Origin of the sequence: Nonomuraea sp. NPDC050547 (assembly GCF_044457345.1) — a bacterium.
Taxonomy (GTDB): domain Bacteria; phylum Actinomycetota; class Actinomycetes; order Streptosporangiales; family Streptosporangiaceae; genus Nonomuraea.
In genome coordinates this window covers 55,951-515,044 of the sequence record NZ_JBITGW010000005.1, presented here as the reverse complement: position 1 = coordinate 515,044, position 459,094 = coordinate 55,951, and the positions used below count along the sequence as shown (strand labels likewise).

Sequence of the window (459,094 nt, the reverse complement as noted above, 5' to 3'; positions counted from 1 at the left end):
GCCAGGGCGGCGGGACCATGGTGACGATGGGCGTGCACGGGGTGGAGCTGCTGGTCGCGCTGCTCGGTCCCGAGGTACGGCTGGCCGGCGCGGCCGGTGCCGTACGCCACTACGAGGGCCTGCGCTCGGAGGACACCGGCGTGATGGCGCTGCGCTGGGGGAGCGGGATCACCGGCACCGTGGAGATCATCGGGGTCTCCGAGGACGAGGCGTACACCGTCACCGTCCACACGCGCGACGGCTCCAGGGAGATCGCCATCGAGGCGGGCGACGACCATCTGAAGGGCCTCGGGTACGAGGGAACGGTCGGCGCGTTCCTGGACATGGTCGCCGGAGCGCCCAGCCCGGTGCCGTGGGAGCAGACCCGCGCCATCCTCGAAGTGCTGATTTCGGCGCGCGAAGCGGTCCCTACCCATTGACAGGGCAAGACTCCGATAGTTACGGTCTGGACCGTAAATGAGAGGAGTTCGGGGTGCGGACGGTATCGGAGCTCGAAGAGCGGCTGGCGCGACCGAGCGCGGGGCTCGTCGACGACCTGGCCAGGCTCGACGGCGACATCATGATCCTGGGTGCGGGCGGCAAGCTGGGCCCCAGCCTGGTCAGGCTGGCGCTCAACGCCACGCGGGGCGGCAAGCGGGTCGTGGCGGTGTCCAGGTTCTCCGAGCCCGGCCTGGCCGACGCGCTGACCTCGGAGGGCGCCACCGTGGTCAGCGCCGACGTGGCCGACGAGGCCGCGCTGCGCGACCTGCCCGACGTCGAGAACGTGGTCTTCCTGGTCGGCGCCAAGTTCGGCACCCAGGGCGCCGAGCACGCGACCTGGTTCACCAACTCCTACCTGCCCGGCCGGGTCGCCGACCGGTTCAGGCACAGCAGGATCGCCGCCCTTTCCACCGGCAACGTCTACCCGCTCACGCCCGTCACCAGCGGCGGCGCGACCGAGGAGACCAAGCCGGACCCGGTCGGCGAGTACGCGATGAGCTGCCTCGGCCGCGAGCGCGTCATGGAGCACTTCAGCGAGAAGTACGGCACCCGCCTGGCCCTCATCCGGCTCAACTACGCGGTCGAGATGCGCTACGGCGTGCTGGTCGACCTGGCGCAGAAGATCGTCGCCGGTGAGCCCATCGACCTGGCCACCGGGCAGGTCAACGTCGTCTGGCAGGGCTACGCCAACGAGGTGACGCTCCGGGCGCTGCTGCACGCGGACGCTCCGCCGTACCTGCTGAACCTGACCGGACCCGAGCTGGTCTCGGTGCGGCAGGCGGCGCGGGACCTCGGCCGCGCGATCGGCAAGGAGCCGATCCTCGTCGGCGAGGAGGCGCCCACCGCGCTGCTGTCGAACGCGGGCAGGTGCCACCGCCTGTTCGGCTACCCGGAGCTGACGCCTGCCGAGCTGATCGAGCACACGGCGCGCTGGGTGTCCGAGGGCGGGCCGCTGCTCGGCAAGCCGACCAAGTTCGAGCGGCGCGACGGCCGGTTCTGATCAGCATGCTCTTCGACCAAGGGGGAAATCACGTGCTCAGCACGGCTCCGAATGCTCATACGTCCGTGCGCGACCTGTTCAGGCGCGGTCTGGTCATCCCGGCGCACCCGCTCGCGCTGGACGCGGGCAGGAAGCTCGACGAGCGCCGCCAGCGGGCGCTGACCCGCTACTACGTGGACGCGGGCGCGGGCGGGCTGGCCGTCGGCGTGCACACCACGCAGTTCGCCATCCACGGCACGCCGCTGCTGGCGCCGGTGCTGGAGCTGGCCGCGGAGACCTCGCGCGAGGCGGGGCGCGAGGTCGTGCTGGTCGCCGGGGCCACCGGGCCGACCGCGCAGGCCGTGGCCGAGGCCGAGCTGGCCAGGACGCTCGGCTACCACATGGTCCTGCTCAGCCCCCACACCGAGCTGGACGAGGACGCGCTGATCGAGCGGGCGCGGGCGGTCGGCGAGGTGCTGCCGGTGATCGGCTTCTACCTGCAGCCCGCCGTGGGCGGCCGGACGTTGTCCAGGGACTTCTGGACCCGCCTGGCCGGCGTCGAATCCGTCGTCGGGATCAAGGTCGCGCCCTTCGACCGCTATCGGACCCTCGACGTGCTGCACGGTGTGGTCAGGGCAGGGCGCTCCGACGAAGTGGCGCTCTACACCGGCAACGACGACCACATCCTGGCCGACCTCATCACCCCGCACCGGGTCGTCGTGGACGGGCGCGAGGTCGAGGTGGAGTTCGTCGGCGGGCTGCTCGGGCAGTGGGCGGTGTGGGTGCGCAAGGCCGTCGGCCTGCTGGAGGAGGCGCGGCGGGCGCGCGGCGGTGACGACGAGGCGGTACGCCGCCTGCTGAGCCTCGACGGCCACCTGACCGACGCGAACGCGGCCATCTTCGACTCGGCGAACGGGTTCCACGGCTGCATTCCGGGCATCCACGAGATCCTGCGGCGGCAGGGGCTGCTGGCCGGGCGCTGGTGCCTGGACCCGGAGGAGGACCTGTCGCCGGGGCAGCTGGCCGAGATCGACCGGGTGTGGGCGGCCTACCCGTGGCTGCGGGACGACGAGTTCGTGGCCGAGGGCCTGGACCGGTGGCTCTCCTAGAGAACGACCCCGAGCCCCGGCGCCGCATCCCGGCACCGGGGCTCCACCACGCCCACCCCCCAAAGCCCTCCACCCAAGAGCTGACCTCCTTGGGTCTGACCTGCCGTGGGTTGACGTCCTGGGGTCTGATCACCCGAGGGCTGACCTCCCGGGGTTGGACCTCCCGGGGTTGGACCTCCCGTGGGTTGACGTCCTGGGGCGTGACCGCCCGGGGGCTGACCTCCTCGGACCGGAAACCCTCCGGGCCGGCCTCTCCGGGTCGGACATCCTCCGGGCTGATATCCCCAGGGCTGTCATCCCGTGGGCTGATGGCGCCGGTGCTAGAGGGTGAGGCGGTAGAGGGTGAGGGGGCGGCCGCTGCTGCCGCTGGTGAGATTGCCGGTGCGTTCGGCCAGGCCGGCGAGCTCCAGCCGGTGCAGCATCCTGCGCGCGGTCCGCTGCTGTACGGCCAGCCGCTCCGCGATCTCCCGCGTGGTCAGCGGCTCACCCCCGGAGGCGTCTCGCGCCTCCAGCAGCCGCTCCAAGGTGGGCACCGACAGCCCGACCCGCCGGGCCAGCACGGACAGGTTCTGCTCACCGGCCGGCGTGCTGGTCACCGACTCCAGCACGATGTCGGTGTCGGCCCGCAGCGACAGCACCGCCGCCACGTCCCCGATCCGCCGGGCGCGGGCGAGTGCCCGGCGCGCCAGGCTCTCCGCCTCGGCGGCGCTGCGTCCGAGGCCGAACCCGACGCGCACCACCCGCCCGCCCGCCGCCAGCCGTCCGAGCATGGGCAGCCCGGTGAACCCGCCGGTCGCGTCGTACAGCGGGCCGCGGGTGGTCACGAGCAGATGGGTGCCGCCCCGGAACCCGGCCAGCGTGCCGCCGAGCGCGGTGGCCTCGCGCAGCAGCCCGTCCTCTCCGTCCACCTCGATGAGCCCGAGCGCGATCTGCGCGTCCTCCCGCTCCTGCCCCTCCGCGGTCAGCAGGAGCTGGCGCAGCGCCACCCGCACCGAGTGCACCGACGGCGCCAGCCGCAGCACGTGCATCTCCCCGCGCAGCGCCTCGTGCACCGAGCTGAGGCAGGTGATCACCGGGTGGCCGGGCCCGCGCCGGTGGAAGGCGATGGCCTTCTTGGAGGTCATCTCCGGCCGGTAGCCGAGCGTGCGCAGCTGGTCGGTGGGCAGTCCCGCCTCGGTGAACGTGGCGGTGACGTCGGCCGGCGCGAGCGTGTCGATGGACAGCCGGGTGACGTCGTAGCCTTCGTGCTGCAGCCGTACCAGGCCGCTGAGCAGCGTGGCGCCGGAGTAGTCCACGAACGAGGCGGGCCGCGAGAGCATGTCGGCGTCGCGGGCCAGCATGTACGGGACGATGCCGGTGAACAGCCAGCCCTCGACGGCGCTGGTGTGGGCCTCGACGATGGCGGGGGCCTGCGACTCGTGGTCGTAGTCGAGCCGCAGCGCGCTCACCCCGGGCTGCTCCTCGCAGGTGGCCGCGACGTCGTCGACCAGATCATGCGGGCCGACGACCCCGATGACGATACCCACCCTCGCCTCCTTCTTCACTATTACGGTCAAGACCGAAAGGTTAACTTGTGACTCTCAAGTTTCCAAGCATGGCCGAATCCGCCGGCCGTACCCTCGGCGACGAGGAGATCGCGGCGCTGGAGCGGGTGATCCGTTCCGGCATGCTCAGCTCCGTCTGGGGGACGGAGGTGCGCGCGCTCGAAGCCGAGGTCGCGCGGATGTACGGCTCCCGCCACGCCATCGCGTGCAGCTCCGGCACGGCGGCCCTCCATCTCTCGGTCGTGGCGGCCGCACCGGACCCCGGGGACGAGATCATCACGACACCGATCACGGACTTCGGCACGGTGGCCCCCATCTTGGCGCAGAACGCCGTCCCTGTCTTCGCCGACGTGGTCCCCTCCACCGGCATTCTCGATCCCGGCTCCGTCGCCAAGCTCATCGGCCCCCGCACCCGCGCGATCATGGTGGTCCACCTGTTCGGCGCCCCGGCCCCGATGGCCGAGTTCCGCGCGCTGGCCGACGAGCACGGCCTGGCCCTCATCGAGGACTGCGCTCAGGCGTGGCTGACCGAACTGCCCGGCGGCCGGTACGCGGGCACCGCGGGCGACGTCGGCACCCTGAGCCTTCAGCAGTGGAAGCACATCACCTGCGGTGACGGCGGCCTGACCCTCACCGACGACGACGGACTGGCCCGGCGCATGCGCCTGTTCGCCGACAAGGGCTGGGACCGCGCGCGCGGCCGCTCCCATGAGAGCCTCGGCCTCAACTACCGGATGACCGAACTGCAGGGCGCGGTGGCCCGTGCCCAGCTGGCCAGGCTGCCCGGCGTGCTGGCCGACCGGAGGCGCACCGCCGTACGGCTGGTCGGAGAGCTTCAGGGTCTGGAGCGGGTGCGGCTGCCGCGCCCCGACGGTCACGCGTGGTGGTTGTTCCCGCTCGTCCTCCCCGGCGGCGGGGCCCGCGACGTGGCGGAGAAGCTGCGCGAGGACGGGATTCCGGCACGGGCCGGATATCTGACCCAGACCCTCAACCACGCGCCGGCACTCAACGCCCCGCTGTACGGCGGTTCGCGCTACCCGCTGGAGGGCTACCGGGCGGCCGCCTGCCCCGAAGCCGAGCGGCTGGTCGGCGATACGCTCCTGGTCATCGACTGGAACGAGAACTACACCGGCGAGCACGTGGCCGCGATCTCGGCGAGCGTGCGGGCGCACTGCCGATGACCGATATCCCGGAGGGCCGCCTAGTTACGGTCATGTATCAGGCATTGACCCCCTGTTCTCCCGATCGCTAGGTTTCGGTCTAGACCGGTATTATGAAGAAAGGAAGGCCCATGAGGAAGGTAGCGGTAGCCGGCCTCGCGGCCGCCTTGGGAGTGACGCTCGCCGGATGCGGAGGATCCGATGGCGGATCCGACAACGGCAAGAGCACGGTGACGATGTGGATGTACCCCGTCATCGACGACCAGGCCAAGAGCAAGGCGTTCTGGGACAAGGTCGAGAAGGACTTCGAGGCCAAGAACGCGGGCATCGACGTCAAGATCGAGCAGCAGCCCTGGGACGGCCGCCAGCAGAAGGTGACGGCGGCGCTGGCCTCCAAGAAGGGATTCGACCTGGTTCTGCTGGGCCCCGACCAGATCCCGCAGTACGTCAAGCAGGGCACCGTCGCCCCCGTCGACGACGCGATCGCCGCCGACAAGGCGTCGTTCCGCCCCAACGCGCTGAACGCGCTGAGCGTCGACGGCAAGCTCTACGGCGTCCCGATCTACCAGACGATCACGGCGCCCATCTGGAACAAGAAGCTGCTCACCGACGCGGGTGTCGCCGACGTGCCCAAGACCTGGGACGAGGTGCTGGCCGCCGCGCCGAAGCTGGCCGCCAAGAAGACGCCGATCATGCTCTACCCCGGCGCCCCCGAGACGTCGCTCAACCTCAGCTTCTACCCGATCCTGTGGGCCAACGGCGGCACCGTCTTCTCCGCCGACGGCAAGAAGGCGGCCTTCAACGGCCCCGAGGGCGTCAAGTCGCTGCAGTTCCTGCTCGACCTGCAGAAGGCCGGCGGCCTGCCGGGAAACGCGGCGACGCTGGCCAACGTGATCGAGGGCAGCCCGCTCGCCCAGGGCAAGGTCGCCATGTACCACGCCGCGGCCCCCATCGGCGCCACGCAGCTCGGCGCCGGCATCGGCGAGGAGAACGTGGTCGTCGGCGGCCCGATCGAGGGCGCCAAGAAGGTGGCCTTCGGCATCCCGGGCGGCATCGTGCTGACGAAGGCGTCCAAGGTCGCCGACGCGGCCAAGAAGTTCGCCGCCTACCTGGGCTCGGCCGCGGTCGCGACCGAGCTCGCCACCGCGTCCGGCTTCTTCACCGCCCGCACCGACGCCTCGCCGGCGAGCACGTCGCCGCTGGCCAAGGAGTTCGAGAAGTCGCTGGAGTTCGCCTTCCCCGGTGACACGCACCCGGCCGCCCGCCAGGTGATGACCGCGCTCGCGCCGGAGATCCAGTCGGCGCTGCAGGGCAAGAAGACCGCCCAGCAGGCGCTCGACGACGCCGCCAAGCTGGTCGACGACCAGCTCGCGGCCGCGGGCTGACGTACGCGGGGAGGCCGCCGCGCGGCCTCCCCACCCCTTCGCGAAAGGCGTGAACCTGTGCGACACCGGCTGCGCGACCCCATCACCGGGTTGCTGTTCGTTCTGCCGATGCTCGTGCTCTTCGTGATCTTCCGGTTCGTTCCCTCGCTGGGCGCGGCGGGCTTGAGCGTGACGGACTACCAGCTCGGCGGGAGCTGGAGCTTCGTCGGCGTGACCAACTACGCCCGGCTCTTCGACGATCCGATCTTCATGGGAGCGCTGCGCGTCACGATCGTCTACGTGGCGATCTACGTTCCGCTGACCCTGCTCGTCTCGCTCGGCACGGCGCTGCTGCTGAACTCCGTCATCTTCATGAAGGGGATCTTCCGGAGCGCGCTGTTCCTGCCCTACGTGACCAGCTTCGTCTTCGCCGGCGTGATCTGGCGGTGGATGTATGAGTTCGACGGCTTCATCAACGGACTGCTCGCCAAGATCGACCTCGGTCCGGTCGGCTTCCTCGACGACACCTCGCTGGTCCTGCCCGCGCTGGCCACGGTCTCGGTGTGGAAGGGCTTCGGCTACTCGATGCTCATCCTGCTGGCCGGGCTGAAGTCGATCCCGGCCTCGTACCTGGAGGCCGCGCGGGTCGACGGCGCCAACGCCTGGCAGCGCTTCCGCAGCATCGTGCTGCCGCTGCTGCGCCCCGCCCTGTTCTTCGTGATCGTCATCGAGACGATCGGGGCGTTCCAGGCCTTCGACGTCATCTACGTGATGACCGGCGGCGGGCCGTCTCGGGCCAGCTACAACCTCATCTACGCGCTCTACGACCAGGGCTTCGGGAACTTCAACGTGGCGTACGCGGCCACGATCGGCATCGTGCTGTTCGTCCTGGTCTTCATCGTCTCGATGATCCAGCGCCGTCTGCTCGATCGGAGCAACACATGACGATTACCGAGACCAAGCCGGTGAAGGCGGCGCCCGCGCGGGTCGCCGGGCCCCGGCGCAGGACCGGCCGGCAATGGCCGTTCGCCCTCCTGCTCGGGCTCGTCGCCGTGCTCACCGTCAGCCCGTTCCTGCTGATGCTGGTGCTGGCGCTCAGCCCCAAGAACGAGCCGACGCTGCCGCACCAGTGGCCGGACGAGCTCACGCTGGACAACCTGGTCACGAACCTGACCTCCTCCGGCTTCCTCGGCTGGACGCTCAACTCCTTCATCTACGCCGCCGTCTCCGTCGTCATCATCCTGCTGACCGCCTCCATGGCCGGCTACGCCTTCGCCAAGAAGCGCTTCCCCGGCCGCGACGCGCTGATGTGGGCGTTCCTGGCGACGATGATGGTGCCCTTCCAGGCCACCCTGATCCCGTTGTTCATCCTGATCTCCGACCTGAACGGCGCGGACACCTTCTGGGGCCTGATCGTGCCCACGCTGGCCAACTCCCAGGCCGTGTTCCTCATGCGGCAGTTCATCCGCGACCTGCCCGACGAACTGTTCGAGGCCGCCAAGGTGGACGGCGCCCCGGAATGGCGCATCTACCTGCAGATCGTGGTGCCCCTCACCAAGCCGATCCTGGCCACGCTGGGCGTCTTCGTCTTCCTGTGGCACTGGAACGACTTCCTCTGGCCGCTCGTGGCGACCAGCAGCGAGGAGATGCGCACGCTCACCGTCGGCCTGTCCACGCTGCGCGGCGAGCAGTTCCCGCAGTCGATGGAGATGGCCGCCGCGGCGATCTCGGTGGTGCCCTGCCTGGCCGTCTTCTTCCTGCTGCAGCGCTACCTCGTCAACAGCATCGCGATGACCGGGTTGAAGTAACCCTTAGGCTGGTTCGACATGAGCACGGCAATCGACCCACGCGCGGCCGACCTGCGCGAGCGCCTGCGCGGGACGCTGGTCGCCGCCGCGGCCACCCCCATGACCACCGCGGGCGAGGTCGACCTCGACCTGGTCTCCGCCTATCTCGCCGGCCTGGTCGCCGACGGGGCCGGCGGGCTGGCGGTGCTGGCCCACACGGGGCGCGGGCCGTACCTGAGCGAAGGGGTGCGCGCCGCCGTCGTCGAGCGCGCGGTCGCGCTCGACGTGCCCGTCGTGGTCGGTGTAGGGGGTGCCGGGAGTACGGACGTCGTCGCGCAGGCCAGAGCGGCGGCGCAGGCGGGGGCCGCGGCGCTCATGCCGTTCCCCTCGCCCGGCGACCGCGTGGCGGAACACCGGGCCGTGTGGGAGGCGACCGGGGTGCCCCTGATCGCCTTCGACCTCTACAGCCTGCCCTGCCCGCCGGACGTGCTGCGCGCGCTCGTGGCGCTGCCGGGCGTGGCCGGGCTGAAGGCGGCGCTGCTGTCGGACGCCATGGCCTGCCAGCGCACGATCGCCATCACCCGTGAGGCGGGCCGCCTGGCCGTCACCGGTGAGGACCGCATGTTCGGCCCGTCGCTGCTGTGGGGGGCGGAAGCCGCCCTGGTCGGCCTCGCGGCGGCGCACGTGGGGGTCACCGCCGACGTTCTGCGCGCCTACCAAGGCTCTGACCTGCGGGCCTTCGAGGACGCCTCGGCCCGGCTCGACCGCCTGGCCGAGGCCACGTTCACCGAGCCGATGGAGGGCTACGTCCAGCGCATGTTGTGGCTGGCGGCCGAGGAGGGCCGCATCCCGGCCACCCACGCCCACGACCTGTACGGCCCCGACCTGGGGTCGGAGCCGCTCAGCGTCAAGGACATCCTCACCGGTACGGCGAGATCGCCACGCTGACCAGGTTGCGGCCCTTGATCGCGTACAGGGACCGGTGGTCGGGGGCGATGTTGAGCTTGGAGCCGCCGCCGAACCAGTCGCTCGCCAGGCCGGTGACGATCTTCTTGACGGTCCAGGCGCGCAGGTCGACGCGGTAGACGGCGTTCACGTCGCTGGTGTAGGCGGTGAAACCGGCGATGAGCAGGTCGCCGCCGCGCTCGCTGACCTTGAGCGTGCGGGTGATCTTCCGCTTCAGCAGGTGGTACTCGAACAGCACGCCCGTGTTGGTGATGCCGTAGACCGCCAGCGGGGTGTGGGCGAGGTCGGTGACGGCGGCGATGCCGGGCAGCGGTTCGAGCTGCCACGTGACCTTGCGGGTGCGCAGGTCGAAGGCGGCCAGCTTCGCGGTGGGGGTGACCGGGGGCGAGCCGAGTCCCTCCTGGGTGCTGGTGCCGCAGTAGAGCGTGCCGAGGTAGGCGGTGACCGAGAAGACGGTCTGGCGGTCCACGACCGGGCGGTAGGTGTCGAGCTTTCCGGTCCTGGGGTCGTAGACGTCGAGGGCGCCGTTCTGGTGGCCGGGCTCCGGCTGGGTCGGCATGGCGATCAGGCCGGTCAGGCGGTCGTAGGCCAGGTCCTTGGGGCGGTCCTGGTTGTGGCCGGTGCGGAACAGCAGCTTGGCCTCGGGTTGCCCGGCCTTGTGGGCGTACAGGGCGCCCTGGGTGTAGACGCCCAGGTACGTGGTGCCGCGTACCGTGATCATGGTCTTCGGTTCGCCGGGGATGGGCAGCCGGGTGACCTTGCCGGTGGCCAGGTCGTGCAGGTCGGCGCCGCTCTTGCCGCCGACGTAGACGGTTTTGCCGTCGGAGTGCACCGACATCGGCGCCTCGGCCGCGGCGCGGAAGCCCCGCTGCACGTGGCTGAGGTAGTCCATGGTGCCCGTGGCGGGGTCGTAGACGAAGACGCCGCTGTCCTGCAGGCCGTAGACCTTGCCCTTGTGCTCCAGGATGCGGACCGTCTGCGCCTCGGGGAACGGCACGCCGAGCACCTCGGACTTACCGCTCGCGAGCTCATAGCGGTAGACGGTCCCGGAGGGGCGGCCGGCGAAGTAGACCCAGCCGTCGAAGATGAGGACGGCGACGGTGTACTTCTCGCCGGGCGCCGACGCCTTGACGATCTTGTAGTTGGCCGGGTTCGCCTTCTCGATCACGACCAGCTCGGCCGTGGAGTTGAGGCCGCCCGCCAGGTGCGTGCCGCTGCTCGCCATGCTGGAGACCCAGTCGCGGTCGGCCAGCTCGGCGGGCAGTAGTTCGCGCTTGTCGCCGGTGCGGCGGTCGATGGCGACGAGGTGGGCGTTGGCGCCGACACCGGCGTAGACGTACTGGTCATCGGCCTGGATGCTGCGTACGTACGCCTCGCCGGGCGCGGGCTGGCCCAGGTCGCGGCTGGTCTTGGTGACCGGGTCGTACTCGACCACGCGGCCCGGCTCCGACATGCCCATGTAGATCTTGCCGTCGGGGGCGGCGGCCATGGTCCAGATGAAGTGGTCGGGGTACTCGGCGAGCTTGGTGGTGGTCCCGGTCAGCGTGTCGATCTTGTACAGGTCGGAGCGGGAGTGGGTGCCGACGTAGACGTCGGTGCCGGCCTTGCACATCGCCCAGACGCCGACGCCGGTGGGGATCTCGTAGTGGGCGGTGATCTTGTCCTGGGTGAGGTCCCAGGCGCCGACCACGTTGGGCGACAGGCCGCGCGAGCCCATGTAGAGCACCTCGCCGACGAACTCGCCGTTGCCCAGCGGGCTGGCCACGCTGGCCGGGCCCAGGTCGGTGAGCGTGCCCTCGGCGGGGGCGGCCGCGGCCGACGCCGGTGCGGCGGGTAAGGCGAGGGCGGCCGTCGAGGCGGCTGCGGCCTGGAGGAAACGTCGGCGGGGGATCATGCGCTTGCTCCTTGTTTCATATAACGGCCTGGACCGTAATTAGGGTCAACGGAAATGCGCCGGTGGTGAGGCGAGGTCAGACGGGCAGGTCGAACAGGGCCGCGGCGTTGCGCCAGGCGACCTTCTCGGCGGTCTCCGGGTCGAGCCGCGCGGCGGCGACCGCGCCGAACGCGGAGGCCGGGTCGATGAGCGTGGAGTCGGTGCCGAACAGCAGCCGGTCGGGGTTCACCGCGGCGGCCACCTCGGCGATGCGGCGGGCGGGCGCGTGGGAGTAGCAGGGCTCCAGATAGAGGCGGTCGCAGCCGCGCGCGGCCTCGACGGCGTGGCGGTGGCCGTCGGCGCCCATGTGTCCCGCGATGACCTTGAGTCCGGGGGTGTCGCTGCAGGTCGCGGCCAGGTCGAGGACGGTCGGGCCCCACGTGTGGACCAGCGCGGGCACGCCGTGCGCGGCGACCAGCGCGAGCGCCTCGCGGGTCTGCGGGGAGTCCGCGGGGGAGCGGGTGTAGTCGGTGTGGATCTTGACGCCCTTGAACCGGCCGGTGGGCAGGTACTCGCGCAGGTCCTTCTCCGCCTGGTCCAGGCGGCGGGGGTTGATCGTGACGTAGCCGTAGTGGCGGTCGGTCGTGGCCAGCCAGCCGTCCAGCGCACGGTTGCCGGTCGCGGGGTCGTAGATGACCGCCTCGGTGGCCGACACGATCGAGGCGCCGATGCCGTAGCGGTCCATGACGGTGTGGTTGAGCGCGGCCACGTCCATGGTGAAGAACCACGGGCCCCAGTGCGCGTGCACATCGATGATCATCCGAGCAGCCTCCTCGCGTTGCCGCCGGCCACCGCGGCGATCTCCTCGGGCTTGAGCCCGCTGGTCGCCAGCCGCAGCAGCGGGACGACGGGCTCGTAGTGCGGGGTGCGCGAGCCGTACAGAAGCCGATCGGCCGGTACGGTCTCCAGCGCGTCGGGGGAGTTGAGCAGCCGGGTCGAGGTGTGGAAGCCCGGCTCGTCGGCGGCGGCGACCAGGAAGTCGCCCAGGTGGTAGAAGTGCGTGTCCAGGAAGACCACGTTCGCGCCCAGGCCCGCGAACGGCTGCCAGAACCTGCGCACGTCCCCGCCCGTGAGCACGGTCAGCCCGAGTCCGGCCGCCTTGCGCGCCACGTGCCGCACTGACGGGAACCCGGCCTCCACCCCCTGCTCGTCGGGGAACAGCCGGATCGCCCGCACGCCCTTCGGCACGAGGCGCTCGATCTCGCGCACCGCGCCGAGGGGGTCGCGCAGGTCGACGGTGCCGACGGGGACCACGTCGTCGCGGGTGGTCCCGGTCGCCAGCACCTCGTCGTTGCCGGTGCGCATGTCGAACAGCGCGGCCCGCAGCGACGCCACCGCCCCGGCCTTGATGCCGTGCGCGCCGAGCGTGCCCAGGACCGACGCGGGGTCGCCGGGCGGTCCGTCGCGGTCGGCGTACGCTCCGACCAGCACGTCCACGTCGAGGGTCACCGTGAGTTCGCCGATCAGCTCGCCCGCGTCGAACGCCGTCACAACCGCCTCCATTGACTATTTGCGCTCAGAACATTACGGTCTGGGCCAAAATTGAGCAATAGGTGCATCTGCTCACCCCCCACTCGCAGAAAGCCTCCCATGCGCGCATTCCCCGCGATCGCGGCGGCCGTGCTGGCCCTCGCCCTCGCCGCCCCCCTTCCCGCCCACGCCGCGCCGCCCGGCCCCGAGCCCGGGAGCTGTGACGGGACACGGGTCGAGACGTTCGGGCCCGCTTCGGTGACCGGGGCGATCGTCGGCGCCGCCGTACACGACGATCACGCCTATGTCGTGACGCGCGGCCAGAAACCGCCGGTGCTCGCCGAGATCAACCTGAGCACCCGCAAGGTGGTCAGAAGCGTCACGCTCCCTGACGGCCCCGCGACCGGCGAGCCGGAAGGCGGATGGGCCACCGCGATCTCCGGCGGAAAGGTGTACGTCGGGACGTATCCCGTGCCCGATCTGTATAGCTTCGACCTGGCCACCGGTGAGGTGAAGCACCTGCACTCCTTCGGGAAGAACGGCGGCTACGTGTGGAGCCTGGCCGCCGCGCCCGACGGCAAGCTGTACGCCGGGACCTACCCCGACGGCCGCGTCTGGGAGTACGACCCGGCCACGGCCGCCGTCAGGAACTTCGGGGTCCTGGCCGCCGGGGAGCGTTACGTCAGGGCGCTGGCCGCCGACGCCACCCACGTCTACGCGGGCCTGCTCGACAAGGGCAGGCTCATGGCCATCGACCGCCAGGACGGCACCGTCAGGCAGCTCGCCCAGGGCACGACCGGCATCGGCGTCGTGGCCGAGCACGGCGACCGGGTGCTCGCGGTCAGCGGCTCGACGCTGATCGACGTGCGCAAGGACGGCTCCGACCCGCGTACGGCCGCCTCGGCCCCGCTCGACGCGCTCGTCTCCGCCCCGGACGGCACCGTCTACGGCACCTCCCGGCCCGACGGCGCCGTGCACCGCTACCGCACCGGCGACGCCGCCACCACCCGGGTGGCCGACCCGCCGTCTCAAGATGACGAGACCCGCCGCCTGGTCCTGACCGGAGCGGACACGCTGACCGGCTTCTCGGGCAGCGGCGGGATGTGGTGGCTGGACCTGCGTACCGGGAAGTCGGAGTTCGCCGACCTGATCGACGCGGGGCTGCCCGCGGGGGCCGAGCGCGTCCAGAGCATGCTGCTCGTGCCGAACCGGGCCGTGTACATCGGCGGCCACTTCTCCATGGAGGTGCGCGACCTGCGTACGGGCAAGCAGCGCCGGTTCCGGGTCCCGGGCGAGCCCAAGGACATGGTGCGGCGCGGGAACAAGATCTACGCGGCCATCTACCCCAGCGGCCAGATCCTCGAGATCGACATCCGCACCGACAGGCTGCGCAGCCTCGGCTACCTGGGGCATGACCAGGCGCGGCCGTGGGACATCGAGTACGACCCGGTCCGCGACAAGCTCCTGGTCGCCTCGGCCCCGCTCGGCGCCAGACTGAACGGCGCGCTGTCGATCGTGGATCCGGACACGGGCGCCAAGGACGTCTATGCCGGGATCATGCCTGACCAGAGCCTCATGAGCCTGTCCCTGGACGCTGTACGCGGCATCGTGTACCTGGGCGGCGACGTGCTGGGCGGCGGCGGCACCCCACCGACCCGGACCTCGGCCTCCATCGCCGCCTTCGACCTGAAAAGGCGCCAGATCGTGTGGCAGGTCGAACCTGTCGCCAATTTCCGCACTTTCCAGGACATCAAGGTGCACCGTGGCCTGATCTACGGGGTCTACAAGCGCAACTCCGGCGCCTGGATCGCCCTCGACCTCGCCACCCGCACCGTCAAACACCAGGGCGCCCTTTCCGGGTACGGCGAGCTGACCGTGCACCGGGGGCGTGTGTTCACCTCGGCCTTCTTCGGTGGTGGGAACGCCTACCTGCTGGGATCCGAGGCCAAGCCGGTGGCGGCGGGGCTGGGTGACGACTGGTACACCAACCCGCAACTCCACTTCGAACCCGGCTCCTGGAAGGCCTGGGCCCTCGTCGGCCGCACCCTGGCCCGCCTCGACCTCACCCCCGCCTGCCCGCCCCTGGCCCCGCCCACCCCCTGACGCCTTCCACCCTCTGACCAGCCCCACCCCCCGGGCTCACCCACCGCGCCGCGTGGCCGCACCTACCCTGGCCGCGCTCCCCCCAGGGCTCATGCCGGAGGCCCTGAGGGGGCACGCTCGGCTTGGCCTCTCTTCCGGGGGTTCGTCCGCTCTGCCGTCCCCCCAGCGCCCGAGTGCACGGGACCGGTAGAGGGGCGGGGGTGGGGTGGTCTTGACCGAGGTTGTGGGGCGCAGCTAGTTTCGGTCTGTGCCGAAATCCGTCACAGACGCGCACCGCCTGATCGGCCCCGTGCCGTTCGACGACCTGCCGGAGGACCCGCGCCCCGACATGTCCCGGCTGGGCATCCAGCGCGCCCACGTGACCCACACCCTCAGCCTCTACTCCGACGCCAGAGCGGGCAACGAAGCGCTCATGGAACTGAAGGACCCGGCCCTCCAGCCGGTCCCCGTCCTGGTGCCCGAGTCCTTCGAGCCCATCCCGGACTGGAGCGTGCCGATGGTCCGCCTGTGCCCGTCCAGGCATCGCTTCGAGCTCACCGGCCCCACCACACTCCGATGGCTGCGCAGGATGGAGACCACGGTGGCCGTCGAGTTCGAGGAGACCTCGCCCGGCCAGCTCCTCGCCCTCGCCACGCGACTGCCGGAACAACGCATCCTGCTGCTCACCCCGGGCTACCGCCACCTGCGTACCATCGGCGAGCTCATGGCCGAGATCCCCAACCTGTGGCTGGAGATCGGCACCGTCAACACCCAGCGCGGCGTCGAGTGGCTGGCCGGACTGTACGGCCCCGAGCGCCTGGTCTTCGGCACCGGCGCCCCCGTCCTCGACGACTGCGGCCCGCGCTTCCTGCTCGACCACCTCGACCTGCCGGAAAAGGACGTCGAGCTGATCGCGACGGGAGGCGGCCTGCTGTGATCCTCGACGCGCACGGCCACCTCGGCCCCTGGCCCGACTTCCTCATCCCGGACAAGACCGCCGAAGGCATGGTCGAGCTGATGGACCGCCTCGGCATCGACGCGATCGGCATCAGCCACCTGCTCGGCGTCGGGCCGTCCGCCGAGGAGGGCAACCGGCTGGCGTTCGAGGCGGCCGGGCGCTATCCGGGCCGCATCGGCGTCTGGCAGGTCTACAACCCGCACCAGCGCAACAGCCTCACCACCGAAGGCGTCTGGGGCGTCAAGATCCATCCGGACGTGCACCAGTGCCGCCTCGACGACCGCCGCTACGACCCCATCTGGGAGCTGGGTCTGCCCGTGCTCGCGCACGGGCAGACCGACTCGCCGTGGAGCGATCCGGCCCAGTTCGCGACCGTCGCGCGGCGCCATCCGCACGTGCCGCTGCTGCTCGGTCACGCGGGCCTGTGGCCGTACGGCTTCGCCCGCGCCGCCGAGCTCATCCACGGCCACCCGAACCTCTACCTGGAGATCTGCGGCTCCAAGATGACCGGCCGCTGGATCGCCAAGCTGGCCGCCCTGGCCGGCGCGGACCGCGTCGTCTACGGCTCCGACTCCTGCTTCCTCGACCTGCGGGTCGGCTTCGGCCGCGTCGCCCTGGCCCCGGTCAGCGACGCCGACCGTGCCCTCATCCAGGGCGGCAACCTCGCGCGCGTGCTGAAAGGACGCCTCGCATGACCCTCGCCATCCACGGCGGCACCCCCGTCCGCACCACCCCGTGGCCCGCCTGGCCGCCACCGCTCGACGACGCGCAGCGCAAGCTCGTCACCGACGTGCTCGACAGCGGGCTGTGGGGAGCCACCCAGGGCGGCTCCGCCTGCGCGGACCTGACCGCCGCGTTCGCCCGCCTCTCCGGCGTCCGGTACGGCGTCGCCGTCGGCAACGCCACCCTGGGCCTGTTCGCCGCGCTGCGCGGCCTGGGTGTCGGGCCGGGCGACGAGGTCATCGTGCCCGCGTACACGTTCGTCGCCTCGGCCACGTCGGTGCTGCTGGCGGGGGCCGTCCCGGTGATCGTGGACGTGGACCCGGTGGACCTGCACCTGACGGCCGCCGCGGTCGAGGCCGCCGTCACCGGGCGCACGGCCGCGGTCATGCCGGTGCACCTGGCCGGCAGTCCGGCCGACATGGACGACATCAACGCGGTAGCCGTACGACATGGGCTGAAGGTCGTCGAGGACGCGGCGCAGGCGCACGGCGCGAGCTACAAGGGCCGGCCGGTCGGCGGGCTGGGTGACGCCGGCGTCTACAGCTTCCAGGCCAGCAAGGCGATGACGGCGGGGGAGGGCGGGCTGATCGTCTGCCGCGAGGAGGCGGATCATGAGGCGATCTGGTCGGTCTGCAATCTCGGGCGCAAGCTCGGCGGCCAGTGGTACGGCCACCCGAACGTCGGCTGGAACCTGCGCCTGACCGAGATCCAGGCGGCGCTGCTGCTGCCCTGGCTGGACCGGCTGGAGCCGGAGATCGCCCGGCGCAACGCGTTCGCCGCCGAGGTGGAGCGGGGGCTGGCCGCGACCGGGCTGCCGGTGAGCGTGGTGCCGCAGCCGCCGGGTACCACGCTCGACTCGCGTCACCTGCTGATGCTGCGCGTGCGCGTGCCGTTCGACCGGGCCTTCTTCCTGGAGGCGATGGCGGCGGAAGGGGTGCCGCTCGACGGCGGCTACCCGCCGCTGGGCACGATGGCCGCGCTCACCGAGGCGGGGGCGCGCCCTGAGCCGTGTCCCGCCACCGAGGCCGCCACGCGCGAGGTGGTCTGGATGCGCCAGTCGATGCTCATGGACGATCCCGCCCATGCCTCGCACCTCGTCGAGGCCCTCACGAAGGTGCTGCGCGCATGATCTTATGGAAGGGAGCGCTCGCGGCCGTCCTGGTCGCGGTCACCGCGCTCACCCCGGCCCCCGCCCCCGCTCCGGAGAACCTCGGCGTCCCGCTCCAGGACGTGCTGCTGCTCGGCGGCGCCGTAGCCCCTGGGCCGGAGGGCGGGACGGTGATCTGGAGCGCCTCCTCCGGCGTCCCCGCCCATCTCAACGCCGTGGACCCGGCGACCGGGGCGCAGACGTCCCGGTTCGACCTGCCCGGCTCCGGCGGCGCGTGGGCCGTGGAAGCCACACCCGACGGCAGCGTGTACGCCGGCACGTACGGCGGCAGCAAGCTCTTCCGCTGGACGGCCCAGGGCGGCGTCCAGGATCTCGGCAACCCGCTCCAGGGCGAGACGTTCGTCTGGACCCTGGCCGCGGGCGAGGGCGCGACCGTCTACGGCGGCACCTCGCCGGGCGGCAGGCTCTTCGCCTACGACCCCGCCACCGGCGTACGCGACTACGGCCGCCTGTCCGCGGGCCACGCCTACGTCCGCAGCGTCTCCTACGCCGGCGGCAAGATCTACGCCGGTACCGAGGCGCCCGCCAAGATCTTCGAGGTGGACGCGGCCAGCGGCGCGATCAAGGAACTGCCCGCCCCCGAGGACATCACCGGCAAGTGGGCCTACGACGTCAACACCGCCGCCGGATATCTCTACGTACGGCTGGGCAGCGCCAGTCCGGGCCCCCTGCACGTGTGGGACATCGCCGCGGGCACGTGGACCGACCGGCTGGACGCCGCCCACGGCCTGGACGTCTCGCCACCGGACGCCGAGGGGCGGGTCTACTTTGTAAAGGGCGGCGAGCTCGTCCGCTACGACCCCAAGACCAAGGCCACCACCCCCACCGGCCTGCCGGTCACCGGCCGCGTGGCCAACACCCGCGGCATCGGATGGGCCGAACTCGGCCTGCCCGACTACCCGGGCAAGAGCCTCGTCGGCCTGCTCTGGCGCGGCCTGATGTTCCGCTACAACCCGCAGACCGGCGCCAAGGCGTTCGTCCAGAGCGGCATCAAGGGCGAGCCGATCGACGTCACGGCGCTGTCCGAGGGCCCCGACGGCCGCATGTACGCCGGCGGCTTCCTCAACGGCGGCTTCGCCGGCATCGACCCCAGGTCCGGCAAGGCCGAGGAGTTCCACACGTTCTCGCAGAGCGAGGACATGACCACGCACCGGGGCAAGCTGTACATCGGCGCCTACCCCGAGGCCCGCGTCTACTCCTACGACCCGAGCCTGCCGTGGAACAGCACCGAGTACTCGCCCAGCCCGCAGCCCGGCCCGGCCCCGAACCCCGCCCGCCTGTTCGACGGCGCCGCCGACCGGCAGATCCGCCCCCGCGCCATGGTCTCGGCCGGCCGCTACCTCGCCGTCGGCACCATGCCCGACCTCGGTCACCTGGGCGGCGTCCTGTCCGTCTGGGACCCGGAGGCGGGGCGGCTGAAGTCCTCGCGGCGCGACGTCGTCAAGGACCAGTCGATCGTCGCGCTCGCCTACCGCGACGGCGTCGTCTACGGCGGCACCTCGATCTACAGCGGCCAGTCCGCCACCCCGCCGACACAGCCGGAGGCCAAACTGTTCGCCTGGTCGGTGCGCGAGGACCGGCTCCTGTGGGAGATCGTCCCCGCCCCGGGCAAGCCCGCCATCCCGGCCCTCGCCTTCGACGCCGCCGGGCGGTTGTGGGGGATCGCCGGTGGGGAGGTGTTCGCGGTGAACACCTGGGCCCGCAAGGTCGTCAAGCGCGTGGTGCTGTCGTCGAGCGAGAGCGCGAGCGGTCAGCTGGCCTTCAACCGCCGCGACCTTCAGTTGTACGGCGCGCACGCCGGTCGGTCGGTGTTCCGCCTGAACCCGTTGACCGGCCGCCACACCGTGCTGCGCTCGGGGGCGGTCCACCAGCTGGCGGTCCACCGCTCGGGCGACATCTACTTCGCCGAAGGCCCCACCCTCTACCGCCTCCGCCCCTGACCCACCCGGCTCTCGGGAGACCCCGGCCCCGCGCCTGCCTCGGGCGGGTCGTGCGGGGACCGGGTCCATCTTGAGCCGCGCGTCGGCGGCGTCCCTGACCGCCAGTACGGCTGGGCCGGAGGCACTCGATGTGACGGTGCAGACGCGGCCGCGGTGGTGCCGGTGAGGGGAAGCGTGCGGAGGGGCTGGAACCCGCAGCCGGTGGGTGGCGCTGATGCGGCCTGGACCGGAGTGGCGAAGGTGAGGAGGAGTAGGAGGGCTGCGATGAGTGCTCACAGGGGAGGCCTTCATGGCACATATTAACGGTCTTGACCGTAATGAGAAGAAGGGTCTTCTGACACCATGGCGGCATGAGCGGACCGGTGCGGATCATCGCGGTGCGACACGGCCAGAGCGAGGCCAACCTCGCCTATGAACGGGCGCGCGAGCGTCCCCTCGTCTACGAGCGCGGCGACCAGGAGGTCACCCTGACCGATCTCGGCAGGCGGCAGGCGGCCGCGGTGGGGCACGTGCTGGCGGCGTTGCCCGAGGCGGAGGCGCCGGAGGTGGTGTGGTGCTCGCCGTACCTGCGGGCGCGCGACACCTGGGCGCACGCGCAACGGGCGTGGGGCGTCGAGACGACGCTGCCGCTCACCGTGGACAAGCGCCTGCGCGACCGTGAGATGGGCGCCCTGGCCCCGTTCAACCGCGCGGCCGTCGCCGAGCGCTTCCCCGAGGAGGCCGCCCGCTTTCTGTCCGAGGGCGAGTACGCCTTCCGCCCGCCGGGCGGCGAGTCCTTCGGCGACGTCGTGGTACGGCTGCGCGCCTTCGTCGGCGACCTGCGCGCGACCGCCCGCGGCCGGAGGGTTCTGATCGTGGCCCACGACGCGGTCGTGCTGCTGCTGCGCCACGTCCTGGCCGGCAAGCCCGACGCCGAACTGCCCTCCGTGCACCGCTACGCCCCGATCCGCAACGCGTCGGTCTCCACCTGGCACGTGGTGGACGGGCGGATGGAGGTGCTGTCGTTCAACGACGTGAGGCACCTGGCCTGAGACCGGGCCGCCCCGCCACTGCGGGTGGCGGGGCGGCCGGAGCGGGCGGGCGTGCCACGCGACGGCACGACGGCCCAGCGCACCGCCCTGCCAGCAAGGCGGCGATCCTCCTCCGGGATGGATGTCCCCGACGGTAGGGGAGCCCGCTTTCGATTCGCTTTTCCGGCCCCATCTACCTCACAACCCAGGTAAAAGGGTGACACCTGACCCCCGCCACACCGGCCTGGGCGGCGTGGTGCCGGCCACCGGGCGGCTGGAGCGGCGGCGCCGTACCCAGGAGCGGGTGGAGGAGGCGGCGCTGCGGCGCGGCCTCTGACCGTCCCCGGCATCGCTACCGTTGGGTTCATGCCCAAGACACCCGACAGCTCCCGCCGCAGCGAGCACTCGCGCCAGGCGATCCTCGCGGCCACCCGCGCCCTGATCTCCGAGGTGGGCTACGAGAAGGTCGCCATCGAGGCCATCGCCGCGCGGGCGGGCGTCGGCAAGCAGACGATCTACCGGTGGTGGCCGTCGAAGGGCGCCGTGATCTTCGATTCGATCCTGGCGCTCAGCGAGGACGCCGAAGGACAGGACATGGCTCTGCCCGACACCGGCGATCTGGAGGCGGACCTGAAGCGGGTGATGCGCGCGACCGTCGCCGAGTTCGCCGACCCGGACTTCGAGAAGCCGATCCGGGCGCTGACCGCCGAGGTGATCAACGACGCCGGGCTGGCCGAGCAGTACCGGGACAAGCTCGCCCGGCCCGTGGACGAGGCCAAGAAGGCCCGGCTGCGCAGCGCGCAGCGGGCCGGGCAGCTCGCCGCCGACGCCGACCTCGACCTGGTGCTCGAAGTGCTCTACGCGCCACTGTTCCAGCGGTGGCTGCAGCGCTCGGGCCCGCTCACGCCCGGGTACGCCGACGCGCTGGTCGAGGCCGCGCTCAAGGCGTTTCGGCCCGGGTGAACTCGGCGATCCAGTTGGTCTCCCAGGTACGCTCGCCGTCCACGGAGAAGGCCTGCTCCCACCGGCAGTGGTCGGCGTCGATCCTGATCCAGAGGAAGCGGCAGCGCACCGGCGTGCCCTCGTGCTCGTCGTCGCAGAAGAACGCGCCCCGGTCGCCGTCGAAGCGTCCCACCACGGGCGGCAGCCCGAGCACGGGGTCGGCGCCGCTGACCCAGTAGATCGACCAGAGGTCGGTGGCGGGGTCGTGCAGGCGCAGGGTCAGCCCCGAGGTCCCCTTGGTGGGGAAGGTGACCTCGTCGCAGCTGGCCGCGCCGGACAGGTGCCGCGTGGCGCGCGTGTACCCGGGGAACTCCTCCCAGTCGTCGCTGCCCGCCAGCCGCTTGGTCAGCTTGCGCTGGTGCGAGGTCCAGGTGCCCTCGAAGAAGTCGAAGTTGTTCATGGGCAGAAGCTAGGAGCGCGTCACTGACATCTCCTGTCAGTGCCTGAATCCTTTTATGGTGTTCCTGCCTCTTATGTGTGTCCCGGCGATCCCGCCGGGACCTGACCCGGAGGTTGCCCACCATGACCATCGCCATCATCGCCGTGGCCGCCGTGCTCGTCTGCACGTGTACGGTCGTCGTGCTGCGCCGCAGGAGCCGTGGCCGTGGCTGACACGACCTGGCCCGACGAGCGTCTCATCGCGGCCGCGCAGCGGGGCGACGTCGACTCCATCGCCGCGCTGGTGTCACGCTCGCAGTCGCACGTACGGCGGTTCGCCCACGCGTTGTGCACCACCCCGGAGGACGCCGAGGACGCGGCGCAGGAGGCGCTGATCATCCTGTACCGCAAGATCGGGGTGCTGCGGGCCTCGGCGGCGCTGGCGTCGTGGATGTTCCGCATCGTCCGCAACGAGTGCCTGCGCCGGGCGCGGACGCTGACCGGTCACCACCTCCCGATCCTCGACGGCGCCCAGCGGTCGGCCGAGGAGGAGGTGCTGCTGCGCCTGGAGGCCGGGATCGTGGCGGAGGCGATCGCCGAGCTGCCCGCCGACCAGCGCAGCGTGCTGATCATGCGCGACGTCCAGGGCCACAGCGGGCGGGCGGTGGCCGCCGCGCTCGGCCTCAGCACCCCGGCCATGAAGTCCCGGCTGCACCGCGCCCGCACCACGGTCCGCGCCACGCTGCTGAGCTCGGTGGGGGGCGACCATGGCTGACGGACGGGACTTCGCCAGCGGGTCGCTGCCCCGGCACCTGGTGAGGGGCGTGATCGGCTTCGGCGCGCTGGCCGCCGCGGTCGCGCTGCTCCCGGTGACCGGGCCGGTCAGCCTGCTCCTGGCGCCGCTCGGCCTGCTGGCGCTGCGTGGGTGCCCCACGTGCTGGGCCATCGGGCTGATGCAGACGATCTCCAGAGGACGGCTGCGCCGTAGCTGCGTGGACGGGCGCTGCGAGCTGACTAGCTCCAGAACCCCGTCGTGAGCGCCGCCTGGAGTGCCGCGTGGGCGGCGTCGTCGTACGGCGTCATGCTGAGGCTGAGCTGGCGGGCGCCGTCGGAGCTGTGGAAGGACAGGGTGGTGTAGCCGAGGATGGCGCCGCGGTGACCGTAGGCGGTGCCGCAGGGGGAGCCGGCGATCTCCAGGCCGAGGCCGTGGGCGCCGCCGATGCCCGGGGTCTTCATCAGCGCGAGTTCGACGGGCGGCAGCAGGCCGCCGGTGAGCAGGGCGTGGAAGAAGGTGTTGAGGTCGGCGGCGGAGGACATCATGCCGCCCGCGGCGCCGGCCGCGGTGGGGTCGAGGCGGGTCACGTCGCGGATCCTGCCGCCGGTCATGAGGTAGCCGCGGGCGTGCGGGCCGTTGATCGCGGTCGAGGAGGTGGGGGTGCGGGTGGCCGTCAGTTTCAGCGGCTTGATGATCCGGTCGGTGATCTCTCTGGTGTACGGCCGGCCGGTCACCTCCTCGATCACCATGCCGAGCAGGAGGTAGCCGGTGGCGGAATGGGCGTACCGGGTGCCGGGGGCGGACAGGACGGCCAGGTCGACGAGCTCGCGCGCCCGCCGGGGGCGCCCGGGGCCGGTGTGCTCGGCGACGGTGTTCTCGGGCAGGCCGCCGGTGTGGCCGAGCAGGTGCCGGACGGTGATGTCCGGCACCGCGTTCCCCAGGTGGGCGCCGAGCGGGTCGTCCAGCCCAAGCCGGCCCTCGGCCACGAGTTGCAGCACGACCGTGGCGGTGAAGGCCTCGGTGACGCCGCCGATGCGGAAGCGGCCGTTGACGGGGGCGCGGCGCGGACGGCCGAGCTCGATCACGCCCGAGGCGAGCCTGGTGGTGCGGCCGTCCCAGCGGAGCTCCGCGATCACCGCGCCCGCTCCGGCCGCTACGATCCTGTCCAGTTCCGGCTGCAGCGGGGCGGTGGTCACGCGCACGATGGGCCCTTCCGAAGGGGGGACGACCCTTCGACACTGGCAGCCCGAGGATGGCCGCGCCTCCCGCCTGAAGCCGAGTCCGCGCCTCCGTCGCCGGTCGGAGCGGCATCGACCAAAGTCGTGGTTCAGGGGGTCACGGCGATGCGGTGATCGTAGGACAGGCCGTGGGGTGAGCAGGGCACGCCCGTCTCGCGTGGGCACAGCACGTGGTGGTCCTCGGCGCGCGCCACGTAGAGGCGGTAGGGGTGGGGCGCGCTCAGGTGCTCGGGGGTCATGGGACGCCCGCCGCGCGCCGGGTCGCCCGGGTAGACGGCCAGGGCGGGCTCCAGGTCGGTGACCTGCCTGGCCGTGGCCGACATGTAGACCGCCTGGCCGCTTCCCGGGGTGACCTGGGAGTCGAAGACGACCATGCTCAGCCGAGGGCGGACCGCCAGGTTCCCGGAGTGGACGGTTTCGGGGGAGGAGACCCAGTAGAAGTCGCGGTAGCCGTCGTGGGCGAAGAACACCGGGCTGGCCCACGGGGTGCCGTCCCGGCCGGCGGTCGCGAGCGTCACGTACACGTTGGCGTCGATGATGGAACGGGCCATCGCCGCCAAGTCGTCGTTCATCAGGATCGTCCGCCTCTCCGGTCGGTCGCGCCGGGTCTCGAAGGCGTGCGCTCCCGGTCGAGGCGGCAACCCTAGTCCCCGGACGCCGCACGGGCCAATGCGGCGGCCGGGGAGCGGTGGCGGGCGGCTACTTGATCGGGCCGCAGGCGATCCGGCCGCCCGCGTCGCCCGTGCGCTGGGTGGCCTCGTCCGGGCCGGTGGCGCTGTAGCGCTCGGGGATGTTGGCCAGGTTGTCGGGCAGGGCGTGCACGATGACGGCGCTGCCGTCGGCGTCGGTGAGCTGGCGGACCCGGAAGCGGTCGGTGACCACCGAGGCCGTGCCGGAGCCGTCCGCGGCGACCAGCAGCGGCGGCAGGTCGCCCGAGTGGTGCGAGTGGGTGGAGCCGCCGAGGTCGAAGTGGCCGCCGGCGGTGTAGAACGGGGACACCTTGCCGGTCGCCGGGTCGATGGCGGCGGGGTCGCAGATGCCGGTCGTGTGGACGTGGAAGCCGTGGTAGCCCGGGGGCAGGCCCTTGACGGTGACCGACAGGCGCGACTTGGTGTATCCCTCCGCCCGCAGGGCGAGAGTGCCGACCGGTTTGCCCGCGACGTCGCGGATCGTGACCGCGACCGGGTGCGCCTCCTGCGTGGTGGCGGTGGCCTGGGCCACGGCGCTGACGCCGATGGCCGCGACCGCGGTGAGGAGCGTGGCGCAGATCGTCAGGTGGAGGGTCCGTGGCTGCGGTAACGGCGCCATCGCGAACGGCCTTTCGCTGCGGGGAAGGGACTCCGTCGAGGGTAAAGGCCATCCGCCGGGATTCTGTATAGGATTTGGTATAGCAATGTGGTGGGTGGCCGGGGTTATGGCCATCCTTTACAGTCAGGTGGACATGACGAGGTCGGCTCGGGATCGGGTGGCGTCGTCGGCGAACCAGCGGTCCTCCGCGGCGAACCACGCCTGCCACTCCGCCTCCAGGCCGGCGCCGTCCCTGGCCCGCACACGGTCCCAGCGGGTCGCGCGTGCGGCCTCCAGCCAGACCCGGAAGGCCAGGAGGTGGTCGGCGTCGCGGCGGGCCGTACCCACGCCCTCGATCACCAGGACCGGAGCGGGCGGGACGTCGAGCCACGTCGTGTAGCGTGCGCGGTGCCAGTCGTAGCGGCGGAAGCGTCCGGGGCGGCCCGCCGACAGCGGGTCCAGGACCTGCTCGCGCAACGCCGCGAACCAGGCGCCGGGGCCCTCCGACCACGGCACGGGGAAGTCGTCGCTGTGGATCACCTGGCAGTCGAGCGCCTTGCCCAGCCGTCCCGCGAACGTGGTCTTGCCCGCTCCTGCGGGCCCGTCGACGGCCACGAGGCGGACCGGGCCGCACGACGGCGGGAGGTCGCTGATGCGCTGGGCGAGGGTTTGCACGCTGTCGAGGGTAGGGGGCGACAGAAAGGACCTGGCAAGCTGAGAATATTGACTTTCCCCGGGATGGAGGTTGATCTTGCTCGGACCCCTAGGCGACATCGTCGTGCTCGATCTGTCCAGGGCCCTCGCGGGTCCGCACGCCGCCCAGATGCTCGGTGACCTGGGCGCCAAGGTGATCAAGGTGGAGCACCCTGACGGGGGTGACGAGTCGCGGGGCTGGGGACCGCCGTTCGTCGGGCCGGAGCATGACATCTCCACGTACTTCCTGGCGGCCAACCGCAACAAGCTGTCGGTCGCCGTCGACCTCAAGAGCGACGGCGGCAGGGCGCTGATCGAGCGCCTGGTCCGGCAGAGCGACGTGCTCATCGAGAACTTCCGCACCGGGGTGCTCGACCGGCTCGGCCTCGCCGTGGAACGGCTGCGCGAGCTCAACCCGCGGCTGGTGGTCCTGTCCATCACGGGGTTCGGGCACGACGGCCCGGAGGGCGGGCGGCCGGGCTACGACCAGATCGCGCAGGGCGAGGCGGGGCTGATGTCGCTGACCGGTCCCAGCGCGGAGGAGCCCTACCGCGTGGGGGCCTCGATCGCCGACCTGCTCGCGGGCATCCACGGCGCGTACGGCGTGGCCGCCGCCCTGTACGAGCGCGAGCGCACCGGCGAGGGCCGGATCGTACGGACCTCCCTGCTGGCCGCGGTGACCGGCGTGCACTCCTACCACGGCACCGCCTGGACGGTCGGCGGCCAGGTCCCGCGGGCCAACGGCAACCACCACGTCTCCATCGCCCCGTACGGGGCCTTCCACTGCGCCGGCGGCATGCTCCAGATCGCCGTCGCGAATGAGACTCAATGGCGAAAAGTCGCCACCCTCCTCGGCATAGACCCAGATATCGCGAAATATCGCACCAACCGCGACCGCTTCCGCCACCGCGAGGACCTCATCCAGGACATGGAGAAAGCCCTGGCCGCCCACGACCGCGCCCACTGGCTGGCCGCGCTCGGCGAACTGGGCGTCCCGGCCGGCGCCATCCGCTCCCTCGACGAGGTCTACGCCTGGGACCAGACCCGCTCCCAGGGCCTGCTCGTCACCGTGGAGCACCCGGTCCTGGGCCGCATCGAGCTGCCGGGCCCGCCGCTGCGCTTCGACGGCCTGCCGCCGGCCGAGCACACCGCCCCGCCCGAGCTGGGCCAGGACGGCGACGCGGTCCTGGCCTGGCTGGAAGAGCGGGAGCGATGATCGACAGCCGTCCCGACGCGCACGCCCTGATCCGCGCGGTCCTGGACGAGGGCTCCTGGCGTTCCTGGGACGCGCCGCCGGTCGACCCGGTGCGCCCCGACTCCTCCTACGCCGACGAACTGGCCGCCGCCCGCGTCAAGTCCGGCTACGACGAGTCGGTCGTGACCGGCGAAGGACGGCTCGACGGCCGGCGGGTGGCCGTGGTGGCCAGCGAGTTCTCCTTCCTGGCCGGTTCGATCGGGGTCGCCGCGGCCGAGCGGATCGCCGCGGCGGTGGAGCGGGCGACCGCCGAGGGGCTGCCCCTGCTGGCCGCGCCCGCCTCCGGCGGCACCAGGATGCAGGAGGGCGCGCTGGCTTTCGTGCAGATGGTGAAGGTCACCGCCGCGGTGCAGGCGCACCGGGCGGCGGGCCTGCCGTACCTGGTGTATCTGCGGCATCCCACGACGGGCGGGGTGTTCGCGTCGTGGGGCTCGCTCGGCCACGTGACGGCGGCCGAGCCGGGGGCGCTGATCGGCTTTCTCGGGCCGAGGGTGTTCGAGTCGCTGCACGGCTATCCGTTCCCCGAGGGCGTGCAGGTGGCCGAGAACCTCTACCGCCACGGCCTGGTCGACGCGGTGGTCTCGGCCGAGGCGGCGCGGACGATCGCGGTGCGCGCGCTGAGCGTGCTGTGCGCGCGGGCGGAGGAGCTCGACCCGGGCCGGCCGCCCGAGGAGGACCTGCGGCCGGTGGAGGCGTGGGAGGCCATCACCCGCTCCCGGCGCGACGACCGGCCGGGCGTGCGCACGCTGCTCAAGCTGGCCGCCACCGACGTCACCCCGCTCAACGGCAGCGGCGAGGGCGAGAACGAGCCCGGCCTGCTCCTGGCGCTGGCCAGGTTCGGGGCGGCACCGGCGGTCGTGCTCGGCCAGGACCGGCGCCGCCAGCGGGTCGGCGCGCCGCTGGGCCCGGCGGGGTTGCGGGTGGCCAGGCGCGGCATGCGGCTGGCCGCCGAGCTGGGGCTGCCGCTGGTCACGGTGATCGACACGGCGGGCGCGGCGCTGTCGAAGGCGGCCGAGGAGGGCGGCCTGGCCGCGGAGATCGCGCGCTGCCTGGCCGACATGGTCTCGCTGGAGGCGCCGACGGTCTGCCTGCTGATGGGGGAGGGGGCGGGAGGCGCCGCGCTGGCGCTGCTGCCGGCCGACCGCGTGCTGGCAGCCCAGCACGCCTGGCTGTCGCCGCTGCCGCCGGAGGGCTCTTCGGCGATCCTCTACCGCAGCGTCGACTTCGCCCCGGAGATCGCCCAGGCCCAGGGTGTACGCGCGACGGACCTGCGCAGGAACGGCATCGTCGACCGGGTCGTGCCGGAGCTGCCCGACGCCGCCTACGAGCCGAGGGCGTTCGCCGAGCGGGTGGGCAGGGCGCTGGAGTACGAGATCGCCACGGTGCTCCGGTTGAGCCCGCAGGAGCGTAAGGAGGCCAGGAGATCGCGCTATCGCGCGCTTTGACACGAAAAAATATGACTGGACACTTGTATGGTCGCCAATACATGCGTATAGCATGTTGGACATGCGACCAGTTTCTGATGAGGATCTGACGGCACGCGCCCGTATCCGGGACGTCGCCATGGCGCTGTTCGCCGACAAGGGCGTCAGAGCCACCACGATCCGCGGCATCGCCGAAGCGGCCGGGGTCTCGCCCGGCCTGGTCCAGCACCACTTCGGCTCCAAGGACCAACTGCGCGAAGCGTGCGACGAGTACGTCCTGTCCTACATGCGCGCCCAGGCGAAGGCCGGGGTCACCGACCACAACCTGGAAGATCCCGACTTCATCGAGAGCGTCCACCGCACCGCTCCGCCCCTCATGCACTACCTCGGCCGGGCCCTCGTGGACGGCTCGCCCGGCGCGGCGGCCATGTTCGACCAGCTCGTCAGCGTCACCGAGGAACACCTGTCCAAGCTCGACGACAGCGGCGTCGACCACCGCGCCCGCGCGACCGTGCTGACCGCCATGAAGCTCGGCATCACCGTGCTGCACGAGCACGTCACCCGCGCGCTCGGCGTGCCCATGTTCTCCCCCGACGGGGCCCTGCGCGTGGGCAAGGCCCAGCTCGACCTGATCAAACCGGAATTCCTGGGCCGCGAGCTGTTCGAGCAGGCGCGGACAGGCTTGGAGAAGTTCGAGGAACGCCAATGAGCACCGCTGTACGCGCCAAGGGCCTGGTCAAGACGTTCGGCCAGGCCAGGGCCCTGGACGGCCTGAACCTCAGCGTCAAGACGGGAGAGGTGCACGGCTTCCTCGGCCCCAACGGCGCAGGCAAGACCACCACCATCCGCGTCCTGCTCGGCCAGATGCGCTCAGACGGCGGCGAGGTCGAGCTGCTCGGCGGCGACCCCTGGCGGGACGCGACCGAGCTGCACCGCCGCCTCGCCTACGTGCCCGGCGACGTCACCCTGTGGCCCTCGCTGAGCGGCGGCGAGGTCATCGACCTGCTCGGCCGGGTACGCGGCGGCCTCGACCCGCGCCGCAGGGCCGAACTGCTCGACCGGTTCGAACTCGATCCGCGCAAACGCTGCCGCACCTACTCCAAGGGCAACCGGCAGAAGGTCGCGCTCGTGGCCGCCTTCGCCTCCGACGTCGAGCTGCTGATCCTGGACGAGCCCACCTCCGGCCTGGACCCGCTGATGGAGGCGGTCTTCAACGACTGCGTCCAGGAGGAGAAGGACCGCGGCCGCACCGTGCTGCTGTCCAGCCACATCCTGTCGGAGGTGGAGACGCTGTGCGACCGCGTGTCCATCATCCGCGCCGGCCGTACCGTCGAGTCGGGCAGCCTCGCCGACCTGCGCCACCTCACCCGCACCTCGGTCACGGCCGAGCTCATCGGCCCGGCCGACGGCCTCGCGCGGCTGCCCGGCGTGCACGAGCTCACCGTGGACGGCGACCGGCTGCGCTGCCAGGTCGACGGCGCGGCGCTCACCCCGGTCCTCACCGAGCTGGCCAGGGCGGGCGTGCGTTCGCTGACCAGCCAGCCGCCGACGCTGGAAGAGCTGTTCCTGCGTCACTACGAGGGGTCGGCGCGATGACCGGCCTCGGTGCGCTGATCCGGCTCATCCTGCGGCGCGACCGCGTCCTGCTGCCGGTCTGGATCCTCATCAGCGCGGTGCTCCCGGCCACCATCGCCGCCAGCACCGTCCGCCTCTACACCGACCAGGCCGCGCTCGACGCCTTCACCCACGCCTCGATGAACAGCCCCGCCCAGCTGGCCACCCGCGGCGTCATCTACGACGCGAGCGTCGGCGGCCTGACCGCCTGGACGCTCGGCTCCTCCGGTGCGCTGATCGGCGGCCTGATCAGCATCCTGCTCGTCATCCGCCACACCCGCGTCGAGGAGGAGACGGGCCGCCGCGACCTGCTGTCCTCCGGCGTCGTCGGCCGCCACGCGCCCCTGGCCGCCGCCCTCGTGGTGGTGCTGGCGGCGAACCTGCTGCTGGGCCTGCTCAGCGTGCCCGGCCTGGTCGCCAACGGCCTGCCCGCCGGCTCGTCGCTGCTGTTCGGTCTCTCCAGCGCCGCCGCGGGCTGGTGCCTCGCGGCCGTGGCCGCCGTCGCCGCGCAGCTCACCGCCGGATCCGGTACGGCCCGCGGCATCGCGATCGCCACCAGCGGCGTCTTCTTCGGCATCCGCTCGCTGGCCGACTCCGGCGGCATCGGCTGGCTCGCCTGGCTGTCGCCGTTCGGCTGGGTCCGCCTGACCCGGCCCTACGGCGGCGACCATTGGTGGGTGCTGGCCGTGGTGGTGGTGTTCGTCGCGGTGGCGGGGGCGGCGGCGTTCGCGCTGTCGGCCCGGCGCGACCTGGCCGGCGGCCTGCTGCCCACCCGCGCGGGACCGGCCGAGGGCTCGCTGGGCGGCGCGTTCGCGCTGGCCGGGCGCCTGCACCGGGGCACGCTGATCGGGTTCACGATCGGCTTCGCGGCGATCGGCGGCATGATCGGATTCTCGGCGCGCGGCCTGGACACTCAGCTGGACACGCAGACGCTCCGGCAGCTCGCCGAGACCATCGGCGGACCCGGCGCCGGCGTCTCCGACGTGTTCTTCACGTTCATCCTCTACGTCATGAGCCAGCTCGTCGCCGGGGCCGCGCTGGTCTCGGCGCTGCGCGCCCGCGCGGAGGAGGCGGCGGGCCGGGCCGACCTGCTGCTCTCCACGCCGGTCGGCCGCCTGCACTGGGCGCTCGGCCACCTCTTCTACGCGGTCTTCGGGCCGGCGCTGCTGCTGGCCGTGCTCGGCGGTGTGGCCGGGCTCGCCTACGACGGCGCCCCGCTGCGCGTCGCGGGCGCCACGCTCGCCTACCTGCCCGCGGTCTGGACCGTGGTCGGGGTGGCGGTCCTGCTGTTCGGCGTGCTGCCGCGGCTGGCCGCCGCGGTCAGCTGGAGCGTGCTGGGCCTGATCCTGGCCGTCGACCTGGTGGCGGAGTTCAAGCTGGCCGACGGGTTCGTGCTGGAGCTGTCGCCGTTCGTGCACGTGCCCGCGCTGCTGCTGGGCCGGGGCGCGCCGGCCGCGGCGCTGCTGGGGCTGACCGCGGTGGCGGCGGCGCTGGCCGCGGCGGGGCTGGTGGTGCTGCGCCGCCGCGACCTGGCGCCCTCTAGCTGAGTCCCGCCCTGTCCCACGTCCACAGCACCTTCCCGGCGGCATCGTAGCCGGTGAAGGAGAGGTCCGGCCAGTGCAGGCCCTTCTTGGCCACCCCGTCGGGGACCGGTGCGGCGAACATCGCCACGCCGTGTCCCCACGGGTCGGGGACGGTCTCGGCGGCCACCCTGCCGCCCCTGGACGCGCCCTCGATCCGGGCGGTGCCGGGAAGGGCGAAGCCGTACCAGGTGTCCTTGTGCTGGCTCCACTGCACGGGCTGCTCGCGGCCGACGATCGCGCGCAGGTTCGTCCCGGGCAGGCGCTCGAAGGAGCCGGGCAGCACCTTGCCGTCCTTCCAGAAGTGCAGGCACATCGGGGCCTGCAGGTGTGCCGACACGCCGCCGGGCAGGGCCTGGCCTGCGCCTTCCCGCGTGGGGATCTGCGAGCAGCTGTGGTCCCACACGTCGACGCGTTCGAGCTCGCGGCCCTTCTCCCGGTGGGCGAAGGCGGCGATCTTGACGTTCGCCGGGTGCCGGACCGCCCACACCGCCGCCGGTCCGCCCTTGACCTTCAGGATCTGGGCGGGGATGCGGGTGCCGTCGACGGTGACCGCCGTGACCGCCTCGGTCGCGGGCGACAGGGCGCCGTAGGCCAGCACGGCGCCCGGCTCCGGCAGGTAGGTGGCGAGGAAGTCCCTGGAGGAGAACCGGCGGTCGAGCTCGATCGTGGAGCAGCCGCCGGACTTGCGTCCCTCCGGCCGCACGCCCCCGGAGGCGCACAGCAGCGTCCCGTCGGTGTTCTTCGTGAACCACAGCTCGACCGGCCCGAAGGAGAAGTCCTCCGTGCCCGGCACGACGATCTTGTCGCTGATCCGCTCGCCGGAGAAGGCGAACTCCTCCTGCTTCTCCGGCGGCGGGTCGTCGCGCCAGATCTCCGCGCCCCGCGCGTCGTAGGCGACCAGCGTGTGCCGGCGATCCTCGTCCCGGGCGTCGGCCGTCAGCGCGAACAGGCCCAGGTTCAGCCCCCACGGGTCGGGCCGCGGGGTCAGCGTCAGCTCGCGGCCTTCCCGCGTCCACACGATGCGCGCGACGTCGGGTCGGGCCGCGCCGAACACCACGCCGTCCTCGGCCTGAAGACGGACCGGCCACGGCCGGTCCGCGGCGCCGCCCTTCCACAGGTACGCCTCCTTGAGCGGTATCGAGCCCACCTCCTTGCCGGCGCGCGTCCAGATCACCTCCAGGTCGGTCGCGCCGGGCTGGGTGTCGTTCGGAACCTGGTAGGGCCGCAGCGACAGCCCACCCGCCATCTCGTACGGCAGGCCGGCCGGCTTGGCCTTGCGCGAACGGCTCGTCAGCATCGCCCGGGGCATCTCCCCGAGCACCCGCTGCGCCGCGTCCAGGAACTCCACCTTGGTGACCTGCTCGGCGGCCGCGAAACTCACACTCCAGATCACCATCGGCGCCCCCGGCACCCGGTGCACCGCCCCCGCGATCCGCCGTCCGTCCCCCGTCACCGCCCTGACCCCGGCGCTCTCCGGCTGGGCCAGGCCGTAGTCGAGGACCGTGGCGGCGTCCTTCCCGGCCGCCGAGCCCTCGTAGGTGCCCGGTCCCATGCCGTGGATGGGCGCGCAGGAGCCGACCGGCTCCCGCCCCCGCCCGGACAGCGCGCAGAACTGCGGATTGCCGAGCTTGCCCTTGGCGAACCACAGCTTCAGGCCGTCGAGCTCCACCGGCTCCCCCACCGGTGTCAGCCCTGTCATCAGCCGCCGCTGAAGCGTGCCGGGATCGGCCGCCGAGTTCCTGCCCAGGCCCCCGTTGAGCAGGACAGGAACGAACAGCGCGATCACCGCGACCGGGATCGCCGCCAGCAGCCAGCGACCTCTCCGCGGTGGCAGCGGCGTGCGCGCGCGCACGCTCAGCCAGGCGTTCTGGCCGGCCTCGTAGGTCTGGGCGCGAGCGTCCAGCGCGGCCTTCAGCCGCTCCTCCAGGGGGGTCACGCGTCCTCCTCGAGCGCCCGGCCGAGCGCGGCCAGGCCCCTGCTCGCATGCGTCTTCACCGAACCGGGCGAGACGCCCATGGCCGCGGCGATCTCACGTTCGGAAAGGTCCAGCCAGTAGCGCAGCACCAGCGCCTCCCGCTGGCGGCGGGGGAGCCGGTCGAGCGCCTCCAGCAGTTCCCGGTGCTCCTCGGCGAGGATGACCGACTGCTCGCTGCTGCGCGCCGGCTCCGGCGGCTCGGGGCGGCGCAGCCGTGTCAGGCGCAGGTGGCGCAGACGGTTGCGGGTGAGGTTGCAGACGATCGCGCGCAGGTAGGCCACGGCCGCGCCGTCGTCGCGCAACTGCCCGGTGTGCAGGCGGGCGAACGCCTCCTGGGCGATGTCCTCGGGGTCGTCGGCGCCCAGCAGTCCGGCCAGCCGTACCAGGGGCTGGTAGTGGACGGCGAACAGTTCGGCGAACGACGGCGGCGCCTCCCGCACCGGCGCGACCGAGGTCGTTTGTCGGTTCACGCCCCTATAGACCCACGGATAACGCATCGGTTGACAAGGAATACGGAAATGTCATCGCTTAGTCGGTGATGGCGGCCGCTGTGCTCTCTTGCGGTTACTCGGGAACCATAGGAGAGTCTTGGCTGACGTGCACTTGTGAGAGGCTGGGAGCCTGATGGTGGCCAAGCAGTACAGCGGAACGGCGGACGAGGCGGACCTCAGGCGCGCGGACTCCCTGGCGAGGGAGATCTTCTCGGACGTCGCCAACAAGTGGGCGCTGCTGATCATCGAGGCGCTCGGCGAGCGCACCCTCCGCTTCAGCGAACTGCGGAACGAGGTCGAGGGCATCAGCCACAAGATGCTCACCCAGAACCTGCGCATGCTGGAGCGCAACGGCCTGGCCATGCGGAAGGTGCACCCCACCGTGCCGCCGCGGGTCGAGTACACGCTCACCCAGCCGGGCCAGGCCCTGCGGGCGACGGTCGACCTGATGTGCGGCTGGACCCACCAGTACTTCGGCCACATCGAGACCGCCCGCCGCACCTTCGACGCCTGACCGCTAGGGCACGGGGATGCGTTCGACCCTGATCGAGAACACTTCCTCGCGGGGCACGACGACCTCGTAGGCGCCGTGGTCGACCATCCAGTAGCCCAGGGTCTCGGCCTTCATGCCGCTGTGGCCGGTGTAGGCGATGTGCAGGCCGTCCTCGTCCTCGTCCAGCACGATGCAGGGCTCGCCGCCGAACGCCGCCACCGTGCGCACCAGCACCAGCCACTCGACGTCGGCCCGCTTGACCGTGCGCCGCCAGTAGCCGGAGGCGGCCTCGAAGCCCGCCAGTTCCTCCTCGCTGAACAGCACGACCTCGTCGCTGTCCGGGCCGAGCGCGGTGGGAAAGGTGCGCTCCTCGAAGCGCGCCACGAAACCCGAGGTGATGGGAACACTCATGCCGCGGGCCGCCAGGTCAGCCCGTCGTAGGCGGCGAACGGGCGTTCGGACTCGGGGCTCACGTGGACGATCTCGGCACCGGCCGGGATCGGCATCGGCATCGTGTGGAACTGCGGCACCACGTGCTCGCGCGAGGTGGTGAAGCCGTTGCCGGCGAACGGCGGCGTGTCGCTCCAGTCACCGCCCATGTGCGGTCCGTACGGCACGGCGTAGGTGTCGACGTCGCGCGCGTACCAGCGCATCACATACAGCTCGGGCACCTCGGCCGTCAGCTCCGATCCTTCGAACGACAGGTCGAGCCCGTGGAAGAGCTGCCTGGGCGTGCTCAGTCGCGCGCAGTCCTGCACGCGGTAGACATATCCGGAGATGACCGTGCGCTTGCCCGACAGATAGGGCACGAGCAGACGCGGCGGGACCACCTTCTGCATTTGCGTTCTGCTCACGTCACCACTTTACGATCGCATGACCCCGAGCACCCGATGTTCAAGGCACGGAAGAGTCTTCCTCATCGCGGCCGTCGCCTCCAGGTCGGCCTCGACGAGCTGGACTCCTGACGCACTGCCCAGATCCGCCCGGACCACGCCCAGCGGGTCGACGAGCATGCTGCGGCCGACGCCGAAACCGTCACTCGACTCGGCCGGGTTGGGCGCCTGGCCGACGGCGGCGGTCCACATGGTGTTCTCCAGCGCGCGGGCGCGCACCAGCGTGATCCAGTGATCCTCCTTCAGCGGGCCCGACCCCCAGGCGGCGATCACCGCGAACATCTCCGCGCCCTGGTCCACCAGCGCGCGGGTCAGCTCGGGGAAACGTACGTCGTAGCAGGTGACGAGCCCGATCCTGAGCCCCGCCAGCTCGACCACGGCCGGTTCGGCGCCCGGCTCGACCAGCTCCGACTCCTTGGCGCCGAAGGAGTCGAACAGGTGGATCTTCCGGTACGCGGCCTGGATCTCGCCGCGGGCGTCGAGGGCGACGGCGGTGTTGTACACGCGATCCTCGCCGGGCTCGAACACGCCGGCGATCACCGCGGTGCCGTGGGCGCGGGCCGCCTCGGCCACGCCGGTCACGAACGGCCCGTCGAGCGGCTCGGCCAGGTCGGTGATGCGCTTGCCGTAGCGGGTGAGCGTCGCCTCCGGGAAGATGGCCAGGTCGGCGCCTTCGGCCTCGGCCAGGGCCTGCCGTACCCGCTGGAGGTTGACGGTGGGATCAGGGGACACCGGGATCTGACAGAGGGCGATTCTGGTCACGCCTCGACTCTAGACCGTTGGGCACCCGGCGGAACCAGGTCAGGCACCGCCAAATCCACTCCAGCGGCCCGTAGCGGTGGCGGGTCAGCCACCATCGGCTGAAGACCGCCTGGACGGCCACCGTCGCCCCCGCCACGACCAGCACCCACCAGCCGTCGGTCACCGGACCGGTCAGGAAGATGACCAGCGTGCCGGAGACGTAGTTGGTCAGCGCCAGCCTGCCCATCGGCTCCAGCACCGCCGACAGCCAAGGCCGCAGGACCAGCAGCAGGCCGGTCCCGTAGGCGAGCCCGCCGGTCACCGCGCCCAGCGTGTAGTAGGCCGGGATCTCGCTGGAGTAGTAGAAGACCGTCAGCGCCAGCGAGGCCACCGCGCCGACGGCGAAGAACGGCAGGAGCAGCCGCCGGTCCGGCTTGAGCTGGATCAGCGCCATCCCGACCAGGAACAGGCCCGGGATGATCAATGTGCCGCCGCCCTGCCACACGCCCCAGCCGAGCGCCGCCAGCCCGAGCACCAGCACCGGGTAGCCCGGGGCCAGGAACGAGGCGGGCAGCAGCACGGCCGCGCCGAACGCGGCGTAGTCGGTCAGCACCTCACCCTCGTAGAAGGTGTGCTGGACCAGCCCGAACATCAGCAGGAAGAACAACCTGCGCAGCAGCACCACGCGTGAACCGCTGCGCAGGAACAGCACGAAGCTCATGCCGAACAGCAGCGAGAAGATCGGGTAGAAGCGGCCCTGGAAGGCCGACTCCATGACGGCGTCCAGCGGCTGCTGGGGTGGTTCGTGCGGGGCGTGCTGCCAGGTGTTGACCAGCATGATGCCGCACACCGCGAAGCCGCGGAGCGCGTCGAGCTCTCTGATGCGCGTTACAGGAACCAGGCGAACCACCATACGAGGAACCCGCCGCCCACCACGAGGGCGACCAGGTGCGGCCACAGTCTTCCTGCCGGTTTCGCCTCGATGGCCCACACCGCCGCCGCCACGCTCAGGGCCACGGCGCCCACGGCCAGCCAGCCGTACACCTCGACCGAGGCCGGCACGCCGACGGCCAGGGCGGTCTCGTTGGTGGTGAGCAGGCCGTACACCGACTGCACGGTCAGCCCGGCCGCCGCGAGACCGGTCAGCCCCGCGAACGCGCTCAGCCCCCGCCCCCGCACCCCGCCGCCGACCAGCTGCACGAGCGCGACCAGCGCGAACAGCACCAGCGGCACGGCCAGCCACGGCGCGAGCATGATCTGGTACGGCGCGCCCGTCACCAGCATCGACCCCGGGGCGAACCGCTCAAGCGCCGCCCGGCTCGGGACACACGGCTGGCTCCAGGAGCCCGGGGCCGCGACGAACGCCGCGATCGTCTGGCGGCCGCAGGTGGTGGCCATGGCCAGGAAGACCGCGTGACCCACACCCGCGAACTCGACGAACGTGGCGCCGGGCAACTCGGCGGCGGCCGGCTTGCTGGTCCTGGTCGGCGTCGTGGGATCGAACTGCCCACCCAGCACCAGCACCGGCACCCCCTCGACACCCCGAGGGGCACCCGCGCCGAGTTGCCCGACACCCACTCCGTCACGCCCGACACCCGCACCGCGTTGCCCGACACCCGCCCCATCACGCCCGGCATCCACCCCGTGTTGCCCGGCGTCCGCTCCGTCTCGCCTGACACCCGCATGGTGTTGCCCGGCACCCGTGCTGTGTTGCCCGGCATCCGCGCCGGGTCGCTCGGTCGCCGTGTGCGCCTGCCGGACGCCCGCGTGCGCAGCCGCGGTGCCGGGTTGGGCAATGCCCGTGTTCACCCGCGCGCCTGTGTCCACCCGTGCGCCTGTGGTGCCCTGGCGGGCGCGCGGGTCCGATCCTGTGGCCGCCGGGTCCGCCTGGCCGGGGCCCGCGTTGTCCTGTCCGTCGCCTGGGCCGGTCCGCTCCGGGGTCGCGCCCTCGGCGCCGGTGCCCGCTTGCGGAGTTGGGGGAGAGAGAGGCAGGTTCCAGGCTTGGCAGACGGCCTTGTCATTGGTCACGGTGAAAAGTCGCGAAGAATCGGGAAATGTCGCCTCATCCTGGCATTGGACGGCGTGATACAGACCGAACTCGTGCGACGTCAACCCCCCGCCCACCGCGTCGGCCAGCGGCCGCAGCAGTTCCTCCCGCCCCGAGGCCAGCGCGTCGATCAGCGCAGGGGCCACCGCCACCAGCTCCGACTCGTGCAAGGCCTCGGCCAGGACGGTCGCCACGTCGTCGCCGCTCATCCGCGCCGTGAACGGCTCGCCGAGCAGCGGATCGGTCGTCGGCACCAGGGCGGGAGCGCGGTTGTAGCGCTCCACCATCGCCTCGAACCGGTCCTTCACCCCCAGCGCCGTCACCGTGTCGGCCAGGTTGCGGTCGGCGTCGCGGTACCAGTCGACCTTCTCCGGCAGGTAGGAGTCGAGGATCATCGCCCGCACCCCGTCCGGGTCGGCCTTGGCCGCCTCCACCATGACCCGCGTGGAGTAGCTGACCCCGAACAGGTTCCAGGCGGGGTAGCCGAGCTTCTTGCGCAGGTCGACCACGTCCGCGACGATCTCGCGCGTGGTGTAGCCGCGCAGGTCGACCCCGCGCTCGGCCAGCCGCTTGCGACACGCGACCGCGCCGGCGGCCACGCCCGCCGCCCCGGTCTCCGGGCGGCGCAGCCGGTCGAGCATGGCCTCGACCGTCTCCGGGCAGGTCAGCCGGGGCACGGAGTACTTGCCGCCGCGTTGCTCGATCGTGACGATGTCGCGGTCGGGGAACAACTGGGTCAGGAACCCGGTCAGCTGCAACGACGACGAGGCGGGCCCGCCGCCCATGTAGACGACCGGGTCGGGCTTGCGGGCGGGATCCTGCGAGCGGTGCACGGCGTACCCGACCTTGACGGTACGGCCGGGCGCGTTCCTTCGCTCGGGGACCTCGAGGAACCCGCAGGTGGTGCCGGTGGGAACGGGGACGGGACAGGCGTCGGCGGCCCGGACGGCGGCGGCCGGAGGGGGGACGCTCAGAGCGAGCGCGATCACGACCCTGATGATCACAGGTCGAGCCTAATAGTCTGGGGCCGTGACGGAACCCCTTGTATCCAGGATGCGCGCCTTCGGCACGACGATCTTCGCCGAGATGAGCGCGCTGGCCGTGCGGACCGGCTCGATCAACCTCGGCCAGGGCTTTCCCGACACCGACGGCCCGGCGGCGATGCTCGACCGGGCGGTGGAGGCGATCACGGCGGGCGCGAACCAGTATCCGCCGGGCCCCGGCGTGCCCGATCTGCGGCACGCGGTCAGCGAGCACCGCTCGGCCCACTACGGCCTCGACTACGACCCCGACGGCGAGGTGCTGGTGACGGTCGGCGCCACGGAGGCGATCGCGGCGAGCGTCCTGGCGCTGTGCGAGGCGGGGGACGAGGTGATCGCGTTCGAGCCCTACTACGACTCCTACGCCGCCTCGATCGCGCTGTCCGGAGCCCGGCTGGTGGCGGTCACGCTGCGCCCGGCCGACGGCCGTTTCACCTTCGACCCGGACGAGCTGCGCGCAGCCGTCACCCCCCGTACCCGCGCCATCCTGGTCAACTCCCCCCACAACCCGACCGGGACCGTCTTCACCCGCGCCGAACTGGCCGTCATCGCCGAGCTCTGCCAGGAACGCGACCTGATCGCGATCACCGACGAGGTCTACGAGCACCTGACCTTCGACGGCGTCGAGCACATCCCGCTGGCCACCTTCCCCGGCATGCGCGAACGCACCGTGATGATCTCCTCGGCGGGCAAGACGTTCTCGGTCACCGGCTGGAAGACCGGCTGGGTGTGCGCGCCGCCTTCGCTGGTCGGCGCGGTGCAGACGGTCAAGCAGTTCCTCACGTTCACGGCGAGCGCGCCGTGGCAGCTCGCCGTCACCTACGGCCTGCGGCACGAGCTCGACTGGGTGGCGGCGCTGCGCTCCGGGCTCCAAGACAAGCGCGACCGGCTGATGGAGGGGCTGACCTCGGCGGGCTTCGAGGTGTTCCGGCCGGCGGGCACGTACTTCGTGCAGACCGACATCCGGCCGCTGGGCTTCACCGACGGCCTGGAGCTGACCCGCCAACTGCCGTCGCTGGCGGGCGTGGTGGCCATCCCGACCCAGGTGTTCTACGACCATCCGGAGCGTGGCGCGCACTTCGTCCGGTTCGCCTTCTGCAAGAAGGACGAGGTCATCGACGAGGCGGTGGCCAGGCTCAAGCGCCTGCCGTGAACCCGCGGGTCAGGTGACGATCTTGACGGGTAGCCGGCGCTGCCTCACCGCGCTCCTGACCGCCTTGGCGAGCTGCGCGTACTCCGCCGCCCGTGCCGACGATCCCCGGTAGGCCAGGCCGATCGTGCGGCCCGGCGCCGGGGCGGCGAAGCGGCGCAGCGCCAGCCGTACCCTCTTGCCCGTCTCCACGGGCACGGCCGACTCGGGCAGCAGCGTCACGCCGAGCCCGCCCGCGACGAGCTGCACGAGTGTGGGCAGGCTGGTGGCGTAGGTGGTGGCGGTGGCGCGCGCGCCGACCTCCCTGCAGACGTCTATGGCCTGCTCGCGCAGGCAGTGGCCCTGGTTGAGCAGCACGATGTCGAGGCCCTTCAGCGCCGCGCGGCCGAGCGGCTCCTCGCTCGCGGCGAGCGGATGATCCTCCGGTACGGCCAGCAGGAAGTCCTCGTCGTAAAGCGGCTCCTCGACCAGCCCGTTCACCTCGGTGGGCAACGCGAGCAGCACCATGTCGAGCCGCCCCTCGCGTACCTCTTCCAGGATCGTCTCGGTCCTGGCCTCGTGCACGGTGAGCTTGAGGTGGGGGAAGCGCCTGGCGAACATCGGCAGCAGCGCGGGCAGCACGTACGGCGCGACGGTCGGGATGACGCCGAGGTGGGCGGGCCCGCGGAAGGGTTCGCGGTTCTGGGCCACCTCGCCCATGAGGTCGTCGACGGCGGCCAGGACGCGCCGCGCGTGCCCGGTCAGGCGTTCTCCGGCGGGGGTGAGCAGCACCTTGCGGGTGGTCCGCTCTACCAGCTGCTGGTCCAAAACCTCCTCCAAAGCGGCGATATTTCCGGACAAAGCGGGTTGGCTGATCCGAAGCGTGCTGGCCGCCTCCCTGAAGTGGAGATGCTCGGCCACGGCCAGGAACGCGCGCAGCTGAGCCAGGGTCGGCATGGGCTCACTGATAGGGAACACCTCTCAGATTGGTCTGACTGAGCGATTTCTCAGATCAATGTTACGTGCGGGACGCTAGGGCCCCTGACCTTCACCTTCATCCAAGGAGACACGCACTTGCTCACCGTCGGTGACCACTTCCCCGAGTACGAACTCACCGCCTGCGTCGACCTCGACCCCGAGAAGGCGTTCGCGGAGATCAACCACAAGACCTACGAGGGCAAGTGGCGCGTGGTGTTCTTCTGGCCGAAGGACTTCACCTTCGTCTGCCCGACCGAGATCGCCGAGTTCGGCCGGCTCAACGAGGAGTTCGCCGACCGTGACGCCCAGGTCCTGGGCGTGTCCGTGGACTCCGAGTTCGTGCACCACGCCTGGCGCAAGGACCACGAGGACCTTCGCGACCTGCCGTTCCCGATGCTGAGCGACATCAGGCGCGAGCTCTCCGCCGACCTCGGCATCCTCGGCTCCGACGGCGTCGCCCAGCGCGCCACCTTCATCGTGGACCCGAACAACGAGATCCAGTTCACGATGGTGACCGCGGGCTCGGTCGGCCGCAACGTCAAGGAGGTCCTGCGGGTCCTGGACGCGCTGCAGTCCGACGAGCTGTGCCCGTGCAACTGGAACAAGGGCGAGCGGGGCCTCGACGCCAAGGCGCTGCTGGGCGCATGAGTATCGCCGCGCTGAAGGAAGCCCTGCCGGCCTACGCCAAGGACATCAAGCTCAACCTGGGCTCGGTCACGACCACCTCGTCGCTGACCGACCAGCAGCTGTGGGGGGCGATGCTGGCGTGCGCGCTGGCCGCCCGGTCCGGCCGGGTCATCGCCGAGGTCTCGGAAGAGGCCGCGCGGAACCTGCCGGAGGAGGCGTTCACGGCCGCCAAGGCCGCCGCCTCCATCATGGCGATGAACAACGTGTACTACCGGGCCACGCACCTCATCGGTGACGAGACCTACGGCACGCTGCCTGCCAAGCTCCGGATGACCGTCATCGGCAACCCGGGCGTGGACCAGGCCGACTTCGAGCTGTGGTGCCTGGCCGTGTCCGCGATCAACGGCTGCGGCCGCTGCCTGGAGTCGCACGAGCAGGTGCTGCGCGGCTCCGGCCTGCCCCGCGAGCAGATCCAGGAGGCTCTGCGCGTGGCCGCGGTGGTGGCCGCCGTCGCCGCGACGCTTGAGGCCGAGGCGGCGCTGGTCGCCGTCTGACCTCCCCGCTTCACGAACGGGACGTCCGCGACGGGCGTCCCGTTCTCGCTTGACCGTGGGACGGTCCTGGGCTTCGGCGTTCCCGCAGGAACACCTTCTCGCACCGGGGAGCGTGCCGGATCGTCGCCTCACCCGCGAGATGAACGTCCGGTGGGAGCGCGGTGAATTATCCAGGGCGGTTGGATAATGCCTCTTCTCCGCCAGAGGGGACGCTCCCTACGCTGCCGAACATGTCTAGACAATTAACGTCATTGTGGCAAGCCATCGTGCTGCTCTTGGCGGTCGCGGCAGGGGTGGCGCTGTGCGCAGGCCCGGCCTCCGCGCACCTGACCCGGCAGCACGCGGAACTCGTCGTGGCCACCTCGGAAGGGGTGACCAGCGGACGGCTGATCGTCCACCGCGACGTCGTCAGCCCGGAAGGCGCGGGCGCGTGGGCCTCCGCGCTGCTCCCCACGCCCTGCCCGGTCAGCGCCCACGGCGTCTCGGGTGACGGCGGCGGGGTGCCCGGGGGAGTGGTGGTCGAGCTGGCCTGGTCGTGCGCGGTGGACACGCTTGACCTGGCGCCCCTGCTGGACCGGGGCGGGTTCACCGAGGTGATCGCCGAGTTCGACGGCACGGCGGCCAACGTGAACGCCGCCGCGCCGGTGATCGACGTGACCGGCGCGCACGCTCCGGTCCGCGCGGTGTGGCCGGTCGTCGTGGGCGTGCTGGCCGCTTTGGCGATGCTGGCGCTCCTGGTGGTGGTACCGCTGCGCCGTACCGGAAGGGGCGCCACGGCGGCCACCGGACGGGGAGCCACGGCGGGCACCGGACGGCGGACGTGGCGGAGCAGGGCGGCGATCGCGCTCGCCGTGAGCGTCGCGGTCCTCGCCCCGCAGGCGGCCATCGCCGCGAGCCCCGAGCCCGCCGCCAACCGGCCCGCCGCCGAGACGCGCGCCGCCGAGCCGCCCGCTGCCGAGACGACGGCCGGGGAGACGCCCGACGGGGAGACGACGGCCGGGGAGACGCCCGACGGGGAGACGGCGGCGCCGGAAGGCACCGCGCAGGCCACGCCCACGCCGAGCCCAAGCCCGAGCCCGGACGGCGCGGACGCGGCGGCCGGGACGCTCAAGATGACCACGACCGACCCCAAGGCCGGTCAGCCGGTGACCTTCAGCTACTCCACGGACAGGGTGAACGCCCTGAACTGGATCGGCGTCTACGGACCTGGCGAGAAGCCGGGCGTCGTGGCCTCGCGCGTGTGGGTGCGGGCGCCGCAGGGTTCCGGCACGGTCTCGATCCCCACCACCGCGCTCGGTGAGGGCTCCTGGACCGCCTACCTCATGTTCAACGACGGCTACGAGTCGCTGAGCGACCCGGCGACGTTCACGCTGGCCGGGGCGAGCGCCGACATCGTCACCGTCACCGGCACGGTGTTCAAGGACGGGAACGGCAACGGCGCCAAGGACCGCGGCGAAGCGGGCTTCCCCCGCGTGTCCGTGACCGACGGCGCCACCTGGGCGACGACCGCGGCGGACGGCACCTACAGCATCCAGGTCGACCGCAACCGCCGCGAGACCGACATGGTCTACGTCGTCTCCCCCGACGGCTACCAGCCGGTGCTGCGCGAGGACTACATCCCGCGCTTCTTCCGCCAGCTGGACAGGCAGACCGGCGTCGACTTCGCCCTGGTGCCCACCAAGGCGGCGGCCGACCCGAAGGAGAAGTGGCTCATGGTCTCCGACGTCGAGGTGGGCAACCGCACCGACGAGGAGTACCAGAACGCGGCCCCGCGCTGGACCGGCCAGGTCAAGGCGATGTCCGAGGTGGACGGCGCCACGCTGACCATCACCACCGGCGACCTGACCGTCACCGACTACGCCGACGCCGCCCGCCGCCAGGGCGGCTACGACCTGCTCAGGAACGGCCTGCGCGACGGCAAGCTGGGGCACCCGTTCTACCCGGTGATCGGCAACCACGACGTGGGTGGCACCGCCACCTCCGTCGGGTACGGCGGCAGCCTGGAGTTCTGGCGGCGCAACGTCGGCCCCGAGTGGTACAGCTTCGACCGCGACGGACGGCACGTCGTCGTGCTGGAGGACAACTACGACACCCGCGGCCTGGCCCCGCAGCTGCAGTGGCTGCGCGAGGACCTGCGCAGGCACGCGGTGGGCAAGCAGGTGTTCGTGTTCGCGCACCGGTCGCTGTTCACCCGCTGGGGTCCGGGCGCCGGGATGCAGCCGACGGTGGACGAGCTGGCCAAGTACGACGTGCGGATGTTCGCCGCCGGGCACAACCAGCAGGCCGAGTACCGGCGGGGCGCGTTCGCCCGTTCCGTCGAGGTCAACAACATGGGCACGTACGGCATCGACGCCGCCCGGCCCGACTACAAGATCCTCGACTTCAGTGCGATCACCGGCAGGGACAAGGGCTACGTCACCGGCGTGCACCGCCAGTTCGGCGTCAACGACGACGTCTCGCTGGTGAGCCCGGCGACCGGCAGCGTCCACGGCAAGAAGGCGGGCGTACCGCTGGAGATCTACGCCGAGGACGACGGCCGCACCCCGTCCAGGGCGGAGCTGACCGTCCGCGCCAAGAACGGCAGGACCGTCTGGGAGCGGGAGCGTCTGCGCTTCGGGGAGGAGACCCGGCCGAGCGGCATCGTCAACTGCTACAAGGGCGAGTCCTGTCCGCGGGCGCACGTGTCGTGGACGCGGGTCAGTGACCGGATCACCGGCCTGCATCCGGGCTCGTACACGGCCGAGCTGACCGTCAGGGACAGCGAGGGCAAGCCGTTCCCGAAGGTGCGCACCACGTTCGAGGTGCGGCCGGACTCCCGTGTCTCGCGGCCGGAGCCCAAGGGCGACTGGCTGCGGCAGGGCGGCGACGAGCAGGGCCGCTCGGCCTCCACCGGCAACCCGGGCGCCGCCCTGGATCTGCGGTGGGCGGCGAACACGGGTGAGCAGTTCCACCTCAACGGGGCCGCCGTCTCGGGTGGCAGGGTGATCGTGGCCTCGCAGGCGTTCGCCTCGCCGTACAGCATGATGCTGGCCTACGACGCGCGCACCGGACGCGAGCTGTGGCGCACCTACCTCGACGGCGACGCCGAGTCCTTCCCGACCGTGCACGGCGGCAAGGTCTACCTGACGACCGGCGTCGGGCGCGTCTACGCGCTGGACGAGCGCACCGGCAGGGTGGCGTGGGAGACGATCGACGCCGAAGAGGTCAAGCAGGGCACCGTGCGGCGTTACGGCCGTGCGGGCGGGCCGGTCAGCGTGTTCGACCTGCCCGGCGGCCGCGCGGTCGCCGTCTACCACGAGTGGGACGGGGTGCGCTGCCGCGACGCCCGTACCGGCGAGCGGCTGCCCGGCGGCTTCAACGCGCCGGTCGCGTGGGGCGAGTTCCACAGCACGGCGATCAGGAAGCCCGGCTCGACCACCGCGTGGCTGCACTCGGGCTCCAGCCAGTCGCTGATCTCGATGGATCTGGCCACGTGCAAGCAGCTGTCCAGCGTGGACACCGGGGGCGACATCTTCTCGCAGTCCTCGCCGGTGTTCAGCGAGTCCGGGCTGGTGACGACGACCGCCACCGGCACGCGCGGGCACGGCGCCGACGGCGCGGTGCGCTGGCACGCCAAGGTGGGCACGGCCGCGGTCTGCGAGTACGGCCCGCCGCCCGTGACCAGCCCGGCGACCTGGGGCGACCTCGCCTATGTCGCGAGTCAGGACGGCATGGTCCGCGCCTACGACAGCGCGACCGGCAAGACGCTGTGGGAGACCCCCACCGGCTACCTGCCGGGCGAGAGCCCGATGGAGGACCCGTGGCGTTCCGGCACCTCGTGCAAGGCCAACGGTCCCGGCTCGCCGGCGGCGCACGCCCTGGTCACCGAGACCACGGTCTACGCCGGCACCTGGGACGGCCGGGTCGTGGCCCTGGACCGGGCGACGGGACGGCACCTGGCCGCCTACGACCTGGGCGGCGGGGTCGCCTCGGCGCTGTCGGTGAGCGGGAACACGGTGTTCGCGCTGACCGACGACGGGTCGTTGCACGCGCTGGCGGCTAGATGACCAAGGGATTGGCTCGCCTGCTCGCGGTCGCGGGCGCGGTGGCGCTGATCCTGCTGGGGGCGGCGGGTCCGGGGTGGGCACACCCCTTCGGCCCGCCGCCCGTGGCGAAGATCCGCGCCGACGGCCCGGCGGTCGAGATCACCTGGTCGGCGGCGGCCGACGACATCGCCGCGCTGACCAAGGCCGTCCCCGCCCTCGACGGATATTTCCGGCGTGGGGTCACGGTGCGGCAGGGCGCGGCGGACTGCCCGGTGACCGAGGTCCGCACCGGGGCGCTGGCCACGACCGGCGCCGTGCTGCGTTTCCGCTGCCCGCGGGCGGCCGACGAGCTGCGCGTGAGCGTGACGTTGCTGCACGACCTCAACGTCGCCTACCGCACGGTGTCGGTCACGCCGTCGGGCTCGGGCGCGCTGCACACCGCCGACGAGCCCGCCCATCCGGTACGGCTCAGCGGCACCGCAGCCACCACCACCTCCACGTCGTTCACCACGGACCTGCCGTCGCTGATCGACCGGTTCCTGCCGCTGGCGCTGCTGGTGGCCCTGGTGGCGGGGGCGGCCCACGCCTGCGCCCCCGGGCACGGCAAGACGCTGACCGCCGGTTACCTGCTCGGCGGCCAGGCCCGGCCCATGGACGCGGTGCGGCTGGGCGGCGTCGTGGCGCTCATGCACACGGTGTCGGTGGCGGTCCTGGCGGTGGTGTGGTGGCTGGCCGTGGACAACGCGCCCGACCTGGGCGCGGTGACCCGCTGGCTGCAGCTGGCCGGGGCGGCGGCGGTCCTGGCGGTGGGCGGCGGTCTGGTGCACCGCCACCTGCGCGGCCAGGGCCACGGTCACGGTCATGGACACGGTCATGGTCATGGTCATGGACACGGCCACGGTCATGGGCACGGGCATGAGGGGTCGCTGCTCACCCGGCGCGGGCTGGTCACGCTGGGGGTCTCCGGCGGTCTGCTGCCCTCGCCGTCGGCCTTTCTCCTGCTGCTGACCGGCCTGCTGTCCGGCCGGGCGTTCGTCGCGCTCGTGCTGGTCGCCGCCTTCGGCGTGGGCATGGCGCTCACCTTGTCGGCGGTCGGGCTGGCCGTTCTGCGTGGGAGTGATCTTCTGGGTGCCGTGACCAGGCACCGCTGGACCCGCCACCTTCCCCTCGCCGCGGCGCTGCTGGTGCTGGCCGGCGGGATGGGCAGCACGGCCCTGGCCGCGGTGGAGCTGGTCAGGGCTGGGTGAAGTCCAGCGGGGGCAGCGCGGCCGTGGCCTCCTCGTTGCTGATGCCGGTGGCCTGGAGCAGGTCGACCACGATCGAACGCAACTGGGCGAGTATCACGTCGGCGGAGAAGCCCAGCCGTTCCGGACGCTGGCGGGCGGCCACGGCGAGCAGGGCCTGCCGGGCGAGCTGGGGTTCGCGGCCCGCTCCGAGCTCCAGTTGCAGGAGCAGGGCCGCCTCGGAGACCTCGCGCAGCGAAGTGGCCAGCGTGGTCGGCGGCGGCGACGCCTCGCCGAGCGCGGCCAGCGTGCGGCGGGCCAGCACGCGGGAGTTGCGCAGCGCGAGGTCCACGGGCACCGCGGCGCTCTCGTAGCGGCTCAGGCGGGCGCGGCGGTGCCAGTGCAGCGGCGAGATCGTGGCGATCTCCCGGCTGGTCTCCAGCGCCTGCTCGAACTCCTCGATCACCGCCTGGGTGCCGCGCGCCTCCTCCAGCGCCTCCGCGGCCAGGTCCGCGTCCCGCTTCTCGATCGCCTCCGCGCACTTCTCCAGCACCGTGGACAGCGCGTCGAGCACTCCCGAGGCGTGCTTGGCGGCGATGGCGAAGGGGCTGGCGGGCAGCAGCGCGACGGCCGCGATGCCGACGACGCCGCCGGTGAGCGCGTCGAGCATGCGGTCCAGGCCGCCGGTGTCGCCGGGCGGCAGCAGGGTGGCGACCAGCACGGCCGACGAACCGGCCTGCGCGACGAACAGCGCGCCGCTGTTGAGCAGCACCGCCGCCGACATGGCGAGGCCGACGACCAGCGCGATCTGCCACGGTCCCGAGCCGATCGAGGCGACGAGCAGGTCGCCCACGCCGACGCCGAGGCTGACGCCGACGACCAGTTCGATCACCCGGCGCAGCCGCTGCCCGAGCCCGACGCCGACGCAGATGAGCACGGCGATGGGCGCGAAGAACGGGCGGGCGTGGCCGAGGAGCTGGGTGGCGATCACCCACGCCAGCGCCGCGCCGACCGAGCACTGCGCCACCGAGGGAGCCATCAGCCCGAACGTGCGCAGCCGTTCCCGCATGTGCTCGCCGAGCTTCGTACCCACTCTCCCTACCTTCGCGGATCTTTGTGACATTAGGGTCACGCCTGATCAGCCCATTCTGGACAGCATCTCCGCGGTGACCTCGTGTTCCAGCGGCCGGTCCGCGGCGAAGCGGGCGATCTCGCCGATCACGATGTCGCCGAGCCGCCGGTAGCACTCCTCGGTGCCGGCCGCCCGGTGGGGGGTGAGCAGGACGTTCGGCAGCCGCCGGTACGGATGGCCGGTGGGCAGCGGCTCCTCGTCGAACACGTCGAGCGCCGCGTCGAGCCGCCCGGTACGCAGCTCCGCCAGCAGCGCCTCCTGGTCCACCAGCCACGAGCGCGCCGTGTTGACCAGCATGGCGCCGTCCGGCATCAACGCCAGCTCGCGCGCGCCGATCATGTGCCTGGTCTCGGGCAGCACCGGCGCGTGCAGCGCCACGACCCGGCTCGTGGACAGCAGCTCGTCCAGGCCGACCGAGCCCTCGTGGTACGGATCGTGCACCGCCACCTCGGCGCCCAGGGCGCGTACCAGCTCGATGTAGGCCCGGCCGGTGCGCGACGCGCCGACCACCCCGATCCGGCAGCCCAGGATCTCGTGCCGGGGCGGCGCCTGGGAGGCGGCGGCCCATTCTGCGCCGGAGCGCAGCGCGTGGTCGAAGCGCTGGATCCGGTACAGCAACGCCAGCGTGAACGCCAGCGACGCCTCCGCCACCGACCTGGCCATACCCGCGCCCGCCTGGGTGACCCGGACGCCGCGGGCCCACGACTCGCCGGTCACGAACGGTTTCACGGTCGCGCCCGTGTGGGCCAGCAGCCGCAGCTCGGGGGCCAGGTCGAGCAGCTCACGTCCGAGCGCGGGCGCCCCCCAGCTGGTCACCAGCACCCGCGTGCCGGGCAACGCTGCGGGCAGGCCGGCGTGGTCGTCCACCAGCCGGACGTCGCCGAGTGCGAGCAGCCGGTCGAGGTCGGGGAAGAACTGGGTCCGAAGGGCCGGGGAAGCGCTTACCGTGATCCGCATGCCTCAGCACTCTACGATCAGGCGTCCAGGAACTCCTCGACGGCCTCCAGGAAGGCGGCGCGCGCGTCCCGGTGGATCAGGTGGCCGACGTCGATCGTGACCAGCTCGGCGCCCGGAATGAGCTCGGCCACGGGCTCCGCCCTGATCTGGCTGCTCGGCCCGCCCGACAGCACCAGCGCCGGCACGGCCAGCCGGGTGAGCCCCTCGGCCCACGCCGGGTCCGGGTCCACGAACTGCCGCTCGGTCTGGAACACCATCTCCCAGTCGAACCCGGTGGAGTCGTCGCGGACGAGCGCGGCCCGCCCGGTCATGGGCAGGGGCGCGCCCGGATCCTCCAGCACGAGGCGCTCCACGAGCTCGGGACGGCGCATCGCCAGGTGGAAGGCGACCATCGCGCCCAGAGAGTGCCCCACGATCACGGCCCCGCGGCCGTCGAGCAGAGCGGCGACGTCGTCGGCCATGTCCGGCAGCGCGTAGCCGCCCGGGTACGCGCTGCCGCCATGCCCGCGCAGGTCGGGTGCCAGCACGTGGTAACGCCTGGCGAAGTGCTGGATGATGCCGTTCCAGTCGTTGTGGTTGGCGGTCCTGCCGTGGAGCAGCACCATGAGGGGAGCGTCGGCCGGGCCTTCCTCCCGATAGACGATGGTCAACCCGTTCGCCGTGGTCTCACGCATCATGCGGTGACTCTACCGACGCCTGCTCCCGCACGATCTCCATGGCCAGACGCTGGTCCTCCAGAGCCTCCTCCCACCGGCCGAGCAGGGTGAGCGCCCTGCTCCGCCCGGCCAGCGCCACCTCGTAGCGGGGCACCAGGCCGCTCGCCCGGGAGAAGTCGGCCAGGGCCCGCTCGTACTCCGCGCGCTTCAGCCGGATGCTGCCCCGCCTGCACAGCGCCCAGGCGTAGCGCGGGGCCAGTTCGATGGCGCGGTCGAGGTCGGCCAGGGCCTCCTCGGTCCGGCCGAGCGCCTCGTGGCTGTCGCCGCGCGAGGCGATGGCCCAGGCGTTGCCCGGCTCGAACTCCACGGCCCGCGACAGGTCGGCGACCGCCTCCGCGTGGCGGCCGAGGTCCTGGTGGACGACGCCGCGGTGGGCCAGGGCCCAGGCGTCGTCCGGCTCCAGCGCGACCGCGCGGTCCAGGTCGGCCAGGGCGGCGTCCGGATCGTTCATGAGCCAGCGGGCCCGCCCCCGCACGGTCAGCGCGAGCACGTCGTCGGGCACCAGCGCCAGCGCCCGGCCGAGGTCGGCCAGCGCGTCCGCGCGACGCTCGCGCGTCAGGTGGATGAACGCCCGGTGGGTCAGCGCCGCGCAGGAGGAGGGGTCGAGCTCGATGGCCAGGTCGAGGTCGGCCAGAGCTTCCTCCAGCCGCTCGCGCAGCAGGTAGAACCGGCCACGCGCCTTCAGCGCGCCCGCGTCGCGCGGCTCGGCCGCGATCAGCAGGTCGAGTGCCTGGCGGGCCTCTTCATGGCGCTCCAGGGACTCCAGGGTGTAGGCCCTGCCGAGGGAGACGAGCCGGTTCTCCGGCGCGAGCTCCAGCGCCCGGTCGAAGCAGGCCAGCGCCTCGTCGTGGCGGCGGGCGAGCCGTAAGGTCTCGGCCCGTCCGGCCAGCGCCTTGGCGTGGGCGGGGTCGAGCTCGATCGCGCGGTCGTAGTCGGCCAGGGCCTGCTCGTAGCGTCCCGCGTAGCGGTGTTCGCGCCCGCGTAGCCGGTGGACGTGCTTGCGCTGTTCGGCGGGCAGCTCCCGGCGGCGCAGCAGCAGGTCGGCGAAGGCGCTCAGGTCGCAGCCCTCCGGCACGCTGTCCCGCAGTTCCCGCCCCAGCGCGGCCAGCCGGGCCGCGTCGGCGTCCACCCCGGCGGCCGCGATGGTCTCGGCCCACCGGCGCGCCTGCGGAACGCCGTGCGCGCACGCCGCCACCCCCACGGTCAGCAGGCCGGGCAGCGCGGCGGCCGGGGCGGCGCAGGCGCGGTGGTAGCACTCCTCCAGCAGCCAGCCCTCCGCCCGCTCGTCGCCCCACGCCTCCTCCATCGGCACGGTGCGCCGCTCGCGGTAGACGGCGGCCAGCTTGACGTGCAGCTCCGACCAGCGCTGCGGGGAACGGCTGCGGCTGAGGCCGATCATCGGGCGGCGCACGGTGTCGTGGTAGCGGCAGGTGCCGCCCTGGCGGGTCAGGAAGTCCTGGGCGTGCAGCCACGTGTACAGCTCGGCGGCGTTCTCGCCGGTCAGCGCCGCCACGATGTCCTCATCCAGGCGGCGCGGCAGCGCGGCGTCCAGGACGAGGGCGCGCCTGGCCGGGTCCCGTTCCCACTTCAGGAAGCGTTCGACCAGACCGCTCGACGGGTCGAGGCGCGCCTCGGCCTCCGCGCCGGGACACTCCCCGCCGGGCCGGTGCCGGCGGCTGAGCATGGCGACGGCCAGGGGCAGGCCGCCGCTCTCGTGGCAGATGGCCCCGACGGTCGGCTCGTCCACGACGTCGAGCTGCGCCAGGAACTGCCTGACCTCGACCTCGGTGAACGGCATGAGCGGCATCTCGGCCACGACGCCCAAATAGGGGTCCCAGCGGATCGGGTCGAGCGGGCGGCGTCCGGCGATGGTGATGATCAGGTCGGCGGGGGCCTCGCCGTACCGGCCGGTGAAGACGGCGCGCAGCCAGTCGTCCAGGTAGGCGTCCGTGACCTCGTAGGCGTCCAGGAACAGCGCCAGCGGGCGGCGCAGTTCGCGCAGGCCCTCCAGGAAGGCGGGGGTGAGCTCGCCGGTGGGCGGGCGGCCGCGCAGCTTGTCGGCGGTGGCCAGGCGCAGCTGGTTGACCCGCTCGGGGTCGACCGCCTTGGTGATCAGCTCGGCCCCGGGGACGAGCGTGTTCACCACGCCGGTGGTCAGCTCCGTGGCGGTCCTGGTGAGGGTGCCGGCCACGTCGGCGGCGGGCGGCTCGCCCTCGGTCCCGCGCTTGCGCCGGGCGGCGTGCTGCTGGGTGAAGCGCCTGAGCTTCGCGTCCTGCTCCTCCAGCTGTACGGCCAGCGCCGCCATGACCTCCACGGCGTCGTAACAGCTCTCGTCGGCCCCGGCGGTCAGCCAGCCGTGTTCGGCGGCGACCTCGCGCAACCGGCCGAGCAGGGAGGTCTTGCCCACGCCACCGGCGCCGTGGATGGAGAACAGCAGCCTGCGCTCTCCGGGCGGGCGGGTGATGTTCGCCCGGAAATGGGCGAGTTCGCCGTCTCTGCCGATGAAGTCGGCTTTCTGGCGGCGGCGTACGAGGTCCTGGAACGAACGAGGAGTGTCCGCCATGCCGTACATCTCATCACGACGTCGGCAGACATTGCCCATGAACGGTGAGGAGCCGCTCGGCTAGCGTCGCCTGCGTGGGGGAACGGCTACTCATCGCACTCGGCGGCAACGCCATGACCGCCCCGGACGGCAGCGCGGCGCCCGATCACCAGCGCGCGGCGGTCGAGGAGGCGATGCGGCACGTGCGCACGCTGATGGAGGCCGGCCACCGGGTGATCCTCACCCACGGCAACGGTCCCCAGGTGGGCAACCTGCTGCTGAAGAACCAGCTGGCCGCGGCCGTGGTGCCGCCCGTGCCGCTGGACTGGTGCGGCGCGCAGACCCAGGCCACGATCGGCACCCTGATCATGAACGCGCTCGGCCCCCGCGTCGCCACCGTCGTCACCCGTACGCTGGTCGACCCCGCCGACCCGGGCTTCACCGAGCCCGTCAAGCCCATCGGCCGCTACTTCACCGAGGACGAGGCGCGGCGCTTCGAGAAGCTCGGCCAGACGTGGCGCGGCTTCACCCGGGGGTGGCGCCGGGTCGTGGCCTCGCCGGAACCGCTCGAGATCCTCGACGCGGGCGCGGTGACCACGCTCATGGACGCCGGGTTCACGGTCGTGGCCGCGGGCGGCGGGGGAGTGCCGGTGGCACGGCAGCCGGACGGCGCCCTGACCGGCGTCGAGGCGGTGATCGACAAGGATCTGGCGGCGGCGCTGCTGGCGCGGGCCGTACGGGCGAAGGTGCTGATCATCGCGACGGACGTGCCCCACGCCATGATCGGGTACGGCGGGCCCGACCCGCGCCCGATCGGCCGGATTTCCGTGCCGGAGTTGCGTGTCCTGCACGCCGCCGGGCACTTCGCCGGGGGGAGCATGGGACCGAAGGTGGAGGCGGCGCTGCGCTTCGTCGCGGCGGGCGGGGAACGAGCGGTCATCACCTCGCTCCCCGAGATCGCCGCCGCCCTGGACGGAGATGTCGGTACACAAGTGGAGAAGGGGCAATAGATGCCGGACCCGATCGAGGTACGCAAAGTGCCGATCGAGAGCGTGACGGACGCCTCCGGGCTCGAACGGCTGATCGCGGACGGGGTGATCGAGGCGCCCCGGGTGCTCGCGGTGGTCGGCAAGACCGAGGGCAACGGCGGCGTGAACGACTACACCCGGATCCTGGCCGACCGGGCCTTCCGCGAGGTGCTGGAAAGGCACGGGCACCCGGCGCCGGACTCGGTGCCGCTGGTGTGGTCGGGCGGCACCGACGGGGTGCTGAGCCCGCACGCCACGATCTTCGCCACGACCGCGGCCGCGCCCGCCTCCGACGAGCCGCGCCTGTCGGTGGGCGTGGCCATGAGCGAGGTGATCCTGCCCGAGGACATCGGCCGCCCGGCCATGGTGGAGAAGGTCGCGGCGGGCGTACGCGAGGCCATGAAGATCGCCGGCATCGACGACCCGGCGGACGTCCACTACGTGCAGACCAAGACGCCGCTGCTGACGCTGGCCACGATCACCGACGCCAAGAGCCGCGGCCAGGACACCGCGATCGAGGAGACGGGCCCGTCCATGGACCTGTCGAACGCCACCACGGCCCTCGGCGTCGCGGTGGCGCTGGGCGAGATCGAGATGCCCTCGGAGGAGCAGATCTTCCGCGACCTGTCGCTCTACAGCAGCGTCGCCTCCTGCTCGTCGGGTGTGGAGCTGGACCGGGCGCAGATCGTGCTCGTGGGCAACGTACGCGGCGTCGGCGGGCGCTACCGCATCGGGCACAGCGTCATGAAGGACGCCCTCGACGCCGACGGCATCTGGGCGGCCATCCGCGACAGCGGCCTCGACCTGCCCGAGCGGCCGCATCCGTCGGACCTGGGCGAGCGGCTGGTCAACGTCTTCATGAAGTGCGAGGCCGACCCTTCCGGCCGGGTGCGCGGGCGGCGCAACATCATGCTCGACGACTCCGACGTGCACTGGCACCGGCAGATCAAGGCGACCGTGGGCGGTGTGGCGGCGGCGGTGACGGGCGATCCGGCGGTGTTCGTCTCGGTGGCCGCGGTGCACCAGGGCCCCTCGGGCGGCGGCCCGGTGGCCGCCATCGCCGACCTGGGCTGATCTTCCCGGTACCCACCACGTTTTCATCGCTCAGGGACGCAAGCGTGCACGAATCTTGGGGTCGTCCCTCCATCTGGTCAGCATTCTCACACCTGACCGGAAGGAGCACCCCCCATGAGACGGATCGGCGCCGGCCTCTGCGCGCTCACCCTGGCGTTCGCCGTGCCCGCGGCTCCCGCGGGCGCGGCGGCGCCCCCCGCGCGGTCCACCGTGCTCCGCGCCGCCATGGACGGCTCGGGCGTGGACACGCTCAACCCGTTCCTGGCGTTCTTCAACGGCGCCCTGGAGACGTTCGGCATGGTCTACCCGTCGCTGAACTCCCTGGACCCCAGCGGCGCGCCCGGCCCGTACCTGGCGACGAAGTGGGAGCCGTCGGCGGACCGGCTCACCTGGACGTTCACGATCCGGGAGGGCCTCAAGTGGAGTGACGGCAAGCCCATCACCGCCGAGGACGCCGCCTGGACCCTCAACCTGATCATGACGGACGCGGTCGCGGGCACGGCCAACGGCTCCCTGGTCTCCAACTTCGAGAAGGTCGCCGCCGAGGGCCCGGCGACCCTCGTGATCAGGACGAAGGCGCCGCAGGCGAGCGTGCCGTACGTGAGCCACCCGATGAGCGGCATCCCGATCGTGCCCAAGCACGTCTGGGAGCCGCTGGCCAAGAACCTCAAGGACGTCAAGAACGACGTCTTCCCGCTGGTCGGCTACGGCCCGTGGACGCTGACGGAGTACAAGCAGGAGCAGTACGCCAAGTTCACCGCGAACAAGGAGTTCGTGCTCGGCCCGCCGAAGTTCGACACCCTGGTGCTGCAGAGCTTCAAGTCGGGCGACGCGGCCGTGGCGGCGCTGCGCAGCGGCCAGATCGACTACAAGGCCGGCGTCAACCCGACCCAGTTCAAGGCGCTCCAGGCGGACCCGAAGATCGCGGCGGTGCGGACGGTCGGCAACGGCTGGATGGGCCTGGAGATCAACCACAACGCCCGCACCCGGTCCGGCAAGAAGATCGGCACGGGCCACCCGGCACTCGGCGACCCCGCGCTGCGCAAGGCGATCGCGCTGGCCACCGACAAGCAGACGCTGGTCACGAAGGTGATCGACGGCGTGGGCCGGCTCGGCCACGGCTATCTGCCGCCGGCCTGGCCGCAGTGGTTCTGGACCCCGGCCCAGCCGACCCCGTACGACCCGGCGCAGGCCAACCGGGTGCTGGACGAGGCCGGTTACACCAAGGGCGCCGACGGCGTGCGCACCGACCCGAAGAGCGGCAGGCCGCTCGCCTTCCGCTTCGGCATCCACTCCGACGACGCGGCCGACGCCGCCATCTCCGGCTACGTGGTGGGCTGGATGAAGGAGATCGGGATCAAGCTGACGATCCAGTCGCTCAGCATGAGCGCGCTCAACAGCGACCTGGCCAAGGGCGACTGGGACCTGCTCATGGACGCCTGGACCACCGGGCCCGACCCCACGTACCTGCTGGGCATCCAGAGCTGTGGCACCCTGCCCAAGGACGACGGCACCGGCGGCAACACCGACTCCTTCTTCTGCGACGCCGCCTTCGACGACCTGTTCAAGAAGCAGCTCACCACGTTCGACCAGGCCGAGCGGGCCAAGGTCATCGCCCAGATGCAGGAGATCCTCTACGCCGCCAACGTCAACCAGATCTACTACTACGCCGACGGCCTGGACGTGGCGCGCAAGGACACCGTCACCGGCCTCACGCTCGGCAAGCCGGACGCCGACGGCGTCCACCCGTCGCAGACCGCCTTCTGGAGCTACCTCAACGCCGCCCCGGTCACCGCGACGACGGCGGCCAAGGCCGAGGGCTCCTGGAACGGCATGACCTGGGTCGCCGGCGGGATCGCCCTGGCCGTGGTGCTCGGCGGCGTGCTCGTCTGGCGCCGCCGCGCGGGCGGGGCCGACCGTGAGTAGGTACCTCGGCAAGAAGGTCGCCGCGGCCCTGGTGAGCTTCCTGGTCACGCTGGTCATCGGGTTCGTGATCTTCAGCCTGATGCCGGCCGACCCGGTGCGTACGCTCACCAGGGGGCGGCCGACCAGCGAGGAGCAGCTCGCCCAGATCCGCGTCCAGCTCGGCCTGGACGAGCCGGTCTGGTACCGCTTCCTCACCTTCGCCGGCGACACGCTCCGCGGCGAGCTGGGCTTCTCCTGGCAGTTCCAGCAGTCGGTCTCCTCGCTGGTGGCCGAGCGCCTCGGGCCGACGCTGCTGCTCATGGGCGCGGCGGCGGCGATCTCCATCGTGCTCGGGCTCTGGCTGGGCGTGCACAGCGGCTGGCAGCACGGCAGCCTGTTCGACAAGGTCTCCTCCGGCGCCTCGCTGACGCTGTGGTCGGTGCCCACGTTCTGGCTCGGGATGATCCTGCTCGTGCTGTTCAGCGGCTGGTTCCCCAGCGGCGGCATGACCGACCCGTCGCTGGCCGCCACCGGCCTCGAGCACGTGCTGGACGTCGCCCGCCACCTGGTGCTTCCCGCGCTGACGATGGTGCTGGTGGTCTTCGCCCAGTACGTGACGGTGATGCGCTCGTCCGTCATCGACGAGCTCGGCAGCCCATACCTTCTGACCGCCCGCGCCAAAGGGCTGACCGACGCCGATGTGCGCAGGAAGCACGCGGTGCCCAACGCGCTGCTGCCCTCCGTGACGATGATCTTCATGCACCTCGGCACGCTCGTGACCGGGGCCATCACCGTCGAGGCCGTCTACTCCTGGCCCGGACTCGGCTACCTCACCTACGAGGCACTCAAGATCCCCGACCTGCCGCTCCTGCAGGGCACCTTCATCATCTTCAGCGCGAGCGTGATCCTCATGAACCTGCTGGCCGACCTCGCCTACCGCTTCCTCGACCCTCGGGTGCGGGTCCAATGAAGCGCTCCGGCCTCTGGGGGATCGGCGTGCTGGCAGCCTTCGCCCTGCTGGCCCTGACCGCCCCGCTGCACATCGGCGACGACCAGCTCGACGTGGTCAGGGTCGACGGCCCGCGCCTGGCCCCGCCCAGCGCCGCCTACCCGCTCGGCACCGACCTGGCCGGCCGTTCGATCCTCCACCTGGTCATCTGGGGCAGCCGCGAGTCGCTGAGCATCGGCCTCATCGCCACCGCGCTGACCGTCCTGCTCGGCACCGCCGTCGGCCTGCTCGCCGGCCACTACCAGGGCCGCGTCGGCCAGGCGCTCATGCACGTGACCGACTGGTTCATCGCCCTGCCCAGCCTGCCGCTCGCCATCTCGCTGTCGGCCGTGCTCGGCCAGGGCGCCGCCTCCATCACGATCGCCATCGCCGTCACCTCCTGGACGGCCACCGCCCGCCTCGTCCGCGCCCAGACGCTCGCCGTGGAGGCCAGGCCCTTCATCGAACGCGCCAGGGCGCTCGGCGCCGGCAACCGCCAGGTGATGCTCCGGCACGTGCTGCCCAACGTCATGCCGCTCGTCCTGGTCTCCAGCACCCTGACCGTCGCGTCGGCCATCCTGTCCGAGGCCACCCTGACCTTCCTCGGCCTGGGCGACCCCACCAGCGTGACCTGGGGCTCGATGCTGCAGACCGCCTTCTCCGGCGGCGCCGTCACCGCCGGCGCCTGGTGGTACCTGATGCCGCCCGGCCTGGCGATCCTGCTCGTCGTGCTCGGCTTCACGCTGACGGGCCGCGCTGTGGAACACCTGCTCAACCCCCGGATGGTGCAGCATGCTTGAGGTCCGCGACCTGCGCGTCGCCTATGGAGGTACGCCCGCCGTACGCGGCGTCAGCTTCACCCTCGAACCCGGCCGCACCCTCGGCGTGGCCGGCGAGTCGGGCTGCGGCAAGTCCACGATGGCACTCGGCCTCCTACGCCTGCTGCCCGCGAGCGCCCAGGTCAGCGGCGAGGTCATCTTCAAGGGCGAGAACCTGCTGACCGCCCGCTGGGCCCGGCTGCGCGCCGTACGATGGTCGGCCGCCTCGGTCGTGTTCCAGGGCGCGATGAGCGCGCTCAACCCGGTGCGCACCGTCGGCGAGCAGCTGTGCGAGCCGATTCTGCTGCACGACAAGACCACCCGGAAGCAGGCCGGGCAGCGCGCCGCCGAACTGATGGAGAGCGTCGGACTGCCACCTGAGCGGCTGCGCGGCTACCCGCACGAGTTCTCCGGCGGCCAGCGCCAGCGCATCATGATCGCGATGGCGCTGGCCTGCCGCCCCGACCTGATCATCGCCGACGAGCCCACCACCGCCCTCGACGTCATGGTCCAGGCGCAGATCATGGACCTGCTGTCCGGCCTCGTGCGCGAGTCCGGCATCGCGGTCATCATGATCAGTCACGACCTGTCCGTCCTCGCCCAGCTCTGCGACACCCTCGCCATCATGTACGGCGGGCGGATCGTCGAGCAGGGCCCCGCCCGCGAACTCATCGGCGACCCCCGGCACCCCTACACCAGGGCCCTGGCCGGAGCCTTCCCCGCCATCGGCGACCCCAGCTCCCGCCGCAACCCGGTGGGCCTGGCCGGAGATCCTCCCCGCGGGGCCGACCTGGGCGCGGGGTGCGCGTTCGCGCCCCGGTGCGGGGACGCGGGGGAGGCCTGCCGTACCGGGGAGGTCGTGTTGTGGCCGAGCGGACCCGCGCGGACCGCGGCCTGTGTGCGCGTGCTGGAAGGAGAGCTCCATGCTTGAGGCCCGCGACCTGACCGTCGTCCACCCCGCCCGCGGCGGCCGCCCGCCCGCGCGCGCCGTCGACGGCGTCAACCTCCAGGTACGGCCCGGGGAGATCGTCGCCCTCATCGGCGAGTCCGGCTGTGGCAAGAGCACGCTGGCCAGGGCGCTGGTCGGCCTCGTGCCCCCCACCTCGGGCCAGGTCCTGTACCAGGGCGTGCCCTTGGACCCGCGCCGCATGCGCGCCTTCCGCCGGCGCGTTCAGCTCGTCCTCCAGGACCCCGGCGGCGCGCTCAACCCCCGCCAGAACGTCTTCGACGCCGTCGCCGAGGGCCCCCGCCTGCACGGCGAGGGTGGTGGGCGCCTGCGTGCCGGGGCCGGACGACCGCTCCACACCGAGTGGCCGCGCGGAGGAGGCGGTCGGCCGCGTGGCAGAGGCGACCGGCCGCCGCACGCCGAGGACACCGCGTGGCTGGGCGGCAGAGGCGAGGGCGAAGAGCCGCGGTCCCGCGCCCCGGAGGGGTTTCCACCTCACGACAGCGACGAGCTGCCGCCCCGCACCGGGGAGGCGCGGCCGCCCCGCGAGCCTGACAGGCGCACGCGCGGTGAGAGCGAGGGGCGACAGCGTGGCGGGGGGTTGAATGAGCGGGTGCGGGAGGCGCTCTCCAAGGCCGGGCTGCGGCCGCCGGAGGAGTTCTACCGCCGCTTCCCGCACGAGCTGTCCGGCGGGCAGCAGCAGCGCGTGGTCATCGCGGGCGCGCTCGCCCTCGACCCGGCGGTGATCGTCGCCGACGAGCCCGTGGCCTCGCTGGACGCCTCCGTCCGCGGCGAGATCCTCAAGCTCATCCTGTCCCTGCGCGACGAGCTGGGCCTGTCGGCGCTCGTGGTCAGCCACGACCTCGGCCTGGCCTGGAACATCGCCGACAGGGTCGCGGTCATGTACCTGGGCAGGATCGTCGAGACCGGCACCGTCGAGGACGTCCTGCTCCGGCCCCGCCACCCCTACACCCGGGCGCTGCTGTCGGTCCTGCCCGACTCGCCCCAGCGGATCGTGCTGACCGGCGAACCGCCCGACCCCACCCGCGTGCCCGCAGGATGCCGCTTCCACCCCAGGTGTCCCGTCCGTGTCGCCGGATGCGAAACGATCGATCTGCCCGTCCTGTCCCCGGCCGATTCCGTGGCCTGTTCGGAGGTACCTCAGTGAACCGCCTCATCCCCCCGCCCGCCCTGCGCCCCGGCGACCGGGTCGCCGTCATCGTCGCCTCCAGCCCGTGCAACCAGACCAAGCTGGCGGGCGGCGTCGCGGCGCTCAAGGCGTTCGGGCTGGAGCCCGAGGTCTTCGACTCCGCGCGGGCCGCCGGGACCGGCTTCGACTACCTCGCCGGTGACGACGCCCTGCGCGCCGCCGACCTCACCAGGGCGCTGGCCGACCCCGCGTACGCGGGAGTGCTCATGGCGGGCGGCGGCTACGGCGCCCAGCGCACGCTGGAGCTCGTCGACTGGTCGCGGATCGACCCGGCGGCGCCCAAGGTCGTGGCGGGCTACTCCGACGTGACCGCGCTGCTGGAGGCGGTGGCCGTCAAGCTCGGGTGGGGCAGCTTCTTCGGGCCGATGGTCGCCTGCGACGCCTTCCACGAGGGCGCGGGCTCCTACGCCTTCGACAAGCTCATGGCCATGATCACCACGCCGGTCACCGAGCTGCGCTTCGCAGGCGCGCGCGCCATCGTGCCCGGTGTGGCGGAAGGCGTCACCGTCGGCGGCAACGCCAGCCTGCTGGCCGCCGGCGTCGGCACCGACACCTCGCTGCCCGCCAAGGGCGCCATCCTGTTCCTGGAGGACGTGGACGAATACACCTTCCGCCTCGACCGCATCTTCACCCAGCTGCGCCGCTCCACCTACACCGACGGGGTGGCCGGGATCCTGCTCGGCACGTTCACCGAGTGCGGCGACCCGGGTGACGTGGAACGGCTGCTCGCCGACCGCTTCGGCGACCTCGGCGTGCCGGTGCTGGCCGGGGCGGACATCGGCCACAACGTCCCCATGCAGACCTACCCGGTCGGCGTGCCCGCCCGCCTCGACGCCGACGCCGGGGTGCTGACCCTGCTCAAGCCCGCCCTGGCGTAGCGCGCCGCGCCCTGCCGCGTCGTGCCGGTGCCCTGCGACGGCAGGGCGCGGCAGGGCGTAACCTCGTGCGTTGTGCCGAGCATTCCGCAGCCCCTCGTACCCGATGACGACGGCAGCGCCGACGCCGCCGTCGCCGCCGCGCTGTCCGCCTACGCGGCGGGCGAGGCCGACGCGTCCCAGGTGCTGTCGGCGCTGAGCGGCGCGCGGCTGCTGGTGCCCGTCGTGGCGCTGCTGACCTCCTCCGAGGTCGGCGAGCACGGGCTCAGGCAGGAGAAGGAAAGCGAGATGGCACTGCCCAAGCTCGTCGGCCAGGACGGGCGGGAGGCGGTGCTCGCCTTCACCTCGGCGCGGTCGCTCGCCCTGTGGCGGCCCGACGCGCGGCCGATCCAGGTGAGCGCCCTCGACGTGTGCCGGGCGGCCGCCGCGGAGAAGGCCGCCGCCGTGGTGGTGGACGTGGCCGGCCCCGTGTCCTTCGTCATCGAGGGCGAAGTGCTGGCGGCGCTCGCCGCGATCGCCACCGGCGCCACCGCGGAGGGCGTCACCGTCGCCCGCCTCGAACCGGCCAGGCGCGGCCTGCGCTGGCCCTGGCGCCGGAACTAGCCGCATGGCCCCGCTCGGGGGCCGGTGGATGGACGCCGCGTGCCGAGCCTGTCGCGGGTGCGACGGGCGGCTCTTCGCCGATGAGAAGACCGCCTCTGCGCCTGTGCGCACGGGCCGGCTCTTTCGGCTGTGCGGGGTGGGGGCGCGTGGTTACGCTCGGAGGGTGGGCGGCCTCCTCATAGCGGTGAGCGCGTTCGCCGGGCTGCTCTGGGGCGGGTACGTCCGGGCGATGGCCGACGGGTTCGAGGCCGAACCCGCCGACACGCGGGCCGAGGCCAGGCGGGCGCTGGCGCGGTGGCCGCGGTATCGGTTCCCGCCCTGGTTCGAGCTGGCCGGTGCCGTGATCTGCGCGCTGGTGGTCTGGCGGGCGGGCCTGCCGTACCTCTTCTTCGTGCTGGCCGGGATCGCGCTGGCGGTCGTCGACTGGCGTACCTCGCGGCTGCCCGACGTGCTCACGCTGCCCGCCTATCCTCTGCTGGCGCTCACGCTGGTTCCCACCGGCGAGGTGGCGCGGGCCCTGCTGGGCGGTGCCGCGCTGGCCTTCCTGTACGGCGTGCTGTGGTTCGCCAGACCGACCGCCATGGGCCTCGGCGACGTCAAGCTGGCCGGGCTGATCGGCATGGCGGCGGGCGCGCTCGGCTGGGAGCAGTGGGTGGCCGCGGCGCTCGGCGGGCAGCTCCTCGGCGCCCTCTACGCCGTCTGGCTGCTGGCCACCAAACGGGGCGGGCGCGACACCCAGTTCCCGTTCGGGCCGTTCATGCTGCTCGGGGCGCTCGGCGCGCTCTGTCTCGGCAACTGAACACCGACATCAGCACACTGCCACGCATGGAAGACTTGGGGGCATGTTGCGCTGGTTGACCGCCGGAGAGTCCCACGGCCCCGAACTCGTTGCCATCCTGGAGGGCCTGCCGGCCGGGGTCGAGGTGACCACGGCCGCCATCGACGAGGCGCTGCGCCGCCGCCGCCTCGGCTATGGGCGCGGCGCCCGGATGAAGTTCGAGCAGGACGAGGTGACGATCGCCGGCGGTGTGCGCCACGGCCGCACCATGGGCAGCCCCGTCGCCATCCGCGTCGGCAACACCGAGTGGCCCAAGTGGGAGAAGGTCATGGCGGCCGACCCGGTCGACCCGGCCGAGCTGGCGGGCATGGCGCGCAACGCGCCCCGCTCGCGTCCCCGCCCCGGCCACGCCGACCTGGCCGGCATGCAGAAGTACGGCTTCGACGACGCCCGCAACGTCCTCGACCGGGCCAGCGCCCGCGAGACCGCCGCCCGGGTCGCGCTCGGCGAGGTCGCCAGGCGCTTCCTCAAGCAGGCGCTCGGCGTCGACATCGTCAGCCACGTCACCGAGATCGGCGGCGCGCGCACCCCGGCCGAGATGCTGCCCGGCCCCGGCGACCTCCAGCGCATCGACGACGACCCGGTCCGCTGCTCCGACGCCGAGGGCAGCGCCGCGATGGTCGCCGTCATCGACCAGGCGCACAAGGACGGCGACACGCTCGGCGGCGTCGTCGAGGTCCTCGCGTACGGCCTGCCGCCCGGCCTGGGCAGCTACACCCACTGGGACCGCCGCCTCGACTCCCGCCTGGCCGGGGCGCTCATGGGCATCCAGGCCATCAAGGGCGTGGCGGTCGGCGACGGTTTCGAGACCGCCCGCCGTCCCGGATCCCGCGCCCACGACGAGATCGAGTACACCACCGAAGACGGCGTCAAGCGCGTCACCAACCGCGCGGGCGGCGTCGAGGGCGGCATGACCAACGGCGAGATCCTGCGGGTCAGCGCCGCGATGAAGCCCATCTCCACCGTCCCGAGGGCGCTGGCCACCATCGACGTCCTGACCGGCGAGGCGGCCAAGGCCCATCACGAGCGCTCCGACGTCTGCGCGGTCCCGGCCGCCGGCATCGTGGCCGAGGCCATGGTCGCGCTGGTGCTGGCCGACGCGGCGCTCGAGAAGTTCGGCGGCGACTCCGTCGAGGAGGTCGCCCGCAACCTGTCCGGCTACCTGTCGTCAATGGTGATCAAATGAGCCGCGCTGTACTCATCGGGCCGCCCGGGTCGGGGAAGTCCACTCTCGGCCGGTTGCTGGCCGACAAGCTCGGGGTCGGCTACCGCGACACCGACGCCGACGTCGAGGCGGTCGCCGGCAAGCCGGTCAGCGACATCTTCATCGAGGACGGCGAGGAGCGTTTCCGCGAGCTGGAGTTCGAGGCCGTACGCGAGGCGCTGGCCGGGCATGACGGCGTGCTGGCGCTGGGCGGCGGCGCCATCCTGCGCGAGGACACCCAGGCACTGCTCGCCGGCCACCCGGTCGTCTACCTCCAGGTGGGGCTGACCGACGCGGTGCAGCGGGTCGGGCTCGCCTCGGCCAGGCCGCTGCTGGTGCTCAACCCGCGCAGCCAGCTGAAGAAGCTCATGGAGGCCCGGCGCCCGATCTACGAGCGGCTGGCCGTCCTCACGGTCGCCACCGACGGGCGCGAGCCCGCCGAGCTCGTCGAGGAGATCGTGAAGGGGCTCGGGGCGTGAGCGTCGGAAGGATCACCGTCAAGGGCGACAGCCCGTACGACGTCGTCATCGGCACCGGCGTGCTGGGCGAGCTGCCCGGCCTGCTGGGCGAGGGCGTGCGCACGGTCGCGGTCGTGCACCCCTCGACGCTGCCCGAGATCTCCCGTCCGGTCTGTGAGGCGCTGACCGGGGCCGGCTATGACGTGGTCGAGCTGCCGGTGCCCGACGGCGAGCAGGCCAAGAGCGTCGAGGTGGCCGCCGGGCTGTGGTCGGCGCTCGGACGCTACGGCGTCACCCGCTCCGACGCGGTCGTCGGCGTGGGCGGCGGCGCGACCACCGACCTGGCCGGGTTCGTCGCGGGCACGTGGCTGCGCGGCATCAAGGTCGTGCTCGTCCCGACGACGCTGCTGGCCATGGTCGACGCCGCGGTCGGCGGCAAGAACGGCATCGACACCCCCGAGGGCAAGAACCTCGTCGGCACCTTCCTGCCGCCCGCCGGCGTGCTGTGCGACCTGGCGACGCTGCCGTCGATGCCGCGCGCCGACTACGTGGCCGGCCTGGCCGAGATCATCAAGGGCGGGTTCATCGCCGACCCCACGATCCTCATGCTGATCGAGGACGACCCCGACGCGGCCACCCGGCCCGAGGGCGAGCACACCCGCGAGCTCATCGAGCGCAAGATCCAGGTCAAGGCCGACGTCGTCGGCGCCGACCTGCGCGAGTCGGGCCTGCGCGAGATCCTCAACTACGGCCACACGCTGGCCCACGCCATCGAGCGGCACGAGCACTACCTCATGCGTCACGGCGAGGCCGTGGCCATCGGCATGATGTACGCCGCCGAGCTGTCGCGGCTGTCGGGCCGGGCCGACCTCGTCGAGCGGACCAGGAGCATCCTCACCTCGGTTGGCCTGCCGACCTCCTACCGCGCCGACGCCTGGCCGGAACTGCGCGAGCACATGCGCATGGACAAGAAGAACCGCGGCGCCAAGCAGCGCTTCGTCGTCCTGGACGGCCTGGCCAAGCCGGGCCGCCTGGAGGATCCGGCCGAGGAACTGCTGGCGGCGGCGTACAAGGAGATCGCGCGATGATCTACGTGCTCAACGGCCCCAACCTGCGCCGCCTCGGCACCCGCGAGCCCGACGTCTACGGCGCCGAGACCTTCGCCGACCTGACCGAGCTGTGCCGGGCCACCGGCCGCGAGCTCGGCGTCGAGGTCGAGGTACGCCAGACCGACGACGAGGCCACGATGATCGGCTGGATCCACGAGGCGGCCGACGGCGGGATCCCGGTCGTGCTCAACCCGGCCGCGTTCACCCACTACTCCTACGGCCTGCGCGACGCGATAGCCCAGCGCACCGCGCCGCTGGTCGAGGTGCACATCTCCAATCCCGCGGCGCGGGAGGAGTTCCGCCACAACTCGGTGGTGGCCGGTGTGGCGACCGGCACGATCGCCGGGTTCGGGCTACGCTCCTACGTCCTCGCCCTGCACGCGATCATGGAGATGGCAAGCAAGTAATGCGGCACTACGGCTCTTTCGTCGCGCTCGGCGACAGCTTCACCGAAGGCCTGAACGACCCCGGCGCCAACGGTCATTACCGCGGCTGGGCCGACCGGGTGGCCGAGCGCCTCGCCGTGGACCACCCCGCCTTCCGGTACGCCAACCTCGCCGTCCGCGGCAAGCTGATGGACCAGATCGTCGCCGAGCAGGTCCCGGTGGCCGCCGAGATGGCCCCCGACCTGGTGAGCCTGTGCGCGGGCGGCAACGACCTGCTGCGCCCCGGCAGCGACCCCGACACGATGGCCAAGAAGCTCGCCGCCGCCGCCCGTACCCTGCGCGCGGCCGGCGCCGACGTCCTGCTGTTCACCGGCGTCGACCCGCGCGACACCCCGCTGATGCGCCACATGCGCGGCAAGTTCGCCGTCTTCTACCTGCACGTACGCTCCATCTCCGACCTGTACGGCTGCCGCCTGGTCGACCAGTGGTCCATGCAGGGGCTGCGCGACTGGCGGGCATGGAGCGCCGACCGCCTCCACATGAACGAGGACGGCCACCGCCTGGTCGCCGCCCGGGTCCTGGACGTGCTCGGGGTGCCGTTCGACGAGTCGTGGCAGAAGGAGTGGCCGGAGCGCGCGCTGGACCCCCGTGCCAAGCGGCGCGAGGACGCCCAGTGGATCAGGGAGCACCTGATGCCCTGGGTCACCCGCCGCCTGCGCGGAACCAGCTCAGGCGATGGCGTCCTCCCGAAACGCCCTGACCTGACCCCCTGGTCATAGGGCGAAAAAGCCAATCAAAAGCGGCGTCTCCTAGGCTCTCTTCCCGTCGGGACTGGAGGGGCAGAGCACGGCGACGTGCCTGACTCGACGTGTACTGACCGAGGGAGCGTGGTGGGGGGGGGGGGGGGGGGCCCCCGCCCCCCCCCCCCCCCCCGGCGGGGGGGGGGGGGCGGCCGGGCGGGGGGGGGCCCCCGGGCCGCCCCGGGCCCCCCCCGGGGGGGGGGGGGGGGGGGGGGGGGGGGGGGGGGGGGGGGGGGGGGGGGGGGGGGGGGGGGGGGGGGGGGGGGCCCCCCCCCACCACCACCCTCCCTCTTCTCCTCTTCAGGGCTTCCATCCGTTATGGCGCCCCGCGGACACGCGCCTCGCCGCCCTTCGGGACCCGGCACGATGCGCCTCGTCTTGTGCCCGTAACGCTGCGGCTCGTGTCTTCGGCGCCCTGGCGCGGGCCAAGAGGGCGCCGTGACGGTGGTCGGCCCGTCCGGCGTGAGAAGCGATCCCCCCGATCTGCGCCCGCGCACGTCGGCGGGTGGCGGGTGGGGCGGCTCGCCGTAACGGATGGAAAGCCCTTAAGCGCCGGAGAGGCGCTTCAGAGCGGCGCGGGGGACGGCCGGGTCGGTGGTGCGCCAGAACGGGGGAAGCGAGCCGAGGAGGAAGCCGCTGTAGCGGGCGGTGGCGAGGCGTGGGTCGAGGACCGCCACCACGCCCTTGTCGTCCATGGAGCGCAGCAGCCGCCCCGTGCCCTGCGCGAGCAGCAGGGCCGCGTGCGTGGCCGCCACGGTCATGAAGCCGTTGCCGCCGCGCGCCTGCACGTGGCGCTGGCGGGCCGAGGTCAGCGGGTCGTCAGGCCGCGGGAACGGCACGCGGTCGATGATGACCAGCCGCAGCGAGGGGCCGGGCACGTCGACGCCCTGCCACAGCGACAGGGTCCCGAACAGGCAGGTCGGCTCGGACTCCGCGAACTGCTTCACCAGCAGCATCGTCGAGTCGTCCCCCTGGCACAGCAGCGGCACGTCCAGCCGCTCCCTCAGCGCCTCGGTGGCGGCCTTGGCGGCGCGCATCGAGGAGAACAGGCCCAGCGTGCGCCCGCCGGCCGCCTCGATCAGCTCGGTGATCTCGTCGAGGTACTGCTGCGGCAGGCCGTCGCGGCCGGGCTGCGGCAGGTGCTTGGCGACGTAGAGGATTCCGGCGCGGGGGTGGTCGAAGGGGGAGCCGACGTCCAGGCCGTTCCAGCCCTTGTCGTCGGTCAGGCCCCACTGCCGCGCCATGCCGTCGAACGTGCCGCCGAGCGCGAGCGTGGCGGAGGTGAGCACGACCGTGCGCTCGCCGAAGAGCTTGTCGCGCAGCATGCCGCCGACGTTGAGCGGCGCGACGCGCAGGACGGGCGGGCGGCGGTCGTTGCCGTCCTCCAGCCAGACGACCTCGGCGCGGTCCTCCTCGGCGGCGTGGCCGTAGGCCTCCAGCATGCGTACGGCGGTGTCGTGGACCTCGTCGAGCGCGTTGAACGCGGCCTTGCGCTGCCCGGCGCGCTCCGGGTCGTCCTTGTCGGCGCCGCGCGGACCCATCGCGGTCACGCATCGTGCGGCCGAGTCGCGCACGAGCGCGAGCGTCAGGCCGAGCACCTCGGGCAGTTCGTCGATACGGCCGGCCGGCGCCGCGGCCAGCAGCGCCTTGAGATCCTCGCCCGCCTCCATGAGCTGGTCGGAGACCGGCTGGTCGATCAGGCGGGCCACGCGGCGCACCGCCAGCGAGACCGACGCCTCCGACAGCTCGGAGGTGACCACGGAGGTGACCCGGTCGACCAGTTCGTGGGCCTCGTCGACGACCACGACCTCGTGCTCGGGCAGCACCGGGATCTCGCCCATGGCGTCGATGGCCAGCAGCGCGTGGTTGGTGACCACGACGTCGACCTCGCCGGCGCGGGCCCTGGCCATCTCGGCGAAGCACTCGGCGCCGCTCGGGCAGCGCTGGGCGCCCAGGCACTCCTGGGCGCTCACCGAGAACTGCCGCCAGGCCTGCTCGCTGACGCCGGGCACGAGCTCGTCGCGGTCGCCGGTCTCGGTCTCCTCCGCCCATTCCTGGATGCGCTGGACCATCCGGCCGGTGGCGCTGACCTCGCGCGGGTCGAAGAGCTGGTCCTGCTCGTCCTCTTCCGGCCAGCCGGCGGTGGCCTTGTAGCGGCACAGGTAGTTGCGCCGGCCCTTGAGTATCGCGAAGGACGGCTCGTGGGGCAGCTCCTTGGCCAGCGTCTCGGCCAGGCGGGGCAGGTCGCGGTCGACGAGCTGGCGCTGCAGCGCGATGGTGGCGGTGGAGACGACGACGGGGGAGTCGGTGCCCATGGCGTGGCGGATCGAGGGCACGAGGTAGGCCAGCGACTTGCCGGTGCCGGTGCCCGCCTGGACGGCCACGTGCTCCTCGGTGTCGATGGCCCGCTGGACGGCCCGCACCATCTCGATCTGGCCGGCCCGCTCGCTCCCTCCGAGGGCGGTGACGGCGGCGCTGAGAAGCTCTTCGACTGGGGGCAGATGGGAGTCCGGCACCCCACAAAGCTACCGGCATTTCCGAGGTAGTCGGGGAGTGATCGAATGGACGCATCCCGGCGTTACCGAACCGGTCGGGCATCTCGCATGGCACACTTGCGGTCGGAATCCCAACCGGTCAAGAAAGATCTTCCTAACGTGATCAGAGGGGGTTGCGGTGGGTTTGGGTCGGCCGGTTCAGTAGGGTTTTCCGGGGTTGAGTGGACGAATAAAGGCTGGTTAAAGCAGTATGTCTGCCATGTCGGAAGTTGTCCCGTTGCCGTCGTTCGGCGAGGTGTTCTTCGATGCGCGAGGCCAGGAGCGGTGTCTCCGGGTCACCTGGCACGAGGGAACGCTCGTTCTCAGCCTATGGCGTGGGGAGATGTGCACGGCCTCCTTCCGCATGCCCATGGACGACGTCGGGCGCCTGCTCGACACCCTCGACGAGGGCTTCGCGGAGGCGACGGGCGAGCAGCCCGCCGTGCCCGCGCACGACCCCGAGGCGATCCCCGGCACCGGGCAGTACCACCGCCCGCCGGAGAGCGGGCTCCCGCAGCCACCGCACTACTCCCAGGCCCACGCCGACGAGCGCCCGACCGCGGCGCTGTCGCCCAACGACGTCCTGGTGGCCAGGGGAGCTCCCGCGCCGCCGGACAAGCTGGTGGCCTCCTACGACACCACCCCGCCGCGCGAGATGCCCATCCCGGGGTACGGCGAGCAGCGCCCCGCCTACGGCGACCAGCCCACCTACGGCGACCAGCCGTCGTACGCCGAGCAGCAGTCCTACGGCGAGCAGCAGCCTTATGGCGAGCGGCAACCCGCCTACAACGACACGCCGCTGTACAACGACACGCCCGCCTACGGCGACCAGCAGCACTACGGCGACCGGTCCGGCTACCACCCCGACCAGACCCAGCCGGTCAAGCAGCCCTTCACCGGCCCGCAGTACGCCGAGCCCGCCGCCCAGGCCGACCCGTTCTACCAGCTGCCCGCCACCGAGTCCCGCCACCGGCAGGCCCCGCTGTCCACCGACCCGCTGGGTTTCCCCTCGCAGGCGGCCGAGCCGTACCACCAGCAGCAGCAGGGCGGCCACTACCAGACGAACCAGCAGTACACCCCGCAGCCGGACCCGTACGCGACCGGCCAGCACGCCGCGCCCGCCGCCTACCAGCAGCAGCCGCAGCACCAGCGTGAACGCGGCCAGGGCACGGCCGGGCTCGGCACGCCCATGCACGGCATCCCGGGCGCCGGACGGCGGGCCCAGCAGGACTACCACTCGGGCGACCACCAGCCCTACCAGGCGCCGGCCGCCAACCCGGTGGACCCGCTGCTGGCCCTGAGCAACCCGGTGCCGCCGCACCACCAGGAACCGGACATCACCCGGCCCTACGTCGGCGACCCGATGTTCTCCACGGGCGAGCGGCTGCGCCCCGAGCAGCAGTACGACGACCGGGGCGACCGGCGCGAGTGGTGAGCCGCGGCGCGTCGGCGGGGAGATCCACGACGACCTCCTGATCGGGCATCATGCCATGTGACACAGCGTGTCACCGCCCGTTCCGAGGAGGCTGCCGTGAACCCGGAGATGGCCCTGCGCCTGCTGCTCGTCGCCGCGGGCGCGCTTCTGGTGGCCGCCGTCGCCAGGCGCAGAGGCTGGCCGGCGCCGCTGCTGCTGGTGCTGGCCGGGCTGGTCGCCTCGCCGCTGGTGCCGCCGGTGCCGCTCGACTCCGAGGTCGTGCTGCTGGTCTTCCTGCCGCCGCTGCTCTACTCGGCCGCCCTCGACAGCTCCTACCTGCGCCTGCGCGAGGTGACCAGGCCGGTCGCGCTGCTGTCGGTCGGGCTGGTGCTGTTCACCATGGTCGTGGTCGGGTACGTGGTGCACCTGCTGGTCCCGGCGCTGCCGATGGCCGCAGCCTTCGCCCTCGGGGCCATCATCGCCCCGCCGGACGCGGTCGCCGCCGTCGCCGTGGCGCGCCGGCTGGGGCTGCCGCGCCGTACGCTGACGATCCTCATCGGCGAGAGCCTGTTCAACGACGCCACCGCGCTGACCGCCTACCGGGTGGCGATCGGCGCGGCCACCGGCACGGTCTTCCAGCTGACCGGCGCCGTCGGGCAGTTCCTGTACGCGTCGGTGGTGGGCGTGGTCATCGGCGTGGCGCTGGCGCTGGTGTTCGGATGGCTGCTGCCCCGGCTGAAGGACGCGCTGGTCGAGAACACGATCATGCTGATGATCCCGTTCGGCGCCTATCTGGCCGCCGAGCTGGTGCACGCCTCCGGGGTGATCTCGGTGGTGATCGTCGGCCTCTATCTGGGGGCTCGGATGCACCGGCAGGGGTTCGGCACCCGGCTGGTCGCCTCCGGGGTGTGGAAGATGGTGGACTTCTTCCTGGAGACCATCGTCTTCGCGCTCATCGGGCTGCAGCTCACGTACGTGATCCCGAAGGAGTACACGGGCTGGCAGCTGGCCGGGTACGCGCTGGCCGTGTTCGCGGCGGCCGTGGTGGCCCGCTTCGTGTGGGTCGTTCCCACCTCCTACCTGCAGAAGTCCCGGCCGCCCTGGCCGAACGTGGTGATCGTGGGCTGGGCGGGCATGCGGGGCGTGGTCTCGCTGGCCGCCGCCTTCGCCATCCCGGAGGGGTTCGAGGGCGCGGATCTGATGATCTTCCTGACGTTCACCACGGTCATCGGGACGCTGCTGGTGCAAGGGCTGACCTTCCCCACGCTGATCCGCCGCCTCAGGGTGACCAGCGAGAACGAGGTCTACGAGGACAACCTCGGCGAGGCCGCCGCCAAGCAGGCCGCCATCCAGGCCGGTCTGGACGCCCTGAACAGGCAGCTCCCGCCGGACGACGAGCTGGACGAGATCACCCAGGACGTGGTCGGCCAGCTGCGCCAGAAGACGGAACGGCGGGCGATGTCGGCGTGGGAACGGCTCGGCGGCGGCACCGCCCAGGGCGGCTCGGAGACGCCGAGCGCCCTGTACCGGCGGCTGCGCGGCGACATGCTGGTGGCCGAGCGCGAGGTGTTCGTCAGGCTGCGCAACGAGCGGCGCATCGACGACGAGGTGATGCGCAGGATGATGGCGGAACTGGACTTCGAGGAGGCGATCCTGGAGCGCTAGGTGTACTTGGCCGAGATCAGCTAGGCGCAGGGGTCGCTGAAGGGGAGATCGTCGCCGACGTACGCGCGCCAGTCCGCCCGTGACAGCGGCCGCTCCATCCGCGCGCACACCTGGGGCAGCGCCCGCTCCGCGCTGACCGGCAGGTCGCGCAGCGTCCCGTCGTAGCCGAGTACCCGCAGGTCGCCGCCGGGCAGGAAGGCCAGGCGCGGCGCCGCCTCCAGATCGTCCATCTCCGGCCGGGTGGCGGCCACGGTGCGGGCCGCGCCGAGCTGGTGGCCGGTGCCCAGGTCGAAGACGGTCAGCTGCTCGTCGTGCGCGAGTACCAGCGTCCCGCCGTCGGGGGAGAAGGCGGCCGCGCGCACCGTTCCCGCCACCTGGAAGACCTGTCCCGCCGGCTTCCACGCGGCCGCGTCCCACAGGGCCACCCCGGCCCCGCCGTACGGCGAGGCCCCGCGCCTGCCGGAGCGGTCGAGCACCATCCACAGCCTGGCGACGGTGCCGGGCCCCGACGTCCTGGGCAGGACCGTCATCGCGGCCAGGTCGATCACGTCGACCCGCACCGAGTCCCCGGCCAGCAGGTGGCGCCCGTCGGCGCTGAACGACAGGTCCTGGGAGGAGACCGGCCCGAAGACCTTGGCGATCCGGCGGCCGGGCACGTCCACGAGCGCCACGTGCCCGGTCCCGGGGTAGTCGCTGGACCAGATGAACCCGATCGCCACCCACCGCCCGTCGGGGCTGAACACCATCCGCCCCATGTTGTCGGCCACGCCCTGCTGAGGCCGCTTGATGACCCCGGTGCGGCGGCCGGTCGCGGTGTCCCACACCTGGATCGGCGTGGTCTGGTCGTTGGGGACGACGGTGAGCAGAGTACGGCCGTCGGGGCTGAGGGCGAGGTCGGGTTCGAGGCCGAACTCGAGCTTGCCGAACGCCTTGATCGCCGGGCGGGCCAGCGTGAACGACGGCAGCGCCCACGAACGCGCCTCGGAGCCGACCAGCCCGTAGGCGGTGCTCCCGTCGGCGGTCATGCGCAGCCGCGTGGTCCCGGCGGGCACCGCGCGCTCTCCGCCGGTGTACTGGGCCAGGTCGTAGACGGTGGCCCGGCCGCCGTCGTCGAGCAGGGTCAGCCGCTGGTTGTCGGCGCTGAGCGCGGGCCGCTGGGTGAGGGGCGCGGTCGTGGTGAACCGCATCAGCCTGGCCCGGTCGCGTACCCGCCAGAGCGTGACGACCGAGGGCGCGGTCTCCACGACGCCGTAGTCGCTGAGGTGGCTGAGCGTCACCATGTACGCCCCGTCGGCGGAGAAGTCGGCGGTCTGCGCCTCGCCGGGGAAGTCCCGCACGCGCTTGCCGTCGGCGAGCCTGACCAGGGCCAGGTCGTCCTCCTCCGAGACCGCGGCGGCGGCGCCGTCGGGCGTGATGCCGGCCACCGCGCCGGGCAGCCGGCGCGGCAGCTTCCTGGCCGGGCCCGAGGGCAGCTCGCGCACCGCGCTGCCGCCCTCCTCCTCGCCGGTGTCGTCCATGACGGTGAACCGGTCGCCTGGGCCCACCTCCTGGTCGCCGGTCCCGTGCCGGGTGAATGTGCCGGCCGCCCTGCTCCACAGCCCGATGAACGGCCCGCCCTGGTTGGCGGTCACCTCCAGGTAGCCGCCCGCCGGGCTGAAGCGCAGCGATCCGGGAATGTTGGCACCGGTGCCGAGCACGTCCTTCGACCGGTCCTGCGCCACGAGCTTGCCGGTGCGCAGGCTCCACAGCCGGATCCTGCCGGAGGCGCCGAGCGCGAGAGTGTCCCCGTCGGGCGACAGCGCCGCGCGGAACGGTCCCGGCCCGACGCCGCCGAACTCCCGCCGCACCGCGCCGCTGCGCACGTCGTAGACGCGCACCCGGTCGTCCCCGGCGCTCACCAGCAGTGAGCCGTCGAGGCTGAGCGCCCGTCCGGTGTTGGTGAGCAAAGGATCCTTGAAGGTGTGCGTCTCGGGCTGGGCGAGCGAGCTCAGCACCGCCGCCTTCGCCTCGGGCACGGGCGCGATCCGGTACGCGGCCGCGCTCAACGCCATCGCCTTGGCCGGATCGGTCTGGCGCAGCCCGTCGGCCTGGAGCGCCACCAGCCTGGCCCGCTCCTCGGCCCGCTTGTCGGCGAGCTGCTTTCCGCTGGCCTGGCTGAGCCGCGTCTGCTGCCAGGCCAGGACCCCGGCCACGAGCGCGGTGATCGTCAGGACGGCCACGCCGCCGGTGACCAGGCGCCGCCGCCTGGCCCTGCTCCGGTCGTGGCTCCGGCTCGCCTCGACGAAGGCCCGCTCGGTGGCGTTCAGTGTGAGGTGGCCGGGCACGGGCCGGTCGACGGCCTCGCGCAGGGCCGTACCCCGCAAGAGGTCTTCGTCGCGGCGGCCGTGCGCGGACCAGCGGCGGGCGGCCTCGCCGAGCCTGCGGTGGCGGGCCAGGGCCGCGCGGTCGCCGGCCACCCACTCGTGCAGGCGTGGCCAGGCGCGCAGCAGCGCGGGACGGCCCAGGCAGACGGTGTCGGGGCCGCGCTCGATCAGCCGGGCGCGTTCGAGCTCGGCCAGCACGGGCTCGGCGGCGGGGCGGCCGTCGAGCAGTTCGCCGAGCGTGGCCGAGCGCGGGCTTTCCTCGCCTTCGCGCACGTCGACCAGGCGCAGCAGCACCTGGCGGGCCAGCTCGCGTTCGGCGGGCGGCAGCGCGGCGTAGACCTGCTCGGCGACCAGGCCGAGCGCGGGCTCGCCGGCCAGTTCCTCGGGCGGGCGCACCCTGGCCGCCTCCCGCGCGGCGGAGGCCATGAGCGGCTCCTCGGCCATGGAGGCGCCGAGCAGCGCGCTGAGCAGGTCGTGCGCGCTCGGCCGCAGCTCCGGGTCCTTGGCCAGCGCGGCGGCCACGTGCGGGCGCAGCGGCGCGGGCACGGGCGTCAGGTCGGGCTCGTCGTTGAGCAGCCGGTTGATGACGGCGACCGTCGTCGGCGCGGTGAAGGCGTCGCGGCCGGCGGCGGCGAAGTAGACCAGCGCGCCCCAGGCGAAGACGTCGGCGGCGGGCTCGGCCCGGCCGCCGGAGAAGACCTCGGGCGCCATGTACATGGGCGTGCCGGTCAGCTCGCCGGTCGAGGTCATCGACAGGCCGGCCGCGCGGGCGATGCCGAAGTCGATGACGCGCGGGCCGTCCGGTCCGAGCAGCACGTTCTCCGGTTTGAGGTCGCGGTGGACCACTCCGGCGTGGTGAATGGCGGCCAGCGCGGTGGCCACGCCGAGCGCCAGCCGGTGCAGCGCGTCGCCGGTGAACGGCGCGGCTCTGCGCAGGCTGGGACCGGCCACGAACTCGGTGACCAGGTAAGGCCGCTCCCCGGTCAGGTCGTGGTCGATGATGCGGGCGGTACAGAAGGAGGCGACGCGCTGGGCGGCGCGCACCTCGCGCAGGAACCTCCTGCGCAGCGCGGAGTCGCCCGACAGGTAGGCGTGCAGGACCTTGACCGCCACCCTGTTGGCCGCCTCGTCGTAGGCCTCGTAGACGACGCCCTGGCCACCGGCTCCCAGCCGGCCGGCCAGCCAGTATTCCCCCAGCCGCAGCGGTTCCCCGTTCACGAGCGGTTAGATGCGCGCTCAGCCCATCTGGTTGTCGACGTAGCACCACCGCCAGCTCTCGCCGGGCTCGAAGGACTGGATGACCGGGTGGCCGTCGCCCCCGGCGTGCTTGCTGGCGTGCCGGGACGGTGAGGAGTCACAGCAGCCGATATGTCCGCACGACAGGCAGCGCCTCAGGTGCACCCAGCGGCCACCGGTCGCCAGGCACTCCTCGCAGCCCTCGGGCGTACGCGCGGGCGGGTCGCCGGCGTTGGAAAGATGTTCGCAGATTGCCATAAGCGAAATCGTAGGACTAGAAGCACATTCCAATTTGGCCGCACCTATTGATCGAGCGCTTGGTCCAGTGGACTCTTTGCTAATCGGGGGCGGCGAAGGGAGCCCTCGTGCTTGAGGTCCGCAACCTCGAGGTGATCTACGACGACGTGATGCTCGTCCTGCGCGGCGTCAGCCTGAGCGTCCCGCCCGGCTCGATCGTGGCGCTCCTGGGCGCCAACGGCGCCGGCAAGACGACCCTGCTGCGCGCGCTGTCCGGCCTGCTGGACGTGCACGACGGAGAGATCACCAAAGGGACGGTCACCCTTGAAGGCCAGCCGATCCACCACCTCAAACCCGCCCAGATCGTACGGCGCGGCCTCAGCCAGGTCATGGAGGGCCGCCGCATCCTGGCCGAGCTGACCGTGGAGGAGAACCTCAAGGTCGGCGGCCACACCGCGGCGCGATCCCACCTCGACCGGGTCTACGGCCTGTTCCCCGTGCTGGCCGAACGCCGCAGGAGCGTCTCCGGCTACCTGTCCGGCGGCGAGCAGCAGATGCTGGCCGTCGGCCGCGCGCTCATGGCGGGACCGGCGTACCTGCTCCTGGACGAGCCCAGCCTCGGCCTGGCCCCGTCGCTCGTCGCCCAGATCCGCGACCTCATCGTCGAGATCAACAAGCAGGGCACCACCGTCCTGCTGGTCGAGCAGAACGCCACCATGGCGCTGTCGATCGCCGCCCACGGCTACGTGATGGAGACCGGAAAGATCGTGATGGACAAGCCGGCCGCCGAACTGCTGGCCGACGAGGACATCAGGGAGTTCTACCTCGGGCTCGGCGCCGAGGGCGCGGCCAGGTCCTTCCGCGAGGTCAAGCACTACAAACGGAGGAAGCGATGGCTGTCCTGAGCGTGGAGGACGTCGGCCTGTCCTTCGCCGGCGTCCGCGCCATCGACGGCGTCTCCTTCGAGGTCGGTCCCACCGAGCTGTTCGCGGTGATCGGCCCCAACGGCGCCGGCAAGACCTCGATCTTCAACGTCCTGTCCGGCGTCTACCGGCCCCAGCGCGGCAAGGTCGTCTTCCTGGAGACCGAACTCCTCGGCCGGCGCCCCGACGAGATCGCCGCGATGGGCCTGGCCCGCACCTTCCAGAACGTCGAGCTCTTCCACAACCTCACCGTCCTGGACAACCTCATGCTCGGCCGCCACTGCCACTTCCGGTACGGCACGCTGTCGGCCATCGCCTGGTTCGGCCGGGCCAGAAGGCAGGAGCTGGAGGCCAGAGCCAGGATCGAGGACATCATCGACTTCCTGGAGCTGGCCGCCTGGCGCCGGCATCCGGTGCGGCTGCTGCCGTACGGGATCCAGAAGCGGGTGGAGCTCGGCCGCGCGCTGGCGATGGAGCCCAGGCTGCTGCTGCTCGACGAGCCCGTCGCCGGAATGAACCTGGAGGAGACCGAGGACATGGCCAGGTTCGTCCTGGACATCCGCGACGAGCTCGGCATCCCGATCGTGCTGGTCGACCACGACATGGGCCTGGTCATGGACCTGGCCGACCGGGTGCTCGTGCTCGACTTCGGCCGCCAGGTGGCCCTCGGCACGCCCGCCGAGGTGCAGCGCGACCCCAAGGTCATCGAGGCGTATCTGGGAGGGACCGCGTGAGGCCGACCATCGTCACCCGGGTCCAGGACCGGGCCGCGCGCACGCCCGGCGTCGTCGCCCTGCGGCACAAGGACTTCGGCGTCTGGCAGGAGATCACCTGGTCCGGCTACTGGAGCCGGGTCGAGCTCGTCGCGCACGCCCTGCTGGCCCTCGGAGTCGAGCCGGGCGACCGGGTCGCCGTCCACTCCGAGAACCGCCCGGAATGGCTCTACGCCGACCTGGCCACGGTCGCCGTGCGCGGAATCACCGTCGGCCTCTACCCGACCAACCCGCCGGCCGAGGTCGCGTACCTGCTGGCCGACTCCGGCGCCCGCATCCTGCTGGCCGAGGACCAGGAGCAGCTCGACAAGGCGCTGGACATCGAGGACCTGGAGCGCATCGTCTACCTGGAGCCCCGCGGCATCCGCGGCAGGTACGACGACCCGCGACTGCTCCACTGGCCCGACCTGCTGGCCATCGGCGCCGCCCACCGCGCCGAGCACCCGGACGCGCTGGCCCGCCGGATGGACGAGGCGACGGCCGGCGACGTGGCCACCCTCATCTACACCTCCGGCACCACCGGCCCGCCCAAGGGCGTCATGCTCACCGTCGGCAACATCGAGTTCGCGATCAAGACGCTCGTCGAGGACGGCGGCTTCACCTCGCCGCCACCGTCGGAGCGCGACCTCATCCTGTCCTACCTGCCGCTCTGCCACGTCGCCGAGCGCGCCTTCACCGTCTGGTTCAACGCCGGCGCCGGCGTCCAGGTGAACTTCGCCGAGTCGATCGAGACCGTCCAGGCCAACCTGCGCGAGGTGCAGCCGACGATCCTGTTCGGCGTCCCGCGCATCTGGGAGAAGGTGCTGGCCCAGGTCAACATCAAGCTCGACGCCGCCTCTCCGCTCAAACGCGCCGTGACGAGGCTCTGGCTGCGGATCGCCGACCGGGTCGGCGACACGCTGGTGCGCACCGGCGGCACCCACACCGCCGCCACCCGTCTGCTCTACGCGCTGGGCTGGGTGTTCTGCTACCGCTCGCTGCGCGAGCGGCTCGGCATGCGCCGCGTCCGCTACGCCGCCTCCGGCGCCGCCCCGATCGCCCCCGACGTGCTCAAGTTCTACATGGGCGTCGGCGTGGCCATGCACGAGGTGTACGGCATGAGCGAGAACACCGCCATCGCCACCGCCAACCGTCCCGGCCGGGTCAGGCTCGGCACCGTCGGCGAGCCGCAGGCCGGCATCGAGCTGAAGATCGACGAGGCCACCGGCGAGATCATGACCAGGCACCCGGGCACCTTCGCCGGCTACTGGCGCAACCCGCGCGCCACGGCCGACGTGCTCGACGCCGACGGCTGGCTGCACACCGGCGACGTGGGGGAGTGGGACGGCGGCACCCACGTGCGCATCACCGACCGGATGAAGGACATCATCATCACCGGCGGCGGCAAGAACGTCGCGCCCTCCGAGATCGAGAACGCGCTGAAGGCCTCGCCGTACATCAAGGAGGCGGTCGTCATCGGCGACCAGCGGCCCTACCTCGTGGCGCTCATCGGCATCGAACTCGACACCGTCGGGGAGTGGGCGCGCCGGCGCGGCATCGCCTACACGACCTACCGCGACCTGTCCGAGCGGCCGCAGACGCGGGCGCTGGTCCAGGACGTCGTCCTGCGGGTCAACGAGCGCTTCGCCCGGGTCGAGCAGGTCAAGAAGTTCGCGTTCCTGCCCAAGGAGCTCGACCACGAGGACGGCGAGCTGACCGCCACGCAGAAGGTCAAGCGCAGCGCCATCGCCAAGCTGTTCGAGGAGCTGGTCGAAGGGATGTACCGCGCGTGATAGGAGTGCTCGAATCGGTCATCAGGGGACTGGGCAACGGCTCGGTCTACGCGTTGCTGGCACTCGGATTCGTGATCATCTACAAGGCGACCAGGGTCATCAGCTTTGCCCAGCCCGCGCTCATGCTGGCCGGGGCCGTGGCGGTCAGCTACCTGACCGAGGTGACCGGCTTCTACCTCGCGGTCCTGCTGGCCGCGCTGCTCATCGCCGGGGTCGCGCTCGGCATCGAGCGGGTGGCGATCCGGCCCATGGTCGGCCGCCCGGTGTTCGTCGTCGCGATCATCACGCTGGGCGTGGACGTGGTCGTCCGCGTGGTCGTCAACGGCTTCATCGGCCGCGACGTGCGGCAGATGGGCGACCCGTGGGGCCTGAACCAGGTCGCGCTCGGCCCGCTGGTCGTGCAGCAGCGGTGGCTGGCCATGCTCGCCGTGACGGCCGTGCTGGTCACGCTGCTGTTCCTGTTCTTCCGCCACACCAGGTACGGCCTGGCCATGCGGGCCGCCGCCTTCGACCAGGAGACCGCGCTCGCGCAGGGGGTCTCGGTCGGAGCGGTGTTCGCGCTGTCGTGGGCCCTGGCCGGGTTCCTGGCCGCGATCGCCGGCATGTTCGTCGGCACCGGTCAGGGCGTGGAGCAGCTGACCTGGATCGTCGCGCTCAAGGCGCTGCCGGCCATCATCGTCGGCGGCCTCGACTCGCTCGGCGGCGCGGTCGCGGGCGGGCTGACGATCGGGGTGGTCGAGTCGCTGTTCCAGAGCTACCAGGGCGAGTTCGCGCCGTGGCTGGGACAGAACTTCGCGGTGGTCACGCCGTACGTGGTGATGCTGGTCGTGCTGCTGGTGCGGCCGTACGGGCTGTTCGGCACCCGGGAGGTCGAGCGCGTATGACCGACACCAGGTCCACCGCCAAGGCGGAGGCGCCCGGCACCCCGGCCGGGCGATCGCGCCGCCCGCGCGGGCGCCCGCTGCTCTACACCTCCTACGCCCAGGACATGGCGCTGCTCGACACCCGGGCCAAGAAGGTCTGGACCGGGCTGCTGGTGCTGCTCGCGCTGTCGCTGTCCGTGGTGCTGGCCGACCGGTCGCTGGAGGTGCTGGCGGGGGCGTACGTGCTGGCCATCGGGGCGATCGGGCTCAACATCGTCACCGGGTACGCCGGGCAGGTGTCGCTGGGGCACGCGTTCTTCGTGGCCATCGGGGCGTACACGGCGGCGGCGGTCTCCGGGCCGCGCGGCGGCGAGCACCTGGGGTTCGGCCTGGCCGAGATCTGGATCTGGCTGCCGGCCGCCGGGCTGGTCGCCGCGCTGTTCGGCGTGCTGGTCGCGCCGCTGGCCACCCGGCTGCGCGGGCTCTACCTGGCCGTCGTCACGCTCGGGCTGGTCTTTCTCGGCGAGCACGTCTTCAAGGAGTGGGACCACCTGACCGGCGGCCCCGGCGTGGGGCGGGAGGCGGCGGTGCCCCAGCTCTTCGGCCTCCCCCTCGACCAGGACGGCGCCGCCACCAAGGAGCAGCAGCTCTACGTGCTCATGCTCGTGCTGCTGATCGCCTTCGCGGTGGCCGCCCGCAATCTCGCCCGCTCGCGGATCGGGCGCGCCTTCTCGGCCATCCGCGACCGGGACATCGCCGCCGCGGTCATCGGCGTGCCGCTGACCCGCTACAAGGTGCTGGCCTTCGGGGTCTCCTCCTTCTACGCCGGGTGCGCCGGGGCGCTGTTCTACAGCATCTCCGGGTACGTGGAGCCCGGTTCGTTCAGCCTGCTGCTGTCGGTGCAGTTCATCGCGATGGTGCTCATCGGCGGGGTGGCGACGGTGTCCGGGGCCATCGCGGGGGCGCTGTTCATCTCGCTGCTGCAGCCGATCACCCGGTCGCTGCCGGAACTGCTGCCGATCGTCAGCGCCGACACCACGGTCACGCCCAACGTGTTCCAGGTCGAGACCGTGCTCTACGGCCTGCTGATCATCTTGTTCCTCGTCTTCGAGCCGCGCGGGCTGTTCGGCATCTGGATCCGCGTGCGCGCCTACTGGAAGTCCTGGCCGTTCTCCTACTAGTGAGAGGAAAACTGATGAAGGTGCGCTATGGCGTGACGTTCGTCGCGATAGTGGCCCTTCTGTCCGCGTGCGGCGTCATCCGGGGGGACGACGAGGGCAGCAAGGGCGCCGTGACGACCGGCGTCACCCGGGAACCGTGTCCGCTGGCCGTCGACAAGAACAAGGGCTGCATCTACCTGGGCACGATCTCCGACCTGACCCAGGGGCCGTTCGCGGCGCTGGCCGTACCGATCACCGATGCGCAGAAGGCGTTCTGGAAGCGCGTCAACACCGCCGGCGGCATCGGCGGCACGTACGAGGTGGACGTGCAGGCCTACGTGCGCGACAACAAGTACAACCCCGAGGTGCACCGGCAGGTCTACAACGAGATCAAGGACAAGGTCCTGGGCCTGGCGCAGACGCTCGGCTCACCCACGACCGCGGCGATCATCGGCGACCTGAAGGCCAACAACGTCGTCTCCGCACCGGCCTCCTGGACCTCGGCGTGGGAGTTCGAGGACGTGATCGTCGAGAGCGGCGCCAACTACTGCGTCGAGGCCATGAACTCCGTCGACTACGCGATGGAGACCTACAAGCCCAAGACCGTGATGGCCGTCCACCTGGCCGGGGACTACGGAGCCGACGCCGCCGCGGGCGCGAAGGTCGCGGCGGAGAAGAACGGGCTGACGTTCACCGCCGTCGAGACGCCGCCCGGCGCCACCGAGCAGGGCCGGGCCATCACCGAGATCACCAAGAACAAGCCCGACCTGGTCATCCTCACCACCGGCCCCGCCGACGCCGCCGCCATCGTCGGCCAGTCGGCCGCCGCCGGGTTCAAGGGCCGCTTCATCGGCACCGGCCCGACGTGGAACCCCGCGCTGCTCAAGTCGCCCGCCGCGCCCGCGCTCAAGGCCCTGTACGAGCAGTCGTCGCCCGGCAAGCCCTTCAACGCCGACACGCCCGGCCACAAGGCCATGCGCGAGGCGCTCACCGGCGTCACCCCCAACGACGGCTATACCTCCGGCTGGGTCTGGTCCTACCCGCTGAAGGCGGCGCTGGAGAAGATGGTGGCCTCGGGCGACATCAGCCGCAAGGGCCTGCTGGCCGCGGTCAAGACGCTCGCGACCGTGGACTACGAGGGCATGCTGCCGCCGGAGGCGGGCAACTTCTCCGGCGACCCGAACACCGCCACCTTCCGCCAGACGCTCGTCAACAAGCTCGATGAGACCGCTCCCACCGGTGTCACCACGGTCAAGGACTTCTTCATCGGCCCGACCGCCCAGGCCCACGCCATGGACGGTCCTTGCTACGCCAAGCTGTAGCCGCCGCCGGGGGCGCGAGCCGTTGGGTAGGGTCGCAGGTATGCGACTCCGGTTTGTGCCCCTAGCCCTTTTCGCCTCTGCCGTCTTCCTCGCCGGGTGCGGCGAGGTCAACAGCACCATCGACAAGGCCCAGGCGTGCCTGGAGGCGCCGAAGATCGTCGCCGACCTGGTGGCCGAGGTCGGCAAGTTCACCAACGATCCGAAGGCGATGGACAAGGCCATCGACGACGCCGCGACCAAGCTGAACGGCGTGGCCGACAAGGCCTCCAACACCACGCTCAAGGAAGCCACCGACAGCCTGGCCACGTCGCTGGGCAACATCAACGTCAAGACCGCCAACGACGCCGTCGACTCCGCGCAGAAGGTGACCGCCGACACCGCGGCCTACCTGGAGAAGATCGCCAAGGCCTGTTCCTAGCCGCTGCGCCCGCGCGGGCCCTCCGATGGCGTGAGCCTGACGGCCCACGCCACGGCCCGCGCGGTTGCCGCCGTCACCCGTCGTGTTCCGCGGCCAGGTGCGCGGGCAGCAGCGCGGCCCCGAAGTCGGCGCCGGGACGACGCAGCACCGAGTGGGCGTGGTTGGCGCCGTTCTGGGTGTTGTCGTACTCGATGAGCAGGCCGGGGCCCTGGATGCGGTAGTAGTGGCCCAGGCCGCGCCCGGCCGGTCCGGCCCAGGCGAAGGCCAGCTTGCCCGGCTCCACCGGTACACGTAGCGCGGGCGCCAGGCGGTCGACGTAGACCGAGGCCAGCTTGCCCAGCAGCGCCGCCGCCGAGCCCGCCAGCTCCGCGCCGCGCACGCCCGGCGGGTCCAGGGGGTCGGTGGCGATGGCGGTGCCGGTGAGGATGTCGGGCGGGGCCGTACCGGCGATGAGGGCCGCCGCGCGGTGGGCGGCGGGCAGGTCGGCGAGCAGTGCCCGCGCGAGCTCCTCCTCCAGTGGCAGCGGGCGGGTGACCGCGACGCCCTCGTAGGTGATCACGGCCGGGTTGGCGCCCAGGAACAGCGGCGCCACCTCCACCTCGTCCCCGCTGACCGTGGCGGTCACCGAGACGTGGTGGCCCTCGAAGCGCCAGCTCCAGCGGGGCGCGCCGGGCGAGCCGAAGAGCGCGAGATGGTAGTCGTCGCTGTGGCGCCTGCCCCGGCCCTCCTCGCGCAGGTCGAGCACCTCTTCCAGCGCCATCACCGTCACGGCCTGCGCGAAGGCGTGCGGGGCGAGCGCGGTGGCCAGCAGGCGGTGGGCGGCGTTGCGGGCGCTCCTGCCCAGCCCGAGCAGCGGAACGCCCGGCCGCCACGCGGGCACGTACGTCCACTGCACGCGCAGCGGGTCGGCGAAGTCGTGCGCCGCGAGCCCCCGTTGGTCCTCGTCCAGGGCGTCGAGGAACTCCCCGGCGACGGCCGCCATGGCCTGTGCGGTCATGGTGATTCCCGCCTTCTCTAGGGGTTGTATGTACGAATTATGGTGATTCTATGGAGCCCGACCCCAGGTTCACCCTGGCAAATGAACGTACCTTTTTGACGTGGTTGAGCACCGCTTTGGCATTGAGCGCGGGCGGCGTGGCGATGGCCGCCGTGCCGGAAGACGTCTTCGTCCCCTGGATCCGCACCAGCCTGGCCATCATGCTCGTCGCCCTGGCCGCGCTCGCCGCGGGCATGGCCTACCCGCGCTGGCGTAACATCCAGCGCGCCCTTCGCGATCAGTCTCCCCTGCCGCCGCCCGCCCTCGCCGCCGTCTTCGGGTACGGCGTCGCCGCCGTGGCCGTCATCGCCCTGGTGCTCATCGTTCTCGCGATCTGACCATGTCGAAGGAGATCTGGGACCCCGGGCTGCAGAGCGAACGCACGCGCCTGGCCTGGGTACGGACCGCCGTCGCCCTCTCCACCGGCGGCCTCGCGGCGGCCGGGCTCACCCTGCGGGCGGGACTGCCCCCGGCCGCCGTGGCCGGCTTCGCCCTGGCCGCCCTGAGCGGTGGCGTCCTGCTGGCCAGGACCGGGGCCCGCTTCCGCAGCCACCAGCGCGCCCTGCACGAAGGCGTGCCCCTGGACGCCGGCCTCGACGTGCTGTTCGCCTGGCTGGGCACCCTCTGCGTGGTGGGCGGGGCGATCTTCTTCGTCCTCAGCTGAGGCTCCGCGTACGCCACCCGTCGGGGAATTCCCTGCGCCCCAGATCGTCCAGCAGAGACAGCAGCCGGTAGCGCCCCGGGACCGGCGGATCGTCCAGCAGATCCCAGAAGCAGCGGAAATAGCCATCCGCCCGTTCCCGCCCGCGCAGCGGCTCCAGCTCCCGCACCGCCTCGTCGGTGCGGCCCAGGCAGGCCAGCGCCAGCGCCCGCACGTGGCGGTCCTTCTCGCTGCCGGTGTGCGCCGGGTTCGGCTCGGCGGCCTGGACCAGCAGCCGCTCCGCCCGCTCCGGGTCGGACCTGCGCAACATCACGCCCAGCCGGACGCTGTAGCCCCGGTAGCCGTCCCGCTCCGCCGCGTGCGCCAGCTCCAGGTGGGCGCGGGCCGCGTCCGGGGCGCCGCGCATCAGCTCGACCATGGCGCAGTCCAGGTGGTCGGCGTTCGCCGCGTCCGCCTCGCTGATCTCCGCCGCCTCGCCCGACATGGCGTGTACCACCGCCAGCCCCGCCTTGATCCCGGAATGGTCGGGACCGGCCCGCAGCCCCTGCCGGTAGACCTGAGCCGCCTCCTCCAGCCGGCACAACGCCGTCAGGTGCCCGCCGAGCAGGTAGTAGGCCCTGGCGTAGTCGGGGGAGATCCTGACCGCCGCCCGGTAGGCGCTCTCGGCGGCCCCGTTGTCGCCGAGCGCGAAGTAGGCGTTGCCCAGCTCCAGGTACGCCGCGGCGTGCTCAGGATCCAGGCGCACCGCCTCCTCCAGCGACCTGGCCGAGGCGCCGGCGTCGCGCAGGCACGCGTGCAGGACGCCCGCCAGATAGTGCAGCCCCGAGGAGTCCGGCCGCCTCTCCAGCCGCCGCTCGGTCAGCTCGGCGGCCGTGCTCCAGGCGACGACCGCCTCCGCGTGCCGATCGAGGTCGCGCAGCACGTACCCCAGACCCTCGTAGGCGTAGGGGTTGCCGGCGTCCATCTCGATCGCCATCCGGTACGCCGCCTCCGCCTCCTGCGGCCGGTCCAGGGCGTGCAGGGTGTCGGCCAGCTGCTTGCCGATGAACATCGTGCGCCCGATCTCGATCACCCGCTGGTAGGCGCGCGCCGCCGCCTCATGCTCTTCGAGGTTGGAGTGCAGCGCCCCCAGCCACTCGTACATCGGGCCCGACCCCGGATTGCGCTCCACCTCCGCCTGCAGGATGCGCAGCCCGAGCCGCCACTGCCGCCGCGCCTCCTGCGGCCGGTCGAGCTGCGCGAGCACCGACCCGAGCCGGCCGTAGGCGCTGAAGTCCTCGGGATCGAGCTCCACCACCAGCCGGTACGCCGCCTCCGCCTCCTCCATCCGGCCGAGGGCCAGCAGGGCGTTGCCCCGGTAGGTGTGGGTGTCGGGGTTGTCGGGGCGTACCCGGGTCAGCCGGTCGGCCAGGGCCAGCGCCTGCTCGTGCTCCTCCGACGCCTCGGCCAGCAGGCACGACCAGTCGAGGAAGCTCGGGTCCTCCGGCGCGTGTTCGAGCTGCTCGGCCAGGATGCTCCTGGCCCGCCCCCGGTGCTCCAGCTCCAGGACCCTGGGGCCGGACAGGTGGTAGGAGTTCCAGATGTGCAGCGCCGGCCAGAAGCGTTCCCCGTCATCGTTCCTGGCCGCCTCGAACGCCTGGATGGCCTCGGCGTACCTGCCGTACTGGCGCAGGGCCAGGCCGAGCTGGGTCCAGGCGCCCTCGTCGCCGGGCTTGAGCTCGGCGGCCTCGCGGTAGAAGCCGAGCGCCAGCCCCTGGTAGCCGAGGGCGGTGATGTCGTGGCCGAGTCCCATCGCCAGCGACGCCGGGTCGGCGGCGAGCCTGACCGCGGTGGAGAAGGCCTCCTCCGCCCGTGACTGCTCGCCCAGGGCCAGCGCGGTCAGCCCGAGGTGGCGCCAGGCGTCGGCCGCGTCCGGCGCGTACCTGGTGGCCAGCTCGGCCGCGCGCAGCGCGTCGTTCGACGGCGAACGGCGCAGGTTGGCCGGGTCGACCAGGTCGCGGGCGATCTCCATCGCGGCCTGGGCGACCTGCTCCAGCGCGGCGGGCGACGACCCGGCCAGGAGCGCGGCGGCCCGCTCGGTCAGCACGATCCGCGCGCCGGTGTCGAGCGACAGCCAGCGGGCGTGCCGCAGCCGCAGCAGGTCGACCAGGCCCGCCCGGATCTCGCCCTCGACCGGGCTGTAGTCGGAGCGGGCGCTGTCCATCAGCGCGAACGTGCGCTCCAGCGTCTTCTGGTAGGGGGTGAAGCCGGGCCTGAGCATGTCCTGCATGGTGTCCAGGTGCTCGCGCTGGTCGGGCGTCAGCACGGGCTCGAAGAAGCGCGCGGTGAGCAGCAGGTCGCCGGCGAAGCCGCGGTCCAGGACGCAGATCGGGAAGAGCCTGGCCATCAGCCGCAGGCCGTCCACGTTGTCGGTCCAGAACGCGTGCCACAGCAGCGTCTCGACGTTCTCCCGCCAGGCCCGGTCGTCCAGGCGCTCGGTGCCGTCCAGGCCGTCCTGGCCGGCCAGCCGTTCGCACAGGACTTCGATGGCGCGGCGATTGGCCTCCAGCACGGTGTAGCGATCCTGCGGCCCGAGCAGGAACGAGCGGAACGTCGATCGGACCGCCTGGTGCAGGCGCCGGGTCCTGGTCAGGATGAAGTCGTGCCGGCGCACCAGCTCGTCCATGATGCGGGCGAAGGCCAGCGGCTCGCCGACGTCCCACAGCGCCGACAGCAGCGAGGCGTCCAGGCGCTCCGAGCGGTGCAGGGCCATGCCGAACAGCAGCATGCGCTCCAGCGGGTCGTGGGTGTGCTTGAGATAGCGCTCGGCCAGCGTCCTGATGACGAAGGAGACCTCGCCGTTCTCGCCGATCTCGGCCAGCGCGTCCTCCACGTCGCCGGTGCTCTCGATCTCGTGGCACAACATCGACACCGCCAGCGGGATGCCCCTGCTGGCCCGCCAGATCCGCTCCACCGGCAGGTCGTCGGCCACCGGGCCGAGGCGGCGGTCCAGGTACTCGGCGAGCGTCCCCATGTCGAAGACCTCCATGAGGATGCGGCGGAAGCGGGTGCCGGGCAGCTCGCGCTGGTAGAGGGAGGCCTCGTTGCCCTCGGTCGGGCTCAGCTCCTCCTCCAGCCGCATGGCGATCACCCAGACGACGCCGGGCCCGGACAGGCGTATCGCCTCGCGCAGCCGCCGGTGGTCGGCCGGGCGCAGCAGTTCCGCCGTGTCCAGGAAGATCGCGATGGGCGAGCCCTTACGCCCGCCGGTCAGGCCGCGCAGCCCCGCCGCGAACGCGGACACCACCTGGTCGCGCATCCGCGCCACCCGGGCCTGCTCCCTGGCCTGCCGCTCGGCCTTCTGCTGCTTGCGGCGGTGCAGCGCGTCGGCGCCGCGGTCGACCATCCGGTCCAGCGGGCTGGTCGGCAGCGGCACGCCGAACAGCGCGTCGCCGACCAGTTCCCCGCCGAGCTCCAGCGCGCCCTTGGTCCAGGCGCGGGCGCCGGAGTCGGCCTCATCGCCCTCCGGCGCGTCCTGGTCGCTCTCCCCGAGCGCGTCCACGGCGGCGACGAAGTCCTCGAACTCCTTGCCCGCCGCGCGGCCCTGCCGCCGCTCGCCCGGCGGGCACAGCTCGAACGCGATCCGCTCCAGCGTGCTCACCAGGCTGGCCCGCCACAGGCCCACCGCCTGGTCGAGGTCCTGCACCTGCTCGGCGTCGAGGTCCACCAGCACCCCGCGCAGCCCCGCCGCCGCGGCCATGTCCACGTAGCGGTTGACCAGCGTGCTCTTGCCCATGCCGCCGTGGCCGTGCACGAGAACGGCGAAGCCCTCGTCGGGTCCGTCCCCCGGATCGCGCAACGCGCTCAGCAGCGAGGCGAAGCGCTCCTGCTCTTCCGTACGGCCTACGAAGATCTGACGCGCCACTGCCGCTCCAGGTGGGGGGTTACCGGGTCCGTGCCGATGTTTCTACCCCGCTTGCGGGCATGCGCAAGCCGGGCGGACACTCGAAGAGAGGGGGTGACCTCATGGAAGAACAGCGCAGGAGCGTGCCGTTCGAGTGCCGGGGATGCTGGCATGTCTGGGAAGAGGACTACCTCGTGCGATCGGTCGACGACCGCCATGGTAACGAAAGGGAGGTGTGGGTCCGCTCGGGCGTGCTCGTCCCGCCGCCGTCGAGCGCCGCGGTCTGCCCCCATTGCGGCGGGCAGCAGACCACGACCTTCCCCGAGGGCTATCTCGCCCGCCACCCGGAGGCGCGGCTGGCCGCGCAGCCGGTGGCCACCGACGAGACGGCTCTGCTGAGCCCGGTACGGCCACGGCTGCTCTGAATCCTGACGAAGATCTTGGACCCCGCCGCGAAGGGGAATCCCGGAGGGGCCTCGCGCCCCTCCGGGAAACGGTCAGCTGAGGCTCTCCAGCCAGGCTCTGTGCAGCCCGGCGAAGCGGCCGGAGGCGGCGATGAGCTCGTCGGGATGTCCGTCCTCGACGATCTCGCCGCGCTCCATCACCAGCACCCGGTCGGCGATCTCCACCGTCGACAGCCGGTGCGCGATGATCAGCGCCGTACGGTCGGCCAGGATCGTGCGCAACGCCCGCTGGACCAGCCGCTCGCTCGGCACGTCCAGTGACGAGGTCGCCTCGTCCAGGATGAGCACCGCCGGGTCGGCCAGGAACGCCCGCGCGAACGCGACCAGCTGCCGCTGACCGGCGGACATGCGCCCGCCGCGCTTGCCCACCTCGGTGTCGTAGCCGTCGGGCAGCCCGCTGATGAACTCGTGCGCGCCGATCGCCTTGGCCGCCTCGCGCACCTCGCGGTCGGAGGCGCCCGGCCGGCCGAAGCGGATGTTGTCGGCGACCGTGCCGGAGAACAGGAAGTTCTCCTGGGTCACCATGACCACCGCGCGGCGCAGCGTCGGCTCGTCCAGCATCGTGAGGTCGACGCCGTCGAGCAGGACGCGCCCCTCGGCCGGGTCGTAGAAGCGGGAGATCAGCTTGGCCAGCGTCGTCTTGCCCGCGCCCGTCGCCCCGACCAGCGCCACGCTCTGCCCGGCCGGGATCGTCAGGTCCAGCCTCGGCAGGATCGGCATCTCCTCGGTGTAGGCGAAGCGCACGTCCTCGAAGCGCACCTTGCCCCTGGCGCTCTCCAGCGGGGCCGGCTTGCGCGGCTCGGGCACCGCGGGCTGCTCCTCCAGCACGCCGGACAGCTTCTCCAGCGCCGCGCCCGCCGACTGCAGCGTGTTGTAGAACTGGCTGATCTCCTGCATCGGCTCGTAGAACTGGCGCAGGTAGAGCAGGAACGCCGCCAGCACGCCGACCGTGACCTCCTGGTGCAGGGCCAGCCAGCCGCCGTACATGAGCACGCCGGCGACGGTCACGTTGCCGATGAGCTTGATGCCCGGCATGAAGATCGCGAGTAGCTGCATGCTGCGCGCGTTGGCGTCGCGGTAGTCGGCGTTGAGCTGCTTGAAGATCTCCTGGTTGCGGTGCTCGCGGCGGAAGGCCTGGACCGCGCGGATGCCGGTCATCGACTCGACGAAGTGCACGATGACCAGCGCGACCGTCTCGCGGGTGCGCCGGTAGACGATCGCCGACTGCCTGCGGAACCACCGGGTGAACAGCAGCAGCAGCGGCAGTGGGATCAGCGCGAGCAGGCCGAGGTGCACGTCCAGGACGATCAGCAGCGCCGCCGTGCCGAACATCGTCAGCACCGCCGTGACCAGGCCGTCGAAGCCCGACTGCAGCAGTTCGGCGATCGCCTCGATGTCGGAGGTCAGCCGCGAGATGACCCGGCCCGAGGTGTACTTCTCGTGGAAGGACAGCGACAGCCGCTGGAAGTGGTCGAACACGCGCCGGCGCAGCTCCAGCAGGATGTCCTGGCCGATGCGCCCCGACAGCTTCAGGAACGCCTGCCGGGTGAGCGCCTGGGTCGCGGCGGCGGCCAGGATCACGCCGACCACGGTCAGCAGCGTGCCGGTCCCGGTGCCCTTGAGCATCGGCGGGATGCCCTCGTCGATGCCCACCTTCACCAGGTACGGGATCGCCAAGCCCGCCAGGTTGGAGACGACGATGATCGCGGTCAGCGCCGCGATCTGCTTCTTGTGCGGTTTCAGCAGGTCACCTAGGAGCTTTCGGGAGCGCTCCCGCAGCAACACCGAGACCTTGTCGTCGAGCTCGTCCTGCTCCTCGGAGGCCACGCCTCGCCAGGCCTTGGCCGGCGTGGTCATCGCAGCGCTCCTTCCGAGGGGTCGAGGTCGGCGTCCTGGGCCAGCAGTTCCCGGTACTCGGGCACCGCCTCCAGCAGTTCGTGGTGGGTGCCGACGTGCGTGATCGTGCCGCCGCGCAGCAGCGCCACCTTGTCGGCCAGCAGCACGGTCGAGGCGCGGTGCGCCACGACGATGCCGGTCGCGTCGCGCAGCACCCGCCGCAGCGCCTCCTCCACGAGCGCCTCCGTCTCGACGTCGAGCGCCGAGAGCGTGTCGTCCAGGACGAGGATCCTCGGCTTGCTCAGTACGGCCCGCGCCAGCGCCAGCCGCTGCCGCTGCCCGCCCGACAACGACATGCCCTGCTCGCCGATCCGGGTGTCGAGCCCCCAGGGCAGGTCGTAGACGAACTGCGCCTGCGCGGTGCGGATCGCCGCTTCCAGCTCCTCCTCGGAGGAGTCGAGGTGGCCGAGCGTGAGGTTCTCCCTGACGCTCATCGAGAACAGCGTCGGCTCCTCGAACGCGGTCGCCACGATCTGCCGCAGCGAGCCCAGCTCCAGCTCGCGCACGTCGTGGCCGTCGATCGTGACCCGGCCGCGGGTCGGGTCGAGCAGGCGGGGGACCAGAGAGGTCAGCGTCGTCTTGCCGGAGCCGGTCGCGCCGACGACGGCCACGGTCTCGCCGGGCCGTACCTCCAGCCAGAGGTCGTCGAGCACGGGGCTCTCCGCGCCGGGGAAGCGGTACTCCACGCCTTCGAAACGCAGGTGGCCGCGTGGTTCCCGGGCCGTGTCCGCGCCGTCCTGGATCGCCGGGACGGTGTCCATGACCTCCATGACGCGGTCGGCGGCGGTCATGGCCTCCTGGGACATGGCCAGGATGTAGCCGAGGCTGGCGATCGGCCAGACGAGCTGCAGCATCAGCGTGGTGAAGGCGACCAGCGTGCCCAGCGACAGGTCGCCGCCGCCCACCGCGAGCGCGCCGAGCAGCAGGACGAGCGCGAGCGTGAAGTTGGGGATGACCTCGAGGAAGGTGAAGAAGCGCGCGGAGTGGCGCACCTTCTCCATGGAGGTCCCGTACACCTTGCGCGCGGAGTCGTCGAAGGAGTCGAAGACGTGGTGCCGGCGGCCGAACGCCTTGATCGTCCGGATGCCGATGGCCGACTCCTCGACGAGCGTGGCGAGGTCGCCCTGCTCGTCCTGGACCCGGCGGGAGATGAGGATGTAGCGCTTCTCGAACCGCAGCGACACCACCACGATCGGCACCGCCGACCCGGCGACCAGCAGCCCGAGCGGCCAGTACATGTTGAGCAGCACGATGGTGACGGTCGTCAGCTGCAGGATGTTCATGACGAGGAAGAGCATCCCGAAGCCGAGGAAGCGCCGGATCGCCGACAGGTCCGTCGTGGCACGTGACAACAGCTGGCCGGACTGCCATTCGTTGTGGAAGGCCATCGGCAGCCGCTGGAGGTGCCGGTAGAGGTTGTCCCGGATGCGGGTCTCCAGCCCGAGGACCGGCCCGACCTGGGCCCAGCGGCGGAGGAAGGTGAGGAGTGCTTCGATGACGCCGACGCCGAGCGCCAGGAGCCCGAGCGGAAGGAGCGCCCCCTGGTCACCGTGGGCCACGGGCCCGTCGATGACTTCTTTCCCGATGAGGGGGAGCGTGATGCTGGCCCCGATGCCGAGGAGGGCGACCAGCCAGATGAAGACGAGTTTGCCGATGTAAGGGCGGAGGTAGCCCTTCATCCGCCAGAGGGAGTTGGTAGACAGCACAGGACGGCGGGAAGTTGTGGTATCGGGAGGCACTCAATCAATGCTAACCCGACCGATCAACCCATTTTTGGCCGGGGCTGGTTTCGGTCGGGCCCTAAATCGTCGTGGCGGACGTGCGCGTGGTCCAATGTCGCGCGTGACCGTCATCGTGAACGCTGAAGCGTCCCCCGTCCTTTTCCTCCGTCCCTGGCGAGACGACGACCTGGCCGCGCTGGTGAGCGCGTACCGGGATCCCGAGCTGCGCAAGTGGACGCTTCACCCCATCGTGACCGACGACGACGGGCGGCACTGGCTGGACCTTCAGCACCAAGGCTGGGAGAGCGGGGAGCGGATGAGCTTCGCCGTACGGGAGGAGGGGAAGGACGCGCTTCTGGGCAACGTGGTCATGAAGCGCACCGACCCGCAGGGTGACACCGGCGAGGTCGGCTACTGGACGGCGGCGCCCGCCCGCGGCAGGGGAGTGGCGCCGCGGGCCGTGGAGTCACTGACCGCCTGGGCGTTCGCCACCTATCCAGCCTTGGCGTCGCTGGAGCTGCTCCACCAGGTCGACAACCTCGCCTCCTGCAGGGTGGCGGAGAAGACGGGCTACCTGTTCGAGGAGATTCTCCCGGCCGAGCCGCCGTTCCCGAACGACGGGCACCGGCACTGTCGCCGCCGCCCCGATTAGGCAGGGAATCGGTCAAGGCGGCGCGTCGCGCGGCGGGCGCGCGTGATCACCCGGGGCACAGTGGGACGCGACCGGCCCACGATCCCGCCGGACCGCCGTTGCCCGTGAGGAGCGCATGGAGCCGCTGCTGATCCTGCACGCCGTGGCGGCGATGTGCGCGCCGGTGCTCGTGCGGGTGATGGGCAGGGGCGCCTTCACGGTGCTGGCGGCGGTCCCGGCGATCGCCCTGGTGTTCGTCGCGGGGCGGGTGCCGTACGAGCACACGCGCGCGTGGGCGCCGCAGCTCGGGCTGGAGCTGGCCTTCCGGGTCGACGAGCTGTCGGCGCTCATGGTGACGCTGGTGACCGGGATCGGGGCGCTGGTCCTGTGGTACTGCTCGCGCTACTTCGGGCGGGACGCCCAGGGGCTCGGGCGCTTCGCCGGCTTCCTGGTGGCGTTCGCGGGGGCCATGCTCGGGCTGGTGGTCGCCGACGACCTGCTCCTGCTGTACGTCTTCTGGGAACTGACCACCGTCTTCTCCTACCTGCTGATCGGCTACGACCCCGAGAGCCGGGCCAGCCGGGTCGCCGCCATGCAGGCGCTCACCGTCACCACGCTCGGCGGGCTGGCGATGCTGGCCGGGCTGGTCGTCATCGGCCAGGCGGCCGGCACGTACCGGATCTCGCGGATCGTGGCCGACCCGCCCCAGGGCGGCATGGTGGCGGCGGCGCTGGTCCTGGTGCTGGCCGGCGCGCTGGCCAAGTCGGCGATCTTCCCGTTCAGCCTGTGGCTGCCCGGCGCGATGGCCGCCCCGACCCCGGTCTCGGCGTACCTGCACGCGGCCGCGATGGTGAAGGCGGGCATCTACCTGCTGGCCCGGCTCGGGCCGGCGTTCGGCGACGTGGCGGTGTGGCGGCTGGTCGCGGTGCCGCTGGGCCTGGCGACCATGCTGATGGCCGGCTGGCGGGCGCTGCGCGAGACCGACCTGAAACGCCTGCTCGCCTACGGCACCGTCAGCCAGCTCGGCTTCCTCACCGTGCTGTTCGGCGCGGGCACGGGCGCGGCGGCGCTCGCGGGCGTGGCCATGCTGCTGGCGCACGCCCTGTTCAAGGCGGCGCTGTTCCTGGTCGTCGGGATCGTCGACCACGCCACCGGCTCCCGCGACCTGACCGTGCTGAGCGGGCTGCGCACCACGATGCCGTGGGTGTGCGCCGCCTCCGTCCTGGCCGCCGCGTCGATGGCGGGGCTGCCGCCGCTGCTCGGCTTCGCCGGCAAGGAAGCCGCCTTCGAGGCCCTGCTGCACGACCCGTTCGTCCTGGCCGGTGTCGTGCTCGGCTCGGTGCTGACCGTCGCCTACACCGCCCGTTTCCTCTGGGGCGCCTTCGCCGCCAAGCCCGGCCTGACGCCCACGCCGGTGCGGCCCACGCCGGCGCCGATGTTCATCCCGCCCGCGCTGCTGTCCGTCCTCGGCCTCGCCACCGCCGTCGCCGCCGGCCGGTACGGCGCGGCCATGACCCCCTACACCGCCACCTACCCCGACCACGGCCCGGAGGTCCACCTGGCCCTGTGGTCCGGCGCCGTGACCCCGCTCGCCCTGTCGGCCGTCGCCCTCGTCTTCGGCCTGGCCCTCTTCCTGATCAGGGAACCCGTGGCCAGGCTCGGAGCCTCCCTCCACGTGCTCGACGCCGCCCAGCTCTACTGGGCGTTCATGCGCGGTGTGGACCGCAACGCCACCATCCTCACCGGGCTCCTCCAGCGCGGTTCCCTGCCCGCCTACCTCACGCTCGCCCTGGCCGTCATGGCCGCCACCGGCTGCTTCTCCTTCCTGTACGGCGGCGCCCCCGTCCTCGACCTCGACGTCACCGCCTGGGCCAGGCCGGAGCAGCCGGTCATCGGCGCGGTCCTGACGGCCGGAGCCGTCGCCCTGCTGTTCGTGCGCGGCCACATCCTGCTCGCGCTGATGGCCGGCGTCACCGGCTATGGCGCCGCCCTGCTGTTCCTGGTCCACGGCTCGCCCGACCTGGCGCTCACCCAGTTCCTCGCCGAGACGCTCAGCCTGGTGATGTTCGCGCTGGTGCTCAGGCGGCTGCCGGTCAGCCCGGCGCGCGACTCGGCCCGGGTGCCGTTCGGGCTGCGGCTGGGCCTGGGCCTGGTCACCGGGGTCGTGGCCGCGGGGGCGGGGATGGTGGCGCTGCACGAGCGCACCGCCGTACCGGTCGGGACGCAGCTGGCGGCGGCGGCCGAGCGGGCGGGGGCGACGAACATCGTCAGCGCGCTCCTGGTGGACATCCGCGCCTGGGACACGCTGGGCGAGAGCTCGGTGATCATCGTGCTCACGCTCGGCGTGACGAGCCTGGTCTTCCTGCGCCGCCGTACCTTCAGCCTCGAACGCGAGGACGCGGCGCCGCTCCCGGACGGACGCGCGCACTGGTTGTCGGCCACGCTGCCGGTCGGCCAGCGCTCGGTCATCTTCGAGATCGTGGCCAGGCTGACCTTCCACACGATGCTGCTGCTGTCGGTGTTCCTGCTGCTCACCGGGCACGGCAGGGTGGGCGGCGGGTTCGCGGGCGGCATCGTGGCCGGGCTCGCGGTGGCGGTGCGCTACCTGGCGGGCGGGCGCTACGAGCTGGCCAGGGCGCTGCCGGTCAACGCCGGCGTGCTGATCGGGGTGGGGCTGACGCTCTCGGTGTGCTGCGCGCTGATCGGGTGGGGCGCGGGCGGGGACACGCTGCGGATGCTCGCGGCCGACGTGACGCTCCCGCTGGTCGGGACTCTGCACCTGTCGACGGTGCTGTTGTTCGACTTCGGCATCTATCTGTCCGTGGTCGGCATGGTCGGCGACGTCCTGCGCGGCCTGGGGGCCGAGCTGGACCGGCAGATGGAGGGCTCGTGAGCCTGCCGCTGGTGCCGTTCGCGCTGTCCGCGGTGCTCATCGCCGTGGGCGTCACGCTGCTGCTGGAGCGGAGCCTGGTCAGGATCCTGGTCGGCGTCATCGTCCTGTCGAACGGCGTCAACCTGCTGATCGTCACCGCGGGCGGGCCGGCGGGCCGCCCGCCGTTCGCCGGCACCGAGGGGATGGCCGACCCGCTGCCGCAGGCGATGGTCCTGACCTCGATCGTGATCACGCTCGGCGTGACCGCCTTCCTGCTGGCCATGGCGCACCGTTCGTGGCAGCTGACCGGCGACGACGCGGTGCAGGACGACACCGAGGACCGCCGGGTGCGCATCAGGGCCACCGCGGGCGAGCTGAGCCGGGGGCTGCGCGACAGGGAGAAGTCCTACGAACGGCTCGTCGCCGACCAGCGCGCCGAACTGGCCCGCCTGGACGCCGAGCGGATCGAGCGCGAACGCCGCGCGGCCGCCGAGCTGGAGTCGCGGATCCTGGAGATCAACGTGGACCTCGGCCGCTGGATGGAGGCGCACAAGAACGACGGGCTGACCTCGGAGGAACTGCTGCGCCGCTTCGAGGAGGCCAGGCAGCAGGAGGAGGCCCAGGCCCGCGGCAAGGACGATCGGGTACGCGAGCTGCGCGACGACTTCGCCCGCAGGCGGCGCGAGCAGGACGCCGCCGAGCAGGAACTGCGGCGCAAGCTGCGGACCAGGCAGCGCGAGGCGCGCAGGAAGCTGCGGGCGGCGATCCGCGAGGACCTGCGCAGGCAGGCGCTCGCCCAGGATCCCGAGCTGGAAGGGGAGGACTGACGTGCAGGCGCTGATCCCCGCGCCGGTGCTGCTGCCCCTGCTGGCCGCGGCGCTGAAGCTGGCCATCGGCGGGCGGCTGCGCCGGCTGCACGCGCTGATCAGCCTGGCGACGCTGGGCGCCATGGTCGTGATCTCGCTGATCCTGCTCGTGGCGGCCGACCGCGGCGGCCCGCTGGTCGCGTGCGTAGGGGGCTGGCCGGCGCCGACCGGCATCTGCCTGGTCGCCGACCGCCTGTCCACGCTCATGCTGGTGGTGTCGTCGGCGGTGACGTTCTGCGTCATGCTCTACTCGCTGGCCAACGCCTACGCCGACCAGGAGCACCTGGCGCCGATGGCGATCTTCCACCCGGCGTACCTGATCATGGTCGCGGGGGTGGCGGACGCGTTTCTGTCCGGCGACCTGTTCAACCTGTTCGTCGCCTTCGAGATGCTGCTGGGCGGCTCGTACGTGCTGCTCACCTTCGGCGGGACCCTGCCGCGCATCCGGGCCGGCGCCACGTACACGGTCATGGGGCTGGCTTCGTCCATGCTCTTCCTGATCGCGCTCGCGATCACCTACGCCAGCACGGGCACCTTGTCGATGGCCCAGCTCGCCGAGCGTTTCGCCGGGCTGCCGCAGCACCTCAAACTGCTGGTCGAGCTCACGTTGCTGCTGGTCTTCGCGATCAAGGCGGCGGTCTTCCCCATGTCCGCCTGGCTGCCCGACTCCTACCCCACCGCCCCCGCCCCGGCCACCGCCGTCTTCGCCGGCCTGCTGACCAAGGTCGGCATCTACTCGATCATCCGGCTGGAGGCCCTGCTGTTCCCGGGCGGGCCCGTGTCCACGATCCTCATGTGGGCCGCCCTGCTGACCATGCTGATCGGCGTCGCGGGCGCCGTCGCCCAGACCGACATCAAACGCATGCTCTCCTTCACCCTGGTCAGTCACATCGGCTACATGGTGTACGGCGTCGCGTTGTCGTCGATCGCGGGCATGGCCGGCGCCGTCATGTACGTCGTGCACCACATCACCGTCCAGACCAGCCTCTTCCTGGTGACCGGACTGATCGAGCGGCGCACCGGCACCACGTCCGTGGACCGGCTCGGCGGGCTGATGCGGCTGGCCCCGTTGATCGCCGTGCTCTTCTTCATTCCCGCCATGAACCTGTCCGGGATGCCCCCTATGTCAGGATTTTTGGGGAAACTTTTGCTGGTCCAGGCGGGGCTGGCCGACGGCGGGCCGCTGGCGCTCACCCTGGTCGCCGGCAGCCTCGTGACCAGCCTGCTGACCCTGTACGCGGTGGCCAAGACCTGGGGCAAGGCGTTCTGGCGCAGCCCGCCGGCCGCGGACGGAGCGGAGGAGACCGTGCTGGACAGCGAGGAGTCGTCGGAGGAGGGCGCGATCCGCACCACCGTGCTGCCGCCCTGGCCCATGGTGGCGGCCACGGCGGCGCTGGTCGTGCTGGCCCTGTCGTACACGGTTCTGGCCGGGCCGCTGTCGGCGCTGGCCGGGCGGGCCGCCGGTGAGCTGATGGCGCGGCAGCCGTACCTGGAGGCCGTGTCGGGGAGCGGCCGATGAGGACGCGCCTGTTCGCGCCGCGGGTGTTCGGGCGGCACGTGCCGTTGCCGCTGGTGATCTGGCTGGCGCTCGTCTGGGTGCTGCTGTGGGGCGACCTCAGCGTCGGCAACGTCCTGGGCGGGCTGCTGGCCGGGGCGGTCATCTCCTGGATGCTGCCGCTGCCGCTGCTCGACCCCGGCATCCGGCTCAGGCCCGTCGCGCTGCTGGCCTTCCTGCCCCGCTACGCGCTGGACATGGTCGTCTCCAGCGTGCGCGTGGCCTGGTGGGCGCTGCGGCCGGGGGCCTGCGACCCACCGGTCCACCTGGCCACCGCGACGCTGCGCACCTCGTCGGAGCCGATGACCACGCTGATCATCGTGGCGCTGTCGTCGCTGCCCGGCAGCCTCGTCGTCGAGGCCTACACCGGAAGGAAGGAACTGGTCGTGCACGTGCTCGGCACCACCGACACCGGCTCTGTCCAGGAGGAGGTCACCCGGCTCGAAAGCCGGGTGATCGCCGTCTTCGGCACCAGGGCCGACAGGGAGGAACTCCGATGAGCGTGGTCTACGCCGCGGTGGTGATCCTGCTCGGCAGCGCGGCGGCGATGACCGTCTACCGGCTGGCCCGCGGCCCCTCGATGCTGGACCGGGCGGTCGCCTTCGACGTGCTGACGGCCGTGGCCATGTGCGCCGTCGGCACCGCCGCCGCCTTTTACCGCGAATACTCGGCGATGCCGATCCTGCTCGTCCTGTCGCTGCTGGGCTTCGTCGGGTCGGTCTGCCTGGCCAGGTTCTTCGCCAGGAGCGGCCGATGACCGACATCCTCGCCGGAACCTGCCTGCTGCTCGGCGCCGCGCTGACCTTCGTGGCCGGGATCGGGCTGGTCCGCTTCCCCGGCACTCTGGCCCGCATGCACGCCGGCAGCAAGCCCCAGGTGCCCGGCATCCTGCTCATCCTGGCCGGCATGTGGCTGCGCGAGCCCACGGCGGCCGTGGGCGGACCGCTGCTCATCGTGGGCTGCGCGCAGATCATCACCGTGGCCGTGGCCACCTACGTGGTCGGCCGCGCCGCGTATCTGTCCGACTGACCACCCGCGCGCGCCGTCCGACCTGACCACGCGCCCGCGCTGTCCGACCTGACCACACGCCCGCGCCGTCCGGCTGACCGCGCGTCCGCGTCATGAGGCCTGGCGGGCCTCCCGCGCGGTGAGGTGGTCGTCCAGGACGCGGGCCGCGCGGACCAGGGCGTTGGAGCGGGGCCGGTCGGCGAGGTGCGCGACGACCGGCACCGTGCCCGTGGCCCCGGCCCAGCGGGCGACGTCCAGGGCGAAGGCGAGGGTCCTGGTGTGGGTGGTGGTGCCCCGCTCGCCGGCCGCCGGCAGGTAGGACGTGAGCAGGCCGGTCATCATCTCCCAGACCTCGCGGTGCGCGCCCTGCCTGGCACAGGACTCCAGGGACGAACGGACGTCGGCCGCCTTGATCACGCCCGCCCGCAGCCCCAGGCCGAGCTGGTGGCCGCACCGCTCGCCGGGCAGGCCGCCGGTGGCCGCGGCCTCCAGCAGCAGCCGCTCGGCCCGCTCCGCCGGCATGTACCAGCCGTGCTCGCCCAGCAGCGCCGCCAGCAGCGCCCCGACGGCCTCACCGGCCGGGCCCTCCAGGTGGAACAGGGCGGAGACGTGGTCGGCGAAGTGCGCCGGCCGCTCCCAGCTCGCGCTCGCGTACGGCAGCATGTGCATGGCCAGCGCCTCCCGGTCCGACGGCAGCACCCGGTGCCAGTCCTCCATCGACTCGCCGCGGCGGGCGGAGGAGGCGCCGCCGAGCAGCGCGTCGACCAGATCGAGCCCGGTCGGCTCCAGGTGCGCGACGACCTTCGGGCGCTGCTCGTGCCACAGCACCCGCGGGCGCGGCTCGGGCCGGTCGGCCAGCCAGCGCGCCAGCGTGCGGCCCGCCTCGGACGTGAGCCGCCCGGCACGCTCGGCCACCTCCGCCGGGACCGCGCGCGGCAGCCTCAGCAGCGCCTGCTGCAGGTCGGCGGGCAGCGCCACCGCCCCGGTCCGCTCGTAACCCTCCAGCCGGGTGACCAGCTCGGCGGCCTCGACCTGCCCCGCCGCCGTCGTGGGCAGCGCCAGCAGGTACGGCGGCAGCGTCCCGGCCCGCAGCCCCGCCAGGATCTCGGCGCAACGCTCCAGCGTCATCCGGTACGGCGCGGCGACCGCACGCCGCTTCGGCAGGCGATCCCGCGGCTGCCCCGTGCTCTCACCCGGATGGGCGGCCTCGCGCACCAGCGCCTCCACCCACAGCTCCACGCTGGCCCAGGTGCGCTCGGCGTCGAGACGGCTCCGGGACAGAGGCCGGTTCAGCACCGCCATCAGCGCCCCGCGCACGGCGCCCGGCGGAGGTCGCCGCCCGGCCGCCGCCGGCGCGTCGCGGACGAACCCGTCGAGCCACTGCTCGAACGGATCCGGCTCAAGGACCGGCCGCTTGACCTCCGGCAGCGGAACCGCCAGGAACCCGTCGTCCAGGCCGGCGTCCGGCTCCACGTGGCCGTACGCCTCGGCCAACCGGCCCAGCAGGTCCGCCGGCAGCACCGTCGCCGCCTCGCGCACCGCCTCGGCGCCGACGGGAGTGAAGCGCCCCGCATGCCGTACGGCCAGCCGTACCGTCCGCTCCTGGACCGGGTAGGACTCGCACAGGAACGCCGACGCCAGCGCGGGCGCCAGGTGGTCGAGGTCACCGTCGCTCTCGCGGGCCAGACGGTCCAGCCAGGTCAGCCCGGCCCGCACCAGCTTGCTCTCGGGCCGGAACAGCAGCGCGGACACCGCCTCACCGGCGTCGTCGCCGTCGAGCGTGCCGCGTAACTGCTTGAGCGCCACTTCGGCGATCGGCCCCGGCGCGGCGGGCAGCAGCCGCAGGTAGTCGCGGGCGCGGCCGGGGTTCGGGGCGGGGTCGAGCAGCTCGTGCAGGCGGACGAAGAAGCGCAGGTCGGCGGCGTTGCCGCCGCGCAGGAACCGGCGCACGCAGCCGTCGATGAGCATCTCGCGGTCGAGGACGCCGGAGGCGGCCAGGTCGCGCAGCGTGCGCAGCCACGAGTGCTGCGGCTCCCACTCCCACCGTGGCGGCTCGATCCGGTCCTCGCGCAGGGCCCGGCCCACCCCTTCCGCCTCGAACATCCGCGGCAGCAGGTGCGCCGCCAGCGGATCGTCGGGCAGCCTGGGCGGCAGGGCGACCCAGGCGGCCACGAGCGGTTCGTGGTCAGGTGGCACGGTCCCGGTCCTGCGCAGCAGCTCCAGCGCCAGGGCCGCGCTGTCGTCATCGGCCTGGGCGCGTGAGCCGCGCAGCCGCAGCGCGAGCCGTACGGCCAGGTCCGCCTGCCACGCGGCCGGGCGGGCAGCGATGACCTTCAGCAGCGGCTCCATGTCGGAAGCCGGTGACCATCGGGCGAACTCGCGCCGGAAGAGCCAGCTCGCGACCGCCGCCGCCCCGCCGATCGTGCCCGCTCCCGCCACCCTCATGGGCTCGATCCACTCCTGGGTCAGCTGCCAGTCCCAGGTGCGCCGCCGTTCGGCCAGCCGCCGCTGCGCCGTCCTGGCCGGGGCGATGTGGCCGGGCAGCTCGCGGGCGACCTCGCGCCGCCCGGCCTCGTCGAGCTCCAGGACCCGCTCGGCGACCTCACCGGCGTCGGCCCGGGTGATCCCCTTGCGCACAGCCTCCCACGCCCGGCCGTTCACGCGACCACCCCGACGGCCGCGCGGCTCTCTCGCGTCAGCCCGCTCACGTGCTCAGCCCGACGGCCGCGCGGCTCGCCCGCGTCTGGCCTGCTCATGCGTTCACCTCGACGGCTACGCGGGCGACGATGCGGGCGGCGAGCACGTGTTTGCACGGCCCGCGTGAACCGCGGTGGTCGAACCACCACTCGCACGTGCACGAGCCGGCGGCCAGCCCGACGATCCTGACGCCGCCCGGCGTGGTCACCTCGGCGCGATCGCCTGACACCCGCACCGCGCCGGAGGACGCCAGCGCGCGGGCGGCGGTCAGCCGGGGGTTGAGCTCGGCGACCTGGTCGCGGTCGTAGGGGAGTTCCCGGTGGAAGTGGGCGCTCTCGTGGAGGTCGTAGCCGACCCGGCCCGCCGTGCCGAGCTGGGTCAGCGCGGCCCGCACCCGGACCGGCGTCAGGCCGGAGGCGTCGGCCAGCGCGCCGACCTCGATGGCCGGTTCGAAGGCGAGCAGCGGGGCCAGCACGTCGGCGTCGCCCGCCGCCTCGTCGGTGGACAGGTGGTCGAGTACCGCGCCCTCGCCGGAGAAACCGCGCGAGGGAGCGGGGGAGATGGCCAGTGTGTAGCGCATTCCGGGCAGCTCCAGCTCCCATACGCTCGCGGTGGAGCCGGATCCGGCGGCCGGGCCGTACACGCGAAGGGCCTTGGCGAAGCGCAGCAGGGGCAGGAGCGTCGCGACGCGGCCCGCGCCCGCCAGGCAGACGGCGCCGGTCCTGGCGTCGGTGTGGACGCGCAGGTCGCGTCCGGCGGGAGTGACCCAGACGGTGGCGCCGGCGGCGCGCGGCAGCGAGCGCAGGAAGCGCACCGCGTGCGGGCCGGTCAGCTCCGCGCGCAGGTCGAATCCGGCGGCGATGACCTGGACCTCGGCGAAGCCGCGCAGCCAGCGCGGCGGCAGTGGGACCTTCTTCTCCACGACCGCGCCGTCGAGGGTGGTGACGGCCATCTCGTCGGCGCCCACGCCCAGGTGGAGCGGGTCCTTGCCGCCGACGCGGGCCAGCGCCTCGCGCAGCGGGCCGTTGACGTCGACGTTGGTGGTGCCGCGGTCGAGGATGTTGCCGTCGAGCGCGGCCAGGTCGAGCCGGGCGTAGACGCCGCCGCACGCGGAGAACGACTCCATCCGCAGCCGCTGCCCGTCGCAGGTCACCACCGGGTCGCGGGTCCAGCCCGGACGCGGCTGGTGGTAGCGGGTCATCGCCACGTCCGACAGGGCCAGCAGCCCGGCGGCGGCGGGGGCGGCTTCGGTGACCAGCCCGCTGAAGAAGCGCGGGCGGGGCAGCGGCCCGGACAGCGCCCGTCCGCCGGAGGTGGACAGGCCCAGCCGGGAGCCGTCGAGGAAGGAGGGAGCGGCGTAGGAGTACGCCTGAACGGCAGTCATGGCGGTGAAGTTAGAGATCGACTCCGACAAAATCGCCGACGCCGCTTCCGCTCCTGCCCGCCCGCCGCTTTCGGCCCTGCCCGCTCGCCTCTTTCAGCCCGGTCCGCGCGCCTCTTCCGGTCCTGTCCGCGCTTCTTCCGGCTCTGTCCGCGCGGTGCTTTCGGGTTGTCTCGGGGCGGTGTGTGTGGCTTTTGCGGGTTTTGGGGCTGGTGCGCCCGGCCGGAGTCAGGCGGTGACGCCGCCGTCGATCACCAGGTCGTGGCCGACGGCGAAGCCGGCCTCGTCCGAGGCCAGCCAGAGCACCGCCGCGCTCACCTCGTCGAGCGTGCCGATGCGGCCGAGCGGGATCAGCGAGGCGTAGCGGGCGGCCCGCTCCTCGTGGCTCTCGCCGGGCAGCGACGACATCGGACCCTCGTTGGCCCCGGGGCTGACGGCGTTGACGCGGATGCCGTCGCCGATGTGGTCGCGGGCCGCGGACCTGGTCAGCAGGCTCACCGCGCCCTTGGAGGTGGCGTAGGCGGCGAAGCCGGGGCGGCGGCCGTGCGCGCCGATGTTGGAGGAGGTGTTCACGATCGCGCCGCCGCCGTGCAGGCGCATGTGGGCGATCTCGTGCTTCATCGACAGGAACACGCCGGTCAGGTTGACGTCCAGGACGTGGCGCCAGGTCTCGGTGTCGAGGTCGGCGACGGGGCCGAGAGCGCTGAGGACGCCGGCGTTGTTGTGGGCGACGTGCAGCCCGCCGTACCTGCGCACGGTCTCGGCCACCATCGCGGCGACGTCGTCCTCGCGCGTCACGTCGGCGGCCACGGCCGCGGCCTCGCCGCCGTCGGCGGCGATGAGCTCGACGGTCTCCTTCAGCGCGCCGGCGTTGCGCCCCGCCACCATCACGGCGGCGCCCTCCCGCGCGAACGCCCGCGCGGTGGCCCGCCCGACCCCGCTGCCGCCACCCGTGACCAGAACGACCTTGTCGCTGAAACGCATGACACGACTCCTCGATATATTTAAGAACGATCAGTCTTGAAAAAGGACATCAGTCGAGCAGTGACAGCGCCTGCTCGGCCGCGTCGCGCACGCGCGCGGCGTCGTCGGAGGCCTTGCCGATCACCCGCAGGCCCTGGAGCACGACGAGAAGCATGCGGGCGATCGCCCGCGGATCCTTGTCCTCGGCCAGCTCGCCCCGCTCGCGCGCCCTGGAGAGCGCGGCGGCCAGGCTGTCCTCGACGAAGTCCCAGTTGACGCGGACGCGCCGGGCGATCTCGGTGTCGTGCGGCGCGAGCTCGACCGCGGTGTTGACGACCAGGCAGCCGCGCCGCTGCGCGTCGTGCGCCGCCTCCTCGGCGTACTGCCGCACCAGCTCCCGTACGGCCGGCAGCACCGGCCCGGGACCGCCCAGCCGCCCGGTGAAGTCGACCCCGTTCTCCAGGTAGCGCTCGTAGGCCTGGAGGTAGAGCTCGCGCTTGCCGCCGAACGTCGCGTAGATGCTGGCCCGCGCCACGCCCAGGTGCTCGACCAGATCGGCCATGGAGGTGGCTTCGTAGCCCTTGCGCCAGAAGAGCTCCATGGCCCGGTGCAGCGCGAGGTCCGGGTCGAACTCCTTCGTCCTTGCCATGCCCGGAATCTAGCTCATTCAAGAACGACCGGTCAAATATTCTCGTCGCCCAGAGCGATGGTCTCGGCGACCTCGGCGTGGCGCTCCGCCTCCTCCTCGGCGAAGCGGGCCTCGTCGAGCTTGTCGGCGATCTCCTCGTCCTGCCGCATGAGCGTGTCCAGCGACTGCCCGGCCATGTCCAGGACGCCCATGTCGGCGTAGGCCTGCTGCAGGCGCGGGCTCCACAGGCCGATGTCCTTCACGCAGGGCACGATCCGGCTGAACAGCAGCGACCGGAACAGCCGCAGGTACTCGGACTGGTCGACCGCCCGCATGGCCTCCTCGACGTCCGCCTTCGACAGGCCGATCGTCTCCCAGGTCTCCCTGCCGCGCAGCCGGTCGCGCATGAGGTAGCAGCCCTCGATGACGAAGTCCTCGCGCTCGTTGCGCTCGGCCTCGGTCAGGTTCTGGTAGTAGTCGCGCAGCGCCATCCGGCCGAAGGCGACGTGGCGGGCCTCGTCCTGCATGACGTACGCGAGGATCTGCTTGGGCAGCGGCTTGGTGGTGATGTCGCGCATGACGCCGAACGCGGCCAGGGCCAGGCCCTCGATGAGCACCTGCATGCCGAGGTAGGGCATGTCCCAGCGGGAGTCGCCGAGCGTGCTGTCGAGCAGCGCCTTGAGGTGCTCGTTGATGGGGTACGCCAGGCCGACCTTCTCCTGCAGGAAACGGGCGTAGGTCTCGGCGTGGCGGGCCTCGTCCATGGTCTGGGTGGCGGCGTAGAACTTGGAGTCGAGGTCGGGCACCGACTCGACGATCTTCGCCGAGCAGATCATGGCGCCCTGCTCGCCGTGCAGGAACTGGGAGAACTGCCAGGCGGCGCTGTGCAGCCGCACGTCCTGGCGCGTCTTCTCGTCCATCCGGTCCCAGAGCGGCGTGCCGTAGATGGCGATGGTCTGGTCGGGGATGCCGAGCACGTTGTACGGGTCGACCTCGAGGTCCCAGTCGATGCGCTTGGCGGAGTCCCACTGCTTGTCCTTGCCCTTCTGGTACAGGGCGAGCATGCGGTCGCGGCCGTCGTCGTATTCCCAGGTGAATCTGCTCGAACCGGCCATCTCCACGTTCCAGGTGGAGAGCTCCGCGGGGATCGTGTAGAGATCGTGCGTCGACATGCCGCCTCCAGGGGGACGTACACCGTACGTATGTCTGCAGGCTCGCATGGAGTCTCGGGGTCCGTCAATGAAACTAGAATGAGCCATGCCCTCCGAGCCGCTGTCCAAGAAGCGCATCGTCACCGCGGCGATCGGCCTCATCGAGCGCGAGGGCGCCGACGCGATATCCATGCGCAGGATCGCCGCCGACCTGGGCGTGGGCGTGATGTCGCTCTACAACCACGTGCCCAACAAGGACGCCCTGCTGTCCGAGGTGGCCGAGGCGGTGCTCAGCGAGATCGAGTTCACCGACGACCCCGGCGCCGAGTGGACCGAGCGGGTCCGCATCCAGGCGCGCGCCTTCCGCCAGATCGCCCATCACTACCCGCGCTCGACCATGCTGGTCGTCAGCCGGCAGCTCCACTCCAACGCCGGGCTGCTGCCGGTGGAGCGGGCGCTGGCCACGTTGCGCAGCGCCGGGTTCGACGGGCCGGAGGCGGTGAAGGTGCTGCGCATGTTCATCGCCTACATCGTGGGCTCGCTGCTGCGCGAGGTCGGGGTGACGCCGTCGTTCGCGCCGCTGCCCGCCAGGATGCGGGCCGAGCGGGTCGACGCCGAGTTGTTCCCCACCGTCGCCTCGCTGGCGCCGCTGCTCGACTCGTGCGATCCGGACGAGGAGTTCGACTTCGGTGTGGAACTGCTCATCCAGGCGATCGCCGTACACAGGAAAAGGGCACCCGGCGCGCCGGATGCCCTTTCCGGGGCAGCCGCCCCTTCCCCTGAGCGGCTGTCCTAGTACCAGTTGTGCGACCTGAAGTGGCCCCAAGCGCCGCACGGCCTGCCGTACCTGCCCTTGATGTACTTCAGGCCCCAGCGGATCTGCGTGGCCGGGTTGTAACGCCAGTCGTGCCCGGCTCCCCGCATCTTGCCGCCGGGCAGTGCCTGCGGGATTCCGTAGGCGCCCGACGAGCGGTTGTACGCCCGGTGGTTCCAGTTGCTCTCCCGGGTCCACAGGCTGTCCAGGCACTGGAACTCGCGAAGCGACCAGGCCCGCTGAACCACCAGGCCGAGCGCGATCCTCTTGTTCCGTCCCTCGGGCCGCCTCGGAGTGGTCTTGGGCCTGGCCTTGGTGCTCCAGGTCCCTCGCCTGACGTCCGGTGTCTCCACACTGGTACGCCAGAAACCCCGGTGCTCCACCTCGGTGTCGGCCGAGGCGGCGGCAGTACTCCCGCCGGTCGCTCCCGCGAACGAGAGCAGGGTGACGAGGGTGCTGCGCAGAGCGCGTTTGCTGTCCAAATCGATCCTTGCTGTCAGGCCGTGTGCGGACGATTACTCAGCGTCACCGCCTTGTATCTGCCGATCCCCGATCCGTGGCGTGGATGAGGAGGGTCCGCGCGGCTTCCCGGGATCTGGTTCCGCCCGTTGAGGGTGGCCCGGAAGCTCCACGACATGTCCTAGGCGTTTTCTAATGCGCGGGGTCGGCGCGGGTCAGGGACCTCGGGCCTCCCGAGGACAGGACTTTGTGTTCTGGCGGGGTCGGGTTGCCCTGGCCCGGCCGCTTCCTGGACCGGGGGATTCGAACATCCGGTTCCCGCTTGGGGAAGAGCGCCCGCGGGGGGTGGATGGCCAGATGGGGCCCGGCGCGCCGCCGTACCGCCGGGGGTGGGGTTTTGCCTGGTCTGAGCGGTATTGGGGAGGAGTACTGTGGGGATCATGAGCCTTCGTGACATCCCCGTCCGCACCCTCGCGGACGTCCCCACCACACTCGCCGAACTCGCCGGCGACAAGGCGCTACTCATAGTGAACGTGGCCTCCCGCTGCGGGCTGACCCCGCAGTACTCCGGGCTGGTCGAACTCCAGCAGGAGTACGGCCCGCGCGGCTTCACGGTCGTCGGCGTGCCGTGCAACCAGTTCATGGGCCAGGAGCCCGGTTCGGCGGAGGAGATCCAGGAGTTCTGCTCGACGACCTACGGGGTCGACTTCCCGCTCCTGGAGAAGGCCGACGTCAACGGCGACACCCGCCACCCCCTCTACACCGAGCTGACCAAGACCGCCGACGCCGAGGGCGCGGGCGGCGACATCCAGTGGAACTTCGAGAAGTTCCTCGTCACCCGGGACGGCGCGGTCGCCGGCCGCTTCCGCCCCGGCACCGAGCCCGGCTCGCCCGAGCTCGTGCGCGCGATCGAAGGCGTGCTCTGAGGACGCCTCCTTTGAGGACGCCTACAGGCGGGGGCCGCAGCTGCCGCGGATGACCAGTTCGGTCGGCAGCAGCACGCTGCGCGGGCGGCGGGAGCCGGCGCGCAGCACCAGCTCGGCCGCCCGGTAGCCCATGTCACGGGCCGGCTGGGCGATCACCGTCAGCGGCGGGGAGCACAACTCGGCCCACGGCACGTCGTCGTACATGACCACCGACAGGTCGCGGGGCACGCGCAGGTCGAGTTCGCGCGCGGCCAGCACCGCCGCCTCGCCCAGCATGTTGCCGCCCGCCACCAGCGCGGTCAGGTCGGGGCGCGTCTGGAAGAGGCCGGAGGCCGCCGCGTAGGCCGAGTCGCGGCTGCCGTCGGAGAAGACGATCAGCTCCTCGTCCGGCACGCCGCCCACGGCCTGGCGGAACGCCTCCACCCTGCGCTCGCGGCCGGGGCCGCCCAGGTAGGCGATGCGGCGGTGGCCCAGGCCTCTGAGGTACTGCACCGCCGTACGGATGCCCGATCGGTCGTCGGTGAGGATGGCGGGCACGTCCAGCGGCCGCGCGGCGGGACGCGGCGCGGCCGGGCGGGCGCCGGGCAGCGCGCCGACGCCGTCGAGCATCATCAGCTCCGACAGCGCCGCGGAGCTGAGGCCGCTCAGCGCGCCTTCCAGCTCACCTTCCGGTACGGCTCCGCCCGGATCGGGCTGAGGCGTGCCCGCGTCGGGCTCGGCCGGCAGCCGGTCGGCGAACACCACGGTCATGCCCGCCTTGAGCGCCGGACGCCAGGTGTCGGCGTCGCCGCAGGGCACCGCGATCACCCGGTCGACGCTCTGCTCCAGCAGCATGCCGATCAGCTCGGCCTCCTGCTCGGGATCGTCGCCGGTGGAGCCGACCACGACCGGCTCCCCGGCCGAACGGGCACAGGCGAGCACGCCCTCGGCCAGCTGGCCGTAGAAGCTGTCGGTCAGGTCGGGCAGGAGCAGGCCCATGCCGCCGGTACGCCGCTGGCGCAGGTTGCGGCCGAGGGCGCTGGGCCGGTAGTCGAGCTGCGCGGCCACGGCCAGCACCCGCTCGCGGGTCTGCGGGCTGGCCGAGCCGCCGGACAGCACCCGGGATACGGTCGCGACGCCGACGCCCGCCGCCTCGGCCACATCCTTGATGGTCGCCCTCTTCATGGAAACGATTCCATCATGGTTTCGACGCGCTTTCCAGTGTTGCCCCTGGCTCTTGACATGGATGTCCGTTTCGGGTGAGATGCATGAAAACGTATCCACGCAGGAGTGCGCATGGCTTCCATCGTCCTAAACAACGTCGACAAGATCTACGCCGGTGGCGTCAAGGCTGTGAACGGGCTCAACCTTGAGATCAAGGATGGCGAGTTCATGGTGCTGGTCGGCCCGTCCGGTTGCGGCAAGTCGACCGCGCTCCGGATGATCGCCGGCCTCGAGGACATCAGCGGCGGCGAGATCTCCATCGGCGACAAGGTGGTCAACCACCTCCCGCCGAAGGATCGCGACATCGCGATGGTCTTCCAGAACTACGCGCTCTACCCGCACATGACGGTCGAGGAGAACCTCGCCTTCGGTCTGAAGCTCCGCAAGATGCCCAAGGCGGAGATCCAGAAGCGGGTCGGCGAGGCCGCCAAGATGCTGGGCCTCGACACCTACCTCAAGCGCAAGCCCGCCGCGCTCTCCGGTGGTCAGCGCCAGCGTGTCGCCATGGGCCGCGCCATCGTGCGTGAGCCGCAGGCCTTCCTCATGGACGAGCCGCTGTCCAACCTGGACGCCAAGCTCCGTGTCTCCATGCGCGCCTCGCTGAACACGCTGCACGAGCGCCTCGGCGTCACCACCGTGTACGTCACCCACGACCAGGTCGAGGCCATGACGCTCGGCGACCGGGTCTGCGTCCTGCGCGACGGTCTCCTGCAGCAGGTCGACACCCCGCAGAACCTGTTCGACAAGCCGGTCAACCTGTTCGTCGCGGGCTTCATGGGCTCGCCGTCCATGAACTTCGTGACCGCGGAGCTCGTCCGCGACGGCGGCGGCGCGGCCGTCTCCTTCGCCGACATCAAGCTCTCCATCCCCGAGTCGACCTTCTCCGACAAGCCCGGCCTCGACCAGTACATCGGCAAGAAGATCATCCTCGGCATCCGTCCCTCCGACTTCGAGGACGCCGCCTCCGCCGGCAACCACGCCAACGGCTGGGCCACCCTGCACGTCAAGGCGGAGGTCACCGAGGAGCTCGGCTCCGAGATCAACGTCCTGTTCCTCATCGACGCCCCGCCGGTCGAGCACAAGGACACCGTCGCCGCCCAGGACACCGGCGACGACGACGAGGCCGCGCTGCCGCTCGTGGGTGACAAGTCCCTGTGGACCGCCCGCGTGAACGCCCGCAGCCACGCGCGTCCCGGCCAGAGCATCGACCTGGTCATCGACACGCACAACCTGCACTTCTTCGACTCCGCTTCCGGCCTGTCGATCGGGCACGAGGCGAACATCGGCAAGTAACGCACTCCGAGCTCCGATCCCCACCACAACCCCCTCCTGTGGTGGGGATCGGCTGTTTCCGGGACCCCTTCGGGGGTCCCTTTTTTGTTTGGGCGGAGAGACGGACCGGCTCCGGAGCTGTTACCAGGCGAAACGCTGTCCTGAAGGTGCGAAGATCCTGACCAGGCGCCCCAACCTCTTGAGCCGATCGTTACTGATCCACTACTGTCGGTAATCGTTCGCAGCCTGAAACAGGAGGTTTCATGCCCCGCACGACTCGTCTCCTCGCCCTCTCCGCCCTCGCCGCAGGCGGCCTGCTTCTGGCCACCGCACCGGCCCACGCCGTGGTCGACCCCGCCGCCGTGCTCGGCTGCCTCACCGAAACGGCCGTCGACGTGACCGCCCTGGTCGACCCCACCGCGCCGGGCGTACCCGCTGAAGTGCCGGCGGTCCACTGCCTTCAGCCCTGACCAGGCAGGCGGCGCGGCGAGCCACGCCGCGCCGTCCCTCCGGCATCCCCCCTTCGCGAAGGAGTTCCGTTGGACATCCGAGCCCTCGTAGCAAGAACGGCCGCGGTTCTCGCGGTCGCCGCCGCCCTCATGGGCAGCAGCGATCCGGCCACCCTCAATGTGCAGGCCATCGTCGACAGGCTGAATCTGTACGTCCTGACCTCCTGAGATGCAACCACTGCTATCCATAGCCCGAGTGCCTCAGCCGCGCGGCGCGCTGAGGCGCCTCGGCTACATCATGTTCCTGAGCCGCTGGATCCAGGCCCCGCTCTACCTCGGGCTCATCGCCGCCCAGGTGGTCTACGTCTGGCGCTTCATGGCCGAGCTTCTCCACCTCATCGAACTCGGCTTCGGCGGCAGGCCCGCCGAGACCACGGTGATGCTGATCGTGCTCGGCCTGGTCGACGTCGTGATGATCTCGAACCTGCTGATCATGGTGATCGTGGGTGGCTACGAGACCTTCGTCTCGCGGCTGCGGATCGAAGGACACCCCGACCAGCCCCAATGGCTCTCCCACGTGAACGCCAACGTGCTCAAGGTCAAGCTGGCCATGGCGATCATCGGCATCTCCTCCATCCACCTCCTTCAGATCTTCATCAACGCGGCCAAGCCCGCCATAACCGACAGAGAACTCCTATGGAAAACACTCATTCATTTGACCTTCATCCTCTCGGCGGTGGCGCTCGCCGTGATCGATCGCATCATGGACGGGCCCCGTCCCGCCCACCGGTCCGACCCCCAGACCCCGGCCGCCGACGAGCGGCCCCGCAAACAGATCGCCGCCTGACGGCCGGGCTCGCCCTGGCCGCCGGACTGCTCGGCGGCGCGCTGCTGGCCGTACCGGCCCAGGCCGCACCCACCCAGGCCGCACCCATCCCGGCCGCACCCGCCCCGGCCGCACCCGCCCCGGCGGATTCCACCCAGGCCGAGCCCGCTGAGGCGGAACCCGCTCAGGCGCCCACGGCCCTCGTGGGCGACGTGATCATCTTCAACGACGAGATCGTCGAGCCGGTCTCCCTTCCGGTGAGCACCTGTGGCGGCCCCGGCGTCCTGTTCAGCACCTCGGTCACCGACTGCGGCGGCGCCTCCCGGGTGTCCGACGACGACGCCTGACCCTCCGAGCCGGGTGCCCGCTTGCCGCGGCGGGCACCCACCCGGCTCCGGCGGTCGTGATCTTCCAGACTGACACCGGCGAATGGCCTCGCGGGCGTGTCGAGCTCGTGGGGTTGGGGCAGGTGAGAGGTTTCCAGGCTTGCATCGTTAGTTCTCTTGTATCGTTCGTGTTTATGCGGGTAACTTGGGCGCCATGACCGCATCCGAGACTCCGACCACCGCCGAGGAACTGCGTGGGGCCGGCCTCCGGGTGACGGCCGCCCGTGTCGCGCTGCTCGAAACCGTCCGGCACGGCGACCACCTCGGTGTCGAGGAGATCGCCTCCAGGGTGCGTGAGCGCGTCGGCCACATCTCGCTGCAGGCCGTGTACGAGGCACTCCACGCGCTCACCGCCGCGCGCCTCGTCCGGCGTATCGAGCCGGCCGGCAGCCCCGCCCTGTACGAGGGGCGCGTCGGGGACAACCACCACCATGTCGTGTGCCGCTCGTGCGGTGCCGTGGCCGACGTCGACTGCGCCGTCGGCCACGCGCCCTGCCTGAGAGCCGCTGACGACCACGGCTTCACGATCGACGAGGCCGAGGTCGTCTACTGGGGCCTGTGCCCCGCCTGCACCACCGCACGCAGTGCCTGAACATGATCCGACAGTCCGGAAGGATTCCCATGTCTGAGAACCACGACGCGATCGTCACAGACGCGAAGACAGAGGAAGCGGGCGGGTGCCCGGTCGCGCACGGGCGTGCCGCGCATCCGACCCAGGGCGGCGGCAACCGCCAGTGGTGGCCGGAGCGGCTCAACGTGAGAATCCTCGCCAAGAACCCCGCCGTCGCCAACCCGCTCGGCGAGGAGTTCGACTATGCCGAGGCCTTCCAGAGCCTCGACCTCCCGGCCGTCAAGCAGGACATCCTGGAGGTGCTCACCACCTCGCAGGACTGGTGGCCGGCCGACTTCGGCCACTATGGCCCGTTCATGATCCGGATGGCCTGGCACAGCGCGGGCACGTACCGGATCAGCGACGGCCGCGGCGGCGCGGGGGCCGGCCAGCAGCGCTTCGCCCCCCTCAACAGCTGGCCGGACAACGGCAACCTCGACAAGGCCCGCCGCCTGCTGTGGCCGGTCAAGAAGAAGTACGGCAAGAACCTGTCGTGGGCCGACCTCCTGATCCTCACCGGCAACGTCGCCCTGGAGTCGATGGGCTTCAAGACCTTCGGGTACGCCGGCGGCCGCGAGGACGTGTGGGAGCCCGACGAGGACGTCTACTGGGGCCCCGAGTCCACCTGGCTCGGCGACGAGCGCTACACCGGCGACCGTGAGCTGGAGAACCCGCTCGCCGCGGTCCAGATGGGCCTCATCTACGTCAACCCGGAGGGCCCGAACGGCAACCCGGACCCGCTCGCCGCGGCGCGCGACATCCGCGAGACGTTCCGCCGCATGGCGATGAACGACGAGGAGACCGCGGCACTGATCGTGGGCGGTCACACCTTCGGCAAGACCCACGGCGCCGGCCCGGCCGACCACGTCGGCGACGACCCCGAGGCCGCCTCGATCGAGCAGCAGGGCCTGGGCTGGAAGAGCTCGTTCGGCACCGGCAAGGGCGCCGACACGATCACCAGCGGCCTTGAGGGCATCTGGACGAACACGCCGATCACCTGGGACAACAGCTTCCTGCAGATCCTCTACGGCTACGAGTGGGAGCAGTTCAAGAGCCCGGCGGGCGCGCACCAGTGGCGTCCCAAGGACGGCGCGGGCGCGGACACCGTTCCCGACGCCCACGACCCGTCGAAGCGCCACGCCCCGACGATGCTGACCACCGACCTGTCGCTGCGCGTCGACCCGATCTACGAGCAGATCACCCGGCGCTGGCTGGCCAACCCCGACGAGCTCGCGGACGCCTTCGCCCGCGCCTGGTACAAGCTGACCCACCGCGACATGGGCCCGGTCGTGCGCTACCTCGGCCCGGAGGTCCCGGCCGAGACGCTGCTCTGGCAGGACCCGCTGCCCGAGCGGACGCACGACCTGCTCGACGCCGCGGACGCCGCGGCGCTCAAGGCCCAGGTCCTCGACTCCGGCCTGTCGGTGTCGCAGCTCGTGTCCACCGCGTGGGCTTCGGCCGCGTCCTTCCGGGGCAGCGACAAGCGCGGCGGCGCCAACGGCGCGCGGGTACGCCTGCAGCCGCAGAGCGGGTGGGAGGTCAACGACCCCGACCAGCTCGCGACCGTGCTGCGCACGCTGGAGGGCATCCGGCAGGCGTTCAACGCGGGCGGCAAGCACGTCTCGCTGGCCGACCTGATCGTGCTCGCCGGCAACGCGGGCGTCGAGAAGGCCGCCGGCGACGCCGGCTTCGACGTCGAGGTGCCCTTCGCGCCGGGCCGCGTGGACGCCGCGCAGGAGCAGACGGACGTGGAGTCGTTCGCCGCGCTCGAGCCGACCGCCGACGGCTTCCGCAACTACCTCGGCAAGGGCAACCGCCTGCCCGCCGAGTACCTGCTGCTCGACCGGGCGAACCTGCTCACGCTGAGCGCCCCCGAGCTGACGGTCCTCGTCGGCGGCCTGCGCGTCCTGGGCGCGAACCACCAGCAGTCGTCGCTGGGCGTCCTCACCACGACGCCCGGGAGGCTGACCAACGACTTCTTCGTCAACCTGCTCGACCTGGGCACGACGTGGAAGGCGACCGCCGGGGACGCCAACACCTTCGAGGGCCTCGACGCCTCGGGCCGGGTCAGGTGGACCGGCACCCGGGCCGACCTGGTGTTCGGCTCGAACTCGGAGCTGCGCGCGCTCGCCGAGGTCTACGCGAGCGACGACGCTCAGGAGAAGTTCGTGAACGACTTCGTCGCGGCGTGGAACAAGGTCATGAACCTGGACCGGTTCGACCTGCGCTGATCACCCTCGCCCGACCGGAAGCCCCCGCCCTCCCGCAGGAGGACGGGGGCTCTTCCTTGTCCTCAGCGGCCGACCTTGGTGGAGATCTGGGCGGCCAGGTTGCGGGGGACGAGCCGGCCCACCGCGACGATCGCCTTGTAACGCAGGTCCGGGATGCTGATCACGCGGCCCAGGGCAAGGTCGCGCATGGCCTCGCCGACCACGTTGTCGGCCTTCAGCCAGAGGAAGCCGGGCAGGCCGGAGGTGTCCATGTTGGCGCGTTCGTGGAACTCGGTGCGGACGAGCCCCGGGCACAGGGCCATGATCTTCACACGGGGGTGGCCCACCTCGACGGCGGCGGCCGTGCTGAAGTTGACCACCCAGGCCTTCGAGGCGCTGTAGGTGCCGCGGGTGAAGAAGGCGGCCACCGAGGCGACGTTGATGACGGCGCCGCGGCCCCGGGACTTCATGCCGGGCAACGCGGCCAGCGTCAGGCGCAGGACGGCTTCGCAGTGCACCTTCAGCATGCGCCGCTCGTCCTCGACCGAGGTCCGCAGGAAGGTGTCGGGGTGCGCGAAGCCGGCGTTGTTCACCAGGAGGTCCACGCCGTCGCGGACGCGGGATTCGACCGCGGTGAGACCGTCCTCGGTGGACAGGTCGGCGGGCAGGGTCTCGACGGCGCCGCCGTACCGGAGCTTGAGCTGCTCGGCGCTCTCGGCGAGGCGCTGCTCGTCGCGGGCGACGAGGACCAGCGTGAAACCGTCGGCGGCCAGGCGACGGGCGAAGGCGGCGCCGATGCCGGCGGTCGCGCCCGTGATCAGTGCGGTAGGCATGTTCGCAGATTAGCCCGCCGTGGAGGGCGAGGGTGGCGTGAGAGGATCGGGGGGTGCGATCGGCTCTTCACGCGCCGCTGGCCGTCATGGTCCTCACCGTGACGGCGCTGGCCTGCGCACCCTCCGCTCCCGTGGCCGGTACGCCCTCCGCCCCGGCCGCCGCGCCCTCGTCCACGACGCCTTCCCCCGAGGCGCCGGCCAAGCCGGACAAGCCGGGCAAACTGGTGTTCACCGAGGTGGCCACGATGGACAAGCCCGTGGCCTTCGCCATACGTAAGGTCGACGAGCGCGTCTACGTCGCCGAGCAGGGCGGCAGGCTCCGCACGCTGGACGGCGCGACCGTGCTCGACCTGTCCGGCGAGGTCAGCACCGGCAACGAGCAGGGGCTGCTCGGGGTGGCCTTCCATCCGAGCGGCCGATGGCTGTACCTGGACTGGACCGACCGGGACGGCCACACCCACGTGACCGAGTGGGCCTTCGACGGGCGCGAGGCCACGGGCCGCCGGGACGTTCTGCGGCAGGACCAGCCGTTCGCCAACCACAACGGCGGGCAACTGGCGTTCGGCCCCGACGGGTATCTGTACATCGCGCTGGGCGACGGAGGCAGCGGCGGCGACCCGGAGGGGAACGGGCAGGATCTCGGCACGTGGCTGGGCAAGATCCTGCGCATCGACCCGCGCGGGACGCCGTACAAGGTGCCGGAGGACAACCCCTTCACCGGGAAGGAAGGCGCGAAGCCGGAGATCTGGGCCTATGGGCTGCGGAACCCGTGGCGGTTCACCTTCGACCGGGAGAGCGGCGACCTCTGGATCGGGGACGTCGGCCAGAACGCCTGGGAGGAGGTCGACTTCCAGCCGTCCGGTTCCGAGGGCGGCGAGAACTACGGGTGGAACCTGCGCGAAGGCGACCAGCCGTTCAACGGCGGCAAGGGAAAGGAACTCACCGACCCGGTGATCACCTATCCGCTGGGCGAGGGCGGCAACTGCTCGGTCATCGCCGGGTTCGTCTACCGGGGCGAGAAGATCCCGTGGTTGCGGGGCCGGTTCCTGTACGGGGACTTCTGCGCGGGATGGGTGAAGGCGGCGCAGGCCGACGAGCTGGAAGACGTCGTCGACGTGGGCACGGTCGAGCAGCTGTCGTCGTTCGGGCAGGCGGCCGACGGAGAACTGTACGCGCTCAGCCTCCAGGGACCTGTCTACAAGATCGAGGCGGCGTCGTGAGCCGCCTGCTGATCGTGCACCACACGGTCTCACCGGCCACGCACGAGCTGTACGAGCAGGTGCTCAAGGGGGCGACCACCGACGAGGTCGAGGGGGTCGAGGTCGTGACGGAGCCGGCTCTGGGCGCCACGGCGGCCGACCTGCTCGCCGCCGACGGGCTGCTCATGGGGACGAGCGCCAACATCGGCTACATGTCGGGCGCGCTCAAGCACTTCCTGGACACCGTCTACTACCCGTGCCTGGCCGAGACGCGGCGGCTGCCGTACGGGCTGTGGGTGCACGGCGACAACGACACCACCGGAGCGGTGCGCGCGGTGGAGTCGATCGCGGGCGGGCTGGGCTGGGAGCGCGCGGCCGCGCCGGTCAGCGTCACGGGCCGCCCCGCCAAGGCCGACCTGGAAGCCTGCTGGGAGCTGGGCGCGACCCTGGCCGCCGTCATCGGCCCGGCCGGCTGACCTCCGGCGACCTCACGAACCAGGCGATCATCAGGGCCGCCGTCGCCGCGTGCGTGATGCTGGAGGCCACCCCCGCGCCGGTCGCGCCCCAGGCGGGGATCAGCGCGGTGTCCAGGCCGAGGTTGAGCGCCAGGGCCGACAGCGTGATCATGGTCATCGGGCGTGGCCTGGCCAGCCGGGCCAGATGCTGCTCGACGGGTTTGATGAGCGCCGCCATCACGGCCGCGGGCGCGAGCGCGAGGAGCGGGGCCACGCTCGCGGCGTACGGCGGGCCGTACACGAAAGGCAGCGCGTACGCGGCACCGGCGGCGATCAGCGCGACGCACCCCAGCGCGATCACCAGGTTGAGCGTGAGCATGTGGGCGGTGACGGCGCGCGAGCCGGAGTCGGTGCCGTCCGCCTGGCCCGGCAGGCACACGTGGGCTACCGCCTCGGTCGGGATCTTCACCAGCATCAGGACCCCCGCGGCGACGGTGTAGAAGCCCGCCTCGCGGGGCGAGTGCAGGAACCCGAGCAGCAGCGTGTCGGCCGCGGGCAGCAGGTGGAAGGCGACGAGGCCGAGGTGGTAGCGGCCGGACAGGGCGAGCTGGCGGACGGCCAGTGCCCTGGCGGGGCGCAGCGCGCGTGCCCCGAGCGCGCCGGTGAAGCGCAGCACGGCCGGTACGCTGGCCGCCGCCCAGCACGCGACGACGGCGGTGAGCGTGAGCAGGTCGAAGGCGGCCAGCGCCAGGATCGGGAGGTACTGCGCGAACCCGGAGGCCAGTTGTGCCTGGTTGACCAGCCGGGTGCGGCCGCGCAGGAGCAGGACGCCGCGCAGGTTGAGCCAGCAGACGGTGAACGGGACCGACGCCAGCGCGATCGCCAGCGCGGGCGTGGCGGTGCGCGGATCGCAGGCGGCGGCCGCGGCGAAGGCGAGCAGGGCGGTGATCGTGCCCATGCCGAAGCCGATGACGACGGCGTTGCCCGCCAGCCGCGCCCGCAGCACCCGGTGCGGCCAGAAGGCGATCTGCGAGGTGTTCAGCGACCAGTGCCCGATGAGGACGGCGGTCGTGGCGATGCTGACGATCGCCGCGTACAGGCCCCGGCCCTCCGGGTGGAGGGCGCGGGCCAGGGCGGCGCCGGCGACGATGCCGAGTGCCGTCTTCACGGCCTCGGCGGCCATCATCGGAAAGGCCGCGCGGATGGTCGTTCTCAGCGCCCGGCCCATGGGGCAGATCCTATGGACCACTCCCGTCGCGGATTATGTGGCGTGGTTTTCCGTGAAGTCGGGAGATCGTCTGCATTTGCCAAGGAGGGGAATTCAGCCGGAAATCTGGTCGATGAGATCCTCCACCTGGGCGTTGAGACGGGCGCCGCGTGTCCAGCCGGCGTAGTGGGTGAGGAAGGCGACGACCTCCCGCAACTCCTCCACGCTCAGCTCTCTGGCCCGCACCGCCGCGTCCAGCTGGATCAGCAGTTCCTCGTCAAGACCGCCCTGGCCGACGAGCAGGCCGAGCAGCAGGAGCCGGCGTTCTCGGAAAGAGAGCGCGTCTCGTGACCACAGATCGGCGAAGGTCATCTCTGCCATACAAACCGCGCTCCCTATCCGGGTGATCCTCTTATCTTTCGCTACTTCCGGAGATGAACCAATGGGGGGTTGCGGGAACGTTGCGGCGGAGTGACCGTGAAGGCATGCGTGCCTTAGGTCTACTCGCCGCCGCGCTGCTGCTCGTCACGGCCTGCGGGGCCGATCAGGGGGAGGCGCCGGGCGCGGCGCTGCCGCGCAACGACGGCGGGAACGCCAGCCGGCGGGGTGTGCACGTGCGCAACGCCTACCTGCTGAAAGGCGGCTCGCTGCACGCCGTGCTGATCAACTCCGGCGCGCGGGCCGACCGGCTCGTCCAGCTGACGATCACCTCAGGGAACCTCGCCCTGCCGGCCCCGATCGAGTTGCCGCCCGCCGAGCCGGTCGGCGGGGACCGGGCGATCGCCACCGCCACCGGGCTGGAGGCGCGGGTGGGCTCGTGGGTTCCGGCGACCTTCCAGTTCCAGGAGGCGGGCACGGTCACCGTGCAGGTCCCGGTCAAGGAATACCCTTAGGTTTTCGTAACAAGTAAAACCAAGGTATGGCCAAGATTTGGTCAAGATTTGTCACCGGTCATGACGCTCATTCCGCATGAAAAAGGGCACAACAACACCGTTGGTCCGTTAAGCGGAGGTAAGCCCCGGTGATATCGGTACGGACCTGGGCCGCGGTCATGGTCGCGGCCCTCCTGGCATCGGCCTGCGGCCAGCCGGCCTTCCACTACGTACGCGACAAGGGCGGCACGACCTACTTCAAGGTCCCCTCCACCTTCGCCCAGCTCGACGCCTACCCGATCGAGCTCTACCTGAGCAGGCTCCACCCCGACTCCGAGGCCGCCAGGCTGCGCAAGGAGCGGGTGTGGTCCACCGCCTTCGACCAGGCGGGCGCGCCGACCCTCCAGCACCTGCTCAGCTCCGGCGAGCCGTTCGTGTACTCCACCGTCCACCAGCTCACCGTGCGCGAGCGCGACCGGGTCTCGCTCGACGGGCTGCGCGACTTCGTCTTCCCGGTGACGGAGCCGGCCAGGACCGCGTACGTCACCGACCGGCTCGGCAGCGGGCAGATGCCGCTCTACCTCAAGTTCGAGCCGTTGATCGACCGGGTCCTGACCCTGGACGGCGGCGCCAGGGGCGTGCGGCTGCGCTTCAGCTACCAGATCGGCCCCGACGTCCAGACCTTCGACCAGACCGCGATCCTCGACGAGAAGGGCTCCACGGTCTCGGTGCTGATCGTCAGCTGCCGATCGCTCTGCTTCAGAGAGCGCGGCGGCGAGATCGACCAGATCGCGCGATCGTTCAAGCTGCTCCGGCTGCCCGGATGAGGGAGCTCCAGTGACCACGACCACGCCCCACGAGGGGCTGCGCGTCACCAGGGTGAAGGTGCGGCTCTGGGACCGCGGCATGTTCCTGATCGGGCTGCTGGCCGCCTTCCTCGTCCTGACCTTCACCACGATGGCGGACTTCGAGGGGATCATCTCCTTCGGGGAGGCCGCGCAGCACACCGGGCGGGCCCATCCGTGGATCTTCTGGCTGCTGGCCGCCGAGACGGTACGGCAGGCGCACTTCCTGGCCGCGGAGCGTTCCTCCGGCTATCACCGGTTCTGGAGCCGGAAGGTCTTCGGCGGCTGGGAACGCTGGTCGCACCGCCGCTTCGGCGACTGGACCCGCTTCCGCGTCGCCAGAGCCGTCAAGATCGCCTTCTGGATGTCGCTGGTCGCGCTGGTGCTCGGGGCGGTGCTGGACGTCAGCCCGTTCATCGCCCCGTTCAGGGCTCCGGCGCTGGTCGTGCAGGCGCTGCCGTTCGTGCTGCAGGTCGTCTTCCTGGTCTCGGTGATCGTCATCCAGGTCGCCGGGCTGCTCTGGTTCCTGGCGCGCGGCGGCGTGGAGACGTACCCGCCCGACGACATCCAGACCCGCTTCGCCGACGTGTGGGGGCAGGACCACGTGCTCGAACGGGTCAAGGAGAACATCGTCCTCCTGGACAGGCCCGGCGCCATCGAGGAACGCGGCGGCTACGTGCCCGGCGGGCTGCTGCTCTGGGGGCCGCCGGGCACCGGCAAGAGGCTGATGGCCGAGGCGGTGGCCGGTGAGACCGGCAAGCCGTACGTGTCCGTGGATCCCGGCGCCTTCACCGGCATGCTCATGGGCGGCCTCAAGGTGAAGGCGCTCTTCAGGAAGCTGCGCAAACTCGCCCTGCGCCACGGCGGCGTGATCGTCTTCTTCGACGAGGCCGACGCGCTCGGCAGGCGCGAGCGCCCGGCCCGGCAGGGCGTCAGCGCCTGCCACGGCCTGGACTACCTGTCGCAGGAGACCCGCTCCGTCCTCGCCTTCACGGCGCGCCGCCCCGAGGGTGGCGGCATGAACGACAGTGGCGCCCTGCGGGCGCTGCTCACCGAGCTGTCCGGCCTGAAGAAGCCGCGCGGCCTCTTCAACCGGCAGGTACGCCGCGTGCTGGGCATGCGGCCCAAGCCGCCACCCAAGTACCGCATCCTCGTCATGATGGCCACCAGCCGCCCCGGCGCGCTCGACGAGGCGTTGTTGCGGCCCGGTCGCATCGACCGCGTCCACAAGGTCGGCTACCCGTCCAAGGCCGGGCGGGTGCGCACCTACCAGGGCTACTTCGACAGGGTCCGGCACGAGCTCACCCCCGGGCAGATCGGCAAGCTGGCCGCGATCACGCCCTACGCCACCGGCGCCACGATCAAGGACCTGGTCAACGAGTCGCTGATTACCGCCATCCGCGACGGCCGCGAGGTCATCACCTGGGCCGACGTGCTGCGGGCCCAGCGGTTCAGGCGGCTCGGGCCGCCGGAGGACACCGAGGACGTCGAGCGCGAACGGCACGCCGCCGCCGTCCACGAGGCCTGCCACGCCGTGGTGGCCTACCACACGCGCTCCCACCTGGAGATCGACGTCGCCACGATCGAGAAGGGCGCCGACCACCTCGGCATGGCCGCCTCGATCGGGCCGGAGGACCGGGTCACCCGGTGGAAGTCGGAGTACGAGGCGGACATCATGGTCTCGCTCGCCTCGCTGGCGGGGGAGCGGATGTTCTTCGCCGGAGACAACTCCTCGGGGGTCTCCGGCGACCTGCACGCGGCCACACTCCTGACCGCGCTCATGGAGTCCTGCTGGGGAATGGGCTCCGGAGTCGCCTCGCTGCCCGCGCTGCGGGAGCTGGAGATCATGGGCGGCAGGACCGGGCAGAGCGGCCTGGCGCCGGACATGCTGGGGGAGCGGATCGAGGTCACCCTCGCGCGGCTGCTGGAGAAGGCCGAGCGGCTGCTGCGGGAGCACCGGCGGGAGGTGCTGGGCGTCGCCCACGCGCTTGAGACGCACCGCACGCTCGACGGGGACGACGTGGTGGCGATCATCGAGCGGCGGGCCGGGCCGCTGGTCGACGGGAGCGTGTACGTCTCGGACGAGCTCCACGCCGAGCTGGAGGACTACCACCGGGAGGCGGCCAGGGCGCACCACGAGCACGGCCGGATCGAGCGGGAACTGCCGGGCGTGGCGGCGGACGAGGTCGTGCAGCCCGCGGCCGTGCCCCTCCGGAACCCGCCCATGCCCGCGCCGCCCGTGCCCTCTCCGGCCGGGCCGGGCCGGCCTGGGGCCGTGCCTTCTTGGGGCGGGTCTGGTTCCGGCGGGCCTGCCGTACCGGCTGCCGGGGGTACGGCGCGGCCGGAGTTCGTGGCCTGGGCGCCCCCGCAACAGGCCCGCCCGCAGCAGGTCCAACCGCAACCAGCCCGCCCGCAGCAGCGCCGACCACAGCAGGTCCAGCCACAGCAGCTTCAACCGCAACAGGTCCCACCGCGACACGTGCACCCGCACCAGGCCCGCCCGCAGCCCGTGCACCCGCACCAGGTTCGTCCACCGCGAGCGCACCCGCAGCGGCCCGTCGATGAGCGCGCCCGGCCGGGTCTGGGCCGGGCGGTGCTGATCGCGGCCGGCAGCCTGGCCGGGCTGGTCGTGGTGGCGGTGCTGGGCGCTCTGGCGGTCACCCGGTCGGGACCCACCGTCGAGCCGGCCTCGCCGGGACTTCTGGTGATCCTGTTCGTGGTCGTGGTGGCGCTGATCGTGGGCGCCTGCCTGGCGGTCGTGGCCGTCAGGGGGCTGCGCGCCGCCCGCGCCAGGGCGGAGGGCGAGCGCGACCGGGCCCATGCCCGCGCCCAGCTGCTGGCCGCCGCCATGGATCCCGACACGGCGATGCGCCTGCTCGGCTACGACGGCGGACGGGCTGCCGGAGAAGGATGACCTCAATCACATAAGGTGCTCGCTTCATTGCTTAGGGTGATACGGACCCGAGCAAGGAGTGATCGTCGTATGGGTCCTGGAATCGTCCGCAGCCTGGTGCCCGCGCGCATGGACCGCCTGCCCTGGTCGCCGTTCCACACCCGGCTGGTGATCGCGCTCGGCGTCGCATGGGTGCTGGACGGACTGGAGATCACGATCGTCAGCAACGTCGCCGCGTTCCTGCAGCGCTCCGACACGCTGGGGCTGACGTCGGCGGAGGTGGGCCTGTCGGCGACCGTTTACCTCATCGGCCAGGTGGTCGGCGCGCTGTTCTTCGGGTGGCTGTCCGACCGGATGGGCAGGCGCAGGCTGTTCATTCTCACGCTGGCCGTCTACCTGATCGCCAGCGGCCTGACCGCCTTCTCCTGGGACCTCGGCAGCTTCCTCGTGCTGCGCTTCGTCGCCGGAACCGGCATCGGCGGCGAGTACGCCGCGGTCAACTCGGCGATCGACGAGATGATCCCCTCCAAGTACCGGGGCCACGTGGACCTGGCCATCAACGGCACGTACTGGCTCGGCGCGCTGCTGGCCACCTCGGCGACCTTCTTCCTGCTCAACCCGGCGGGCCCGCTCGACCCCGACTGGGCGTGGCGGCTCGGCTTCCTCATCGGCCCGGTGCTGGGCATCCTCATCTGGGGCCTGCGCAGGCACCTGCCGGAGAGCCCGCGCTGGCTGATGACCCACGGCCGCGAGGACGAGGCGGAGCGGGTGGTCACCGCGATCGAGAAGGAGGTGGAGAAGGAGGACGACCTCGTCCTGGAGCCGGTGCCGGAGAGCGCGGCCATCGAGGTGGTGCCGCAGAAGCAGCTGCCTCTGGTCGAGGTGGCCAGGACGCTCTTCCGTACCTATCCGGGGCGCTCGTTCCTGAGCGCCACGCTGATGATCTGCCAGTCGTTCCTCTACAACGCGATCTTCTTCACGTACGCGCTGGTGCTCACCCACTTCTACGACGTCGAGGCCGGCGAGGTGCCCAAGTACATGTTCGCCTTCGCCCTCGGCAACCTGCTCGGCCCGATCGTGCTCGGCCGGCTGTTCGACACCGTGGGGCGCCGGCAGATGATCTCCGGCACCTACATCGTCTCGGGGTCGCTGCTGGCCTTCACCGGGTGGTTGTTCGAGCGCGGCGTGCTGACCGCGACCACGCAGACGATCATGTGGTCGGTCATCTTCTTCATCGCCTCGGCGGCGGCCAGCTCGGCGTACCTGACGGTCAGCGAGATCTTCCCGATCGAGATGCGGGCGCAGGCGATCTCGCTGTTCTTCGCGATGGGTCAGGTCGTGGGCTCCTTCGGGCCGACCATCTTCGGCGCGCTCATCGGCGACCAGGCCGACCCGGAGCCGACGCGGCTGTTCTACGGCTATCTCTTCGCCGCCGGGATGATGATCTTCGCGGGCCTGGTGGAGCTGCGCTTCGGGGTGAAGGCCGAGCGCGCCGCGCTGGAGACCATCGCCGAGCCGCTGAGCGCGATCGAGGCCAAGGCGCGGCGGCTCAAGAGCGAGGAGCCGTGAACCGGTCGTGGTGGCGGGCCGTCGTCAGGATATGAACCGCCTTCTCCCGCTGAAGGGCATGTGCGTGCTTCTCGCCGCCCTTCCGCTCGCCGCCTGCCAGAGCGACCGGATGTGCACACTCATCGGTACGCCCGTGGGCATCCAGGTGGACGTGGCGCCGCCGATCTCCGACCGGGTGGCGGCGGCCGAGATGGAGGTGTGCCAGGCGGGGACGTGCCGCCCGGCCAAGCTGGAGCTCTTCCGGGCCGACCGGGGCGGCCGGTCCGGCTTCGGCGACGTGGAAGGGCTGCGTAAAGAGCCGGCCGAGGTCTCGCTGAAGCTGACCGACCCCGCGGGGAAGCCGGTGGTGGAGCGGGACATCCAGGTGACGCCGCGCGGCCGCTTCCCCAACGGGCCCGAGTGCGGCGAGGGCGGGCCGAACGCGAAGGTGCAGGTGGACGGCCAGGGTCTGTTGCACGAAGTACCCTGATGTCTTGACCGGACCGCCCGGCGCCCCACTAATTGGACGTAGCTGCTAATAGTGGGGTGTGGGATGCCGGAGGTCGTGCGGATCAGCCTGCGGAACCGGTTGCGGGCGCTATACACCTTCCAGGACGTGCTCGATCGCTTCGACATGATCGCCGACCGGTCGGCGGGAGCCGTACAGGTGCGGACGAGCCGGCGCGGCGGCTACGTCGTGGTGTGGGCGCCCGAGCACGTCGAGCGCGTCTTCGTCACCCACCAGCACCTCTACGCCAAGTCCGCGCAGTACCGGCTGCTCGCCGTCGTCACCGGCGACGGCCTGCTGACCAGCGAGGGCGAGCGCTGGGCCGCCCAGCGCCGGCTCATCCAGCCGATGTTCGCCAAACGCCACCTGGGCCGCTTCGCCGAGCACATGACCGAGGCCGTCGCGGACTTCGCCAAGGAATGGGAGCAACTGCCGGACGGCGCCCGGGTGGACGCCGCCACCGCCATGAACCGGCTCACACTCGACGTGGTCGGCCGGGCGCTGTTCGGCTCGGGCCTGTCGGAGCAGGCCGCGCGGCTCGGGCCCGTCCTCACCTCCGGCCTGCGCGCGGGCGTGCGCGCGACCCGCCTGCAACTGCTCTTCCGCACCCCGCCGTGGCTGGTGGACGCCGCCCACGCCGTCGTACGGCGGGCGCCCAGGTGGATCCCCGGCATCCGGGGCCTGCACGACGTCCTGACCACCACCGACGAGGTCGTGGAGGCGGTCGTCGCGGCGCACCCCGGCGGCACCGACGACCTGCTCGGCCTGCTGCTCGCGGCACCCATGGACCGCGGGCAGGTACGCGACGAGGTGATGACCTTCCTGCTGGCCGGGCACGAGACCACCGCCAACGGCCTGGCCTGGTTCTGGCACCTGCTCGCCCTGCACTCCGGGGTCCGCGCCCGCGTCGAGGCCGAGGTGGCCGAGGTGCTCGACGGCCGCGTGCCGACCGCCGAGGACGCCGACCGGCTCGTCTACACCGCCGCCGCCTTCCAGGAGGCCTTACGCCTCTATCCGCCGGCCTGGTCGATCGTGCGTACGGCGGTGGCCGACGACCACCTCGGCGACCTGTTCGTGCCCGCGGGCACGAACGTGGTCGTCCCGGTCTACCTGGCGCACCGGGACCCGGGCGCCTGGCCGGATCCCGACCGGTTCGACCCGGAGCGGTTCCTGCCCGGGGCGGCGCCGCGCCGCTTCAGCTACCTGCCCTTCGGCGCCGGGCGGCGGATCTGCGTGGGGGCCGGGTTCGCGGTAATGGAGGCGACCCTGATCATCGCCATGCTGGTGCGGCGATTCCGGCTGGAGATGGAGCCGGGCGCGGAGGTGCGGGCGGAGGCGACGGTGACACTCCGGCCGCGCGATGGGATTCCGATGAGACTGTACAAAGTGGTCTAATTCAATCGGATCCCGCGAAGATCGGAAGGACGCCCTTGACCCGGCTCCTCAGCGCGCAGGGGCTCATCCAGGCCGTCCTGCGCCGCACGAACCTGCTCATGGCCGGCAAACGCGTGGCGATCGTCGGCGACGCGCCGCCGGGCCTGGCCACGCGGCTGCGCGCGATGGGCGCCCATCCCGGCAGCCCCGTCGAAGAGGCCGACCTGATCTTCGGCGATGGCGTGCAGGCCGTCGCGCTGAAGCCGGGCGCCGTGGTCGTGGGCAGCGTACGCTGCGGCGTCCTCGGCATGACAGAGGCCAGGCAGGACGTGACCCGCGTCAACCTGGGCGGCGGCGACGCGGATGTCTATGTCGTGAGCGTCCCGTGCTGACCGACATCGCCAACCCCGGGCTCTGGCCCGGTGGAGCCGGCCGGATCGCGTGGGCGCGGCGCTTCATGCCCGTGCTCGGCGCCCTGTCGGGGGAGCTCGACCTGGACGGCTGGCGGGTCGGCCTCGTGCTCGTCCTGGAGCCCAAGACCGCCAACCTGGCCCTCGCGCTGCGGGACGCCGGGGCCGAGGTGATCGTGCACTGCCCCGGCAGGGAGACCTCCGACGACGTGGCCGCCGCGCTGGTGCACGCGGGCGTGTCGGTGCTGGCCAGATCCCGCACGACGCGCGCCCAGGACGACGACCTGGCCCGCCGGATGCTCGACGCCGGGCTCGACGCGCTGGTCGACGACGGCTCCCGGGTGATCAGGCTGGCCCATGCCGAGGACCGGCTCGGCCCGCTCAGGGGCGCCGCCGAGGAGACCACGAGCGGCCTGCGTCCGCTGCGGGTCATGGCCGCTGACGGCACCCTGCGGGTGCCGGTCCTCGCGGTCAACGACGCCCGCTGCAAGGTCCTGTTCGACAACGTGCACGGCACCGGGCAGTCGTGCGTCATGGCCGCGCTGGACCTCAGCGGACTGGAGCTCGACGGGCTGACCTGCGTGGTCGCCGGATACGGGCACGTGGGCCAGGGCGTGGCCCGCTACGCCGCGGCCCTGGGCGCGGAGGTCGTGGTCAGCGAGGTGGACCCGTTCGCCGCGCTGCGCGCCCACCACGACGGCCTGCGCGTGCTGCCCCTGATCGACGCCTGCCCGGAGGCGGACCTGCTGTTCAGCGCCACCGGCGTCGCCGGCACGATCACGGCCGGGCATCTCGCCGCGCTGAAGCCGGGCGCCTTCGTGGCGGTGGCCGGGGGAGTGGAGGACGAGGTGGAACGGCCGCCGGGCGGCCGCCCGGTCCGTCCCGGCGTCACCGACCACGGCGGCTGGTACCTGCTGGCCGAGGGCGAGTGCGTCAACTGCGCCGCGGCCGAGGGCAACCCGATCGAGATCATGGACCTGTCCCTGTCGCTGCAGGCGCTGGCCGTCGGCCACCTGCTCGGGCGGCGCCTGCCGCCGGGCGTGCACCCGCTGCCCGACGAGCTGGACGAGCGGGTGGCCCGGCTGAAGCTGGACGCGCTGGGCGTACGGCTTGACCGGGCGACCGATCGGCAGCGCGCGTTCCTGGACCGTGGACTGTGATCGTCGACGTCCGCGACGCCACCGTCCGGTACCGCTCGACCGGGCAACAGGTGCTGCACGGCGTGGACCTGGCCGTGGAGCGCGGCGACTTCGTGCTGGTCGCCGGGCCGTCAGGGTGCGGCAAGAGCACGCTGCTGCGGCTGCTCAACGGGCTGGTGCCGCACGCCTACCGCGCCGAGGTCACCGGGCGGGTGGAGATCGGCGGCCGGCCCGCCCTGGAGCAGTCGATCCGGCAGCTCTCCACCGTGGTCGGCACGCTGCTGCAGGACCCCGCCAAGCAGATCGTCGGCACCACGGTCGCCACCGAACTGGCCTTCGGCCCGGAGAACCTCGGCCTGCCCCGCGCCGAGATCCGCGCCAGGATCGACGAGGTGGCCGCCCGCGTCGGCATCGTCCACCTGCTGGCCCGCCCCACCCACGAGCTGAGCGGCGGCGAGCTGCAGATGGTGGCGTTCGCGGGCGTGCTGGTGATGCGCCCGGACGTCGTGGTCGTGGACGAGCCGCTGGCCAACCTGGATCCGGACGCGGGACGCCGCCTGCTGGGCGCGTTACGCCGCTTCGTCGACGACGGCGGCGCGGCCGTGGTGGTGGAGCACCGGGTGGAGGAACTGCTGGAGTTCGGCCCGGCCAAGGCGCTGTACATGGAGGAGGGCCGCACCCGCTACTCGGGCGACATTTCGGGATTCCTGCGTCAGGCGCCGGTGGCGCACGTCAAACTCCCCTTCGAGACTCTCGTGGCCCGCGCCGCCGAACTGCCCAGCCTCCCCGAGCCGGCCCGCCCGGCCCGCACCGGCCCCTCCCGCCTCGCCTACAAGAACGTCTCGCTCGGGTACGGCTCCCGCACCGTCCTGCAGGACACCGACCTCGACCTGAAGGCCGACGAACGGGTCGCCGTCCTCGGCCGCAACGGCGCCGGCAAGTCGACCCTGCTGCGCGCCGCCGTACGCCTGCTCGAACCCACCAGCGGCGAGATCCTCGTGGACGGCGAGCCCGTCGGCGAACGCGACACGCTCAGCCTCGCCACGACCTTCGGCTACGTCTTCCAGAACCCCGGCCAGGCGCTCTTCTCCGCCACCGTGGAGGAGGAGCTGGCCTTCGGCCCCCGCAACCTCGGGCAGAACCCCGAGCAGATCGCCGAGGTCTCCCGCGAGGCGCTGGCCACGATGCTGCTCGACCGCGAGCCCGGCATCATGTCCCGCCCGCCGCACACGCTCTCGCACGGCCAGCAGCGCCGGCTGACCGTGGCGCTCGCGCTGGCCATGCGCCCCAGGACGCTCGTGCTCGACGAGCCGACGGCCGGGCAGGACCTGCGCACCACGACCACGTTCATGGACCGCGTGCTCGACGGCATCCAGAGCGTCTACTTCATCACCCACGACGTGGACCTGGCGATCACCCGCGCCGACCGCATCGTCATCGTGGACGGCGGCCGCGTCGTCGCCGACGCCTCACCGGCCGTGCTGGCCCACGACGAGCGGTTGTGGACCGGCAGCGGCCTGCGCGAGACCAGCCTGGTCCGCGCCATCCGCGATCTGCTACCCGGGGAAGGAGCGATACCGCACCCGTTCGAGCTGGCCAGATCTGGAAGGACTCACCTGCCATGACATCCCCCGACGCCTTACCCGTCCGCACCTCGCTGTGGGAGATCAACTCCCGCGTGGTCGTCTTCGCCGCCGTCGGCGCCGCCCTGTACGCGGTGCTGGGCCTGATCAGCTTCACCATTCCGGGCACCCAGAACGTCGACATCCGCCCCGCCTTCGCGCTCGTGCCGTTCATCGGCATGCGGTTCGGCCCAATCGCCGGATTCTTCACCGGCCTGGTCGGCAACATGGTCATCGACCAGATCAAGGGCTACGGCGCGCTGTTCTACTGGAACTGGAGCCTGGCCAACGCGCTGACCGGACTGCTGGCCGGCATCCTGTTCGCCCTGCTCGTGTCGCGTATCGGCGCCTCCAAGGAGATGCTGCGCCTGGTCCTGGTGGGCGCCATCGCGTGGGTCGCGATGCTCATCGGGTTCGCCACGACCTTCACCGACATGTGGCTGCAGGACCTCACGTTCGGCGGCTGGGCCTCCTTCGCCTTCGGCCCGCTGCTGCTCAGCAACACGCTGGTCGCCCTCATTCTGGTGCCCGCGCTCGACGCGATCTGGGAACCGATCTCCAAGCGCATGGGCAGGTAACCGCGTGGACGTCACGCCACGGTATCTGGGAGGCGCGTCCTTCCTGGGCCGGCGGGACCCGCGTGTGCTCCTGCTGGTCCCGGTCTGCTTCCTCGTGGCGGTGGCGCGCGTGAGCGACCTGCGCCTCATGCTGGTCTGCGCCCTCGTGGCCCTGGCCTACTACGGTGCGGCGGGCATCCCGTGGCACGCGGTCAGGGCCAACTGGGCCCTCGTCCTGACGCTGATGACACTGACCGTGCTGGTCAACAGCGTCTTCACCAACGCGCTGCAGATCGAGGCGACCAAGCAGGCGCCGCCGTTGTTCGACATGCCGGTCACCGGGAATCCGGTCAGCCTGGCGACGCTGTCGTACTCGCTGACGCTTCTGATCAGGTTCGTGGCGATGGCGATGGTGGGCTTTCCCGTGGCGTTCTGCATCGCGCCGGGCGACCTCGGGGTGAGCTTCGCCCGGCTGCGGGTCTCGCAGCGGCTGGCGTTCGGGGTGGACCTGACGTTCCGGTTCCTGCCGTCCACGGCGGCGACCATGCAGCAGATCATCGACGCGCAGCGGGTACGCGGCTACACCCACCCGCGCACGAATAATCCGATAAAGCGGCTAATATCCCTCAAACCGGTCGTGATCCCCCTGACCGTGAACTCGCTCATCGACGCGGAGGACACCTCGAACGCCATGGACCTGCGCGGCTTCGGCGCCAAGCACCGCACATGGATGCGCGAGCTGGCCTTCGACCGCGCCGACTACCTGCTCCTCGGCGCGTTCGCCGCCTTCGCGCTGGCGCTGCTGGCGTACAAGATCCTCGGCACGGACGTCGTATGGGTCCCGTAGTCCACGGCGCGCCGCTCGTCCTCACCATGGACGGCCCGCCCATCCAGGACGGCACCGTCACCGTCGAGCACGGCCGCGTCGTCGAGATCGGGCGGGGCAGGGCCGAGGTGCGCTGGCCGGGCGTCCTGGTCGCCGGTCTGGTCAACGCCCACACCCACCTGCAGTACACCTGCATGGCCGAGGTCGGGCGGCGCGTCTACGACTCCTTCGAGCACTGGTCCGAGGTCTTCAACCAGGCCTACTTCAAGGGCGGCGAGGGCAGCTGGGACCCCGCGCTCAGGACCGGCGCCTGGGACTGGGCCGCCGCAGTGACGGAAGGCGCCTGGCAGTGCCTGCGCTCGGGAACCACCGCCGCCGCCGACATCGTGACCGATCCGGAGGCGTTCGTGGACACGCCGCTGGGCGGCCTGGCGTACCTGGAGATCATCGGCGACACCGACGCGAGCTGGCACGAGAACGGGCGCGAGCGCTTCCTCAAGACGCTCGGCGGGCGCCGCGCGGGCATCTCGCCGCACTCGCCCTACACGCTCGACACCGGCGTGCTGGCCGACGCGGCCGTGCTCGCCCGCGAGCGCGGCGCCCGCATCCACATCCACCTGGCCGAGTCCGCGCACGAACGCGAGTACACGATGGCGGGCACCGGGCCGCTGGCCGAGCTGGTGCGCCAGTGGTCCGCGCCGTTCGCGCTCCTGGAAGGCGGCTCCGGCCTGGCGCCCGCCGCCTACCTCGACAGCCTCGGGGTGCTCGGCCCCGACTGCCACCTCGCCCACGGCGTCCACCTCGGCCCCGACGACCGCGCGCTGCTGCGCGATCGCGGCACCGCGATCGCGCTGTGCCCCCGCTCCAACCGCACCCTCGGGCTCGACGGCCCCGACGTGGCCGCGCTGCTGCGCGAGGGCAACCCCATCGCCGTCGGCACCGACTCCCTGTCGTCCTCGCCGTCACTCGACCTGCTCGCCGACGTCGCCGCGCTCAAGCACCTCGCCGTACGGCAGGGCTACCACCACCCCGACCTCGACCGGCGGCTCATCGAGGCCGCGACACTCGGCGGCGCCCACGCCCTCGGCCTGCGGGACGAGATCGGCGTCCTGCGGCCGGGAGCGCGCGCCGACTTCGCCGTCTTCGACGTGGATGCCCGCGACCCCTACGCCGGCCTGGTGGAGCACGGTTCTGGACGGTGCGTGGCCACGGTTGTGGGCGGCGCGAAACTTTGGGCCCTTTAGGGGCGTCCGAGCAGGTGCTAGCGTCCCGGGACGATGGCATCGCAGAGCCTGCGCTTCAAGCTGTACTCCCTCCTCAGCCTGCCGATCGTGGCGCTCGTCGCACTGTGGACCTTCGTCGCCGGTCACGTGGTCGGAGACTTCTTCGAGCTGCGCCGGGCCACCACCGCGTTCGAGAAGATCAGCGCCCCCGCGGCGGCGCTGGTCACCGAGCTGCAGCATGAGCGCAAGTCGGCGGCGATGTTCCTGTCCTCGCCGCCGCCCGACGGCAGCCTGCTCGTCTCCGCGCGCAAGCGCACCAACACGGCGGCGGCCGCGTTCCGCACGCTGTCGGCCTCCGAGGAGGCGCAGACCATCACCACGCCCGAGCTGCGCAACGCCATCGACGCCGTGCTGCGCAAGATCGGCGGCCTGGACGCGGTGCGCAGGGAGGTCGACGACCGCACCACCAGCCGCCTGTCGGTCGTGCAGGCCTACGGCGAGGCCACCGACGAGGTCTACCGCCTCTACGACCAGGCCGTCACCGTGCCGGACATCAAGCTCTACCAGCAGGCCGCCGGGCTCCAGCGCATCGCCCACGCCCGCGACCTCATGTCGCGCGAGGACGCGCTGATCTCCGGGGCGACGCTGGCCGGGCGGATCACCAGGGAGGAGTACGAGGCGGTCGAGGTGCTCTCGCCCAACAGGAAACTGCTGCTCGAAGACGGCGTGGCCGCCCTGGAAGCCGAGCTGCGGGCGCCGTACGACCTGTTGCTGGGCTCCCCCGAGCACCAGAGGATCTCCGAGATCGAGCGCGAGATCATCGAGACCGCGCGGCTGCCGCGCGTGCGCAACTCCTGGCAGGCCGCCGCCGACAGCTTCGGCGCCACCCTCGACCGGCTGCTGGTCAGCCGCTCCGAACTGCTGAACGCGCGGGCCGAGGCCGCCGCCGGCGAGATCGTCGTGCGGATCGTCGTGGTGGGCTTCCTCGGCCTGGTCTCCATCATCGCGGCCGTCGTGTGGTCGGCCCGCCTGGGCCGCCGCCTGGCCACCGAGCTCGACACCCTGCGCGACGCCGCCGCCGAACTGGCCGACGAACGGCTGCCGCGCGTGGTGGAGAAGCTGCGCGGCGGCGAGGACGTGGACGTCGACGTCGAGGCCCCGCCCATCCCCACCGACGGCGCCACCCAGGAGATCCGCGACGTCGCCCACGCCTTCGCCGGAGTGCGCCGCACCGCGGTCGAGGCGGCCGTCGGCCAGGCCGCGCTGCGCAAGGGCCTGGGCCGTGTCTTCCGCAACATGGCCCGGCGCAACCAGGCGCTGGTGCACCGCCAGCTCGTCCAGCTCGACGTGATCAGGCGGCAGATCACCGAGCCGGAGACGCTGCAGGACCTGTTCACGCTCGACCGGCTCACCACCCGCATGCGCCGCCAGTCCGAGGGCCTGCTCATCCTGTCGGGCGGCTCGCCGGGCCCCGCCAACGGCGACCCGGTCCCGCTGGCCGACGTGGTGCGCGAGGCGATCTCCGAGGTCGAGGCCTACACCCGGGTGAACGCCCCGCCCATCCCCGACGCCTTCCTCGACGGCGCCGCGGCCACCGACGTCACCCACCTGCTGACCGAGCTGGTCGCCAACGCCACCGCCTTCTCCCCGCCCACCACCACCGTCCAGGTGTACGGGCAGGTCGTCGGCCGGGGCTTCGCCATCGAGGTGGAGGACCGCGGGCTCGGCCTGCCCGACACCGTCCGTGAGGAGGTCAACTCCCGGCTGGCCGACCCGCCGGAGTTCGACCTGGCCGACAGCGAACGGCTCGGCCTGCTCGTGGTCGGACTCCTCGCCCGCCGCCACGGCATCAAGGTCACCCTCAGCAAGTCGGCTTACGGAGGTATCACCGCAGTCGTCCTGCTTCCGCAGTCCCTCATCGTCTCCGGATTAACACGGCGTTCACATTCGGGCAAAAACCGGGAAACGGCAGCCTGGCAGCCTCGGCGTGGCTGAGTAAAACCCCGAAAGGACCTCCGTGAGCTACAAGGCTGAGTACATCTGGATCGACGGCACCGAGCCCACGGCTCTGCTCCGCGCCAAGACCAAGATCCTTGCCGACGGCGCCGAGCCGCCGGTGTGGGGTTTCGACGGCTCCAGCACCAACCAGGCCGAGGGCCACGCTTCCGACCGGGTGCTCCGCCCCGTGTTCACCTGCCCGGACCCGATCCGCGGCGGTGACAACGTTCTGGTCCTGTGTGAGGTCGAGGAGATCGACGGCGAGGCCCACCGGAGCAACACCCGCGCCCTCCTGCGTCCGATCGCCGAGCAGTTCGCCGACCAGGAGTCGTGGTTCGGCATCGAGCAGGAGTACACCTTCTTCAAGGGCTCGCGCCCGCTCGGCTTCCCCGAGGGCGGCTTCCCCGCGCCCCAGGGCCACTACTACTGCGGCGTGGGCGCCGAGGCCGTCTTCGGCCGCGAGATCGTGGAGCTCCACCTCGACCGCTGCCTCGTCGCCGGCCTGAAGATCTCCGGCATCAACGCCGAGGTCATGCCGGGCCAGTGGGAGTTCCAGGTCGGCCCGGCGAGCCCGCTCGAGGTCGCCGACCACCTGTGGGTCGCCCGCTACCTGCTCTACCGCACCGCCGAGGAGTTCGGCGTGGAGGCCACCCTCGACGCCAAGCCCGCCCGCGGCGACTGGAACGGCGCCGGCGCGCACACCAACTTCTCCACCAAGGCCATGCGCGAGGGCTACGACGCCATCATCACCGCCTGCGAGGCGCTCGGCGAGGGCGACAAGCCGGTCGAGCACGTCCGCCAGTACGGCGCCGACATCGAGTCCCGCCTGACCGGCGCGCACGAGACCGCCCCGTGGAACAAGTACTCCTACGGCGTCTCCAACCGCGGCGCCTCGGTGCGCATCCCGTGGCAGGTCGAGGTGGACCGCAAGGGCTACATCGAGGACCGCCGACCCAACGCCAACGTCGACCCGTACGTGGTGACCCGTCTGCTGGTCAACACCTGCTGCGCCGCCCTGGAGAAGGCCGGCCAGGTCTGACGGCACGCTCTCCGGAGGAACGCGGGCACCCCCGATGGGACCCGCGTTCCCCCGTTTCCCTTGGTAGAACCGTCACGCCAGGCGCGACTGGTAGACCCTGCGGGCCTCCGTCACCAGCCCGCCTCTGTCCTTGACGAGTTCCTCCAGCAGGTCCAGCCAGCGCAGGCAGAACGTCACGTCCTCTTCTCTCGCCACCCTGCGGCGCTCCACGTCCAGGTAGACCGGGCTCGAATGCGCCCGCACCAGGCCGCCGCCCTCCGCCACCGCCACCACGTACGTCGGCCAGTCCACGCGTAACTCGGCCGACACCTCGTTCGGCGGGCCCGAGGCCAGTTCGCCGTCGGCGGTCAGCAGCCGCACCCGCTGCACGCCGGGGCCGATCACCCGCGCCACCGCCCGCACCCGGGTGCCCGCCTGCAGGTCGATCGTGGCGCCCGGTCGCTCGCCCTCCACCGACAGCTCCAGGAAAGGGCCCGTCGTGGCGAAGGTACGGCTGTGCCGTACCGCGTGGGCGTAGGACTCGGCGGTGAGCGGCCCGTCCACGTGCGCGTACGTGCGCTCGCCCCCGATCGGGCCGAGGCGTCCCGCGGTGCCGGCGACCGCGGCCACCCGGTTGCCGGCCCCGATGAGCCGCCGGTAGGCCCGGTCGGAGCCGATCGCCGAGGAGAAGCTGTCGACCAGCCCCAGCGCCGCGTCCACGACGGACATGCGGGCGTCGAAGATCGGGTAGCCGCCGTCGAACAACTGCTCCGGCGTCTCGACCGGGCCGCGGAAGGCGTTGGCGTACCCGATCAGCGCGCCCCGCTCGCGCAGCTTGTCCACCAAGCCCGACGGGACGCTCGGCGCGTCCTGCGCCAGCCCCACCCGGGCCACGTGGGTGGCGTCCGACCAGGGCAGGTTGCGGCCGGCCCAGAGGTCTTCCGTGTCGCCGTCGCCCGCGAGCAGGTTGACCACGTGCAGGTCCTCGCCGTGCTGGGAGTCGGCCACCCACTGGGGCGGGCGGTTGAGCCGCACGTGCAGGTCGCCGCCGTACCAGCCGCGGGCGGCTGCGTCGTAGATGCGCGGCGGGGCCAGTTCCACCAGCGTCTCGCCCTCGCCGGGGGTGAGCGTGGTCTCGGCGTGGCCGTACTCCATTCCCCGCGCCGCCCTGACGGTGATCCGGCTCGACGGCACCTCCAGCACGACGTCGTCGCCGTGGAAGTACGGCAGGCCGTCGATGTCCCTGGCCGGTGAGGTTCCGTGCGGGTACCAGCCCCTGCCGTCGGCCGTCCAGACGCTCCACCGGCATGGGAAGCCGGCGCGCAGGCGGAGGGTCTGCTGGGCGGCGAGTAGTGTCAGATCGTCACGCATCGGCTTCTCCCCGTAATCGAAGGCGCCGTTATCGTGCCACGACCCTGACTCGCCGGAAAGCCCGTCCATCCCCGGCGGAGTGGCTTTCTTACTCCGAGGTAGAAGGATCTAGAGCCGAGGTGGGGGTTCGTATTTGGGCAGATCCGCGCGTTTCCCATGAAGGTGGGCAATCAGCGCACGCTGTGATTCCGGGTCGCCGCGCCGGTCCGACTCCAGGTCCCGGATCGCCACCTCGATCAGCCCGCGGGTACGCGGCGGAGCCTCCTGGAACGCCTGCTCCAGGGCATGGTCGTACGCCGTCCTCGCCGCCTCGTTGTCGCCCTCGGCCCAGGCCAGCAGCCCCAGGTCGAACAGCAGGAAACCCGGCCGATCCGGCTTGACCGCCTGGTACTGCTGGTAGTAGTCGAGCGACTCCTGGTAACGGCCCAGCCGGTAGAGGCACCACCCCCTGGTCGACAGGTGGTCGGGATCGTACGGGCTGAGCGCGTCGAGCACCGCCTCGTAGCACGCGGCGGCCCGCTCCCGCTCGCCCAGCGAGAAGAGCGTGTCGCCCTGACCCGCCAGCGCCCCGGTGGAGCCCGCGTCCAGCGCCAGCGCCCGGTCGTAGGCGGCCAGGGCCGCGTCCAGATCGGGCGTCTCCCGGTAGCGGTAGGCCCAGGCCAGCATCTCCTCGCAGTAGGCGGTCACCTGCCGGCCGGGCGCGGTCGCCTCCAGGCCCGCCTCGATCGCCAGCTCCCACGCGGCCACGTACGACAGCGTGATCGACAGCTCCGCCCAGATCCAGGCGGCGTCCGGCTCCAGTTCCACCGCCCGCGTGAGGTTCCTGATGGCCGACAGCGGATCCCTGGCCGTGCGCTGGATGGAGCCGAGCACGTAGAGCCGCTCGGCGTTGCCGGGCGCCAGCTCCACCGCCCGGCCCGCGGCCTCCAGCGCGGCCTCGTAGCGCCCCGTGGCCGCCTCCAGCCAGGCCTGCGCCGAGTGGATCTCCGGGTCTTCCGACCAGATCCGGACCGCCTGGCTGAGCACCTCCCTGGCCTCGTCCAGGCGGCCGTCGTACTGCAGGGCCTCGGAGTAGTGCACGACGACCTGGGGATCGGCCTCCCTGCTGACCACCGTGCCGGTCATGGCGTGGCCGCGCAGCAGGCGTACCGCCTCTTCGCCCCTGCCCAGGCGCTGCAGGGTGTTGCGGAGCATGACCAGGGCCAGCAGATCGACCGGCTCGGCCGGGTGGCGCAGTTCCGCCGCCTCGCGCAGGTCGGCCTCCGCCTCCGCGTAATGGCCCTGGGCGAACTTGGCGGCGCCGCGTACCGACAGCAGCCACCTGCTGTCGTCGGACTGGGGGATGGCCCGGGTGGCGTGGGCGATGGCGTCGTCCAGTTCGCCGGTCATGCGGTAGACCTCGGCCAGCGTGCCGCGCGCCCAGGACAGCTCCGGGTCGATCTCGATCGCGAGTTCCAGGTCCTTTCTCGCCTCGGACAGCCGCTGGAGGGTGTAGTAGAGCTGGCCGCGCGAGCCGATCGCGAAGGCGGACGGCTGCAGCCGTACGGCCTGCTCGGCCAGCTCCAGGCCCTCCTCGGGGCGGCGCGTCATGCGCAGCACCTCGGCCAGGTCGAGCAGCGGGTCCGAGGCCCCCGGCCACAGCTCGATCGCCCTGCGCAGGTGCGGCTCGGCATCCTCGAAGCGCCCGAGCGCCAGCAGCGCGTTGCCGAGCCTGGCCCGCGCGAACGGATGGTCCTCGTTGAGCTCGACGGCCTTGGCCAGCTCGCGCTCGGCCTCCTCGCGCCGGTCGGCCAGGCCCAGCTCGACACCGAGGTGGGCGTGGAGGTCGGCGTAGCCGGGAGCGAGGTCGATGCCCGCGCGGAAGGCGGCCACCGCCGCCTCGCGCTCCTCCAGCTTGCTGTAGGCCAGGCCCAGCAGGCGGTGGTCCTCGGCGTCGCGCGGCGGCATGCGGGTGATGTGCCTGGCCACGTCACGGGCGTCCTTCGCCTGCTCCTGCACGCTGAGGATCTCGCTGTAGGCCCACCGCAGCGGGATGTCGTCGGGGGCGCGTTCGATGGCCCGCTCGACCGCCGCCCTGAGGTCGGTGACGTCGGCGACGGGCAGCTCCGGCAGCCAGAACTCGGTCAGCTTCGTCAGCGCCCGCGGATCGAGCGGGTCGATCTCCAGCGCCCTGCGGATGGCGGCGTCGGCCTCAGGAACACGTTTCAGCCCGTGCAGGATCTTGCCGCGGGCGGCGTGCGCGGCGGCGTCCTCCGGGTCCAGCTCCAGCGACCGGTCCAGCAGCCGCAGCGCCTCCGCCGGGTCGTCCGCCTCGGCGACCTGGGCCAGCGCGCGCAGCGTCCACGCGTTCTCGAAGCCCACGCTCGCGGCCCGGTCGAGGTCCCGCTTGGCGCCGGGCAGGTCCATCAGCCGCCTGCGCAGGTCGCCGCGTACGGCCAGCATCCAGCCGTCGTCCGGGTTCAGCTCCAGGGCGTGGTCCAGCAGCGGCGCGGCCTCCTCCAGCAGGCCCAGATCGAGGCGGGCGACGGCCAGGTGGCGCAGCACGACCGGCTCGTCGGGCATGAGCGCGGCCGCCGAGCCGAGGGTCCGCTCGGCCTCCCGCACCTGGCCGACGCCGAACAGCGCGATGCCCTCCACGATCAGCGCCCTGGGGTCGTCGGGCAGGTCGGCCCTGATGGCGCGGACCAGTTCCAGCGCCCGGTCCATGTCGCCGGTGCCGAGCAGGATCTGGGCGGCGGCGAAGCGGACGACGTGGTCGTCCTCCGCGCCCAGTGCGGCGTCCACGTGCTCGCGCGCCTGGGGGCGGCGGCGCGCCCTGGCGCAGGCGTCGGCGGCGTCCAGGTGGAGCGCCGCGCCCGGACGGCGGCGGGCGGCCTCGGTGGCGGCGTCGGCCGCGCTCTCGTCGTCGCCGACGTTCTGGAAGGCGATGGACAGCCACTCCAGGATGTCCGGATCGTCGCGGTCGGCCTGCAGCAGCGCCTCGATCGCCTCCTCGTGGCGGTCGGCCGCCAGCAGCGCGCCGCCGAGATCGCGCCAGGCCGCCGAGGTGAGCTTGCCCAGCCGCTCGGCCAGGCCGAGCCGGAGCCTGGACAGCCTGACGTCGCCCTCCCACCGGGCGCAGGCGCGGTCGGCGAGGTCGAGCGCGGCGTACGGGTCGCCGGTCTCGGCCAGCAGCACGCGCGTGTAGGCGGTGTAGGGGCTCTCGGCGTCGCCGCCCTCCGCCACGATCCGCGCCGCCTCCTCGCGGCGGCCGGTGTGCAGCATCGCCAAGGCGTACAGCGGCGGTGAGAACGACGGCGGCGAGACCTTCAGCGCCCTGGCGAACAGCTCGCCGGACGCCGCCCGGTCGCCGGACTCGCGCGCCAGCATGCCGCGGGCGATCAGCACGAGGCCGAGCAGGCCGTTCAGCTCCGCGTGCCAGTGCGCGGAGCGGGCTTTGAGCGCGGCGTGCAGGGTGTCCTCCAGGACGGCGGCGCGCTCGGCCAGGCCGCCGGAGTGCTCCAGCCACAGGCCGGCCAGCAGCCAGCCCACCTGCTGCGACAGGTCGCCGGTGTCGGGGACCAGGTCGGCGCGCCGGCGGTTACGCCAGAGCTCGGCCATCGCCACGTGGTGTGACGTCATCATGTTCCCCTGGGGGTTCGGGTGGTGAGCGGGCGGCCGCCGCTCCTGGCATCCGGGGAGCGGCCCGTGCCGTCGTGCTTGAGATGGTGCATGAGCCGGCCGGCGATCACGTTCGTGTGGAGGGGGTCCCGATGCCTGGCCACCCAGCCCGCGTTGAGGAGGATCACCACCCGGTCGACGGGGGTCAGGGGCGGCAGGGTGTCCCCGAGGAGGAGGTGGTCAGCACATGTTTGCACGTCTGCCCAGTTCTTTGCGGAAAAGCCGCGCAAGCGGTCCCTGTGCAGCGCGGTGTGCAGGTGGCGGCAGAAGTCCGGATCGAGGACGGGCTCCGCGGGGACGCCGAGCTGCCGCAGCAGGTCCGTCCAGAAGTCCTCGAGCTGGTCCACCTCCTCGGCGAAGGCGTCCTGGCCGTCGGCGGGGCCGGCCAGCCGCAGCATGGACAGGATCATCTGCGCTCTGAGGGTGTCCGGCGGCAGGTTCGAGACCGACGGCACGCTCGGGTGCAGGCGGAAGGTGAACATGGCGCGGGCGTAGGCGGGGCCCAGCATGAACGCGGCCAGCGCGTCCTCGGCTAGCCGGGCCGCGTACGGCGTCGGCGGCCGGGCGAGCAGCTCGTTGAGCATCCTGGCCCTGTCGGCGGCGTGCTTGACGACGCTGGCCCCCGCCTCCCTGGCCGCCAGCGGGACGCCCCAGATGTTCCAGTCGGGGAAGCCGAGCTTGATGACCGCGCGCATGCTGAAGGCCGGTGTCCGCGAGGGCAGGGACAGCGCCTGGTGCGGGCCGAGCATCCGGGTGAGCAGGTGGTCGGTCACCGTGCACACGCTGTCCTCGACGGCGCTGTCGCGCATGGCCAGGCCCGCGACGAACTCGACGTAGTTGTCATAGACCGGCTCGGCCTCCGTCTTGACGAACTCGGCGTACCCGCGCCACAGCTCGGGCAGGTCGGCGCCGTCGGAGTCGAGCCGGTCGCGCAGCTTCTCCGCCTCGAAGCGCAGGTTCCCCGTGGCGGCCCGCAGGTCCTCCTCCAGCACGGTCTGCTTCTCCAGCTCCACCATCCGGTCGCTGAGCGGCTCGATCGTCTCGCGGATCCTGGCGACGCCGTCCTCGACCGCCCGGATGTGGCCGTCCAGGTCGGTGATGCTGGTCGTCAGCGGCCGGTTGCCGAGTTCGCCGAGCCGGCCCTTGCCCGGCCTGGCCAGCTCCTGCTTGATCGGGGCCGCGTTGCTGGCGAGCTCGCCGACGGCGTTCTCGGCCTCCTGGAGCGCGTCCAGCACCTCGCGCATGTGCTCACGCTTGCGGATCGCGTCGGTCACCGCGCCGCTGATCCGGTCCAGGTCGGCCAGCAGGCAGTCCAGCCTGATCGTCAGGATGAGCTTGCCGTCCACGTCAGCCGCCCCTGGCGAGCATGGCCAGGGCGCGGACGCCGGTCTCCCCGGCGGCCCCGCCGTTGAGGCGCAGGCGCCAGACGGCGTTGAGCACGTGGGCCGGGGTGATGCCGGGGCGCCGGCGTTCCTCACCGGTCAGCGCGCGCTCGGCCGCGCCGACCATGCCGCCGGGTTCGTAGCGGGCGCGGGGCAGGTGGCGCTCCAGCAGGTCGAAGACGGCCGCGGCGGGAATGTGGGCCCGGTCCTCCCGCACGGCGTTCCCCTCCTCGCCGGTGAGCGCCGTCCAGGCCGGTGCGATCATGGCCTCGACGGCGCGGGCGTACGTCCTGCCGTGCTTGTCCGACATCGCCATGAGCATCTCGGTCATCGTGTGCACGCGTATCCGCCACGACGGGTGGGACGGGCCGGTCAGGTCCACCTCGTCCGGGTCGATGCGCAGGCGCACGCACGACAGCGGGTAGGCGGGGCCGAGGGCGTAGGTGGCGTAGCAGTCGGCGATCAGCTCCTCGCGGTGCCGGTTGTCGGCCCGTTCCAGCAGGGGGCGCTCGTCCTTGTCCCGGACGTGGCCCACCTCGCGGATGACGTAGTGGCCGAGTTCGTGCGCGAGGACCGGGAGATGCCAGGCGTCGGGGGAGGGCGGCAGCCGGAGCATGTCGGAGGTTCTGGTGTACGACTCCGAGCGCGCGCACGCGGCGATCACCACGTGGGCGGGGACGCCCGCGCGCTCGCACAGGAAGATCACCAGCGCCTCGGCGGCGCCCCCGTCGTCGCCGAGCACGTGCCGGCGCAGCAGGACGGCCTGCGCGTAGTCGAGCGCCTCGACTCGCAGCGCCTCGGTCTTCTCCCGCAGGTGGCGCAGGTGGGCCCAGTCGCGCACCTCCCGCAGTTCGAGGATCAGGTCGTCGGCGTGGCGCCTGATGGAGCGGGCGGTGGCGGTGCGGGGCTCCGAGCGGAGCGCCAGGTCGGCGGCCTGGTTGAGGGCGTCGATCTCGGCGCGGACGTGGTCGTCGATCATGCGGTGGCGTCCTCGACCACGGTCCGCACCCCGCGTACGGTCACCGGCAGGGACCACGCGTCGGCGTAGTCGGCGGCCAGCACGAGCACCACGCCGAGCAGGAGCGCGGCCACCGCGCCCGCGGCGAGCGGTGTCGCCAGCCATGCGGCGAGGCCGGTGCTGACCGTGATCGCGATCGCGAGCACGTCCATGTGCTTGCCGAAGCGGTCGCCGAGCTCGGCCAGCTCGGCACGGGCGCCGTCGAGCCTGGCACGATCCAGGGCGTCGCGGCCGAGCCGCTCGTCGAGCGCGGATCTGACGCCGTCGGTGCCGAGCAGCGCGGACACCAGGAGCGGGCCCGCCGCCTTGTCCTTGTCCAGGCCGTCGGCCAGCTGGGAGACGGCCGCGTTGACCCGGTCGAGGGCGGCGGCGGGGATCAGGTGGTGCAGCGCGGTGAGCGCCTTGTGCAGGGCGCGGGCGGCGAGCTTGGTGAGGGTGCCGGTGAGCGCGCCGACGCCGAGCTTGTCGAGGATCTCCTGGGCGGTCGTGGCGACCGTGCTCACGACGGGGATCTTGGCGAGGGCGGCGCCGGCCACGCCGGCCGAGCGTTCGTGGATGCGATCCAGGCAGGCGGCGGCCTCCTGGCGGAGGGTGGCGATCGCGGTGGGCAGGTCGGGGGAGGCGCTCGCGGCGGCCTCGAAGCCGAAGTGATCGGGGGGTTTCAGCGCAGCGGCCAGCCGCCCGAGGGAGTCTCCGGCCGCACGCAGCCGCCCGGACCCGCCATCCACCCCACCCCCGCCGCCGCTGCCGTCGGCCCCGCTGCCGTCGGCCTCGCCTCCGTCGGCCGCGGCGGAGATCAGGGCTTGGGACAGGGCCAGGTCGCGCACGGCCCCGGCGAGCAGGTCGTCCGGGTCCGGCGTGGGCGCGCGCGGGCCGGGGCGGGGTGGCTCGAAGCCGTACGCGCCGCTGTCGCCCAGGGCGGCGCGCGCCTGCTCGGCGAGGCGGTCGCGGGCGTAGCCGGCCCGCCGTTCGTCGCCCGCGGTCAGCGCGGCATGGAGCTCACCGACCGTGTCCTGCAGGGATCGTGCCGACCGCGCGAGGCCGTCGAGGTGCTGTCGTGAGCCCACTGTGCATCCCTCCGGAGCACATTGTGATGCTCCGGAGGGAATGTTGCCTAGGGGAGGCGGAAGTCCAGGTCAGGAGTGATATCTGCCACGTCCATCTGGGCCTTTTGCAGACGTCCGGAATGGTCCCAGTTCATGGCCTGCCAGCGGGTGAACTGGTCAAGTACCCACATACCGGACTGGCGGCTGCCGTTGCCCGACTTGCCGTTGCCGCCGAACGGCAGGTGCGCCTCGGCGCCGCTGGTGGAGTTGTTGACGCTGACCATGCCGGCCGAGACGCCCTCGCGGAAGCGGAAGGCGTTCTTCGCGTCGGTGGTGTAGATGGAGCTCGACAGGCCGTAACCGGGCAGGTTGGCCAGCTCGATGGCCTCGTCCATGGTCTGGAACGTGGTCACGCCGACGATCGGGCCGAACGTCTCCTCCAGGAACAGCCGGTCGCCGGGACGCACGCCGTCGACCACCACCGGGTGGTAGTAGAGCCCGCCCTCGCCGGTGAACTCGTGGTGCGGGCTCTCCTTGCTGATCTTTCCGGTGTCGCCGGTCACGACCTCGTGGTGCGGCTGGATCCAGGTCAGGAACTCCTCGTAGCGGACCGCGAACTTCTCATCCAGCAGCGGCCCGGCCAGCACGTCGCCCATCGGCTCGCCGATCTTGGCGTTGGAGACGGCGCGGGCGAAGCGCTCGACGAACTCGTCGTGGACGCTCTCGTGCACGATGACGGTGCCGAGGCTGGTGCAGCGCTGGCCGGCCGTACCGAAGCCGCCGAACAGCGCGCCCTCCACGGCCAGCGCGAGGTCGGCGTCCGGCATGACCACCATCGGGTTCTTGCCGCCGAGTTCGAGGCAGGCCGACTGCAGGTGGCGCCCGGTCAGCTCGCCGATCTTCCTGCCCACCTCGGAGGAGCCGGTGAAGCCGACCTTCTGCACGGTGCCCTCGGTCAGGGCGAGGTCGAGGCCCTCGAAGGTCTCCTTGCCGTCGGCGAAGACGATGTTGAGCACGCCTTCGGGCAGGCCGGAGGCGGCGAACAACCGGTACATCGCGTGCGCGGAGGCGGCGGCGTACTCGGCGGGCTTCCACACCACCGCGTTGCCGCACAACAGCGCCGGAACCAGATACCACGAGGGCACCGCGACGGGGAAGTTCCCGGCGGTGATCACCGCGGCCACGCCGACCGGGTTGCGGAAGGTGAACAGGTTCTTGTCCGGCATCTCCGACGGCACGGTCTGCCCGTACAGCCTGCGGCCCTCGCCCAGGAAGAAGTCGCAGGTGTCGACGATCTCCCGCACCTCGCCCAGCGACTCCTTGTACGGCTTGCCGATCTCCTCGGTCACCAGCCGCGCCAGCGCCTCCGCGTTGGCCTCCACCAGCCGCCCGATCGAGGCGATCACCCTGCCGCGCACCGGCGCCGGCACCTTGGCCCACTCGCGCTGCGCCTCCTTGGCGGTACGGCACGCGGCCGCGAAGGCGGCGGCGTCCGCGAGGCCCACACCGGCCACGACCTCGCCGGTGCGCGCCGGGTTGGCCGAGATGTAGGTGCTGGTGGCAGGGACGTCCTTACCACCAACAATGGAGACAATCTGACGGGTCACCGATGACCTCCTCGTAGTTCCTCCGCAAAGACAATCATCCTGCCGCACATTTTCCCAAGCCCTGGCGAACGTCCGGCGATGTCCTGGTTCGTATTACTGCGAAGGCGAATCTCTGGACCTGTCCGGATGCGTATAACCGGACGACCGTCTTCCCGGAAAAACGGCTGGGGTGCCGTTCCTCGAAGGGGTGTGTGCGGGGAGACGGCCGTGCGCGCGCGTCCCCGGGTGCTGTGGCGGTCCACCGGGGCGCGCGCCCTCACACCTGGAGTGACGATGCTCTTCCCCGGCCCGGTTCTGGAGGCTCTGGAGCGCGCGCCGGCGCGGACGGCGATCGAGCACGGCGAGCGGGTGGTCACCCGCGGGGAGCTGCTCGGGCTGGTCGCGCGGTGCGGGGACGGCCTGCGCGCGAGGGGGCTGCGGCCCGGCGCCGGCGTCCTCGTCGTCGCCGCCTCGACCCCCGAGGTCTACGCCGCGCAGCTGGCCGCGCACGCGCTGGGCTGCCTCGTGGGCATGGCCCGGCCCGGCTGGGGCCCGGTGCGGACGGCCGAAGCGCGGGCGGCGGGCTTCGACGTCGTGCTCACCGGCGCCGAGGTGGACGAGCTGGCCGCCGGATCCGCCGCGGGCGCGGCCGAGGCGGGGGCTCGGCCGGACGACCTGGCCCGGCTCACGTTCACCAGCGGCAGCACCGGGAGCCCCAAGGCGCCCGTCCAGACCTACCGCGCCTACAGCCTCGCCTACCGGCCCGCCGCCTGGCCGCCGCCGCTGACGGCGCTGATGGCGAACTTCGAGCGCTGCCTCATCCACGCCAGCCTCGCCGGCCCCGTCATGATGACGTACCTGGGCAGGACGCTGGTCGCCGGCGGCGTCGCGATCATCCCCGAACTACCTCTGGCCGAGGCGATCTCCGCCCACCGGGTCACCGCCACGATGATGGCGCCGCCGGTCCTGGGCGGCCTCCTGGACCAGGACGCCGATCTGCGCGGTCTTCGGGCGCTGATGCTCGGGGGCGCGCCGGCGGCGCCGTCGCTGCTGGAGCGGGCCGCCGACCGGCTCGGGCCGGTGGTCTGGCAGGGGTACGGCCAGGCCGAGGCGGGCGTGATCGCCATGCTGACACCGGATGACGTGGCGGCGGGCCGTACCGGGGCGGTGGGGCGGCCTTTGCCCGCCGTACAGGTGAGCCTGCGTGACGGCGAGGGGCGGCCGGTGCCGCACGGCGCGGACGGCGAGGTGTGGGTGCGCAGCCCGCACATGATGGCCGGATACTGGCGCGCGCCCGAGCTGACCGGCGAGGTGCTGCGCGAGGGCTGGCTGCGCACCCGCGACCTCGGCTTCCTGGACCGCGACGGGCTGCTCCACCTGACCGGCAGGACGCGCGACGTGATCATCGTCGGCGCCGAGGTCTGCTACGCGGGGGCGATCGAGCGGGTGCTGGCCGCGCATCCCGACGTGGAGCAGGCGTTCGTGGTCGGCGCGCCGGACCGGGAGACGGGCGAGGCGGTGCACGCCTTCGTGGTGCCCGCCGCGGGGCGGGCGCCCGACCTCGGCGCGCTGGCCGCGCTCGTACCCGAGGCGTTGAGCGCGGCCAGCACACCGAGAAGCATCACCGTCATCCGGGAGGTCCCGCTGAACGCGGCGGGCAAGCCGGACAAACGCGCGCTCAGACCCACGGGGCCGTCGGCCACCAGATGATCTCGAAGCGGCCGAGCAGCCTGCCCACCCAGTACAGGGCGGTGAAGGAGCCCGCGACGATGAACGCCGTGCCGGTGATGACGGCCAGCCGTCCCGGCCCGGCGCCCAGCCAGCGCCGCGCCCGGCCGCCGAGCGCGAGGGCGAGCAGCAGCACGAGCACCGCCATGACGACGATGTTGCCGAGCGACTGCAGCATGAACGCCAGCGCGCCGTAGAGCGGGTTGTGGCTGGCGGCGGCGTCGCGGAAGAGCTGACGGAACAGCCCGAACGGCCGGCCGATGAGGAAGGCGCCGATGAGCGCGCCCATGACCAGCATGCGCGCGTTCGGGAAGCGCCGCTCCAGCCGGGCCAGCGGATCCCTGACCAGGCCGAGCGCGGCCAGCCCCAGGAAGACCAGGATCAGCCCGATCACGCCGAAGGTGACCATCGACTGGATGTTGCGCGCGAGCAGCCCGCCGGCCGGCGGCGCGTTGGCGAACTGCGGCATGGCGGTGCCGGCCAGGCCCACCACGAAGCCGTAGACGCCGGACACCGCCAGTACGCCCACGGCCAGCCAGCCGAGCGGCTTCAGCGTGCGCGCCATCCGCGCGCCCGCCGAGCTGCCGGCGCCCACCAGGGGCGCGACCGCGCCCATCGCGGCGATGTTGCAGGCGGTGAACGTGCCGGCCAGCCCGGTCACGAACGCGAAGACGACGCCGGACAGGATCCCGGCGATCGGTGTCTCCGAGGCGTCGTGGCCGAGGAGGGTGTCGGCGACGTTCGCGCCGATGGTCTGGTCGACGAACTCGGCCGACCACACGACGGTCAGCAGGAAGCCGGCCAGCACGCTGAGCAGGACGACCAGCCACCGGCGGGCCGTGGGCCGCTCAGCCGGCGTGGTCGGGGTGGCGCGCAGGGTCATGGGAGATGTTCCTCTCCTGTTCGAAGTGGCGCTCGCACAGGCGCAGGCGCCTGGCGTGCCAGACCATGTACGTGCCGAGAACGAGCTGGAGCGGGCTGCGCCACACCTCCTCCCATCGATCGCGCAGCCGCAGACAGGCGAGGACGAGCCGCCGGAGCCGTACCCGGTGGCCGCGCGGGGTCATCAGGCAGGGGCCGCGGTTGGGCAGCGGCCGGGTGTGCCGGGCGGTGGACGCGAGATCGTGTTCGCGCAGGACCTCCCTGACGACGGCTCCGATGGTGATCGGCGCCAGGTGCCAGGCGGGGCAGGGCCGGTTGGCCGCCACCCCGAACGGGATGTGGCCGCCCGAGCGGTGGAACTCCGGGTAGCTGAAGCAGAGCACGGAACCGGCCGGGATCGGCTCCGCGCCCTCCAGGCAGATGTCGGCCGAGGTGATCCGGTGCGCGACGCCGAACAGCGGGAAGTCGTGCAGGGTCCGCTCGATGACCGCCTCCAGCGGCCCGTCGGCGCCGTGGGCGGCGATCTCCATCAGCACGTGCGCGGTGGCTTCGGCGCTCTGGACGACCGCCGTGTTGAAGAAGGTGCCCTGGAGGTAGAAGGCGCGCTCCTGCTCGTCGAGGGTCTGAGGCAGGGGGTGCGGCACCTGCCCGAGGGTGTCGCGCAGGTGGCGGGTCAGGCGCAGGCGCCGGTCCATGTGGCGCAGGCCGCAGCACTTCAGCGAGGTGACCACGTCGTCCGAGTGGTCCACGATGAGGTCTCTGACGCCCGGCGGGCAGGGGACGCCGAACACGACCCGGTGGTAGAACTCCGCCCAGACCGGCATCATCAGGTCGCGCAGCCGGACCAGGCCGTTCTGGTGGGGGAGGGCCGCGCGCAGGCTGGCGGTGGCGAGCTCGTCGGCGGTACGGCTCGGCATCGTCAGGATGCGGCGGGTGCAGCGGGCGACGTCGTCGTAGCGGGGGCCGGGTTCGAGGTGTTCCTGGTGGACCTCGGCGCCGGGCGAGAGCCAGTACCAGAACAGGTCGGACAGGGCCGCGCCGCGGCTGCGGCCGTCGGCGGCGGGGTGCGCGTAGAGCTCCATGAAGCGGGAGAGGTCCACGAGGTCGCCGGGCACCGGGATGCCGTCCGCGCCGTTGATGCGGGCGAACAGCCACGTGCGCAGCTTGGTGACGGCGCCGGGCAGCCAGTACGGCAGGCTCAGCAGGACGGCGAGTGCCCCGAGGGTGGCGACCACAACAATCACACCCGGTTCTACGAATGCCGATATGTCCCGAGATTCACCGGAATCTTTTGGGCTGTCGTGATCCGTACAACTCACATGGAGGTCTTCAACCTGCGCGACTTCGAGGACGTGGCCCGGGAGAAGCTCGACCCGGTGTACTACGACTACTTCGCCGGCGGGGCGCAGGACGAGGTGACACTCGCGGCCAACGAGGCGGCCTTCCGGCGGCTGGCCCTGGTACCGAGGATCCTGCGCGGCCACGGCCCGCCCCGGCTCGCGGGCAGGGTGCTGGGGTGTGAGAGCTCGATGCCGGTCCTGCTCGCGCCGACCGCGTTCCACCGGCTGGCCTGTCCCGAGGGCGAGGCGGCCACCGCCCGCGCGGCGCGCGAGGCCGGCGTCATCATGATCGCCGCGATGCTGTCCACGATCACCATCGAGGAGATCGCGGCGGCCGGGGGCACGCTGTGGTTCCAGTTGTACATCCAGCCCGACCTGGGTTTCACCAAGTCGCTGGTACGGCGGGCCGAGGCGGCCGGCTGCCGCGCCCTGGTCGTGACCGTGGACTCACCCGCGCTGGGCAGGAACGAACGCGGCGACCGCAACGACTTCCACGACCTGCCGCCGGGCATCTTCTGCGCCAACATGCGCGGTGACGGGAACATCCGACAGGTCCGCCTTTCTCCCGAAATTTCGTGGAACCATGTGGAATGGCTGTGTGGGGAGACGCAGCTCCCCGTTCTGCTGAAGGGCGTTCTGCACCCCGCCGACGCCGCCCAGGCCGTGGACTGCGGCGTGGACGGCCTGATCGTCTCCAACCACGGCGGACGGCAGCTCGACACCACCCCCGCCACCATCGACCGGCTGCCCGTGATCGCCGACGCGGTCGGCGGCCGGGTGCCCCTCCTGCTGGACGGCGGCGTACGGCGCGGCACCGACGTGGTGAAGGCACTCGCGCTCGGCGCCTCGGCCGTCGCCCTCGGCCGCCCGGTGCTGTGGGGACTGGCCAGTGGCGGCGCCGACGGAGTGGCCCGCGTGCTGTCCCTGCTGCGGAGGGAACTGGAGAACGCGCTGACGCTGTGCGGGGCCGACTCGCCGGGCGCGCTGACCAAGGACCAGGTGGTGGGATGAAGGTCATCGGTGTGGGCGTCGGCAGGACCGGCACGCTGTCGCTGAAGGCGGCGCTCGAACGCCTCGGCCTCGGCCCCTGCTTCCACGGCCGCCACGTCCTGGACCACCCCGACCGGCTGCCCATGTGGCGCGCGGCCGCCGCCGGTCAGCCGGTGTCCTGGCAGGCGGTGTTCGCCGGGTACGCCTCCAGCGTGGACTGGCCGGGCGCCGCCTTCTGGCCCGAGATCCTCACCACCTTCCCCGACGCCAAGGTGATCCTGACCGAACGCGACCCCGAGGCGTGGTACGCCAGCGTGTCCAGGACCATCTACCGCATGTTCGGCGACGCCGAGCCCGACGCCCGGGTGGCCGAGGCCAGGCGGACCGTGCCCGGCCTGGACGTGTTCACCGCGTTCCACCGGGCCATGATCTGGGACGGCTTCTTCTCCGGCCGCTTCACCGACCGCGCCCACGCCATCGCCGTCTACGAGGAGCACAACGCGGCGGTACGCCGGGCGGTGCCGTCCGGGCGGCTCCTGGTGATCGAGCCGGGATCGGGATGGGGGCCGCTGTGCGACTTCCTGGGCGTGCCGGCGCCGGGCGAGCCGTACCCGCACCTCAATGATCCTGAACGGTTCTGGGCGCGGGTCGAGGCCCGGATGGCGGAGTCCCGTCCCGGCTGAGTCTCAGGTACGGCGGGCGCTCACCATCGCGAACGACAGGAACGCGCCCTGGTCCGCCTCCAGCATCGCGACCGTCTGCCCGGCGGCGTCGCCGGGCCGGTGCTCCATGCAGGCGCGGGCCCACAGGAGCCAGTCGTTCCAGCCGCCAGGCTGCAGGCGCGCGGACGTCACCGTGACCAGTTCGGTGATCTCCCATTGGAAGCGCCACCACTCGGCGGTGTGCCAGGCGAGCGCCTCCCAGCCCACCAGGGCCTTGATGTGCGGCGGGATCGCGCCGAGGTCGCGGACCTCGGCGGTCATGCCGGGGGTGGCGATCCCCAGCTGACCGCCCGGCTTGAGGAAGCTCGTGATGTAGGCGAGATAGCCGTCGGCGGTGCCGAAGTACTCGTAGGCGTCGATGCTGACGATCGCGTCGAAGGACTCTTTCTCGAACGGCAGCGCGTGGGCCTCGGCGTTGACCGCCTGTACCCGGTCGGCGACCCCCGCCTCCGTGAACACGGCCGCCGCCGTGCCCGCCGCCACCCAGAGGTCCGCGGCCACCACCTCGACGCCGAACTCCCTGGCCAGGAACACCGACGTCGCCCCCATGCCGGAGCCCAGGTCCAGCACGCGCATGCCCGGCTTCAGGTCGAGGTCGCGGGACAGGTCCTCCAGGAGCCACAGGGGATGCGGGCCCATGTCCAGGCCGACCACCCAGGCGGGGTCGTAGTGGGAGGAGCGGGGATAGACGTCGGGGCGGTGCAGTTCACTCAGTGCGGTCACAGAGCGGCATCCCACCACGTCACCACCTTCACCATCAATCCAATATCCACCCACCCACCCGACCCGGCCCGCCTACTCACCCGAAAACGGCCCGCTCACCCACCCGACCCCGGCCCCGGCCCACCCGCTCCACCCGGTAACGGCTCCACCTGGCCCCGGCCCACCTGGCGTCCGGCGCCGCGACCAGCAGGCCCGGTCCTCAGCCTCTGGTCGCCCAGAGCCGCCCGCTCAGGTGTCCAGGCACATCCAGGGCCTGTGGGCCTGCCGGTCGTCGGGCCGCCGCGCAGGGTGTCGGGCGGGTGGCGCGTTGAGGTTCGGGGCGTTCCGGGCGGGAGGAAGGGGCGGCCGGTGGTGGGCGGTGGTAGGTCGGGGAGTGGCGGCCGGGGGTGGCGGGGCGCCAGGGGTCACGGGGTGGTGGTCAGGGCGGTGCGGATGCGGGCGAGGCCGCGGCGGATGCGGGTCTTGGCGGTGCCCAGCGGGATGCCTTCGCGGTCGGCGATCTCCTGGGCGGTCAGGCCGTACAGGATCGACAGGATCAGCGGGCGGCTCTGAGAGGCGGGGAGGGCGAGGAGTTCTTCTTGGATGCGTTCGACTCGGGCGCCGGGGTCGGGGCGGGGCGCCGGGATGGGTAATCGCCACGGGTCCACGGGCAGGTCGCGGCGCAGGCGGACGGCGTCGACCGCCAGGTTGCGGGTGATGGTGAGGAGCCAGGTCGCGACCCGGCCGCGGCGGGGGTCGTACGCGGCGGCGTGCCGCCACGCCCGGACGAAGGCGTCCTGGGCCACCTCTTCCGCCAGGCACGGGTCGGCGACCACGCTCAGCGCCAAGCCGTACACTCTGGGTTGAAAGCGCCGCACGAACACGGCCGCCGCATCGGTGTCACCCGATGCCATTCCCGCCATGAGCGTCTCATCGGAGAGTGTCCACACATCCCACGACGATTCCCGCTGAGGGATGGTTCAAAGTTGAATGGCTGTTTTTATGCCCGGAAATCTGCGAATTCGAAGCCTGGCGACACCACGCAGCTGACCAGAACCTCCTGACCGGCCGCCGGGCGGGCCGACTGCCACACGCCGCCGGGCACGATCGCCTGCGGGACCTGCCCGTTCTCGACGTCCGGGCCCAGGACCACGTGCTGGTCGCCGATGGTCAGGTCGAGCGGGCCGCCCCGGTGCCACAGCCACATCTCGTCCGAGCGGACCACGTGCGGGACCGACTCCTCGCCGGGCATCAGCAGGAAGTAGATGCCGGTGGCGGTGGCCCGTTCGCCGTCGTAGCCGCCGGGGGTGAAGCGGACGGCGGTCTTCCAGGTCTGGCGGTACCAGCCGCCCTCGGGGTGGGGGAGCAGGTCGAGCGCGGCGGCGACCGGCGGGCGGGGCACGAAGGCGACCGCCTTGCCGTGGACGTCGCGGCGCAGGAACCGGTCGCCGTCCAGGACGAGCTGGCCGTCGAGCGGGCTGGCCAGGGCTTCGGCCTCGTCAGCGACCTGGGTGGTCGGTCCGTCTGGGTAAAGGGTGAGATCCACAGGAGTGATGCTAGTCAGGGTTGACGACGAGGCCGGGGACGGCAGTCAGCGGGGTGAGGTCCAGGCCGTCGGCCGGCAGGACGCTGACCAGCTTGAGCGTGGGCAGCCGGGTGATGATCGACACGTCCGTGACGTCGGTGTGGTGAAGGCGCAGATATTCGAGGGGCGGGCCCGCCGACACCACGGCCTCCAGGCACTCGGGGACGCCGTGGAGGTCGCGCAGGGTGATCGAGAACAGTTCGCGCGCGTGGGCGAGGGCCGAAGGGGACAGACGCTGCCGGACTCCTCTGAAGGAGACGACCCTGAGCTCCGTCTGCCGCGACAGCGCCTCCGCAGAGAACTCTTCCTCGAGCAGGCTCAGGCCCAGCTGCTGGAGCCGTGGGAGCCGGTCGAGGAAGGCGAGATCCGGCTCGTGGACCGCGCCCCACGCCCAGAGGCCGAACAGGCTCTCCATGTCCTGGAGGGGGGTCAGGTCCAGCGGCCGGCCGGTCCGCAGCCACAGGCGTTTCAGGCCGGTCAGGAAGCGGACGGGCCCGAGGTCGCCCGCCAGCTCCGACAGCTCCAGGAACTCGAGTTGCGGCATGTCCTTCAGGAACGCCAGCGAGTCGACTCTCCGGTCGACCCACAGGGCGGTCATCCGCTTCAGGTGCCGCAGGCTCCGCAGCTCACGCGGGTCGCTGACGACGATCCGCGGCGGGTCGGGGATCGCCGCGAGCACGTCGAGCGCGTAGCGGCGGGAGTCGAAGAAGCGCCACATGTCGACGACCGTGAGCTGCACCGGCCGCCGGGGGTCGGTGGCGAAGGCGGTCAGCTTCCTGATCGCGGCCTCGCCGTTGATCAGGCCGGTCATCCGCACCGTCAGCGCCGCCTGCAGCGGGGTGAACGCCGACAGGTCGTCGGGCACGCGGCGCAGGATCTCCTCGCCCGCCGCCGCCAGGATCCTGGCCTCGTCCTCGCTGCGCGGCGGGATCACCTCGGCCAGGCACGCCTCCACCCGCTCTCGTAACTCCAGCGGGATCTCTCTGATCGTCTCCAGGCAGGACGCCACCAGCAGCCGCAGCCGCCGCGTGTGCCGTCCGCCGTCGTCGGCCCGGTCCAGGAGGCCGCGCAGCAGGTCACGGCGCAGACGGCCGGTGGCGTGTCCGGCGGTCATGACGACGACCTCGCGCCACTGGTCCAGGTGGGCGCGTTCGACGGCGGCCTCGACGTCGTCGTCCTCGACGAGCTGGCCCGCCGCCAGGTACTCCTGGACGGTCTTGTGGGCGAAGTCGATCCTGCCGGGCACCGGCTCGCGGAGCACGCCGCTGCGCCGCAACAGGTACTCCAGAACGTCCGCCGCCTGGTACGGCATGCGCGTCATCCCGGTCAGCCGCTGCTCGATGCGGCGCAGGGCGGTCGCCTTGGCCAGTTCGGAACGGCCCATGGAGACCACCCGCCAGGCCAGGTCACGCAGGATCCAGATCTTCTGCTCGGGGTCGAGGACGATGTCGTCCTGGATGCCGCGTTCGGCGTCACGCCGTTCCAGGAGGAGGGTGAGGACGGCGTCGTACAGGGCCATCCTGCTGCGGGGCAGCTGGGTGCGGCGGTCGAGGTTGAGCGCGCACAGCATGGCGGCCAGCAGCGGCGTGGAGGCCAGCAGGCGCAGGTGGGGGTTGCTCTCCAGGCGGGCGAGCAGGGCGCGTTCGTAGGAGGGCAGGTCGTCGGCGTGGCAGGGCAGGCTGGGGCACTCGCGCATGGCCACGTGCCACTGGCGGACGAGTTCGCCGAGGTCGTGCGGGGTCATGGGCTCCAGCAGGGCGGCGGTGAAGCCTTCGTCGGCCAGCCAGCGCACGTCCGCCGCCGCGGGCCGGGAGGTCACCACGACGCGCAGCTCCGGGTTGGCCGCGAGGAGCCTGGACAGCCACTGGCGGACGGCGTTGCGGTGCCGTACCAGAAGCTCGTCCACGCCGTCGACCAGCAGCAGGCCGCGGCCGGACGCGAGCACGCGCTCGGCCCAGCCGCGCGGCATCCGTCCCGCGACCTCCTGGGCGACGTCGTCGAGCAGGTCGGCGGGGGCGGGCAGACGGCCGTCGGCGTGGCTGCGCAGCTTGACCATGAGGGGGACGCGGCCGTTCCAGGCGGCCAGGTCGCCGGTGAAGCCGCGGCGGGCGGCGGTCACGGCGAGCCAGCGCAGCAGCGTGCTCTTGCCGGATCCGGCCTCGCCGCGCAGCAGGGTGAGGCGGCCGAGCGCGGACTCGATGCGGCGGCCGCCGGGCTCGCTCTCGTCGCGGCCGGTCAGCGACGACGGCGCGAGGCGTTCCGGCGGGCGGCGCTCGTGGTCGGCGCTGACGGTGAGTGAGATGTAGGCGACGCTGAGGGAGGTGCGCGGGCGGTAGGTCTCCATGGGCACGCCGAACAGCTCGATCTCGTCGAGGGTGCGGCTGAGGAAGGACAGGTAGTGCTGCTCGAAGGCGAGGTCGTCCTGGGAGCCCTCGGGGGCTTCGAGTGTGCGGACGGGCAGGCGGGCCAGGACGCGTTCCATGCCCTCGGCCAGGCCGCTGAGGCGGGCGAGGTTCTCGGTCGCGGCGCGCGGCAGGTACGGGGGAAGCTGCTGCATCATGCCGACCAGGCAGGCCACGCACTCGGCCAGCAGCACGCCGTAGAGCGCGTCCTCGGTGGTGCCGAGGCGGGGCGGCGCGACGGTGTCGAGCACGCGCCTGGCCAGCCGCGCGGGGTCGGCGTCGGCGTCGAACAGCGCCTGGTCGGACAGGTCCGCCGTGCGCAGCGACTCGACGACCTCCAGGAGTACGGCGGAGCGGGCGTCCTCGCCCAGTCCGCGGTACTCCTGCTCGACCAGGTCGCGCAGCCGGGCCTCGACGGCCATGGCCATGCCTTCGAGCTGGTTGCCGAACTTCCTGGGGGCCAGACGGTCACGGAAGCCGCTCTGGATCATGTCCTTGAGCTGTGCGTCCCGGTCCCGGTTCGCGGCACGGGCGGCGAGCCATTCGCGCATCGCGCGTTCCGCGATGGCCTTGCCCGCCGCCACGACCGCCGTCTCCACACCTGGCATAAATGCGATCATGCCGGAAATCTCACCCCTTTACGGCGCCCCCCAGCAGACCGGCCACGAACTGCCGCTGGAACACCAGGAAGACCAGCATCAGCGGCAGCGTGGCGAGGAACGCGCCGAGCATGAGCCCCGCGTAGTCCACGTGGGACAGCCCGATCAGGTGGTTCAGCGCCACCGGCACGGTGTACCGCTCCTCGGAGTTGAGCATGAGCAGCGGCCAGATGAAGGAGTTCCACTGCGTCATGAACGTGAAGATGACCAGCGCGCCGAGCTGCGGCCGGACTACCGGCAGCACGATCCGGTAGAAGATCCGCATGTCGCCGGCCCCGTCCAGGCGCCCGCTCTCCAGCAGCTCGTCCGGGAAGTCGAGGAACGCCTGGCGCATGAGGAAGATCCCGAAGGAGTTGGCCAGGAACGGGATGATGATCGCCTGGTAGGTGTCGACCCAGCCGATGCTGGCCATCATCTGGAACAACGGCACCAGCAGCACCTGGAACGGCACCATCATCGTGGCCAGGACGATTCCCAGGAGCAGGCCCCGGCCGCGGAAGCGGAACTTGGCCAGGCCGTACCCGCACATCGCCGACACCAGCGAGCTGAGCGCGGTGTAGACGAGCGCGGTCCAGATGCTCGTGGCCATGACCCGTGCGAAGTGCACGGACTCCTCAAGCTTGACGATGTTGGCCAGCAGGTCGCCGCCGGGCAGGAACGGCGGCGGGGAGGCGAACAGCTCGCTGCCGTCGTGGGTGGCCGCCACGATCATCCAGTAGAACGGCACCACGCTCACCAGGGCGCCCAGAACGGCCAGCACCCACACGAGCCGCCTCATGCGCGCTCCTTCCCGGACGTACGCGAGCCGAAGTAGCGGAACTGCACCCAGGACAGCGCCCCGATCAGCGCCACCACCGCCCACGCGATCGCCGCCGCGTAACCGAAGTCGAACTGCTTGAAGCCGACCTGGTAGAGGTAGAGGATCGGCGTCAGCGTGGCGTCGCCGGGCCCGCCGCCGGTCAGCACCAACGGCTCGTCGAACAACTGCAGCGTCCCGATCGTCGAGGTGATCGAGCAGAACACCACGACCGGCCGCAGCTGCGGCAGGATCACCCGCCGGAACGCGGTCAGCGGCCCGGCGCCGTCGATGGCCGCCGCCTCGTACTGCTCGCGCCCGATCCCCTGCAGCCCGGCCAGCAGGATGACCGCGTTGTACCCCACCCAGCGCCAGGTCAGCGACGCGATCAGCGCCACCCGGGCCCAGAACGGGTCGTTCAGCCAGTCCACCTGCAGCCCGAGGAACTGGTTGACCGCCCCGCCCTCGGTGCGCAGCAGCACGCGGAACACCACCGCGTACGCCACCAGCGTCGTCACCGCCGGCAGGAAGTACGCCACCCGGAGCGTCGCACGGAACTTCAGCCACGACTGGTTGAGCACGTAGGCCAGCACGGTCGCAAGACCGATCATGACCGGCACCTGGATCACGAGGATCAGCCCGGCGTTGGCCAGCGACCGCAGGAACGACGGGTCGCGCACCAGCCGCGCGTAGTTCCCGAAGCCGCCTTCCAGGCTCTGCAGCAGCGACGCGGCCAGCGGGTAGGCGAAGAAGAGCGCGAGCAGCGCCGCCGCCGGTCCCGCGAAGACCCATCCGACGGTACGGCGACGCCGGCCGTACCGGCGCCGGGTCCTGGGAACATCGACCGCGACGGAGCTCACGGGGCGATCTCGCGCTGGGTGGCGGCGGCGAGCTGCTCGGCCGCGCCGTCGAGCACCGCCTTGGGGTCCTCGCCGTTGAGCAGGCAGGCCGAGACGGCCTTCTTCAGCAGCTCCTCCGCCTGCTTGTCGTCACCGGTCAGCTGCACCGGCGGGATCTCCTTCACCTGGTCGGCGAACAGGCGGTTGACCTTCTCGCCGCCGAAGTACGGCTGCGGCTCGTCGAACAGCGGGTCGCTCAGCGCGGGCAGGTAGGCGGGGAAGAGCGCCTCGGTCCGCATCATCGAGACCTGCCGCTCCTTGTTCGCGAGCATCCAGTCGAGGAAGGCCCAGGCGGTCTGCTGGTTCTTGGTCTGCGCGGTGATCGACAGCGCCGACCCGCCATTGGCCGAGGTACGGCTGCCGCCGGCGTCGAAGGCGGGCAGTGGGACGACCCCGAACTTGCCCGACAGCTCCGGCATGTCGGCCGTCAGCGTGCCGCTCCACCAGGCGGCGGTCGGCTGGGTGGCGGCCTTGCCCTGCTTGGTGGCGGTGACGCGGCCGTCCCAGCCCTTCTCGTTCTGCAGGAGGTCCTTGTCCTTGAGCGTCTTGAGCAGGGTGAGCGCGCGGACCGCGTTGGGGGAGTTGACCGCGACCTTGCCGTCGACGAAGTAGCCCTGGCCGAGCTGCTGGAGGAGCGTGGTGAACCCGGCGGCGGTGGTCAGGTCGGAGACGAACAGGCGCTTGCCGGTGGCCTGCTTGATCTTTTCGCCGGCCTTGACCGCGTCGTCCCAGGTGGCGAGCGAGCTGGGGTCGACCTTGGCCTTCTCGAAGTAGTCGCGGCGGTAGTACAGGCCGACGGGGGCGGAGTCCCAGGGCAGGGCATACAGGCCCTTGGCGGTGGAGGTGGCCTGCCACTTGGCCGGGTCGAAGTCGGCCTTGTACTTGCCGGCCACCGAGGTGAGGTCGACCAGGCCGTCGGGGAAGTTCTCGGCGTAGCCGGGCACGGCGGTGTCTTCGAGCGTGATGATGTCGGGCAGGCCGGCGCCCGACTTGAGGCCCACGGTGATCTTGTCGTAGGCGTTGTCGTAGCCGATGTCGGTCACCTTGACCTTGACGCCTGGGTTGGCCTTCTCGAACTCCGGGGCCAGCCGCTGGAGCGCCTTGGCGGCGACATCCCACGACCAGATCTCGATATTTCCGGACACCTTGGCATTCGTGGATGAGGCGATCTTCGGCGCTTCCTTGGCCGGGACGCCGCCGGTGGCGCAGGAAGCGGTGAGAACGAGTGATAGCCCGGCGATGGCTCTCTTCACGGGGTTGCTCCCGGTGGTATGTCACGTGATGTATTCTGAGTTTTGAATACAGTAGACGTGTGGTCCCGGTCACGCCAGTCCCTTTGCCAGGAAATGTCGGTCTCGCCCGCTACCCTGCATCGAGTGATCTCCGAAACCCCAGCTCAGACCGCGCGGCACGCGAGAGTGGCCGCCGGGCTGGCTGAGCTGGAGCGGTGGCTCGGTGACCAGGTACGGCTCGGCCTGGGCCAGGCGGAGGATCGCGACTGGGATGATCTGGTCAAGCGGCTGGTCGACGCCCAGGCCCCCGGGGCGGCCGGGCTGGTGGCGCGGCTGGAGAGGGTGCGGGCCGCGGCGGGCTGGCCTGGTGCGCTGCTGTCAGAATACGCCCTGCTCAACCTGCTGGCCGTGGCGTACCGGCGGCGTGCCGAGCTGCCGCCGGCCTTGGCGCGTACCGTGCTGACCCGGGTCGGATTCACGACCTCGCGGGCGGAGGTGCTGGCCGGGCCGCACGTCCATGACCGGTGGCTGGTGCTCGGGGTCCGGGACGAGCCGCTCGACCACGTGACCGCCCGGCGCGTGTGGCTGCGCGGCCTCGCCACGGGCCGTCCGGCCCTCATCCTGACCTTCACCCCTGCCGCCCACCCCATGGACGGGACACCGCCGCCCGGCTCCACCCTGGAGGCGGCCCTGGCCTTCTACCCCGCCGCCGCCCCGTTACGGGCCCTGATCGCCGGCCCGGACGGGGAGGAGCCACCGGAGTTCGCCCGCCCGGACACACCCGCGCCCGGTCCCCACGGCGCCTTCCCCGCGCCGGACGCGGTGGCGGGGCCTGATCTCCACGAGGCCTCTCCCGTGCCCGGCCTGAGGGCCCGGGTGGTTGCCGGGCCGGTTGCCGGGCTGGTTTCGGTGGAGGCCGCGCTGGAGGAGGTGGCCGGGGCGCTGGCGGCCGATCCCTGGACGGACGCGTGGCCGTTGCTGCTGGACGGGGTGCTGCCGGGGCGGGCCGACCTCGGGGGGTTGCCGCTGCACCCCGCCTGTCACGACCCGTGGCGGCTGATCGCGGTCTCCGGCGGCGGGCCGGTGACGGTGGCCGCCGAGTGGACGCCGCGCGGGCTGCGCCCGCTGACGGTGTGGGACGACGACGCCAGGCCGGTGCCCCTGTGAACGGCCCCGCGATGGGTGAACCGGTGGACCGTCCTGCGTGGGAGGTGATGGTTTCCACGGCTCTGGTGGGGACGGCGCGCCGGCCGTACCGGGGAGAGCTGCTGGGGGATGCGGCGGTCGAGGTGGTGCGGTGGCGGGCCGGGCAGGTGGCCCTCGGCCCGCGGGACGGTGAGCGGGCGGAGGCGGAGGAGCGCGCGGCGGTGCCGTGGCGGGCGGCGGAGCGGCTCGGGCGGATTCTGGGCGGCGAGCACGGCAGGGTGCTGGGCGAGTGGCTGGCGGTGGCGGCGGCGAGCGGGCGCAGGGTGCCACCGCACGTCCTGCCCGACCTGCTCGAACGCGGCAGGCGCGACCGCTCGATCAGGGCATGGCTCGGCGTGCTGGCCGGGCGGCGCGGGCGGTGGCTGGCCGCACGGAACCCGGCCTGGGCCTTCCTGCTCGACGAGCCCACCGGCGAGAGCTGGGAGTACGGCTCGCCCGCCGACCGCCGCGCCCACCTGCGGGCCGTCAGGGCGGCCGACCCGGCGGCGGCACGGGCGCTGCTCGAAGGCACGTGGGAGCGGGAGACGCCGGAAGATCGGGCGGAGTTCGCCGAGGCACTGGGCGTGGGCCTGAGCATGGCCGACGAGCCGTTCCTGGAACGCGCGCTGGACGACCGCCGCCGCGAGGTACGCCAGTCGGCGGCCAACCAGCTGGCAGGACTGCCGGACTCCCGGCTGGCCGGGCGGATGGCGCGGCGGGCGGCGGCCTGCCTGGTGGTGTCCGGTGGCCGCGTCGAGGTGCGGCCGCCGCGCGGGTGCGACGCGGCGATGGAGCGTGACGGCGTGCGCGCCAAGCCGCCGCGAGGGATAGGCGAGCGGGCCTGGTGGCTGCAGCAGGTGGTGGCGCGGGCGCCGCTGCGGATGTGGGCCGAGCCGCGGGTGATGCTCGGGCTGCGGATCTCCGACTGGGACGCCGAGGTCAAGGCGGGATGGGTGCGGGCGGCGGTGCTGCAGCGGGAGGCGGGGTGGGCGCGGGCGATGTTCGCGCACGATCCGATCGCGGATCTGCTGGGCGTGCTCCCGCCAGAGGAACAGCAGGAACTAGCCGCCGAGTTCGTGAAAAATCAGGACATGGATAGCCAGCTCATCATGGTCCTCGGCGGCGTCGAACGGCCGTGGGGGGCGGCGCTGGCGGCAGCCGTACTCGACAAGATCGCCATGATCGCCGCCACCCAGCCCTGGAATCTCGGCGAGCTCGCCAGGCTCGCCGGTGAACGCGTCGATCCGGCGCTGCATCCGCTGGCCGAGCGGAGCGGTGCGGCGGAGGTGGCCGAGGTACTGCGGTTCCGGGCCGAGATGGTCGGGGAATTGGGAAGGGAGTGCGCATGACGGTCCTGCGGGCCCACGCGGAGGACGAGTACGCCGAGGAACTGGCGCTGCTGGCCAAGGAGGACGACCGGCCCAGGCCGCCTGGCTGGGCGCTGTCGCCCTGGGCCGTGACCGCGTACGTGCTGGGGGACGGGGGCCGGATCTCCCCCAAGTACGTGGGCGCCCGCCGCATCGTCGAGGTCGCCGTCGCCACGCTGGCCACCGACCGGGCGCTGCTCCTGCTCGGCGTCCCCGGCACGGCCAAGACGTGGTTGTCGGAGCACCTCGCCGCGGCGATCAGCGGCGACTCCACGCTGCTGGTCCAGGGCACCGCGGGCACCCCGGAGGAGGCCGTCCGCTACGGCTGGAACTACGCCCGTCTGCTGGCGGAAGGTCCTTCGCGCGACGCGCTCACGCCGAGCCCGGTCATGCGCGCGATGGCCGAGGGCCGCATCGCCAGGGTGGAGGAGCTCACCCGGATGCCCTCCGACGTCCAGGACGCGCTGATCACCGCGCTGTCGGAGAAGACGCTGCCGATTCCCGAGCTCAACACGGAGGTCCAGGCCCAGCGCGGCTTCAACCTCATCGCCACCGCCAACGACCGCGACCGCGGCGTGAACGAGCTGTCCAGCGCGCTGCGGCGGCGCTTCAACACCGTCGTGCTGCCGGTCCCCGCCACGGCCGGGGAGGAGATGGAGATCGTCACCCGCCGCGTCGCCCAGCTCGGCCGCTCCCTGCAGCTGCCCGAGACCACGACCGGCCTGGAGGAGATCCGGCGGGTGGTCACCGTCTTCCGCGAGCTGCGCGACGGCGTCACCGAGGACGGCCGCACCAAGCTCAAGTCGCCCAGCGGCACCCTGTCCACGGCCGAGGCCATCTCGGTGCTGACCAGCGGCATCGCGCTGGCCGCCCACTTCGGCGACGGCGTGCTGCGCGCCGCCGACGTGGCCGCCGGGCTCGTGGGCGCCGTCGTGCGCGAACCGGCCGCCGACCGGGTGGTGTGGCGGGAGTACCTGGAGACCGTGGTGCGCGAACGCCCGGACTGGCATGACTTCTACCGGGCCTGCCGCGAGGTCTCATGATCGAGGTGTTCGGCGTCCGGCATCACGGCCCCGGGTCGGCGCAGGCCGTGCGGGAGGGCCTGGCGCGGTTGCGGCCCGACGCGATCCTCATCGAGGGCCCGCCCGAGGCCGACGCGCTGGTCCGGTTCGCCGCCGGGTGCGAGCCGCCGGTCGCGCTGCTCGCGCACGTTCCGGGCGACCCGTCGCGGTCGGCTTTCTGGCCGTTCGCGGTGTTCTCGCCGGAATGGCAGGCCATCCTGTACGGCACGCGCCACGGCGTCCCGATCCGCTTCTGCGACCTGCCCGCCGCCCACCTGCTGGCTCCGGAGGGCGGCGGCGAACCAGGCGTACGCGACCCGATCGGCGAGCTGGCCGCGGCCGCCGGGCACGACGACCCGGAACGCTGGTGGGAGGACGTGGTCGAGCACCGGCCCGGCGCCTCGCCGCAGTTCGAGGTGATCGGCGAGGCCATGGCGGCGCTTCGGGAGGGCTACACGCCGGACGCCTTCGAGGCCCGGCGCGAGGCGTACATGCGGCGTGTCCTGCGCGCGACCGTCAAAGCCGGACATGAGCGGATAGCGGTGGTCTGCGGCGCCTGGCACGTGCCCGCCCTGGCCGGACCGCCGCCTCCCGTGAAGGCCGACGACGCGCTGCTGCGCGGCCTGCCCAAGGTGAAGGCGGCGCTGGCATGGGTGCCGTGGACGTACGAGCGGCTCGCGATCCGCTCCGGCTACGGCGCGGGAGTGGGCTCGCCCGGCTGGTACCACCACCTGTTCACGGTGGCCGACCGACCGGTCGAGCGGTGGCTGGGCGCGGCCGGAGCGGTGCTGCGCGAGGAGGGCCTGGCCGTGTCGTCCGCGCACGTCATCGAGGCCGTACGGCTGGCGCGAAGCCTGGCCGCCCTCCGCGGCCGCCCTCTGCCGGGACTGAGCGAGGTCACCGAGGCGGCCAGGGCGGTGCTCTGCGAGGGCGACGAGCTGCGGGTCGCGCTGATCCAGCGCCGCATGGTCGTCGGCGACCGCCTGGGCCACGTGGGCGACGACGCCCCGCTCGTACCCCTGCAGCGCGACCTGCGCGAGCAGCAGCGCCACCTCCGCCTCCACCCCGTCGCCCGGGAGGAGCAGGCGGCCGCGCCCGTGCGCGAGCTGGAGCTGGATCTGCGCAGGACGCTGGACCTGGGCAGGAGCCACCTGCTGCACCGGCTGCGGCTGCTCGGCGTGCCCTGGGGGGTGCCGGGGGAGGCGCGGGGCAAGGGGACGTTCAGGGAGACCTGGCGGCTGGAGTGGCGGCCGGAGTTCGACCTGGCGCTGATCGAGTCCGCGGCGCTCGGCACCACGGTGGAGGCCGCGGCCACCCGCCGCGTGCTGGACCTGGCGCCCACCGGCCAGAATCTGGGCGAGCTCGCGGAGACGGTCGAGAAATGCCTGCTGGCCGAGCTGCCCGGCGCGCTGCCCGGCGTGCTCGCCGCCCTGTCGGAGCGGGCCGCGCTGGACGCCGACATCACGCACCTGATGACCGCGCTACCGGCGATCGTCCGCGCTCACCGCTACGGCGACGTCCGGGGGACACCGGCCGAGGGTCTTGCGGCGGTCGCCCGCTCCATGCTGGACCGCGTCCGGGCCGGCCTTCCCGTCGCGCTGCCCGGACTGTCCTGGCAGGCGGCGGGCGCGATGCTGGCCCAGATGGACGGTGTGCACGCCGCGGTCGACCTGCTCGGCGACCCGGCGGCCCGCGAGCGCTGGCTGGCCACGCTCCTCGGGATCTGCGACGCCTCCGGCGCGCACGGCCTGGTCGAGGGGCGGCTGACACGGATTCTCCTGGACGCCGGCGCGCTGGCCGACGCCGAACGGCGGCTGGCGCGGGCCACCTCGCGCGGCGGCGGGACCGCCCGCGCGGCGGCGTGGATCGAGGGGTTCCTGGCCGGGGGCGGGCTGCTGCTGGTGCACGACGCGCGGCTCCTGGACCTGGTCGACGCCTGGATGAGCGGGCTGTCCGCTGAACAATTCACGGAGGTGCTGCCGTTGCTGCGGCGGACGTTCGGCGGCTTCGCCGTACCGGAGCGCAGGGCGATCGGGGAGCGGGTGCGGTCGGGCGCGGGCGGTGGGCGGCCCGAGCGGGAGGTCGACGAACGGCGGGCGGCGGCGGCCGGGCGGACCGTGCTGACGATACTCGGGAGGGCCCGTGGATGAACGGCTGCGCAGATGGCGGCTGGTGCTCGGCGGCGGCGAGGCGGACGGCACCGGCGTGGGCCTGCACGGCGACGACGCCCGGATGGACGCGGCGCTCGGCTCGCTGTACGAGAGCGGGGAGCGGGGCGGCCTCGGGGCCTCGGCGCCCAGGGTGGCCCGCTGGCTGGGGGACGTGCGCACCTACTTCCCGCCCGGTGTCGTGCGGGTCATGCAGCAGGACGCGATCGACCGGCTCGACCTGACCCGGCTGCTGGTCGAGCCCGAGATGCTGGAGGCGGTCGAGCCGGACGTGCACCTGGCAGCCACGCTGCTGTCGCTGGCCAAGGTGATGCCGGACGAGGCGCGCGAATCGGCGCGGGCGCTGGTCAGGGCGGTGGTCGGCGACCTGGAGAAGCGGCTGACGGCCAGGACGCGGACGGCCGTGGCGGGGGCGCTGGACCGGGTGGCGCGCACGCGGCGGCCGCGCCGTACCTCCGACGTCGACTGGAACCGGACGATTCTCGCCAACCTCGGCCACTACCTGCCCGACCGCAACACCGTGGTGCCCGAGCGGCTGGTCGGGCACGCCCGCAAGCGGCGCTCGCTCAGGCGCGACGTGGTGCTGTGCGTGGACCAGAGCGGCTCGATGGCGGAGTCGGTGGTGTACGCGGGGGTGTTCGGCGCGGTGCTGGCCTCGATCCCGGCGCTGCGCACCCGCATGGTGGTCTTCGACACCGCCGTGGCCGACCTCAGCGATCTGCTGCACGACCCGGTCGAGCTGCTGTTCGGCACCCAGCTGGGCGGCGGTACCGACATCAATCGGGCCCTGGCCTACTGCGAGGGGCTGCTCGAACGCCCGGCTGAGTCGGTCCTGGTGCTGCTCAGCGACCTGTTCGAGGGCGGGGTCAGGGACGAGATGCTGGGCCGGGTCGCCGCGATGACCGGTGCGGGCGTGCGGGTGATCGTGCTGCTGGCGCTGTCGGACGAGGGCGCGCCGCTGTTCGACCGCGACAACGCCGCCGCCCTGGCCGCGCTGGGCGTGCCCGCGTTCGCGTGCACGCCCGACGCCTTCCCCGAGCTGATGGCGGCGGCGATCGAGGGCCGTCAGCCGGCCGCCCCGTAGACGGGCTTGCGTTCGCGGGTACGGCTCCGCAGCACCAGGACCAGCACCCCGGCGACCAGCCCGCCCACCCCCGCCACCAGGTAGGCCGCGTTCAGCCCGCCCGCGAACGCCTCCCTGGCCGGCCCCGCGGGCAGCAGCCACGCCTGCCCGGAGGCGAGCAGATCCGTGGCCCCCGCCGGGTCGGCCAGCCGCCCGGCCATCCGCCCCTCCGCCGCCGCACGGAACACCGACCCGAGCACCGCCACGCCGAACGCCTGCCCGAGCTGCCGGAACGTGTTGAGCGCCCCGGCCGCCATCCCGCCGCGCTCCGGCGCCACCGCGCCCATCGCCGCCGAGGACATGGCCGGGCTGCAGACGCCGACGCCCAGCCCGGTCAGCGACAGTCCCGGCAGCAGCGCCGCCCAGCCGGAACCCGCGTCCAGGACGGCCTGGGCCAGCGCCCCGGCGCCGATGAGCAGCATGCCGCCGCCCACGAACAGCCTCGGGTCGGCCGTGTGCAGGTACGGCCCGGCGACGAGGGCGGCGACGAAGGCGATGCCGGACAGCGGCAGCAGCACGAGCCCGGCGCCGGCCGCGCCGAGGCCCAGCAGCGACTGCAGCCACAGAGAGGTGTAGGCGAGGTAGCCGAAGGCGGACACACCGAGCGCCATGGCCGCGATCATGATGCCGACGAAGCGCGGCGACCGGAACAGTGACAGGTCCAGCATGGCGTTCCCGCCTCTGGCCTGGAGGAAGACGAACACGGCCAGCGCCACCAGGCCCGCCGCGGCCCAGGCCAGGGCTGCGCCGTCGGCCCAGCCGTACTCACCGGCCCTGATGAGGGCGTAGGTGAGCGCGCCCGCGGCGAGCGTGAACGTGGCGGTGCCGGAGACGTCCACGCGGCCGGCGCGCGGATCGCGCGACTCGGCGAGCACCGCGAGCGTGAGCGCGATCGCCGCGATCGCCAGCGGCACGTTGACCAGGAAGACCGCCCGCCAGCTGCCGTGCTCGGTGACGGCGCCGCCGAGCAGCACCCCGGCTCCTGCCGCGGCGCCGTTGACCGCGCCCCAGACGCCGAACGCGACGCCCCGGTCGCGGCCCTTGTAGGTGGAGTTGAGCAGGGCCATCGTGGTGGCGAACATGATCGCCGCCCCGACGCCCTGCGCCACCGAGGCCGCCACCAGCAGGCCGATCGACGGCGCCAGCCCGCAGGCCAGGCAGGCCAGGGCGAACAGCGCCAGCCCCGCCACGTACATCCTTCTCCGGCCCACCAGGTCGGCGAGCGAGCCCGCGCCCAGCAGGAGGGCCGCGAGCGCCAGCGCGTACCCGTCGAGCACCCACTGCAGCGACGAGAACGTCGCGCCGAGATCGCCCGCCATGCCCGGCAGCGCGACCGCGACCGCGCCCGCCTGCATCAACAGCATGAACGCACCCATGCAGACCGCCACCAGCGGCCACCACTTGCTTGTCATGCCACCGACCATCACCCCGGGCTGGTGCTTTATCGTGCTAGATAGCGAGATATCGCGGCTTTTCGACATGAGATGGGCTGAGGGCGTGGAATCCGACATCATCGACCGGCGGCTGATCCACGCGCTCCAGATCGACGGGCGCGCGCCGTTCAGCAAGATCGCCGACGTGCTGGGGGTCTCCGACCAGACCGTCGCGCGGCGCTACCGCAGGCTGACCTCGGGCGGACGGCTGCGGGTGGTCGGCCAGACCGTCCCCAGGCTGGTGGGGGAGGTGCGCTGGTACGTGCGCGTCCGCTGCCGCCCCGACGTCGCCCTGGCCGTCGCCGAGGCGCTGGCCCGCCGGCCCGACACCTCGTTCATCATGGTCACCTCCGGCGGCACCGAGATCAACTTCGTCGTCCAGTCCCGCACCGACCGCGACCGCGACGCCCTGCTGCTGCAGAAGCTGCCGCGCACACCGCGCGTGGACTCGGTCAGCGCGCACTGCCTCCTCCACGTCTACTACGGCGGCGCCCACGAGCACCCGCGCTTCCTGGCGGCCCTGACGGAGGAGCAGGCCGCCGCCCTGCGCGGCCCGGAGCCCACCGGCACCCCCGTCGAACTCTCCCCGCAGGACGACCTCCTGCTCGGCGAGCTCACCAGGGACGGCCGCGCCACCCTGGCGGAGCTCGCGGCGGCGACCGGCTGGTCGGAGACGAGCGCGGGACGCCGCCTCGACGCCCTGCTCGCCGGCGGCGCCCTCTACCTCGACCTGGACGTCGACTCCCACGTGCTGGGCAGGGGTACCCAGGCCCGCCTCTGGATGTCCGTCCCGCCCGCCGAGCAGGACGCCGTCGGCGACGCGCTGGCGGCCCACGAGGAGGTCGCGTTCGTCGCGGCGACCACCGGCCCCAGCAACCTGGTCGCCGCGGTGGCCTGCCGGGACGTGTTCGGCCTGCACGAGTACATCACCGGGCCGCTGGGACGGCTGCGCGCGATCCAGCACCTGGAGACCGCACCGGTCATCAGAAGCGTCAAGGGCGCCGCAATGATCATGCCCTAGGCCGGATTGCCTAGGTCCTGCGCCCGATGTGCCTGACCTGGGATGATCGTAAGTTGCCTGGCATGACAACCGTTGCTGAAGCCCCACCTGCCCCGGCAAGCGTGATCTCGCGGAAGTACCGCTCACTGAGCTTCGGGCTGGTCGCGCTCGTCACCCTCGTCGCGTTCGAGGCGATGGCCGTGGCCACCGCGATGCCCGTGGTCGCCCGCGAACTCGGCGGCATGGACCTGTACAACCTGGCCTTCAGCGCGACCCTCGCCGCCAGCGTCATCGCCACCGTCCTCGGGGGCCGGTGGTCGGACGTGCGCGGCCCCCTCCAGCCCATGGGCACCGGCGTCGTCACGTTCGTCGCCGGTCTGCTGCTGGCCGGATTCGCCCCCACGATGGAGATCTTCATCGCCGGGCGCTTCGTCCAGGGCCTGGGCGCCGGATTGATCCAGGTGTCGCTGTACGTGGTGGTCGCCCGGGTCTACCCGGGTTCCATGCACCCCAAGGTCTTCGCCCTGTTCTCCGCCGCCTGGGTGGTCCCCTCGATGGTGGGCCCGGCCATCGCCGGACTCGTCGTCGAGCAGGTCGACTGGCGCTGGGTCTTCCTCGGCGTCGCCGTGATCGTCGTGCCCGCCGCCCTGCTCCTGTGGCGCGGCACCGCCGGCTCCGACGTCCGCTCCGGCTCCGCGGAACCCGCCCCCGGCCTCGGCCGCAAGCTCGTCTGGGCCGCGCTGACCGCCGTCGCCGCCGCGCTCATCCAGTACGGCAGCGCCCTCGGCCTGGCCGGTCTGCCCCTGCTCGTCGCCGGTGTCGTCGTCCTGGCCGTGGCCCTGCCCAGGCTCCTGCTCAAGGGTTCCCTGCGCGCCGCCCCCGGCCTGCCGACCGCCCCGGTCCTGCGCGGCCTGGCCTTCGGCTCCCTGACCGCCTCCCAGGTGCTCATCCCGCTCATGCTCATGAACGAGCGCGGCCTGTCCCCGATCGGCGCCGGCGTCGTGCTGACCGTCGGCGCGCTCGGCTGGTCCACCGGCTCCTGGTTCAAGGGCCGCGGCACCATCAGCAACATGGCCGCCCTGCGCGGCGGCGCCCTCATGATCGCCCTTGGCATCGCGCTGGTCAGCCTCGTGCTCGTGGACGCCGTCCCGCTCGCCGTCGCCTACCTCGCCATGGCCATCTCCGGGCTCGGCATCGGCGCCCTCCACCCGACCGTCTCCGTGCTGGTGCTGGAGATGTCCAAGCAGGGCGAGGAAGGCCACAACTCCGCGGCCGTCGGCGTCGGCGAGTCCGTCTTCACCGTCGTCGCGGTCGCCGTCACCGGCGCCCTGTTCACCGCCACCCACGAGACCTACATCGCCGGTTTCGCCTTCACCTTCGGCCTCGCCATCCTCGGCGCCATCCTGGCCCCCCGTTTTGCCCAGTCCGCGAAGACGGGCACACTGGAGGGGACCGCGTCATAAAAGGGGGGTACATGCCGCGAGTGCGGGAGCTTGAGGTCTTCAGGCTCGTCCTGCCGTTCGGCGGACGCCAGGAGACCCTGCTCGTCAGGCTCACCGACCACGGTGGCATGACCGGCTGGGGCGAGGCGATCGCCCCCGAGGCCAAGACCTGGACCAACCTGGAGGAAACCCTCGGCGCTCGGCTCATCGGCGTCGACTGGGAACACCCCGACAGCGCGCCCAGCGGCGACCCGGCCGTGGACATGGCCTGCTGGGACCTCTGGACCAGGATGCGCGGCGTACCGCTGGCGCACGCGCTGGGCGGCAGCCGTACCTCATTGATGGCGACCGTACGGCTGACGCCGGACCCGTCCCTGGAAAGCCTGGTCTCCCGCGTGAACCAGCAGGTGTGCGCCGGGTACGGACACGTGACGCTGGACATCAGGCCGGGCTGGGACGTCGAGCCGGTACGGGCGGTGCGAGCGGCGTACCCGGCGCTGACGCTCGCCGTCGACGGGGCCGGGTGCTACACCACCCCCGAGCAGCTCATCGCCCTCGACTCCTACGGCCTGGAAGTGATCGAGCGCCCCTTCGCCGTCTCGGACCCCTACCTTCACGCGACCCTTCAGGACCAGGTGTCGGCGGCGGTGGCGGTGGAGGCGAGCACGGCGGCCGAACTGGACGACTACCTGACACTGCGGGCGGGACGAGTGCTGTTGCTGCGGCCCGCGGCGTTCCCGTCGCTGAGCGAGACCCGCAGAGCCCATGACCGGGCGGCCGCGGCGGGCTGGGACATCCAGTGCACCGGCGGCCAGGGGGCGGGCTTGGCAAGGGCGGCGACGGTCGCGGTCGCGAGCCTGCCGGGGTGCACACTGGCGTGCGACGTGACCCAGCCGCCACGCAACAACCAGATCGTGGACCCGATCGTGGGCGCGAACGCGGGCGTGATCGCCGTCCCGTTCACCCAGCCCGGCCTGGGCCACACGATCGACGAACCCCGCGTACACCGCCTGGCCAAGGACCGGTTCCGCGCCTGAAAGGCAAGGCGTTCCGCTTCGCTCCACACGTGTTCCGGTCGAGTTTCCCGTCGAGCCGAAGCTCGGCCCCTGGAGGCCCTCGCTCCGCTCGGACGTCTTGCCGGTGGCCCCACCCGTTGACCAGAGCGGTGGCCCCCCTTCCGCTCATCCAACAGGCGGGTGGGACGGCCGGTTGGGTCGCCCTGGCCGCCTGGGGTGACCCACGAGCGCGCGTCGTGGCGGGCAACTCTAGAGGCCGGATCTCACTGCCCTGCGCCGTGCTCGGAAGTTCATCCAGGCCAGAATCGCGACTGTGGTGATGAGGAGCACGGCAACACTCCCTGAGAACAGCCGACGAGTCGGGCACCCGGCGTCAGTCGGTTGATAGCCGTCTCCGCATGGCCCGCCACGTCAGATCAGTGGACGAGACGCCGCCAGTCAAGGTCGCCGAGTTCATGCGCCTGCCCGCGCCGGGGGACCGGGGGGATCCTTCTCGGTGGCGACGGCGGAGGCGGAGAGGAGGGTCGTGGCGGCCAGGCTGCCCCAGAGGGCGGCCGGACCGTGGGGTGCGAGAGCGGTGATGACCGCCGGGGAGACGGCGAGGCCGAAGCCCGTGGAGAGCTGGAAGCGGGCGAGGGCGCGTCCCAGGACTTGGGCCGGGGCGAGGGCGGTGACGAGCGCGGTGGCGCTCCCGGCGTAGATGATCTCGCCGACGGTGCAGACCACGGACACCATGACGACGGCCGGGGCGCCCCAGCCGGGCCCCAGGGAGGTGGCCGCGAGGAAGCCGAGGTAGGACGCGGCGATCACCACGCCGGAGAGAGTCAGCACGGCCCGCCGGGCGAAGCGGGACAGCAGAACGGTGACCGGAACCTGCAGGGTGATCACCAGCACCGTGTTGGCCACGAAGATGGCCGCCGGCCACACCGGGGGGACGTGCATCTGTGTCACCAGGACCAGAGGGAGCGCGATTTCGGGGACGTTGAGGCAGAAGACGTAGATCACGTTGGCGGACAGCAGGGCGCGCATCGGGGGCGCGGGCTCGCCGGCCGGGGTGGCGGCCGTATGAGCGCGCACGCGGACCGACCACGCCAAGGCCGCCGCGGCGAGGTAGGCGAGCCCGGTGACGGCCGCCATCGCCTGCAACGCGGTGGTACCGCCCGCCAGGCACGCGGTGGCGAGGAGCGCGCCGGCGCCCAGGCCGGCGTTGCGCAGGGCGCGGCCTCCCGCGAGGGCGGCGTCGCGCTCGCGGCCGTGGGCGATCGTGGCCACGAGGGCGGCGTGGGCGGCCGGCCCGGCCTGGTTGCCGATGCCGAGGAAGAGCGCCGCCGCCGCGAACAGCCAGACGTTCCCCGCCGGGGTGACCGGCAGCAGGGCCACACCCAGCAACCGCACCAGCATCGACGCCGCCACGACCGTGCTGCGTGCGCCCCGGTCCAGCCATCGGCCGACCGCGGGCACGCACACCAGGCCCGCGACGGCGCCGGCCGTCATGGCGATGCCGGTGGCCGGCGCGGACAGCCCCAGGACCGTCACCCCGTACAACAGCAGATAGGGCCGCAGCAGGCCGGTGCCGAGCGCGTCCACGACCAGGGCGACGGCGTAGCGGGGGCCTCCTGAGGCACGGACGAGGGCACCGGGCCGGATCTTGGTGGTTGCCATGGCGTCAACGATGCGTACGGCCGCCGGGCCGGCGGCGCCGGTTGACGGACCCCGTCAACCGGCACCGTCGCCGGCCGTCCGACCGGCGATGATGAGGGGATGACGTTGAGGATCGACATCGGCGGTCTGCCGTCCGGGCGGCTGCGGTTCGCCGCCTCCCCGCTGGCCGAGCTGACCGCGATGCTGCACGTGCTGGCGGAACCCGGGCACCACCCGCAGCTCTCGGGCTGGGCCGGGGACGTCTGGGCCGGGCTGCGGCCGGAGCTCGCCGAACGGTTGCGGGAGGCGGAGTTCCTCTGGCGTTCCTCACGGGCCGACTTCCTGGTGCCCGCTCGTCCGAGGCCGACCCTCGCCGAGGAACTGGACGACGTGGACCGGATCGACGACGAAACCTATGTGACCGCCGCGCTCGTCACCACGTGCGGCAGCAACCGGGTCCACTTCGCCGCGCCGTCGCCGCTCGCCGACGCGACGGCGCGCGAGCGGGCCCTGGACCTGGCCCAGGCGCGCGGCGCGCTTCAGGAGGCCTTCGCGGAACGGCTGCTCGCCGACCCGGCCGCCGTGCGGGCACGGGTGCGACACACCCTCGAACAGTGCGCCGAAGCCTTCTTCGACACCGCCTGGACGGGCGTCGCCGCGCGACTCGCCGCCGACCTGCGCCTGAAGAACGACCTGCTGAAGCGCCAGGGCATCGGGGCGGCACTCGCGTCCGTCTCCGGCGCCGTCACCCTGTCGCCGGACGGCGACAGCATCATCGTGGACAAGCTGCAGGACAAGGCGACCGCCGCCCACGAGGCCGGGGTCACCTTCCTCCCCAGCGTCTACGGCCGCCCGCACCTGGTGATGGTTCACGCGCCCGGGTGGCAGCCGGTGGTCCAGTACCCCGTGGCCGAGGCAAGCCCGTCGAAGCCGGTGTCGCTGGAATCCGTCACGCTCCGCCTGGAGGCACTCGCCCATCCGGTACGGCTGCGCCTGCTCCGCACCCTCGCCCGCGGCCCGCACACCACCGGTGAGCTGGCCCACGCCTGGGACCTTTCCCCGCCGGAGGTGTCCCGCCACCTCGGCGTCCTGCGCCGCGCGGGCCTGCTCACGGCCCGGCGGCACGGACGATACGTCCGCTACACCGTCAACCTCCCCGATCTGACAGCCCTGGGCGCCGACCTGCTGACGGCCGTACTGCGCTGAGCAGCTCCGACATGGGCGCCCTCCCCTGAAAGGCAAGGCGTTCCGCTTCGTTCCACACGTGTTTCCGTCAAGCTGAAGCTCGACCCCTGGAGGCCCTCGCTCCGCTCGGACGTCTTGCCGGTGGCCCCACCCGTTGACCAGAGCGGTGGCCGCCCCCTTCCGCCACCCAGGGGGCGGGTGGCTGGTTGGGTCGTGTTCGCCGTCTGGGAGTGCGGCTGGGGGCGGGCACATCCACAGACTCGGGGCACAATGGTGGAGTGATCACCTTCACGTGGATTCTGCTCGTCCTGGCCTCGCTGAACGCCGCGCTGGGCATCCACAGCGTGATCATCGACCGGGCGCCGTCCTGGGCCTTCTGGCTGAACAGGCGGCGCCATAGCCGTCTCGGTGGCTGGGCCAATCTCCTGGTGGCCGCGTTCGTGGCCCTGTTGGTGATCGTTCAGAACGCCGAAATGCCGCACGAGGTTGAGATCTCGTTGATCGCGATACAGTTCATGGCCGTCCTGGGCGCGACCGCTCTGTGGGTGGTCGAGGCGGGCCGTCAGCGGACGTAGCCGGTCAAGAGCCGGGCGGGTAGGGCGGGCCGAGGCTCCATACCCGCACCCTGCCGTCGTCCCCCGCCGACACCGCCACCCGCCGATCGTTCAGCACCCCGATCGTCACCGCCTCGATCAGCCCCCGGTGGCCGAGGAACGGACCGCCGATCGGCGCCCCGGTGGCCAGGTCCCACACCCGTACGGTCTCGTCCCTGTATCCGCCGGACACCACGACCGCGCGGCCGTCCTCCAGTTCGCCCGCCGCCAGCCCCAGGGCCCAGCTCCGGTGGCCGGTGAACGGCCTGCCGATCGGGGCCCCGGTGGTCAGGTCCCAGACGCGTACCGCGTGGTCGCCGTCGCCGCCGCCCGAGATCGCCACCTGGCGCTCGCCGAGCCGGCCCACCGTCATCGACTCCACGGGCCCGCCGTGGCCTTGCGCGCGTTCGGCCACCTTCGCGCCGGTGGCCAGGTCGGAGATGAGGATTCTGCCGTCGTAGCCGCCGGAGGCCACGACGGGGCGGCCGGCGGACTCTCCTGCCGCGACGGCCAGCACCCAGGTCGGATGGCCTTCGATGGGTCCGCCGATGGGTGCGCCGCTGGTCAGGTCCCATCGGCGTACCGTGTGATCCTGACCGCCTGAGACGGCCACGGGACGGCCGTCCAGCAGGCCGACGCCCACTGACTCGACCGAGCCCCGGTGGCCCGTGAACGGTTCGTGGATCGGCGCGCCGGTTGCCAGGTCCCACAGGCGTACCGTGCCGTCGAGGCCACCGGAGACCACGACGGGGGTGTCGCGCACCAGGCCCGTCGCCACCGACCAGACCGGTCCCTGATGGCCCTGCGGCGCCGCGCCCACGGGAGCGCCGGTGGCCAGGTCCGCCACGGCGATGGTGCCGTCGTAGCCGCCGCTGACCACGACCGGGCGGCCGTTCACCTGGCTCAGCGCGAGCGACAGGATCCACTTCTGGCGGCCCGTGACCGGCTGGCGGACCAGGCCTCCGAAAGGCACGCCGGGGGTGGTGGAGAACAGGCCGTAGACCGCGGGCACCGCGGCGACCAGGACGCCCGCGGCCAGCACCCGCATCATGCGGCGGCGGCCCACGGCCACGCGCGGGGTCGTCAACGGGCGTTCATGGGTCAGGGCGGTCAGGAGGTCGGCGACCGCGGGCCGGGAGGCGGGATCCTTGGACAGGCAGGCGGCCAGCAGCGGGCGCAGATGGCGCGGCACGCCGGTCAGGTCGGGCTCGCGGGTCATGATCGCGTTGAGGATCGCACCGGGGGTCGAGCCGGGGAAGGCCCGGTGCCCGGAGGCGGCGTACACCATGGTCGCGGCCCAGGCGAACACGTCCGAGGCCACACTGGCGACGGCGCCGCCGAGTAACTCGGGGGACATGTAGGCCGGCGTGCCCACCAGGCCGGAGGTGGTGGCGGAGTGTTCGAGGGCGTGGGCGATGCCGAAGTCGATGACCACCGGCCCCTCCTGGCCCATGATCACGTTGCCCGGTTTGAAGTCCCGGTGCACGACGCCGGCCCGGTGGATCGCCTGCAGCGCCATCAGGGTGGTGATCGCCAGCCGGTCCAGGCCGCCGCCGGCGCGCGGCCCCTCCCGGGTCACGAGCCGTTCCAGGGACGGGCCCTGGACGTACTCACTGACCAGGTACGGTCGCCCGCCCGCGATGCCCGCGTCCAGGACGCGCGCGGTGCAGAAGGCGGCCACGCGGCGGGCGATCTCGGTCTCGCGCAGGAAACGCGCCTGGGCCAGGTCGTCGCCGGCCATGCGGGCGTGCAGCGTCTTGACGGCCACCGGGCGCCCCAGCGGGGTCCGGCTCAGGTAGACCACCCCCTGGCCGCCGCTGCCCAGTACGCCGGTCAGCGGGTAGTCCGCGATCCGGAGCGGATCGCCTTCGGCCAGCGGGTGCGGTTCGGACGTGAAGTTTCCCTCTCCCGGCCCCACAGGCGAACGGTACAAGCCGCCGGGAGAGAGGGGAAGGCCGCGGGATCGGCATCCGTCAGGCGGCGTCGAGGGCTTCGGTGATCTTGCGGGCCATCTCGGTCATGGTGGGGCCGGGCTCGCCCTGGTGGCTCCGGGAGGCGGCTTCGACGGCGACGATGACGGTGCGGCGGAAGTTGCCGGCCTCGGCCGGGTCCTGCCGCTTGAGCAGGTTCACGGCCGCGGTCAGGGCCGGGAGCACCTGGTCGGCGAGTTCGGCGACGGTCTTGCCGTACTTCACGCCCTTGGGCGCCTTGGTGATCACGTGCCCGACCTGGCCGGTCGCCGCGGTCAGGGCGATGGAGCCGTGGGTGGCGGCCTTGTGGGCCGAGCCGGCCGCGCCCGCTGCGGACATCAGGGAGACGGCGCCCCAGGCGGCGAGGCGGAGGGTGAGCGCGTCCTGGTCGTTGAGGGTGATGGACATGGTGGGTGCTCCTTCGGGTCTGTCGCCGGGTCTCGCTGACCCGTTCATGTGCCCAACCTTCGCCGACCGTCCTGACCCCGGGCCGTCGCCGTCCTGATACGGCGGCTGACACGGCACCGCCGCCGGTGGTTTCCTGTCAGGGGCTGACGGCATGATGTGCTCATGAGTGAGACGTTGACCTTGCCCCGGGCGGTGGACGCCGCCGCTCTGCTGTCCCTGTCCGGCGAGCACCACGCCCGCGCCGTCCGCGCGCTGGGCGTCCGTGAGTCCGGCGGCCACCTGGTGAAGGTGTACGCGCTGGAGAAGCCGGGCCGGAGCGCCATCGACATCGAGACCGGCCTGGACATCGCTGGCGGGCACCTCGCGCCGGGCGCCCTGCGCGGTTCCCTGGGGTTGTCGGTGCTGATCCTGCACGCCGGAGGCGACGGCGACTACGTCATCGTCCATACCTGGATCGAGGGCCACATGTCAGACCTCGCGATCTTCGTCGGCCCCGCTGACGACCCCGGCGGGCTGCGGCCGGGACGGGCGGGGCTGGCGCCGTGCGTGTGGGAGGCCGCGATCCTGGCGCACGAGCGGGAGGCGTTCGTGCGCCACGTGCTCGACGGTGACGGGCCGATCGGGCGACGGGTGTCCGCGTGGGGCGCCGACGTGATCTCCGGGGAGGTCCGTTGAATCCTCGTGTACGGCCGGCCGTACCCGCCGACCTGCCCCGCGTCGTCGAGCTGGTCACCGAGCACACCGCCTACGAGAAGGCCCCGCCACCCCCGCCCGACCTGCCCGAGCGGCTGTCGGCCCTGCTGTTCGGCGCCGCGGCCCCCCGGCTGCGCTGCCTGGTGGCCGAGACGTCTTCCGGCGAGGTCGTCGGCTACGCCACCTGCGCGGCCGAGGTGTCCACGTGGGGCGGGACGGAGTTCCTGCACATGGACTGCCTGTTCCTGAACGAGGCCAGCCGGGGCCACGGCCTCGGGCGGCTGCTCATGGCGGCGGTGGTCGAGCAGGCGCGGGAGCTGGGCCTGCCGTACGTGCAATGGCAGACGCCGATCTGGAACGAGGGCGCCATCCGCTTCTACGACCGCCTGGGCGCCAGGTCGCTGGAAAAGCGCCGCTACACCCTGGAGGTCTGAGCCGTGTCGAACTGGCGATTACTCCAGATCGTGCTCCGGACGCAACCCTCCGCGCTGATCCCCTACTGGCTGTTCAGCATCCCCTGGCTGTCGTGGACGGTCGTCGCCGTGGGCGCGGGCGGGTGCTGGTTCTTCCTGTGGCTGGGCGGAGCCGAGGTCTGGCCGTGGACGCTGCTCTTCGCGGTGACCATGGGGCTCTGCGCGTGCGTCGCCGGTGTCAGGAGCTACTCCTGGAAGAACCCGCGGCTGTCGCTGCGCAAACAGCCGCGGCTGGCCGCCGTGGTGAAGGACGCGGCCCGGACGGCCGGGTTCCGCCGCATGCCCCAGATCCGGATCAGCGCCTTCGTGTGGACCGGCGTCGCCAGGAACTGGCACGGCAAGCCCCGGTTGCGGATCGGGCTGCCGCTGCTCCTGCAGTTGCCCGAGGACGAGCTACGCGCCCTGCTGATCATCGAGCTGACCCGGCTCAAGAACGGCACGTTCCGCAAGCACCTGCTCCTGGATCTGTACGGGGACGAACTCCTGAAGCCGACCCCATGGCAGGCGGAGATCGTCGCGGCCGTCAGGGAGATTCGCCGGGCCGACTGGCTGGCCGGGGCCGAGCTGGCCGGGCAGGAGCCGGTCGCCGCGGTGCTGCGGCGGTTTCTGGTGAGCATCTGGGCCTTCGACTGGCTGATGGCCCACGCCCCGGGGACGCCCGCCGACGCCTATGAGGCTTTCATGTGGAAGTTGCGGCACGACCGGCTGGCCGAGCGGATCGGGCCCAACGTCTGGGGCTGGATGCGGGCCCACCCGGCGTTCGCCGAGGGCCGCGCCATGGACGACCTTGGCTGGAGCGACGGGCCCGCGCCAGAACCGGCCGACGACCCCGTCGTGACCGAGGTGCCGCGGCGGTTCGTCGACCGCCTCCTCTTCGGGGTCAGTCCCGGGACCGGCGCGACCCCGCAGCTCGCCGGCCTCGACCTGGACCAATGGCTCGCCAACGGAAACGAGCTTCGCCTGATGGTGATCGAGGCGGCCGGCACATTCCTCGGCAGGGACGCCGACGACGACGATGTGATCGCGCTGGTCCGCTCGGGCCAGGCGGCGGCCCTGCAGTGGTGGCACACCAGGTGGCCGTGCCCTCACCCCGATCGCGACGTCTGCACCCTGCTCCCGCTCCTTCAGGTGAAAGCCTGGAAACAGGGATATGTCGCGAAACATCCCTACCGGCGGCGGGAGCTGGTCGGGCCGGACGGCCATCTGATAGACCTCGTGGAGCTCGCACGACACGGAGGACACATGCGCGACCCCGACGAGGACGCCCGGCGGCTGGCCGCCGCATCCCTGGCAGGCGGCGACGCCACCGGCTGGTTCGAGAAGCTCTACGCCGAGGCCGCCTCCGGCGAGGCCATCGTGCCCTGGGACTCCGGCACTCCGCACCCGCTGCTCGTCGAGTGGTCGCGGGGGGCGCCTGGGGAGGGACGGCGGGCCATGGTGGTCGGGTGCGGGCTCGGGGACGACGCCGAGTACGTCGCCGGGCTCGGCTACGCGACGACCGCCTTCGACGTCTCCGAATCGGCCGTCAAGGGCGCCAGGACCCGCTTCCCCGAGTCGGCCGTCGACTACTCCGCCGCCGACCTGCTGGACCTGCCGGGGGAGTGGCGCGGGGCGTTCGACCTGGTCGTGGAGATCATGACGGTGCAGGCGCTGCCCGAGGACCTGCACGCGCGGGCCACCGCCGCCGTGCGGGAACTGGTGGCGCCGGGCGGCACGCTGCTGGTCATCGCTACGGCCAGGGACGAGGGCGGGCCCGTGTACGCGCCGCCGTGGCCGCTGACCCCGTCAGAGGTCGCGGCCTTCGGCGAGGGCGGGTTCACCGCCGCGATCGAGGAGATCGGAGACGGGGAACGCCGCCGCTGGCGCGCCGCCTTCCACCGCGGCTGAGCCGTACCGGAGAAAAGGGGGTCACAGGACGCCGCAGCCGTCGCCGAGGCTCTTCGTGGGGTCGAGTGAGGTGGTCTTGCGGGGTTTCGGGGTGCTGGAGCCGGACGGCGTGGCGCTCGCGGCGGCGGCCGGGCGGCGCTCGGCCGAGTCGCGGATGGCCTTGGTGGAGATCTGGCGGATCTTGTCCCAGTCGGGATAGCCGGTGCTGATCAGCGGCGGGACGAACTGGATGCTGGACACCTTCGCGTTCTTGACCTTCAGGGCCAGCGGCACCAGGTGGGCGAGCATGTTGCGGGGGATGTCGGTCCTGATGAGTTCCTTGGTGGCCAGCGCGATCTTGTTGAACCGGGTCAGGACCGTCGCCGGGTCGGCCTGGTCGAGCAGGGCGGCGATGACGCAGCGCTGGCGGCGCATCCGGGTGTAGTCGTCGGAGTAGGTGCGCGAGCGGGCGTACCACATGGCGTCGCCGCCGTTGAGCTTGCGCGTGCCGGCCTTGACCAGGCCCTCGTTGTACTTGCCGAAGACGATGTCCTTCTCCACGCTGATCGTCACGCCGCCGATGGCGTCGATCAGCTTGGCGAAGCCCCACATGTTGACCAGGGCGTACCAGTCGACCTTGACCCCGAGGGTGTGGCCGATCGTCTCCATGAGGACCTTGGCGCCCTGGTGGGTGCGGCCGCCGAAGATCTCCGGGTGCGCGTCGGCGTACTCCCAGACGCTGTTGAGCAGGTCGCTGCGGCCGCCGCCGGGGTCGGCGGGGAGGCGGAAGCCGTTCGGGAAACGCTCGGCCATCGGCGTGCCGGGACGGAACCGCACGTTCTCCAGGTTGCGCGGCAGGCTCATCAGCACGGTGTTGCCGGAGGCGACGTCGATGCTGGCCAGGTTCATGCTGTCGGTGCGCACGCCGGTCCTGTGGGTGTCGGCGTCGCCGCCGAGCAGCAGGATGTTGACGCGTTCGCGGCCCGCCCACGGGTCGACCGGGCGGCCCTGCTGCTGCGGCCGGTCCGCCAGGGGCTCGTCGGGGGCGAAGATGTTGCCGATCGTGCTGTGGATGGTCCAGACGGTCTGGGCGGCGTAGGCGAAGGGCGTGATGACCGCCACCGCGAGCAGCCCGGCGAGCGTCCCGGTGAGGATCTGCGCGTTCTGCGGCAGCCGCCCGGGGCTGAGCACGATGAACGTGTGCACGACCAGCGCGAACCAGGCCAGCCCGAGCACGAGCGAGCCGATCGCGATCGTCCGCAGCCAGTTGACGGCCGTTCCGAACAGGTCGCCGTCGGCGGTCAGCGCGACGAAGAGCAGAGCGAGGAGCCCGGCCGCGTAACAGCCGAGCAACGCCAGTCCGGTTCTACGCCAGCCGGCCCGCAGATGGCCCGCCCCTGGCACGAGCGCCGACAACAAGGTCCATCCCAGGACCGCGCCGGTGCTCACCGGTACCTTGCTCCGTGACACACCCATCCCCGCTTCCCCGCGCAGTCCACCGTAGGCCGCTTTGGGGCGGCAGCATACGGATGGAATGCGAAATATGACGTTAGTGGAGAGTGAACATCAGTAACCGAATAAGATTCGGTCCATGGCATTCTCCGAGATCGACTACACCGTGACGGACGGTGTCGCCACCGTCACATTGAAGCGTCCCGAGCGCCTGAACGCCTTCACCTTTACGATGCGCGGTGAGTTGATCGACGCTTTCGACAGGAGCGACGCCGACGACGAGGTTCGCGCGGTCGTCGTCACCGGCGCGGGCCGGGCGTTCTGCGCCGGCGCCGACCTGTCCGGCGGGGGCAAGACCTTCGGCCACGGCAAAGGGGAGCTGATCGACGGCTACCCGCGCGACGGCGGCGGCACGGTCGCGCTGCGCATCGCCGCGAGCCTCAAACCGGTCATCGCCGCCGTCAACGGCCCCGCCGTCGGCGTGGGCGCCACGATGACCCTCCCCATGGACGTGCGGCTGGCCGCCGACACCGCCCGCTTCGGCTTCGTCTTCGCCCGCCGGGGCATCGTCACCGAGGCCGCGTCGAGCTGGTTCCTGCCGAGAATCGTCGGCATCGCCCAGGCCATGGAATGGTCGGCCACCGGCCGGATCTTCGACGCCGCCGAGGCGCTCGGCGGACGGCTCGTCTCCCGCCTCTACCCGGCCGGCGACCTCCTGCCCGCCGCCCACGCCCTTGCCCGCGAGATCGCCGACAACACCTCGGCCGTCTCCGTCGCCGCCATCCGCAGGCTCATGTGGTCCGGCCTGTCGGCGGAAAGCCCCTGGCAGGCGCACGCCGCCGACTCCCGCCTCATGGCCGAGCTGGGCGGCGCCCCCGACGCGGTCGAAGGCGTCAACGCGTTCCTGGAGAAGCGCCCCGCCGCCTTCCCGATGAAGGTGAGCACAGACCTGCCCGAGGGGCTGCCGGAATGGCCGTATCGTGATGAACATGTATGAGAGCACTGTCCTCCCGCTCCCGCCCGACGCCGAGGGCGAGGTCATCGCGACCCTTCTGACCAGGAGGGCGCAGGCCCCCACCGGCCGGGCCGTTCTCTACATCCACGGCTTCACCGACTACTTCTTCCAGGACCACCTCGCCGACCACTACCTGGCCCAGGGCGTCGACTTCTACGCCCTCGACCTGCGCAAGTACGGCCGGTCCCTGCTCCCGCACCAGACCCGCGGCCTGATCAGGAGCGTGACCGACTACTTCCCGGAGATCGACGAGTCGGTCCGCATCATCCGGCGCGACCACGACTCGCTCACGCTCAACGCCCACTCGACGGGCGGCCTGGTCGCCGCCCTGTGGGCCGACCGGGTACGCGGCCGCGGCCTCACCCAGGGGCTGGTGCTCAACAGCCCGTTCCTCGACCTCAACGTGCCGGCCCCCGTCCGCCTGGCCGCCGACCTCCTCAAGACCCCGCTGTCCTACTCCGACCGGGCGCTGCCTCTCGGCGCCAGCACCGCGTACGGCCAGAGCCTGCACCGCTCGTCCGGCGGCGAATGGGACTACGACCTGGAGCTCAAGCCGCTCGGCGGCTTCTCCGTGCACGCCTCCTGGCTGGCCGCCATCCGCCGCGCCCAGCGCCGCCTGCACAAGGGACTCGACGTCGACGTCCCGGTGCTGGTCCTGGCCGCGAGCAACGGGCTGCGCGTACGCGACTTCGTCCCCGAGGCCCGCTCCGCCGACATCGTCCTGGACCCGCGGCAGATCGCCCGCTGGGCCACCGCGATCGGCCCCCACGTCACCTGCGTACGCATCACCGACGGCATGCACGACTTGGTGCTGTCGGCCGAACCCGCCCGCAAGCAGGTCTTCGCCGAGATCGACCGCTGGAGCGCCGCCTTCATCAACTGATCGGGACGGCTACCAGGGGAAGGAGAACAGGCCGTAGTAGGCGGCCGCCACGAGCAGCAGCCCGGTCCCGCCGGCGACCCCGGCGATCGCCACGTGCTGCCAGCGGCTCGGCTGCCAGCCCTCGCGCAGCCCCGACACCACCGCGGCGACCGCGGTGACCTCCTGGATGAGCATCAGCACGGCCAGCGCCCGCACCAGCAGCCACCCGGCCAGCACCGCGGGCCAGGCGCCCGCCTGGTTGATCGAGAACATCACCAGCAGCCCGATGAACCCGCCCACCGAGATCAGCAGCGCCAGGCCCGTCCAGGCCATGCGGTGCAGGCGGCGTCTGATCGGGGGCCACAGCCTGGCGTTCGTCTCGGCCGTGGCGCGTTTGTGGCCGCGCAGCCGTACCACCATGGAGGCGACGGGACCGGCCACGTAGCCGACGGCGGCCAGGCAGATCGTCAGCCCCAGCATCGTCCCGCCCGCGTACCACGGCGCGGCGGGCACGTCGGCGGCCTCGAAGCGCTGCACGGGCGTCGCGCCCGCCATGTGCACCTGCGGCCGGGCGGTGTGCGGCAGGCCCTTGAGCCAGTTGGCCAGCGTCTCCAGGTACCCCTTGGTGAACGGCCCGCCCGACATCCGCAGCGCGTGGTCGCCCTTGTCCATGAAGCGGATCGTGTACTGGTCGTTGCCCGACTCGGTCAGCGCCTTCGTCAGCGCCTGCGTGGACTCCACGAACGGGATCGACGGGTCGGTCGTGCCGTACAGAGCCAGGACCGGCTGCTTGATCTGCCGTAGCGCGGGCATGGCGTCGTAACGCAGGAAGTTGAAGCCGACCCCGCCCATCGCCCTGGTCAGCAGGTCGCGCGCGCCCACGGGCGCGCGCAGCCGTAGCAGCTGCTCGTTCAGCGCCCAGGCGACCTGCCGCAGCGGCGAGACGTTCGGCGAGGACACGAGTACGGCGAAGCCCACGTCGAGGCTCTTGGCCGCGGCGATCGGCACCACCCAGCCGCCCTCGCTCACGCCCCAGAGCCCCACCCGCGACTTGTCGACGCCCGGCTGGTCGCGCAGCCATCGCACCCATCGCAGCGCGTCGTCGGCGAGCAGGCCGAAGTCGCGCTCGCGGAAGGTGTAGCCGATCGTCCGCTTGTCGAACGCGATCGTCGCCACACCCGCCCTGGCCAGGAACTCCGCCTGCGGGGTGAACTCCTCCCGCGAGCCGTTGCCCGAGCCCGACACGAACACCATCCCCGGATGGGGACCGGGCGTGAGCGGAAAACGGACCGTTCCTGAGAGTGTCTGACGCTCGGCGGAGATCGTCACCTCGGTCGTGCGTACCGGCCCCGCCGCCACCACGGGCCTGACCTCCTCGGCCGGCTGCGGCGCGAGGGAACGGAACGCCTGATCCACCTGCAAAGGCGGCGGATCGAACGCCGGTGGCAATGCGTATCCGACGGTCGCCAAAGCCACCAGCACCAAACCTGCGGCAACGCTCAACGTGCCACGGCCTGTGCGCATCGGCCTCCCCATGTGCGCTGGTTTGCCCACTGATCTTCCACCCTACTCCCGGCTCATGTGGCGCAGGGGACCGCATTTGTCGGTGAGACCTGTTAGCTTCCTGCGACATGCGGATCCTGCACACCTCCGACTGGCATCTCGGCCGCGCCTTTCACCGCGAGAGCCTGCTGGAGGGCCAGGCGGCCTTCATCGATCACCTGGTCGAGACCATCATGGCGGAGCGGGTCGACGTGGTGGCAGTCGCGGGTGACGTCTACGACCGGGCGTTGCCGCCGGTCGACGCCGTGGCCCTGTTCGACGAGGCGCTGAGCAGGATCGTCGACGCCGGTGCCCGGATTGTGATGATCAGCGGTAACCACGACTCGGCGCGTCGCCTTGGCGTCGGGGCCTCCTTGCTGGATCGTGCCGGTGTGCACCTGCGCACCGACCCCGACCTCGCCTGGGAGCCCGTCGTCCTCGACGACGTGGCCTTCTACGGCATCCCCTACCTGGAGCCCGAGCTGGTGCGCGGCCCCTGGGAACTGGCCGAGCGCAGCCACACCGCCGCGCTGGCACACGCGATGGAGCGTATCCGCGCCTCCGCGGCCCGCCACGCGCGCTCCGTGGCCCTGGCCCACGTGTTCGTGACCGGGGGAGAGGCCAGCGACAGCGAGCGCGACATCAGCGTGGGCGGGGTGGCGCACGTGCCGCTGTCGGCCTTCGCCGGACTCGACTACGTCGCCCTCGGCCACCTGCACGGCCGCCAGCGCATGTCGGAGACCGTGCGCTATTCGGGTTCGCCGCTGGCCTACTCCTTCTCCGAGGTCAACCAGGTCAAGGGCAGCTGGCTGGTGACCCTGGGCGAGGAGCCGGAGTTCGTGCCCGCGCCGGTCCCGCGTCCGATCGGCCGGCTCAGGGGCGAGCTCGAAGACCTGCTGACCTCGCCCCGCCACGCCGCCTACGAGGACCACTGGCTCCAGATCGTGCTGACCGACGCGGTCCGCCCCAAGTCCGCCATGGACCGGCTGCGCGCCCGCTTCCCGCACACGCTCGCCCTCTCCTTCGACCCCGTCGGCGCCGCCGAGGCCACCCCGGTGGCGCCCATCAACGGCCGCGCGGAGGCCGAGGTGGCGCTCGACTTCGTCCGTGAGGTACGCGGCGAGCCCGCATCCGGCGACGAGGAAGACCTGCTCAGGCTGGCCATCGAGGCATCGAGGATCAAGGAGGCGATGGCCTAGATGCGGCCGCACCTGCTGACGCTCACCGCGTTCGGATCGTTCCCGGGCACCGAGACGGTCTCCTTCGACGCGCTGACCGAAGCCGGTCTCTTCCTCGTCCACGGCCCCACCGGCGCGGGCAAGACCACCGTCCTCGACGCGTTGTGCTTCGCGCTGTTCGGCAAGGTCGCCAACGCCCAGCGCGACAGCGCCAGAAGCCTGCGCTGCGACCACGCGCCGCCGGACGTCGGCCCGTCGGTGACGCTGGAGGCGACGCTCAGGGGCCGCCTGCTGCGTGTCGAACGCTCGCCCGCCTGGCAGCGTCCCAAGCGGCGCGGCTCGGGGTTCACCGAGGAGAAGGCCAAGGTCATCGTCCAGGAGCGGTCGGGTTCCACCTGGACGGGGCTGACCACGCGGGCCGACGAGGCGGGCGACCTGATCGGCGGGCTGCTCGGCATGAACGCCGACCAGTTCTGCCAGGTGGCCATGCTGCCCCAGGGCGACTTCGCGCGCTTCCTGCGCTCCGACGGCGATGACCGGCGGCGGCTGCTGGAACGGTTGTTCACCGTCAAGGTCTACACGCAGGCGGAGTCGTGGCTGGCCGAGCGGCGCAAGCAGGCGTGGCGGGAGCAGCAGGACCTACGCCAGCAGGTCGACTTCGCCATCCAGCGGATCGAGGAGGCGGCGGGCGACGACCTGACCCCGCTCCTGCTCCCGGCCGGCGCGCCCGTCGAGGTGCCCGGCGGAGAACAGGACGCGTTGTTCGAACTGACCGAGCAGCCCACGGCCGCCGAACCGTCCACACCTGTCGAAGCGTCCACGGCCGTCGGGTCGCTCACTGCTGCGGACGATCCGCTCGGGTGGGCCGGTGGGCTGCTGGCGGCGGCGCGGGCTGTTGTAGCCGGGTCCGCCGATCGGCAGGCCGGGGCGGAGTCCGCGCTGCGCCGGGCCAGGAACGCCTATGAGACGGCCACAGCGCTGGCCGAGCGGCAGCGGCGGCACGCGGCGGCCCTCGCGCTCCGCCGTACCCTTGACGAGCGCGCGGAAGAGCGCGCCGACCTGCAGGCGCTGCTTGATGACGCGACCCGGGCCGATCGGGTGCTCCCGCTGGTGACGGCGGCCCGCCAGCGTGCGGAGGCCGCCGCCAAGACCCGCACGCTCGCCGCCGACGCCATCGCCCGCGCCCGCCCCCTCCTCCCCTCCGACGACCCCCGCACGACCGAAGCCCGCACGACCGACCCCCGCACGACCGAAACCCGCGCGTTGGAGGTCCGCGCGTCGGAAGTCCGCGCGGTCGAGGGGCGGACCGTCGAGGCGCGGCTGCCCGGCCGGCACGGGCAGCAGGGACGACGGGCAGCCGGGGTCGACGATCCTGAGCTGCCGGGCAGGCTGGCGGCGCTGGAGCGGGAGCGGCACGACGAGTCGGCGCGCCTGTCGGAGCTGCTGACCGAGGAAGCGAGGTTGTCGGTGATCCGCCGCGACCTGGCCCGGGTCGAGGACGAGCTCGCCGCCCTGGTCGCCGACGACGAGAGCACCACCGCCCGCCTCGCCGGGCTGCCCGCCCTGATCGAACAGGCCGAAGGGCTGCTGGCCCAGGCACGGGTGGACGCCGCGCGGGTTCCCGCCGCCGAGGCCGTGCGGGCCGCCGTGTCCGACATTCTCGACACCGACCGCGAGCTGGTACGGCTGGCCGCCCAGCTCGACACCCTGACCCGCCGCCAGAACGACCTGTCGGCGGCCGCCGCCGACCTGCCCGGAAAGCTGGCCGAGGCGAAGGACACGCTGGCCCGGGTACGCACGGAGGCCGCCACCGTCCCCGCCGCCATCGCCGCGAGGGACGCGGCGCGCGCCGTCCTGGAGGCCGCCCGCCGCCGCGACGTCCTGACCGGCGAACTCCGCACCGCGACCGAAGCCCTTCAGCGCCTGGTGGACGAGGCCCAGCACCTACGCGAACGCTGGCTCGACCTCCGGCAGGCCCGCCTCGACGGGATGGCCGCCGAACTGGCCCGCGACCTGTCCTCGGGCGCGCCGTGCGCGGTGTGCGGCTCCCCGCACCACCCCGACCCCGCCTCCCCGGCCCCCACGGCTCCGTCCCCGGACGACGAGCTCGCCGCCGAGTCCGCCCACGAGGCCGCTCTGAGCCGCCGGGAGGCCGCCGAACTCACCATCGCCACCCTCGAAACCCGCCTGGCCACCGCCACGGAAGCCGCCCATCCGGCACATCCCCACCCCTGGGCTCCGCCACATCTCTCGGACGGGCGGCAATCCGACGAGCAAGACCTCGGCCCTCGCTCGCCCGACGGCCGACGCTCCGGCGTTCAGGCTCGCCCGGACGCCACTCCGGATGCCGAGAACGCGGCCGGTGATGTCCAGGTTGGGCGGGGCGTCTCGGCTGGTGGGGACGTTGACGCCGGGCTGAGCGTGGAGGACGCTCGGCGGGCGGTACGGGAGGCCGAGCAGGAGGTGGACCGGCTGCGTTCCGTCGCCGAGCGTGAGCCGGGACTGGCCGCCGAGGTCGAGCGGATCGAGGGGCAGCGGCAGCGCGCGGCGGAGCAGGCCCGCGAGGTCGGCGAGGCCATCGCCGCTCAGCGCACCCACCACACCCAGCTGGCCGCCGAACGCGCCCGCCTCATCAACCGCCTCCCCAATCCCGGCACGGACACCGCACCCGGCAAGACCGCTTCCGGGCATACCGCTGGCACGAGCGCGGCCTCGGCAAGCCCCAGGGCTGTCGCCTGTGCGGATGCCGCGCCCGGCGACGATGTCGCGGGGGCCGAGGGCGCGGGCGGATCGGCCGCGGGTGGCGTCGCCTCTGGGGGCGCTGCCTCGGGTGACACTGCCTCTGGCGACGCTGTCTCGGGTGGTGCTGTCTCGGGTGGTGCTGTCTCGGGGGGCGCTGCCTCGGATGCGGGTGTCTCCGGTGGCGATGGCTCGGTGGCTGTGGGCGGGGAGCCTGTGGTCGGGGTGGAGATGTTGCGGCAGGCCGTGGCCGAGGTGGATCGGTTGCGGCGGTCGGCCGGGCGGGAGGCGGTGCTGGCCGGGCAGGTGGAGCGGTTGCACCGGGAGCGGGCCGAGCTGGAAGAACGGTTGCGGCGGGTGACCGCTCGGGTGGCGGCCTGCCGTACCCGGCAAGAAGAGCTGAGCGGCGACGCGGGACGGCTGGCGGCGCGGCTGGACGGTGCGCGCGGCGACGACCCCACGCTGGCGGCGCGGTTGTCACGGCTGGGGGACGAGGCCGAACTGCTGCGTGAGGCGCTTGAGGCGACGGCGCGCGCGGTGCGGGCGGCGCAGGAACGGGATACGGCCCGGCAGGAGGCCGAGGGGGCGGCGGCCGAGGCGGAGTTCGCGGATGTGGACGAGGCGCTCGCGGCGGCCCGCCCGGACGAGGAGCGCGAGCGGAAGGCGGAGCTGCTGCGGGAGCTGGACGCGCAGTACGCGGCGGTGACGAGCACGCTGGCCGATCCCGCGCTGGTCGCGGCGGCCGGTGAGGCGGCGCCTGACCTGGCGGAGCTGGAGGCGGGGCGGGAGCGGGCCGAGGAGGAGTACGCGGCGCTGGTCTCCTCGCGGGATCAGGCTCAGGCCAGGGCCCGGCGGCTCGACGAGCTGCGCGGGGAGTTGCGCGGGTGCCTGGAGCGGTGGGAGCCGGCCGCGGCGGCCCATCGGCTGGCCGAGCGGATGGCGTCGCTGGCCTCGGGCACCTCCGGTGACAACCAGTGGAACATGAGCCTGTCCTCGTTCGTGCTGGGGGAGCGGCTGCGGCAGGTCGTGGCGGCGGCCAACGACCGGCTGGATCACATGTCGGGCGGGCGCTACCAACTCCAGCACGACCTCCGCAAAACTGCGGGCGCGCGCGGCCGGTCGGGCGGCGGGCTGGGGCTGCGGGTGGCCGACGGCTGGACCGGCGTCGACCGGGATCCGGCCACGCTGTCCGGCGGCGAGAGCTTCATCACCTCGCTGGCGCTGGCGCTCGGGCTGGCCGACGTGGTGACCGCGGAGGCGGGCGGCGCCGAGATCGGAACCCTGTTCGTGGACGAGGGGTTCGGCACGCTTGACGAGGACACCCTGGACGGCGTTCTGGACATCCTGGACGGGCTGCGCGACGGCGGTCGCGCGGTCGGGATCGTCAGTCACGTCGCCGAACTGCGCACCCGGATTCCGGCGCAGCTCAGGGTGGCCAAGACGCGTACCGGCTCGACGCTGTCGGTGACCGGGGTCAGCGGGTGAACCACCAGACGGCGACGACGACGGCGCCGACCACGAGGGCGACGGTGTACTGGATGAGAGCGCGGCCGAGGCGGCGGCGGACGTAGCCGGGGCGGTGGCGGTCTGCGGTCATCGCCCCAGTGTGTCAAGGAATCGGGGAGATGTTGTGACGGATGCCCCCAGCAGGACCAGGGTCGCCGCCGCCAGCCTCGTCGGCACGGCGATCGAGTTCTATGACTTCTACATCTACGGCACCGCCGCCGCCCTGGTGCTGAACGCCGCCTTCTTCCCCGAGCTGGACAAGACGGCGGGCAACCTGGCGGCGTTCTCGACGTTCGCGGTGGCGTTCCTGTCGCGGCCGCTGGGCTCGGCGGTGTTCGGGCACTGGGGCGACCGGATCGGGCGCAAGTCGATGCTGGTCGTCTCGCTCCTGCTCATGGGGTTGTCCACGGTGGCGATCGGGCTGCTGCCGGGGTACGCGGCGATCGGGGTGGCGGCGCCGGTGCTGCTGGTGCTGCTCAGGTTCACGCAGGGCATCGGGCTGGGCGGGGAGTGGGGCGGGGCCGCGCTGCTGGCCACCGAGCACGCGCCGCCCGGCAGGCGCGGGCTTTATGCGATGTTCCCGCAGCTCGGGCCGGCGGTCGGGTTCATCGCGGCCAACGGGCTCTTCCTCATCCTGGGCGCGACGCTCACGGACGAGGAGTTCGGGAGCTGGGGGTGGCGGCTGCCGTTCGTGGCGAGCCTGCTGCTGGTGCTCGTCGGGCTGTACGTGCGGGTCAGGATCGCCGAGACGCCGGTCTTCCGGCAGGCCATGGACCAGCGCAGGATCGCTCGCGTGCCGTTCGCGGGACTCGTCCGGCACCAGTGGCGGCGGGTGCTGCTCGGCGCCGGTGCGATGACCGTGACGTACACGCTCTTCTACACCGCCACGACCTACTGTCTCGCGTACGGCACCGCCACCCTCGGCATCCCCAAGACCACGATGCTCGCGCTGACCATGATCGGCGTCGTCTTCATGGGCGCCGGCACCGTCGTGTCCGCCCTGGTCTCCGACCGCCTGGGCCGCCGCCGTACGCTCATGACCGGTGCGGCGGTCGCGATCGGGTGGGGGCTGGTGATGTTCCCGCTGATGGAGACGAGGTCGGTACTGCTGGCCGGTGTCTCGCTGGCCGGGGCGCTCGGGATCATGGGGCTCATCTTCGGGCCGATGGGGGCGTACCTGCCGGAGTTGTTCCAGACCGAGTACCGCTACAGCGGGGCCTCGGTCGCCTACAGCCTCGGTGGGGTGCTGGGCGGGGCCGTACCTCCGCTCGTCGCGACCGCGCTGCAGGGCGGCGGGTTCGGCACGATGGCGGTCGGCGGCTACGTCAGCGCGATGGCCGTGCTCAGCCTCCTGTGCCTGGCCGCGCTGCCGGAGACCGCCGGCGACACGATGTGAACCCCGCAGTCAGGGATCCGCGCGCACAATCGCGGTGACCCCTGCCCGGTTAGGGGTGTGCCCGTCCCGGTGCCGCGTAGCAGGCTCGCAGTTCAGAAGGCCCGATCCGGAGCACTCACTCAGCAGGTGAATCCCCGGTGAACGACCATGAACGGAGACCCCCATGTTCAGGCGCATCCTCCTCGTACCGGCCCTGTTATCCGTCCTGGCCACCCCTGCTCAGGCGCAGACCGCCGCCACGCCGCCGCCGTCGTTGCGCATCCTGCTCACGAACGACGACGGTTACCAGGCTCCGTTCACCCTTCAGCTCCGCCAGGCCCTCGTCGCCGCCGGTCACGAGGTCACGATCGTCGCCCCGGCCGGTGACTCCAGCGGCGTCGGCACCTCGATCAACATCAGGTTCGGCACCACCGTGGAGGCGGCCGAGATGTCGCCCGGGGTGTGGGCGATCGCCGGCAGCCCCGCCGACGCCGTCTCCTTCGGCATCCGCACGGTCTTCGCCGGCGACCCGCCCGACCTGGTCGTCTCCGGACCCAACCAGGGCGAGAACGTCGCGGCCGCCGTCAACCACTCGGGCACCGTCGGCGCCGCGATCACCGCTCTGGAGGTGGGCATCCCCTCCGTCGCGCTGAGCACGGCCCGCGCGGGTTCGGCCTTCCCCAGCGCGGCCAGTTCGATCGCCTTCGGCGTCAAGCTCGTCAACCGCCTGGCCACCACCGCACGCAACGGCCGCCTGCTGCCCGCGTACACCGCCCTGAACGTCAACTACCCGGCGGTCCCGACGGGCGAGGTCAAGATGGCCCGCCTGGGCAGGATGCTGCCCATCACCGTCGACTACCTCCCCGCGACCGACGCGTGCCCGCGCTGCTACCGCCTCGCGCCGCTGACGGCCACCGCCCCCGACCCGGTCCCGGACGCCGACCGCACGCTCCTGTCGAGCGGCGCCGTCACCGTCACCCCGCTGACCTCCTCCTGGGAGGCCGGTCCCGTGGTCACCTCACGCCTGACCGACCGCCTCGAAGGCCTCACCCCCTAACGGGAAAAATCTTGAAATGAGGTGTCACAACCGCGAGGGCTGTCCCGTCTATGTGGGTGAACAACCACTCAAGAAGGACGTGGACGTCATGAGGAAGCAGATTCTGATCGTCGGCGGCGGATATGTCGGCTTGTACACCGCTCTGGGGTTGCGCAAGCTGGTGCGTACCGGCGAGGCGGAAGTGACGATCGTCGACCCTCGCGGCTACATGACCTACCAGCCGTTCCTGGCCGAGGCGGCAGGCGGCCAGATCGAGCCGAGGCACGTGGTGGCGCCGCTCAACCGGGTGCTGCCCCGCATGAGGGTGCTGACCGGCAAGATCACCAACGTCGACCACGACGAGCGTGTCGCCACCTTCCAGCCCGTCCAGGGCCGCCCCTATGAGATCGCCTACGACATCGTGGTCATGGCCACGGGTTCGATCACCAGAGGGCTGCCGATCAAGGGCCTGGCCGAGCACGCCGTCGGCTTCAAGACCGTCGGCGAGGCCGTGCACCTGCGCAACCACGTGCTCGCCCAGCTGGCCGCCGCCGCCTCGACCGACGACCACGACGTGCGCCGCAGGGCGCTGACGTTCGTGGTGGTCGGCGGCGGGTTCGCGGGCGTGGAGGCGCTGGCCGAGATGCAGGGGCTGGCCGACGACGCGTTGCGCTACCACCCGCAGATCCGGCGCGAGGAGCTCAGCTGGACACTGGTCGAGGCCACCGGCCGCATCCTGCCCGAGATCCACGAGGACCTCGGCGTCTGGACGGCGAAGGCGCTGCGGGAACGCGGCGTCGACGTGCGCCTCGACACGCGGCTCACCTCGGCGGAGGACGGCGTCGCCACCATGAGCGACGGCACCGCCCTGGACGCCGGCACGATCGTCTGGGCCGCCGGCGGCCGCCCGAACCCGCTCGCCGCCACCAGCGGCCTGCCCGTCGACCGGACCGGCCGGATCCTCGCCACGGAGTACCTCGCCGTGGAGGGCCTGGCCGACGCGTTCGCGGCCGGCGACGGCGCGGCGGTGCCCGACCTCACCAGCCCGGGCGCCTTCACCGCGCCGAACGCCCAGCACGCGGTACGGCAGGCCAAGCTCCTCGGCCGCAACATCGTCGCCTATGTCAGGGGCCGCAAGCTGAAGGCCTACAAGCACGCCTACCTCGGCTCGGTCGCCGGACTCGGCCACCACCAGGGCGTCGCCCAGGTCTACCGGCTCAGGCTCACCGGGTTCCTCGGCTGGGTGGCGCACCGGGCGTACCACCTGGCCTGGGTGCCGACCTTCAACCACAAGGCGAAGGTGCTGGCCGACTGGACGCTCGCGATGTTCTTCCGCCGCGAAGCCGTTCAGCTGAGCGGTCTCGAGCACCCGGAGAAGGACTTCCACGAGGCCCTGGCCACCCAGGCCCAGGTGGACCGGGCGGCGTGAGCGTCAGCCGGTGTAGCCGGGGAACAACAGGGACAGTTCACGCGGGTAGGTCGCGATCAGGCGCAGTTCGTCGTCGGTGAGCGGCCTGCCCGTCATCGCGTTGCAGAGCTGCACCACCCGGAACGCCAGGTCCTCCTCGGCCACCTCGACACCGAGCCCCTCGATGACATGCCGGAACCCGGCCTTGCCGCCGTACTCGCCGGTCAGCACGACCCGCCCGTCCCGCGCGTGCCAGTCCGCGGGGAAGGGGCCGAGCGACGCCTCGTCGTAGAGCTCGTAGTTCCCGTGATCCTTGAGCGCGCCGTCCGCGTGGATGCCGCTCTCGTGCGCGAACGCGTTACGCCCCACCCCCACCTGGTTGTACGGCAGCGCCTGCCCGAAGGCGTAGGCCGCCCACAACCCGAACCTCCTGGCCCACGACAGATCGAGTTCGTCGCCGATCTCCGCCTTCTCCAGCCCGAACCCGTGCCGGAACGCCAGGATCGTGGAGAGCAGGTCGGCGTTGCCCGAACGTTCGCCGATGCCGTTCACGCACGTGTTGATCCACGCGTCCTGCCCCGCCTCCAGATCCCCGAGCGCGCCGGAGACGGAGTTGGCCACGGCCATCCCGAGATCGTTGTGGCAGTGGGTCTCGACCGGCATGCCGGTGGCACCGGCCAGGCGGGCGAACCGCTCGCGGATCCGGCCGGGGGTGTCGCCGCCGATCGTGTCGCAGTACCGCACGCGATCGGCCCCGGCCTCCTTCGCCGCCAGCGCGAACTCCAGCAGGAACCCGTCGTCGGTGCGCGAGCCGTCCTCGGCGTTGACCCCGACGGTCTCGGCCCCGGCGCTCTTGGCCGCGCGCACCGCCGCCGTCATCTCCCGGATGATCGCCTCCCGGTCGAGGCGCCCCTGGAACTTGTTCTGGATCATGTAGTCCGAGGTGGAGATGGACAGGTTGTAGTGCGTCAGCCCGAGCGGCGCCGCCTTCTCCACGTCCCGCGCGACTCCCCGGCACCAGCCCGACAGCCGCAGCCCCCCGAACGCGCCGGCCCGCGCGAGCGCCACCTGCGCCCGCACATAAGGCACCTCGTGGAACAGAAAGGGGAACCCGATCTCCGACTGCGCCACCCCGAGCTTGCCCAGGTAGAAGTTGACCATGGTCTTGCCGAACTTCGACAGGCCCGTGCGCGCGGTCTGCACGCCGTCCCGGTTGGTGACGTCGAGGAAATGAACCTTTGGCATGTCCTCAACGTTGACACGCGTTCTCAATATGGATCAATATTGATTTTCATCAACGTTGAGGGAGGTTCGGCCATGGACTGGATCGACGCCGCCACGGCGGCCGACCGCCTCGGGGTCAAGCCCGCGACCCTCTACGCGTATGTCAGCAGGGGCGTCCTGAAGCGCCGTCATGACGGCAGGCGCAGCATGTTCGACGCCGCCGAGATCGAGCAACTGGCCCGCCGCGGCCGCCCGCGAGGCCAGCCGCCGGAGCTGGTGATCGAGTCCTCCGTCACGGCTTTGGGCCTCGACCGCCCGTACTACCGAGGCCACGACGCCCTGACGCTGGCCCGCACCCACCCCTTCGAATCGGTCGCCGAACTCCTGTGGACCGGCTCCCCGGGCATGTGGCCGGCTGACCCGTCCGCCTCACAGGGCGGTCGGGACACGACGCGCCATGAAGCCGCGGACCCGGGCGGTAGGGGGCTCTCACGACGTGAGGAGGCCGATCGGGGCCGCGCCGCGCGAGCGGCGGAGGTTGATCGGGGCGGCGCTTCTCGAGGGGTGGAGCCGGGTGGGTGGGCAGGGGAGGTGGGGGCGTTGCGGGCGGCGGTGGCCGCTCAGCGGGGTCTGCCGGCCGAGCTTCTGCCGCTGGACCGGCTGCAGGTGATCGTCACCGTGCTCGGCGCCTCGGACAGCCTGCGGCATCAGCTCGACCCCGTCTCCGTGGCGGCCACCGGACGCCGCCTCATCTCCGGCCTGGTAGACGCGCTGCCCCTCGTGGGGGCGGAGAGCGCGACGGGGTCGATCGCCGAGCGGTTGTGGCCGCGGCTGACCGGACGCGAACCCACCCCCGCCCTCGTGGACGCTCTGCGCGCCGCCATGGTCCTCCTCGCCGACCACGAACTGGCCGCCTCCACCCTGGCCGCCCGGGTCGCCGCCTCCGCGAAGGCCGACCCGTACGCGGTGGTCCTCACCGGGCTGGGCGTTCTGGGCGGCCCGCTCCACGGCGGCGCCTCCTACGGGGCCGAGCGCATGCTGGCCGAGATCACCGACCCCGGCCTGGCGCCGCGCGTGATCGGCGAGCGGGTACGGCGGGGCGAACGCATTCCCGGCTTCGGCCACAGTGTGTACAACAACGGCGACGCCAGAGGCGCGGCCCTCCTGGACCTGGTGGAATCGGCCGCCCCCGGCCACGACCGGGTGGCCGCGGCCCGAGCCGTCCTGTCCGAGACCCGCCGCCGACGGCTCCCTGAACACAACATCGACATGGCGCTGGCCACGTTGGCGGCGGTGGCGGGCATGGTCTCCGGGGCGGGGGAGGCGGTGTTCGCGATCGCGAGAACGGCGGGCTGGCTGGCCCACGCGATGGAGGAGTACAGCAAGGGCACCCTCCTCCGCCTCCGAGCCTCCTACACCGGCCCACCCCCGATCCACGCCACATGACAACCCCGACCCACTCCACAACCCGACCCACAACGCTCGGGACAACCACGCAAACGCCCCGATCGGGGCCGGTAGCGGAACCTGCCACAACCTCTCGAAACGCGTGCCGATCAGGCCCGGCAGCGAGCCGGGGCAACCGATCGAGCCCATGCTGCGAACCCGGGCAACCGCCCCGGTTCACGTGAGGGCTCCGGGTGACCAGACCGGCGCCGATCTGGCTCACGTCACACCAGGTGCCCGGCCGAGGGGGCGTCGTGGCGGCGGGAGTGCTGTCCGACGTGAGAAGCGCCCGACGATCGGCGCCCGCCGACGTCGGCGGGAGGCGTGGGGGCGGCTTGCCGTAACGGATGGGAGAAAGCGCAACCAGAAGCCTTAATATCCCCGGGTGCGGCGGGAGGCGGGGCGGATGCGGCGGGCCAGGTCGCGGCCGCGGAAGGCGCGGAGGATCTCCGCGCCCATGATGACACCCGCGCCGATCCCCAGCGCGATCGACAGCGCCTCGATCAGGTGCAGCGTCCCCCGCGACAACTCGCCCAGACTCATCTCCAGCATCCCCTTGTACAGCACCGACCCCGGCAGCAACGGCCCGATCGCCGGGATCACGAACACCATCGACGGCACCTTCACCCGCCGCGCGAACGCCGTCCCCAGCAGCCCGATCACCGCCGCCGCCACCGTCGTGGCCACCACCGCGGGCAGCCCCCGCCATGTCAGGAACACGAACGTCACCCAGATCAGCAACCCGCCCAACGCCCCCTGCACCAGGTACCGCGGCGGCACGAGCAGCGCGACCGCGAACGTCAGGCTCACCCCGAACGCCCCCAGCAACTGCGGCGTGTCCAGCGACAGCGGCGCCGTCGGGACGTTGTCCACGCTGATCGGCACCCCGAGCTGCAACGCGAACGCGAGTATCGAGCTGATGCCCGAGATTACCGCCGCCACGATGAACACGACCTCGGTGAGCCGGGCGGTCGCCGTCACGTACTCGCCGGCGATGCCGTCCTGCACGCACGCCACCAGCGGCCGCCCCGGCAGCAGCGCGATCACCGCGCCGACGACGACCGCCGACGACTGCACCGGCACCTCGCCCCAGATCAGCAGCACCGCGATGAGCGCGCCGAAGCTGGCCGCGACCGCGAGCTGGAAGAACTCCGCCACCCCGCGCCGCCCCAGCCACGCGCCCGCCCGGTCGCCGAGGATCGTGGCCGCGAACGCCGCCGCCGCGACGATCGGCCCGCCGCCGATCAGCACCGCCGCCGACGCCGAGATGAGCGCCAGCGAGCAGACCACCGCCCATTCCGGGTACACCTTGACCCGCCGGGTGATCTCCCGCAGCCGTCCCTCCGTCTCGGCCAGCGACAACCCCTCGGACGTGATCTCGCCGACCAGCACGTGGACGGCGATGAGCCGGTCGTAGTCGGGCTGGCGGCGGCGTACCCTGCGCTCGGCGGTGGCGGCGGCGCGGCCGTCCTCGGGCACGTGCGACAGCGTGATCGCCGACAGGTTGACGTCGGCCTCCACGTTGCGCAGGCCGTAGGACTCCAGGATCCTGCGCATGGCGCCGCCGACGTTCTCGGTCGCCTCGCCGCTGCCGAGCAGCAACTCGCCGACGCGGAGCGCCAGGGCCATGGCCCGATGCCCGTCGGCATCGGAGGCGGTGTACGTCATCGGACTCGGACGCTAGCCGCCCGCCACGCCACCGCCCCGCAGGCACACCGTGGGGCCGCCGGATCTTTATGAGGCGGGCCGCTCCACGTAGGAGGCCAGCGCGCGCACGCGTTCCGCGTGCTGGTCGTGCCCGATGATCACCGGCGGTTCGTTGTACGGCATGGCGTCCGAGGACCGCCGCAGCTTGATGTACTGCCCGCACGCGTCGATCGCATAAGGCTCCATGTCATCCTGCAGCGCGCCGATCACCGTGATCCCGTACGTCTCGCCGATCCGCCGGAACAGCGCCACCGCCTCCCGCCGGTGCTCCTTGCCCAGGTTGCGGCCGAGCTCGTCGAGCACCAGGCACAGGTGCCCGCCCCCGGAGGAGGCGATCGCCGCCGCGCACACCAGCTTGACCGCCTTCTCGTCCATGAGCGCGGTGTTGGCCCGCCGGTTGTACGGCACGAACCCCTGCCCGTCGCCCCGCCGCCACTTCGGCGTGACCCGCCACTGCCAGCGCTGCTCCGGGTCGGCGGGCGGCGGCGGCACCGGGAACTCCAGCGTCGCCCCGTAACCGCCGTACCCGGTGTCGAGCTTGTCGAACTCCTCCGCCACCCGCGTCAGCCGCGCCTTGATCGCCGCCGTCAGCGCCGCCCGGTGCACGGCCGTCGACTGCGCCGCCTCCTCCGCGCCCTTGTCGGCCGCGGCCAGGTCACGCTGCCGGGAGTCGACCTGCGCCTCGATCTGGCGGCGCTGGTGCTTCTCGTACTCCTCCTGCCCACGCAGGTAGGAGGCCAGCGCGCCGCAGACCGCAGCGAACGTCGCCTGCTCGCGCGCCGTGCTGCCCGCCCGTTCGGCCAGCAGGAAGGCCAGCTCCTCCGGGACCTCGGCGTCCTCCTCCGGGAACGTGTCCCGCTGCGCCTGGTCGAAGTGGCGCTCGGCCATCCGCCACCACTCGTCGGCGCCGCGCGGGCGCTCCTCCTCCGGCAGCGCCTCGATCCACTCGCGCGCGCCGTCGGCGGTGCCGCCCCAGTCGGCGGCCAGCGCGTCGAGCTTCAGGGCCTCGCGGTCGGCGGCCACCCGCCGGTCCTGCTCGTTCGCCTGGCCGCGCTCGCCCTCGTGCCGCTGCCTGCGCCCCTCCATCCGCTCGATCTCCATGTCGCGGGTACGCGCGCGGAAGTCGAGCGATCCGGCCAGCCGCTCGGTCTCGGCCACCTTCGGGGTGACCTCCTCGACCGCCGACGTGAGCTCGGCCAGCTTGGCGCGCCGTTCGGCCAGCCGCGCCTCGATCTCGGCCAGCCGCACCGCCGCCTTGGCGCCTTCCAGCCGCCGCTGCGCCTGCGCCACCGCACCCTCGGCATCGTGTACGGCCTGCGTCGCCGACTCCTGCGTGTCCTTGGCCCGGTTGAGCCGGTGCTCGGCGGCCTTGATCCGCGCCTCGCGCCCGGTGGCGACCCCGTCGAACGCGCCGACCACGCTCACCCCGGCCGAGGAGACCAGCACCGACCCCGGCAGCTCGGCCAGCGCGGCCGCCGCGGCCTCCAGCCGGTCGGCGTCCACGATCACCGCGTGCTCGTTCGGCCACCCGCGCAACCCGGCCAGGACCAGCCCCTCCACCTCCGGGCCGTGGGCGTGGTCGCGCGCCTGTTCGGCGACGTCGAGGGCGTCGAGCAGGCCGGTGGCGTCGAGACCGGCGGCCGACAGGGCGTTGAGCTGGGCCGCCGCCGGGCCGCCTTCGGCGTCGTCCAGCGCCGCCTGGGCGGAGGCCACCTCGCGGTCGGCGACGCCCAGGCCCTTCAGCGCCTCGTTCAGCCGCAGCCTGGCCTCGCCCACCTCCCGCTCGGCGGCCGGGACGTCCCGGCCGTCGGCGAAGCGCCGCGTCTCCTCCAGCGCCGGGATCCGGCCGCGCAGCTCGTCGGCGGAGTTGGCGGCCACCGCCCGGTCGGCGTCGAGCTTGGCCGCCCTGGCCTGCAGCGCGGCCAGCTCCTTCCGCGCCTCGCCCACCTTCCTGTCGAGCGTGTCGTCCTTGAGCGTGGCGATCTCCGCCTTGACCATGGCGATCGCCCCTGCGGCCTTCTCGGCCGCCTCCTGGTGGCGGGCCGACTCCGCCGCCAGCAGTTCGTCCTTGGCCGCGGCGTCGGCCAGCTTTCTGGCCTGGCGGCCCCGCCAGCAGCGCAGCGCCTCGGCCAGCCGTACGCGGGCCTGGTCCCTGCGGTCGAACGTGGTCAGCAACGCCTTCGACTCGGCCTCGAACTCGGCCAGCCGTTCGCCCGCCTGGGCCGCGCGCACCCGCTTGGCGTGCTCGTCGCGACGGGCCTCGCGCTCCTGCTCCAGCTCAGTGTCCAGGCCGGTGAGGGCGGCGATCGCCTCGAAGACGCGCTCCGGGGAGATCTCGTTGAGCGGCTGCGACAGCAGGTTCGTGGCCACCTTGCTCCGCACCGACGTCGACAGGAACGACACGCAGCGCACCCGGTCGCCGTAAAGGACCTTGGTGAGGTCGCGGGCCACCACGTCGCGGCGTCCGGCCGACTTCGGCAGCGCGTTCCACATGTCGTCGGCCCTGGCCACCCGCTCCGCCTCGGACGCCGCCGCGGCCAGGTGCACCCCCTCCCGCCAGCGGACCTCCAGGTGCGGGGCCTCCTGGTTGACCCGCAGCCACACGGTCACCGCGCCCCCGGTCGGCACCTGGAACAGCTCCCCGGTCTCCATCTCCGCCGAGATCAGCTCGCCGGACCCGCCCTCGTCGTCGGCGGCGGCAGGCGTGCCGGAGTCGAGCGCGGCGAGATCGGCGTCGGCACCGGGCGGGCCGAAGACGCCGACGATGTAGCCGTGGTCGGCGCTGGCCCACTGCTTGCCGCCGGCCCCGCTGGCCAGCTCGGCGTTGAACAACAGCTCCGACACCGCCTTCGCCCCCGAGGCGAACCGCCACTGCTCGTCCCCGAGCAACGCCGTGATCGAGGCGATGAACGATGACTTGCCCGCCCCGTTGGAGTCCTTCGGCCCGGCCCCCGCCACCACGATCAGCGTCCCCGGCACGGTCGGCACGGGGTGCGTCGAAAGCCGGGAGATGTTGACCGCCTGCACGGCGATCAGGACCCGGTCCCCGACGACGTTCTCCACCTGCGACACCCTCAACCCCCGAGATTCATCCAACGACCAGCCCAACCCAACCCACCCACACCCCAACCCCCACCCACGCCCGCGTGGCGATGCCCGTCCGCGAGGCGATGCCCGCCCAGGCGGCGGCACGCGTCCGCGTGGCGATGCCCGTTCGTGTGGTAGCGCCCACTTGTGTGGCGATGTCCGGTCGCTGTCACGATGCGGACCTTCTCGCGCGTACGGCTCCCGCCAGCGGCGTGTGCGGCCCGGCAGCCAGGATCAGCTCCTCCTGCAGCCGCCGCCTGGCCGCAGGGGTGAGCCGGTGGAACTGGGGTCCGGGCACGTACCCGCCCGCCTCCTCACCGGCCTTCACCTGCCCCAGCAGCCCGGCGTGCCGCAGCGCGCGCAGCGCCGACTCCAGCTCGCCGATCGGCAGCTGGGTGTGGCGGCGCAGCTCGTCCACCGGCGTCGGGAACGGCGACAGCCACGTGTCCTCGGGCAGCGCCCCCTCCGCGCGCGGGATCGCCACCGAGTGCACCAGCACCAGCGTCAGCACCGCCCGCTCACTCTCGCCCAGCCCGCCCTCCGCCCGCGCCGCCTCGGCCGCCGTCGCGTCGTCGTAGCCGGAGGTCCAGCGCTCGTGCTGCTGGATGAGGGTACGGCCGCGCCGTCCCAGCATCTCGCCCAGCGTGTGCCGCATGGCGGGGTCGCGCAACGCGGCGAACCTGGCCTCCTGGACAGGCTCCGCCGCATGCTCCAGCACCATGTAGGCGCCGACCAGCTCGGCCCGGCGCCGCTCGTCATAACTGGACAGCAGGTCGTCGAACCCGGCCTCCCCGCCCTCGACCAGCCCGCCAGGCTCGGCGGTTGTTCCGGCCACGAGGTCCTCGTCGGCGACCACGGTCAGTTCGTCGCGCTCCGGCTCGGGCAGCCTGCGGACGAGCTCCTTGAGCTGGGCGAACGACTCGACCGGCCAGAGGGCGCAGCGGGGTCCCAGACGTACCACGCCGTCGGAAAGAACGATCCAGGAGGAGTCGTGCAGGCGGCGCAGCGCGCCGACGGCCCAGTTGCGCATCAGGTCGTCGGAGCGTCCGATCAGCGCCCGGTAGGTGTCGAGCACCTGCTCGGCCGGGGCCGCGACGCCCGGCCACGGGTCGGCGGCCAGGTCGGTCCAGCAGCACTTCAGGCAGGCCGCCAGCACGCGGCGCGCCTCACCGGCCCGCTCGACCGGCATCGGCGCCACCTGCTGCTCCTCCAGCAGGGACGGCGTCGCCCCGTCCGGCCAGACGGGCACCGCCAGCCCGGTGCTGTCGTGGTGTGTCAGCCGCATCATGCCCACCGGCGCCGGAGCCCCGGCCCCGAGCCGCAACGGCCCACCGGAGCGCGCCCGCACATGCGCCACCGCCACAGACCCGCCGCCCGCCCGCCCCGCCACCGCCTGCCGTGCGCCACTCGCGCGCCCAGCCTCCACCCGTGGCGCGGCGTTCACGTGCACTGCCCTGGCCTGCGGCGTGGTGCTCGCGGGCCCCGCCTCGGTCGGCGGCGCCTCGCCGGCCGGCCCCGTGGTGGTCTGCGGCGTGGCGCTCGTGGGGGCTGGTTCGGCCGGGGGTGTGGTGCCGGGGGTGGGGTCTGTTGTCATGGGGTGCGCTCCAGGAAGCCGTGCGAGAGCCAGGCGGGTTCGCGAGCCGGGTCGACCGAGAGCTCGTCGGACCAGGTCAGGCGGTAGGGGAGCTCGGGGCGCAGGTCGATGCTGGTGAGGTCGGCCAGCAGGCGGCGTACCGAGGACCAGTCGGCGCCGACCGCGTCGGCCAGGCGCACGCGGGCGGCACCGGCCAGGAGGGACTCGGCGACCTCCGTCAGCCGCTGGACGACGGCGTCGGCCGGGCCGTCGAGGGAGTCGGCGGGGCCGGGGTCGGGCAGGTCGGAGCGCGGGGGAGTGGGCTGGGCGGGCACCGGGCGCGGTGCCTCGTCGACGGCGCGGGCGATCGCGGCCGGATCGTGCCACGGCGCGGGCGCGTCGAAGACGAACCCGTCCAGGACGGCGGCCAGGCGCTCGCGGGAGGCGGTCTGGGAGAAGGTACGCCACGTCTCGGTGGGCAGCAGCGTCAGGTTGCGGGTGGTGCCGGCGGAGTCGGCCAGGCGCCCGGCGGCGCGGCGGCTGGCGTCGCTGTAGGAGTAGATGGCGGCGCGCAGGTCGGTGCAGGTGCGGTCGAGGTCGGGCCAGCGGGTGAGGATGGTGCCGTGCAGGCTCTGCGCGCGCCGGGCGATCTCCTCGGTGCCCCAGAGCTTGGGCGCCTGCTCGCGCAGTTCCTCGATGGTGCCGGTGGTGAGGGTGATCAGCTCCAGGGCCCACAGGCGGAAGGCGCGCGCGAGGTTGGCGGCGCTCTGCCTGGCCTCCTCCATGGTGGTGCGCGGGTCTGCGACGTTGAGGTCTTCGAGTGCCAGCAGGCGGTGCATCTCGGACTGGCCGCCGTCGTCCATCATGCGGCGGATGAACATCAGCCCGACCACGCTGGTGAACGAGGCCCGGTAGCGCAGCTGGTTGGGTTTGGGGAAGACCTCGCGCACGGCGCCCAGCCCCTTGAGCACCCGCAGCCGGTTGTCGAACTGGTCGGCCGGGTAGGCGCGGCACACATGGCGCATCTGCTCGTGCGTCAGCCACTCCTCGCCCGCCTCGGCGAACGCGCCGAACAGCGTCTCGGCGATGTCGACCAGGGCCGGGTCGTCGACCACGGCTCCGCTGTCGCGGGCCAGCGCGGCGAACATCCGGCGGTAGGTCGACAGCACCGCCTCCTCGGAGAGCGCGGCGTCGAGGGTCAGGGGCTGATCAGGCACGCGAACTAAGGTACGGCTTCGCACCGACACTCTGGCACCGGACGCGGCACGCCGTACCGAAGACACCAGGGCCACCACCCGCGACACACCCAAGCCGAAGCCCGCGACACACCAGAGCCGAAGCCCATCCGAGGCCCGAAGGGGCCGCGCGTCAGATGCCGAACGAGCCCTTCGCGGCGCGCGCCCGCAGGACCAGGTCGATGGCGAAGCGCCGGTCCGGCTCGGTCAGGGCGTCGCCGAGGGCGCTCTCGAGCTGCCGCATCCGGTAGCGGACGGTCTGCGGGTGTACCTTGAGCTGCTCGCCGATGTCGGCCGCTGTGCCGCGGGTGGCCAGCCACACCCCGAGCGTCTCCAGCAGTCGTTCGCGCCGCCCGGTCGTGAACGAGCCGAGCGCCGTGAACTCGCGGCGCGCGATCTGCTCGGTGAGTTCGTGGTCGGCCAGCAGCCAGAGCGTGACCAGGTGGTCCTCGCAGCGCAGCAGCGGCGCGCCCGCGATGATCCCCTCGTCGGCCAGGGCGAAGACGCGCCGCGCCCACCTCATGGCCGAGGGCGCGCCGGCCAGCGGCACGGTGACGGAGATGACGGCGGACATGCCGCTCAGCAGGGATTCCAGGCGCCGCAGCCGCTCGCCGGCGATCTCGCCCGGATACAGCAGGCAGGGTTCGGCGCTGGCCCAGTCGGCCAGGACGCCGGGTTCGAGCGGGCGGCCCGGGTCGGCGGCGCCGGCGCGCAGCGCGACCAGCGTGATCTGCTCGGCGGGTGTCCAGGCGGCGCGGGCGGCACGCTCGGGTACGGCCCCGCCCCCGTCGAGTATGTGGCGCAGCAGCCTGGCCCGGCGCTCACGCAGGTCCTTGCTGGCTCTGGTCAGCTCCTCCTGATGACCGCGTACGGACTGCTCGGCGAGGTCGCCGATGAAGGCGATGATCGAGTCGCCCATCGTGGCCACGAGCGAGGGGTCGATGCCGTGCCGGTTGCCGACCTCGACGCTGCGCCGCCAGACCAGGCGCAGGCCGAGCCGGTAGGCGGCCTGGAGGCTGTCGAGGCTGCGGCCCTCGCGGGCTTCGAAGCGGCCGAGCTGGCGGCAGACGGCGTCGCGGGCCTCGAAGGAGGCGCTGGGGTCGGCGACCCGCTGGATGAACGAGGTCAGGATGCAGTCGACGCCGCGTCTCAGCAGCTGGCCGTGCTTGCCGGTGGTGCGGTGGGCGAACTCGGGTATCGACTCGCCGATCGCCAGGAGGACCTCGTCCACGATGCTGGGCACCTCTGGCCACATGATCTCGGCGAAGTGCGGCGGGATGGGGCCGGGTAAGTCACCCTGTTCAACGGTTTGCGTCAACAGTCACACCTCCCTCGCACGCCTTGTGACATGTGACACAACGAACATAGGGAAGAGCCCGGCCTCCGACAAGAGACCAGGCACTTCCTTGATCATCGAACCTTTCAGGGCACGATGTCGGTGTACTTCTTGAAGGATCCGTACTGCTGGAAGATCGCGGTGTTGCGACCGGCGGCGGCAGGGGTCCCCGCCTGGGAGTTCACGACCGCGTTCAGCAGGCCCAGGCCGAGCCCGCAGCTCTCCGCGCCCGGCACCGCGAAGGCGTTGTCCACGATCGTGGCCTTCTGGATCGGCGGGTTCGTGGACACCAGGACGGGCTTCACGCCGGAGATGGGCGTGTTGGGCGGTGGCGGGTTGGTCGTGCCGAGGATGAGGTTCAGCCGGAGGGGGTTCCGGTCGGAGCCGAGCCGGCAGTTGTGGCCGAGGACCGGGTTGATGATGCGGACCTTCAGCGCCATCTTCCATATCGGGCCGGGCACGACGTCGAACGAGCCCGCGTACTGGGGTTCGGCGTAGACGGCGGTCAGGATGGGGTCCCCGAAGATGCCCTTCCTGACCGTCATGCGCTCGGCGCGCAGCCGGCCGAAGACGGTGACCTGCTTGCGGGTGTCGGGGTCGAGGCCCGTGGCATAGGTGATCTTCATCGTCTTGTTGATGACCTGGTCGAACTTGCCGAGCACGAACTTCCCGCCGTTGACGATGATCACGTTGCACGTCCAGAACCGCGGATCGGCGCGGTCGGGCAGGTCGGGGCAGTCGGCGAAGTCGAACGCGGGGATGTCCTCCGCCTGGGCGGGGGCGGCCATCGCGGCGGGTGTCCCCATCATGAGCAGTGCGGCCAGGGCGGCTTTGGCTCGCTTCACTGGATTCCTCACGGGGCCTTGGTCGCGTAAAGCTTCTGGTCGTAGGTGCCGGAGTTGGGCACGGACTCGCCCTTGACCACCACGTTGGCGAAGGCCGCCGCGGCCTCGGGGCAGTACACGTCGTTGGTCTCGGTCGGCATCAGGTAGAACTGCTGCCCCTGCGCGCTGCCCTGGGCCTGGGCCAGTGCCGGGTCGGGGCGGTTGGGGTTGTCCGGGTTGTAGAGGTCGATCTCCAGGGTGGGCGTGTCGGCGGTGAGGCCGTAGTAGCAGGTCTGCGGCTCGGTGGTGACGGCCGGCATCTCGATCACGGCCTTGATCTTCACTCCGGGCTGGTTGCCGGGCAGCTTGAGGAAGGTGTCGCGGCTGTTGAGGTGGTCGTCGTCGTAGTAGATGGTGCCGCTGCCGTTGGTGTTCACGGTGGTGATGGTGGTGGTGCCGCCCTGGTTGTTCGGGCAGGCGCCGCCGGAGCCGTCGTTGTCGATCTGGACGTAGTTGACGTAGCCGCCGGTGCCGTTGGAGTTGACGCCGCCGCGCAGCTGGGCGTACTGGCACGTGGTGTCCACGAGGCCGATGAAGGGGGCGTTGCCGGAGAAGTACACCTCGCCGAAGCTCAGGGCCTGGATCTTCCCCGAGTACGCGGCCGCGGTGGCCGTGCCGGCGCGGATGACGGGGGTGGACTCGGCCGCGACCGCCGTGCCGGGCAGCAGAATCAGCGCGACGGCCGCGGCGGCTAACGGCGCTGACACCCGTGCGATGGATTTCATCGTGTGCCTCCATGAAAGGTGAGTGGTGACGAACGTCACAGAAACAGAAGAGAGTTCTGGCGTCAACAATTCGAATCCCTGAAATATGTATTGCTCAGCCAGTGACAAACAATGCGCGGTGAATTAGTCACCGGCTGCCAAGCGGAGCGTGCTCATCCGTTGACAAAGCCGCGCGGCGCGTTTATCAGCCGATGACAAAGGCTTGAAAAGCGAACGCGTTGTGCCCTACCGTGCCGCGGAAACCGCTGAAGGGACTGCCATGCGCTCAGCCGCGCCGTGGATCGCCGCAGGAATCCTCGCGACCATGTTCGGGTCCGGGGGAAGCGCCGCCACCGGGGCGCAGGGCCCCGTGTCGGACACCGTGTACGGGTGCAAGGTCGGCGCCTCGGCCACGAACCACCGCATCAGGATCCGCCTGACGGTCACGATGAAGAGCCCCGAGGCCGTCGGGGTGGACGTGCGCCCCGGACGCCTCAGCATGAAGATCGTCATGCCCCGCTCGATCCTCGCCGACCTCTCCGACCAGCCGGTGGACTCGCTGAGCGCCACCATCACCCCCAAGGTGGGCGCCGCCTTCAAGGCCGACGAGGGCGAGAGCCCGGAGCCCCGCGTGCTCGCCTGGCGGCAGGTGCGCAGCCCGGCCAAGAGCCCGGTCGCGGCCTCCGGCGAGGTACGGCTGACCGCCGCCACCTGGACCGCCGGCCAGCGCGGCGACGCGTTCAAGGCGGCCGTCCCGGGCGTCGCGACGTTCACCGCCTCGGCGCTGACCATGGTGCTGACCCCGCCCGCCGGCGGCGCCAAGACCGCGACCTGCGTGCCGGAGGCCGAGACCGTGCAGGCCAAGGTGGTCTTCCGCGGCCCGAAGACCGGCGAGGACTGCCCGCCGAACCCGGCCGCCACCGTGCTCAACCCCGACTTCGAGGTCCCGGAGGTGCCGCCGACCGCGGTGCCGGGACCCATCCCGCCCGCCATGGGCTGCGCCAAGCTCAAGGGCTTCTCCAACATCAAGAAGCTCGACGCCGGCGTCTCGGTCGAGTCGCTGTCGGCGGTGAAGAGCCTCAGCGGCTTCCGCTGGGTCGTGCCGAGGGACCCGCCGCCGGGCACGGTGCCGTGGCAGCGTCAGGACTACGTCGGTGAGAACCAGCCGGTCCGCGCCACCGGCACGTTCCTGACCTTCGGCTTCGTGCCGACCACCACGACGGTCGAGCTCACCCAGGTGGGCGCGGCCAACGTGCACCTCATCGACTCCTCCACCTCCGACGGCTCCGACGACCTGGCGGTGGCGGTCAACGCGCGCGTCACCATGCGCGTGCTCAAGGCCAGCGTGAACGGCCGGCCCATCGACGTCGGCCCGAAGTGCCGGACGGCCAGGCCGATCGATCTCAAACTCCGGGGCGGCGAGATGTACGACCCGCCCTACCAGGACAATCTCCTGGTCGGAGGCGTGCTGCGCGGGCTGGTGGAGATCCCGCCGTTCGCCGGCTGCGGCGTCGGCGAGGACATCAGCCGCCTGCTGACCGCCTCGGTCTCCGGCAAGGCCAACGAGATCCAGGTCAACCAGGGCGCCCTGTGCGGAACGGCCGGCGCCCCTTCCGCCCAATGCCCGCCCGAGGTAACCATCAACGGTAAGAAGGCGGGCTCGCGGAAGGGCTGAACCCATGCACCTTCATCGCCACTGGGTCGAGATCGAACGGATCGGCCTGGTGGTGACGCAGGCGTGCGCGCGGTGCGGCAAAACGCGGGTCAGGCTCGCCAGGAAAACCCGCACCCGATGACAAAAGGCGAATCCAAAATAATCAGGCGTTGACAGACGGCCTGACCGATGCGGAATCGTGTCTTTAGTCACTTGCCTCCCGATCGTCGCGATGAGTAACTTGCCCGCACGCAATGCCGCGACCGGTCAGGCGAGGTAATGGGAATCGAAGTGGTGGTCCAGGGACTGTCGAAGTCCTTCGGCGCGCAGACGATTTGGGAAGACGTCTCGCTGATTCTCCCCGCCGGGGAAATCAGCGTGATGCTCGGCCCTTCTGGCACCGGCAAAACGGTGTTTCTCAAATCCCTGATCGGCCTGATCAAGCCGGAAAGGGGGAAGGTCGTGGTCAACGGCGTCGACATGATCAACTCCCCGGACCGCCAGGTCTACGAGGCCCGCAAGCTCTTCGGCCTGATGTTCCAGGACGGCGCCCTGTTCGGCTCCATGAACCTCTACGACAACATCGCCTTCCCGCTGCGCGAGCACACCAGGAAGAGCGAGGCGCAGATCCGCGGGATCGTCCTGGACAGCATGGAGATGGTGGGCCTGGCGGGCGACGGGAAGAAGCTGCCCGGCGAGATCTCCGGCGGCATGCGCAAGCGCGCGGGCCTGGCCAGGGCGCTGGTGCTGGAGCCCGAGATCATCCTGTGCGACGAGCCCGACTCCGGCCTCGACCCGGTTCGCACCGCGTTCCTGTCGCAGGTGCTCATCGACCTCAACGCCCAGTTCGACACCACGATGCTGATCGTCACCCACAACATCGACATCGCCTCGACCGTCCCGGACAACCTGGGCATGCTCTACCGCCGCGAGCTGGTCACCTTCGGCCCCCGCGAGGTCCTGCTGACCAGCGACGACGAGGTCGTCCGGCAGTTTCTCAAGGGGGACGTCCGCGGGCCCATCGGCATGTCGGAGGAGAAGGACGCCGCCCTGCGGGCCATGGAGAGCGCCGTGCCGTACGGCGGCAGGAAGACGATCCCCGAGCAGCTCGCCCCCACGCCGGGGCTGCCCCCGCGCCAGGCCGTCTGGCGGCGCATGGACCGGGTCATGCGCATGCTGCCCGAACTCGCCCCCGCCGCCAGGGACGCGATCGTCTCCCGGCACCTGCCCGGCGTGAAGGAGTAGACGATGGCCTCGATCACCGGCGGCTTACGCCAGACGGGCAGGATGTTCGCCCTGGGCGGGTCCGTGCTCGGGCTGATGTTCCGGCGGCCGTTCCAGTTCGCGGAGTTCATCCAGCAGTTCTGGTTCATCACCAGCGTCACCATCCTGCCCGCCGCGCTGGTGTCGATCCCGATCGGCGCGGTCATCTCCCTGCAGGTCGGCTCGCTGGCCCAGCAGATCGGCGCCCAGTCGTTCACCGGCGCGGCCAGCGTGCTCGGCATGCTCCAGCAGATCAGCCCCATGATCGTGGCGCTGCTGGTGTCCGGGGCGGCCGGCTCGGCCATCTGCGCCGACCTCGGCGCCCGCACGATCCGCGACGAGATGGCCGCCATGGAGGTCATGAGCGTCAACCCCATCCAGCGGCTGGTGGTCCCCAGGGTGCTGGCCGCCATGGGCGTCGCGGTGCTGCTCAACGGCCTCGTCTCCGTCGTCGGCGTCGCGGGCGGCTACTACTTCAACGTCGTCATGCAGGGCGGCACGCCCGGCGCCTACCTGGCCAGCTTCTCCGCCCTGGCCCAGCTGCCCGACCTGTACATCAGCGAGTTCAAGGCGCTGCTCTTCGGCTTCATCGCCGGCGTCGTGGCCGCCTACCGGGGGCTCAACCCGGCCGGCGGGCCCAAAGGCGTCGGCGACGCGGTCAACCAGTCCGTCGTCATCACCTTCCTGCTGCTGTTCTTCGTGAACGTCGTGCTCACGGCGATCTACCTGCAGGTCGTCCCCTCGAAGGTCGGCTGATGCACACGAGAGTCCTCACCTGGCTGGACGAGCTCGGCGACCAGCTCGGCGTCTACATCCGGGCGCTGCTCTGGATCCCGGCCGCGCTCGCCCGCTACTTCAGGGAGATCCTGCGCCTGCTGGCCGAGGTCGCCTTCGGCAGCGGCGGCCTGGCCGTCATCGGCGGCACCATCGGCGTGATGGTCGCCATGACCCTGTTCACCGGCGTCGTCGTCGGACTGCAGGGGTACGCCGCCCTCGACCAGATCGGCACCGCCTCCTTCACCGGCTTCGTCTCCGCCTACTTCAACACCCGCGAGATCGCGCCCATCGTCTCCGGCCTGGCCCTGTCGGCCACGATCGGCGCCGGCTTCACCGCGCAACTCGGCGCCATGCGCATCAACGAGGAGGTCGACGCCCTGGAGGGCATGGGCATCCCGAGCCTGCCGTACCTGGTCTCCACCAGGATCGTGGCCGGGACCGTCGCGATCATTCCCCTGTACGGCATCGGCCTGATCAGCTCCTACCTGTCCTCCCGCATGGTCACCATCTGGGTCAACCAGCAGTCGGAAGGCACCTACGACCACTACTTCGGCGTCTTCCTGTCGCCCACGGACGTCCTGCTCTCCTTCCTCAAGGTGCTGATCTTCAGCGTCATGGTGATCCTGGCCCACTGCTACTACGGCTACCGCGCCGCCGGCGGGCCCGCCGGGGTGGGCGTGGCGGTCGGCCGGGCCGTACGGGCCTCGATCGTGCTGATCAGCGTCACCGACTTCTTCCTCAGCCTGGCCATCTGGGGCGCCACCACGACCGTGAAGATCACCGGATGAGGAGCGCGGGATGAGACGACGGCTGGCAGGGGTGGCGTTCCTCATGGTCCCCGTGCTGCTGGTGTGGTTGTCGGTGGCCGTCTACACCAAGCAGTTCGCCGAGGTCGCCCTCGTCACGCTGCGCACCGGCACGGTCGGCCACCAGATGCACCCGCTGGCCGACGTCAAGGTGCGCGGGGTCGTGGTCGGCGAGGTCAGGACCATCGCCGCCGACGGCGACGGCGCCCGGCTGACCCTGGCCATCGAACCGGGGCAGCTGCGGCTCATCCCCGCCGACGTGCGCGCCCAGATGCTGCCCACGACCGTCTTCGGCGCCCGGTACGTCGCGCTGATCCCGCCCGCGAAGCCGTCGGCACGCCGCCTCGCCGACGGCGCGGTGATCGCCGAGGACCGCACCGCCAACGCCATCGAGCTGCAGGTGGTGCTGAACAACCTGCTGCGGCTGCTGACCGCGGTCAAGCCGGCCAAGCTGTCGGCGACGCTCAACGCGATGGCCCAGGCCCTGGAGGGCAAGGGCGAGCAGCTCGGCCGGACGCTGGTCCAGCTCGACCGCTATCTCACCAGGCTCAACCCGCACCTGCCCGAGCTGAACGCCAACGTCCGCGAGCTGATCGAGTTCAGCCACCTCTACAGCGAGGCGGCGCCCGACATCCTGCGGGCGCTGGCCGACTTCACCACCACCAGCAAGACCATCGCCGACCAGCGCGAGAACCTCGGCGAGCTGTATGCCGGCGTGACCGCCGCCTCCCAGGACCTCACCACGTTCCTGCGGGCGAACTCGGCCAACCTCATCCGGCTGGCCGCCCACAGCCGCCCGACACTGGAACTGCTGGCGCGCTACTCGCCGGAGTTCCCGTGCACGCTGGAGATGCTCGCCGACTTCGTCCCGCTCATGGACAAGGTGCTCGGCAAAGGCACCAAGGAACCCGGCCTGCACGTGAAGGTGATCGCGGTACAGAGCAAGGGCCGCTACCTGCCGGGCAAGGACCGCCCGGTCTACAGCGCGACCGGCGGCCCGCGCTGCTACACCATCCCCTACACGGGCGACGGCGCCCGCCCCACGGGTGCGCCCTCACCGACCGCGACGACCTCGCCGTCACCCACCGGCACCGCCTCACCCACCGCCACCGCGACACCCACAGGCACGACCTCGCCCTCCGGTACGGCCACGCCCACCAGCCCCGCCGAAGCCTTCGGCGGCTCCTACGGCCCGCCCAACTCCGGCGCCGAGAGCCGCCTTGTCAACGAACTGCTCGCCCTGGAGTACGGCGACGACCCGAGCACCCTGCCCGACTGGAGCAGCGTGCTGGCCGGACCGCTCTACCGGGGCGTCGAGGTGAGGATCCGATGAGGGAAGTCACCGCGCCGCTGATCAAGTCGATCGCCTTCGTGCTCGTCACGGTCCTGGCCACGCTCGCCCTGGCCATCAGCGTGGCCAACAGCGATCTGGGCGAGCGGACCACGTACCGGGCGCGCTTCACCGACGTGGCCGGGCTCAACACCGGCGACAGCATCCGCATCGCGGGCGTACGCGTCGGCCAGGTGGAGTCGATCGCCATCGTGGACCGGCGGGTGGCCGAGGTCGAGTTCTCCGTCGAACGCGACCGCCGCCTGCCCGCCTCCGCCACCGCGACGATCAAGTACCTCAACCTCGTCGGCCAGCGCTACATCGACCTGGCCCAGGGCGAGGGTACGGCGGGCGGCGCCCTGGCCGCCGGCGCCACGATCCCGCTGGATCGCACCACCCCGGCCATCAACCTGACCGAGCTGTTCCGCGGCTTCCAGCCGCTCATGCGGGCACTGTCGCCCGACGACGTCAACAAGCTCGCCGGCGAGCTCATCCAGGTGCTCCAGGGTGAGGGCGCCACGGTCGAGGGCCTGTTGCGCACGATCGGCGAGCTGACCAACTCCCTGGCCGCCAAGGACGACCTCATCGGCGAGGTGATCAAGAACCTTGACACCGTCGTGGCCACCGTCAACGCCCGCGACAAAGAGCTGACCACGCTCGTGGTCACCCTGCGCAGGCTCATGAGCGGCCTGGCCGCCGACCGCAAGCCCATCGGGCAGGCGATCGGCGCGCTCGGCGAGCTGACCACGAGCACCGCGGGCCTGCTGGCCGAGAGCCGTGAGCCGCTGCGCCGCGACATCGACCAGCTCGGCAGGCTCTCGGGCAACCTGAACGCCGACGCTCCGCTCGTGGAGCGGTTTCTCCAGCGGCTGCCGGACAAGGCCGAGGTCATCACCCGCGCCGCCTCCTACGGCTCCTGGTTCAACCTCTACCTGTGCGAGGCCCTGATCAGCGGGGTCACCTACACCGACGGCCGGCCGGCGCCCACGGGCATCCCGAACACCCAAGGCAGGTGCAAGCAGTGAAGCGGCTGCGCGAGCGCAACCCCATCCTGGTCGGCCTGGCCGGTCTGCTGCTCATCGGCGGCATCGGCACCGCCGCCTACCGGGCCGACGCCCTGCCGGTCATCGGCGGCGGCACCGACTACACCGCCTACTTCACCGAGGCCGCCGGCCTCACCCGGGGTGACGAGGTACGCGTGGCCGGGGTCAAGGTCGGCAAGGTCAACGACGTCGCCCTCGACCGGGGCAAGGTGAGGGTGGAGTTCCGGGTCAAGGACGCCTGGGTCGGCAACCGCACCACCGCCGCCATCATGATCAGGACGTTGCTGGGCGCCAAGTACCTCGCCCTCGACCCGCTCGGCCCCGAGGCGCAGAACCCCGCGCAGGCCATCCCGGTCACGCGCACGCTGGCCCCCTACGACGTGACCGCCGCCTTCGACGACCTCGGCCGCACCGTCGCCCGGCTGGACACCGACCGGATCGCCGAGAGCCTGGACACGATCTCGGCCACGTTCTCCAGGACGCCGCCGCACGTCAAACAGGCCGTCACCGGCCTTTCCGCACTGTCGAAGACGATCTCCTCCAGGGACGCGGAACTCGCCCGGCTGCTGGCCGGGACCAAGAAGCTCAGCGGCACGCTGGCCGCCCAGAACGACAACTTCGCCGAGCTCCTCAGAAGCGGCAACCTGCTGCTGGACGAGCTGCGCAAACGCAGGGCCGCCATCCACGCGCTGCTCACCGGCACCAGGGAGCTGTCGGCCCAGCTCGTCGGGCTGGTCAGGGACAACAGGAAACAGCTCGCGCCCACTCTGAGGGCGCTGGAGCGGGTGAGCGACGTGCTGCTGCGCAACCAGCGCGATCTGGACCGGGCGCTGGCGCTGGCGGGGCCGTACACGCGACTGGTCGGCAACACGATCGGCAACGGGCGATGGCTGGACGGCTATCTGTGCGGGGTCGTCCCGAAGCACTACCTGCCGGACGGCGTGCCCGACAAGGGCTGCCTTCCCCCCCAACCAGGAGGACCCCAAAAGCCCACGCCGACCCCGACCGGTAGCCCCACCACTCCTGGAGACGACCGATGACCGCGCACCGGAGGCGCTCTCTCGCCCTGGCCGCGGCGCTGGTCGTCGCGCTCACCGGCGCCGCCGCGCCGCCGCGGGCCCCCGACGACCAGATCACCGCCTACTTCCACTCCGCCGTCGCCGTGTATCCCGGCTCCGACGTGCGGGTGCTCGGCGTCAAGGTCGGCGAGATCGCGTCGGTGACGCCCGAGGGCACGCAGGTCAGGGCCGTGCTGACGCTGGACGACGGCGTCGACGTGCCCGCCGCCGCCACGGCCGTCGTGGTCGCCCCCGCCCTGGTGGCCGAGCGCTACATCCAGCTCAGCCCCGCGTACACGAGCGGGCCGAAGCTCGAGCCGGGCGCCGTCCTGCCCGCCGACCGCACGGCGGTGCCGATGGAGCTGGACAAGCTGTACGAAACGCTCAGCGACTTCTCCCGGGCACTCGGCCCGGCCGGCGCCAACAAGGAGGGCGCGCTCTCCCGCGTGCTCGACGTCGGCGCCGCCAACCTCAAGGGCAACGGCCGTGACATCAACACCATGGTCGCCGAGTTCGGCAAGGCCTCCAAGACGCTCGCCGACTCCAGCGGCGACCTGTTCGCCACCGTGCGGCACCTCGCCGACTTCTCCCGCATGCTGCGCGACAACGACGACCAGGTACGGCTCGCCGAACAACAGCTGGCCGACGTGACCGGATTCCTGGCCGCGGACCGCGACGAGATCGGCGGCGCCCTGCACGAGCTGGCCGGGGCGCTGGGCGAGGTGAAGACGTTCGTCGCCGAGAACCGCACCCTCCTGGCCACGAACGTGGACAAGCTCGCAGACCTCACCCAGACCCTCGTGAACCAGCGGCGCTCGCTGGCCGAGGCCCTGGACAACCTGCCGCTGGCGGCCACGAACGTGGTCAACGCCTACGACCCGGAGACCCGGACCGTCATGGGGCGGGGGGACCTGCTGGAGCTGATGTTCGGACCGGCGGCCAGGGCGCTCGACCCCGAGCAGATCGTGGACGACCCGGCTCCCACGCCGTCGGCCGGCGCCACACCGGAGGCCTCGAAGTCGCCGAGCCCGACGCCGTCGCCGTCGAAGTCGCCCAGCCCGACGGCGCCCGCCCCGACGGCGAGCCCGAGCGGCACCGCCAAGACGAAGGACCCGACGCCGGCGCCCGGCGACGAGCTACCTGGTGAGGAGGAGCGCTGATGGCCATCCACCGGGAAACCGGGTCACGCGCGCCGGGCCGTACCGGAAAGGGGCGGGTGGTCGCGGTCGTGGTCGTGGCCGGGACGCTGGCCGGGTGCGGGATCGGCGGGATCAGGGACGTGCCGCTGCCCGGCGGCGCCGAGCTGGGCGAGCGGCCCTACACGGTGACGGCGGAGTTCGAGACCGTGCTGGACCTGGTGCCGCAGGCGGCGGTGCGGGTCAACGACGTGGCGGTCGGCCGGGTCACCGAGATCAGCCTGCCGAAGGACAGCTGGACGGCCCGCGTCACCATGCTGGTCAACGGCGCGGTGAAGCTGCCCGCCGACGCCGAGGCGAGGCTGGAGCAGACCAGCCTGCTCGGTGAGAAGTACGTGCAGCTGGCCGCGCCCGCCCGGGGCGGCACGGGCGGGACGCTGGCGGCGGGCGCGCACATCCCGCTCACGCGCACCGTCAGGAACGCCGAGGTCGAGGAGGTGTTCGGGGCGCTGTCGCTGCTGCTCAACGGCGGCGGCCTGGCCCAGATCAGGACCATCTCCCGCGAGCTGAACAAGGCGCTCGGCGGCAACGAGGCCGAGATCCGCGACCTGCTCAAGAAGCTCTCCACGCTGACCGGCAACCTCAACCGCCACAAACAGGAGATCATCGACGCCCTCGACGGCCTCAACCGGCTCGCCAAGACGCTCGACTCGCGCAAGAAGGACGTCAACACCGTCCTGGACGACCTGAGCCCCGGCCTGAAGGTCCTGGAGGAGCAGCGGGGCGCGCTGGTCACCATGCTGGCGCAGCTGGAGAAGCTCTCCGACGTGGCCGTGGACGTCGTGGACCGCAGCAAGGACGACGTCGTCGCCGACCTGCGCGCGCTGGAACCGATCCTGCGCAACCTGACCGCCGCCGGACGCGACCTGCCGAAGGCGCTGGAAGTGGCGCTCACCTACCCGTTCACCGACGAGATCACGAACGCGGTCAAGGGCGACTACCTCAACGCCTACCTGTCGATGGCCGCGGGCCCCGACGTCGAGCCGATCGTCCCGACCATCTCGATCAACGCCGACCCGAAGGACGACTGGCCGGAACTGCCGTTCGACATGGTCAAGCAGAAGGCGGGCAAACAGCCCACGGCCACGCCGTCCCCGGCGAAGTCCAAGACCCCTTCGCCCACGCCCTCGCCGACGAAGCCGAAGACGCCCACCCCCACGCCCGAACCCGAGCCCGAACCCACCCCGACGCCGACCCCCGAGCCGACGCCGACCCTCACCCCCGGACAGGAGGAGTAGATGCTGACCCGCGCCACCCGCATCCGGGTCGCGATCTTCCTGGCCATCGCGATCGTCGTGATCGGCTTCATCGGCATCGAGTACGCCAAGCTCGGCAGGCTGTTCGGCCGCCCCGGCCACTACGTGGTCAAGCTGGAGCTGGCCGAGACCGGCGGCCTGTTCCCCGACGCCAACGTCACCTACCGCGGCGTCACCGTCGGCCGCGTCGGCGAGATGACGCTCACCGAGCGCGGCCTGATCGCCGACCTGCGCATCGACGACGCCGCCCCGCCCATCCCGGCCCGCCTGCAGGCCGTCGTCGCCAACCTGTCGGCGGTCGGCGAGCAGTACGTCGACCTGCGCCCCTCCACCGCCGACGGCCCGTTCCTGCGGGCGGGCTCGGTCATCGCGCAGGGCGCCACCCCCGCGCCGGTCACCGAGATCCTCGGCAACGTCAACGCGCTCGCCGCCTCGGTGCCGCTGGACTCGCTGCGCACCTTCGTCGACGAGATGGGCAAGGCGTTCCAGGGCCAGGGCCCCAACCTGCGCGCCCTGCTCGACTACCAGAGCAGCTTCGTCTCCGCCGCCGACGAGAACCTCGTCCCCACCACGCGCCTGCTCACCGACGGCACCTTCGTCCTGCGCACCCAGAACGAGGAGGGCCAGGCCCTGCGCGACTTCGGCCGCAACGCCCGCCTGCTCGCCAAGCAGCTCAAGGACTCCGACGCCGACCTGCGCACGCTCATCACCGAAGCACCCGGCGCCACCCGCGAGGTGGCCGAGCTCGTGCGCGAGCTCGACCCCGGCTTCAGCGTCCTGGTCGCCAACCTCCTGACGACGTCCGACCTCACGCTCACGCGCCGGCGCGGCATGGAGGAGCTTCTGGTACGGCTCCCGCAACTCGTCGCCGCCGGAACCACCGCCGCCAGGTCGGGAACGTTCACCTTCGGCCTGACCAACACCTTCTTCAACCCGCTGCCCTGCGTGAGCGGCTATGGCAAGACGCCCTACCGCAACGGCCTCGACACCAGCCCAGGAACGTCCCTGAACACCGGTGCCCGCTGCCTGTCGCCACCCTCCACCGGGGTCGGCGTGCGCGGCTCGGCCAACGCGCCCAAGGGCGGGGTGCCCGAGGCGGCCAAGCCCGGCTCGTTCAGCCTCGACGAACTGCCCGGCCACCACGACACCCTGCCCGACCCGCCCGCCGACGGGCCCGAGAACGACATGGAGGAGCTCCTGTGGCCCGACCCCGACCGCTGACCCCGCCCGCGTCCGACCGCGACCCGCCGCCGGTGAGGCGGTGGGCGGGGCCGGTCGCCGTCGTGCCGGTGATCCTGGCCGCGGCGTTCTGCGGATGGTCCGGGTGGGCGTCCTGGCAGGCTGCCGGCGACCTGGGCACGGCCTTCGCCGCCGAGCGGGACCGGGCGCTGGAGGCCGGACGACGGCAGCTCGCCGTGCTCAACACCATGGACGCGGCCGCCGTGGACGCCGGTCTCGCCCGCTGGCAGGAGGCCACCACCGGGGCGCTGCGCGACGAACTGGCCGCGGGGCGGGCGAGCACCCGCCAGGCCGTCGAACGTTCCGGCGCCACCTCCCGCGCCACCGTGATCGAGGCCGCCGTCACCGCCCTCGACCCCGAAGCCGGTGACGCGCAGATCATCGCCGCCGTCGAGATCGAGCTCACCGGGCGGGGCGGGCGGGCGTCGGTGGAGCGCAAACGGTTCCAGGCCGGGCTGGCCAGGACGGACGGCGGCTGGAAGCTCAAGTCGTTCACCGCGATTCCCGCCGTGGGCGGGTGACGAGGAGGTCCGCGTGGAAACGGAGTCGGCCCTGGTCGCCGAGCCTGAGGCCGCCGGACGGCGGGGACGGCACGCCGTACCGGAGAGGAGACGGCGCTCGCGGACGGGCAGGATGGGCAGGCCCGCCGCACTCGCGGCGGTCGCGGTCGTGCTGCTCGTGACCGGGGTGGCGGTACGGGCCGCCGCGCCCGCCCGGGACGTCGCCGCGGGGAACCGGGCGCTGCTCGACCGGGCGGGCACCACGCGCGTGGCCGGTGACGTCGGCAACGCACTGGCCAAGATCTTCACGTACTCGCCGGCCGAGATCGAGGCGACCGAGCTGGCCGCGCGGGACTCGCTGGAAGGGCGGGCGGCCGAGGAGTACACGCGGCTGATCGCCCAGATCCGGCGGGACGTGGTGACCCAGCAGGCCACACTCACCACCCGGGTGGTACGCGCCGGGGTCGTCGCCCTGACCGGGGACACCGCGCGGCTGCTGGTCTTCCTGGACCAGACGGCCACCCGCTCCGGCAAGTCCGCGGGACCGGCCGTGGCCGCCCAGCTCACCGTGAGCGCGCGCCTGCGGGACGACCGCTGGCGCATCACCGAGATCACCTCCAGCAAGGCGAAGCGATGACGAGCATCCAGGAAGTCACCGGAGAAACCACGGACCTGGAGTCCGGCCCGCCGGAGGAGACCGGGGCCGGGGAAAGGGCGGGGTGGGTTGCGCGTGTGGCGGTCGTGCTGTGCGCTCTCGCGGCCGCCGGGGCCGTCTGGGCCGGGTGGGCGTGGATCGGCGCGGCCGGCGACGACGGGCTGCGCTACTCCCGGCTGCGCGACGAGGTGGTGCGCGGCGGCTCGCAGGCCGTACAGAATCTGAACACCCTCAGCCACCGCACCGTCGAGCGCGACCTCGCGCTGTGGGAGGACTCCACGGCCGCGCAGCTGCACCAGCAGATCGTGCAGGGGCGGGCGGCGTTCACCGCCGAGATCGCCAAGGCGGGCACGGCCACCAGCGCGAAGGTCCTGGAGGCGGCGCTCACCGAGCTCGACGAGACCGCGGGGACCGCGCGGATCATCGCCGCGGTGCGGATCACCGTGGTCCCGCCCCAGGGTGAGCCGGTGGTCAAGAAGAGTCGCCTCGTGGGCGAGCTGACCCGCACCTCCGGCGGCTGGAAGCTCGCGGCCCTCACCCAGGCTCCGGACGGAACCACCTCATGACCAGCGACGACAAGGAGCCCCCCATGATCCGCGACCCCGAGCCGCAGCCCCAGCCCGGCGACAGCCTGGTGTACACGCCGCCGGTGGAGCCCGTTCCCGTGCTCGTGCCCGCGCAGCCGGGGCCGGTGGAGCCGCCGTTCCCGCCGCTGCCGCCCGTGGAGAAGGTCTCGTTCGCGGCGCGGGCCAGGCCGGTGCTGTCGGTCGCGGCGTCGGTCTGGCGGCGCGTGTCGGCACTGCTCATCTGGATGGTGAAGGTGGCCGCCCGGCTGATCGCGGTGGTGCTGCTCCTGCACGCCGCGTTCTCGATCTTCAAGGCGAACGCGGCCAACACCTGGTACCAGGTCGTCGACGCGCTGGCCGGCACGCTGTCGCTGGGCCTGACGAGCCTGTTCGATCTGGCGGACGCCCGGTGGGAGGCGCTGGTCAACCACGGGCTGGCCGCCGCCGTGTGGCTGGTCGCCGGCTCGGTGGCGGCGGGCCTCCTGCGGCGGCTCACGCCATGAGCACGACCTGGGCCGCCGCCCGCTCACGCCGGTTGCCCGCCGTTCTGGCCCTCACCACCGTGCTCCTCGGCGGGGTGGCCGGGCTGGCCGCGACGAAAGCGCACGACCTCCGCGACACGACCACGACCCGGAACACGGCCATGACTGATCAAACCCGGACCGGCCAGGTCAAGAGCCAGATCATCGATGCGGTGAACACCGTCTTCTCCTACGACCACGCCGACGTCGCCAAGACCGAGCAGGCGGCCCGCGACCTGCTGACCGGCAAGGCCGTGGAGCAGTACCAGGGCATCTTCGGCCTGGTACGCGAGCAGGCGCTACGCGACAAGCTGGTGCTGACGACCACGGTCACCGACAGCGGCGTGACGCTGCTGGAAGGCGACCGGGCGCGGCTGCTCATCTTCGCCGATCAGCACAGCACGACGGCGGAGCCGGGCAAGGCCTCCTACGCTCCGGCGATGTTCGCGGTGGGCGCGGTGCTCGAGGGCGACAGATGGAAGATCGAGAACATCGACACGTTCTGAGCAAGGCATGCGCCCTGGTACGGCTGCACGCTATCGTGATGCCCGGTAAGACGGGGGCAAACGCTTAGTAATCGTACATACGGGGTGAGTGACGCATGCGCGTCCGCATTCTCCGAGGCGACCGTGCCACCGCTGTGATCGCCGCAGTGGTGGCCGGTTGCCTCGTCGTCGTGGCGGCGGTGTTCGGCGTGGGCGTGTCGAGCGCCAATCCGAAGCTGGCCGACGTGGGCGCCTGGCTCTGGACCAAGGTCCGCGGGAAGATCGTCCATGTCAACGGCCTGTCCGGAGAGGTCGACGGATACCTCGACGACAAGGCGGGCCGGCCGCTGCGCATCGTGCAGGACGGCCAGACGGTCCTGCTCGTCGACGACCGCACCGGCGTCGTCAGCCGGATCGAGCCGAGCCAGCTCAGCGTGGCCCAGAGCCGCGACTTCGGCGCCGCCGGGATGCAGCTCGTGGTCACCGGCAAGTCCGCCTACGCGGTCAACCCCAAGGGAACGGTGCAGCGCATCGACCCGGCCACGCTGAACTCCCTCGGCGCCCCGCTCGAACTGCGGGGGCCGCTGGGCGCCGCGCGCATCGACGGCGGCGGCAAGCTGTGGGTCCCGGTGCCCGCCACGGGCGAGGTCGTCCCGGTCGCGGCCGGCGTCGCCGAGCAGGCGGTCAAGGCGGGCGAGCCCGGCGAGGAACTCGCCGTCACGATCGCCGGCGGCCTGCCGGTGATCGTCAACACCCGCGCCTCCACCGCCGTGGTGATCGGCTCGGACGGCGGCGCCGGAGAGATCCTGCTGCCCAAGGGCGTCGCCCAGTCGGCCAAGGGCGGCGCGCTCACCCCGCCGACGACCGAGGGTTCGCTGGTGCCGATCCTGGCGCCCGGCCCCGACGGGCTGCTCGTGGTCATCGACACCGCGTCCAACGCCGTCCAGACCACCAAGCTCGAGTCCGACGAACCCACCGCGCTCGGCGTGCCACAGGTGCTCGGCTCCAAGGTGTACGTCCCCGACAACGCCAGCGGCGGCCTCATCGTGTGGGACAGCGCGGCAGGCGGCCGGCCGACCACGATCCAGGTGGCCGAGCAGCCCGGCCCGATCGAGATGTTCGTCAAGGACGGCCTGCTGTGGGCCAACGACGAGAACGGCGACAAGGCCGTCGTCGTCGACCCCGAGGGCCGCAAGCACCCGGTCGACAAGGACGACAGCGACGTCCCCGGCCCGACCAACACGCCCAAGCCCAAGCAGACGCCGAAGCCCGAGCCCACCGCGTCCGGCCGCCAGCCCGACCCGACCAGGACGGCCGACCCGGAGCCCACGGAGACCGAGGAGCAGGAGCCGACGCACAAGCCCTCGAAGAAGCCCACCGAGGAGCCCGAGCAGACGCCCACCCCGACGCGCACGCCGACACCCACGCCGACGCCGACCCGCACGCCCACCCCGACGCCCACGCCGAGCCCGCCGACCAAACCCGGCTCGGTCAGCGCCAAGTCCGGGCCCGGGAAGATCGACATCACCTTCAGCCCGTCGACCGGCGGCAAGCCCGACCGCTACACCGTCCAGGTCAACGGCGGCGACGGGCGCGTGTCGCCGCAGTCGGTGGACGCGAACGGGCCGTTCCAGTTCGAGTTCAGCGGCGGGGACTGCAGCAAGGAGTACACCTTCACGGTCGTCGCCCACTGGAAGGGCGGGGAGGTGCCGTCCGCGCCGAGCGCCGGGGTGAAGCCGTGCGTGGCGCCCGGCGCGCCGTCGAACTTCGCCGCCAAGGCCAAGAACCGCGGCGCCGACCTGAGCTGGAGCGCGCCGTCGAACGCCGGCGAAGGCACCACGTACGAGCTGTCCGGCGCCAAGTCGGACAGCTCCATCAGCGGCACCTCGTTCAACGTGGACGGGCTGGACAACAACAAGAAGTACGAGTTCAAGCTGAAGGCCAAGAACGCGGCGGGGGAGAGCCAGGAGGTGGCCAGCGCCACCGCCGACCTGGCCTATCCGCGTCAGGCCTACAAGAACGCCAACAACAACCAGACCAACACGCTCGTACGGCCGGGGCCGTCCAAGAGCGGGGAGGCCGGCACGATCCCGAAGGGCCAGTACATCAGCCTGACCGTGATCTGCCAGGTCAAGGGGGCCTCGGTCACGGAGTCCGAGACCAACGAGACCAGCGACGTCTGGAACCGCATCGAGTGGAACGGCGGTGTGGCCTACCTCAGCGTGACGCTGATGGACTCACCGCGTGGCGCCTTCCCGGCGGCGCCGTTGTTCGAATGCACGGACTGAGAAGGGGGACTCAGCTGTGAGCCACCACCACCTGGAAGAGACCGCGCAGCCGTACCAGCAGCAACAGCTCGCGGGACAGTTCGCCCAGCGCTTCCAGCTGCTCGCGGGCAACATCGAGCACGTCATCAGAGGCAAGCGCGAGGCGATCGAGCTGGCGCTGATCTGCCTGTTCGCCGAGGGGCACCTGCTCATCGAGGACGTGCCCGGCACCGGCAAGACCACGCTGGCCCGCTCGATCGCGGCCAGCGTGGACGCCGAGTGGCGGCGCATCCAGTTCACGCCCGACCTGCTGCCCAGCGACATCACCGGCGTGTCGATCTTCAACCAGGCGTACCAGAAGTTCGAGTTCCACAAGGGGCCGGTCTTCGCCAACATCGTGCTCGCCGACGAGATCAACCGGGCCTCGCCCAAGACCCAGTCGGCGCTGCTGGAGGTCATGGAGGAGCGGCGGGTCACCGTCGACTCCGAGCCGCACCAGGTGCCGCGGCCCTTCCTCGTGGTCGCCACGCAGAACCCCGTCGACATGGACGGCACCTACCCGCTACCCGAGGCGCAGCTCGACCGCTTCCTCATGCAGATCTCCGTCGGCTACCCCGACCACGCCTCCGAGGTCGAGGTGCTCAAGGGCGGGCCGTCCGGGCCCCAGGTCGAACGGCTGCCGGTCGTCGCCCGCGCCGCCGACGTGGCCGGAATGATCGACTTCGCGACCCGCATCCACGTGGCCGATCCGGTCTACGACTACATCGTGGCGCTGTGCGGGGCCACGCGGAACCATCCCGCGCTCCGGCTCGGGGCGAGCCCGCGAGGCAGCCTCGCGCTGCTGCGCGCCGCCCGGGTCAAGGCCGCCGCCGCGGGCCGGCACTTCGTGGTGCCCGAGGACGTGAAGGCGCTGGCCGTACCGGTGCTCGCGCATCGTCTGATCCGCACGCCCGACGCGGAGCTGCGCGAACTCACGGCGGGACAGGCGCTCGGCGAGATCCTCACCGGGATGCCGGTGCCGCAGGCGGTCTGAGATGCTGACACCGCTCGGGTGGGGGACGCTGGGCGGGTCCCTGATGCTGTACGCGGCCGGATTCCTGCTCGGCTACACCGAGCCCGTCGTCCTGGCCACCGGCGGGATGCTCGCGCTCGGCGTCGCGCTCGCCTGGACCGCGCCCAAGCCGCGGCTGGAGGTCAGCCGCGAGGTGACGCCGCTGAAGGTGCCGCGCGGCGACGCCGCCGTGGCCGTGCTCAACGTGCGCAACCTCGGCCGCTGGGCGCTGTCCGGCCTGCGCGCGCACGACCGCATCGGCGCCGCCGAGCACACCGTCGACCTGCCGCGCCTGCCCCGCCAGGGCACGCGCATGGTCTCCTACCCGCTGCCGACCTCCGTGCGCGGCGAGATCCCCGTCGGTCCGTTGCGGCTCGTGCGCGCCGACCCGCTCGGGCTCACCCGCAGAGTCCGCGAGTACGGCGCCGCCGCCACCCTCCTGGTCCGCCCGCGCACCGTGGCCCTGCCCGTGCCCCCGTCCGGACGCGCCCACCACCTTGAAGGCCCCACCAGCGACAACGCCCCCAGCGGCACCGCCACCTTCCACACCCTGCGCGAGTACGTGGTCGGCGACGACCTGCGCCACGTCCACTGGAAGTCCAGCGCGCGCACCGGGACGCTGATGGTCCGCCAGCTCATCGACGCCAGCCTGCCCACCACCACCGTCGTCCTGGACACCCGCGACCTGACCGAGCCCGCCGTCGACGCCGCCGCCTCCGCCGCCGTGGCCGCCGCCCGCGCGGGCTTTCCCGTACGGGTGCTGACCGGCGACGGACCGCTGGCCGAGACCAAGTCCGACGCCGAGATGCTGCTGGACCGGCTCGCCCTGGTCGCCTCCGGAACCTCCGGCGTCACCGAGGCGGTCCGGCTGGCGCGGGGCGGGGGCTCGCTGGTGGTCGTCACCGCCGATCCGGCGGAGGTGGGGAGGTGCGCCGGGGTACGGCGCCGCTTCGACCGCGTGATCTGCGTGTACCTGGGCCACGACCGACCGGCCACCCCCGGCGTCACCCTGGTCCCGATGTCCGACCTCAACGCCCTTACCCTGGCCTGGAGCGCCCGATGACCCCCACCTCGCGCTCCCCCCACCCCACCGGTGCGCCTCAGCACCCGGGCGTGCCCGGCCTGCCGGCAGACTCGTCCTATGGCCAGCCGTCGGCTCCCCCCGGCCGGCCCTCGGGCTCGCCCGGCCCCGGCCAGGACGCTGGGCTGTTCGGCGCGTCCCCGGCCGGTGTTTCCTCCGCTGGTTCTTTCCCGGCCGGTTCCCCGGTAGGTGGGTCGCCGGAGGGTGGCGGGCGGCGGCCGGTCGGTGCCGTGGGGGAGCGTGGTGTAGCCGGGGAGCCTGGTGCGGAGGCAGGCGGCCGGGCGCTCGGGTGGCGGCTGGTTGTGGCGCTGCTGCTGGTCGCGGGGCTGGCCGGGGTGGCCGGCTGGGGGTTCCATCGGGTCTTTCCCGCCCAGCCGCTGCTCCTGGCCCTGGCGCCCGCTGCCCTGGTGCCGCCGCTGATGGCGTTGCTCACCAGGAACCGGCCGCTCTGGCTGGCGCTGGCGCTCAACGTGGTCCTGTGGTTCGCGGCCACCGTCCCGCTCTACCAGGGCGTCGCGTCCGGGATGGTCAAGGACCTGGCCAACTCCTGGCAGGCCCTGCTCACCACCCTCCTGCCCGCCCAGCCGGAACCGCGCCTGCTCATCCTGGTCCACGCGGCCGTCTGGCTGGCCGCGATGGTCGGGGCCGAGACGGCGGTGCGGAGCGCGACCCGGGTCGCCGCCGCGCTGCCCGCGATGGCGGCGTTCGGGCTGGCCCTGCTGCTCGGCGTGGACGGCGACGGCTCGAACCTGCCCGTGGCCGCCGCGCTGGTCGTGCTCACGGCCGCGCTGGCCATGGTGCGCGACGACCGTCCCGCGCTCTGGCTGCTGGCGGGGCTGCCCGCGGCGGCGTTGCTGGCGGGCGCGGCGCTGGTCGCGGGGCAGCTGCTGCCCGTCGCGGCGGAGCCGTACAACCCCCGGCAGAACGCCGAACTGCCGCCCCCGGTCCGCGTCGACAGCGTCAGCCCTCTCGACCGTGTGTCCGCGTGGCTGCAGTTTCCCGACCGCCCCCTGTTCACCGTCAAGGCCGACAGGCCGGCCAACTGGCGGCTGGCCGTACTGGATCGCTATGACGGCGTGCGCTGGACGTCGGGCGCGCGCTTCCAGCCGACCGGCGGGCGGGTGCCCGCCGGTGAGTGGACGGGCGCGGCCGACATGGTACGGCAGAGCGTCACGATCGACGGCCTGCCCGGCGGCTGGCTGCCCGCGGCCGAGCGTCCCGCTGACGTCACCGGCGTGCCCGGCCTGGGCGTGGACCCGAGCAGCGGTGCGTTGCTGGTCTCGGCCAAGCCCTCCAAGGGGTTCACGTACCAGGTGAGCTCGCGGGTGCCCAGGCCGTCGAAGGATGACCTGGTCGGGGCGGTGCCGGTGCACGATCCGGAGCTGACCGCCTTCCCGGACGGGCCGCAGGAGGCGGAGTTCCGGAAGCTGGCGCAGCAGGCGACGAAGGGGGCGGACGCGCCGATCAAGCAGGCGTACCGGCTGCAGAAGTACCTGCGGACCACCGCGAGCAACGACCCGACGGCGCCGCCGGGGCACTCGCTGAAGGGGCTGGAGTTCTTCCTGGAGACCACGCATCGGGGGACGTCGGAGCAGTTCGCCTCGACGTTCGCGCTGATGGCCCGGACGCTGGGGCTGCCGACGCGGGTCGTGGTGGGCTTCCGGCCGGGGCAGCAGTCGAACGGCGTCTACAAGGTCATGTCCGGAGATGTCGTGGCATGGGCGGAGGTCAAGTTCGAGGGGCTGGGGTGGCTGCCCTTCTTCCCGACGCCCGGCAAGAGCGGCTCCAAGGACGACCACGACGTGGTGTCGTCGGCGATCGAGGAGAGCGAGCGGCTGGAGGGCGAGTTCACCCAGGGCGGGGTGAACAAGCCGAAGCCGTCGGCCAAGTCGTCCACGGGCGGCTCGCGCAGCACCGGCGAGGGGCCGCCGCTGTGGGTGATCATCCCGGCGGCCGGGGCGGGCTTGCTCACGATCTACGCGGTGGTGGCGATGACGCTGCCGTGGTGGCGGAGGCGTCGCAGACGTACGGCGGCCGGGGCCGAGGGACGGGTGCTCGGCGCGTGGGTCCAGTCGTGCGACGACCTGGGCCTCAAGGACGACAAGGCGCTGACGGCAGAGGAGGTGGTCTCCCGTCATCCCGAGGCCATCTCCCACCATCTACGGCCTCTCGCCGACATTTCCAACTTCGTCCGCTACGCCCCCTCTGGCAACACGGACGGCACGGACAGCGCCGCCATCGCCGACCAGGCCGCCGACGAGGCGTGGCGCCGCAGCGACGCGGTCCGCGCCGAGGTCCGCCGCAGCACCCCCCTCAAACACCGCCTCCGCCGCCGCCTGCTCTTCCGCTGACCCCACCCCTCCACGACCCCTCCCCACCCACCACGACCGCTCCCACCCCCCGCTCCCCAACCCCATGGCCCCTCCCGTCACCTACACCCGATCTCCGAAACGCCTCCCACCATCCGTTCCCGGTCATCCTTCGGGAGAGCCACCCCGAGTGGCTCCTTCGCCGGGCATGCCTCTCAGGAGCGGCTGTTCCCGGGGAGCCCTCCTCCCGGGCGGGGTGCTCCGGGCCGTGGTGCTTCCCGGGGTGTGCCTTGGGGCGCGGGGTTCTCTCGCAGGCGCGTGGGCGGGCGTCCGAGAGGTGGTGGGGTCTGGGAGGATTTCGGGGTGCGAAGTGTTGAGGCGCAGCTGATTCACCGGCCGGACGGGCGGGGTGCCGGGGAAGTGGTGCGGCATCTGCTGGCCGTGCAGGCGCAGGATGTGGGGGCTGCTCAGCTGGCTCTGCGGGCGCGTTCCGCCACCGTCACCCGGGCCGAGATCGACGCGGCCGTGGAGCGGCGGGAGATCGTGCGGGCCTGGGGGCCGCGCGGGACGCTTCACTATGTTCATCGTGACGACCTGGCGTGGCTGCTCGCGCTGACCAGTCGCCGGACGGGGTCGCTGCTGCGGTTGTCCCAGGAGGGCGTGCATGGCGACGATCTGCTGCCGCTGATCGAGGGGGCGCTCCTCGGGCAAGGGCCGTTGACCAAGGCTGAGCTGGAAACGCGGCTGGGCGGGCGGGCGGCTGGGCAGGGCATCGTTCACCTTGTCGGGCTGGCCGCTTCTCAGGGGCTCGCGGTGCTCGGGCCTCTGCGTGGTGGCAAGCCCACGTACGTCCATGCTGCCGACTGGCTGGGCGGGCCGATCGTGTTCGAGTCCGATCGGGACAAGGCGCTGGCCGAGCTGGCCGTTCGGTATCGGCGCTCGCACCTTCCGGCCGAGCCTGAGGATCTGGCCGCTTGGGCGGGGGTGCCGCTGGGGGAGGCCCGGCTGGGGTGGAGGGCGGCTTCGGCTCCCGCTCCGGAGGAGACGGCCGAACGGGTGGTCAGGCTGCTGCCGGCTTTCGATGAGTTTCTGATGGGGTGGAAGTCCCGCGATCCGATCCTGGCGCCGGAGCACGCCCGCAAGGTCTTCCCCGGCGGCGGCATCCTGCGCCCGTCGGTGCTGGTGGACGGCAGGGTCCGCGGGACCTGGACGCGTAAGGGCAGTGCCGTGACGGTGGAGGCGTTCGACGAGGTGCCGCCGCTGGACGACGAGATCGCGGATGTCCGCCGCTTCCTGGCTTAGGTCGAAATATCGGGATAACCATGCGCGGCAGCCGCCCGCCGAAAGCGCTCAACCAGCTCGGGTCGTGAAATTTCCGGTACCCACACCGCTTCTGTGAAGCTCCACAACAAGTAGGGATGCGCTCCCATCCCGTAGAGCTCCCCGTAGTCCCGCCGGGCCAGCGCGGCACGCTCCTCGTCGGTCAGCGGGCCGCCTGCCCACTCCCGCACGTACGCCGCAGGGTCACCGGTGTACGCCGCCAGACGGTCAGGCGACATGTTGACCTCGCGCATGAACGCGTTGACCCCGTAGCGGCTCATGGCGCCCACTCGAAGAACGGCGAGGTGGCGAACCGCGAAACCGCCCCTTCGGCCGACAACGCGGGCTTTCCTCCGGCCACCCCCATCGCGACCAGGAAGTTCAGGAACTGGTGCGACACGTTCCCCGCCTCGGTCAGCCGCTCGTAGGTCAGCTCGCCCAGTGCCCCGTCCACATCGCCCGAGGCCACCCACTCCACCGCCCTCTCGTCGAACGCCCGCGACGGCGAGCCCGCGAAGTGCCGCGGCCCGCCCACCTCCGTGGCCAGATGCCCGCTGGCGATCACCGCCACCCGCCGGTCGACCGGCGAGTCCTCAAGCGCCTCCCGCAGCACCTCGCCCACCCGGAAGAACCGGGCCGCGGACGGCAGCGGCGGCGCCATGCAGTTGGTGAACACCGGCACCACCGGCACCTCCAGCTCCGGCGTCAGGTACAGCAGCGGCAGCAGCACGCTGTGGTCGGCGCGGAAGGCGTCGGAAGCGGCGAAGTCCACCCCGCGCTCGATCCCGCCGCCCAGCAGCTCCCGTCCCAGCTCCGCGTCCCCCGGCAGTTCCCGGTACGGCAGGCCGAACTCCCGCTCCTCGTTCCAGAACGTCGCCGGCACATGAGGCGCCTTGCCCACCAGGAAGGCGGGCATCGTGTCGTAGAACCACTGCGTCAGGTGGTCGGTCGCCACCACGACCACGGCATCCGGCTTCGCGGCGGCCAGCCGTACCCGCAACCGCTCGAAACCCGCGCGCGTCGCGGCCAGGTCGTCGCCCCGCGCCCGCCACAGCAGCGGGTTGTGCGTGGTGCCGTAGACGCCGACGATCTCAGCCAAGGCCGAACAGCTCCCTCGCGTTGTCCAGCATGATCCGTTGCCGCGAGGCGGGCTTGAAGTCGAGCGACTCGAACTCCGCCGCCCAGCGCTCGGGTCCCAGCACCGGCCAGTCGGTGCCGAACAGCACGCGCTTCGTGATCACGCTGTCGGCGTAGTGGACCACCTCGGCGGGCCAGTAGCGCGGCGCCCAGCCCGACAGGTCGAGGTAGTAGTTGGCCTTGTGCCAGCATGCGGCCAGGTTGTCCAGGTGCCACGGCCAGCCGGGGTGCGCGGCGATCACCGTCAGCTCGGGGAAGTCGGCGGCCACGTCGTCCAGGTAGGGGATCGGCCGGGTGTACTCCAGCTTGTAGCCCATGCCGCCGCGGGTGCCGGCGCCCGCGCCGAGGAAGCCCCCGTGGAACATGACCGGCAGCCCCAGCTCCGCGCAGACCTCCCAGATCGGATAGAAGCGCTCGTCGTTGGGGAAGAAGCGCTGGCGGCCGGGGTTGAGCTCGCCGACGCCCCTGATGCCGTACTCGCCGTGGCAGCGCCGGATCTCCCGTGCCGCGTCCGGCGACCACGGGTCGATGCCGCAGAACGCGATGAAGGTGTCGGCATGCTCGCTCTGCGCCCGGCCGAGCGCGTCGTTGAGCTCCGGCAGCCCGGCCGAGTTGACGATCACGGCCATCATGTCGCGCTCGCGGTAGAGATCGGCCTGGGCGGCGAACGAGATCGGGGTGCGCTCCTTGCCGAAGTGGGCGCCCATCTGGCCGCGGCGGTGTCCCATCGCGGCCAGGAACTCCTCGGTCTGCGGGTGGGTGTGCACGTCGATGGCTTTCACTGCAGCTCCGGTGCGGGTCTGGTGGCGGGACGCGGCAGCCGCCGCTCGTGCGTGGAGAAGCGGGTGCCCGGCCGGGTGGTCTCGTCGTCGATCAGGCCCAGGTGCAGCGCCTGCGGGTCCTGGACCAGGTCGGCGACGGTGTTCAGCGGCCCGTGCGGGATGTCGGCGGCGGTCAGGCGCTCGAACCACTCATCGCGCGGCCGCTTGGCGGTCTCGGCCCGCAACGTCTCCTCCAGCTCCGCGTAGTGGCGGAAACGCAGCTCACGGGTGGCGAAGCGGGGATCGTCCGCCAGATCGGGACGCTCCAGAACCTTGAGCAGCCCGAGCCAGAACTTCTCCGGCACCGACAGATGGATCACGAACGGCAGGCCCTCCGCGCTCACGCACCCGTACGCCTGCGCCCGCGCCGCCCTGGTCGAAGGCCCGGCGACCGTGCCCGTCTCCAGGTAGGTGGCGATCGGCTCGGTCAGGAAGTCGGTCAGCGCCCCGAGCATGGACACCTCCACACGGCGGCCCGCGCCGGAGGCCGAGCGCGCGTGCAGCGCCGCCAGGATGCCCTGGACCGCCGACATGCCCGACAGAAGATCCGAGAACGCCGGCCCGGCCGGGCGCGGATCGTCCAACGGCACCAGATGCCCGTACATGCCGCCGATCGCCGAGATGATCGTGTCGTACGCGGGGCGCCTCGCGTACGGCCCGCTCGGCCCGAACCCGGTGATCGAGCAGTACACCAGCCGCGGCTCCCGCACCTTCATGACCGGCCAGCCGAAGCCCAGCCGGTCGGCCACCCCGGGCCGGAAGTTCTCGATCAGCACGTCCGCGCCGGAGACCAGCTCCAGCAGCGCCGCCAGCCCGTCCGGGTCCTTCAGATCGAGCGTCATCGAGCGCTTGCCCCGGTTGTAGGCGGCGAACTGCGGACTGTACGGCCGGCCTCCGCCACCCTGCCAGCGCCGCATCGGATCGCCGCCCGGCGGCTCCACCTTGGTCACCTCCGCGCCGAGGTCGGCCAGCAGCTTCCCCGCGTACGGCGCGGAGATGTACTGGCCCGCCTCGATCACGCGCAACCCGCTCAGGGGCATGTCGGCTCCTCCTTCGTCACGAGCATCACCTTGCCGAGTTCGTCACGAGCGTCATGTCGCCGGGTCCGGCACGAGCATCACCTTGCCGAGATGGTCGCGCCGGCCCGCCATGGCGAAGGCCGCGCCGACCTCCTCCAGCGGCAGTTCCGCCGCCACCGGCGGCCTGACCAGGCCGCGGGCCACCAGGTCCAGGCCGTCGCTGACGTCGGCGTAGTCCGCGGCGGCGCAGCCGTACAGGGTGACCCGGCGGGTGTAGAAGGCGCGGGTGTCGATCGCGACGGCCGAGTCCGGCAGCGCCGCGGCCACGACCACCGCGCCCGCCCACGCCACGCACCGCAGCGCCGCCGAGATCAGCTCGCCGCTGCCCGTCGCGTCCAGCACGAGCGCGGGCGACCGGCCGTCGAGCGCCTTCTCCAGCGCCTCGCCGGCGCCCTCGCGCGGGTAGGTGACCACCTCGCTCGCGCCGAGGCCGGGCAGCTCGCCGATCGGCTCGCCCTCCAGGGCGCCCGCGGTCACCTCGGCGCCCAGCGCCGCCGCCACCTGCACCGCCGCGCAGCCGAGCGCCCCGGTGGCCCCGGTCACCAGCACCTTCCGCGCGACGCCCCGGCCGGAGCGGCGGATCATGTGCAGCGCGATCGGCACGCTGTGCACCGCCGCCGCGGCCCTCGGGAACGGCAGCGGCCCCACGTCGAAGGCCACGCGGGAGGGGACCGCCACGTACGCGGCGGCGCCGCCGTCACGGTGGACGCCGACGACCGTCTGGGCCGGGCAGTCGGCCTCGCGGCCGGCCGTACACGCGCCGCATCCGCCGCACGGGACGTTCGGCTTGACCGCGACGCGCGCCCCCACGCGGTCGGGCACGCCCGGCCCGCAGGCGACGACGACGCCCGCCGGGTCGAGCCCGATCGTGCGGGGGAGCAGCACGCCGGGGCCGAGCGGCGCGCCCGCCATGACCTGGCGTTCGAGCTGGTTCACCCCGACCGCGCGCACCTCGATCAGCACCTCGCCCGGCTCCGGCTCCGGCACCGGTACGTCGGCGACGCGCAGCCGCGAGCCGTCCCAGCGCGCCGCCCTCATGGGCGCTTGGCCACGCCGAGCGCGTCCTGCGCGCGGGTGAGCTGGCCGAGATGGGTGAACGACGCGAACGGCGCCGGCGGCAGCTTCAGCACGGCGAGCAACTCCTCGAAGCCCTTCGGGTTCAGCCCCATGTCGTCGTCGTAGAGCAGCGGGCCGTTGGCGTAGACCTCGGGCTCCTCCTCCAGCGGCGTCACGGTGAAGCCCTTGGCCCGCATCAGCTTCTGCACGTACGCCTGCTGGGCGGGGTCCTTGTAGACCTTGATGCCCTTGATCGTCGCCCGGATGAAGCGGGCGGTGGTGTTCGGGTTGCGGTCCACGAAGTCCTTGAGCGCGGTCAGGCTGTCGTTGGGCCACTCCTTCATCACGTCCAGCACCATGCGGCCCTGCACCAGCTTCTTGTGCCGGGGGAAGATCACGGTCATCGCCAGCTTGCCCTGCTTGAACTGTTCCACCCAGGCGTTCGAGCCGCCCGGCAGGTTCACGGGCTTCACCGCCACGCCCGTCAGGTCGAAACCGGCCTCCTTGAGCAGTTGTGTCCGCACGTCGTACTCGATCGTGCCGGGGTTGGCGCCCAGCAGCACCGGCTTGCCCGCCAGGTCCTGAGGCTTGGCGATCTCCGGCCGCACCACCACGACGAACGGCTCGCGGTTGCGGTACCCGGCCACGATCCGCAGTCCGGTGCCCGCAGTCGCCGCCGCGACCACGTCGGGCGAGGCCTCGGCGCCGAAGTCGAGACTCCCGCCGACCAGGCCCTCCCTGATCGACTGCACCTCCACCCGCTCGACCGTCAGCCCCTCCTCCTTGTAGAAGCCCTTGTCGAGGGCGATCTCGACGGGGGCGTTGGTGTCCAGGTTCGGCAGCCGCATGCCGATCTTCAGGGCGGTCTTCTCCGGCGCGCCGATGGGTCCGGTCGCGGCGGGCGCGGGCGTCCGCGGCGCGTTGCCGCCACATCCGGCGATCAGGAGTACGGCCAGCGGCACGATCAGACGTTTCATGACACTCCTTCGGCGTACCAGGGAGCGGCGATCCGGCGAGCGAGGCTCACCAGCGCCATCAACACGTTGGCGATGACGACCAGCAGAAGCGTGAGCGCCAGCGCGGATGCCAGGTCGAAGTCGGCCGACCTGCGGAAGATCAGGTAACCGAGCCCCTGGCTGCCCCCGATGAACTCGCCGACCACGATGCCGACCATGGCCCTGGCCACGCCCATGCGGATCCCGGTGAGGATCAGCGGGAGCGCCGCCCAGAGCTGCACCTTGAGGAACACCTGGACACGGCCGGCGCCGTACACCCGGGCCGCCCGCACCAGCGAGGGATCCACGCCCCTGATGCCGTCCATGGTGTTGATCGCGATCGGGAAGACCGCCATGAGAAAGATGATGAGGATCTTGGGCGCCGCCCCGAACCCGAGCCACAGCACGAGCAAGGGTTGGAAGGCGATCCTCGGCATCGCGTAGGCCGTCCAGAACGGCGGCCCGGCCACATCGCTGACCAGCCGCGACGATCCGAGCGCCAGCCCGCACGGCACGCCGACGACCACCGCCAGCAGGAACCCGGCCACCGCGTTCTGCGTGCTGAACCAGGCGTGCTCCGGCAGCGAGCCGTCGGCCAGCATCCCGGTGAACGCCGTCCAGATCGCGCTGGGCGGCGGCACGAACGACGGGCTGGCCAGCTTGAGCCCGCTGATCGCCAGCTCCCACAGCGCGAATAGCGCCGCCACCTCCAGGACGACCGCCCACCTCTTGAGGTCACGCATGGTTCCTCCACCCGCCGGCCCGGCGTTCGGCCAGGTCGAGCAGCCGTACCAGCACCACCGACAGCACGACGTAGACGGCGATGGCGGCGAACGCCTCGCCGGTCCTGAACCGCGCGGTGGCGTTGACGATGATCGACCCGACGCCGCTGGGTGAGCCCACCATCTCGCCGACCAGCAGGCCGATCATCGACGTGGGCACCGCCAGCCGCAGCCCCCCGATCACGTACGGCACCGCCCACGGCAGCCGGATCTTCAGGTAGACCGCCATCCGGCCCGCGCCGAACACCCGGGCCGCCCTGATCAGCGACGGGCTGGTCTGCGCCGCGCCGGTCGCGGTGTTGAGCGCCACCGGGATCATCGTGCTGAGGAAGACCAGGACGACGATCGGCCCGTCGCCGTAGTCGAGCCAGGCGGTGAGCGTGGGCTGGAGCGCGATGAGCGGCGTCGCCCACAGGGACCAGAGCAGCGGCATGAGCAGCCGGTTGGCCCACGGCAGGCTCCCGGTCACGAGCCCGGTGACCACTCCGGCGGCGGCGCCGAGACTGTATCCCATCAGCCAGCTTCTGGCGCTGGTGCCGAGGTGGCCGGCCAGTTCGCCGCTGGACACGAGCGTGGCCAGCGCGCCCGCCACGTCGCCGGGAGAGGGGAAGAAGACGCGGTTGACCAGTTCGAGTTCGACGACGGCCACGTGCCAGAGCGCCACGAAGACCACCAGGTCGGCCAGGGCGATGAGCGGGGTGCGGTATTTCCACGGGCGGCGGGCCGTACCGGATGGGCGGACTCGCAGGGGTTTGGCGGGGGCGGTGCGCGCGGTCATTCCGCGGCCCCGCGGGCCGCGGCCACGGCGTCGGACTCCAGCGACTTCCACAGCTGGTCGCGCAGCCCGTCGCGGTTGCCCGGCGTCACGGTGACGATCTCCTTGATGGTCCCCGGGTGCGAGCTGAACACCGCGATCCGGTCGCCGAGCTGGACGGCCTCGTCGATGCTGTGCGTGATGAAGACAACGGTCTTGCCGGTGGCGTCGATGATGCGCTTGAGCTCGGCCCGCATGACCTCGCGGGTCAGCGCGTCGACCGCGCCGAGCGGTTCGTCCATGAGCAGGATGCGCGGATCGGCGACCAGCGACCTGGCCAGCCCGGCGCGCTGCTGCATGCCGCCGGACAGTTCGCGCGGGTAGGAGTTCTCGAATCCGGACAGGCCCACGAGGCGGATGGCCTCGGCGATCCGGTCGACGGCGCCCTCCTTCAGCCGGGGCTGCATCTCCAGCCCGAATCGGACGTTGTCGGCGACGGTGCGCCAGGGCAGCAGCGCGTAGTCCTGGAAGACCACGGCCCGGTCGGGACCCGGCGCGGTGACCGGGCGGCCGCCGGCCAGGATCGTGCCGGTCGTCGGGGTGAGCAGGCCCGCCACGCAGTTGAGGACCGTGGTCTTGCCGCAGCCGCTGGGCCCGAGGACGGTCAGGAACTCGCCTTCCATGACGTCGAGGTCGACGTCCTGCACGGCGATCAGCCGGTTGCCCGTCCTGGCGACGTGGTACCGGACGGACAGGTCGCGGATCTGGATGATCGGATCGGTCGCCATAAACGGCTCCGTACTCCCAGGGGAACGAGATGGCTACATTATTCATGGCCTTAAATCACGGTCAACCCCCCTCTCTCGGACGTTTCTCAGAGAGTGTTGACAAGATTGGATACGAAATCCAGGCTGTGGGCATGCGCACAGAAGAAGTGAGCTGGTACAGCGAAGGCGACCGGATCAGCGCCCTGTGGCGTACCCCCGACGAGGGGGCGGGGCCGTACCGCGCCATCGTCCAGGGCCCCGGCTGGCTGGGGCTCAAGGACGCGAAACTCTACGTCCGCTACCACGAGGCACTGACCGCGGCGGGCTTCGCCGTGCTGGTCTTCGACTACCGGGGCTTCGGCGGCTCCGAGGGTGACCGGTCGATCCTGTCGCCCGCCCGGCAGTTGCAGGACCTGCGCTCCGCCGTCACCTACCTGACCGGCCGCGACGACGTGGTGCCCGACGGCATCGGCGTCTTCGGCAGCGGCGGCACCGGCGGCGGCAACGCCGTGCTGCTGGCCGCCGCCGATCGGCGGGTCCGGGCCGCGGTCAGCCAGTTGCCCGTCGCCGACGGGGCCGACTGGCTGCACCGGATGCGCAGCGAGTACGAGTGGCTGGAGTTCCTGGCCGACGTCGAGTCCGACCGCCTCGACCGCGTACGCACCGGCAAGGGCCGCTTCGTCCATCCCCGCGAGGAGATCATGGTCCCGACCAAGGAACGGCGGGCCACGACCGTCAAGGCCGACGTGGACGAGCGCGTCCCGACCCAGGTGGCGTTCGCGCCCGCGGTGGAGGAGATCCTCGCCTACCGGCCCGCGGCGGCCACGGTGCACACCCCGCTGCTGGTCATCGGCATCGAGAACGACGCCACCACACCCACCGACCATGCCGAGAAGATCTACGCCGCCGCCCGCGGCCCCCGCGAGCTGATCATGCAGCGGCACACCACCCACTACGCCGCCTACGACCGCTACTGGACCGAGGTGACCCCGAGGGTCGTCGCCTGGTTCGACCGCCACCTCGGACCCGCCCACCTGGTGGTCTCCACCCCCGAGGGCGACGCGCGGATCGAGGCGCCCGCATGATGAGGATCGCCGGAGGAACGGTCGTCACCCCCGCCGGCCGCCTCGACGCCGACGTGCTCGTGTCCGGCGGCAAGATCGCCGGGCTGGTCTCCCGGGAGGTGGAGGCCGGAGACCAGGTGGTCGACGCCACCGGCAAGCTCGTCCTGCCCGGGATGGTCGACGTGCACGTCCACACCCGCGAACCCGGCTTCACCCACAAGGAGGACATCCTCACCACCACCCGCCAGGCCGCGGCCGGAGGCGTGACGACGATCTTCGGGATGCCCAACCTCGACCCGCCCACCACCACCGTCGAGACGCTGCGGGACGTCCTGGCCCGGTACGCGGCGACCTCGATCGTGGACTACAACCACAACCCCGCCGCCACCCTGGCCGACCAGGTCCCCAAGATGGCCGAGATGGGCATCAGGGCCTACAAGGTGTACATGGTCGTCGACACCGGCCGCACCTACCCGCACCCCGCCGGAACCGGTATGCACGACCACGGCGACCTGCTGCGCATGATGGACACCATCGCCGCCACCGGCAAACGCTTCATCGTCCACCCGCATGACCAGGCGCTCATGGACTACATCGAGGGCCGCTACCTGGGCCGCGGCGAGAACACCCCGCAGGCCTACGCCCAGGCGTACGCCGAGCGCGAAGGCGTCATCTGGGACACCGCCATCGACGTCGTCCTCCGCCTGGCCGAGGCCAGCGGCTGCCCCGTCCACCTGGCCCACATGCAGACCCGCCGCTCCGTCGAGGCCGTCCGCCGGGCCAAGGCCCGCGGCGTGGACGTGACGTGCGAGGTCAACCATTGGATGCCGTTCCTGTCCCGGTGGGAGCACGTCGAGCGGCTCGGGCCGTACGCGCTGTCGTACTGGGTGCCCGACGACGCCCGCGAGGCGGTGTGGGAAGGCATGCGCGACGGGACCATCGACATCGCCGCCTCCGACCACGCGCCGCACACGCGGGAGGAGAAGGAGATCGGCTGGACCCGCATGTGGAGCTCCCACACCGGAACCCCCGGCATCCAGTACTTCTACCCCCTCCTCCTGGACGCCGCCCTCTCGGGCCGGATCACCCTGGAACGCGTGGTCGACATGGCCGCCGAGACCCCCGCCCGCACGTTCGGCCTCCCCATGAAGGGGGCCCTGCTCCCCGGCCGCGACGCCGACATCGTGATCGCCGACCCTGACGCGCCGTGGACCATCACCGACGCGGACGTCCTGTCCAGGGTCGGCTGGACACCCTATGCGGGGGTGACGTGCGGCGTCCGCATCGACCGCACCTTCGTCCGCGGAGTCGAGGTGTACGGCGAAGGCCACGTCGTCGGCCCTCCCGGCCACGGCCAACAAGCCTGACCCACTCCCACCCACCTCCACCACCACCTCACCCGCACCACCTCACCTCCACCACCCCTCTCGCGCCGCCTCCCCGTGCCCGCCACCGCTTCCACCTCCTCGACTGCTGCCCTTCTCACCGCCCAGCCTGCGCCGCCCAGCCCCGTGCCCGCCGCCTTCCCGACCTGCTCACCGCGTCCACCTCGCCCTTCCGCCCACCGCCGCCCCGCTGTCCGGGCACTCCCTGACCAGGTCGCCGACCCGCCGGCCCTGGCACATCCGACCCGCCGGAAGCCCCGCAGGACCCCGGATGCCAGGGAGCCCGGATGCCAGGGAGCCCGGAGTTCCGGTGCTCGGAGGGTTGAGGGGCCGGGAGAGCGGGGGCGGTAGCCGTACCTCATGGATTTAAGGAGATTTGTCGTGAAATTCGGCCTCTTGCTCCCCCACTTTGGTGAGTTCGCCTCCCGTGACCGGTTGCTCCGTGGCTCGCAGCGGGCGGAGGAACTGGGGTTCGACTCCGTCTGGGTGCGTGATCACCTGGTCTTCGAGCCGCACGGCGAGATGGAGTCGCCCAACCGGGAGTTCTACGACGCGCTCACCACGTTGACCGCCATCGGGGCGGTGACCTCGCGCATCCAGCTCGGCACCGGCTCGCTGATCCCCTTCCGCCACCCGCTGACCACCGCGCTGCAGCTCGGCACCATGACCCAGCTCGTCGGCGACCGGCTCATCCTGGGGTTCGGGGCGGGCACCTTCCAGCACGAGTTCGACGCGATCGGCTGGGGCGACAGGGACCGCGTCTCGCTGGTCCGCTCCAACGCCGAGATCCTGCGCAAGGTCGCCGTCGAGAACGACGTCAGCTACTCCGACGACAACTTCACCTTCACCGGCGTCAGCATCGAGCCCAAGCCCGTCGGCGGCCCCGTCCCCTTCTGGTACTGCGGCGCCACCCCCCGCAGCGCCCGCCTGGCCGCCGAGTGGGCCGACGGCTGGATGCCCGGCCGCATCTCGCTGGCCACCATCCGCCGCCGCGTCGAGAACATGCGCGAGATCTGCGAGGAGAACGGCAGGAAACTGCCGACCGTGGCCGTCATCCCGCCCACCTCCGTCGCCGCGACCAGGGAGGAGGCGCTGCGCGACGTCAACGTCCCGGGCCTGCTGGCCTGGGCGAACAAGGCCAAGTTCGCGGTCAGGCCGTCCTCGGGCCGGTTCGAGACGGTCGAGGACCTCGAAGGCCAGCTCATCGTCGGCGATCCGGGGGAGATCGTGGACGAGGTGAAGAAGTTCGAGGCCTCCGGGGTGGAGCACCTCGTCTTCGACTTCCGCTTCTCCTTCCCGCGCTGGTTCGAGGTGATCGACCTGCTCGGGACCGAGGTACTGCCCAGACTCCGGTAGTGTCCCGCATGGCGGGACACCTGTGCTTGGATTGGATCCGATAACCGGATCCCCGGGAGAGGCGTGAGCGTGGAGACCGCGACCAAGCCCTCGTTCGACGATGTCGTCGGCCGTATGTCCGCTGGATACAAAACGGTCGGACAGATGGCCTACGACGTCATCCGCGAGTGCATCATCACCGGCGTGCTGGCACCCGGCGAGCACCTGCGCCAGGAAGAGCTCGCCGAGCGACTCGGCGTCTCGCGCATCCCGGTGCGCACCGCGCTCATGCAACTGGAGTCCGAGGGGCTGGTCTCCTTCCACCCCCACCGCGGCGCCGTGGTGCGTACCCTCACCGTCGAGCAGGTCCGCGAGATCTACGAGCTGCGCGTCCTGCTGGAGTCGCACGCCCTGCGCAAGTCCATCGCCAGGATGACCTCCGCCAGGGCGGCCCGGCTGCGCGAGCTCGGCACCGCCCTCGACGAGCCCCACGTCAGCAGCTCGCTGGCCGAGGAACGGGCCGCCTTCTACCGGGAGCTGTACGACGCGGGCGAGAACCCCGTCGCCGTCGGCATCATCGAGGACCTGCGCAACTCCGTCGGCCGCTACCTCCTCGGCCTGCGCGTCGGCCACGACCAGGGCGGTCACCGCCACCTCGCCACCCTGGCGGCCCGCGGCGACGTCGACGCCGCCGTGGCCCACCTGCACGAGCACCTGGAGATCGTCTCCCGCCGCATCATCGAGGTGCTGTCGGAGGAGGCGGAGACCGCGGCCCCCGCCAAACCCCGCCGCCGCCAGGCCAAATAGGCCGCGGCGCGGTAGAGGGCCGCGCGGCCGATCCACCAGGGCCGGCGCGTAGGAACTCCAGGTACGTCCAGGTTCCGTGTCGCGGGACCCGGGGTTGATCGGGGCGGGTGGCGGTGGGCAGGGTGGGCCATGTCCCACGTTCAGTCGGTCTCGAAAGCCGCGTGTGTCCTGCGCACGCTGGCCGGCACCCAGCGCCCGTTGTCGGTGCGCGAACTCGCCGGCCGTACCGGAATCCCGCGCAGCACGGTGCACGCGCTGTGCACCACGATGTGCCGCGAAGGCCTGGTGGAGGCCGAGCCGGGAGAGGGCTACCGGCTGGGAACGCTGGGACGGCGGCTCACTCCGAGGTAGACGCGGCGGCGTTGGGTGCGGCGGCGTCGTTGGGCTGGAGGCCGCCCGGCCGGGCGCCGCGGATGCACGTCGGCTTGGACCAGGCGACGCTGGTCTTCTGCGAGAACTGCAGGGGTACGCCGACCAGGAAGCAGTAGCCGACGCCCTTGGTGAGGCCGGTCACGCGGGTGGACGTCGTGCCGGCGGGCAGCGGGATGAGGGGCTCGTCGTCGGAAGGTTCGCGCTGAACCACGATCGGGTACTCGCGCGCGCCGCCGGGCAGGCGCCAGGTCAGCGTGACCGACACGCCCAGGTCTCTCCCCACCTTGAGCACGCGCGGCCGGAGCGCGTCGATGGACTCGCGGTCGACGGTGGGCTTGCTCGGCTGCTTCAGCTGCGTACGGCCGGCCGTGGGCACCGTGCCGGTCGGGCGCTGCGACAGGTAGACGGCCACTCCGGTACCGGCCAGGGCCACCGCCGCCACGGTCACCCCGATCACGATCTTGCCGCGCCCGGAGGAACCGCCGTCCTTCCTCCGCCGGCCACCGGGCGCCCCCGGGCCGCCTCCCTCATGCTGCTGAGGCAGGGGGGCCTGGGCGTTCAGGGGCAGCTCGCCCTGAGGCGCCCATGGGCTCGTGGCCTGACCGGTGGCGGGCCGGGTTTCGGGGCGGGTCCCGGAGGGGGCCGGGCCGGCCTGAGGGGCCCACGGGCTGACCGGGGCAACGGAGCCGGTCGCCGGATAGGTGGAGCCCGGCGCCCAAGGGCTGGGACTGGCGGGCGGGTACGCGGGGGCCTGGCCGGGGCCGTTCAGGTCGGCCGGGGCGGTCGCCGGGTACGTGGCCGGGTGGGTCTGCGGGCCGGACGAAACGTCGGGCCGCGGCGCCGGGGAAGGGCCGGGGTCGGCGCCGAGCAGGTCGGTGACCGGCAGCCCGAGCTCCGCCTGGATCTGCCGCAGCCGCTCGGCGAACTCGCGGGCCGTGCCGTACCGCTGCTGAGGGTCCTTGGCCATCGCGCGCAGGACCGTGGAGAAGACCACGGCGGGCACGTCGGCGCGGTCGATGGGCGGCGGGTCGCTGCTCAGGACGCGGTACATCAGCGGCGCGATCGACGGGTCGGTCGGGCTGTGGAAGGCGGGCTGGCCGGCCAGCAGGTGGTAGAGGGTGGAGCCGAGCGAGTAGATGTCGGTGGCGGCGGTGTGCTGGTGGCCGCTCAGGACCTCGGGCGCGGCGTGCAGCGGGGTGAACGCGTGGGTCGAGGCGGACACCTCGGCGGTGTCGATGACGCGGGCGACCCCGAAGTCGGCGATGGCGGGCTCGCCGTACCGGGAGATGAGGATGTTCTGCGGTTTGATGTCGCCGTGCAGAACCCCGGCCTCGTGGACGGCGGCCAGCGCCCCGGCGAGCTTGACTCCCGAGCGCAGCACCTCCTGCAGGGGGAGCGGCCCGTTGTTGCGGATGCGGTCGCGCAGGGAGCCGTTCTCGAAGAAGTCCATCGCGATGTACGGCTTGCCGGACCGCGTGGTGCCGGTGTCGAAGACGGTCACCACGTTGGGGTGGCCGGTGAGGCGGCCGGTGAGCTGGAGCTCGCGCTGGAACCTGCGCATCGTCTTGCCGTCGACCCGGTCAACGGACAGCACTTTCAGCGCCACGACCCGGTCGAGACGCTCCTGGTAGGCCCGGTAGACGATGGCGAATCCGCCCTGACCGGCCTGATCGAGCACTCGATAGCCGGGGGCGTCCTCGACGTGCTGCACAGTGCTTCCCCCCTGTCAGGGGCGAGTTTAGCGATTTGCCCGGGTGTGGGCGTCAGAAGGGCGACATCAGGTACGCGCCGCCGAACATCGAGGCACCCGCGACCAGCAGGAAGAAGAAGACGTAGAAGCCGCCGGGCAGCACCGTGAGCCTGGCGAGCTGGTCGGCGTCGGAGTTGCCGGCCTGCCTGCGACGTCGTTTGCGCTGCAGCTCCATGATCGGGCGGACGCCGCCGAACAGCAGGAACCACACCGCCACGTAGGCCACGATCTGCTGGACGTCGTCCGGCGCGTACATGGACAGGGCGAAGATCGCGCCCCCGGTCGCGAGCAGGATGAGCGCGCCGTAGAGGTTGCGGATCAGCAGCAGCATGCAGACCAGGAACAGCAGGACGACCCAGATCAGCAGCGTGATGCGCCCCTGGTCGGTCAGCCACGCGCCCGCCAGCCCCAGCAGCGACGGCGCGACGTACCCCGCCAGCGCGGTCAGCACCATGCCGGGCCCGGTGGGCTTGCCCCTGGTCAGGGTCACGCCGGAGGTGTCGGAGTGCAGCCGGATGCCCTCCAGCTTGCGCCGCGTGAGCAGGGCCATCAGCGCGTGCCCGCCCTCGTGGGCGATCGTGACGAGCCCTCGCGTGAGGTGCCAGGAGGTGGTGTAGGAGACGACCGCGAAGGCGAACACCGCCGACACCACGATCACCCATGGCTCGGGGGCGGGCTGGACCTCCACGAGCTGTGCCAGGAACTTGTCCATCGAGTAGAGACCCTATCCGGGTAAAGTCACCGCCGTGGTCACAGAACTTCATTCTGATTCCGAGGTTCCCGCCTGGCGGGCGGCGCGCGGGCTGCCCGGCCTGATCGACCTGCACGTGCACTTCCTGCCCGAACGGATGGAGCGCCGCGTCTGGCACCACTTCAACCACGGCGGCCCGCTGCTCGGCGACGGCTGGAAGGTCACCTACCAGTGGCCCGTGGAGCAGCGCCTGGCCCGCCTGCGCGAGATGGGCGTCACCCGCTTCTCCGCCCTGGCCTACGCCCACAAACCCGGCATGGCCCGGGACCTCAACGCCTGGACGCTCGGCTTCGCCCGCCGTACCCCGGAGTGCGTCCCCTCCGCGACCTTCTACCCCGAGCCGGGCGCTCTTTCCTATGTACGGCAGGCCGTCGACGCCGGCGCCCGCATCTTCAAGATCCACCTCCAGGTGGGCGACTTCGACCCCCGCCTGCCCGAGCTGGACGACGTCTGGGGCCTGCTGGCCGACGCCGGGCTCCCGGTCGTCGTCCACGCCAGTTCCGTCCCCGTGCCCGGCGGCCGCGTGGGCCCAGACCCCATCGCCGGCCTCCTGAAAAGACATCCGCGCCTGCGCCTGGTCATCGCCCACCTCGGCATGCCCGAGTACGAGCCGTTCTTCGACCTGGCGGAGCGCTACGAACGGGTGGCGCTCGACACCACGATGGCCTTCACCGACTTCGCCGAGCTCGGCATGCCCTTCCCCGCCGCGCTCCGCCCCGTGCTGCGTGAACTCGGCCGGGCGGGGAAGGTGGTGCTGGGTAGCGATTTCCCGAACATTCCCTATGCGTACGCGCACCAGTTGCACGCGCTCGACCGGCTCGGCCTCGGGGACGAATGGGTCAGGGCCGTGTGCTGGCACAACGGGTCGGACATGATCTGATGGAGGGGTGAACGATCGGCACGAGGCGCTGGTCCGCGGCAACCTCGCGGTCATGGAGCGTTGCTACCATCCGGACGTCAACTTGGGCGATCCGGATGGGCTCATCGTGCGGCACCACGACGAGTCTCGACGAGGTGTCGTAGAGGAGTGAGCGCATGGCACGCATGAAGGGCTTCCTGCAGAGCAGTCGCATCCGCGAGCAGGCGCCGGAGCACTCCATGGATCCCCGGGCCGTGGAGGAGGAAGCCCCCTACCGCCCGACCGTGATCGACAACGCCATCTACCAGTACGGCGAGCGCATCGACAACCCCGGCTCGCTGGCCGACGCCTTCGAACGGCTCAAGGAGATGCCGGGCACCATGGCCTGGATCGGCCTGTACCGCCCGAAGGAGTGGGAACTGGTCAAGCTGGGCGAGGAGTTCCAGCTCCACGAACTGGCCCTCGAGGACGCCATCGTCGGCTCCCAGCGCCCCAAGGCCGACCGCTACGGCGACACGCTCTTCGTCGTGCTGCGCGCCGCGCGCTACCTCGACGACGTGGAGGAGGTCGCCTTCGGCGAACTGCACGTCTTCGTCGGCCCCAACTTCGTGATCACGGTACGGCACGCCGAGGCCCCCGACCTCCAGGCCGTGCGCAAACGCATGGAATCCGACCCCGACCTCCTGCGCCAGGGCCCCCAGGCGGTGCTGTACGCCATCCTCGACGCCGTCGTGGACGGCTACGCCCCGGTCGTGGCCGGGCTGCAGAAGGACCTGGAGGAGATCGAGGGCCAGGTGTTCAGCGGCGACCCGGCGGTCTCGCGCCGCGTCTACGAGCTGAGCGGCGAGGTCATCGAGTTCCAGCGGGCGACCGCGCCCCTGTTGAAGATGATCGACGGCTTCATCGCCGGCGCCACCAAGTACGGCGTGAACGAGGAGCTCCAGAGCTACCTGCGCGACGTCGCCGACCACGCGATCACGGTGACGGAGCGCGTGGCGGCCTTCCGCCAGATGCTCCAGGACATCCTGGTGATCAACTCGACCCTGGTCACGCAGGCCCAGAACGCCGAGATGGCCAAGATGACCGAGGCCAGCATCCGGCAGGGCGAGGAGGTCAAGAAGATCTCCGCGTGGGCGGCCATTCTCTTCGCCCCGACGCTGGTCGGCACGATCTACGGCATGAACTTCGACTTCATGCCGGAAACCCACTGGACGCTGGGCTATCCGTTCGCCGTCGTGCTGATGGGCGGGGTGTGCCTGATCCTGTACATCGTCTTCAAGAGACGCGACTGGCTGTAGGGGTCTGCCGGACCGCGCGGGGTGCGTGGTCCTAGCGTGGTGCCCATGAGTGAGTTCGGGTGGATGGAGGCGGGCGGCCAGTACTTCGCCCGCAAGGTGGACGCGGCCGTCGAGGCGGGACTGGACGGGGCCTCGCAGCTGCCGGGATGGCGGCGCCGCCATGTGGTGGCGCACGTGGCCTGCAACGCGCGGGCGCTGTCCCGCCTGGTCCACTGGGCCAGGACCGGCGAGGAGCGGGCGATGTACCCGAGCCGGGAGGCCCGCGACGCGGAGATCGAGGAGACGGCCCGCATCCCCGCGCCGGAGCTGGCGGCCCTGTCGGCCGACTGCGACCGGGAGCTGCGCGAGGACCTGGCGGGCCTGTCGGACCTGCAGTGGAACACGAAGGTCCGCACCGCGCAGGGCAAGATCGTGCCCGCCTCCGACGTCCCCTGGATGCGGGCGCGCGAGCTGTGGATCCACGCCGTGGACCTCGGCGCAGGAGGGTCCTTCGACGACTTCCCCGACGGCATGGTCGACGCGCTGCTCAGCGACGTCACCGCGGCCATGGAGAACCGTCCCCAAGGCCCGGCGCTGCTGCCGGTCCCGCTCGACCGGGCGCGCACCTGGCGCGTCCACCCCGGCGGCCGGCCGGACGAGGGCGACCTGGTCGAGCGGGTCGCGCTGGTGCGCGGGAGCGCCGCGCGGCTGGCGGCGTGGCTGACCGGACGCGGCCCGGCGCCGGAGCCCGGCGCGCCGTCGATCGGGCCGTGGCTGTGACCCCTGTCCGGATCTGGACAGGATGTCAGAACGCACTTACCGTCCGAGAATGCGGTTCGGAATCTTCTACGAGCACCAGCTGCCTCGGCCCTGGAAACCGGACAGCGAGCAGCGGCTCTACAACGACGCCCTGGACCAGATCGAGCTCGCGGACCGGGTCGGCTTCGACTACGCCTGGGAGGTCGAGCACCACTTCCTGGAGGAGTACTCCCACTCGGCGGCGCCGGAGGTGTTCCTGGCCGCCGCCTCCCAGCGCACCACGAACATCCGCCTGGGCCACGGCATCATCCAGCTCCCGCAGCAGGTGAACCACCCCGCCAGGGTGGCCGAGCGGGTGGCCACCCTGGACCTGGTCTCCGGCGGGCGCGTGGACTTCGGCACCGGCGAGTCCAGCTCCGCCGCGGAGCTCGGCGGGTTCGGGGTGGCGCGCGAGCTCAAGCGCGAGATGTGGCAGGACGCGCTCGACTGCGTCACCCGCATGTTCGCCGAAGAGCCGTTCGCCGGGTGGAACTCGCCCCACCTCCGCATGCCGCCGCGCAACGTGATCCCCAAACCCGTGCAGAAGCCGCACCCGCCGATCTGGGTGGCCTGCTCGCGGCGCGAGACGATCCGGCTGGCCGCGCGCAACGGGATCGGCGCGCTGTCGTTCGCGTTCGTGCACCCCGAGGACGCGGCCACCTGGTCGCGCGACTACTACCGGCTGCTGGCCTCCGAGGAGTGCGTGCCCGCCGGGTTCGCGGTCAACGCCAACCTCGCGGTCGTGCTGCCGATGATGTGCCACGAGGACCCGGAGGAGGCCAGGCGGCGCGGCGCGCTCGGCGCCGGGTTCTTCGCCTACGCGCTCGCGCACTACTACGGGCCGTCCAGGCACGAACCGGGCCGGGGCTCCATCTGGGACGACTTCACCGCCCGGCGGCCCCCGCTCGGAGCGCGCGGCGACGATCCGCTGGCCGGGGCGCTCGGCAGCCCACGGCAGCTCGTCGAGCTGGTCCGCCGCTACGAGGACGCCGGCGTCGATCAGATGATCTTCGTACTGCAGGCGGGGCCGAACCGGCACGAGCACATCTGCGAGAGCCTGGAGCTGTTCGGCAAGAAGGTCCTGCCGGTCTTCACCGACGGGCGCGAGGAACGGGAACGGGCCAAGGCGGAACGGCTGGCGCCCGCCGTCGGAGCGGCGCTGGCCAGGCGGGCTCCGGTCAGGGTGATGGCGCGGCCGTACCGGATCGAGGAGGACGCCGAGGTCGCGCGGATCGGGCGGCGGGCGCCGGCCGGGCCGGGGGAGCGGCTGCGGGCGGCGCGCAAGGCGGCGCGGCGCGGCGGGCAGGGGCTGCTGGCGCGCTTCGTCGGCGGGCGCGAGGACCGGGAACTGGAGCGGTGGTTCGGGCCGGGGCAACAGCGGCTGCTGTTCCGGCTGATGGCGCGCTCCTTCGACCCGGCCAAGGCCGGCGGGTTCCAGGGGACGCTGGAGTTCCGGCTCGAACCGGCGGCCACCTGGACGATCACCGTGCGCGGCGAGCGGGCCAGGATGGCACAGGGCCGCGCCGCCGATCCGGCGCTCGTGCTGGCGATGCCCGCCGCCGACCTGTTGCGCGTCCTCGCCGGCACGGTCAACCCGGCCGACCTGCTGATGTCCGGGCGACTGCGGGTCGAGGGCGACGTCACGCTGGCCTCGCGGGTGGCCGAGATGTTCGGCGGGCCGTCACCGTATTGACCTAGCTGAGCAGCTTGCGGGCGGCCGCCTCGATCTCCTCCTCCGACAGCAGCACGTGGCCGGCCGCCTCGCCGAGCGGGATGAAGCTGTCGGAGGACGTCACCCGCGCGATCTGCCCGGTGAACCCGGCGTCGACCAGCTCGGCCACGACACCCTCCGAGACGCTGCCCGAGCGGCGCGTCTCGTCGGCGATCAGCACCTTGCCGGTCAGCTCCGCCGCCCGCACCAGGTCCTCGACCGGCAGCGGCGACAACCACCGCAGATCCAGCACCCGGCAGCTGTAGCCCTCCTGGGTCAGGCGGACCGCGGCCCGAAGGCTCATCCGCAGGCCGTTGCCGTAGGTGACGATGGTCAGGTCGCGGCCGTCGCCGTAGGAGCGGGCCCGCCCGATCGGCACGTGCGTGTCGGCCCAGCGGGTCGGCGGCGCGTACGAGGCCAGCCAGCCGCCGTCGCCCTCGTCGAACAGGTCGCGCGTGTGGTAGAGCGCGATCGGCTCCAGGAAGACGCAGACCGCGCCCTGGGTACGGGCCGCCGCCAGGCACGTGCGCAGCATCGCCGAGGCGTCGTCGGGCCGCGAGGGCGAGGCGATGACCAGGCCGGGGATGTCGCGCAGCGCGCCGATGGCGTTGTCGTTGTGGAAGTGGCCGCCGAAGCCCTTCTGGTAGGCGTAGCCGGCCACGCGGACGACCATCGGGTTGGTGAAGGCGCCGCGGGAGAAGAAGGAGAGCGTGGCGGCCTCGCCGCGGATCTGGTCGAGCGCGTTGTGCAGATAGGCCAGGTACTGGATCTCGGGCACCGGAAGCAGCTTGGCGACGCCGGAGCCGAGCGCGAGGCCGAGGATGGCCTGCTCGTCGAGGAGGGTGTCGAAGACGCGGGCGGCGCCGAAGCGCTTCTGCAGGCCGCGGGTGACGCCGTAGACGCCACCCTTCTTGGCGACGTCCTCGCCGAAGACCATCATCTCGGGGTAGACGGCCAGCGCGTCCGACAGCGTCCTGTTGATCGCCTGCGACAGCGTCATCGCCTTGTCGTTCTCGGGCAGCGCGCCGGCGAAGGCCTTCTCGCGCACCGACGGCTCGGCCGCCACCGGGCTGATCTTGGCGATCACGTCCTCGCTGCGCGGGGCGATGGGCGCCATGACCTCCTCGGCCGTGGACAGCCGCGGGCTGCGCGTGGTCTCCAGCGCCATGCGCAGCACGTGCTCGCGCGTGGACTCGTACGACTTGAGTAGTTCGTCGGGGGTGGCGAGGCCCGCCTCGACCAGCATCGCGGCGCTGCGCAGCAGCGGGTCGCGCTCCATGTCGGCGCGGATCTCGCGCTGGGTGCGGTACGCGACCTCGACGTCGGAACCGGCGTGGCCCATCAGCCGCACCGTCGACAGGTGCAGGAAGGCGGGGGAGCGGTTGGCCCGCACGTGCGCCACCGCCTGCGCGGCCGCGTCGTAGGCGGCGGCCAGGTCGCAGCCGTCGGCGGCGAAGTACTCGATGCCCGGCCGGTTCGCCGCCGCCTCGACCCAGCCCTTGGGCGTACGGACGCTGATGCCGATGCCGTTGTCCTCGCAGACGAACACGATCGGCACCGCCTGGCCCTGGTAGGTGGCGTAGGCGGCGGTGTTGAAGCCGGACTGCGCGGTGGCGTGGTTGATGGAGGCGTCGCCGAAGCTGCACACCGCGATCGCGTCTCCGGCCCACGCGGCGGGAACGTCGAGCGCGCGGGCCCGCTCGATGGCGAAGGCCACGCCCACGGCCCTGGGCAGATGGCTGGCGATGGTCGAGGTCTGCGGGATGACCGCGAGCTCGGGGTGCCCGAACACCTTGTGCCTGCCGCCGGCGATCGGCTCCTCCGCGGCGGCGGTCAGGCCCAGGAGCACGTCGCGGATGCCCTGCTCGGGCAGCCGCCCGGCCAGGGCCGAGCGCGTGAGGTAGAACGCGCCGGAGCGGTAGTGCAGCAGCGCGGGGTCGTCGACGCGCAGCGCCGCGGCCACCGCGGCGTTGCCCTCGTGCCCGGCCGAGCCGATCGTGTAGAAGCCCTGGTCCTGCTCGCGCAGCCAGCGGGCCGCGATGTCGAGCAGCCGGCTGTCGAGCTGGCGGCGGTACAGGTCGAGACAGAGCCGGCCGCTGAGCGTGCTGCCCTCGCGGACCGGTCTTGACGGGTCACGAGGGGTGCCCATCTTGAGGTCGGCTACGGCTTCGAGGAAGTGAGTCTCAACTGTGTCGCGCGCCACAAGCCCGATTATGCCCCCCAGACGCCTCGTCGGGAGGTGACATGTTCTGGACCGGTGTAACTGACTCAGTTTCGTTACGGCGTGTCAGCTTTACGAACCTTTTGCCCGTCCTAAACGTCTACTAGAGAGAAACACGTGGCACCCTCAATGCCGCGTTGACCACTTGCGGACTCCAGAAGGGACGGAAACCCGCATGTCGCAACGCATCCGCGCTGTGGCCGTCGCGCTCGCGATGGGAGCCGGAGCGATCGCTCTGGCCTCGCCGGCGACGGCATCGGCCGGGGCGAAGGCCCCCAGCATTTCCGACGTGGACGTCAGCCCGTCGCCGGTCGTCGTGTTCGACGACTCGGTCACGGCGACGTTCAGCTTCACCACGAAGGGCGCGGGCAAGGCTGAACTCCAGCTCCGCGCGCCCGGTGACGTCAGCGTTCCCACCCCGGTCGACCTCAAGTCCGCGCCGCACGGCGAATGGACCAAGTGGACCGGCACCAAGTCCTTCGACGCCAAGAGCGCCGGACGCTGGAACATCCTCGCCATCGCCCACGGCGACGGCGAGAGCTCCTCGCGCGGCTCGTTCGAGGTCAAGAAGGCCCTCGACACCAAGATCGTCGACTTCGACGCCAGCCCCGACCTGGTGGCGAAGGGCTCGACGATCAAGGTCTCCGGCCGTCTCCTCGCCGAGGGCAAGGGGTACGGCGGGCAGCAGGTCACGATCACCTTCCGCGAGAAGGGGACCGACGCCTACCGCCACATCACCAAGACCGGCACCAGCCGCTCCGGCTGGTTCTCCACCGGCGTCAAGGCCGAGGCCACCGGCTGGTGGCGGGCCGAGTTCGACAAGACCGGCTCCGCCAGGGGCTCGGTCAGCGACACCGACCGCGTGGACGTCAAGGCCGCCGACCGGCCCACCCGGATCATCGGCTTCGACGCCTCGCCCGAGCCCGTGGACAAGGGCGACCGGCTCGCGCTCAGCGGCAACCTGCAGGTCGAGGGCTGGGAAGGTCTGCCCGGCCAGCGGGTGGCCATCCAGTTCAAGGCCCACGGATCCTCGCGCTGGGAGCACGTGACCAGCGACGTGACCGGCCGCAACGGCCGCTTCTGGGCCGACGCCAGGGCCTACACCTCCGGTTGGTGGCGGGCCGTGTACGGCGGCTCCTCCGGCATCCAGGGCTCGGCCAGCGACGCCGACTGGGTCCGCGTGGAGCGGCACACGCCGCCTCCGCCGCCGGAGAAGGCCGACAGCAGGCTGATCAAGTTCAACGCCTACCCCGAGCCCGTCAAGCGCGGCAAGTACCTGAAGTTCAAGGGCAAGCTGCAGATCCTCGACGACGGCTGGGACGGCCACCGAGCCAAGATCCGGCTGTACTTCAAGCCCAAGGGCTCCAGCAAGTGGTACTACTACAAGGCCACCTGGTCCAACAGCAGTGGCAACATCTACACCAAGGTGAAGGCCTCGAAGTCGGGCACCTGGAGATTCGTCTTCCAGGGCGACTCGGACGCCTACGGCGACACCAGCGGTAGCGACTACGTGCGCGTCAAGCGGTAACCGCCGGCACGACCCGGGCGCGGGCCTCCGATCCAGGGGCCCGCGCCCTCCGCATTCCTCCAGAGGCTCCGGAGAAGGCCGCGTTGACAGGCCCCGCGTTCGGAGGCTTCAGAGGAGGCCTCGTCCGGGGGTTCTACAGGAGGCCGCGTTCCATCGCGGCGACCACCGCCGCCGCCCGCGTCTCCACGCCGAGCTTGGCGAAGACGTGCTTGAGATGCGTCTTCACCGTCGTCTCGCTGATCAGCAGCGTCCTGGCGACCTCCTTGTTGCCCGCGCCCTTGGCGATCAGGCGCAGCACCTCCAGCTCGCGCGGGCTCGGGTCCTTCGGCTGCCGGCTCTTACCGGCCATCAGATGCCCGGCGATCGCCGGTGACAGCACCCTGCCGCCCGCGGCGGCCGTGCGTACCGCATGGTGCAGTTCCTCGCGCGGCGTGTCCTTCAGCAGGTAGCCCGCCACGCCCTCGGCCAGCGCGCGGCCGACGTGGCCGTCGGTGTCGTAGGTGGTCAGCACGATCACCTTCATCGCGGGATGCGCCGCGTGCAGGCGGCGGATCGCGCCGACGCCGTCCAGGTTCGGCATCCGCAGGTCCATGAGCACGACGTCCGGCTCGGTGCTCCTGGCCAGCGCGAGCGCCTCACGGCCGTCGGCCGCGGCGGCGACCACCGTGATGTCGGGCAGGCCGTCGAACATGCCGCGCAGGCCGTCCCGCACCACCGGATGGTCGTCGACGATCATCAGGCGGACGGGATGCTCACGCACAGCGCCGTCCCCTCTCCCGGCGCCGACTCCACCGTCACCGTGCCGCCGACCGCGGCCGCGCGCTCGCGCATCGCCGCCAGCCCGTAACCGCCGCCCGGCGCCGCGTCCGCGTCGAATCCGGCGCCGTCGTCCAGCACGTCCAGCGTCACTTCGTCCTCCATGTACGACAACGTGATGGCCACCCGCCGCGCCCCCGCGTGCTTGGCGGCGTTGGCCAGTCCTTCCTGCGCGGCGCGCAGCAGCGTCGCCTCCACGTCCGGCTCCAGCGGGCGGCGCGGCCCGTCCACCGCCACCGTGGCAGGAACTCCGCTCGCCGACGACCAGCGCGCCGCCACGTCCCCGAGGGCGAGGTCGATCCTGGCCCGGTTCAGGGGCTCGGGCCGCAGCGCGTCCACCGAGCGCCGCGCCTCGCCGAGGTTCTCGCGAGCCAGCCGCTTGGCGACGGCGATGCGATTCCGTACGGCCGGCAGATCGTCGATCGCCTGCTCCGCGGCCTCCAGCTGGGTGATGATCCCGCTGAGCCCCTGTGCCAGCGTGTCGTGGATCTCCCTGGCCAGGCGGGCCCGCTCCCGCAGCACCCCGACCTCGCCGGCCTTGACCAGGTGGTGGGCGAACAGGCCCATGATCGTGACCAGCCCGGCGTTGGCGAGCAGGCCGCCCAGCACGCCCGGGTTCACCGCCAGCTCGGTCACCCGGCCGCTCGCCACGAACGTGGTCACCACCAGCGTCACCGCTCCTGCATAGCCCCACCGGCCGGGCAGCAGCACGTACGGCAGCGGGCACATGCCGAACTGGACCAGCTCGAAGACCGGCTCGCGGCGGAGCAGAAGGAAGAGCAGGCAGAGCAGGACCAGGAAGTGCCAGGCCATGGGGTTGAGGCGTTCCAGGTCCTCGCTCCTGCGGACCACGAAGAGCCAGTAGTAGACCCCCATGGCCGCGGCCAGCCCCAGCGTGAGCGGCCGGCCGCCACCGGTCCCCATGAGCGCGACCACGGCCGTGGGGAACGTCAGGCAGGCGTAGAAGAGAAGGTGGAAAGCGTGGAGCCAGCGGCTCATTCCCACCTGAACGTGAACGCGGCTATCGCCGTACATACGATGATTATCCCCGTGAGCAGCAGCAACGGCGGCGCGGCCGGAGTGCCGAACCAGCCCTCCCGCATCGCCGTCACCGCCTGGGTGAGCGGCAGATAGTCCCCGACCGTCCGCAGGGTCTCCGGCAGGCCCTCGCGCGGGATCGCCGCCCCGGCCAGGAAGATCATCGGGAACATGACCGTGAGCCCGAGCAGATCCGCCGTCCGCGCCCGGGGCGCCACCGCCGCGATCACGAACCCGATCGCGCAGGTCATCAGCGCGCTCAGCGCGAACGCCAGCACCAGCGGCAGCGGGTGCGCCGGCGGCGCCACCCCGAAGACCGCCATGCCCGCCCCGACCACCACCAGCGACCCGGCCAGCCCCATCACCATCTGGGCCGCGACCTGCGCCCCCAGCAGCATGACCGGCGAGATGGGCGTGACCGCCAGCCGCCGCAGCACCTTGCGCTCCCGGTAGGTGGCCACGATCCCCGGCAGCGCCGCGATGCCGCCGATCGCCAGGATCATCGCCATGTAGCTGGGCAGGAAGATCTCCAGCCGCTTGTTGCCGCTGTTGAGCACCAGCAGCATGAGCGGGAAGGCGACCATGAAGAACAGGCTGCCGGGATCGCGGGCCAGCAGCCTCAGCTCGTTGAGCGACAACTGGACGAAAGCCCTCACAGCACACCCTCCAGCGACGCCGTGCCCGCCTGGGCCATGAGCTCGGCCGGGCTCCCGACCGCCGCGATCCGCCCGTCGCGGAAGACCGCCACCCGGTCGCACAGCTCTTCCGCCTCGTCCATGAAGTGGCTGACCAGCACGATCGTGGTGCCCGCCGCCTTGAGGCCCCTGACCAGCTCCCACGTCTCGCGCCTGGCCACCGGGTCCAGGGCCGTGGTCAGCTCGTCCAGCACCACCAGCTCGGGATCGCCCACCAGGGCCAGCGCGAGCAGCAGCCGTTGCCGCTGCCCTCCGGAAAGGTCGCTGAAGGCGCGATTCCTGAGCTTCTCCAGCCCCCAGGTGCCCATGATCTTCCTGGGGTCGGCCGGCCGCGCGTAGAACGAGGCGAACAGCCTGAGCGCCTCACCCACCTTGATCCGGTCGGGCAGCGCGCTGTCCTGCAGCTGCACCCCGACCTTCCTGGCCAGCTCCCGCCGCCGCGCCGGATCGATCCCGAGGACCCGGACGCTGCCCGCATCCTGCCTGCGCAGCCCGACCAGGCACTCGACCGTGGTCGTCTTCCCGGCCCCGTTGCGCCCGATGACGCCGAACGTCTCACCCCGCGCGACCTCGAACGACACCCCGTCCACGGCCACCACGCCGCCGTAGGCCTTGCGCAGGTCGCGCACTGTTATCGCTGTCATACGGCGATGCTCGCGCCCGCTCGCGCCCCCCGGCATCCCCCACCCCGCCACCCGGTATCCCCCATTCGGAGGACCCCCGGCGCCCCGGGCCCACCATCGAGCCCGGGACATCAGGGAATCGGTCTAGTTGGGGTTCTTGGCACCCAGACTGATCAGCATGGCCTTGATATCGACCAGCTGACCCTCTACCCGAGTCATCCGGTCTTCCATCTGCTCGAACCGCTGGTCAACCTTCTCGAACCGCTCGTTGATGCTTGCTTCCAGTGTGTCGAACCGCTGGTCGATGCCGTCGAACCGCAGGTCCATGGCGTCGAGCCGTCGGTCGATGCCGTCGAATCTGAGGTCCATGGCGTCGAGCCGCTGGTCGATGCCGTCGAACCGCAGGTCTATCGCGTCGAGTCGTTGATCGATGCCGTCGAATCTGAGGTCCATGGCGTCGAGCCGCTGGTCGATGCCGTCGAACCTGAGGTCGACCGCGTCGAACCGCTCTTCCATCTTCTCGATGATGTTGCGGCTGGTCTCGTCGATGCGCGTGTGCAGCGCGTCGAACCGGTCGGCGATGCTCAGCATAGGCACGCCGCTGAATATAGCTTCTTCCAGTACAGTGACACGCCGCTCCAGAAGCGGAAGGTCGATCTCGCTGACATGCACAGGCGTCTCCTTCGAAAGGGAGGGGGGCGAAGATGCCATCGGGAAAGATACCTTCCGTCACCGACAGAACGCGGTGCGTTATATCGAATCGGCATGGACGCTCAGTCGGCCCGCCGGAACTGGATGATCCCCACCCCCAGCAACGCCGCCCCCAGCCCGGCGACGACGCCGATCTCCAGGAGGACCGGCACCTGCCACCCGAACCACTGCACGCCCGGGTTCAGCATCGCGTTCACCTCCGGCGGCACGGAAAGGTGGGAGAAGACGGCCTGCCGCATCGGGTCCACCGCGTACGTCATCGGGTTGACCACGGTCAGGACGTGCAGCCACGACGGCAGGTTGGCCAGCGGGAACATCGCCCCGGACAGGAACATCATCGGCATGATGGCCATCTGCATCAGCCCGAAGAACGTCTGCATGTTCTTCATCCGTGCCGCCAGCATCACCCCGAACGCGGTGATCGTGAACGCCGCGAGGAACATCTCGGCCAGCAAGGTCAGCATCAGCGTCCCGGAGTACGGCACGCCCACCAGTCCCGCCATCGCGAGGATCACGACGCCCTGCGCGGTGGCCACGATGGCGCCGCCGAGGCACTTCCCGAGCACGATGGCGCCCCGGGAGACCGGCGCGACCAGCATCTCGCGCAGGAAGCCGAACTCCCGGTCCCACACGATCGACCCGGCCGAGAACATCCCGGTCATGATGACCGTCATCGAGATCATCCCGGGATACATGAAGGTGCGATAGTCGACGCCGGGGATGCTGCCCTGCACCAGTGACCCCAGCCCGGTGCCCATGATGAACAGCCACAGCACCGGCTGGAAGAGCATGGACAACATCCGCGTCCGGTCGCTGAGGAAGCGCAGCATCTCGCGGTGGAGCACCACTTTGACCGCGCGCAGGTCGTGCCCGGCGCTGCGGGCCGGAACCACGACCGAGATGGTTTCGGTGGTCATCGGCGCACCATCGCTCTCATCCAGGCGTTCTTGTCGTCGGCTTCGGCGTCCCTGATGGTGGAGCCGGTGTAGGACATGAAGACGTCGTCGAGCGAGGGCCGCGACACGCTCACCGACCTGATCGGCTGACCGAGTTCGGCGAAGAGGCGGGGCACGAACTCCTCGCCCGAGGCGACCGCGAACGTCACCGCCCCCTCGTGCACCGTCGCCTCGAGCCCGAACCGCTCGCGCAGCGCGGTGATGGCACGTTCGTCATCGCCGGTGTGGATCTGCACGCGGTCCTTGCCGACGCTGGCCTTGAGCGCCTCGGGGGAGTCCACGACGACGATCTCGCCGTGGTCGATGATGGCGATGCGGTCGCAGTACTCGGCTTCTTCCATGTAGTGCGTCGTCATGAAGATCGTGATGTCCTCACTCAGGCGCAGCTTGTTGATGTAGCCCCAGATGGCGGCCCTGGTCTGCGGGTCGAGGCCGACCGTGGGCTCGTCCAGGAACAGCACCCTGGGCGAGTGGAGCAGGCCGCGGGCGATCTCCAGGCGCCGTTTCATGCCGCCGGAGAACGTCATGACCTTGGCGTCCTTGCGGTCCCAGAGCGCCACCATCTCCATGACCTGGCGGATCCGGTCGCCGACGATGTGGCGCGGCACGCCGTACAGTTCGGCATGGAAGCGGAGGTTCTGCTCCGCGGACAGGTACCCGTCGAGGGTCGGGTCCTGGAACACCAGTCCGATGTTGCGCCGCACCTCGTCGCGGGCGCCGACCACGTCGTGGCCGGCGACGCTGGCGCTGCCGCCGGTGGGGTTGACCAGCGTGCAGAGCATGCTGATGGTCGTGGTCTTGCCGGCGCCGTTCGGGCCGAGGAAGCCGAACACCTCTCCCGGCCGGACCTCGAAGCTGACGCCTTTGACCGCTTCGACCTTTCCGTAGGTCTTTTTCAGATCTTGTACGGCTACCGCCGGAGTTAACGTCATCTAATCCTCCGCCAGAATCTGGAACACAGACTTGCGCGTCTGCCGGAGCAGCTTCTTGGCCTCGGCGACCTGCCGGTCGTTGGCCGTGTGGGTCAGGTGGACGAACGCCTCGCCAAGCGCCCCCCACAGAAGCCGCAGTTCGTGCCGGTCCTCGGGGACCGTGCGTGCGACCTCGTCCCACGGCGCGCTCCCCGTCGCCAGCCGTTCCGCCTGCTCACGCCCCTGCTCGGTGAGCTGGAAGGTACGGCTGCCGCCGGACTCGCCACCGCTGACCAGGCCCTCGTCCTCAAGCTGCTGGAGCGCCGGATAGACCGACCCGGGACTCGGCCGCCAGACGCCGCGGCTGCGCTCGGCGATGTCCTGGATCATCTGGTAGCCGTTGCGCGGCCCCTCGTGGATCAGCACCAGCAACGCCGCCCGCACGTCGCCCCGCCGTACTCGCGGGGCCGTCACGGGGATCGGCGGGCCCGTCGCGTGGAACGGGGTGCCCAAGGGAGCGAACGCCTCGGGCCAGTCATCGGATTCCTGCACGATGATCACCCTTCTACTATCTAGATGCTTCAAAGATATATCTAGATAATTGGCAGTCGCAAGCAATTAACGGACCATCGGTGACCCAGGGCAGCACGGCGACCACGCAAGGACCGCGCGTGGGCAGCGAGAGGCGCCGCATGGCGGCCGGAACCCAGGGCGAGGCGCCTGGGTGGAAGGGAGCACGACAACCACACGCGGACCGCGCGCCGCGATCGAGAGGCGGCCGCGGCCCAGGGCAAGGCTCTGGGGGAAGGCGATCTCCAGCGCGAGGCGGGCAGAGGGCCCGCCGCCGGGCGTGCGAGGGAGACGAGGTGTGCGGTCCGGAGGTGCTCGCCTGGTTAGGGGATGTTAACCAGGGCGGTGTGGGCGAGCTCGTACAGCAGGGTGGCGGTGTCGTCGGCGGGGAGGTCGCCGGCGCTGTGCGGGGTGGAGTTGAGCAGGCCGAAGACGGCGTGCGTGGCGGCGCGCAGCCGGGCGGCTGGGCGGCCGGGCCGCAGTTCGGTCAGGACGGTGACCCATTCCTCCACGTACAGCCGCTGCAGGCGGCGGATCTGCCGCCGCTGCGGCTCGGGCACGTTGCCCAGCTCCCGGTCGTGCACGGTGATCAGGTACGGCTCCCGCAGCGAGAACGCGATGTGCCCACGCAGCAGCGCGGACAGCGCCTCCTCCGGCGTCCCGGCGGCGGTGACCAGGTCGCCGGCCCCGCTGTGCAGCCGGGAGCTGATGCCCAGCAGCATCTCGGCCAGCAACGCCTCCTTGCCGCTGAAGTGCTTGTAGAGGGCGGGGCCCGACACTCCCACCGCGGCCCCGAGCTCCTCGATCGAGACCCCGTGGAAACCGCGTTCGGCGAAGAGCCGGGCGGCGGCGTCGAGGATCTCGGCGCGTCTGGCCCCTCGGCTGCGGGTAGGAGTGCTCATGTCTCACATTCTAGACATAGACGTTAATGATGACTAACCTTTCCAGCATGACTCACTGGCCGGTGCTGAAAACGGTCGCCGACCTCGGGGGCGAGGCTTTCAAAGCCAACGCCGACCTCAACGAGCGGCTCGCCGCCGAGTTGCGCGACAGGCTCGCCCGCGCGGCGCTCGGCGGGCCGGAGCGCTCGCGGCAACGCCATGTGGAGCGCGGCAAACTGCTGCCGCGCGACCGCGTGGACGGGCTGCTCGACCCGGGTTCGCGCTTCCTGGAGCTGTCGCCGCTTGCGGCCAACGGACTCTACGACGATCAGGCGCCCGCCGCGGGCATCATCACCGGCATCGGCCGGGTCTCGGGCCGCGAATGTGTGATCGTCGCCAACGACGCGACGGTCAAGGGCGGCACGTACTACCCGATGACGGTCAAGAAGCACCTGCGCGCCCAGGAGGTGGCGCTCCACAACAACCTCCCCTGTGTCTACCTCGTCGACTCCGGCGGCGCCTTCCTCCCCAGACAGGACGAGGTCTTCCCCGACCGCGAACACTTCGGCCGCATCTTCTACAACCAGGCCACGATGTCCGCGCGCGGCATCCCGCAGATCGCCGCCGTCCTCGGATCCTGTACGGCCGGCGGCGCCTACGTCCCGGCCATGAGCGACGAGGCGGTCATCGTCCGCAACCAGGGCACGATCTTCCTGGGCGGCCCGCCGCTGGTCAAGGCGGCCACCGGCGAGGAGGTCACCGCGGAGGAACTGGGCGGCGGCGACCTGCACGCCCGGATCAGCGGCGTCACCGACCATCTGGCCGAGGACGACGCCCACGCGCTGGCCATCGTCAGGGACATCGTCGCCACGCTGGCCCCCCGGCCGCCCCGCCCCTGGGCGAGCGCCGAGCCGGAGGAGCCGCTGCTCGACCCGCGCGACCTCTACGGCATCGTGCCGGCGGACACGCGGCAGCCGTACGACGTGCGCGAGGTCATCGGGCGGGTCGTGGACGGCTCGCGCTTCCAGGAGTTCAAGGCCGAGTACGGGCACACGCTGGTCACCGGCTTCGCCCACATCCACGGGCACCCGGTCGGGATCATCGCCAACAACGGCATCCTGTTCGCCGAGTCGGCGCTCAAGGGCGCCCACTTCATCGAGTTGTGCGACCGGCGCCAGGTGCCGCTGGTGTTCCTGCAGAACATCAGCGGGTTCATGGTCGGCAAGGCCTACGAGGCGGGCGGCATCGCCAAGCACGGGGCCAAGATGGTCACCGCGGTCTCGTGCGCGCGGGTGCCGAAGCTGACGGTGATCATCGGCGGCTCGTTCGGCGCCGGGAACTACGCGATGGCGGGGCGGGCGTACTCGCCGCGGTTCCTGTGGATGTGGCCGAACGCCCGCATCTCGGTCATGGGCGGCGAGCAGGCGGCCAACGTGCTCACGACCGTGGGCAACGCCGACGCCGACGCCATCCGCGCCCAGTACGAGGACCAGGGCAACCCCTACTACTCCACCGCCAGGCTCTGGGACGACGGCGTGATCGACCCGGCCGACACCCGCACCGTCCTGGGGCTGGCACTGTCGGCGGCGGCCAACGCGCCGCTGGAACCCATCGGCTACGGCGTCTTCAGGATGTGACGATGTTCTCCACCGTTCTGATCGCCAACCGCGGCGAGATCGCCGTCCGGATCATCCGGACCTTGCGCACGATGGGCGTCACGAGCGTCGCCGTCTACACCGAGGCCGACGCCGGCGCCCTGCACGTCCGCGAGGCGGACCACGCCCTCCAGGTCCCGAAATATCTGGACATGGGAGCCATCGTGGCCGCCGCCCGCGACGCCGGCGCGCAAGCCGTACACCCGGGCTATGGGTTTCTCGCGGAGAACCCGCAGTTCGCCCGGCTCTGCGCGAAGGAGGGGCTGGTCTTCATCGGCCCGCCCGCCGAGGCCATCGAGGCCATGGGCGACAAGATCCGCGCCAAGGCCACGGTCGCCGCGGCCGGAGTGCCCGTGGTGCCGGGCGGCGCCGAGCCCGCCGACGACCTGCGCGCCTGGAACGTCTTCCCCGCGCTGATCAAGCCATCGGCCGGCGGCGGCGGCAAGGGCATGGTGCTCGTCCGCGCGGCCGGGGAACTGCCCGAGGCGCTGGAGTCGGCGCGCCGCACCGCGGTGAACGCCTTCGGCGACGGCACCCTGCTCATCGAGCGCTTCATCGAGAACCCGAGGCACATCGAGATCCAGGTGCTGGCCGACACCCACGGCGCCGTCGTGCACCTGGGCGAGCGCGAGTGCAGCCTCCAGCGCAGGCACCAGAAGATCATCGAAGAGGCGCCCTCGCCCTTCGTCACCCCGGAGACGCGCGCCGCCATGGGCGCGGCGGCGGTCGAGGCGGCCCGCTCGGTCGGCTACACCGGCGCCGGCACGGTCGAGTTCATCGTCGACGGCACCACCGGCGACTACCACTTCATGGAGATGAACACCCGCCTCCAGGTCGAACACCCCGTCACCGAGCTGGTCACGGACGTGGACCTCGTGGAGCTCCAGCTGCGGGTGGCCGCGGGCGAGCCCCTGACGTTCACTCAGTCCGAGGTACGGCTGCGCGGCCACGCCGTCGAGGCCCGCGTGTACGCCGAGGACCCGGCCAGGGGCTTCCTGCCCACCGGCGGCCGGGTTCTCGCGCTGGCGGAGCCCTCCGGCGTGCGGGTCGACTCCTCGCTGGCGGCGGGCACCGTGGTCGGCAGCGACTTCGACCCGATGCTCTCCAAGGTCGTCGCCTGGGCGCCCACGCGTGAGGAGGCGCTCAGGGCGCTCGACCGGGCGCTCGGGCGCACGACGGTGCTGGGCGTGACGACCAACATCCCGTTCCTGCGGGCGCTGGTGACGCGGCCGGAGGTGGTGGCCGGCGAGCTGGACACCGGGCTGGTGGAACGCGTCCTGCCCGGCCTTGACCTGTCCGCCGCGACCCCGGCGGACGTGCTGGCCGTGGCGGCGCTGATCTTCCACGACGCTCCGGCCGGGCGCGACCCTTGGGACGTGGCCGACGGCTGGCGGGTGGGCGAGCGGGCCTGGACGACGCTGCGGCTGGAGTCCCGCGAGGGCGTGCGCGAGGTGGCCGTACGCGGCCTGCCCACCGCCGCGGAGATCCGGCTGCCCGGCGCCGCCGCCGGGCGGCCACCGGCCGAACGCGAAGCCGTGCCGAAAGACGCCGTCCGACAGGAAGCCGCGCGAACCGAAGGTGTGCCCGAAGAAGGCGTGCCCGGAGCGGTCGTGTGGTTGCCAGCCGTACCGGCGAAGGTGCGGGTCGCGGGGGAGAGGGCCGTGCTGACGCTCGGCGGGCGGGTCGCCTCCTACACGTTCGCGCGCGACGGTGAGACCGTGTGGATCGGGCGCGACGGCGGCGCGTGGGCGCTGACCAGGCACCGCATCGGCGACCCCGGCGATCGTCCGGGCGCGGCGGGCGGCGGCGACGGCGTCGTGCGCAGCCCGATGCCGGGCACGGTCCTGCTGGTCAAGGCGGCCGTCGGCGACGAGGTCACCAAGGACCAGCCGCTGGTCGTCGTGGAGGCGATGAAGATGGAGCACACCGTCACCGCGCCCGTGGACGGCGTGGTGCGCGAGCTCCCGGTACGGGCGGGCCAGTCCGTGGACATGGACGCGGTCCTCGCCGTGGTGGAGGCGTGATGCACAAGCTCGACGGCCTGCCGGAGCGGGTCACGGTCTACGAGGTCGGCCCCCGCGACGGCCTGCAGAACGAGAAGGCGGTCGTCCCCGTCGAGGTGAAGGCCGAGTTCATCGGCCGCCTCGCCGCCGCCGGGCACACGGTGATCGAGACGACCAGCTTCGTCCACCCCACGTGGGTGCCCCAGCTGGCCGACTCCGGTGAGCTGCTGGCCATGCTCGAACGCGGGCCCGGCATCCGCTATCCGGTGCTGGTGCCGAACCTCAAGGGGCTCGACCGGGCGCTGGAGAGCGGCGTCGAGGAGATCGCCGTCTTCGCCAGCGCCACCGAGACCTTCGCCAACCGTAACCTCAACCGCGGCCTGGAGTCGCAGTTCGAGATGTTCGAGCCGGTGATCGCCGGGGCGCTGGAGCACGGGCTCAGGGTGCGGGCGTACGTCTCCATGGTCTTCGGCGACCCGTGGGAGGGCCCGACCCCGATCGAGCAGGTCGTGGGCGTCGGCACGCGGCTGCTCGACCTCGGCTGCTTCGAGCTGTCGCTGGGCGACACCATCGGCGTCGGCACCCCCGGCCACGCCACCGCGCTGGTCGAGGCGTTCGGCTCGCCCGAACGGCTGGCCGTCCACTTCCACGACACCTACGGCCAGGCCCTGGCCAACACGATGGCCGCGCTGAAGGCGGGCGTCACCGTGGTCGACGCCTCGACCGGCGGCATCGGCGGCTGCCCGTTCGCCGGCTCGGCCACCGGCAACCTCGCCACCGAGGACCTGGTCTGGATGCTCAACGGTCTCGGCATCGAGACCGGGCTCAACCTGGACGAGCTGGTCGCCACAAGCGTCTGGCTCGCCGAGCGGCTGGGCCGGCCGAGCCCATCCCGCGTCGTCCAAGCCCTCTCCCAGACGGCCCTCTCCCAAAAGGACTAGCCATGCTCAACGACGAGTACTCCGAGCTGCGTAAGACCGTCGAGGCGTTCGCCCGCGAGGTCGTGGCGCCGGTGATCGGCGACTACTACGAGCGCGAGGAGTTCCCCTACGACATCGTCCGGCAGATGGGCGCGATGGGCCTGTTCGGGCTGCCGCTGCCGGAGGAGCACGGCGGCATGGGCGGCGACTACTTCGCGCTGTGCCTGGCCCTGGAGGAGCTGGCGCGGGTGGACTCCAGCGTGTCGATCACGCTGGAGGCCGCGGTCTCGCTGGGCGCGATGCCGATCTACCGCTTCGGCACGGCCGAGCAGAAGGCCACCTGGCTGCCCAGGCTGGCCAGCGGGGAGATGCTGGGCGCGTTCGGTCTCACCGAGCCCGGCGGCGGCTCCGACGTGCCGGGCGGCATGCGGACCACCGCCGTCCTGGACGGCGGCGAGTGGGTGATCAACGGGACCAAGGCGTTCATCACGAACTCGGGCACCGACATCACCGGCGTCGTCGGCGTCGCCGCCATCACCGGGGAGCGCGACGGCAAGAAGGAAATCTCCACCATCTTGGTCCCGGCGGGTACCCCCGGCTTCACCGTCTCGAAGAAGTACTCCAAGGTCGGCTGGAACGCCTCCGACACCCGTGAGCTGTCCTTCACCGACTGCCGGGTCCCGGCGGAGAACCTCCTGGGCGAGCGGGGCCGGGGCTACGCGCAGTTCCTGCAGACGCTCGACGAGGGCCGCATCGCCATCGCCGCCCTCAGCGTCGGCCTGGCCCAGGGCTGCGTGGACGAGTGCCTGCGCTACGTACGCGAACGCCAGGCCTTCGGCCACCCGATCGGCCACTACCAGGCGATCCAGTTCAAGATCGCCGACATGGAGGCGCGGACCCACACCTCCCGCCTGGCCTACTACCACGCGGCGGAGAAGATGCTGGCCGGCCAGCCGTTCAAGAAGGAGGCGGCGATCGCCAAGCTCGTCTCCTCCAACGCCGCCATGGACAACTCCCGCGAGGCCACCCAGATCTTCGGCGGCTACGGCTTCATGAACGAGTTCCCGGTCGGCCGCTTCTACCGCGACGCCAAGATCCTGGAGATCGGAGAGGGCACCAGCGAGGTTCAGCGCATGCTGATCGCCCGCCAGCTCGGCCTCTCCGATCTATGACGCTGGGTGGTGGTGTAGAGCACCCTGCGTTCGCTATTCTCCCTGCCTTGACCACAATTCGTGATTGTCCGGTTGCAGAGCTATAAATCGGCATCGGTGAAGTAGGGTGCGCAGGGTGACATCTGACGATCTTGTAATCAGGCGGGCCGAGAAGGGCGACGCGGACGAGATCTTCGCGCTGGCCCGCGAGTTCGGGATGACGTTCCGCCCGGAGCGCGAGGCGTTCGACGTGGCCCTGCCGCAGTTGCTGCGCAACGAGGACGCGCTGCTCCTGGCGGCGGTGGCCGGCGGGCGGGTCACCGGATACCTGCTCGGCTTCGTGCATTTGACGCTCTTCGCGAACGGACCCGTGGCCTGGGTCGAGGAGGCCATGGTGCAGACCGGCTCGCGCCGCCAGGGCATCGGGCGCTCGCTGCTGGAGGATTTCGAGCGCTGGGCGCGCGAGCGCGAGGCGGGGTACGTGGCCATGGCGACCCGCCGGGCGCCCGAGTTCTACTCCGCTCTGGGCTACGAGGAGTCGGCGACGTTCTTCCGCAAGGTTCTTAGGTGACCGTTCTGTCCTAGTCAGGTGGCATCCTATGGGGCGTGAGCATCCATACGGTGAGCCCCCGGTTCGTCGGGCGCGCGAGTGAACTCGGCGCGCTCGGTCGTGCGCTGGCCCGCGCCCGGTCCGGATCGGCCTCGACCGTGCTGGTCGGCGGCGAGGCGGGCGTCGGCAAGACCCGCCTGATCAAGGAGTTCGCCGAGCGGATCGGCGACGCCCGCCAGCTCGTCGGTCACTGCCTGGAGCTGGGCACGGACGGCCTGCCGTTCGCGCCGTTCACCGCGGTGCTGCGGCGGCTGCTGCGCGACATCGGGCACGACGGCATGTCCGCGCTGGTGCCCGGCGGCAACACGCGCGGCCTGGCCCGCCTGCTGCCCGACTTCGGCGAGCCGGACGGCGACGGCGCCGAGGCGCGCGCCCGGCTGTTCGAGCTGGTGCTCGGCCTGCTGGAGCACCTGGCGGAGCAGCGGCCGGTGCTCATGGTGATCGAGGACGCCCACTGGGCCGACCGCTCCACCCGTGACCTTCTCTCGTTCCTCGTGCGCTACCAGCGCACCGACGTGCCGCTGCTCATCGTCGTGACCTACCGCACCGATGAACTGCACCGCACCCATCCGCTACGCCCCCTGCTGGCCGAGCTGGGCCGCGTCGACTGGGTGACCAGGATCGAACTCGGCCGCCTGACCCGCAAGCAGGTCGTCGCCCAGGCGGCCAGCATCCTCGAACACGAGCCGTCGCCCGTCGCCATCGACGAGATCTACGCCCGCAGCGAGGGCAACCCGCTGTTCGTGGAGGCGCTGCTGAGCGAGGGCGGCGGCGGTGACAGCCTGCCGGAGTCGCTGCGCGACCTGCTGCTGGCCAGCGTCGAACGGCTGCCGGAGGAGACGCAGGAGCTCATGCGGGTGGCCAGCGCCGGTGGCCAGCGCATCGAGCACGACCTGCTGCTCGCGGTGACCGGGCTCGACGACGGCGAGCTCTCGCGCTCCCTGCGGCCCGCCGTCGCCGGCAACGTGCTGGTGGTGGACGGCGAGGGCTACGCCTTCCGCCACGCGCTGATCCGCGAGGCGCTCCACGACGACCTGCTGCCCGGCGAGCACTCCCGGCTGCACACCCGCTTCGCCGAGGCGCTCGAACGCGACCTGGCGATCCTGCCCGCCCCGCGCGGCGCCATCGAGCTGGCCCACCACTGGCACGCGGCGCACGACGCGCTGTGGGGGCTGGTCAGCGCCTGGAAGGCGGCGGCCGCCGCGCGCAAGTCGGCCGCCTACGACGAGCAGCTGCGGATGCTGTCGCGCGTGCTCGAACTGTGGTCGAAGGTCCCCGACGCCGCGGAACGCATCGGCGCCGACCGCGTTCAGGTCCTGCGTGCCGCCGCCGCGGTGGCCTTCAACGCCGGGGAGTTCGACCGCGGCATCTCGCTGGCCAGTGCCGCGCTGGAGGAGGTCGACCCGGTCACCGACCCGGTGCGCACCGCGCTGCTGCTCAGGTTGCGCGGGCTGCTCCGCTACGACCTGGGCCGCAAGGGCAACCTGGAGGACCTGCAGGCGGCGGCGAAGCTGGTCCCCGCCGAGCCGCCCACCAAGCTGCGCGCCCAGATCGCCGAGTCGCTGGCGCGCATGTGCAACACCCGCGAGATGTGGCCGGACAAGATCGCCTATGCCGAGGAGGCGGTGCGCATCGCCCGTGCCGTCGGCGACGGCGCGACCGAGGCGCACGGGCTGACGACCCTGGCGTGGGGCCGGTTCAGGTTCGGCGACGTGGAGGCGGGGCTGGTGAAGTTCGCCGAGGCCCGCGAGATCGCCATGGGCGACAAGGCCTACAACGCGCTGATGCGCACCGCGATCTCCGAGTCCGACCGGCTGGAGGGCGCCGGCTGGCACGAGGAGGCGGTCAAGGTGGCCCGCCGCGGCATCGCCGACGCCGAGGAGTACGGCCTCGCGCGCACCTCGGGCACGTTCCTGGCGATCAACCTGGCCGAGCCGCTGGTCTCGCTGGGCCGCTGGGACGAGGCGCTGGAAGTGATCGAGCACGCGCTGGATCTGGCGCCGCCCGCGCCGTACCGGGCGAGCCTGCAGGGGTTCGTCGGCGACATCGCGTTGTGGCGCGGCGACCTCGACAAGGCCGAGGCGATGTTCGCGGCCCAGCAGAGCGTGATCAAGCGCACCATCTACCGCGACCAGCACATGCTGCCCGTCGCCGCCCGCGAGATCGACCTGCACATCGCTCGGGGGCGGACGGAGGAGGCGGTGGAGGCGGCCATGCGCGTGCTGCGCGAGCAGGATCTGGCCGCCAGCCCCCGCTACGCCTGGCCGGTGCTCATCCCGTGCGCGATCCTGGGCGGCGCGGTGCTGGAGGAGGCCAAGGCGCAGGCGCAGTGGATGACGGCCGAGGGCGTGCTGCAGGAGGCGGAGCGGCTGACGTTCAACGCGATCGCGGGGGCGGCCGGCGATCTGGTCGCCTGGGACGCGGCCGCCGAGGCGTGGGCCGGGTTGCGGCAGCCGTACCAGGAGGCCAGGGCTTTGGCGGGAGCGGCCAGGGCCGCGCACGCGGCGGGCGCGCGCAAGGACGCGGCCGAGCGGCTGACCAGGGCGCGTGAGCGGGCCGAGCGGCTGGGCGCGCGGACGCTGCTGGAGGAGCTCGACGCGTTCGCGCGGCGGGCGCGCATCGCGGTGGCCGACGAGCCGGAGCCGCAGGGGCCGCAGTTCGGGCTGACCGCGCGAGAGCTGGAGGTACTGCGGCTGCTCACCGACGGCAAGAGCAACCGGGAGATCGGCGGCGAGCTGTTCATCTCGGTCAAGACCGTCAGCGTGCACGTCTCGAACATTCTGGGCAAACTGGGCGTCTCCTCCCGCGGGGAGGCGGCCGCCACCGCGCACCGCACGGGGTTGTTCGACGGCTCAGCCGGTTAGCTGGGCCTCCAGCCGGTAGCCGTCGACGGTCACGTAGACCTGGTCGCCGGGGCGCGCGTTGAGCCGCATGAGCACCGGCTGCAGCGAGTCGAACACCGGCTGGTGCCCCTGCCAGACCAGCACGATCGCGTTGTCGCCCGGTCCGGTGACCGACAGCAGCGTGCCGGGCCGCATGCCCAGCTGGGCCGCGTACCCCTCCGGCACCGGCACCGGGCCGCCGCGCAGGTGCTCGGGGGTGACCTCGATGCGCTGCCAGCGGCGTGGATCCGAGGTCGGGCTCGGCGGCGGGGGCGGCGGCGTCGAGGGCGTGCCGGCCAGCATCGGCGAGCGTCCGCCCGACAGCGCCGACAGCGTCGCGAGCGCCGCCGACGGGTCGATGTTCCCCGCGGGCGCGGCCGGGATCGGCGTGCCGCCCCGGTGATGGTGCCCGTTCGCTCCGGGGGTACGGCGGGGCAGCGGCTGCTGCGGCGCCGCTTCCGCGGCCGGGGCGGCCGGGGCGCGGGGTGACTCCGGCGGCAGGGCGTCCAGCCACGCCTGCGCGGAGTGGCGGCGGATGCCGAGCTGTTCGAGCAGTTCGTGACGGTCGGCGTCGTTCGGGGCCGTGGCCAGGAGCTGGCGGGTGCGGTTCTGCAGGCCGTGCAGGTCGCCGACCACGAGCCAGCCGTCCTGCAGGCGGCGGTCGGGCATGAGCGTGACCAGCACGCGCCACAGCGGGCTGCGCAGCGAGGGGACGATCACCGGGTGGGCCGGGTCGGCGCCGATCAGCTGCTCCTGCGTGGCGGCGGCGCCGAGCCACTCGGTGAGGCGGAACATGTGGCCCGTCACCGGCGCGGACTCCGACGAGCGCAGCCAGTGCAGGACACGTTCCTCGGCCATGCGCTGGGCCTGGGACAGGACGTCCCGCTCGACGAGCATCTTGTGGGCCAGCGTGCGCAGGCTGACCGGGTCCTCGGCGAACAGGCGGTGGGTGGCCACGGCCAGTTCGAGGCGGTCCATGCCGCGGAACAGCCCGTCCACCACGCGGACCATGGCGTGGTCGGTGTCCGACGGTTCCGGGGTGGGGCTCGGCAGCGGGGCGCCGGGCAGGCGCTGGGGCAGCGCGCCGGAGGAGCCCGGAGCACCGGGACCGGCCGGGGGCGCGCCTGCTGCCTGACCGGCACCGCTCTGGCCCGCGACGTTCTGGCCAGGGGCCGTTTGGCCGGGTGCCGCTTGTCCGGGGGCTGCCTGCCCAGAGGTCGTGGCGCCCTGTCCGGCGCCGGGCCGGCCCGGGAGCCCGGCGTTCTGGCCGGGGCTGACGGCTGGTGCCCGGCCGGGCACGGTACCTCCCGGCGCTCCTGGCACCGATGGAGCTCCGGGGGAGGGTTGCGTGCTACCGACCGGGCGGGTCGGGCCGTCGGCGGGCGCGGGCGGTGACGTGGCCTGCGCGGGCGCACCGGCACGAGAAGGAGCGCCGGGTACGGCACCCGGGTGGGACGACGCGCCACCAGGCTGACCGCCACCGGGCTGACCGCCACCGGGTTGTGCGCCACCCGGCTGGGCGCCACCCGGCTGGGCGGTGCCCGGGTGTGCGGCGGCCGGCTGTGCGGCGCCCGGCTGTGCGGGCATGGCGCCCGAGTGAGTGGGCGCGGCGCCCGGCTGTGCCGGGCGGGTGGGCAGGGCGTTCGGCTGGGAGGGCGCACTGCCCGGCTGGGAGGGCGCGGTGCCCGGCTGGGACGGTGCCGTGCTCGGGTGGGACGCGGCTCCCGGGTGGGATGGTGGCGTGCCCGGCTGGGAAGCGCCCGGCCGGGATGGGGCGCCGGGGGCGGTCTGGACCGGCAGAGGGCCGGTCTGGGTGGGGAGGGGGCCGGTCTGGATCGGGATCTGGGCGAGGATCTCGCGGAAGACCGAGCCGATCACCGCTTCTCCCGGCGTGCCGGGCGTGGCCAGGTCGCCTGGACACAGGCGGCGCAGCCGGTGCCACCCGCCCAGGCCGTTGATCGCCGAGCGGGTCGGTTCCGGCCAGCCGGGCAGCGTCGGGTCCACGTGGTGGACGGTCAGCGCGGGCAGGACGTCGGCGAGGGACAGATGGTCCCATCGAGCCGAGGCGAGGCGGGCGAGCCGCTCGCACACCCAGTCGAGGCCCGTCGCGCCGAGTGCCCGGGACAGCGCCAGCGAGCTCCACCACCCTGCCGGCAGCCGAGGATCGGCCAAGATCTCCGCTACCTGCTGAGGACGGCTCCAGCGCAGGGCAGGGACCAGGTCGCTCAGGCAGATCGATGACTCGACGTCCATCGGCGGACCGTATCCTCCCCAGAGTGATGCATGTGGCTGGTGGTGCAGCCTACGCGGAAAGCTATCAATCGGTGTGAATAGGGTAAAGATGGTTCAACTGCAAACCGTACCGTGGACGGCCCCCCACTAGGGCCACACAATCGGCACCCGCACGGCATCCTGCCCGCAACGCGGCCCCTTCTCCGGCCCCGGAAAGCCGCGCCGTGAGATACCCGGCGGCGAACGCGTCACCGGCTCCCGTCGAGTCCACCGCCTCGCTCGGCAGCGCCTCCGCCGCGGCCACGATCCGCCCGTCCATGGCCGCGATCGCGCCGCCGGGGCCGAGTTTCACGACCGCGGTGCCGTACCTCTGGCTGAGCAGTTCCGCGGCGCGTTCCGGCGCGGTGGCGCCCGTGAGGAGCAGGGCCTCGTCGCGGTTGGGGATGACGAGGCAGGCGGGGGCGCTCTCGCGCAGGAACCGTTCGACGCCGAAGGCGCGCAGCGGTCCGGTGGAGGCGGGGTCGATGCTGATCGAGACGCCGCGGCCGGCCGCCTCCGCCATCACGTTTCGGGCAAGTTGGAGCCCCTGGTCCGCGAAAAAGGTGTATCCGGACAGATGGAGATGGCGGATGCCGTCCAGCATCGACGGCGACCAGTCGGCGGGGGAGATCCGGCCGCCGGCGCCGCGGTTGGTGAGCATGGACCGCTCACCCGTACGGTCGACCATCGCGATGACCACCGCGGTCGGGTGGTCGGAGTCGACGGAGAGCAGCGGGCGCACACCCGCCTTGACCAGCTCGTTCGTGTGCCACTCGCTGCTGTCGTAGCCGACGCGGGACAGCAGGGCCGTCGGCGCGCCCAGGTGGGCGGCCCAGGAGGCGGTGTTCGCCCCCGAGCCGCCGGGGCGCAGCACGATGTCGGCCTCGGTGTCGGTGCCGGTGGCGACCGGCGTGCCGTGCACGGCCACCACGTCGGTGACGACGTCGCCGATGACGAGCAGGCCCTCGGCAGTCCCGCCGTCCATTACTGGGCCCAGGCGAGGGCGATGCGGGAGGCGAGGGCGACGTTGCCGCGGACGGCGGCGAGGTTGGCCTCCAGGGAGGCGCCGCCGGTGCCGCGCACGAGGTAGTCGAGGAGGAACGGGGTGATCGCCTGGCCGGTGACGCCCTGGCGTTCGGCGGCGGCCAGCGCCTCGCCCAGCACGCGGTCGTGCAGGGCCGGGTCGAGCTGCTGGTCCTCGGGCACCGGGTTGGCCACGATCAGCGCGGTCTCGGGGCCGCCGAAGGCGTCCTGGCCGCGCATGATGGCGGCGGCCTGCTCGGGGGCGTCGATGCGCCAGTCGATCGGCTCGCCGGAGGTGTGGAGATAGAAGCCGGGGAAGGTGTCGGTGCGGTAGCCGGCGACGGTGACGCCGCGCGTCTCCAGCCGCTGCAGCGTCGAGGGCACGTCGAGGATGGACTTCACGCCCGCGCACACGATCGTGATCCGGGTGCGGGCCAGCGTGTCGAGGTCGGCCGACTCGTCCTGCTCCACGGTCCAGCCGCGGTGGACGCCGCCCAGGCCGCCCGTGGCGAAGATCCGGATGCCCGCGCGCGCGGCCAGGAACGAGGTGGCCGAGACGGTGGTGGCGCCGCTGGCCTTGAGCGCGGCGGCCACCGGCAGGTCGCGCTGGCCGAGCTTGCGCAGCCCGGATTCGGTGGCGATGCGCTCCAGCTCGACCTCGTTCAGGCCGATCTTGGCAATGCCGTCCAGCACCGCGATCGTGGCCGGCACCGCGCCCGCGTCCCTGACGACCGCCTCCAGCTCCCTGGCCACCTCCAGGTTGCGGGGCTGGGGCAGGCCGTGCGAGATGATCGTGGACTCCAGCGCGACCACGGGCGAACCGCCGGCCAGGGCCGCGGACACCTCGTCGGAGGGCTGGAGAATGAGGTCGGCGGTGGTGCGCATGATCGGGTACGTGCTCCTTGTGGGACCTTTGACGTGGCACTCTTTGGAACGGTCTATTTCCTGATGTTGTTCCAAAGTGAGCACGTTACGGGGCGATCCCTGACGCGTCCACCCGAGATCACACCAGAAGCGCCACCCCTGCCAGCGAGATGCCGGTGATCAGCGCGGTGGAGATCCCGCCCAGCAGGACGGCCCGCCCGCCCTTGGCCAGTTTCCGCAGGTCGATGTTGGTGCCGAGGCCGAAGAGCGCGGCGGCGAGCAGCACGCTCGTCACCGGGGGCACCGCCGAGGTCAGCGCCTCGGGCAGGACGCCGAGGCTGCGCACCACGACCATCGCCAGGAACCCGGCCACGAACAACGGCATGATCGGCGGCCGGCCACCCCGGCGGGCGGGCGCGGCCGGGGTACGGCAGGCGGCGCCGGCCTGGGCGCGCAGGGTGGTGGCGGCGACCATGGGCGCGAGCAGGACCACGCGGGCCAGCTTGGCCGTGATCGCCACGCCCAGCACCGCCGCGCCGGAGGCGGCGCCGATGGCGGCCACCTGGGCCACCTCGTGCACCGCGGCCCCGGCCCACACGCCGAGCTGCCGTCCCGTCAGCCCCAGCCAGCCGGCCAGCAGCGGGACGGCCACGATGGCGGCGGTGCCGTACACGGTGATGACGCCCAGGGCGGAGGCCACGTCGTCGTCGTCGGAGTCGGCGCTCTCGTGCATGGCGGCGATGGCCGAGGCGCCGCAGATACTCACCCCCGCGGCGATGAGCAGCGCCGTGCCGGGCGCGACCCGCAGCCACCGTCCGAGCAGAGGCGTGAGCACGAACGTGAGGCCGGTCGCCGCCGCCACGATCAGCAGCGTCGGCGCGCCCAGCGTGAGCACCTGGGGCAGGGCGATCTGCAGGCCGAGCAGCACGATCGCCACCCGCAGCACCCGCTTCGCGACGAACTGCAGCCCCGGCCGCAGCCGCTCGTGCAGCCAGCCGAGGTTGTGGAAGGCCGCCCCCGCCGTCACGGCGATGATCGCCGGGCTGAGCGCGGGCAGGAACCGGCTCACGACCAGCGCCATCGCGACCGCCGCCGCGGCCAGGGCGATGCCGGGCAGATGCAGGCGGGGCCAGGCGCGCGTGACGGTGAGGGAGACCATGATCCGAGTCTCCGGCCGTCCGGTACCTCCCAGTAGACATGCATTGCCTGGCAGGTCATAGCCTTAGGCTATGAGCGCGCTGCCGGATCTCGACTCGCTGAAGCTCCTCGTCGACGTGGGCGAGCTCGGCAGCCTGGGCCGTGCCGCGCGCGCCGCGGGCATCGCCCAGCCGTCGGCCAGCAAGCGCATCGCCCAGCTCGAACGCCGCCTCGGGCTGCCGCTGCTGGAGCGTACGCCGCGTGGGTCGGCGCTGACCGCCGAGGGGAAGATGGTCGCCGGCTGGGCCTCGCAGGTGCTGTCGGCGGCGCAGGAGCTCATGCGCGCGGCCGCGGCCGTGCGGCTCAGCGAGGCGGCGCACCTGCGAGTGGCCTCGTCGATGACGGTGGCCGAGTATCTGGTGCCGCGGTGGCTGGGCGAGTTCCAGAACCGCGAGCCGGACGTGCAGGTGGGGCTCGACGTGGTGAACTCCGCCGAGGTCGCCGCGCTGGTGCTGGCCGGCGCGGACGGGACGCCGAGATCGGTCGAGCTGGGCTTCGTGGAGGGGCCGAACGTCCCCGACGGGCTGGACTCGCGCGTGGTCGGGACCGACCGGCTGGTGGTCGTGGTGGCGCCGGGGCATCCGTGGGCGCGCCGCCGTACCGTGCTGCGGGGGGCGGAACTGGCCGCGACGCCGCTGGTGGTGCGCGAGCCGGGCTCGGGCACGCGCGAGACGCTCGACCTGGCCTTCCGCGACCTCCACCAGGCCAGCCCCCGGCTGGAGCTCGGCTCGAACTCGGCGGTGAAGGGCGCGGCCTCCGCTGGCGCGGCGCCCGCGGTGCTGAGCGGCTACGCCGTCGAGGCCGACCTCGCGACCGGCCGGCTGGTCGAGGTGCCGCTGGCCGGCCTCAACCTGGTCCGCAGCCTGCGCGCGGTCTGGCGCCGCGGCCGCACGCTCCCCTCTCCCGCCGCCACGCTCCTCTCCATCGCCAGCCGCCCCTGACCCATCCCTTAGGGCGCTCAACCCCTTCCATCCCTTACGGCAAGCCGCCCCCACGCCACCCGCCGACGCGCGCGGGCGCCGATCGTGGGGGTCGCTTCTCACGTCGGACACATGCCCCGCCGTCACGGCCCCCGGCAGCCTGGTCTATAAATCCCGCTAAATGGTGAATTGATAAACGAGTAAGAGGATTATCTCCTGGCTGGCCGGATCATCGGATGGCATATTGAAGAACCCAGGCGTCCGATTGAAAGGCATCCCCATGCCTGCGTTGCACGGCGAGACCTCGCGCCCCGGCGAAGCCGCGGTAAAAGGCACCAGTAAGAGCGGCCCCGGAGTTCACGGCATCAGCCAGGAATTCGACGGGGTGCACGCGACCACCAATTCCCCGCAGAACGCGGCCATAGCCGGATACAACCTCAACGCCGAAGGGACCGGGGCGACCCTGTTCGCGGAGAACCGGGGGCGCGGGCCCGGTGTGTTCGTCAGGACCGGGATCGGCGCCGCGGTGGACGCCAAGAGCGAGGGGTTCGAAGCCGTCCACGCCGAGACCAACGCTCCGGCCACCGCGGCCGTGGCGGCCTACAACCTCAACGCCGAGGGCACCGGGGCCATCCTGTTCGGGGAGAACCGGGGGCGGGGGCCGGGCGTGTTCGTCAGGACCGGGCAGGGGGCGGCCCTCGACGCCAGAAGTGAGACCTACGAAGCGCTGCACGCCGAGACCAACGCCAGTGAGGTGGCCGCCATCGCCGCCTACAACGTCAATCCGACGGGCACCGGCGCTTCGGTGTTCGCCGACAATCGCGGGCGCGGCCCCGGTGTGTTCGTCAGGACCGGGATCGGCGCCGCGGTGGACGCCAGAAGTGAGGCTTATGAAGCCGTTCACGCCGAGACTAATTCCCCTAATACCGCGGCTATCGCCGCCTATAATCTCAATGCGGACAGTACCGGTGCCGCGCTCTACGCCGACCATCGCGGCGTCGGCCCCGCCGGATTCTTCAAGGGAAATGTCATCGTCACCGGCGACGTCCTTCTCACCGGCGCCGATCTGGCCGAGAATTTCTCGCTCGCCGAAACCGAGACCGACGAGGTCGTTCCCGGCACGGTGGTCGTGCTCGACGGGATCGACCGGGTGCGGATGAGCACCAGCGCCTACGACTCCAAGGTCGCCGGAGTGGTCTCGGGGGCGGGCGACTACCGTCCGGGCGTCATCCTCGACCACCGCGACCAGCGCGCGGGACGCTATCCGCTCGCGCTCGTCGGCAAGGTCTACTGCCGGGTCGACGCCTCCTACGCCCCCGTCGGCGTCGGCGACCTGCTCACCACCTCCGACACGCCCGGCCACGCGATGAAGGCGCTCGACCCCGGCCGGTCCTTCGGCGCCGTGATCGGCAAGGCCATGTCCGCGCTCGACGGGGGCATCGGGCTGATCCCGATCCTCGTCCTGCTCCGCTGAGCCCCGCTGGAGGAATGCCATGCTCTCCGTCCGACTGAGCAAGGCGGTCCGGTCGCTTCCGATCAGCGTGCGCGCCCTGGGGCGCGAGGCGGGACTGCCGGGCCAGGTGTCGGTGCGCGAACTGCTGCGCCGTACCGGCACGCACACGCGGCCGCTCAACGTGAAGGTGCTGCGCTACACCTGGGCGACGAACGCCCCCGACGCCAACGTCCACCCCGTCTGGCCCGACGCGGCGCTGCGCGAGGTCCTCGACGCGCCGAACGGCTGGAGCATGCTCGACTTCTGGTCGGCCTCGACCCTGCGGCTGCGCGAACTGCGCTTCAGTGTGGAGCCGTGGCGCGTGCTGACCGGCATCTCGCAGGTCGGCAACCGCGACGACCGCGGCGGCATGGTCAACCAGACCCGCGCGCAGGCCGAGCGCGACGGCGTCAGCTTCGACGGCGTGGACCGCGTGGTCGTGTTCATGCACCCGCCGCCGTGCAACTCCGGGGCGATCGGCGGCGCCGCCGTCCTCGACCAGGGCGGGTTCCTGTCCTTCTACGACCACGAGATCGGCCACGTGATCGACTTCGAGCACGCCTTCGGCCCCTGCGGCGACTACGTCTACCACGACGACTACTCGGTCATGGGCTTCACCGGCGTGCAGGACCGCGCGGTACCGACGCCGCCCGCGTTCGTCGGCGTCACCGTGATCTCGCCCGGCTTCTTCCGCAGCGACCGCAACCTGTCGCCGGCCGCCCTCTACCGGTACGTGCCGGAGTTCGCCGCGTCCAGCAGCGTGCTCCGCCCGGACCTGTCCACCTCGCCGCGCATCCGCCTGGCCGCCTTCGGCCAGGCGAACCTGCACGACCCCGTGCTCGCGGTGGTCCCGACCAGCCAGGGCGAGATCACCGTCGAGTACCGCGCCCGCTTCGGCCAGGACGCCGCCGTCCAGCCCGCGGTGGTCGTGCACTCCATCGGCCGCCGCCCCGTGCTGGCCTGGCACGGCGAGCAGAACCCGGTCTGGTTCGAGGGCACCGCCGCGGTGGGCGCGAGCCTGCCCACCGAGTACGCGGTGGACACCGTGCTGAAGGTTCAGGTGGTCGCGGTCACGCCGGATCGCCGATACGTGGAGGTGGTATTGACCGATCCGTGACGGGTAAGGTCCCGGGCATGGTGTCCAGGGAGGAACTGCTGCGGCCGGAGCCGCACTGGCAGACGGGGCTGTAGCGGGGCGCCGTTCGTGCCGTCCCATCCCTGCCTCCTGCTTAAGGATCTTTCATGCGTTATGACGCCGTCATCGTGGGCGCCGGGCACAACGGGCTCGTCGCCGCCGCCTATCTCGCCCGCGCCGGTCGCCGGGTGCTCGTCCTCGAACGGCTCGCCCACGTCGGCGGGCTGGCCATCTCGGCCCAGGCCTTCCCCGGGGTGGAGGCGCGGCTGTCGCGCTACTCCTACCTGGTCAGCCTGCTGCCGACGAAGATCGTCACGGATCTGGGTCTGCGGGTCGAGCTCCGGCGGCGGCGTTACGCCTCCTACACCCCGGTCGGGCGGACGGGGCTGCTGGTGGACAACGAGGACGCCGGCCGTACCGAGGAGTCCTTCCGCGCCGTCACCGGCGGCGCGCGGGACCACCGGGCCTGGCGGGAGTTCTACGGGATGACCGCCGAGGTGGCGCGGGCGCTGGCGCCCACGCTGCTCGGGCCGCTGCCCGCGGCGCGTGAGGTCGAGCGGCTGGTCGGGGCGCGGGCCTGGGGGGAGATGTTCGCCGAGCCGATCGGGCGGGCGGTGGAGGCGCGCTTTCGCGACGACACCGTGCGCGGCGTGGTGCTGACCGACGCGCTCATCGGCACGTTCGCCGACCCGGCCGCCGACCTGCTGGCCAACCGGTGCTTCCTCTACCACGTGGTCGGGGACGGGACCGGCGAGTGGAACGTCCCCGTCGGCGGCATGGGCGCGGTGTCCGGCGCGCTGGCCACGGCGGCCCGCGAGGCGGGGGCGGAGATCAGGACCGGGGCCGAGGTGACCGGGATCGACCCGGAGGCCGGGGAGGTGACCTTCCGGCTGGGGGAGGCCGAGCACGTGGTGTCGGCGGAGCGGGTGCTGGCCAACGTGCCGCCGGCCGTACTGGATCGGCTGCTGGGACGCGAGCCGGAGACGCCCGAGGGAGCCCAGCTCAAGGTCAACATGGTGCTGCGGCGGCTGCCGCGGCTCAAGGACGGCGGCGTGGAACCGTACGCGGCCTTCAGCGGCACCTTCCACATCAACGAGAGCCAGGAGCAGCTCGCGCGGGCCTTCGCCCAGGCGGCGCGGGGCGAGATCCCGGCGCTGCCGCCCGCGGAGGTCTACTGCCACTCGCTGACCGACCGGTCCATCCTCGGCCAGGACGGGGAGACGATGACGTTGTTCGGACTGCACATGCCCGCCCGCCTCTTCCGGGACGACCCGGAGAAGTCGCGGCGCGAGGCCCTGGACGCCACGCTCCGCTCGATCAACTCCGTGCTGGCCGAGCCCATCGAGGACTGCCTGGCCACCACCCCCGAGGGCGAGCCCTGCCTGGAGGCCAAGACGCCCGTCGACCTGGAGAACGAGGCCGGGCTGCCCGGCGGGCACATCTTCCACCGCGACCTGAGCTGGCCCTACGCCGACGAGGGCGGCTGGGGCGTCGAGACCGGGCACCCGAGGCTGCTGCTGTGCGGAGCCGGGGCGCGGCGCGGCGGCGGGGTCAGCGGCATCCCCGGCCACAACGCCGCGATGTCGCTGCTTTCCTGACCTCACGTCCTTCAGCGAGTTCTCATGATGGCGGCATAGCGTTGGCCCATGAGTGAGCCCATGAGACTCCTGGTGGTGGACGACGAGCCGGCGCTGCGCGAGGCGCTGCAGTCGAGCCTGGAGTTCGAGGGCTACCAGGTGGCCACGGCCGTGGACGGGCTGGCCGCGCTGGAGGAGCTGGCCCGCGAGGTCTACGACGCGGTGCTGCTGGATGTCATGATGCCCAGGCTCGACGGGCTGACCGCGTGCAGGCGGCTGCGCCAGGGCGGCAACCACGTGCCGGTGCTGATGCTGACCGCCCGTGACGCCGTCGGCGACCGTGTCTCCGGGCTGGACGCGGGCGCGGACGACTACCTGGTCAAGCCGTTCGAGCTGGACGAACTGCTGGCCAGGGTACGGGCGCTGCTGCGGCGCAGCGCGCTCGGCGCCGTGCCGCAGGACGGCCTGCTCTCCTACGCCGACCTGCGCATGGACCCGGCCACCCGCGAGGTCACCCGCGGCGCCCGCAGGCTCGACCTGACCAGGACCGAGTACCAGCTGCTCGAGCTGCTGCTCAGCCACCCGCGCCAGGTGCTGACCCGCGACCAGATCCTCGGCGAGGTGTGGGGCTTCGACTTCGAGCCGACCTCCAACTCCCTCGACGTCTACGTCATGTACCTGCGGCGCAAGACCGAGGCGGGCGGCGAGCCCCGGCTGATCCACACCGTGCGCGGCGTCGGTTACGTGCTGCGGAACGCGCCGTGAGATGGAGCAGCCTGCGCGCCCGGATGACGTTGCTGGTCACGGCGGCGGTGGCGCTGGCGGTCGCGCTCTCGGCGGTCCTGTGCTTCTCCATCGTGCGCATGGAGCTGCTCAGCCAGCTCGACCATGAGCTGGAGGGCCCGCCGGGCAAGCGGCCCGACGTGAGCAAGCTCCTGGTGAGGTGCTCGACCGAGCCGCCGCGTGCGGACGCCTACGCGCCGCCGTACTCCGAACAGATCATCTACGCCGACCAGAGCCCGACCTGCTCGTTCGGCACCCCGATCCGCGTGACCGAGGACGACCTGCGGGTGGCCCGTTCCGGCGGCCAGTACCTGCACACGAGCGTCACCAGCGACGGCGCGCAGGTCCGCGTCGCCACGAAGTGGGTCGCGCCCGGCGTGGCGGTCATGAGCGCCCGCCGCCTCGACCGCCTGCAGAACTCCCTCAACACGCTGGCCGCCCTGCTCGCGGGCGTGGCCGGCCTCGGCGTGCTCGGCGCCGCCTCGGCGGGCCTGATCGTCTCCCGTACGGCCCTGCGCCCGGTGGGAGAGCTGACCAGGGCGGTCGAGCACATCGCCACCACCGAGGACCTCGACACCTCCATCCCCGTCAAGGGCGACGACGAGATCGCCCGCCTGAGCGCCTCCTTCAACGCGATGACGGCCGCCCTGGCCGGTTCCCGCGACCGCCAGCGCCAGCTCGTCGCCGACGCCGGCCACGAGCTGCGCACCCCGCTGACCACGCTGCGCACCAACATCGACCTGCTGCTGCGTAGCGAGCAGACCGGCAGGCAGCTCGACCCGGCCGCCAAGGAGCGGCTGCTGGTCAACGTGAAGGCCCAGTTCGCCGAGCTGTCGGCGCTGGTCGGCGACCTGCTCATGCTGGCCAGGGGCGACACCGACCACGAACCGCACGTGGAGCTGGCCCTGCACGAGGTGGTGAAGGCCGCCGCCGAGCGGGCCAGGCTGCGCGGCGCTGAGCTGAGCACCGACCTCGGCACGTGGTACACCGTCGGCAACGCCGCCTCGCTGGAACGGGCGGTGCTCAACCTCATCGACAACGCCCGCAAGTTCAGCGAGAACGGCATCGAGGTGATGCTGCGCGGCGGCGTACTGACCGTGCGCGACCACGGGCCCGGCATCCCGCGCGAGGAACTGCCGCACGTCTTCGAGCGGTTCTGGCGCTCCCCGTCGGCGCGCGCACTGCCCGGCTCGGGGCTCGGGCTGGCGATCGTGGCGCAGGCGGTGGCAGAGGCGGGCGGGAGCGTCCGGCTGGACAACGCGCCGGGCGGCGGAGTGATCGCCACGGTGCGGCTGCCGGGAAGTCTCACCCCGCTCTCATCATCGGCTAAGCCCGGCTAAAGACCGGGCCGGTGACCTGGGGAGCATGCCAACATCCATCAAGACGCGGCTGGTCGAGGTGGTCGTCCCGGTCCACAACGAGCGGCGTGCCCTGCGCGCGAGCGTGACCCGGCTGCACGACTATCTGCTGGCCACCTTCCCTTACGGCTTCCGCATCACGATCGCCGACAACGCCAGCACGGACGGCACCTGGCCGCTGGCCGGGGAACTGGCGGCCGAGCTGCCGCACGTGCGGGCCGTACACCTGGAGGAGAAGGGGCGCGGCAGGGCGCTGCGCCGGGTGTGGTCGCAGAGCGACGCGGACGTCGTCAGCTACATGGACGTGGACCTGTCCACGGACCTGGACGCCTTCCTGCCCCTGGTCGCGCCGCTGCTGTCGGGCCACAGCGACCTGGCCATCGGCACCCGGCTGGCACCGGCGGCACGTGTGGAGCGCGGGCCCAAGCGTGAGGTCATCTCCCGCTGCTACAACCTGCTCCTGCACGCCCTGCTCGGCGCCCGCTTCACCGACGCCCAGTGCGGCTTCAAGGCGGTGCGCACCGAGGTGGCGCGGGCGCTGCTGCCCGCGGTCGAGGACGAGCAGTGGTTCTTCGACACCGAGCTGCTCCTGCTGGCGCAGCGGCACGGGCTGCGCATCCACGAGGTGCCGGTCGACTGGGTCGACGACCCGGACAGCCGGGTCGACGTCGTGCGCACCGCCCTGGACGACCTGCGCGGCATGGCCAGGCTGGCCCGCGCGCACGCGCTGCGCGCGCCGATCCCGTCACGGGAGGTGCCGAGCGGGCTGGCCAGGCAACTGCCCCGCTTCGCGATCGTGGGCGTCATGAGCACGCTGGCCTACCTCGGGCTGTACACGCTGCTGCGCGGGGCGCTCGCGCCCATGCCGGCCAACACGATCGCGCTGCTGGTCACCGCCGTGGCCAACACCGCGGCCAACCGGCGCTTCACGTTCGGGATCAGCGGACCGGCGGGCGTCGTACGGCACCAGTTCGAGGGCCTGGTCGCCTTCCTCGTGGGGCTGGCGCTCACCACCGGCGGGCTCGCGCTGCTGCCCGCCGGGGTCTCGCACGGCATCGAGCTGGCCGCCGTCGTGCTGGCGAACGCGCTGGCCACCCTGGTGCGCTTCCTGCTGCTGCGCGTGTGGGTGTTCAACCCGCGCAGGGTGAGCCGATGACGCGGGCACGCTGGGCGCTGGCCGGGGTGCTCGCCGCCGCCCTGGTCCTGTACACGTGGGCGCTGAGCGGGATGGCCAACACCTATTACTCGGCCGCCGTCCTGTCGGCCACCCAGAGCTGGAAGGCGTTCTTCTTCGGCGCGCTGGACGCCGGATCGTTCATCACCGTGGACAAGCCGCCGCTGGCGTTGTGGGTGATGGCGCTGTCGGCGCGGATCTTCGGGTTCTCGACGTGGAGCATGCTGGTGCCGCAGGCGCTGGCGGGCGTGGCGGCGATCGCGGTGGTCTTCTCGGCGGTACGCCGCAACATGGCCGCGTCCTTCGGTGAACGGCGGGCGGAGGCGGCCGGGCTCGTCGCGGCACTCGCGATGACGCTGACCCCGATCACCGTGGCCATCAACCGCGACAACAACCCGGACACGCTCCTGGTGCTGCTGCTCACCGTGGCCGCCTGGTTCTGCCTGGAGGCGCTGCGTACCGGAAGGCTCCGCGGGCTGCTGCTCTGCGCGCTGTTCGTGGGCCTCGGGTTCAACACCAAGATGCTCCAGGCGTACCTGGTGCTGCCCGCCTTCGCCCTCGCCTACCTGCTCTGCGCCCGCGCCGGCGTGGTCGGGCGGCTCGGTCACCTGCTGGCCGCCGGGGCGGTGCTCGTGGTGTCGAGCGGCTGGTGGATGGTGATCGTCGACCTGTGGCCCACCGGCTCGCGCCCCTACGTCGGCGGATCCACCCACAACTCGGTCCGGGACCTGGTCATCGGCTACAACGGCCTCGGCCGGATCTTCGGCCAAGGCGGCGGGCGCGCCGGCGGGCCCTCGTTCGGCGGGGAGTCCGGGGCCGGGCGGCTGTTCAACGAGGTGATGGCCGGGCAGATCTCGTGGCTGCTGCCGTTCTGCGCGATCGCCCTGCCGCTGGCGGTCGTGACCGGTCTGCGGGCCAGAAGGGCGGGGCGGGCGTGGGCCTGGGGGCCGTGGCTGGTGTGGGGCGGCTGGCTGGCCGTGCACGTCGTGGTCTTCAGCTTCTCCAGCGGCACCTTCCACCCCTACTACAGCACGGCCATGGCTCCGGCGGTGGCGGCGCTGAGCGGGATGGGCGGGGTGCTCATGTGGCGGGCCCACCGGGAGGCGCGGGTGCTGGGCTGGGTGCTGCCGGTCGCGGTCGTGGTGACCGGGGGGTGGGGGTTCGCGGTGCTGCGCCGTACGCCGGAGTGGACGCCGTGGCTGGCCTGGGCCGTGCTCGGGACCACCGCTCTGGCCGGGCTCGCGCTGATCCTGGCCCGGGTACGGCGCGGCCCCGCGATCACCGTCGCCGGGCTGGTCCTGGCCCTGGTCGCGGGCCTGGCCGGACCGGCGGCGTACGCGGTCACCCCGCTCCGGTCCCCGGTGAACGGCACCAACCCGACCGCGGGCCCCGACACCGGCGACCGCGGCTTCGGCGGCGGCCCGATGGGCCTGCCGGGCGGCCGTCAGCCCGCCGGAGACCGCCCGCCCGGTGGTGGCGACCCCGGCCGTTCCGGAACTCCCGGCCTTTCCGGCTACCCGGGCTCTTCTCGCGACCAGGGCTTTTCCGGCGGTCCGGGTGGGCGGGAGGTCGGCGCCGAGCTGGTCACCTTCCTGGAGGCCAACCGGGGGAACGCCGACTGGCTGGTCGCGGTGGGCAGCGCCCAGCAGGCCGCCTCGCTGATCCTGTCCACCGGCGAGCCGGTCATCGCCATGGGCGGCTTCACCGGGGCCGACCCGGCCATGACCACCGCGCGCCTGGAGGAGCTGACCTCCTCCGGCCGCCTGCGCTACGTGATGACCGGCGGCGGCAGGGGCGCCGGCCAGGCCACCTCGTGGGTCCAGGAGAACTGCGCGGCCGTGCAGGGCCAGGACGGCCTTCACGACTGTTCTTGATCGGGGGTTGACAACGATGTCAACCCCGCTCTTGATAGATCTATGGCCGGACCGCTGCTCGAAGCCCGCGGCATCGTCAAGAGCTACGGCCACGTCGAGGCGCTGCGCGGTGCCGACCTCGCGCTGCCGCCCGGCGAGGTCGTCGCGCTGATCGGCGACAACGGCGCGGGCAAGTCGACCCTCGCCAAGATCCTGTCCGGGGTCGAACCGCCCGACGACGGCGAGATCCTGCTCGACGGCAGGCCCATGGCCTTCTCCTCCGCCGAGGACGCCAGGGCCGCCGGGATCGAGACCGTCTACCAGGACCTCGCCCTCTGCGCCGACCTCACCCCCGCGGCCAACTTCTTCCTCGGCCGCGAACTGCTCAGGCCCGGCCTGCTCGGCCGCCTCGGACTGCTCGACGACGCCGCCATGCGCGAGCGCGCCCGGCAGGCCTGCGAGCGCCTCGGGATCGAGCTGAAGTCGCCGGACGTGCCGGTCTCCACGCTCTCCGGCGGCCAGCGGCAGGGCGTCGCCGTGGCCAGGGCGGTCACCTGGGCGCGCCGGGTGGTGTTCATGGACGAGCCGACCGCCGCGCTCGGCGTCGTCCAGACCCGCCGCGTGCTCGACCTCATCCGCGGCGTGCGCGACTCCGGCGTGACCGTGCTGCTGATCAGCCACAACATGCAGGACGTCAAGGCCGTCTCCGACCGGGTCGAGGTGCTCAGGCTCGGCCGCCGGGTGGCCCGCTTCGCCACCGCGCAGGTCTCCATGGAAGAACTGGTCGGCGCGATGACGGGAGCCCGCGGATGAGCGGGCGGCTGCTGTCGGCGCAGGTGTTCTGGATCGGGCTCGTGCTCGCGGGCCTGCTCGCCGCCTTCGCCCTCCTGCGGCCCGGCAGCTTCGCCACCCCCTTCAACCTCCTGAACCTGGTCAGCGACGCCGCCATCCTCCTGCTCCTGGCCACCGGCATGACCTACGTGATCATCACCGCGGGGATCGACCTGTCGGTCGGCGGCGTGCTGGTCTTCTCGGCCGTGGCCGCCGCCTTGACGGCCGAGGCCACCGGCTCGCTGCTGGTGGGTGCGGCGGCGGCCGTACTGTCGGGGCTGGGGTGGGGTCTGCTCAACGGCGTGCTCGTCGCGCACGGGCGGATCCCCGCGCTGATCGTCACCCTCGGCACGCTCGGCATGTCGCTCGGCGCCGCGCTGCTGCTGACCGGCGGCGTCGACCTGCGCGCGCCCGGCGAGCTGAACCTCGGCCTCGGCCTGGCCCGCTGGCTCGGCGTGCCCCACCTCGTGTGGATCTGCGGCGCCCTCACCGCCGTGCTCGGCTTCGCCCTCGCCCGCACCCGCTTCGGCCGCCACACCTACGCGATCGGCTCCAACGCCGAGGCCGCCCGCCGCGCCGGCGTGCGCGTGACCAGGCACCTGGTCACGGTGTACGGCCTCGCCGGACTGCTGGCCGGGCTGGCCGGCTACCTGTCACTGGCGAAGTACGGCATCACCGGCGTGTCCGCTCATTCCACCGACAACCTGCAGGCCATCGCCGCCGTCGTGATCGGCGGCACGTCGCTGTTCGGCGGCGTCGGCACCGTCGCCGGCACCGTCATCGGCGTGTTCATCCCGGCGGTGCTGCAGAACGGCTTCCAGATCCTCGGCGTGCGGCCCTTCTGGCAGCAGGTGGTGGTCGGCGCCGTGCTGATCGCCGCCGTCTACGCCGACCAGCGGCAACGCGCCCGCCGCGACCCATGAGGAGACCCGACATGCGCAAGGCCCTCGCCGCCGCCCTCCTGCTCGCCCTCGCCGCCTGCGGCCAGCCCAGCGCCGGCGGCGCCGTCAGGGTGACCCTCGTGCAGGGGCTGGCGGGGGAGGAGTTCTACGAGACGATGGCCTGCGGCGCGCGGGCCAAGGCCAAGGAGCTCGGGGTCGAGCTTGAGGTGCAGGGGCCGCAGAAGTTCGACCCGACCCTGCAGACGCCGATCGTGAACTCGGTCGTGGCCGCCCAGCCGGACGCCCTGCTCATCGCGCCCACCGACGTCAAGGCGATGATCGCCCCGCTCACCCAGGCCAAGCAGCGCAACATCAAGATCATCCTGGTGGACACGGTGGTCGAGGACGCCTCGATCGGCCTGTCCAAGATCAGCACCGACAACGTCAAGGGCGGCGCGGCGGCGGCCAAGGCGCTGTCGGAGCAGATCGGCGGCAAGGGCAAGGTGCTGGTCATCTCCACCGACCCCGGCGTGAGCACGGTGGACGCCCGGATCAAGGGCTTCGAGGAGGAGATCGAGGCGGCCCATCCCGGCGTGAGCTCGCTGGGCGTGCAGTACTCGCACAACGACGTCGGCGAGGCCTCCAAGATCGTCAACGCCGCGCTGGCGAAGGACCCCGACCTGGCCGGCGTCTTCGCCACCAACCTCAACTCCGCGACCGGCGCGGGCACGGCGCTGCAGCAGGCGGGCAAGCTCGGCCAGGTCAAGATGGTCGGCTTCGACGCGGGCCCGGCCCAGGTCAAGCAGCTCAGGGACGGCGTCGTGCAGGCGCTCATCGCCCAGTTGCCCGGCGAGATCGGCGCGAAGGGCGTGGAGCAGGCGTTCGCCGCGGTCAAGGGACAGCAGGTGACCGCCGCCATCCCGACCGACGCCACCATCGTGACCCGCGAGAACGTCGACACCCCCGACGTGCGGAGGGTCCTGTACAAGGCGGGATGCTGACGGAGACCGGCGTACGGCCCGGCGATAGGATTTCGTGGTGCGAAGTGCTTCCTCCCGAGCCGAACAGGCCGACCAGCGCCGGGCCGAGCTGCTGGCCGCCACCCGGCGCGTCGTCCTCGAAAAAGGGCTGGCCAACACCCGGATCGCCGACATCGCCAAGGCGGTCAACGTCAGCGGCGGCCTCATCCACTACCACTTCGCCACCAAGGACGAACTCATCACCGCGATGCTCAGGGCCACGCTCGACGTGGAGAGCGCCCGGCTGGAGGAGATCGTGCGCGGGCCCGGCACCGCCGTGCGCCGCTTCGACCGGGTCCTCGACTACTACATCCCGCAGTCGCGCGCCGACCAGAGCTGGCTGCTGTGGCTGGACGCCTGGAACACCGCCCTGCGCGAGCCCGCGGTCAACGCGATCGTCCTGGAGCTGGAGGCGACGTGGCTGCGCGCGATCGAGCGGGTGATCACCGACGGGGTCGACGGCGGCGAGTTCACCTGTGACGACCCGGCCGGAGCGGCCGAACGCCTCGACGCCATGCTCGACGGGCTGGCCATCCGCTACACGCTCCACCCCGGCGTGCTCACCCAGGAGCGCCTGCTCGCCCACGCCCGTACCGCCGCCGCCCGCGAGGTCGGGCTGTCTCCCGAGGCGTTCTCCGCATGACGGCCATGCGCGCGCGTGCGTACGGTCTGGCCGGCGGGCCGTACCGGACGGGGGAGCACAACGCGATCACCGACGTGCCCGGCGTGCGCGTCGGCCACACCACGCTGCGGCGTGAGCCCGCGATCCACACCGGCGTGACCGCGGTCGTCCCCGACCGGCTGCCGCTCAGCGCCGGCGTCTACGCGGGCAACGGCTACGGCAAGCTCGTCGGCACCACCCAGGTCGCCGAGCTCGGCGTGATCGAGACGCCGATCCTGCTGACCGCGACCATGTCCACCTTCCGCGTGGCCGACGCGCTGATCAGCTGGATGCTGGCCCGCGACCCCGGCCTGCCGTCGGTCAACCCGGTCGTGGGCGAGTGCAACGACGGCTGGCTGTCCGACATGCCCGCGCGCCCGATCACCGCCGAGCATGTCTTCGCCGCGCTCGACGGCGCCCGCCCGGGACCGGTCGAGGAGGGCTGCGTGGGCGCGGGCACCGGCACCGTCGCCCTGGGTTTCAAGGCAGGCATCGGCACCGCCTCGCGCACCCTCGACCTGGCCGTGGCCGGTCGGGTGACCGTCGGCGCGCTGGTCCAGGCCAACTTCGGCGGCACCCTGCGCACCGGGGCCCGCACGCACGAGGCCGAAGCCGCCTCCGAGCTGGAGCTCCTCGGCCTGGAGACACCTCCCGACGACGGCTCCTGCATGATCGTCGTGGCCACCGACGCCCGCCTGGACGGCCGTCAGCTGACCCGGCTCGCCAAGCGCGGCGTCTACGCCCTCGGCCGGGTCGGCGCCTCCTACTCCCACGGCAGCGGCGACTACGGCCTGGCCTTCTCCACCGCCGTCTCCGGCGAGCACGTCGCCGATCGGCACCTCAGCCCGCTGTTCGAGGCCACCCTCGACGCGGTGGAGGAGTCGGTGCTCAACAGCCTCCTGGCCGCGGTGCCCACCCGGGGCCGCGCCGGCCACACCGCCGCCGCCTGGCGGCCCGTCTAACGCCACCACGGCCGGTCGGCCGGTGCGGTGCGCAGCACGTTCGTCCCGCAGTGGATCGAGCCCAGGCGGACGTGGTAGTACCACGCCTCCACCCACTGCACGCGGTAGCCGAGCTTGTCGGCGACCGCCTCGGTCCAGGCCTCGAACAGGTCCACCTTGTTCTCCGGGATCACCAGCTGCCGCCAGCCGCCGCCCTTCAGCCGCCCGGTGGCGTCGAAGGCGTTCGCGTTGGCCCGCAGGACGAGCCGGCGGACCTGGGCCTCCGGCATGCCGCGGGGGAAGCCGTCGGCGAAGGCGAACGCCAGGTTGGCGAGGTCGGTGGCCGTCGGCTTGCCCACCGACTGGTGGCGGGCCCAGAACGTGGTCCGGTTCAGGCCTCGGGCGCGTAGCCACTGCGGCGTGAGACGCGCCGCGCGCACGGCCTCGGGGAAGCGAGCGGCCACCGCCCGCAGCACCCGGGCCGCCGACTCCGGCGACATGCGCGGCCCGTGCGGGCGGGGGATGAGCAGGCGGTCTCCGGCCACCTGCAGGTTGGCGAGGTTCGGGGTGAAGGCGGTGCTGCGGCCGCTCGCGGGCGAGCGCCGGTCGAAGAAGACCGGGAGGCCGTGGATCGGCATCCTGCCGTCGTACTCCGTGGTGATCCGCTCAACCGCCTCGGTGAGCTGGCCCACCGCGGGGATCTCCGACCCGTCCGGCCCGCTCCTGGCAGGCGCCGGCTCCGCCTCCAGGTCCTCGTTGAGGTTGTCGCTGAAGTAGTACATCTCATAGACCGAGATGCCCGCCGGGTAGACCGGCGCGGGCTGGGTGCTCCAGGGCGAGACGGGCAACGGGATGTCGTGCGCGGTCGGGCCCGAGGCGTTCTGCCGGGCGAGGCGCTGGTAGATCTCCGGGGGTTCGGTGGGCAGGGTCTGGCCCGGTTCGTGATGCTGCAGCCAGCGCAGGCCCCGCAGCAGGTGGGTGATCGGCTTGGTGCCCTGGATCGTGTGGCGGCTCCTGGAGCTGATGTACTGCCAGCTCGTGTACTCGGCGAGGTCACGGGCGTTCAGCCCGCTCAGGAACTCCCGCTTGGCCTCGGTGATGATCAGCAGGGCCATGGCCGGGGCGGCGCGCAGCACCGTGCCCGGGCCGCGCGGGTCGCGCAGGTCCGGCACGAAGGCCAGCATCTCGTCCACGTGGCCCACGTCCAGCCAGCTCGTGTCCACCTCCACCACGCTCTGGTGGCCGTGCGCCTGCCCGCGCAGGAAGGCCAGCAGGTCCGGGTCCATGTCGGTGAGCGTGGAGCCGTCGCCGGCCCGCTGTGTGGTGTTGCCCACGACGACCACTCCGGCGGGGCCGTTCTTGGAGGGCGGGCCGACCTCGATGTTGCCGCCGTAGTTGTGCCCGGAGTGCCAGTTGCCGAGCTGCCGGTCGAGCTTGACCAGTTCGTCGGCGCTCAGGACGAACTCCCGGGCCGGGCGCGGGCCGGCGGCGGGCAGCCGTAGCCGGGCCCGGCGGCCCGCGATCGGCATCTCGGCCGTCACGGCGGCCACCTGCCGGCCCGCGTCGTCGAGCAGCGGGTCGATCAGGTCCTTCTTCCACGGGGTGTCCGGGCGGGTCAGCGCCGCGCGTGCCGTACCGCGCAACAGGCTCAGCAGCAGCTCAAGCTCCGAGCGGGACTTCCACACGTCCGCCCGCGCCGGGCCGATCGCCTTGCGCATGCGGGCGAGGTCCTCCGCGGTGCCGATCCTGGAGACCGTCTCCACCATGTGCCGGCGCAGCACGAGCACCTTCGTCAGCACCGTCAGCAGGCGGTCGCTCTCGGCGAAGCCCATCCGCGCGGGCGCGCCGTCCGGCCCGGGGACGGTCAGCTCGCGGTCCCAGAACGCCTGGCAGACCCCGATGTCCTTGCTCAGGAAGTGCCCGGCCAGCACGCCGCCCAGGTTCGGGGCGCCGGTCCTGGAGGCGTCCGAGCGAGTGCGCGGCGTGTGCAGGAGCACCCGCTGCACCCCGTCGGGGGTCCGCGTGTAGCCGAGCTGGTACTGGTCCTGGATCCAGCTGTCCCCGCCGTGCACCTCCTGCGGGATGAGCACCAGCGGCACCCGCAGCGGGGCGAGCGCGGCGCGCACGTCGGCGACGGCGGGCCCGTTGTCGTCCAGGGACCTGGCCGGGTCGTCCTCCCGCACCGCGCACATGTAGAGCCGCTCCAGCCGCCCCGCGTTGCCGATCAGCACGAACGGCGCCAGCGTCACCACCGCCTCGTCCTCGACCACGGTGCCGCCCGCGCCGTCGCGCTCCAGCCGCACCACGATCCTGGCGCCGGTCGGCGGCCCCGCTCCGGGGACCAGCAGCCTGTTGGTCGCGGGACTGGCCGCCAGGTCCACCGCCTCCAAGGCCAGCCTTTTCGGGAACGGCCCCGCCGGTAGCGGATAGCGGGCCAGGTTCCGCATCGGCACCGGCCGGATCCGCACCCCGGTCGAGTCCACGACCGCGATCCGCTGCGGATCGGCCCCCTGCAGGACCACGAACAGCGGGCCGGGCTCGTGGCTCACCTCCTGCACCTGCATCCTGATCGGCTCGTCGTCCCCGGCCGTCTTGGCCTGCCGTTCCCGGTCGGGGGTGGCGGGGCCCGACCTGGCGACCGACGCGGGCAGCCTCCTGGCGTCGGCGTCCAGGTTGGCGCGCACCAGGGCGCCGGGCTCGCGCTTCCTGCCGGCCCACTCCGCCGCGTCCCCGCTCAGCCGCCCGGTGCGGTCGTAGTCGGCGTGCAGGCGGTAGGCGCACACCTCAGCCTTCGCCGGCGTCGAGGGTGACGTGGGCGCCGGGGCGCAGCGCGTCCCGCAGCGGCGGCACCTCGGACAGATCCTGGACCAGCACCAGGTCCGTCGGCACCACCACCTCCCACGGCCTGGACCCGGCCGGGTAGGGCACGCCGCCGTCGATCCTGCCGAGGTTGGTGGTGATCTCGTCGATGATCGGCACGTACAGCTCGTCCTCGACCGTGGGCACGTCGTTGCCGTCCCACACGTTGCCGGTGTGCACGAAGTAGGCCACCGCGCGCTCGAACCCCGGCCGCACCGGCACCTGCACGCGCGCCGCCCCCGCCCGCAGGAACGCGGCGAAGTCCGGGTCGGGGTCGGTGACGTTCAGCGCCGGCACCCAGCGCGCCCGCCGCCCCCACAGGTGCGGGTAGAAGACGTAGAGCATGTTCTGCCACTCGAAGGCGTTCTCCAGGAACCGGATGTAGCGGCCGTTGGCGTTGGCCTTGTCGAGGTCGAGTATGGGCGCGCCGGTCGGGCTCTTGAACGAGTCGAGATTGAGCTCCGGCTGCTTGGCCAGCATCATGATGACCCACTTCTTCAGCTCGTCGCGCTCCACCCGCCGGTTGGCCAGCGGGTTGCGGCCGAACTGCTGAGTGCTGCTGCGTTCGAGCTCGCGCTGCGCCTTGCGCTCGTTGTACTCGGCGAGCTGCTGCTGGTAGGCGGCGATGATGGCGTCGAAGGCCTCGTGCTGCCAGCTCGCGTACGCCTCGGGGGAGAGCTTGCAGTCGACGTCGATCGCCACCGCCCACGCGTTGGCCGCCACGGAGATCGAGACCGACGCGTCCTTCTCCAGCCGGCTCGTCGGGCCGCCCTGCGATCCCCAGGTGTCGTGGAAGTCGTACATCCTGCCGTCGAAGACGATCTGGAACGGGTGCAGCTGGATGTCCGCGGCCCAGATGTGGGTGGCCTGCACGGTCGCCCGGTAGGCGCGGTAGCCCTCGGGGATCTCGACCTTGCCCGCCGCGCCGGTGGAGGTGTAGTTGCCGCCGTCGTACTTGGCGAAGAAGCTCGCCGTGCGCAGCTCCGGCGGCTGCGGGGGCGCGTTGGTCACCCGGTAGCGGGCCAGCAGCGGGCCGTAGGTCCCGGCGTCGATCTGCGCCGGGGTCAGCGGATTGCCCGCGACGGTCGGCGGGGCCGGCTTGACCAGCTCGCTGTCCTGCGGCGGGTTCTCCACCAGGCCGTACAGATAGAACGCCGCCGGCTCCGGCACCACGAAGTCGAACATCATGCGCTGGCCGTAGTTGAAGACCTGGGCGTCGTAGACCTTGTTCAGCCAGCGGTAGATGCCCCGGACGTGGCGGGCCAGGTTGTTGCTGAAGCCGTGCCGGTTGTTCTCCTCGAACTCCTCCAGCGTGCGCTTGCGCACCAGCGTGCGTACCTTCTCGCGGACCTTCTCCACCGTGCGCTGGGTGACCTCCTGCGAGAACGAGGACGCCTTGCGCTGCGACTCCTCGGTGGTCGTGGAGAAGCCCGCCTTGAGGCTGGAGGTGAAGGAGACCGCGGGGCCGTAACTGCCGCTGACCTGCAGGCCGGCCTCGATGTCGAGCTGGCTCTTGACGTGCTTCTCCGCCTCGTTCTGCAGCTCGTTGCGGGTCGTGGACTGGAGGTCCTTCTCCTTTTCCGTCTCCGTCTCGGTCTCCCGCTCGATGATCTCCTCGACCTGGGTGAGGCGGCGGGTGGAGCGCTCGCGGGACTCGCCGGCCATGACGTTCTCGATGTGGGCGTACTCGCCCAGCTCGTAGGCCTTGATCTTCTGCCGGACCACCAGCAGGTCGGCGACGCCCGCCTGCGAGTGCTGGGGGACGGGCGGCGGGTCGGTGACAGCCGGGGAGTCGCCGAGGGCGCGGTGGTAGCGTCCGAGATCGATCTCGCCGCCGTCGAAGGCGAGCACTCCATCGGGTACGGCCCGCGTCCCCACATGAGCGCCGGTCCGCCGCATCTCCTCCTCGATGACCGGAACCGCCCGCAACGGCAGCACCTCGCCGTCGAGCTGCCCCAGCTGTTCCAGGACGCCGGTGGCCGTGCCGCTCAGCCGCGCCACCCCGGAGGCCGACAGCCGGGGGCGTCCGGCATCGGCCGCCCGCAGCCCGGCCAGTTGCCGCTCGACATCGCCGTCCGGCAGGACGGGGGCCAGAACGTCGGGATACTCGACATGCCGCCCGTCGGTGACCAGCCGCACCAGCTCCCGCCGGGTCTCCTCCAGCCGGGCCAGCCATTCGCGCGCCTCCTGGTCCGCATCCCCGGAGGGCAGGGACGGCGGCACCGGAAGGGGTTCCTGCCGGGCCCGCCCCAGAAACCCGGGCAACACCACGACGCCCCCACCCACCACGTCCCCCAAGGTCCTCCGCCCACCTCCCACGCGGTGCCCCGGTGCGCCCTGGCCCGGACGCCCGTGATCCACCTGGCCCTGATCCCCGCCTCCGTGATCCACACCTCCGTGGGCAGCATCGTCCTGGCCCGCGGTCCCGTGGGCCGACTCGCCCTGGCCGACGTCCCCGTGAGCGGTCTGGCGGGGGATCACCTGCTCCGGGATCGCATGCCCCGAGACGGTCAGGTCTGGGGTGGCCCGATCGGGGATGGCCTGATCCGGTGTGCTGTGGTCCGAGGTGCTGTGGTCCGGTGTGCTGTGGTCTGGGGTGCTTTGGTCCTGGGCGCTTTGGTCCGGGGTGGCGGAGAGGGTGACGGCGAGGGCGAGGAGCTTGGCGTCGAGCAGGTGGCGCTGGCCGTCGCCCACCGGGTCGCCGAGCAGCGCGGTGGTCAGCACCTGGTCGGTGACCCGGGCCCGCGTGGCGGCGAACCGTTCCCCGGCCACCAGCTCCGGCAGCGCGCTCCCGTAGGCGTGACGGACCAGCGCGTCCAGGTCGGCGTCTTCGAGGGGACGGTCCTGGTTGGCGTAGAACCATTCGCGCAGGGCGGCGGTGTCGAGCGGCTCGGGGTGGTCGGCGGCTGCGCTGTAGCCGCGGGCGATCTCCCGCAGCCCGGCCCGGTCCGCGCCGCTCGCCACGGCCGCCGCGAGCTGCTGGAAGAGCCCGGCGGCCGGGATGAGCACGTTCGGCGGGGGCTGGACGCGCGCCTTGGCCGGCCGGACGGTGATGAACCGGAGAATGCCTTCGCTAGCCAATGGGCACCTCACCCTCGCTGAATCCGCTCGACAGCACTCTTGGTGGTGACATGACCACTCAGTGTGCTGAACTTGACGCGCCAACATTACGTCCGTCAGGTCGGGCTGTCACGGGGTTTTCCCGCTCAGCGGGCCGACTTGGCGGCCGTCACGGCGGCCGGCCCCGCGCGCCCGACGACCGTCACCCTGGACGGGGCCCGGCCGCGTGTGGTGGGTGGGGTGGGGGCTGACGCGGGCGGACATTGGGCGCGCGGAGGGGCGATGGCGGGGGAGGCGCTTTGTTGGGGGAAAGACTGTGGGGGAGAAAGTCCGCGCGGGGAAAATTGCGGGGAGGAGACTGCGCATGGGAAGACTACGCATGAGGAGATTGCGCACGAGATGATTGCGCACGAGATGATTGCGCACGAGATGATTGTGCGCGAGGTGATTGCGCCGGGATTACGCGGGCAGCGCGGCGAGGAGGAATGCGAGGCGGGCGGCGGCGGCTTCCACGTCGTCGGTGCTGCCCAGGCGGTAGCCCCAGGAGGTGACGAAGGCGCCCTCGTCGGAGCACGTGACGGTCTCGGTCAGCGTGGTGGAGAAGCGGTTGCGGACCGACACATAGGCGGGATCGCAGGCCAGGGCCACACTTTGGACCGAGAGGTCGGCGTGGCGACCCGCGTACCAGGCGAAGCGCTCCAGGCAGAGCGTGGTGTCCAGCATCAGGCGTCACCTCCGCAACGTCTCGCGCCACAGAATTGCACGATCTTCGCTCGCGGGGCAAGCAATTGCAGGGATTAAAGTGAGGATTGTTTCCCGTATTCGTGAAGAATCCGGATGATGAGAGCCCTGCCGGATTCGTCGAAATGGGCGACCTTGCAGTACTCGTCGAACGCGCTCACGTAGAAGGCGATGTCGTCGGGATCGCGGAGGACCAGGTCTTTCGTCATCGTGGCGACCCCGACCATGGCCTCGTTGTAGATCCAGAAGCCGTTGATCGGCGAGGACGGCAGCTCGGCGGAGTAGGGGATGACGCCGAACTCGACGTTCGGCAGCGTGCTGACGGCCAGCAGGCGGTCGAGCTGGCCGCGCATCACGTCGATCGGGGCGAGCCTGGTGTGGAGCACCGCCTCGGGCACCACGAAGCGGAAGGTGCGCGTCGGGTCGTAGAGGATCTCCTGGCGTTGCATCCGCACGCGTACCGCCGCGTCGATCTGGTCGGGGGCGCTGTAGAGGCGTTTGACCTTGCGGAAGACGTGCCGGGCGTACTCGGTGGTCTGCAGCAGGCCCACCACGATGCCCGGCTCGAACACGCGGAACAGGCGGGTGCGCGCCTCCAGGTCGCGGATGTCCTCCTGGATGGCGGCCAGTCCGCTGCGGTGGCGTTGCTTCCAGTCGTCGTGCCGCTCCAGCAGGGAGATCGCCTGGCCGATCAACTGGTCCGTCACCTCCGGAGCGGCCTGTACGGCGGTCGCCCACACCACCACGTCGTCCTCCGTCGCGGTCTGGCGGGCGTTCTCCAGCCGGGAGACCTTGGACGGTTGCCAGCCAAGCCGCTCGGCCAGATCCTTGCCGGACAGGTGCACGGCCTCGCGCAGATGGCGAAGCTGGGCGCCGAGGTCGATGCGCGCCTGCTGAAAGGACGTCACGCCGCTAGAGGCTAGACCTGTGGGCATGGATCATGCCAGGCCCGGTTTCGCAATTGTGATCATTCGGTCGCGGCGCGTGGCTTTCCGGCGGCCGGAAAGCGGAATGCCCGCGCCGAGGGGTGACGCGGGCAAGAGGGGCGCTCCGGGGCGGGCGAGCGTCCGTGAGGGGTCAGAGGACTCGGCGGGCGATGTCTACGAGCAGCTCACGTGGTACTTCGACCGCCGTCTCGCCGTCGAGGACGTCGCGCAGATCGGCGAGCGCCTCGGGGTCGGTGAGCTGGAGGCCCTGCACCACGATGGTGCCGCGGTCGGTCTCGTAGAGGGTGGGACAGGCCCCGGCTTCCGAAGTGGAGCCGAGAAACCGCATACGCATGACGATCCTTCCCCGATCAATCCTGCAATTGCGTGCAATTGTAGGAGCTCCAGGGATTTATGTGATCGTTTTAGTTCAAATTGGTATGAGTCGGTCACCGGGGGCCGGTCAGGCGCACGTCGCCCTTTGTCGACAACACGAAGACCTGCCAGTTGTAGTACGCGTAGAAGCTGCGCGGGTCGCGCTTGATCTGGGCGGCGTGGGCCAGCACCGCGTCCACGTAACGCACGTCGTGGTTGTAGGCGAAGACGGCGCGGCGGTAGTTCCGGGGGGCGCCGGTGGCCTTCAGATAGTTGGCGGCGGCCATGATCGAGTCCCTGGACTTGTGGACGTCGCCGCCCATGCCGTACATCTTCCAGGTGCCCGGCATGAACTGCATCGGCCCCTGCGCGCCCGTGGAACTGGCCGAGCGCACGCGGCCGAACTTCGTCTCCACCAGCATGATCGCCGCCAGCACCTCCCATTCGACGCCGAAGCGCTTCTCCGCCCTGACCATGTGGCCGCGCAGCGTTCCGGCCGGTTCCGCCTGCGCGAGGCGCATCTTCGCCCGGCGGGCCGCGGTGATCGGGCGGGCCATCGACAGCAGTTTGCCGACCGCCTTGGCGTTGTCGCGGGCCTCGGCGGCCACCGGCCTGGGCAGCTTGGCGATGACGGCGCGGGCCAGCGTGGAGTTTCTGGCCAGCTTGCGGTAGACGCGCTGGTGGTGGAGGGCGTACAGGACGACCTCCTGCGGCGGCTGGACGGCCTTGCTCCTGGTCCAGGCGTCGATGCCGGAGTAGAGGGCGGCGGTGGTGGCCTTCAGGTCGGCGGCCAGCTTGGCGGGGTCCGACGGGATGGGCGCGTCAGGGGCGGGGGCGTCGCCGGGCGCGTTCTGGGAGGTGCCCTGGGGTGTGGTGGCCGGAGACTCGGCCGCGGGCTTGAGCTGTTCCCGGGCTGCGCTGCCGCTTGCCGTACCGCCGCATCCGGACAGGACGACGGCCAGGGACGCTGCGAGGACGAGTCTCATGACGTCCCACCGTAGTGCCTGATCAGCTAGATATCGGAGTATTTCGCCCGAGCGGCAGCAATCTTGTCCGGCAAGTACTCCGTGGGCCACAAACCCGGCGCCGGCGCGTAGTCCTTCAGCACGCGGCGCGCGATCGAGGCCTGGTGCACCTCCGTCGGCCCGTCCATGATTCCCATCAGCGGCGCCGCCTGCCACAGCCGCGCCAGCGGCGTGTCGTTGGAGACGCCGAGCGCGCCGTGCAGGTGCATCGCCCGGTAGACCACGTCGTGGAAGACCCGGGCCGCCGCCACCTTGCAGGCCGCGATCTGCGTGCGCGCCTCCCGCGTCGACGACCGGTCGATCAGCCACGCCGTGTGCAGCACGAGCAGCCGGAACTGCTGGATCTGCAGGTAGGAGTCGGCGATCGCCGCCTGAACGAGCTGCTTGCCGGCCAGCACCCCGTCGTGGGTGGCCCGCGACAGCGCCCGCTCGCACATCATGTCGAAGGCCCGCTTGACCGCCGCGACCGTGCGCATCGCGTGGTGCACCCGGCCGCCGCCCAGCCGGGCCTGCGCCACCGCGAACGCCCCGCCCTCCTCGCCGAGCAGCGCGTCGGCGCCCACCCGTACGCTGGTGTAGCGCAGGTGCGCGTGATGGCCGGAGCGGTCGCCCATCGTGCCGATGTTGCGTACGATCTCCACGCCCTGTGTGTCCGACGGCACCAGGAACATCGACATCCGCCGGTACGGGTGCGCCTCGGGGTCGGTCACCGCCATCACGATGAAGAAGGCGGCGTTGTGGGCGTTGGAGGTGAAGTACTTCTCGCCGTCCAGGACCCACTCCTCGCCGTCCCTGGCCGCGCTCATCGTGAACAGCCTCGGGTCCGATCCGCCCTGCGGCTCGGTCATCGAGTACGCGGAGAACACCTCGCCGTCCAGCAGGGGACGCAGGTAGCGCTCCTTCTGGGCGGCGGTGCCGTACATGGCGATGATCTCGGCGTTGCCGGTGTCGGGCGCCTGGCAGCCGAAGATGACCGGGGCCCAGGTGGACCGGCCGATCAGCTCGTTCATCAGGGCCAGCCTGAGCTGGCCGAACCCTTGGCCGCCGAGTTCGGAGCCGAGGTGGCAGGCCCACAGGCCCTGCGCCCTGACCTGCTCCTTGAGCGGGTCCACGATCTTGCGCAGCCGCTCGTCCGGCGTGCCGTACGCCTGGCCGGGGAAGACCAGGTCGAGCGGCTCCACCTCCTCGCGGATGAACGCGTCCATCCAGTCGAGCTTGGCCTGGAACTCCGGCTCTACCGCGAAATCCATGTCTGTGCCCTCGCAAACAGGTCCAGGGTGGTCTGGTGGAGGAGGTCCCCGATGTCCTTGGGCGCCTTTCCCGCGCAGGCGCGGGCGTGGCTGCCCTCGAGCACGATGCCGAGCTTGAAGCAGGCCATGACCGCGTACCAGTCGATCGCCGACATGTCCCGGTCGGTCAGCGAGGCGTAGCAGGCGACGATCTCGTCCTCGGACGGCAGCCCCGGCACGTGCCCGGCGTTCGACGGCCAGGTGGCCAGCAGCCAGCCGAGGTCCAGCAGCGGGTCGCCGACCGTGCACATCTCCCAGTCCACGATGGCCGCCACGCGCGGGCCGTCGTGGGCGAACATCAGGTTCGCGAAGTGGTAGTCGCCGTGCATCACTCCCGGCGTGAACGACTCCGGCCGGTGGCGCTCCAGCCAGGTGGCGGTCTCGCTCAGCAGCGGGATCTCGGGGCCCGGGTAGCCGTCGAGCTTGCCGTAGGACTCCAGTTCGGCCGTCCAGCGCGGCACCTGCCGTTCCAGGAACCCCTCGGGCCTGCCGAACCCCGGCAGCCGCCCGGGATCCACCCGCCCGAGCTCGGCCAGCGCGACCGCGGCCTCCAGCCCCATCCGGTGCCGGATCGCCGCGTCCGAGGCGTGCGGTTCCGGCAGCCCGGTCGAGGGGTTGAAGCCGTCGACCGGCTCCATCAGGTAGTAGACAGGCTCGTCCGCGGTCTGCGCGGCGATCAGCCGCGGCGCGGGCACCGCGGTGTCGCGTAGCGCCGCGAGCACCCTCGCCTCACGCCGCAGCACCTCGTTGCTCTTGCGCCGCGGCCGCAGCGGCGGCCTTCTCAGGATGTACGGCCGGCCGCCCCGCGAGAAGCGCACCATCACGTTCTGCGTGCCGCCGAGCACCGGCGCGACGTCCCCGATGGGCCCGCCGGGCAGGCCCTGCCCGTCCATCCAGGCCCCGAGCGCGTCGAAGTCGATCGTGCTGACGTCGATGTGCGTGGAGGTCATGGCACCCTTCGGACCCGGATCAGAATCAAATTCTAGTCGTGAATCTACGGCCGCCCTTCGCCGAAGGTCAACCCAGCGAGACCATCAGCGGCAGGAACCGGCGCGCGTGGTCGCCCGGCAGGGCGCCGCCCCGCACCATCACCGTGTTCGGGAACGGCGAGCCGAGCCCGCGCTCCACCGCCCACGCGACCAGTCCGGGACGGCTCATGTCGAGGTCGAGCCTGACCGGCAGGTCCCAGCCCGCGGCCAGGTCGCCGATGAGCGCCGTGGCCTGCTCGGTGTCCTGGGCGACGAGGGGGCCGATGACGATGTGGGTGTCGTTGTGCCACGCGCCGCCGTACCCCTCGATCCTGCCGCCCGCTTCCAGCACCCTGACCCGCTCGTGGAAGGCGGGCATGCGGCGCAGCAGGTCCGAGCGGTCGGCGCCGAAGACCTTCGCGTCCAGCGCGAGGATGTCGTCCAGGTCGCGCTCGGTCGCGGGGCGGGTCGCGCCGGACGGCGCGCCCGTGAACGGGCCCCGGTGGGACTCGACGCGGCCCACCGCGCGGAAGCCGAGGCGCTCGTAGACGGGTCGGCCGTTGGCGGTGGAATAGAGCCAGACGGTGCGCTCGCCCGCCGTGCCGAGGATGTGGCCGACGACGCGGCCGGCCAGGCCCCGGCGCTCGTGCTCCGCCGCGGTCAGGACCATGCTGACCGCGGCGGCGTCCGGCCCGTAGGGGACCAGGAGCGCGCTGGAGGCCAGGCCGCCGCCGGGGGCGTCGATGCCGTAGACCTCGCCGACGTCGAACAGGAAGCGCCACTTGTGCTCCTCCGCACCCCAATGGCGGGAGACGGCCAGGCGGGAACAGGCGGGCAGGTCGTCGTGGGTGAGTCGCCGAACGTGCATCCGGACATGATGCCCTGACCGGGCATGGGCGATGATGTCGGGTCATGGAGTGCGTGGTGGCGGTGGACGTGGGCGGGACCCCATCGGCGCGATCGTCATCGGCGGCGGGCTGTCGCTGGCGGGCGAGGACCTGCTCAACCCCCTGAGGGAGCGCCTGAGCGCGCGACTCGCCTTCCGCGGCGCCCCGGAACTGGCCGTCTCACGGCTGGGCGGCGAGGCGGGACTGCTCGGCGCGGGCCTGCTGGGCTGGCGCCAGGCGAGGTAGGCAGGCGAGCCAGGGCCGGGCGGGAAGGCAGGCGAGCCAGGGCGGGTGGTCAGGTCAGGTAGTCCGCCGGGATGTCGGCCGTCTGGGCCCGGAGTTCCTCGCCCAGCGCCTTGGCCTGCGGGTCGAGTCGCGGGCTGGCCGCCACGCCTCGCCCCAGCAGCCCGTGGACGACGAAGTTGACCGCGTTCAGGTTGGGCAGCTCGTACCGGTCGAGGCGGTATCCGGCCAGGTGGGGGAGCAATTCCCGGAGCCGGTCGGCGGTCAGGTAGGCGGCCAGCCAGCCGTACTGGGCGGGCGATCGCACCCACACGCCCAGGTTCGCGTTTCCGCCCTTGTCGCCCGACCGGGCCCCGGCCACCCGGCCCAGTGGCGCCCGCACGGTGGGCCCGCCGGTGTAGGCGGGCGCCTCGGCCGCCGCCCCGTCGAAGCCGCCCTCGGCCGCTGCCCTGTCGAGATTGCCCGTGTGCTCGGCTTCGGCGGGTACCTCCACAGGCGTGCCGTCCACCGTCACCCGCGCCCGCACCGAGCCGGCGGGCACGAGAACGGGCCAGTACACCCCATAGGGCGAGGCGTTCCCCGGCGGGGTGAGCCCGTAGAAGCCCGGATAGCTGGCCAGTCCCGTCTCCACCACCGCGGAGGAGAACGCGCGCCCGGCCACCTTCGCGTCGCCCGACATGACGGTGATCCGCAGCAGCGGCGGGTCGACGCTCACGTCCACCTCGTCGAACGCCTCGCGCGGCACCCGGGCCCAGATCGCCTCCTGCGCCACCCGCGCCTTCTCCTCCAGGTCCAGGCCGGTGAGCATCAGCGTCATCGTGTTGCGGTAGCCGCCCAGGTAGTTGACGGCCACCTTCAGCGTGTCCGGCGGCGGCGAGCCGCGTACGCCGCTGACGCGGACCCGGTCGGGCGCCTCCTGCTCCAGCGTGACGGTGTCGAAGTGGGCGGTGACGTCGGGGCCGAGGTAGCGGGGGCCGCCGATCTCGTACAGGAGCTGGGCGGTCACGGTGCCGACCGTGACGGCGCCGCCGGTGCCCGGGTGCTTGGTGATCACCGCGGAACCGTCGGGCTCCAGTTCGGCGATCGGGAAGCCGCAGTGCGCCAGGCCGGGGATCTCGGTGAAGAACGCGTAGTTGCCGCCGGTGGCCTGGCAGCCGCACTCGATGACGTGCCCGGCGGCCACTGAACCGGCGAGCGCGTCGTAGTCGGTGGGGCGCCAGCCGTACCGCCAGATGCCGGGGCCCGTGACCAGGGCGGCGTCGGTGACGCGGCCGGTCACCACCACGTCGGCGCCGGCCGTGAGGGCGGCGGCGATGGGGCGTCCGCCGAGGTAGGCGCTGGCGGTGAGCGGGGTGGCGTCGAGCTTCTCGCCGGTGTCGGCGTTCGTGAGGTCGAGGTCGCGGCCGGTCAGGTCGTCGCCGCTGACGGCCGCGACGGAGGCGCGCAGCCCCAGGCGGGCGGCCAGGTCGGTGACGGCGGCGGCGCAGCCTTCCGGGTCGAGCCCGCCGGCGTTCGAGACGATCTTGATGCCGCGGTCCAGGCAGGTGCCCAGCACCTCCTCCAGCTGCCTGAGGAAGGTGGGGGCGTAACCGGGGCGGCCCTTCAGGCGGTTGCCGGCCAGGATGAGCATGGTCAGCTCGGCCAGCCAGTCGCCGGTCAGCACGTCGATCGGGCCGCCCTCGACCATCTCGCGGGCCGCGGACAGGCGGTCGCCGTAGAAGCCGCTGCAGTTGGCCACGCGCAGGGTCACGGCACCCACTTCGGCGGGCGTTTGCCCACAAAGGCGGAGATGCCCTCCTGGCCCTCCTCCGAGGTAAAGCGCTGCGCGGACAACGCGGTCATCTGCCGCAGGCCCACCTCGAACGACACCTGCGGGATGTCGCGCACCATCCGCTTGGTGATCGCGAGCGCCTCGGGTCCGCCCCTGAGGAGCATCTCGGCGTAGCGCGCCACCTCGGCGTCCAGCCTGTCCCCGGGTACGGCCCGCGTCAGCAGCCCGATCTCCGCGGCACGGGCGGCGTCGAAGACCTCGCCGGTCAGGAAGTACTCGGCGGCGGCCCGGGGGTCCAGCCTGCGCAGCACCGGCACCGAGATCATCGCCGGTACGACGCCGAGCCGTACCTCCGTGAAGGCGAACGAGGCGGTGTCCGGGGCGATCGCGAAGTCGCAGGCGGCGACCAGCCCGAGTCCGCCCGCCCGCGCGGTGCCGTTGAGGCGGCAGATGACCGGTTTGGGACTCTCCCAGATCAGCCCCAGGATCTCCGGGAACGACGCCGTCACCGGCGCGTCCCCCGCCCCGGCGGCCGGTTCGATGCGCTGCTCCTTCAGGTCGGCGCCCGAGCAGAAGACCGGGCCGGTGCCGGTCAGCACGATCAGGCGTACCTCCGGCTCGGCCAGCGCCCAGTTGAGCCTGGCCTCAAGGTCGCCGAGCAGACGCACCGACAGGGCGTTGCGGTTCGGCGGTGAGTCCAGTGTGATCGTGGCGATGCCGCCGTCGAGCTCCTTGTGGACCAGACTGCTCACTCGTCCCCCTCCTGGATGATCGCCAGCACGCTGCCCGCCTCCACCTGCTGCCCCTTTTCCACGCGCAGCCCGGCGACGACGCCGTCGGCGGGCGCGGCGATCTGATGCTCCATCTTCATGGCCTCCAGCACCAGCACCACCTGACCCTTGGTCACGCGGTCGCCGGGCTCGACCTCCACGCGCAGCACGCTACCGGGCATGGGCGCGAGCAGTGATCCCGGGGCCACGTGCTCGACCGGCTCGGGCAGCCGCGGCAGCGGCGTCAGGCGGGCGGAGCCGACGTAGACGGCGTCGTCGTAGCGGGCGACGTCGTGGGCGTACCTGATCCCGTCCCGCTCCAGCACCACACGGTACGGCGTCGCCGTCACGACCGTGACCCCCTCCGGCAAGGGGCGATAGACCACCTCGATCTCGGCGAACCTCACGCGTTCCTCCTGCGAGCGGACATTGCGCCAGCCGGCGGGCAGCGTGGCCAGGACCTTGGCCCCGGCCCGGTTGGCGGCGGCCAGGGCGAGGGCGGCCGCCAGGGCTTCCAGCTCAGTGGGTTCCGGGGTGGCGGTGAGATCGTGCTGGTCGAGGAAGCCGGTGTGGGTGGCGCCTGCCACGTAGGCCGGATTTTTCAGGATATTGAGGAGGAGGTCGCGGTTTGTGGTGAGGCCATGGAGTTTGGCGTGTTTAAGGGCGCCGGTCAGTTTCCTGATCGCCGCGGCTCGGGTGTCCCCGTGGGCGATCACCTTGGCCAGCATGGCGTCGTAGTGGGTGGAGACCACGGAGCCCGATTCGACCCCCGAATCCACCCGGACCGGGCCCTCGATCTCGAACCTGTGCAGGGTGCCGGACTGCGGGACGTAGTGGGCGTCCTCCGCATACAGGCGGACCTCGACCGCGTGGCCGGCCGGTTCCGGGGGCGCTTCTGGCAGGGCGGCGCCCTCCGCGACCTCAAGCTGGAGCCTGACCAGGTCGACGCCGTAGACCAGTTCGGTGACCGGGTGCTCCACCTGAAGGCGGGTGTTCATCTCCAGGAACGCCACGGTGTCGTCCTTGACCAGGAACTCCACGGTGCCGGCACCGGTGTAGCCGATGGCGCGGGCGGCGCTGACGGCGGCCCGCTGGAGCCTGTCCCGCATCTCGCCGGAGATCGCGGGGGACGGGCATTCCTCCAGCACCTTCTGGTGGCGGCGCTGGACGCTGCACTCGCGCTCGCCCAGGGCCCAGAAGGTGCCGTGGGTGTCGGCCAGGATCTGCACCTCGATGTGCCGGGCGCCTTCCAGCAGCGGCTCCACGAACACCGTGCCGTCACCGAAGGCCGCCTCGGCCTCCCGCCGCGCCGAGGCCACCTCCCGCTCAAGGTCGTCGGCCGAGCGCACCACCCGCATCCCCCGCCCGCCGCCCCCGGCCGACGCCTTGACCAGCAGCGGATAGGGCAGCTGCTCCGGCCGGCCGAGGGGGAGTGACGTCAGGGCGGGCACGCCCGCCTCGGTCATCAGGCGTTTGGCCTCGACCTTGGAGCCCATGGCGGCGATCGACTCGGGGGAGGGGCCCACCCAGGTCAGGCCCGCGTCCAGGACCGCTTGGGCGAAGGCGGCGTTCTCCGACAGGAAGCCGTAGCCGGGGTGGACGGCGTCGGCGCCGGACACTCGGGCCGCCTCGATGATTCGGGAAATGTCGAGATAGGTGGCGCCGGGGGTGACGCCGCTGAGCCGTACCGCGTGATCGGCTTCTGCCACGTGCGGCGCGTCCGCGTCGGCGTCGGAGAAGACCGCGACGGTCTCGATGCCCAGCTCGCGGCAGGTGCGGAAGACGCGCCGGGCGATCTCCCCGCGGTTGGCGACGAGCAGGCGCGTGATCACGGTCATGGACGGAACACCCCATATCTCTGCGGTTCCGGCTCCGGCGCGTTGTTGATCGCCGACAGGCACAGTCCCAGCACGGTCCTGGTGTCGCGGGGGTCGATGACGCCGTCGTCGTAGAGGCGGCCCGACAGGAAGAACGGCAGCGACTCCGCCTCGATCTGCGCCTCGACCAGGGCGCGCATGGCCGCGTCCTGTTCCTCGTCGTACGGCAGGCCGCGCGCCGTCGCCGAGGCCCGCCCCACGATGGACAGCACCCCGGCGAGCTGGGCCGGTCCCATGACCGCCGACTTGGCGCTCGGCCAGGTGAACAGGAAGCGCGGGTCGTAGGCGCGGCCGCACATGCCGTAGTTGCCGGCGCCGTAGGAGGCGCCCATGGTGACGGTCAGGTGCGGCACGCTGGAGTTGGAGACCGCGTTGATCATCATGGCGCCGTGTTTGATGATGCCGCCCTGCTCGTACTCCTTGCCGACCATGTAGCCGGTGGTGTTCTGGAGGAAGAGGAGCGGGGTGCGCGACTGGTCGGCGAGCTGGATGAACTGCGTCGCCTTCTGCGACTCCTCGCTGAACAGCACGCCGCGGGCGTTGGCGAGGATGCCGATCGGGTATCCGTGCAGGGTGGCCCAGCCTGTGACGAGGGAGGGGCCGTAGAGGGGCTTGAACTCCTCGAAGGCGCTGCCGTCCACGATCCTGGCGATGACCTCGCGGGGGTCGAACGGGATCTTGAGGTCCTCGGGGACGATGCCGAGAAGCTCGTCAGCCGGATATTTCGGGTCATGGGTGGTTCCGGGGGTGGCGCCGAGTTTGCGCCAGCGCAGCGATTTCACGATATTTCGGCCTATGCGGAGGGCGTCATGCTCGTCCACCGCCAAATAGTCGGCCAGGCCGCTCGTGCGCGCGTGCATCTCCGCCCCGCCCAGCGACTCGTCGTCGGACTCCTCGCCGGTCGCCATCTTGACCAGCGGCGGACCGCCCAGGAAGACCTTCGCGCGCTCCTTCACCATCACCACGTGGTCGCTCATCCCGGGCACGTAGGCGCCGCCCGCCGTGGAGTTGCCGAACACGAGCGCGATCGTCGGGACGCCCGCCGCGCTCAGCCGCGTCAGCTCCCTGAAGATCTGCCCGCCCGGGATGAAGATCTCCTTCTGCGTCGGGAGGTCCGCCCCGCCCGACTCCACCAGATTCACGTACGGCAGGCGGTTCCGCAGGGCGATCTCCGAGGCGCGCAACGTCTTCTTCAACGTCCACGGGTTCGACGCCCCGCCCCGGACCGTCGGATCGCTGGCCGTGATCACGCACTCGACGCCCTCGATCACCCCGATCCCGGTCACCACGCTCGCGCCCACCGGGAAGTCGCTGCCCCAGGCGGCCAGCGGCGACAACTCCAGGAACGGCGAGTCGGGGTCGACGAGGAGTTCGATGCGTTCTCTGGCGAGGAGTTTGCCACGCTTGCGGTGCCGGTCGACGTACTTCTCACCCCCGCCCGCGACGGCCTTGGCGTGCTCGGCGTCCAGGCCGGCCAGCTTGGCGAGCATCGCCGCGCGCCGCTCCCGGTAGTCCGCGCCGCCCGTGTCCAGCCTGCTCGTGATCATCGGGACGGCTCCAGGGGGTCTGCGCCGGGAGGCGGAAGTGGCTCGGCAGGATGACGGCCGGTGAACGCGTCGGGGCGGAGAGGAGGTGAAGTTGACGTCGGCGTCAAGCCGATGGCACGGGCCCAGAGTTTGGTGAGCAGGTCCACGGCGGCCGCCTCGTCGGCGTGCTCGCCCAGGTCCAGCCAGACGTGGGCGAAGTGCTCCACCATGCCGCCCAGCATGATCGCGGTCAGCCTGGGGTCGAGCGTGGGGTCGGCCAGGCCCTGGTCCTGGAGGCGCCGCAGGCCCTCGGCGCCCCGCCGTACGAACACCTCACGCAGTTCCAGCAGCAGGCCGGCGAAGCTCTCGTCGGTGGTGGCGGCCTGTTCGAGCATCCTGACCAGGCGGGAGTTGGCCGCCCAGGCGCGCAGGTAGAGGCGGTTGGCCGCCTCTATCCGCTCGTACGGCGCGCCGGAGGCCGCCGGGCCGACGACGCTGGCGGTGAACATCTCGCCCACCACCACCCCGGCGACCTCCCTGAACAGGGCTTCCTTGGAGTCGAAGTACGTGTAGAAGGTGCCGTGGGAGACGCCCGCGCGGGCGCACACGTCGTCGATGCGGACGGCGTCGAGCGGCTGCGCCGCGAACGCCTCCCGGCCGGCGTCGACCAGAGCGGCTCTGGTCCTGCGGCCGCGGGCGGTCAGCACCTCAGACTTGACGATCACGTCAACTACCCTACGGCCGCCGTCCTGGCCGGCGGAAGACCCTGCCGGCAATCACCTCACGGCACATGGGCGGAAATAACGGCGGCGCCGCACCCCGGAGAGGGGAGCGGCGCCGCCGGGAGGGGGTCTAACCGCAGTGGCTCCAGCCGGACTTCCAGGACAGGTTGCCCCAGGAACCGCCCCAGATGACGCACTTCTTGAGCGCGGCCAGGCGGACCGGGCCGGCGTAGGCGGTGAACGAGCCCGGGTTCGAGCCGGAGGCGCCGCCCTTGACCTGGAGGATCGCGTTCATCGGCATCTTGGTCGTGTACATCAGGCGCGACATCGTGACGACGCAGTTCTTGCCCTGGGCCGAGTTGTACATCAGGTAGATGGTCGCCTTGTCGCCCAGCGCGTGGGAGTTGACCGTCTTGTAGCCGGCGCCGCAGACCTGGCCGACCGTGTACAGGTTCGGCTTGGGGGTCGGCTTGATCGTCGGCTTCGGGGTCGGCTTGGGCTTGGCCGTCGGCTTCGTGGTGGGCTTCGTGGTGGGCTTGGGCTGGCCGGACGGCGGGTCGGTGGTCTCGCCGCCGGGGTCCACCTGGTTCTCGGACTTGCTGGGCGTGGTGGTGGGCTTCTTCGAGGAGGGCTTCTCCGACGGGCGCGTCTCGTGCTTGGGCGGGTTCGTCGGGTTGGGCTGCTGGTTCCTGGACTGCACCGGCTCCGGCAGCGTCTCCAGCGACGGCTCCTCGAACGTCGGGTCCTCGCTCGGGAGCAGCTCGGTGGGCTCGCCCTTCGTGGGGTCGTTCGACGGTACGGCGGGCGGATCCGTCACCACGGGCGGCTGCTGCTGCCCGGCATCACCGGGACCGTCGCCCGCCGGGGTCGGCGACTCGTCGGAACCGAGGGCGTTGACCAGCGTGACCGGCGTCTGGCCGTTCTGCGCGGCGATGACGACACCGCCCACGACGAGCAGCGCCACCGCGGCCACGCCGGACAGCGCGTAGGTCAGCGTCCGGCGGCCGCGGGAGGCGGGGTCGGCCTTGCCGCCGTTGCCTCCCTGCTGCCCGGCGACCGCGGCCGCCATGGGCCCGCCCTGCGTGGGCACACCGGGTCCCGGCCCTCCGCGCTGTCCGGGTGCGGTGGGGTGACCCTGCGGGGGTACGCCGGGCGGCCCGAACATCCCCGGCTGGCCCGGCCCCTGCTGCCCGCCTTGAGGATGCGCCTGCCCGGGACCCTGCGGCCCGGCCGGACCCTGAGGACCGGAAGGAGCGTGAGGCCCGGAGGGGGAGTGGGGTCCGGAGGGATGCGGTCCTGGCGTGTTCGGCCCGGGTGCCGCACCGGACGCCGCCTGAGCACCGGCGACGGGCTGAGGGCCGGAAGGGGCGCTAGCGGCGGAAACGGGCATACCGGCGCCGCCCATGGGCATACCGGCCACGGGTTGTGGGCCGGAGGGGCCGTGCGGACCGGCCGTCGGCTGCGGGCCGGGCACGGCCTGGGCTCCGGTGACAGGCAGGGAGCTGTCCGGGATGGGGCGGACCTGGGCCGTGGGGCCGGTGACGGGTTCGACGGCGGCGCGGGGGACCGGCTGGCCGGTGAGACGGACGATGATCTGGTCCGCGGTCGGCCGGACGGCAGGGTCCTTGGACAGGCAGGCGGCCACCAGTTCGGCCATCGTCCCGTCCAGCCCGACGATCTCGGGCTCCTGGTGGAGGATCCGATTCATGACCACCGGGATCGAGTCGGACCCGAACGCGGGCCGCCCGGACGCGGCGAACACCATCGTGACGCCCCACGCGAACACGTCCGCCGCCTCGGACACCGGAGCGCCGCTCAACTGCTCGGGAGCCAGGTACGACGGCGTCCCCATGGCCATCCCCGTGGCCGTGGCGCCGGGAGAGTCCAGAGCCCGCGCGATACCGAAGTCGATCACGACGGGACCCTCGGGCCCCATGAGGACGTTCGCCGGCTTGAAGTCCCGGTGCAGGATCCCGGCGCGGTGGATGGCCGCGAGCGCGGTGGCCGTGCTGATGGCGAGCCGTTCGAGCGCCGCGCCGCGGCGCGGCCCCTCCTGGTCGACGAGCTGACGCAGCGACGGCCCGGCCACGAACTCACTCACGATGTACGGCCGGCTGCCCTCCAGATCGGCATGAAGCACCGGAGCGGTACAGAACCGGGCCACCCGCTGGGCGACCGCGACCTCCCGGAGGAACCGGTCACGAGCGGTCGGATCGGCGGCCAGAGCATGATGCAGCAGCTTGACCGCGACCTGCTCACCGGAGTCAGATTTGCCCAGGTAAACAATGCCTTGGCCACCCTCGCCGAGCCGGGCGACGATGTCGTACGCACCCAGCCGTCGCGGGTCGTCCGCCGCCAACGGCTGGTACTGATTCACGTCGGACCCCCATAAGTCATCAATAGATGGGGCAAAACGCTACCAGTGTGCTACTTGGTGCGTCTGCCGACCTGAGAGATCTTTCACGTTTTAACCCGGCGCTCACGCAACCCGCCCGCCAGTCAAGACGCCGTTTACCCGATCATTCCGGCGAGCCGGACAGCCCGAAATCCGGGGGCCGACCAGGCGTGGCCGTACCGGAAAAGGGGTCAGATGGCCTTGCCGGGGTTGAGGATGCCCAGCGGGTCGAAAACCGCCTTGATTCCGTGATGAATCTCCTCCGCGACCTCGCCCGTCTCCAACGCCAGCCACCGCTTCTTCAGCAGCCCCACTCCGTGCTCACCGGTCAGCGTGCCGCCGAGCGCGAGCGCGCGGGTGAACACCTCGTCGGCCGCCGCCCACACCTCGGGCGGGGGTTCCGCGGCGCCCCGGTCGAAGATGAAGACCGGGTGCAGGTTGCCGTCCCCCGCGTGGGCGACGGTGCAGATCTTCACGCCATGCCGTACGGCTGCCGCCTCGATCGCGCCGATCATGTCGGGAAGGACCGAGCGCGGCACGCACACGTCCTCCACGAGGCAGGCGCCCAGGCGTTCCTTGGCGTGGTAGGCCATGCGGCGCACGCCGATCAGCTCCTCGGCCTCGGCCGGAGACGACGAGACCGCCACGAACGCCGCGCCGTGCGCCTCGCAGACCTCCTGCATGCGCGCGACGGCCGCCGCCGAGTCGGTGGCGTCGGACTGGCCGATCAGCATCGCCATCGTCGCCGCCTCCAGGCCGATGCTGCGCATGTCGTCGATGGCCTCCAGCGTGGCGCGGTCGAGCAGTTCCAGCAGGGACGGCTGGCAGCCGGCCGCCATGATGGCCGACACCGCCGCGCCCGCCTCGCGCAGCGAGCCGAACTCGGCCGCGAACGTCGCCGGCGGCGCCTCGGGTGCCCTGCGCAGGCGTACGGTCGCCGCGGTGATCACCCCGAGCGTCCCCTCGGAGCCGACGAACAGGCCGGTCAGGTCGTAGCCGGTGACGCCCTTCATCGTGCGGCGGCCGGTGTTCAGCACCCGGCCGTCGGCCAGCACGACCTCCAGGCCGAGCGCGGAGTCGCGGGTCACGCCGTACTTGACGCAGCGCAGCCCGCCGGCGTTCGTGGCCAGGTTGCCGCCGATCGTGGAGATCTCGTAGGAGGAGGGGTCGGGCGCGTACATGAGGCCGTGCGCACGCGCCGCCCGGTCCAGGTCGGCGGTGATCACGCCCGGCTCGACCACGGCGATCTCGTCGGCCGGCGACAGCTCGCGGATGGCCGTCATCCTGGCCAGGGAGAGCACGATCGAACCGTCGCCCGCCGTCGCCGCCCCGGCCAGCCCCGTCCCCGCGCCGCGCGGCACCACGGGAACCCGGTGCTCACTGGCCCACCGAAGCGTGGTCACCACGTCCTCACGCGACCCGGCGAGAACCACGCCGAGAGCCTTGCCCGGCTCACAGAACGTCTTGTCCCGGGCGTAGGAGTCGATCACATCAGGGTCGGTAAGTACGCGTCCGTCCGGAAGGCGGTCGATCAAGGTATCAATCACGCTCACAGGAGAACCTTACGGTTTGCGCTGGCCACGGCTTCCGGCCAGACTGCACCAGGTGGATGTGACGTGCCCGGTGTGTTCCCAGGCTGATCAGGTGGCCTCGGTGCCGGGGGTCGTCGCCGCCGGCACGACGTACAAAATCGGCCGGGTACGTCTGCCCGGCGACAAACAGGTCCATGACCTGCCCACCGCACCCGCCCTGGGCGTCTCCAAGCGCTCGATGAGCCGGACCCAGCTCGCGGTCTGGCTCTCCTTCCCCAGCCGCCACTACACGCCATGGGCCCGCAACCAGGGCTACCTCATGCTGCTGGGCGCCGCGCTGGTGCACCTGGTGGTCGCGCTGGTCATCGCGATGGGCGGAAACGCGTCCTGGGGCGAGGTACTGCTGGCGCCGTTCTGCCTGACCGGCCTTTTCTGGATCTTCGGCACGTTCTTCGTCGTCGGCTCGTACGGTGCCCGCAAACGCGACGACGCCGAAACCCCGGCGAGGGAACGCGCGATAGAGGTCTGGCACGGCCTGTACTACTGCACCCGCGACAACGCCGCCTTCGAACCCGGAGTGGGAGTGTCCTTCCACCCCAGCGAAACCCGCGAATACATCTTCGGCTTCCGCCGCTGACCACCCCACCACCCGCCCCAAGCTCCACCCACCCGCCCAGGCGGCGTTGGTACGCCGCGGTCCAAGGGGCGATCCAGGGGCGGGCCACGGGCCGAGAGACCAAAAGCCGGGGGCCGTGGGCCGAGAGGCTAGAAGCCGTGGGCGGGCTGAGGGCCGAGAGACTGAACCATGGGCGGGCTGAGGGCCGAGAGACTGAACCATGGGCAGGGTGAGGGCCGGGAGGCTGGAGGCGGGGCAGGGTGAGGGCCGGGATGGGGCGGCTACGGAGCGTCAGGTCCTCGCGGGCAAACCCCTGCTTTTCGCTCTTCCGCGCCGAGACGGCGGGAAGTCCGGCGGTGGTGTCCGGCGCGCCGGTACGGCGACTCACCCAGGGCACGGAACCCTGCCGGCGAACCGCCGTAGCGGCGGGTACCACGTCAGACTGCCGGCCGACCCCGCACGGATGCGAGCCCGCGACGGCGGGAGGCGCCCACTGGGCTGCGCCGTAACGGACAAGGGCACAGCAGAAGGTAAAGCGGCCTCAGCCGGCCGTCACTGCGCGGCGATCACTGCGCGGCGATCACTGCGTGGCGATCACTGCGCGGACAGGCGGATGCAGGTGACGAGGCCGAGCATGGCTTGTTCGAGTTCGTCCAGGCTGGGGAAGGTCGGGGCGATCCGGATGAACCGGTCGGACGGGTCGTGGCCGTACGGGTGGGTGGCGCCCGCGGGCGTCAGGGCGATGCCCGCGTTCTTGGCCAGCTCCACCACCCGCCCGGCGTGCGGCACCTCAAGGGTGATGAAGTACCCGCCCTTCGCGCTGGTCCACGAGGCGAGTTCGGCCAGTTCCTTCGACAGGATCTGGTCCACGATCGCGAACTTCGGCCCGATCAGCTCGGCGTGCTTGCGCATGTGCGCCGCCACCCCGGCGCCATCGCGCAGAAACTCCACATGCCGCAGCTGGTTGATCTTGTCCGGCCCGATGGACTGCTTGGCCGTGTTGGCCAGGAACCACGTGACGTTCGCCGGTGACGAGCCGAAGAACGACACCCCGCTCCCCGCCATCGTCACCTTCGACGTGGAGCCGTAGACGAACACCCGGTCGGCGTTGCCGTGCGCGGCGCTCAGGGCCAGCAGGTCGGCGATCTCGGCGTGGTCCTCGGTCAGATGGTGCACCGCATAGGCGTTGTCCCAAAAAATCCGGAAATCGGGGGCGGCGGTACGCATCGACGCCAACCTCCGCACCGTCTCGTCGCCGTACACGATCCCCGAGGGGTTGCTGTACTTCGGCACGCACCACATGCCCTTGACGCTCGCGTCCTCGGCCACGAGCCGCTCGACGACGTCCATGTCCGGCCCGTCGGCGTTCATGGGCACCGCGACCATCTTGATCCCGAACCGCTCACAGATCGTGAAATGCCGGTCATACCCGGGAACAGGGCAGAGGAAGGTGATCTCGCCGGCCTCCACCCACCGCACCGGCGCGCCCGGCACCGGGCTCAGCAGCGCGTGCACCACCGTGTCGTGCATCAGCGTGAGGCTGGAGTTGCCGCCCACCACCAGCTGCTCCGCCGGGACCTGCAGCACAGGCCCGAACAACTCCCGCAGCTCGGCCAGCCCCTGCAGGTTGCCGTAGTTGCGCCCGTCCATGCCGTCCCTCGCGACGTGGGACGTGGGCAGCGTCAGCATCGCGTCGGCGAGATCGAGCTGGCGCGGCGACGGCTTCCCCCTGGTGAGGTCAAGCTTGAGGCCCCGGCTGACCAGGGTGTCGTAGTCGCGCTGAGCGTTCACGTGATCTCCTCCGATCGATTCGTTACGAAGGATAGAAGAAGCCGGGCCGCCGCGGGTCAGCAGCCGCCGATCGCGCACAACTTGGCCGCCATCCGCCTGGCGTCCCGCTCGTGCCGCGCCATCGTGCGCAGCGGCTTGGCGGCGTTGGCCAGGTCCCAGTAGAGGGCCACGGCCGCGCCCCGCCGTACCGCGACGAACTGCTGCGTCTGCGGGATCTTGCCCTTGACCTTCAGCACCCCGCCCACGGCCTCCTCGCCGATCCGCGGCGCGCTCGCCCTGATCTGCGCGCAGCCCTTCATCAGCTTGCGCATCCCGGCCATCATCGCCCGCGCCCCGCTCGCCCCGGTGAAGACGAACACCTGCTCGCCGCGGATCGCGTTGGTCTTCTCTCCGCCGCCGATCTCGGTGTCGTAGGTGAGGTCCCGCCGCGCCGACCAGCCCTTGAGGGTCGCCGGGCGGCACTGCGCGTTCCAGACGTCCTCGTGCTTGGCGCCCTCGACGAGGATCCAGTGCGCGCCGCCCGCGTCCTCGCGCGCCTGCTTCTCGTAGAGGAGGAAGTTCTTCGGGATGGACGGCTTCGCCTGCGCCGTCTGCCCCGTGAACATCCCCGCCACCACGACCCCGGCGCACACCAGCGCGACCCGCTTCATCTTTGACCCTTCCGTCAGCCGATCTTCGCAAGGGTAATTGCGCCAATGCTGCGGTTGGCGTGGAATGGGGTCATCGGGGGCACCGCGTCGGAGGGAGCTGCCGTGACGACCGTCCGCGAGACCTCTATCGAGCGGGTACGGCGCCGCCGTACGGGCACCGTGATCGTCTCCTGGATGTCGACCACCGACCACAAGGTCATCGGGTACCTGTACCTGATCACCTCGTTCGTGTTCTTCCTCGTGGCCGGGCTGATGGCCATGGTGATGCGGGCCGAGCTGGCCCAGCCGGGGATGCAGCTGGTCAGCCAGCAGCAGTACAACCAGCTGTTCACCATCCACGGCACGGTCATGCTGCTGCTGTTCGCGACGCCGCTGTTCGCCGGGTTCGCCAATGTGGTGATGCCGTTGCAGATCGGGGCTCCGGACGTGGCGTTCCCGAGGCTGAACGCGGTGGCGTACTGGCTCTTCCTGTTCGGCGGGATCATGGTGCTGGCCGGGTTCGTCTCGCCGGGTGGCGCGGCCGACTTCGGCTGGTTCGCCTACACGCCGCTGTCGACCGCCACGTACTCGCCGGGGCTCGGCGGCGACCTGTGGATCATGGGTCTCGCGCTGTCGGGGCTCGGGACGATCCTCGGCTCGGTCAACTTCATCACCACGATCATCGGCATGCGGGCGCCGGGCATGACCATGTTCCGGATGCCGCTGTTCACCTGGAACACGCTGCTGACCAGCATGCTCGTGCTGATGGCCTTCCCGGTGCTCGCGGCGGCGCTGCTGGTGCTGGAGTCGGACCGCAAGCTCGGCACCCAGGTGTTCGCGCCGGAGAACGGCGGGGCGATGCTCTGGCAGCACCTGTTCTGGTTCTTCGGCCATCCCGAGGTCTACATCATCGCGCTGCCGTTCTTCGGCATCATCACCGAGGTCATCCCGGTCTTCAGCCGCAAGCCGATCTTCGGCTACATGGGGCTGGTCGGGGCGACGATCGCGATCGCCGGGCTGTCGATGACCGTGTGGGCGCACCACATGTTCCCGACCGGGCAGGTGCTGCTGCCGTTCTTCGCCTTCATGACCTTCCTCATCGCGGTGCCGACCGGCGTGAAGTTCTTCAACTGGATCGGCACGATGTGGCGGGGCCACCTCAGCTTCGAGACGCCGATGTTGTTCGCCGTCGGGTTCCTGGTGACGTTCCTGCTGGGCGGGCTGACCGGTGTCATCCTGGCCGCGCCGCCACTCGACTTCCACATCTCCGACACCTACTTCGTCGTGGCCCACTTCCACTACGTGGTCTTCGGCACGGTGGTGTTCGCGATGTTCTCCGGCTTCTACTTCTGGTGGCCGAAGATGACCGGCAGGATGCTCGACGACCGGCTCGGCAAGGTGCACTTCTGGACGCTCTTCGTCGGCTTCCACACGACGTTCCTGATCCAGCACTGGCTGGGGACGCTCGGGATGCCGCGCCGCTACGCCGACTTCGGCGCGGCCGACGGCTTCACCACGCTCAACGAGATCTCCTCGGTGGGCGCGTTCCTGCTCGGCGCCTCGACGCTGCCGTTCCTCTATAACGTCTGGAAGACCGCCAGGCACGGGGCGAAGGTCACCCTGGACGACCCGTGGGGCTACTGCAACTCGCTGGAGTGGGCGACGTCCTGCCCGCCGCCGCGCCACAACTTCGTCAGCATCCCGCCGATCCGCTCCGAGCGCCCCGCCTTCGACCTGCACTATCCCCGCGAGCCTGCGCCGGTCCAGGCCCCGGCGGCCGAGCAGGCGCAAACCGAGAGAGACATCTGACCTATTCAGGAGGTCCTCGTGGTGCTTGTGTGGAGATGACATTTCGCCTTTCTAGGGAGATCGGCGATGACGGGCACCAAAATCCCCTTCACTCCAGAACAGGCCCCCTGCGGGAAGCGGTCCGGCGGTGAGCGCCTCGTCGACGACGACGGCTACGGCCTGGTCATCAGGGATCAGTTCTTCGAGTGCGGCTGCCGCAGGATCCGCCACGAATACCACGACGGCAGCATCCATCTGTCCGCCATCCGGCACGACGGCAAGCGGGTGAAGGACCCCATCGAACCCGACCACGGGAAGTGACGCCCATGATCGATGTGCTCATCGTCGGAGGGGGCGGCGCCGGGCTCCGCGCGGCCATCGCGGTCGCCGAGACCGACCCGGAGCTGAGCGTGGCGGTCGTGTCGAAGGTCTACCCGATGCGCAGCCACACGGTCTCGGCCGAGGGCGGCGCCGCCGGGGTGATCGCGGCGGGGGACTCCCTGGACGAGCACTGTTACGACACCGTCTCCGGCGGCGACTGGCTCTGCGACCAGGACGCCGTCGAGGCCTTCGTGGCCGAGGCGCCCCAGGAGCTGATCCAGCTGGAGCACTGGGGCTGCCCGTGGAGCCGGGAGGCCGACGGGCGGGTGGCGGTGCGGCCGTTCGGCGGGATGAAGCGCGAGCGCACCTGGTACGCCGCCGACAAGACCGGCTTCCACCTGCTCCACACCCTGTTCCAGACCACCATGAAGTACGGGGAGATCCGGCGCTACGACGAGTGGTACGTCACCCGGCTGATCGTCGACGACGGCCGCGTCCACGGCGTCGTGGCCGTCGAGATCAGGACCGGGCGCATCGAGACCATCGCCGCCCGCACCGTCATCCTGGCCACCGGCGGCTGCGGCCGGGTCTTCCCCTTCACCACGAACGCCGCCATCAAGACCGGCGACGGCATGGCCCTGGCCTACCGGGCCGGGGCGCCGCTGAAGGACATGGAGTTCATCCAGTACCACCCGACGGGCCTGCCGTTCACCGGCATCCTCATCACCGAGGCGGCCCGCGCCGAGGGCGGCTGGCTGATCAACAAGGACGGCTACCGCTACCTGCAGGACTACGACCTGGGCAAGCCGACGGACAAGCCCAAGCTGCGCAGCATGGAGCTGGGCCCACGCGACCGCCTCTCGCAGGCGTTCGTGCACGAGCAGGGGCGCGGCCGTACCGTCGAGACGCCCTACGGCCCCGTCGTCTACCTGGACCTGCGCCACCTGGGCGAGGGCAAGATCGACGCCAGGATCCCGTTCGTGCGCGAGCTGTGCCGCAGCTACCAGAACCTCGACCCGGCCACCGACCTCATCCCGGTCCGCCCGGTCGTGCACTACGTGATGGGCGGCGTCCACACCGACCTGGACGGCGCCACCCCGATCGCCGGCCTGTACGCGGCGGGCGAGACCGCCTGCGTCAGCATCAACGGCGCCAACCGGCTCGGCTCCAACTCGCTGCCCGAGATCCTCGTCTTCGGCCGCAGAGCCGGTACGGCCGCCGCCGCCTTCGCCCGGGCGCACCGGCAGGCGGAGCCGCCCGCCGTACGCGCGCAGGGGGAGGACGAGCGGCGGCGGCTGGAGCGCGCGCGGGAGGGCAACCACGGCGGCGATCGCATCGCCGACCTGCGGGAGCGGATGCAGCACACGCTGGAGGGCGCGGCCGGGATCTACCGCACCGGCGCCGAGCTGGCCAAGGCCGTGGACACACTGGCCGAGCTGCGCGAGCGGGCGGACGGCGCGCGGATGGACGACACCAGCGCCACGTTCAACACCGAGCTGATCAACCTCCAGGAACTGCACACGATGCTGGACGTGGCCCAGACGATCGCCGCCTGCGCGCTCAACCGGCGCGAGTCGCGCGGCGCGCACCAGCGCACCGACTACGAGGCGCGCGACGACACGGAGTTCCTGGCGCACTCGCTCGTCTACCGCGCGCCCGACGGCGCGCCGTCCGTCGGGCTGCTGCCCGTGACGATCACCCGCTGGCCTCCCGGCGAAAGGGTTTATGGCCGTGACTGAGGCGAAACACCACGAGGCCCGCCAGACCACCACGCGCACCATCACTCTCGAAGTCACCCGATACCGGCCGGGGCACGACAGCGCGCCCGTGCTGGAGAGCTTCGACGTGCCGCTCATGGACGACTGGGCGGTGCTCGACGGGCTCAACTACATCAAGGACCAGCTCGACGGGACGCTGTCGTTCCGCTGGTCGTGCCGGATGGGCATCTGCGGCTCGTGCGGCATGAACGTCAACGGCGAGCCCCGGCTGACCTGCGGCACGTTCTTCACCGAGTTCGGCGACGGACCGATCAGGATCGAGCCGCTCAAGGGTTTCCCGATCATCCGCGACCTGGTGGTGGAGGTCGACGACTTCCTCGACAAGCTGCGGCACGTGAAGCCGTGGCTGATCAGGGAGGGCGAGGAGCTGCCGCTGACGACCGAGCACGCGCAGACCCCGGCGCAGCTGGAGGCGTACAAGCAGTACTCGATGTGCATCAACTGCATGCTCTGCTACTCGGCCTGCCCGGTCTACGTGCTCGACCCCGACTTCCTCGGCCCGGCCGCGATCGCGCTGGCCCAGCGCTACGAGCTCGACTCGCGCGACATGGGCGACCGCTTCGACCTGCTCAACCTGAACGAGGCGGTGTGGGGGTGCACGTTCGTCGGTGAATGCACCCGGGTCTGCCCCAAGCACGTCGATCCGGCCGAGGCGATCCAGCGCTACAAGGTCACGGCCGCGATGCGGTCCATCCTCCCTTGGAGCAGGCGATGACGACGGCGTACCGGCCGCCGCGCGACCACGCGTGGTTCCTGCGCAACCGCACCTACGCGTTGTTCGTGGCGCGCGAGCTGACCAGCGTGTTCGTGGCGTGGGCGATCGTCTTCCTGATGGTCGTCATCGACGCCGTGCTGAACGGCGGCGACCCGGCCGCCTTCGCCGGGCAGCCGTGGGTGATCGCGCTCAACGTGGTCGCGCTGGCCGCCACGACCTTCCACGCGGTGACGTTCCTGAACCTGGCCCCCAAGGCCACCGTCGTCCGGCTGGACGGCTACCGCCTGCCCGCCTGGATGATCCAGGGCGGCAACCACTCCGCCTGGCTGCTGATCTCGGCGGTCATCGCCTACTTCGTGCTGAGGACGCCATGAGCCGGCGGCGCACGGCCGAGCCGTATCTGTGGCTGCTGTTCAGCGGCGGGGGAGTGGTGGCCGCGCTCCTGCTGCCCGTGCTGGTGCTGCTGTTCGGGGTGCTCATGCCGCTCGGTGTGCTCGCCTGGCCGTCCACGCCGCATCTGACCGCGCTTCTTGACCCGGTTCCGGTACGGCTGGCCCTGGTGGCCCTCGTCGTCCTGTGCCTGTTCCACGCGGCGCACCGGATCCGGCACACCAGTGAGGAACTTCTGGGCGTGGCCAGATTCGACCTGTTCATCGCGCTGCTCTGTTATGGCGGCGCTATTGCGGGCGGCACTCTAGCCGTACTTCTGCTGTTCTGAAATTCCCCACTGATACATCACATTTCCCGAAAGGGCTTTACGATCACTTGACCTTGGGCTTAGCGTCCGCTTTGTGCCAAGCAGACGCTACTTAGCCACAGTCCCCGCGATCACCCTCATCGCCACGGGACTCGCCGTCGCACCAGCGGACGCCTCTATCGCGAGGTATGTCCCCAGCGCGGCAGACGCCTACATCAACTACGCACCGCCCCGGGTGGAGAAGACCCTCGAGGAGCCGCCGACGCCGGGTTCGCCCGCCGCCCGCAGCCTCTCCCCGGCGCAGAAGTTCGACCAGAAGTTCACCAGCGGCAACCCGGTCGCCGGCCGCGTCCTGGCCGCCCGGGAGAACGAGGCCATCAGAACCGGCCGCAACCCCGCCGACTGGATCTTCAAGAAATCCAAGCAGACCAAGACGGCCAAGCTGCTGACGCTGCTCGTGGAGTTCAACGAGAACGCCAACGACGACTTCTCCGGCTACAACCGCCTGCGCACGCCCGACAGCGCCCCCGAGGACTGCGTCGTGGAGCCGCCGGGCACCAAGATGAACGGCCCGCTCCACAACAACATCCCCGACCCGGCGAGCCTGCCCCAGAAGGACAACAACTCCTTCTGGGTTCCCGACTTCAGCCCCGCGCACTTCAACAAGATGCTCTACACCGACAAGGGCATCACCGAGCGGGTGCGCAAGGATCTGAAGGACCCGCGCGACGGCCGCCCCGGCATCGACATCTCCGGCCACACCATGAAGAAGATGTACGAGGAGATGTCCAAGGGCGCCTACTCCGTCACCGGCTCCGCCGTCGGCTGGATCAAGGCCCCGCACTCCGAGGCGTGGTACGGCGCGGCCGCCTGCGGTGGCGCTCCCCAGGACATGTCCGGCCACCCGGACAACCCGCTGGGCGCCGGCCAGCTCGCCATCGACGCGGTCAACGTCCTGGCGCAGACGCAGCCCGGCTTCAACTGGGCCGAGTACGACCAGGAGGACACCTCCGACGCCGACGGAGACGGCAACTTCGCCGAGCCCGACGGCGTGATCGACCACCTCGTGCTCGTCCACGCCGGCAAGGACAAGTCCTCCGACGGCGGCAAGGAGGGCACCTACGCGATCTGGGCGCACTCCAGCGCGGTCGCCGGCGGCTACCAGGTCCCCGGCACCGACAAGAAGATCTCGAACTACATCGTGCAGCCCGAGGACTCCGGCGTCGGCGTCTTCGCCCACGAGTACGGCCACGACCTCGGCCTGCCCGACCTGTACGACACCAGCGGCGCGGGCAGCTCCGCCGTCGACTTCTGGGACCTGATGTCCAGCGGCTCGCACTCCGGCCCGATCTTCCAGTCGATGCCGACGCACATGGGCCTGTGGGACAAGTGGGTCCTCGGCTGGGCCAACCCCAAGACGCTCAACCCCGGTGACGCCAGCAAGCTCGTCACCGTCGGCCAGTCCTCGCGCACGCCCAAGTTCACCGCCGACGGCATCCGCGTCAACCTGGCCAGCCAGCCGCTGAAGATGATCGACGCCCACAGCGGTACCAACGCCTGGTGGTCCGGCATGGACCAGGAGTGGGCCAACGTCAAGGTCACCCGCGACGTGCAGGTGCCCGCCGGAAGCGACCTGCGCTTCTGGATGTGGAACAACTACGAGATCGAGGCCGACTGGGACTACGGCTTCGTCGAGGTCTCCACCGACGGCGGCAACACCTGGACCCAGCAGAAGGTCTTCAACGAGGCCGGCCAGGAAGTCACCACCCCGGACGACTACCCGGACCCGAACAAGAACCTCAAGACGTTCGGCAACAAGAAGTACGGCCTCACCGGCAACACCGACGGCTGGCGGCACGACTACGTCAACCTGACCCCGTTCGCCGGCCAGACCGTCAAGCTGCGCCTGGCCTACAACACCGACGCGGCCTCCACCCCGCGCGGCTGGCACGCCGACGACTTCCAGCTCACCAACGCCGGCACCGCCGTGTGGAGCGACGACGTCGAGGGCGGCGAGAACGGCTGGAAGGCCACCGGCGGCACGTTCACCAACACCAGCGGTCAGGGCTGGACCGTGAACAACGGCTCGCGCGAGATCTCCCGCTTCTACCTCGCCGAGTGGCGTAACTTCGACGGCTTCGACAAGGGCCTGCAGTACGCCTACGACACCACCTACTCGCGCGACGGCGCGTGGAATGTGCAGAAGGTCAAGTACAACGCGCCCGGCCTGCTGGTCTGGCTCCGCGACTCGACCTACACCAACAATGTGATCATCCCGAGCCTGGAGCAGCTGCCCAGCATCGGAGCCAAGGGCAGCCTGCTGGTCGTGGACTCCCATTACGAGCCGCTGCGCCGTACCGGGACCGCGGCCGCCAAGGACCCGAGCCGCAACAAGAACCTGGAAGGCCGCTCCCAGACCTCCAACGCCGCGTTCTCCTTCAACAAGACCTACCCGTTCAAGGAGTGCCTGGAGGCGCCGGACGAGCCGTTCAGCCAGTACTGCTCGGACATCGCCCCGCTGAAGGGCGTGCCGAACTTCACCGACGCGAAGACCTGGTACCCGGGCTTCGAGCTGCAGAACGGCTCGTTGTTCTACCGCGACTTCGACGCCTCGGCGGTCGTCCCCGCGAAGGGCGACCAGCAGTACAGCACGCGCGTCGTCAACTTCGACGGCACTCCCGCCACCGACCTGTACGGGACCGACATGGGCCACGGCCACAAGCTCGGCACCGGCAACCCGGGTGACGAGGGCAAGGCGCTGGGCGTCCAGTTCAGGCTGGTCAGCCCCCTGCCCGGCAACCTCGGAGCCATCGTCCAGGTCGTCGCGCCCAAGAAGTGATCGTAGGGGCCGCTCCGGCGGCCCTACGATGAGGGACCATGACGGACCTTAGGACCAAGGCGGAGCACACCGCGGCCATCCGGCGCGAGCGCCGGGTGGCCGTGGTGATCAACACACGCTCACGCCGAGGCCGCCGCCACTACTTCGAGGCGCTCGACCTCATCCACGGTCTGGGCTTCGAACCGCTCGCCGAGTTCTCGGTGCTCAAGCCCAAGCGGCTGCGCGAGCATCTCGACAGGGCGCTGGCCACCCAGCCCGACCTGCTGATCGTCGGGGGCGGCGACGGCACCCTGTCGTCGGCCGTGCGCCACATCGCCCACCGCGACGTCGCGCTCGGCGTGCTCCCGCTCGGCACCACCAACAACTTCGCCCGCAGCCTCGGCTTGCCGCTCGACCTGGCCGGCGCGATCAACGTCTTCGCCACCGGCAAGGTCGCCGACATCGACCTCGGCATGGCCGACGACCGCCCGTTCGCGAACTTGGCCAGCTTCGGCGTCTCCGTCGAGGTGGCCGGCAAGGTCAAGCCGTGGCTCAAGCGCATCATCGGCCGCCCCGCCTACCCGCTGACCGCGCTGACGATCCTGCCGGGCCACCGGCCGTTCCGCGCCTTCATCACCGTCGACGGCCAGCGCCATGAGCTCCTCACCCACCAGCTCAACATCGCCAACGGCCGCTTCCACGGCGGCTGGCAGGTGGCCAAGGACATCAGCATCGACAACGGCCAGCTCGTCGCCTACCAGCTCGGCTCCGGCAAGAAGCTGCGCCTGCTCGGCGAGACGCTCGTGCGGGCGGCGTCCGGCCGCTGGCGCAGCATGGCGGGCGGGCCGTTCGTGACCGGCCGCGAGATGCTGCTGGAGACCGACCCGCCGATGGCCGCCGACGTCGACGGCGAGGTGCGCCTACGCACCCCCATCCGGCTGCGCGTGGTGCCCAACGGGGTGCGCGTGATGGTCCCGGAGACCTTCGAGGATCGCTGAGATCCGCTCCAGCGTGAGCGGCCGCGTCAGCATCTCGCGCAGCCGGGCGCGCGAGCGCGCCCGGTTCTCCTCACCCTCCGCGGGATCGGTCGCCCGCCGCGCGTAGAACTCCAGCAGATGCCCCTGTACGGCCACGCGCATCGAGAAGTCCTCCGGCCGGGTCACCCGGGCCGGCCCGCCCGCCGCCACATAGGCGGGATAGACCCCGGGGTCGCGGGCCACGATCGCGGCCAGCTCCCAGGCGGGCACGGCCGGGCCGCAGTTCTCCCAGTCCAGGACGGTGAGCACGCCTCGGGCGGACAGGCGCAGGTTCTCCTCGTTGAGGTCGCGATGGCAGGTCGTCACCCGTGCCGGATCCGGCACGGCCACGACCGCCTCCACCGCGACCAGGTCGTCCAGCCAGGTGCGCAGCGCGTCCTCCCACTCCTGGCGCCGCGAGATCCCGGCGATCCCCGCCCACCCCTCCGCGCCCAGCGGGGCGGCGAACCACTCGGACACCGGGCCGCGGGCGGCGTGCCGTACCCGATGGACGCTCGCGGCCGCCGCGCCCAGCTGGGCGGCGGTGATCTCGCCCGCGGCGAGATCGGCCCACTCGTAGACCCTCAGGTCGTACGGCCGCGCCCGCAGGATCACCCGCCCGTCGCGGTCCACGACCGGAGCCGGGAGCACCACGCCGGCCGCGGCGGCGGCGTGCTGGAAGGCCACGTCGGCGGCGGCGTCGTCCTCGGCCACGTCGATGAGCGACTCCTTGACCGCCCACGAACCCCGGTCGGTGTCCACCCGCCAGATCAGGCCCAGCTCGCCGCGTGCCGCGTAGACCGGCTCCGCCGCCACCTCGCCCAGCTCGAACTCCCGCGCCACCCGCTCGGCCGTCTCCATCAGCATGCGCCGACGCTACGGCACCCCGCGGATCTTCCACACCAGCAGAGCGCCGGCGACGCCCACCGCGGCCGTGACCGTGTAGAGGGCCGGATAGCCGCCCAGCTGCGTGACCAGCGGCGCGGCCAGCACCGGCGCGAGCACCTGCGGCCCTGCCGAGGCCAGGTTGAGCACGCCGAGGTCCTTGCCCCGGTCGAGGTCGGTCGGCAGTACCTGGGTCAGCAGCGCCTGGTCCACGGCCAGGAACGCGCCGCTGCCCGCCCCGAGTATCACGGCCGCCACGATCACCGTCGGCCAGGATGTGGTGAACGCCAGCAGTACCCCCGCCGAGGCGGTCAGCAGCGCCGCCACGCTGACGATCGGGCGCCGCTTGCCTATCTTGTCCGACAGCCAGCCGGACAACAGCGTGGGCGCGATGCCGGCCACCGTGGAGACCGCCAGCAGGATGAGCACGCCCTCGTCCACGCCGTGCCCGGGGAAGAGCCGCTCGTAGCCGATCGCGTCACGCAGGTAGTAGAGCAGGTAGCCGGTGCCCATCGAGATCGACAGGTTGAGCAGGAATCGCGTCACCCACGCCCACGCGAAGTCGGGGTGGCGGCGCGGGCTCACCCAGAGCGTGCGCCAGTCGAAGCGGGCCTTGGCCGTCTCCGGCACCGGCCCCTCTCCGGTCGCGAGCGCGAACGGCAGCACGGTCGCCAGCAGCAGCAGCGCCATCGCCAGATAGGACGGCAGCACGCCGGTGACGACCAGCGCCACCACCAGCCCGCCCAGCAGCGGTCCCGCCGCCTGCGCCGCGCCCGCCACCGCCAGTACCCGGCCACGCTGCCACTCCGGCACCCGGTCCGGCACCACCGCGACCGTCGAGGCGTACGCCGCGTTGAACGTCAGCTGCACCAGGCTCCAGCCGATCGTCATGCCCAGCACCGTCTGCTGGGTGCCGAGCAGCGCCAGGGCCGCGGCGCCGGTCAGCGCGCCGAACATGATCCACGGGCGGCGCCTGCCGAAGCGGCCGCGGGTGCGGTCCGACAGCGCGCCGAACGTCACGTTCGACACCATCGACACCGCCGCCCCCACGGCGAACACCACCGCCAGCGACGCCTCCTTGTTCGCGTCGTCCACCACCACCATGTGCTGGGGGAGCACGATCTGGATCAGCGTGAACCAGCCCATCATCAGCCCGAGCTGGGCCAGGGCGAGCCGTGCCGTCCAACCGCCGGAGACCTTTGCCGTTAACGCGGGTGAGCTCACGAGGAGTCCTCTCCGGTTTCGGGGCGAGAGGGCCCTCATATTAGGTCTCGTCGGCGGGTGCCTCAAGATCTGCGGCCATGCCGATATAGGCCGGTCCGAGCTGGTGCGCCAGCCCCTCGGGCGGCGGGAACAACCGCAGCAGCAGATCGGGCGCGCCCGCCGGTCGCCGCTCGGGCCGCCGCACGCTCGCGCCCGCCGCGTAGAAGTCGGCCAGCCGGTCGGCGAACGGCACGTCCGCCACCCCCAGAGGGTCGCCGCGCGCCCCGCCGTCATCGGCCAGCGACCCCAGCAACTGCTCTTGGGTACGGCCCCGCCACGCCAGCACCAGGAACGGGTCGTCGTCGAACGACTCGGCCAGCAGGTAGAGCACCGCCGACAGGTGCTTGCACGGAAACCCCCAGTCCGGGCACGAGCACTCCATGTCCAGATCGCGCGGGAACAGGTCGACGCCCATCGCGGCGAAGACCTCCTCGATCTCCGCCGGCATCTCCCCGGCCAGCAGCTTGGCCCGGTGCACCGCCTGCCCGGCGATCGCCGCCTCCAGCTCGGCCCACAGCGCCTCCGCGTACACCTCGACCCTGACCGCCACCTCGTACGGGTCCGGGCGCGAGCCCTGCACCCTGGCGCTCACCAGGCCCGCGGCCAGCTCCAGCGAGAGCACCTGGCCCTTGCGCGCGTACGTGCGCCCGCGTGACAGCCGCCCCTTGTCGCACACCCGCTCCAGGATGTCGATGAACCTGCGCGACCACCACGAGGCGCCGATCGTGCCGCGCTGGGTGCGCGCCCTGAGCCCGCCCTCGACCGCGATCGGCCGGCCGCCGTCGTACCATCCGTCCCTGCCGACCGGCATCCTCAGCTCACCGCCCCGGCGCCCAGGCGGAAGACCTCGCGCAGCTCCTGGGAGGACAGGTCGGTGAGCCAGTCCTCGCCGGTGCCGACCACCCGCTCCGCCAGCGCCTTCTTACGCTCGATCATCTCGTCCACACGCTCTTCGAGGGTGCCCGCGCAGATCAGCTTGCGTACCTGGACGTTCTTGCGCTGCCCGATGCGGAACGCCCGGTCGGTGGCCTGGTTCTCGACGGCCGGGTTCCACCAGCGGTCCACGTGGATGACGTGATTGGCGGCGGTCAGGTTGAGGCCGACGCCCGCGGCCTTCAGCGAGAGCAGGAACACCATCGGCTCCGGGTCGTTCTGGAACCGGTCGACGAGCCGGTCACGCGCCTTCTTCGCCAGGCCGCCGTGCAGCCAGAGCACGGGGCGGTCCAGCCGCGCGGCCAGGTACGGCTGCAGCATCGTGCCGAACTCCGCGTACTGCGTGAAGACCAGCGCCTTCTCACCCTCCGCCACGATCTCCTCGGTCAGCTCCTCCAGCCGGGCCAGCTTGCCCGAGCGGCCCGGCAGCCGCGAACCGTCCTTCAGCAGGTGGGCCGGGTGGTTGCAGACCTGCTTGAGCTTGGCCATCGCGGCCAGAACCAGTCCGCGCCGCTCGATGCCCTCGCTGCCGTCGATCTTGCCCATCATGTCGTCGACCACCGCCTGGTACAGGGAGGCCTGCTCGGGGGTGAGCGAGCACCACTCCTTGACCTCCAGCTTCTCCGGCAGGTCGGTGATGATGGACCGGTCGGTCTTGAGGCGGCGCAGCACGAACGGTCCGGTGGCGCGTTTGAGCGCGAGCGTGGCCTGCTCATCCTGGCGGGCCTCGATCGGCTCCTGGTAGCGGGAACGGAACCTGGTACGCGTGCCCAGCATCCCGGGATTGCAGAACTCCATGATCGACCAGAGCTCGGCCAGGTGGTTCTCCACCGGGGTGCCGGTCAGGGCGAGGCGGGTGCGGGTGGGGATCGCCCGTACGGCGCGGGCCTGCAGGGTGCCGCTGTTCTTGATCGCCTGGGCCTCGTCGCAGACGACGCGCTGCCAGGTGAGGCCTTTCAGGGTCTCCAGGTCGCGCTGGGCGGTGCCGTACGTGGTGATCACCAGATCGGCGTCCTCGGCCTGGGTGGCGTCACGTCCGCCGCCGTGGTGCACATAGACCTTCAGCCCCGGCGCGAACCTGGCCGCCTCCCGCTGCCAGTTGCCGACCAGCGACATCGGGCACACGAGCAACGTCGGCGAGGTCTGGACGGCCTGAGCCTTCTCGTGGGCCAGCAACGCCAGCGTGGTGATCGTCTTGCCCAGGCCCATGTCGTCGGCCAGGACGCCGCCCAGCCCCAGCTCCGACAGGAAGCTCAGCCAGGCCAGCCCGCGCTCCTGGTAGGGCCGCAGGGTGGCGTCGATCCCGGCCGGGGTGGCCAGCGGGGTCAGCCGCCGCTCGGCCTGCCCCGACAGCAGATCGCCGAGGACGCCGTCGGCGTCGATCTCCAGCAGGGGCAGCTCGTCGTCTTCGCCCTGAACGACGTTCCGCAGGATCTCGGCCGCGCTCAGCTCGCCGTCCCTGCGTCCCTCCACCGCTCGCAGGGCCGCCTTGAGCTGGCGTTCGTCCAGCTCAACCCACTGCCCGCGCACGCGCACCAGCGGCACCTTGAGCCGGGCCAGCTCCGCCAGCTCCGCCTCGCTGATGCTCTCGTCACCGACGGCCAGATCGATGCGGAAGTCGACCAGCTCCCGCAACCCGAACCCCTGACCGGTCGCCGCCGACTGGCTCTTGGTGCGGGTGGTCAGCTTGAGCCCCAGCTTGGCCCGCCCGGCCCAGCGAGGCAGCTGCACGCCGAATCCGGCCGCCTGCAGCAGCGGCGCCGCCTGCCGCAGGAAGGTGAACGCGCCCGCGGTGTCGAGGACCAGCTCCCGCGGCTCGGCCACCCGGAGGGCGGGGTCAAGATCGGGATAGAGGCGCACCGCCCTGCCCAGCCCGGTCAGGAACTCCCGCTCGGGCCGCGAAGGAAGCCCCGGCAGCGGCTCACCCCGCCAGATCCGGTCGGCCGGGACGTACAGGCTCGGATCGTCCACGGCCTGCAACGCCAGCTCCACCCGCCACCCGTCGTCACTCCCCGAAGCCGCGTCCCCGGCGCCGTCATCGGCGCCGTCATCGGCGTCGGCGGAGGGTTCGACCAGGCGGAAGCTGACGCGCGCCGAACCGTCGGCCGCCGCCACCGCGTCGTACCACCCGGTCAGCGCCTCGCGCAGCTCCGGCACGTCCGGGCAGGAGGCGCCGGGCCCGGTGAGCGCGGCCAGCCAGCGATCCCTGAGCGTGCGCGGCCGCGCCACCAGCGGCTCCTGGACCCTGGCCCTGACGTGGGCGTCAGCGAAGTGGTCGAGCGCCGCGCGCAACACCCCCGCCGAGGCCCGCTCCACGGCTCCGGTACGGCAGGCGGGCGGCATCGCCAAGGCCAGCTCCCGGAACCGCGCCGCGTCCTGCCCGGTCAGCACCGCCCGCCAACGGGCCCGCGCGGTGTCCTGAGGGATGGCCCACATGGCCGGCCCCTCCTCCACGTCCGCCCCGCCCGCGGATTCCGCGTGCTCGCCGGACGGGATGAGCTGGGGCAGGACACGGCCGCGCCGGACGAGATCGCGGGCGAGCTCGGCCACGACGCCCCAGAACCGCACCGTCGCCCCGCCGGAGCCGAGCAGGCCGAGACAGCGTCCGGTCTCCGGCACCACGACCGGCACCCGCCAGACGCGCACCCGCGGTCGTATCCCGTCGGCCAGAAGCCCGGTCTCCGGCGACGGCACCGGGGCGGCGGCCGAGCCCGGCAGCACCATCTCCATCACCGTGTGCCCGCCGCCGGACAGCCCGAGATGCGCGGCCAGCTCCTCATGCCCGGCGGCGAACGGATGAGGCCGTGGCCAGGCACCACGCGACGCGGCTCCGACCGCCTCGGTGTCCTCCGCCCAGAAGGCGAGCCCGTCACCCGCCCACACTCCATGCACCACCAGCACCCCGGCAGGCTACCGCCGGCAACCGACAGCACGCCGCCGTTGGGGCGACGCTTACCGGATGGATCCTCTCCGGAGGCTCGCGGCGGTGGCGGGGGCCGACGTACGCTGAAGGCATGAGCGGATCCTGGTGCGAACGCCCCAAACCGCCGGCACCGCCGTGCGAGCTGCCCTCGCCGTTCGCCGCGCCGGACAAGCCGGGTGGCTGGTGTGAGGTGCCCAAGTCGTCCGACGCCGCGGCGGTGGTCGGGTTCCTGCTGAGGCTCGCCCGGCGCTGACCACATCGTGGCCGGGGCTTTGCCGTTGATCTCGACCCGTGCGGTTAGAACCACGGGTGAGAGCACGGGAAGGCAGGGCCGATGGAGGAGCACGAGGAGTACGTCGAGGGAGTGACCGCGGGGTACGTCGGCGCGCACGAGGCCGTCGTGGGCACGCCCGTGGACCCGACCTCGATCAACGTGCCGCAGACCCGGGCGGGTGCGGCGGAGAACGCCGAGGCCGCCGAAGCGGCGCGCAAGGCACGCGGGGTGTTCGTCGCGGCGGACAGCACACACGGGGACGTCACCGACGTGCGCGCGGAGGAAGAGCTCGCCGCGAGCCGTGAGGACGCCGAGGAGAAGGACCCGCTCCTCGCCGCCCGCGACGCCATGCGCGAGGACCTGCGCGGGGGACAGCCGTGATAGAGCGCCTCCTGACAGGGTAGGCGCCTTTCTCGTCGGAGGAGGCGGCCACACACCGCGGGCGCCTTCGTCCGCGCCGACGTGGTCAAGGAGGGGACCCGGAGATGACCGAGGCAGATCCCGGGATGGACCGGAACCGCAGCGCGGGAGACGTGGGCGCGCACCGGGCCACGGTGGGTTCCCCGGCCGGCGCGGAGTCCGATGAGACGACCGGAACGAGAGACAAGGCAGGCGACGCGATGGCGACGGCAAAGGATAAAGCAGGCGACATGGCCGACACGGCCAAGGAGAAGGCGGGCGAGGTCGCCGCGACGGCCAAGGACACGGCCGCGACGGCCAAGGACAAGGCGGGCGAGCTGGCCGCCACGGCGAAGGACAAGGCGGGCGAGATGGCGGTGGCCGCCAAGGACACGGCGGCGGCCGCGACGGACAAGGCGGGAGAGGTGGCCGACGCCGCCGCCACGGAGGCGAAGAAGCGCCCCATCCTGGTGGTGGCCGCCGTCGGCACCATCGTCGCCCTCGTCGTGCGCCGCCTGCTCAAGCGCAAGCGCTGAACGCGCCGCCGTACCCCCGAGGAGGGAGCGGTACGCTGCGGCGGGTGAAGAGGACATGGGCCGCGGCGGTCCTTCTGGCCGTCGCGGCGGCGGGATGCGGCGCGGGTTCGGCGGTCAGCGACTACGGCACCGTCGTGAAGGGCGCGAAGGGGCAGACGACCCAGGTCGAGGTGAGCCAGGGCGATCGTTTCTCGCTGGTCGTCGCCGACAACCCGTCGATCGGCGACAACTGGTCGCTGGTCGAGGTGCCGGACGCGACGGTGGCCTCGTTCATCAGCGAGGAGCACGAGAGCGAAGGCGACGCCCCGGGCAGCGGCGGCACCGGCTACTTCGTCTTCAACGCCAAGCGGCCGGGCACGACGGAGGTCAAGCTGTACAACTGCTGGCGCTGCGGGGCGGAGAAGACGCCGTCGGCCCCGGACAGCGTCAGGGAGTCCGGAACCGCGATCTTCACCATCACCGTCAAGTGATCACGACAGAGTGTCTTGAAACCTGACGCGCGGTCGTAGAGGCTTCACCCCATGGATTTCCTTCGGGTGCGCGCCTCGACTGACGGCGCCGAGACGATCTCGTGGTGGACCGGCGACGTGTACGGCTGGCAGGACGACGACGGCCCGCACCACCTGTTCGGGTTCGAAGGCCTCAACGTGGCCCGCGTGGTCGAGGCCGACGGCGCCTGGCAGCTCCTGACCCGCGAGGCCGCCGCCTACCTCGACCCGAAGTCCCGCGAGATCCTCCAGACCTGGGACAACCCGTTCACCGGCCAGGAGGTCGAGGTCCAGCACGTCTTCAACGACCCGGTCAACCAGCGCCTGGGCGCGTACCCGGTCCCGCGGACCCGGATCGGCGACCAGGTCATCTTCAATGTGGACATCCGTCTCGCCTACCCCTCGCCCCTCAAAGTCGCGGAATTTCCGGAAAATTCGGCAAATGACACCTATCGCGCCCTAGAGCTCTTCCAGTTCTTCGCCAAGGCCGAAGACGTCGAGAGCGACGCCCAGAACGTGCCCAGCTTCTTCTCCTGGAGCCGCGTCTCGCCGTGGCTGCCCTGGATGGCGATGGGCCCGCGCCCCGGCGGCCTCGTCTACCACGTCAGGGGCGGCAAGGTCGACCAGGCCCCCGAGCGGCTGGCCGCGCACGTCGGCGAGCACTTCCTGCACGCGCCCCAGGAGTGGGGCGGCCCCAACGTGAGCAGCTGGTCGGCGTTCGCGGCTAAAGTCGGCAGGTGAGCACCGACCTGTTCTGCGAGATCATCGCGCGGGAACGGCCCGCCTTCACGGTCTTCTCCGACGAGGTGGCCGTCGGCTTCCTCGACACGAGGCCGGTCTTCAAGGGCCACGTCCTGCTGGTGCCGCGCCGCCACGTGGAGACACTGGCCGACCTCACCGAGGTCGGCCCGTTCTTCGAACGCGTCCAGGCGGGCGCCCGCGCGGTGGAGGACGGCCTGCAGGCGGCGGGCACGTTCGTCGCGATGAACAACCGGATCAGCCAGAGCGTCGCCCACCTGCACGTGCACATCGTGCCGCGGCACAAGAAGGACGGGTTGCGCGGCTTCTTCTGGCCGCGCACCAAGTACGCCGACGACGCCGAGGCCGAGTCCTACGCCGAGCTGATCAGGAAGTCATGGAACTCGCCGTCGGCCTGATCCTGGCGGTGATGCTGGTCGGCGTCCCGGCCGTGGTGCTCTGGCGGGTGCTGCGCGGGCGCCGCGAGCTGGGGACCGGGCCGGCCGAGCGGGCCACGTTCGAGACGCTGCACACCGCCTCGCTGGCCGCGCCGCCGCTGCGCGCCGGGCTGACCGCCGAGGGCGCGCAGAAGGCCTCGCGCCACCTGCGCGAGCTGCTCGGCTCCCCGGCGCTGGCGATCACGGACGGCGAGCGGCTGCTGGTGTACGACGGCATCGGCGACCACCACGCCGCCGACGCCCTGGACCACGCGGCGGCGACCTTGCGCGACGGCCGTACCCAGGTGCTGTCGATCCCGTGCGAGCTGCTCGAATGCCCGATCAGGCACGCGGTCGTGGTGCCGCTGACCACCGACGACCGCATCGTCGGCTCGCTGGCCGCCTACGGCCCGCACGCCTCCGCCGGGCTGGTGCGCGCGGCGCAGGAGACGGCCGGCTGGGTCGACTCCCAGCTGGAACTGGCCGAGCTCGACCGCTCCCGCACCCGCCTGATGGAGGCCGAGGTACGGGCGCTGCGCGCGCAGATCTCCCCCCACTTCATCTACAACTCGCTGACCACGATCGCCTCGTTCGTCCGCACCGACCCCGAGCGCGCCCGTGAGCTGCTGCTGGAGTTCGCCGACTTCACCCGCTACTCCTTCCGCCGCCACGGCGACTTCACCACGCTGGCCGAGGAACTGCGCTCCATCGACCGTTACCTGATCCTGGAGCGGGCCCGCTTCGGCGACCAGCTCCAGGTCACGCTCAGGATCGCGCCGGAGGTGCTGCCGGTCGCCGTGCCGTTCCTCTGCCTGCAGCCGCTCGTGGAGAACGCGGTACGGCACGGCCTGGAGAGCAAGAACGGCGTAGGCCGGATCACCATCGTCGCCGAGGACGCCGGAGCCGAGTGCCGCATCAGCGTCGAGGACGACGGCCTCGGCATGGACCCCGACCGGCTGCGGCTCATCCTGGCCGGGGAGGTGGTCAGCGCGGGCGGCGTGGGCCTGGCCAACGTCGACGAGCGCCTGCGCCAGGTCTACGGTGATGAGTACGGCCTGGTCGTGGAGACCGGCAAGGGCGCGGGGACCAAGGTCAACGTGCGCGTGCCGAAGTACCACCCGGGGGTCTCGGCCCGCTAGTGACCTGTGACCTGCGCGTGACGGGCTTGACGCCTCTTGTCGCTTTTATCACTGTCAAGGGATCGGAAGGAGTGTTGCGTGGCTGGCTTGCGCGTCCTGGCGGTCGACGATGAACTTCCGGCTCTGGAGGACCTGTCCTACCTGCTGCGCGCCGACCCGCGGATCGACGAGGTGCTGACCGCCCGCGACGGAGCCGCGGCGCTGCGGCAGCTCGACCGCGGCATCGCCGAGGGCCGCCCGGTCGACGCGGTCTTCCTCGACATCAGGATGCGCGGGCTCGACGGCGTGGTGCTGGGCCGCCTGCTGGCGCAGTTCGCCAACCCGCCCCGGGTGGTGTTCGTGACCGCCTACGAGGAGCACGCGGTCGACGCGTTCGAGATCAAGGCCGAGGACTACCTGCTCAAGCCGGTACGCCCGGAACGCCTGGCCGAGGCGATCCGCAGGGTCGCCCTGTCCTCCGACGTGGCGCCGGACGGCGAGGACGCCGACACGATCCCGGTCGAGCTGGGCGGGGTGACGCGCTTCGTCTCCTCCGCCGATGTCGTGTACGTGGAGGCGCAGGGCGACTACGCTCGCCTGCACACCCAGACGGGCACCCACCTGGTCCGCATCCCCCTCAACACGCTGGAGGAGCGCTGGGCCACGGCCGGGTTCGTCCGGGTCCACCGCAGCCACCTGGTCGCGGTCAAGCACATCGAGGAGCTGCACATCGACTCGGGCAGGTGCACGGTGACCGTGGGCAGCACCGAGATCCCGGTCAGCCGCCGCCACACCCGCGAGCTGCGCGACCTCCTCGTCAGAAGAGCCAAACGATGAGCAGCCGCCGCGTCGCCGTCACCAGCCCCCGCACCGCCGCCGCGCGCCGCCGCCGCTACCCGGCCACGCGCGAGATCGACGAGCAGACCGTGGTCGGCGAGGTCTACATGCGCTCCCTGCTGCGCACCCAGTTCCGCCTGGCGCTGTTCGTCTGCACCGTGCTGGCCTGCGTGATCGGCGGGCTGCCGCTGCTGTTCCTGCTCCTGCCGGACGTGCGCGGCCTGCACCTGCTCGGCGTGCCGCTGCCGTGGGCGGTCCTCGCCTGCCTCATCTATCCCGCCTTCGTCGTGGGAGCCTGGCTCTACGTACGGCAGGCCGAACGCAACGAGCGCCACTTCGCCGACCTCGTCGAGCGCAAATGAGCTTGACCGCGGTCGTGGTCGTCGTGGTGGCCGCGGTGCTCATCGGTGCGTTCGGCATCCGGTTCTCCCGCACCACCTCCGACTTCTACGTCGCCTCCCGCACGGTCAGCCCGCTCTGGAACGCCTCGGCCATCGGCGGCGAGTACCTGTCGGCCGCCTCCTTCCTCGGCATCGCCGGCCTGATCCTCACCTACGGCATCGACATGCTGTGGCTGCCGGTCGGCTGGACCGGCGGCTACCTGGTGCTGCTCGTGCTCGTCTCGGCCCCGCTGCGGCGCTCCGGCGCGTACACGCTGCCCGACTTCGCCGAGGCCAGGCTGGAGTCGATGGCCGTGCGCCGTACGGCCAGCGTGCTCGTGGTGCTCATCGGCTGGCTCTACCTGATGCCGCAGTTTCAGAGCGCCGGGCTGGTGCTGCGCACGATCACCGGGGCGCCGGTCTGGGCCGGCGGGCTGCTGGTGGCGGTCGTGGTGGCGGTCAACGTGCTGTCGGGCGGGATGCGCTCGATCACGTTCGTGCAGGCCTTCCAGTACTGGCTGAAGCTGACCGCGCTGGCGGTGCCGCTGGTGTTCCTGCTGCTGGCCTGGAAACGCGACGGCGCGCCCGGCCTGAGCGCGGCCGACGCGGCCACCTGGCAGATGCCGCTGGGCAGCGGCAAGGAGTACGGGCTGTACTCCACGTACTCGCTGATCCTGGCGACGTTCCTGGGCACGATGGGGCTGCCGCACGTGCTGGTGCGCTTCTACACCAATCCGGACGGGCGGGCGGCGCGGCGTACGACGCTCGTGGTGCTGACGCTGCTCGGCGCCTTCTACCTGCTGCCGGCCGCCTATGGCTGGCTGGGCCGGCTGTACACCCCCGACCTGGCCCGCACCGACGCGGTCGTGCTCACGCTGCCCGGCACGATGGTCGGCGGCACACTCGGGGACCTGCTGACCGCGCTGGTGACGGCGGGGGCGTTCGCGGCGTTCCTGTCCACCTCGTCGGGGCTGACCGTGTCGGTGGCCGGGGTGATCGCGCAGGATCTGCTGGGCGGCGGCGTGCGCTCGTTCAGGATCGCCACGCTGATGGCCGTGGCGGTGCCGCTGGCGCTGGCGTTGTGGGCGCGCTCGCTGCCCGTGGCCGACGTGGTGGGGCTGGCCTTCGCGGTGGCGGCCTCCTCGTTCTGCCCGCTGCTGGTGCTCGGCATCTGGTGGCGGCGCCTGACCACGACGGGCGCGCTGGCCGGGCTGTTCGCCGGGGGCGGGCTGGCCTGCTGCGCGGTGCTGGCCACGATCATCGGCGGGCCGTACGACGGGGTCGTCAACGCGCTGCTGGCGCAGCCGGCGGCGTGGACGGTGCCGATCGCGTTCACCGTGATGGTGGCGGTGTCGTTCCTGACCCCGCACCGGGTGCCGCCGGGCGTGGCCAGGACGATGGTACGCCTGCACACGCCCGAGGACCTCGACCTGGACCGCGGCGACTGGCGGCCCAAGGGCTAGGCGCCCCGCTCGCCGGATCCGCGTACGACCAGCTCCACCGGTACGGTCACCCGGCGCGGCCGTCCGGACGGGTCGAGCAGGAGGCCGACCGCGCTGCGGGCGATGCGGTCGATGTCGTAGCGGACCACGCTCACACCGGGGTTGAACACCTCGGCCAGCGCGAAGTCATCGAAACCCACGTAGGCGGGGCGTTCCGGGCGCTCGCGCAGGGCCTGCAGGATGCCGATCGCGGCCCGGTTGTTGGTGGCGAAGAACGCCGTGGGCGGATCGGCCAGGTCGAGCAGCCGGGCGACCTCCTGCGAGACGCGCCACGGGTCGAAGACGCCGTGCACGACGAGGCGCTCGTCGGGCGTGCCGAGCGCCTCGCGGTAGCCGGTGGCCCGGTCGTGCACCGAGCTCAGCCGTACGTCGTCGGAGATCAGCGCGATCCTGCGATGGCCGTGCGCGCGCAGGTGCTCGGTGGCCAGGCGGCCGCCCTTCAGGTCGTCGAGCAGGACCACGTCGCTGTCCTGGCCGGGAGGCAGCCGGTCCACGAAGACCGTGGTCAGGCCGGTGTGCCTGGCCAGCCACGCGTGGTCGCCCGACGACGGGACGACGATCAGGGAGTCGACGCCGCGGGCGTACATGGACTCGACCAGCATGCGCTCGCGCTCGGGCCGCTCCTCGTAGGAGCCGAACACGACCAGCGCCTCGTGCTCGGCGGCCGCCGCCTCGACCGCCTTGGCCAGGCGCGAGTAGAACTCGTTGGAGATGTTCTCCATGACCAGCCCGATGGTCAGCATCGTGGCGCCCCTGGCCAGCCGGGCCGCCGCCTCGTTGCGGCGGAAGCCGAGCGCGCTGATCGCGGCGCCCACCTTGAGCTGGACCTCGGCGCTGACGTGCGGTTCCCGGTTGACCACCCGGGAGACCGTCTTCAGGCTCACGCCCGCGTACCTGGCCACGTCGGCCATGGTCGGCTTGCGCGCTGTCATACTCTGCCCCCATGGATGATGAATGGATCTGCGGACGTCTCGGCGAGGACGAGCCCTGGCTGCTCGGCGCGGTCAACCCGCCGGTGTTCGAGAACTCCCTGTTCACCTTCCGCACGGCCGGCGAGCTGGGCGAGGCGATCAAGGACGAGGACGAGCGCTACGTCTACTGGCGCGGCACCAATCCGACCGTCGACCTGGCCCAGCGCAAGCTCGCCGCGCTGGAGCGGGGGGAGCGGGCCAAGTGCTTCGCCTCCGGCATGGGCGCGATCTCGGCCACGATCTCGTCGCTGGTGTCGGCGGGCGACCACGTGCTGGTGCTGGGTGCCGTCTACGGGCCGACGACCCAGTTTCTGCGCTATTTGGAGAAATTCGGCGTCACGCATACGCACGTCAGCGATCTCGCGGGGTGTGACAGCGCTATCAGGTCGAGCACGCGCCTACTCTACTTCGAGTCGCCGTCCTACATGCGCTACGAGGTCTTCGACATCGCGGCCGTCACGGGCTGGGCCAGGGAGCGCGGCCTGGTCACGGCCATGGACAACACCTGGTCCACGCCCATCTTCCAGAAGCCGCTGACGCTCGGGGTGGACCTGGTGCTGCACTCGCTGTCGAAGTACGTGGGCGGGCACAGCGACCTGGTCGGCGGCGTGGTGGCCGGCCCGTCGCGGTTGATCAGGCCGCTCGCGCTGACCGAGTATCAGCTGTACGGCGCCGCCATGTCACCCCACGACGCCGCCAAGGTGATCAAGGGCCTGCGCACGCTGCCGGTGCGGATGGCCGCGCACCAGGAGCGCGGCCTGGCCGTCGCCGCCTTCCTGGACGAGCACCCGGCCGTCCGGGTGGTCAACCACCCCGGCCTGCCCTCCCACCCCGGCCACGCGCGGGCCAAGGCCCAGATGTCCGGCTTCTCCAGCCTGTTCAGCATCGAACTGGACACCGAATCGCGCGAGGAGGCGGCCGAGTTCCTGGACCGGCTGCGGCACTTCCGCATCGGCGTCTCGTGGGGCGGCTTCGAGTCGCTGGTCAACGTGCCGGCGCTGTCGGTCGAAGAGAGCGTGCGGGCGACCATGGGCATCCCGGTCGGCCTGGTGCGGCTGTCGGTCGGCCTTGAGGCCGCGGACACATTGATCAAGGACCTCGGTCTAGCGCTGGAGGGTGTCGGTCGCCTAGCGTGACTGACAGCGCTGTCACATCTATGGAGGCGTCGTGAAATCCTTCCTGGCCCTTGCCGCCGTCACCGTGCTGCTCGCGGGCTGCGGGTCGTCCTCCGGCTCCGGCCCCGGCGAGGTACGGCTGCGCATGGTCGAGAGCCTGACCAGCCCGGAGCGCACCAAGCTGCTCAAGTCACTGCTGGCCGACTTCGAGAAGGCCAACCCGGGCGTCAAGGTGGAGCTCATCTCGCCGCCGCTGGACAGCGCCGACCAGAAGATCACCCAGATCCTGCAGACGAAGAAGGACCTGGACGTGCTGGAGGTCCGCGACCACACGGCCAAGTCCTTCTCCAACAACGGCTGGCTCGGCGAGCTGCCCACGACCGGGTGGAGCGGCTGGGCCGGCCTGACCGACCTGACCCAGAAGAAGGCGGTCGAGGTGGGCGGCAAGCCGTACCTCATCCCCTATGGCTTCTACCAGCGCACGCTCTTCTACCGCACCGACTGGGGCATGGCCGCGCCGCCGAAGACCTGGCAGGAGCTGTACGAGGCGGGCAAGAAGATGACCGGCGGCGAGCGGTTCGGCTACTCCTTCCGCGGCGGCAAGGGCGGCGCCGACTACGCCGTCATGATGATCAGCGCCTACAACGGCGAGGCGCTCAATCCGGACAAGTCCTTCTACCTGACGGACAAGCGCACGATCTTCGCCACGCCCGAGGCCGCGCAGGCGCTCGACCTGTTCGTCAAGATCTTCAAGGAGGCCTCGCCGCCGGACTCGGTCTCGTGGGCCTATCCGGAGATGGTGCAGGGTTTCACCTCGGGCGTCACCGGCATGCTCATCCAGGACCCCGAGGTGATCAAGACGGTCGAGGAGAGCGGGGTCAAGACGTGGTCCACGGCGCCGATCCCGAAGGGCCCGACCGGATACGCCTACCAGCCCGTCGGCTACGCCGGATGGGGCGTCACCTCCTTCACCAAGCATCGCGACCAGGCGGTCAAGCTGGTGCAGTTCCTGTCGGAGTCGCAGCAGAGCATCCGCTTCGCCAAGGGCAACTCGCTCATCCCGATCTCCAAGCAGGCACAGAGCGACCCGCAGTTCTCCCAGGGCGCCTGGAAGGCCTACCTGGAGGCGCAGCAGGACCCCAAGCAGGTGATCACGATCCGGCCCGTGGACTACCCGGGATGGAGTCAGTTCCTCGTCGACTCCGACCGTGACGTGCAGGCGCTGCTGACCGGCAAGAAGAGCACGGCCGACGTGCTCAAGGCCTGGGACGCCTTCTGGGCCGACCAGGCGAAGAAGGTCTCGTGACCAAGAGGGCGTTCACCGGGCGCAGGGCGGCGTTCATCACGCTGTGCCTGCTGCCCGGGATCGTGTTCGTCGTCCTGTTCACCTACTGGCCGATGGTGCGCGGCAGCGTCATGGCCTTCCAGCGCTACAACCTGTTCGACCTGACCCAGACGCCCTTCGCCGGCCTGGAGAACTTCGCCGCGGTGCTGGCCGAGGAGCGGTTCTGGACCTCGCTGCGCAACACCGGCACGTGGGTCGTGGTCTCGCTGTTCTTCCAGTTCGTGCTGGGTTTCGGGCTGGCGCTGCTGCTCAGGAGGCACTTCAGGGGCCGGGGGCTCTACCAGGCGTGGGTGTTCTTCCCGTGGGCCATGTCCGGGTTCCTGATCGGGCTGCTGTGGCGGTGGATGTTCAACGGGCAGTTCGGCGTGATCAACGACCTGCTGCTCAAGACCGGGATCATCGACCAGCGCATCGGCTTCCTGTCGACGCCCGGCTGGGCGATGACCTCGGTCATCGTGGCCAACGTCTGGTACGGCACGACGTTCTTCGCCATCATGATCATGGCCGCGCTGCAGTCGGTCCCCAAGGAGCTCTACGAGGCGGCGGGCGTGGACGGCGCCTCCCGGCTGCGCCAGTTCTGGCACGTCACCCTGCCGCACATCCGGCCCACGCTGGCGCTGATCGTGCTGCTGCGGATCATCTGGATCCTCAACTTCCCCGACCTGATCTACTCCATGACCGGCGGTGGGCCCGCCGGCAGCACCGACATCGTCACCACCTTCCTCATCCAGCAGGTCATGGGCGGCGACTACGGCCGGGCCGGCGCCGTCGGGCTGCTGGTCCTGGCGTTGCTGCTGGCCTTCAGCATCTTCTACCTGAACGTGACGAGGTCCGCCGATGGTGAAAAGGCTCGCTAAGGGGACGGTGCTGGGCGCCTGGCTGCTCATCACCGTCTTCCCGCTCTACTGGATCGTCGTCACCTCGCTCAAGCCCAAGGCCGAGATCTTCTCGATGCCGCTGAAGTACTGGCCGGCCAACCTCACCTTCGAGCATTACGCCGAACTGTTCGAGTTCGCAGACTTCGGCCGCTACCTCGCCAACAGCCTGATGGTCTCGCTGGTCGCGGCGGCCGTGGTCACCGTGATCGGCGTCCTCGGCGGCTACACCCTGGCCCGCTTCACCTTCCCCGGCAGGGGCGCGCTGATGCTGGCCTTCCTGGTGACCCAGATGATCCCGCTGTTCATCGCCCTGGGCCCGCTCTACCTGCTGATGTCCGACCTCGACCTGCTCAACCGGCTGGCCGGCCTCATGGTGGTCTACGTCGCCATGCTGGTGCCGTTCTCCACGATCATCATGCGCGGTTTCTACGAACGGGTGCCGGTCGCGCTGGAGGAGGCGGCCCAGGTGGACGGGGCCTCGCGGCTGTCGGCGCTGGTCCGCGTCGTCATCCCGGTGATGCTGCCGGGGATCGCGGCGACGTTCATCTTCGCGTTCGTGCAGTGCTGGAACGAGCTGTTCCTGGCCATCACCTTCATCGACAGCGAGGATGCCAAGACGGTCCCGGTGGCCATGAACTCCTTCATCACCCAGTACGACATCGACTGGGGCTCGATGGCCGCCGCCACCGTCGTCTCGGTCGTCCCGACCCTCATCCTGTTCGCCGCGATCCGCCGCTACATCGTCGAGGGCCTGACCGCCGGGGCCGTCAAGGGCTGAAGGGCGCGGTGCTCGCCGAGCTTGCTTGATTACACAGGGTAGTTACGTGTATACAAGTCAAGCGGCCATTTATCTCGAATGCCCGGACTTATCCCGTGAAACGACGGCGCTTACCGCTTATCGCGCCAAACGGACCTTTCACCGCAGGCCGTACCCAACTAAACGCCACGCGGCGGCGGCTCGCCGAACGACGGGACTGTGGACCTCCACGGAGGGTAGTTTGCGCTCTTACCTTGAGCGTGATCCCCATCACACTAAGCGGGAGGCATGGTGACAACACAAGAACACGACGCGTCGGTCTATGAACGGGTTCAGCAGAGCAGTGAATTCCAGGAGTTGAAGCGCCGGTTCCGCGCTTGGACCTTCCCGATGACGGTCGCGTTCCTCGTCTGGTACCTCCTGTACGTCGTGCTGTCCGGATGGGCGCGGGACTTCATGGGCATTCAGGTGCTCGGCAACATCAACGTCGGATTGATCCTGGGCCTGCTGCAGTTCGTCTCCACCTTCCTGATCGCCTGGGCCTACTCCAGGCACGCGGAGAAGAAGCTGGACCCGCTGGCCGACAAGCTCCGGCACGAGGTCGAGGAGCAGACCAAGTGAGTTCGTCCACACTTTCCACGATCCTGTTCCTGACGTTCGTGGCCGCCACGCTCGGCATCACCTTCTGGGCCAGCCGCAACACCAAGACCGCCGCCGACTACTACGCCGGCGGGCGGTCCTTCACCGGCGTCCAGAACGGCCTGGCCATCGGCGGCGACTACATGTCGGCCGCCTCGTTCCTCGGCATCGCCGGCATGATCGCGCTGTCCGGCTACGACGGCTTCCTGTACTCCATCGGCTTCCTCGTGGCCTGGCTGGTGGCGTTGCTGCTGGTCGCCGAGCTCATGCGTAACTCGGGCAAGTTCACGATGGCCGACGTGCTGGCCTTCCGGATGAGCCCGCGCCCGGTCCGCACCGCCGCCGGCGTCTCCACCATCGTCGTCAGCATCTTCTACCTGCTGGCCCAGATGGTCGGCGCGGGCGCGCTGGTCGGGCTGCTGCTCGGCATCACCAGCGCCGAGGCCAAGAACTGGACGATCGTCGCCGTCGGCGCGCTGATGATCGTCTACGTGGTGTTCGGCGGCATGAAGGGCACCACCTGGGTCCAGATCGTCAAGGCCGTCCTGCTCATGGGCGGCGCCGCGCTGATCACCGTGCTGGTGCTGGCCAAGTACAACTTCAACCTCTCGGCGCTGCTCGGCGCCGCCACCGAGGCCAGCGGCAAGGGCGCGGCGTTCCTCGAACCCGGCCTCAAGTACGGCACCGAAGCCCAGGGCCTCATGGGCAAGATCGACCTGATCAGCCTCGGACTCGCGCTCGTCCTCGGCACCGCCGGCCTGCCGCACATCCTCATCCGCTTCTACACCGTGCCCACCGCCAAGGACGCCCGCAAGTCCGTGCTGTGGGGCATCGGCATCATCGGCACGTTCTACCTGCTGACGCTGGTGCTCGGCTTCGGCGCCGCGGCACTGGTCAAGATCCCGGCCTCCGACACCGCGGGCAACACCGCGGCGCCTCAGCTCGCGGCGGCCATCGGCGAGAACTTCTTCGGCACCGTCGGCGGCACCGTCCTGCTGGCGCTCATCGGCGCCGTCGCCTTCGCCACGATCCTGGCCGTGGTCGCCGGGCTCACGCTGGCCTCCTCGTCCAGCTTCGCCCACGACCTGTACGCCCACGTGTTCAAGAAGGGCAACGCCACCGAGCGCGAAGAGGTCGTCGTGGCCCGGGTCTCCGCCCTGGTCATCGGCGCCGCGGCCATCGGCCTCGGCATCCTCGCCCAGGGCCAGAACGTGGCGTTCCTCGTCGCGCTGGCCTTCGCGGTCGCCGCGTCGGGCAACCTGCCGGCGATCCTGTACAGCCTGTTCTGGAAGCGGTTCAACACCGCCGGCGCCGTCGCCGCCATCTACGGCGGCCTGATCTCCTGCCTGATCCTCGTGATCTTCTCGCCGGTGGTCTCCGGCTCGAAGACCGCGCTGATCAAGGGCGCCGACTTCCACATCTGGAACCTGTCCAACCCCGGCATCATCTCGATCCCGCTCGGCTTCTTCTTCGGCTGGCTCGGCACCGTGCTCAGCAAGGAGTACAACGCCGCCAAGTACGCCGAGATCGAGGTCCGTTCGCTCACCGGCGTGGGCGCGGAGAAGGCCACCGAGCACTGACCGCGTGGGGCGCCCCGACCCGGGCGCCCCACCCTCCGGGCGGAGACCGGACGATAGAGTCTAGTCATGGAAGACCAGGCCGCCGCGCTGCTCGCCACCTGTTCACCGGAGATTCGCACCCTGGCCGGAGCCGCCCGAAACTTCCTGCGCCGGCTGCTGCCGGACGCGCAGGAAGAGGTCGACGAACCGGCCCGGCTGATCGCCTACACGTACCAGCCCGGCACGTACAAGGGGCTGATCGTGGCGATCGCCCTGCATCAGGCGCACATCAACCTGATGTTCGCCCGCGGTGCCGACCTGCTCACCCAGGACCCGACCGCGCTGCTGGAGGGAACCGGCAAGAAGGCCCGCCACGTCAAGATCGCCACCGAGTCCCGCCTCTCCGACCCCGACCTCGCCACCCTCGTCACCGCCGCAGCCGCAGCCGCCGCCGTCCGCTGAGCGCCGCTGTTCTTTTGCGCTTTCCGGCTTTTCGCGGCTTTACGGCCTTTTGGGGTTACGGCAAGTCAGGCCGGCGCCTCCCTCCCGCCCCCTTCGGCCTTCTCACGGGCTCGATGGTAGAAGGGGGAGTTGTGACGATCGACAGATTCAAAGCGGTGTTCGAGGTACTGGACGAGCGGTTCGCCTTCGACGGCGGCGACGAGTACGTCGAGGTGCTGCACCGCGGCAGCCGCAAGACCGAGGGGCCCGCCTACTTCGCCGCCGGGCGCTACCTGGTGTGGAGCGACATCCCCAACGACCGGTTGCTGCGCTGGGACGAGACGACCGGCGCCGTCGGCGTCTTCCGGCACGGCTCGGGCAACGCCAACGGCAACACGGTCGATCTCGAAGGCAGGCTGGTCACCTGTGAGCAGGGCGCCCGCCGGGTGACCAGGACCGAGCACGACGGGACGATCACCGTGCTCGCCGACAGCTTCGAGGGCAAGCGCCTGAACAGCCCGAACGACGTCGTGGTGCGCTCGGACGGGACGATCTGGTTCACCGACCCGCGCTATGGCATCACCGGCTACTACGAGGGCAGCCCCGCCGAGAGCGAGATCGGCGGCGACCACGTGTACCGCCTCGACCCGGCGACGGGGGAACTGCGGATCGCCGCCGCGGGCTTCGTCCGGCCCAACGGGCTGGCCTTCTCGGCCGACGAGTCTCTCCTGTACGTCGTGGACACCCGCGAGCGCCACCTCCGCGTCTTCGACGTGGCCGGGGACGGCGGCCTGTCGGGCGGCAAGGTGTTCGCGGAGAGCTGGTTCGACGGCATCCGCGTGGACTGCCACGACCGGGTGTGGGCCGCCGCCCTCGACGGCGTACGCTGCTACGCCACCGACGGCACGCTGATCGGCAGGCTGCTGCTGCCCGAGTCCGCCTCGAACCTCGTCTTCGGCGGGCCCAAGCGCAACAACCTGTTCGTCACCAACTCGGCCGGCGACCTGTACTCCATCCGCCTGACGGTCGCCGGCGCCCGGCGTCCCGGCTCAGGCGGCTGAGGCCTCGGCCAGGGTGGCGAGTTCCTCGGCGCCCAGGGCCAGTCGCGCTCCGGTCATCAGCGGCCTGAGCTGCTCCGGGGTGCGGGCGCTGGCGATCGGGGCGGTGATCGTGGGCTGGGCGGCCAGCCAGGCGACGGCGATCGCGGCGGGTTCCACGTCGCGGACGGCGCCGATCTTGGCGAGGGCGTCCAGGACGCGCAGGCCGCGCTCGGTCGTGAGGTACTCGGCCGCCCTGCCCGCCCTGGGGCTGTCCACGGTGACGCCGGGGGCGTACTTGCCGGTCAGGAAGCCGCGGGCGAGCGCGTGGTACGGCGTGGTGGACAGCCCCTCGCGCGCCACGACGTCGCGCAGCGGGCCCTCGAAGCCGCGTTCCATCAGGTTGTACGCCGGCTGCAGCGCCACATACCGGGCCAGGCCCTCGTCGTCGGAGACCTTCAGCGCCTGCGCCAGGCGTGGGGCGGTGTGGTTGGAGGCGCCGATGTGGCGGACCTTGCCCTCCCGCACCAGCGCGTCGAACGCGGCCAGCGTGTCGGCCAGCGGGGTGGCCGCGTCGTCCACGTGCGCCCAGTAGAGGTCGATCCGGTCGGTGCGCAGGCGGCGCAGGCTGTTCTCCACCGCGGTCCTGATGGTCCTGGGCGCCAGGCCCGTCCACCCGGACAGCATGCCGACCTTCGTGGCCAGGACGAGGGAGTCGCGGTTGCCGCGCTCGATCATCCAGTCACCGATGATCCGCTCGGCGGTGGACTCCCCGGTCGCCCACGCGGGATACACGTCGGCGGTGTCGAGGAAGTTGCCGCCGTCCTCGACGTAGGCGTCCAGGACGGCGTAGGACGCCTCGCGGTCGGCGGTCCAGCCGAAGACGTTGGTGCCGAGGCAAAGAGGGAACACGGACAGGGCCGTGGTGCCGATCGATCTCACCTCGCTATTATCCGCGCATCCAACAGCGGTTCCGCCGTCAGGGTCCGGTGCCGCGTGAGGAGGGCCGATGCGAGCCCGGATGCGTGGCTGCCTGATCGGGGCGACCCTCGCGGGCGCGCTGTTCGTGCTGGTCGTGATCGTCCTGAGGGTCGCCTGGCCGCCTCAAGGAGTGAAAGATCCGGCTCAAGAAGTGAAAAATCCGGAAAAATCGCCGGAGCCCGCGATCGAGGTGCTGGAGGAGAAGCGGCTGGACGAGCGCCGCCTCGAACTCACCCTCCGCTCGCCCGCCCTCGACGCCACCACCAAGGTCCGCCTCCTGCTCCCGAAGGGCTGGGGCGAACGCGCGCGCTGGCCCGCGCTGTGGCTCCTGCACGGCGGCCTGGACGACCACACGTCCTGGACCGCCAAGACCGACGTCGACGACCTCACCCGCGACGACGGCCTCATGGTCGTCATGCCCGACGGCGGCCGGTGCGGCAGCTACTCCGACTGGTGGAACGGAGGCGAAGGCGGCCCCCCGCGATGGCAGACCTACCACCTGAAGGAGCTCCTGCCGCTCCTGGAGTCCCGCTACCGCGCCGGTCCCGCCCGAGTGATCGCGGGCTACTCCATGGGCGGCCAGGGCGCCATGCTGTACGCCGCCAAGGGCGGCTTCAAGGCCGCCGCCTCCTTCAGCGGCGCCGTGCACATCCTCAGCGACGGCGTCCCCCAGGCGGTGATGGCCGGAACCACGCTCGGCTGCCTCGGCACCGACTGGAAGCGCATCTGGGGCGACCCCGGCCGCCAGCGAGCCAACTGGCAGGCGCACAACCCCTACGACCAGGCGGAAAAGCTCAGGGGACTGCGCCTGTACGTGGCCGCGGGCTCCGGCGACCTGGTCGAGGACCTGGCCGGTCGGGCCGCCAGAGCCTTCGCCGGCCGCCTGCGCGAGCTGGACATCCCGGTCACCACCCATTTCTACCGGGGCGGGCACAACCACGCCTTCTGGCAGCGGGAGCTGCGCCGGGCGTACCCGATGCTGAAGCGCGCGCTTCAGTGATGGGCCGCGCCGATGTCGAGCGTGCGCGGCATCAGCTTCCACACGGCCGCCGCCGCCAGCAGCATCAGCGCCGCGCCCACCGCTCCCGTCACCGCGATCGAGTCGCCGAAGGCCACCTTGGCCTGCTCGGCCAGCCGCGCGCCCTGGGCGCCGAGCGTGGCGGCCACGTCGAGCGCGCCGCCGATCGACTCGCGCACGACGTCCGCCTGGGCTCCGGTGTACGGCAGCGCCGTACGGTAGACCGCCGACGCGACGCTGCCCAGGACGGCCACCCCGAGCACCCCGCCCACCTCGTAGCTGGTCTCCTCGATGGCCGCGGCGCTGCCCGCCTTCTCCAGCGGCGCGCCCGACATGATCACGGCCGAGGCGATGGCCAGCGAGCCCATGCCCGCGCCGATGAGCAGCAGCGCGAGCGCGACCCAGCCGTAGACCAGCGGCGCCGCGAACAACACCAGGAAACCCAGCCCCGCCACGACCAGCCCCCCGGCCAGCACGGTACGCGCCCCGATCCGCCCGGCCATCGCGGGCGCCAGCGGTGACAGGATCAGCGCGGTGATGGCCGTCGGCAGGAGGCGTACCCCGGTCTCCAGCGGTGTGTAGCCCTGGACGAGCTGCATCCACTGGGCCATGAGCAGCATCATCGCGGCCATGGCGATCGAGGTGGTGAGCGCGGCCAGCACGCCGGAGGTGAAGGGGCCGCTGCGGAACAGCCTGACCTCCAGCAGCGGGTCGGGGCGGCGCAGGCTGCGCAGGACGAACCAGATCAGCGCCAGCGCGCCGACGGCCAGCGACACCAGCGCGGTCGGATCGGTCAGGCCGTCCTTGGCGAAGTGCTTGATGGAGTAGACGAGCCCGACCATGCCGACGATCGACAGGACGGTGCCGAGCGCGTCCCAGCGGCCGGGGCGAGGGTTGCGCGACTCGGGCAGCAGGAACAGGCCGGCGAGCACGGCGACGGCCATGACCGGCACGTTCACGAGGAACGCCGCGTGCCAGCTGAAGTTCTCCACCAGGAACCCGCCGAGGATCGGGCCGAGCGCGCCGCCGACCGCCGCCATGGCCGCCCAGACGCCCAGCGCGGTGGCGCGTTCGCGCGAGTCGGTGAACAGCGCGCGGATCATCGACAGCGTGGACGGCATGATCATGGCGCCGCCCACGCCGAGCAGGGCGCGCACCGCGATCACGGCGCCGGGGCTCTCGGCCCACATCACCAGGACGGAGGCGAGTCCGAACACCCCGAACCCGGTGAGCAGCATCCTCTTGCGCCCCCACCGGTCGCCGAGGGCGCTCACCGTGACCAGCAGGCCGGCCAGGACCAGCGAGTAGACGTCGACCATCCACAGCAGCTGGATGGCGTCGGGACGCAGGCTGGCCGAGATCGCCGGCAGGGCCACGTTCAGGATGGTCATGTCCATGACGACCAGCAAGAGGCTGGCCGACAGGACGGCGAGTCCGGCCCATCTGCGCTTGTGCGCGACGGGCGCGGTGGTGAGCGTCATGTGGTCCCCCGATAGAACGTTTCAAGGAAGATCCTGGGCAGGTCCCTGCGCGCGACGTCCCCCCGCCGCATGCTCTCCCTCACGGCCACGAGCAGGCCGTACACGAGATTGCTTACCCAGCGCGGCGGCAGGTCCGCGCGCAGCACGCCGGCCCGCTGCGCGGCGGTGAACAGGGCGATCTCCCTCTCCTCCAGCTCGGCCGCGCGGCGCACCAGGTCCGCGTGCCGGTCCGTGGTGTGGTCGGTGAGCGCGAAGCCGTGCTCGTCCGAGTGGGCGACCGTGACCGTCAGCAGCTCGTCGAGCACCTGTTTGATCCCGGCGGCGTCGAGGCCGGCGCGCAGGGCCTCGTCGAGGCCGACGGCCGCGTGTGTCTTCGCCCAGGCGTCCATGGCCCGGGAGCTGAGCTCGTACTGCAGCTCGGCGCGGGTGCTGAAGTGCCGGTGCAGCGTGGCGCGGCTGATCCCGGCGGCCTGCGCGATCTCCGCCATCGACGCGTTCGGCGCGTGGTTGAGGTGGTGGATCGCCACGGCGACGATCTCGTCACGACTGGCAGCCATCACACATCCTCGTCTTGTTTGCGACATCAATGTCGCAAATAATACATCATTGTACGACATGGTATGTACGGTGATCTCTCCTGGACGGCATGGCCGACGTGTCAGCCGTGGCGATATCGTTCGGCTGTGGTGATCGGTGACGCGCGCACGCGCATCCTGGACGCGGCCGAGGAGTTGTTCGCGGGCGGTGGCTACGAGGCCACCCCTACCGCGGTCATCGCCAAGCTGGCGCGGGTGCCCAAAGGACTGGTCTTCCACTACTTCCCGCGCAAGATCGACGTGCTGGTGGCGCTGATCGACGAGCGCACCCTCGTGGAGGAGACCAAGGAAGTCGACGCCGTGCCGGGCGATCCGGCGAGCACACTGTCCAAGCTGGCCCGCAGGCTGCCGCTGCGCGCCTCACCGGCGATGCGGCGCATCCTGTTCCGCGAGGCCGACACCCACCGCTCGGTCAAGGACCGCCTCGGGCGGCTCAACGGCGAGCTGATCAGGCGTTCCAGGTTCGCGCTCGAACTCGCCCTGCCCGGCCGGCGCGGCGAGAGCGCGCGACTGGAGGTGGCGGCGGCCACGTTCGCCGCCGTCCTGCTCTACCAGGAGAACCTCTGCCAGCTAACCGGCCACCAGATCGACCCCGACGCCGTCGCCGAGCTCATCGCCCACTCGCTCATCTAGCAGCTCGTCCAGCGCGGCGCGCAGGTGGCGCGTCAGCGACCACACGTCGTCCAGCCGCTCCGGGCAGGCCACGACGCCGAAGTCGAGCATGCCGTCGTAGGAGAAGCAGGTGATGTTCACCCCGCCGCTCAGGTCGGTCAGCACCGAGATCGGGTAGTACGACAGGACCCTCGCCCCGCACAGATACAGCGGGAACTGGGGGCCCGGCACGTTGCTGATGATCAGGTTGATCGGCGGGCAGGCCACCGCCGCCAGCCGGAAGATCGCCGGGGAGGCCAGCCGGGTCACCGGCGGCGGCAGCAGCGAGCACAGCTCGTGCAGCCAGCTCGACGAGGCCGCGGCGAAGCGCCGCTTGGCCGTGCGCATCATGGAGCGGGTCGCGTGCAGCCGCGCGTGCCGGTCGGCCACGTTCGTCGCCAGCGGCGTGACCATGGCCGCGATGTGGTTGCCGACCAGTTGCCGGGCGCCCGCCGTACGCACCGCCACGGGCACCGCCGCGATCAGCGGCTCCTCCGGCAGCGCGTCCCGATCCCGCAGCCAGGTCCGCAGCGCGCCCGCGCACAGGGCCATGACCACGTCGTTCACGCTCATGCCATGCCTCTTGGCGACGTCCTTGACGTCCTTGAGCGGCACCGAGCCGAACGACAGCCGCCGCTCGGCGCTGATCGGCCCGTTGAACGGCGTGCGCGGCGCGATCAGGCCGGGCAGTTCCGGCCGCGGTCGCCGGTCGCCGGCGACGATCCTGGCCGCCCGCGCGATCCGCCGCGCACCGGGCAGCCCCGCCGCCAGCGGGATCGCGTCCAGCTCGCCCGCCGTCCTGGCGAGCGAGCCCAGGGCGCGCACGGGGTGTGTGGCCGTGCGTACGGCGGCGCCGTACAGCATGTCCGCCAGACTCGGACCCCGCTCGGCCGGTGGCGGCGTGACGTCGATCACCCGTGGCTCCGGCGAGAGGTCGAGCAGGGCGGCGAGCGTCTCCGCGCCCGAGACGCCGTCGATGGCCGCGTGGTGGACCTTCGTGTAGACCGCGACCCTGCCGCCGGTCAGGCCGCGCAGCAGGTGCATCTCCCAGAGCGGCCGGGAGCGGTCGAGCCGGCCGGCATGGATGCGGGCGACCGCGTCCGCCAGCTGGTACTCGCCTCCGGGCGCGGCCACCTCCGTCTCGAACAGGTGGTTGGCCAGGTCGAACGCGGGGTCCGGCTCCCAGTAGGGATGGTCGAGGCCGAAGGGCACCTCGCTCAGCCGCAGGCCCAGCGCGGGCGACAGGTGCATGCGCTCGCGCAGCAGCGCGGCGAGCGTCTCGCGGTCGAGGACGCCGCCGAGCGGGTCGAGGATGGCCAGCCCCGCCACGTGGGCGGAGGTCGTCGCGGACTCGGCGTTGAGGAACTGCGCGTCGAGTGCGGTCAGCTGGCGCATCTGCTCTTCTCCCGGGTGTTCGATTCGAGGTCAGCTTCACATCGCGGGGTTTCCGGGACGTTTCCGCGAGAGTCTTACAGATGAATTCGGATGCTCCGCGCGGACCCGCAGCTCAGCGACTCGGTGACAATTGTCTATCCATGGATAACGGTAATCGGGTGCCTTACCACGGCGTCGAAGTGATAACCGAACTCGTGCCGCGGCCTTTTCAGCTGCTGCGTCGCGCCGCTCGCGTCGGTGGCCCTGACGAGGATCGACCGCTCGCCCAGGCGCCTCGGCACCCACGTGATGTGCCAGGGCAGCCAGGCGCTGACCAGGTGCGGGCCGCGGTGTTCCGCCCGGCGCCAGGTCCGCCCGTCGTCGAAGCTCACCTCGACCTTGACCACCCGGCCGCGGCCCGACCACGAACGGCCGCGCAGCAGGTGCGGGCGGCCGAAGGGCACCTGCGCGTTCCAGCCGAGTTCGAGCGCGCTTTTCACCGGATTCACCGTGACGTCGCGGTAGAACTCCGTGTTCCACGGGGTGAACAATTCACGCGTGGCCACTTCGATATCTCCGAGCCATTTGATGGACGCTATTCCCACCCATCCCGGCACCACCAGGCGTACCGGAAATCCGTGGTCGGGCGGGAGAGGGTGGCCGTTCATCTCGTAGGCGACCAGGACGTCGTCCATGGCCTTGTCGGCGGGCAGGGGGCGGCGTACGTGGCCGTGGTGTTCGAAGGGGGCGTCGAGGCCGGTCGGCAGCACGTCCACGGCTCTGGTGGTGATGTCCGAGCGCTCCAGCAGGTACCGCAGGGGCACACCGCGCCAGCGCGCCACCCCGATCGCGCCGAGCGCCCACTGCGTGCCGGGGGCGGGTTCGCCCTGCTGGGTGCCGTAGAAGCGGCGGCCGTTGCCCGCGCATTCGATCGCCGCGTCGAGGGTGCGGGCGGGCATGGCGCGCAACTGGTCATAGGTGTACGCGCCCGGACATCGCACACCGTCGCCGTGGATGGCCAGTTGCCAGGTGGCGGGGTCGATGGACGGGGTGAAGGTGTGGTTGCGGACGAAGAAGCGATCGGTGGGGGTGTGGAAACCTTGGCCCGCCATGGCGTCCCAGCGCATCTCCGCGCTCGCGCCGTGCGTCCTGAAGAGCTCTGGGGGGAGCGGCTTGACGATGGTCGCGGTGGCGTACATAACTCCCCTATTCCCTACCAGTTAACTAGCCAATCTCATCCTATGGTGTGACCTGCATGATCGCCCACTCTCCCCTTCTTCTACGTGCCCCCGTGTGTCGCTCGCGAAAACGTGTGCCTGGCTCGTAACTGGGTCTGTGGGGGGTGGGGTTGGGCGTGCATAATCGGCGCAAGCGCTTGTCAGCCGCCAGCGGAGCGAGGCCGCCATGCCCCCCACCCCAGACCCCACCACCCCCGACCAGCCCCCAGACACCCCACCTGCCACCGACCCCCTCTTACCGGACCCACCACAAGCCACGGCACCACCCACGGGCCCAACACCGGAGCTCCCCGGCGACGCGACGTCGTCCCCGGATCGTCGGCCGGAGCCATCCGGTGGTGCGGCGGTCTTCGCAGGCGCACCGCCTTCGCGGGCCGCTTCCGTGGGCCCGAACGCGGCGGAGGGTGACGGCGCGGCGTCTTCCCCCGGCGGGCTGCCGGAGCCGTCCGAAGGCGTGAGGGCATCCCAAGGCGTGAGGGCATCCGGAGGTGCGCAGCCTTCGCGGGCCGCCTCTGGGAGTGAGGAGTCGGTGGGGCCCGGCGCGGAGTCACCGGTGGGCGTGCGGGTGCCGGGGAGCTTGGTGGTGCTCGCGGTGTTGTCGGCCGGGGCGGGGGCTGTGCATTTCGCCGCCATGGGGGAGCACTTCGCGCTGGACTGGCGGCACGGGGCGTTCTTCGCGGCGGCCGGATGGGCGCAGGTGATCTGGGCCGCGGTGGTTCTGCGTCGCCCGGCGCGGTCCGTGCTGCTGGCCGGGATCGTGGGCAACGCCGCCATCGTGGCCCTGTGGGGAGTCAGCCGGACCCTCGGTGTCCCCTTCGGCCCCGGCGCGGGCCGTCCGGAGCCCGTGGGCGCCCCGGACGTGCTCGCCACCGCCCTGGAGATCGTCCTGGTCTGCTGCGCTCTCGCCCTGCTGGACGGGACCGCGCGCCAGGCCGTTCCCAGCCGGTCGAGGCGGATCGGGGCGGGGGTGGTGGCCGGGCTGGTGGTGGTCGCGGTCGGTACGGTCTTCCTGCCCGTCTTCGGCACCCATGGCCACGCCGTACCCGCGGATCCGGCGGACACCGCGGCGGCAGGCGGCCACCAGCACGGCACCGACCAGAGCCAGAACACCGGCGATCAGGGCCAGAACACCGACGGAGGCCAGGGCACCGACGGGGGCCAGGGCACTGACAGGGGCCGGGGCACGGACGGGAGCCGGGGCACGGACGGGGGACAGGGTACGGGGACGCGGCCTGGCACCGACCCGGGCGCGAGCGCTGACCAGCAGGGTGGGCACAAGCATGGCGACCAGGGGCCGGTGGTGCCGCCGAGCGAGGGCGAACGGGCGTCCGCGGACCTGGCCGTGGCGGCGGCCAAGCGGGAGCTGCCCAAGCGGTGGCCCACGTTGGCGGCTGCCACGAAGGACGGGTTCGCCGAGTCGATCGACACCGGCGGCGTCGTTCACCTCACCAAGATGGCGTGGATCATGGACGACCGGGTGCTCGACCCGACCCGTCCCGAAGCCCTGGTGTACTACCGCAAGCCGAGCGGCGGCAGCATCCTGCTGGGCGCGATGTACATCATGCCTCCGGGCGCCCAGGGCCCCAGAATCGGTGGCTCCCTCACGCACTGGCATGCCCACGACGACCTCTGCGGGCTGCCCGGCGGCGGCGTGGCCGTCCTGAGCCCGGACGGCACCTGCCCCAAGGGCACCACGAAGCTCCCCGCCACCCCCGAAATGCTCCACGTCTGGGTCGTCGACTACCCCGAGGGCCCGTTCGGCGACGCGACCGCCCCAGCCCTCCGCACCGCCATCACCACCCTCCTGTCCCAAGGCGCCTGACCCCCACCACCCCACGCGCCTCCCGCCCGTCGCCTGCCCGCTGCTCGTCTCCCGCACAGCCCGACCCGCATCCGGCCCGGGATGATCGAGCGGGTCAAGAGCGTCGCGGAGGCGCTCGGGCCTGCGTGTGCTGCGGGATCCGAGTAGGTCGCCCGGCCCAGGCGAGGTCGCGGGCGATCCGGCCGGTCGTGCTCGCGGGCGATCTGGTCGGCCGGACTCGCTGCCTCGTGAGGCTCGTCGGCCACCCAACCCAGCGCCGCATGTGGAGGTGCGGGCGGGGCCACCGTCCGCGTTGCGCCGTCCACGCCCGCGGAGGTGCTCGCCGTACCGGCGCGGACAAGCGTGGGATGGCGGGCGGACCGGTGGTGTCAGGGCTTCGGGTGGCGGGTGGGGCTCAAGGTGCGGGGCTTCGGGTGGCGGGTGGGGCTCAAGGCGCGAGTGGGGCTCAGGGTTGGGGGTGGGGCTTGGGGGTGGGGCTCGGGGGTGGGGCAGGGTCGTCGGGGGTTTGGTCGGCGAAGGTGATGATGAGGTAGCGGCCGTTGGAGTAGCTGACCACGCGTTGGCCGAGCATGTCGCTCACCCGGCGGGCCACGTTCTGGAACAGCTCCACCAGGTCCGGGTTGTCGGCCGCCACCCGGAAGTGGCCGTGGGAGTTGAGCTGCTGGGCGACGAAGGGGGAGAAGTTGGCCTCGCTTCTGGCCATTTCCTCCGCGGTGAACGGGGTTTGCCGGAATGCGGGCGAGGTGCCGAAGGACTGGGTCATCGCGTGCCTTTCTTCTGGTGAGGTAGGGGTCAGCGGGCCGCTGTGGTGAACGGCTCGCCGGCGTTGAGCCTGCCGATCAGGCGCAGCACTCCGTCCCGGCCGTCATGGGCCAGAAGCCAGCGGCTGACCTGGCAGGCAGCCTTCGCGTACGTCTGACGATCGGCCGAGGCCGCCCGCAGCCACTCCTCCAGCGTCACCGGCAGCGCCCCCGACGGCTCCACCAGGCAGCGGTCGCCGGTGGGGCCGAGGTAGCGCGGGTCGCCGGAGACCACCACCGCCAGGCCCTCGTCGAACCACTGCGGCACCTCCCCCGACAGCCGCGCGTGCAGCTCCACGTGCGCCATCTCGTGGGAGGCGATCACCGGATCGAGGCCGCCCGGCGACAGCATCACCGCGCGGTTCAGGACCGCCACGCCCTTCTCCTTGCCGCCGCCTATGCCCGTGTAGCAGGGCGCGGTGCCGCACACGAGGATTCTGGGCGTGCTCACCCGCCCGCCGTAGAAGTCGCCGACCAGCCGCCGGGCGGCGGCCACGGTCGCCAGGACCGGCGCGGCCGGCACGCCCTCCTCCACGTAGACGTCGTCACCGGCGGAGCTCAGCCCGTAGCAGCCAGGGCAGGCGGTGGCGGCCACCGACGGGTAGGCCCAGGCCACCCCGCCGACGGCCAGCACCAGCACGGTGACCACCGCGATGATGGTGATTCTCATGGGGGCAAGCCTGCCGGGTGGGGAGCGGGATTACATCAGCCCTGGGTATGTCATCCTCAGGTATGCGGCCACCTGCCGCTTGCCCCCGTACTCCGCCCAGTCCAGCGGCGTCGAGTCGTGGTCGTCGTCCGTGGCCGCCGGGTCGGCCCCGAGTTCCAGCAGCGCTGCGACGGTGTCGACGTCGTCGTTCCAGGCCGCCAGGTGCAGGGGAGTGCTCCGCTCCCGGTGCCCGACGTCGAAACCGAGCCCCGCCAGCAGCCGCACCACGTCCGGCCGCCCGTGCTCGGCCGCCCGGTTCATCAGGCCGGGCGTCTCGGCCAGCGCCCGCGCGAGCACCTCGGGCCCGAAGGCGGCGGCCGCGCCGGCGTCGCCGCTCATGCACGCCGCCGCGAACGCCTCGAGCTCGTCGAGCTCCGGCCGCCGCGCCCCCGCCGCCGCCAGCAGCCCGGCCACCTCGCGGTGGCCGTGGACGAGCGCCAGCTCGTACGGCGTCCGCCCGCCGAACGCCGGATGCGCGCCCGGCCGATCGACCGGCACGCCGTACTCCAGCAGAAGCCTGACCCGGCGCGGACCGCCACGCAGCGCGGCCGTCGCCAGCTCCTCGGCGAGCAGTTCGGCGGGCGAGGCCAGCTCGTGCCCGAGCCGCTCGCGCCACGGCCCGCCGTCGCCGCGGCCGAGCCCGTACTCCAGCAGCAGCTCCAGATGCGCGGTGTCGTCGGACCAGGAGCCGCCGAGCCCGAGGTTGTAGACGGTCTGGGCGTCGTTGGCGTCGGCGCCGGCGGCCAGCAGCACGCGGGCCAGCTCCAGCCCGCTCCGGTGCGGCGGCTGGTCGCCCTCTCCACCGCCGAACGCGCCGGTCAGGGCGGTGAACGGCGACGGCAGCCCGTCCCACAGGAACCCGGCGTCCGGGTCGGCGCCGTGGTCGAGCAGGACGCGGGCGGCTTCGGCGTACCGGCCGGGCCGCGTGAGCCGCGCGTAGGCCAGGTAGAGCAGCGGCTCCCACCCGAACGGGCCGCCCTGCGCGGTGGCGAGCGACGGGGCGGCGGCCAGCGCGGCGCGCAACGCGGCGGCCGAGCCGGTGGCGGCCATCGTGAAGACGTTCGCCGTGGCCAGGGCGGGGTCGGCGGCGAGCAGCTCGTCCGCCTCGCGCAGGCGGCCGGGGTAGTCGTCGCCGTAGGTGAGGCAGGTCAGACGCAGAAACTCGTCGGCCGGATCGGCGGCGACGGGCACCTCGTGCGGCGAACGGGTGTAGCGGCCGACGGTCTCCAGATGCTTCATCAGCCGTCCCCAGCTGGGAAAACCGTGGCGGCGGGCGGTCACGAGCTGCGCGTCGGCCAGCTTGGGCGCGCTCGGGCGCCGGGGATGGAACTCCTCGACCATGGCCAGCGCCTCCGGCACGCCGGCGCGTACGTAGCGCAGCAGCGTCTTGGCCTGTTTGCGCAGAGCTTCGGCGCTCGGATGGTCGGGAAGACGAGAGATGGGCACGATGGCCTCCCTTCCGTATACGTCTGACGTCCGCATGATCAGACCGGAAAAGAGGTCGGGCCTAACAACACACCGTGACCAGGTGGGCTTCGCCCTTCCCGCGGACCGGATGCGCCCTGACGCGCCCGACCAGCATACATCTGGACGGTTCGGCGGCTCCTGCACCCCAGCGGAACTCCCACGCCGGCCTCCACCCGATCAGGGAGGTGCCGCTCTGAACCTGGGAGTAGGGTCTGCGGATGACGTCCTCCCTGTATGACCGCCTGATCGCCGACCTCGACGCCGCCGGGGCCGGGTATCGCTTGATCGACCACGCCCCGGAAGGGCGTACCGAGCTGGTCAGCGAGCTGCGCGGCAACGAGGTGAGCCACGCTGCCAAATGCCTGATCGTCATGGTGAAGATCGGCAAGAAGGAGAAGCGCTTCGTGCTGGCCGTCGTCCCGGGCGACGCCAAGCTCGATCTCCAGGCGGTCAAGGCGCTGTACGGGGGCACGTACGCGGCCTTCGCCGACAAGGAGCGGGCCGAGGAACTGGCCGGGAGCGTGAGCGGCACGGTGCTGCCCTTCTCCTTCCATCCGGACCTGGAGCTGGTCGTGGATCCCGCGCTGCTGGCCGTACCGGAGATCTATTTCAACGCCGCGCGGCTGGATCGCTCGATGGCGCTGTGCACGAAGGACTACGTTCTCGTCGCCGCGCCCAGAACCGAGCGCATCATTTAATACTGGGAAATATGCGCCACTCCGACTGGGGTACGGTCAGCGCCCGCTGGGCGGGTATTCGCAGCGAGACGGTCGAGGTGCACGGCGCCGCCGTCCACTGTCTCCGGGCCGGATCCGAGCGCGACGGCCCCGCGCACCTGCTGGTCCATCCGCTGGGCGGCAGCGCGACGCTGTGGATGGACCTCATTCCCCACCTGGCCGCCTCCGGCCCCGTCTACGTGCCGGACCTGCCCGGAACCCTGTTCGGCCACACCGAGCTGCCACATCCGCGCGCGGCCAGGCTGGCGCCGAACGTCCGCTTCCTGCGCGCCTTCACCGGGACGCTCGGCCTGGAGAAGGCGACCGTCCACGGCTGGTCGATGGGCGGGCTGGTGGCGGCGATGTTCGCCGGCCTCGCGCCGGAGCGGGTCGGCCGCCTGGTGCTCGCCACCCCGGCCCTGCCCGCCCGGCTGCGGGAGGAGGAGGCGCGGTGGTGGCGCACGATCGGCCGCGTGTGCCTTTCAGCGGCGCAGCCGCTGGCCCGCACGGTCCTGCGCGCCGGCGCGCGTCCCCTCCTGGAGATGAAGATCAGGACGTACGCGGACACCGGCACCCTGACCGGCGGCGAGAAGCTGGTCGGCGGTGACCTGACCCGCTTGTCGCCGGAGATGACCCGGCTGATCGGCGAGGAACTGCGCACGGCGGACCCGGCCCGGCTGGGCGACACCGTCACCGCGGTGACCTCGATCATGCGGGCGATCTTCGTCGACCCCGGGCCCGTCCGCGCGGCCCTTTCCCGGGTGAGCGCCCCCACCCTGGTCCTGTGGGGCGAGACCGACAACATCGTCATCGACGGCGCCCGCGAGGACCTGAACGTCCGCCGCCCCGACTGGACGCAGCACACCATCCCGGACACCGGGCACGTGTTCCCCCTGGAGGCGCCCGGTGTCTACGCGGAAACCGTCGCGCGCTGGGCGGGGTACAGCTCGTAGTCTTTGCCGGATGCAGCACGTTCTGACCACCGATCGCCTCGAACTGCGGCCCGCCGGCGCCGCCGACCTCGCGGCTCTGCTCGCCCACTGGACCGATCCCGACGTGCGGCGCTTCCTGTTCGACGGCGAGGTTCTCACCGCCGGGCAGGTGTCCGAGGCGATCGCGGCCGGCGAGCGCGACTTCGCCGCCTCCGCCCGCGGCCTGTGGCTGATCCGCGAGCGCGCCACCGGCGCCCTCGCCGGCACCGCGGGGCTCCGGCCGCTGGAGGACCTGGGCCTGGAGATCACCTACAGCCTGTCGCCCCCCTTCTGGGGGTACGGCTACGCCACGGAGGCGGCCCGCGCGGTGGTCGAGCACGCCCTGGGCCCGGCCGGCCTATCGGAGGTCCTCGCCGAGGTGGACGAGGGCAACGCCGCCTCCATCGCCGTGGTGGAACGCCTGGGGATGACGCCGTTCGAGACGGTTCCCGGCCTGCTGGGGCCGATGATCCGCTACCGGAGGAGCGCGCATGGCTGACCGCCTCTTCACCGAACCCCGCCTGGCCGAGCTCTACGACACGTTCTGCGCCGGACGCCCCGACTTCGCCTTCTACCTCCCGCTGGTGATGGAGGCCGGATCGGTGCTGGACGTCGGCTGCGGCACCGGCGAACTGCTCATCGCCGCCAAGGACGCCGGCCACACCGGCCGCCTGACCGGCCTCGACCCCGCCGAGGCCATGCTCGGCGTCGCCAGGCGGCGGGCCGGCGTGGAATGGGTGCGCGGCGACCTGTCCACCTTCAGCCGGCCAGGCGCGTTCGACCTGATCGTCATGACCGGCCACGCCTTCCAGGTCCTGGTGGAGGATGACGAGCTGCGCAGCGGCCTGGCCGCCGTGCGCGCGGCCCTGGCCGACGGCGGCCGCTTCGTCTTCGAGACCCGCAACCCGCTCGCCCGTGACTGGGAACGCTGGACGGGCGCCGAGATCACCGACGCCTCCGGCACACCGGTGCGCGTGGACGTGGAGGTGCGGCGGGTGACGGCGGAGCGCGTCACCTTCACCCAGACCTACACCAGCCCGGGATGGGAGCGCCCGGAGGTCAGCTGGAGCACTCTGCGCTTCCTCGGCGTGGCCGAACTCGCCGCGTTCCTGGCGGAGGCGGGGCTGGAGATCGAGGCCCAGTACGGCGACTGGAACCGCGAGCCCCTGACCGACGCCGCCCCGGAGATCATCACGTTCGCCGCCGGGTAGTGCCTCACCGGAGCGCGCCAGCGGACACAATCGGAGTATGCGCTACCGCATCCTGGGCACGACCGAGGTGGCCGGCGAGCAGGTCAACGGGGACGGCCTGCGGGCGCTGCTCGCCGCGCTGCTGCTGGAACCCGGGCGGCCGGTCTCCGCGGAGCGCCTGCGCGAGGTCGTCTACGGCGGCGAGGGGGCCGCGCCCAACGCCCTGCAGTCGCAGATCTCCCGCCTGCGCAAGTTCGTCCCGGTCGAGCGGGTCGGGCCCGGCTACCGGGTCAGCGTGGACCCCGACGACGTGGACGCCCACCGCTTCGCCCGCCTGGTCACCGAGGGGCGGCGGGCCGGCCGTACACCGGAGGCGGTGCGGCTGCTGGGCGAGGCGCTCGCGCTGTGGCGCGGCGAGGCGCTGGCCGGGCTGCCGGGCCTGGACGGCCACCGCGAGCGGCTGGCGAGCCTGCGCGCGGAGGCGCTGGAGAACCGGATCGAGGCCGAGCTCGCGCTGAAGGCCGAGCCCGCCCGCCTGGTCGGGGAGCTGCGGACCCTGGTCGCCGCCGACCCGCTGCGCGAGCGCCCGCGTGAGCTGCTGATCCGCACGCTGGCCGCGACCGGCGGGCAGGTCGAGGCGCTGGAGTGCTACGAGGACTACCGCCGCCTGCTGGCCGGGCGCCTCGGCACCAGCCCGTCGCCGGAGCTCAGAGCCCTGCATGTCGCGGTGCTGCGCGGCGAGCACGCCCAGCGCCCGCTGATCGCCATGCCGGGGCCGCGCCGCCAGGTGAGCAGCTTCGTCGGCCGCGAACGTGAGCTCGCCGACCTGCGCGCCCTGCTGCGCGAGCACCGGCTGGTGACGCTCGTCGGCCCCGGCGGCTCGGGCAAGACCCGGCTGGCCGCCGAGGCGGTGAGCGGGCCGCTCGGGGAGCGCGTCTGCTTCGTCGAACTCGCCCCGGCGGCAGGGGTACGGCAGGCCGTGCTCGGCGCCCTCGGCGGCGCTTTCACGCCCGGCGACCCGGTCGCCATCCTGGCGGGAGAGTCGCTCCTGCTCGTGCTGGACAACTGCGAGCACCTGATCGAGGAGGCCGCCGCCCTGGCCGACCGGGTGCTGGCCGGGGCGCCCGGCGTACGCGTGCTGGCCACCAGCCGCGAGCCGCTCGGGCTCGACGGCGAGGTCAGCCTGCCGCTGCGCCCGCTCGCGCTGCCCGCCGAGGGCGCCGCCCTGGCCGAGGCGCTGGACAGCCCCGCGGTGAGCCTGCTCATGGACCGCGCGCGGGCCGCCGACCCGCACTTCGCCGCCACCGACGCGGTCGTGCGGATCTGCCGCGCCCTCGACGGCCTGCCGCTGGCGATCGAGCTGGCCGCCGCCCGGCTGCGCGCGCTGTCGGCCGAGGACCTGGCCGAGCGGCTGGAGGAGCGGCTCGGCGACCGTCTCGACCTGCTCGGCTCCGGGCTCCGCGGCGGCCAGGCCCGCCATCGCACGCTGCGGGCCGTCGTGGCGTGGAGCTGGGAGCTGCTGTCGGCCGGCGAGCAGCGGCTGGCCGCGCGGCTGTCGGCCTTCCCGTCGGGGGCCTCGCTCAAGGCGGCGGAGCAGGTCTGCGGCGCGACGCCCGGCCTGCTCGCGGCCCTGGTGGACAAGTCGCTCGTCCAGGCCGACCGGGGGCGCTACCGGATGCTGGAGACCGTGCGCGCCTTCTGCGCCGAGCACCTGGGGGAGGACGACGTCCACGCCGTACGCCTGGCCCACGCCGAGTACTTCGCCGGCATGGCTGTGCGGGCGGAGCCGTACCTGCGCAATCATCGGCAGGCGGGCACGATGGCCGAGCTCGCGGCCGAGCACGACAACCTGCACGCGGCGCTGCGCTGGGCGATCGCGGCCGGGCGGCCCGCGACGGCGCTGCGGATCACCGCGGGGCTATGGCTCTACTGGTGGCAGCGCGGGCTCGGGCAGGAGGCCGCCCAGCTCACCGTCGCCGCGCTCGAACTGCCGGGAGCGGAGGAGTGCGGCGCCCACTACGTGATGTCCGTGCTGCAGGTGGCATCGGCGGCCAGTCCGCGCGCCCAGATCCGCCCGTTGCTGGAGCGGGCCGAGCGGCTGGCCGAGCAATTGGGGCCGGCGCCCGAGTACCCGCTGATCCAGATGGTGCGCCCCTATCTCGCCGTCGCCGAGAGCGACTACGGCGCGATCGTCCCCTCGCTCCTGACCGCGACCACGAGCTCGCAGCCGTGGTCGCGCGGCTTCGCCCACCTGCTCCTGGCACAGGTACGGCTGGGCGGCGGCAACCAGGTGGACCAGGCCTCCGAGCACCTGAGCAGCGCGCTCACCGCCTTCCGGCTGGCCGGCGACGGCTGGGGCACGGCGCAGGCCCTGCTGCAGATGGCCGAGATCGCCGGCTGGCGGGGCGAGCACGCGCGCGAGCTGGACCTGACCGAGGAGGCCATGGCGCTGACCTCGGTCTTCGGCGACGCGGAGGACACCGTGTTCGTCCTGGCCCAGCGGGGCTCGGTCAAGGCCAGAGCGGGCGACCTCGACGGCGCCAAGGCCGACCTGGAGCGGGCCGCCGGGCTGGCCAGGTCGAGGAAGGGGCCGGAGGTGATGGCCGCGGCCACGTACGTGCGGGCCGAGGTGGCCAGGCTCGAAGGCGACGGCGGACGGGCCGCTGAGCTCTACCGCGAGGCGCTGGCCGGCTGCGGGCACACGCCCTGGGCGGGGGAGGAGGAGCTGCGCGCCCGCGTCCTCATCGGGCTGGGACAGGTCGCCGGCGACGAGGGGCTCTTCCGCGAGGCGTTCGACGTCCTCCTGCGCACACTCGACATGCCGGCCGCCGCCGGCGCGGTCGAGGGCATGGCCGGGCTGGCGCTGGCCGGAGGCGCCGCCGAGCGGGCCGCGACGCTCCTCGGGGCGGCCGGTACGCTGCGCGGGCTGCCGGGCACCGACGCCGCCGGCGTCGAGGCGGAGACCAGGCGCGTGCTCGGCGACGCCGCGTTCTCGCTGGCCTACCGGCGGGGCGCCCGGATGGACCGCGAGGAGATCGTCGTGCTCATGTCAGCGCCGCGTGCGGGCGCGGTCAGCCCCGCCGCCCACCGTTGAGGCATGAGACAGATTCCGATGACGCGCTCCTGTCCTTTCAGCCCGCCGGACGGGGCCGCCGACGAGGCGTTCGGCAAGGTGCGGCTCGACACCGGCGACGAGGTCTGGTATGCCACCAGCCACGACCTGGTCCGCCGGCTGTTCGCCGACACCCGCTTCAGCTCCGAGGTGGAGGGCGGCCAGCAGGGCGTACCGTTGTACGAGGCCCCGCCGCCGCCGGGGATGTTCGTCCAAATGGACCCGCCCCGGCACACCCGGATACGCCGCATGCTCACCGGCCGCTTCACCCTGCAGCGCATGAACCGGCTGCGGCCCAGGATCGAGCAGATCATCGCCGACCAGCTCGACCACGTGGAGAAGCAGCCGCGGCCGGTGGACCTGGTCGAGCACTTCGCGCTGCCGGTGCCGACGCTGGTGATCTGCGAGCTGCTCGGCGTGCCGTACGCCGACCGCGAGAACTTCCAGATCGCCAGCGTCCGGCTGCTCGACACGAACCTCGACATCGAGACGGCCACGGCGGCGCTGGAGGACTTCGGGGTCTACCTCACCGAGCTCGTCGCGGCCAAGCGCGCCCGGCCGGGGGAGGGGCTGCTGGACGACCTGCTCGCCGGCACCGACCTGACCGACGAGGAGGTGGCGGGGGTCGCCGTGCTGCTGCTGATCGCCGGCCACGAGACCAGCGCCAGCGTGCTGGGCGTCGGCACGCTGCTGCTGCTCCAGCGGCCCGATCAGCTCGCGCTGCTGCGCGATGAGCCCGAGGTCGCCAAGACCGCGGCGGACGAGATGCTGCGCTACCTGTCGGTCGTCGACACCCTCATGTTCCGGCGGGCCTCGCGGGACCTCGAACTGGGCGGGGTGACGATCCCGGAGGGCGACTTCCTCACCGTCTCGCTGGCCGCGGCCAACCGGGACCCGTCCCTGTGCGAGAACCCCGACGTCCTGGACCTCGCCCGGCCGCGTACCCATCACCTGGCCTTCGGCTTCGGCCCGCACCAGTGCCTCGGGCAGAATCTCGCCAGGATGGAGCTGGAGATCGCCTTCCCCGCGTTGCTGCGCCGCCTGCCCGGGTTGCGGCTGGCCGTACCGCTGGAGGAGGTGCCGAAGCGCGTGGGGATGCTCGTGTACGGCGTGGACCGGCTGGAGGTGACGTGGTGATCGTCGTGGACAGGGAGCGGTGCGCCGCCGCCGGGCAGTGCGCGGCGTGGGCGCCCGAGGTCTTCGACCAGGATCCCGACGACGGCCGGATCGTCCTGCTCGCTCAGGCCGACGGCCCGCAGGTGCGGCGCGCGGTCTCCGGCTGCCCCACAGGGGCGATCACGCTCATGCCGTCGAGCAGGTAGCCGAGGCCGCGGGCGAAGGTGGCCGCCCAGTCGTGGGCCAGGCCGTGCGCGGCCAGCGTGGGATACGGGCGCAGGTGCTCGGTGAGGTCGGCGGCGCTGTCGTGGGCCTGGAGGGTGACCGAGCCGATCACGAACGTGGACAGGCTGTGCGCGGCCGCCCGCACGTCGGGCAGCCCGGCCTCCTCCAGCGTGCGGTAGAGGAAGTCGGTACGGCCGAGCGCGTTCGGCCCCATCATGGGCCGGTCGAGCAGCGTGATCGACCACGGGTGGCGCAGCATCGCCGCCCGCCAGGCCGAGCACAGCCCCTCGGCGCGCGCCCGCCAGTCACCCTCCGAGGGCGGCTTTGCCTCGCCGAACACCGCGTCGAGTGCCAGGTCGAGCACGTCGTCCTTGGTCTTCACGTGCCAGTACAGCGTGGTGGACCCGGTGCCGAGCCGCTCGGCCAGCCGCCGCATGGTCAGCCGGTCGATGCCCTCCTCGTCGAGCAGGGCGAGGGCCTCGGCCACGATCCGCTCGATGGTCAGCACCTGGCGGGCGGGCTTGCGGGGCCGCAGCCACACGTTCTCGTCGCTCACCCGGCCGATAATACGCTGTACGCCGACCGGATCGATGGTCTAGTAATAGAACAGTGAGCCATATCGAGGTCGACGACCTGACCTACGTGCTGCCCGACGGCCGCCTGCTGCTCAACGAGGTGTCGTTCAAGGTCGGCGAGGGCGCCAAGGCCGCCATGGCCGGCCCCAACGGCGCCGGGAAGACCACGCTGCTGCGCCTGATCGCCGGTGAGCTGCGGCCCACCGCCGGGCGGGTGCGCGCCGGCGGCGGGATCGGGGTGATGCGCCAGTTCCTCGACGCGGGAAGCGTCGGAGACCTGCTGCTGTCGGTTGCGCCCCCGCCGGTCCGCGCCGCCGTCGCGTCGGTACGGCGGACCGAGGCGGCCCTGGGCGACGACGAGACGAGCCAGCTCGCCTACGCCCAGGCGCTCAGCGACTACGCCGACGCCGGAGGCTACGAACTGGAGGTCGTCTGGGACGTGTGCACGACGGCCGCGTTCGGCCTGCCGTACCTGTCGGCGCGGGAGCGGGACGTGCGCACGCTGTCCGGCGGCGAGCAGAAGCGCCTGATGCTGCACGCCCTGCTGCGCGGCCCCGACGGCGTCCTGCTCCTGGACGAACCCGACAACTACCTCGACATGCCCGGCAAGCAGTGGCTGGAGGGCGAACTGCGCGCCTCCGCCAAGACCGTGCTGCTCGTCTCGCACGACCGCAGGCTGCTGGCCGAGGTCGCCGACCGGATCGTCACCGTCGAGGCGCGCGGCGTGTGGGTGCACGGCGGCGGCTACACCGGCTACCCCCAGGCCCGCCGCGACCGCGCCGCCCGCCTCGACGAGCGCCGCCGCCGCTGGGAGGACGAACGCGCCAGGCTCCGCGGCGCCGTCCACACGCTGCGCCAGCGCGCCACCCGCAACGACGCGCTGTCCGGGGCCTACCGGTCCGCCGTGACCAGGCTCGCCCGCTACGAGGAGGCGGGCCCGCCGGAGCGCCCGCCGAAGGAACAGAACATCCGCATGCGGCTGCGCGGCGGCCGCACCGGCAAACGCGCGCTCACCGTGCGCGAACTCGCCCTGCCCGGCCTCGTGCGCGCCTTCAGCACCGAGATCTGGTACGGCGAGCGGATCGGCGTCCTCGGCCTCAACGGGACCGGCAAGTCGCACTTCCTGCGGCTCCTGGCAGGGGAGCCGATCGCCCACACCGGGGCGTTCACGTTGGGCGCCCGGGTGCGGCCCGGGTGGTTCGCGCAGACCCACCTGCGTCCCGACCTGCACGGCCGCCCGATCGCCGAGCTGATCATGGCGACCTACGGCGTGGAGCGCAACGACGCGATGGCCGCGCTGGCCCGCTACGAGCTGGCTCCGGCGGGCGGCCAGCACTTCGAGACGCTCTCGGGCGGGCAGCAGGCGCGGCTGCAGATCCTGCTGCTGGAGCTGTCAGGGGCGACGTTGCTGCTGCTGGACGAGCCCACGGACAACCTCGACCTGGCCAGCGCGGAGGCGTTGCAGCGGGGGCTGTCGGCCTACGAGGGCACCGTGCTGGCCGTCACCCACGACCGCTGGTTCGCCGCCGACTTCGACCGCCACCTCACCTTCACCGCCACCGGCCACGTCCACGACTCCCCCAACCCCGACCCGGCCTTCTAACCCACACCCCCCACGCCCCGACACCCGCGATATCGCGTGACATCCTGCGCTGCCCGCGCTCCCACGGGCGTGTTCACGCGGTCGCGGCGCTTCCGAGCTCGGACCCCGACGCGCGCCCGGCCAGGCGGAGGGCACGGGGCCGGCACGCGAAGATCGGGCGGGACCGGCCGGGCGGGGTCACGTGGGGGTCGGTGAGGGGTGGGGGTGGGCTGGCATGCTGGGGAGGCGTGTAAACAGCGGTAGCGTCGAGCGGTGGTTCTGCCCGGCGAACAACGTGAAGCGGAGCGGGTGGATGGAAGCGGAGCGGCCCAGCGCGATCGGGCAGGCGCTGCTGGCGGTCAGCGACCAGTGGACGATGCTCATCCTGCAGCGCGCCTTCCTGCTGCGCCTGCGCCGCTTCGCCGACTGGCGCGATGAGCTCGGCATGTCGGAGTCGGTGCTGTCCAACCGGCTCAAGGAGATGGTCGCGGGCGACCTGCTCAGGCCGGTGCCCTACCGGGAGCAGGGGCGGACGCGGACCGAGTACCTGCTGACCGAGCGGGCCATCGAGCTGTGGCCGGTGCTGGTGGAGATCTGGTCGTGGGAACGGCGGTGGGTGCCCAGGCGGCACGGGCTGCCGGAGCTGGCGCATGATGTGTGCGGGAGCCGTACCGACGTCGAGCTGGGGTGTCTGGGGTGCGGGGCGGCGCCCGTCGGCGCGCGCGACACCGAGACGTCGCGGGGGGCGGCGACCTTCGCCCAGGTGACGGTGCCGCGGCATCATCGCAGGATCGTGCGTGCGGGGGAGGACGATCCGCTGTCGTATTTGCCGGAGACGTTCGAGCTGCTCGGGGATCGGTGGAGCACGGTGGTTCTGGCGGCCGCCTTTCTGGGGGTGCGGCGGTTCGCGGACTTCCAGGCCGAGCTGGGGGTGGCGCCGTCGGTGCTGTCCAGCCGGCTGCGGCGCTTCACCGAGCTCGGCGTGCTGGACGTGGAGGAGCCGGGGGCGCGGCCCCGCTACCGGCTGACCGGCAAGGGGCTCGGCTTCTTCGGGATCTTCGCGTTTCTGGTCGAGTGGGCGCAGAAGTGGTACGAGGGGCCGGCGGACACCGATCTGCGGTTCACCCATCGGGCCTGCGGGCGGTCGTTTCTGCCGTACCTGAGGTGCGGGTCGTGCGGGGTGGCGCTGAGCCGCACCGAGGTGCACTTCGTGATCCCCGAGCGGCGGCTGCCGCTGGCCGGGACCGCCTGAGGTTCGCGGCGGGCTGTGGCATCATGTGCGGGTGCATGTCGGCCGGCCCGTTCTGCGCGCTTTGCGCGCCACCGCGTTCGCGGTGGCCTGCGTGCTGGCCTCGCTCACCCTGCACATGCTGGCCGGAGGCGCACAGATACGGCCCGTCACCCTCGCGCTCGCGCTCGCGCTGACCTGGGCCGGGGCCTACCTGCTCGGCCGCCGGCAGCGCGGCAGGGAACTTCTGCTGGCCACGAGCTTCGCCGCCCAGTACGGCATGCACCACCTGTTCACCGCCGGTGCCGTGCCCGTGGCCGCCCCGGTGGCCGCTCATGGGCACGGCGACGGGCTCGGCAACGGCCTGGGCATGTTCCTCGTGCACGCCGTCGTCGCCCTGATCTCCGCCTGGTGGCTTGAGCGCGGCGAGTGCGCGCTGGCTCTGCTGGCACATCTGGCCGTCGCCTCCGTCGGCGGCCTGTGGGCCCGGCTGTTCGTCCTGCTGACCGCCACGCCGGAGACCGGCTCCGCCGGGCTGGCGCCGGTCGAGGACGAGGGCACGCTCGCCCCTCGTACGCCCTTCGTCACGATCGTCTCCCGGCGTGGACCGCCGCTCATTCTCTCCGTTCACTGAACCCGGGCATCCCCGCCCGGGCGCTCCCGGGCGTCTCCGCCTGGGCGTAAGGCCGTGCGCTCCGGCAGCCGCGGCCTCCGCGCGTGTCCTCCTCGATCAGGGCCGCGTCCGAACCCCCTGACCGGATCGCGCGTACCTCGCTGTGCGCGCCACCGGCCGAACGGAGAAACCACCATGAGCTCCTCCACCGACGTCATCGAACGGACCGAGAGCGTCGATCCACCCCCCGGGCGATCGGCGAGCTGGCCGGCGCTGCGCCCGCTCGTGCTGCGCCTTCACTTCTACGCCGGGCTCCTCATCGCCCCGTTCCTCCTGGTCGCGGCCACCACCGGCCTGCTGTACGCGGCGTCGTACCAGATCGAGAAGATCGTCTACGCGCACGAGCTGACCGCGCCGCCCGGGGGCCCGAGCCTGCCCCTGGAACGGCAGATCGCCGCCGCCCGCGCCGCGCACCCGCGGGCCCCGATCACCGCGGTACGGCCCGCCGCCGAGCCCGGCGAGACCACCCGCGTCCTGCTGGACGTGCCCGGCCTGCCGGACAGCACCCAGCTCGCCGTCTTCGTGGACCCGTCCACCGCCCAGGTACGCGGCTCGCTGGAGAGCTACGGCGGCTCCGGCGCGCTGCCGGTGCGCGCCTGGATCTCCCACCTCCACCGCAACCTGCACCTGGGCGAACCCGGCCGCATCTACAGCGAGCTGGCGGCCAGCTGGCTCTGGGTCGTCGCGCTCGGCGGCCTGCTTCTGTGGATCGGCCGCAAGCGGCGCAAGGGCACCCGCCTGCGCCGCCTGACCACGCCGGAGCGCGGCGTCACCGGCCGGCGGCGGATCCTCTCCTGGCACGGCTCGATCGGCCTGTGGGCGGTGGTGGGCCTGGTGTTCCTGTCGGCCACGGGCCTGACCTGGTCGAAGTACGCCGGTGACAACGTCGACCGGCTCCGCACCACGCTCGGCTGGACCACACCGTCCATCGCCACCGGTGGCGAGCACGGCGCCCACGCCCCCTCCGCCGCCGGCGGGCACCGGCATGGCGGCGGCGACGTCGGCCCCGACCGGGTCACGGCGGCCGCGGCGGGCCGGGGGCTGTCCGGGCCGCTGGAGATCGTCTGGCCGGCCAAGCCCGGCGAGCCGTACCTGGTCAAGGAGTCCGACAAGACCTGGCCGCAACGGCTGGACCAGGTGGCCGTCGACCCCGCCACCGGCCAGGTGCGCGCCGAACTGCGCTTCGCCGACTTCCCCCTGGCCGCCAAGCTCACCCGCTGGGGCATCGACGGGCACCAGGGACTGCTGTTCGGCCTGGCCAACCAGATCGTGCTGATGCTGCTCGCGGCGGGCGTCATCACCATGATCGTGCTCGGCTACCGGATGTGGTGGTCGCGCCGCCCGAAACTCGGCGGCTACCCGCGCGGCGGCTGGCGCGGCGTGCGCTGGGTGGTTCTGATCCCCTTTGCGCTGGTGGCCGTGGGTGTGGGGTACTTCCTGCCGCTCCTGGGCATCTCCCTGTGCGCGTTCCTGCTGCTCGACATCGTGCTCGGCCGGGTTCTCGCGGGCGGGCGCGGCTGACACCATGGCGGATGTGTCCCCTCGGGATCCGAGTCTGCGCCTGATCCGCGCCGCCGTCTTCGGCATGGCGTGCGTCGTGGTCTCCGCGGGAGGACACCTGCTGGCCGGAGGCGGCGCCATCGCGCCGTGGGCGCTCGCCCTCGGCGCCGCCGCCTCCCTGTCGCTCGCCCTGGTGCTCGGCGGGCGCGAACGGAGCCGCGAAGGCGTCCTGGCCGCCACCGCCGGGACGCAGATGCTGCTGCACCTGCTGTTCGCGCAGACGTCGGCGCACGTCGTCGTGCCCGATCACGGGCATCCGCGTCCCGGCATGGTGGTGGCCCACTTCACGGTCGCGCTGCTGACCGGGTGGTGGCTGTATCGCGGCGAGAGCGCCGTGTGGACCCTGCTGCGCCTGTGGTCCGCGCCGCCGCCGCGCCTGCCGCGGCTGCTGGCCGCCGCTCCGGTGCGGCTGCCTTCCGCGATGCGGCCGGCCGTACCGGAAGGTGAACCGGAGCCCCGCGGGCGGCGTGAGCTCGCCGCGGTGGTGCACCGGCGCGGACCCCCGGGGCCGCCGCGCGCCGGCTGACGTGCGCCGGCGCCACAGGCGTCCATCCGGTGTCCCCGGCCTTTCTGCGGGCCGGGTCGTTTCCATGGAGTTTCAGACGATGGCGAAGCTGCCGCGTTCCATCCTGACCGCGGTGATCTGCGGTCTTGTGCTGGTCTTTCTGCCCACCGCCGCTCTTGCCCACGACGCGCTCAAGTCGAGCTCGCCGGGCAAGAACGCCAAGGTGAAGTCGCTTGAGGAGATCGAGCTGGAGTTCACCGCCAAGATCCGCATGCCGGTCGTGGTACTGCGGGACAGCGGCGACAAGCTCGTTCCTTTGAGCAAGCCCGTCGCCGACGACAAGACCGTCACCACCGAGGTGCCCGAGGCGCTGGCCGCCGGGCGCTACGTGATCGGCTGGCGGGTGGTCTCCTCCGACGGCCATCCGATCCAGGGGGAGATCCCCTTCACCGTGACCGCCCCGCCCACCCCCACCTCCGACCCCACCGACACGGCCGGCCCCGCTGAGTCCACGGCTCCGGCGCCGCCGGCGGAGAGCGCTTCCGCACAGCCCGCCGACCCGGGGCAGGCGGCGGCCGCGACCCAGGAGGGCCAGGGGCTGCCGGGCTGGATCTGGGTGGTGGCCGCCGTGCTGGTGGTGCTGGGCGCGGGCATGTGGTTCGCGGGCTCCCGCCGCCGCACCGCACCCACCGGCCCGGTGTCCGGCAAGCCGGTCGAGGACGGTCCGGAACCCGGCAAGCCCACCGACGATGGGCCGGCGGCTGGAAAGGCGACCGAGGACGGTCCGGAGCCGGGTGGTCCGGCCAGCTGACGCCTTCACGATCCGGGACGTCCAGAGTCGCGACGGGTGAAGGCCGCGGGTGGTCTATGGGACTGGTCTGCGGGGGGCGAGGGTTTGGAGTGTGGTGGTGCCGGCGGGGTCGCGGTCGGTGCTGACCGGCACCAGCGCCACCTCGTCCACGCCCGCCTCCGCGTACGCCGCCAGGCGCGCGGCCACCGTGTCCGCGTCGCCGAGCAGGGCCACCGAGGCGACCAGTTCGTCCGGCACCGCGGCCAGCAGGTCGCGCGGGTGCGGGCCGGTGCGCGCGTAGGCGACCACGTCCGCGAACCCGGCCTCGGCGAACATCTCGCCGTAGCCGGGCGCGGGCAGGTAGCCGACGACGGCGCGGCGGATGCGGTCCACGGCCTCGCGGCCGGGGTCCACGGCCGCGCTCACCCAGGCGGCCACCGAGACCTCGGGGTTGAGGGCGCGTACCTGGGCGGCGAGGCGGCCGGCCGACGCCGGAGTGATCAGGTTGAGCACCATCCGGTCGGCGCGGGCTGCCGTGCGCACCGCCGACGGCCCGAACGCCGCCACCGTCAGCCGTGAGCGCGGCGCGGGCAGCCGCAGCCGGTAGCCGTTGCTGGCCACCGACCCGCCGGTGAACGCCGACCGTTCACCGTCCAGCATCGGCCGCAGAGCCTCGACCGACTCCCGCAGCGCGGCGGCCGAGCGGGCGCGGGAACGTCCGTGCCAGCCCTCGACGACGAGCGGGCTCGAGGTGCCCAGGGCGACGTCCACATGCCTGCCGGTGAGCGCGGCCACGGAGGCGGCGCCCATGGCGATCGTCATCGGGTCCCGTACGGTCACCGAAAGCGGCCCGACCGTCAGCCCGATCCGCCCGGTGGCCAGCCCGATCGCCGTGGCCAGCGCGAACGCGTCATAGGTGGCCATCTCTCCGACCCACAGCGACGGGTACCCGAGGGCGTCGGCCGCCCGCGCGGTCGCCAGCGCCTCCTCAGCCGGCCGATCCTGCCACAACCCGAGCGAGACGCTGAGCCGCAACCCGGGCACGCCGCCGGACCCCAAGGGAGCGTCGTGGCTCATACTCGCTCCAGCAACACGGCCGACCCCGACCCGGCGGCCCCGCTCACCGCGGCCACCCCGTACCGCGCGCCCCTCCGGTGCAGTTCGGCGACGCAGGCGGCCACCAGCAGCGACCCGGTGGCGCCGAAAGCGTGGCCCATGGCGATGGTGCCGCCGTTGACGTTGAAGCGGTCGTCGCCGACCTTGAGGTCGCGCTGGAACTTCAGGCACAACGCCGCGAACGCCTCGGCGAACTCGAAGACCTCCACGTCGTCGGCGCTCAGCCCCGCCTGCGCCAGCACCTTCTCGACCGCCGCCTGCCCGGCCGTGAGCATCGTGACGGGGTCGCCGGTCGCCGTGGCGCTCCCGGTCACCCTGGCCAGCGGCTCCAGGTCCAGGCCGGTTCCGAGGAGCACCAGCCCGGCGGCGTCGCACAGGCTGGGCGAGGTGCCCCGGGTGTGGAGGTGGCGGATCCGGCCCAGTTCGGGCAGGTGGGCGAGGGCGACGGCGTCCTGGCCGGGGGAGCCGGCGAAGGCGGGTTCGAGCGCGGACAGGGCGGCCTGGGTGAGGCCGGGCCGTACGTGCTCGTCGTGGCCGAGGTCGTTCACCGGGACCAGGAATCGGTCGTAGCGGCCGCCCGCCCACGCCTCGGCGGCCAGGGTCTGGGTACGCAGGCCGTACCGGTCGAGTTCCTCGCGCGAGAAGCCCTCCAAGGTGGCGACCACGTCGGCCGCGACGCCCATGTGCAGGGACCCGACCGGCAGCGACCACAGCGGCCCGCGGTCGGAGAACATCGGCACGCGCGAGACGGACTCGACCCCGCCCGCGACGACGACCCGCGCGCTTCCCGAGGCGACGAGGGCGGCGGCGGTGCGCACGGCGTCGATGCCGGAGGTGCAGTACCGGTTGAGCGTCATGCCGGGTGTGTCGAAACCGGTGGTCAGGGCGGCGGTGCGGGCGAGGTTGCCGCCCTGTTCGGCGTTCTGGGTCGCGCAGCCGACGATCAGGTCGTCGGCCCGCGTGACCCCGGTACGCCCGCCGAGCGCGCCCAGCAGCCCTTCGAGCATGGCCAGCGGCGTGACCTCGGCCAGTCCGCCGCCGGGGCGGGCCTTGCCGCGCGGGGTCCTGACGCAGTCGTAGACGTAGACGGTCATCGCAGCTGGTCCGCCCGCACCCAGGTGGCGTGGAAGCCGAGCGGCACCCGTCGCGGCAGCAGGACACGGGCGAGAGGCCCCTCGGAGATCCGCGAGGCGGCCAGGATCCGCACCTCGGAGCGGCCTTCGCGCTCGTCGGTGACGAAGGTGACCAGGTAGCCGTCGTCCTCGCCGGTCGAGCCGTCGCGCGGGGCGAAGGGGGCCTCGCTGCCGTAGACGCCGGGGCCGTAGGTGTGGGTCTCCTTGGCGCCGGTGAGGTTGTCGTAGCGGACCAGGCCGTCGAACAGGTTGGTCGCGGCGTCGGCGACCGAGACGTTGTAGGCGTAGCGGCTCGGCAGGCCGGTGGCGCGCGCGTCGATCGAGGGGAACTCGGTGTTGTGGTCGGCGTCCACGTACTGCTCGGAGGTGGCGCCGGTGCGCAGGTCGAAGCGGTAGCGGTACATGCGCGCGTCGAGCTTCAGATAGGCGATCATCCGCGACAGCGCGGAGCCGTTCCCGGACGGCGCGGGCCGCGAGACCCGGCAGACGTCCATGACGATCTCCCCGCCTTCCTCCCAGGCGTTGACGACGTGGTAGATGTAGCAGGGTTTCGCCTCGAACCACCGGATCTCATGCGCCTGCCCCCGGCGCGGGATCACCCCGAAGCGCGAAGGCAGCTCACGGTTGAAGGTGAGCTTGTAGCGGCCCTGCCGCGCGGCGTCGGGGTCCTGGTAGAGCGGCAGATCCATGAGGATCGCGTGGTTCTGGGTGATGGCCATGTCGTGCGGCAGCCGCGCCCCCGGCAGGTCCAGCTCCACACAGTGCTCGACCTGCCCCGACGCGCCCACCACTCCATAGCGCAGGTACGGCGGCCGCGGCCCGTAGTCGAACCAGAACAGCTCCCCGGTCCGCTCGTCCACCTTGGGATGCGCCATGAAGTCGCCGTTGAGCGTGTCGAGGAAGGTGTCGGCCCCCAGCGTCTCCAGCGACAGCGGATCCACGCCGTACGGCGAGCCGCACAGATACCAGGAGGCCAGCACCCGCCCCCGGTGGAAGATCACATCGGTGTTGGCCGTGTCCTTGAACGGCAGCCCGCGCGCGTTCCCGAACGGGTTGCCCTTCGGGTTCTCCATCACGCCGGTCCAGAGCGCCTGCCCCGCGGCGGACTCCGCCTCGAAGGCGCGGGTGCGGATCCAGCGGTTGCGGTAGCGGGCGCGGCCGTTCTCGAAATGGACGGCGTGCACCATGCCGTCCCCGTCGAACCAGTGGTAGCGGCCCTTCATCGGGAAGCGGGCGTTGGGCCCGTTGCGCAGGTAGACGCCGTTGAGGTCGGCGGGGATCCGCCCGATCACCGTCAGGTCGCCGGTGGTGAGCTCTTCCTGGACCGGCGCGTACAGGCCCAGCAGGTACGGGTTCCGCTCGCCCGACTCGTCCATGATCACGACAGTTTCGGCCATACTTGGAAGCTACGATAGACGAAGTCAGCCGTCAATATCCGGACCGTTGACGACCTGACTTCTGCTTTCGTAGTGTTGCGGCCATCACACCCCTGGGGAGTCGCGATGACGCATTCCGCCGACCGGATCGCCCGCTACGTCGCCGCGGGCTGGTGGACAGAAGAGACCATTGACCAGCTCCTCCGCACCCACGTGGCGGCCCGGCCCGGCGTGCTCGCGATCGTCGACCCGCTCGACAAGGCCGCCCATATCGATGGCCCGATCAAGCGCCTGACCTGGGAGGAGCTCGACGCTGACGTCGACAGGGTCGCCGGCGTGCTGCGCGGTCGCGGCATCGGACCCGGCGACGTGGTGGCCGTCCAGCTGCCCAACAGCGTCGAGCTGGCGGTGACCTTCCTCGCCGTCGTCCGGCTCGGCGCGAGCGTCACGCCGTTCCCGGTCCAGTACCGCGCGTACGAGCTGGCCCAGCTCCTCCCGCTGTCCGGCGCGTCCCTGCTGGTCACCGGCCGGGACTCGCGCGCGCCGGCGGGCACCCCCACGCTGTCGTGGCCCGCGGACCTGGAGGGCGTGCGCGCCGCCCCGCCGCCGCCCCGCACGGCCGACCCGGCCGAGCGGGTGACGATCTGCTGGACCTCCGGCACCGAGGCGACGCCCAAGGGCGTGCCGCGCTGCCACTACGACTGGCTCGCGGTCGAATCCGTCTGTACGGCCGCGCCCGCCCTCACCGCCGGCGACGTGATACTCAACCCGTTCCCCATGGTCAACATGGCCGGCATCGGCGGCGTCTTCCTCCCCTGGCTGCGCTCCGGCGCCCTGCTGGTCCAGCACCACCCCTTCGACCTGCCCACCTACCTGGCCCAGATCGCCGCGGAACGCGTCACCTACACCCTCGCCCCGCCCGCGCTGCTCACCCTGCTGCTGCACCAGGAGGCGATCCTCGCCAAGGCCGACATCTCCTCGCTGACCAGGATCGGTTCCGGCTCCGCGCCGCTGCCGCCGCCGATGGTCCGCGGCTGGCAGGAGAAACACGGAATCGCGATCATCAACTTCTTCGGCTCCAACGAGGGCGTCGCGCTGCTGTCGGACCCCGCCCACATGCCCGACCCCGAGACCCGCGCCCGTTACTTCCCCCGCCCCGGCGCGCCCGGTGCGCCCGCCCTGCTGGACCGGGTCGGCACCAAGCTCGTCGCCCCTGACGGCCAGGAGATCACCGAGCCAGGAGTGCCCGGCGAACTGCGGCTCAGCGGGCCCACCGTCTTCGCCGGCTACCTGCCGGGCACCGCCGTGGCGGAGCCGTTCGACGAGGACGGGTATCTCAGGACCGGCGACCTGTTCGAGATCGCCGGCGAGCACGGCCAGTACCTGCGCTACGTCGACCGGGCCAAGGACATCATCATCCGCGGCGGCATGAACATCGCCCCCGCCGAGCTGGAGGGGCTGCTGGCCGGGCACCCGTCGGTGGCGGAGTCCGCGGTGGCCGGCTACCCCGACGACGTGCTCGGGGAGAAGGTCTGCGCGGTCGTCGTCGCCAAGGGCGAGATCTCGCTGGAGTCCGTCGTGGCGTTCCTGCGCGACAAGGGCATCGCCTCCTACAAGCTGCCCGAGCGGCTGGAGATCGTCGAGGCGCTGCCCAGAAGCCCGGTCGGCAAGATACTCAAGAGGGAGCTGAAGCTGTGATCCGCGTCCTCGGCGGCCACCAGACCGACTTCGCCCGCTCCGGCGCCAGTCTGTACGACATGATGCGCGAGGCCTCGCTCGGCGCGCTGGAGTCGGCGGGCGTGGCGGCGCGGGAGGTGGAGGTCGCGCACGTCGGCAACCTGGCCGGAGAGCTGTTCGCCGGCCAGGCCCACCTCGGCGGCATGGTCGCCGCCATCGACCCGGCCTGGTCCATGCTGCCCGCCTCCCGTCACGAGGCCGCGTGCGCCTCCGGGTCGATGGCGGTGCTGGCCGCCATGGCCGACCTGGAGGCGGGCCGCTACGACGTGGCGCTGGTCGTCGGCGTCGAGCTCATGCGCAACGTCGGCGCCAAGGAGGCCGCCCAGCACCTCGGCTGCGCGGCGTGGGCCGGCCGCGAGGCGCAGGGGGCGGACTTCCCGTGGCCCGCGCTGTTCGCCGAGATCGCCGACGAGGTCGACGTCCGCTACGGGCTCGCCCACGAGCACCTCGCCCGCATCGCCGAGATCAACCACGGCAACGCCCTGCGCAACCCGCTCGCCCAGGCGCGCTCCTGGACCTTCCCCGACGGCTGCTTCGGCGCCGACGACGTGCTCAACCCGCCGGTCGAGGGACGGCTGCGCAAGTACGACTGCGGCCGCATCACCGACGGCGCCGCCGCCGTCGTCTTGGCCTCCGACCGGTACGGCAGGCCAGGCCCCGCCATCTCCGGCTGGGGGCACAGGACGGCGCCGATGCTGCTCAAGGACAAGCTGGCCGCGCGCGAGCCGTACCTCTTCCCCCATCTGCGGCGCGCCGTGCTCGACACCTACGAGCGGGCCGGGCTGCGCGGCCCGGCCGACGTGGACGTGATCGAGACCCACGACTGCTTCACGATCACCGAGTACGTGGCGCTCGACCACCTCGGGCTCACGCCGCCGGGCGAGTCGTGGCGGGCCGTCGAATCAGGGGCGATCGAGTTCGGCGGATCGCTGCCGGTCAACCCGTCGGGCGGGCTCATCGGGCTCGGCCACCCCGTCGGCGCCACCGGGGTGCGCATGCTGTACGACGCCGCCCGGCAGGTCTCGGGCGGGGCGGGGGAGTGCCAGGTGGAGGGCGCGCGCACCGCGCTGACCCTCAACATCGGGGGCAGCTGCACCACGGTCGCGCTGTTCGCGGTCACGGCCTGAAGACGTTAGGGCTCGCCGCCCCGGGGCAGCTGCGAGCTCATGAGCAGCATCGAGTATTCAGTAGACGTCATGGTCCCCGTCAGGGTGGCCTATAACCAGTGGACGCAGTTCGAGACGTTCCCCGAGTTCATGGAAGGGGTGGAGTCGGTCAAGCAGCTCACCGACACGCGCAACGCGTGGCTGGCGGAGATCGCCGGGGTCACGCGGGAGTTCGAGACCGAGATCACCGAGCAGCACCCGGACGAGCGCATCGCCTGGCGCTCCGTCGACCGGCCGCACCAGGCCGGCGTCGTCACCTTTCACCGGCTCGACGACACCACGACCAGGGTCACGCTGCAGATGGAGTACGACCCGGAGGGCTTCGTCGAGACCGCCGGCGACTGGCTGCAACTCGTGCGGATGCGCGTCCAGGGCGACATGCGGCGCTTCAAGGACTACATCGAGGCGCGCGGCGGCGAGACCGGCGCGTGGCGCGGCGACGTCCCGTATCCGCACAGCACCGAAGCCGCACGGCCGCCCGGCGGCCGGCAGACTCCGGGCAACCCGGGCTACCCGCCCACTCCGGGCAACCCGCACGACCCGGGCGTCCCGCCCACTCCGGGAACCCCGCACGTGCCCGGCGATCCGGCCACCCCGGGCACGCCGTACCCCGGCGAGCGGCCGCCCGGCACGGGCTACCCGCGCTCGCCGGACCCGGGCCTGTAGTCCGTCCGCCCTCGGCCCCCTTCCCGGCCAGGGAAGGGGGTTTTCGAGCGTTCTAGCCGGGCTGGGTCACGCCGTTGATCTTGAAGGAGTAGGGCGCGTACTGCTGGACCTGCTCGCCCGGGTCGTCGACCGCCACGATGGCGGCCACCTTCGGGAACGGAGCCAGCAGCGCGAGCTGCAGCCGGCTGAGGCTGAAGGCGAACTTGTCGTCCACCTCCGCGTACAGGGCCACGGACCGCTTGCCGTCGTACCCGATCAGCCGGACGTTCCAGCTGTCGATCGCGATCGGCCTGACCTCGGTGACCGAGTCGAACGGGTCGAGGCTGGAGCCGTCGCTCACCGCGGCGCCACCCACGGCGATGTCGTCGAGCTTGAGACCGCCCTCGTTGACGCCGCCGTCGCTGACGTAGCGGAAGTTGACGAGGATCTCCTGCCCGGCGTACGCGGCCAGGTCGAAGGTGTGCGGCTCGAAGCCGGTCGTGGTGCCGTTCAGGCCGGGGCCGAGCGGCGCCTGCGTGGTCCTGTCACCGGCGATCGGGGTGTAGGTGGCCCCGCCGTCGGTCGACACCATCACGTACGCGTAGTCGTACCCGGTCTCGGCCCCGTACTTGGCCAGGAAGCGCAGCACCGGGTCGGCGGCCGGGACGGTCACCTTGGCGACGGCCGTGGCGTCGAGGTTGTTGCGGTTGCCCGACCAGAGGACCGGGTTGCCTGGCCGGTCGGCGTCGTCGCCGACCACGGTCCACTGCAGCGGCGCGGGCGGCAGCGACCGTACCCCCTCGAAGGAGAGGGAGCGCAGGTCGCGCCCGCGCAGCTCCTTGCCGGCGGCGTCGCGCAGGGCGAGGTAGTCGGCGCCGTTGGGCGCCGCGCCGGGGGTGGCGTGGGAGTCGGGGTTGGCGAAGTTGACGCTGGAGCGCAGGTTCGCCGCGGTGACCCGCTTCTTGGGCACGCCGATCACGACGCTGTGCCGGGACTCGCCCACGATGCCGTCGAGCAGCGTCATCGACTGATAGTCGTGGATGACCCGGTAGAGGTCGTTCTGTCCCTCGGCGGCGAGCTGCGCGGTGACGCTCTCCAGGCCGCGCTTGGCGTCGTTGTGAAGCCTGGTGAGGATGTCGGCGCCGAAGCGGTCGGCCAGGTAGAGCATGAAGGCGTAGGCGTTGCCGTAGTCGGCCAGCACGTCGCCGCCGGTGTTGCCCTCGCCCCACAGCGTCAGCGAGTTCTCCGGGCCGCCGCAGTCGCGCACGTTGGGGTTGGCGGGTGTCTGCACGGTGGCCCAGCCCTGCTGGCAGATCAGGTGGCTGTCCCAGCCCTTCTCGTGCACGGTCTTGAGGCTGTCGGAGTACCCGGTCAGGTACATGGCGTAGTCCGACAGGCCCTCGTTGATCCAGTTACCTTCGAAGGAGTCCGTGTAGTACATCTGCAGGTGCTGCCACTCGTGCGCGAACGTGCCCTCGTAGGAGTTGGGGCGGGCCGGGCGGCTGGTGCAGGGGTCGGAGGTGGGCTCGTCCGGCGGGTTGACCCCGGTGCGGTGGGCCCAGTCGAAGGCGTCGATCGTCATGACGTTGCGGTCGGTGGCCTCGTTGAGCGCCCCGGAGAAGAATCCCGCGGTGTAGGTGGTGTTCGCGGGGAAGTCGTAGAAGTTCGCGTCGCGCACGTTGTCGACCAGGGCGACGGTGTTGTCGCCGTCGCCGGTGAAGTCCCTGGGCACCTGAGAGGCGGTGCCGTCGCGGTCCGGCGGGGTGCTGAAGGCCGCCGTCTCCTTCGGGTACATGTTGGTGTCGAACTCGCTGATCATCCGGGCCACGTTGGCGTCGGTGATCGCGACTGAACCGGCCGGGCGGCAGTCGCCGGCGGGGAAGGCGAGGTCGTTGGCGACCCACACCTCGATCTTGGCGCCGACTCCGCGCAGCGTGAAGTCCTTCAGGTACCAGCCGGTGTTGTCGTCGCTGGCGAACCACTGCCGGACCGTTCCGACGGGCGGCGTGGGGGCGGCCGAACGCGCCTTGGCGGCCGTCTTCGGAGTGTAGGTGGCCGGCATCTCGTAGGTGGTGCCGTCGACCACCATCCGGGCGCTGGTCTTGGCGCCGGCGATCATGTCCCCGGGTGGGGCGGGATCGGGCGCCGCCGCCGCGCCGGAGGGCGCCGCGACGATCAGGAGAGGGAGGGTGAGTACGGTGGCGGCTAAGCCGATGAGGCGGCTACGAGCCATAAAAGGGTTCCCTTCACGTACCTCGGTTGACAGTAGGTACCCAAAGGGCATTTCCCAGAAAGATCAAGTGGATTATTTGCCAATACGCGCCGGCACTATTGGCTCATTCGCCGACGTTGAATATGATCTCCACGCGCCGGTTCTTGGCCCGGTTCTCCTCGATGGCCCGGCCTTCGAGCTGATTGGGCAGTTTCGGCTTGGCCTCGCCGAACCCCTTCGCCTGGACGGCGATGCCCCGGCCGTTCAGCGCGGCCTCAAGCACCCGCTGTACGGCCTGCGCGCGGCGCTGCGACAGGGCCACGTTGTAGGCGTCGGCGCCCTGGTCGTCGGTGTGGCCCTCGACGCTCACCGGACCCGATCCGATCGTGGCGGCGACGGCCGCGACGCGCTGCCGGGCCTTGGCGGTCAACGTGTGCTTGTCCAGGGCGAACAGCACATCGCTGGTCAGCGCCACGGTGACGGTCTGCCCGCGCTTCGACTCGCTCTGGCTGCCGTCCAGCGACTCGACCTCGGCCAGCAGGTCCTCCACGGGCGCGACCAGATCCTCGACCGGGGCGGGGACGGGCTCGGCGCGGGCGGGCCCGCCGGACAGGACCAGGGCGGCCGCGAGTGCCGCGGCGGCCAGCCGTTCAGGAGATCGGGACATCGGTCAGCCCGCCGAGCTCGCCAAGGGTGATGTTGACCTTCCCGACCTCGGGCGGCGGCGCCGCGTAGGTCGCCTGGAACGACAGCTTGCCGCCGGTCTCCACGGTGGTGGGGTCGGTCTTGGTGCAGGCGCAGGTGCCCTCAGGGCCCGTGCTCATGGCCGCGCGGTAGCGCTTGGCGTTCTGGACGTCGATGAGCGAGACGTTGGAGACGGAGTAGTCGGTGTTGTGCCGGCCCATCTTGGTGGCGACGCTCCAGCGCTCGCCCTCTTCCACGGTCAGCGTCCAGCTCAGCGTGGCCATCTTGCCCTCGCGGCGCAGTTCGGTGATCTCGACCTTGATCACGGCCTGGTCGTCGTTGACGCGGCGGGTGGCGATCACGGTCTCGCCCTGCGGCGCGGCCGTCTGTTTCGGCGCGGCCGGAGTCCCGGAAGCGGGCGGGTTCGCCGCCACCTTCTCTTCTCCGCCGCCGCCCTGGGGGAGTCCGCAAGCCGTAAGCGCCGAGGCCAGGACGGCGACGGCGACCATCTGTCGTCTCATGGGCCATCACCTTAGAAGGCCCGTGTTCAGGATCCGTATAGCGGGGTTGCTACAGCTCACGGGCCTTCTGCTCGGCGCCCCACCGCTCCAGCGCCTCCTGGTCGGCGAAGGCGAGCGCGCGCATCATGTTCCCGCCGTCGCTCGCGCGGATCCGCGTCACCAGGCGCCGCCGCAGCTTCGCGGGCAATCGCGTGGTGCCCGCCTCGACCGCGTCGCCGAAGTGGGGCGCGAAGGCCACCCCGGAGAATCCGGTACGGCGCAGCAGCACCGGCAGCGTGACCGACGAGTAGAACATCAGGTGGTTCTTGGTGAAGCCGCTCCAGCGGGAGCCGTACGCCTTGAGCAGCAGGGAATTGGCGTTGACGGTCAGCACCAGCAGGACCCCGCCCGGCGCCAGCAGTCGGCGGAAGCGCGCGAAGTCGTCCAGCGGGCGCGGCAGGTGCGCCAGCACCGACCAGAGCGTGATGACGTCGAACCCGCCCGCGGCGATCTCCGGCACGTCCTCGGGGTCGCCCAGGTGGGCGCGGGCGGTGCGGAGCGTGGCATTGGCCCGTTCCACGGAGTCGGGCGACAGGTCGACGCCGACCGCGTCGAAGCCGAGCTCCTCGGCCAGGCCCAGGAAGAGCCCGGCGCCGCAGCCGAAGTCGAGCAGCCTGCGGCCGGCGCCGTCGTCGAACACGGGGGAGAACGCCTTCATCGTCAGCTCGTAGCGTCGCCGGCGCTGGGCGGCGTACTTGCCGGTCAGGAAGGAGCTGTAGGAGCCGGCGTACAGGTCGCCGAGGTGCTCGGGGCGGACGTTCGGGTTGCGGTAGAGGAAGCCGCAGGCCGGGCAGCGCACCACCCGGTAGCGCCAGCCTTTGCCGCCGGTCGGCTCGAACAGCGGCTGCTGGCGCTCCTCGCCGCACAGCGTGCAGGCCAGGAACTCCTCGATCTCGCCGAGCGGCACCGACCTGGAGTAGCCGGGCAGCGAGGTCACGGGCGCGCGGCGCAGCCTCAGCCGCCACTGCGCCTCGCGGATCACCCGCTCGCCCGGTCGCACGTAAGCACGCTGGCCGTGCGGCAACCGGTCGTAGCGGGAGCCGTAAAGAATCCGGACCAGCATCTTGCGGGGTGTCACCATTTCCGGCTCTTACCCTTGGCTCATCCGTCCTCACCCAGTCATCACACAATGGACCGCCATAAGCTGACTTTCATGGAATATTCGCGTCTCGGTAACACCGGCCTTCAGGTCTCGCGTATCTGCCTCGGCATGATGAGCTACGGCGATCCCGGCAAGATGGAATGGACTCTGCCGGAGGAACAGGCCGAGCCGCTCATCCGGCGCGCCGCCGACGCGGGGGTGACCTTCTTCGACACCGCCGACGTCTACAGCGCCGGCGCCAGCGAGGTCATCACCGGCAACGTGCTGCGCCGCGTCTTCCCCCGCCGCGAGGACTACGTGCTGGCCACCAAGGTCTACTTCCCCATGGGCAAGGCGCGCAACGACCGCGGGCTGTCGCGCAAGCACGTCATGGCCGCGATCGACGCCTCCCTTGACCGCCTCGGCACCGACTACGTGGACCTCTACCAGATCCACCGCTGGGACGACGAGACGCCGATCGAGGAGACCATGCTGGCCCTGCACGACGTCGTCCGCTCCGGCAGGGCCCGCTACATCGGCGCCTCCTCCATGTGGGCCTGGCAGTTCGCGAAGGCCCAGCACGTGGCAGAGGTGAACGGGTGGACGAGATTCGTGTCCATGCAGAACCACTACAACCTGCTCTACCGCGAGGAGGAGCGGGAGATGCTGCCGCTCTGCGCCGACCAGGGCGTGGGCGTCATCCCCTGGAGCCCGCTGGCCCGCGGCGTCCTGGCCAGGGCCGGATCGGCGCGGCAGACCGCCAGGCAGGGCTCGGACGAGCGCATCGACTTCCTGTACGAGCCGGACAACGACCAGGTGGTCCTGGACCGGGTGGCCCAGGTGGCCAGGGAGCGCGAGCTGCCGGCGGCGCAGGTGGCGCTGGCCTGGCTGCTGGGGCGTACCGGGGTGACCGCGCCGATCGTGGGCGCCACCAAGGACCGGCACGTCGACGACGCGGCGGCCGCGGTGGGCGTGGAGCTGACGGAGAAGGAGATCGCGTTCCTGAGCGAGGCCTACACCCCCCGCGAGGTACGCATGTGAGCGCGGGGGCCGGGCGCCCCAGCGACGCCCGGCCCTCGCCTCATCTCACTGGGACGTGCTGTACAGGGCCCGCGCGACCTGCGCGAACAGCCCCTTCGGGTGGTTGCGGAACATCGGCTCGGTGCCGAACAGCACCACGCGCGCCCCGCGCTCGTCCTGGCCGCTGACGACCGCCGCCTGGCCCTTGGCGGCGTCCTGGCCGCCGGTGCCGTCCTGGTTCGGGCGCCAGTGCCCGGACACGAACGCGTCGTAGGTCTGCTCGGCCTTCACCTCGGGACCCAGCCCGGAGAACCAGCGCGGCGAGTACACGAACCCGTGCTCGCCCGAGGCCATCCTGACCACGCCGTTGGCGTCGCCGCGCCCGGCCACCGAGGTGACGGTCAGGAGCCCGGCCGCTGCGTTGAAGGTCGCGCCCGTGCCGCCGCGGGTGACGACGCCGCCCTTGGCCAGGAAGGCGTCGAGCGCGGCCTTGGCCGCCGGGTTGAGCGCGGTGTAGGACAGGCCGCTGGAGACGAACAGGACGTCCACGGCGTTCCAGTCGAATCCGGCGTTGGCCAGGGTCGTGGAGACCGGGGTGACCGCGAAGCCCATCTCGCGCAGCGTGAACAGCTCGTCGGCCGAGGCCGCCGCGGCGATCCTGACCGGGGCGAGCTTGGGGCCGCCCGCCGTACCGGCCCGGGAGAATCGCACGCCGTAGCGCTGGGCCACCTCGCGGGCGGCGGCGCGCGCCGAGCGGGGCAGCGTGGCGGTGTCGCCCGCCCAGGTGACCTCGACGCCGCGGGCGAGCAGCGCGTTGAGCGCCTGCGCGTCACGGCCGTCGGCGACCTTGAGCGCGAGCGCGCCGTCGCCGTGCGGGACGTAGCCGGTGGAAGCCGCGGAACGGACCGGCTCCGCGAGCACGCGCAGATCGCGCACGGAGGTGACGCCGGCGCCCCAGAGCAGGGCGTGGCTCCAGCCCGAGATGTCGTACATGGCGTCGACGCGCGGGCTGATGTCCGCGCCGGGCTCCAGCATCACGTTGGCCAGGCCGCGCTTGGGCTGGCGCATGTCGACCACGTACGTGCCGGACGGGTAGGTGCGCCCGCCCGCCCGGAAGGGCAGGATCGCCCGCTCCACCTCCACGTCGTTGGCGATCAGATGGTCCACCAGCCGGGCCGCGGCCGGGGTGCCCTCGGGGATCACGTAGCCGCGGGGGTAGGTCGTGGTGTAGACGTCCTCGGGACCGAAGCCGGGCACGATGCCGAGCGGGACCGTCCTGGCCGGCTCGCCCGCCGCGCCGCGGCGGAAGACCTCGGTCTGGTCGGCGATCAGCTTGTCGTGGTTGGCCAGGACGTGGCCGTAGGTGGCGCGCACGGCCGCGGCGGCCACGTCGGTGTTGATCCGGGAACGGCGGCGCAGCTCCTCGACCGGCAGGTTGGTGTAGTCGGAGCCGTTGACGCGTAGCGGGATCTCCACCGTGTGCGCGGCGACCGCGCCATGGAACGGCGCGTACTGCGGGGTGAAGATCGGGGGCCAGTCGTCCCAGCCCTCCTCGGAGTCGCGGAAGGGGATCTGGACGGGGAAGACGCCGTCCTTCTCCGGCGTGTAGCCCAGGCCGTTGACGCCCGCCTCCATGCCGAGGCCGTTGGCGTAGGTGTTGGTGATGAACAGGTCGTACTCGTAGTTGGCGCCGTGGGGCGGGGTGGTCGGCTCGATCAGCGTGCCGTTGACGTAGCCGTGCAGGTCGAGCATGGCGACCGGCTGCGTGTCGATCATGATCTGCCGCATGGCCCTGGCCTCGGGCTGGGAGGCGGTGATCATGTCGCGGTTGAGGTCGAAGCCGTTGCCGTTGGGACGCTGGCCGAGGACTCTGCCGTCGGGGTTGGCGGTGATGTTGAAGTACAGGCGGGTGCGCTTGAGCAGGGTGGCCGCCTGCGGGGCGGTGGCCAGTTCCTCGATCACCTTCAGGGAGGCGTCGGTGCCCTCCCACTCGTTGCCGTGGATGTTGCCGTTGATGAAGATCGGCGTTTTATACCGATTCTTCGGTACTTTTCTTCCCGATTCGATCTGCCGGCGCAGGCGTTCCTGCTCGCGGACCTCCGCGGGACTCTCCGGCGCGGTGACCGTCACGAAGTAGAGGTCGCGCCCGCCCGCGGAACGGCCGATGACCTCGGCGCTCACGCGGTCGCCGAGCGCCTGCAACGCGTTCAGCTTCGCCGCGATCGCGTGGTGCGGGATCAGGCCCAGCTTGATCGAGGCGTCCGCGGGGTTCTCCGGCGGGAGGGGGAGCTGGTTCTTGCGGGGATAGCCCCTGGTCTTGTCGTGGTGGTACGGCGCGGCCGCCTGGGCCTTCAGCGCCGTGGTCGCATCCTCGACCAGGGCGGCTTCCTCGTTGCGCTCGGGGCCGTTGCCGAAGTCCCTGACCGGAGGGGTCGGCGTGGGCACGGGGGCGGCGGCAGCCGTACCGGCCGGCAGGAGGAGGACCGATAACAGGGCTAAGAGGGTGGTTCTACGCATGATCGAGCGTGACATGTCCGGGCCGACATGGCGAGAGGAAATGTCGGCCCCACCTCCTAAGCTGTGCACATGGCACGGGCAAATGAGCAGGCGGCGGCCGCCCTTCAGGAATACGCAGAGCTGTTCGCGCTGACCGGCGGCGACGCCTTCCGGGTACGCAGCTACCAGAAGGCGGTCAAGGCGATCGCCGGCTTCCCCGAGGACATCGCGCAGGTCGACGTCCGCAAGGTGCCGGGCGTGGGTGAGGCCATCGCGCTGAAGATCGAGGAATTCCTGGAGCGCGGCAGCTTCCGGCAGCTCGACGCCCTGCGCGCGAAGGTGCCCGACGGCGTGCGGCGGCTGACGAGCGTGCCGACGCTGGGGCCGAAGACGGCCATCATGCTGTTCGAGGACTTCGGCATCGACTCGCCCGCCGCGCTGGCCGAGGCGATCACCGCCGGCCGCCTCGACGGAGTCAAGGGGCTCGGGCCGAAGACGCTGGCCAATCTGGCCAAGGGCATCGAGCAGATGGAGCAGGCCGGGCGGCGGGTGCACGTCGGCGCCGCGATGTCGCTGGCCGAGCAGGTGATCGCGTCGCTGTCCGACCTGGCCACGCGCATCGACTACGCGGGCTCGCTGCGCCGGATGAAGGACACGATCGGCGACATCGACATCCTCGCGGTCGCGCCGGTGGAGATCATGGAGCGGTTCCGGGCGCAGCCGTACGTGGCCGAGGTCATCGCGGCGGGCGACAAGAAGACCTCCATCCGCACCACCGCGGGCGTCCAGGTGGACCTGCGCGTGGTCCCGGAGGAGTCGTGGGGCGCCGCCATGCAATACTTCACCGGCTCCAAGGAGCACAACGTCACCATCCGCGAGATCGCGGTGAAGAAGGGCTGGAAGCTCTCCGAGTACGGGCTGTTCGAGGGCGATCGGGTCCTGGCCGCCGCCGCGGAGCAGGACATCTACACCGCGCTCGGCATGCAGTTCGTCCCCCCGCCCATGCGCGAGGACGGCGGCGAGGTGAAGCTGGCCCTGAAGGGCGAGCTCCCGGCCCTGGTCGAGCTGGCCGACCTGAAGGGCGACCTGCACACCCACACCAACCTGACCGACGGCATCGCCTCGCTGGAGGAGATGGTCGCCGCCGCGCACGCCCTCGGCTACTCCTACTACGCCATCACCGACCACGCCCCCGACCTGACCATGCAGCGCATGACGCTGGAGAAGGCGCTGGAGCAGCGCGAGCAGATCAGGAAGCTGCAGGAGTCCTATCCGGGGATGCGGCTGCTGCACGGCAGCGAGCTCAACATCGCGCCGGACGGCTCGGTCGACTGGCCGGAAGACGTCCTGGCCGGGTTCGACGTCTGCGTGGCCTCGGTCCACTCCCACTTCACGCAGTCGCGCGAGGAGATGACCCGCCGGTTCATCGCCGCCTGCGAGAACCCGTACGTGGACGTCATCGGGCATCCGACCACGCGTAAGATCGGCAAGCGCCAGCCGGTGGAGGCCGACTGGGACGCCGTGTTCGCCGCCGCCGCGCGCACCGGCACGGTCATGGAGATCGACGCCTACCCCGACCGCAGCGACCTTCCCTCCGATCTGGTCCGGCTGGCCAGGCATCACGGGGTGAAGTTCTCCATCGACAGCGACTCGCATGCCGTACCCCATCTGAAGAACCAGCGTTTCGGCGTCGGCATCGCTCAGCGCGCCTGGCTGACGACCGACGACGTGGTCAACACCTGGCCGGTGGAGCGCCTGCTCGCCTACATCCGCCCTTAGGGGGAGACGTGCTTGATCTCCGGGTGGCGGGGTGAGGGGCGGTCCAGGAGCGGCTGGGGCTTCTTACGCAGGTGCAGGTCGAGGAAGGCGCCGACGTAGGTCCGGGTGAGCTCCCAGGAGCGGGGTCCCGGCACCTGCGCGCCGGTGTCGAGCCCCAGCTGCGCGGCCAGCGGCCCGAGGTCGTTGAACGACTCATGCTGCGCGCCCGTCATCAGCAGCCAGCGCTTCCAGCCGGTCAGGCGCTTCCAGGCCTGTTCCCAGGTGGCGGTCTCGGCGCTGCCGGATCCCGGGGTGTAGGTGGCGGGCTTGCCGAGGAACATGAACGGCCGCGCGAGATCGGTTCCCGGTACGCCCGGCGGCACGGTGCCGTCGATGTCGATCCCGGCGCGGATCCTGTCGTCCTTGACCATCGCGGCGAGGCTGCTCGCGCCGCCCAGGGAGTGGCCCGCCATCGCGACCTTGGACCGGTCGATCAGCACGGCGCCCTTCCACGTGCCCTTGGCGGTCAGCCGGTCGATCACGAACGAGACGTCGGCCGCCCGCCCGTTGACCGCCTTGGTGAAGGTCGACGGCTCGCGCTCGCCCTCGCAGGGCACGCAGGTGGTGACCCGCCCGTCGGGGAAGGCCGTGGCGACGCTCTCGTAGGTGTGGTCGATGCCGGCCACCACGTAGCCCCGGCTGGCCAGGTTCTCGGCGAGCGCGGTCAGCGTGGCGCGGGGCTTCTTGAATCCGGGCGAGAGCACCACGAGCGGCAGGCTGTGCTTGCGTCCGCGCGGTTTCACATCGGTATAGGCGTTGGTGCGCGTGGTGGCGAGGACGCCGGGCGGCACGCCGGTGATCCCGCCGTCCCTGAGCAGCAGTTCCGACTCCTTCGCCGTCATGTACGGCGCCCGCCGCCTGCCCGGCGACGTCGCCGGGTACCAGACCGAGACCATGAGCTCCCGCATCTTGACGGAGGGCATCCAGGGGTCGGGGCGCGAGGTGTCCTTGAGGTGGAGGGACGTGGTGCCGACCGCCCGCGAGCCGGTCGGCTTCGGCAGGACCGGTGTGGCGGCGGAGATCGTTGTGGAGGCGGAGGCCGGTGTGGCGGCGATGGCCAGAGGTGACAGCAGGCTCGTGACAACCACCAAGCCGCCCAAGGCACGACGATGCATGAAATATCCCCGTTTCTCGTGTGAAGTGGGGACGACGCTAGGGGCGGGGGACCTGCGGGCGCGTCGGCCGTGACGGCGATGTCGGCTCCCTCCCGGGGATGACCCGCCGGGACGTCATCCTCGCGATGTACGTCCGCCGGACCACCGCCCCGGTCACTCGGGACGATGCGCGGTAGACGGGCAAACGCGACAATACGCAGGTGACAGCTGATGAACGGCGGCTCTGGCGGCAGCACGTGCGCGGCCTGCTGCGCCCGGAGACACCGGCCGCCCGGCCGTCCCGGACGGCGCTCGTCACCGACGCGCTGCTCGCGATCGCCCTGACCGTCATGGCGGTGTTCGCGACGACGAGCCTGGACGAAGCCGACCGTGGTGCCGTGCCCCACCCCGTGTCGGACCTGCTCCGCCTCCGCCACGACGCGGCACCCCGGTCCGCCCATCCGCCGGCGACCCAGCCGCTTCCGCTACCGCCGCCGACCCTGCCGCCGACGGCCACGCTCAAGCCGCCGCCGGCCGCGCCCACGCCGCCAACGACGCCGGCCGCGCCCACGCCCCCGACGCCGCCGGTTCTGCCGGCCACGCCTGATCTGCCGACGCCGCCGGTCCTGCCGGCGGTGACCCCGCCGCTCAACACCTCGCCGCTCAACACCTCGCCGCTCATGACCCCGCCGACCGGCGGGCCGGCGGGCGCGATGCCGTCGCCCGAGCCGGTGGTGCCCGTTTCCGACGAGGACGCCGGTCTGGCGGTGCTGCTGGTGGTGCTCGGCACGCTGCCGCTGGCGGCCCGCCGCCGCCTCCCGCTCACGAGCTTCTGGGCCGTGGTGCTCGCGACGCTGGCCATGGACGGGGGAGAGACCTGGATCACCGTCCTGGCCTGCGTCATCGCCGCCTACAGCGCGCTCGCGCACAGCCGCCACCGGGTGGCAGCGGCGGCGGGGGTCCTGCTGGCGGCCGTGCTCGCGGGCGCCGCCGGCGCGGACATCGTGCCGAGCCTGCCGAGCTGGCTGGGGCCGTACGTGGTGCTGCTCAGCGCGGGCGCGCTCGCGGTGTTCGTGCGGTTCTGGCAGCGCAACCGCGAGCGCCTCGACGCGCTGCGACGGGACCGGGACGAGGCCACGCGCAGGGCGGTCCAGGCCGAACGCTCCCGGATCGCGGGCGAACTGCACGACGTGGTGACCCACAATGTGAGCGTGATGGTGATCCAGGCCGGGGCCGCGCGCAAGGTGATGGACGCGCACCCCGAGCAGTCGAAGCAGGCCCTGGTGGCGATCGAGGCCAGCGGCCGGGCCGCCATGGCCGAGCTGCGCAATGTGATGGGGCTGCTCGCCGCGTCCGAAGAGCGTCTCGGCGGGCTCGAACCGCAGCCGGGAATCGACCAGCTCGACGGCCTCATCGAGCGGGTACGCGCCGCCGGGCTCCAGGTGGAGGCCAGGGTCGAGGCCGGTCTCCAGCCCCTGCCTCCGGGGGTGGACCTGGCGGTCTACCGTGTCGTACAGGAGGCGTTGACGAACACGATGAAGCACGCGGCGGGCGCCGCGGCCACCGTCACGGTCGCCCGCGCGGGCGACTTCCTGGTGGTCGAGGTCGGCGACACCGGCGGCGGCACGGCCGCCGGGCCCGGCACCGGCCAGGGCCGCGGCCTCATCGGGCTGCGCGAGCGGCTCGCCCTGTACGGCGGGACCTTGGAGACCACCCGCGGGGCGGACGGCTACCGGCTCAGGGCCCGTATCCCCTGGACCGCCGCGTGAGCCCGCCGCCGCTGCGCGCGGTCATCGCCGACGACCAGGCGCTGGTCCGCACCGGGTTCAGGATGATCCTGACGGCCGACGGCATCGAGGTGGTGGCCGAGGCGGCGGACGGGGCCGAAGCCGTCGCCGCGGTCCGGCGCACCAGGCCCGACGTGGTGCTCATGGACATCCGCATGCCGGGGACGGACGGCATCGAGGCCACCCGGCAGATCGCGACCGGCGGCGCGGACGACACCCGGGTGCTCATCCTGACCACCTACGACCTCGACCACTACGTCTACGCCGCGCTCACCGCCGGAGCCAGCGGCTTCCTGCTCAAGGACGTCACCCCCGAGCACCTGGTGGCCTCGGTCAGGCTGGTCCGCTCCGGCGACGCGCTGCTCGCGCCCACGATCACCCGCCGCCTGGTGGAGCGCTTCGCCCGCCGCGACGACGCCCGCGCGGCCCTGCACCGCGACCTGTCCGGCCTGACGCCGCGCGAGCTGGAGGTCCTGCGCCTGCTGGCCACCGGCCTGAGCAACGCCGAACTGGCGGACCGGCTGACGCTCAGCGCGACGACGGTGAAGACGCACGTGGCCCGCATCCTGTCCAAGCTCGGCCTGCGTGACCGCGTGCAGGCGGTCGTGCTCGCGTACGAGACCGGCCTGATCTCCCCGGGCGGGCGGCCCGGCGACGGCTAGAGCCGCCTGGACTGGGCCTTACGGTGTACGGGTAAAGTGCTGGGGTGCCTCTTTGGACCGACGAAGAATCCGATGAGCAGCCTCGTGTCCCGCTGAGCCGCAGGCGGGTGCTGCGCGCCGCCGTCGAACTGGCCGACCGGGCCGGGCTCGACGCGCTGACGATGCGGCGGGTGGCGCAGGAGCTCGGGGTGGAGCCGATGTCGCTGTACCACCACGTCGCCAACAAGGAGGCGATCCTCGACGGGGTCGTCGAGATGGTGATCGGGGAGATCCTCGGCGCGGTCGAGGTCGCTGAGGGGCCGGATCCGGCCGGTGACTGGCAGGCGGCGTTGCGGGGGCGGATTCTCGCCGCGCGCGAGGTGCTGCTGCGGCACAAATGGGCGCCGGGCGTGATCCAGACGCGCTCGTCGCTCAGCGAGGCGGCGATCGCCTACTACGAGGGCGTGCTCGGGATTCTGCGGGCGGGCGGGTTCACCTACGATCTGGCGCACCACGCGCTGCACGCGCTGGGCAGCCGGGCGATGGGGTTCACGCAGGAGTTGTTCGAGCCGGACGATCCGGCCGGTGACATGGACGAGGCGATGATGGAACAGATGGGTATGAAATATCCCCATCTGGCCGGGATGATGGCGGCGATCGCCCATGAACCTCCCGAAACCACGCTGAGCTGGTGCGATGACAACACGGAGTTCTCCTTCGCGCTCGATCTGATTCTTGAGGGACTGGAGCGCCGCCGGCTCGGCTGAGAGCCGTCTCAGGCTGGGACTTGACAACCTTACGTCGTACGGCAACCTTATGACGTATGGCAACCTTACGACGTACGAAGGCTTGGGTCTGGGAGCGGTACGGCTCGCCGGACGTCCTGGCCCTGCGCGAGGTCGATGAGCCCGAGCCCGGACGCCACGAGGTCCTGGTCCGGGTACGGGCCGCGTCCGTCAATCCCGCCGACTGGCGCCACCTGCGCTCGGACCCGCACCTGGTGCGGCTCTCCGCCGGGCTGCGGCGGCCCAGGCCGGGGTCGATCCTCGGTGCCGACCTGGCCGGGGTCGTCGAACGGGTGGGGGCCGACGTGCGCGGCCTCGCCGTGGGTGACGAGGTGTTCGGAGGTGTACGGCTGGGCGCCTTCGCCGAGGCGGTAGCCGTACCCCAGGAGACGCTCGTCCTGAAGCCCGAGGACGTGAGCTTCGAGGCGGCCGCGGCCGTGCCCATGGCGGGGCAGACGGCGCTGAAGGCGCTCGACGGGCTCGCGGCCGGGCAGCGGGTGCTGGTCAACGGGGCCTCGGGGGGCATCGGCACCTTCACCGTCCAGCTCGCCAAGGCGCTCGGGGCGCACGTCACCGGCGTGTGCGGCGCCGGCAACGCCGACCTGGTCCGCTCGCTCGGCGCCGACGAGGTCGTGGACTACAACCGCGAGGACTTCACCCGGCCGCCGGAGCCCTACGACCTGCTGGTGGACCTCATCGGCAACCGTTCGCTCAAGGACTTCAGGCGCGCGCTGACGCCGAAGGGCACGCTGGCGCTCGTCGGCGGCCTGACCTCCGGCGGCGGGCGGGTGCTCGGGCCCTTGGCGCAGCTGATCAAGGGCATGGTCGTGACGAGGTTCGTCGGGCAGCGCATCACCGGCGTCTCGTGGAAGCCGGGCAAGCAGGCATTGAACCACCTGGCCGAGCTGCTCGCGGCCAAGGAGGTCGTACCGGTCATCGACCGCGTGTATCCGCTGGCCGAGGTCCCGGAGGCGATCCGGTACGTCGAGAGCATGCGGGCCCGCGGCAAGGTCGTCATCACCATCGGACAGGGGGAAACTCGATGAAGGTCTGTATCGTCGGCGCCTCGGGCAAGCTGGGGCGGTACATGGTCCGGCACGCCCTGGAACGCGGCTACGAGGTCGTCGGCGTCTGCCGGAAGAAGAGCGTCGGCAAGCTCGACGCCGTCAAGGACCGCATCACCATCGTCCCCGGCGACACCAACGACCGGCGGGTCATCGAACGCGCGGTCGCCGGATGCGACGGAGTTCTCACGGTCCTGGTGCCGTGGGGCGTGCGGAAGTACTCCAGCGGCACCGCCCAGGCGGTCATGGACCACGCGCGGCCGGGCGCCCGCCTGGTGTTCTCCTGCGGGTGGCACATCACCCGCGACGGCAAGGACGTCTACACCTGGCAGCTGCGGACGTTCGCGGCGGTGTTCGGCGTGCTCGCCCGGCTGGTCCGCTTCGCCGACCTGCGCGACCAGGTGGAGGCCTGCCGGCGTATCTTCGCCAGCGACACGCGGTGGACGGTCGTGCGGGGCAGCGACCTGGAGGAGGGCGAGAGCCAGGGGCTGCCCGTGTGGAGCCGGCACGTGGGCGACCCCGTCCTGGCCGGCAACCTCACCCGGCGCATCGACTTCGCCCTGTTCATGGTGGACGCGCTCACCAACGACGAACTCGTGCACGAGGCGCCGGCCATCGTCGGCCGCGAGACGGCGTCGGCCCGCGCCCACGCGCGGACGCGCGGCTAGCTCGCCGCCGGGACCTGGCCGGCCAGCCATTCGTCGAACGTGGTCGGCATGATCCGGGCCCCCTCGCCGGGCAGCATGACCTCGCCCGCCATGTCCGGGCCGAAGATGCCCGACCACGTCGGCACCAGCACGATCTCCTGGCCGCGTGCCGCGTACGTGCGCCGCGCCAGGTCGACCAGGTCCTGCTGGTCGGGCCCCGCGATGTCGGCGTACCGGCCCTGCGGCCCGCCGGTGGCGACCTCGGCCAGGACGGCGGCCACGTCCGCGGGGGCGATCGGCCGCATGAGCAGCGGGGCGACCCTGGCGACGCCGTTCCGCTCGTCCCAGCTCGCGGCCATCGCGGCGAAGTCGTGGAACTGCGTGGCCGGCACGATGGTCCACGGCACGGGGCCCGCCGACACGAGGCGTTCCTGCTCGCGTTTGCCGGCGTAGTGGGCGTTGCCGGCGGTGCGGTGGAGGCCGGCGATCGAGAGCAGCACGTGGTGGCGGACGCCGGCCCGCTGCTCGGCGGCGAGCAGGTTGCCGGTGGCGCCGGCGAAGAACGCCACCGTCTCGGCCTCGGCCGCCCCGGGCATGCTGATGGCGTCGACGACCGCCTCGACGCCGGTCAGCGCCTCGTCCAGGCCCTTGCCCGTGGACAGGTCCACGCCCAGCGAGCGGCTGATCCCGACGACCTCGTGCCCGTCCTTCTCGAGGGCGGCGATGGTGAGGGCGCCGATGTTGCCGGTCGCGCCGGCTACTGCGATGCGCATGATGATCTCTCCTCGTCTCGGTACCGGGTGACAGTATCACGGACTAAATGGGTCCTTAATATCTCCTATAGACTCATGGGCGTGAAGTTGCCTGTGAGCACGGAATGGGTCCTGCACTGCGCCACGACGCTGGCGCAGCTCGAGCCGGGGACGAGCGCGTCCACGACCCAGCTCGCCCTGTACTTCGACCTGCCCGTGCCCTACCTCGCCAAGCAGCTGAAGGCGCTCGTCAAGGCCGGGCTGCTGAGCGCCAGCACGGGGCCCCGGGGCGGGTTCCGGCTGGCACGGGCGGCTGCCGAGATCACCCTGTTGCAGGTGGTGGAGGCGGTGGACGGGACGTCGTCGCCGTACGAGTGCCGGGAGATCCGGCAGCAGGGACGGGGTGCGTTGCCGCCGGAGGAGTGCCGGGCGCCGTGCGTCCTGGCCGTCAAGATGGCCGAGGCACACCAGGCCTGGCGCCGCACCCTGGCCGCGACCACGCTGGCCGACATCCTCACCGGCATCCCCCCGACAGCCCCCGCCCGCACCCGCCACCGCCTCACGACCCTCACCTGACGCCCGACAACCCCCTTTCTCCGGTACGGCCCGCCGGGCGAGCCGAGCCATGGGACGGAGGCGCGCCGGATCCGAGTGCCATGCGTGGGCGCGCGGGTGAGCGACGCGTGGGGCGGGATGCTCGGGGATGCCCGGCGCGAGGGTGGTGCGGTCGGCTACCAGGCACCGAGTCTGCCAGCGCGGCCGACCCGGTAGCTCCCATTAGGTGAGGAGGTCGGCGGCGTAGAGGGCGTAGACGGTGGCGCAGCGGCGCATGGCGCTCTCGTCGATGTACTCCTCGGGGCCGTGGGAGACGTCCAGGCGGCCGGCGCCGTAGCCGAAGGACGGGATGCCGAGCTGGGCGTACCAGCGGATCTCCAGGATGCCCGCGCACATCTCGAACCGGGCGGGCTCTCCCGAGACCGCGGTCACCACGCGGGCCAGCGAGGCGGCGGCCGGGTGGGCGGGGTCGGTGGCGGCGGAGGGCTGGAGCTGGGTCGTCCGGACGGTGACGTCGGCGCCGATCTCACCGGCGGCGTGCTCGATCAGAGTGGTCAGGCGCTTGAGCTCGCCCTCCAGGTCCTCCTCCGGGTTGTAGCGGCCGTCGACGGTGAAGGAGGCGGAGCCGGGCACGACGTTGAAGTTGGACCCGGCCGTGGACCGGCCGCCGACCACGAGCATGGTGCCGCGCGCGTCGGCGGGGTTCATGGGGTAGGCGGTCAGCCGCCCGGCCATCTCCGTGGCGTAGTCCAGGACCGGGCGGGCCACGTGGAGCATGTGCTCGAAGGCGTTGACGCCGAGGTTCGCCTGCCCGACGTGGGCTTCGCGGCCCGCCACGTCCACGCGCAGCGAGACGGCGCCGCGGGCGGCGTTCCAGATGCCGCCGCCGCTGGGCTCGGCGGTGAGCATGGCCAGCGCGGACGGGTCGATGAGCCCGGCCTCGCGCAGGTGGCCGGAGCCGGTGACGCTGCCGGTCTCCTCGTCGCACACGAGGTGGATGACGATGCGGCCGCCGCTGAGGAGGCCGAGTTCGCGGGCGGCGGCGGCGCCGTACAGCATGCTGACGATGCCGCCCTTCATGTCGGCGGCGCCGCGGCCGATGATGCGGCCGTCGCGGCGTTCCGCGGTGAACTGGGCGCGGTCCTGGGCGGGGACGACGTCGAAGTGGCCGTGGAAGTAGAGGAGCCTGGCGCCTTCTCCGGCGGTGCCGCGCACGACGCACGGTTCCTCCAGGTCGCCGGGGGCGTCGGGGATGGGGAGGATCTCGGGGGTCAGGCCCAGGCGGGACATCTCCTCGCGCAGGATCGCGGCGCACCGGCCCAGCGCGCGGCCGGGCGGGTTCTCGGAGTCCACGGCCACCAGGCGGGTCAGCAGGGCGGCCATGTCGTCGGCGCGGGCGTCCAGCCAGTCCTGGACCTGGGCGGCGGGGTTCGTCATGATCTGTTGCCTTCCTCTGGGCATGCCGGAATCCGGGCTCAAGGCGGGGGTTCGGCGAAATTCTAGTGCGGATGGGGCCTCATGTGGTTTCCACTTATGGCGCTATCGTGGCGACATGGGCAATGAATACGTACTTGATGCCATTGATCGCGAAATATTGTTTCAACTCCAGCAGGACGGCCGGTTGAGCAACGTCGAGCTGGCCCGGCGGGTGGGGCTCACGCCGCCGCCGTGCCTGCGCCGGGTGAAGCGGCTGGAGGAGGCGGGGGTGATCAGCGGGTACCGGGCGACGGTCGACCACGAGATCCTCGGCGCCGGTCTCGAAGTGATCGTCTCGATCGAGGTGAGCGTCAGCGACCTGAAGACGCTGGAGGAGCTGGAGAGGACGATCGCGGCCTACGAGGAGGTCGTGGAGTTCCGGCGGCTGTTCGCCACACCCGACTACCACCTGCGCGTGCTCGTGGCCGACTACGCCGCCTACGAGGCGTTCCAGACCGGGAAGATCATCGGCATTCCCGGCGTCGCCCGCGTGATCTCCCAGCCCACGATGAAGAAGATCAAGGTGCTCGGATGAGCCGCCCCTCCTCCCCGGGGAGTAGGGGGATCAGGGCGGCGGCAGGGCCCTGCCCGGATGCCGCGCGCCCGCCCCCGCCGGGCACCCGGATCCGCTGCGCCCCTACCTGGACAAGGTCGTCGCCTCCGGCTCGGCCGCCGCGATCGCGGAGGTCAGGCGGCCGGGCAGGAGCACGAGGCCGGCCGCCGGGGTGGCCGAGCTCGGCGGCCCGCGCCGCGCCCCGGTCGACGGCCGGTTCCGCATCGGCAGCGTCACCAAGGTCATGACCGCCACGGTCGTGCTGCAACTCGTGGCCGAGGGCCGCCTGAAGCTGGACGACCCGCTCAGCGCCCACCTGCCGAACGTGGTGGAGGAGGCCGGGACGGTCACGATCAAGCACCTGCTCGGCCACACCAGCGGCGTGCCCGAGCACACCGGCGAGGTGATCGACGAGAACGGCATGCTCAAGGAGTGGACGGCGCGCCGCGCGACGTGACCCGGCTCAACCCCACCGTCGCGGGCGCCGCCGGCGGGGTCATGTCCACGACCGCCGACCTCAACACGTTCTTCCGGGCGCTGCTCGGCGGCAGGCTGCTGCGGCCGGGCGAACTCGCGCTGATGAAGACCGCGGGCGTCGGCGGCGGCTACGGCCTCGGGCTGGAGTTGTTCACGACCTCCTGCGGCACCGCCTACGGCCACGGCGGCGGCATCCCCGGCTACGTCACCGGGTCCTTCCACAGCGCCGACGGCGGGCGGCAGGTCACCGTCAGCGCCACCCCGTACCGGGGCGACGCGGTCCCAGCGCTTCAGGCCGTGCTGGAGAAGGGGCTGTGCGGCTAGGGGACGATCATCGTGACGCCGGGCACCGAGCCGATGGCGGCCAGCGCCTTGCCCGCGTCGGCCAGGCCGATGGTGCGGGTGACGAGCTGGTCGGGGTGCAGGATGCCGGCCCTGATCAGCTCCAGCATCCTCGGGTAGGCGTGGGCGGCCATGCCGTGGCTGCCGAGCAGCCGCAGCTCGTGCGCGATCACGCGGCCCATCGGGATCGGCGTCGCCGCGTCCGGCAGCAGGCCGACCTGGACGTGCCGTCCCCGGCGGCGCAACGACTCGACGGAGGCCGCGCACGTGGCCGGGCTGCCCAGGGCGTCGAGGGAGACGTGCGCGCCGCCCCTGGTCAGCTCCCTGACCTGGGCGGCGGCGTCACCGGCCGAGGCGTTGACGAAATGGGTGGCGCCGGCGCGTTCGGCCAGGTGGAGGGCGTCGGTGCTGATGTCCACGGCCACGACCCGGCCGCCCGCGGCGGTGGCGATCATGATCGCGGACAGGCCCACGCCGCCGCAGCCGTGCACGGCCACCCACTCGCCGGGGCGTACGTCGCCGACCTCGGTGATGGCACGGAAGGAGGTGGCGAAGCGGCAGCCGAGGCCGGCGGCCGTGGTGAAGTCCATCTCCTCCGGCACCGGGATGAGGTTGACGTCGGCGTGGTCGATGGCCACGTACTCGGCGAAGGAGCCCCAATGGGTGAAGCCGGGCTGGGTCTGCCGTTCGCACACCTGCTGGTCTCCGGCGGCGCAGGCCGTACAGGATCCACAGGCGCAGATGAACGGGACGGTCACCCGCGCGCCCTCGGACCAGCCGCGCACCAGGGAACCGGTGGCGACGACCACGCCGGCCAGCTCGTGCCCGGGTACGTGCGGGAACGCGGTGATGTCGGGGTCGTGCCCCTGCCAGCCGTGCCAGTCGCTGCGGCACAGGCCCGTCGCCTCGACCCTGATCACCGCCCCGTAGGGCGTGGGCGCTGGATCGGGGAGCTCGCGCAGGTCCAGCTCGCCGCCGAAGATGTCAAAGGCTACCGCTCGCATCTCATGAGCTTAGGGTCACCTGCCGCAACCTGCGCAAGGCCTGGTGAGAGGGGGAGCCGGGTTCGGTGGTGTAGAGGACCAGGCGCAGGTCGTCGCGGTCGGGGACGGGCAGTACCTGGCAGATCGCGTCGATGGTCCCGACGGCGCTGTGGTGGATGCGTTTGCGCTGCTCCCTGCGGACCGCCACCTCGTGCTCGTCCCACAGGGCGGCGAACTGCGGGCTGCAGGCCAGCATCTCCGCCACCAGGGCCTGGATCTCGGGGTCGCCGGGGTAGCGGCCGGCGGCCCAGCGCAGGTCGGCCACGGACGCGCGGGCGAAGCGGCCCTTCTCCTCGTCGCCGAGATGCTCGGCCAGGTCGGGGGCGCGGAAGACCCAGCGGATGACGTTGAGGTCCTCGCGCGGGTGGGAGTCGAGGTCGCCCATCAGGACGCCGGCCATCGGGTTCCAGGCGAGGATGTCGTACTTGGCGTCGAGGACGTAGGCGGGGACCTCCTCCAGGAACGCGATGAGGTGCAGGGTGCCCTCGGGCACGTCGCCGCGCCGCCGGGTGGCCTCCAGCGGTTGCCCGGCCAGGTGGAACAGGTGGGTCCGCTCGTCGGTGTTGAGCATGAGCGCCCTGGCCAGCGCGTTGAGCACCTGGCGCGAGGGGTGCGGGCCGCGGGCCTGCTCCAGCCGGATGTAGTAGTCGATCGACATGCCGGCGAGCTGGGCGACCTCCTGGCGGCGCAGCCCCGGGGTACGGCGGCGCCCGCCCTCGGGCAGGCCGGCCTCGCGCGGGGCGAGGCGGGCACGTCTGCTGCGCAGGAAGCCGGCCAGTTCTTCGCGGTTCATGTCTCTCATCGTCCGTCATCGGCCGCGAGCCAGGGTGGTACCGCCGATCCCAGTCTCGGGAGGTCTCTCCCGCCCGCGCCGCGCCGGCGCGAATCTCGACGGCATGACGACAGCTCTCATCACAGGCGCGAACAAGGGAATCGGCTTCGAGATCGCCCGGCTGCTCGGCGAGCGCGGCGTCACCGCCGTCGTCGGGGCGCGCGACGAGGAGCGCGGGCGGGCCGCCGCCGGGCGGATCGGCCAGCCGTACGTGCGGCTCGACGTCACCGACCCGGCGAGCGCGCAGGCCGCGGCGAAGTGGCTGGAGGAGGAGTACGGCACGCTGGACATCCTGGTCAACAACGCCGGCATCGTCGTGGCGCAGGAGGATCCGCGCCCGAGCGCCACCGACGCTGCGGTGCTCAGGCAGGTGTTCGAGACGAACGTGTTCGGCGTGGTCACGGTCACCAACGCCATGCTGCCGCTGCTGCGCCGCGCGCCCTGCGGCCGGATCGTGAACATGTCGAGCGAGCTCGGCTCGCTGGCCAGGGCGATCGACCCGGACGACCCGCTCTACCCGCACAACTACCTGGCCTACAACTCCTCCAAGTCCGCGCTGAACATGGTGACCATCTCCTACGCCAAGGAGCTCATGGACACCCCGATCAAGGTCAACGCCGCCAACCCCGGCTACTGCGCCACCGACCTCAACGGCCACACCGGCTTCCGCACCGCCGCGCAGGGCGCCGCCATCGCGCTGCACCTGGCGACGCTGGCCGGCGACGGGCCGAGCGGCGGCTACTTCGAGGACGCCGGTCCGGTGCCCTGGTAGGTGTGGACGCCCGCCCCCAGGACAGAAGGGAGGGATGGGACGAGACTTGGACAAGGAGCGGTTCTCCGAGGCGGAGTTCGCCCGTTTCGGAGAGCGGCTGGAAGAGCAGCTCGGCACGTTGCGCGCGCTGCTCGATAGGCCCGGCTTCGGCCAGGGCCCGACGACGCTCGGCGCCGAGCTGGAGCTCTTCCTCATCGACGAGAAGGGCCGGCCGCTGCCGCGCAACCAGGAGGTACGCACCGCCCTCGACGACCCCCGCGTGGTGCTGGAGCTGGGCAGGTACAACCTGGAGATCAACCTGACACCGGTGCCGCTGGCCGGCCGGCCGTTCTCGGCGATGGGGGCGGAGATCCAGGAGACGCTGCTGAAGGCGGACGGCGCGGTCGAGGGCGGCGGGGTCCTGCCGATCGGCATCCTGCCCACACTCGGCACCGGCGACTTCACCCGGCAGGCGATCAGCGACGAGAACCGCTACCGGGCACTGAGCAGGGGCATCAGGCGGCTGCGCGTGGAGCCGTTCCTGGTGGTCATCGACGACCTGGAGCTGCAGGTGGAGGACGTCGTCCTGGAGGCGGCCAACACCTCCTGGCAGGTGCACCTGCGCACGCCGCCCGAGCGCTTCGCCCGGTTGTTCAACGCCGCGCAGCTGGCCACCGGGCCAGTGCTGGCCGCCTGCGGGAACTCGCCGCTGTTCCTCGGCCGCACGCTCTGGGAGGAGACGCGCATCGCGCTCATGGAGGAGGCGGCCGACGACCGGGACGTGGAGCGGCGCTTCAGAAAGGACGGGCGGGTCACGTTCGGCTCCGACTGGGTGCACGAGGGGGCGTATGAGCTGTTCGAGCGGTACGTCCGCGACTACGACCCCGTCATGCCGGATATGTCGTCCGATGGGGAGCTGGCCGAGCTTCGGCTTCACCAGGGCACCGTCTGGCAGTGGAACCGCCCCGTCTACGACCCCGGCGACGGCGGCCACCTGCGGGTCGAGATGCGCGCCCTGCCCGCAGGGCCGAGCTGCGCGGACATGATCGCCAACACCGCGTTCCTGATCGGGCTCACGCTGGCCTGCGCCGAACACGACCTGACCGGCTACCGCTTCGCCGAGGCCTACCAGAACTTCTACCGGGCCGCCCAGAAGGGCCTGGACGCGCGGCTGTCCTGGCCGGGCCGCGAGGGCGAGCTGCCCGCCGCCGACCTGGTGCTCGCCCTCCTGCCCGAGGCCAGGGCCGCCCTGCTCGGGGCGGGGGTCGCGGCCGACGAGGCCGACCGGGCGCTCGCGGTGATCGAGCAGCGTGTACGGCTGCGCCGTACCGGATCGGTGTGGCAGCGCGAGGCGCTGGAACGCTATGACGGAGACGTGGAGCGGCTGGTGCGGCGCTATCGCGAGCTGGCGCTGTCCGGGCTGCCGGTGCACTTGTGGCGCTGAACGCAACTTCTGGCCCGCCCCATTCGTCAAACGGAGACAAAGGAGACGGATAAGCGAGGGGTACATGGCTACCACGGGAATGGTCCCGGCAGACGCGGCGCCCTTCGCGCTGCGGCAGGCCCCCGGCGAGCTCGCCGAGGGCGCGGCCAAACTGGCCGGCGAGATCGGCAGCACCGGCGTCGAGGCGCTGCTCGCCCAGGCCAACAGGACGGCCGTGCGCAAGGGCGCCCCGGCGGCGCTGGGCGCGATGAGCCCGAAGCCGCACGAGTGGTACGCCTTCGACGCCAGGGACCAGGAGACCGTCGACTGGTATCCGCAGGGGCTGACCGGCGGCGAGGACTCCGGCGAGGCGGGCGTGCCGGTGTTCGCGGTCAGCTGGTACTTCAAGCCGAAGGCGCCGGTGCCCGAGCGGGGCGTCCGGGTGACGTTCCTCAGCCCGTCCACGCTGAAGTACCAGCACGTGCTGCTGGTCGAGGCGAAGCCGGACGGCTCGTACGGGCCGATCGACATCCACGCGGGCGGCATCGCCTGGTACGGCGACCTGCTCTACGTGGCCGACACCAAGCGGGGCCTGCGCGTCTTCGACCTGAACACCATGCTGGACCTGCGCACCGCGCAGAAGGACCTGGGCGACGACAAGCGCGTGGGCCGCCACGGGGGCAGGTTCCACGCCTTCGGCTATCGCTACGTCGTCCCGCAGAGCGACTTCTGGCGGCTGGCCTCGCCGAGCGGCGCGATCTTCTCGTTCGTGGCGATCGACCGCAGCGCCGGCCCCGACCTGCTGATCACCGGCGAGTACGACCCGGACGGGCCCACCGGCCGGGTGGTCCGCTACGAGCTGGCCGGCAACCGGCCGGGCCCGGCCCGCGACTGCTTCCAGATGGGCGCCGCCAAGATCCAGGGCGCGGTCTCCCAGGGCGGCACGTGGTACCTCAGCCAGGCCTTCGACGCCGACAGGAACGGCAGGCTCCTGGTCACCAACGGCGCCAAGCTGAGCGCCCGGCCCTTCCCGATCGGCCCGGAGGACCTGACCGTGCAGGGCGGCAGGCTCTGGAGCGTCACCGAGTTCAAGAACCGGCGCGTGGTCTTCGGGGTCAGTCTCTGAGGTGCCTCATCAGCACCTCGCGGTAGGACCGGTCGAAGGCGTCGTAGCGTTCGCGCAGCTCGGCGCCCGGCCAGCCGGCGGGCAGCAGCGCCGGTGGCAGCAGCGGGTCCTTCAGCAGGTGGCGCAGGACCGCGGCGGAGACGATGAAGCCTTCGGCCAGCCCGTCGGCCCGCTCCAGCTCCCGCTCCAGCGCGCGCGCCTCGGCCGCCCACCCGTCGAGATCCCACAGGAGGGGAGTGGGATCCCGGCGGGGGCGGCCGTCGACGAGCGTGCACTGCGCGGTGACGCTCTCCGGCCAGTCCCTGATGAGGTTGGCCGGGCGCATCCAGGTGCCCTCGCGCAGCTCGGCCAGGCGTAGCGCGCCCATCGCGTGGCGGAAGGCGGCCCGGTCGGCGGGGGCGCGCCGCTCGGCGGTCACCAGCGCGATCTCCCAGGCGCCGTCCCACATTCTGGTGTGCGGGTCGCGGCTCTCGTCCTGCCTGCCCTGCCGTTCGAGCAGGCGTTCCGACAGGGTGTAGCGGCCGTCCTGCTGGACCAGGTCGCCGGCGGCGACCATCCGGGATAGGGCCACCCGGACGGTTCCCTCGGCGATGCCGAACAGCTCGCCGATGCGCACGAGGTGGCGGGCGGCCAGGCGGGGCGGGTGGCTGCCGAGCAGCGCGCTGAGGACGGCGGACCGGGCACTGAGACTATTACGCTCTTCCATCGCGTGTTGAGTATATGTAACACTCCGAGCATGGGCCGCTATCTCATCGAACCGTTCGACAACAGTGACCGCTACGCGACCGAGCGCTACCAGGGCGCCGCCGGGCGCGACTGGTGGGCCATCGACCCCACGCTGCAGTTGCTCATGCGCCACCACCTCGGCGACGGTTACCCGTGGGCGGAGCCGTACCTGCGCAGGCTGGGCGTCGTCACGGGCGGCGTCGTGGCCGAGTGCGCGGAGGAGACCGACCGCAACCCGCCGCGGCTGGAGAAGTACGACAAGTGGGGCCGCGACGTCAGCCAGGTCGTCATGCCGCCCTCCTTCCACACCGCCCGCGCGGCGATGATGGCCGACAACTTCCTCGCGCCCGCCTTCGTGAAGGAGGCGCTCGACCACGGCGCCAGCCCGGCCGCGCTCGGCGCCGCCTGGACCTACCTGCTCAACCAGGCCGACATCGGGATGGGCTGCGCGCTCGGCACCGGCGGCGACATGGTGGTGCAACTCGCCGAGAAGTACGCGCCGGCGGACGTGCGCGACCGGGTGCGCGAGATCTTCGCCAACGGCTTCTACTCCGGCGAGGCCGCGCAGATGTTCACCGAGCGCACCGGCGGCTCCGACCTGGCCGCCCTGGAGACCACCGCCGTCCCCGACGGCGAGGCGTGGCGGCTGGACGGCTTCAAGTGGTTCGCCTCCAACGCCAACGGCTCCGCCTTCGTCGTGCTGGCCCGGCTGCCGTCGGAGGAGGTCAAGCCGTTCCTCGTCCTGTGGGAGCGGCGCGACGGCGTGCGCAACGGCGTGCGCATCCGCCGGCTCAAGGACAAGCTCGGCACCCGCTCGGTCGCCTCGGCCGAGGTCGAGTTCACCGGCGCCGAGGCGTTCCTGCTGTCCGGCTCGGGCTCCGGCTCCGGCCTCGGCACGATGATGAAGCTCACCAACGCCTCCCGGCTCGGCGTGTCCATGATGGGCGTCGGCGTGGCCCGCCGCGCGCTGGTCGAGGCCGTCTGCTACGCCCGCGCCCGCGAGGCGTTCGGCAAGCCGCTCATCGCCCAGCCGCTCATGCGCCGTAAGCTCGCCGAGCTGATCGTCGAGGTCGAGGCGGCACAGGCCATGGTCTTCGACGGCCTCATCAACCGGCTGCGGCTCGGCCCGGCCGTGATCAAGCTGCGCACCGCCAGGCTCGGCGTCACCGCCGCCAGCGACGCCATCGAGGTGCACGGCGGCAACGGCTACATCGAGCAGTGGCCCGTCGCCCGCCTGCTGCGCGACGCCCAGGTCAACCCCATCTGGGAGGGCGGCGACAACATCCTCTGCCTGGACGTACGGCGGGCGATGCTCAAGGAGCAGGCCCACCTGCCCTTCCTCGACCGGCTGCGCGGCGCCGCCACCTCGCCCCTCACCCAGGAGCGCGTCGAGGACCTCGCCAAGGCCGTCGAGGCCTGGCTCGGCGCCCCCGACGAGGCCAGGCTCTACCCACTGGCCCAGTTCATGGCCGACGTCTACGCCGCCGCGCTGCTGGAGGAGCAGGCCACGTGGGGCATCGACGACGAGCGCAAGGCGCTGGTGGCCCGCCTCTACGCCGAGGCGCACCTGGCCGAGCGCGGCCCGCTGCGCGGCCTGGACACCCCCCACGCCGACCACCTCGACACGTTGCTGGCGGGCGCCATCGCGTGATCCGTGCCGGACGAGCGGCTCCATGAGCACGTTACGGCGCCGGCGTCCCGGATGGCCTTGCTTCCCGGCGACCGGCTGGAGATGCTCAAGCTGCTGTGCGACCAGACCGCCGTGCGTGAGCGCGACGACCCCGTTCGGCGACTACGGATCACGGAGGCGAGAGCCATGAGCGTCCGAGTGGAGCGCGCGGGCCCGGTGAGCACGGTCGTGCTGTCGCGGCCGGAAGCGCGCAACGCCGTCGACAGGAAGACCGCCGACGCGCTGGTGTCGGCGTTCACCGAGTTCGAGGAGTCCGACGCGGCCGTCGCCGTGCTGTGGGGCGAGGGCGGCACGTTCTGCGCCGGCGCCGACCTCAAGCGGCTCGACAACCACGTCGGCGAGGAGGGCGAGGGCCCGATGGGGCCGACCAGGATGCGCCTGTCCAAGCCGGTGATCGCCGCGGTCGCGGGCCACGCCGTCGCGGGCGGGCTGGAGCTGGCCCTCTGGTGTGACCTGCGCGTCGCCGAGCGCGACGCGGTCTTCGGGGTCTTCTGCCGCCGCTGGGGCGTGCCGCTCATCGACGGCGGCACGGTACGGCTGCCGCGCCTCATCGGCCTGTCACGGGCCATGGACCTGATACTCACCGGCCGCCCCGTCGAGGCGGGGGAGGCCCTGGACATGGGCCTGGCCAACCGGGTCGTGCCCACCGGCACCGCGCGGCAGGCGGCGGAGGAACTGGCCGCCACCCTGGCCGCCTTCCCGCAGACGTGCCTGCGCGGCGACCGGCTGTCGGCTCTGGAGCAGGACGGCCTGCCCGAGCGCGAGGCCATGGTCAACGAGCTGCGCCACGGCATGATCTCCCTGGAGGACGGGCTGGCGGGGGCGGCCAGGTTCGCCTCGGGGGAGGGCCGGCACGGCCGCTTCTCCTAGCGCTGCGTCTGCGGGTTGAACTCGCCGGGCAGGGCCGGCTCCAACGGCACGCCGGTCAGCTTCAGCACGTCCAGGCCGGCGATCATGTCGCTGGAGTAGATGTGGCCGGCGTAGAAGTAGGCGGCCCACGAGCCGCCGTGGTCGAAGGGCGACTTCTCCCGCTGGAAGTAGGCGATCTCCCTGGCCCGCGCCGGGTCGGTGAAGTCGATCACCGACACGCCGCCGTCGTACCAGCCCTGCACCATCATGTCCCTGCCTCGGGCCGGGACCAGCGAGCCGTTGTGCGCGCTGCACGTCTTCGGCGCGAGCTGCGGTCGGGGGATCTTGAAGTAGCCGAGCAGCTTGAGCCTGCCGTTCTCGATGGCGTAGACGCCGTTGCCGCCGAGCTGAGGGCCGGTCTTGGGGTCGCAGACCACCGACCGGCCCGCGCCGAACTCGTCGGAGAAGACCACCCGCTCGCCGTCGCGGGTGAAGACCGCCGAGTGCCAGTAGCCGAAGTGCTCCGGGTCCTGGACCCGGTCGAGCACCCTCGGGTCGTACGGGTCGGTGACGTCCAGCAGCAGGCCGTCGCCGATGCAGGAGGCGGCGGCCAGCTTCTTGGCGGCGAAGACGGTGACGTCGTGGCAGCCGCCGTAGCCGAACGGCTCGGGCAGCGCGGTGCCGCCGTCGTCGAGCACCACGGGCGTGGCCGCCACCGCCGCCCTGGCCGGGTCGCCCACCGGCACCTTCACCACGGTGAGCCGGCCCTTGTTCCGCTCGCAGGCCGCGCCGGCGCCGCCGCCGAGGCGGCTGGGCGCGGAGGAGGAGTAGAGGATGACGTTCCGCGCGTCGGCCGAGACGAGCGTCGCGGTGTGGGACCCGCACGGCGTCGCCACCGCGCCGACGTACTTCGGGGCGGCCTTGTCGGTGATGTCGAAGATCCGCAGGCCCTCCCAGGTACGCCCGGAGACGCCGGGGTCGCAGCTCGCGCCGCCCATGGGCAGGTCCACCGACAGGAAGAGCAGGTTGCCGCTGACCGTCACGTCGTTCTGCGGTCCGGGGCAGTAGACCTGGCTGACGATCACGGGCCGCTCGGGCGCGGAGACGTCGTAGACGGTGAAGCCCTCGTAGTTGCCGGCGATCGCGTGGTTCCCGGTGAAGGCGAGGTCGGTGCCGATGGCGGCGGCGGTGTCGAAAGGGGGCGGGTTGTTCACCCCGGCGATGGGCCGGAGGTTGTCGCTGTGCCTGATCGTCGCGTCGTGCTTCTTCAGGATGTCCGGGTCGATCGGGGCGCCCGTGGGGGCCGGGGTGTCGGACACCACGGGCAGCGGCGCGGCGCGGAGCGGCGGCTCGCCCGCGCACCCGGACAGGCATCCGGACAACAGGACGGCGAGCGGCCCGATGAGAACACCCCGTCGCACGGTCACCCCGTTCGTCGTAGATTTTGCCCAGATGAACCGTAACGCGGTGATCGCCGCCGTGACAGTGCTCGCCTGCGCGTGTACGGCCCAGCCGCCCCCGGGGGGAGTCGTCCCCACCGGCGGGCCGCCCGTGATCCTGCCCGGCGGCCCCGGCGAGCCCGCGGCCACCGCCACCCCCGGCCAGACCGTCGCCCCGGTCGAGCGGCCGAACGCGGCCGACGTGCGCTTCGCCGAAGCCATGATCGCCCATCACCGGGCGGGGCTGGAGATGGCCGCGCTGGCCCGCGGGCGGACCACCTCGCGGCCCGTCCTGGCGGCGGCCGAGCGGGTCAGGGTCGCGCAGGAGGCCGAGATCACCTGGCTGACGACGTGGCTGGGGCGGCTGGGCCGTACACCGGAGCACTCCGCCCACTCCGGCGGGCACGCCATGGCGGCGCTGCGCGGCGCGGACTTCGACCGGGCCCTCCTCACCGGGATGATCGCCCACCACGAGGGCGCGCTCGACCTGGCCGGGCGGGTGGTCAAGGAAGGCGCCGACCCGGCGATCCGGGCGCTGGCCGCCGACATCGACCAGGGGCAGGGCGCGGAGATCACCCGGATGCGGGCGCTGCTGCGGGGGTCCCGGGCTTTGTCGGAGTGAGCACGTATGTTGAGTGCATGGACGTGGCTGGGCGAGAGGTGCGCATCACCAACCCCGACAAGGTGGTCTTCCCCGAGGCCGGATACACCAAGCTCGATCTGATCTCCTACTACCGGGCCGTGGCCGGCGGGGCGCTGCGCGGCGTCTCCGGACGGCCGATGATCCTCAAGCGGTTCGTGCACGGGATCCGCGAGGAGGCCTTCTTCCAGAAGCGGGCGCCCGCCAAGCGGCCCGACTGGATCGAGGTGGCCGAGCTCAAGTACCGCTCGGGGCTGAGCGCGGCCGAGGTCGTGGTCGGCGACCTGGCCCAGCTCGTGTGGGTGCTCAACCTGGGCTGCGTCGACCTCAACCCGCATCCGGTGCGTTCGGGGGATCTGGCCCACCCCGACGAGCTGCGCATCGACCTCGACCCCATCCCCGGCGTGCCCTTCCGCGACGTGCTGTCCACCGCGCAGGTGGCGCGCGAGGTGCTGGAGGAGCACGGGCTGACCGCCTGGCCCAAGACGTCCGGGTCGCGGGGTTTCCATGTCTACGCCAGGATCGAGCCGCGCTGGCCGTACGCGCAGGTGCGCAAGGCGGCCGAGGCCGTCGCCCGCGAGGTCGAGCGGCGCGCGCCGGACCTGGCCACCGCCCGCTGGTGGAAGGAGGAGCGTGAGGGCGTCTTCGTCGACTTCAACCAGAACGCCTACGACCGCACCGTCGCCTCCGCCTACTCGGTGCGCGCGGTGGCCGATGCCCGCGTGTCCACGCCGCTGACCTGGGACGAGGTGCCGGGCTGCCGGCCGGAGGCGTTCACCGTCGAGACCGTGCCCAAGCGCTACGCCGAGATCGGCGACCCGTGGGAGGACATGGATCTGCACGCCGGCGTGCTCGACGGGCTGCTGGAGCTGGCCGAGTCGCTGGGGCCGGCGCCCAAGGCGCCCAAGGGGGAGGGGCGGCGGCAGCAGACGATGCCGCTCATCGAGATCGCGCGGGCGCAGCACAAGGACGAGGCCATGGCCGGGTTCGAGCGCTGGAAGGAGCGCCACCCGGAGGTGGCCGCCCTGCTGGAGCCCGCTGACGTGCTGGTCGACGGGATGCGCGGGCGCAGCAGCGTGTGGTACCGGATCCGGGTCAACCTCCAGCACGTGCCCGAGGAGCAGCGGCCGCCGCAGGAGGAGCTGGAGGTCGACTACGACCCGTTCGAGGGCGTGGAGTGGCCGGGAGCCGGGCGCTCCTGACCCGGCCGGACGGTCTGTCCGCGGGCGGCGGGGTCGTCGGGCCAGGTGAGCAGGCGGTCCCCGACCTGGGCCGCGTCGCCCTTGCCGCGCCGGCGCAGCAGACCGGGACCGGCCAGTTCGCAGGTCGACCAGGCCAGGTCGCCGACGCCCTCGGGGAGCATCAGGCCGGAGCGGGCGGGCAGGTCGATCCCGCGCCCGCCGAACAGCGGCTCGCCGTCGCGGCTGAGCACGAGTGACTGGTCCACCGGGCTGACGTTCAGCAGGTGCACCAGACGTTGCCCGTCCGCGTCGGCGGTGGAGGTCACCACGATGCCCGGGACCGGCGCGTCGTGGGTGTGGCGGGGCCGGGCGCCGAGCAGGGCGAGCAGGCCGGTCCAGAAGTCCAGATGGCAGGGGTAGTCGCAGGTCAGCACGATCGCCTGGCCGGACCCGGCGCGCACGCGCACCCCGACCGGGGCGCCCGAGACCGCCTCGCGGACCAGGACCTCCGCCTCCGGCGCGATCAGATGCTGCAGCACGCCGACCCGGACCTCCGCGCGCCCTCCCTCGCCACCTTCCGCGTGCCCTCCCGCGTGCCCTCCCGCGCGGCCTTCCGCGTGGGCTTCCGCGTGGCCTTCCGTGTGGGCTTCCGCGCGGACCGAGGGGAAGAACCCGGCGGAGCCCTCCACCGGCGGCCCGGCCGACAGGCCCAGCGCCTCGGCCAGGATCGTGCAGGGCGCGCCGTCGGTGTCGCGGGCGGGCAGCATGCCGGCCAGCAGCAGCCGCCCGCCGTCCAGCACGTACGCGGCCAGCCGCCGCTGGACCCCCGCCGCGAGCGTGGTCGCGCTGCCCAGCACCAGCACCCGGCCGGGGCCGAAATCCTCCTGCAGGTCGACGGCCGGGAAGGAGAACCCGGCCAGGAGCAGCGCGCGGGCCACGACGTCCCTGGAGCCCATCCCGCGAAAACGCTCCAGGTCGGCCACGATCGCCCGCCGCTCGGCGTCGCCCGGGTAGGCGTACTCGGTCAGGTAGTGGTCGGGCACGAAGCCCAGCGCCACGTCGTCGTGCTCCTCGTCCATGTCGGCCAGCAGGTCCGCCGCCCCGCGCACCGCCGACAGCACCGACCGGATCGCCGCGAACGCCGGGCCGGTGCGTCCCTCCGGGTCCACGGGCGCGGCGAAGCCGTGGCGTTCGCCGGTGAACGCGACGCGGTCGTTGCCGTCGCCCGCGGGGACGTCGAGCGGCGGGTTCACCCCGCCCGCGAACAGGTAGTAGTTGATCAGCCGGTTCCCCTGCGCCACGCACAGCCGGGTCTTCAGCTCCAGCGCCGACGGCGGCACCATCAGCGCCAGGTCCTCGCCGTAGTCGCCGGTGCCCGCCTCGAACTCCAGCGAGGTGAGCGGCTGGTCCGCGTCGTGCACGGCGGCCATGAACGCGTTGCCGACGTACAGGTCGGCGACGTTGCCCACGGTGAGGTCGCCCAGGTAGTGGTCGGAGCCCGAGGTCAGCTGCGGCTGACCCCGGTAGGCGAGGTAGAGCTGGCTGATGCCGATCGGGTAGGTCCTGCCGCGCCCGCCGCCGGTCCCGTGGATGTTGACCAGGTACGGCACGCCGCGCACCCCGTACGCCTCGGCCCGTTCACGCAGGAACGCGAGGTAGCGGGCGTAGCGGTCGCGGTTGTAGGCGCCGAGCGCGTGGTGGAAGGCCGGTGAGCCGGGGCCGGACGGGCTGCGCGGCGACAGGCCGCCGAACGCGCCGCCGCTCCACGCGGCGAAGTCGGTCAGCACGCCGTCGGTGAGGTCGGGGGAGTTGCTCACCCACGACAACATCCCGACCTCGTTGTCGAGCTGCACCGCCGCCACCGGCCCGCCGCGCGGCGCCAGCCGTTCGGCCAGGACCGGCATGATCGCCGCGTACCAGGCGTCCACCTCCTCCAGGAACGCGGGCGCGAGGTAGTCGAGGGTCCTGGTCGGCACGGGCGCGCCGTCCCACGTCACCGGACGTACCTGCGGGTGCCGGGCGTAGACGCGGTAGGGGATGCCCTCGTTCTTGAGCTCGGCCATCACGAACGGCCCCGGCCGGGCGATCACCGCCAGCCCGCGTTCGGCCGCCAGGTCCAGGAACCCGGTCAGGTTCCGGTGCCCGCCGGTCCTGCCGGTCAGGTCGACGGAGCCGTCGGGCAGCTCGTGCACCAGCCACGGCATGTACGTCGCCACCGCCGTGCACCCGGCCTCCGCCAGCCGGTCGAGGCGGTCGCCCCAGTCGTGGGGCGCCAGCCGGAAGTAGTGCACCTCCCCGCTCATGACCAGCGAGGGCACGCCGTCGATCAGGATCCTGCGCCGGCCGAGACGGATGTCGCGCATGCGGACGGGTCCTCTCCGTGGGGGTCTTGCCGTGGTGAGGTTCCTCACATATGGTCGCTGAAAGCGGTTACAGCAACACGTTACGGCGGAGGCGGGCAGATGGGCAACAGACGCCCGACAGTGCGAGAAATCGCCAAGATCGCCCAGGTCTCCGTCGCCACCGTCTCCCGCGTCTCACGGGGAACGGGCCAGGTCAGCCCCGAGATGCGCGAGCGCGTGCTCCGCGTCATCGAGGAATACGGTTACCGCCCCAGCCAGATGGGCCGCGCCCTGGCCGAGCAGAAGCACGGCTCGGTGGCGATGGTCTTCCCGGGGCTGGCGGGGCCGTACTTCTCCGAGCTCATCCAGGGCTTCGAGTCGGAGGCGATGGCGGCGGGGGCCTCGGTGCACATCCTGGCCACCCACCACCGCGCCGGCGCCGGCGAGCAGGTGCTCACCATGGCCGAGCGGGTGGACGGCATGGCCGTCCACGGCGGCACGATCAGCGACGACGCGCTCCGGCGGGTCGCCGAGCTGGTCCCGGTCGTGACGCTGGCCGGGCGCTCCATGGACGGCGTGCCCGCCGTGCGCGCCGACAACACGACGATCGGCGAGCTGACCAGGCACCTGCTGGCCGACCACGGGTACCGGCGGCTGGCGTTCGTCGGCAACCCCGACGGCTCGCCCGACGTGACCGAGCGCTGGGAGGCGTTCAAGGCCGCCCACCGCGCCGCCAAGGTGAGCGCGCCGCGCGAGCCGCTGCGGCTCGGGCTGCAGCAGTCCGACGGCGTCATCGCCGCGGGAGAACTGCTCGAAGGCCGCCGCCGCCCGCGCGCGGTGGTCTGCGCCAACGACGAGACCGCGCTCGGCCTGCTCATCGGCGCGCTCGGCCGCGGCCTGTCGGTGCCCGCCGACGTGGCGATCACCGGCTTCGACGACGTGCCCATGGCCTCGCTCGTACAGCCTCGCCTGACCACGGTCCGCCAGCCCATCAGGGAACTCGGCGCGACCACCGCGCGGCTGCTCATCTCCGGACTCGGCGGCCCGGGTGCCGTCATGGACGCGGTCCTCGCCACCGAACCGGTGCTGCGCGAGAGCTGCGGCTGCACCACCAGCAGAAGGAGTGAAAGCAAAGGTGAGAGGACGTAAGCAGATCCTCATCGCGTTAGTGGCGGCACTGGCCGTGGCCGGATGCACCGGCACCGAAGGCATGGCCGCCCCGCAGGACACCGCCCAGGGCATGATCGGTCACCTGGACTACGGTGACTTCGGCGGCGGCACCGAGCCGCAGGCCAACTACAACCCCTACCTGCTCGCCACCCAGCTGGGCGCCACCGGATACCTCTTCGAGAAGCTCGTCGAGTACGACCACTTCTCCTGCACCCCCAAGCCCTGGCTGGCCGCCGCGTACTCCTGGACCGACCCCAAGACCCTCGTCCTGCGGATACGGCAGGGCGTGAAGTGGACCGACGGCGCCCCGCTGACCGCCAAGGACGTGGCCTACAGCTACTCCCTGATCAAGAAACATCCGGCCTTCGACAACGAGGGCGTGTGGCGCTACCTGTCCTCGGTCGAGGCCACCGACGCCTCGACCGTCACCATGCGTTTCCAGGACGCCGGCGCCTCCGCCTTCACGCTCGCGGTCAACGTCCTCATCGTGCCCGAGCACATCTGGTCGAAGGTCTCCGACCCGACGACGTTCGTCAACGCCGACAACCCCGTCGGCACCGGCCCGTTCACCGTGAAGGCCTTCAACCGCCAGCAACTGACCATCCAGCGCAACCCGAACTACTGGCAGGCCGGCAAGATCAAGGTCCAGGAGATCCGCTTCCACAAGGCCGACGGCGGCGGCCCGATCGACCAGCTCAAGATGAGCCGCGGCGAGTACGACCACAACGCGATGTTCATCCCCGACGTGGACAAGGCCTACGTGGCCCGCGACCCCAAGGTCAACCACTACTGGTACCCGCCGGGCGGCACGATCAGCGTCTACCTCAACCTCACCAGGAAGCCCTTCGACGACCTGGCCTTCCGCAAGGCGCTCACCGGCGCCTTCGACCACAGGCAGATCATCGACAAGTCGCAGAACGGCTACGTCACCCAGGCGAGCCAGAGCGGCCTCGTCGTCCCCGGCCACGACAAGTGGCTTCCGCCGGGCCTGGCCGGCCGGGGCCTCGTCCCGTACGACGCGGCCAAGGCCGACGCCGCCCTCACCGCCGCCGGCTACACCAAGGACGCCGACGGGACCCGGCTCGGCAAGGACGGCAAGCCGCTGACGTTCACGTTCAAGGTGCCGGGCGAGTGGACCGACTGGCTGGCCGCCGGCCAGATCATCGTCAAGAACCTCAAGGCGCTCGGCTTCGACGTCGACCTGGAGACCCCGGACTTCCCGACCTACGAGAGCGACCGGGCGATCGGCAGCTACGACGCGCTGCTCGGCGTGCACGGCGGCTCGTGCAACATGTTCAGGAACTTCGCCGAGCCGCTCGCCGGCGACCAGAGCGCGCCGATCGGCAAGAAGGCGGCCTCCAACTTCGTGCGCTGGAAGGACGCCGAGACCGACCGGCTGCTGGACGAACTGCGCGTCGCCACCGACGAGGCCACCCAGAAGAAGGCCGTCGCCGGCCTGGCCACGATCATGATGGAGCGGGTGCCGGTCATCCCGCTGTGGTACGGGGCCAAGTGGTTCCAGTACCAGACCGACAAGGCCGTCGGCTGGCCCGACGCGAAGAACCCCTACGCCAACCCGGGCGACAACCTGCTCATCATCACGAACCTGAAGCCGGCATGAGGTACTTCCTGCGGCGGGCCGGCTTCTTCGCGGCCACTCTCTGGGCCGCCGTCACGCTCAACTTCCTCATCCCCCGGCTGCAGCCGGGGGACCCGGCCGAGGCCATCGTCGCCCGGCTCAGCGGGCGCAGCCAGGCGATCGACCCCGCCCAGGTCGCCGCGGTTCGCACGATGCTCGGCGCCCCCGACGGCACCCTGCTCACGCAGTACGTCAACTACCTGGGCGCGGTGCTGCGGGGCGAGTTCGGGGTCTCCTACACCTACTTCCCCTACCCGGTCACGCACATGATCGGGCAGGCGCTGTGGTGGACGGTCATCCTGGTCGGGGTCACGCACGTGCTCTCGTTCGCCGCCGGCACACTGCTCGGCGCGTGGGCGGCCCACCGGCGCAACACCCGCACCGACTCGGTGATCACGCTGGGCTCCACGTTCGTCGGCACGCTGCCGTTCTTCTGGCTGGCGCTCATGCTCATCTACGTCTTCGCGATCACGCTCAACTGGTTCCCCGCCCGCGGCGGTTACGGGCCGGGCTCCAACCCCGGCTGGAGCTGGATCTTCTTCTCCGACGCCTTCCAGCACAGCGTGCTGCCCGCGCTGGCGCTGCTCATCGTCGGCCCGATCGGCTGGATCATCGGCATGCGCAACAACATGGTCCAGACGCTCGGCGAGGACTACGCCCGCCTGGCCCGCGCCAAGGGCCTGCCCCAGCGCAGGATCGCGCTCACCTACGGCGCCCGCATCGCCATCCTGCCCAACGTGACCGGCTTCGCCATGGCGCTGGGCGGCATCCTCGGCGGCACCGTCCTGGTCGAGTCGATCTTCAACTATCCGGGCCTCGGCCGGATGATGCTCGACTCCGTCACCAACCGCGACTACCCGCTCATGCAGGCCCTGTTCCTGTTCATCACGATCGGCGTCCTGCTCGCCAACTTCCTGGCCGACATGCTCTACGGCGTGCTGGACCCGCGCGTGCGCAGGGAGGTGGCCGCATGACCGCCGAACTGGCCGCCACCGAGGCCCGGCGGGCCACCCGGCTGCCCGGCTGGCTGGTCATCCTGTGGCGCAACCGCAAGTGCCGGATCGGGCTGGTCATGCTGGCCGGGTTCGTCGCCGTCGGGCTGCTCGCGCCTTGGCTGGCGCCGTACGGGCCGCGTGACGACTCCTTCGACGGGTCGCTCCCGCCCGGCGCCGGGCACTGGCTCGGCACGACCGCGCGCGGCGAGGACGTGCTCTCCCAGCTCATCTACGGCGCCCGGATCTCCCTGGTGGTCGGGCTGGCCGCCGGGGCGCTGTCCACGGTGATCGCGCTGGCCGTCGGGCTGACCTCCGGATACCTCGGCGGGCTGGTCGACGAGATCCTCTCCTTCTTCACCAACCTGGCGCTGGTCGTGCCCGTCCTGCCGCTGATGATCACCCTCGCGGCGTACTCGCCGGTCAAGGGCCTGTGGCTGATCGTCGCGGTCATCAGCGTCACAGGCTGGGCGTACGGCGCGCGGATCAAACGGGCGCAGATCATCTCCCTGCGCACCCGCGACTACGTGACGGCCGCCAAGTTCGCCGGGGACTCCACCGCCCGGATCATCATGAAGGAGATCATGCCGAACATGACCTCGCTCGTCGTGGTCGGATTCATGGGCGCCTGCCTCGGCGCGATCGGCGGCGAGGCCGGGCTCTCCTTCCTCGGGCTCGGCGACCCGGCCAGCGTGAGCTGGGGCGCGATGCTCAACCAGGCCAACAACGGCGGCGCGATGCTCACCGGCCAATGGGCCTGGCTGGTGGCGCCCGGCCTGGCCTTCGCCGGGCTGATGATCGCGCTCACGCTGGTCAACTTCGGCGTGGACGCGCTGAGCAACCCGCACCTGAGGGAGGACTGACATGGCCCTGCTGGAGGTGCGCGAGCTGTCGGTGACCTACCGGCCGCGCGACGCCGCGCCGGTGCGCGCGGTGGACCGGGTCGGCTTCGACGTGGACGAGGGCGAGTTCGCCGGGCTGCTGGGGGAGTCCGGGTGCGGCAAGTCGACGCTCGGCAACGCCGTACTGCGGCTGCTGGACAAGCCCGCCGCGATCAGCGGCGGGAGCGTCGTCTTCGACGGCGTGGACGTCACGCGCGCGAGCGAGGAGAGCCTGCGGCCGCTGCGGTGGGCCAGGATCTCCACCGTCTTCCAGAGCAGCATGAACGCCCTCAACCCCGTCATCACGGTCGGCGCGCAGTTCGAGGACGCCTTCCGCGCGCACGACGCCCATGGCGACGCGGCGGCGCTGATGGAGATGGTCGCGCTCGACCCGGACGTGCTGCGCCGCTACCCGCACGAGCTGTCCGGCGGCATGCGCCAGCGGGCCGCGCTCGCGCTGGCGCTGGCGTTGCGGCCGAAGTTCGTGCTGCTGGACGAGCCCACCACCGGGCTCGACGTGGTCGTGCAGCGCACCATCCTCGACCGGCTGCGCGAGCTGCGGGCCGAGCTGGGCTTCGCCGTGCTGTTCATCAGCCACGACCTCGGGACCGTCATGGAGATGGCCGACCGGGTGATGGTGATGTACGCCGGGGAGATCGTCGAGGACCAGCCCGCCGCCGCGATGCTCACCCGCCCGATGCATCCGTACACGCGCGGCCTGCTCGGCTCCTACGCCGACCCGCGGGCCGCCGAGGTGAGCGTGGACTACGTGCCCGGCCGCCCGCCGGACCTGTCGCGCGAGCAGAGCGGCTGCCGCTTCCGCGAGCGCTGCCCGGTCGCGGTCGCCGCCTGCGCCACCACCCACCCCCCGCTGGCCCCGGCCGGGCCGGGCGCGGTCCGCTGCGTGCTCGGCGGCGACCTGCCCGAGGCGGGCCGGACCCGCGCGTTCACCCCGGACCGCCCTGAGCCCGCGCCGCGCGAGCCCGTCGTGTCGGTGCGGGAGGTGGTCAAGGACTACCGGGTACGCCGCGGGTGGCGCACCACCGTGACGCGGGCCGTCGACCGGGTCTCCTTCGACCTGCGGCCGGGCCGGGTGACCGCGCTGGTCGGGCAGAGCGGATCGGGCAAGACCACGCTGGCCAGGCTCGTGACCGGCATCGAACGGCCCACCTCGGGCACCGTCGTCTTCGGCGACCTCGACGTGGGCGGGCTGCGCGGGCGGCGGCTCACCCGCTACCGGCGGCACGTGCAGATCGTCTTCCAGGACCCGTTCGCCGCGCTCAACCCCACCCGCACGGTCGGGTACGCGCTCGCCCGCCCGCTGCGCAACCACCTCGGACTCGGTGAGCGGGCGGCGGCGGAGAAGGCGGCCGGACTGCTGGAGGCGGTCGGGCTGCATCCGGCGGAGCAGTACCTGGACAAGCTGCCCCACCAGCTGTCCGGCGGGCAGCGCCAGCGGGTCGTCATCGCCCGCGCGCTGGCGCCCGAGCCCGGCGTGCTCGTGGCCGACGAGCCGATCTCCATGCTGGACGTCTCGATCCGCGCCGAGATCCTCCAGCTCCTCGACCGGCTGGCCCGCGACCGGGGCATCGCGATGCTCTACATCACGCACGACCTGCTCAGCGCGCGGCTGCTGGCCGACGAGGTGATCGTGCTGCGCGACGGGAAGGTGGTCGAGAGCGGTCCGGCGCCGCGGGTGATCAGGCACGCCGAGCACGAGTACACCAAGCTGCTGCTCGACTCGATCCCGACGCTCACCGGCTCCCTGTAGGAGGTCTCACCATTCGGCGAACGAGCCGTCCTCGTGGCGGAAGACCGGGTTGCGCCAGGCGTGCCCGCGATCGGCGGCCCGCCGTACCGTCCGCTCGTCCACCTCCACGCCCAGCCCCGGCGCGGACGGAAGCCCGACGTGGCCGGCGGAGAAGGCGAACACCGACGGGTCGGCCAGGTAGTCGAGCAGGTCGGCGCCGGTGTTGTAGCCGATGCCCAGCGACTGCTCCTGGATGAGGAAGTTGGGCGTGGCGAAGTCCACCTGCAGGCAGGCCGCCAGCGCGATCGGGCCGAGCGGGCAGTGCGGCGCGAGCGTGACGTCGTGGGTCTCGGCCATCGCGGCGATCCTGCGCACCTCGGAGATGCCGCCCGCGTGCGACAGGTCCGGCTGGGCGACCGCGATGCCGGTGGTCACGACGTCGCGGAAGTCCCAGCGGGAGTAGAGGCGCTCGCCGGTGGCGATCGGCACCGACGTGCTCTCCACCACGTGGCGCAGGTCGCGGGAGAACTCCGGCAGCACCGGCTCCTCGGCGAACATCGGCAGATACTCCTCCAGCAGCGGCAGCACCCGCCGGGCCGCAGCGGCGCTGAAGCGGCCGTGCAGGTCCACGCCGACGTCCACGCCGTCGCCGACCGCCTCGCGGACCGCGGCGAAGCGGGCGACGACCGCCCGCACCTGCGCCGCCGACGGCACCGCGGGCAGCGGCCCTTCCCACGCGGCGAACTTGACCGCCGTGAACCCGGCAGCCGCCTTCGCCCGCGCGTCCTCGGCCAGCCTCTCGGGGGTGTCTCCGTGCGCCCAGGTGTAGACGCGGACCCGGTCCCTGACGGGGCCGCCGAGCAGTTCGTACACCGGCACGCCCAGCGCCTTGCCCTTGATGTCCCAGAGCGCCTGGTCGATGCCCGAGACCGCGCTCGACAGCACCGGGCCGCCCCGGTAGAAGCCGCCCTTGGTCATCACCTGCCAGTGGTCCTCGACCCGGCGCGGGTCGGCGCCGGACAGCACGTCCATGAGCGTGCGCACACAGGCGGCGACCGTCTCGGCGCGGCCCTCGACGATCGGCTCGCCCCAGCCGCTCACACCCTCGTCGGTGTCGACGCGCAGGAACAGCCAGCGCGGCTCCACGAAGAAGAGCTCGAATCCGCTGATCTTCACAGGGTGATCTCCAAGCTGGAGTAGAAGGGATCGCCCGGGGCGATCTGGCCTCTGCGCACGGTCTCGCCGGTCTGCGCGGCGCGGTACATGGCGGTGATCAGCTCCAGGGAGTGGCGGCCGTCGTCTCCGCTGGCCCGCGGCCGGCGGCCGGCGCGCAGGTCGGCGACCAGGCCGCGCAGCTGGCCGAGGTGGGAGCTGGACTCGTTCCGCGGGGGCGGCCAGGGGATCTCCTCGACGCCGGGGGCCGGGGTGCAGGTCCAGTCGTCGTTGGCGTAGCCGTACAGGTGGGTCAGCTCGAAGGTGGCGGCGGCCAGGTCGATGCGCAGGTGGCTGACCTGGCGCGGCGCCAGGGCGGTGTTGACGACGGTGGCCAGCGCGCCCGACTCGAAGCGCACCAGCGCGGTGGTCACGTCGTCGGTCTCGATGTCACGGGCCAGCCGGCCGGCCATGGCGCGCACCTCGCGCCAGTCGCCGAGCAGTTCCAGCAGCAGGTCGATCTGGTGGATGCCGAGCCCCATCGCCGGCCCGCCGCCCTCGGTCGCCCACTTGCCGCGCCACGGCACGGCGTAGTAGGCGGGGTCGCGGTACCAGGTGGTCTGGCAGTGCGCCACATACGGCGCGCCGAGCGCGCCGGACTCGATCAGACGCCTGAGGTGCCGCGCGCCGGAACCGAAGCGCTGCTGGAAGACGATCGAGGCGTACGGCCCGCCGTCCCGCTCGGCGGCGGCGATGGCGTCGTACTCCTCCAGCGACAGGCACGGCGGCTTCTCGCACCACACCCACGCCCCGGCGCGCAGCGCGGCGACGGCCTGCTCGCGGTGGAGGGAGGGCGGGCTGGCGATGTCCACGAGATCGGGCTTGACCTCGGCGAGCATGGCGTCCAGGTCGTCGCTCGCGTGCGGGATCTCCCACCGGCTCGCGAAGGACCTGGCCAGGTCCTCGGTGGCGTCGACGACGGCGACGACCTCGATGTCCTCCGGCAATTTACGAAATGTCGGCATATGGACGGCGTTCGCGATCTGACCGCCGCCGACGACGGCTACGCGGATGGGGGGCGGCACCGAGGGAACCTCCTGCTTGGAAAGCGCTTACCGTGAGCGTATGGGGAGGCTCCCACCCCGGCAAGGGGCGGGAACGGATCGAGCGGGCCGGGTGTCGGCGGCCAGGTGTCAGGGCGGCCTGGGTGTCAAGCGGCCTGGGTGTCAAGCGGCCTGGGTGTCAGGGCGGACCGGGTGTCAGGGCGGACCGGGTGTCAGGTGGACAGGGTGTCAGGCAGCCTGGGTGTCAGGCGGACTGCGTGGAGACGACGCGGAGGTAGGCGGAGGCGGCGTCGCGGGTGCGGATCTCGATGGGCAGCACGATGTGCTCGATCTCGCGGCCCGAGTCCGGCTGGTCGATCCGCTCGGCCAGCAGCCGCATCGCCCGCTCACCCATGTCCCGCGAGGGCAGCTGCGCCGCCGCGACCGTCAGCGGCAGCAGGTCGAACGGCCCCGCGTCGTCCATCCCGGCCAGCTCCACCTTCTCCGGCACCTGCACGCCCATCCGGGTCAGGTCGGTGGCGGCGTGGGCCAGCACGTAGCCGTTCGCGCACAGCAGCACCGTCGGCGGCTCGGCCCGCTCCAGCAGCCCGGCCAGCATGGCCCGCCGCCGCTCGTCCGGCAGTCGCAGGTAGGTGGTCAGCGCGGTGAGCTCGGGGGAGATCGGGATGCCGTGCTCGCGCAGCGCCCGTACGTGGCCGGACAGCCGCTCCTGGACGCTGGTGCAGTCGGTGGCGTCCCACAGCGCCATGATCCGGCGGTGGCCCTGGCCGACGAGATAACGCGTCAGCTGGTACCCGGCGGCGAAGTTGTCGAACAGCACCGCGTCCGTGGGCACCTCGGGCAGGTAGCGGTCCACCATCACCAGCGGCACCTTGCGACGGCGCAGTTCGTCGAGTGCCGGGGACTCCGCGTGCCCGTCCACCGGGTAGAGCGCGACCCCGCTGGCCTGGGTGTCGAGCGCCTGCCGTAGCGCGCGTTCCTGCGCGGCCGCCGAGCCCTTGGTGTCGGACAGGAACATCCGGTAGCCCAGCTCGGCGCAGACCGACCCGATGCCGTCGATGATGTCGGTGTTGTGCGGTCCGTGCCCGTGCATGATGTAGGCGATCGAGCGCTCCCTGGCCTGGGGAGGCTCGGCGGGCCGCTCCGCCACGAACGTGCCGCGGCCCCGGTGGCGCACCAGGTAGCCCTCGGTGACCAGCTCGTTGAGCGCCCGCACGGCGGTCGTGGTCGAGACCCCGAAGCGCTCGCACACCTCCCGCTGGCTGATGAACGGCTCGTCGGCGATGTACTCCCCGCGGGAGATCGCGGCGACCAGATCCCGCTTCACCTGCTGGTACAGCGGCTCCTGGGTGTCGCCAGCGTCGCTCATCCCGCCCCCTTCGTCTGCCTATGTGATCGTTGACACGTTAACACGCTAAGACTACTGTCGGCCCCCATTCGGCGAAAGGAGCCCACGTGGACCTGGACCAGTTCCTCAAACTCCAGGACGAACGCTACGATCCCGCCGCGCGCATGCCCTGGCGGCTGTCGCGCAGCAACGGATACCACACCAGGATCCCCGCGGGAACCAGGGTTCACGAGACCCGCGAATCCACCGACTACGCGCTCGCGCTGCTGAGGGCCGGGCGCCTGGACCGCGCGCGCGAGGTGCTCGCCGCGGTCACCGCCCTCCAGGTGACCGACCCCCTGGACGAGCACTACGGCATCTGGGGCTACTTCCTGGAGGAGCCGCCGCACGCGATGGGCCCGGCCGACTGGAACTGGGCGGACTTCATCGGGGTACGGCTCGCCCAGGTGCTGGCCGTACACGGGGACGTGCTGGACGGCGGGGTGGCGGCGGCCCTGCGCCACGCGGCCATGTCGATCTTCCGCAGGAACGTCGGCCCGCGCTACACCAACATCGCCCTGCTCGGCTCGGTGACCGCGGCCGCCGCGGGCGAACTGCTTCCGGAACCCTTCCTGCTGGAGTACGGCAGGGCCAAGCTGACCGCCCTCCTCGCGCTGGACGCCTTCGCCGAGTACAACTCGCCCGCCTACAGCCCGTTCCTGCTGGAGATCGCCGAGCGGGCCCGGCTGGTCGTGACGGACCAGGAGTTCCTGGCCGGCGTGGAGCGGCTGCGGGAGCGGGTGTGGGGCGCGGTGGCCGAGCGGTTCCATCCCGGGACCGGGCAACTGGCGGGGCCGCACGCTCGGGCCTACGACGACTGGCTGCGGCCCGAGTTGACGCGTTATCTGGCGGAGCAGACCGGGGTGCCGATCGGGCAGCGGGCCGGGGTGCCGGAGGGAGACCCGACGCCTCGGCTGATGCCGGGGCTGGCATGCCCGCCGTACCTGGTGGAGCGGTTTCGCGCGTTGCCCGCGGACCCCGTGGAGGTGCGGACGGTCTTCGACGGCGAGACCGCCGGGACCACCTGGCTGACCGAGGACGCCTGCCTGGGCAGCGTGAACGAGGAGTTCGCGTGGGTGCAGCGACGGCCGCTGCTCGGGTACTGGCGTACGCCCGACGACCCGGCCGTGGTCCTGCGCGCCCGGATGACGCACAACGGGCGCGACCTGTCGGCGGCGTGGTGCCGCCAGGCGCAGGACGGGCCGCGCGTGCTGGCCGGGTGGTGGCTCAGCTACGACTCCGGCGACTTCCACCCCAACCTCGACCTGCCGCCCGGATCCGTCTTTCCCGTGGGGGACCTGCGGCTGCGGGTCACGTTGCGAGGGAACGGGGTGTCGGGGCGGGACCTGGGGGAGGGGCGCTTCGAGCTGGCCGCGGGCGGACGCCGGGCCGTGGTGCACACCGCCGCCGCGTCCTTCCTGGGCGCTTCGGCGGGGTGGGTGCTGGCTCGTGACGGGGACGAGGTGGCGGCCGAGGTCGTCCTGTACAGCGGGGAGGTGCGGCCCGTGGACTTCCACGACGCGATCCTGCGCGCGGGCTTCGCCGTCGAACTGCTCACCGGCGACGAGCGGCCCACCGCCTCCCCTTTGACCTGCCACCTTCCACCGGCCGCCGCTCCAAGCCCCGCCAGCCCCGCCGGCTCGACCAGCCCGGCCAGCCCCGCCGGCGCGGCCAGCTCCGTCGCCTCGGTTGGCTCTGCCGCTCCCCGGTCCACCTCACCGGGCGGTCGTCCGGAGGACACCGCCGCGGAACTCGGCACGCAGAGCCGAAGGGCGGAGGGCAGCGGCGGTGCGGAGGCGGTCTGGAGCTGGGGCGGTCTCAGCGTCTCCACACCCGCGCACCCGACGCCCTTCCCCCGCTGACCCGCCGCCAAGCCGTCCCACCACAAAGCCGTCCCACCGCAAAACCGCCCGCCTCAAACCGCCCACCTCCGACCGTCCCGCCTCAAGACACCCGCTGAAAGGCGATGCCGTGACCCCCTCTCCCGGCCAGGTCATGCCCGAGACACAACCCCCCTGGCAGCCCCGCGACGCCCTGCGCATCACCCGGGTGCGCGCGATCGTCACCGCCCCCGAGGGCATCCCGCTGGTGGTGGTCCGCGTGGACACCTCCGACGACGGCCTGTACGGCCTGGGCTGCGCCACCTTCACCCAGCGCTTCCACGCCGTCGCCGCCACCGTGGACGAGCACGTGGCCCCCCTGCTGATCGGCCGCCACCCCGCCGACATCGAGGACATCGTCCGCATGATCCACCTGTCGAGCTACTGGCGCGGCGGCCCGGTCCTGAACAACGCGCTGTCCGGGGTGGACATGGCGTTGTGGGACATCGCCGGCAAACGCGCGGGCATGCCCGTACACGAGCTGCTCGGCGGACGGGTCAGGGCGGCGGCGCCGCTCTACCTGCACGCCGAGGGCGCCACCGTCGAGGCCACGCTGGAGCACGCGCAGCGGCTCATGGCGGCCGGATACCGCCACGTACGCCTGCAGACCGGCCAGCCCGGCCACGGCACCTACGGCGCGCCCGGCGCCCCCGGCGGCTACCCGGCGGCCCCGCATCCCGACGGCTGGGACGTGCGCCACTACCTGCGCACCACGCCCGCGCTGTTCGAGCGGGCCAGGCAGGTGCTGGGGGAGGAGGTCGAGCTGCTGCACGACGTGCACAGCCGCCTGACCCCGAAGGACGCGGTCATCCTGGCCCGCAGCCTGGCCGACCACCGGCTGTTCTTCCTGGAGGACGTGGTGGCGCCCGAGCACTACGACCGCCTGCCCGAGGTCAGGGCCGCCTCGCCGGTGCCGATCGCCGTGGGCGAGCTGCTGGTGTCGGTGCCCGAGGCGGCCAGGCTCGTCCTGAACGGCGGCGTTGACCTGCTGCGCTGTCACATCTCCGCGATCGGCGGCCTGACTCCCGCGCGCAAGCTCACGGCCCTGTGCGAGCTGACCGGGGTGCGCACCGCCTGGCACTCGCCGGGCGACGTCTCGCCGGTCGGCGTCGCGGCCGGCGTCGCGCTCGACGTCAGTACGCCCGCCTTCGGCATCCAGGAGGCGCACGTCTACCCGGAGGCGGTGTGCGAGGTGTTCCCCGGCACGCTCAATCCCGTCGGCGGCCACCTCCATCCCTCCTCCGCGCCCGGCTGGGGCGTGGAACTCGACGAACGGCTGGCCGCGCGGTTCCCGCCGGTCACGCACCTGCACGAGCGGTGGGCGGCGCGGGTGCGCCGCCCCGACGGCGGCCTGGAGCCACCCTAGTTGACGCGTTAAATCACGATATTTCGGCCAAGTTACCATCTCGTGCTTTACACGTTAACGCGTCAAATATAGCGTTCGACTCACCTCGCCCCCCGGCATGAACTGGAGTCCCGATGAACACACACATCGCACGAGGAGCTGCGGGACTGCTCCTGCTCGCCACCGCCGCCTGCGGCGGAGGCCAGGACGGAGCCGACAGCGGCAAGATCGAGATCACCGTCTCCGGCATGCCGCCGAGCACCCAGGCAGAGAGCCAGAAGAACTTCCTGGCCGACGTGGCCGCGTTCGAGAAGGCCAACCCGACGATCAAGCTCAAGCCGACCGAGACCCAGTACGACGTCAAGACCTTCGCCGCGCGCCTGGCGGCCGGCCAGCTGGAGACGGTCTTCCGCATCCCGCTCACCGACCCGCCCTCCATGATCAAGCGCGGCCAGGTCGCCGACCTCACCGCCGAGCTGAAGGTCCTGGCCAACAAGGACTTCGACCCGCGCCTGCTGGCCCCGAGCAGCTCCGGCGGCAAGGTGTACGGCCTGCCCACCGAGGCGTACGCCGCCGGCCTGGTCTACAACCGCGACCTGTTCACCAAGGCCGGCCTCGACCCCGACAAACCCCCGGCCACGTGGGACGAGGTCCGCGCCGCCGCCAAGCAGATCAGCGACAAGACCGGAGTGCCGGGCTTCGGCATGCACGCCACCGCCAACACCGGCGGCTGGATGCTCACCACGATGACCTACTCCTACGGCGGCCGGATGGAGAAGGAGGAAGGCGGCAAGTACGCGCCCGCCTTCGACGACGTCCCCACCAGAAGCGCGCTCGACCTGCTCAAGGCGATGCGCTGGCAGGACCGGTCGATGGGCACCCAGCACCTGCGCAACCAGGACGACCTGCTGCGCGACTTCGCCTCCGGCAAGGTCGCGATGATGATGGGCGCCCCCAACCTCTACTCCAGCTACGTCGCGAAGTTCGCCGGCAAGCCGGAGACCTATGGCCAGACCACGCTCCCTTCGGGCTCCGGCAACGGCACCCTGCTCGGCGGCACGGTCGCCGTGGTCAGCCCGAAGGCCACCCCCGAGCAGCGGCAGGCGGCCGTGAAGTGGATCGACTACTTCTACCTGCGCCCCAAGTACGACCCCGCGCTCGCCACCCAGCGCGCCGAGAAGCGGAAGGCCGACGGCCTGGTCGCGGGCCTGCCCACGCTGCCGTTCTACACCGACGCGGTCTCCGGGCCGGTGGTGGCCGCCGAGAAGGCCGCCTCCAACGTGAACTGGGACCACTTCGCCACCTACAACGAGGGCGTGAAGAAGCAGGAGTTCATCTCCGAGCCGCCGGTCGCCGGGCAGGAGCTCTACGCCGCCCTGGACACGGTGGTGCAGGCCGTACTCACGAGAAAGGACGCCGACCCGGCGGGTGAGCTGGCCAAGGCGGCCGGGAAGGTGACGCCGATCCTGGACAGGTCGCAGCGGTGACGGCGGTCCTGCAGCGGAAGGAGCGGGCGGCGGCGCCCGCGCCGGGCCACCCACGCCGGCGCCGCAGCCCCTATGGCCTGGCCTCGGTGTTGTTCCTGGCGCCGCTGGTGTTCGTCTTCGCCGTCTTCTCCTGGTGGCCGATCATCCAGAGCGGGCTGCTGGCCTTCCAGCGCACCAACCTGGTGGCGGTGGCCGAGTGGGTGGCGTGGGAGAACTTCGCCAACCTGTTCGCCGATCCGCTGCTGGGCACCGCCGTGGTCAACACGGCCTGGTTCACGGTGCTCGCGCTGCTGTTCGGCTTCCCGGTGCCGGTCTTCCTGGCGGTGGTGATGTCGCAGCTGCGGCGGGGTTCGGCGGTGTTCCGGGTCCTGGTGTACCTGCCGGTGGCGGTGCCGCCGGTCGTGGCGATCATGATGTGGAAGTTCTTCTACAACGCCGACTACGGGCTGCTCAACAACCTGCTCGGGGTGGTCGGGCTGGGGCCGTACCCCTGGCTGCAGGACACCGCGTGGGCGATGCCCTCCCTGGTGCTCGAGGCCACCTGGGCGGGCGCCGGCGGCACCGTGCTGATCTACCTGGCGGCGCTGACCGCCGTGCCCAAGGAGCTCTACGAGGCGGCCGAGAGCGACGGCGCCTCGATCTGGCGGCGCGTGTGGCACATCACGCTGCCGCACCTGCGCGGCGTCCTTCTGCTCATGCTGCTGTTGCAGGTCATCGGCACCTTCCAGGTCTTCACCGAGCCGTTCGTCATGACCGACGGCGGGCCCGAGGACTCCACGGTGACGGTCCTGCTGCTCATCTACCGCTACGCCTTCGTCTACGGCGACTACGGCATGGCGGCGGCGCTGTCGGTGCTGCTGGCCGTGGTGCTCGGCGCCCTGTCGGCGGTCTACCTGCGCGCGACCAGAACGTGGAGCAGCTCATGATCTCCAACTTCGACCGGCGGCGCCGGATCGTGCGGGTCGTCCTCGGCTCGACCCAGTTCGCCGTCTTCCTCGGTGTGCTCGTGCTCGGCCTCGGCCCGATCCTCTGGACGATCAAGGGTGCCATCTCGCCCACCCAGGAACTCCTCACCGACCCGCTGCGCCTGTTCCCCGCCAGCCCCGACTGGTCGCTGCTCGGCGAGGCGTGGAGCAGGCTGCGCATCGGCCACTTCATGCTCAACACGGTCGTCCTGGCCGGCGGCTCGTGGCTGGCGCAGATCATCGTCTCCGTCATGGGCGCCTACGCCCTGTCGGTGCTGCGCCCCCGCTACGGCCCCTACGTCTACGGCGCGATCCTGGCCACGTTGTTCCTGCCGGGCAGTGTCTCGCTGGTCGCGCTCTACCTGACCGTCCTGGACCTGGGCATCGCCAACACCACCTGGGCGGTATGGCTGCCGCACGCCTCGCACGCGTTCACGGTCCTGCTCATGAAGCGTTTCTTCGACGGCATCCCACGCGAGCTGTTCGGCGCGGCGCAGGTCGACGGCGCGGGACCGTGGCGGATGTTCTGGTACATCGTGCTGCCCATGTCCAAGCCGGTCCTCGCGGTGACCTCGCTGCTCACGCTGATGGGCGCGTGGAAGGACTTCCTCTGGCCGATGGTCGCGATCTCCGACGGCGAGGCGCAGCCGATCTCGGTGGCGCTGCCCAGGCTGGCGGAGTTCGCCGAGGAGAACATGGTCATCGCCGGGATGTTCATGGCGCTTCTTCCGCCGGTGCTGGTGTTCATCGTCTTTCAGAAGTACATCGTGCGCGGTGTCGGATTCACGGGGGTGAAAGGTTGACCCGAGTGCTGGTCACCGGGGCGGCGGGACTCATCGGGCGCGCGGTCCTCGACCGCTGCGCCGAGGAGGGCGCGGACGTCACCGCCCTGGTGCTCGACGACCCGGGCGACCTCAAGGCCGACCGCGTCGTGTCCGGCGACGCGGGCGACCCTTCGGCGGTACGGCAGGCCGTCCGCGACGCCGACGCGGTGGTCCACCTGGCCGCCATCCCCTCGCCCAACCACGACCCGGCGCCGGAGGTGTTCGGCAACAACACTCGCGCCACCTTCACCGTGCTCGACGAGGCGGGCAGGGCGGGCGTGCGCCGGGCGGCGATCGCCAGCAGCCTGTGCGCGCTCGGCCTGCCGTTCTCCCCCACCCCGGTCAGCCCCGCCTACGTGCCCGTGGACGAGGCGCACCCGCTGCTGATCGCCGACCCCTACGGACTGTCGAAGGAGGCCGACGAGGCCACGGCCAGGATGGCGGCCCGCCTGCACGGCATGTCCGTGGTGGCCTTGCGCTTCCCGTTCGTCGGCGGCGCGGACGAGCGCCTGCCTGAGCGGGCGGCGGAACTGGCCGCCGACCCGTCCGACGGCGCCAGGGAGCTGTGGGCCTACCTCGACCTGCGCGACGCGGCCACCGCCTGCTGGCTGTCGATCACCAAGCCGCTGAGCGGGGCGCACGTGCTGTTCGTGGCAGCCCCCGACACGCTGGCGTCCCGGCCCACCGAGGAACTGCTCGCCCGCCACCACCCCGGCTCCCCGCTGCGCGCGGGGCTGCCGGGCCGGGCCGTACCGATCGATCTGAGTGAGGCCCGGCGCGTCCTCGGCTTCGAGGCCGCGCACCCGTACCGGCTCTGAACAGGAAGGACTCACCCCCCATGAGATCCCGCCTTCCCTCATGGTTACCCTGCGTCGCCATTCTTCGTCTCCGGGCCCGTCACGAACGTCACCTAGGAGTGGCATGCGCCATTTGTCCCGCACCGGCCACGACCTCGTCCTGACCGGGGCGCACCTGACCTATCCGCACGCCAACGGCTTCCACGCGGGCGGCGAGCGGCTGCTGGTGAGCACGTACGGCCCGCGTACCGGCGAGCGGGGCATCAGCAGCGTCGCCTGGCGCGGCGGTGAGCCGGACGAGCGCCCGCTGTGCGCGTTCACGGCGGCGGAGCCGGTCTGGCCCGACGTGGCGCCGGCGGCCGAGGTGGCGGCCTGGGTGCGCGACGGCGCCCTGTACGTCCTCGACCTCGGCGGCGGCGAACCCGAGCCGGTCCACCGGGGCCGAGGACTGCAGGGCCTGTGCTCGATCACCGCCGACGGCCGCCGCGTGGTGGTGATGGAGCACGACGGCGAGGCGGTGGACTGCCTGGAGGTCTCGCTCGCCACCGGCGCGGTCACCCGGCTCTTCCGCGAGGAGTGGTTCGCCAACCACCCGCACCACAGCCCGCACGACGAGGACTGGCTGGCCTACTCCCACGAGGGCCCGGCGAACGAGATCGGCGACCGGGTGTGGGCGTACCACCAGGGCGAGCGCCGCCGCGTCTTCGACCAGCGCGGGATGGCCGCCGGCCACGAGCGCTGGATGTTCCACGACCTCGGCGCCCTCGTCTGCGTCTACGGCGTGAGCGAGCGCGGCCCGCGCGGGCTCTACGCCGTCCACCCCGACGGCCGGCCCGCGCGGCTGGTCAGCGAGGGGGAGCGGATCTGGCACTGCGACATCAGCCGCGACGGCCGTCACGCCGTCGTGGACACCACCGGGCCACACGATGAGCCCGGCCGCGGCTGGGACGACGCCCGCCAGATCTCCGACGTGCTGCTGATCGACGTCGCGACCGGGGAACAGACGTTCCTCGCCAGGACCGGCGCCGACACCCACCCCCGGCACCCGCACCCGATCTTCACCCCCGACGGCTCCGCCGTCCTGTACAACCACGGCGACCCCGCCACCGGGCAGGTCGCGGTGGCCGTCCGCACGATCTGACCGTGCCGCCCGCCACGACGACCAGGAAGGGGCGGGCGGCGGCACACGAGAAGGGACCTCGTATGAAGAGCACCTTACGCCGGGCCGCGCTGGCGGTGCTGGCGGCGGTACTGGCGAGCGGGCCGCTGTCCGCTCCGCCCGCGAGCGCCGACCCCGCTCCGCCCGCCCTTGCGGACCCCGGCCGGCCCGGCGCCACAACCATGGCCGCGCCCGCCGCCAGTGCCACGCTCGGGGCGAACCCGGTCTACACCGGGGTCGTGCGGGCGTGGCCGGGTGACGCCGACAAGAACCCGGCCGCCGCCGTCAGCGAGCGCGGCGGCGTGTCGTGCTGGCAGACGTCGGGCACGCCGTACAACCGCTATGTCTACGTGGACGTGGCCGACGCGGCGATCCCGGCGGGGGCGAGCAGGGCGTACGTCGTCGTGCGGTACTTCGACGCCGGGCCGACCGGCATGGACATCCACTACGACGGCACGGCCGGGGCCTTCACCGGCTCGGCCAACCTGCAGCTGACCGGCTCGGGCACGTGGAAGACGCACCAGTACGAGCTCGGCGGCATCACCTTCAAGAACCGCGCCAACGGCGCCGACTTCCGGCTCAACGTCAAGGCCGACGCCGCGTCGATGCCGGGCGTGTGCGTGTCGCGGGTCGACGTCTACTTCACCGACCCCTCGCAGCTCAGCGTGACCAGCAAGTCGCTGGTGTTCACCCAGGGCCAGAACGCGATCACCTTCTCCTCCACCGCCGGCCAGATCGACTGGACGGTCGGGGACCCGAACGGGGTGCCGCTGCGCTCCGGCACGCTGCCGGTCGCGAACGGCGCCGCAAGCCTCGACATTTCGGCATTCGGGCCCGGCTACTACACGCTGACCGCCAAAACCCCGCTCACCACCCGGTCCACCAGCTTCGGCGTCATCACCCCGCTGGCCGCGAAGGACCCCTACTTCTCCGTCGCGATGCACTACGGCTGGCAGAAGGGCTACGAGGAGGCCCTGCTGGAGACCATGGGCCGCATCGGCTGGAGCGAGGTCCGCTCCGACGCCAGCTGGAGCGGCATCGAGAAGCAGCCCGGCGTCTACACGCACGAGGGCTACCCCCTGCACATGGGCCTGAACGAGGCCGCCAAGCACGGCATCAAGACCATGCCGATCCTCGGCTACCGCAACCCGCTCTACGACGGCGGCAAGACGCCCAGCACCCCCGATGGCCTGGCCGCCTTCGCCCGCTTCGGCGCCGCCGTGGCCGCCGAGTACGCCGGGCAGACCCGCGACCTCTCCATCTACAACGAGTACAACTCCACCGGCTTCAACGACGGCGCCTGCGGCATCACCCCGCAGTGCTACCTGAACATGGTCAAGGCCGTCGACCAGGCCGTGCCGGGCACCACCAACCTGGTCGGCCCGACCTCGGCCGGCACACAGCTCGCCTGGCACGAGGAGTTCATCAACCTGGGCGGCCTGAACCACCTCGACACCTTCAGCGTGAACTTCTACGGCTACGCCGCCCTCGGCGCCGGCACCCCGCCGGAGAAGACGGTCCTGGTCACCGAGTTCCCGCAGCTCGTCCAGAAGGTGAAGGCCAAGAAGAACATGCCGATCTGGGTCAGCGAGAACGGCTGGCCCACCCACACCGCGGGTTCGACGGAGGCGCAGCAGGCCGACTACCTGATCAGGGCGCAGACCCTGGCCAAGGCCGCCGGCGCGAGCAAGTACTTCTGGTACGACGTGCTCGACGACGGCGACAACGCCGGCGAGCGCGAGCACCGCTTCGGCCTGTTCCGCCGTCCGGGCTCCGGCATCGGCGCGCCCGCGCCCAAGCCGGCCGCGATCTCCAACGCCGTGCTCATCCGCCAGCTCGCCGGCCGTACGCTCGGCGCCCGCCAGAACCTCGGCGACCCCGAGATCTACTCCTACCCGATCAGCGGCGGCAAGCGCCTGCTGTGGGCCACCCAGCCCCGCTCGGTCACGCTGGCCGCGCTCACCCCGGTGACGCTGACCGACCAGTTCGGCAAGGTCGGCACCCTCACCCCGCAGGCCGGCAAGGTACGCCTGGACCTGGACGGCAGCCCCGTCTTCGTCTCCGGCGCCCTGGCCGCCAAGGCCGGCGCCTCGCCGCTGTCGGCCGGCGCCCCCGAGAAGTCGGTCACCGGCGAGAAGCTCAAGGTGACGGTCACCGCCGACCGCACCGGCGGCACGCACCTGCCCAGCCGCCTGACCGTCGCCGCCGGCGACGTCACGGCCGACCTGGTCACCCGCAGGGGCCAGAAGACCTCGGTCACGCTGGAACTGCCCGCGACCGGCACCACCGGCACCCGCGCCGTCACCGCGAGCGCCGCCGACGCCCGCGGCGCCATCGCCAGGCTGCGCACCTCCACGCGGGTGCTCAAGCCGTACTCGATCAAGGCGCGGCCGGTCGTCGACGCCAAGAAGGTCAAGGTCACGCTCACCAACAACAGCCCCACGACGCCGCTCACGCTCGGCTCCGTCGGCTGGCGGGTCGGCCCCTGGCAGGGGACGATCGCCGGCCCGCCGCAGGTCGCGCCGTCCGCCACGGCATCGGTCGAGGCCACGCTGCCGCAGGTCGCGCCGTTCGTCGCCTACGGCTACGCGGTCAACGCGGGCGAGGCGGCCGAGAGCGGCTCGATGAGCTTCACCCCCGTGGAGAAGGCGGGCGCGATCACGCTTGACCCGATCAACCTCGACACCCTGGGCCGCTGGGTGGGCCTGCGGGGCGGGACCAGGACCGGGCCCGACGACCTGTCCGGGAACGTCCGCTTCACGCACACTCCCGAGGCGCTGATCCTGGACGCGGTGATCAAGGACGACACGCACAACGCCGCCCGCGACGCCGCGCTCGCCTGGCAGGTCGACTCGATCCAGTTCGACCTGTACTCCGCCTTCCCCAGCGAACTCGACGGCACCCGGGTCGAGGTCGGGGCGGCCCTGCTTCCCGGCGGGCCCGTCGCCTACAGCTGGGGCCCGCCTCCTGGGCAGCCGGCCGGGCCGACGCCCGGCGCCGACGTCCGGGTGACGCGGGACGAGGCGGCCAAGACCACCACGTACCGGCTGGCCGTACCGTGGAAGTCGCTGGGGCACGACGCGCCGCCGGCCGGTCTGGTCGGGCTGTCGTTCCTGGTCAACGATGCCGACGCGGGCACGATCGGCGACGCCCGCGACGGCTACCTGGAGTGGGGCGGCGGGGTGGGCTCCGCGCCCAAGAACCCGGCGCTGTTCCGCTCCGCCCAGCTCGTGGGACTGGCATGAGCGCCCTGTCGCGGCGTACGTTCCTGGCGGCCACGACCACCGCGAGCGTGGCGGCGGCGACAGGCTCTTCCGCCACCTCAGCTCCAGCCTGGGCTTCTCCCTCAACACCATGCAGGGGGACCGGGCGGGCACCTACGACAACCCCAACAAGAACGGCGTCGTGGTGCAGCAGTGGCCGCTCGGCACCGCGGTCATGCACGACCGCGTGGCCTTCTACCCGCACAACCTCGACCGCGGCATCGACACCTCGGAGAACCTCAGCTGGGCGCTGGCCTTCGGGCTCGACCACGGTGACCGGCACCGATCCGGCGATCACCGAGTGGGACGGCACCGCCGTGGACCTGACCGGCGCCGAGGTGCGATGGGAGGTGAGCGACAGGCGCGTCGTCAAGGTGCGCGACGGCCGGCTGATGGGGTGCGGCGGCAAGGGCTGGGCGACTGTGCGGGCGGTGGTGACCCGCGCGGGCGTGCCCGCCTACACCAGCGTGGAGCGCGTCACGGCCTGACCCGCTCGCGCACGAGGGCTTCGACGCCGTCGAGCAGCCGTGCCAGGCCGAACTCGAAGCTCTCCTCGGGCCGGGGCGCCAGCGCCCCGGCCCTCGCCGCTCTGACCAGCGCCGGGTAGGCCTCCGCCGCCCCGTCGGGCTCGTCGTCGCGCACCGGCGCCGGGTCGAGGGCCGAGCGGGCCATGCCGCGGACGTAGGCGTCGAGGGCTTCCACGACGTCCACCTTCTCGGGCTCGGTCAGGCCGGTGGCCTCCAGCGAGGCCAGCGTCGAGTCGTACCACGCCACGAGGTTCGGGCCTGGCCGTACCTGTGCGACGGCCAGCTGCAGGACCCAGGGGTGGGCGCGGTAGCCGTACCAGTCGGCGCGCGCGCCCGCCTCCAGGCGCTCGCGCCAGCCGCCCGGCAGGGTGTGCGGCAGCGGGCCGGTGCCGATGATCCAGTCGAGCATGAGCGCTTCCAGCGCGGGCTTGCCCGGCACGTACGTGTAGAGGGAAGCGGCGCCCGCGCCCAGCGCCTTGGCCAGCCGGTTCATCGTGAGCGCCGCCAGGCCGTCGGCGTCGGCGATCTCGACGGCCATGGTGATCACACGCTCCAGGTCGAGGCCCTGCTTGGGCCCCCGGGTCGGGCGCCGCACGCGCCCCCACAGCAGGTCGTCGATCGTCATCTTGCGGCCATCCTACAACTCCGTATAGCGTTCGGAGTCACGAAACTCCGAACATCAATCGGAGTTGTGGAGGGGGAGTGATGGCTTCAAGCGAACGCTCGGCCGCGCCCGACCTGGCGCGTGGCCTGATGCTGGCGATGATCGTGCTGTCGAACGTGGTGTTCCACCTGTGGGCCGCGCCCACGGGACCCTCCGGCTGGCATCCCGCGGACGGGTCGGCGGCCGACCGGATCACGCAGTTCCTGATGATCGTCCTGGTCGACCTGCGGATCTATCCGCTCTTCGCCTTCCTCTTCGGGTACGGCATGGCCCGCCTCATGGACCGGCAGGTCGGCCGGGGCGACTCACCGGCCGCGGCGGTCCGGCTGGTACGCCGCAGGAGCCTCCTGCTGATCGCCTTCGGCCTGGTCCACGCCGCCCTGCTGCTGGCCGGCGACATCCTCGCCGTGTACGGCCTGATCAGCCTGGTCCTCGGCGCCCTGTTCCTGCGCCGCACCGACCGCACGCTGCTCGTCTGGGCCGCGATCTTCGCCGGTCTGCTCGTCGTGCTGGCGCTCGGGCTGAACGCGCTGATGCTCGCGACCGGCGTGTCCGACGCCGCGCCCGGTCACGTCGTCACGCCCGGCCACGCCGAGTACGCCACCGGCGAGGACGGCTGGCTCGCCGCCGCCGCCGGGCGTCTGGCCACCTGGGGAATGCTCCTGCTCGGCGCGCCGGCGCAGTTCGGCATGCACGCCGTCCTCCTGCTGGGGATCTGGGCCGCCCGCAACCGCGTCCTGGAGGAGCCCGTCCGCCACCGCCGGCTGCTGGTCGTCACGGCCGCGGTGGGCATCCCGCTCGGCTGGCTGGGCGCGCTGCCGTCCGCCCTGGCCCACTTCGGCGTCCTGAGCGTGCCGAGCGGGGCGCAGGCCGACCAGGGCGAGCTGTTCCTGCTGCAGGCGGCGACCGGGATCTTCGCCGGGCTCGGCTACGTCGCGGTGTTCGCCCTGCTCGCGACCGGCGGGTGGGTGCGCCGCCCGCTGGGGCTCGCGGTGAGCGCCGCGGGCCGCCGGTCGCTGTCGGTCTACCTCGCCCACTCGGTGCTGCTGGGCCCGGTGCTGGCCGCGTGGGGCCTCGGGCTCGGCGCTCATCTGGGCAGCGCGGGCGCGGCACTCTACGCGCTGGGCGCGTGGCTGATCACGCTCGCGCTCGCCTTCTTCCTGGAACGGCGCGGCCTGCCCGGCCCGGCCGAGGCACTCCTGCGCCGCCTGCTCTACCGGCCTCAGGCCGCGGCCGACGTGCGCACGTAGTGCTCGGCGATCTCGTCACTGGTGGTCAGCCAGATGTCCGGCTGGGCGGCCAGGTACTCCAGCGCCTGGTCCACGTACTTGGCGCGGAAGGCCTGGCCGGTCACGAACGGGTGCAGCGCCAGCGCCATCACCCGCCCGCTGTCCCGGGAGTCGGCGCGCAACTGCTCGTACTGGTCCTTGACGATCCGCAGGAACTCCGGCCCGCTCGTCCCCTTGGAGAACAGCGCCAGGTCGTTGAGCTCCAGCGTGTACGGCACGCTGATCACGCCGGGCACGTTCAGCCGGTACGGCTGGTCGTCGTTGGTCCAGTCGAGCACGTAGCTCAGCCCGAGCTCGGCCAGCAGGGCGGGGGTGTTGAACGTCTCGGTCAGCCCCGGCCCCATCCAGCCCTTCGGCCGCCGCCCGGTCGCCCCCGCGATGGTGTCCACGACGTCGGTGAGGAAGGCGCGCTCCTCCTCCGGTTCCATGCCCGTGTGCAGGATGGAGTTGGTACGCCCGTGCGCCAGCCACGCCCAGTCGCGGCGCAGCCCCGCCTCGATGATCTGCGGGTAGTGCACGGCCACGTCGGAGTTGAGCAGCGCGCTGGCCCGCACGCCGTGCCGGTCGAGGCTCTCGATCGTGCGCCAGATGCCCACGCGCACGCCGTAGTCGCGCCAGCCGTAGTTGAGCGCGTCGGGCACGAGGTCGGCGGTGCCCGGCCAGATGCTGGTGGACGGGCGGTCGATGAGGAAGTGCTCGATGTTGAGCCCGACGTAGGCGGCGACCTTGGCGCCGCCGGGCCAGGTGATCGCGGGCCGATCGGGGATGGGGCTGTAGTCGAAAAGCGTCTGGTTCGTCATGCGAGAACCGTAAGACTTGCCATTGATGTCAGGTTCAAGCCGGCGCGGGCAGGTCGTCGAAGCCGAGGCAGCGCAGGCCCAGCCGGGCGGCCTCGGCCAGCAGCCGGTCGAGGCGGTCCGGGGCCAGGTAGTTGGCCTCGTGGGCGGGGGCGATCGCGTGCGCGTACAGGGTCAGGGCCTCCTCGCGGTCGGCGGCTCGGCGCAGGGCGCCGAGCAGGGCGGCGTCGGTGAGACCGCGGGGCCGGAACATCCGGCCGTTGTCGGCGCCCGCGCCGATCAGCACCCGCCGGCGCGGGAGCTCGGCCACCGGCACGAAGAAGTCGCCGACGTCGGCGGGCTCGGCGCCGTCCGGCACCCCGCGCCCGCCCCGAAGCCGGTCGAAGACCGTCGTCAGGACCGTGTCGGAGGCGGGGGAGCGGGCGCTGTTCGGATAGGCGAAGCTGCGCGCCCGCAGCCCCTCGGCCGCCAGGGCGGCCAGGCACGGCTCGATCTCCTCGCGCAGGTACGCCGCGCCGCCCGCCTCGGCCACCCGCTCGTCGGCCCTGAGATGCCGGAAGCCGTGGGCGCCCACGCTGTGGCCGTCGGCGGCCAGGTCGCGCAGGCCCGCCCAGCTCCGGACCTGCCACGGCTCGCTGACGAAGAACGTCACCCGGGCGCCGTGCGCGCGGAAGACCTCCCGTGCCGCGCGCCACTCCGGCACGAAGAAGTCGTCGAAGGTCAGCAGTAAGATCCCACTCACGCGACCCAGCCTAACGCGTTAACGCGCTCAACTCTTGATCTGGGGGACCATCTGCTCGATCGCGTACGGGATGCTCAGCACGGTGTTGAACGACAGCGCCGCGCCGATCGGCGGGTCCTGGTACGTCAGGAACAGGTCGCGGCCCTCCTTGGCCACCTTCAGCTCCTTGTAGACCGCGTCCTTCTTGATCCGCTCCCACGGCTCCTTGCCGGTGGTCAGCCAGACCAGCCGGTCGACCTCCAGCATGTTCAGCCCCTCCGAGCCGAACTCGGCCACGTTGGACGTGCCCGCCTGCTTGGTGATCTTCTCCGGGATCGTGAAGCCCAGCTCGGCCAGGAACGCCGACTTCGGGTCGCCCTTCTGGAAGGCCGAGTAGGTGCCGGCCTTGAAACTGTCGGCGGCCACCGCCGTCTTGCCCGCCCACTGCGGGTTGTCCTTGCGCGCCTGGGCGAACCGGTCCTGGATGCCGGTGATCAGGTTCTTGGCGTCGGCCTCCTGGCCCAGGGCGCGCCCGGCCAGCAGCGTCATCTCCTGCCACGGGGCGGCGTAAGGGTCGAAGCCCTTCGGCTGCGCCACCACGGGGGCGATCTTGGAAAGCTGGTCGTAGGTCGCCTTCTGGACGCCCGAGTACATGGCGAAGATCAGGTCGGGCTTGAGCGCGAGCAGCTTCTCCATCTTCACGCCGTCCTCGCGCAGGCCGAGCACGGTCGGCTCGGTGCCTGCCCACTTGTCCTTCGTCCACGGCCAGTCGCTGAACGGGCTGCGCTGGAACCAGTCCACCACCCCGACCGGCTTGTGGCCGAGCGCCAGCACCGGCTCGTGGTCGCTGAGCCCGATGGTGACGATCCGCTCGGGCTTCTTCTTGATCTCCGTCGTGCCGTACAGGTGCTCGACCTTCACGGGGAACGCGCCGGCCGCGCCGGGTGCCGCGGAGGCTGTGGCCTGGCCCTCCGCGGTCTTGTCTTGTGCGGGCTGCGTGCCACCGCAGGCGGTCGTCAGGCTCAGCGCCAGGGCGGCGAGCGACACCAGCAGGCGTCGAGGAGTGTCCATGGGACCGTGATAGTAAGGTAAGCCTTCCCTCTTCTTCAATTTGATCGGACCTCGGTGACTCGTCAGAGATCGTTGCTGATCACGGGCACCGTGGTCGTCCTGCTCGGTCTGGTGCTGCTCTCCCTGGCCGTCGGCAGCCGGGCCATACCGCTCGCCGACGTCGCCCGCGCGCTGACCGACCCCGCGAGCGTCGACCCGGAGACCGCGGCCATCGTCCGCGGCACCCGCCTGACCCGCACCTTCGTCGCGATCCTCGCCGGAGCCGCGCTGGGACTGGCGGGCGCCGTCATGCAGGGCCTGACGCGCAACCCGCTGGCCGACCCGGGCCTGCTCGGCGTCAGCGCGGGCGCCGCCTTCGGCATCGTGGCCTCCGCCACCTTCCTGGCCGCCACCGGGCTGCTCACCACCATCTGGTTCGCCTTCGGCGGCGCCGCGCTGGCCGCCGTCGTCGTCTACGCCCTGGGCAGCCGCGGCAGGGGCGGCGCCTCCCCGGTCAAGCTCGCGCTGGCCGGCGTCGCGCTCACGTACCTGCTCGACTCCCTGACCAGCGGCCTGGCCCTGACCGACCCCGAGGCGCTCGACCGCTACCGCTACTGGTCGGCCGGCTCGCTCACCGGCCACTCCAACGAGACCGTGCTGACCGTCCTGCCGTTCCTGGCGCTCGGGGCGATCCTGGCGTTCGGCACCGCCCCCGCGCTCAACTCCCTGGCCCTGGGCGACGACGTGGCCGTCACCCTCGGCCGCCGCCTGGGCCCGACCCGCCTGCGCGCCGCGATCGCCGTCACCGTCCTGACCGGCGCCGCCGTGGCCGTCACCGGCCCGATCGTCTTCGTCGGCCTGGTCGTCCCGCACCTGGTCCGCATGGTCACCGGCCCCGACCACCGCTGGCTGCTGCCCGGCGCCGCCCTGGTCGCGCCCTGCCTGGTGCTGCTGGCCGACATCCTCGGCCGCGTCGTCGCCCGCCCCCAGGAGATCGACGTGAGCCTGGTCGCCGCGCTGCTCGGCGCGCCGTTCTTCATCGCCCTGGTCCGCCGCCGCAGGGTGGCCGAGCTGTGAGCGGCCGTCATGGCCCGGCGTCCGAGGGCGGCCACGCCACTGCGGCTCCGAAGGGCGGCCGCGCCGTGAGCGCTTCCGGCGGTGTGCGGCTTTCCCGGCACCGCGCGGCCTTCCGGCTGGTACGGCCGGCCGTCTCCGGAACCGTGCGCCCGCGTGTCCTGGTGGTCTGGCTGGCCCTGGCCCTCGCCGCCTTCCTGACCTTCTGCCTGGCCGTGGGGATCGGCGCCGGGGACATCGCGGTGCCGTTCGGCGAGGTGCTGCCCGCGCTGTGGGGCAGCGGCGATCCCGCCACCCTCTTCCTGGTCCACGAGCTGCGCCTGCCCAGGGCGGTGGTGGCCGTGCTGACCGGGGCGGCGTTCGGCATGGCGGGGGCGCTGTTCCAGTGCATCACCCGCAACCCGCTGGCCAGCCCCGACATGCTGGGCATCACCCAGGGCGCGGGCACCGCGGTGGTGGCCGCCATCGTCCTGGGCTTCACCGGGCTCGGCTCCCAGGCCCTGGGCCTGGCGGGCGCGCTGGCCGCCGGTCTGCTGATCTACGTGCTGGCGTGGAACCGCGGCACCACCGGCTACCGGATCGTCCTGGTCGGGATCGGCGTCAGCTGGATCTGCGTGAGCGTCACGTACTACCTGCTCAGCCGGGCCGAGCAGTACCAGGCGGCGAGGGCGCTCGGCTGGCTGGTCGGCAACCTCAACGACCGCGGCTGGGACCACGCCCGGCCCCTGGCGCTGGCCCTGGCCGTCCTCGTGCCGGTGGTGCTGCTGCTGACGCGCGGGCAGCGGGCCCTGCAACTCGGCGACGACGTGGCCATCGGGCTGGGCGTGCGGGTGCAGCGTGCGCGGGTGGCGCTGCTGCTGTGCGGGGCCGCGCTGGCGGCGTTCGCGACGGCCGCAGCGGGCCCGGTGCTGTTCGTGGCACTGGCCGCCCCGCACCTGGCCCAGCGCCTGGCACGGGCCCCGATGCCACCGGTCACCGCCTCGGCCTGGGCGGGCGCGACGCTCGTGGTGGTCAGCGACCTGATCAGCCAGCGCCTGCTGACCGAGACGGTGCTGCCGGTCGGCGTGGTCACCGGCGCGCTGGGCGCGCCGTTCCTGCTGTGGCACCTGGCCCGCTCGCGCACGTAGGCGGTTCTCGCGCACATTTCTCGTGCACGTAGGCAGGGTTTTTGTGGGTGTGGGCGGTTCAGGGGAGGCGGGACAGGTGGTCGGCCCGGCGGATCGGCTCCGGGACGCGGTAGGCGGGCGACAGGCGCAGGATGTGCGCGCAGGCGTTGTCCAGGCCGACCCCGTGGCCCTGGGAGACGAAGACCGGCTTGACCCCCTCACGGGTGCGCAGCGCCCGGCCGACCACCTCGCCGTCGAGCCGGATCGCCGACCAGGCGCCACGGGCGGGCGGCGGCTCGGCGTGCTCGCCGACGAAGGGCGTCTTGGCCACGCCGATCGCCGGCAGCCCGGTCAGCACGCCCAGGTGGCAGGCCAGGCCGAAGCGGCGGGGGTGGGCCAGGCCGTACCCGTCGCACACCAGCAGCTCGGGACGGACCGACAGCTTGTCCACCGCCGCCAGCAACGGCGGCAGCTCGCGGAAGGCGAACAGGCCCGGCACGTAGGGAAAGCGCGCGCGCTGCCTGACCACCGCCCGGTCCACGACCTCCAGGCTCGCGGCGTCGAGCACCACGACGGCGCCCACCACCTCGTCGTCGTCCCGGTACCCGACGTCGAGACCGGCTACCAGGCCCGCCTCGGCCGGTCCCGGGCTGTCAAGGTCGGTGAACGGCCGCAGGCGATCCTGTTCGGCCTCGGCCTCGGCGACGGTCGCGGGCCAGTGGGGTTCGGGGGCGTGGAAGGTCACCGGCGCCATTCTGCCACGCGCTTTCAGCATCGCTAAAGGATGGTTGAAAGACCTTTTCACTGGTTACCCGGGTGGCCCCCGGTTAGCATCGAATTCGAAATCCCTTTACTCCGTGTTCCGGGACGAAATTCGTGGGGGCCTCGATGAGTATTATCCTGCTGCATAAAAAGAATTTGAGCCGGCGCAGGCACCTGGCGCGCACGCGGAAATACGCCGAGGAGCACGGCCACCGGGTCATCATGATCATGAAGGATCCCGAATGGGAGGCCGACTACGTCGACGAGGTCGTGGTCGCCGACACCAGCAGCATCGACGAGACGTTAAGCGCCGCCAAAGCCGTGGCCGCCGCCGAGAGCGCCCCGATCGACGCGGTCGTCACCTTCGCCGAGGCCGCGGTGCCCTCCGCCGCCCGCGTCGCCGCCGAGTTCGGGCTGCCGGGGGTCAGCGAGCGGACCGCGCATCTGGCCAGGGACAAGTACCTGATGCGGGCCGCGTTCGCCGAGGGCGGGGTCGCGCAGCCCAGGTTCGCCCTCGCCGCGACCCTGGAAGAGGCGGTGAAGGCGGCCGACGAGGTCGGCTTCCCGATGGTGCTGAAGCCGATCATCGGCACCGGCAGCATGTACGTGCGCAGCGTCGCCACCATGGCGGAGCTGGAAGAGCACTTCGACGTCATCCGCGAGGGCGCGTGGGCCGGCTTCACCTACGACCCGCTGCACGACTCCGCGATGCGCTCCTACGGGGGCGGCGTGCTGGCCGAGCAGTTCGTGCCGGGACCGGAGATCTGCGTGGAGTCCCTGGTCGTGGCGGGCACGACCCACGTGCTGGCCATCCACGACAAGCCGCTGCCGACCGGGCCGACCTTCGAGGAGGTCTACGCCTGCACGCCGACCCGGCTGCCGGCGAAGACGGTCGAGCGGATCGCCGCCGCCGTACGGGACGTGCACGAGGCGATGGGCATACTCACCGGGCCGACCCACGTGGAGTTCCGGCTGGCCGGCGGGGTGGAGCCGGTCGTGCTCGAGGCCGCGGCGCGCATGGGCGGCGGACCCATCTACCGCTCGGTCCTGCTCAGCACCGGGGTGGACCTGGTGGAGGCGGCGCTGGACCTGGCGCTGGGCCGTACCCCCGAGATCGCGCCGCGCGCGGTCGCGCGGCCCATCGGCTTCTGGAACATCTTCCCCGAGCGGGCGGGCACGCTGAGCGAGATCGTCGGCCTCGACCGGGCGGCCGCCGACCCGCGCGTGGACGAGGTGGAGATCTACCGTCACCTCGGCGACCACCTCGAGGTGCCGCCCCGCACCTTCCAGGGCCACGGCCACCTGATCTTCAAGGTGAACGACGTGGACGAACTCGACCCGGTCTTCGACGAATTGGTGCGCACGCTGCGGCTGCGCACCGACCCCGAGGGGCGATGACATGTCCGACGGATTCCCGCCTGACGACCCCGCCGACCACCGGCCGCTGATCCTGCTGGTCAACAGCGGGATGAACCCGCAGTACCGCGAGTGGGGGCTGCGCGGGCTGCACCGCGAGTTCCGGCTGTGGCTGCTGGACGCGCGCGAGGCCACCTGGGACCGGCCCTACCTCGTCGGCCAGACGAAGGTGGACGCGCTCGACCTGGACGAGGCGCTGGAGGCGGCCAGGGAGCTGTTCAAGCGCATGCCGTTCGCCGGCGTGCTCTGCTACGACGAGATGCGCGTCCACAACGCCGCGCGGATCGCCGAGTCCCTCGGCGTGCCCACCAGCCCCTCCGAGGCCATCCTGGCCTGCAGGGACAAGAGCCTGACCCGCGCCCGCATGACCCCGGACATCCCCGGCTCGGTCCGCTCGACCCCCGTGGCCGACGCGGCCGCGGCCCACCGCGTCGCCGCCGAGATCGGCTATCCGGTGGTGCTCAAGCCGCGGGCGCTGGCCGGCAGTGAGGGCGTGGCCCGGGTGGACGGTCCCGGGCAGCTCGACGCGCAGTTCGCCTTCACCGAGCGCGCCCACTTCGCCGAGGTCGAGCGCTACGCCGAGGGCGTGCTGGTCGAGGAGTACCTGGACGGCCCGGAGATCGGCGTCGACGCCGCCGTCTTCCACGGCGAGGTCGAGCCCGTGTTCATCTCGCGCAAGGAACTCGACCGGCCGCCCACCTTCGAGGAGACCGGCCACTTCGTCAGCACCGACGACCCGCTGCTGCACGACCCGGAGATCGTCGAGGTCGTGCGCGCCGCGCACGCCGCGCTCGGCTTCGACAACGGCGTCACCCACACCGAGCTGCGGCTCACCGCGAGGGGCCCGCGCGTGGTCGAGCTCAACGGCCGCCTCAGCGGCGACCTCGTCTCCTACGTCGGATTGCTGGCCACCGGCGTCGACCTGCTCGTGGCCGCCGCGCGGATCGCCTGCGGCGAGCGTCCCGACGTACGGCCACGCCGCCGCTCCAGCGCCGCGGTGCGCTACTTCTACCCCCCGCACGACATGGTCGTGGACGACCTGCGCCTGGACACCGACCGGCTGCCCCCGGGCATCTGGGAGGTCACCCTGCTGGCCGAGCCGGGCAAGCGGCTGCTGCTGCCGCCGGGCTCGTTCGTGAAGGGCCGGATGGCCGCGGGCTTCGCCGTCGGCGAGGACGCGGCGGCCTGCGACCGTTCGCTGAAGGGGCTCGGCGAGCTGTTCCACGTCCATGGCCGGCGGATCGATGGCTGAAAACCGCGGGACGGAGGCGGAGACCCTGGAGGAGCGGCCGGGTTCGCTGTTCCGGGTCAACCGCTCCTTCCGGTTGTTGTTCGCCGCCGCGGCGGTCAGCATGTTCGGCACCCAGATCAGGCTGCTGGCGCTGCCCCTGGTCGCGGTGATCGTGCTCAACGCCTCGCCCGGCCAGGTCGGCGTGCTCGGCATGCTGGGCACGATCGCCTTCCTGCTGATCGGGCTGCCGGCGGGCGCATGGATGGACCGGGTGCACGGGCGCCGCAGGGTGATGGTGGTGGCCGACCTGGTGCGCGCCGCGCTGGTCGGGTCGGTGCCGGTGGCGTACGCGCTGGGTGTGCTCTCGCTTCCCCAGCTGTACGTGGTCGTGGTCCTGAGCGGCTTCGCCACCGTGTTCTTCGACGTCTCCTCGCAGAGCTACCTGCCCGCCATCGTCTCGCGCGAGCGCCTGGTGGAGGCAAACTCCCACCTGGGCGGCATGGAGGCGGTCAACAACGTGGCGGGACCGGCAGGCGCCGGGTTCCTCATCCAGCTGATCACCGCGCCGCTGGCCGCCGCCGTGGACGCCGTGGGCTACGTGTGGTCGGCGCTGTGCCTGTCGCGCATCCGCGACCGCGAGGCTCCCCCGCCGCCTCCCGAGGGCGGGAAGCGCCACCTCGTGCGCGAGATCAGAGAGGGCCTGGTCCTGGTCTTCGGCCACCCGCTGCTGCGGGCCATCGCGATCAACGGCGCGATGGTCAACATGTCGGTCTCGATGATCATCGTGATCATGCCGCTGATGTTCCAGCGCGAACTCGGGTTGTCGGCGTTCACGCTCGGCCTGTTCTTCGCCGTGGACGGCATCGGCATGCTGCTCGGCGCCCTGACCGCGCGCCGGGTCACGGCCTGGCTCGGACAGGGCCGCGGCCTGTGGATCATCGGGCTCGCCGTCGTGCCGGCCTGCGCGGTGTTCCCGCTGGTCGACCGTGGGATATGGCTGTGGCTCGCGGGCGCCGCCTGGCTCGTGCTCAACTACCGGATCGGCGTGAACAACGTCATCCTCATCAGCTTCCGCCAGCAGGTGACCCCCACGCATCTGCTGGGCCGGATGAATGCCACCATGCGATTCCTCATGCACGGCGTGCTTTCACTCGGCGCCGCGCTCACCGGGTTGATCGGGCAGTTCGCCGGTGTGCGGACCGCCCTTTGGGTGGGCGCGGCCGGACTGGCCCTCGCGTGGCTGCCGCTCTATTTCTCGCCGATGAGAAAGATGCGGGAACTGCCGCGAGAGGAGCCGGAGTCCTAGGAACCGGTGAATGCGTCGAACGGCACAAAACCACCCGACCGGCGGGGCTGACGGAGGAGGAAGGCCCACGGTTAGGATCGGCACATGATTGAGTTGGCGTTAATGCAGACGTTGCACGCCGTAGCTCGGAGCGGCTCGATCAGCGCCGCTGGGGACGTGTTGCACATCACGACCTCGGCGGTCTCCCAGCGCCTGGCCAAGCTCGAACGCGAGGTGGGCCAGAGCATGCTGGAGCGCCACGGCAGGGGCGTGCGGCTCACCGACGCCGGACGGCTCCTGCTCGGATACGCCGAGCGCATCCTGTCCCTGGCCGACGAGGCGGAGGCCGAACTCGACGGATACCGGGGCGCGGTCGTGGGCAAGCTGTCGATCGCGGGATTCCCGTCCACGGTGCGGGGCCTGCTGCCCCGGGCCGTCACCATGCTGAAACGCGAGCATCCGCAGCTGCGCGTGGAGCTGTCGGAGCAGGAGCAGGAAGGCTCGATGCCCCTCGTGTCCCGGGGGGACCTGGACGTCGCCGTGGTCCAGGACTGGTTCAACGTGCCGCTGGCCGTACCCGATCGGCTGGCCACGAAGCAGTTGCTGGAAGACGTCGTGGACGTGGCGCTGCCGGCCGGGCACCCGCTGGCCGATCGCTCGGTGCTCGACCTGGAGGACCTGGCGCAGGAGGTGTGGATCACCTGGTCGCCCGGCACGGGCTGCCACGACTGGCTGCTGCACACCATGCGCGAGCGCGGGGTGGAGCCGCGGGTGGGACACACCGCCGGTGAGCACCCGACACAGCTGGCGCTGGTGCAGGCGGGCTTCGGGGTCGCGGTCATGCCGAGGCTGGGCCGCGACCAGGTGCCCGACGGCGTGCGGATCGTCCCGGTACGCCCCCGCCTGAGCCGCCGCGTCTACGCGGTCTGGCGCCAGGAGGCCGGCCGTCGTCCCGCGGTCATGGCGGCGGTGGAGATGCTGGCCACGGCGGCCCGGCTGGTGACCCAGCCCGACCACCGGCTGATCGACGGGCCCCTGCCCGCCGGGACGCCGTCCGTCCTGCCCGGACCGCGCGCCCCGGCGGCCGCCATTGGCGCCTAACTCCCCGCGACCTCGCGCGTGAGGTAGGCGAACTGCTCGTCGGTCAGCTCGACGTCGCCCGCCGCGACGTTCTCCTCCAGGTGGGGGATCGAGCCGGTGCCCGGGATCGGGACGATCACGGGGGAGCGGCGCAGCAGCCACGCCAGCGAGATCTGCGCGGTCGTGGCGTCGAGCTGCTTGGCGACCTGCGCCAGCGCGCCGCCGGCGCTGGCGTGGCCGCCCCTGGCCAGCGGCAGCCAGGGGATGAACGCGATGTTCTCCCGCTCGCAGTAGTCGATGACGTCCTCATAGCGGCGGTTGGTGATGTTGTAGAGGTTCTGCACGCTCACCACGTCGATCTGCTTGCGCGCCTGCTCGATCTGCGCGACCGAGACCTCCGACAGCCCGATGTGGCGGATCTTCCCCTCGTCCTGGAGCTGCTTGAGCGCCCCGAACTGCTCCTCCGCCGGGACCTTCGGGTCGATGCGGTGGAGCTGGTAGAGGTCGATGCGCTCGACCCCCAGGCGGCGCAGGCTCAGGTGGGCCTGCTGCAGCAGGTACTCGGGACGGCCGAGCGGCACCCAGTCGTCGCTGCTGGGCCTGCTCTGGCCCGCTTTGGTGCCGATCACCAGGCCGTCGGGGTACGGCCGGAGCGCCTGCGCCAGCTGCTCCTCATTGGTTCCCGGGCCGTAGGCGTCGGCGGTGTCGATGAAGTTCACGCCGAGTTCGACCGCGCGTCTGGCCACGTCGAGCGCGTACCCGGGGTCGTCCGGCAGGCCCCAGTTGCCCTCACCGGTCAGCCGCATCGCGCCGAAGCCCAGCCTCCGGATCGGAAGGTCGCCGCCCAGCGAGAAAAGGGAACTTGGCATCAGACGTTTCTCCATAAGCCGGAATCCGTTTCGGGCCCCATTATGGGGGGTCGCCGCGGAAAGAAGTAGTGAAAGATTCTGTGCCCTGGGTTGAAGCGCCGCTTAAAGCCTCGCGATCCCCCGAAATGCGTGCACAATGGATTTTCCGCGGAAATTGTGGGGGTGTCATGCTGACGCTCGGCTTCTCGGCGGACGACCTCGCCCGCACCCGCTTCGCGACCTCTCCGCTGCAGGAGGTCGTCGCCAGTATCCGGGTGCTCAAGGATCCGGCCGCCCACATCGTGCACGAGCCGTGGGTGGCCGAGACCCGGCCCCTGCTGGCGGCCTCCGGCCTCGACCTCGGCCCGCTGTCCGACCTGGTGCCCGTGCCGAGCTGGTACATTCCGGACTTCCTGACGCCGCCGCCGCTCACGCCGGCCCCCGAGTTCGCCGCCCAGCTGGAGACGCTGCGCGCGACGCCGCCCGGCCAGGTCAGGACCGACCTCGGGCACATGGTCGACGCGCGCTCGCCCTGGGTGGACGCGCTCCACGACGACCCGGTTCCCGGCCTGGCCAGGCTGGCCGGGGTGATCGAGGCGTACTGGGAGCTGGCGATCGCCCCGCACTGGCCGCGCCTGCGCGCGCTGCACCAGGGCGACGTGATCTACCGCGCCCGCCGCCTGGCCGACGGCGGCGCGGCCAGGCTCTTCGCCGACCTGGCCTCCATCGTGCGCTGGCAGGACGGCAGCCTGCACATCGCCCACCCGCGCTACTCCGGCGCGCGTTCCCTGGACGGCCAGGGCCTGCTGCTGGTCCCCTCCGCGTTCGTCTGGCCGTCGGTCTTCTCCAGCACCATCCCGCCCTGGCAGCCCACGCTGACCTATCCGGCGCGCGGGGTGGCCTCGCTGTGGGAACGCCGAGACCGCACCACCGCCGACGCCCTCGCGGCGGTCATCGGGCGCTCCAGGACCCTGCTGCTCATGGAACTCGACACGCCCGCCTCCACCACCGAGCTCACCCATCGGACGGGTCTGGCCGCCAGCAGCGTCTCGGAGCATCTCGCCGCCCTGCGTTCGGCGGGACTGGTCACCGCGCATCGCGCGGGGCGATTCGTCATGTACGCGCGCACCACCGTGGCCGAGTCCCTTGTAATGGCCCCCATCGCGTGATATCCCGCCCCATTAATTTGCCGAGAACATCGGATCACAATGTTGAAGCCCTGCTGAAGGGTGGCGTCCATCGGCGCTTTAAGGCCATCCTGACTTAATGCGATCCACCTGGCTAAATATGTCATGTGTTGACAGTGCGACGACCGGTCGTGTAACACTTGACCAGTGATTTGTGGGGACCTCACATAGATCCGCGTCCAAATGGGTGCGGAGATGAGGCCAGGGGTGAAATCGGGGTGTGATCGATACGGCAAGGGCGGCGCCGGTTGATCGGCACGGATAAACAATCCAAAGGTGTATTCGGCGAGCATGCTCGCCTGGGCGGAGACACTTGAGGATCTCCCATCGCAAGGCGCTGACCAGCGCTGGAGCATGCTTCCTCTGGTACGAGTCGGTTACGGCCAAGAGTGCGGAGCGACAAACATTCGCGCCGCACGTCGACACGTGTGCATGGTAAAGGGGAAAAATGAGTTCGCGGGAACTGGCAATTGCCGGCCGAGTGATCTCGGATGGTTCCGACGCGTATGTAATCGCGGAGATCGGGCACAACCACGAGGGCGACCTGGATAAGGCGGAAGAACTCGTCCTGAAGGCCGCCGCCGCAGGAGCGAGCGCGGCCAAACTCCAGAAGCGCGAGAACACGACCTTGTACACCAAGGCGATGTACGACGAGCCCTATACCGGCAGAAACAGCTACGGCGCCACCTACGGCGCGCACAGAGAGGCCCTCGAATTCGGCCACCACGAATACACGCACCTCGTGAAGGTGGCCGGCGAGGCGGGCATCGACTTCATCTCCACCGCCTTCGACTTCGCCAGCGTCGACTTCCTCGTCGGCATCGGCGTACCGGCGATCAAGCTGGCCTCCGCCGACCTCACGAACACCCCGCTGCTCAGCTACGCCGCGAAGACCGGCCTGCCGCTGATCATGAGCAGCGGCGGCGCGGACATGACCGACGTGCGCCGGGCGCTCGACGTGGTGCTGCCGATCAACTCCAACGTGGCGATGCTCCAGTGCACCGCCATCTACCCGGTCTCGGCCACCGACCTGAACCTGTCGGTCATCGGCACCTACCGGCGGGAGTTCCCGCACGTCGTGGTCGGCTTCTCCGGACACGACCTCGGACCCGACCTCAGCTACGTCGCCTACGCGCTGGGCGCCCGGGTGGTCGAGAAGCACTTCACCCTCGACCGCACCCGGCCGGGCAGCGACCACCACTTCTCCCTCGAACCGGAACAACTGGCAGAACTGGTGGCCGGGCTGCGCCGTACCCGGGAGTCGCTCGGCTCGGGGGACAAGCGCCAGCTGCCCGCGGAGGCGCCGGCCCTGCGGAAGCTGGGCAAGAAGCTGGTCGCGGCCCGTGACCTGGACACCGGCCACGTGCTGACCGAGGACGACATCGCGATCAAGTCACCCGGCGGCGACGGCATGCGGCCGTACCTGCTGGGACAGGTCGTGGGGCGCACGCTGCGCGCGCCGCTGGCCTTCGACGCCGACCTCAGCCCCGACCTTCTCGACTGAGGGTGACTGCGCTGAACATCGACCTCACCGGGGAGATCGCGGTCGTCACCGGCGTCCTGGGCCGGCTCGGCGCGGTCTGGACCGACGCGCTGCTCGGCGCGGGCGCCAAGGTGCTCGGCCTCGACATCCACGCCGAGCTGAGCGCGGAGCTGGCCGAGACCCTGACCCGCCACGGCGACGAGCGATTCGTGCTCGCCAAGGCCGACATCACCGACCGGCTCAGCCTGGGCGCGGCACTGGAGTCGTGCCTGGCCGAGCTGGGCCGGCCGGCCATCCTGGTCAACAACGCCGGGATCGACCAGCCGCCGTCGGCCACCACCGGGAGCTGGACGTTCGAGGACATCCCCGACGAGCGTTCGGCGGCCGTGCTGGACGTCAACCTGCACGGCACGCTGCGCGCCTGCCAGGTGTTCGGCGCCGAACTGGCCAGGAACGGCCGGGGCTCGGTGGTCAACATCGGCTCCCTCTACGGGAGCATGGCCCCCGACCCCCGGCTGTACGAGCACCTGCCGCTCGACCCGCCCTTCCTCAAGCCGCCCGCGTACGGCATGTCGAAGGCCGGGGTGTCCGCGCTGACCCGGTACCTGGCCGCGCTGTGGGGCCCGCGCGGCGTGCGGGTCAACACGCTCTCGCCCGGCGGCGTGCTCGGCGGCCAGGACCCCGAGTTCCGCAGGAAGTTCAGCGCCAAAGTGCCCCTGCAGCGGATGGCCCGCCACGAGGACCTGGCGGGCCCGCTGCTCTTCCTCGCCTCCAACCAGAGCAGTTACGTCACAGGAACGGAGTTGCAGGTCGATGGCGGCTACGTCTGCTGGTGAGACCCGCACGCTGGCCTGGGTGCCGGTCAGCGAGATCACGCGCGTGCTCGGCGGCATCGAGGACCCCTGCCGCCGGGCCCACGCCTTCGCCTCCCTCACCAGGATCAACACCCTCTACATGATCATGCGCGCCGGATCCGGGCATCTCGGGTCCAGCTTCAGCGCGGCCGACGTCATCAGCCGGCTCCTGCTCGAAGAGCTGCGCGAGGACGACCTGTTCTTCTCCTCCAAGGGCCACGACGCCCCCGGCCTGTACGCTGCGCTGATCGGCCTCGGCAAACTGGAGGAGGACCTGCTGCACCGGCTGCGCCGCCTCGGCGGCCTGCCCGGCCACCCCGACGTCGGCACCCCGCACATGCCCTTCAACACCGGCTCGCTCGGCATGGGCATCTCCAAGGCCAAGGGCGTCGTGCTGGCCAACCGGCTGCTCGGCCGCGACCAGCGCGTCTACGTGCTGACCGGCGACGGCGAGCTCCAGGAGGGCCAGAACTGGGAGGCCCTGGCCGGCGCGGCCCGCTCCGGCATGGGCGAGCTGACCGTCATCGTCGACCACAACAAGATCCAGTCCGACACCTGGGTACGCGACGTCAGCGACCTCGGCGACCTGGAGGCCAAGTTCACCGCGTTCGGCTGGGCCGTCCTGCGGTGCGACGGGCACGACCAGGAACACCTGGCCGCCACCTTCGCCCGCCGCGCCGACGAGCACGCCGACCGGCCCGCCGTGATCATCGCCGACACGGTGAAGGGCGCGGGCTGCGCGCGCTTCGCCGCGACCTCGATGCGCGAGGACGAGTGGCGCTACCGCTTCCACAGCGGCGCGCCCGCACGCGAGGACTACCTCGCCGCGCACGGCGAACTCCTCGAAGCCGCCCGCGACAGTTGCGGCCCGTTCGGGCTGAGCACCGGCGAGGACCGTCCCCCCGTCAAACTCCAGACACCCAAACTCCCCGAGGTGTACGGCGAAGCCCTCGCCACCCTGGCCGCCAGAGACGCCCGGGTGATCGCCTTGGACGCCGACCTCGTGCTCGACACCGGCCTGATCCCGTTCTGGCGCCGCTTCCCCCTGCGCTTCGTCGAATGCGGCATCGCCGAGCAGGACATGGTCTCGATCGCCGGGGGCCTGGCCTACCGGGGGCTGCTGCCGTTCGTGCACTCCTTCTCCTGCTTCCTGCACGCCCGGCCGAACGAGCAGATCTACACCAACGCCACGGAAGGCCGGAAGGTGATCTACGTCGGGTCGCTGGCCGGGCTGCTGCCCGCCGCTCCCGGCCACTCCCACCAGGCGGTCCGCGACGTGAGCGCGCTGGCCGCGATGCCCGGCCTGGTGATCCTGGAGCCGGCGAGCCCCGAGGAGACGCGGGCCGCGGTCGACTTCTGCGCGAACACCCCGCAAAGCGTCTACCTCCGGCTGGTCAGCGTGCCGTGCCCGCCGGAGACCGCCACGCTGCCCGCCGCGCCGCTCGTGCCCGGCCGGGGCACCGTCGTGCGCGAGGGCGGCCGGACGGTGGCCATCGGCTCGGGCCCGATCGTCCTGGCCCAGCTGCTGCGCGCGGCCGAGGCGCTGGCCGCGACCGGCCTGGAGCTCACCGTGGTCAACCTGCCCTGGCTCAACCGCGTGGACGCCGGCTGGCTGGCCGACCTCGCCGGCCGCGCCGACCGGCTGTTCGTCGTGGAGAACCACTACACCAGGGGCGGCCAGGCCGACGTCGTCGCCAGGACGCTCCTGGAGCTCGGCCTGCCCGGCCCGCCGGCCTTCCTCGGGATCGGCGTCGAGGACGTGCCCCGCTGCGGGCGCGACGACGAGGTGCTCGCCGCCCACGGGCTGAGCGCCGAGCACCTGGCCGACACCATCCGCAAGCACCTTTCCTGACCAGCGCCCCTCCCTGAAAGGACCACCGTGGAGACCATTTACAACGACGTCGAGCGCCCGCCGCGTGAGCTTGTCGACGCCTTCCGCGAGGTGTTGAAGGAGTACAGTCCGAGCTGCCTGGTGACCGACGCGCGCCGCCGTACCGGAGCCATCGGGGGATTGCTGCCGGTGCTGCCGCACCACAAGATCGTCGGGCCCGCGATCACCGTGAACCTGTCCATCGACGACCTCGTCGACTGCATGCCGGTGCTGAGCAGGGCGCAGCCGGGCGACGTGATCGTGCTCGCCTGCCACCGCTCCACCAGGACCGCGATGTGGGGCGGGCTGATGTCCACGCTCTCGCTGAAGGCGGGCGTCGCGGCCGGGATCGTGGACGGCGCCATCCGCGACGTCGACGAGATCCGCGACCTGAACTTCCCGGTCTGGTACCGCGGCACGGTGCCCAGGCCCTCGCCCACCGCCGTGCACAACCGCACGGAGCCGGTGCAGGTGAACGTGCCCGTCGTGGTGGACGGCCAGGTCATCCACCCGGGCGACATCATCGTGGCCGACGAGAACGGCATCGCCGTCGTCCCCTCCGCCGACGCCCAGGACGTGCTGGAAGGCACGCGGGTGCAGATCGGCAAGGAGAAGACGATCCGCGACAAGATCAACTCGGGGGCGACCGTGTCCGAGCTGCTGGCCGAGTTCGGCCACCTGTAAAGGAGACGCGGGGGAATGCGGATCTACCTCACCGGAGCCGACGGGATGCTCGGCACCGCACTGCGCGCCGCGCTGGCCGCCGACCCGCTCACCGCGGGCTGGGACGTGCGCGGCGTCTCCGTGGCCGACTTCGACATCGGCGATCCCGGGGCGGTGCGCGACTCCGTCGAGGGCTTCGCGCCCGACGTCGTCGTCCACACCGCCGCGCACGCGATCGTCGACGAGTGCGAGGCCGACCCGCAGCTCGCGCTGCGCGTGAACGTGGCAGGCGTCCGCAACGTCGCGGACGCCTGCCGCAGGACCGGCAGCCGCCTGGTCTACGTCTCCAGCGACTACGTCTTCGACGGGGCCGACACCCCCGACGGCGGCTACCGCGAGACCGACACCCCGGGCCCGCTCAGCGTGTACGGGCTGAGCAAGCTGGCCGGCGAGCGCATCGTGGCCACCGTCGACGACCACCTCGTCATCCGCACCTCCTGGCTGTTCGGCGGCAGCGACGAGCGCACCGACAACGTGCTCGCCATGATCCGCCAGACCGAGCGGGGCGAGCGCGTACGCCTCATCCACGACCAGTTCAGCTGCCCCACCTACACCGTCGACCTGGCCCGCGCCATGGTGCTGCTGCTCAAGCGGGGCACCGCGGGGACGCTCCACGTGGCCAACACCGGCTCGGCCAGCTGGTTCGACGTCGCCAGGGTGGCGCTGGGGCGCGAGGGCCGAGCCGCCGAGCCGGTCGCGCTCGACGACTGCGGCTTCCTCGGCCGCCGCCCGCGCAACTCCACCCTGAGCACCGGCCGCCTGAAGCACCTCGGGATCACCATGCCGGACTGGTCCGACGCGGTCTCCCGCTACCGCACCCACCTCTCCACAGGGAACGGGAGAACATGAGCAACCGACCCACCTGGCGCACCTGGTCGGGCACCGCGCGCTGCGCACCCGCCACGCTGCTCGCGCCGACCCGCGAGGAGGAGATCGTCCACGCGGTGCGCACCGCGGCCAAGGCCGGCCGCACCGTGCGCCCGGTCGGCACCGGGCACTCCTTCAACCAGCTGGCCTGCACCGACGGCACGCTGCTCGACCTGACCCGCTTCCGCGGCGTCGCCGGCGTGGACCGCGCCGCCGGGACCGTTACCGTGCGCGCCGGAACCTCCTTACACATGCTCAGCACCGCCCTCGACCGCGCCGGGCTGGCGCTCGGCAACCTCGGCACCATCGCCGCGCAGACCGTCGCAGGGGCGCTGGCCACCGGCAACCACGGCACCGGCCTGGCCCATCCGCCGTTCTCCGGCCAGGTCACCCGCCTGCGCCTGGTCACCGCCGACGGCTCCGTACGCGAGTGCGACACCCGCGAGGACCCCGAGCTGTTCCGGTGCGCGCGCACCTCGCTCGGCGCCCTCGGCGTGATCACCGAGGTCACGCTGCGCGTGGTGCCGCGCTTCAACCTGCGCGCCGTGCTCGGCCGCGAGCCGCTCGACGGGCTGCTCGAACGCTTCGGGGAGTGGGCCGGCAGCGCCGAGCACGTCTCGTTCTCCTGGCTGCCGTGGGCCGACAGCGCCGCCACCCGCGCACTGGACCGCACCGCCGCGCCGCCCACGCCGCGCGCCGCGCTGCACCGCTACGACAGCACGCTGGCCGAGGTCCGCTGCGGCCTGTCCGGCCTGGCGGGACGGCTGCGCCCCGGCATCGTCCCCCGCCTGGGCCGTACGCCCGCCACCGGCG

404 protein-coding genes and 1 pseudogene (2 of these 405 running past the window's edge) are annotated in these 459,094 nt (G+C 71.9%); 254 read left to right on the top strand and 151 right to left on the bottom strand.

The window, feature by feature from the left end; all coding sequences use genetic code 11:
* The 3 genes from ACIBHY_RS16115 to ACIBHY_RS16105 all read left to right on the top strand — a co-directional run.
* A protein-coding gene (locus tag ACIBHY_RS16115) for a Gfo/Idh/MocA family protein (protein ID WP_397242668.1) crosses the window boundary here: on the top strand, positions 1-419 show its 3' portion. The gene continues 475 nt to the left of window position 1, outside the view; the window shows 419 of its 894 coding nt (coding positions 476-894); its start codon lies beyond the left edge, outside the window; its stop codon occupies positions 417-419.
* Between the two features lie 53 nt (positions 420-472).
* Positions 473-1,480 (top strand): NAD-dependent epimerase/dehydratase family protein, encoded by a 1,008-nt coding sequence (locus ACIBHY_RS16110; RefSeq protein ID WP_397307023.1) that lies wholly within the window; start codon positions 473-475, stop codon positions 1,478-1,480.
* A 65-nt stretch (positions 1,481-1,545) separates the two neighbouring features.
* On the top strand, positions 1,546-2,568 hold the full coding sequence (locus tag ACIBHY_RS16105) for a dihydrodipicolinate synthase family protein (RefSeq protein WP_397242672.1): 1,023 nt from the start codon (positions 1,546-1,548) through the stop codon (positions 2,566-2,568).
* A 320-nt stretch (positions 2,569-2,888) separates the two neighbouring features.
* On the opposite strand, the gene ACIBHY_RS16100 is transcribed toward ACIBHY_RS16105, so the two are convergent.
* Positions 2,889-4,094 carry a hypothetical protein gene (locus ACIBHY_RS16100; RefSeq protein WP_397242674.1) on the bottom strand — a complete coding sequence of 402 codons (1,206 nt, stop codon included), beginning with the start codon at positions 4,092-4,094 and terminating at the stop codon, positions 2,889-2,891.
* Between the two features lie 68 nt (positions 4,095-4,162).
* On the opposite strand from ACIBHY_RS16100, the gene ACIBHY_RS16095 reads away from it, so the two are divergent.
* The 5 genes from ACIBHY_RS16095 to ACIBHY_RS16075 all read left to right on the top strand — a co-directional run bounded on the left by ACIBHY_RS16095 (position 4,163) and on the right by ACIBHY_RS16075 (position 9,371).
* Positions 4,163-5,293, top strand: coding sequence for a DegT/DnrJ/EryC1/StrS family aminotransferase (locus ACIBHY_RS16095; protein WP_397307022.1), 1,131 nt, complete (start codon positions 4,163-4,165; stop codon positions 5,291-5,293).
* A gap of 110 nt (positions 5,294-5,403) precedes the next feature.
* Positions 5,404-6,657, top strand: a complete 1,254-nt coding sequence (locus tag ACIBHY_RS16090) for an ABC transporter substrate-binding protein (protein WP_397307021.1) — start codon at positions 5,404-5,406, stop codon at positions 6,655-6,657.
* Between the two features lie 57 nt (positions 6,658-6,714).
* Complete coding sequence (locus ACIBHY_RS16085; RefSeq protein ID WP_397242680.1) at positions 6,715-7,581, top strand: carbohydrate ABC transporter permease; 867 nt, start codon at positions 6,715-6,717, stop codon at positions 7,579-7,581.
* On the top strand, positions 7,578-8,444 hold the full coding sequence (locus tag ACIBHY_RS16080) for a carbohydrate ABC transporter permease (RefSeq protein WP_397307020.1): 867 nt from the start codon (positions 7,578-7,580) through the stop codon (positions 8,442-8,444). The genes ACIBHY_RS16085 and ACIBHY_RS16080 overlap by 4 nt, the downstream gene beginning before the upstream one ends.
* Before the next feature lie 18 nt (positions 8,445-8,462).
* Positions 8,463-9,371: a dihydrodipicolinate synthase family protein gene (locus tag ACIBHY_RS16075; protein ID WP_397307019.1), complete on the top strand. Its 909-nt coding sequence runs from the start codon at positions 8,463-8,465 to the stop codon at positions 9,369-9,371.
* Here the strand turns inward: ACIBHY_RS16075 and ACIBHY_RS16070 are convergent.
* The 3 genes from ACIBHY_RS16070 to ACIBHY_RS16060 all read right to left on the bottom strand — a co-directional run bounded on the left by ACIBHY_RS16070 (position 9,343) and on the right by ACIBHY_RS16060 (position 12,813).
* On the bottom strand, positions 9,343-11,283 hold the full coding sequence (locus ACIBHY_RS16070) for a hypothetical protein (RefSeq protein WP_397242686.1): 1,941 nt from the start codon (positions 11,281-11,283) through the stop codon (positions 9,343-9,345). The genes ACIBHY_RS16075 and ACIBHY_RS16070 overlap by 29 nt on opposite strands.
* A 76-nt stretch (positions 11,284-11,359) precedes the next feature.
* A complete protein-coding gene (locus tag ACIBHY_RS16065) occupies positions 11,360-12,082 on the bottom strand; it encodes an amidohydrolase family protein (RefSeq protein WP_397242688.1) in 723 nt (240 codons plus the stop codon).
* A complete protein-coding gene (locus ACIBHY_RS16060) occupies positions 12,079-12,813 on the bottom strand; it encodes an amidohydrolase family protein (protein WP_397307018.1) in 735 nt (244 codons plus the stop codon). Before ACIBHY_RS16060 ends, ACIBHY_RS16065 begins: the two co-directional genes overlap by 4 nt.
* Positions 12,814-12,912: 99 nt before the next feature.
* Between ACIBHY_RS16060 and ACIBHY_RS16055 the strand changes: the two genes are divergently transcribed.
* From ACIBHY_RS16055 to ACIBHY_RS16025, 7 genes are all read left to right on the top strand, one after another.
* The gene (locus ACIBHY_RS16055) at positions 12,913-14,895 is read left to right on the top strand and encodes a PQQ-binding-like beta-propeller repeat protein (protein WP_397307017.1); all 1,983 of its coding nucleotides are present in this window, start codon (positions 12,913-12,915) and stop codon (positions 14,893-14,895) included.
* A gap of 247 nt (positions 14,896-15,142) precedes the next feature.
* Positions 15,143-15,811 carry an amidohydrolase family protein gene (locus tag ACIBHY_RS16050; RefSeq protein WP_397242694.1) on the top strand — a complete coding sequence of 223 codons (669 nt, stop codon included), beginning with the start codon at positions 15,143-15,145 and terminating at the stop codon, positions 15,809-15,811.
* The gene (locus ACIBHY_RS16045; RefSeq protein ID WP_397307016.1) at positions 15,808-16,527 is read left to right on the top strand and encodes an amidohydrolase family protein; all 720 of its coding nucleotides are present in this window, start codon (positions 15,808-15,810) and stop codon (positions 16,525-16,527) included. Before ACIBHY_RS16050 ends, ACIBHY_RS16045 begins: the two co-directional genes overlap by 4 nt.
* Positions 16,524-17,684 carry a DegT/DnrJ/EryC1/StrS family aminotransferase gene (locus ACIBHY_RS16040; protein ID WP_397307015.1) on the top strand — a complete coding sequence of 387 codons (1,161 nt, stop codon included), beginning with the start codon at positions 16,524-16,526 and terminating at the stop codon, positions 17,682-17,684. The genes ACIBHY_RS16045 and ACIBHY_RS16040 overlap by 4 nt, the downstream gene beginning before the upstream one ends.
* Positions 17,681-19,663 (top strand): hypothetical protein, encoded by a 1,983-nt coding sequence (locus tag ACIBHY_RS16035; protein ID WP_397307014.1) that lies wholly within the window; start codon positions 17,681-17,683, stop codon positions 19,661-19,663. Before ACIBHY_RS16040 ends, ACIBHY_RS16035 begins: the two co-directional genes overlap by 4 nt.
* Positions 19,664-20,013: 350 nt before the next feature.
* Positions 20,014-20,694 (top strand): histidine phosphatase family protein, encoded by a 681-nt coding sequence (locus ACIBHY_RS16030; RefSeq protein WP_397307013.1) that lies wholly within the window; start codon positions 20,014-20,016, stop codon positions 20,692-20,694.
* Positions 20,695-21,039: 345 nt separating this feature from the next.
* Positions 21,040-21,636, top strand: coding sequence for a TetR/AcrR family transcriptional regulator (locus tag ACIBHY_RS16025; RefSeq protein ID WP_397242703.1), 597 nt, complete (start codon positions 21,040-21,042; stop codon positions 21,634-21,636).
* On the opposite strand, the gene ACIBHY_RS16020 is transcribed toward ACIBHY_RS16025, so the two are convergent.
* Entirely contained in the window at positions 21,614-22,075 is a 462-nt protein-coding gene (locus ACIBHY_RS16020) for a hypothetical protein (RefSeq protein ID WP_397242705.1), read from the bottom strand. The two genes, ACIBHY_RS16025 and ACIBHY_RS16020, sit on opposite strands and share 23 nt — an antisense overlap.
* Positions 22,076-22,279: 204 nt before the next feature.
* Between ACIBHY_RS16020 and ACIBHY_RS16015 the strand changes: the two genes are divergently transcribed.
* Positions 22,280-22,828, top strand: a complete 549-nt coding sequence (locus tag ACIBHY_RS16015) for an RNA polymerase sigma factor (protein WP_397307012.1) — start codon at positions 22,280-22,282, stop codon at positions 22,826-22,828.
* Positions 22,821-23,090: a hypothetical protein gene (locus tag ACIBHY_RS16010; RefSeq protein WP_397307011.1), complete on the top strand. Its 270-nt coding sequence runs from the start codon at positions 22,821-22,823 to the stop codon at positions 23,088-23,090. Before ACIBHY_RS16015 ends, ACIBHY_RS16010 begins: the two co-directional genes overlap by 8 nt.
* Here the strand turns inward: ACIBHY_RS16010 and ACIBHY_RS16005 are convergent.
* From ACIBHY_RS16005 to ACIBHY_RS15990, 4 genes are all read right to left on the bottom strand, one after another.
* The gene (locus ACIBHY_RS16005; protein ID WP_397307009.1) at positions 23,068-24,030 is read right to left on the bottom strand and encodes a serine hydrolase domain-containing protein; all 963 of its coding nucleotides are present in this window, start codon (positions 24,028-24,030) and stop codon (positions 23,068-23,070) included. The genes ACIBHY_RS16010 and ACIBHY_RS16005 overlap by 23 nt on opposite strands.
* A 125-nt stretch (positions 24,031-24,155) precedes the next feature.
* Positions 24,156-24,638: a pyridoxamine 5'-phosphate oxidase family protein gene (locus tag ACIBHY_RS16000; RefSeq protein ID WP_397242713.1), complete on the bottom strand. Its 483-nt coding sequence runs from the start codon at positions 24,636-24,638 to the stop codon at positions 24,156-24,158.
* A gap of 127 nt (positions 24,639-24,765) precedes the next feature.
* Positions 24,766-25,374: a superoxide dismutase family protein gene (locus tag ACIBHY_RS15995; protein WP_397242715.1), complete on the bottom strand. Its 609-nt coding sequence runs from the start codon at positions 25,372-25,374 to the stop codon at positions 24,766-24,768.
* Positions 25,375-25,497: 123 nt separating this feature from the next.
* Positions 25,498-26,028, bottom strand: coding sequence for a uridine kinase (locus ACIBHY_RS15990; RefSeq protein WP_397307008.1), 531 nt, complete (start codon positions 26,026-26,028; stop codon positions 25,498-25,500).
* A gap of 76 nt (positions 26,029-26,104) precedes the next feature.
* Between ACIBHY_RS15990 and ACIBHY_RS15985 the strand changes: the two genes are divergently transcribed.
* The 5 genes from ACIBHY_RS15985 to ACIBHY_RS15965 all read left to right on the top strand — a co-directional run bounded on the left by ACIBHY_RS15985 (position 26,105) and on the right by ACIBHY_RS15965 (position 31,886).
* Positions 26,105-27,262, top strand: coding sequence for a CaiB/BaiF CoA transferase family protein (locus ACIBHY_RS15985; RefSeq protein ID WP_397307007.1), 1,158 nt, complete (start codon positions 26,105-26,107; stop codon positions 27,260-27,262).
* A complete protein-coding gene (locus ACIBHY_RS15980; protein ID WP_397242721.1) occupies positions 27,259-28,746 on the top strand; it encodes a carboxyl transferase domain-containing protein in 1,488 nt (495 codons plus the stop codon). The genes ACIBHY_RS15985 and ACIBHY_RS15980 overlap by 4 nt, the downstream gene beginning before the upstream one ends.
* Positions 28,747-28,807: 61 nt before the next feature.
* Positions 28,808-29,434, top strand: coding sequence for a TetR/AcrR family transcriptional regulator (locus ACIBHY_RS15975; RefSeq protein WP_397242723.1), 627 nt, complete (start codon positions 28,808-28,810; stop codon positions 29,432-29,434).
* Positions 29,431-30,321: an ATP-binding cassette domain-containing protein gene (locus tag ACIBHY_RS15970; RefSeq protein WP_397242725.1), complete on the top strand. Its 891-nt coding sequence runs from the start codon at positions 29,431-29,433 to the stop codon at positions 30,319-30,321. The genes ACIBHY_RS15975 and ACIBHY_RS15970 overlap by 4 nt, the downstream gene beginning before the upstream one ends.
* Positions 30,318-31,886, top strand: coding sequence for an ABC transporter permease (locus ACIBHY_RS15965; RefSeq protein WP_397242727.1), 1,569 nt, complete (start codon positions 30,318-30,320; stop codon positions 31,884-31,886). Before ACIBHY_RS15970 ends, ACIBHY_RS15965 begins: the two co-directional genes overlap by 4 nt.
* Here ACIBHY_RS15965 and ACIBHY_RS15960 read toward each other — a convergent pair.
* Positions 31,879-33,858: a hypothetical protein gene (locus ACIBHY_RS15960; RefSeq protein ID WP_397307006.1), complete on the bottom strand. Its 1,980-nt coding sequence runs from the start codon at positions 33,856-33,858 to the stop codon at positions 31,879-31,881. The two genes, ACIBHY_RS15965 and ACIBHY_RS15960, sit on opposite strands and share 8 nt — an antisense overlap.
* Positions 33,855-34,367, bottom strand: coding sequence for an RNA polymerase sigma factor (locus ACIBHY_RS15955; protein ID WP_397242731.1), 513 nt, complete (start codon positions 34,365-34,367; stop codon positions 33,855-33,857). The genes ACIBHY_RS15960 and ACIBHY_RS15955 overlap by 4 nt, the downstream gene beginning before the upstream one ends.
* A 154-nt stretch (positions 34,368-34,521) precedes the next feature.
* On the opposite strand from ACIBHY_RS15955, the gene ACIBHY_RS15950 reads away from it, so the two are divergent.
* On the top strand, positions 34,522-34,902 hold the full coding sequence (locus ACIBHY_RS15950; protein ID WP_397242733.1) for a winged helix-turn-helix transcriptional regulator: 381 nt from the start codon (positions 34,522-34,524) through the stop codon (positions 34,900-34,902).
* 3 nt (positions 34,903-34,905) lie between these two features.
* On the opposite strand, the gene ACIBHY_RS15945 is transcribed toward ACIBHY_RS15950, so the two are convergent.
* The 5 genes from ACIBHY_RS15945 to ACIBHY_RS15925 are packed head-to-tail and all read right to left on the bottom strand — an operon-like array spanning position 34,906 to position 39,566.
* Complete coding sequence (locus ACIBHY_RS15945) at positions 34,906-35,292, bottom strand: hypothetical protein (protein WP_397242735.1); 387 nt, start codon at positions 35,290-35,292, stop codon at positions 34,906-34,908.
* Positions 35,289-35,735, bottom strand: coding sequence for a hypothetical protein (locus ACIBHY_RS15940; RefSeq protein ID WP_312896416.1), 447 nt, complete (start codon positions 35,733-35,735; stop codon positions 35,289-35,291). Before ACIBHY_RS15940 ends, ACIBHY_RS15945 begins: the two co-directional genes overlap by 4 nt.
* Positions 35,736-35,744: 9 nt before the next feature.
* Positions 35,745-36,536 carry a carbon-nitrogen hydrolase family protein gene (locus tag ACIBHY_RS15935; RefSeq protein ID WP_397242737.1) on the bottom strand — a complete coding sequence of 264 codons (792 nt, stop codon included), beginning with the start codon at positions 36,534-36,536 and terminating at the stop codon, positions 35,745-35,747.
* Positions 36,496-37,428, bottom strand: coding sequence for a DUF418 domain-containing protein (locus ACIBHY_RS15930; RefSeq protein WP_397242739.1), 933 nt, complete (start codon positions 37,426-37,428; stop codon positions 36,496-36,498). Before ACIBHY_RS15930 ends, ACIBHY_RS15935 begins: the two co-directional genes overlap by 41 nt.
* The gene (locus ACIBHY_RS15925) at positions 37,404-39,566 is read right to left on the bottom strand and encodes an alpha/beta fold hydrolase (protein ID WP_397307005.1); all 2,163 of its coding nucleotides are present in this window, start codon (positions 39,564-39,566) and stop codon (positions 37,404-37,406) included. The genes ACIBHY_RS15930 and ACIBHY_RS15925 overlap by 25 nt, the downstream gene beginning before the upstream one ends.
* Positions 39,567-39,591: 25 nt before the next feature.
* Between ACIBHY_RS15925 and ACIBHY_RS15920 the strand changes: the two genes are divergently transcribed.
* Positions 39,592-40,755 carry a pyridoxal phosphate-dependent aminotransferase gene (locus ACIBHY_RS15920; protein WP_397242743.1) on the top strand — a complete coding sequence of 388 codons (1,164 nt, stop codon included), beginning with the start codon at positions 39,592-39,594 and terminating at the stop codon, positions 40,753-40,755.
* 9 nt (positions 40,756-40,764) lie between these two features.
* On the opposite strand, the gene ACIBHY_RS15915 is transcribed toward ACIBHY_RS15920, so the two are convergent.
* On the bottom strand, positions 40,765-41,688 hold the full coding sequence (locus ACIBHY_RS15915; protein WP_379635007.1) for a LysR substrate-binding domain-containing protein: 924 nt from the start codon (positions 41,686-41,688) through the stop codon (positions 40,765-40,767).
* 117 nt (positions 41,689-41,805) lie between these two features.
* Here ACIBHY_RS15915 and ACIBHY_RS15910 point away from each other — a divergent pair, with 117 nt between their 5' ends.
* The 4 genes from ACIBHY_RS15910 to ACIBHY_RS15895 all read left to right on the top strand — a co-directional run bounded on the left by ACIBHY_RS15910 (position 41,806) and on the right by ACIBHY_RS15895 (position 48,162).
* The gene (locus ACIBHY_RS15910) at positions 41,806-42,357 is read left to right on the top strand and encodes a peroxiredoxin (protein ID WP_397242745.1); all 552 of its coding nucleotides are present in this window, start codon (positions 41,806-41,808) and stop codon (positions 42,355-42,357) included.
* A complete protein-coding gene (locus ACIBHY_RS15905) occupies positions 42,354-42,890 on the top strand; it encodes a carboxymuconolactone decarboxylase family protein (RefSeq protein ID WP_397242747.1) in 537 nt (178 codons plus the stop codon). The genes ACIBHY_RS15910 and ACIBHY_RS15905 overlap by 4 nt, the downstream gene beginning before the upstream one ends.
* A 230-nt stretch (positions 42,891-43,120) precedes the next feature.
* Entirely contained in the window at positions 43,121-46,936 is a 3,816-nt protein-coding gene (locus ACIBHY_RS15900; protein WP_397307004.1) for a PQQ-binding-like beta-propeller repeat protein, read from the top strand.
* Positions 46,933-48,162 (top strand): hypothetical protein, encoded by a 1,230-nt coding sequence (locus tag ACIBHY_RS15895; RefSeq protein ID WP_397307003.1) that lies wholly within the window; start codon positions 46,933-46,935, stop codon positions 48,160-48,162. Before ACIBHY_RS15900 ends, ACIBHY_RS15895 begins: the two co-directional genes overlap by 4 nt.
* On the opposite strand, the gene ACIBHY_RS15890 is transcribed toward ACIBHY_RS15895, so the two are convergent.
* From ACIBHY_RS15890 to ACIBHY_RS15875, 4 genes are read right to left on the bottom strand one after another with little or no spacing between them, the layout of a single operon-like run.
* Positions 48,149-49,231: an aromatic acid exporter family protein gene (locus ACIBHY_RS15890; protein ID WP_397242753.1), complete on the bottom strand. Its 1,083-nt coding sequence runs from the start codon at positions 49,229-49,231 to the stop codon at positions 48,149-48,151. The two genes, ACIBHY_RS15895 and ACIBHY_RS15890, sit on opposite strands and share 14 nt — an antisense overlap.
* Positions 49,232-49,276: 45 nt before the next feature.
* Positions 49,277-50,227, bottom strand: coding sequence for a hydroxyacid dehydrogenase (locus tag ACIBHY_RS15885; protein ID WP_397242755.1), 951 nt, complete (start codon positions 50,225-50,227; stop codon positions 49,277-49,279).
* Positions 50,228-50,244: 17 nt separating this feature from the next.
* Entirely contained in the window at positions 50,245-50,904 is a 660-nt protein-coding gene (locus ACIBHY_RS15880; RefSeq protein WP_397307002.1) for an alpha/beta fold hydrolase, read from the bottom strand.
* Positions 50,894-53,506, bottom strand: a complete 2,613-nt coding sequence (locus tag ACIBHY_RS15875) for a tetratricopeptide repeat protein (protein ID WP_397307001.1) — start codon at positions 53,504-53,506, stop codon at positions 50,894-50,896. Before ACIBHY_RS15875 ends, ACIBHY_RS15880 begins: the two co-directional genes overlap by 11 nt.
* A 74-nt stretch (positions 53,507-53,580) precedes the next feature.
* Here ACIBHY_RS15875 and ACIBHY_RS15870 point away from each other — a divergent pair, with 74 nt between their 5' ends.
* From ACIBHY_RS15870 to ACIBHY_RS15800, 15 genes are all read left to right on the top strand, one after another.
* Positions 53,581-54,495, top strand: coding sequence for a carbamate kinase (locus tag ACIBHY_RS15870; protein WP_397307000.1), 915 nt, complete (start codon positions 53,581-53,583; stop codon positions 54,493-54,495).
* The gene (locus ACIBHY_RS15865; protein ID WP_397242764.1) at positions 54,496-55,587 is read left to right on the top strand and encodes a ring-opening amidohydrolase; all 1,092 of its coding nucleotides are present in this window, start codon (positions 54,496-54,498) and stop codon (positions 55,585-55,587) included.
* A gap of 114 nt (positions 55,588-55,701) precedes the next feature.
* Complete coding sequence (locus ACIBHY_RS15860; RefSeq protein ID WP_397242766.1) at positions 55,702-57,513, top strand: ABC transporter substrate-binding protein; 1,812 nt, start codon at positions 55,702-55,704, stop codon at positions 57,511-57,513.
* Positions 57,506-58,462 carry an ABC transporter permease gene (locus tag ACIBHY_RS15855; RefSeq protein WP_397306999.1) on the top strand — a complete coding sequence of 319 codons (957 nt, stop codon included), beginning with the start codon at positions 57,506-57,508 and terminating at the stop codon, positions 58,460-58,462. Before ACIBHY_RS15860 ends, ACIBHY_RS15855 begins: the two co-directional genes overlap by 8 nt.
* Positions 58,459-59,280, top strand: coding sequence for an ABC transporter permease (locus ACIBHY_RS15850; RefSeq protein WP_397097458.1), 822 nt, complete (start codon positions 58,459-58,461; stop codon positions 59,278-59,280). The genes ACIBHY_RS15855 and ACIBHY_RS15850 overlap by 4 nt, the downstream gene beginning before the upstream one ends.
* Positions 59,273-60,229 (top strand): ABC transporter ATP-binding protein, encoded by a 957-nt coding sequence (locus tag ACIBHY_RS15845; RefSeq protein ID WP_397306998.1) that lies wholly within the window; start codon positions 59,273-59,275, stop codon positions 60,227-60,229. The genes ACIBHY_RS15850 and ACIBHY_RS15845 overlap by 8 nt, the downstream gene beginning before the upstream one ends.
* Complete coding sequence (locus ACIBHY_RS15840) at positions 60,222-61,412, top strand: ABC transporter ATP-binding protein (RefSeq protein WP_397306997.1); 1,191 nt, start codon at positions 60,222-60,224, stop codon at positions 61,410-61,412. Before ACIBHY_RS15845 ends, ACIBHY_RS15840 begins: the two co-directional genes overlap by 8 nt.
* On the top strand, positions 61,409-62,332 hold the full coding sequence (locus ACIBHY_RS15835; protein ID WP_397242774.1) for an LD-carboxypeptidase: 924 nt from the start codon (positions 61,409-61,411) through the stop codon (positions 62,330-62,332). The genes ACIBHY_RS15840 and ACIBHY_RS15835 overlap by 4 nt, the downstream gene beginning before the upstream one ends.
* Positions 62,333-62,404: 72 nt before the next feature.
* The gene (locus ACIBHY_RS15830) at positions 62,405-62,932 is read left to right on the top strand and encodes an SseB family protein (protein WP_397306996.1); all 528 of its coding nucleotides are present in this window, start codon (positions 62,405-62,407) and stop codon (positions 62,930-62,932) included.
* A 163-nt stretch (positions 62,933-63,095) separates the two neighbouring features.
* Positions 63,096-63,731: a prepilin peptidase gene (locus ACIBHY_RS15825; RefSeq protein ID WP_397306995.1), complete on the top strand. Its 636-nt coding sequence runs from the start codon at positions 63,096-63,098 to the stop codon at positions 63,729-63,731.
* A gap of 43 nt (positions 63,732-63,774) precedes the next feature.
* Entirely contained in the window at positions 63,775-64,956 is a 1,182-nt protein-coding gene (aroC, locus tag ACIBHY_RS15820) for a chorismate synthase (RefSeq protein ID WP_397242780.1), read from the top strand.
* The gene (locus ACIBHY_RS15815) at positions 64,953-65,453 is read left to right on the top strand and encodes a shikimate kinase (RefSeq protein WP_397242782.1); all 501 of its coding nucleotides are present in this window, start codon (positions 64,953-64,955) and stop codon (positions 65,451-65,453) included. The genes aroC and ACIBHY_RS15815 overlap by 4 nt, the downstream gene beginning before the upstream one ends.
* Positions 65,450-66,520: a 3-dehydroquinate synthase gene (gene aroB, locus ACIBHY_RS15810; RefSeq protein ID WP_397242784.1), complete on the top strand. Its 1,071-nt coding sequence runs from the start codon at positions 65,450-65,452 to the stop codon at positions 66,518-66,520. The genes ACIBHY_RS15815 and aroB overlap by 4 nt, the downstream gene beginning before the upstream one ends.
* On the top strand, positions 66,517-66,948 hold the full coding sequence (gene aroQ, locus ACIBHY_RS15805; RefSeq protein ID WP_397306994.1) for a type II 3-dehydroquinate dehydratase: 432 nt from the start codon (positions 66,517-66,519) through the stop codon (positions 66,946-66,948). Before aroB ends, aroQ begins: the two co-directional genes overlap by 4 nt.
* Positions 66,948-67,706: an SGNH/GDSL hydrolase family protein gene (locus ACIBHY_RS15800; RefSeq protein ID WP_397242788.1), complete on the top strand. Its 759-nt coding sequence runs from the start codon at positions 66,948-66,950 to the stop codon at positions 67,704-67,706. Before aroQ ends, ACIBHY_RS15800 begins: the two co-directional genes overlap by 1 nt.
* A 566-nt stretch (positions 67,707-68,272) precedes the next feature.
* Here the strand turns inward: ACIBHY_RS15800 and ACIBHY_RS15795 are convergent.
* Positions 68,273-70,243, bottom strand: a complete 1,971-nt coding sequence (locus ACIBHY_RS15795; RefSeq protein WP_397242790.1) for an ATP-dependent DNA helicase — start codon at positions 70,241-70,243, stop codon at positions 68,273-68,275.
* 238 nt (positions 70,244-70,481) lie between these two features.
* Between ACIBHY_RS15795 and ACIBHY_RS15790 the strand changes: the two genes are divergently transcribed.
* Positions 70,482-71,696, top strand: coding sequence for a hypothetical protein (locus ACIBHY_RS15790; protein WP_397306993.1), 1,215 nt, complete (start codon positions 70,482-70,484; stop codon positions 71,694-71,696).
* Between the two features lie 96 nt (positions 71,697-71,792).
* Positions 71,793-73,340, top strand: coding sequence for a Na+/H+ antiporter (locus tag ACIBHY_RS15785; protein ID WP_397242794.1), 1,548 nt, complete (start codon positions 71,793-71,795; stop codon positions 73,338-73,340).
* Between the two features lie 20 nt (positions 73,341-73,360).
* Here ACIBHY_RS15785 and ACIBHY_RS15780 read toward each other — a convergent pair whose 3' ends face one another.
* Both ACIBHY_RS15780 and ACIBHY_RS15775 read right to left on the bottom strand, forming a co-directional pair.
* Positions 73,361-76,921, bottom strand: coding sequence for a WD40 repeat domain-containing serine/threonine protein kinase (locus tag ACIBHY_RS15780; RefSeq protein ID WP_397306992.1), 3,561 nt, complete (start codon positions 76,919-76,921; stop codon positions 73,361-73,363).
* An 18-nt stretch (positions 76,922-76,939) separates the two neighbouring features.
* Positions 76,940-77,197 carry a UBP-type zinc finger domain-containing protein gene (locus ACIBHY_RS15775; RefSeq protein WP_379618771.1) on the bottom strand — a complete coding sequence of 86 codons (258 nt, stop codon included), beginning with the start codon at positions 77,195-77,197 and terminating at the stop codon, positions 76,940-76,942.
* A gap of 107 nt (positions 77,198-77,304) precedes the next feature.
* On the opposite strand from ACIBHY_RS15775, the gene ACIBHY_RS15770 reads away from it, so the two are divergent.
* The 7 genes from ACIBHY_RS15770 to ACIBHY_RS15740 are packed head-to-tail and all read left to right on the top strand — an operon-like array spanning position 77,305 to position 84,407.
* Entirely contained in the window at positions 77,305-78,081 is a 777-nt protein-coding gene (locus ACIBHY_RS15770; RefSeq protein ID WP_397242798.1) for an ABC transporter ATP-binding protein, read from the top strand.
* Positions 78,069-78,833, top strand: a complete 765-nt coding sequence (locus ACIBHY_RS15765) for an ABC transporter ATP-binding protein (RefSeq protein ID WP_397242800.1) — start codon at positions 78,069-78,071, stop codon at positions 78,831-78,833. The genes ACIBHY_RS15770 and ACIBHY_RS15765 overlap by 13 nt, the downstream gene beginning before the upstream one ends.
* A complete protein-coding gene (locus tag ACIBHY_RS15760) occupies positions 78,830-80,644 on the top strand; it encodes an AMP-dependent synthetase/ligase (protein ID WP_397306991.1) in 1,815 nt (604 codons plus the stop codon). The genes ACIBHY_RS15765 and ACIBHY_RS15760 overlap by 4 nt, the downstream gene beginning before the upstream one ends.
* Positions 80,641-81,528: a branched-chain amino acid ABC transporter permease gene (locus ACIBHY_RS15755; RefSeq protein WP_379618779.1), complete on the top strand. Its 888-nt coding sequence runs from the start codon at positions 80,641-80,643 to the stop codon at positions 81,526-81,528. Before ACIBHY_RS15760 ends, ACIBHY_RS15755 begins: the two co-directional genes overlap by 4 nt.
* Positions 81,525-82,688 (top strand): branched-chain amino acid ABC transporter permease, encoded by a 1,164-nt coding sequence (locus ACIBHY_RS15750; RefSeq protein ID WP_397306990.1) that lies wholly within the window; start codon positions 81,525-81,527, stop codon positions 82,686-82,688. The genes ACIBHY_RS15755 and ACIBHY_RS15750 overlap by 4 nt, the downstream gene beginning before the upstream one ends.
* Positions 82,689-82,702: 14 nt before the next feature.
* Positions 82,703-83,989 (top strand): ABC transporter substrate-binding protein, encoded by a 1,287-nt coding sequence (locus ACIBHY_RS15745; RefSeq protein ID WP_397242806.1) that lies wholly within the window; start codon positions 82,703-82,705, stop codon positions 83,987-83,989.
* Between the two features lie 40 nt (positions 83,990-84,029).
* Positions 84,030-84,407, top strand: a complete 378-nt coding sequence (locus ACIBHY_RS15740; protein ID WP_184962838.1) for a hypothetical protein — start codon at positions 84,030-84,032, stop codon at positions 84,405-84,407.
* Positions 84,408-84,480: 73 nt separating this feature from the next.
* Here the strand turns inward: ACIBHY_RS15740 and ACIBHY_RS15735 are convergent, their stop codons facing one another.
* Complete coding sequence (locus tag ACIBHY_RS15735) at positions 84,481-85,404, bottom strand: DUF3500 domain-containing protein (RefSeq protein ID WP_397242808.1); 924 nt, start codon at positions 85,402-85,404, stop codon at positions 84,481-84,483.
* A gap of 50 nt (positions 85,405-85,454) precedes the next feature.
* Between ACIBHY_RS15735 and ACIBHY_RS15730 the strand changes: the two genes are divergently transcribed.
* Entirely contained in the window at positions 85,455-85,781 is a 327-nt protein-coding gene (locus tag ACIBHY_RS15730) for a YidH family protein (RefSeq protein ID WP_379618787.1), read from the top strand.
* A gap of 2 nt (positions 85,782-85,783) precedes the next feature.
* On the top strand, positions 85,784-86,107 hold the full coding sequence (locus ACIBHY_RS15725) for a DUF202 domain-containing protein (protein WP_379618789.1): 324 nt from the start codon (positions 85,784-85,786) through the stop codon (positions 86,105-86,107).
* On the opposite strand, the gene ACIBHY_RS15720 is transcribed toward ACIBHY_RS15725, so the two are convergent.
* A complete protein-coding gene (locus ACIBHY_RS15720) occupies positions 86,100-90,008 on the bottom strand; it encodes a tetratricopeptide repeat protein (protein WP_397306988.1) in 3,909 nt (1,302 codons plus the stop codon). The two genes, ACIBHY_RS15725 and ACIBHY_RS15720, sit on opposite strands and share 8 nt — an antisense overlap.
* A 101-nt stretch (positions 90,009-90,109) precedes the next feature.
* Here ACIBHY_RS15720 and ACIBHY_RS15715 point away from each other — a divergent pair, with 101 nt between their 5' ends.
* The gene (locus ACIBHY_RS15715; protein WP_397242812.1) at positions 90,110-90,412 is read left to right on the top strand and encodes a hypothetical protein; all 303 of its coding nucleotides are present in this window, start codon (positions 90,110-90,112) and stop codon (positions 90,410-90,412) included.
* Between the two features lie 72 nt (positions 90,413-90,484).
* Here the strand turns inward: ACIBHY_RS15715 and ACIBHY_RS15710 are convergent, their stop codons facing one another.
* Together ACIBHY_RS15710 and ACIBHY_RS15705 are read right to left on the bottom strand one after the other, a co-directional pair.
* Positions 90,485-92,308 carry an ABC transporter ATP-binding protein gene (locus ACIBHY_RS15710; protein ID WP_397242814.1) on the bottom strand — a complete coding sequence of 608 codons (1,824 nt, stop codon included), beginning with the start codon at positions 92,306-92,308 and terminating at the stop codon, positions 90,485-90,487.
* Positions 92,305-94,026 carry an ABC transporter ATP-binding protein gene (locus ACIBHY_RS15705; protein ID WP_397242816.1) on the bottom strand — a complete coding sequence of 574 codons (1,722 nt, stop codon included), beginning with the start codon at positions 94,024-94,026 and terminating at the stop codon, positions 92,305-92,307. Before ACIBHY_RS15705 ends, ACIBHY_RS15710 begins: the two co-directional genes overlap by 4 nt.
* 163 nt (positions 94,027-94,189) lie before the next feature.
* On the opposite strand from ACIBHY_RS15705, the gene ACIBHY_RS15700 reads away from it, so the two are divergent.
* The 7 genes from ACIBHY_RS15700 to ACIBHY_RS15670 all read left to right on the top strand — a co-directional run bounded on the left by ACIBHY_RS15700 (position 94,190) and on the right by ACIBHY_RS15670 (position 101,021).
* Positions 94,190-94,720: a GNAT family N-acetyltransferase gene (locus ACIBHY_RS15700; RefSeq protein WP_397242818.1), complete on the top strand. Its 531-nt coding sequence runs from the start codon at positions 94,190-94,192 to the stop codon at positions 94,718-94,720.
* Positions 94,721-94,835: 115 nt separating this feature from the next.
* Positions 94,836-97,592, top strand: a complete 2,757-nt coding sequence (locus ACIBHY_RS15695) for a Na+/H+ antiporter subunit A (protein ID WP_397306987.1) — start codon at positions 94,836-94,838, stop codon at positions 97,590-97,592.
* Positions 97,589-98,398 carry a Na(+)/H(+) antiporter subunit C gene (locus tag ACIBHY_RS15690; protein ID WP_397242822.1) on the top strand — a complete coding sequence of 270 codons (810 nt, stop codon included), beginning with the start codon at positions 97,589-97,591 and terminating at the stop codon, positions 98,396-98,398. Before ACIBHY_RS15695 ends, ACIBHY_RS15690 begins: the two co-directional genes overlap by 4 nt.
* A 1-nt stretch (position 98,399) precedes the next feature.
* On the top strand, positions 98,400-99,956 hold the full coding sequence (locus ACIBHY_RS15685; RefSeq protein ID WP_397306986.1) for a Na+/H+ antiporter subunit D: 1,557 nt from the start codon (positions 98,400-98,402) through the stop codon (positions 99,954-99,956).
* Complete coding sequence (locus ACIBHY_RS15680; protein WP_379618807.1) at positions 99,953-100,492, top strand: Na+/H+ antiporter subunit E; 540 nt, start codon at positions 99,953-99,955, stop codon at positions 100,490-100,492. Before ACIBHY_RS15685 ends, ACIBHY_RS15680 begins: the two co-directional genes overlap by 4 nt.
* Complete coding sequence (locus tag ACIBHY_RS15675; protein WP_397242826.1) at positions 100,489-100,749, top strand: monovalent cation/H+ antiporter complex subunit F; 261 nt, start codon at positions 100,489-100,491, stop codon at positions 100,747-100,749. The genes ACIBHY_RS15680 and ACIBHY_RS15675 overlap by 4 nt, the downstream gene beginning before the upstream one ends.
* Positions 100,746-101,021 carry a cation:proton antiporter gene (locus ACIBHY_RS15670; RefSeq protein WP_397242828.1) on the top strand — a complete coding sequence of 92 codons (276 nt, stop codon included), beginning with the start codon at positions 100,746-100,748 and terminating at the stop codon, positions 101,019-101,021. The genes ACIBHY_RS15675 and ACIBHY_RS15670 overlap by 4 nt, the downstream gene beginning before the upstream one ends.
* A gap of 90 nt (positions 101,022-101,111) precedes the next feature.
* Here the strand turns inward: ACIBHY_RS15670 and ACIBHY_RS15665 are convergent, their stop codons facing one another.
* From ACIBHY_RS15665 to ACIBHY_RS15645, 5 genes are all read right to left on the bottom strand, one after another.
* Positions 101,112-103,661, bottom strand: coding sequence for a hypothetical protein (locus ACIBHY_RS15665; protein ID WP_397306985.1), 2,550 nt, complete (start codon positions 103,659-103,661; stop codon positions 101,112-101,114).
* Between the two features lie 91 nt (positions 103,662-103,752).
* The gene (locus tag ACIBHY_RS15660) at positions 103,753-105,081 is read right to left on the bottom strand and encodes an SWIM zinc finger family protein (RefSeq protein WP_397242832.1); all 1,329 of its coding nucleotides are present in this window, start codon (positions 105,079-105,081) and stop codon (positions 103,753-103,755) included.
* A 225-nt stretch (positions 105,082-105,306) separates the two neighbouring features.
* Positions 105,307-106,062 (bottom strand): SDR family NAD(P)-dependent oxidoreductase, encoded by a 756-nt coding sequence (locus ACIBHY_RS15655; RefSeq protein WP_397242834.1) that lies wholly within the window; start codon positions 106,060-106,062, stop codon positions 105,307-105,309.
* A gap of 49 nt (positions 106,063-106,111) precedes the next feature.
* A complete protein-coding gene (locus ACIBHY_RS15650) occupies positions 106,112-106,690 on the bottom strand; it encodes a TetR/AcrR family transcriptional regulator (protein ID WP_397242836.1) in 579 nt (192 codons plus the stop codon).
* A 32-nt stretch (positions 106,691-106,722) separates the two neighbouring features.
* A complete protein-coding gene (locus ACIBHY_RS15645; RefSeq protein ID WP_397242838.1) occupies positions 106,723-107,841 on the bottom strand; it encodes a ferritin-like domain-containing protein in 1,119 nt (372 codons plus the stop codon).
* Positions 107,842-107,926: 85 nt separating this feature from the next.
* Here ACIBHY_RS15645 and ACIBHY_RS15640 point away from each other — a divergent pair, with 85 nt between their 5' ends.
* Positions 107,927-108,616, top strand: a complete 690-nt coding sequence (locus ACIBHY_RS15640) for a TetR/AcrR family transcriptional regulator (RefSeq protein WP_397097422.1) — start codon at positions 107,927-107,929, stop codon at positions 108,614-108,616.
* On the opposite strand, the gene ACIBHY_RS15635 is transcribed toward ACIBHY_RS15640, so the two are convergent.
* Positions 108,613-109,116: a transglycosylase SLT domain-containing protein gene (locus ACIBHY_RS15635; RefSeq protein ID WP_397242840.1), complete on the bottom strand. Its 504-nt coding sequence runs from the start codon at positions 109,114-109,116 to the stop codon at positions 108,613-108,615. The genes ACIBHY_RS15640 and ACIBHY_RS15635 overlap by 4 nt on opposite strands.
* A gap of 417 nt (positions 109,117-109,533) precedes the next feature.
* Here ACIBHY_RS15635 and ACIBHY_RS15630 point away from each other — a divergent pair, with 417 nt between their 5' ends.
* Entirely contained in the window at positions 109,534-110,019 is a 486-nt protein-coding gene (locus ACIBHY_RS15630; protein WP_397242842.1) for a glutathione peroxidase, read from the top strand.
* A gap of 21 nt (positions 110,020-110,040) precedes the next feature.
* On the opposite strand, the gene ACIBHY_RS15625 is transcribed toward ACIBHY_RS15630, so the two are convergent.
* The gene (locus ACIBHY_RS15625) at positions 110,041-111,183 is read right to left on the bottom strand and encodes a LacI family DNA-binding transcriptional regulator (protein ID WP_397242844.1); all 1,143 of its coding nucleotides are present in this window, start codon (positions 111,181-111,183) and stop codon (positions 110,041-110,043) included.
* Between the two features lie 111 nt (positions 111,184-111,294).
* On the opposite strand from ACIBHY_RS15625, the gene ACIBHY_RS15620 reads away from it, so the two are divergent.
* The 7 genes from ACIBHY_RS15620 to katG all read left to right on the top strand — a co-directional run bounded on the left by ACIBHY_RS15620 (position 111,295) and on the right by katG (position 116,996).
* Positions 111,295-112,515, top strand: coding sequence for an ABC transporter ATP-binding protein (locus tag ACIBHY_RS15620; protein WP_379618831.1), 1,221 nt, complete (start codon positions 111,295-111,297; stop codon positions 112,513-112,515).
* Positions 112,516-112,757: 242 nt separating this feature from the next.
* A complete protein-coding gene (locus tag ACIBHY_RS15615) occupies positions 112,758-112,964 on the top strand; it encodes a hypothetical protein (RefSeq protein WP_397097417.1) in 207 nt (68 codons plus the stop codon).
* Between the two features lie 69 nt (positions 112,965-113,033).
* A complete protein-coding gene (locus ACIBHY_RS15610; RefSeq protein WP_397242846.1) occupies positions 113,034-113,171 on the top strand; it encodes a hypothetical protein in 138 nt (45 codons plus the stop codon).
* 28 nt (positions 113,172-113,199) lie between these two features.
* Positions 113,200-113,790: a TIGR00645 family protein gene (locus ACIBHY_RS15605; RefSeq protein WP_397306984.1), complete on the top strand. Its 591-nt coding sequence runs from the start codon at positions 113,200-113,202 to the stop codon at positions 113,788-113,790.
* A gap of 191 nt (positions 113,791-113,981) precedes the next feature.
* Positions 113,982-114,116 (top strand): hypothetical protein, encoded by a 135-nt coding sequence (locus ACIBHY_RS15600; RefSeq protein WP_281395377.1) that lies wholly within the window; start codon positions 113,982-113,984, stop codon positions 114,114-114,116.
* Between the two features lie 193 nt (positions 114,117-114,309).
* Positions 114,310-114,747: a Fur family transcriptional regulator gene (locus tag ACIBHY_RS15595; RefSeq protein WP_397242848.1), complete on the top strand. Its 438-nt coding sequence runs from the start codon at positions 114,310-114,312 to the stop codon at positions 114,745-114,747.
* A gap of 29 nt (positions 114,748-114,776) precedes the next feature.
* A complete protein-coding gene (gene katG / locus ACIBHY_RS15590; protein WP_397306983.1) occupies positions 114,777-116,996 on the top strand; it encodes a catalase/peroxidase HPI in 2,220 nt (739 codons plus the stop codon).
* Positions 116,997-117,058: 62 nt separating this feature from the next.
* Here the strand turns inward: katG and ACIBHY_RS15585 are convergent, their stop codons facing one another.
* A complete protein-coding gene (locus ACIBHY_RS15585; RefSeq protein ID WP_397242852.1) occupies positions 117,059-117,808 on the bottom strand; it encodes an SDR family NAD(P)-dependent oxidoreductase in 750 nt (249 codons plus the stop codon).
* 53 nt (positions 117,809-117,861) lie between these two features.
* Between ACIBHY_RS15585 and ACIBHY_RS15580 the strand changes: the two genes are divergently transcribed.
* Both ACIBHY_RS15580 and ACIBHY_RS15575 read left to right on the top strand, forming a co-directional pair.
* The gene (locus ACIBHY_RS15580; RefSeq protein ID WP_397306982.1) at positions 117,862-119,028 is read left to right on the top strand and encodes a PQQ-dependent sugar dehydrogenase; all 1,167 of its coding nucleotides are present in this window, start codon (positions 117,862-117,864) and stop codon (positions 119,026-119,028) included.
* On the top strand, positions 119,025-119,483 hold the full coding sequence (locus ACIBHY_RS15575) for a flavodoxin (protein WP_397242856.1): 459 nt from the start codon (positions 119,025-119,027) through the stop codon (positions 119,481-119,483). The genes ACIBHY_RS15580 and ACIBHY_RS15575 overlap by 4 nt, the downstream gene beginning before the upstream one ends.
* Here the strand turns inward: ACIBHY_RS15575 and ACIBHY_RS15570 are convergent.
* Together ACIBHY_RS15570 and ACIBHY_RS15565 are read right to left on the bottom strand one after the other, a co-directional pair.
* Positions 119,464-120,690: a lipopolysaccharide biosynthesis protein gene (locus tag ACIBHY_RS15570; RefSeq protein WP_397242858.1), complete on the bottom strand. Its 1,227-nt coding sequence runs from the start codon at positions 120,688-120,690 to the stop codon at positions 119,464-119,466. The two genes, ACIBHY_RS15575 and ACIBHY_RS15570, sit on opposite strands and share 20 nt — an antisense overlap.
* 93 nt (positions 120,691-120,783) lie before the next feature.
* A complete protein-coding gene (locus ACIBHY_RS15565; RefSeq protein WP_379618851.1) occupies positions 120,784-121,050 on the bottom strand; it encodes a carboxymuconolactone decarboxylase family protein in 267 nt (88 codons plus the stop codon).
* 104 nt (positions 121,051-121,154) lie between these two features.
* On the opposite strand from ACIBHY_RS15565, the gene ACIBHY_RS15560 reads away from it, so the two are divergent.
* From ACIBHY_RS15560 to glnII, 14 genes are all read left to right on the top strand, one after another.
* On the top strand, positions 121,155-121,562 hold the full coding sequence (locus tag ACIBHY_RS15560; protein ID WP_397242860.1) for a hypothetical protein: 408 nt from the start codon (positions 121,155-121,157) through the stop codon (positions 121,560-121,562).
* A 128-nt stretch (positions 121,563-121,690) separates the two neighbouring features.
* Positions 121,691-122,368, top strand: coding sequence for a hypothetical protein (locus tag ACIBHY_RS15555; protein ID WP_397306981.1), 678 nt, complete (start codon positions 121,691-121,693; stop codon positions 122,366-122,368).
* Between the two features lie 10 nt (positions 122,369-122,378).
* Positions 122,379-125,300: an AAA family ATPase gene (locus tag ACIBHY_RS15550; RefSeq protein WP_397306980.1), complete on the top strand. Its 2,922-nt coding sequence runs from the start codon at positions 122,379-122,381 to the stop codon at positions 125,298-125,300.
* Positions 125,301-125,369: 69 nt separating this feature from the next.
* Positions 125,370-126,848: an MFS transporter gene (locus tag ACIBHY_RS15545; protein ID WP_397242866.1), complete on the top strand. Its 1,479-nt coding sequence runs from the start codon at positions 125,370-125,372 to the stop codon at positions 126,846-126,848.
* 31 nt (positions 126,849-126,879) lie between these two features.
* Positions 126,880-127,317, top strand: a complete 438-nt coding sequence (locus ACIBHY_RS15540) for a hypothetical protein (RefSeq protein ID WP_397242868.1) — start codon at positions 126,880-126,882, stop codon at positions 127,315-127,317.
* Positions 127,318-127,380: 63 nt separating this feature from the next.
* Positions 127,381-128,730 (top strand): cytochrome P450, encoded by a 1,350-nt coding sequence (locus ACIBHY_RS15535; RefSeq protein ID WP_397306979.1) that lies wholly within the window; start codon positions 127,381-127,383, stop codon positions 128,728-128,730.
* 35 nt (positions 128,731-128,765) lie between these two features.
* A complete protein-coding gene (locus ACIBHY_RS15530; RefSeq protein WP_397242872.1) occupies positions 128,766-129,101 on the top strand; it encodes a hypothetical protein in 336 nt (111 codons plus the stop codon).
* Positions 129,095-130,279 (top strand): adenosylhomocysteinase, encoded by a 1,185-nt coding sequence (locus ACIBHY_RS15525; protein WP_397242874.1) that lies wholly within the window; start codon positions 129,095-129,097, stop codon positions 130,277-130,279. The genes ACIBHY_RS15530 and ACIBHY_RS15525 overlap by 7 nt, the downstream gene beginning before the upstream one ends.
* On the top strand, positions 130,276-131,883 hold the full coding sequence (locus ACIBHY_RS15520; RefSeq protein ID WP_397306978.1) for an ABC transporter ATP-binding protein: 1,608 nt from the start codon (positions 130,276-130,278) through the stop codon (positions 131,881-131,883). Before ACIBHY_RS15525 ends, ACIBHY_RS15520 begins: the two co-directional genes overlap by 4 nt.
* Positions 131,880-132,458, top strand: a complete 579-nt coding sequence (locus ACIBHY_RS15515; protein ID WP_397306977.1) for an ECF transporter S component — start codon at positions 131,880-131,882, stop codon at positions 132,456-132,458. The genes ACIBHY_RS15520 and ACIBHY_RS15515 overlap by 4 nt, the downstream gene beginning before the upstream one ends.
* A gap of 4 nt (positions 132,459-132,462) precedes the next feature.
* Positions 132,463-133,284 carry an energy-coupling factor transporter transmembrane component T family protein gene (locus ACIBHY_RS15510; protein WP_397242880.1) on the top strand — a complete coding sequence of 274 codons (822 nt, stop codon included), beginning with the start codon at positions 132,463-132,465 and terminating at the stop codon, positions 133,282-133,284.
* Positions 133,272-134,507, top strand: a complete 1,236-nt coding sequence (locus ACIBHY_RS15505; RefSeq protein ID WP_397306976.1) for an amidohydrolase family protein — start codon at positions 133,272-133,274, stop codon at positions 134,505-134,507. Before ACIBHY_RS15510 ends, ACIBHY_RS15505 begins: the two co-directional genes overlap by 13 nt.
* 33 nt (positions 134,508-134,540) lie before the next feature.
* Positions 134,541-136,481: a nitrate- and nitrite sensing domain-containing protein gene (locus ACIBHY_RS15500; RefSeq protein WP_397242884.1), complete on the top strand. Its 1,941-nt coding sequence runs from the start codon at positions 134,541-134,543 to the stop codon at positions 136,479-136,481.
* A gap of 22 nt (positions 136,482-136,503) precedes the next feature.
* Entirely contained in the window at positions 136,504-137,523 is a 1,020-nt protein-coding gene (glnII, locus tag ACIBHY_RS15495) for a glutamine synthetase (RefSeq protein ID WP_397242886.1), read from the top strand.
* Positions 137,524-137,595: 72 nt separating this feature from the next.
* On the opposite strand, the gene ACIBHY_RS15490 is transcribed toward glnII, so the two are convergent.
* The 6 genes from ACIBHY_RS15490 to ACIBHY_RS15465 all read right to left on the bottom strand — a co-directional run bounded on the left by ACIBHY_RS15490 (position 137,596) and on the right by ACIBHY_RS15465 (position 147,586).
* Positions 137,596-138,873: a CehA/McbA family metallohydrolase gene (locus ACIBHY_RS15490; RefSeq protein WP_397242888.1), complete on the bottom strand. Its 1,278-nt coding sequence runs from the start codon at positions 138,871-138,873 to the stop codon at positions 137,596-137,598.
* Positions 138,874-138,981: 108 nt separating this feature from the next.
* Positions 138,982-142,497: a tetratricopeptide repeat protein gene (locus tag ACIBHY_RS15485; RefSeq protein WP_397306975.1), complete on the bottom strand. Its 3,516-nt coding sequence runs from the start codon at positions 142,495-142,497 to the stop codon at positions 138,982-138,984.
* Positions 142,494-143,879, bottom strand: a complete 1,386-nt coding sequence (locus ACIBHY_RS15480) for a hypothetical protein (protein WP_397242892.1) — start codon at positions 143,877-143,879, stop codon at positions 142,494-142,496. Before ACIBHY_RS15480 ends, ACIBHY_RS15485 begins: the two co-directional genes overlap by 4 nt.
* A gap of 1 nt (position 143,880) precedes the next feature.
* A complete protein-coding gene (locus ACIBHY_RS15475; RefSeq protein WP_397306974.1) occupies positions 143,881-144,894 on the bottom strand; it encodes a hypothetical protein in 1,014 nt (337 codons plus the stop codon).
* Positions 144,891-146,000, bottom strand: coding sequence for a hypothetical protein (locus tag ACIBHY_RS15470; protein ID WP_397306973.1), 1,110 nt, complete (start codon positions 145,998-146,000; stop codon positions 144,891-144,893). Before ACIBHY_RS15470 ends, ACIBHY_RS15475 begins: the two co-directional genes overlap by 4 nt.
* 47 nt (positions 146,001-146,047) lie before the next feature.
* Entirely contained in the window at positions 146,048-147,586 is a 1,539-nt protein-coding gene (locus ACIBHY_RS15465) for an aldehyde dehydrogenase family protein (RefSeq protein WP_397242898.1), read from the bottom strand.
* 207 nt (positions 147,587-147,793) lie between these two features.
* On the opposite strand from ACIBHY_RS15465, the gene ACIBHY_RS15460 reads away from it, so the two are divergent.
* Entirely contained in the window at positions 147,794-149,275 is a 1,482-nt protein-coding gene (locus tag ACIBHY_RS15460; protein ID WP_397306972.1) for a class I adenylate-forming enzyme family protein, read from the top strand.
* On the opposite strand, the gene ACIBHY_RS15455 is transcribed toward ACIBHY_RS15460, so the two are convergent.
* Together ACIBHY_RS15455 and ACIBHY_RS15450 are read right to left on the bottom strand one after the other, a co-directional pair.
* Entirely contained in the window at positions 149,244-150,176 is a 933-nt protein-coding gene (locus tag ACIBHY_RS15455) for a hypothetical protein (protein ID WP_397306971.1), read from the bottom strand. The two genes, ACIBHY_RS15460 and ACIBHY_RS15455, sit on opposite strands and share 32 nt — an antisense overlap.
* Positions 150,142-151,419, bottom strand: coding sequence for a hypothetical protein (locus ACIBHY_RS15450; RefSeq protein ID WP_397242904.1), 1,278 nt, complete (start codon positions 151,417-151,419; stop codon positions 150,142-150,144). Before ACIBHY_RS15450 ends, ACIBHY_RS15455 begins: the two co-directional genes overlap by 35 nt.
* Before the next feature lie 57 nt (positions 151,420-151,476).
* Here ACIBHY_RS15450 and ACIBHY_RS15445 point away from each other — a divergent pair, with 57 nt between their 5' ends.
* Both ACIBHY_RS15445 and ACIBHY_RS15440 read left to right on the top strand, forming a co-directional pair.
* On the top strand, positions 151,477-152,526 hold the full coding sequence (locus tag ACIBHY_RS15445; RefSeq protein ID WP_397242906.1) for an alpha-hydroxy acid oxidase: 1,050 nt from the start codon (positions 151,477-151,479) through the stop codon (positions 152,524-152,526).
* A complete protein-coding gene (locus ACIBHY_RS15440; protein ID WP_397242908.1) occupies positions 152,523-153,188 on the top strand; it encodes a sulfotransferase family protein in 666 nt (221 codons plus the stop codon). Before ACIBHY_RS15445 ends, ACIBHY_RS15440 begins: the two co-directional genes overlap by 4 nt.
* 3 nt (positions 153,189-153,191) lie before the next feature.
* Here ACIBHY_RS15440 and ACIBHY_RS15435 read toward each other — a convergent pair whose 3' ends face one another.
* The 7 genes from ACIBHY_RS15435 to ACIBHY_RS15405 all read right to left on the bottom strand — a co-directional run bounded on the left by ACIBHY_RS15435 (position 153,192) and on the right by ACIBHY_RS15405 (position 161,523).
* Positions 153,192-153,950: an SAM-dependent methyltransferase gene (locus tag ACIBHY_RS15435; RefSeq protein ID WP_397242910.1), complete on the bottom strand. Its 759-nt coding sequence runs from the start codon at positions 153,948-153,950 to the stop codon at positions 153,192-153,194.
* A gap of 404 nt (positions 153,951-154,354) precedes the next feature.
* Positions 154,355-154,852 (bottom strand): RNA polymerase sigma factor, encoded by a 498-nt coding sequence (locus ACIBHY_RS15430; protein ID WP_397242912.1) that lies wholly within the window; start codon positions 154,850-154,852, stop codon positions 154,355-154,357.
* A 77-nt stretch (positions 154,853-154,929) separates the two neighbouring features.
* Positions 154,930-155,475 carry a cupin domain-containing protein gene (locus tag ACIBHY_RS15425; RefSeq protein WP_397306970.1) on the bottom strand — a complete coding sequence of 182 codons (546 nt, stop codon included), beginning with the start codon at positions 155,473-155,475 and terminating at the stop codon, positions 154,930-154,932.
* 10 nt (positions 155,476-155,485) lie between these two features.
* Positions 155,486-158,524, bottom strand: a complete 3,039-nt coding sequence (locus ACIBHY_RS15420) for an NACHT domain-containing protein (RefSeq protein ID WP_397306969.1) — start codon at positions 158,522-158,524, stop codon at positions 155,486-155,488.
* Positions 158,525-158,546: 22 nt separating this feature from the next.
* Positions 158,547-159,353, bottom strand: coding sequence for a carbohydrate ABC transporter permease (locus ACIBHY_RS15415; protein WP_397242918.1), 807 nt, complete (start codon positions 159,351-159,353; stop codon positions 158,547-158,549).
* Complete coding sequence (locus ACIBHY_RS15410; protein ID WP_397242920.1) at positions 159,350-160,231, bottom strand: carbohydrate ABC transporter permease; 882 nt, start codon at positions 160,229-160,231, stop codon at positions 159,350-159,352. Before ACIBHY_RS15410 ends, ACIBHY_RS15415 begins: the two co-directional genes overlap by 4 nt.
* A complete protein-coding gene (locus ACIBHY_RS15405; protein WP_397306968.1) occupies positions 160,228-161,523 on the bottom strand; it encodes an ABC transporter substrate-binding protein in 1,296 nt (431 codons plus the stop codon). The genes ACIBHY_RS15410 and ACIBHY_RS15405 overlap by 4 nt, the downstream gene beginning before the upstream one ends.
* A 123-nt stretch (positions 161,524-161,646) precedes the next feature.
* Between ACIBHY_RS15405 and ACIBHY_RS15400 the strand changes: the two genes are divergently transcribed.
* The 5 genes from ACIBHY_RS15400 to ACIBHY_RS15380 are packed head-to-tail and all read left to right on the top strand — an operon-like array spanning position 161,647 to position 168,367.
* Positions 161,647-162,669, top strand: a complete 1,023-nt coding sequence (locus ACIBHY_RS15400; RefSeq protein WP_397242924.1) for an SWIM zinc finger family protein — start codon at positions 161,647-161,649, stop codon at positions 162,667-162,669.
* Positions 162,670-162,716: 47 nt separating this feature from the next.
* Positions 162,717-164,036, top strand: a complete 1,320-nt coding sequence (locus ACIBHY_RS15395; RefSeq protein WP_397306967.1) for a DUF5691 domain-containing protein — start codon at positions 162,717-162,719, stop codon at positions 164,034-164,036.
* Entirely contained in the window at positions 164,033-165,097 is a 1,065-nt protein-coding gene (locus ACIBHY_RS15390) for an AAA family ATPase (protein WP_397242928.1), read from the top strand. The genes ACIBHY_RS15395 and ACIBHY_RS15390 overlap by 4 nt, the downstream gene beginning before the upstream one ends.
* Positions 165,094-167,265: a DUF5682 family protein gene (locus ACIBHY_RS15385; protein WP_397306966.1), complete on the top strand. Its 2,172-nt coding sequence runs from the start codon at positions 165,094-165,096 to the stop codon at positions 167,263-167,265. The genes ACIBHY_RS15390 and ACIBHY_RS15385 overlap by 4 nt, the downstream gene beginning before the upstream one ends.
* Positions 167,258-168,367, top strand: coding sequence for a VWA domain-containing protein (locus ACIBHY_RS15380; protein ID WP_397242932.1), 1,110 nt, complete (start codon positions 167,258-167,260; stop codon positions 168,365-168,367). The genes ACIBHY_RS15385 and ACIBHY_RS15380 overlap by 8 nt, the downstream gene beginning before the upstream one ends.
* On the opposite strand, the gene ACIBHY_RS15375 is transcribed toward ACIBHY_RS15380, so the two are convergent.
* A complete protein-coding gene (locus tag ACIBHY_RS15375; RefSeq protein WP_397306965.1) occupies positions 168,349-169,818 on the bottom strand; it encodes an MFS transporter in 1,470 nt (489 codons plus the stop codon). The two genes, ACIBHY_RS15380 and ACIBHY_RS15375, sit on opposite strands and share 19 nt — an antisense overlap.
* An 85-nt stretch (positions 169,819-169,903) precedes the next feature.
* Between ACIBHY_RS15375 and ACIBHY_RS15370 the strand changes: the two genes are divergently transcribed.
* From ACIBHY_RS15370 to ACIBHY_RS15360, 3 genes are all read left to right on the top strand, one after another.
* The gene (locus tag ACIBHY_RS15370) at positions 169,904-170,860 is read left to right on the top strand and encodes an Lrp/AsnC family transcriptional regulator (protein WP_397306964.1); all 957 of its coding nucleotides are present in this window, start codon (positions 169,904-169,906) and stop codon (positions 170,858-170,860) included.
* Positions 170,861-170,961: 101 nt separating this feature from the next.
* Complete coding sequence (locus tag ACIBHY_RS15365) at positions 170,962-172,302, top strand: MFS transporter (RefSeq protein ID WP_397306963.1); 1,341 nt, start codon at positions 170,962-170,964, stop codon at positions 172,300-172,302.
* A gap of 11 nt (positions 172,303-172,313) precedes the next feature.
* Positions 172,314-173,318 (top strand): enolase C-terminal domain-like protein, encoded by a 1,005-nt coding sequence (locus ACIBHY_RS15360; protein ID WP_397242939.1) that lies wholly within the window; start codon positions 172,314-172,316, stop codon positions 173,316-173,318.
* Between the two features lie 432 nt (positions 173,319-173,750).
* Here ACIBHY_RS15360 and ACIBHY_RS15355 read toward each other — a convergent pair whose 3' ends face one another.
* Positions 173,751-174,959, bottom strand: coding sequence for an MFS transporter (locus ACIBHY_RS15355; RefSeq protein WP_397306962.1), 1,209 nt, complete (start codon positions 174,957-174,959; stop codon positions 173,751-173,753).
* A gap of 99 nt (positions 174,960-175,058) precedes the next feature.
* Here ACIBHY_RS15355 and ACIBHY_RS15350 point away from each other — a divergent pair, with 99 nt between their 5' ends.
* The gene (locus ACIBHY_RS15350) at positions 175,059-176,144 is read left to right on the top strand and encodes a DUF5937 family protein (RefSeq protein WP_397242943.1); all 1,086 of its coding nucleotides are present in this window, start codon (positions 175,059-175,061) and stop codon (positions 176,142-176,144) included.
* A gap of 257 nt (positions 176,145-176,401) precedes the next feature.
* Positions 176,402-176,698 (top strand): hypothetical protein, encoded by a 297-nt coding sequence (locus tag ACIBHY_RS15345; protein WP_397242945.1) that lies wholly within the window; start codon positions 176,402-176,404, stop codon positions 176,696-176,698.
* 4 nt (positions 176,699-176,702) lie between these two features.
* Here the strand turns inward: ACIBHY_RS15345 and ACIBHY_RS15340 are convergent, their stop codons facing one another.
* A complete protein-coding gene (locus ACIBHY_RS15340) occupies positions 176,703-178,634 on the bottom strand; it encodes a serine/threonine-protein kinase (RefSeq protein WP_397306961.1) in 1,932 nt (643 codons plus the stop codon).
* A gap of 55 nt (positions 178,635-178,689) precedes the next feature.
* A complete protein-coding gene (locus ACIBHY_RS15335; RefSeq protein ID WP_397306960.1) occupies positions 178,690-179,094 on the bottom strand; it encodes a hypothetical protein in 405 nt (134 codons plus the stop codon).
* Between the two features lie 162 nt (positions 179,095-179,256).
* On the opposite strand from ACIBHY_RS15335, the gene ACIBHY_RS15330 reads away from it, so the two are divergent.
* From ACIBHY_RS15330 to ACIBHY_RS15320, 3 genes are read left to right on the top strand one after another with little or no spacing between them, the layout of a single operon-like run.
* A complete protein-coding gene (locus ACIBHY_RS15330) occupies positions 179,257-179,769 on the top strand; it encodes a hypothetical protein (protein WP_397306959.1) in 513 nt (170 codons plus the stop codon).
* On the top strand, positions 179,766-180,221 hold the full coding sequence (locus tag ACIBHY_RS15325; protein ID WP_397306958.1) for a GNAT family N-acetyltransferase: 456 nt from the start codon (positions 179,766-179,768) through the stop codon (positions 180,219-180,221). The genes ACIBHY_RS15330 and ACIBHY_RS15325 overlap by 4 nt, the downstream gene beginning before the upstream one ends.
* A 3-nt stretch (positions 180,222-180,224) precedes the next feature.
* Positions 180,225-182,147, top strand: a complete 1,923-nt coding sequence (locus ACIBHY_RS15320) for a methyltransferase domain-containing protein (RefSeq protein WP_397306957.1) — start codon at positions 180,225-180,227, stop codon at positions 182,145-182,147.
* Positions 182,148-182,168: 21 nt separating this feature from the next.
* Here ACIBHY_RS15320 and ACIBHY_RS15315 read toward each other — a convergent pair whose 3' ends face one another.
* A complete protein-coding gene (locus ACIBHY_RS15315) occupies positions 182,169-183,602 on the bottom strand; it encodes an LCP family protein (RefSeq protein ID WP_397306956.1) in 1,434 nt (477 codons plus the stop codon).
* A 115-nt stretch (positions 183,603-183,717) separates the two neighbouring features.
* Between ACIBHY_RS15315 and ACIBHY_RS15310 the strand changes: the two genes are divergently transcribed.
* Together ACIBHY_RS15310 and ACIBHY_RS15305 are read left to right on the top strand one after the other, a co-directional pair.
* Complete coding sequence (locus tag ACIBHY_RS15310; RefSeq protein WP_397242962.1) at positions 183,718-184,575, top strand: crotonase/enoyl-CoA hydratase family protein; 858 nt, start codon at positions 183,718-183,720, stop codon at positions 184,573-184,575.
* Positions 184,568-185,476 (top strand): alpha/beta hydrolase, encoded by a 909-nt coding sequence (locus ACIBHY_RS15305; protein WP_397242964.1) that lies wholly within the window; start codon positions 184,568-184,570, stop codon positions 185,474-185,476. The genes ACIBHY_RS15310 and ACIBHY_RS15305 overlap by 8 nt, the downstream gene beginning before the upstream one ends.
* A gap of 9 nt (positions 185,477-185,485) precedes the next feature.
* Here ACIBHY_RS15305 and ACIBHY_RS15300 read toward each other — a convergent pair whose 3' ends face one another.
* Entirely contained in the window at positions 185,486-186,871 is a 1,386-nt protein-coding gene (locus ACIBHY_RS15300; protein ID WP_397097679.1) for an alpha/beta hydrolase family protein, read from the bottom strand.
* A 215-nt stretch (positions 186,872-187,086) separates the two neighbouring features.
* On the opposite strand from ACIBHY_RS15300, the gene ACIBHY_RS15295 reads away from it, so the two are divergent.
* A complete protein-coding gene (locus ACIBHY_RS15295; protein ID WP_397306955.1) occupies positions 187,087-188,196 on the top strand; it encodes an exonuclease SbcCD subunit D in 1,110 nt (369 codons plus the stop codon).
* Positions 188,197-192,399 (top strand): AAA family ATPase, encoded by a 4,203-nt coding sequence (locus ACIBHY_RS15290; RefSeq protein WP_397306954.1) that lies wholly within the window; start codon positions 188,197-188,199, stop codon positions 192,397-192,399.
* Here ACIBHY_RS15290 and ACIBHY_RS15285 read toward each other — a convergent pair.
* Positions 192,389-192,511: a hypothetical protein gene (locus ACIBHY_RS15285; protein ID WP_397242970.1), complete on the bottom strand. Its 123-nt coding sequence runs from the start codon at positions 192,509-192,511 to the stop codon at positions 192,389-192,391. The genes ACIBHY_RS15290 and ACIBHY_RS15285 overlap by 11 nt on opposite strands.
* A 33-nt stretch (positions 192,512-192,544) precedes the next feature.
* On the opposite strand from ACIBHY_RS15285, the gene ACIBHY_RS15280 reads away from it, so the two are divergent.
* The 3 genes from ACIBHY_RS15280 (at position 192,545) to ACIBHY_RS15270 (ending at position 196,260) form a co-directional block, all read left to right on the top strand.
* On the top strand, positions 192,545-193,816 hold the full coding sequence (locus ACIBHY_RS15280) for an MFS transporter (protein WP_397242972.1): 1,272 nt from the start codon (positions 192,545-192,547) through the stop codon (positions 193,814-193,816).
* 163 nt (positions 193,817-193,979) lie between these two features.
* Positions 193,980-194,852, top strand: a complete 873-nt coding sequence (gene surE / locus ACIBHY_RS15275; RefSeq protein WP_397242973.1) for a 5'/3'-nucleotidase SurE — start codon at positions 193,980-193,982, stop codon at positions 194,850-194,852.
* A gap of 88 nt (positions 194,853-194,940) precedes the next feature.
* Positions 194,941-196,260, top strand: coding sequence for an NAD(P)/FAD-dependent oxidoreductase (locus ACIBHY_RS15270; RefSeq protein ID WP_397306953.1), 1,320 nt, complete (start codon positions 194,941-194,943; stop codon positions 196,258-196,260).
* Positions 196,261-196,263: 3 nt separating this feature from the next.
* Here ACIBHY_RS15270 and ACIBHY_RS15265 read toward each other — a convergent pair whose 3' ends face one another.
* Positions 196,264-197,484, bottom strand: a complete 1,221-nt coding sequence (locus ACIBHY_RS15265) for a LeuA family protein (RefSeq protein ID WP_397306952.1) — start codon at positions 197,482-197,484, stop codon at positions 196,264-196,266.
* Positions 197,485-197,556: 72 nt separating this feature from the next.
* Between ACIBHY_RS15265 and ACIBHY_RS15260 the strand changes: the two genes are divergently transcribed.
* Positions 197,557-198,909, top strand: a complete 1,353-nt coding sequence (locus ACIBHY_RS15260) for a citrate synthase (RefSeq protein ID WP_397306951.1) — start codon at positions 197,557-197,559, stop codon at positions 198,907-198,909.
* Between the two features lie 372 nt (positions 198,910-199,281).
* Here the strand turns inward: ACIBHY_RS15260 and ACIBHY_RS15255 are convergent, their stop codons facing one another.
* The 7 genes from ACIBHY_RS15255 to ACIBHY_RS15225 form a co-directional block, all read right to left on the bottom strand.
* A complete protein-coding gene (locus ACIBHY_RS15255; RefSeq protein WP_397242980.1) occupies positions 199,282-200,577 on the bottom strand; it encodes a threonine/serine exporter ThrE family protein in 1,296 nt (431 codons plus the stop codon).
* Positions 200,578-200,643: 66 nt separating this feature from the next.
* The gene (locus tag ACIBHY_RS15250; protein WP_397306950.1) at positions 200,644-203,679 is read right to left on the bottom strand and encodes a chromosome partitioning protein ParA; all 3,036 of its coding nucleotides are present in this window, start codon (positions 203,677-203,679) and stop codon (positions 200,644-200,646) included.
* Between the two features lie 193 nt (positions 203,680-203,872).
* A complete protein-coding gene (locus ACIBHY_RS15245) occupies positions 203,873-205,297 on the bottom strand; it encodes a hypothetical protein (protein ID WP_397306949.1) in 1,425 nt (474 codons plus the stop codon).
* Positions 205,294-206,493 carry a hypothetical protein gene (locus ACIBHY_RS15240; protein WP_397306948.1) on the bottom strand — a complete coding sequence of 400 codons (1,200 nt, stop codon included), beginning with the start codon at positions 206,491-206,493 and terminating at the stop codon, positions 205,294-205,296. Before ACIBHY_RS15240 ends, ACIBHY_RS15245 begins: the two co-directional genes overlap by 4 nt.
* Before the next feature lie 151 nt (positions 206,494-206,644).
* Positions 206,645-207,829, bottom strand: a complete 1,185-nt coding sequence (locus ACIBHY_RS15235) for a helix-turn-helix domain-containing protein (RefSeq protein WP_397306947.1) — start codon at positions 207,827-207,829, stop codon at positions 206,645-206,647.
* 104 nt (positions 207,830-207,933) lie between these two features.
* Positions 207,934-208,692 (bottom strand): hypothetical protein, encoded by a 759-nt coding sequence (locus ACIBHY_RS15230; RefSeq protein ID WP_397306946.1) that lies wholly within the window; start codon positions 208,690-208,692, stop codon positions 207,934-207,936.
* An 8-nt stretch (positions 208,693-208,700) separates the two neighbouring features.
* The gene (locus tag ACIBHY_RS15225; protein ID WP_397306945.1) at positions 208,701-209,456 is read right to left on the bottom strand and encodes a hypothetical protein; all 756 of its coding nucleotides are present in this window, start codon (positions 209,454-209,456) and stop codon (positions 208,701-208,703) included.
* Between the two features lie 259 nt (positions 209,457-209,715).
* On the opposite strand from ACIBHY_RS15225, the gene ACIBHY_RS15220 reads away from it, so the two are divergent.
* The 20 genes from ACIBHY_RS15220 (at position 209,716) to ACIBHY_RS15125 (ending at position 231,794) form a co-directional block, all read left to right on the top strand.
* A complete protein-coding gene (locus ACIBHY_RS15220) occupies positions 209,716-211,110 on the top strand; it encodes a hypothetical protein (RefSeq protein ID WP_397242994.1) in 1,395 nt (464 codons plus the stop codon).
* Between the two features lie 258 nt (positions 211,111-211,368).
* Positions 211,369-212,334, top strand: coding sequence for an ABC transporter ATP-binding protein (locus ACIBHY_RS15215; protein WP_397242996.1), 966 nt, complete (start codon positions 211,369-211,371; stop codon positions 212,332-212,334).
* Between the two features lie 3 nt (positions 212,335-212,337).
* A complete protein-coding gene (locus ACIBHY_RS15210) occupies positions 212,338-213,108 on the top strand; it encodes an MlaE family ABC transporter permease (protein ID WP_397242998.1) in 771 nt (256 codons plus the stop codon).
* A complete protein-coding gene (locus tag ACIBHY_RS15205; protein WP_397243000.1) occupies positions 213,108-213,917 on the top strand; it encodes an MlaE family ABC transporter permease in 810 nt (269 codons plus the stop codon). Before ACIBHY_RS15210 ends, ACIBHY_RS15205 begins: the two co-directional genes overlap by 1 nt.
* A gap of 10 nt (positions 213,918-213,927) precedes the next feature.
* Positions 213,928-215,268, top strand: coding sequence for an MCE family protein (locus ACIBHY_RS15200; RefSeq protein ID WP_397306944.1), 1,341 nt, complete (start codon positions 213,928-213,930; stop codon positions 215,266-215,268).
* On the top strand, positions 215,265-216,290 hold the full coding sequence (locus ACIBHY_RS15195; RefSeq protein ID WP_397306943.1) for an MCE family protein: 1,026 nt from the start codon (positions 215,265-215,267) through the stop codon (positions 216,288-216,290). The genes ACIBHY_RS15200 and ACIBHY_RS15195 overlap by 4 nt, the downstream gene beginning before the upstream one ends.
* On the top strand, positions 216,287-217,348 hold the full coding sequence (locus ACIBHY_RS15190) for an MCE family protein (protein WP_397306942.1): 1,062 nt from the start codon (positions 216,287-216,289) through the stop codon (positions 217,346-217,348). Before ACIBHY_RS15195 ends, ACIBHY_RS15190 begins: the two co-directional genes overlap by 4 nt.
* A complete protein-coding gene (locus ACIBHY_RS15185) occupies positions 217,345-218,526 on the top strand; it encodes an MCE family protein (protein ID WP_397243008.1) in 1,182 nt (393 codons plus the stop codon). Before ACIBHY_RS15190 ends, ACIBHY_RS15185 begins: the two co-directional genes overlap by 4 nt.
* The gene (locus ACIBHY_RS15180; protein ID WP_397306941.1) at positions 218,526-219,800 is read left to right on the top strand and encodes an MCE family protein; all 1,275 of its coding nucleotides are present in this window, start codon (positions 218,526-218,528) and stop codon (positions 219,798-219,800) included. The genes ACIBHY_RS15185 and ACIBHY_RS15180 overlap by 1 nt, the downstream gene beginning before the upstream one ends.
* Positions 219,801-221,039, top strand: coding sequence for an MlaD family protein (locus ACIBHY_RS15175; RefSeq protein ID WP_397306940.1), 1,239 nt, complete (start codon positions 219,801-219,803; stop codon positions 221,037-221,039).
* On the top strand, positions 221,018-221,578 hold the full coding sequence (locus ACIBHY_RS15170; RefSeq protein WP_397306939.1) for a hypothetical protein: 561 nt from the start codon (positions 221,018-221,020) through the stop codon (positions 221,576-221,578). Before ACIBHY_RS15175 ends, ACIBHY_RS15170 begins: the two co-directional genes overlap by 22 nt.
* A gap of 13 nt (positions 221,579-221,591) precedes the next feature.
* Positions 221,592-222,194, top strand: coding sequence for a hypothetical protein (locus ACIBHY_RS15165; RefSeq protein WP_397243016.1), 603 nt, complete (start codon positions 221,592-221,594; stop codon positions 222,192-222,194).
* A complete protein-coding gene (locus ACIBHY_RS15160) occupies positions 222,191-222,778 on the top strand; it encodes a hypothetical protein (RefSeq protein WP_397306938.1) in 588 nt (195 codons plus the stop codon). Before ACIBHY_RS15165 ends, ACIBHY_RS15160 begins: the two co-directional genes overlap by 4 nt.
* Positions 222,775-223,281, top strand: coding sequence for a hypothetical protein (locus ACIBHY_RS15155; RefSeq protein WP_397306937.1), 507 nt, complete (start codon positions 222,775-222,777; stop codon positions 223,279-223,281). Before ACIBHY_RS15160 ends, ACIBHY_RS15155 begins: the two co-directional genes overlap by 4 nt.
* Positions 223,278-223,805, top strand: a complete 528-nt coding sequence (locus ACIBHY_RS15150; RefSeq protein WP_397243021.1) for a hypothetical protein — start codon at positions 223,278-223,280, stop codon at positions 223,803-223,805. The genes ACIBHY_RS15155 and ACIBHY_RS15150 overlap by 4 nt, the downstream gene beginning before the upstream one ends.
* A 95-nt stretch (positions 223,806-223,900) precedes the next feature.
* Positions 223,901-226,072, top strand: coding sequence for a fibronectin type III domain-containing protein (locus ACIBHY_RS15145; RefSeq protein ID WP_397243023.1), 2,172 nt, complete (start codon positions 223,901-223,903; stop codon positions 226,070-226,072).
* 16 nt (positions 226,073-226,088) lie between these two features.
* Positions 226,089-227,084, top strand: coding sequence for an AAA family ATPase (locus ACIBHY_RS15140; RefSeq protein WP_397243025.1), 996 nt, complete (start codon positions 226,089-226,091; stop codon positions 227,082-227,084).
* Position 227,085: 1 nt separating this feature from the next.
* The gene (locus ACIBHY_RS15135; RefSeq protein WP_397243027.1) at positions 227,086-228,165 is read left to right on the top strand and encodes a DUF58 domain-containing protein; all 1,080 of its coding nucleotides are present in this window, start codon (positions 227,086-227,088) and stop codon (positions 228,163-228,165) included.
* 320 nt (positions 228,166-228,485) lie between these two features.
* Entirely contained in the window at positions 228,486-230,534 is a 2,049-nt protein-coding gene (locus ACIBHY_RS15130; protein WP_397306936.1) for a DUF3488 and transglutaminase-like domain-containing protein, read from the top strand.
* Between the two features lie 321 nt (positions 230,535-230,855).
* Complete coding sequence (locus ACIBHY_RS15125; RefSeq protein ID WP_397243031.1) at positions 230,856-231,794, top strand: winged helix DNA-binding domain-containing protein; 939 nt, start codon at positions 230,856-230,858, stop codon at positions 231,792-231,794.
* Here ACIBHY_RS15125 and ACIBHY_RS15120 read toward each other — a convergent pair.
* From ACIBHY_RS15120 to ACIBHY_RS15080, 9 genes are read right to left on the bottom strand one after another with little or no spacing between them, the layout of a single operon-like run.
* Positions 231,791-232,093 (bottom strand): hypothetical protein, encoded by a 303-nt coding sequence (locus ACIBHY_RS15120; RefSeq protein ID WP_397243033.1) that lies wholly within the window; start codon positions 232,091-232,093, stop codon positions 231,791-231,793. The two genes, ACIBHY_RS15125 and ACIBHY_RS15120, sit on opposite strands and share 4 nt — an antisense overlap.
* On the bottom strand, positions 232,090-232,911 hold the full coding sequence (locus ACIBHY_RS15115) for an extradiol ring-cleavage dioxygenase (RefSeq protein ID WP_397243035.1): 822 nt from the start codon (positions 232,909-232,911) through the stop codon (positions 232,090-232,092). The genes ACIBHY_RS15120 and ACIBHY_RS15115 overlap by 4 nt, the downstream gene beginning before the upstream one ends.
* Positions 232,904-233,731, bottom strand: a complete 828-nt coding sequence (locus tag ACIBHY_RS15110) for an amidohydrolase family protein (protein WP_397243037.1) — start codon at positions 233,729-233,731, stop codon at positions 232,904-232,906. Before ACIBHY_RS15110 ends, ACIBHY_RS15115 begins: the two co-directional genes overlap by 8 nt.
* The gene (locus ACIBHY_RS15105; RefSeq protein WP_397306935.1) at positions 233,728-234,810 is read right to left on the bottom strand and encodes a CaiB/BaiF CoA transferase family protein; all 1,083 of its coding nucleotides are present in this window, start codon (positions 234,808-234,810) and stop codon (positions 233,728-233,730) included. The genes ACIBHY_RS15110 and ACIBHY_RS15105 overlap by 4 nt, the downstream gene beginning before the upstream one ends.
* 51 nt (positions 234,811-234,861) lie before the next feature.
* Entirely contained in the window at positions 234,862-235,887 is a 1,026-nt protein-coding gene (locus ACIBHY_RS15100) for a zinc-binding dehydrogenase (RefSeq protein ID WP_397306934.1), read from the bottom strand.
* Positions 235,884-236,882, bottom strand: a complete 999-nt coding sequence (locus tag ACIBHY_RS15095; RefSeq protein WP_397243043.1) for an ABC transporter substrate-binding protein — start codon at positions 236,880-236,882, stop codon at positions 235,884-235,886. Before ACIBHY_RS15095 ends, ACIBHY_RS15100 begins: the two co-directional genes overlap by 4 nt.
* Entirely contained in the window at positions 236,879-237,643 is a 765-nt protein-coding gene (locus ACIBHY_RS15090) for an ABC transporter permease (protein ID WP_397243045.1), read from the bottom strand. The genes ACIBHY_RS15095 and ACIBHY_RS15090 overlap by 4 nt, the downstream gene beginning before the upstream one ends.
* Positions 237,636-238,460, bottom strand: a complete 825-nt coding sequence (locus ACIBHY_RS15085; RefSeq protein ID WP_397243047.1) for an ABC transporter permease — start codon at positions 238,458-238,460, stop codon at positions 237,636-237,638. Before ACIBHY_RS15085 ends, ACIBHY_RS15090 begins: the two co-directional genes overlap by 8 nt.
* A complete protein-coding gene (locus ACIBHY_RS15080) occupies positions 238,457-239,224 on the bottom strand; it encodes an ABC transporter ATP-binding protein (RefSeq protein WP_397306933.1) in 768 nt (255 codons plus the stop codon). The genes ACIBHY_RS15085 and ACIBHY_RS15080 overlap by 4 nt, the downstream gene beginning before the upstream one ends.
* Before the next feature lie 131 nt (positions 239,225-239,355).
* On the opposite strand from ACIBHY_RS15080, the gene ACIBHY_RS15075 reads away from it, so the two are divergent.
* The 5 genes from ACIBHY_RS15075 to ACIBHY_RS15055 all read left to right on the top strand — a co-directional run bounded on the left by ACIBHY_RS15075 (position 239,356) and on the right by ACIBHY_RS15055 (position 244,145).
* Positions 239,356-240,288 carry an alpha/beta hydrolase gene (locus tag ACIBHY_RS15075; RefSeq protein ID WP_397243051.1) on the top strand — a complete coding sequence of 311 codons (933 nt, stop codon included), beginning with the start codon at positions 239,356-239,358 and terminating at the stop codon, positions 240,286-240,288.
* A complete protein-coding gene (locus tag ACIBHY_RS15070) occupies positions 240,285-241,634 on the top strand; it encodes a dihydroorotase family protein (RefSeq protein ID WP_397243053.1) in 1,350 nt (449 codons plus the stop codon). The genes ACIBHY_RS15075 and ACIBHY_RS15070 overlap by 4 nt, the downstream gene beginning before the upstream one ends.
* A gap of 399 nt (positions 241,635-242,033) precedes the next feature.
* Complete coding sequence (locus ACIBHY_RS15065) at positions 242,034-243,008, top strand: LLM class flavin-dependent oxidoreductase (RefSeq protein WP_397306932.1); 975 nt, start codon at positions 242,034-242,036, stop codon at positions 243,006-243,008.
* A 63-nt stretch (positions 243,009-243,071) separates the two neighbouring features.
* Complete coding sequence (locus ACIBHY_RS15060) at positions 243,072-243,794, top strand: GntR family transcriptional regulator (RefSeq protein WP_397097313.1); 723 nt, start codon at positions 243,072-243,074, stop codon at positions 243,792-243,794.
* A gap of 129 nt (positions 243,795-243,923) precedes the next feature.
* The gene (locus ACIBHY_RS15055) at positions 243,924-244,145 is read left to right on the top strand and encodes a helix-turn-helix domain-containing protein (RefSeq protein WP_397243057.1); all 222 of its coding nucleotides are present in this window, start codon (positions 243,924-243,926) and stop codon (positions 244,143-244,145) included.
* Here ACIBHY_RS15055 and ACIBHY_RS15050 read toward each other — a convergent pair.
* Positions 244,132-245,877 (bottom strand): protein kinase, encoded by a 1,746-nt coding sequence (locus ACIBHY_RS15050; RefSeq protein WP_397243059.1) that lies wholly within the window; start codon positions 245,875-245,877, stop codon positions 244,132-244,134. The two genes, ACIBHY_RS15055 and ACIBHY_RS15050, sit on opposite strands and share 14 nt — an antisense overlap.
* A gap of 52 nt (positions 245,878-245,929) precedes the next feature.
* Complete coding sequence (locus ACIBHY_RS15045) at positions 245,930-246,628, bottom strand: M50 family metallopeptidase (protein ID WP_397243061.1); 699 nt, start codon at positions 246,626-246,628, stop codon at positions 245,930-245,932.
* A 34-nt stretch (positions 246,629-246,662) separates the two neighbouring features.
* On the opposite strand from ACIBHY_RS15045, the gene ACIBHY_RS15040 reads away from it, so the two are divergent.
* From ACIBHY_RS15040 to ACIBHY_RS15025, 4 genes are all read left to right on the top strand, one after another.
* Positions 246,663-247,547 (top strand): amidohydrolase family protein, encoded by an 885-nt coding sequence (locus tag ACIBHY_RS15040; protein ID WP_397306931.1) that lies wholly within the window; start codon positions 246,663-246,665, stop codon positions 247,545-247,547.
* Between the two features lie 155 nt (positions 247,548-247,702).
* Positions 247,703-248,824 (top strand): magnesium and cobalt transport protein CorA, encoded by a 1,122-nt coding sequence (locus ACIBHY_RS15035; RefSeq protein WP_397097308.1) that lies wholly within the window; start codon positions 247,703-247,705, stop codon positions 248,822-248,824.
* Positions 248,825-248,869: 45 nt separating this feature from the next.
* The gene (locus tag ACIBHY_RS15030) at positions 248,870-249,583 is read left to right on the top strand and encodes a maleylpyruvate isomerase family mycothiol-dependent enzyme (RefSeq protein ID WP_397306929.1); all 714 of its coding nucleotides are present in this window, start codon (positions 248,870-248,872) and stop codon (positions 249,581-249,583) included.
* 49 nt (positions 249,584-249,632) lie between these two features.
* The gene (locus ACIBHY_RS15025) at positions 249,633-251,294 is read left to right on the top strand and encodes an LLM class flavin-dependent oxidoreductase (protein WP_397306928.1); all 1,662 of its coding nucleotides are present in this window, start codon (positions 249,633-249,635) and stop codon (positions 251,292-251,294) included.
* Position 251,295: 1 nt separating this feature from the next.
* Here ACIBHY_RS15025 and ACIBHY_RS15020 read toward each other — a convergent pair whose 3' ends face one another.
* Positions 251,296-253,515 (bottom strand): thiamine pyrophosphate-dependent enzyme, encoded by a 2,220-nt coding sequence (locus ACIBHY_RS15020; protein WP_397306927.1) that lies wholly within the window; start codon positions 253,513-253,515, stop codon positions 251,296-251,298.
* A 193-nt stretch (positions 253,516-253,708) separates the two neighbouring features.
* Here ACIBHY_RS15020 and ACIBHY_RS15015 point away from each other — a divergent pair, with 193 nt between their 5' ends.
* On the top strand, positions 253,709-255,061 hold the full coding sequence (locus tag ACIBHY_RS15015; protein ID WP_397243073.1) for a hypothetical protein: 1,353 nt from the start codon (positions 253,709-253,711) through the stop codon (positions 255,059-255,061).
* Between the two features lie 133 nt (positions 255,062-255,194).
* Here ACIBHY_RS15015 and ACIBHY_RS15010 read toward each other — a convergent pair whose 3' ends face one another.
* From ACIBHY_RS15010 to ACIBHY_RS14970, 9 genes are all read right to left on the bottom strand, one after another.
* Positions 255,195-255,821: a response regulator gene (locus tag ACIBHY_RS15010; protein ID WP_397306926.1), complete on the bottom strand. Its 627-nt coding sequence runs from the start codon at positions 255,819-255,821 to the stop codon at positions 255,195-255,197.
* On the bottom strand, positions 255,797-256,876 hold the full coding sequence (locus tag ACIBHY_RS15005) for a sensor histidine kinase (RefSeq protein ID WP_397243077.1): 1,080 nt from the start codon (positions 256,874-256,876) through the stop codon (positions 255,797-255,799). Before ACIBHY_RS15005 ends, ACIBHY_RS15010 begins: the two co-directional genes overlap by 25 nt.
* Positions 256,873-257,571, bottom strand: a complete 699-nt coding sequence (locus ACIBHY_RS15000; protein ID WP_397306925.1) for an ABC transporter permease — start codon at positions 257,569-257,571, stop codon at positions 256,873-256,875. Before ACIBHY_RS15000 ends, ACIBHY_RS15005 begins: the two co-directional genes overlap by 4 nt.
* Positions 257,568-258,254, bottom strand: coding sequence for an ABC transporter ATP-binding protein (locus ACIBHY_RS14995; protein WP_397243081.1), 687 nt, complete (start codon positions 258,252-258,254; stop codon positions 257,568-257,570). The genes ACIBHY_RS15000 and ACIBHY_RS14995 overlap by 4 nt, the downstream gene beginning before the upstream one ends.
* A gap of 123 nt (positions 258,255-258,377) precedes the next feature.
* Entirely contained in the window at positions 258,378-258,905 is a 528-nt protein-coding gene (locus tag ACIBHY_RS14990; RefSeq protein WP_397306924.1) for a hypothetical protein, read from the bottom strand.
* Positions 258,906-259,006: 101 nt separating this feature from the next.
* Positions 259,007-259,861, bottom strand: a complete 855-nt coding sequence (locus ACIBHY_RS14985; protein ID WP_397243085.1) for an ABC transporter permease — start codon at positions 259,859-259,861, stop codon at positions 259,007-259,009.
* Complete coding sequence (locus tag ACIBHY_RS14980) at positions 259,858-260,832, bottom strand: ATP-binding cassette domain-containing protein (RefSeq protein WP_379633391.1); 975 nt, start codon at positions 260,830-260,832, stop codon at positions 259,858-259,860. Before ACIBHY_RS14980 ends, ACIBHY_RS14985 begins: the two co-directional genes overlap by 4 nt.
* Complete coding sequence (locus ACIBHY_RS14975; RefSeq protein WP_397243087.1) at positions 260,833-261,363, bottom strand: PadR family transcriptional regulator; 531 nt, start codon at positions 261,361-261,363, stop codon at positions 260,833-260,835. It lies immediately after the preceding gene.
* 341 nt (positions 261,364-261,704) lie between these two features.
* Entirely contained in the window at positions 261,705-262,283 is a 579-nt protein-coding gene (locus ACIBHY_RS14970) for a TetR/AcrR family transcriptional regulator (protein WP_397097295.1), read from the bottom strand.
* Between the two features lie 47 nt (positions 262,284-262,330).
* Here ACIBHY_RS14970 and ACIBHY_RS14965 point away from each other — a divergent pair, with 47 nt between their 5' ends.
* From ACIBHY_RS14965 to ACIBHY_RS14940, 6 genes are all read left to right on the top strand, one after another.
* A complete protein-coding gene (locus ACIBHY_RS14965; RefSeq protein ID WP_397243089.1) occupies positions 262,331-263,899 on the top strand; it encodes a carboxyl transferase domain-containing protein in 1,569 nt (522 codons plus the stop codon).
* Positions 263,900-263,901: 2 nt separating this feature from the next.
* Positions 263,902-265,941, top strand: a complete 2,040-nt coding sequence (locus ACIBHY_RS14960) for an acetyl/propionyl/methylcrotonyl-CoA carboxylase subunit alpha (protein ID WP_397306923.1) — start codon at positions 263,902-263,904, stop codon at positions 265,939-265,941.
* The gene (locus ACIBHY_RS14955) at positions 265,941-266,861 is read left to right on the top strand and encodes a hydroxymethylglutaryl-CoA lyase (protein WP_397243093.1); all 921 of its coding nucleotides are present in this window, start codon (positions 265,941-265,943) and stop codon (positions 266,859-266,861) included. The genes ACIBHY_RS14960 and ACIBHY_RS14955 overlap by 1 nt, the downstream gene beginning before the upstream one ends.
* Before the next feature lie 2 nt (positions 266,862-266,863).
* Entirely contained in the window at positions 266,864-268,012 is a 1,149-nt protein-coding gene (locus ACIBHY_RS14950; protein WP_397243095.1) for an acyl-CoA dehydrogenase family protein, read from the top strand.
* 115 nt (positions 268,013-268,127) lie between these two features.
* Positions 268,128-268,562 carry a GNAT family N-acetyltransferase gene (locus ACIBHY_RS14945; protein ID WP_379613378.1) on the top strand — a complete coding sequence of 145 codons (435 nt, stop codon included), beginning with the start codon at positions 268,128-268,130 and terminating at the stop codon, positions 268,560-268,562.
* A gap of 35 nt (positions 268,563-268,597) precedes the next feature.
* Positions 268,598-271,465 carry an AAA family ATPase gene (locus ACIBHY_RS14940; RefSeq protein WP_397306922.1) on the top strand — a complete coding sequence of 956 codons (2,868 nt, stop codon included), beginning with the start codon at positions 268,598-268,600 and terminating at the stop codon, positions 271,463-271,465.
* Here the strand turns inward: ACIBHY_RS14940 and ACIBHY_RS14935 are convergent.
* The 4 genes from ACIBHY_RS14935 to ACIBHY_RS14920 form a co-directional block, all read right to left on the bottom strand.
* On the bottom strand, positions 271,454-273,736 hold the full coding sequence (locus ACIBHY_RS14935; protein ID WP_397306921.1) for a hypothetical protein: 2,283 nt from the start codon (positions 273,734-273,736) through the stop codon (positions 271,454-271,456). The genes ACIBHY_RS14940 and ACIBHY_RS14935 overlap by 12 nt on opposite strands.
* A 64-nt stretch (positions 273,737-273,800) precedes the next feature.
* Positions 273,801-274,739: a carbohydrate kinase family protein gene (locus ACIBHY_RS14930; RefSeq protein ID WP_397243101.1), complete on the bottom strand. Its 939-nt coding sequence runs from the start codon at positions 274,737-274,739 to the stop codon at positions 273,801-273,803.
* On the bottom strand, positions 274,739-275,662 hold the full coding sequence (locus tag ACIBHY_RS14925; RefSeq protein WP_397243103.1) for a pseudouridine-5'-phosphate glycosidase: 924 nt from the start codon (positions 275,660-275,662) through the stop codon (positions 274,739-274,741). The genes ACIBHY_RS14930 and ACIBHY_RS14925 overlap by 1 nt, the downstream gene beginning before the upstream one ends.
* A 118-nt stretch (positions 275,663-275,780) precedes the next feature.
* The gene (locus tag ACIBHY_RS14920) at positions 275,781-276,800 is read right to left on the bottom strand and encodes a YeiH family protein (RefSeq protein WP_397243105.1); all 1,020 of its coding nucleotides are present in this window, start codon (positions 276,798-276,800) and stop codon (positions 275,781-275,783) included.
* A 70-nt stretch (positions 276,801-276,870) separates the two neighbouring features.
* Here ACIBHY_RS14920 and ACIBHY_RS14915 point away from each other — a divergent pair, with 70 nt between their 5' ends.
* From ACIBHY_RS14915 to ACIBHY_RS14855, 13 genes are all read left to right on the top strand, one after another.
* The gene (locus tag ACIBHY_RS14915; protein ID WP_379613366.1) at positions 276,871-277,779 is read left to right on the top strand and encodes a LysR family transcriptional regulator; all 909 of its coding nucleotides are present in this window, start codon (positions 276,871-276,873) and stop codon (positions 277,777-277,779) included.
* A 259-nt stretch (positions 277,780-278,038) separates the two neighbouring features.
* Positions 278,039-279,232, top strand: a complete 1,194-nt coding sequence (locus ACIBHY_RS14910; RefSeq protein ID WP_397243109.1) for a hypothetical protein — start codon at positions 278,039-278,041, stop codon at positions 279,230-279,232.
* 19 nt (positions 279,233-279,251) lie between these two features.
* A complete protein-coding gene (locus tag ACIBHY_RS14905) occupies positions 279,252-280,367 on the top strand; it encodes a hypothetical protein (RefSeq protein WP_397243111.1) in 1,116 nt (371 codons plus the stop codon).
* Between the two features lie 125 nt (positions 280,368-280,492).
* Complete coding sequence (locus ACIBHY_RS14900; protein ID WP_397243113.1) at positions 280,493-281,983, top strand: phytoene desaturase family protein; 1,491 nt, start codon at positions 280,493-280,495, stop codon at positions 281,981-281,983.
* Between the two features lie 60 nt (positions 281,984-282,043).
* The gene (locus ACIBHY_RS14895; protein WP_397243789.1) at positions 282,044-282,727 is read left to right on the top strand and encodes a response regulator transcription factor; all 684 of its coding nucleotides are present in this window, start codon (positions 282,044-282,046) and stop codon (positions 282,725-282,727) included.
* Entirely contained in the window at positions 282,724-284,085 is a 1,362-nt protein-coding gene (locus ACIBHY_RS14890; RefSeq protein WP_397306920.1) for a sensor histidine kinase, read from the top strand. Before ACIBHY_RS14895 ends, ACIBHY_RS14890 begins: the two co-directional genes overlap by 4 nt.
* A gap of 25 nt (positions 284,086-284,110) precedes the next feature.
* Entirely contained in the window at positions 284,111-285,259 is a 1,149-nt protein-coding gene (locus ACIBHY_RS14885; RefSeq protein WP_397243117.1) for a glycosyltransferase, read from the top strand.
* Positions 285,256-287,151: a glycosyltransferase family 39 protein gene (locus ACIBHY_RS14880; protein ID WP_397306919.1), complete on the top strand. Its 1,896-nt coding sequence runs from the start codon at positions 285,256-285,258 to the stop codon at positions 287,149-287,151. Before ACIBHY_RS14885 ends, ACIBHY_RS14880 begins: the two co-directional genes overlap by 4 nt.
* A gap of 42 nt (positions 287,152-287,193) precedes the next feature.
* Positions 287,194-287,943 (top strand): ATP-binding cassette domain-containing protein, encoded by a 750-nt coding sequence (locus ACIBHY_RS14875; RefSeq protein WP_397306918.1) that lies wholly within the window; start codon positions 287,194-287,196, stop codon positions 287,941-287,943.
* Positions 287,940-288,884 carry an ABC transporter permease gene (locus ACIBHY_RS14870; RefSeq protein ID WP_397306917.1) on the top strand — a complete coding sequence of 315 codons (945 nt, stop codon included), beginning with the start codon at positions 287,940-287,942 and terminating at the stop codon, positions 288,882-288,884. The genes ACIBHY_RS14875 and ACIBHY_RS14870 overlap by 4 nt, the downstream gene beginning before the upstream one ends.
* A gap of 11 nt (positions 288,885-288,895) precedes the next feature.
* Positions 288,896-289,843 carry an ABC transporter substrate-binding protein gene (locus ACIBHY_RS14865; protein ID WP_397306916.1) on the top strand — a complete coding sequence of 316 codons (948 nt, stop codon included), beginning with the start codon at positions 288,896-288,898 and terminating at the stop codon, positions 289,841-289,843.
* Between the two features lie 37 nt (positions 289,844-289,880).
* Positions 289,881-290,504 carry a TetR/AcrR family transcriptional regulator gene (locus ACIBHY_RS14860; protein ID WP_397243126.1) on the top strand — a complete coding sequence of 208 codons (624 nt, stop codon included), beginning with the start codon at positions 289,881-289,883 and terminating at the stop codon, positions 290,502-290,504.
* On the top strand, positions 290,501-291,484 hold the full coding sequence (locus tag ACIBHY_RS14855; protein WP_397243128.1) for a P1 family peptidase: 984 nt from the start codon (positions 290,501-290,503) through the stop codon (positions 291,482-291,484). The genes ACIBHY_RS14860 and ACIBHY_RS14855 overlap by 4 nt, the downstream gene beginning before the upstream one ends.
* Here ACIBHY_RS14855 and ACIBHY_RS14850 read toward each other — a convergent pair.
* The 9 genes from ACIBHY_RS14850 to ACIBHY_RS14810 form a co-directional block, all read right to left on the bottom strand.
* Complete coding sequence (locus ACIBHY_RS14850; RefSeq protein ID WP_397306915.1) at positions 291,481-294,246, bottom strand: protein-arginine deiminase family protein; 2,766 nt, start codon at positions 294,244-294,246, stop codon at positions 291,481-291,483. The genes ACIBHY_RS14855 and ACIBHY_RS14850 overlap by 4 nt on opposite strands.
* Before the next feature lies 1 nt (position 294,247).
* Complete coding sequence (locus ACIBHY_RS14845) at positions 294,248-297,403, bottom strand: hypothetical protein (protein ID WP_397306914.1); 3,156 nt, start codon at positions 297,401-297,403, stop codon at positions 294,248-294,250.
* Between the two features lie 438 nt (positions 297,404-297,841).
* Positions 297,842-298,105: a hypothetical protein gene (locus ACIBHY_RS14840; RefSeq protein WP_184962528.1), complete on the bottom strand. Its 264-nt coding sequence runs from the start codon at positions 298,103-298,105 to the stop codon at positions 297,842-297,844.
* Between the two features lie 74 nt (positions 298,106-298,179).
* Positions 298,180-299,031: a helix-turn-helix domain-containing protein gene (locus tag ACIBHY_RS14835; RefSeq protein ID WP_397243134.1), complete on the bottom strand. Its 852-nt coding sequence runs from the start codon at positions 299,029-299,031 to the stop codon at positions 298,180-298,182.
* Positions 299,032-299,200: 169 nt separating this feature from the next.
* Positions 299,201-299,404 (bottom strand): hypothetical protein, encoded by a 204-nt coding sequence (locus ACIBHY_RS14830; protein ID WP_184962524.1) that lies wholly within the window; start codon positions 299,402-299,404, stop codon positions 299,201-299,203.
* 94 nt (positions 299,405-299,498) lie between these two features.
* Complete coding sequence (locus tag ACIBHY_RS14825) at positions 299,499-300,410, bottom strand: transglycosylase SLT domain-containing protein (RefSeq protein ID WP_397243136.1); 912 nt, start codon at positions 300,408-300,410, stop codon at positions 299,499-299,501.
* A gap of 26 nt (positions 300,411-300,436) precedes the next feature.
* On the bottom strand, positions 300,437-301,699 hold the full coding sequence (locus ACIBHY_RS14820; RefSeq protein WP_397306913.1) for an acyl-CoA dehydrogenase family protein: 1,263 nt from the start codon (positions 301,697-301,699) through the stop codon (positions 300,437-300,439).
* Positions 301,684-302,688: a phosphotransferase family protein gene (locus tag ACIBHY_RS14815; protein ID WP_397306912.1), complete on the bottom strand. Its 1,005-nt coding sequence runs from the start codon at positions 302,686-302,688 to the stop codon at positions 301,684-301,686. The genes ACIBHY_RS14820 and ACIBHY_RS14815 overlap by 16 nt, the downstream gene beginning before the upstream one ends.
* 67 nt (positions 302,689-302,755) lie before the next feature.
* Positions 302,756-303,574: a hypothetical protein gene (locus tag ACIBHY_RS14810; RefSeq protein ID WP_397306911.1), complete on the bottom strand. Its 819-nt coding sequence runs from the start codon at positions 303,572-303,574 to the stop codon at positions 302,756-302,758.
* Positions 303,575-303,623: 49 nt separating this feature from the next.
* Between ACIBHY_RS14810 and ACIBHY_RS14805 the strand changes: the two genes are divergently transcribed.
* On the top strand, positions 303,624-303,839 hold the full coding sequence (locus ACIBHY_RS14805; protein WP_397306910.1) for a hypothetical protein: 216 nt from the start codon (positions 303,624-303,626) through the stop codon (positions 303,837-303,839).
* A 49-nt stretch (positions 303,840-303,888) separates the two neighbouring features.
* Here ACIBHY_RS14805 and ACIBHY_RS14800 read toward each other — a convergent pair whose 3' ends face one another.
* The 7 genes from ACIBHY_RS14800 to ACIBHY_RS14770 form a co-directional block, all read right to left on the bottom strand.
* Positions 303,889-305,586, bottom strand: coding sequence for an acyclic terpene utilization AtuA family protein (locus ACIBHY_RS14800; RefSeq protein ID WP_397306909.1), 1,698 nt, complete (start codon positions 305,584-305,586; stop codon positions 303,889-303,891).
* A complete protein-coding gene (locus ACIBHY_RS14795; protein WP_397306908.1) occupies positions 305,583-306,359 on the bottom strand; it encodes an enoyl-CoA hydratase-related protein in 777 nt (258 codons plus the stop codon). The genes ACIBHY_RS14800 and ACIBHY_RS14795 overlap by 4 nt, the downstream gene beginning before the upstream one ends.
* Positions 306,356-308,209 carry a biotin carboxylase N-terminal domain-containing protein gene (locus tag ACIBHY_RS14790; RefSeq protein ID WP_397307031.1) on the bottom strand — a complete coding sequence of 618 codons (1,854 nt, stop codon included), beginning with the start codon at positions 308,207-308,209 and terminating at the stop codon, positions 306,356-306,358. Before ACIBHY_RS14790 ends, ACIBHY_RS14795 begins: the two co-directional genes overlap by 4 nt.
* Before the next feature lie 2 nt (positions 308,210-308,211).
* A complete protein-coding gene (locus tag ACIBHY_RS14785) occupies positions 308,212-309,801 on the bottom strand; it encodes an acyl-CoA carboxylase subunit beta (RefSeq protein WP_397243150.1) in 1,590 nt (529 codons plus the stop codon).
* Positions 309,798-310,505: a TetR/AcrR family transcriptional regulator gene (locus tag ACIBHY_RS14780; RefSeq protein WP_397243152.1), complete on the bottom strand. Its 708-nt coding sequence runs from the start codon at positions 310,503-310,505 to the stop codon at positions 309,798-309,800. The genes ACIBHY_RS14785 and ACIBHY_RS14780 overlap by 4 nt, the downstream gene beginning before the upstream one ends.
* A 127-nt stretch (positions 310,506-310,632) precedes the next feature.
* The gene (locus tag ACIBHY_RS14775) at positions 310,633-312,879 is read right to left on the bottom strand and encodes a protein kinase (protein ID WP_397306907.1); all 2,247 of its coding nucleotides are present in this window, start codon (positions 312,877-312,879) and stop codon (positions 310,633-310,635) included.
* 209 nt (positions 312,880-313,088) lie between these two features.
* A complete protein-coding gene (locus ACIBHY_RS14770; RefSeq protein ID WP_397306906.1) occupies positions 313,089-314,450 on the bottom strand; it encodes an FAD-binding oxidoreductase in 1,362 nt (453 codons plus the stop codon).
* 91 nt (positions 314,451-314,541) lie between these two features.
* Here ACIBHY_RS14770 and ACIBHY_RS14765 point away from each other — a divergent pair, with 91 nt between their 5' ends.
* A complete protein-coding gene (locus ACIBHY_RS14765; RefSeq protein ID WP_397306905.1) occupies positions 314,542-315,066 on the top strand; it encodes a hypothetical protein in 525 nt (174 codons plus the stop codon).
* A gap of 573 nt (positions 315,067-315,639) precedes the next feature.
* Here the strand turns inward: ACIBHY_RS14765 and ACIBHY_RS14760 are convergent.
* Positions 315,640-316,836, bottom strand: coding sequence for an aminotransferase class I/II-fold pyridoxal phosphate-dependent enzyme (locus ACIBHY_RS14760; protein WP_397243158.1), 1,197 nt, complete (start codon positions 316,834-316,836; stop codon positions 315,640-315,642).
* A gap of 56 nt (positions 316,837-316,892) precedes the next feature.
* Positions 316,893-317,486 (bottom strand): hypothetical protein, encoded by a 594-nt coding sequence (locus ACIBHY_RS14755; RefSeq protein ID WP_397243160.1) that lies wholly within the window; start codon positions 317,484-317,486, stop codon positions 316,893-316,895.
* Positions 317,487-317,588: 102 nt separating this feature from the next.
* Here ACIBHY_RS14755 and ctaD point away from each other — a divergent pair, with 102 nt between their 5' ends.
* The 8 genes from ctaD (at position 317,589) to ACIBHY_RS14715 (ending at position 326,580) form a co-directional block, all read left to right on the top strand.
* Positions 317,589-319,274, top strand: coding sequence for a cytochrome c oxidase subunit I (ctaD, locus tag ACIBHY_RS14750; RefSeq protein ID WP_397243162.1), 1,686 nt, complete (start codon positions 317,589-317,591; stop codon positions 319,272-319,274).
* A 66-nt stretch (positions 319,275-319,340) separates the two neighbouring features.
* Positions 319,341-319,574 (top strand): hypothetical protein, encoded by a 234-nt coding sequence (locus ACIBHY_RS14745; RefSeq protein ID WP_184962500.1) that lies wholly within the window; start codon positions 319,341-319,343, stop codon positions 319,572-319,574.
* Positions 319,575-319,579: 5 nt separating this feature from the next.
* Complete coding sequence (gene frdA, locus ACIBHY_RS14740) at positions 319,580-321,313, top strand: fumarate reductase (quinol) flavoprotein subunit (protein ID WP_397243164.1); 1,734 nt, start codon at positions 319,580-319,582, stop codon at positions 321,311-321,313.
* Complete coding sequence (gene sdhB, locus ACIBHY_RS14735; RefSeq protein WP_397243166.1) at positions 321,306-322,067, top strand: succinate dehydrogenase iron-sulfur subunit; 762 nt, start codon at positions 321,306-321,308, stop codon at positions 322,065-322,067. The genes frdA and sdhB overlap by 8 nt, the downstream gene beginning before the upstream one ends.
* On the top strand, positions 322,064-322,441 hold the full coding sequence (locus tag ACIBHY_RS14730; RefSeq protein WP_397243168.1) for a hypothetical protein: 378 nt from the start codon (positions 322,064-322,066) through the stop codon (positions 322,439-322,441). The genes sdhB and ACIBHY_RS14730 overlap by 4 nt, the downstream gene beginning before the upstream one ends.
* Positions 322,438-322,785 (top strand): fumarate reductase subunit FrdD, encoded by a 348-nt coding sequence (gene frdD, locus ACIBHY_RS14725; RefSeq protein WP_397306904.1) that lies wholly within the window; start codon positions 322,438-322,440, stop codon positions 322,783-322,785. The genes ACIBHY_RS14730 and frdD overlap by 4 nt, the downstream gene beginning before the upstream one ends.
* Positions 322,786-322,999: 214 nt before the next feature.
* Positions 323,000-325,603 carry an immune inhibitor A domain-containing protein gene (locus tag ACIBHY_RS14720; protein WP_397243172.1) on the top strand — a complete coding sequence of 868 codons (2,604 nt, stop codon included), beginning with the start codon at positions 323,000-323,002 and terminating at the stop codon, positions 325,601-325,603.
* A 38-nt stretch (positions 325,604-325,641) separates the two neighbouring features.
* On the top strand, positions 325,642-326,580 hold the full coding sequence (locus ACIBHY_RS14715; protein WP_379613317.1) for a diacylglycerol/lipid kinase family protein: 939 nt from the start codon (positions 325,642-325,644) through the stop codon (positions 326,578-326,580).
* Here ACIBHY_RS14715 and ACIBHY_RS14710 read toward each other — a convergent pair.
* The 4 genes from ACIBHY_RS14710 to ACIBHY_RS14695 are packed head-to-tail and all read right to left on the bottom strand — an operon-like array spanning position 326,503 to position 332,580.
* A complete protein-coding gene (locus tag ACIBHY_RS14710; RefSeq protein ID WP_397243174.1) occupies positions 326,503-327,465 on the bottom strand; it encodes a phosphotransferase family protein in 963 nt (320 codons plus the stop codon). The genes ACIBHY_RS14715 and ACIBHY_RS14710 overlap by 78 nt on opposite strands.
* A gap of 9 nt (positions 327,466-327,474) precedes the next feature.
* On the bottom strand, positions 327,475-328,707 hold the full coding sequence (locus ACIBHY_RS14705; RefSeq protein WP_397306903.1) for an MFS transporter: 1,233 nt from the start codon (positions 328,705-328,707) through the stop codon (positions 327,475-327,477).
* Between the two features lie 40 nt (positions 328,708-328,747).
* Positions 328,748-329,557, bottom strand: a complete 810-nt coding sequence (locus ACIBHY_RS14700; RefSeq protein WP_397306902.1) for an SWIM zinc finger family protein — start codon at positions 329,555-329,557, stop codon at positions 328,748-328,750.
* Positions 329,558-329,559: 2 nt separating this feature from the next.
* Positions 329,560-332,580, bottom strand: a complete 3,021-nt coding sequence (locus ACIBHY_RS14695) for a DEAD/DEAH box helicase (protein ID WP_397306901.1) — start codon at positions 332,578-332,580, stop codon at positions 329,560-329,562.
* 113 nt (positions 332,581-332,693) lie between these two features.
* Here ACIBHY_RS14695 and ACIBHY_RS14690 point away from each other — a divergent pair, with 113 nt between their 5' ends.
* The 10 genes from ACIBHY_RS14690 to ACIBHY_RS14645 all read left to right on the top strand — a co-directional run bounded on the left by ACIBHY_RS14690 (position 332,694) and on the right by ACIBHY_RS14645 (position 339,272).
* Positions 332,694-332,855, top strand: a complete 162-nt coding sequence (locus ACIBHY_RS14690) for a hypothetical protein (RefSeq protein WP_397243182.1) — start codon at positions 332,694-332,696, stop codon at positions 332,853-332,855.
* A gap of 81 nt (positions 332,856-332,936) precedes the next feature.
* On the top strand, positions 332,937-333,257 hold the full coding sequence (locus tag ACIBHY_RS14685) for a hypothetical protein (RefSeq protein WP_397243184.1): 321 nt from the start codon (positions 332,937-332,939) through the stop codon (positions 333,255-333,257).
* A 269-nt stretch (positions 333,258-333,526) separates the two neighbouring features.
* Positions 333,527-333,811, top strand: coding sequence for a hypothetical protein (locus ACIBHY_RS14680; protein ID WP_397243186.1), 285 nt, complete (start codon positions 333,527-333,529; stop codon positions 333,809-333,811).
* 44 nt (positions 333,812-333,855) lie between these two features.
* Positions 333,856-334,281, top strand: coding sequence for a protease inhibitor I42 family protein (locus tag ACIBHY_RS14675; protein ID WP_397243188.1), 426 nt, complete (start codon positions 333,856-333,858; stop codon positions 334,279-334,281).
* 51 nt (positions 334,282-334,332) lie between these two features.
* Positions 334,333-335,040: a DUF1838 family protein gene (locus ACIBHY_RS14670; RefSeq protein WP_397243190.1), complete on the top strand. Its 708-nt coding sequence runs from the start codon at positions 334,333-334,335 to the stop codon at positions 335,038-335,040.
* Complete coding sequence (locus tag ACIBHY_RS14665) at positions 335,037-335,456, top strand: HIT family protein (RefSeq protein WP_397243192.1); 420 nt, start codon at positions 335,037-335,039, stop codon at positions 335,454-335,456. Before ACIBHY_RS14670 ends, ACIBHY_RS14665 begins: the two co-directional genes overlap by 4 nt.
* Positions 335,435-336,613 carry a sensor histidine kinase gene (locus ACIBHY_RS14660; RefSeq protein WP_397306900.1) on the top strand — a complete coding sequence of 393 codons (1,179 nt, stop codon included), beginning with the start codon at positions 335,435-335,437 and terminating at the stop codon, positions 336,611-336,613. The genes ACIBHY_RS14665 and ACIBHY_RS14660 overlap by 22 nt, the downstream gene beginning before the upstream one ends.
* A 78-nt stretch (positions 336,614-336,691) precedes the next feature.
* Positions 336,692-337,429 carry a LytR/AlgR family response regulator transcription factor gene (locus tag ACIBHY_RS14655; RefSeq protein ID WP_397243194.1) on the top strand — a complete coding sequence of 246 codons (738 nt, stop codon included), beginning with the start codon at positions 336,692-336,694 and terminating at the stop codon, positions 337,427-337,429.
* Positions 337,426-337,791 carry a hypothetical protein gene (locus ACIBHY_RS14650; protein ID WP_397243196.1) on the top strand — a complete coding sequence of 122 codons (366 nt, stop codon included), beginning with the start codon at positions 337,426-337,428 and terminating at the stop codon, positions 337,789-337,791. The genes ACIBHY_RS14655 and ACIBHY_RS14650 overlap by 4 nt, the downstream gene beginning before the upstream one ends.
* The gene (locus ACIBHY_RS14645) at positions 337,788-339,272 is read left to right on the top strand and encodes a cation acetate symporter (RefSeq protein ID WP_397243198.1); all 1,485 of its coding nucleotides are present in this window, start codon (positions 337,788-337,790) and stop codon (positions 339,270-339,272) included. Before ACIBHY_RS14650 ends, ACIBHY_RS14645 begins: the two co-directional genes overlap by 4 nt.
* On the opposite strand, the gene ACIBHY_RS14640 is transcribed toward ACIBHY_RS14645, so the two are convergent.
* The gene (locus ACIBHY_RS14640; RefSeq protein WP_397243200.1) at positions 339,269-340,243 is read right to left on the bottom strand and encodes a LacI family DNA-binding transcriptional regulator; all 975 of its coding nucleotides are present in this window, start codon (positions 340,241-340,243) and stop codon (positions 339,269-339,271) included. The genes ACIBHY_RS14645 and ACIBHY_RS14640 overlap by 4 nt on opposite strands.
* Positions 340,244-340,254: 11 nt before the next feature.
* Here ACIBHY_RS14640 and ACIBHY_RS14635 point away from each other — a divergent pair, with 11 nt between their 5' ends.
* From ACIBHY_RS14635 to ACIBHY_RS14600, 8 genes are all read left to right on the top strand, one after another.
* A complete protein-coding gene (locus ACIBHY_RS14635; protein ID WP_397243202.1) occupies positions 340,255-341,418 on the top strand; it encodes a trans-sulfuration enzyme family protein in 1,164 nt (387 codons plus the stop codon).
* Between the two features lie 31 nt (positions 341,419-341,449).
* Positions 341,450-342,703 (top strand): ABC transporter substrate-binding protein, encoded by a 1,254-nt coding sequence (locus tag ACIBHY_RS14630; protein WP_397306899.1) that lies wholly within the window; start codon positions 341,450-341,452, stop codon positions 342,701-342,703.
* Positions 342,700-343,599, top strand: a complete 900-nt coding sequence (locus ACIBHY_RS14625; RefSeq protein WP_397243206.1) for a carbohydrate ABC transporter permease — start codon at positions 342,700-342,702, stop codon at positions 343,597-343,599. Before ACIBHY_RS14630 ends, ACIBHY_RS14625 begins: the two co-directional genes overlap by 4 nt.
* Positions 343,580-344,398, top strand: a complete 819-nt coding sequence (locus tag ACIBHY_RS14620; protein WP_397306898.1) for a carbohydrate ABC transporter permease — start codon at positions 343,580-343,582, stop codon at positions 344,396-344,398. The genes ACIBHY_RS14625 and ACIBHY_RS14620 overlap by 20 nt, the downstream gene beginning before the upstream one ends.
* A 267-nt stretch (positions 344,399-344,665) precedes the next feature.
* Positions 344,666-344,998, top strand: coding sequence for a DUF485 domain-containing protein (locus tag ACIBHY_RS14615; protein ID WP_397243208.1), 333 nt, complete (start codon positions 344,666-344,668; stop codon positions 344,996-344,998).
* On the top strand, positions 344,995-346,596 hold the full coding sequence (locus ACIBHY_RS14610) for a cation acetate symporter (protein ID WP_397243210.1): 1,602 nt from the start codon (positions 344,995-344,997) through the stop codon (positions 346,594-346,596). Before ACIBHY_RS14615 ends, ACIBHY_RS14610 begins: the two co-directional genes overlap by 4 nt.
* A gap of 66 nt (positions 346,597-346,662) precedes the next feature.
* A complete protein-coding gene (locus ACIBHY_RS14605; RefSeq protein WP_397306897.1) occupies positions 346,663-347,037 on the top strand; it encodes a DUF1801 domain-containing protein in 375 nt (124 codons plus the stop codon).
* Positions 347,038-347,168: 131 nt separating this feature from the next.
* Positions 347,169-348,077: an SMP-30/gluconolactonase/LRE family protein gene (locus ACIBHY_RS14600; protein WP_397243214.1), complete on the top strand. Its 909-nt coding sequence runs from the start codon at positions 347,169-347,171 to the stop codon at positions 348,075-348,077.
* On the opposite strand, the gene ACIBHY_RS14595 is transcribed toward ACIBHY_RS14600, so the two are convergent.
* Positions 348,066-348,995 carry an aldo/keto reductase gene (locus ACIBHY_RS14595; RefSeq protein WP_397306896.1) on the bottom strand — a complete coding sequence of 310 codons (930 nt, stop codon included), beginning with the start codon at positions 348,993-348,995 and terminating at the stop codon, positions 348,066-348,068. The genes ACIBHY_RS14600 and ACIBHY_RS14595 overlap by 12 nt on opposite strands.
* Positions 348,996-349,062: 67 nt before the next feature.
* Between ACIBHY_RS14595 and ACIBHY_RS14590 the strand changes: the two genes are divergently transcribed.
* Complete coding sequence (locus ACIBHY_RS14590; protein ID WP_397306895.1) at positions 349,063-350,034, top strand: alpha/beta hydrolase; 972 nt, start codon at positions 349,063-349,065, stop codon at positions 350,032-350,034.
* Here ACIBHY_RS14590 and ACIBHY_RS14585 read toward each other — a convergent pair.
* Complete coding sequence (locus ACIBHY_RS14585) at positions 350,028-351,533, bottom strand: MFS transporter (RefSeq protein WP_397306894.1); 1,506 nt, start codon at positions 351,531-351,533, stop codon at positions 350,028-350,030. The two genes, ACIBHY_RS14590 and ACIBHY_RS14585, sit on opposite strands and share 7 nt — an antisense overlap.
* Entirely contained in the window at positions 351,530-352,090 is a 561-nt protein-coding gene (locus ACIBHY_RS14580) for a TetR/AcrR family transcriptional regulator (RefSeq protein ID WP_397306893.1), read from the bottom strand. Before ACIBHY_RS14580 ends, ACIBHY_RS14585 begins: the two co-directional genes overlap by 4 nt.
* A gap of 126 nt (positions 352,091-352,216) precedes the next feature.
* Between ACIBHY_RS14580 and ACIBHY_RS14575 the strand changes: the two genes are divergently transcribed.
* The gene (locus tag ACIBHY_RS14575; RefSeq protein WP_397243224.1) at positions 352,217-352,762 is read left to right on the top strand and encodes a TetR/AcrR family transcriptional regulator; all 546 of its coding nucleotides are present in this window, start codon (positions 352,217-352,219) and stop codon (positions 352,760-352,762) included.
* Here ACIBHY_RS14575 and ACIBHY_RS14570 read toward each other — a convergent pair.
* Together ACIBHY_RS14570 and ACIBHY_RS14565 are read right to left on the bottom strand one after the other, a co-directional pair.
* Positions 352,700-354,175, bottom strand: coding sequence for a wax ester/triacylglycerol synthase family O-acyltransferase (locus ACIBHY_RS14570; RefSeq protein WP_397306892.1), 1,476 nt, complete (start codon positions 354,173-354,175; stop codon positions 352,700-352,702). The genes ACIBHY_RS14575 and ACIBHY_RS14570 overlap by 63 nt on opposite strands.
* Before the next feature lie 134 nt (positions 354,176-354,309).
* Complete coding sequence (locus tag ACIBHY_RS14565; RefSeq protein WP_397306891.1) at positions 354,310-355,353, bottom strand: sulfite oxidase; 1,044 nt, start codon at positions 355,351-355,353, stop codon at positions 354,310-354,312.
* Positions 355,354-355,921: 568 nt separating this feature from the next.
* Here ACIBHY_RS14565 and ACIBHY_RS14560 point away from each other — a divergent pair.
* Entirely contained in the window at positions 355,922-357,214 is a 1,293-nt protein-coding gene (locus tag ACIBHY_RS14560) for a hypothetical protein (protein ID WP_397306890.1), read from the top strand.
* Positions 357,215-357,659: 445 nt separating this feature from the next.
* Here ACIBHY_RS14560 and ACIBHY_RS14555 read toward each other — a convergent pair whose 3' ends face one another.
* The 3 genes from ACIBHY_RS14555 to ACIBHY_RS14545 are packed head-to-tail and all read right to left on the bottom strand — an operon-like array spanning position 357,660 to position 360,169.
* Positions 357,660-357,977 (bottom strand): hypothetical protein, encoded by a 318-nt coding sequence (locus ACIBHY_RS14555; protein WP_397243232.1) that lies wholly within the window; start codon positions 357,975-357,977, stop codon positions 357,660-357,662.
* Between the two features lie 29 nt (positions 357,978-358,006).
* Positions 358,007-358,684 (bottom strand): hypothetical protein, encoded by a 678-nt coding sequence (locus tag ACIBHY_RS14550; protein WP_397306889.1) that lies wholly within the window; start codon positions 358,682-358,684, stop codon positions 358,007-358,009.
* 30 nt (positions 358,685-358,714) lie between these two features.
* Positions 358,715-360,169: an ankyrin repeat domain-containing protein gene (locus ACIBHY_RS14545; RefSeq protein WP_397243236.1), complete on the bottom strand. Its 1,455-nt coding sequence runs from the start codon at positions 360,167-360,169 to the stop codon at positions 358,715-358,717.
* A 239-nt stretch (positions 360,170-360,408) separates the two neighbouring features.
* On the opposite strand from ACIBHY_RS14545, the gene ACIBHY_RS14540 reads away from it, so the two are divergent.
* The 7 genes from ACIBHY_RS14540 to ACIBHY_RS14510 are packed head-to-tail and all read left to right on the top strand — an operon-like array spanning position 360,409 to position 367,501.
* Complete coding sequence (locus ACIBHY_RS14540) at positions 360,409-360,888, top strand: YbaK/EbsC family protein (RefSeq protein ID WP_397243238.1); 480 nt, start codon at positions 360,409-360,411, stop codon at positions 360,886-360,888.
* 11 nt (positions 360,889-360,899) lie between these two features.
* Positions 360,900-361,859 carry an alpha/beta fold hydrolase gene (locus tag ACIBHY_RS14535; RefSeq protein ID WP_397306888.1) on the top strand — a complete coding sequence of 320 codons (960 nt, stop codon included), beginning with the start codon at positions 360,900-360,902 and terminating at the stop codon, positions 361,857-361,859.
* 10 nt (positions 361,860-361,869) lie between these two features.
* Entirely contained in the window at positions 361,870-362,376 is a 507-nt protein-coding gene (locus ACIBHY_RS14530) for a GNAT family N-acetyltransferase (protein WP_397306887.1), read from the top strand.
* Positions 362,369-363,088 (top strand): class I SAM-dependent methyltransferase, encoded by a 720-nt coding sequence (locus ACIBHY_RS14525; protein ID WP_397243243.1) that lies wholly within the window; start codon positions 362,369-362,371, stop codon positions 363,086-363,088. Before ACIBHY_RS14530 ends, ACIBHY_RS14525 begins: the two co-directional genes overlap by 8 nt.
* A gap of 37 nt (positions 363,089-363,125) precedes the next feature.
* Entirely contained in the window at positions 363,126-366,161 is a 3,036-nt protein-coding gene (locus ACIBHY_RS14520) for a BTAD domain-containing putative transcriptional regulator (protein ID WP_397306886.1), read from the top strand.
* A gap of 3 nt (positions 366,162-366,164) precedes the next feature.
* Positions 366,165-367,316 carry a cytochrome P450 gene (locus ACIBHY_RS14515; protein ID WP_397306885.1) on the top strand — a complete coding sequence of 384 codons (1,152 nt, stop codon included), beginning with the start codon at positions 366,165-366,167 and terminating at the stop codon, positions 367,314-367,316.
* Positions 367,313-367,501, top strand: coding sequence for a ferredoxin (locus ACIBHY_RS14510; RefSeq protein WP_379640941.1), 189 nt, complete (start codon positions 367,313-367,315; stop codon positions 367,499-367,501). The genes ACIBHY_RS14515 and ACIBHY_RS14510 overlap by 4 nt, the downstream gene beginning before the upstream one ends.
* Here ACIBHY_RS14510 and ACIBHY_RS14505 read toward each other — a convergent pair.
* The gene (locus ACIBHY_RS14505) at positions 367,420-368,076 is read right to left on the bottom strand and encodes a TetR/AcrR family transcriptional regulator (protein ID WP_397243249.1); all 657 of its coding nucleotides are present in this window, start codon (positions 368,074-368,076) and stop codon (positions 367,420-367,422) included. The two genes, ACIBHY_RS14510 and ACIBHY_RS14505, sit on opposite strands and share 82 nt — an antisense overlap.
* A gap of 53 nt (positions 368,077-368,129) precedes the next feature.
* On the opposite strand from ACIBHY_RS14505, the gene ACIBHY_RS14500 reads away from it, so the two are divergent.
* The 6 genes from ACIBHY_RS14500 (at position 368,130) to ACIBHY_RS14475 (ending at position 374,454) form a co-directional block, all read left to right on the top strand.
* Positions 368,130-369,698 carry an ABC-F family ATP-binding cassette domain-containing protein gene (locus tag ACIBHY_RS14500; RefSeq protein WP_397243251.1) on the top strand — a complete coding sequence of 523 codons (1,569 nt, stop codon included), beginning with the start codon at positions 368,130-368,132 and terminating at the stop codon, positions 369,696-369,698.
* 292 nt (positions 369,699-369,990) lie between these two features.
* Positions 369,991-370,929: a winged helix-turn-helix transcriptional regulator gene (locus tag ACIBHY_RS14495; RefSeq protein WP_397243253.1), complete on the top strand. Its 939-nt coding sequence runs from the start codon at positions 369,991-369,993 to the stop codon at positions 370,927-370,929.
* Between the two features lie 31 nt (positions 370,930-370,960).
* Positions 370,961-371,539: a hypothetical protein gene (locus ACIBHY_RS14490; protein ID WP_397243255.1), complete on the top strand. Its 579-nt coding sequence runs from the start codon at positions 370,961-370,963 to the stop codon at positions 371,537-371,539.
* Positions 371,540-371,713: 174 nt separating this feature from the next.
* Positions 371,714-373,099, top strand: coding sequence for a PepSY-associated TM helix domain-containing protein (locus tag ACIBHY_RS14485; protein ID WP_397306884.1), 1,386 nt, complete (start codon positions 371,714-371,716; stop codon positions 373,097-373,099).
* A gap of 13 nt (positions 373,100-373,112) precedes the next feature.
* Positions 373,113-373,664, top strand: coding sequence for an MFS transporter (locus tag ACIBHY_RS14480; protein ID WP_397243259.1), 552 nt, complete (start codon positions 373,113-373,115; stop codon positions 373,662-373,664).
* Positions 373,665-373,743: 79 nt separating this feature from the next.
* Positions 373,744-374,454: a copper resistance protein CopC gene (locus ACIBHY_RS14475; protein ID WP_397306883.1), complete on the top strand. Its 711-nt coding sequence runs from the start codon at positions 373,744-373,746 to the stop codon at positions 374,452-374,454.
* Positions 374,455-374,508: 54 nt separating this feature from the next.
* Here ACIBHY_RS14475 and ACIBHY_RS14470 read toward each other — a convergent pair whose 3' ends face one another.
* From ACIBHY_RS14470 to ACIBHY_RS14460, 3 genes are read right to left on the bottom strand one after another with little or no spacing between them, the layout of a single operon-like run.
* Complete coding sequence (locus tag ACIBHY_RS14470) at positions 374,509-375,510, bottom strand: LLM class F420-dependent oxidoreductase (RefSeq protein WP_397306882.1); 1,002 nt, start codon at positions 375,508-375,510, stop codon at positions 374,509-374,511.
* The gene (locus ACIBHY_RS14465) at positions 375,507-376,643 is read right to left on the bottom strand and encodes an acetyl-CoA C-acyltransferase (RefSeq protein ID WP_397306881.1); all 1,137 of its coding nucleotides are present in this window, start codon (positions 376,641-376,643) and stop codon (positions 375,507-375,509) included. Before ACIBHY_RS14465 ends, ACIBHY_RS14470 begins: the two co-directional genes overlap by 4 nt.
* A complete protein-coding gene (locus tag ACIBHY_RS14460) occupies positions 376,640-378,079 on the bottom strand; it encodes a carotenoid oxygenase family protein (protein ID WP_397243267.1) in 1,440 nt (479 codons plus the stop codon). The genes ACIBHY_RS14465 and ACIBHY_RS14460 overlap by 4 nt, the downstream gene beginning before the upstream one ends.
* Before the next feature lie 105 nt (positions 378,080-378,184).
* Between ACIBHY_RS14460 and ACIBHY_RS14455 the strand changes: the two genes are divergently transcribed.
* From ACIBHY_RS14455 to ACIBHY_RS14445, 3 genes are read left to right on the top strand one after another with little or no spacing between them, the layout of a single operon-like run.
* Entirely contained in the window at positions 378,185-379,756 is a 1,572-nt protein-coding gene (locus tag ACIBHY_RS14455; protein ID WP_397306880.1) for a class I adenylate-forming enzyme family protein, read from the top strand.
* On the top strand, positions 379,753-380,922 hold the full coding sequence (locus ACIBHY_RS14450) for an acetyl-CoA acetyltransferase (RefSeq protein WP_397306879.1): 1,170 nt from the start codon (positions 379,753-379,755) through the stop codon (positions 380,920-380,922). Before ACIBHY_RS14455 ends, ACIBHY_RS14450 begins: the two co-directional genes overlap by 4 nt.
* Positions 380,923-380,961: 39 nt before the next feature.
* Entirely contained in the window at positions 380,962-381,627 is a 666-nt protein-coding gene (locus ACIBHY_RS14445; protein WP_397306878.1) for an SRPBCC family protein, read from the top strand.
* 52 nt (positions 381,628-381,679) lie between these two features.
* Here the strand turns inward: ACIBHY_RS14445 and ACIBHY_RS14440 are convergent, their stop codons facing one another.
* The 4 genes from ACIBHY_RS14440 to ACIBHY_RS14425 form a co-directional block, all read right to left on the bottom strand.
* Complete coding sequence (locus ACIBHY_RS14440) at positions 381,680-383,839, bottom strand: hypothetical protein (RefSeq protein WP_397306877.1); 2,160 nt, start codon at positions 383,837-383,839, stop codon at positions 381,680-381,682.
* Between the two features lie 103 nt (positions 383,840-383,942).
* On the bottom strand, positions 383,943-384,485 hold the full coding sequence (locus ACIBHY_RS14435; protein WP_397306876.1) for an OmpA family protein: 543 nt from the start codon (positions 384,483-384,485) through the stop codon (positions 383,943-383,945).
* Positions 384,469-385,023: a hypothetical protein gene (locus ACIBHY_RS14430; protein WP_397243279.1), complete on the bottom strand. Its 555-nt coding sequence runs from the start codon at positions 385,021-385,023 to the stop codon at positions 384,469-384,471. Before ACIBHY_RS14430 ends, ACIBHY_RS14435 begins: the two co-directional genes overlap by 17 nt.
* A gap of 49 nt (positions 385,024-385,072) precedes the next feature.
* Positions 385,073-386,143, bottom strand: coding sequence for a class I SAM-dependent methyltransferase (locus tag ACIBHY_RS14425; RefSeq protein WP_397306875.1), 1,071 nt, complete (start codon positions 386,141-386,143; stop codon positions 385,073-385,075).
* Between the two features lie 72 nt (positions 386,144-386,215).
* Here ACIBHY_RS14425 and ACIBHY_RS14420 point away from each other — a divergent pair, with 72 nt between their 5' ends.
* On the top strand, positions 386,216-387,184 hold the full coding sequence (locus tag ACIBHY_RS14420; RefSeq protein WP_397306874.1) for an aldo/keto reductase: 969 nt from the start codon (positions 386,216-386,218) through the stop codon (positions 387,182-387,184).
* Positions 387,185-387,229: 45 nt separating this feature from the next.
* On the opposite strand, the gene ACIBHY_RS14415 is transcribed toward ACIBHY_RS14420, so the two are convergent.
* On the bottom strand, positions 387,230-389,680 hold the full coding sequence (locus tag ACIBHY_RS14415) for a M14 family zinc carboxypeptidase (protein WP_397306873.1): 2,451 nt from the start codon (positions 389,678-389,680) through the stop codon (positions 387,230-387,232).
* A gap of 69 nt (positions 389,681-389,749) precedes the next feature.
* Here ACIBHY_RS14415 and polX point away from each other — a divergent pair, with 69 nt between their 5' ends.
* The gene (gene polX / locus ACIBHY_RS14410) at positions 389,750-391,438 is read left to right on the top strand and encodes a DNA polymerase/3'-5' exonuclease PolX (RefSeq protein WP_397243287.1); all 1,689 of its coding nucleotides are present in this window, start codon (positions 389,750-389,752) and stop codon (positions 391,436-391,438) included.
* Here the strand turns inward: polX and ACIBHY_RS14405 are convergent.
* Entirely contained in the window at positions 391,435-392,565 is a 1,131-nt protein-coding gene (locus ACIBHY_RS14405) for an alpha/beta hydrolase family protein (protein ID WP_397307030.1), read from the bottom strand. The genes polX and ACIBHY_RS14405 overlap by 4 nt on opposite strands.
* A 227-nt stretch (positions 392,566-392,792) precedes the next feature.
* Between ACIBHY_RS14405 and ACIBHY_RS14400 the strand changes: the two genes are divergently transcribed.
* The 5 genes from ACIBHY_RS14400 to ACIBHY_RS14380 are packed head-to-tail and all read left to right on the top strand — an operon-like array spanning position 392,793 to position 397,516.
* Complete coding sequence (locus ACIBHY_RS14400) at positions 392,793-394,340, top strand: sensor histidine kinase (RefSeq protein ID WP_397306872.1); 1,548 nt, start codon at positions 392,793-392,795, stop codon at positions 394,338-394,340.
* Positions 394,337-395,020, top strand: a complete 684-nt coding sequence (locus ACIBHY_RS14395) for a response regulator (RefSeq protein ID WP_397243291.1) — start codon at positions 394,337-394,339, stop codon at positions 395,018-395,020. The genes ACIBHY_RS14400 and ACIBHY_RS14395 overlap by 4 nt, the downstream gene beginning before the upstream one ends.
* 44 nt (positions 395,021-395,064) lie before the next feature.
* Positions 395,065-395,766 (top strand): TetR/AcrR family transcriptional regulator C-terminal domain-containing protein, encoded by a 702-nt coding sequence (locus tag ACIBHY_RS14390; protein ID WP_397306871.1) that lies wholly within the window; start codon positions 395,065-395,067, stop codon positions 395,764-395,766.
* Positions 395,767-395,822: 56 nt separating this feature from the next.
* The gene (locus ACIBHY_RS14385) at positions 395,823-396,830 is read left to right on the top strand and encodes an NAD(P)-dependent alcohol dehydrogenase (RefSeq protein WP_397306870.1); all 1,008 of its coding nucleotides are present in this window, start codon (positions 395,823-395,825) and stop codon (positions 396,828-396,830) included.
* A complete protein-coding gene (locus ACIBHY_RS14380) occupies positions 396,827-397,516 on the top strand; it encodes an NAD(P)-dependent oxidoreductase (RefSeq protein ID WP_397243297.1) in 690 nt (229 codons plus the stop codon). The genes ACIBHY_RS14385 and ACIBHY_RS14380 overlap by 4 nt, the downstream gene beginning before the upstream one ends.
* On the opposite strand, the gene ACIBHY_RS14375 is transcribed toward ACIBHY_RS14380, so the two are convergent.
* Entirely contained in the window at positions 397,513-398,268 is a 756-nt protein-coding gene (locus ACIBHY_RS14375) for an SDR family oxidoreductase (protein ID WP_397306869.1), read from the bottom strand. The genes ACIBHY_RS14380 and ACIBHY_RS14375 overlap by 4 nt on opposite strands.
* 81 nt (positions 398,269-398,349) lie before the next feature.
* Between ACIBHY_RS14375 and ACIBHY_RS14370 the strand changes: the two genes are divergently transcribed.
* Entirely contained in the window at positions 398,350-398,823 is a 474-nt protein-coding gene (locus ACIBHY_RS14370) for an RrF2 family transcriptional regulator (protein WP_397306868.1), read from the top strand.
* A gap of 201 nt (positions 398,824-399,024) precedes the next feature.
* On the opposite strand, the gene ACIBHY_RS14365 is transcribed toward ACIBHY_RS14370, so the two are convergent.
* The gene (locus tag ACIBHY_RS14365) at positions 399,025-400,239 is read right to left on the bottom strand and encodes a M20 family metallopeptidase (RefSeq protein ID WP_397243303.1); all 1,215 of its coding nucleotides are present in this window, start codon (positions 400,237-400,239) and stop codon (positions 399,025-399,027) included.
* A gap of 184 nt (positions 400,240-400,423) precedes the next feature.
* Here ACIBHY_RS14365 and ACIBHY_RS14360 point away from each other — a divergent pair, with 184 nt between their 5' ends.
* Entirely contained in the window at positions 400,424-400,813 is a 390-nt protein-coding gene (locus tag ACIBHY_RS14360) for an Lrp/AsnC family transcriptional regulator (RefSeq protein ID WP_379627424.1), read from the top strand.
* Between the two features lie 102 nt (positions 400,814-400,915).
* Here the strand turns inward: ACIBHY_RS14360 and ACIBHY_RS14355 are convergent, their stop codons facing one another.
* Entirely contained in the window at positions 400,916-401,077 is a 162-nt protein-coding gene (locus ACIBHY_RS14355) for a hypothetical protein (protein ID WP_397243809.1), read from the bottom strand.
* Between ACIBHY_RS14355 and ACIBHY_RS14350 the strand changes: the two genes are divergently transcribed.
* Both ACIBHY_RS14350 and ACIBHY_RS14345 read left to right on the top strand, forming a co-directional pair.
* Positions 401,004-401,288 carry a serine hydrolase domain-containing protein gene (locus ACIBHY_RS14350; RefSeq protein ID WP_397243307.1) on the top strand — a complete coding sequence of 95 codons (285 nt, stop codon included), beginning with the start codon at positions 401,004-401,006 and terminating at the stop codon, positions 401,286-401,288. The genes ACIBHY_RS14355 and ACIBHY_RS14350 overlap by 74 nt on opposite strands.
* On the top strand, positions 401,264-401,632 hold the full coding sequence (locus ACIBHY_RS14345; protein ID WP_397306867.1) for a serine hydrolase: 369 nt from the start codon (positions 401,264-401,266) through the stop codon (positions 401,630-401,632). Before ACIBHY_RS14350 ends, ACIBHY_RS14345 begins: the two co-directional genes overlap by 25 nt.
* Here the strand turns inward: ACIBHY_RS14345 and ACIBHY_RS14340 are convergent.
* On the bottom strand, positions 401,629-402,654 hold the full coding sequence (locus ACIBHY_RS14340) for a zinc-dependent alcohol dehydrogenase family protein (RefSeq protein ID WP_397243309.1): 1,026 nt from the start codon (positions 402,652-402,654) through the stop codon (positions 401,629-401,631). The two genes, ACIBHY_RS14345 and ACIBHY_RS14340, sit on opposite strands and share 4 nt — an antisense overlap.
* 1 nt (position 402,655) lies before the next feature.
* Positions 402,656-403,486, bottom strand: a complete 831-nt coding sequence (locus ACIBHY_RS14335; RefSeq protein ID WP_397243311.1) for a helix-turn-helix transcriptional regulator — start codon at positions 403,484-403,486, stop codon at positions 402,656-402,658.
* A 103-nt stretch (positions 403,487-403,589) separates the two neighbouring features.
* Between ACIBHY_RS14335 and ACIBHY_RS14330 the strand changes: the two genes are divergently transcribed.
* From ACIBHY_RS14330 to ACIBHY_RS14320, 3 genes are all read left to right on the top strand, one after another.
* A complete protein-coding gene (locus tag ACIBHY_RS14330) occupies positions 403,590-404,297 on the top strand; it encodes an SDR family oxidoreductase (protein WP_397243313.1) in 708 nt (235 codons plus the stop codon).
* A gap of 34 nt (positions 404,298-404,331) precedes the next feature.
* Entirely contained in the window at positions 404,332-405,720 is a 1,389-nt protein-coding gene (locus ACIBHY_RS14325; protein WP_397306866.1) for a glutamate--cysteine ligase, read from the top strand.
* A gap of 64 nt (positions 405,721-405,784) precedes the next feature.
* Positions 405,785-406,825 (top strand): hypothetical protein, encoded by a 1,041-nt coding sequence (locus ACIBHY_RS14320; RefSeq protein ID WP_397243317.1) that lies wholly within the window; start codon positions 405,785-405,787, stop codon positions 406,823-406,825.
* Here ACIBHY_RS14320 and ACIBHY_RS14315 read toward each other — a convergent pair.
* Positions 406,815-407,531: a PaaX family transcriptional regulator C-terminal domain-containing protein gene (locus ACIBHY_RS14315; protein WP_397306864.1), complete on the bottom strand. Its 717-nt coding sequence runs from the start codon at positions 407,529-407,531 to the stop codon at positions 406,815-406,817. The genes ACIBHY_RS14320 and ACIBHY_RS14315 overlap by 11 nt on opposite strands.
* Before the next feature lie 30 nt (positions 407,532-407,561).
* Here ACIBHY_RS14315 and ACIBHY_RS14310 point away from each other — a divergent pair, with 30 nt between their 5' ends.
* On the top strand, positions 407,562-409,202 hold the full coding sequence (locus ACIBHY_RS14310; RefSeq protein WP_397243321.1) for an acyl-CoA dehydrogenase family protein: 1,641 nt from the start codon (positions 407,562-407,564) through the stop codon (positions 409,200-409,202).
* 51 nt (positions 409,203-409,253) lie between these two features.
* Entirely contained in the window at positions 409,254-410,111 is an 858-nt protein-coding gene (locus ACIBHY_RS14305) for a crotonase/enoyl-CoA hydratase family protein (RefSeq protein WP_397306863.1), read from the top strand.
* Here the strand turns inward: ACIBHY_RS14305 and ACIBHY_RS14300 are convergent.
* Entirely contained in the window at positions 410,108-411,517 is a 1,410-nt protein-coding gene (locus tag ACIBHY_RS14300; RefSeq protein WP_397306862.1) for an LVIVD repeat-containing protein, read from the bottom strand. The two genes, ACIBHY_RS14305 and ACIBHY_RS14300, sit on opposite strands and share 4 nt — an antisense overlap.
* A 25-nt stretch (positions 411,518-411,542) precedes the next feature.
* Between ACIBHY_RS14300 and ACIBHY_RS14295 the strand changes: the two genes are divergently transcribed.
* Positions 411,543-412,151 carry a DUF305 domain-containing protein gene (locus ACIBHY_RS14295; protein WP_397306861.1) on the top strand — a complete coding sequence of 203 codons (609 nt, stop codon included), beginning with the start codon at positions 411,543-411,545 and terminating at the stop codon, positions 412,149-412,151.
* A 17-nt stretch (positions 412,152-412,168) separates the two neighbouring features.
* Positions 412,169-413,371 (top strand): non-homologous end-joining DNA ligase, encoded by a 1,203-nt coding sequence (gene ligD / locus ACIBHY_RS14290; RefSeq protein WP_397306860.1) that lies wholly within the window; start codon positions 412,169-412,171, stop codon positions 413,369-413,371.
* Here the strand turns inward: ligD and ACIBHY_RS14285 are convergent.
* Positions 413,323-415,713 (bottom strand): beta-galactosidase, encoded by a 2,391-nt coding sequence (locus ACIBHY_RS14285; RefSeq protein WP_397306859.1) that lies wholly within the window; start codon positions 415,711-415,713, stop codon positions 413,323-413,325. The two genes, ligD and ACIBHY_RS14285, sit on opposite strands and share 49 nt — an antisense overlap.
* Before the next feature lie 99 nt (positions 415,714-415,812).
* Between ACIBHY_RS14285 and ACIBHY_RS14280 the strand changes: the two genes are divergently transcribed.
* Genes ACIBHY_RS14280 through ACIBHY_RS14260 form a run of 5 tightly spaced genes read left to right on the top strand, consistent with a single transcriptional unit; the run spans position 415,813 to position 422,145 of the window.
* The gene (locus tag ACIBHY_RS14280; RefSeq protein ID WP_397306858.1) at positions 415,813-416,841 is read left to right on the top strand and encodes a LacI family DNA-binding transcriptional regulator; all 1,029 of its coding nucleotides are present in this window, start codon (positions 415,813-415,815) and stop codon (positions 416,839-416,841) included.
* Positions 416,828-418,483 carry an ABC transporter substrate-binding protein gene (locus tag ACIBHY_RS14275; RefSeq protein WP_397306857.1) on the top strand — a complete coding sequence of 552 codons (1,656 nt, stop codon included), beginning with the start codon at positions 416,828-416,830 and terminating at the stop codon, positions 418,481-418,483. The genes ACIBHY_RS14280 and ACIBHY_RS14275 overlap by 14 nt, the downstream gene beginning before the upstream one ends.
* The gene (locus ACIBHY_RS14270) at positions 418,480-419,475 is read left to right on the top strand and encodes an ABC transporter permease (protein WP_379621636.1); all 996 of its coding nucleotides are present in this window, start codon (positions 418,480-418,482) and stop codon (positions 419,473-419,475) included. The genes ACIBHY_RS14275 and ACIBHY_RS14270 overlap by 4 nt, the downstream gene beginning before the upstream one ends.
* Positions 419,472-420,356, top strand: coding sequence for an ABC transporter permease (locus ACIBHY_RS14265; protein WP_397306856.1), 885 nt, complete (start codon positions 419,472-419,474; stop codon positions 420,354-420,356). Before ACIBHY_RS14270 ends, ACIBHY_RS14265 begins: the two co-directional genes overlap by 4 nt.
* A gap of 1 nt (position 420,357) precedes the next feature.
* Positions 420,358-422,145 carry an ABC transporter ATP-binding protein gene (locus ACIBHY_RS14260; RefSeq protein WP_397306855.1) on the top strand — a complete coding sequence of 596 codons (1,788 nt, stop codon included), beginning with the start codon at positions 420,358-420,360 and terminating at the stop codon, positions 422,143-422,145.
* Positions 422,146-422,151: 6 nt separating this feature from the next.
* Here the strand turns inward: ACIBHY_RS14260 and dgoD are convergent, their stop codons facing one another.
* The 3 genes from dgoD to ACIBHY_RS14245 form a co-directional block, all read right to left on the bottom strand.
* Complete coding sequence (gene dgoD, locus ACIBHY_RS14255; protein WP_397306853.1) at positions 422,152-423,300, bottom strand: galactonate dehydratase; 1,149 nt, start codon at positions 423,298-423,300, stop codon at positions 422,152-422,154.
* The gene (locus ACIBHY_RS14250) at positions 423,297-424,361 is read right to left on the bottom strand and encodes a Gfo/Idh/MocA family protein (protein ID WP_397243342.1); all 1,065 of its coding nucleotides are present in this window, start codon (positions 424,359-424,361) and stop codon (positions 423,297-423,299) included. The genes dgoD and ACIBHY_RS14250 overlap by 4 nt, the downstream gene beginning before the upstream one ends.
* Before the next feature lie 223 nt (positions 424,362-424,584).
* The gene (locus ACIBHY_RS14245) at positions 424,585-425,709 is read right to left on the bottom strand and encodes a GntR family transcriptional regulator (protein WP_397243344.1); all 1,125 of its coding nucleotides are present in this window, start codon (positions 425,707-425,709) and stop codon (positions 424,585-424,587) included.
* Between the two features lie 86 nt (positions 425,710-425,795).
* Between ACIBHY_RS14245 and ACIBHY_RS14240 the strand changes: the two genes are divergently transcribed.
* From ACIBHY_RS14240 to ACIBHY_RS14195, 10 genes and pseudogenes are all read left to right on the top strand, one after another.
* A complete protein-coding gene (locus ACIBHY_RS14240) occupies positions 425,796-427,589 on the top strand; it encodes a hypothetical protein (RefSeq protein ID WP_397306852.1) in 1,794 nt (597 codons plus the stop codon).
* A gap of 109 nt (positions 427,590-427,698) precedes the next feature.
* The gene (locus tag ACIBHY_RS14235) at positions 427,699-428,973 is read left to right on the top strand and encodes an enolase C-terminal domain-like protein (RefSeq protein ID WP_397243348.1); all 1,275 of its coding nucleotides are present in this window, start codon (positions 427,699-427,701) and stop codon (positions 428,971-428,973) included.
* Positions 428,974-429,086: 113 nt separating this feature from the next.
* Complete coding sequence (locus ACIBHY_RS14230; protein WP_397243350.1) at positions 429,087-430,439, top strand: extracellular solute-binding protein; 1,353 nt, start codon at positions 429,087-429,089, stop codon at positions 430,437-430,439.
* Positions 430,436-431,365 carry a carbohydrate ABC transporter permease gene (locus ACIBHY_RS14225; protein WP_397306851.1) on the top strand — a complete coding sequence of 310 codons (930 nt, stop codon included), beginning with the start codon at positions 430,436-430,438 and terminating at the stop codon, positions 431,363-431,365. Before ACIBHY_RS14230 ends, ACIBHY_RS14225 begins: the two co-directional genes overlap by 4 nt.
* Positions 431,362-432,207, top strand: a complete 846-nt coding sequence (locus tag ACIBHY_RS14220) for a carbohydrate ABC transporter permease (protein ID WP_397243354.1) — start codon at positions 431,362-431,364, stop codon at positions 432,205-432,207. The genes ACIBHY_RS14225 and ACIBHY_RS14220 overlap by 4 nt, the downstream gene beginning before the upstream one ends.
* Positions 432,208-432,212: 5 nt before the next feature.
* On the top strand, positions 432,213-433,046 hold the full coding sequence (locus tag ACIBHY_RS14215; protein WP_397243795.1) for an NAD-dependent epimerase/dehydratase family protein: 834 nt from the start codon (positions 432,213-432,215) through the stop codon (positions 433,044-433,046).
* A 103-nt stretch (positions 433,047-433,149) separates the two neighbouring features.
* Positions 433,150-434,166 (top strand): oligogalacturonate lyase family protein, encoded by a 1,017-nt coding sequence (locus ACIBHY_RS14210; RefSeq protein WP_397243356.1) that lies wholly within the window; start codon positions 433,150-433,152, stop codon positions 434,164-434,166.
* A gap of 62 nt (positions 434,167-434,228) precedes the next feature.
* Positions 434,229-437,429, top strand: coding sequence for a hypothetical protein (locus ACIBHY_RS14205; RefSeq protein WP_397306850.1), 3,201 nt, complete (start codon positions 434,229-434,231; stop codon positions 437,427-437,429).
* A pseudogene (locus ACIBHY_RS14200) lies at positions 437,426-437,512 on the top strand (twin-arginine translocation signal domain-containing protein); the annotation flags it as partial. The gene ACIBHY_RS14205 and the pseudogene ACIBHY_RS14200, both read left to right, overlap by 4 nt.
* A gap of 207 nt (positions 437,513-437,719) precedes the next feature.
* Positions 437,720-437,935, top strand: coding sequence for a hypothetical protein (locus ACIBHY_RS14195; RefSeq protein ID WP_397243360.1), 216 nt, complete (start codon positions 437,720-437,722; stop codon positions 437,933-437,935).
* On the opposite strand, the gene ACIBHY_RS14190 is transcribed toward ACIBHY_RS14195, so the two are convergent.
* The gene (locus tag ACIBHY_RS14190; RefSeq protein ID WP_397243362.1) at positions 437,925-438,599 is read right to left on the bottom strand and encodes a TetR/AcrR family transcriptional regulator C-terminal domain-containing protein; all 675 of its coding nucleotides are present in this window, start codon (positions 438,597-438,599) and stop codon (positions 437,925-437,927) included. The genes ACIBHY_RS14195 and ACIBHY_RS14190 overlap by 11 nt on opposite strands.
* A gap of 80 nt (positions 438,600-438,679) precedes the next feature.
* On the opposite strand from ACIBHY_RS14190, the gene ACIBHY_RS14185 reads away from it, so the two are divergent.
* Positions 438,680-439,888 carry a DUF418 domain-containing protein gene (locus ACIBHY_RS14185; protein WP_397306849.1) on the top strand — a complete coding sequence of 403 codons (1,209 nt, stop codon included), beginning with the start codon at positions 438,680-438,682 and terminating at the stop codon, positions 439,886-439,888.
* Here the strand turns inward: ACIBHY_RS14185 and ACIBHY_RS14180 are convergent.
* From ACIBHY_RS14180 to ACIBHY_RS14170, 3 genes are read right to left on the bottom strand one after another with little or no spacing between them, the layout of a single operon-like run.
* Positions 439,861-440,727, bottom strand: a complete 867-nt coding sequence (locus tag ACIBHY_RS14180; protein WP_397243366.1) for a polysaccharide deacetylase family protein — start codon at positions 440,725-440,727, stop codon at positions 439,861-439,863. The two genes, ACIBHY_RS14185 and ACIBHY_RS14180, sit on opposite strands and share 28 nt — an antisense overlap.
* A 34-nt stretch (positions 440,728-440,761) precedes the next feature.
* Entirely contained in the window at positions 440,762-441,466 is a 705-nt protein-coding gene (locus tag ACIBHY_RS14175) for a polysaccharide deacetylase family protein (RefSeq protein ID WP_397306848.1), read from the bottom strand.
* Between the two features lie 27 nt (positions 441,467-441,493).
* Positions 441,494-442,516 carry an iron-siderophore ABC transporter substrate-binding protein gene (locus ACIBHY_RS14170; RefSeq protein ID WP_397306847.1) on the bottom strand — a complete coding sequence of 341 codons (1,023 nt, stop codon included), beginning with the start codon at positions 442,514-442,516 and terminating at the stop codon, positions 441,494-441,496.
* Positions 442,517-442,570: 54 nt separating this feature from the next.
* On the opposite strand from ACIBHY_RS14170, the gene ACIBHY_RS14165 reads away from it, so the two are divergent.
* Both ACIBHY_RS14165 and ACIBHY_RS14160 read left to right on the top strand, forming a co-directional pair.
* On the top strand, positions 442,571-443,572 hold the full coding sequence (locus ACIBHY_RS14165) for a FecCD family ABC transporter permease (RefSeq protein WP_397243372.1): 1,002 nt from the start codon (positions 442,571-442,573) through the stop codon (positions 443,570-443,572).
* Between the two features lie 65 nt (positions 443,573-443,637).
* The gene (locus tag ACIBHY_RS14160; RefSeq protein ID WP_397306846.1) at positions 443,638-444,696 is read left to right on the top strand and encodes a FecCD family ABC transporter permease; all 1,059 of its coding nucleotides are present in this window, start codon (positions 443,638-443,640) and stop codon (positions 444,694-444,696) included.
* A gap of 58 nt (positions 444,697-444,754) precedes the next feature.
* Here ACIBHY_RS14160 and ACIBHY_RS14155 read toward each other — a convergent pair whose 3' ends face one another.
* On the bottom strand, positions 444,755-445,450 hold the full coding sequence (locus ACIBHY_RS14155) for an endonuclease V (RefSeq protein WP_397243376.1): 696 nt from the start codon (positions 445,448-445,450) through the stop codon (positions 444,755-444,757).
* Positions 445,451-445,593: 143 nt separating this feature from the next.
* Between ACIBHY_RS14155 and ACIBHY_RS14150 the strand changes: the two genes are divergently transcribed.
* The 4 genes from ACIBHY_RS14150 to ACIBHY_RS14135 all read left to right on the top strand — a co-directional run bounded on the left by ACIBHY_RS14150 (position 445,594) and on the right by ACIBHY_RS14135 (position 450,470).
* Positions 445,594-446,835, top strand: a complete 1,242-nt coding sequence (locus tag ACIBHY_RS14150) for an ATP-grasp domain-containing protein (RefSeq protein ID WP_397306845.1) — start codon at positions 445,594-445,596, stop codon at positions 446,833-446,835.
* 1 nt (position 446,836) lies between these two features.
* Complete coding sequence (locus ACIBHY_RS14145; RefSeq protein WP_397306844.1) at positions 446,837-448,105, top strand: acetyl-CoA carboxylase biotin carboxylase subunit family protein; 1,269 nt, start codon at positions 446,837-446,839, stop codon at positions 448,103-448,105.
* Positions 448,098-449,390 carry an MFS transporter gene (locus ACIBHY_RS14140; protein WP_397243382.1) on the top strand — a complete coding sequence of 431 codons (1,293 nt, stop codon included), beginning with the start codon at positions 448,098-448,100 and terminating at the stop codon, positions 449,388-449,390. Before ACIBHY_RS14145 ends, ACIBHY_RS14140 begins: the two co-directional genes overlap by 8 nt.
* A gap of 84 nt (positions 449,391-449,474) precedes the next feature.
* Complete coding sequence (locus tag ACIBHY_RS14135; protein ID WP_397306843.1) at positions 449,475-450,470, top strand: LysR family transcriptional regulator; 996 nt, start codon at positions 449,475-449,477, stop codon at positions 450,468-450,470.
* Here ACIBHY_RS14135 and ACIBHY_RS14130 read toward each other — a convergent pair.
* Complete coding sequence (locus ACIBHY_RS14130; RefSeq protein ID WP_397243386.1) at positions 450,467-451,318, bottom strand: aldo/keto reductase; 852 nt, start codon at positions 451,316-451,318, stop codon at positions 450,467-450,469. The two genes, ACIBHY_RS14135 and ACIBHY_RS14130, sit on opposite strands and share 4 nt — an antisense overlap.
* Before the next feature lie 167 nt (positions 451,319-451,485).
* Between ACIBHY_RS14130 and ACIBHY_RS14125 the strand changes: the two genes are divergently transcribed.
* From ACIBHY_RS14125 to ACIBHY_RS14095, 7 genes are all read left to right on the top strand, one after another.
* Complete coding sequence (locus tag ACIBHY_RS14125) at positions 451,486-452,466, top strand: DUF5937 family protein (protein WP_397243388.1); 981 nt, start codon at positions 451,486-451,488, stop codon at positions 452,464-452,466.
* Positions 452,467-452,965: 499 nt separating this feature from the next.
* On the top strand, positions 452,966-453,988 hold the full coding sequence (locus ACIBHY_RS14120) for an N-acetylneuraminate synthase family protein (protein ID WP_397243389.1): 1,023 nt from the start codon (positions 452,966-452,968) through the stop codon (positions 453,986-453,988).
* A 2-nt stretch (positions 453,989-453,990) separates the two neighbouring features.
* Positions 453,991-454,803 (top strand): SDR family oxidoreductase, encoded by an 813-nt coding sequence (locus ACIBHY_RS14115; RefSeq protein ID WP_397243390.1) that lies wholly within the window; start codon positions 453,991-453,993, stop codon positions 454,801-454,803.
* Positions 454,781-456,673, top strand: coding sequence for a transketolase C-terminal domain-containing protein (locus ACIBHY_RS14110; RefSeq protein WP_397306842.1), 1,893 nt, complete (start codon positions 454,781-454,783; stop codon positions 456,671-456,673). The genes ACIBHY_RS14115 and ACIBHY_RS14110 overlap by 23 nt, the downstream gene beginning before the upstream one ends.
* A 27-nt stretch (positions 456,674-456,700) precedes the next feature.
* Positions 456,701-457,375 (top strand): RraA family protein, encoded by a 675-nt coding sequence (locus ACIBHY_RS14105; protein ID WP_397243394.1) that lies wholly within the window; start codon positions 456,701-456,703, stop codon positions 457,373-457,375.
* 15 nt (positions 457,376-457,390) lie between these two features.
* Positions 457,391-458,263, top strand: a complete 873-nt coding sequence (rfbD, locus tag ACIBHY_RS14100; protein WP_397243396.1) for a dTDP-4-dehydrorhamnose reductase — start codon at positions 457,391-457,393, stop codon at positions 458,261-458,263.
* A protein-coding gene (locus ACIBHY_RS14095) for a D-arabinono-1,4-lactone oxidase (RefSeq protein ID WP_397243398.1) crosses the window boundary here: on the top strand, positions 458,260-459,094 show its 5' portion. It continues 482 nt past the right edge of the window; 835 of the gene's 1,317 nt are visible here — the first part of the coding sequence; the start codon lies at positions 458,260-458,262; the stop codon falls past the right edge of the window. Before rfbD ends, ACIBHY_RS14095 begins: the two co-directional genes overlap by 4 nt.

Excerpts from the sequence above, each read along its gene's own strand:
- ACIBHY_RS14420 (WP_397306874.1), top strand. The coding sequence starts at position 386,216 with ATGGAATATTCGCGTCTCGGTAACACCGGCCTTCAGGTCTCGCGTATC.
- ACIBHY_RS15350 (WP_397242943.1), top strand. The coding sequence starts at position 175,059 with ATGACGTTGAGGATCGACATCGGCGGTCTGCCGTCCGGGCGGCTGCGG.
- ACIBHY_RS15415 (WP_397242918.1), bottom strand. The coding sequence starts at position 159,353 with ATGAGGCGGCTCGTGTGGGTGCTGGCCGTTCTGGGCGCCCTGGTGAGC.
- ACIBHY_RS14995 (WP_397243081.1), bottom strand. The coding sequence starts at position 258,254 with ATGACAGCGATAACAGTGCGCGACCTGCGCAAGGCCTACGGCGGCGTG.
- ACIBHY_RS14315 (WP_397306864.1), bottom strand. The coding sequence starts at position 407,531 with ATGGAAGAGCGTAATAGTCTCAGTGCCCGGTCCGCCGTCCTCAGCGCG.
- ACIBHY_RS15535 (WP_397306979.1), top strand. The coding sequence starts at position 127,381 with ATGCCGGAGGTCGTGCGGATCAGCCTGCGGAACCGGTTGCGGGCGCTA.
- ACIBHY_RS14130 (WP_397243386.1), bottom strand. The coding sequence starts at position 451,318 with ATGCCAAGTTCCCTTTTCTCGCTGGGCGGCGACCTTCCGATCCGGAGG.
- ACIBHY_RS15705 (WP_397242816.1), bottom strand. The coding sequence starts at position 94,026 with ATGAAGGGCTACCTCCGCCCTTACATCGGCAAACTCGTCTTCATCTGG.
- ACIBHY_RS15290 (WP_397306954.1), top strand. The coding sequence starts at position 188,197 with ATGCGGCCGCACCTGCTGACGCTCACCGCGTTCGGATCGTTCCCGGGC.
- ACIBHY_RS14785 (WP_397243150.1), bottom strand. The coding sequence starts at position 309,801 with ATGATCACGAGCAGGCTGGACACGGGCGGCGCGGACTACCGGGAGCGG.
- ACIBHY_RS15070 (WP_397243053.1), top strand. The coding sequence starts at position 240,285 with ATGATGAGGATCGCCGGAGGAACGGTCGTCACCCCCGCCGGCCGCCTC.
- ACIBHY_RS15085 (WP_397243047.1), bottom strand. The coding sequence starts at position 238,460 with ATGACCGCGCGCACCGCCCCCGCCAAACCCCTGCGAGTCCGCCCATCC.
- katG (WP_397306983.1), top strand. The coding sequence starts at position 114,777 with ATGTCTGAGAACCACGACGCGATCGTCACAGACGCGAAGACAGAGGAA.
- ACIBHY_RS15430 (WP_397242912.1), bottom strand. The coding sequence starts at position 154,852 with ATGGCGGGAATGGCATCGGGTGACACCGATGCGGCGGCCGTGTTCGTG.
- ACIBHY_RS15670 (WP_397242828.1), top strand. The coding sequence starts at position 100,746 with ATGACCGACATCCTCGCCGGAACCTGCCTGCTGCTCGGCGCCGCGCTG.
- ACIBHY_RS15790 (WP_397306993.1), top strand. The coding sequence starts at position 70,482 with ATGTCGGAAGTTGTCCCGTTGCCGTCGTTCGGCGAGGTGTTCTTCGAT.
- ACIBHY_RS15865 (WP_397242764.1), top strand. The coding sequence starts at position 54,496 with ATGCCGGACCCGATCGAGGTACGCAAAGTGCCGATCGAGAGCGTGACG.
- ACIBHY_RS14295 (WP_397306861.1), top strand. The coding sequence starts at position 411,543 with ATGAACCGTAACGCGGTGATCGCCGCCGTGACAGTGCTCGCCTGCGCG.
- ACIBHY_RS14570 (WP_397306892.1), bottom strand. The coding sequence starts at position 354,175 with ATGCGCCAGCTGACCGCACTCGACGCGCAGTTCCTCAACGCCGAGTCC.
- ACIBHY_RS14660 (WP_397306900.1), top strand. The coding sequence starts at position 335,435 with ATGGAACTCGCCGTCGGCCTGATCCTGGCGGTGATGCTGGTCGGCGTC.
- ACIBHY_RS15145 (WP_397243023.1), top strand. The coding sequence starts at position 223,901 with ATGCGCGTCCGCATTCTCCGAGGCGACCGTGCCACCGCTGTGATCGCC.
- ACIBHY_RS14985 (WP_397243085.1), bottom strand. The coding sequence starts at position 259,861 with ATGACCACCGAAACCATCTCGGTCGTGGTTCCGGCCCGCAGCGCCGGG.
- ACIBHY_RS16035 (WP_397307014.1), top strand. The coding sequence starts at position 17,681 with ATGATCTTATGGAAGGGAGCGCTCGCGGCCGTCCTGGTCGCGGTCACC.
- ACIBHY_RS14965 (WP_397243089.1), top strand. The coding sequence starts at position 262,331 with ATGACTCACTGGCCGGTGCTGAAAACGGTCGCCGACCTCGGGGGCGAG.
- ACIBHY_RS14635 (WP_397243202.1), top strand. The coding sequence starts at position 340,255 with ATGGATGATGAATGGATCTGCGGACGTCTCGGCGAGGACGAGCCCTGG.
- ACIBHY_RS15620 (WP_379618831.1), top strand. The coding sequence starts at position 111,295 with ATGGCTTCCATCGTCCTAAACAACGTCGACAAGATCTACGCCGGTGGC.
- ACIBHY_RS15625 (WP_397242844.1), bottom strand. The coding sequence starts at position 111,183 with ATGAAGAGGGCGACCATCAAGGATGTGGCCGAGGCGGCGGGCGTCGGC.
- ACIBHY_RS15220 (WP_397242994.1), top strand. The coding sequence starts at position 209,716 with ATGCGCTCAGCCGCGCCGTGGATCGCCGCAGGAATCCTCGCGACCATG.
- ACIBHY_RS16075 (WP_397307019.1), top strand. The coding sequence starts at position 8,463 with ATGAGCACGGCAATCGACCCACGCGCGGCCGACCTGCGCGAGCGCCTG.
- ACIBHY_RS14260 (WP_397306855.1), top strand. The coding sequence starts at position 420,358 with ATGGCCCTGCTGGAGGTGCGCGAGCTGTCGGTGACCTACCGGCCGCGC.
- ACIBHY_RS14810 (WP_397306911.1), bottom strand. The coding sequence starts at position 303,574 with ATGCACGTTCGGCGACTCACCCACGACGACCTGCCCGCCTGTTCCCGC.
- ACIBHY_RS16010 (WP_397307011.1), top strand. The coding sequence starts at position 22,821 with ATGGCTGACGGACGGGACTTCGCCAGCGGGTCGCTGCCCCGGCACCTG.
- ACIBHY_RS14530 (WP_397306887.1), top strand. The coding sequence starts at position 361,870 with ATGCAGCACGTTCTGACCACCGATCGCCTCGAACTGCGGCCCGCCGGC.
- ACIBHY_RS16070 (WP_397242686.1), bottom strand. The coding sequence starts at position 11,283 with ATGATCCCCCGCCGACGTTTCCTCCAGGCCGCAGCCGCCTCGACGGCC.
- ACIBHY_RS14935 (WP_397306921.1), bottom strand. The coding sequence starts at position 273,736 with ATGGACGTCGAGTCATCGATCTGCCTGAGCGACCTGGTCCCTGCCCTG.
- ACIBHY_RS15630 (WP_397242842.1), top strand. The coding sequence starts at position 109,534 with ATGAGCCTTCGTGACATCCCCGTCCGCACCCTCGCGGACGTCCCCACC.
- ACIBHY_RS14680 (WP_397243186.1), top strand. The coding sequence starts at position 333,527 with ATGGCCGACACGGCCAAGGAGAAGGCGGGCGAGGTCGCCGCGACGGCC.
- ACIBHY_RS14470 (WP_397306882.1), bottom strand. The coding sequence starts at position 375,510 with ATGAGCCACGACGCTCCCTTGGGGTCCGGCGGCGTGCCCGGGTTGCGG.
- ACIBHY_RS16025 (WP_397242703.1), top strand. The coding sequence starts at position 21,040 with ATGCCCAAGACACCCGACAGCTCCCGCCGCAGCGAGCACTCGCGCCAG.
- ACIBHY_RS15725 (WP_379618789.1), top strand. The coding sequence starts at position 85,784 with ATGTCGAAGGAGATCTGGGACCCCGGGCTGCAGAGCGAACGCACGCGC.
- ACIBHY_RS15205 (WP_397243000.1), top strand. The coding sequence starts at position 213,108 with ATGCACACGAGAGTCCTCACCTGGCTGGACGAGCTCGGCGACCAGCTC.
- ACIBHY_RS15245 (WP_397306949.1), bottom strand. The coding sequence starts at position 205,297 with ATGACAACAGACCCCACCCCCGGCACCACACCCCCGGCCGAACCAGCC.
- ACIBHY_RS14550 (WP_397306889.1), bottom strand. The coding sequence starts at position 358,684 with ATGAGAATCACCATCATCGCGGTGGTCACCGTGCTGGTGCTGGCCGTC.
- ACIBHY_RS14310 (WP_397243321.1), top strand. The coding sequence starts at position 407,562 with ATGGGCCGCTATCTCATCGAACCGTTCGACAACAGTGACCGCTACGCG.
- ACIBHY_RS14320 (WP_397243317.1), top strand. The coding sequence starts at position 405,785 with ATGGCTACCACGGGAATGGTCCCGGCAGACGCGGCGCCCTTCGCGCTG.
- ACIBHY_RS14375 (WP_397306869.1), bottom strand. The coding sequence starts at position 398,268 with ATGCGCATCGCAGTAGCCGGCGCGACCGGCAACATCGGCGCCCTCACC.
- ACIBHY_RS14155 (WP_397243376.1), bottom strand. The coding sequence starts at position 445,450 with ATGCTGAAAGCGCGTGGCAGAATGGCGCCGGTGACCTTCCACGCCCCC.
- ACIBHY_RS15500 (WP_397242884.1), top strand. The coding sequence starts at position 134,541 with ATGGCATCGCAGAGCCTGCGCTTCAAGCTGTACTCCCTCCTCAGCCTG.
- ACIBHY_RS14645 (WP_397243198.1), top strand. The coding sequence starts at position 337,788 with ATGAGCTTGACCGCGGTCGTGGTCGTCGTGGTGGCCGCGGTGCTCATC.
- ACIBHY_RS15260 (WP_397306951.1), top strand. The coding sequence starts at position 197,557 with ATGGACTGGATCGACGCCGCCACGGCGGCCGACCGCCTCGGGGTCAAG.
- ACIBHY_RS15225 (WP_397306945.1), bottom strand. The coding sequence starts at position 209,456 with ATGAAATCCATCGCACGGGTGTCAGCGCCGTTAGCCGCCGCGGCCGTC.
- ACIBHY_RS14430 (WP_397243279.1), bottom strand. The coding sequence starts at position 385,023 with ATGAGACGACAGATGGTCGCCGTCGCCGTCCTGGCCTCGGCGCTTACG.
- ACIBHY_RS15015 (WP_397243073.1), top strand. The coding sequence starts at position 253,709 with ATGTCGCAACGCATCCGCGCTGTGGCCGTCGCGCTCGCGATGGGAGCC.
- ACIBHY_RS14385 (WP_397306870.1), top strand. The coding sequence starts at position 395,823 with ATGGCAACCTTACGACGTACGAAGGCTTGGGTCTGGGAGCGGTACGGC.
- ACIBHY_RS15295 (WP_397306955.1), top strand. The coding sequence starts at position 187,087 with ATGCGGATCCTGCACACCTCCGACTGGCATCTCGGCCGCGCCTTTCAC.
- ACIBHY_RS16090 (WP_397307021.1), top strand. The coding sequence starts at position 5,404 with ATGAGGAAGGTAGCGGTAGCCGGCCTCGCGGCCGCCTTGGGAGTGACG.
- ACIBHY_RS14855 (WP_397243128.1), top strand. The coding sequence starts at position 290,501 with ATGACGGCCATGCGCGCGCGTGCGTACGGTCTGGCCGGCGGGCCGTAC.
- ACIBHY_RS14475 (WP_397306883.1), top strand. The coding sequence starts at position 373,744 with ATGGCGAAGCTGCCGCGTTCCATCCTGACCGCGGTGATCTGCGGTCTT.
- ACIBHY_RS14415 (WP_397306873.1), bottom strand. The coding sequence starts at position 389,680 with ATGCGTAGAACCACCCTCTTAGCCCTGTTATCGGTCCTCCTCCTGCCG.
- ACIBHY_RS15210 (WP_397242998.1), top strand. The coding sequence starts at position 212,338 with ATGGCCTCGATCACCGGCGGCTTACGCCAGACGGGCAGGATGTTCGCC.
- ACIBHY_RS15265 (WP_397306952.1), bottom strand. The coding sequence starts at position 197,484 with ATGCCAAAGGTTCATTTCCTCGACGTCACCAACCGGGACGGCGTGCAG.
- ACIBHY_RS15880 (WP_397307002.1), bottom strand. The coding sequence starts at position 50,904 with ATGATGCGTGAGACCACGGCGAACGGGTTGACCATCGTCTATCGGGAG.
- ACIBHY_RS15895 (WP_397307003.1), top strand. The coding sequence starts at position 46,933 with ATGACCAAGGGATTGGCTCGCCTGCTCGCGGTCGCGGGCGCGGTGGCG.
- ACIBHY_RS14825 (WP_397243136.1), bottom strand. The coding sequence starts at position 300,410 with ATGAGACTCGTCCTCGCAGCGTCCCTGGCCGTCGTCCTGTCCGGATGC.
- frdA (WP_397243164.1), top strand. The coding sequence starts at position 319,580 with ATGATCGATGTGCTCATCGTCGGAGGGGGCGGCGCCGGGCTCCGCGCG.
- ACIBHY_RS15560 (WP_397242860.1), top strand. The coding sequence starts at position 121,155 with ATGCGTGCCTTAGGTCTACTCGCCGCCGCGCTGCTGCTCGTCACGGCC.
- ACIBHY_RS15030 (WP_397306929.1), top strand. The coding sequence starts at position 248,870 with ATGAGTGAGTTCGGGTGGATGGAGGCGGGCGGCCAGTACTTCGCCCGC.
- ACIBHY_RS14270 (WP_379621636.1), top strand. The coding sequence starts at position 418,480 with ATGAGGTACTTCCTGCGGCGGGCCGGCTTCTTCGCGGCCACTCTCTGG.
- ACIBHY_RS15970 (WP_397242725.1), top strand. The coding sequence starts at position 29,431 with ATGAGCACCGCTGTACGCGCCAAGGGCCTGGTCAAGACGTTCGGCCAG.
- ACIBHY_RS15645 (WP_397242838.1), bottom strand. The coding sequence starts at position 107,841 with ATGTCGACGCACGATCTCTACACGATCCCCGCGGAGCTCTCCACCTGG.
- ACIBHY_RS15095 (WP_397243043.1), bottom strand. The coding sequence starts at position 236,882 with ATGAAACGTCTGATCGTGCCGCTGGCCGTACTCCTGATCGCCGGATGT.
- ACIBHY_RS15860 (WP_397242766.1), top strand. The coding sequence starts at position 55,702 with ATGAGACGGATCGGCGCCGGCCTCTGCGCGCTCACCCTGGCGTTCGCC.
- ACIBHY_RS15975 (WP_397242723.1), top strand. The coding sequence starts at position 28,808 with ATGCGACCAGTTTCTGATGAGGATCTGACGGCACGCGCCCGTATCCGG.
- ACIBHY_RS14495 (WP_397243253.1), top strand. The coding sequence starts at position 369,991 with ATGGAAGCGGAGCGGCCCAGCGCGATCGGGCAGGCGCTGCTGGCGGTC.
- ACIBHY_RS15650 (WP_397242836.1), bottom strand. The coding sequence starts at position 106,690 with ATGGCAAGGACGAAGGAGTTCGACCCGGACCTCGCGCTGCACCGGGCC.
- ACIBHY_RS14145 (WP_397306844.1), top strand. The coding sequence starts at position 446,837 with ATGTCCGACGGATTCCCGCCTGACGACCCCGCCGACCACCGGCCGCTG.
- ACIBHY_RS14875 (WP_397306918.1), top strand. The coding sequence starts at position 287,194 with ATGGCCGGACCGCTGCTCGAAGCCCGCGGCATCGTCAAGAGCTACGGC.
- ACIBHY_RS15180 (WP_397306941.1), top strand. The coding sequence starts at position 218,526 with ATGGCCATCCACCGGGAAACCGGGTCACGCGCGCCGGGCCGTACCGGA.
- ACIBHY_RS14920 (WP_397243105.1), bottom strand. The coding sequence starts at position 276,800 with ATGGTCTCCCTCACCGTCACGCGCGCCTGGCCCCGCCTGCATCTGCCC.
- ACIBHY_RS15455 (WP_397306971.1), bottom strand. The coding sequence starts at position 150,176 with ATGACCCTGCGCGCCACCCCGACCACGCCGGCTGAGCGGCCCACGGCC.
- ACIBHY_RS14900 (WP_397243113.1), top strand. The coding sequence starts at position 280,493 with ATGCGTTATGACGCCGTCATCGTGGGCGCCGGGCACAACGGGCTCGTC.
- ACIBHY_RS14380 (WP_397243297.1), top strand. The coding sequence starts at position 396,827 with ATGAAGGTCTGTATCGTCGGCGCCTCGGGCAAGCTGGGGCGGTACATG.
- ACIBHY_RS15100 (WP_397306934.1), bottom strand. The coding sequence starts at position 235,887 with ATGAGGGCGGCGCGCTGGGACGGCTCGCGGCTGCGCGTCGCCGACGTA.
- ACIBHY_RS15850 (WP_397097458.1), top strand. The coding sequence starts at position 58,459 with ATGAAGCGCTCCGGCCTCTGGGGGATCGGCGTGCTGGCAGCCTTCGCC.
- ACIBHY_RS14905 (WP_397243111.1), top strand. The coding sequence starts at position 279,252 with ATGCTCTCCGTCCGACTGAGCAAGGCGGTCCGGTCGCTTCCGATCAGC.
- ACIBHY_RS15900 (WP_397307004.1), top strand. The coding sequence starts at position 43,121 with ATGTCTAGACAATTAACGTCATTGTGGCAAGCCATCGTGCTGCTCTTG.
- ACIBHY_RS15160 (WP_397306938.1), top strand. The coding sequence starts at position 222,191 with ATGACGAGCATCCAGGAAGTCACCGGAGAAACCACGGACCTGGAGTCC.
- ACIBHY_RS14730 (WP_397243168.1), top strand. The coding sequence starts at position 322,064 with ATGACGACGGCGTACCGGCCGCCGCGCGACCACGCGTGGTTCCTGCGC.
- ACIBHY_RS15570 (WP_397242858.1), bottom strand. The coding sequence starts at position 120,690 with ATGGGCCGGGCGCTGAGAACGACCATCCGCGCGGCCTTTCCGATGATG.
- ACIBHY_RS14880 (WP_397306919.1), top strand. The coding sequence starts at position 285,256 with ATGACGCGGGCACGCTGGGCGCTGGCCGGGGTGCTCGCCGCCGCCCTG.
- ACIBHY_RS14755 (WP_397243160.1), bottom strand. The coding sequence starts at position 317,486 with ATGAAGCGGGTCGCGCTGGTGTGCGCCGGGGTCGTGGTGGCGGGGATG.
- ACIBHY_RS15750 (WP_397306990.1), top strand. The coding sequence starts at position 81,525 with ATGACCGACACCAGGTCCACCGCCAAGGCGGAGGCGCCCGGCACCCCG.
- ACIBHY_RS15745 (WP_397242806.1), top strand. The coding sequence starts at position 82,703 with ATGAAGGTGCGCTATGGCGTGACGTTCGTCGCGATAGTGGCCCTTCTG.
- ACIBHY_RS15875 (WP_397307001.1), bottom strand. The coding sequence starts at position 53,506 with ATGGCGGACACTCCTCGTTCGTTCCAGGACCTCGTACGCCGCCGCCAG.
- ACIBHY_RS14210 (WP_397243356.1), top strand. The coding sequence starts at position 433,150 with ATGCGCCATTTGTCCCGCACCGGCCACGACCTCGTCCTGACCGGGGCG.
- ACIBHY_RS14925 (WP_397243103.1), bottom strand. The coding sequence starts at position 275,662 with ATGCGCACCACCGCCGACCTCATTCTCCAGCCCTCCGACGAGGTGTCC.
- ACIBHY_RS15845 (WP_397306998.1), top strand. The coding sequence starts at position 59,273 with ATGCTTGAGGTCCGCGACCTGCGCGTCGCCTATGGAGGTACGCCCGCC.
- ACIBHY_RS14455 (WP_397306880.1), top strand. The coding sequence starts at position 378,185 with ATGACGCATTCCGCCGACCGGATCGCCCGCTACGTCGCCGCGGGCTGG.
- ACIBHY_RS14230 (WP_397243350.1), top strand. The coding sequence starts at position 429,087 with ATGAACACACACATCGCACGAGGAGCTGCGGGACTGCTCCTGCTCGCC.
- ACIBHY_RS15800 (WP_397242788.1), top strand. The coding sequence starts at position 66,948 with ATGCGGCACTACGGCTCTTTCGTCGCGCTCGGCGACAGCTTCACCGAA.
- ACIBHY_RS14970 (WP_397097295.1), bottom strand. The coding sequence starts at position 262,283 with ATGAGCACTCCTACCCGCAGCCGAGGGGCCAGACGCGCCGAGATCCTC.
- ACIBHY_RS14555 (WP_397243232.1), bottom strand. The coding sequence starts at position 357,977 with ATGACCCAGTCCTTCGGCACCTCGCCCGCATTCCGGCAAACCCCGTTC.
- ACIBHY_RS14885 (WP_397243117.1), top strand. The coding sequence starts at position 284,111 with ATGCCAACATCCATCAAGACGCGGCTGGTCGAGGTGGTCGTCCCGGTC.
- ACIBHY_RS14715 (WP_379613317.1), top strand. The coding sequence starts at position 325,642 with ATGACGGACCTTAGGACCAAGGCGGAGCACACCGCGGCCATCCGGCGC.
- ACIBHY_RS14745 (WP_184962500.1), top strand. The coding sequence starts at position 319,341 with ATGACGGGCACCAAAATCCCCTTCACTCCAGAACAGGCCCCCTGCGGG.
- ACIBHY_RS14955 (WP_397243093.1), top strand. The coding sequence starts at position 265,941 with ATGCACAAGCTCGACGGCCTGCCGGAGCGGGTCACGGTCTACGAGGTC.
- ACIBHY_RS16000 (WP_397242713.1), bottom strand. The coding sequence starts at position 24,638 with ATGAACGACGACTTGGCGGCGATGGCCCGTTCCATCATCGACGCCAAC.
- ACIBHY_RS15155 (WP_397306937.1), top strand. The coding sequence starts at position 222,775 with ATGACCAGCGACGACAAGGAGCCCCCCATGATCCGCGACCCCGAGCCG.
- ACIBHY_RS15025 (WP_397306928.1), top strand. The coding sequence starts at position 249,633 with ATGCGGTTCGGAATCTTCTACGAGCACCAGCTGCCTCGGCCCTGGAAA.
- ACIBHY_RS15440 (WP_397242908.1), top strand. The coding sequence starts at position 152,523 with ATGAAGGTCATCGGTGTGGGCGTCGGCAGGACCGGCACGCTGTCGCTG.
- ACIBHY_RS15640 (WP_397097422.1), top strand. The coding sequence starts at position 107,927 with ATGCCCTCCGAGCCGCTGTCCAAGAAGCGCATCGTCACCGCGGCGATC.
- ACIBHY_RS15775 (WP_379618771.1), bottom strand. The coding sequence starts at position 77,197 with ATGGCAATCTGCGAACATCTTTCCAACGCCGGCGACCCGCCCGCGCGT.
- ACIBHY_RS14445 (WP_397306878.1), top strand. The coding sequence starts at position 380,962 with ATGAGCAGCATCGAGTATTCAGTAGACGTCATGGTCCCCGTCAGGGTG.
- ACIBHY_RS15315 (WP_397306956.1), bottom strand. The coding sequence starts at position 183,602 with ATGGGTGTGTCACGGAGCAAGGTACCGGTGAGCACCGGCGCGGTCCTG.
- surE (WP_397242973.1), top strand. The coding sequence starts at position 193,980 with ATGTTCAGGCGCATCCTCCTCGTACCGGCCCTGTTATCCGTCCTGGCC.
- aroQ (WP_397306994.1), top strand. The coding sequence starts at position 66,517 with ATGATCTACGTGCTCAACGGCCCCAACCTGCGCCGCCTCGGCACCCGC.
- ACIBHY_RS15120 (WP_397243033.1), bottom strand. The coding sequence starts at position 232,093 with ATGAGCCGCTACGGGGTCAACGCGTTCATGCGCGAGGTCAACATGTCG.
- ACIBHY_RS14265 (WP_397306856.1), top strand. The coding sequence starts at position 419,472 with ATGACCGCCGAACTGGCCGCCACCGAGGCCCGGCGGGCCACCCGGCTG.
- ACIBHY_RS14980 (WP_379633391.1), bottom strand. The coding sequence starts at position 260,832 with ATGACGTTAACTCCGGCGGTAGCCGTACAAGATCTGAAAAAGACCTAC.
- ACIBHY_RS14440 (WP_397306877.1), bottom strand. The coding sequence starts at position 383,839 with ATGGCTCGTAGCCGCCTCATCGGCTTAGCCGCCACCGTACTCACCCTC.
- ACIBHY_RS15075 (WP_397243051.1), top strand. The coding sequence starts at position 239,356 with ATGCGCACAGAAGAAGTGAGCTGGTACAGCGAAGGCGACCGGATCAGC.
- ACIBHY_RS15255 (WP_397242980.1), bottom strand. The coding sequence starts at position 200,577 with ATGACGTACACCGCCTCCGATGCCGACGGGCATCGGGCCATGGCCCTG.
- aroC (WP_397242780.1), top strand. The coding sequence starts at position 63,775 with ATGTTGCGCTGGTTGACCGCCGGAGAGTCCCACGGCCCCGAACTCGTT.
- ACIBHY_RS14465 (WP_397306881.1), bottom strand. The coding sequence starts at position 376,643 with ATGACCGTCTACGTCTACGACTGCGTCAGGACCCCGCGCGGCAAGGCC.
- ACIBHY_RS14895 (WP_397243789.1), top strand. The coding sequence starts at position 282,044 with ATGAGACTCCTGGTGGTGGACGACGAGCCGGCGCTGCGCGAGGCGCTG.
- ACIBHY_RS16030 (WP_397307013.1), top strand. The coding sequence starts at position 20,014 with ATGAGCGGACCGGTGCGGATCATCGCGGTGCGACACGGCCAGAGCGAG.
- ACIBHY_RS14285 (WP_397306859.1), bottom strand. The coding sequence starts at position 415,713 with ATGCGCGACATCCGTCTCGGCCGGCGCAGGATCCTGATCGACGGCGTG.
- ACIBHY_RS16065 (WP_397242688.1), bottom strand. The coding sequence starts at position 12,082 with ATGATCATCGATGTGCACGCGCACTGGGGCCCGTGGTTCTTCACCATG.
- ACIBHY_RS16055 (WP_397307017.1), top strand. The coding sequence starts at position 12,913 with ATGCGCGCATTCCCCGCGATCGCGGCGGCCGTGCTGGCCCTCGCCCTC.
- ACIBHY_RS14330 (WP_397243313.1), top strand. The coding sequence starts at position 403,590 with ATGACGACAGCTCTCATCACAGGCGCGAACAAGGGAATCGGCTTCGAG.
- ACIBHY_RS15840 (WP_397306997.1), top strand. The coding sequence starts at position 60,222 with ATGCTTGAGGCCCGCGACCTGACCGTCGTCCACCCCGCCCGCGGCGGC.
- ACIBHY_RS14585 (WP_397306894.1), bottom strand. The coding sequence starts at position 351,533 with ATGACGCTCACCACCGCGCCCGTCGCGCACAAGCGCAGATGGGCCGGA.
- ACIBHY_RS15090 (WP_397243045.1), bottom strand. The coding sequence starts at position 237,643 with ATGCGTGACCTCAAGAGGTGGGCGGTCGTCCTGGAGGTGGCGGCGCTA.
- ligD (WP_397306860.1), top strand. The coding sequence starts at position 412,169 with ATGGACGTGGCTGGGCGAGAGGTGCGCATCACCAACCCCGACAAGGTG.
- ACIBHY_RS14185 (WP_397306849.1), top strand. The coding sequence starts at position 438,680 with ATGGCTTCAAGCGAACGCTCGGCCGCGCCCGACCTGGCGCGTGGCCTG.
- ACIBHY_RS14870 (WP_397306917.1), top strand. The coding sequence starts at position 287,940 with ATGAGCGGGCGGCTGCTGTCGGCGCAGGTGTTCTGGATCGGGCTCGTG.
- ACIBHY_RS14535 (WP_397306888.1), top strand. The coding sequence starts at position 360,900 with ATGCGCCACTCCGACTGGGGTACGGTCAGCGCCCGCTGGGCGGGTATT.
- ACIBHY_RS14135 (WP_397306843.1), top strand. The coding sequence starts at position 449,475 with ATGATTGAGTTGGCGTTAATGCAGACGTTGCACGCCGTAGCTCGGAGC.
- ACIBHY_RS15005 (WP_397243077.1), bottom strand. The coding sequence starts at position 256,876 with ATGAGCCGCTGGCTCCACGCTTTCCACCTTCTCTTCTACGCCTGCCTG.
- ACIBHY_RS15135 (WP_397243027.1), top strand. The coding sequence starts at position 227,086 with ATGCTGACACCGCTCGGGTGGGGGACGCTGGGCGGGTCCCTGATGCTG.
- ACIBHY_RS15310 (WP_397242962.1), top strand. The coding sequence starts at position 183,718 with ATGGCATTCTCCGAGATCGACTACACCGTGACGGACGGTGTCGCCACC.
- ACIBHY_RS14425 (WP_397306875.1), bottom strand. The coding sequence starts at position 386,143 with ATGGTGACACCCCGCAAGATGCTGGTCCGGATTCTTTACGGCTCCCGC.
- ACIBHY_RS14620 (WP_397306898.1), top strand. The coding sequence starts at position 343,580 with ATGGTGAAAAGGCTCGCTAAGGGGACGGTGCTGGGCGCCTGGCTGCTC.
- ACIBHY_RS14435 (WP_397306876.1), bottom strand. The coding sequence starts at position 384,485 with ATGTCCCGATCTCCTGAACGGCTGGCCGCCGCGGCACTCGCGGCCGCC.
- ACIBHY_RS15305 (WP_397242964.1), top strand. The coding sequence starts at position 184,568 with ATGTATGAGAGCACTGTCCTCCCGCTCCCGCCCGACGCCGAGGGCGAG.
- ACIBHY_RS15390 (WP_397242928.1), top strand. The coding sequence starts at position 164,033 with ATGACGGTCCTGCGGGCCCACGCGGAGGACGAGTACGCCGAGGAACTG.
- ACIBHY_RS15330 (WP_397306959.1), top strand. The coding sequence starts at position 179,257 with ATGAGTGAGACGTTGACCTTGCCCCGGGCGGTGGACGCCGCCGCTCTG.
- ACIBHY_RS15615 (WP_397097417.1), top strand. The coding sequence starts at position 112,758 with ATGCCCCGCACGACTCGTCTCCTCGCCCTCTCCGCCCTCGCCGCAGGC.
- ACIBHY_RS15680 (WP_379618807.1), top strand. The coding sequence starts at position 99,953 with ATGAGGACGCGCCTGTTCGCGCCGCGGGTGTTCGGGCGGCACGTGCCG.
- ACIBHY_RS14340 (WP_397243309.1), bottom strand. The coding sequence starts at position 402,654 with ATGCGAGCGGTAGCCTTTGACATCTTCGGCGGCGAGCTGGACCTGCGC.
- ACIBHY_RS14830 (WP_184962524.1), bottom strand. The coding sequence starts at position 299,404 with ATGCGTATGCGGTTTCTCGGCTCCACTTCGGAAGCCGGGGCCTGTCCC.
- ACIBHY_RS16020 (WP_397242705.1), bottom strand. The coding sequence starts at position 22,075 with ATGAACAACTTCGACTTCTTCGAGGGCACCTGGACCTCGCACCAGCGC.
- ACIBHY_RS15150 (WP_397243021.1), top strand. The coding sequence starts at position 223,278 with ATGAGCACGACCTGGGCCGCCGCCCGCTCACGCCGGTTGCCCGCCGTT.
- ACIBHY_RS15195 (WP_397306943.1), top strand. The coding sequence starts at position 215,265 with ATGAGGGAAGTCACCGCGCCGCTGATCAAGTCGATCGCCTTCGTGCTC.
- ACIBHY_RS14180 (WP_397243366.1), bottom strand. The coding sequence starts at position 440,727 with ATGACGAACCAGACGCTTTTCGACTACAGCCCCATCCCCGATCGGCCC.
- ACIBHY_RS14650 (WP_397243196.1), top strand. The coding sequence starts at position 337,426 with ATGAGCAGCCGCCGCGTCGCCGTCACCAGCCCCCGCACCGCCGCCGCG.
- ACIBHY_RS14565 (WP_397306891.1), bottom strand. The coding sequence starts at position 355,353 with ATGTACGCCACCGCGACCATCGTCAAGCCGCTCCCCCCAGAGCTCTTC.
- ACIBHY_RS15080 (WP_397306933.1), bottom strand. The coding sequence starts at position 239,224 with ATGGCGACCGATCCGATCATCCAGATCCGCGACCTGTCCGTCCGGTAC.
- polX (WP_397243287.1), top strand. The coding sequence starts at position 389,750 with ATGGCACGGGCAAATGAGCAGGCGGCGGCCGCCCTTCAGGAATACGCA.
- ACIBHY_RS14615 (WP_397243208.1), top strand. The coding sequence starts at position 344,666 with ATGGTGACAACACAAGAACACGACGCGTCGGTCTATGAACGGGTTCAG.
- ACIBHY_RS15965 (WP_397242727.1), top strand. The coding sequence starts at position 30,318 with ATGACCGGCCTCGGTGCGCTGATCCGGCTCATCCTGCGGCGCGACCGC.
- ACIBHY_RS15595 (WP_397242848.1), top strand. The coding sequence starts at position 114,310 with ATGACCGCATCCGAGACTCCGACCACCGCCGAGGAACTGCGTGGGGCC.
- ACIBHY_RS15385 (WP_397306966.1), top strand. The coding sequence starts at position 165,094 with ATGATCGAGGTGTTCGGCGTCCGGCATCACGGCCCCGGGTCGGCGCAG.
- ACIBHY_RS15395 (WP_397306967.1), top strand. The coding sequence starts at position 162,717 with ATGGTTTCCACGGCTCTGGTGGGGACGGCGCGCCGGCCGTACCGGGGA.
- ACIBHY_RS14305 (WP_397306863.1), top strand. The coding sequence starts at position 409,254 with ATGGCCTTGCTTCCCGGCGACCGGCTGGAGATGCTCAAGCTGCTGTGC.
- ACIBHY_RS14950 (WP_397243095.1), top strand. The coding sequence starts at position 266,864 with ATGCTCAACGACGAGTACTCCGAGCTGCGTAAGACCGTCGAGGCGTTC.
- ACIBHY_RS15035 (WP_397097308.1), top strand. The coding sequence starts at position 247,703 with ATGGCACGCATGAAGGGCTTCCTGCAGAGCAGTCGCATCCGCGAGCAG.
- ACIBHY_RS15950 (WP_397242733.1), top strand. The coding sequence starts at position 34,522 with ATGGTGGCCAAGCAGTACAGCGGAACGGCGGACGAGGCGGACCTCAGG.
- ACIBHY_RS15735 (WP_397242808.1), bottom strand. The coding sequence starts at position 85,404 with ATGACCGCACAGGCCATGGCGGCCGTCGCCGGGGAGTTCCTCGACGCC.
- ACIBHY_RS14125 (WP_397243388.1), top strand. The coding sequence starts at position 451,486 with ATGCTGACGCTCGGCTTCTCGGCGGACGACCTCGCCCGCACCCGCTTC.
- ACIBHY_RS15055 (WP_397243057.1), top strand. The coding sequence starts at position 243,924 with ATGTCCCACGTTCAGTCGGTCTCGAAAGCCGCGTGTGTCCTGCGCACG.
- ACIBHY_RS14245 (WP_397243344.1), bottom strand. The coding sequence starts at position 425,709 with ATGAGCGACGCTGGCGACACCCAGGAGCCGCTGTACCAGCAGGTGAAG.
- frdD (WP_397306904.1), top strand. The coding sequence starts at position 322,438 with ATGAGCCGGCGGCGCACGGCCGAGCCGTATCTGTGGCTGCTGTTCAGC.
- ACIBHY_RS15540 (WP_397242868.1), top strand. The coding sequence starts at position 126,880 with ATGAACCGCCTTCTCCCGCTGAAGGGCATGTGCGTGCTTCTCGCCGCC.
- ACIBHY_RS15285 (WP_397242970.1), bottom strand. The coding sequence starts at position 192,511 with ATGACCGCAGACCGCCACCGCCCCGGCTACGTCCGCCGCCGCCTCGGC.
- ACIBHY_RS14540 (WP_397243238.1), top strand. The coding sequence starts at position 360,409 with ATGACGTCCTCCCTGTATGACCGCCTGATCGCCGACCTCGACGCCGCC.
- ACIBHY_RS15980 (WP_397242721.1), top strand. The coding sequence starts at position 27,259 with ATGATCGACAGCCGTCCCGACGCGCACGCCCTGATCCGCGCGGTCCTG.
- ACIBHY_RS16095 (WP_397307022.1), top strand. The coding sequence starts at position 4,163 with ATGGCCGAATCCGCCGGCCGTACCCTCGGCGACGAGGAGATCGCGGCG.
- ACIBHY_RS15355 (WP_397306962.1), bottom strand. The coding sequence starts at position 174,959 with ATGGCAACCACCAAGATCCGGCCCGGTGCCCTCGTCCGTGCCTCAGGA.
- ACIBHY_RS15675 (WP_397242826.1), top strand. The coding sequence starts at position 100,489 with ATGAGCGTGGTCTACGCCGCGGTGGTGATCCTGCTCGGCAGCGCGGCG.
- ACIBHY_RS14670 (WP_397243190.1), top strand. The coding sequence starts at position 334,333 with ATGGATTTCCTTCGGGTGCGCGCCTCGACTGACGGCGCCGAGACGATC.
- ACIBHY_RS15475 (WP_397306974.1), bottom strand. The coding sequence starts at position 144,894 with ATGATCGACGACCACGTCCGCGCCGAGATCGACGCCCTCAACCAGGCC.
- ACIBHY_RS15375 (WP_397306965.1), bottom strand. The coding sequence starts at position 169,818 with ATGACAAGCAAGTGGTGGCCGCTGGTGGCGGTCTGCATGGGTGCGTTC.
- ACIBHY_RS15565 (WP_379618851.1), bottom strand. The coding sequence starts at position 121,050 with ATGGCAGAGATGACCTTCGCCGATCTGTGGTCACGAGACGCGCTCTCT.
- ACIBHY_RS15715 (WP_397242812.1), top strand. The coding sequence starts at position 90,110 with ATGGAAGAACAGCGCAGGAGCGTGCCGTTCGAGTGCCGGGGATGCTGG.
- ACIBHY_RS14930 (WP_397243101.1), bottom strand. The coding sequence starts at position 274,739 with ATGGACGGCGGGACTGCCGAGGGCCTGCTCGTCATCGGCGACGTCGTC.
- ACIBHY_RS15270 (WP_397306953.1), top strand. The coding sequence starts at position 194,941 with ATGAGGAAGCAGATTCTGATCGTCGGCGGCGGATATGTCGGCTTGTAC.
- ACIBHY_RS14365 (WP_397243303.1), bottom strand. The coding sequence starts at position 400,239 with ATGACGAACCCCGCCGCCCAGGTCCAGGACTGGCTGGACGCCCGCGCC.
- ACIBHY_RS14605 (WP_397306897.1), top strand. The coding sequence starts at position 346,663 with ATGGAAGACCAGGCCGCCGCGCTGCTCGCCACCTGTTCACCGGAGATT.
- ACIBHY_RS15765 (WP_397242800.1), top strand. The coding sequence starts at position 78,069 with ATGGCTGTCCTGAGCGTGGAGGACGTCGGCCTGTCCTTCGCCGGCGTC.
- ACIBHY_RS15710 (WP_397242814.1), bottom strand. The coding sequence starts at position 92,308 with ATGACCACGCCGGCCAAGGCCTGGCGAGGCGTGGCCTCCGAGGAGCAG.
- ACIBHY_RS15485 (WP_397306975.1), bottom strand. The coding sequence starts at position 142,497 with ATGATGACGTCACACCACGTGGCGATGGCCGAGCTCTGGCGTAACCGC.
- ACIBHY_RS15045 (WP_397243061.1), bottom strand. The coding sequence starts at position 246,628 with ATGGACAAGTTCCTGGCACAGCTCGTGGAGGTCCAGCCCGCCCCCGAG.
- ACIBHY_RS15660 (WP_397242832.1), bottom strand. The coding sequence starts at position 105,081 with ATGACTGCCGTTCAGGCGTACTCCTACGCCGCTCCCTCCTTCCTCGAC.
- ACIBHY_RS14170 (WP_397306847.1), bottom strand. The coding sequence starts at position 442,516 with ATGGACACTCCTCGACGCCTGCTGGTGTCGCTCGCCGCCCTGGCGCTG.
- ACIBHY_RS14110 (WP_397306842.1), top strand. The coding sequence starts at position 454,781 with ATGGCGGCTACGTCTGCTGGTGAGACCCGCACGCTGGCCTGGGTGCCG.
- ACIBHY_RS14220 (WP_397243354.1), top strand. The coding sequence starts at position 431,362 with ATGATCTCCAACTTCGACCGGCGGCGCCGGATCGTGCGGGTCGTCCTC.
- ACIBHY_RS15885 (WP_397242755.1), bottom strand. The coding sequence starts at position 50,227 with ATGCGGATCACGGTAAGCGCTTCCCCGGCCCTTCGGACCCAGTTCTTC.
- ACIBHY_RS15995 (WP_397242715.1), bottom strand. The coding sequence starts at position 25,374 with ATGGCGCCGTTACCGCAGCCACGGACCCTCCACCTGACGATCTGCGCC.
- ACIBHY_RS15505 (WP_397306976.1), top strand. The coding sequence starts at position 133,272 with ATGGGTCCCGTAGTCCACGGCGCGCCGCTCGTCCTCACCATGGACGGC.
- ACIBHY_RS15915 (WP_379635007.1), bottom strand. The coding sequence starts at position 41,688 with ATGCCGACCCTGGCTCAGCTGCGCGCGTTCCTGGCCGTGGCCGAGCAT.
- ACIBHY_RS15420 (WP_397306969.1), bottom strand. The coding sequence starts at position 158,524 with ATGCCAGGTGTGGAGACGGCGGTCGTGGCGGCGGGCAAGGCCATCGCG.
- ACIBHY_RS14840 (WP_184962528.1), bottom strand. The coding sequence starts at position 298,105 with ATGCTGGACACCACGCTCTGCCTGGAGCGCTTCGCCTGGTACGCGGGT.
- ACIBHY_RS14700 (WP_397306902.1), bottom strand. The coding sequence starts at position 329,557 with ATGCCGGTCGGCAGGGACGGATGGTACGACGGCGGCCGGCCGATCGCG.
- ACIBHY_RS14280 (WP_397306858.1), top strand. The coding sequence starts at position 415,813 with ATGGGCAACAGACGCCCGACAGTGCGAGAAATCGCCAAGATCGCCCAG.
- ACIBHY_RS14460 (WP_397243267.1), bottom strand. The coding sequence starts at position 378,079 with ATGGCCGAAACTGTCGTGATCATGGACGAGTCGGGCGAGCGGAACCCG.
- ACIBHY_RS14815 (WP_397306912.1), bottom strand. The coding sequence starts at position 302,688 with ATGACCTCCACGCACATCGACGTCAGCACGATCGACTTCGACGCGCTC.
- rfbD (WP_397243396.1), top strand. The coding sequence starts at position 457,391 with ATGCGGATCTACCTCACCGGAGCCGACGGGATGCTCGGCACCGCACTG.
- ACIBHY_RS14960 (WP_397306923.1), top strand. The coding sequence starts at position 263,902 with ATGTTCTCCACCGTTCTGATCGCCAACCGCGGCGAGATCGCCGTCCGG.
- ACIBHY_RS15815 (WP_397242782.1), top strand. The coding sequence starts at position 64,953 with ATGAGCCGCGCTGTACTCATCGGGCCGCCCGGGTCGGGGAAGTCCACT.
- ACIBHY_RS14205 (WP_397306850.1), top strand. The coding sequence starts at position 434,229 with ATGAAGAGCACCTTACGCCGGGCCGCGCTGGCGGTGCTGGCGGCGGTA.
- ACIBHY_RS14865 (WP_397306916.1), top strand. The coding sequence starts at position 288,896 with ATGCGCAAGGCCCTCGCCGCCGCCCTCCTGCTCGCCCTCGCCGCCTGC.
- ACIBHY_RS14140 (WP_397243382.1), top strand. The coding sequence starts at position 448,098 with ATGGCTGAAAACCGCGGGACGGAGGCGGAGACCCTGGAGGAGCGGCCG.
- ACIBHY_RS15905 (WP_397242747.1), top strand. The coding sequence starts at position 42,354 with ATGAGTATCGCCGCGCTGAAGGAAGCCCTGCCGGCCTACGCCAAGGAC.
- ACIBHY_RS15945 (WP_397242735.1), bottom strand. The coding sequence starts at position 35,292 with ATGAGTGTTCCCATCACCTCGGGTTTCGTGGCGCGCTTCGAGGAGCGC.
- ACIBHY_RS14915 (WP_379613366.1), top strand. The coding sequence starts at position 276,871 with ATGAGCGCGCTGCCGGATCTCGACTCGCTGAAGCTCCTCGTCGACGTG.
- ACIBHY_RS14710 (WP_397243174.1), bottom strand. The coding sequence starts at position 327,465 with ATGCTGATGGAGACGGCCGAGCGGGTGGCGCGGGAGTTCGAGCTGGGC.
- ACIBHY_RS14485 (WP_397306884.1), top strand. The coding sequence starts at position 371,714 with ATGAGCTCCTCCACCGACGTCATCGAACGGACCGAGAGCGTCGATCCA.
- ACIBHY_RS14525 (WP_397243243.1), top strand. The coding sequence starts at position 362,369 with ATGGCTGACCGCCTCTTCACCGAACCCCGCCTGGCCGAGCTCTACGAC.
- ACIBHY_RS14355 (WP_397243809.1), bottom strand. The coding sequence starts at position 401,077 with ATGACCTTGGTGACGCTGCCGATGCGGAACCGGCCGTCGACCGGGGCG.
- ACIBHY_RS14690 (WP_397243182.1), top strand. The coding sequence starts at position 332,694 with ATGAGCGGATCCTGGTGCGAACGCCCCAAACCGCCGGCACCGCCGTGC.
- ACIBHY_RS15360 (WP_397242939.1), top strand. The coding sequence starts at position 172,314 with ATGCCGCGAGTGCGGGAGCTTGAGGTCTTCAGGCTCGTCCTGCCGTTC.
- ACIBHY_RS15515 (WP_397306977.1), top strand. The coding sequence starts at position 131,880 with ATGACATCCCCCGACGCCTTACCCGTCCGCACCTCGCTGTGGGAGATC.
- ACIBHY_RS15185 (WP_397243008.1), top strand. The coding sequence starts at position 217,345 with ATGACCGCGCACCGGAGGCGCTCTCTCGCCCTGGCCGCGGCGCTGGTC.
- ACIBHY_RS14590 (WP_397306895.1), top strand. The coding sequence starts at position 349,063 with ATGCGAGCCCGGATGCGTGGCTGCCTGATCGGGGCGACCCTCGCGGGC.
- ACIBHY_RS15105 (WP_397306935.1), bottom strand. The coding sequence starts at position 234,810 with ATGCCCCTGAGCGGGTTGCGCGTGATCGAGGCGGGCCAGTACATCTCC.
- ACIBHY_RS14685 (WP_397243184.1), top strand. The coding sequence starts at position 332,937 with ATGGAGGAGCACGAGGAGTACGTCGAGGGAGTGACCGCGGGGTACGTC.
- ACIBHY_RS15335 (WP_397306960.1), bottom strand. The coding sequence starts at position 179,094 with ATGTCCATCACCCTCAACGACCAGGACGCGCTCACCCTCCGCCTCGCC.
- ACIBHY_RS15655 (WP_397242834.1), bottom strand. The coding sequence starts at position 106,062 with ATGCGTTTCAGCGACAAGGTCGTTCTGGTCACGGGTGGCGGCAGCGGG.
- ACIBHY_RS15740 (WP_184962838.1), top strand. The coding sequence starts at position 84,030 with ATGCGACTCCGGTTTGTGCCCCTAGCCCTTTTCGCCTCTGCCGTCTTC.
- ACIBHY_RS14190 (WP_397243362.1), bottom strand. The coding sequence starts at position 438,599 with ATGACGATCGACGACCTGCTGTGGGGGCGCGTGCGGCGCCCGACCCGG.
- ACIBHY_RS14325 (WP_397306866.1), top strand. The coding sequence starts at position 404,332 with ATGGGACGAGACTTGGACAAGGAGCGGTTCTCCGAGGCGGAGTTCGCC.
- ACIBHY_RS15175 (WP_397306940.1), top strand. The coding sequence starts at position 219,801 with ATGCTGACCCGCGCCACCCGCATCCGGGTCGCGATCTTCCTGGCCATC.
- ACIBHY_RS15545 (WP_397242866.1), top strand. The coding sequence starts at position 125,370 with ATGGGTCCTGGAATCGTCCGCAGCCTGGTGCCCGCGCGCATGGACCGC.
- ACIBHY_RS15215 (WP_397242996.1), top strand. The coding sequence starts at position 211,369 with ATGGGAATCGAAGTGGTGGTCCAGGGACTGTCGAAGTCCTTCGGCGCG.
- ACIBHY_RS14640 (WP_397243200.1), bottom strand. The coding sequence starts at position 340,243 with ATGACAGCGCGCAAGCCGACCATGGCCGACGTGGCCAGGTACGCGGGC.
- ACIBHY_RS15930 (WP_397242739.1), bottom strand. The coding sequence starts at position 37,428 with ATGGTGGTTCGCCTGGTTCCTGTAACGCGCATCAGAGAGCTCGACGCG.
- ACIBHY_RS14520 (WP_397306886.1), top strand. The coding sequence starts at position 363,126 with ATGCGCTACCGCATCCTGGGCACGACCGAGGTGGCCGGCGAGCAGGTC.
- ACIBHY_RS14910 (WP_397243109.1), top strand. The coding sequence starts at position 278,039 with ATGCCTGCGTTGCACGGCGAGACCTCGCGCCCCGGCGAAGCCGCGGTA.
- ACIBHY_RS16080 (WP_397307020.1), top strand. The coding sequence starts at position 7,578 with ATGACGATTACCGAGACCAAGCCGGTGAAGGCGGCGCCCGCGCGGGTC.
- ACIBHY_RS14515 (WP_397306885.1), top strand. The coding sequence starts at position 366,165 with ATGAGACAGATTCCGATGACGCGCTCCTGTCCTTTCAGCCCGCCGGAC.
- ACIBHY_RS15585 (WP_397242852.1), bottom strand. The coding sequence starts at position 117,808 with ATGCCTACCGCACTGATCACGGGCGCGACCGCCGGCATCGGCGCCGCC.
- ACIBHY_RS15490 (WP_397242888.1), bottom strand. The coding sequence starts at position 138,873 with ATGCGTGACGATCTGACACTACTCGCCGCCCAGCAGACCCTCCGCCTG.
- ACIBHY_RS15730 (WP_379618787.1), top strand. The coding sequence starts at position 85,455 with ATGGAGCCCGACCCCAGGTTCACCCTGGCAAATGAACGTACCTTTTTG.
- ACIBHY_RS14580 (WP_397306893.1), bottom strand. The coding sequence starts at position 352,090 with ATGGCTGCCAGTCGTGACGAGATCGTCGCCGTGGCGATCCACCACCTC.
- ACIBHY_RS15200 (WP_397306944.1), top strand. The coding sequence starts at position 213,928 with ATGAGACGACGGCTGGCAGGGGTGGCGTTCCTCATGGTCCCCGTGCTG.
- ACIBHY_RS14335 (WP_397243311.1), bottom strand. The coding sequence starts at position 403,486 with ATGAACCGCGAAGAACTGGCCGGCTTCCTGCGCAGCAGACGTGCCCGC.
- ACIBHY_RS16040 (WP_397307015.1), top strand. The coding sequence starts at position 16,524 with ATGACCCTCGCCATCCACGGCGGCACCCCCGTCCGCACCACCCCGTGG.
- ACIBHY_RS14820 (WP_397306913.1), bottom strand. The coding sequence starts at position 301,699 with ATGGATTTCGCGGTAGAGCCGGAGTTCCAGGCCAAGCTCGACTGGATG.
- ACIBHY_RS15695 (WP_397306987.1), top strand. The coding sequence starts at position 94,836 with ATGGAGCCGCTGCTGATCCTGCACGCCGTGGCGGCGATGTGCGCGCCG.